This window comes from Hyphomonas sp. KY3, from assembly GCF_017309975.1.
Lineage (GTDB): Bacteria > Pseudomonadota > Alphaproteobacteria > Caulobacterales > Hyphomonadaceae > Hyphomonas.
In genome coordinates this window covers 2,325,321-2,786,693 of the sequence record NZ_CP022271.1, presented here as the reverse complement: position 1 = coordinate 2,786,693, position 461,373 = coordinate 2,325,321, and the positions used below count along the sequence as shown (strand labels likewise).

At 58.5% G+C, this 461,373-nt stretch carries 396 protein-coding genes, 11 tRNA genes, 3 rRNA genes and 2 pseudogenes (2 of these 412 running past the window's edge); 248 read left to right on the top strand and 164 right to left on the bottom strand.

The genetic code is table 11. From position 1 onward, the window contains the following. Together opgC and CFA77_RS13375 are read left to right on the top strand one after the other, a co-directional pair. A protein-coding gene (gene opgC / locus CFA77_RS13380) for an OpgC domain-containing protein (RefSeq protein ID WP_206991114.1) crosses the window boundary here: on the top strand, positions 1-572 show its 3' portion. It extends 634 nt beyond the left edge of the window; the window shows 572 of its 1,206 coding nt (coding positions 635-1,206); its start codon lies off the left edge, out of view; its stop codon occupies positions 570-572. 64 nt (positions 573-636) lie between these two features. Beyond that, positions 637-1,839, top strand: coding sequence for a serine hydrolase domain-containing protein (locus CFA77_RS13375; protein ID WP_206991113.1), 1,203 nt, complete (start codon positions 637-639; stop codon positions 1,837-1,839). 12 nt (positions 1,840-1,851) lie between these two features. Here CFA77_RS13375 and CFA77_RS13370 read toward each other — a convergent pair whose 3' ends face one another. From CFA77_RS13370 to CFA77_RS13350, 5 genes are all read right to left on the bottom strand, one after another. After that, positions 1,852-3,099, bottom strand: coding sequence for a mechanosensitive ion channel family protein (locus CFA77_RS13370; RefSeq protein WP_206991112.1), 1,248 nt, complete (start codon positions 3,097-3,099; stop codon positions 1,852-1,854). 90 nt (positions 3,100-3,189) lie between these two features. Next, positions 3,190-3,744, bottom strand: coding sequence for a pseudouridine synthase (locus CFA77_RS13365; RefSeq protein WP_206991111.1), 555 nt, complete (start codon positions 3,742-3,744; stop codon positions 3,190-3,192). Next, a complete protein-coding gene (locus CFA77_RS13360; RefSeq protein ID WP_051607448.1) occupies positions 3,741-4,211 on the bottom strand; it encodes a GNAT family N-acetyltransferase in 471 nt (156 codons plus the stop codon). Before CFA77_RS13360 ends, CFA77_RS13365 begins: the two co-directional genes overlap by 4 nt. Continuing rightward, a complete protein-coding gene (kdsA, locus tag CFA77_RS13355; RefSeq protein ID WP_206991110.1) occupies positions 4,208-5,056 on the bottom strand; it encodes a 3-deoxy-8-phosphooctulonate synthase in 849 nt (282 codons plus the stop codon). Before kdsA ends, CFA77_RS13360 begins: the two co-directional genes overlap by 4 nt. A 445-nt stretch (positions 5,057-5,501) precedes the next feature. Beyond that, positions 5,502-6,104, bottom strand: a complete 603-nt coding sequence (locus CFA77_RS13350; protein WP_206991109.1) for an RcnB family protein — start codon at positions 6,102-6,104, stop codon at positions 5,502-5,504. Between the two features lie 137 nt (positions 6,105-6,241). On the opposite strand from CFA77_RS13350, the gene arfB reads away from it, so the two are divergent. Continuing rightward, a complete protein-coding gene (gene arfB / locus CFA77_RS13345) occupies positions 6,242-6,676 on the top strand; it encodes an alternative ribosome rescue aminoacyl-tRNA hydrolase ArfB (RefSeq protein ID WP_206991108.1) in 435 nt (144 codons plus the stop codon). Between the two features lie 6 nt (positions 6,677-6,682). On the opposite strand, the gene CFA77_RS13340 is transcribed toward arfB, so the two are convergent. From CFA77_RS13340 to CFA77_RS13305, 8 genes are all read right to left on the bottom strand, one after another. After that, positions 6,683-7,738: a methyltransferase domain-containing protein gene (locus CFA77_RS13340; RefSeq protein WP_206993253.1), complete on the bottom strand. Its 1,056-nt coding sequence runs from the start codon at positions 7,736-7,738 to the stop codon at positions 6,683-6,685. 87 nt (positions 7,739-7,825) lie between these two features. Beyond that, a complete protein-coding gene (gene der, locus CFA77_RS13335; protein ID WP_206991107.1) occupies positions 7,826-9,373 on the bottom strand; it encodes a ribosome biogenesis GTPase Der in 1,548 nt (515 codons plus the stop codon). 54 nt (positions 9,374-9,427) lie between these two features. Next, positions 9,428-10,777 carry a PQQ-like beta-propeller repeat protein gene (locus CFA77_RS13330; protein WP_206991106.1) on the bottom strand — a complete coding sequence of 450 codons (1,350 nt, stop codon included), beginning with the start codon at positions 10,775-10,777 and terminating at the stop codon, positions 9,428-9,430. After that, positions 10,774-11,508, bottom strand: coding sequence for a hypothetical protein (locus CFA77_RS13325; protein WP_206991105.1), 735 nt, complete (start codon positions 11,506-11,508; stop codon positions 10,774-10,776). The genes CFA77_RS13330 and CFA77_RS13325 overlap by 4 nt, the downstream gene beginning before the upstream one ends. A 69-nt stretch (positions 11,509-11,577) precedes the next feature. Beyond that, positions 11,578-12,414 (bottom strand): 3-methyl-2-oxobutanoate hydroxymethyltransferase, encoded by an 837-nt coding sequence (gene panB, locus CFA77_RS13320; protein ID WP_206993252.1) that lies wholly within the window; start codon positions 12,412-12,414, stop codon positions 11,578-11,580. 69 nt (positions 12,415-12,483) lie between these two features. Next, a complete protein-coding gene (locus CFA77_RS13315) occupies positions 12,484-12,885 on the bottom strand; it encodes a GFA family protein (protein ID WP_206991104.1) in 402 nt (133 codons plus the stop codon). 4 nt (positions 12,886-12,889) lie between these two features. Then, the gene (locus CFA77_RS13310; RefSeq protein ID WP_034810989.1) at positions 12,890-13,474 is read right to left on the bottom strand and encodes an NnrU family protein; all 585 of its coding nucleotides are present in this window, start codon (positions 13,472-13,474) and stop codon (positions 12,890-12,892) included. Between the two features lie 71 nt (positions 13,475-13,545). Further along, positions 13,546-13,794, bottom strand: coding sequence for a DUF3297 family protein (locus CFA77_RS13305; RefSeq protein WP_034810991.1), 249 nt, complete (start codon positions 13,792-13,794; stop codon positions 13,546-13,548). Positions 13,795-13,963: 169 nt separating this feature from the next. Between CFA77_RS13305 and CFA77_RS13300 the strand changes: the two genes are divergently transcribed. Further along, entirely contained in the window at positions 13,964-15,976 is a 2,013-nt protein-coding gene (locus tag CFA77_RS13300) for a bifunctional diguanylate cyclase/phosphodiesterase (protein ID WP_206991103.1), read from the top strand. Positions 15,977-16,078: 102 nt separating this feature from the next. Beyond that, positions 16,079-16,705: a sulfotransferase family protein gene (locus CFA77_RS13295; RefSeq protein ID WP_206991102.1), complete on the top strand. Its 627-nt coding sequence runs from the start codon at positions 16,079-16,081 to the stop codon at positions 16,703-16,705. Between the two features lie 75 nt (positions 16,706-16,780). On the opposite strand, the gene CFA77_RS13290 is transcribed toward CFA77_RS13295, so the two are convergent. From CFA77_RS13290 to CFA77_RS13270, 5 genes are all read right to left on the bottom strand, one after another. Then, the gene (locus CFA77_RS13290; protein ID WP_206991101.1) at positions 16,781-17,146 is read right to left on the bottom strand and encodes a hypothetical protein; all 366 of its coding nucleotides are present in this window, start codon (positions 17,144-17,146) and stop codon (positions 16,781-16,783) included. A gap of 128 nt (positions 17,147-17,274) precedes the next feature. Continuing rightward, a complete protein-coding gene (locus CFA77_RS13285) occupies positions 17,275-18,447 on the bottom strand; it encodes an acyl-CoA dehydrogenase family protein (protein ID WP_156947782.1) in 1,173 nt (390 codons plus the stop codon). A gap of 67 nt (positions 18,448-18,514) precedes the next feature. Then, the gene (locus CFA77_RS13280; RefSeq protein ID WP_206991100.1) at positions 18,515-20,092 is read right to left on the bottom strand and encodes an ABC-F family ATP-binding cassette domain-containing protein; all 1,578 of its coding nucleotides are present in this window, start codon (positions 20,090-20,092) and stop codon (positions 18,515-18,517) included. Positions 20,093-20,223: 131 nt separating this feature from the next. Beyond that, entirely contained in the window at positions 20,224-21,384 is a 1,161-nt protein-coding gene (gene thiO / locus CFA77_RS13275) for a glycine oxidase ThiO (protein ID WP_206991099.1), read from the bottom strand. Between the two features lie 38 nt (positions 21,385-21,422). Next, positions 21,423-21,671: a hypothetical protein gene (locus CFA77_RS13270; protein ID WP_156947783.1), complete on the bottom strand. Its 249-nt coding sequence runs from the start codon at positions 21,669-21,671 to the stop codon at positions 21,423-21,425. Between the two features lie 228 nt (positions 21,672-21,899). Here CFA77_RS13270 and CFA77_RS13265 point away from each other — a divergent pair, with 228 nt between their 5' ends. From CFA77_RS13265 to CFA77_RS13245, 5 genes are all read left to right on the top strand, one after another. Beyond that, positions 21,900-22,964 (top strand): extracellular solute-binding protein, encoded by a 1,065-nt coding sequence (locus CFA77_RS13265; protein WP_206991098.1) that lies wholly within the window; start codon positions 21,900-21,902, stop codon positions 22,962-22,964. A gap of 75 nt (positions 22,965-23,039) precedes the next feature. After that, on the top strand, positions 23,040-24,584 hold the full coding sequence (locus CFA77_RS13260) for an iron ABC transporter permease (protein WP_242517367.1): 1,545 nt from the start codon (positions 23,040-23,042) through the stop codon (positions 24,582-24,584). After that, the gene (locus CFA77_RS13255) at positions 24,581-25,591 is read left to right on the top strand and encodes an ABC transporter ATP-binding protein (RefSeq protein ID WP_206991097.1); all 1,011 of its coding nucleotides are present in this window, start codon (positions 24,581-24,583) and stop codon (positions 25,589-25,591) included. Before CFA77_RS13260 ends, CFA77_RS13255 begins: the two co-directional genes overlap by 4 nt. Positions 25,592-25,683: 92 nt before the next feature. Continuing rightward, on the top strand, positions 25,684-27,066 hold the full coding sequence (locus tag CFA77_RS13250; protein WP_034811014.1) for a M48 family metalloprotease: 1,383 nt from the start codon (positions 25,684-25,686) through the stop codon (positions 27,064-27,066). A gap of 98 nt (positions 27,067-27,164) precedes the next feature. Then, positions 27,165-27,911: a DsbA family protein gene (locus tag CFA77_RS13245; protein WP_051607453.1), complete on the top strand. Its 747-nt coding sequence runs from the start codon at positions 27,165-27,167 to the stop codon at positions 27,909-27,911. A 17-nt stretch (positions 27,912-27,928) separates the two neighbouring features. On the opposite strand, the gene apaG is transcribed toward CFA77_RS13245, so the two are convergent. Then, positions 27,929-28,348: a Co2+/Mg2+ efflux protein ApaG gene (gene apaG / locus CFA77_RS13240; RefSeq protein WP_233347478.1), complete on the bottom strand. Its 420-nt coding sequence runs from the start codon at positions 28,346-28,348 to the stop codon at positions 27,929-27,931. Positions 28,349-28,369: 21 nt separating this feature from the next. Beyond that, entirely contained in the window at positions 28,370-29,572 is a 1,203-nt protein-coding gene (metZ, locus tag CFA77_RS13235) for an O-succinylhomoserine sulfhydrylase (protein ID WP_034811016.1), read from the bottom strand. Between the two features lie 65 nt (positions 29,573-29,637). Here metZ and CFA77_RS13230 point away from each other — a divergent pair, with 65 nt between their 5' ends. Together CFA77_RS13230 and CFA77_RS13225 are read left to right on the top strand one after the other, a co-directional pair. Next, a complete protein-coding gene (locus CFA77_RS13230) occupies positions 29,638-30,654 on the top strand; it encodes a 2'-deoxycytidine 5'-triphosphate deaminase (protein WP_206991096.1) in 1,017 nt (338 codons plus the stop codon). An 11-nt stretch (positions 30,655-30,665) separates the two neighbouring features. Then, a complete protein-coding gene (locus tag CFA77_RS13225; protein ID WP_206991095.1) occupies positions 30,666-31,268 on the top strand; it encodes a glutathione S-transferase N-terminal domain-containing protein in 603 nt (200 codons plus the stop codon). A gap of 2 nt (positions 31,269-31,270) precedes the next feature. Here the strand turns inward: CFA77_RS13225 and CFA77_RS13220 are convergent, their stop codons facing one another. From CFA77_RS13220 to radA, 6 genes are read right to left on the bottom strand one after another with little or no spacing between them, the layout of a single operon-like run. Beyond that, positions 31,271-31,756 carry a GNAT family N-acetyltransferase gene (locus CFA77_RS13220; RefSeq protein WP_206991094.1) on the bottom strand — a complete coding sequence of 162 codons (486 nt, stop codon included), beginning with the start codon at positions 31,754-31,756 and terminating at the stop codon, positions 31,271-31,273. 32 nt (positions 31,757-31,788) lie between these two features. Beyond that, positions 31,789-32,136, bottom strand: coding sequence for a DUF3088 domain-containing protein (locus tag CFA77_RS13215; protein ID WP_206991093.1), 348 nt, complete (start codon positions 32,134-32,136; stop codon positions 31,789-31,791). 6 nt (positions 32,137-32,142) lie between these two features. After that, a complete protein-coding gene (locus CFA77_RS13210; RefSeq protein ID WP_206991092.1) occupies positions 32,143-32,877 on the bottom strand; it encodes an SDR family NAD(P)-dependent oxidoreductase in 735 nt (244 codons plus the stop codon). A 21-nt stretch (positions 32,878-32,898) separates the two neighbouring features. Beyond that, positions 32,899-34,350: an amidophosphoribosyltransferase gene (gene purF, locus CFA77_RS13205; RefSeq protein WP_206991091.1), complete on the bottom strand. Its 1,452-nt coding sequence runs from the start codon at positions 34,348-34,350 to the stop codon at positions 32,899-32,901. A 40-nt stretch (positions 34,351-34,390) separates the two neighbouring features. After that, positions 34,391-34,936: a CvpA family protein gene (locus CFA77_RS13200; RefSeq protein ID WP_034811029.1), complete on the bottom strand. Its 546-nt coding sequence runs from the start codon at positions 34,934-34,936 to the stop codon at positions 34,391-34,393. Continuing rightward, positions 34,929-36,311, bottom strand: a complete 1,383-nt coding sequence (gene radA / locus CFA77_RS13195; protein WP_034811031.1) for a DNA repair protein RadA — start codon at positions 36,309-36,311, stop codon at positions 34,929-34,931. Before radA ends, CFA77_RS13200 begins: the two co-directional genes overlap by 8 nt. A gap of 155 nt (positions 36,312-36,466) precedes the next feature. Between radA and CFA77_RS13190 the strand changes: the two genes are divergently transcribed. Then, entirely contained in the window at positions 36,467-38,080 is a 1,614-nt protein-coding gene (locus CFA77_RS13190; protein WP_206991090.1) for a sulfotransferase, read from the top strand. A gap of 10 nt (positions 38,081-38,090) precedes the next feature. Here the strand turns inward: CFA77_RS13190 and CFA77_RS13185 are convergent, their stop codons facing one another. The 5 genes from CFA77_RS13185 to CFA77_RS13165 form a co-directional block, all read right to left on the bottom strand. Then, a complete protein-coding gene (locus CFA77_RS13185) occupies positions 38,091-38,696 on the bottom strand; it encodes a hypothetical protein (RefSeq protein ID WP_206991089.1) in 606 nt (201 codons plus the stop codon). Positions 38,697-38,768: 72 nt separating this feature from the next. Then, positions 38,769-39,533, bottom strand: a complete 765-nt coding sequence (locus CFA77_RS13180) for an ABC transporter ATP-binding protein (RefSeq protein ID WP_206991088.1) — start codon at positions 39,531-39,533, stop codon at positions 38,769-38,771. Beyond that, positions 39,530-40,342 carry an ABC transporter permease gene (locus CFA77_RS13175; protein ID WP_242517366.1) on the bottom strand — a complete coding sequence of 271 codons (813 nt, stop codon included), beginning with the start codon at positions 40,340-40,342 and terminating at the stop codon, positions 39,530-39,532. The genes CFA77_RS13180 and CFA77_RS13175 overlap by 4 nt, the downstream gene beginning before the upstream one ends. Continuing rightward, positions 40,320-41,375 (bottom strand): alanine racemase, encoded by a 1,056-nt coding sequence (alr, locus tag CFA77_RS13170; RefSeq protein ID WP_206991086.1) that lies wholly within the window; start codon positions 41,373-41,375, stop codon positions 40,320-40,322. Before alr ends, CFA77_RS13175 begins: the two co-directional genes overlap by 23 nt. A gap of 49 nt (positions 41,376-41,424) precedes the next feature. Further along, positions 41,425-42,876: an MFS transporter gene (locus tag CFA77_RS13165; protein ID WP_034811041.1), complete on the bottom strand. Its 1,452-nt coding sequence runs from the start codon at positions 42,874-42,876 to the stop codon at positions 41,425-41,427. Positions 42,877-43,173: 297 nt separating this feature from the next. Here CFA77_RS13165 and CFA77_RS13160 point away from each other — a divergent pair, with 297 nt between their 5' ends. The 16 genes from CFA77_RS13160 (at position 43,174) to CFA77_RS13085 (ending at position 55,418) form a co-directional block, all read left to right on the top strand. Next, positions 43,174-43,635, top strand: coding sequence for a hypothetical protein (locus CFA77_RS13160; protein WP_242517365.1), 462 nt, complete (start codon positions 43,174-43,176; stop codon positions 43,633-43,635). Positions 43,636-43,709: 74 nt separating this feature from the next. Continuing rightward, complete coding sequence (locus CFA77_RS13155) at positions 43,710-44,909, top strand: DUF2336 domain-containing protein (RefSeq protein WP_242517364.1); 1,200 nt, start codon at positions 43,710-43,712, stop codon at positions 44,907-44,909. 95 nt (positions 44,910-45,004) lie between these two features. Further along, complete coding sequence (locus CFA77_RS13150) at positions 45,005-45,493, top strand: Na+/H+ antiporter subunit E (RefSeq protein ID WP_206991085.1); 489 nt, start codon at positions 45,005-45,007, stop codon at positions 45,491-45,493. Continuing rightward, positions 45,490-45,783 (top strand): monovalent cation/H+ antiporter complex subunit F, encoded by a 294-nt coding sequence (locus CFA77_RS13145; RefSeq protein WP_034811049.1) that lies wholly within the window; start codon positions 45,490-45,492, stop codon positions 45,781-45,783. Before CFA77_RS13150 ends, CFA77_RS13145 begins: the two co-directional genes overlap by 4 nt. Beyond that, positions 45,776-46,147, top strand: a complete 372-nt coding sequence (gene mnhG / locus CFA77_RS13140) for a monovalent cation/H(+) antiporter subunit G (RefSeq protein WP_206991084.1) — start codon at positions 45,776-45,778, stop codon at positions 46,145-46,147. Before CFA77_RS13145 ends, mnhG begins: the two co-directional genes overlap by 8 nt. 5 nt (positions 46,148-46,152) lie before the next feature. Next, complete coding sequence (locus tag CFA77_RS13135; protein ID WP_242517363.1) at positions 46,153-46,785, top strand: DUF4040 domain-containing protein; 633 nt, start codon at positions 46,153-46,155, stop codon at positions 46,783-46,785. Beyond that, complete coding sequence (locus CFA77_RS13130) at positions 46,782-47,234, top strand: Na(+)/H(+) antiporter subunit B (RefSeq protein ID WP_034811052.1); 453 nt, start codon at positions 46,782-46,784, stop codon at positions 47,232-47,234. Before CFA77_RS13135 ends, CFA77_RS13130 begins: the two co-directional genes overlap by 4 nt. Positions 47,235-47,238: 4 nt before the next feature. Next, positions 47,239-47,754, top strand: coding sequence for a cation:proton antiporter subunit C (locus CFA77_RS13125; protein WP_034811054.1), 516 nt, complete (start codon positions 47,239-47,241; stop codon positions 47,752-47,754). Continuing rightward, complete coding sequence (locus CFA77_RS13120) at positions 47,751-49,280, top strand: monovalent cation/H+ antiporter subunit D family protein (RefSeq protein WP_051607456.1); 1,530 nt, start codon at positions 47,751-47,753, stop codon at positions 49,278-49,280. Before CFA77_RS13125 ends, CFA77_RS13120 begins: the two co-directional genes overlap by 4 nt. Continuing rightward, positions 49,280-50,788 (top strand): monovalent cation/H+ antiporter subunit D family protein, encoded by a 1,509-nt coding sequence (locus CFA77_RS13115; protein WP_206991082.1) that lies wholly within the window; start codon positions 49,280-49,282, stop codon positions 50,786-50,788. Before CFA77_RS13120 ends, CFA77_RS13115 begins: the two co-directional genes overlap by 1 nt. Further along, positions 50,785-51,231, top strand: a complete 447-nt coding sequence (locus tag CFA77_RS13110) for a hypothetical protein (RefSeq protein ID WP_206991081.1) — start codon at positions 50,785-50,787, stop codon at positions 51,229-51,231. The genes CFA77_RS13115 and CFA77_RS13110 overlap by 4 nt, the downstream gene beginning before the upstream one ends. Continuing rightward, complete coding sequence (locus CFA77_RS13105; protein ID WP_206991080.1) at positions 51,231-52,994, top strand: Na(+)/H(+) antiporter subunit D; 1,764 nt, start codon at positions 51,231-51,233, stop codon at positions 52,992-52,994. Before CFA77_RS13110 ends, CFA77_RS13105 begins: the two co-directional genes overlap by 1 nt. 161 nt (positions 52,995-53,155) lie before the next feature. Beyond that, the gene (locus CFA77_RS13100) at positions 53,156-53,551 is read left to right on the top strand and encodes a MucR family transcriptional regulator (RefSeq protein ID WP_371822954.1); all 396 of its coding nucleotides are present in this window, start codon (positions 53,156-53,158) and stop codon (positions 53,549-53,551) included. Positions 53,552-53,693: 142 nt separating this feature from the next. After that, positions 53,694-54,197 carry a PAS domain-containing protein gene (locus CFA77_RS13095; RefSeq protein WP_206991078.1) on the top strand — a complete coding sequence of 168 codons (504 nt, stop codon included), beginning with the start codon at positions 53,694-53,696 and terminating at the stop codon, positions 54,195-54,197. Positions 54,198-54,410: 213 nt separating this feature from the next. Continuing rightward, positions 54,411-54,755 carry a helix-turn-helix domain-containing protein gene (locus CFA77_RS13090; protein ID WP_051607459.1) on the top strand — a complete coding sequence of 115 codons (345 nt, stop codon included), beginning with the start codon at positions 54,411-54,413 and terminating at the stop codon, positions 54,753-54,755. Between the two features lie 3 nt (positions 54,756-54,758). After that, complete coding sequence (locus CFA77_RS13085) at positions 54,759-55,418, top strand: hypothetical protein (RefSeq protein ID WP_206991077.1); 660 nt, start codon at positions 54,759-54,761, stop codon at positions 55,416-55,418. On the opposite strand, the gene CFA77_RS13080 is transcribed toward CFA77_RS13085, so the two are convergent. Further along, positions 55,382-55,816 (bottom strand): SufE family protein, encoded by a 435-nt coding sequence (locus CFA77_RS13080; RefSeq protein ID WP_206991076.1) that lies wholly within the window; start codon positions 55,814-55,816, stop codon positions 55,382-55,384. The two genes, CFA77_RS13085 and CFA77_RS13080, sit on opposite strands and share 37 nt — an antisense overlap. Before the next feature lie 89 nt (positions 55,817-55,905). Further along, positions 55,906-56,883: a hypothetical protein gene (locus CFA77_RS13075; RefSeq protein ID WP_034811067.1), complete on the bottom strand. Its 978-nt coding sequence runs from the start codon at positions 56,881-56,883 to the stop codon at positions 55,906-55,908. A 119-nt stretch (positions 56,884-57,002) separates the two neighbouring features. Between CFA77_RS13075 and CFA77_RS13070 the strand changes: the two genes are divergently transcribed. The 5 genes from CFA77_RS13070 (at position 57,003) to CFA77_RS13050 (ending at position 62,170) form a co-directional block, all read left to right on the top strand. After that, on the top strand, positions 57,003-58,646 hold the full coding sequence (locus tag CFA77_RS13070) for a HAMP domain-containing sensor histidine kinase (protein ID WP_206991075.1): 1,644 nt from the start codon (positions 57,003-57,005) through the stop codon (positions 58,644-58,646). Positions 58,647-58,736: 90 nt separating this feature from the next. Beyond that, positions 58,737-59,087: a DUF1491 family protein gene (locus CFA77_RS13065; RefSeq protein WP_242517362.1), complete on the top strand. Its 351-nt coding sequence runs from the start codon at positions 58,737-58,739 to the stop codon at positions 59,085-59,087. Between the two features lie 107 nt (positions 59,088-59,194). Then, positions 59,195-59,569: a hypothetical protein gene (locus CFA77_RS13060; RefSeq protein ID WP_034811071.1), complete on the top strand. Its 375-nt coding sequence runs from the start codon at positions 59,195-59,197 to the stop codon at positions 59,567-59,569. Between the two features lie 68 nt (positions 59,570-59,637). Next, positions 59,638-61,236 (top strand): peptide chain release factor 3, encoded by a 1,599-nt coding sequence (locus CFA77_RS13055; protein WP_206991074.1) that lies wholly within the window; start codon positions 59,638-59,640, stop codon positions 61,234-61,236. A gap of 103 nt (positions 61,237-61,339) precedes the next feature. Next, positions 61,340-62,170, top strand: coding sequence for an alpha/beta fold hydrolase (locus tag CFA77_RS13050; RefSeq protein WP_206991073.1), 831 nt, complete (start codon positions 61,340-61,342; stop codon positions 62,168-62,170). A gap of 15 nt (positions 62,171-62,185) precedes the next feature. On the opposite strand, the gene CFA77_RS13045 is transcribed toward CFA77_RS13050, so the two are convergent. Together CFA77_RS13045 and CFA77_RS13040 are read right to left on the bottom strand one after the other, a co-directional pair. Beyond that, a complete protein-coding gene (locus CFA77_RS13045) occupies positions 62,186-62,626 on the bottom strand; it encodes a PAN domain-containing protein (protein WP_206991072.1) in 441 nt (146 codons plus the stop codon). A 60-nt stretch (positions 62,627-62,686) separates the two neighbouring features. After that, positions 62,687-64,513, bottom strand: coding sequence for an ABC-F family ATP-binding cassette domain-containing protein (locus CFA77_RS13040; protein ID WP_366524095.1), 1,827 nt, complete (start codon positions 64,511-64,513; stop codon positions 62,687-62,689). A gap of 405 nt (positions 64,514-64,918) precedes the next feature. Between CFA77_RS13040 and CFA77_RS13035 the strand changes: the two genes are divergently transcribed. Next, a complete protein-coding gene (locus CFA77_RS13035; protein ID WP_206991070.1) occupies positions 64,919-65,881 on the top strand; it encodes a peptidoglycan-binding protein in 963 nt (320 codons plus the stop codon). Positions 65,882-65,932: 51 nt separating this feature from the next. On the opposite strand, the gene CFA77_RS13030 is transcribed toward CFA77_RS13035, so the two are convergent. Genes CFA77_RS13030 through CFA77_RS13020 form a run of 3 tightly spaced genes read right to left on the bottom strand, consistent with a single transcriptional unit; the run spans position 65,933 to position 69,728 of the window. Then, entirely contained in the window at positions 65,933-66,607 is a 675-nt protein-coding gene (locus tag CFA77_RS13030; RefSeq protein WP_206991069.1) for a pseudouridine synthase, read from the bottom strand. Continuing rightward, complete coding sequence (locus CFA77_RS13025; protein WP_206991068.1) at positions 66,604-67,644, bottom strand: class I SAM-dependent methyltransferase; 1,041 nt, start codon at positions 67,642-67,644, stop codon at positions 66,604-66,606. Before CFA77_RS13025 ends, CFA77_RS13030 begins: the two co-directional genes overlap by 4 nt. A 56-nt stretch (positions 67,645-67,700) precedes the next feature. Further along, positions 67,701-69,728, bottom strand: a complete 2,028-nt coding sequence (locus CFA77_RS13020) for a transglycosylase domain-containing protein (RefSeq protein WP_206991067.1) — start codon at positions 69,726-69,728, stop codon at positions 67,701-67,703. 209 nt (positions 69,729-69,937) lie between these two features. On the opposite strand from CFA77_RS13020, the gene CFA77_RS13015 reads away from it, so the two are divergent. Continuing rightward, the gene (locus CFA77_RS13015; protein ID WP_206991066.1) at positions 69,938-71,464 is read left to right on the top strand and encodes an NAD(P)/FAD-dependent oxidoreductase; all 1,527 of its coding nucleotides are present in this window, start codon (positions 69,938-69,940) and stop codon (positions 71,462-71,464) included. 66 nt (positions 71,465-71,530) lie between these two features. Continuing rightward, positions 71,531-72,013: a heme-binding protein gene (locus tag CFA77_RS13010; RefSeq protein WP_206991065.1), complete on the top strand. Its 483-nt coding sequence runs from the start codon at positions 71,531-71,533 to the stop codon at positions 72,011-72,013. On the opposite strand, the gene CFA77_RS13005 is transcribed toward CFA77_RS13010, so the two are convergent. Beyond that, positions 72,010-73,128, bottom strand: coding sequence for an acyl-CoA dehydrogenase family protein (locus tag CFA77_RS13005; protein ID WP_242517361.1), 1,119 nt, complete (start codon positions 73,126-73,128; stop codon positions 72,010-72,012). The two genes, CFA77_RS13010 and CFA77_RS13005, sit on opposite strands and share 4 nt — an antisense overlap. Before the next feature lie 156 nt (positions 73,129-73,284). On the opposite strand from CFA77_RS13005, the gene CFA77_RS13000 reads away from it, so the two are divergent. Both CFA77_RS13000 and CFA77_RS12995 read left to right on the top strand, forming a co-directional pair. Beyond that, positions 73,285-75,378, top strand: a complete 2,094-nt coding sequence (locus CFA77_RS13000) for an amidohydrolase family protein (RefSeq protein WP_206991063.1) — start codon at positions 73,285-73,287, stop codon at positions 75,376-75,378. A gap of 156 nt (positions 75,379-75,534) precedes the next feature. After that, positions 75,535-76,770 carry an MFS transporter gene (locus CFA77_RS12995; RefSeq protein WP_206991062.1) on the top strand — a complete coding sequence of 412 codons (1,236 nt, stop codon included), beginning with the start codon at positions 75,535-75,537 and terminating at the stop codon, positions 76,768-76,770. Here CFA77_RS12995 and CFA77_RS12990 read toward each other — a convergent pair. Further along, positions 76,767-77,153: a YraN family protein gene (locus CFA77_RS12990; protein WP_206991061.1), complete on the bottom strand. Its 387-nt coding sequence runs from the start codon at positions 77,151-77,153 to the stop codon at positions 76,767-76,769. The two genes, CFA77_RS12995 and CFA77_RS12990, sit on opposite strands and share 4 nt — an antisense overlap. Then, positions 77,146-77,958, bottom strand: coding sequence for a 16S rRNA (cytidine(1402)-2'-O)-methyltransferase (rsmI, locus tag CFA77_RS12985; RefSeq protein WP_242517360.1), 813 nt, complete (start codon positions 77,956-77,958; stop codon positions 77,146-77,148). Before rsmI ends, CFA77_RS12990 begins: the two co-directional genes overlap by 8 nt. Before the next feature lie 101 nt (positions 77,959-78,059). On the opposite strand from rsmI, the gene CFA77_RS12980 reads away from it, so the two are divergent. Continuing rightward, complete coding sequence (locus tag CFA77_RS12980; RefSeq protein ID WP_206991059.1) at positions 78,060-79,388, top strand: penicillin-binding protein activator; 1,329 nt, start codon at positions 78,060-78,062, stop codon at positions 79,386-79,388. Positions 79,389-79,495: 107 nt separating this feature from the next. Then, positions 79,496-80,653, top strand: a complete 1,158-nt coding sequence (dnaJ, locus tag CFA77_RS12975; RefSeq protein WP_206991058.1) for a molecular chaperone DnaJ — start codon at positions 79,496-79,498, stop codon at positions 80,651-80,653. Here the strand turns inward: dnaJ and CFA77_RS12970 are convergent. Then, positions 80,650-81,528 carry a S9 family peptidase gene (locus CFA77_RS12970; RefSeq protein ID WP_206991057.1) on the bottom strand — a complete coding sequence of 293 codons (879 nt, stop codon included), beginning with the start codon at positions 81,526-81,528 and terminating at the stop codon, positions 80,650-80,652. The two genes, dnaJ and CFA77_RS12970, sit on opposite strands and share 4 nt — an antisense overlap. Before the next feature lie 115 nt (positions 81,529-81,643). Here CFA77_RS12970 and CFA77_RS12965 point away from each other — a divergent pair, with 115 nt between their 5' ends. The 4 genes from CFA77_RS12965 to arsC all read left to right on the top strand — a co-directional run bounded on the left by CFA77_RS12965 (position 81,644) and on the right by arsC (position 85,536). After that, positions 81,644-82,639, top strand: a complete 996-nt coding sequence (locus CFA77_RS12965; RefSeq protein ID WP_206991056.1) for a DNA topoisomerase IB — start codon at positions 81,644-81,646, stop codon at positions 82,637-82,639. A 79-nt stretch (positions 82,640-82,718) separates the two neighbouring features. Continuing rightward, a complete protein-coding gene (locus tag CFA77_RS12960) occupies positions 82,719-83,798 on the top strand; it encodes a PLP-dependent cysteine synthase family protein (protein WP_206991055.1) in 1,080 nt (359 codons plus the stop codon). Positions 83,799-83,810: 12 nt separating this feature from the next. Further along, positions 83,811-84,977, top strand: coding sequence for a winged helix-turn-helix domain-containing protein (locus tag CFA77_RS12955; protein WP_242517359.1), 1,167 nt, complete (start codon positions 83,811-83,813; stop codon positions 84,975-84,977). A 151-nt stretch (positions 84,978-85,128) separates the two neighbouring features. Then, a complete protein-coding gene (gene arsC / locus CFA77_RS12950) occupies positions 85,129-85,536 on the top strand; it encodes an arsenate reductase (glutaredoxin) (RefSeq protein ID WP_349677858.1) in 408 nt (135 codons plus the stop codon). A 2-nt stretch (positions 85,537-85,538) separates the two neighbouring features. Here the strand turns inward: arsC and CFA77_RS12945 are convergent, their stop codons facing one another. Together CFA77_RS12945 and CFA77_RS12940 are read right to left on the bottom strand one after the other, a co-directional pair. After that, positions 85,539-85,931: an STAS/SEC14 domain-containing protein gene (locus CFA77_RS12945; RefSeq protein WP_034811103.1), complete on the bottom strand. Its 393-nt coding sequence runs from the start codon at positions 85,929-85,931 to the stop codon at positions 85,539-85,541. Between the two features lie 160 nt (positions 85,932-86,091). Further along, positions 86,092-87,336: an acetyl-CoA C-acetyltransferase gene (locus CFA77_RS12940; RefSeq protein ID WP_206991054.1), complete on the bottom strand. Its 1,245-nt coding sequence runs from the start codon at positions 87,334-87,336 to the stop codon at positions 86,092-86,094. 167 nt (positions 87,337-87,503) lie between these two features. On the opposite strand from CFA77_RS12940, the gene CFA77_RS12935 reads away from it, so the two are divergent. The 3 genes from CFA77_RS12935 to CFA77_RS12925 all read left to right on the top strand — a co-directional run bounded on the left by CFA77_RS12935 (position 87,504) and on the right by CFA77_RS12925 (position 90,506). Beyond that, the gene (locus CFA77_RS12935; RefSeq protein ID WP_206991053.1) at positions 87,504-88,640 is read left to right on the top strand and encodes a hypothetical protein; all 1,137 of its coding nucleotides are present in this window, start codon (positions 87,504-87,506) and stop codon (positions 88,638-88,640) included. After that, entirely contained in the window at positions 88,637-89,440 is an 804-nt protein-coding gene (locus CFA77_RS12930; RefSeq protein WP_206991052.1) for a hypothetical protein, read from the top strand. The genes CFA77_RS12935 and CFA77_RS12930 overlap by 4 nt, the downstream gene beginning before the upstream one ends. A 73-nt stretch (positions 89,441-89,513) precedes the next feature. Next, positions 89,514-90,506 carry an aspartyl protease family protein gene (locus CFA77_RS12925; protein ID WP_206991051.1) on the top strand — a complete coding sequence of 331 codons (993 nt, stop codon included), beginning with the start codon at positions 89,514-89,516 and terminating at the stop codon, positions 90,504-90,506. A 7-nt stretch (positions 90,507-90,513) separates the two neighbouring features. On the opposite strand, the gene CFA77_RS12920 is transcribed toward CFA77_RS12925, so the two are convergent. The 3 genes from CFA77_RS12920 to CFA77_RS12910 all read right to left on the bottom strand — a co-directional run bounded on the left by CFA77_RS12920 (position 90,514) and on the right by CFA77_RS12910 (position 95,217). Further along, positions 90,514-93,336 carry a phosphoenolpyruvate carboxylase gene (locus tag CFA77_RS12920; protein WP_206991050.1) on the bottom strand — a complete coding sequence of 941 codons (2,823 nt, stop codon included), beginning with the start codon at positions 93,334-93,336 and terminating at the stop codon, positions 90,514-90,516. Positions 93,337-93,422: 86 nt separating this feature from the next. Beyond that, on the bottom strand, positions 93,423-94,328 hold the full coding sequence (locus CFA77_RS12915) for a hypothetical protein (RefSeq protein ID WP_206991049.1): 906 nt from the start codon (positions 94,326-94,328) through the stop codon (positions 93,423-93,425). A 55-nt stretch (positions 94,329-94,383) separates the two neighbouring features. After that, positions 94,384-95,217, bottom strand: coding sequence for an RNA methyltransferase (locus CFA77_RS12910; protein WP_206991048.1), 834 nt, complete (start codon positions 95,215-95,217; stop codon positions 94,384-94,386). A gap of 107 nt (positions 95,218-95,324) precedes the next feature. On the opposite strand from CFA77_RS12910, the gene CFA77_RS12905 reads away from it, so the two are divergent. The 15 genes from CFA77_RS12905 (at position 95,325) to CFA77_RS12835 (ending at position 109,235) form a co-directional block, all read left to right on the top strand. Next, a tRNA-Tyr gene (locus CFA77_RS12905) sits at positions 95,325-95,409 on the top strand. 44 nt (positions 95,410-95,453) lie between these two features. Next, positions 95,454-95,527 (top strand) — tRNA-Gly (locus CFA77_RS12900). A 231-nt stretch (positions 95,528-95,758) separates the two neighbouring features. Continuing rightward, positions 95,759-95,845 (top strand) — tRNA-Leu (locus CFA77_RS12895). 196 nt (positions 95,846-96,041) lie between these two features. Next, positions 96,042-97,235 carry an integrase arm-type DNA-binding domain-containing protein gene (locus CFA77_RS12890; RefSeq protein WP_206991047.1) on the top strand — a complete coding sequence of 398 codons (1,194 nt, stop codon included), beginning with the start codon at positions 96,042-96,044 and terminating at the stop codon, positions 97,233-97,235. A gap of 14 nt (positions 97,236-97,249) precedes the next feature. After that, a complete protein-coding gene (locus CFA77_RS12885) occupies positions 97,250-97,468 on the top strand; it encodes a hypothetical protein (protein WP_206991046.1) in 219 nt (72 codons plus the stop codon). 413 nt (positions 97,469-97,881) lie between these two features. Further along, positions 97,882-98,628: a hypothetical protein gene (locus CFA77_RS12880; protein ID WP_206991045.1), complete on the top strand. Its 747-nt coding sequence runs from the start codon at positions 97,882-97,884 to the stop codon at positions 98,626-98,628. A 93-nt stretch (positions 98,629-98,721) separates the two neighbouring features. Then, positions 98,722-98,937: an AlpA family transcriptional regulator gene (locus CFA77_RS12875; RefSeq protein WP_206991044.1), complete on the top strand. Its 216-nt coding sequence runs from the start codon at positions 98,722-98,724 to the stop codon at positions 98,935-98,937. Then, complete coding sequence (locus CFA77_RS12870) at positions 98,921-99,328, top strand: hypothetical protein (protein WP_206991043.1); 408 nt, start codon at positions 98,921-98,923, stop codon at positions 99,326-99,328. Before CFA77_RS12875 ends, CFA77_RS12870 begins: the two co-directional genes overlap by 17 nt. A gap of 377 nt (positions 99,329-99,705) precedes the next feature. Then, entirely contained in the window at positions 99,706-100,293 is a 588-nt protein-coding gene (locus CFA77_RS12865) for a hypothetical protein (RefSeq protein WP_206991042.1), read from the top strand. Positions 100,294-100,399: 106 nt separating this feature from the next. Next, entirely contained in the window at positions 100,400-103,147 is a 2,748-nt protein-coding gene (locus CFA77_RS12860) for a DNA methyltransferase (RefSeq protein ID WP_206991041.1), read from the top strand. Then, entirely contained in the window at positions 103,144-103,797 is a 654-nt protein-coding gene (locus CFA77_RS12855; protein WP_206991040.1) for a hypothetical protein, read from the top strand. The genes CFA77_RS12860 and CFA77_RS12855 overlap by 4 nt, the downstream gene beginning before the upstream one ends. After that, positions 103,772-105,460 carry a DUF262 domain-containing protein gene (locus CFA77_RS12850; protein ID WP_206991039.1) on the top strand — a complete coding sequence of 563 codons (1,689 nt, stop codon included), beginning with the start codon at positions 103,772-103,774 and terminating at the stop codon, positions 105,458-105,460. Before CFA77_RS12855 ends, CFA77_RS12850 begins: the two co-directional genes overlap by 26 nt. After that, complete coding sequence (locus tag CFA77_RS12845) at positions 105,457-107,523, top strand: DEAD/DEAH box helicase (protein ID WP_206991038.1); 2,067 nt, start codon at positions 105,457-105,459, stop codon at positions 107,521-107,523. Before CFA77_RS12850 ends, CFA77_RS12845 begins: the two co-directional genes overlap by 4 nt. Next, the gene (locus tag CFA77_RS12840; protein WP_242517358.1) at positions 107,513-108,712 is read left to right on the top strand and encodes a GIY-YIG nuclease family protein; all 1,200 of its coding nucleotides are present in this window, start codon (positions 107,513-107,515) and stop codon (positions 108,710-108,712) included. The genes CFA77_RS12845 and CFA77_RS12840 overlap by 11 nt, the downstream gene beginning before the upstream one ends. A gap of 37 nt (positions 108,713-108,749) precedes the next feature. Further along, on the top strand, positions 108,750-109,235 hold the full coding sequence (locus CFA77_RS12835) for a hypothetical protein (protein ID WP_206991037.1): 486 nt from the start codon (positions 108,750-108,752) through the stop codon (positions 109,233-109,235). Positions 109,236-109,423: 188 nt separating this feature from the next. Here CFA77_RS12835 and CFA77_RS12830 read toward each other — a convergent pair whose 3' ends face one another. Beyond that, positions 109,424-110,437 (bottom strand): AraC family transcriptional regulator, encoded by a 1,014-nt coding sequence (locus CFA77_RS12830; protein ID WP_206991036.1) that lies wholly within the window; start codon positions 110,435-110,437, stop codon positions 109,424-109,426. A 249-nt stretch (positions 110,438-110,686) separates the two neighbouring features. Between CFA77_RS12830 and CFA77_RS12825 the strand changes: the two genes are divergently transcribed. The 3 genes from CFA77_RS12825 to CFA77_RS12815 all read left to right on the top strand — a co-directional run bounded on the left by CFA77_RS12825 (position 110,687) and on the right by CFA77_RS12815 (position 112,742). Then, a complete protein-coding gene (locus tag CFA77_RS12825; protein ID WP_206991035.1) occupies positions 110,687-111,508 on the top strand; it encodes a cysteine hydrolase in 822 nt (273 codons plus the stop codon). Positions 111,509-111,726: 218 nt separating this feature from the next. Further along, complete coding sequence (locus CFA77_RS12820; protein WP_206991034.1) at positions 111,727-112,212, top strand: YHS domain-containing (seleno)protein; 486 nt, start codon at positions 111,727-111,729, stop codon at positions 112,210-112,212. Positions 112,213-112,280: 68 nt separating this feature from the next. Beyond that, positions 112,281-112,742, top strand: coding sequence for a nuclear transport factor 2 family protein (locus tag CFA77_RS12815; protein WP_206991033.1), 462 nt, complete (start codon positions 112,281-112,283; stop codon positions 112,740-112,742). A 19-nt stretch (positions 112,743-112,761) separates the two neighbouring features. Here CFA77_RS12815 and CFA77_RS12810 read toward each other — a convergent pair whose 3' ends face one another. After that, positions 112,762-113,061 (bottom strand): hypothetical protein, encoded by a 300-nt coding sequence (locus tag CFA77_RS12810; protein ID WP_206991032.1) that lies wholly within the window; start codon positions 113,059-113,061, stop codon positions 112,762-112,764. Between the two features lie 53 nt (positions 113,062-113,114). Next, the gene (locus CFA77_RS12805) at positions 113,115-113,594 is read right to left on the bottom strand and encodes a MarR family winged helix-turn-helix transcriptional regulator (RefSeq protein WP_206991031.1); all 480 of its coding nucleotides are present in this window, start codon (positions 113,592-113,594) and stop codon (positions 113,115-113,117) included. A 122-nt stretch (positions 113,595-113,716) separates the two neighbouring features. On the opposite strand from CFA77_RS12805, the gene CFA77_RS12800 reads away from it, so the two are divergent. Beyond that, positions 113,717-114,445, top strand: a complete 729-nt coding sequence (locus tag CFA77_RS12800) for an SDR family NAD(P)-dependent oxidoreductase (RefSeq protein WP_206991030.1) — start codon at positions 113,717-113,719, stop codon at positions 114,443-114,445. 76 nt (positions 114,446-114,521) lie between these two features. Here CFA77_RS12800 and CFA77_RS12795 read toward each other — a convergent pair whose 3' ends face one another. The 5 genes from CFA77_RS12795 to CFA77_RS12775 all read right to left on the bottom strand — a co-directional run bounded on the left by CFA77_RS12795 (position 114,522) and on the right by CFA77_RS12775 (position 122,337). Continuing rightward, a complete protein-coding gene (locus tag CFA77_RS12795) occupies positions 114,522-116,153 on the bottom strand; it encodes a hypothetical protein (RefSeq protein ID WP_206991029.1) in 1,632 nt (543 codons plus the stop codon). 20 nt (positions 116,154-116,173) lie between these two features. Beyond that, complete coding sequence (locus CFA77_RS12790; RefSeq protein ID WP_206991028.1) at positions 116,174-117,694, bottom strand: hypothetical protein; 1,521 nt, start codon at positions 117,692-117,694, stop codon at positions 116,174-116,176. A gap of 191 nt (positions 117,695-117,885) precedes the next feature. Next, positions 117,886-118,917: a phytase gene (locus CFA77_RS12785; protein ID WP_206991027.1), complete on the bottom strand. Its 1,032-nt coding sequence runs from the start codon at positions 118,915-118,917 to the stop codon at positions 117,886-117,888. Positions 118,918-119,094: 177 nt separating this feature from the next. Beyond that, the gene (locus CFA77_RS12780) at positions 119,095-119,358 is read right to left on the bottom strand and encodes a hypothetical protein (protein ID WP_206991026.1); all 264 of its coding nucleotides are present in this window, start codon (positions 119,356-119,358) and stop codon (positions 119,095-119,097) included. Positions 119,359-119,541: 183 nt separating this feature from the next. Continuing rightward, positions 119,542-122,337 carry a TonB-dependent receptor gene (locus CFA77_RS12775; RefSeq protein WP_206991025.1) on the bottom strand — a complete coding sequence of 932 codons (2,796 nt, stop codon included), beginning with the start codon at positions 122,335-122,337 and terminating at the stop codon, positions 119,542-119,544. A gap of 898 nt (positions 122,338-123,235) precedes the next feature. Between CFA77_RS12775 and CFA77_RS12770 the strand changes: the two genes are divergently transcribed. Then, on the top strand, positions 123,236-124,363 hold the full coding sequence (locus CFA77_RS12770) for a DNA-packaging protein (RefSeq protein WP_206991024.1): 1,128 nt from the start codon (positions 123,236-123,238) through the stop codon (positions 124,361-124,363). Between the two features lie 60 nt (positions 124,364-124,423). Continuing rightward, positions 124,424-125,536 (top strand): FAD-dependent oxidoreductase, encoded by a 1,113-nt coding sequence (locus CFA77_RS12765; RefSeq protein WP_206991023.1) that lies wholly within the window; start codon positions 124,424-124,426, stop codon positions 125,534-125,536. Positions 125,537-125,678: 142 nt separating this feature from the next. Here the strand turns inward: CFA77_RS12765 and CFA77_RS12760 are convergent, their stop codons facing one another. The 3 genes from CFA77_RS12760 to CFA77_RS12750 are packed head-to-tail and all read right to left on the bottom strand — an operon-like array spanning position 125,679 to position 127,375. Next, a complete protein-coding gene (locus CFA77_RS12760; protein WP_206991022.1) occupies positions 125,679-126,044 on the bottom strand; it encodes an endonuclease domain-containing protein in 366 nt (121 codons plus the stop codon). A 6-nt stretch (positions 126,045-126,050) separates the two neighbouring features. Continuing rightward, the gene (locus CFA77_RS12755; protein ID WP_206991021.1) at positions 126,051-126,494 is read right to left on the bottom strand and encodes a hypothetical protein; all 444 of its coding nucleotides are present in this window, start codon (positions 126,492-126,494) and stop codon (positions 126,051-126,053) included. Continuing rightward, the gene (locus tag CFA77_RS12750) at positions 126,491-127,375 is read right to left on the bottom strand and encodes a ParA family protein (RefSeq protein WP_051607473.1); all 885 of its coding nucleotides are present in this window, start codon (positions 127,373-127,375) and stop codon (positions 126,491-126,493) included. The genes CFA77_RS12755 and CFA77_RS12750 overlap by 4 nt, the downstream gene beginning before the upstream one ends. Positions 127,376-127,592: 217 nt before the next feature. Between CFA77_RS12750 and CFA77_RS12745 the strand changes: the two genes are divergently transcribed. From CFA77_RS12745 to CFA77_RS12720, 6 genes are all read left to right on the top strand, one after another. Beyond that, on the top strand, positions 127,593-128,726 hold the full coding sequence (locus CFA77_RS12745; protein WP_242517357.1) for a phage portal protein: 1,134 nt from the start codon (positions 127,593-127,595) through the stop codon (positions 128,724-128,726). Continuing rightward, complete coding sequence (locus tag CFA77_RS12740; RefSeq protein ID WP_206991020.1) at positions 128,723-128,953, top strand: hypothetical protein; 231 nt, start codon at positions 128,723-128,725, stop codon at positions 128,951-128,953. Before CFA77_RS12745 ends, CFA77_RS12740 begins: the two co-directional genes overlap by 4 nt. Positions 128,954-129,092: 139 nt before the next feature. After that, positions 129,093-129,491, top strand: coding sequence for an HK97 family phage prohead protease (locus CFA77_RS17140; protein ID WP_256434993.1), 399 nt, complete (start codon positions 129,093-129,095; stop codon positions 129,489-129,491). Positions 129,492-129,603: 112 nt separating this feature from the next. Continuing rightward, entirely contained in the window at positions 129,604-133,356 is a 3,753-nt protein-coding gene (locus CFA77_RS12730) for a glycoside hydrolase/phage tail family protein (RefSeq protein WP_206991018.1), read from the top strand. Positions 133,357-133,431: 75 nt separating this feature from the next. Next, positions 133,432-133,902 (top strand): DUF1203 domain-containing protein, encoded by a 471-nt coding sequence (locus CFA77_RS12725; protein ID WP_206991017.1) that lies wholly within the window; start codon positions 133,432-133,434, stop codon positions 133,900-133,902. 36 nt (positions 133,903-133,938) lie between these two features. Continuing rightward, positions 133,939-134,859, top strand: a complete 921-nt coding sequence (locus CFA77_RS12720; protein WP_242517355.1) for a DnaJ C-terminal domain-containing protein — start codon at positions 133,939-133,941, stop codon at positions 134,857-134,859. On the opposite strand, the gene CFA77_RS12715 is transcribed toward CFA77_RS12720, so the two are convergent. Beyond that, positions 134,856-137,300, bottom strand: coding sequence for an EAL domain-containing protein (locus CFA77_RS12715; RefSeq protein WP_206991016.1), 2,445 nt, complete (start codon positions 137,298-137,300; stop codon positions 134,856-134,858). The two genes, CFA77_RS12720 and CFA77_RS12715, sit on opposite strands and share 4 nt — an antisense overlap. A gap of 232 nt (positions 137,301-137,532) precedes the next feature. Here CFA77_RS12715 and CFA77_RS12710 point away from each other — a divergent pair, with 232 nt between their 5' ends. The 10 genes from CFA77_RS12710 (at position 137,533) to CFA77_RS12665 (ending at position 146,396) form a co-directional block, all read left to right on the top strand. Next, the gene (locus CFA77_RS12710; protein WP_206991015.1) at positions 137,533-138,693 is read left to right on the top strand and encodes a hypothetical protein; all 1,161 of its coding nucleotides are present in this window, start codon (positions 137,533-137,535) and stop codon (positions 138,691-138,693) included. A gap of 145 nt (positions 138,694-138,838) precedes the next feature. Beyond that, the gene (locus tag CFA77_RS12705) at positions 138,839-139,603 is read left to right on the top strand and encodes a LuxR family transcriptional regulator (protein ID WP_206991014.1); all 765 of its coding nucleotides are present in this window, start codon (positions 138,839-138,841) and stop codon (positions 139,601-139,603) included. Between the two features lie 72 nt (positions 139,604-139,675). Then, positions 139,676-140,437, top strand: coding sequence for a LuxR family transcriptional regulator (locus CFA77_RS12700; RefSeq protein ID WP_206991013.1), 762 nt, complete (start codon positions 139,676-139,678; stop codon positions 140,435-140,437). 93 nt (positions 140,438-140,530) lie between these two features. Next, entirely contained in the window at positions 140,531-140,842 is a 312-nt protein-coding gene (locus CFA77_RS12695) for a PepSY domain-containing protein (protein WP_206991012.1), read from the top strand. 35 nt (positions 140,843-140,877) lie between these two features. Next, positions 140,878-141,561, top strand: a complete 684-nt coding sequence (locus tag CFA77_RS12690) for a response regulator transcription factor (protein WP_206991011.1) — start codon at positions 140,878-140,880, stop codon at positions 141,559-141,561. Positions 141,562-141,588: 27 nt separating this feature from the next. Beyond that, complete coding sequence (locus CFA77_RS12685) at positions 141,589-143,022, top strand: ATP-binding protein (protein WP_206991010.1); 1,434 nt, start codon at positions 141,589-141,591, stop codon at positions 143,020-143,022. Further along, positions 143,019-143,621, top strand: a complete 603-nt coding sequence (locus CFA77_RS12680; protein ID WP_206991009.1) for a tetratricopeptide repeat protein — start codon at positions 143,019-143,021, stop codon at positions 143,619-143,621. Before CFA77_RS12685 ends, CFA77_RS12680 begins: the two co-directional genes overlap by 4 nt. Before the next feature lie 56 nt (positions 143,622-143,677). Continuing rightward, positions 143,678-144,103 (top strand): cytochrome c maturation protein CcmE, encoded by a 426-nt coding sequence (locus CFA77_RS12675; RefSeq protein ID WP_206991008.1) that lies wholly within the window; start codon positions 143,678-143,680, stop codon positions 144,101-144,103. Continuing rightward, positions 144,100-145,983, top strand: a complete 1,884-nt coding sequence (locus CFA77_RS12670) for a heme lyase CcmF/NrfE family subunit (RefSeq protein WP_206991007.1) — start codon at positions 144,100-144,102, stop codon at positions 145,981-145,983. The genes CFA77_RS12675 and CFA77_RS12670 overlap by 4 nt, the downstream gene beginning before the upstream one ends. Continuing rightward, positions 145,980-146,396, top strand: coding sequence for a cytochrome c-type biogenesis protein (locus CFA77_RS12665; protein WP_206991006.1), 417 nt, complete (start codon positions 145,980-145,982; stop codon positions 146,394-146,396). Before CFA77_RS12670 ends, CFA77_RS12665 begins: the two co-directional genes overlap by 4 nt. Here CFA77_RS12665 and CFA77_RS12660 read toward each other — a convergent pair. After that, a complete protein-coding gene (locus CFA77_RS12660; protein ID WP_206991005.1) occupies positions 146,393-146,950 on the bottom strand; it encodes an A24 family peptidase in 558 nt (185 codons plus the stop codon). The two genes, CFA77_RS12665 and CFA77_RS12660, sit on opposite strands and share 4 nt — an antisense overlap. Before the next feature lie 646 nt (positions 146,951-147,596). Between CFA77_RS12660 and CFA77_RS12655 the strand changes: the two genes are divergently transcribed. From CFA77_RS12655 to CFA77_RS12610, 10 genes are all read left to right on the top strand, one after another. Beyond that, positions 147,597-149,129, top strand: coding sequence for a Do family serine endopeptidase (locus CFA77_RS12655; protein WP_206991004.1), 1,533 nt, complete (start codon positions 147,597-147,599; stop codon positions 149,127-149,129). A gap of 36 nt (positions 149,130-149,165) precedes the next feature. Further along, positions 149,166-149,837 carry a response regulator transcription factor gene (locus CFA77_RS12650; RefSeq protein ID WP_034811982.1) on the top strand — a complete coding sequence of 224 codons (672 nt, stop codon included), beginning with the start codon at positions 149,166-149,168 and terminating at the stop codon, positions 149,835-149,837. Between the two features lie 33 nt (positions 149,838-149,870). Beyond that, positions 149,871-151,271 carry a HAMP domain-containing sensor histidine kinase gene (locus tag CFA77_RS12645; RefSeq protein ID WP_206991003.1) on the top strand — a complete coding sequence of 467 codons (1,401 nt, stop codon included), beginning with the start codon at positions 149,871-149,873 and terminating at the stop codon, positions 151,269-151,271. A 7-nt stretch (positions 151,272-151,278) separates the two neighbouring features. After that, positions 151,279-153,942, top strand: a complete 2,664-nt coding sequence (locus tag CFA77_RS12640) for a bifunctional [glutamine synthetase] adenylyltransferase/[glutamine synthetase]-adenylyl-L-tyrosine phosphorylase (protein WP_206991002.1) — start codon at positions 151,279-151,281, stop codon at positions 153,940-153,942. A gap of 67 nt (positions 153,943-154,009) precedes the next feature. After that, the gene (locus tag CFA77_RS12635) at positions 154,010-154,525 is read left to right on the top strand and encodes an EF-hand domain-containing protein (RefSeq protein ID WP_034811216.1); all 516 of its coding nucleotides are present in this window, start codon (positions 154,010-154,012) and stop codon (positions 154,523-154,525) included. A gap of 99 nt (positions 154,526-154,624) precedes the next feature. After that, the gene (locus CFA77_RS12630; RefSeq protein ID WP_206991001.1) at positions 154,625-155,167 is read left to right on the top strand and encodes an RNA polymerase sigma factor; all 543 of its coding nucleotides are present in this window, start codon (positions 154,625-154,627) and stop codon (positions 155,165-155,167) included. Then, positions 155,164-155,607, top strand: a complete 444-nt coding sequence (locus CFA77_RS12625) for a hypothetical protein (RefSeq protein WP_206991000.1) — start codon at positions 155,164-155,166, stop codon at positions 155,605-155,607. The genes CFA77_RS12630 and CFA77_RS12625 overlap by 4 nt, the downstream gene beginning before the upstream one ends. A gap of 41 nt (positions 155,608-155,648) precedes the next feature. Beyond that, positions 155,649-156,089 carry a periplasmic heavy metal sensor gene (locus tag CFA77_RS12620; RefSeq protein WP_206990999.1) on the top strand — a complete coding sequence of 147 codons (441 nt, stop codon included), beginning with the start codon at positions 155,649-155,651 and terminating at the stop codon, positions 156,087-156,089. Between the two features lie 53 nt (positions 156,090-156,142). Then, entirely contained in the window at positions 156,143-157,591 is a 1,449-nt protein-coding gene (locus CFA77_RS12615) for an amidase (protein WP_206990998.1), read from the top strand. Between the two features lie 9 nt (positions 157,592-157,600). Beyond that, positions 157,601-157,996, top strand: coding sequence for a GFA family protein (locus CFA77_RS12610; protein WP_206990997.1), 396 nt, complete (start codon positions 157,601-157,603; stop codon positions 157,994-157,996). On the opposite strand, the gene CFA77_RS12605 is transcribed toward CFA77_RS12610, so the two are convergent. The 4 genes from CFA77_RS12605 to CFA77_RS12590 form a co-directional block, all read right to left on the bottom strand. Next, the gene (locus CFA77_RS12605) at positions 157,993-158,313 is read right to left on the bottom strand and encodes a YbjQ family protein (protein WP_206990996.1); all 321 of its coding nucleotides are present in this window, start codon (positions 158,311-158,313) and stop codon (positions 157,993-157,995) included. The genes CFA77_RS12610 and CFA77_RS12605 overlap by 4 nt on opposite strands. A gap of 319 nt (positions 158,314-158,632) precedes the next feature. Continuing rightward, positions 158,633-160,792 (bottom strand): methylmalonyl-CoA mutase, encoded by a 2,160-nt coding sequence (gene scpA, locus CFA77_RS12600; protein ID WP_206990995.1) that lies wholly within the window; start codon positions 160,790-160,792, stop codon positions 158,633-158,635. Continuing rightward, entirely contained in the window at positions 160,789-161,220 is a 432-nt protein-coding gene (locus CFA77_RS12595; RefSeq protein ID WP_206990994.1) for a hypothetical protein, read from the bottom strand. Before CFA77_RS12595 ends, scpA begins: the two co-directional genes overlap by 4 nt. A 2-nt stretch (positions 161,221-161,222) precedes the next feature. Further along, on the bottom strand, positions 161,223-163,139 hold the full coding sequence (locus CFA77_RS12590) for a methylmalonyl-CoA mutase family protein (RefSeq protein ID WP_206990993.1): 1,917 nt from the start codon (positions 163,137-163,139) through the stop codon (positions 161,223-161,225). Positions 163,140-163,265: 126 nt separating this feature from the next. Here CFA77_RS12590 and CFA77_RS12585 point away from each other — a divergent pair, with 126 nt between their 5' ends. Next, positions 163,266-163,487: a hypothetical protein gene (locus CFA77_RS12585; protein WP_034811238.1), complete on the top strand. Its 222-nt coding sequence runs from the start codon at positions 163,266-163,268 to the stop codon at positions 163,485-163,487. Positions 163,488-163,583: 96 nt separating this feature from the next. Here CFA77_RS12585 and CFA77_RS12580 read toward each other — a convergent pair whose 3' ends face one another. Beyond that, on the bottom strand, positions 163,584-164,753 hold the full coding sequence (locus CFA77_RS12580) for a glycoside hydrolase family 43 protein (protein WP_242517354.1): 1,170 nt from the start codon (positions 164,751-164,753) through the stop codon (positions 163,584-163,586). 174 nt (positions 164,754-164,927) lie between these two features. Here CFA77_RS12580 and CFA77_RS12575 point away from each other — a divergent pair, with 174 nt between their 5' ends. From CFA77_RS12575 to glpK, 4 genes are all read left to right on the top strand, one after another. Further along, complete coding sequence (locus CFA77_RS12575) at positions 164,928-165,923, top strand: nitronate monooxygenase family protein (protein WP_034811240.1); 996 nt, start codon at positions 164,928-164,930, stop codon at positions 165,921-165,923. 121 nt (positions 165,924-166,044) lie between these two features. Then, positions 166,045-166,464 (top strand): D-Ala-D-Ala carboxypeptidase family metallohydrolase, encoded by a 420-nt coding sequence (locus CFA77_RS12570; protein ID WP_206990992.1) that lies wholly within the window; start codon positions 166,045-166,047, stop codon positions 166,462-166,464. Further along, positions 166,452-166,919, top strand: coding sequence for a hypothetical protein (locus tag CFA77_RS12565; protein ID WP_206990991.1), 468 nt, complete (start codon positions 166,452-166,454; stop codon positions 166,917-166,919). The genes CFA77_RS12570 and CFA77_RS12565 overlap by 13 nt, the downstream gene beginning before the upstream one ends. Positions 166,920-166,971: 52 nt before the next feature. After that, positions 166,972-168,453: a glycerol kinase GlpK gene (glpK, locus tag CFA77_RS12560; RefSeq protein ID WP_206990990.1), complete on the top strand. Its 1,482-nt coding sequence runs from the start codon at positions 166,972-166,974 to the stop codon at positions 168,451-168,453. Between the two features lie 73 nt (positions 168,454-168,526). Here glpK and CFA77_RS12555 read toward each other — a convergent pair whose 3' ends face one another. After that, a complete protein-coding gene (locus CFA77_RS12555; protein ID WP_206990989.1) occupies positions 168,527-170,545 on the bottom strand; it encodes a S9 family peptidase in 2,019 nt (672 codons plus the stop codon). A 300-nt stretch (positions 170,546-170,845) separates the two neighbouring features. On the opposite strand from CFA77_RS12555, the gene CFA77_RS12550 reads away from it, so the two are divergent. Beyond that, complete coding sequence (locus tag CFA77_RS12550) at positions 170,846-173,836, top strand: TonB-dependent receptor domain-containing protein (protein ID WP_206990988.1); 2,991 nt, start codon at positions 170,846-170,848, stop codon at positions 173,834-173,836. A 139-nt stretch (positions 173,837-173,975) separates the two neighbouring features. Here the strand turns inward: CFA77_RS12550 and CFA77_RS12545 are convergent. Beyond that, positions 173,976-174,050: transfer RNA gene (locus CFA77_RS12545), tRNA-Thr, on the bottom strand. Between the two features lie 77 nt (positions 174,051-174,127). On the opposite strand from CFA77_RS12545, the gene CFA77_RS17215 reads away from it, so the two are divergent. From CFA77_RS17215 to CFA77_RS12510, 8 genes are all read left to right on the top strand, one after another. Further along, a complete protein-coding gene (locus CFA77_RS17215) occupies positions 174,128-174,262 on the top strand; it encodes a hypothetical protein (protein ID WP_256434930.1) in 135 nt (44 codons plus the stop codon). Further along, positions 174,259-175,464, top strand: coding sequence for a cytochrome P450 (locus tag CFA77_RS12540; RefSeq protein ID WP_206990987.1), 1,206 nt, complete (start codon positions 174,259-174,261; stop codon positions 175,462-175,464). The genes CFA77_RS17215 and CFA77_RS12540 overlap by 4 nt, the downstream gene beginning before the upstream one ends. Positions 175,465-175,529: 65 nt before the next feature. Next, entirely contained in the window at positions 175,530-176,810 is a 1,281-nt protein-coding gene (gene murA, locus CFA77_RS12535) for a UDP-N-acetylglucosamine 1-carboxyvinyltransferase (RefSeq protein ID WP_206990986.1), read from the top strand. 20 nt (positions 176,811-176,830) lie between these two features. Beyond that, complete coding sequence (locus CFA77_RS12530; protein WP_206990985.1) at positions 176,831-177,280, top strand: DUF2948 family protein; 450 nt, start codon at positions 176,831-176,833, stop codon at positions 177,278-177,280. A gap of 2 nt (positions 177,281-177,282) precedes the next feature. Then, complete coding sequence (hisD, locus tag CFA77_RS12525) at positions 177,283-178,587, top strand: histidinol dehydrogenase (RefSeq protein ID WP_206990984.1); 1,305 nt, start codon at positions 177,283-177,285, stop codon at positions 178,585-178,587. Next, positions 178,584-179,069 carry a UPF0262 family protein gene (locus CFA77_RS12520; RefSeq protein ID WP_206990983.1) on the top strand — a complete coding sequence of 162 codons (486 nt, stop codon included), beginning with the start codon at positions 178,584-178,586 and terminating at the stop codon, positions 179,067-179,069. Before hisD ends, CFA77_RS12520 begins: the two co-directional genes overlap by 4 nt. Before the next feature lie 92 nt (positions 179,070-179,161). Beyond that, positions 179,162-180,655, top strand: coding sequence for a DUF1593 domain-containing protein (locus tag CFA77_RS12515; protein ID WP_242517353.1), 1,494 nt, complete (start codon positions 179,162-179,164; stop codon positions 180,653-180,655). 102 nt (positions 180,656-180,757) lie between these two features. Further along, on the top strand, positions 180,758-182,461 hold the full coding sequence (locus CFA77_RS12510) for a class I adenylate-forming enzyme family protein (protein WP_206990982.1): 1,704 nt from the start codon (positions 180,758-180,760) through the stop codon (positions 182,459-182,461). Positions 182,462-182,553: 92 nt separating this feature from the next. Here the strand turns inward: CFA77_RS12510 and CFA77_RS12505 are convergent. The 4 genes from CFA77_RS12505 to CFA77_RS12490 all read right to left on the bottom strand — a co-directional run bounded on the left by CFA77_RS12505 (position 182,554) and on the right by CFA77_RS12490 (position 183,994). Further along, a tRNA-Arg gene (locus tag CFA77_RS12505) sits at positions 182,554-182,630 on the bottom strand. A gap of 21 nt (positions 182,631-182,651) precedes the next feature. Beyond that, positions 182,652-182,960 (bottom strand): ETC complex I subunit, encoded by a 309-nt coding sequence (locus CFA77_RS12500; protein ID WP_034811260.1) that lies wholly within the window; start codon positions 182,958-182,960, stop codon positions 182,652-182,654. 27 nt (positions 182,961-182,987) lie between these two features. Next, positions 182,988-183,064: transfer RNA gene (locus CFA77_RS12495), tRNA-Pro, on the bottom strand. A 54-nt stretch (positions 183,065-183,118) separates the two neighbouring features. Beyond that, the gene (locus CFA77_RS12490) at positions 183,119-183,994 is read right to left on the bottom strand and encodes an acyl-CoA thioesterase II (RefSeq protein ID WP_034811262.1); all 876 of its coding nucleotides are present in this window, start codon (positions 183,992-183,994) and stop codon (positions 183,119-183,121) included. Positions 183,995-184,130: 136 nt separating this feature from the next. Here CFA77_RS12490 and CFA77_RS12485 point away from each other — a divergent pair, with 136 nt between their 5' ends. Next, the gene (locus CFA77_RS12485; RefSeq protein ID WP_206990981.1) at positions 184,131-185,954 is read left to right on the top strand and encodes a long-chain-acyl-CoA synthetase; all 1,824 of its coding nucleotides are present in this window, start codon (positions 184,131-184,133) and stop codon (positions 185,952-185,954) included. A 3-nt stretch (positions 185,955-185,957) separates the two neighbouring features. Here CFA77_RS12485 and CFA77_RS12480 read toward each other — a convergent pair whose 3' ends face one another. Genes CFA77_RS12480 through proB (CFA77_RS12470) form a run of 3 tightly spaced genes read right to left on the bottom strand, consistent with a single transcriptional unit; the run spans position 185,958 to position 189,017 of the window. Next, positions 185,958-187,427: a RimK family protein gene (locus tag CFA77_RS12480; RefSeq protein ID WP_206990980.1), complete on the bottom strand. Its 1,470-nt coding sequence runs from the start codon at positions 187,425-187,427 to the stop codon at positions 185,958-185,960. After that, the gene (locus tag CFA77_RS12475) at positions 187,424-187,888 is read right to left on the bottom strand and encodes an N-acetyltransferase (RefSeq protein WP_034811266.1); all 465 of its coding nucleotides are present in this window, start codon (positions 187,886-187,888) and stop codon (positions 187,424-187,426) included. Before CFA77_RS12475 ends, CFA77_RS12480 begins: the two co-directional genes overlap by 4 nt. 10 nt (positions 187,889-187,898) lie before the next feature. Further along, positions 187,899-189,017 carry a glutamate 5-kinase gene (gene proB / locus CFA77_RS12470; RefSeq protein ID WP_206990979.1) on the bottom strand — a complete coding sequence of 373 codons (1,119 nt, stop codon included), beginning with the start codon at positions 189,015-189,017 and terminating at the stop codon, positions 187,899-187,901. 68 nt (positions 189,018-189,085) lie between these two features. Between proB (CFA77_RS12470) and CFA77_RS12465 the strand changes: the two genes are divergently transcribed. Next, on the top strand, positions 189,086-189,355 hold the full coding sequence (locus CFA77_RS12465) for a hypothetical protein (RefSeq protein ID WP_206990978.1): 270 nt from the start codon (positions 189,086-189,088) through the stop codon (positions 189,353-189,355). On the opposite strand, the gene obgE is transcribed toward CFA77_RS12465, so the two are convergent. The 4 genes from obgE to CFA77_RS12445 all read right to left on the bottom strand — a co-directional run bounded on the left by obgE (position 189,352) and on the right by CFA77_RS12445 (position 192,017). Continuing rightward, positions 189,352-190,389 (bottom strand): GTPase ObgE, encoded by a 1,038-nt coding sequence (obgE, locus tag CFA77_RS12460; protein WP_206990977.1) that lies wholly within the window; start codon positions 190,387-190,389, stop codon positions 189,352-189,354. The genes CFA77_RS12465 and obgE overlap by 4 nt on opposite strands. Positions 190,390-190,408: 19 nt before the next feature. Further along, entirely contained in the window at positions 190,409-190,924 is a 516-nt protein-coding gene (locus tag CFA77_RS12455) for a GNAT family N-acetyltransferase (protein WP_206990976.1), read from the bottom strand. Between the two features lie 134 nt (positions 190,925-191,058). Beyond that, the gene (rpmA, locus tag CFA77_RS12450) at positions 191,059-191,328 is read right to left on the bottom strand and encodes a 50S ribosomal protein L27 (RefSeq protein WP_034811276.1); all 270 of its coding nucleotides are present in this window, start codon (positions 191,326-191,328) and stop codon (positions 191,059-191,061) included. A gap of 38 nt (positions 191,329-191,366) precedes the next feature. Continuing rightward, entirely contained in the window at positions 191,367-192,017 is a 651-nt protein-coding gene (locus tag CFA77_RS12445; protein ID WP_034811278.1) for a 50S ribosomal protein L21, read from the bottom strand. 184 nt (positions 192,018-192,201) lie between these two features. Here CFA77_RS12445 and CFA77_RS12440 point away from each other — a divergent pair. Continuing rightward, a tRNA-Ser gene (locus tag CFA77_RS12440) sits at positions 192,202-192,291 on the top strand. A gap of 400 nt (positions 192,292-192,691) precedes the next feature. Further along, the gene (locus tag CFA77_RS12435) at positions 192,692-193,396 is read left to right on the top strand and encodes an IS6 family transposase (protein ID WP_206990975.1); all 705 of its coding nucleotides are present in this window, start codon (positions 192,692-192,694) and stop codon (positions 193,394-193,396) included. An 82-nt stretch (positions 193,397-193,478) separates the two neighbouring features. Here CFA77_RS12435 and CFA77_RS12430 read toward each other — a convergent pair whose 3' ends face one another. From CFA77_RS12430 to CFA77_RS12375, 12 genes are all read right to left on the bottom strand, one after another. Then, on the bottom strand, positions 193,479-195,164 hold the full coding sequence (locus tag CFA77_RS12430; RefSeq protein WP_206990974.1) for an FAD-dependent oxidoreductase: 1,686 nt from the start codon (positions 195,162-195,164) through the stop codon (positions 193,479-193,481). Between the two features lie 733 nt (positions 195,165-195,897). Beyond that, positions 195,898-196,872: a hypothetical protein gene (locus CFA77_RS12425; protein ID WP_206990973.1), complete on the bottom strand. Its 975-nt coding sequence runs from the start codon at positions 196,870-196,872 to the stop codon at positions 195,898-195,900. A gap of 1,468 nt (positions 196,873-198,340) precedes the next feature. Then, positions 198,341-198,829, bottom strand: a complete 489-nt coding sequence (locus tag CFA77_RS12420) for a hypothetical protein (RefSeq protein WP_206990972.1) — start codon at positions 198,827-198,829, stop codon at positions 198,341-198,343. Beyond that, entirely contained in the window at positions 198,829-199,377 is a 549-nt protein-coding gene (locus CFA77_RS12415) for a hypothetical protein (RefSeq protein WP_206990971.1), read from the bottom strand. Before CFA77_RS12415 ends, CFA77_RS12420 begins: the two co-directional genes overlap by 1 nt. Beyond that, positions 199,374-200,306 carry a hypothetical protein gene (locus tag CFA77_RS12410; RefSeq protein WP_206990970.1) on the bottom strand — a complete coding sequence of 311 codons (933 nt, stop codon included), beginning with the start codon at positions 200,304-200,306 and terminating at the stop codon, positions 199,374-199,376. Before CFA77_RS12410 ends, CFA77_RS12415 begins: the two co-directional genes overlap by 4 nt. Then, positions 200,303-200,626 carry a prepilin-type N-terminal cleavage/methylation domain-containing protein gene (locus CFA77_RS12405; RefSeq protein WP_206990969.1) on the bottom strand — a complete coding sequence of 108 codons (324 nt, stop codon included), beginning with the start codon at positions 200,624-200,626 and terminating at the stop codon, positions 200,303-200,305. Before CFA77_RS12405 ends, CFA77_RS12410 begins: the two co-directional genes overlap by 4 nt. Beyond that, on the bottom strand, positions 200,616-200,987 hold the full coding sequence (locus tag CFA77_RS12400; protein ID WP_206990968.1) for a hypothetical protein: 372 nt from the start codon (positions 200,985-200,987) through the stop codon (positions 200,616-200,618). Before CFA77_RS12400 ends, CFA77_RS12405 begins: the two co-directional genes overlap by 11 nt. Next, positions 200,984-202,171, bottom strand: coding sequence for a type II secretion system F family protein (locus tag CFA77_RS12395; protein WP_206990967.1), 1,188 nt, complete (start codon positions 202,169-202,171; stop codon positions 200,984-200,986). The genes CFA77_RS12400 and CFA77_RS12395 overlap by 4 nt, the downstream gene beginning before the upstream one ends. Continuing rightward, positions 202,168-203,790 (bottom strand): GspE/PulE family protein, encoded by a 1,623-nt coding sequence (locus CFA77_RS12390; protein WP_206990966.1) that lies wholly within the window; start codon positions 203,788-203,790, stop codon positions 202,168-202,170. The genes CFA77_RS12395 and CFA77_RS12390 overlap by 4 nt, the downstream gene beginning before the upstream one ends. Positions 203,791-203,796: 6 nt before the next feature. After that, positions 203,797-204,264 (bottom strand): type II secretion system major pseudopilin GspG, encoded by a 468-nt coding sequence (gene gspG / locus CFA77_RS12385; protein ID WP_206990965.1) that lies wholly within the window; start codon positions 204,262-204,264, stop codon positions 203,797-203,799. After that, on the bottom strand, positions 204,251-204,940 hold the full coding sequence (locus CFA77_RS12380; RefSeq protein WP_206990964.1) for a hypothetical protein: 690 nt from the start codon (positions 204,938-204,940) through the stop codon (positions 204,251-204,253). The genes gspG (CFA77_RS12385) and CFA77_RS12380 overlap by 14 nt, the downstream gene beginning before the upstream one ends. Beyond that, the gene (locus CFA77_RS12375; protein ID WP_206990963.1) at positions 204,937-207,021 is read right to left on the bottom strand and encodes a secretin N-terminal domain-containing protein; all 2,085 of its coding nucleotides are present in this window, start codon (positions 207,019-207,021) and stop codon (positions 204,937-204,939) included. The genes CFA77_RS12380 and CFA77_RS12375 overlap by 4 nt, the downstream gene beginning before the upstream one ends. A gap of 284 nt (positions 207,022-207,305) precedes the next feature. Here CFA77_RS12375 and CFA77_RS12370 point away from each other — a divergent pair, with 284 nt between their 5' ends. The 13 genes and pseudogenes from CFA77_RS12370 (at position 207,306) to CFA77_RS12310 (ending at position 229,960) form a co-directional block, all read left to right on the top strand. After that, positions 207,306-211,145 (top strand): Ig-like domain-containing protein, encoded by a 3,840-nt coding sequence (locus tag CFA77_RS12370; protein WP_206990962.1) that lies wholly within the window; start codon positions 207,306-207,308, stop codon positions 211,143-211,145. Beyond that, on the top strand, positions 211,145-212,251 hold the full coding sequence (locus CFA77_RS12365) for a hypothetical protein (protein ID WP_206990961.1): 1,107 nt from the start codon (positions 211,145-211,147) through the stop codon (positions 212,249-212,251). The genes CFA77_RS12370 and CFA77_RS12365 overlap by 1 nt, the downstream gene beginning before the upstream one ends. Continuing rightward, on the top strand, positions 212,226-213,347 hold the full coding sequence (locus CFA77_RS12360) for a hypothetical protein (protein ID WP_206990960.1): 1,122 nt from the start codon (positions 212,226-212,228) through the stop codon (positions 213,345-213,347). Before CFA77_RS12365 ends, CFA77_RS12360 begins: the two co-directional genes overlap by 26 nt. 16 nt (positions 213,348-213,363) lie before the next feature. Beyond that, on the top strand, positions 213,364-215,943 hold the full coding sequence (locus CFA77_RS12355; RefSeq protein WP_206990959.1) for an RHS repeat domain-containing protein: 2,580 nt from the start codon (positions 213,364-213,366) through the stop codon (positions 215,941-215,943). Then, a complete protein-coding gene (locus CFA77_RS12350; RefSeq protein WP_206990958.1) occupies positions 215,940-216,569 on the top strand; it encodes a hypothetical protein in 630 nt (209 codons plus the stop codon). The genes CFA77_RS12355 and CFA77_RS12350 overlap by 4 nt, the downstream gene beginning before the upstream one ends. Positions 216,570-216,929: 360 nt before the next feature. Continuing rightward, positions 216,930-217,295, top strand: a pseudogene (locus CFA77_RS17310) (DDE-type integrase/transposase/recombinase); the annotation flags it as partial. A 154-nt stretch (positions 217,296-217,449) separates the two neighbouring features. Then, the gene (locus CFA77_RS12340; protein WP_206990957.1) at positions 217,450-219,723 is read left to right on the top strand and encodes an EAL domain-containing protein; all 2,274 of its coding nucleotides are present in this window, start codon (positions 217,450-217,452) and stop codon (positions 219,721-219,723) included. A gap of 515 nt (positions 219,724-220,238) precedes the next feature. Continuing rightward, positions 220,239-221,675: an efflux transporter outer membrane subunit gene (locus tag CFA77_RS12335; RefSeq protein ID WP_206990956.1), complete on the top strand. Its 1,437-nt coding sequence runs from the start codon at positions 220,239-220,241 to the stop codon at positions 221,673-221,675. A 2-nt stretch (positions 221,676-221,677) separates the two neighbouring features. Further along, complete coding sequence (locus CFA77_RS12330; RefSeq protein ID WP_206990955.1) at positions 221,678-222,781, top strand: efflux RND transporter periplasmic adaptor subunit; 1,104 nt, start codon at positions 221,678-221,680, stop codon at positions 222,779-222,781. A 2-nt stretch (positions 222,782-222,783) separates the two neighbouring features. Then, positions 222,784-225,912 (top strand): efflux RND transporter permease subunit, encoded by a 3,129-nt coding sequence (locus tag CFA77_RS12325; RefSeq protein WP_206990954.1) that lies wholly within the window; start codon positions 222,784-222,786, stop codon positions 225,910-225,912. Between the two features lie 173 nt (positions 225,913-226,085). Continuing rightward, on the top strand, positions 226,086-227,480 hold the full coding sequence (locus CFA77_RS12320; protein WP_242517351.1) for a peptidase M20: 1,395 nt from the start codon (positions 226,086-226,088) through the stop codon (positions 227,478-227,480). 3 nt (positions 227,481-227,483) lie between these two features. Continuing rightward, a complete protein-coding gene (locus tag CFA77_RS12315) occupies positions 227,484-228,830 on the top strand; it encodes a CynX/NimT family MFS transporter (protein ID WP_206990953.1) in 1,347 nt (448 codons plus the stop codon). A 62-nt stretch (positions 228,831-228,892) separates the two neighbouring features. Then, positions 228,893-229,960 carry a bile acid:sodium symporter family protein gene (locus CFA77_RS12310; RefSeq protein WP_206990952.1) on the top strand — a complete coding sequence of 356 codons (1,068 nt, stop codon included), beginning with the start codon at positions 228,893-228,895 and terminating at the stop codon, positions 229,958-229,960. On the opposite strand, the gene CFA77_RS12305 is transcribed toward CFA77_RS12310, so the two are convergent. Continuing rightward, the gene (locus CFA77_RS12305) at positions 229,957-230,712 is read right to left on the bottom strand and encodes a class III extradiol ring-cleavage dioxygenase (RefSeq protein ID WP_242517350.1); all 756 of its coding nucleotides are present in this window, start codon (positions 230,710-230,712) and stop codon (positions 229,957-229,959) included. The two genes, CFA77_RS12310 and CFA77_RS12305, sit on opposite strands and share 4 nt — an antisense overlap. Positions 230,713-230,993: 281 nt before the next feature. On the opposite strand from CFA77_RS12305, the gene CFA77_RS12300 reads away from it, so the two are divergent. The 15 genes from CFA77_RS12300 (at position 230,994) to CFA77_RS12230 (ending at position 248,921) form a co-directional block, all read left to right on the top strand. Further along, complete coding sequence (locus tag CFA77_RS12300) at positions 230,994-232,085, top strand: acetamidase/formamidase family protein (protein WP_206990950.1); 1,092 nt, start codon at positions 230,994-230,996, stop codon at positions 232,083-232,085. A 274-nt stretch (positions 232,086-232,359) separates the two neighbouring features. Next, complete coding sequence (locus CFA77_RS12295) at positions 232,360-234,618, top strand: acetamidase/formamidase family protein (protein ID WP_242517349.1); 2,259 nt, start codon at positions 232,360-232,362, stop codon at positions 234,616-234,618. A 129-nt stretch (positions 234,619-234,747) separates the two neighbouring features. Then, positions 234,748-235,953, top strand: a complete 1,206-nt coding sequence (locus CFA77_RS12290) for an aromatic ring-hydroxylating dioxygenase subunit alpha (protein WP_206990948.1) — start codon at positions 234,748-234,750, stop codon at positions 235,951-235,953. 101 nt (positions 235,954-236,054) lie between these two features. Next, a complete protein-coding gene (locus CFA77_RS12285; protein ID WP_206990947.1) occupies positions 236,055-237,005 on the top strand; it encodes a helix-turn-helix domain-containing protein in 951 nt (316 codons plus the stop codon). A 60-nt stretch (positions 237,006-237,065) separates the two neighbouring features. After that, positions 237,066-237,557, top strand: coding sequence for a VOC family protein (locus CFA77_RS12280; RefSeq protein ID WP_206990946.1), 492 nt, complete (start codon positions 237,066-237,068; stop codon positions 237,555-237,557). Continuing rightward, positions 237,554-238,849 (top strand): MFS transporter, encoded by a 1,296-nt coding sequence (locus tag CFA77_RS12275; RefSeq protein ID WP_242517348.1) that lies wholly within the window; start codon positions 237,554-237,556, stop codon positions 238,847-238,849. Before CFA77_RS12280 ends, CFA77_RS12275 begins: the two co-directional genes overlap by 4 nt. Next, positions 238,846-239,778, top strand: a complete 933-nt coding sequence (locus tag CFA77_RS12270) for a ribokinase (protein ID WP_206990945.1) — start codon at positions 238,846-238,848, stop codon at positions 239,776-239,778. Before CFA77_RS12275 ends, CFA77_RS12270 begins: the two co-directional genes overlap by 4 nt. Beyond that, positions 239,775-240,608 carry an oxidoreductase gene (locus CFA77_RS12265; RefSeq protein ID WP_206990944.1) on the top strand — a complete coding sequence of 278 codons (834 nt, stop codon included), beginning with the start codon at positions 239,775-239,777 and terminating at the stop codon, positions 240,606-240,608. The genes CFA77_RS12270 and CFA77_RS12265 overlap by 4 nt, the downstream gene beginning before the upstream one ends. Positions 240,609-240,729: 121 nt before the next feature. Next, positions 240,730-241,809: a TauD/TfdA family dioxygenase gene (locus CFA77_RS12260; protein ID WP_206990943.1), complete on the top strand. Its 1,080-nt coding sequence runs from the start codon at positions 240,730-240,732 to the stop codon at positions 241,807-241,809. A 56-nt stretch (positions 241,810-241,865) separates the two neighbouring features. Beyond that, the gene (locus CFA77_RS12255; RefSeq protein ID WP_206990942.1) at positions 241,866-242,186 is read left to right on the top strand and encodes a 2Fe-2S iron-sulfur cluster-binding protein; all 321 of its coding nucleotides are present in this window, start codon (positions 241,866-241,868) and stop codon (positions 242,184-242,186) included. A gap of 106 nt (positions 242,187-242,292) precedes the next feature. After that, on the top strand, positions 242,293-243,411 hold the full coding sequence (locus CFA77_RS12250) for an LLM class flavin-dependent oxidoreductase (protein ID WP_206990941.1): 1,119 nt from the start codon (positions 242,293-242,295) through the stop codon (positions 243,409-243,411). Continuing rightward, complete coding sequence (locus CFA77_RS12245; RefSeq protein WP_206990940.1) at positions 243,412-244,089, top strand: cysteine hydrolase family protein; 678 nt, start codon at positions 243,412-243,414, stop codon at positions 244,087-244,089. A 166-nt stretch (positions 244,090-244,255) separates the two neighbouring features. Beyond that, complete coding sequence (locus tag CFA77_RS12240) at positions 244,256-245,491, top strand: CynX/NimT family MFS transporter (protein ID WP_256434929.1); 1,236 nt, start codon at positions 244,256-244,258, stop codon at positions 245,489-245,491. 263 nt (positions 245,492-245,754) lie between these two features. Beyond that, on the top strand, positions 245,755-248,001 hold the full coding sequence (locus CFA77_RS12235; RefSeq protein ID WP_242517346.1) for a TonB-dependent receptor: 2,247 nt from the start codon (positions 245,755-245,757) through the stop codon (positions 247,999-248,001). Between the two features lie 38 nt (positions 248,002-248,039). Continuing rightward, positions 248,040-248,921 (top strand): TauD/TfdA family dioxygenase, encoded by an 882-nt coding sequence (locus CFA77_RS12230; protein WP_206990937.1) that lies wholly within the window; start codon positions 248,040-248,042, stop codon positions 248,919-248,921. Positions 248,922-249,089: 168 nt separating this feature from the next. Here the strand turns inward: CFA77_RS12230 and CFA77_RS12225 are convergent, their stop codons facing one another. The 7 genes from CFA77_RS12225 to CFA77_RS12195 all read right to left on the bottom strand — a co-directional run bounded on the left by CFA77_RS12225 (position 249,090) and on the right by CFA77_RS12195 (position 257,907). Further along, entirely contained in the window at positions 249,090-250,235 is a 1,146-nt protein-coding gene (locus CFA77_RS12225) for a histidinol-phosphate transaminase (RefSeq protein WP_206990936.1), read from the bottom strand. Between the two features lie 59 nt (positions 250,236-250,294). Next, complete coding sequence (locus CFA77_RS12220; protein ID WP_242517345.1) at positions 250,295-251,107, bottom strand: sulfite exporter TauE/SafE family protein; 813 nt, start codon at positions 251,105-251,107, stop codon at positions 250,295-250,297. Between the two features lie 136 nt (positions 251,108-251,243). Then, the gene (locus tag CFA77_RS12215) at positions 251,244-253,865 is read right to left on the bottom strand and encodes a TonB-dependent siderophore receptor (protein WP_206990934.1); all 2,622 of its coding nucleotides are present in this window, start codon (positions 253,863-253,865) and stop codon (positions 251,244-251,246) included. A gap of 356 nt (positions 253,866-254,221) precedes the next feature. Next, on the bottom strand, positions 254,222-254,821 hold the full coding sequence (locus CFA77_RS12210) for an ANTAR domain-containing response regulator (RefSeq protein WP_206990933.1): 600 nt from the start codon (positions 254,819-254,821) through the stop codon (positions 254,222-254,224). 320 nt (positions 254,822-255,141) lie between these two features. Beyond that, positions 255,142-256,020 carry a phosphonate ABC transporter, permease protein PhnE gene (phnE, locus tag CFA77_RS12205; protein ID WP_242517343.1) on the bottom strand — a complete coding sequence of 293 codons (879 nt, stop codon included), beginning with the start codon at positions 256,018-256,020 and terminating at the stop codon, positions 255,142-255,144. 136 nt (positions 256,021-256,156) lie between these two features. After that, positions 256,157-256,945 carry a phosphonate ABC transporter ATP-binding protein gene (locus CFA77_RS12200; RefSeq protein ID WP_206990931.1) on the bottom strand — a complete coding sequence of 263 codons (789 nt, stop codon included), beginning with the start codon at positions 256,943-256,945 and terminating at the stop codon, positions 256,157-256,159. Positions 256,946-256,974: 29 nt separating this feature from the next. Next, entirely contained in the window at positions 256,975-257,907 is a 933-nt protein-coding gene (locus CFA77_RS12195) for a phosphate/phosphite/phosphonate ABC transporter substrate-binding protein (protein ID WP_206990930.1), read from the bottom strand. Between the two features lie 167 nt (positions 257,908-258,074). On the opposite strand from CFA77_RS12195, the gene CFA77_RS12190 reads away from it, so the two are divergent. Next, positions 258,075-258,977, top strand: a complete 903-nt coding sequence (locus CFA77_RS12190) for a MurR/RpiR family transcriptional regulator (protein ID WP_206990929.1) — start codon at positions 258,075-258,077, stop codon at positions 258,975-258,977. On the opposite strand, the gene CFA77_RS12185 is transcribed toward CFA77_RS12190, so the two are convergent. After that, on the bottom strand, positions 258,963-259,733 hold the full coding sequence (locus CFA77_RS12185) for an HAD-IIA family hydrolase (RefSeq protein WP_206990928.1): 771 nt from the start codon (positions 259,731-259,733) through the stop codon (positions 258,963-258,965). The two genes, CFA77_RS12190 and CFA77_RS12185, sit on opposite strands and share 15 nt — an antisense overlap. Positions 259,734-259,944: 211 nt before the next feature. Here CFA77_RS12185 and CFA77_RS12180 point away from each other — a divergent pair, with 211 nt between their 5' ends. The 6 genes from CFA77_RS12180 to CFA77_RS12155 all read left to right on the top strand — a co-directional run bounded on the left by CFA77_RS12180 (position 259,945) and on the right by CFA77_RS12155 (position 269,928). Further along, positions 259,945-262,614 carry a TonB-dependent siderophore receptor gene (locus CFA77_RS12180; protein ID WP_206990927.1) on the top strand — a complete coding sequence of 890 codons (2,670 nt, stop codon included), beginning with the start codon at positions 259,945-259,947 and terminating at the stop codon, positions 262,612-262,614. An 81-nt stretch (positions 262,615-262,695) separates the two neighbouring features. Continuing rightward, positions 262,696-264,273 carry an alkaline phosphatase gene (locus CFA77_RS12175; RefSeq protein WP_371822950.1) on the top strand — a complete coding sequence of 526 codons (1,578 nt, stop codon included), beginning with the start codon at positions 262,696-262,698 and terminating at the stop codon, positions 264,271-264,273. Positions 264,274-264,331: 58 nt separating this feature from the next. Beyond that, complete coding sequence (locus tag CFA77_RS12170; protein ID WP_206990925.1) at positions 264,332-265,459, top strand: Sb-PDE family phosphodiesterase; 1,128 nt, start codon at positions 264,332-264,334, stop codon at positions 265,457-265,459. 191 nt (positions 265,460-265,650) lie between these two features. Then, positions 265,651-267,828 carry a TonB-dependent siderophore receptor gene (locus CFA77_RS12165; protein WP_206990924.1) on the top strand — a complete coding sequence of 726 codons (2,178 nt, stop codon included), beginning with the start codon at positions 265,651-265,653 and terminating at the stop codon, positions 267,826-267,828. A 12-nt stretch (positions 267,829-267,840) separates the two neighbouring features. Then, positions 267,841-268,422, top strand: coding sequence for a hypothetical protein (locus CFA77_RS12160; RefSeq protein ID WP_206990923.1), 582 nt, complete (start codon positions 267,841-267,843; stop codon positions 268,420-268,422). Positions 268,423-268,440: 18 nt separating this feature from the next. Next, the gene (locus CFA77_RS12155; RefSeq protein ID WP_206990922.1) at positions 268,441-269,928 is read left to right on the top strand and encodes a PepSY-associated TM helix domain-containing protein; all 1,488 of its coding nucleotides are present in this window, start codon (positions 268,441-268,443) and stop codon (positions 269,926-269,928) included. A gap of 18 nt (positions 269,929-269,946) precedes the next feature. Here CFA77_RS12155 and CFA77_RS12150 read toward each other — a convergent pair whose 3' ends face one another. The 4 genes from CFA77_RS12150 to CFA77_RS12135 all read right to left on the bottom strand — a co-directional run bounded on the left by CFA77_RS12150 (position 269,947) and on the right by CFA77_RS12135 (position 276,404). Continuing rightward, on the bottom strand, positions 269,947-273,201 hold the full coding sequence (locus CFA77_RS12150) for an error-prone DNA polymerase (RefSeq protein ID WP_206990921.1): 3,255 nt from the start codon (positions 273,199-273,201) through the stop codon (positions 269,947-269,949). Continuing rightward, positions 273,198-274,922: a DNA polymerase Y family protein gene (locus CFA77_RS12145; protein WP_242517341.1), complete on the bottom strand. Its 1,725-nt coding sequence runs from the start codon at positions 274,920-274,922 to the stop codon at positions 273,198-273,200. Before CFA77_RS12145 ends, CFA77_RS12150 begins: the two co-directional genes overlap by 4 nt. Further along, positions 274,810-275,550, bottom strand: a complete 741-nt coding sequence (locus tag CFA77_RS12140; protein WP_206990920.1) for an ImuA family protein — start codon at positions 275,548-275,550, stop codon at positions 274,810-274,812. Before CFA77_RS12140 ends, CFA77_RS12145 begins: the two co-directional genes overlap by 113 nt. A 191-nt stretch (positions 275,551-275,741) precedes the next feature. Continuing rightward, the gene (locus CFA77_RS12135; protein ID WP_242517340.1) at positions 275,742-276,404 is read right to left on the bottom strand and encodes a PepSY-associated TM helix domain-containing protein; all 663 of its coding nucleotides are present in this window, start codon (positions 276,402-276,404) and stop codon (positions 275,742-275,744) included. 165 nt (positions 276,405-276,569) lie between these two features. On the opposite strand from CFA77_RS12135, the gene CFA77_RS12130 reads away from it, so the two are divergent. From CFA77_RS12130 to CFA77_RS12120, 3 genes are read left to right on the top strand one after another with little or no spacing between them, the layout of a single operon-like run. Continuing rightward, complete coding sequence (locus tag CFA77_RS12130; RefSeq protein ID WP_206990919.1) at positions 276,570-277,952, top strand: anthranilate synthase component I family protein; 1,383 nt, start codon at positions 276,570-276,572, stop codon at positions 277,950-277,952. After that, entirely contained in the window at positions 277,949-278,533 is a 585-nt protein-coding gene (locus CFA77_RS12125) for an aminodeoxychorismate/anthranilate synthase component II (protein WP_206990918.1), read from the top strand. Before CFA77_RS12130 ends, CFA77_RS12125 begins: the two co-directional genes overlap by 4 nt. Continuing rightward, complete coding sequence (locus tag CFA77_RS12120) at positions 278,530-279,342, top strand: aminotransferase class IV (protein WP_206990917.1); 813 nt, start codon at positions 278,530-278,532, stop codon at positions 279,340-279,342. The genes CFA77_RS12125 and CFA77_RS12120 overlap by 4 nt, the downstream gene beginning before the upstream one ends. A gap of 18 nt (positions 279,343-279,360) precedes the next feature. Here CFA77_RS12120 and ald read toward each other — a convergent pair whose 3' ends face one another. From ald to CFA77_RS12100, 4 genes are all read right to left on the bottom strand, one after another. Next, a complete protein-coding gene (gene ald, locus CFA77_RS12115; protein WP_206993236.1) occupies positions 279,361-280,476 on the bottom strand; it encodes an alanine dehydrogenase in 1,116 nt (371 codons plus the stop codon). 148 nt (positions 280,477-280,624) lie between these two features. Beyond that, on the bottom strand, positions 280,625-282,043 hold the full coding sequence (locus tag CFA77_RS12110) for an efflux transporter outer membrane subunit (RefSeq protein ID WP_206990916.1): 1,419 nt from the start codon (positions 282,041-282,043) through the stop codon (positions 280,625-280,627). Beyond that, positions 282,040-285,177, bottom strand: a complete 3,138-nt coding sequence (locus tag CFA77_RS12105; RefSeq protein ID WP_206990915.1) for an efflux RND transporter permease subunit — start codon at positions 285,175-285,177, stop codon at positions 282,040-282,042. Before CFA77_RS12105 ends, CFA77_RS12110 begins: the two co-directional genes overlap by 4 nt. A 19-nt stretch (positions 285,178-285,196) precedes the next feature. After that, the gene (locus tag CFA77_RS12100; RefSeq protein WP_206990914.1) at positions 285,197-286,378 is read right to left on the bottom strand and encodes an efflux RND transporter periplasmic adaptor subunit; all 1,182 of its coding nucleotides are present in this window, start codon (positions 286,376-286,378) and stop codon (positions 285,197-285,199) included. 128 nt (positions 286,379-286,506) lie between these two features. Here CFA77_RS12100 and CFA77_RS12095 point away from each other — a divergent pair, with 128 nt between their 5' ends. Further along, on the top strand, positions 286,507-287,106 hold the full coding sequence (locus CFA77_RS12095; RefSeq protein WP_206990913.1) for a TetR/AcrR family transcriptional regulator: 600 nt from the start codon (positions 286,507-286,509) through the stop codon (positions 287,104-287,106). A gap of 25 nt (positions 287,107-287,131) precedes the next feature. On the opposite strand, the gene CFA77_RS12090 is transcribed toward CFA77_RS12095, so the two are convergent. After that, the gene (locus tag CFA77_RS12090; protein ID WP_206990912.1) at positions 287,132-287,824 is read right to left on the bottom strand and encodes a hypothetical protein; all 693 of its coding nucleotides are present in this window, start codon (positions 287,822-287,824) and stop codon (positions 287,132-287,134) included. Positions 287,825-287,830: 6 nt separating this feature from the next. Then, entirely contained in the window at positions 287,831-288,370 is a 540-nt protein-coding gene (locus CFA77_RS12085) for an EF-hand domain-containing protein (protein WP_206990911.1), read from the bottom strand. A gap of 545 nt (positions 288,371-288,915) precedes the next feature. Here CFA77_RS12085 and CFA77_RS12080 point away from each other — a divergent pair. Then, positions 288,916-289,650 carry a response regulator gene (locus CFA77_RS12080; protein WP_206990910.1) on the top strand — a complete coding sequence of 245 codons (735 nt, stop codon included), beginning with the start codon at positions 288,916-288,918 and terminating at the stop codon, positions 289,648-289,650. Continuing rightward, positions 289,650-291,062, top strand: coding sequence for a cell wall metabolism sensor histidine kinase WalK (locus CFA77_RS12075; RefSeq protein WP_206990909.1), 1,413 nt, complete (start codon positions 289,650-289,652; stop codon positions 291,060-291,062). Before CFA77_RS12080 ends, CFA77_RS12075 begins: the two co-directional genes overlap by 1 nt. A 7-nt stretch (positions 291,063-291,069) precedes the next feature. Here the strand turns inward: CFA77_RS12075 and bamA are convergent, their stop codons facing one another. Both bamA and CFA77_RS12065 read right to left on the bottom strand, forming a co-directional pair. Then, complete coding sequence (bamA, locus tag CFA77_RS12070; protein ID WP_206990908.1) at positions 291,070-293,667, bottom strand: outer membrane protein assembly factor BamA; 2,598 nt, start codon at positions 293,665-293,667, stop codon at positions 291,070-291,072. Positions 293,668-293,706: 39 nt separating this feature from the next. Next, entirely contained in the window at positions 293,707-297,213 is a 3,507-nt protein-coding gene (locus CFA77_RS12065; protein WP_206990907.1) for an autotransporter outer membrane beta-barrel domain-containing protein, read from the bottom strand. A 353-nt stretch (positions 297,214-297,566) separates the two neighbouring features. Between CFA77_RS12065 and CFA77_RS12060 the strand changes: the two genes are divergently transcribed. From CFA77_RS12060 to CFA77_RS12050, 3 genes are read left to right on the top strand one after another with little or no spacing between them, the layout of a single operon-like run. After that, positions 297,567-298,868, top strand: a complete 1,302-nt coding sequence (locus tag CFA77_RS12060) for an efflux RND transporter periplasmic adaptor subunit (protein ID WP_206990906.1) — start codon at positions 297,567-297,569, stop codon at positions 298,866-298,868. Positions 298,869-298,879: 11 nt separating this feature from the next. Then, a complete protein-coding gene (locus tag CFA77_RS12055; RefSeq protein WP_206990905.1) occupies positions 298,880-300,817 on the top strand; it encodes a MacB family efflux pump subunit in 1,938 nt (645 codons plus the stop codon). A 2-nt stretch (positions 300,818-300,819) separates the two neighbouring features. After that, positions 300,820-302,166, top strand: coding sequence for an efflux transporter outer membrane subunit (locus tag CFA77_RS12050; RefSeq protein ID WP_206990904.1), 1,347 nt, complete (start codon positions 300,820-300,822; stop codon positions 302,164-302,166). 5 nt (positions 302,167-302,171) lie between these two features. Here CFA77_RS12050 and CFA77_RS12045 read toward each other — a convergent pair whose 3' ends face one another. Beyond that, positions 302,172-302,957: an enoyl-CoA hydratase/isomerase family protein gene (locus tag CFA77_RS12045; RefSeq protein ID WP_206990903.1), complete on the bottom strand. Its 786-nt coding sequence runs from the start codon at positions 302,955-302,957 to the stop codon at positions 302,172-302,174. A gap of 131 nt (positions 302,958-303,088) precedes the next feature. Here CFA77_RS12045 and CFA77_RS12040 point away from each other — a divergent pair, with 131 nt between their 5' ends. Continuing rightward, the gene (locus CFA77_RS12040) at positions 303,089-303,565 is read left to right on the top strand and encodes a MarR family winged helix-turn-helix transcriptional regulator (RefSeq protein ID WP_034811382.1); all 477 of its coding nucleotides are present in this window, start codon (positions 303,089-303,091) and stop codon (positions 303,563-303,565) included. Here CFA77_RS12040 and proB (CFA77_RS12035) read toward each other — a convergent pair whose 3' ends face one another. Next, positions 303,566-304,729 carry a glutamate 5-kinase gene (gene proB, locus CFA77_RS12035; RefSeq protein WP_206990902.1) on the bottom strand — a complete coding sequence of 388 codons (1,164 nt, stop codon included), beginning with the start codon at positions 304,727-304,729 and terminating at the stop codon, positions 303,566-303,568. It lies immediately after the preceding gene. 245 nt (positions 304,730-304,974) lie between these two features. On the opposite strand from proB (CFA77_RS12035), the gene proC reads away from it, so the two are divergent. The 4 genes from proC (at position 304,975) to CFA77_RS12015 (ending at position 310,973) form a co-directional block, all read left to right on the top strand. Beyond that, complete coding sequence (proC, locus tag CFA77_RS12030) at positions 304,975-305,754, top strand: pyrroline-5-carboxylate reductase (protein WP_206990901.1); 780 nt, start codon at positions 304,975-304,977, stop codon at positions 305,752-305,754. Between the two features lie 40 nt (positions 305,755-305,794). Then, positions 305,795-307,048, top strand: coding sequence for a glutamate-5-semialdehyde dehydrogenase (locus CFA77_RS12025; protein ID WP_371822992.1), 1,254 nt, complete (start codon positions 305,795-305,797; stop codon positions 307,046-307,048). Positions 307,049-307,115: 67 nt separating this feature from the next. Continuing rightward, complete coding sequence (putP, locus tag CFA77_RS12020; protein WP_034811400.1) at positions 307,116-308,678, top strand: sodium/proline symporter PutP; 1,563 nt, start codon at positions 307,116-307,118, stop codon at positions 308,676-308,678. 141 nt (positions 308,679-308,819) lie between these two features. Continuing rightward, positions 308,820-310,973 (top strand): alpha-glucuronidase family glycosyl hydrolase, encoded by a 2,154-nt coding sequence (locus CFA77_RS12015; RefSeq protein ID WP_371822991.1) that lies wholly within the window; start codon positions 308,820-308,822, stop codon positions 310,971-310,973. Between the two features lies 1 nt (position 310,974). Here the strand turns inward: CFA77_RS12015 and CFA77_RS12010 are convergent, their stop codons facing one another. After that, positions 310,975-311,868, bottom strand: coding sequence for a LysR family transcriptional regulator (locus CFA77_RS12010; RefSeq protein WP_206990898.1), 894 nt, complete (start codon positions 311,866-311,868; stop codon positions 310,975-310,977). Between the two features lie 101 nt (positions 311,869-311,969). On the opposite strand from CFA77_RS12010, the gene CFA77_RS12005 reads away from it, so the two are divergent. The 6 genes from CFA77_RS12005 to mdoH all read left to right on the top strand — a co-directional run bounded on the left by CFA77_RS12005 (position 311,970) and on the right by mdoH (position 319,505). Beyond that, positions 311,970-313,466, top strand: a complete 1,497-nt coding sequence (locus CFA77_RS12005) for a CoA-acylating methylmalonate-semialdehyde dehydrogenase (RefSeq protein WP_206990897.1) — start codon at positions 311,970-311,972, stop codon at positions 313,464-313,466. Between the two features lie 4 nt (positions 313,467-313,470). Beyond that, entirely contained in the window at positions 313,471-313,722 is a 252-nt protein-coding gene (locus tag CFA77_RS12000) for a hypothetical protein (protein ID WP_206990896.1), read from the top strand. Continuing rightward, positions 313,722-314,498, top strand: a complete 777-nt coding sequence (locus tag CFA77_RS11995) for an enoyl-CoA hydratase-related protein (protein ID WP_206993235.1) — start codon at positions 313,722-313,724, stop codon at positions 314,496-314,498. Before CFA77_RS12000 ends, CFA77_RS11995 begins: the two co-directional genes overlap by 1 nt. 59 nt (positions 314,499-314,557) lie before the next feature. Beyond that, positions 314,558-315,451: a 3-hydroxyisobutyrate dehydrogenase gene (gene mmsB, locus CFA77_RS11990; RefSeq protein WP_206990895.1), complete on the top strand. Its 894-nt coding sequence runs from the start codon at positions 314,558-314,560 to the stop codon at positions 315,449-315,451. 203 nt (positions 315,452-315,654) lie between these two features. Further along, complete coding sequence (locus CFA77_RS11985; protein ID WP_206990894.1) at positions 315,655-317,316, top strand: glucan biosynthesis protein; 1,662 nt, start codon at positions 315,655-315,657, stop codon at positions 317,314-317,316. Then, positions 317,313-319,505 (top strand): glucans biosynthesis glucosyltransferase MdoH, encoded by a 2,193-nt coding sequence (gene mdoH / locus CFA77_RS11980; RefSeq protein ID WP_206990893.1) that lies wholly within the window; start codon positions 317,313-317,315, stop codon positions 319,503-319,505. Before CFA77_RS11985 ends, mdoH begins: the two co-directional genes overlap by 4 nt. Before the next feature lie 19 nt (positions 319,506-319,524). Here the strand turns inward: mdoH and CFA77_RS11975 are convergent, their stop codons facing one another. The 5 genes from CFA77_RS11975 to CFA77_RS11955 form a co-directional block, all read right to left on the bottom strand. Then, positions 319,525-320,388: an alpha/beta fold hydrolase gene (locus CFA77_RS11975; protein WP_206990892.1), complete on the bottom strand. Its 864-nt coding sequence runs from the start codon at positions 320,386-320,388 to the stop codon at positions 319,525-319,527. An 8-nt stretch (positions 320,389-320,396) separates the two neighbouring features. Then, positions 320,397-321,692 carry an MFS transporter gene (locus CFA77_RS11970; RefSeq protein ID WP_206990891.1) on the bottom strand — a complete coding sequence of 432 codons (1,296 nt, stop codon included), beginning with the start codon at positions 321,690-321,692 and terminating at the stop codon, positions 320,397-320,399. A gap of 104 nt (positions 321,693-321,796) precedes the next feature. Next, positions 321,797-324,079 (bottom strand): TonB-dependent receptor, encoded by a 2,283-nt coding sequence (locus CFA77_RS11965; protein ID WP_206990890.1) that lies wholly within the window; start codon positions 324,077-324,079, stop codon positions 321,797-321,799. A gap of 122 nt (positions 324,080-324,201) precedes the next feature. After that, complete coding sequence (locus CFA77_RS11960) at positions 324,202-325,260, bottom strand: helix-turn-helix transcriptional regulator (protein WP_206990889.1); 1,059 nt, start codon at positions 325,258-325,260, stop codon at positions 324,202-324,204. Between the two features lie 83 nt (positions 325,261-325,343). Next, the gene (locus CFA77_RS11955) at positions 325,344-325,664 is read right to left on the bottom strand and encodes a helix-turn-helix transcriptional regulator (protein ID WP_242517337.1); all 321 of its coding nucleotides are present in this window, start codon (positions 325,662-325,664) and stop codon (positions 325,344-325,346) included. Positions 325,665-325,900: 236 nt separating this feature from the next. Between CFA77_RS11955 and infA the strand changes: the two genes are divergently transcribed. Both infA and CFA77_RS11945 read left to right on the top strand, forming a co-directional pair. Then, entirely contained in the window at positions 325,901-326,119 is a 219-nt protein-coding gene (gene infA, locus CFA77_RS11950; RefSeq protein ID WP_011646371.1) for a translation initiation factor IF-1, read from the top strand. A gap of 5 nt (positions 326,120-326,124) precedes the next feature. After that, a complete protein-coding gene (locus CFA77_RS11945) occupies positions 326,125-326,709 on the top strand; it encodes a nucleoside triphosphate pyrophosphatase (protein ID WP_206990888.1) in 585 nt (194 codons plus the stop codon). Here CFA77_RS11945 and CFA77_RS11940 read toward each other — a convergent pair. The 3 genes from CFA77_RS11940 to CFA77_RS11930 are packed head-to-tail and all read right to left on the bottom strand — an operon-like array spanning position 326,706 to position 327,999. Further along, the gene (locus CFA77_RS11940; protein ID WP_206990887.1) at positions 326,706-327,056 is read right to left on the bottom strand and encodes a hypothetical protein; all 351 of its coding nucleotides are present in this window, start codon (positions 327,054-327,056) and stop codon (positions 326,706-326,708) included. The genes CFA77_RS11945 and CFA77_RS11940 overlap by 4 nt on opposite strands. 9 nt (positions 327,057-327,065) lie before the next feature. Further along, positions 327,066-327,593: an RNA polymerase sigma factor gene (locus CFA77_RS11935; RefSeq protein WP_206990886.1), complete on the bottom strand. Its 528-nt coding sequence runs from the start codon at positions 327,591-327,593 to the stop codon at positions 327,066-327,068. Between the two features lie 31 nt (positions 327,594-327,624). After that, on the bottom strand, positions 327,625-327,999 hold the full coding sequence (locus CFA77_RS11930) for a DUF6249 domain-containing protein (protein ID WP_206990885.1): 375 nt from the start codon (positions 327,997-327,999) through the stop codon (positions 327,625-327,627). Between the two features lie 154 nt (positions 328,000-328,153). On the opposite strand from CFA77_RS11930, the gene CFA77_RS11925 reads away from it, so the two are divergent. The 7 genes from CFA77_RS11925 (at position 328,154) to CFA77_RS11895 (ending at position 334,385) form a co-directional block, all read left to right on the top strand. Further along, positions 328,154-328,867 carry a beta-lactamase hydrolase domain-containing protein gene (locus CFA77_RS11925; RefSeq protein ID WP_206990884.1) on the top strand — a complete coding sequence of 238 codons (714 nt, stop codon included), beginning with the start codon at positions 328,154-328,156 and terminating at the stop codon, positions 328,865-328,867. Positions 328,868-328,928: 61 nt separating this feature from the next. Further along, entirely contained in the window at positions 328,929-329,240 is a 312-nt protein-coding gene (locus CFA77_RS11920) for a hypothetical protein (protein ID WP_034811431.1), read from the top strand. A gap of 120 nt (positions 329,241-329,360) precedes the next feature. Beyond that, positions 329,361-329,636 (top strand): hypothetical protein, encoded by a 276-nt coding sequence (locus CFA77_RS11915; RefSeq protein WP_034811433.1) that lies wholly within the window; start codon positions 329,361-329,363, stop codon positions 329,634-329,636. 83 nt (positions 329,637-329,719) lie between these two features. Further along, complete coding sequence (locus tag CFA77_RS11910; protein ID WP_034811435.1) at positions 329,720-330,106, top strand: MAPEG family protein; 387 nt, start codon at positions 329,720-329,722, stop codon at positions 330,104-330,106. A gap of 44 nt (positions 330,107-330,150) precedes the next feature. Then, positions 330,151-331,497 carry a TldD/PmbA family protein gene (locus tag CFA77_RS11905; protein WP_206990883.1) on the top strand — a complete coding sequence of 449 codons (1,347 nt, stop codon included), beginning with the start codon at positions 330,151-330,153 and terminating at the stop codon, positions 331,495-331,497. Next, the gene (locus tag CFA77_RS11900; RefSeq protein ID WP_242517336.1) at positions 331,484-332,608 is read left to right on the top strand and encodes an inositol monophosphatase family protein; all 1,125 of its coding nucleotides are present in this window, start codon (positions 331,484-331,486) and stop codon (positions 332,606-332,608) included. Before CFA77_RS11905 ends, CFA77_RS11900 begins: the two co-directional genes overlap by 14 nt. Before the next feature lie 4 nt (positions 332,609-332,612). Next, positions 332,613-334,385: an ABC transporter ATP-binding protein gene (locus tag CFA77_RS11895; RefSeq protein WP_242517335.1), complete on the top strand. Its 1,773-nt coding sequence runs from the start codon at positions 332,613-332,615 to the stop codon at positions 334,383-334,385. Here the strand turns inward: CFA77_RS11895 and CFA77_RS11890 are convergent. Then, positions 334,382-335,818 carry an FAD-binding oxidoreductase gene (locus tag CFA77_RS11890; protein WP_206990881.1) on the bottom strand — a complete coding sequence of 479 codons (1,437 nt, stop codon included), beginning with the start codon at positions 335,816-335,818 and terminating at the stop codon, positions 334,382-334,384. The genes CFA77_RS11895 and CFA77_RS11890 overlap by 4 nt on opposite strands. A gap of 159 nt (positions 335,819-335,977) precedes the next feature. Here CFA77_RS11890 and CFA77_RS11885 point away from each other — a divergent pair, with 159 nt between their 5' ends. Beyond that, positions 335,978-336,967, top strand: coding sequence for an AraC family transcriptional regulator (locus CFA77_RS11885; RefSeq protein ID WP_206990880.1), 990 nt, complete (start codon positions 335,978-335,980; stop codon positions 336,965-336,967). Between the two features lie 57 nt (positions 336,968-337,024). On the opposite strand, the gene CFA77_RS11880 is transcribed toward CFA77_RS11885, so the two are convergent. The 10 genes from CFA77_RS11880 to CFA77_RS11835 all read right to left on the bottom strand — a co-directional run bounded on the left by CFA77_RS11880 (position 337,025) and on the right by CFA77_RS11835 (position 345,902). After that, positions 337,025-337,438: a hypothetical protein gene (locus CFA77_RS11880; protein WP_206990879.1), complete on the bottom strand. Its 414-nt coding sequence runs from the start codon at positions 337,436-337,438 to the stop codon at positions 337,025-337,027. 124 nt (positions 337,439-337,562) lie between these two features. Then, entirely contained in the window at positions 337,563-338,150 is a 588-nt protein-coding gene (locus CFA77_RS11875) for an ATPase (protein ID WP_206990878.1), read from the bottom strand. Positions 338,151-338,163: 13 nt separating this feature from the next. After that, positions 338,164-338,703, bottom strand: a complete 540-nt coding sequence (locus CFA77_RS11870) for a hypothetical protein (RefSeq protein WP_206990877.1) — start codon at positions 338,701-338,703, stop codon at positions 338,164-338,166. Between the two features lie 86 nt (positions 338,704-338,789). Then, positions 338,790-339,029: a F0F1 ATP synthase subunit C gene (locus CFA77_RS11865; RefSeq protein ID WP_206990876.1), complete on the bottom strand. Its 240-nt coding sequence runs from the start codon at positions 339,027-339,029 to the stop codon at positions 338,790-338,792. A 116-nt stretch (positions 339,030-339,145) separates the two neighbouring features. Continuing rightward, a complete protein-coding gene (locus CFA77_RS11860; protein WP_206990875.1) occupies positions 339,146-339,928 on the bottom strand; it encodes a F0F1 ATP synthase subunit A in 783 nt (260 codons plus the stop codon). Continuing rightward, positions 339,925-340,281 carry an AtpZ/AtpI family protein gene (locus CFA77_RS11855; RefSeq protein ID WP_051607505.1) on the bottom strand — a complete coding sequence of 119 codons (357 nt, stop codon included), beginning with the start codon at positions 340,279-340,281 and terminating at the stop codon, positions 339,925-339,927. Before CFA77_RS11855 ends, CFA77_RS11860 begins: the two co-directional genes overlap by 4 nt. A 149-nt stretch (positions 340,282-340,430) precedes the next feature. Continuing rightward, on the bottom strand, positions 340,431-343,892 hold the full coding sequence (gene smc / locus CFA77_RS11850; protein WP_206990874.1) for a chromosome segregation protein SMC: 3,462 nt from the start codon (positions 343,890-343,892) through the stop codon (positions 340,431-340,433). An 18-nt stretch (positions 343,893-343,910) separates the two neighbouring features. Continuing rightward, a complete protein-coding gene (locus CFA77_RS11845; RefSeq protein WP_206990873.1) occupies positions 343,911-344,588 on the bottom strand; it encodes a thioredoxin domain-containing protein in 678 nt (225 codons plus the stop codon). Positions 344,589-344,656: 68 nt separating this feature from the next. Beyond that, complete coding sequence (locus tag CFA77_RS11840; protein WP_206990872.1) at positions 344,657-345,292, bottom strand: thioredoxin domain-containing protein; 636 nt, start codon at positions 345,290-345,292, stop codon at positions 344,657-344,659. Between the two features lie 28 nt (positions 345,293-345,320). Then, positions 345,321-345,902, bottom strand: coding sequence for a DUF721 domain-containing protein (locus tag CFA77_RS11835; RefSeq protein WP_051607507.1), 582 nt, complete (start codon positions 345,900-345,902; stop codon positions 345,321-345,323). A 38-nt stretch (positions 345,903-345,940) separates the two neighbouring features. Here CFA77_RS11835 and mutY point away from each other — a divergent pair, with 38 nt between their 5' ends. Further along, positions 345,941-346,990, top strand: coding sequence for an A/G-specific adenine glycosylase (gene mutY / locus CFA77_RS11830; protein ID WP_206990871.1), 1,050 nt, complete (start codon positions 345,941-345,943; stop codon positions 346,988-346,990). A gap of 79 nt (positions 346,991-347,069) precedes the next feature. Further along, a complete protein-coding gene (locus CFA77_RS11825) occupies positions 347,070-349,013 on the top strand; it encodes a sialate O-acetylesterase (protein ID WP_206990870.1) in 1,944 nt (647 codons plus the stop codon). Positions 349,014-349,020: 7 nt separating this feature from the next. On the opposite strand, the gene CFA77_RS11820 is transcribed toward CFA77_RS11825, so the two are convergent. Continuing rightward, entirely contained in the window at positions 349,021-349,938 is a 918-nt protein-coding gene (locus CFA77_RS11820; protein WP_206990869.1) for a fatty acid desaturase family protein, read from the bottom strand. Positions 349,939-349,986: 48 nt separating this feature from the next. Between CFA77_RS11820 and CFA77_RS11815 the strand changes: the two genes are divergently transcribed. Further along, positions 349,987-350,826, top strand: coding sequence for a hypothetical protein (locus CFA77_RS11815; RefSeq protein ID WP_206990868.1), 840 nt, complete (start codon positions 349,987-349,989; stop codon positions 350,824-350,826). Positions 350,827-350,862: 36 nt separating this feature from the next. On the opposite strand, the gene CFA77_RS11810 is transcribed toward CFA77_RS11815, so the two are convergent. Next, on the bottom strand, positions 350,863-351,945 hold the full coding sequence (locus CFA77_RS11810) for a site-specific DNA-methyltransferase (protein ID WP_206990867.1): 1,083 nt from the start codon (positions 351,943-351,945) through the stop codon (positions 350,863-350,865). A 311-nt stretch (positions 351,946-352,256) separates the two neighbouring features. Here CFA77_RS11810 and adhP point away from each other — a divergent pair, with 311 nt between their 5' ends. Beyond that, positions 352,257-353,285, top strand: coding sequence for an alcohol dehydrogenase AdhP (gene adhP / locus CFA77_RS11805; protein WP_206990866.1), 1,029 nt, complete (start codon positions 352,257-352,259; stop codon positions 353,283-353,285). Here adhP and CFA77_RS11800 read toward each other — a convergent pair. The 4 genes from CFA77_RS11800 to CFA77_RS11785 all read right to left on the bottom strand — a co-directional run bounded on the left by CFA77_RS11800 (position 353,282) and on the right by CFA77_RS11785 (position 356,261). Beyond that, positions 353,282-354,373 carry a PA0069 family radical SAM protein gene (locus CFA77_RS11800; RefSeq protein WP_242517334.1) on the bottom strand — a complete coding sequence of 364 codons (1,092 nt, stop codon included), beginning with the start codon at positions 354,371-354,373 and terminating at the stop codon, positions 353,282-353,284. The genes adhP and CFA77_RS11800 overlap by 4 nt on opposite strands. A gap of 114 nt (positions 354,374-354,487) precedes the next feature. Further along, positions 354,488-354,898: a BLUF domain-containing protein gene (locus CFA77_RS11795; RefSeq protein ID WP_206990864.1), complete on the bottom strand. Its 411-nt coding sequence runs from the start codon at positions 354,896-354,898 to the stop codon at positions 354,488-354,490. Between the two features lie 74 nt (positions 354,899-354,972). Then, positions 354,973-355,578 carry a DUF2064 domain-containing protein gene (locus CFA77_RS11790; RefSeq protein WP_206990863.1) on the bottom strand — a complete coding sequence of 202 codons (606 nt, stop codon included), beginning with the start codon at positions 355,576-355,578 and terminating at the stop codon, positions 354,973-354,975. Then, positions 355,578-356,261, bottom strand: a complete 684-nt coding sequence (locus tag CFA77_RS11785; protein WP_206990862.1) for a TIGR04283 family arsenosugar biosynthesis glycosyltransferase — start codon at positions 356,259-356,261, stop codon at positions 355,578-355,580. Before CFA77_RS11785 ends, CFA77_RS11790 begins: the two co-directional genes overlap by 1 nt. 85 nt (positions 356,262-356,346) lie before the next feature. Between CFA77_RS11785 and CFA77_RS11780 the strand changes: the two genes are divergently transcribed. After that, complete coding sequence (locus CFA77_RS11780; protein ID WP_206990861.1) at positions 356,347-356,823, top strand: hemerythrin domain-containing protein; 477 nt, start codon at positions 356,347-356,349, stop codon at positions 356,821-356,823. A gap of 20 nt (positions 356,824-356,843) precedes the next feature. Here CFA77_RS11780 and CFA77_RS11775 read toward each other — a convergent pair whose 3' ends face one another. Further along, complete coding sequence (locus CFA77_RS11775) at positions 356,844-357,632, bottom strand: uracil-DNA glycosylase family protein (RefSeq protein ID WP_242517333.1); 789 nt, start codon at positions 357,630-357,632, stop codon at positions 356,844-356,846. Positions 357,633-357,726: 94 nt separating this feature from the next. On the opposite strand from CFA77_RS11775, the gene CFA77_RS11770 reads away from it, so the two are divergent. The 6 genes from CFA77_RS11770 (at position 357,727) to CFA77_RS11745 (ending at position 366,555) form a co-directional block, all read left to right on the top strand. Further along, the gene (locus tag CFA77_RS11770) at positions 357,727-359,409 is read left to right on the top strand and encodes an electron transfer flavoprotein-ubiquinone oxidoreductase (protein WP_034811469.1); all 1,683 of its coding nucleotides are present in this window, start codon (positions 357,727-357,729) and stop codon (positions 359,407-359,409) included. A gap of 137 nt (positions 359,410-359,546) precedes the next feature. After that, the gene (locus CFA77_RS11765; protein WP_206990860.1) at positions 359,547-361,469 is read left to right on the top strand and encodes a M48 family metallopeptidase; all 1,923 of its coding nucleotides are present in this window, start codon (positions 359,547-359,549) and stop codon (positions 361,467-361,469) included. 125 nt (positions 361,470-361,594) lie between these two features. Beyond that, on the top strand, positions 361,595-364,249 hold the full coding sequence (locus CFA77_RS11760; RefSeq protein WP_242517332.1) for a penicillin-binding protein 1A: 2,655 nt from the start codon (positions 361,595-361,597) through the stop codon (positions 364,247-364,249). Positions 364,250-364,335: 86 nt separating this feature from the next. Next, positions 364,336-365,449 (top strand): peptide chain release factor 2 gene (gene prfB / locus CFA77_RS11755; RefSeq protein ID WP_206990858.1). Its coding sequence is split into 2 segments (ribosomal slippage): positions 364,336-364,404 and positions 364,406-365,449, totalling 1,113 coding nucleotides; the frame shifts between segments, so codons are not numbered across the junction. 43 nt (positions 365,450-365,492) lie between these two features. Next, entirely contained in the window at positions 365,493-366,002 is a 510-nt protein-coding gene (locus CFA77_RS11750; protein WP_206990857.1) for an MgtC/SapB family protein, read from the top strand. Beyond that, positions 365,989-366,555 carry a hypothetical protein gene (locus CFA77_RS11745; protein ID WP_206990856.1) on the top strand — a complete coding sequence of 189 codons (567 nt, stop codon included), beginning with the start codon at positions 365,989-365,991 and terminating at the stop codon, positions 366,553-366,555. Before CFA77_RS11750 ends, CFA77_RS11745 begins: the two co-directional genes overlap by 14 nt. Positions 366,556-366,617: 62 nt before the next feature. Here CFA77_RS11745 and CFA77_RS11740 read toward each other — a convergent pair whose 3' ends face one another. Next, the gene (locus tag CFA77_RS11740) at positions 366,618-367,427 is read right to left on the bottom strand and encodes a PhoH family protein (RefSeq protein WP_206990855.1); all 810 of its coding nucleotides are present in this window, start codon (positions 367,425-367,427) and stop codon (positions 366,618-366,620) included. 263 nt (positions 367,428-367,690) lie between these two features. Here CFA77_RS11740 and CFA77_RS11735 point away from each other — a divergent pair. Then, a pseudogene (locus tag CFA77_RS11735) lies at positions 367,691-368,047 on the top strand (gamma carbonic anhydrase family protein); the annotation flags it as partial. Positions 368,048-368,217: 170 nt separating this feature from the next. On the opposite strand, the gene CFA77_RS11730 reads toward CFA77_RS11735, so the two are convergent. Further along, positions 368,218-368,829: a PilZ domain-containing protein gene (locus tag CFA77_RS11730; protein WP_206990853.1), complete on the bottom strand. Its 612-nt coding sequence runs from the start codon at positions 368,827-368,829 to the stop codon at positions 368,218-368,220. Between the two features lie 148 nt (positions 368,830-368,977). On the opposite strand from CFA77_RS11730, the gene CFA77_RS11725 reads away from it, so the two are divergent. After that, a complete protein-coding gene (locus CFA77_RS11725; RefSeq protein ID WP_206990852.1) occupies positions 368,978-370,615 on the top strand; it encodes a choline dehydrogenase in 1,638 nt (545 codons plus the stop codon). Positions 370,616-370,627: 12 nt separating this feature from the next. Here the strand turns inward: CFA77_RS11725 and CFA77_RS11720 are convergent, their stop codons facing one another. After that, the gene (locus CFA77_RS11720) at positions 370,628-371,182 is read right to left on the bottom strand and encodes a PAS domain-containing protein (RefSeq protein WP_206990851.1); all 555 of its coding nucleotides are present in this window, start codon (positions 371,180-371,182) and stop codon (positions 370,628-370,630) included. 482 nt (positions 371,183-371,664) lie between these two features. On the opposite strand from CFA77_RS11720, the gene CFA77_RS11715 reads away from it, so the two are divergent. After that, on the top strand, positions 371,665-374,175 hold the full coding sequence (locus CFA77_RS11715; protein ID WP_206990850.1) for a TonB-dependent receptor: 2,511 nt from the start codon (positions 371,665-371,667) through the stop codon (positions 374,173-374,175). 71 nt (positions 374,176-374,246) lie between these two features. On the opposite strand, the gene CFA77_RS11710 is transcribed toward CFA77_RS11715, so the two are convergent. Beyond that, on the bottom strand, positions 374,247-374,627 hold the full coding sequence (locus tag CFA77_RS11710; RefSeq protein WP_206990849.1) for a DUF4345 domain-containing protein: 381 nt from the start codon (positions 374,625-374,627) through the stop codon (positions 374,247-374,249). A gap of 178 nt (positions 374,628-374,805) precedes the next feature. Here CFA77_RS11710 and CFA77_RS11705 point away from each other — a divergent pair, with 178 nt between their 5' ends. The 8 genes from CFA77_RS11705 to CFA77_RS11670 all read left to right on the top strand — a co-directional run bounded on the left by CFA77_RS11705 (position 374,806) and on the right by CFA77_RS11670 (position 382,614). Beyond that, a complete protein-coding gene (locus CFA77_RS11705) occupies positions 374,806-375,516 on the top strand; it encodes a rhomboid family intramembrane serine protease (protein ID WP_206990848.1) in 711 nt (236 codons plus the stop codon). A gap of 81 nt (positions 375,517-375,597) precedes the next feature. Then, positions 375,598-376,032, top strand: a complete 435-nt coding sequence (locus CFA77_RS11700) for a CBS domain-containing protein (RefSeq protein ID WP_206990847.1) — start codon at positions 375,598-375,600, stop codon at positions 376,030-376,032. Positions 376,033-377,240: 1,208 nt separating this feature from the next. Beyond that, positions 377,241-378,695, top strand: a 16S ribosomal RNA gene (locus CFA77_RS11695). A gap of 227 nt (positions 378,696-378,922) precedes the next feature. Continuing rightward, a tRNA-Ile gene (locus CFA77_RS11690) sits at positions 378,923-378,999 on the top strand. Between the two features lie 56 nt (positions 379,000-379,055). Continuing rightward, positions 379,056-379,131 (top strand) — tRNA-Ala (locus CFA77_RS11685). 266 nt (positions 379,132-379,397) lie between these two features. Next, positions 379,398-382,169: ribosomal RNA gene (locus CFA77_RS11680) — 23S ribosomal RNA — on the top strand. A 91-nt stretch (positions 382,170-382,260) separates the two neighbouring features. Continuing rightward, positions 382,261-382,375: ribosomal RNA gene (gene rrf, locus CFA77_RS11675) — 5S ribosomal RNA — on the top strand. Together the 16S, 23S and 5S rRNA genes with 3 tRNA genes alongside form the textbook arrangement of a ribosomal RNA operon. Before the next feature lie 162 nt (positions 382,376-382,537). Continuing rightward, positions 382,538-382,614 (top strand) — tRNA-Met (locus CFA77_RS11670). Positions 382,615-382,671: 57 nt separating this feature from the next. Here CFA77_RS11670 and CFA77_RS11665 read toward each other — a convergent pair. From CFA77_RS11665 to CFA77_RS11655, 3 genes are all read right to left on the bottom strand, one after another. Beyond that, the gene (locus CFA77_RS11665) at positions 382,672-383,106 is read right to left on the bottom strand and encodes a hotdog fold thioesterase (RefSeq protein ID WP_206990846.1); all 435 of its coding nucleotides are present in this window, start codon (positions 383,104-383,106) and stop codon (positions 382,672-382,674) included. 100 nt (positions 383,107-383,206) lie between these two features. Next, positions 383,207-384,073 carry an SDR family oxidoreductase gene (locus CFA77_RS11660; RefSeq protein ID WP_206990845.1) on the bottom strand — a complete coding sequence of 289 codons (867 nt, stop codon included), beginning with the start codon at positions 384,071-384,073 and terminating at the stop codon, positions 383,207-383,209. A gap of 45 nt (positions 384,074-384,118) precedes the next feature. After that, the gene (locus CFA77_RS11655; protein ID WP_206990844.1) at positions 384,119-385,594 is read right to left on the bottom strand and encodes an NAD(P)/FAD-dependent oxidoreductase; all 1,476 of its coding nucleotides are present in this window, start codon (positions 385,592-385,594) and stop codon (positions 384,119-384,121) included. An 86-nt stretch (positions 385,595-385,680) separates the two neighbouring features. Here CFA77_RS11655 and CFA77_RS11650 point away from each other — a divergent pair, with 86 nt between their 5' ends. Then, positions 385,681-386,877 carry a CdaR family transcriptional regulator gene (locus tag CFA77_RS11650; protein ID WP_206990843.1) on the top strand — a complete coding sequence of 399 codons (1,197 nt, stop codon included), beginning with the start codon at positions 385,681-385,683 and terminating at the stop codon, positions 386,875-386,877. 55 nt (positions 386,878-386,932) lie between these two features. On the opposite strand, the gene CFA77_RS11645 is transcribed toward CFA77_RS11650, so the two are convergent. From CFA77_RS11645 to CFA77_RS11620, 6 genes are all read right to left on the bottom strand, one after another. Further along, positions 386,933-389,041 carry a beta-glucosidase gene (locus CFA77_RS11645; RefSeq protein ID WP_206990842.1) on the bottom strand — a complete coding sequence of 703 codons (2,109 nt, stop codon included), beginning with the start codon at positions 389,039-389,041 and terminating at the stop codon, positions 386,933-386,935. Positions 389,042-389,184: 143 nt separating this feature from the next. Further along, positions 389,185-391,845 (bottom strand): TonB-dependent receptor domain-containing protein, encoded by a 2,661-nt coding sequence (locus tag CFA77_RS11640; protein ID WP_206990841.1) that lies wholly within the window; start codon positions 391,843-391,845, stop codon positions 389,185-389,187. A gap of 248 nt (positions 391,846-392,093) precedes the next feature. Further along, positions 392,094-393,905 carry a carboxylesterase/lipase family protein gene (locus CFA77_RS11635; RefSeq protein WP_206990840.1) on the bottom strand — a complete coding sequence of 604 codons (1,812 nt, stop codon included), beginning with the start codon at positions 393,903-393,905 and terminating at the stop codon, positions 392,094-392,096. A 115-nt stretch (positions 393,906-394,020) separates the two neighbouring features. Next, positions 394,021-394,677, bottom strand: a complete 657-nt coding sequence (locus CFA77_RS11630; RefSeq protein ID WP_206990839.1) for a TetR/AcrR family transcriptional regulator — start codon at positions 394,675-394,677, stop codon at positions 394,021-394,023. A gap of 46 nt (positions 394,678-394,723) precedes the next feature. Then, positions 394,724-396,829 carry a glycoside hydrolase family 3 C-terminal domain-containing protein gene (locus CFA77_RS11625; RefSeq protein ID WP_206990838.1) on the bottom strand — a complete coding sequence of 702 codons (2,106 nt, stop codon included), beginning with the start codon at positions 396,827-396,829 and terminating at the stop codon, positions 394,724-394,726. An 18-nt stretch (positions 396,830-396,847) separates the two neighbouring features. Then, entirely contained in the window at positions 396,848-398,236 is a 1,389-nt protein-coding gene (locus tag CFA77_RS11620; RefSeq protein ID WP_206990837.1) for an MFS transporter, read from the bottom strand. 173 nt (positions 398,237-398,409) lie between these two features. Here CFA77_RS11620 and CFA77_RS11615 point away from each other — a divergent pair, with 173 nt between their 5' ends. From CFA77_RS11615 to CFA77_RS11605, 3 genes are all read left to right on the top strand, one after another. Beyond that, on the top strand, positions 398,410-400,266 hold the full coding sequence (locus CFA77_RS11615; protein WP_206990836.1) for a long-chain-acyl-CoA synthetase: 1,857 nt from the start codon (positions 398,410-398,412) through the stop codon (positions 400,264-400,266). 74 nt (positions 400,267-400,340) lie between these two features. Next, entirely contained in the window at positions 400,341-403,430 is a 3,090-nt protein-coding gene (locus tag CFA77_RS11610; protein ID WP_206990835.1) for a glycosyl hydrolase, read from the top strand. Between the two features lie 31 nt (positions 403,431-403,461). After that, positions 403,462-405,492 carry a hypothetical protein gene (locus CFA77_RS11605; protein ID WP_206990834.1) on the top strand — a complete coding sequence of 677 codons (2,031 nt, stop codon included), beginning with the start codon at positions 403,462-403,464 and terminating at the stop codon, positions 405,490-405,492. 21 nt (positions 405,493-405,513) lie between these two features. Here CFA77_RS11605 and CFA77_RS11600 read toward each other — a convergent pair whose 3' ends face one another. Together CFA77_RS11600 and CFA77_RS11595 are read right to left on the bottom strand one after the other, a co-directional pair. Further along, entirely contained in the window at positions 405,514-407,901 is a 2,388-nt protein-coding gene (locus CFA77_RS11600; protein WP_206990833.1) for a transketolase, read from the bottom strand. A gap of 161 nt (positions 407,902-408,062) precedes the next feature. Further along, the gene (locus CFA77_RS11595) at positions 408,063-408,362 is read right to left on the bottom strand and encodes a hypothetical protein (protein ID WP_034811487.1); all 300 of its coding nucleotides are present in this window, start codon (positions 408,360-408,362) and stop codon (positions 408,063-408,065) included. A 164-nt stretch (positions 408,363-408,526) separates the two neighbouring features. On the opposite strand from CFA77_RS11595, the gene CFA77_RS11590 reads away from it, so the two are divergent. From CFA77_RS11590 to CFA77_RS11505, 18 genes are all read left to right on the top strand, one after another. Continuing rightward, the gene (locus CFA77_RS11590; RefSeq protein WP_051607513.1) at positions 408,527-408,877 is read left to right on the top strand and encodes a helix-turn-helix transcriptional regulator; all 351 of its coding nucleotides are present in this window, start codon (positions 408,527-408,529) and stop codon (positions 408,875-408,877) included. A 6-nt stretch (positions 408,878-408,883) separates the two neighbouring features. Then, positions 408,884-409,744 carry a PD40 domain-containing protein gene (locus CFA77_RS11585; RefSeq protein WP_206990832.1) on the top strand — a complete coding sequence of 287 codons (861 nt, stop codon included), beginning with the start codon at positions 408,884-408,886 and terminating at the stop codon, positions 409,742-409,744. 316 nt (positions 409,745-410,060) lie between these two features. Then, positions 410,061-412,952 carry a hypothetical protein gene (locus CFA77_RS11580; RefSeq protein ID WP_206990831.1) on the top strand — a complete coding sequence of 964 codons (2,892 nt, stop codon included), beginning with the start codon at positions 410,061-410,063 and terminating at the stop codon, positions 412,950-412,952. A 114-nt stretch (positions 412,953-413,066) separates the two neighbouring features. Further along, complete coding sequence (locus tag CFA77_RS11575; RefSeq protein WP_206990830.1) at positions 413,067-415,676, top strand: TonB-dependent receptor domain-containing protein; 2,610 nt, start codon at positions 413,067-413,069, stop codon at positions 415,674-415,676. A 162-nt stretch (positions 415,677-415,838) separates the two neighbouring features. After that, positions 415,839-416,639: a type II secretion system protein N gene (locus CFA77_RS11570; protein WP_206990829.1), complete on the top strand. Its 801-nt coding sequence runs from the start codon at positions 415,839-415,841 to the stop codon at positions 416,637-416,639. A 2-nt stretch (positions 416,640-416,641) separates the two neighbouring features. Further along, positions 416,642-418,594 (top strand): type II secretion system secretin GspD, encoded by a 1,953-nt coding sequence (gene gspD / locus CFA77_RS11565; protein WP_206990828.1) that lies wholly within the window; start codon positions 416,642-416,644, stop codon positions 418,592-418,594. After that, on the top strand, positions 418,591-420,081 hold the full coding sequence (locus tag CFA77_RS11560) for a GspE/PulE family protein (RefSeq protein ID WP_206990827.1): 1,491 nt from the start codon (positions 418,591-418,593) through the stop codon (positions 420,079-420,081). The genes gspD and CFA77_RS11560 overlap by 4 nt, the downstream gene beginning before the upstream one ends. Further along, positions 420,081-421,289 carry a type II secretion system F family protein gene (locus CFA77_RS11555; protein ID WP_206990826.1) on the top strand — a complete coding sequence of 403 codons (1,209 nt, stop codon included), beginning with the start codon at positions 420,081-420,083 and terminating at the stop codon, positions 421,287-421,289. Before CFA77_RS11560 ends, CFA77_RS11555 begins: the two co-directional genes overlap by 1 nt. 9 nt (positions 421,290-421,298) lie before the next feature. After that, the gene (gene gspG / locus CFA77_RS11550; RefSeq protein ID WP_206990825.1) at positions 421,299-421,757 is read left to right on the top strand and encodes a type II secretion system major pseudopilin GspG; all 459 of its coding nucleotides are present in this window, start codon (positions 421,299-421,301) and stop codon (positions 421,755-421,757) included. Continuing rightward, positions 421,757-422,230 (top strand): type II secretion system protein J, encoded by a 474-nt coding sequence (locus tag CFA77_RS11545; protein ID WP_206990824.1) that lies wholly within the window; start codon positions 421,757-421,759, stop codon positions 422,228-422,230. The genes gspG (CFA77_RS11550) and CFA77_RS11545 overlap by 1 nt, the downstream gene beginning before the upstream one ends. Before the next feature lies 1 nt (position 422,231). Then, positions 422,232-422,609 (top strand): type II secretion system minor pseudopilin GspI, encoded by a 378-nt coding sequence (gene gspI, locus CFA77_RS11540; RefSeq protein ID WP_206990823.1) that lies wholly within the window; start codon positions 422,232-422,234, stop codon positions 422,607-422,609. Then, positions 422,606-423,202 (top strand): type II secretion system minor pseudopilin GspJ, encoded by a 597-nt coding sequence (gene gspJ / locus CFA77_RS11535; protein WP_206990822.1) that lies wholly within the window; start codon positions 422,606-422,608, stop codon positions 423,200-423,202. The genes gspI and gspJ overlap by 4 nt, the downstream gene beginning before the upstream one ends. Next, positions 423,199-424,185, top strand: coding sequence for a type II secretion system minor pseudopilin GspK (gene gspK, locus CFA77_RS11530; RefSeq protein WP_206990821.1), 987 nt, complete (start codon positions 423,199-423,201; stop codon positions 424,183-424,185). The genes gspJ and gspK overlap by 4 nt, the downstream gene beginning before the upstream one ends. After that, the gene (gene gspL / locus CFA77_RS11525) at positions 424,185-425,291 is read left to right on the top strand and encodes a type II secretion system protein GspL (RefSeq protein ID WP_206990820.1); all 1,107 of its coding nucleotides are present in this window, start codon (positions 424,185-424,187) and stop codon (positions 425,289-425,291) included. Before gspK ends, gspL begins: the two co-directional genes overlap by 1 nt. Next, positions 425,288-425,764: a type II secretion system protein GspM gene (gene gspM / locus CFA77_RS11520; RefSeq protein WP_206990819.1), complete on the top strand. Its 477-nt coding sequence runs from the start codon at positions 425,288-425,290 to the stop codon at positions 425,762-425,764. Before gspL ends, gspM begins: the two co-directional genes overlap by 4 nt. Next, entirely contained in the window at positions 425,761-426,507 is a 747-nt protein-coding gene (gene gspN, locus CFA77_RS11515; RefSeq protein ID WP_206990818.1) for a type II secretion system protein N, read from the top strand. The genes gspM and gspN overlap by 4 nt, the downstream gene beginning before the upstream one ends. Further along, positions 426,504-426,974: a hypothetical protein gene (locus CFA77_RS11510; protein ID WP_206990817.1), complete on the top strand. Its 471-nt coding sequence runs from the start codon at positions 426,504-426,506 to the stop codon at positions 426,972-426,974. Before gspN ends, CFA77_RS11510 begins: the two co-directional genes overlap by 4 nt. Positions 426,975-427,101: 127 nt before the next feature. Beyond that, positions 427,102-427,896, top strand: coding sequence for a CAP domain-containing protein (locus CFA77_RS11505; protein WP_206990816.1), 795 nt, complete (start codon positions 427,102-427,104; stop codon positions 427,894-427,896). A 60-nt stretch (positions 427,897-427,956) separates the two neighbouring features. Here CFA77_RS11505 and CFA77_RS11500 read toward each other — a convergent pair. Together CFA77_RS11500 and CFA77_RS11495 are read right to left on the bottom strand one after the other, a co-directional pair. After that, a tRNA-Gly gene (locus CFA77_RS11500) sits at positions 427,957-428,030 on the bottom strand. Between the two features lie 69 nt (positions 428,031-428,099). After that, positions 428,100-429,635: an alpha-N-arabinofuranosidase gene (locus tag CFA77_RS11495; RefSeq protein ID WP_206990815.1), complete on the bottom strand. Its 1,536-nt coding sequence runs from the start codon at positions 429,633-429,635 to the stop codon at positions 428,100-428,102. A 136-nt stretch (positions 429,636-429,771) separates the two neighbouring features. Between CFA77_RS11495 and crcB the strand changes: the two genes are divergently transcribed. The 3 genes from crcB to CFA77_RS11480 are packed head-to-tail and all read left to right on the top strand — an operon-like array spanning position 429,772 to position 431,881. Then, entirely contained in the window at positions 429,772-430,155 is a 384-nt protein-coding gene (gene crcB, locus CFA77_RS11490; RefSeq protein WP_206990814.1) for a fluoride efflux transporter CrcB, read from the top strand. Then, positions 430,152-431,198 (top strand): RluA family pseudouridine synthase, encoded by a 1,047-nt coding sequence (locus CFA77_RS11485; RefSeq protein WP_206990813.1) that lies wholly within the window; start codon positions 430,152-430,154, stop codon positions 431,196-431,198. The genes crcB and CFA77_RS11485 overlap by 4 nt, the downstream gene beginning before the upstream one ends. Next, positions 431,198-431,881, top strand: coding sequence for an HAD-IA family hydrolase (locus CFA77_RS11480; protein WP_206990812.1), 684 nt, complete (start codon positions 431,198-431,200; stop codon positions 431,879-431,881). The genes CFA77_RS11485 and CFA77_RS11480 overlap by 1 nt, the downstream gene beginning before the upstream one ends. A gap of 44 nt (positions 431,882-431,925) precedes the next feature. On the opposite strand, the gene CFA77_RS11475 is transcribed toward CFA77_RS11480, so the two are convergent. Further along, a complete protein-coding gene (locus tag CFA77_RS11475; RefSeq protein WP_206990811.1) occupies positions 431,926-432,804 on the bottom strand; it encodes a hypothetical protein in 879 nt (292 codons plus the stop codon). A gap of 169 nt (positions 432,805-432,973) precedes the next feature. Between CFA77_RS11475 and CFA77_RS11470 the strand changes: the two genes are divergently transcribed. From CFA77_RS11470 to CFA77_RS11450, 5 genes are all read left to right on the top strand, one after another. Next, positions 432,974-433,210, top strand: coding sequence for an HAD family hydrolase (locus CFA77_RS11470; RefSeq protein WP_206990810.1), 237 nt, complete (start codon positions 432,974-432,976; stop codon positions 433,208-433,210). 101 nt (positions 433,211-433,311) lie between these two features. Then, positions 433,312-433,749 carry a hypothetical protein gene (locus CFA77_RS11465; protein ID WP_206990809.1) on the top strand — a complete coding sequence of 146 codons (438 nt, stop codon included), beginning with the start codon at positions 433,312-433,314 and terminating at the stop codon, positions 433,747-433,749. A gap of 74 nt (positions 433,750-433,823) precedes the next feature. Continuing rightward, complete coding sequence (locus CFA77_RS11460) at positions 433,824-434,552, top strand: ATP12 family chaperone protein (protein WP_206990808.1); 729 nt, start codon at positions 433,824-433,826, stop codon at positions 434,550-434,552. A 112-nt stretch (positions 434,553-434,664) separates the two neighbouring features. Beyond that, a complete protein-coding gene (locus tag CFA77_RS11455) occupies positions 434,665-435,180 on the top strand; it encodes a hypothetical protein (protein ID WP_206990807.1) in 516 nt (171 codons plus the stop codon). Between the two features lie 171 nt (positions 435,181-435,351). Then, positions 435,352-436,884, top strand: a complete 1,533-nt coding sequence (locus tag CFA77_RS11450) for an acyl-CoA carboxylase subunit beta (protein ID WP_034811521.1) — start codon at positions 435,352-435,354, stop codon at positions 436,882-436,884. A gap of 48 nt (positions 436,885-436,932) precedes the next feature. Here the strand turns inward: CFA77_RS11450 and CFA77_RS11445 are convergent, their stop codons facing one another. Next, the gene (locus tag CFA77_RS11445; protein ID WP_206990806.1) at positions 436,933-438,183 is read right to left on the bottom strand and encodes a hypothetical protein; all 1,251 of its coding nucleotides are present in this window, start codon (positions 438,181-438,183) and stop codon (positions 436,933-436,935) included. Between the two features lie 306 nt (positions 438,184-438,489). Between CFA77_RS11445 and CFA77_RS11440 the strand changes: the two genes are divergently transcribed. Continuing rightward, complete coding sequence (locus tag CFA77_RS11440; RefSeq protein WP_206990805.1) at positions 438,490-438,900, top strand: VOC family protein; 411 nt, start codon at positions 438,490-438,492, stop codon at positions 438,898-438,900. A 72-nt stretch (positions 438,901-438,972) separates the two neighbouring features. On the opposite strand, the gene CFA77_RS17205 is transcribed toward CFA77_RS11440, so the two are convergent. After that, entirely contained in the window at positions 438,973-439,101 is a 129-nt protein-coding gene (locus CFA77_RS17205) for a hypothetical protein (RefSeq protein WP_255341991.1), read from the bottom strand. Between the two features lie 486 nt (positions 439,102-439,587). Here CFA77_RS17205 and CFA77_RS11435 point away from each other — a divergent pair, with 486 nt between their 5' ends. The 3 genes from CFA77_RS11435 (at position 439,588) to CFA77_RS11425 (ending at position 442,464) form a co-directional block, all read left to right on the top strand. Continuing rightward, complete coding sequence (locus tag CFA77_RS11435; RefSeq protein ID WP_206990804.1) at positions 439,588-439,983, top strand: hypothetical protein; 396 nt, start codon at positions 439,588-439,590, stop codon at positions 439,981-439,983. 179 nt (positions 439,984-440,162) lie between these two features. Then, positions 440,163-441,257 carry a histidine kinase dimerization/phosphoacceptor domain -containing protein gene (locus tag CFA77_RS11430; protein WP_206990803.1) on the top strand — a complete coding sequence of 365 codons (1,095 nt, stop codon included), beginning with the start codon at positions 440,163-440,165 and terminating at the stop codon, positions 441,255-441,257. Positions 441,258-441,687: 430 nt separating this feature from the next. Continuing rightward, positions 441,688-442,464: a PhyR family response regulator anti-anti-sigma factor gene (locus CFA77_RS11425; RefSeq protein ID WP_206990802.1), complete on the top strand. Its 777-nt coding sequence runs from the start codon at positions 441,688-441,690 to the stop codon at positions 442,462-442,464. 33 nt (positions 442,465-442,497) lie between these two features. On the opposite strand, the gene CFA77_RS11420 is transcribed toward CFA77_RS11425, so the two are convergent. After that, positions 442,498-444,651, bottom strand: a complete 2,154-nt coding sequence (locus CFA77_RS11420; RefSeq protein WP_206990801.1) for a TonB-dependent receptor — start codon at positions 444,649-444,651, stop codon at positions 442,498-442,500. A gap of 57 nt (positions 444,652-444,708) precedes the next feature. After that, positions 444,709-445,011, bottom strand: a complete 303-nt coding sequence (locus CFA77_RS11415; RefSeq protein ID WP_206990800.1) for a hypothetical protein — start codon at positions 445,009-445,011, stop codon at positions 444,709-444,711. A gap of 160 nt (positions 445,012-445,171) precedes the next feature. Between CFA77_RS11415 and CFA77_RS11410 the strand changes: the two genes are divergently transcribed. The 3 genes from CFA77_RS11410 to CFA77_RS11400 all read left to right on the top strand — a co-directional run bounded on the left by CFA77_RS11410 (position 445,172) and on the right by CFA77_RS11400 (position 449,568). After that, entirely contained in the window at positions 445,172-446,758 is a 1,587-nt protein-coding gene (locus CFA77_RS11410; protein WP_206990799.1) for a hypothetical protein, read from the top strand. Positions 446,759-446,773: 15 nt separating this feature from the next. Then, positions 446,774-447,550, top strand: coding sequence for a hypothetical protein (locus tag CFA77_RS11405; RefSeq protein ID WP_156947803.1), 777 nt, complete (start codon positions 446,774-446,776; stop codon positions 447,548-447,550). Positions 447,551-447,645: 95 nt separating this feature from the next. Next, positions 447,646-449,568, top strand: a complete 1,923-nt coding sequence (locus CFA77_RS11400; RefSeq protein ID WP_206990798.1) for a glycoside hydrolase family 9 protein — start codon at positions 447,646-447,648, stop codon at positions 449,566-449,568. Positions 449,569-449,571: 3 nt separating this feature from the next. On the opposite strand, the gene xth is transcribed toward CFA77_RS11400, so the two are convergent. Continuing rightward, positions 449,572-450,348: an exodeoxyribonuclease III gene (gene xth / locus CFA77_RS11395; protein ID WP_206990797.1), complete on the bottom strand. Its 777-nt coding sequence runs from the start codon at positions 450,346-450,348 to the stop codon at positions 449,572-449,574. Positions 450,349-450,428: 80 nt separating this feature from the next. Here xth and tatA point away from each other — a divergent pair, with 80 nt between their 5' ends. The 9 genes from tatA (at position 450,429) to secF (ending at position 457,939) form a co-directional block, all read left to right on the top strand. Continuing rightward, a complete protein-coding gene (tatA, locus tag CFA77_RS11390; RefSeq protein WP_034811537.1) occupies positions 450,429-450,644 on the top strand; it encodes a twin-arginine translocase TatA/TatE family subunit in 216 nt (71 codons plus the stop codon). 24 nt (positions 450,645-450,668) lie between these two features. Continuing rightward, positions 450,669-451,067 (top strand): Sec-independent protein translocase protein TatB, encoded by a 399-nt coding sequence (tatB, locus tag CFA77_RS11385; protein WP_206990796.1) that lies wholly within the window; start codon positions 450,669-450,671, stop codon positions 451,065-451,067. Next, positions 451,064-451,885, top strand: coding sequence for a twin-arginine translocase subunit TatC (tatC, locus tag CFA77_RS11380; protein ID WP_206990795.1), 822 nt, complete (start codon positions 451,064-451,066; stop codon positions 451,883-451,885). Before tatB ends, tatC begins: the two co-directional genes overlap by 4 nt. A 157-nt stretch (positions 451,886-452,042) precedes the next feature. Further along, entirely contained in the window at positions 452,043-453,416 is a 1,374-nt protein-coding gene (gene serS / locus CFA77_RS11375) for a serine--tRNA ligase (RefSeq protein ID WP_206990794.1), read from the top strand. Further along, positions 453,413-454,174: a 5'/3'-nucleotidase SurE gene (gene surE, locus CFA77_RS11370; RefSeq protein ID WP_206990793.1), complete on the top strand. Its 762-nt coding sequence runs from the start codon at positions 453,413-453,415 to the stop codon at positions 454,172-454,174. The genes serS and surE overlap by 4 nt, the downstream gene beginning before the upstream one ends. After that, positions 454,162-454,815, top strand: a complete 654-nt coding sequence (locus tag CFA77_RS11365; RefSeq protein ID WP_206990792.1) for a protein-L-isoaspartate(D-aspartate) O-methyltransferase — start codon at positions 454,162-454,164, stop codon at positions 454,813-454,815. The genes surE and CFA77_RS11365 overlap by 13 nt, the downstream gene beginning before the upstream one ends. A 94-nt stretch (positions 454,816-454,909) precedes the next feature. Next, positions 454,910-455,281 carry a preprotein translocase subunit YajC gene (gene yajC / locus CFA77_RS11360; protein ID WP_051607524.1) on the top strand — a complete coding sequence of 124 codons (372 nt, stop codon included), beginning with the start codon at positions 454,910-454,912 and terminating at the stop codon, positions 455,279-455,281. Positions 455,282-455,329: 48 nt separating this feature from the next. Then, positions 455,330-456,937, top strand: a complete 1,608-nt coding sequence (gene secD, locus CFA77_RS11355; RefSeq protein WP_206990791.1) for a protein translocase subunit SecD — start codon at positions 455,330-455,332, stop codon at positions 456,935-456,937. Between the two features lie 18 nt (positions 456,938-456,955). Continuing rightward, positions 456,956-457,939, top strand: a complete 984-nt coding sequence (gene secF / locus CFA77_RS11350; RefSeq protein ID WP_206990790.1) for a protein translocase subunit SecF — start codon at positions 456,956-456,958, stop codon at positions 457,937-457,939. A gap of 17 nt (positions 457,940-457,956) precedes the next feature. Here the strand turns inward: secF and CFA77_RS11345 are convergent, their stop codons facing one another. Next, positions 457,957-458,520, bottom strand: a complete 564-nt coding sequence (locus CFA77_RS11345; RefSeq protein ID WP_206990789.1) for a TIGR00730 family Rossman fold protein — start codon at positions 458,518-458,520, stop codon at positions 457,957-457,959. Between the two features lie 145 nt (positions 458,521-458,665). Here CFA77_RS11345 and CFA77_RS11340 point away from each other — a divergent pair, with 145 nt between their 5' ends. Beyond that, positions 458,666-460,513, top strand: coding sequence for an ABC transporter ATP-binding protein/permease (locus tag CFA77_RS11340; protein WP_206990788.1), 1,848 nt, complete (start codon positions 458,666-458,668; stop codon positions 460,511-460,513). A 15-nt stretch (positions 460,514-460,528) separates the two neighbouring features. Next, a protein-coding gene (locus tag CFA77_RS11335) for a phosphatidylserine decarboxylase (RefSeq protein ID WP_206990787.1) crosses the window boundary here: on the top strand, positions 460,529-461,373 show its 5' portion. Its footprint extends 19 nt past the window's final position; 845 of the gene's 864 nt are visible here — the first part of the coding sequence; the start codon lies at positions 460,529-460,531; its stop codon lies off the right edge, out of view.

Here is a 461,373-nt window from a genome sequence, read left to right as displayed (position 1 = left end):
GGCCTTTCCTGTCTCTGACGGGTATCTTCAATCCCTTGTCCTACGCGGTCATTTTCTATGGCGGATTCTATCTCGGCTACCGGTACAAGACGGAAGGCTGGGACCATTTCAAATCCAGCATTCTGCCCACGAGCTATCCGGTCTTCTACGCGGCGCTTGCCATCACAGTGGCCTTTGCAGCTGCGGAAGCCGGGCGAGGCATGCTTGGGTCGCCTGAATGGCTGGTTGAGCCAAAGCGCCGGAATGTGTCTGGCATCGGCCTGATCAGTCTCGCTGCGATCTCGTATATCTTCTACTTCCTGCTGAACCGGGAAGACTTGGCAAAGCCCCTTATGTGGGCGCGGGCTGTGGTGGATTCTGTGTTGAGATTCCCGCCTCTGGTAATGGTTGGCCGGAATTCCCTGTTCGTGTATAGCGGCCATGTCGTGGCGGTCTTTACGGCCAGCTACTTCATTCTCTCCAACGGGTTTGAAGACAATCGGATTGTGGTGATGGTTGTCCAGATCTGCGCTCTGGCAGCTTTGCTTGGCGCGGCGCGCCTGAAGAAACGCTACCTCCCGGCCCTGCCATAGGGCTTGCCTTCCCGTGGGGAGGGCGCATCACACTGGCATCAATAATATCCTCGGGAGGGAACACATGTCAGGATCCATTGGCGGGGCGTGCGAGTCAAAATTCGCCGCCGTGAAGGAAGAATTCGAACGCAACTTTGCAGAGCGTGGAGAGGTTGGCGCCTCGGTCTGCCTGTCAGTGAATGGCGAAACGCAGGTGGACCTCTGGGGCGGCATGGCAAACCCGGAAACTGGTGATGCCTGGCGTGAGGATACGATCTCCATCGTCTTTTCCTGTTCCAAGGCCGCCACCGCGCTGTGCGCCCATATCCTGATCGACCGGGGTGAGCTGAATCCCGAGGCGCTGGTCGCCGACTACTGGCCGAAGTTTGCCAAGAACGGCAAAGAGAAGACCACGGTTCGCATGATGCTGAACCATGAAAGCGCGCTGCCGACCCTGCGCGACCCGGTCCGGCCAGACGGGTTCGAAGACTGGGACTACATGATCCAGCGACTGGAAGATGAGGAAGCCTTCTGGGAACCGGGCACACGCAATGGCTACCACATGATCAATTTCGGCTGGACGGTGGGCGAACTGGTCCGCCGCGTGTCCGGCAAGTCGCTCGGCACCTTCTTCCGCGAGGAAGTGGCCGACAAGACCGGCGCGCGCTTCTGGCTGGGCCTGCCCGAGACCGAAGACGTTCACATCGCGCCGATCATTCCGTATGCGCCGAAGCCGGACGATGTTCCAACCGAGTTTGCCATCAAGCTGGTGACCGAGCCGGAATCCATCCAGCACAAGAGCTTCATGAACAATGGCGGCTGGGATTTCAATAACCGCAAGTCGCAAGCCGCTGAAATCGGCGGCGGGGGCGGCCTCTCGAACGCGCGCGGGCAGGTGGCGATGTATACGCCATTGGCAACCGATGACGGCACGCTCGTCTCGTCTGATCGCTTGAAGGCCATGAGCATGGTGACAACGGCGACGCAACGCGATGCGACGCTTCTGGTCCCGACCCGGTTCGGCCCGGGCTTCATGAAGTCCATGGATAATCGCGCGCTGAACCTCGGCCCCGGCACCAGCGTCATCATGGGCGAGCAGGCCTTCGGCCATGTCGGCGCAGGCGGCTCCATCGGTTTCGCCGATCCCGAAGCGGGCCTCGCCTTCAGCTACACGATGAACCAGATGGGCAGCGGCATTCTCGTGAATGACCGCGCGCAAAGCCTGATCGATGCGGCCTATCGCGCGCTCGGCTATCGCACCAATGCACCTGGCGTATGGGTGAAGTAAGCCGCGACCTGATCAGCCATCGTCGCTGGCTTCGCCAATCCCGCCGACCTGGAGCATGCCTTCCTTGGCGGCTTGCGCCCGTGCGACGCCTTCGCTGCGCGCGGGCGGAGCCATGATTTCCGGCGGGTCGGTTTCCTGAAGGTAGACGGTGCGGCTCGGAAAGGCGAAGCCCGTGCCCGCCTTTTCGATAATGTCCATCACGGCGACGGCGAACTCTTCCTTGATCTCCAGCCACTCGCCCCAATTCTTCGTGTGGGTGAAAGTGTAGATCAGGAAGTCGATGGAGCTGGCATTGAAGCTGTCCACGCGGACGAACAGTGCGGCTTCCGGCGGCTTGGCGAACCGGTCATCATTCCAGAGCCAGGCCTCGATTTCGTCGCGGATAAATTTCAGCTGGTCCACGGTCGTGCGGTATTCCACGCCGACCACCCATTTGATGCGCCGGTGCGTCATGCGCGAGAAATTGGTCACGGCCGCATCTGACAGTGCGCTGTTGGGAACATAGACCGGGCTCTTGTCGAACCGGCGGATCAATGTCGAACGGAAATTGATCTTCTCGACCGTTCCTTCGACCACACCGTCTGCCTTGACCCACTCGCCGGGAATGAAACGCTTCTCTGAAATGATCAGCAAGCCGGAGATAAGGTTCTTGAACAAGTCCTGCGCGCCGAGGCCGACGGCGATGCCAAGCACGCCAAGGCCGGCCAGCAGGGGCGCGATCTGGATTCCCCATTGCTCCGCCACGGCGCCGAGACCCAGTACGATCAAGATGATCTGCAACGCCTTGACCATCCAGTCGACGGCGGCGGGCGACAGGGCGTCTCTCAGACCCGCGAACAGATATTCGAAGGCATGCACCGCGCGAGACAGCGTCCAGAATACGGCAAGCGTGATGATCGAGCGCAGAATGCGAGTCGCGTAGATTTCCGCCTCGCCGGAAATATTGGTCACCTGCAGCGCGATATAGATACCGATGATGACCGGGACGATCTTGAGCGGCGTCGCGATGGATTGAACGAGCGCGTCATCAAAGCCCGACTTGGTGCCGGACGCCAGGCGCATGATGGTCTTCACGATCAGCCGTGCGAACAGGCCGCGGATCATCAGCGCGATCATGATGATCACAACAGCGATGGTGATCTCGCCATAGGTCAGACCATAAGCGCCATCATTCCAGATGTTTCCGATGAAGGTTGCGGACTCGCGCGCCCAGTCGGGGGCATTCTGCTCAAACCAGCTCGAAGATTGTGTCAGGGCCATGCGGCGCTCCATCTGTTTCATCCGGTCGCGACCGGGCCTGTGGAGTGCCGTTTGCTAATCTGTGTTATGCGGCCTGTGAAGGGTTGGGGGTCAGCCCTTGATGTCGCGCCACTCGCCGGGGGCAAGGCCATTCAGGGTCCAGTCGCCGATTTGCGCGCGCACAAGGCGCAAGGTTGGATGCCCGACTGCGGCGGTCATGCGCCGGACCTGTCGGTTGCGGCCTTCGATAATGGTCAGTTCGATCCAGCAATCTGGTACCGATTTTCGAAACCGGATTGGCGGGTCGCGCGGCCAGAGATCTCCTGGCTCGTCCATCCGTCTCACCTTTGCAGGAGCGGTGCGACCATCATTCAGGTCTACGCCGGAGCGGAGGGCCTGCAATGCCTTGTCATCCGGAATACCCTCGATCTGGGCCCAGTAGACCTTGGCCATCTTGGCTTTCGGATCGGAAATGCGGGCCTGCAGCTTGCCGTCATCGGTCAGGAGCAACAGGCCCTCACTATCCCGGTCGAGCCGACCAGCGGGATAGACACGTGGGACGTCCATATAGTCTGACAGCGTCTCACGCGAGCTCGCCAGCGTACTCTTGTCGGTGAATTGGGAGAGCACATTGAACGGTTTGTTGAAGGCGATAAGGCGGGTCATGCGTCAGGGCCTTCGGGCAACAGGCCGAGCGCGGATGCGGCGGCGGGTGTTCGGATCCAGATCCAGTCACCAATCCCTTCGCTGGTGCCGCCAGGCTCGTCCGTCTCGATCCAGCCCATTGCACGGTAAAACGTGCGGGCAGTGGTGTTGGACGTATTGCATTTCAGCGAGAGCGCACTGCCATAGCGCATCATTGTTGCAACCATCAGCGACCGACCAATGCCGTGGCGGTGATAGGCCGGGTCGATGAAGAAATGATGCAGGAAGTGGTCGGGGTCCCAGACGCTCGAAAAGCCGACCGGCCGGTCATCCTTTTCTGCAACCAAAATGCTCTCGCCAGCCGTTTGGCGGTCAAACTCGGCGGCATCAACGCGTTCGATGCCAGCCAGCGGGAATACGTCACGGCTCGCCCGATAGAGGATGGTAGCAAGAGCCTCCCGGTCTGATGCTACAGCCTCCCTGATCACGCGTTCACGACCTCATGCAGGGATTTCAACGTGCTGAGCAGGCCTTCGGCTGACGAGATCGGCAGGCAGCTCGGTCCATCGCACAGGGCCTTGTCCGGGTCGGTATGGAATTCGAGGAAGACGCCATCAGCGCCGGCGGCAATGGCCGACTTGGCGATGATGGCCACGCCGTCGCGTCGCCCGCCGGTGGACGCGCCGCCCGTGCGCGGGTCGGCGCCTGGAAGCTGGACAGCATGGGTCGCGTCGATGGTCACCGGGCAGCCGAGCTTCTGCATCTCGGGAATGCCGAGCATGTCGACGACTAGATTGTTGTAGCCAAAGCTGGAGCCGCGCTCGCACAGGATCACGCCGACATCTGCGGCTTCACCGATCTTGGAGACGATGTTCTTTGTATCCCACGGTGCGATGAACTGGGCTTTCTTGACCTGGATGATCCCGCCCGCTGCGGCAGTGGCCTTGGCGGTGGCGACAACCAGATCAGTCTGGCGGCACAGGAAAGCCGGGATCTGGACGATGTCAGCGACCTCTGCGACGGCTTCGGCCTGACCGGCTTCATGCAGATCGGTGCAGATCGGCACGCCGAGCTTGGCCTTCACGCTGGCCAGCATTTTCAGGCCATTCTCAAGCCCGGGGCCGCGAAACGACTTGATCGAGGAACGGTTCGCCTTGTCGAAGCTGGCCTTGAAGACATAGGGCAGGCCCAATTGTTCGCAAACGCGCTTCAGCTCGGTGCCAACTTCAAGGGAAAGGCCCTCGTCTTCGAGGACGTTGAGGCCCGCGATGACAGAAAGCGGTTTGCCGGTGCCGATGGTCCAGCCGGAAGTCTTGTGGGTCAGCACGTTCATCTGGGTCTCTCCGCTCAGGTGTTTTTCCAGCAAATAGCGTTGTTTCAGGCAAAAGGTAAGTCGGAGCGTTCATGCCGTTTCCATAAACAAAGAAGCCGCCCTCTGGGGCGGCTTCCGTGAGTCCTCGGGACCCAACAAGTCTGGCAGCGTTTCAGCGTGCCTTCAAATATCTCTATGCGCCGACAGGAGGCTGCTCCGGCCGGGCACCACAGGATATAAACTTGTTGTTCCCTCTGGTTTTCTCACTCGACATGAATCACCTCCTTTCAAGCGTGCAACAGGCACGAACTTTGTCCAGAACCGTTCCGGACGAATCAAAGTTAAGCATGATTTGCGCCATTACAAAGTTAACTTCGCGGCTTTTTTGAATGACTGTTTCATGACGCACAAAAAACGCCCGGACCTTGGGCCCGGGCGCATTCAATTTTCATACGCTGATCATGTGTCAATCATAGGCCAGCGCGCCGACAACCAGTCCGATGATGGCCCCCGTCGCGACGGAGGCGAGAATCGCGTCTCCGCTATGATGGTCCCGCGCCCAGTAGTGTCCGGGTGGCGGCGCGTAGAGGCCGTAGGTGTGATAGTCGCGGATATAGACCGTATGCTGGTGCGGGCGATACCAGCCACCGACATGGTAGCGCGGTTGGTAGCCACGACGATAATAGGGTCCATAAGCCCGGCTGTAGCGCACATAATTGTGACGGGGCGGTGCATAATGGCGATGCGAACGCGCGGGCGCGCGATAGACATGGCGCGGCGCGGGGCGGTAGTCGCGGCGCGGGGCATGGTGGCCGCGATTGTAATGGCCTCTATGATTGTGGCCATTATTATAGCCTCGATTGCCACGATTATGGTCACCGCGGTGCCCATTGTCGCGTCGACCATTGTCCCGGTGTCCCCGGTCTCCACCGCGATGGCCGCCATCATGATAACCGCCGCCGCGATTGTGATCGCCGCGTCCCCGTTCTGCATAGGCAGCGGGAGCGGCAAGAAGTCCGATCGTGGCCGTCGTGGCCACCAATGTAGTGAGTGTCTTGAACAGCTTCATATCGGGCAAAGCCTCCGAAGATTGGCCCCTTGGAAACCGTTTCCGGGGCAGCCATTTCCCGCATCCTGCGGGCTTATGACAGTCAGGCTAGGCCTGCGGGGCTGAACTCTGGCTGAACACCGTGTTAAGGAAACTCCATGGCTGAATTCGGCGACATCCGTATCAATGACGAACTGACACTGCCTGCATGGGAAGTGTCGGAGGCATTCGTGCGCGCGTCCGGGCCAGGCGGGCAGAACGTCAACAAGGTGTCGACTGCGGTACAGCTGACCTGGCACGTCGAAGCGTCATCTCTGCCACCTGATGTGAAGGCGCGCTTCGCCAAACTGTATGCCAACCGGATAACCAAGGATGGCCGACTGATGCTGGAGGCTTCGGAGCATCGGAGCCAGGCGCTCAACCGGGAATCTGCGCGCAAGCGGCTTGCCGAGATGATCCTTCGTGCCAGCCGTCGCCCGAAACGGCGCATCAAGACCAAGCCGACCTATGGCAGCGTCAAACGCCGCATCGCCACAAAGAAACGCCGAGGCGAGATCAAATCCCTCCGCGGCAATGTCGACCCGACAGAGTAGGGCGCGCTAGCAGCAGCCGCCCACCGGCGCGGGGCCGCTGGCGTCTGGCGTCTCTGCAAATACGTCCGGCGCGGCGCAGCCGGGGAAGACGCCGAAATGGGTCTTGCCGTCGCCGACCACCTGGAAGAATGGCGCAAAGCGTGTCTCCATCAGCATGGCGAGCGTGTTGCCGCAGACCGGGAAGACGCGACCGGCTTCAATCTCGTGCTCAGCATCCAGAATGAAGACGCGCTCCATGCCTTCGACGCCGCCCTTGTAGATGACAGCCTGGCCGTAATCCTCGCAGGCCGTCTCCAGACCGTCGAGCTTCATCAGGCGTGCTGTGACCGAGGCAAAGCGGATCGGCTCGACCTTTGCCTTCAATTTCGGATCTATGATGGCAAGGCGGCGATGGTTGACGACGCGCGGATCGGCAAAGCCAGCCGCCATCGCGATGGCTTCATAATCGTTCCAGTAGAGCGCCCCCGACAGGCATTCGCCATACAGGACCGGATCATCAATCAACTCCTGCGGGATCCGCCGGTCGGCATAGACGTCCGAGAAATAGAGCTCGCCGCCGGGTTTCAGCAGGCGGTGGGTCTGCCGGAAGACTTCCGGCTTGTCCGTGCAGAGATTGATGACGCAATTGGAGATGATGAGGTCAAAGGAATTGGGCTCAAGATCAAGCTCGCCCAGCTTTTCCAGTTCGCCTTTCACAAAGCGCGTATTGGGCGAGTCGTAGCCAAATTGCTCGGCGTGCCAGGCCTCATGTGCGCGGGCGACGTCCAGCTGCTCATCCGTCATGTCGACCCCGGTGACGTGGCCGGTCGGGCCAACCAGCTTGGCCAGGGCGAACACGTCGCGTCCGGCCCCGCTGCCAAGGTCCAGCACTTTCAAACCTTCCAGCGCGGCCGGGATGGCGAGGCCACACCCATAATACTTCGCGGCCACATCATCATGGACGGCGGCGAGGGCGGCCGAGACATGCGCCGCTGGACGAGACTCCGTCGTGCAGGCATCGGTCTTCAGGTCCGACGAGCTTGTCAGCGTCTCGCCGTAATAGGTTTTCACCACATCCTGCATCTGGTACATTTGAGTCTCCGCATTGATCGGGGCGACCCTAGGCAGGTACGCCAGTCGTTTCCAGTCACGGATATGTGTGCGAGCGCGCTAGCCCTTCTTGATCGGCTTGCCGCGATACGGGCTCTTGCCTTGGGGCTTGCGCGCGCCGTCGGCCTTGTCAGCATAGGGGTTCTTGCCCTGCCGGACGAACAGGCGGATCGGCACGCCATGCATGTCAAAGGCATCGCGCAGATTGTTGATCAGATAGCGCTTGTAGGTTTCCGGCATCTGGTCACCGCGCGAGGCGATGAGCACGAAGGTCGGCGGACGCGCCTTCATCTGGGCCATGTAGCGTGGCTTGATGCGCTTGCCCTGAACGCTTGGCGGCGGATGGCGCTCAACCGTGTGGCGCAGCCAGCGGTTCAGATCGCCCGTCTTCACGCGTGCGGTCCAATCCTGATAGACCTTGACCACGGCTGGCATCAGCCTGTCCGTATGCCGACCAGTCAGGCCGGACAGGAACACGACGGGTGCACCGCCAGCATTCGGCATCAGCCGGTTGGCAAGATCCCGGATATGTTTGGCGGCTTCATCCGGCTTTTTCACCGTGTCCCATTTGGAAATGACCAGCACGACGCCGCGGCCTTCGCGCAGGGCGAGGTCGGCAATCAGCAGGTCCTGTTTTTCCATCGCCTCGTGTGCGTCCATGACGAGGGCAATGATATCGGCATATTTCAGCGAGCGGATGGTCTCGCCAGTCGACATGCGTTCAAGGCGCTCCTGCACCTTGTTCTTGCGGCGCAGGCCAGCGGTATCGACCAGGCGGATGCGGCGGCCTTCCCATTCCCAGTCAATAGAGATGGAGTCGCGCGTGATGCCGGCTTCGGGACCGGTCAGCAGGCGGTCCGATTGTAGCAGCTGGTTGATCAGCGTGGACTTGCCGGCATTCGGGCGGCCGACAATGGCCAGTTTGATCGGCTTGTCGTCTTTTTGCGGCTCGGGTTCAACGTCGACATCCGCCGCTTCAATGGCGGCGACGAGATCATCATCGGACACAGAGAAATCGTCGATATCGATATGGGCGAGCTTCTCGATAATGTCCTCGGCGGCGCGGGGATCATAATCCAGCTCGGCCTCCTGCAGGGCGAGCTCGAACGCTTCCTCGCCCAGTGCCTGACGAATGGCTTCGTAAAGTTCGGCCATGCCCTCGCCATGCTCGGCAGACAAGCCAATCGGTTCACCCAGGCCCAGCGACCAGGCATCCATCACGCCGACCGTGCCCTGTTTGCCTTCAGCCTTGTTGGCCGCCAGAACGATCGGGATATTGGCCTTGCGCAGCAGGGCGGCAAAGTTCTCGTCTTCCGGGGTGACGCCAACGCGGGCATCAATCAGGAAGAGGGCCAGTTCAGCCTCGGCAATCGCGGCCTCGGTCTGTTGGCGCATGCGGGATTCGAGACTGTCGTCATAGGAGGTCTCATAGCCCGCTGTGTCGATCAGGACCAATGGCAGGGAGGCAAGACGCCCTTCCGCCTGCTTCCGGTCACGCGTCACACCCGGCTGGTCATCGACCAGCGCGATCTTCTTGCCGACGAGGCGGTTGAACAGGGTCGACTTGCCCACATTGGGGCGTCCGACGATGGCGAGTTTCAAAGGCATGGCGGGGCCCGCTCCTATGCGTTCAGGCGAGGCGCGCCAGCCCGGCGCAGCCTGCTACTGAATCGCAACCAGTTTTGCTTCATCGGTCAGCAGGAAGACTTTTCCCTGCACGGCGATGGGTTCGATGTAAGTCGTGTCCTTGATATCCAGAGACGCGGTCTGTTCGCCCGTCTGCGGATCAAAGGCGAGCAGCTCGCCATAGGACGAAACGATCAGGATGCGTCCCGACGCAAGAAGCGGACCGGAATAGCTGATCCGTTTCTTCTTTTTCTTCTCGTTCTTGTACTGCGGCAGCTCGGTGACCCAATAGGCGTCGCCTGAGCCAGCATCCAGCGCCGCCAGAGTGGCATTGGTGCCGATGACAAACAGGAATTTCCCGCTGAGCGCTGGGGCTTGGGTCGAGCCGATGGGGCGCGCCCAGACGCGATTGCCGCTGCGCCCGTCAATCGCGACCGTGATGCCGGACTGGCTCGACGCGAAGACGAGGCCACCGGCCAGAACCGGGCGTGAGCCGATATCGTTGATCTCGGAAATCGGTGTGAAGCGGCCGGCCTGCGAAATGGCATCCGTCCAGAGGCGACGGCCATTATTGGCAAGATAGGCGATGATCTCACCAGAGGAGTAAGGCGCGATCACGAAGTCTTCGATGGCGGCCGGGCTTGGGCTGCCGAGGACGCGGGCGGATTCCGCAATTGCCTGATCGCTCCAATCGGTCTCGCCGGTCTCAAGGTCCAGCGCGAACACTTCATTATTGTTGGAGGCGACAAAGATCGTGCCGTCCTTGACGGTGGGGGCACCCGTCATGGGCACGCCAAGCTCGCGCTTCCACAATTCGGTCCCGTCTTCGGCGCTGACGCGTGTGACATAGCCAAAGCCACTTGCGACGATCAGCGTACCATCTGTCACGGCAAGGCCGCCGCCGAGCGCGGTCTTGTCGCGCTTGGTCAGGCCTTTGAGTTCCTTTTTCCAGAGCGTGCGGCCGCTGGAGATTTCCGTCGAATAGATCGTCTGGTCCGCATCCAGCGTGTAAATGGCAGTCTCGCTGGCGACCGGTGGCGTGGTCACGGCAGACTTGTTGCTGGAGCCTTTGCCGACCGAATTGCGCCAGGCGATTTTCAGGTCAGGCGCTGCGTTGACGTGGCCTGGTGCCTTGGCGGGGGTTCCGCCTGCTTCCGGCCAGGATGCCATATCCGTGGGAGGCAACAGTTCGATGGATTCCGTGGCCAGCTCAGGCTTGGCCTCAACCGCTTCCTCCGCGAGCACCATCGTGACACGGCCAGCCTTGTCGAGCTGTTCCTTGTCGTCATTGCCGGAATTGCCGAAGAACGGAATGCTGCTGCAGGCCGTCAGGGCGATGAACGCCGTTGCGGTTGCGGTCAGCTTGAGTGGGCGTGAAAGCCTCATTGGCCGGTCTCCTCGATATCGGCAGTTTCAGCGGGCGCTTCGCCCTCAACTGGTGTCTCAGTGTCGCTTGCGGCCGCTTCTTCAGCTGGCGCGGGCGGGATCGCAGCAAGGGCGATCTCGGCGCGGCGCTTCACGCCTTCGGGCGCAGCCGCATCAAAGCGGAGACGGTTGAACTCGGTCCGGGCGCGGGCAATGTCGCCGCTCTCGAAAGCTTTCGCCGCGATCAGTTCACGGGCAAGCGCGCCGAGCGGGCCTTCATCCTCGACCAGGCTGCCGAGCGTCGCTTCAAGGTCTGCCATGGACTGGGTGTCGACCGAGAAATACGCGGTCTTCAGGATGGACAGGCGCTCATACGGGCTGCCTTCCACGGCAGCCACGGCCGATAGGGTGCGCGTGGCGCCATTGGCGTCGCCGCCGCCCTCATATTGGGTCTGCGCCAGATATTGCGCTGCCAAAGGTGCGATCTTGCCACTGCCTTCGGCCAATTCACGGAACGCGGCTTCGGCCTCGACGTAATTGTCTTCTTCCAGCAGGGTCAGGGCGTTCTCGAAGGCGAGCGCGCGTTCTGCCCGGGCCTGTTCAGCCTGTGGGCGCAACACGAATTCATTCAGGGCCACCGCCCCGATGAGCAGCGCTGCCGCGCCATAGATAAAGGGCCTGTAGCGTGTCCACAGGCCTTCCATCTTGTCCTGGCGCAGGCTTTCATCGACTTCGTCAAAAATGTCGCTCAACGTGGCGCTCCGATCGGGTAATCTGACTTCGGGGGGAACCTAGACGCGCCTGCGCCCAGCTGCAACGTGTCAGGGCTGTTTCGCCTCAGGTTTTCGCAGGGAATAGGTCTCGGCTTCGCCGGGGAATTCGCGGGACCGGACGTCGACAGCAAACTGGCCGAGGGCGGTGTCGATCTCGCTGCGGAGGTCGGCGTAACGGCGCACGAATTTCGGCGCCCAGTCGAACAGGCCCAACATGTCCTGTGTGACCAGTACCTGACCATCGCAGCTGGCGGACGCGCCGATGCCGATTGTGGGGCAGCTGACGGCCTTGGTAATCTCGTCGGCGAGATCGCGCGCAACGCCTTCGATGACGATGGCAAATGCGCCCGCTTCGTCTGCAGCGCGCGCCTCGTTCAGCACGATGTCGCGTTCGGATTCGGTGCGGCCCTTGGCGCGGAAGCCACCATCGACATTCACCGCCTGCGGGCGCAGGCCGACATGGCCCATGACCGGAATGCCACGCTCCACAAGATGGGCGATCTGGGTAGCGGCATAGGCGCCGCTCTCGATCTTGACCGCCTGACAGCCGGTTTCCTTCATGATGCGGGCGGCATTCAAAAAGGCCTGATCTTCGCTCGTCTCGTAGCTGCCAAAGGGCATATCGACGACGACGAAGGCCTGCTGGCTGCCGCGCATCACGGCCTGACCGTGCAGGATCATCATCTCCATCGTCACGCCAACGGTCGAGGGCAGGCCATGGACCACCATGCCGACGCTGTCGCCAACGAGGATCAGGTCGGCATGCGGGTCCATGATCTCGGCCATTGGCGCGTCATAGGCCGTCAGGCAGACGAGCGGTTCACCCCCTTTGGCGGCGGCGATATCCTTGACGGTTTTGCGGGAAATTCGGGTTTGTTTCGACATGGCCAGCGACTTAGCCTGCCTCAGACCGGCGGGCAAGCGCATGTGAACGGTCGCTCCGGCGCTGCCGGATCAGCTGCGGCCTTTGGGGAAGTGCTGCAGGGCGGTGGGTATGTCCACCCACTCATGCCGGGTTTCTTCCCAGACCGAGCGGATCGGCCCGGGAAAGCGCGGATCTGCGATCGCCCCTACGGCGATACCTGCTGCTTCCGGGTGCTTTTCCGTGACCCAGTAGACGGTAGACCCGCAAGTGGGACAAAAATAGGTCGTGAAGGTACCCCCGCTGTCAGCTTCGCGTGTCCAGGGGGTAGCCTTGCCTGTAATGGTCAAAGCAGTGAGCAGGTAATATGCCCCCACTCCGAAGGGGGAGCCGGTGCGACGCTGGCACGCGATACAGTGACAGGCGACGACGGCCGGCGTGATATCGTCAGGCAGCGTGACTTTCAGGGCGCCGCAAGCGCATTGCGCATCCATGTGACTACACTCCCGGCACGACAGGCACGCCGATCAGCCATTGATGCAGGTGGAAGACGAACGCGACATACACGCCGGTTCCGATCACCAGCGCGCCAATGTCTCCCATATTGGACACCGCCACATCAGCCGGCGGGCCATTGTCGCCGCGCTTCTTCACTGCGATCCGGTCGATCACGGCATAGGCGAGGAAGCTGCCGAACAGGATGATCGAGTTCCACTCGCCATTGGCCAGAAGGTGACCAAGCGCCCAGAGCTTCACCGCCACCAGCATGGGGTGCTTCAGGGCTTTCTTGATCCGGCCTGTCGGCAGGTTGGCAGCGACGAGAAAGATCAAGGCTGGCAGCATCAGCGCCATGTTGACGTGTGAGCCCCAACTGGGCGCGAAATAGAGCGATCCCATCCAGCGCGCTGCGTCATAGCCATAGATGATCAGGACCAATCCGATCAACGAAATCAGGCTGTAGAGCCCCATATAGGGGCCGTAGCCAATACGTTGTTTCAGATCCTCTCCCGGTTTTCGGCTTCGAAACGCGGAAAACAGATGGACCCCAAAGAACACAACCAGCCCGGCAATCAGATACGGCATGACGATTTCCTCCCGAGCGGGAGTCTATGCGGAGTCCGGGATGTGGGAAAGTGGAAAGCCTGAAGGCGGCCTCAGCCCTCGGGCTGATCCTTGAGCCAGACTTCGACATTGCCTTTTAGCTTCAACGTGAGAGGCTTGCCCTTGCGATCAAGCGCCTTGCCAGCCGCAACGCGGATCCAGCCTTCAGATACACAATATTCCTCGACATTGGTTTTCTCGGTTCCGTTGAAGCGGACGCCGATCTCGCGTTGCAGCAAATCTGCATCGTGAAACTTGCTGTCTGGATCGAGGGCGAGGCGGTCTGGGAGCGTGTCGGTCATGTGATGCTGTTTGCCAGCGAATGCGGGAATTGCAAGAGCCCAGACCCAACTTGATGGCCCGAAATGGGAATGAAGACATGGTTAATGGAAAGTAGTGGAATCATTTCCCCACTAAACCGGGCTTTATGGAACTGTCGCTATTGGTTACCGCAGAACAGAACAGGCTGATATGCGAAGTATATCCGACATCAAGCATTACCGTACAATGCTCCAGAACGCGCGAACGCTCGAAGAAGCGGTCGTCATGGAGCAAATGCGCGCGACCTCGAGAAATTTGTCAGCGCTCTACGCGATGTTGTGTGTCGCGTCGCTGTCGCTCGGGATGAGCTTCCTGAACCATGCGCCGTTATACCTGACACTCGGCCTGCCATGCCTGTTCATCGTAGGGAGTATCCTGCGGATCAATCACTGGCGCGATTCACAGGCTGAATTCACAGATCCCCTGCGCGCCCAGCGTGATTTCGTGGTGATAGAAATTGGCTCGCTGATCATCTTTGCGGTCATCGGAGGCTGGATTGCTCTATTGTGGCCCTACGCGATCGGTCGGCAGGAAGCGCAATTGGCTCTGTTTACCGGCCTGATCGGCCCGGTTGGCATGATGTGCTCAATGCCGCGCCCGCGTATTGTGGCAGCTGGCTTGTCGGGGACGTTGCTGATATTCTGCTTCGTCTTCGTGCGCCATGATCCGTTTTACTATGGCTATATGGCCGTGCCGATGGCGGTGTCGTATGCGGCATTCCTGAAAGTGTCCCTGACTTACAAGCAGCGCATCGCGGAATCGGTGATGCTGCACAATGAGCTGGTCTCTGAGAATGAGCGGGCTTCGGGCCTGGCGGAATCCAATCGCTTCCTGGCCTTGTCAGATACCCTGACCGGCCTGCCGAACCGCCGCCGCTTCTTCGAGCAGATAAACCTTTTCTTCGAGCGCAGCCCGAGTGGGGAATTGCCGATTGTGGGACTGGTCGACCTGGACGGCTTCAAGCCCTTGAATGACGTGTTCGGACATTCGGCAGGGGATGCCATGCTGGTGGAAACAGCAAACCGTATGAAGGCAGCGGCGGCCCGCTATGGTGGTTCGGTCGCGCGCCTTGGCGGAGATGAGTTCGCGTACGTCCTGCCGTGGAACACATCGCGCGATGAAGCCATGAAGTTCTCGCTGGAACTGGTCGCTTCGATCAGTCACCCGGTTGTCCTGCCGAGTGGAGATATCAGCCGCGTATCGGCCTCGGTCGGCATGTCTTCGCGCAGCTTTGATGTCGCCTCGGCAAAAGACCTGCTTGAGCAGGCAGATTTTGCCCTGTTCCGCGCCAAGGAAGCGACGTCCGGCCCCGTGGTCGAGTTTTCGTCTCATCATGCCGCCAGCAAACGCCGCGAAGTGCTTGTGCACCAAGCTTTCAAGAATGCGGATCTCGACAAGGAAATTCATCTGGTTTTCCAGCCGATCATCGACACGCGCGATGGGGCCATTCGGCGTTGCGAGGCACTGGCGCGCTGGGACAGTCCGGAAATTGGTATGGTGCCGCCGGGCGAGTTCGTGCCGATTGCCGAGAAAGCCGGCATGACCCAGGAAATGACTCTGGCAGTCTTCCGCAAGGTGATTGCCCAGCTGAAGGTTTGGCCGGAAACGGCGCGGATTGCGGTGAACCTGTCTGCGCAGGATGTGAACAGCCGGCAGTGTACGGACCTGCTTGCCTCGATGCTGATCCGCCAGCCGCCGAGCCTGCGCCAGCGCATTTCGATTGAGGTGACCGAATCCTCTTTGCTGACGGATTTCACCGAGGTTCACAACAACCTGCTGAAATTCCGGGAACTGGGTGTGAAGATCGCGCTGGATGATTTCGGCACAGGCTTCTCGTCCCTGCGGTACTTGCAGGAATTGGAATTCGACATTGTGAAGATCGATCGAAGCTTCATATCGTCAATCGACCACAATCAGAAAAGCTTTGGCCTTGTCCGGACGATCAGCCGCCTCTGCCGGTCGCTGTCGATTGCCTGTGTGGCGGAAGGCGTGGAGACCCGCGAGGAACTGGACCATGTGCGCTCGGCCGGGTGCCATCTGGTCCAAGGCTATATCTTCACCAAGCCCCTGATGGCCGAGAAGATGCTGCCTTACCTGACCGGCGAGCTGAAGTTCGACGGCATGGGATCCATGCTGTCGGTCCCAACCCAGGTGGTCGCCTGATCGACTTCGCCCCGCAAGGCAAATTTCTTGTTACCGCCCGCCTCATGGTCATGCTATGGAAACAGCAGGGACGCCTGAAAGGCTGTGAAGGGAACAAATTCAATGACACTATCCGTAATCAGCGCCGGTTTCGGGCGCACAGGCACGATGTCGCTCAAACTGGCGCTCGAGCAACTTGGCTTCGGGCCGTGCCATCACATGATCGAGGTCATCGAGAATGGCGAGGCACAGGTTCCGCTCTGGAATTCTGCGCTGGCGGGCACACCAGACTTCGGCGCCATTTATGACGGGTACAATTCCGCCGTGGACTGGCCAACCGCAGCCTTCTGGCAGGAGACGGCCGAGGCCTATCCGGACGCGAAGATCATCCTTTCGACGCGTTCCGCCGAGAGCTGGTACAGCAGCATATCCGAGACCATTCTGGCCACCGTCTGGGCGCCGGACACCTGGCCGCCGCAAGCGACCGAATGGTTCAAGATGGTGACAAAAGTGCTGGAGCGCAGCTTTGGCGGCGCGAAAGACAAGGACAGCCTGATCGCCGCCTTCAACGCGCACGAAGCCGAAGTGAAGGCGACCATTCCCGCCGAGCGCCTTCTGGTCCATTCGGCAAAGGATGGCTGGGAACCGCTCTGCGCCTTCTTCGGCGTGCCGGTGCCCGCCGAGCCTTATCCGCGTACCAACAGTAAGGAAGAATTCTTCCAGCACATGACCAAGGCCGACAACATGTAGGCTGGCCGCGCCAGCAGGTGCGACGCCTGTGAGGGCGCTTCGGGGGAGTTTGAATTTTCGTGAAAGGTGGCGCGGTCAGGGGTCCGGACCGGGCAGGGCGTAGCTTTGGCTGAACGGCATCTGGCAACTTGGTTCGCCCGCATCAAGTCGCACACGGTTCCGGTGTTCGCCCGGATGAGCGGACTTCAGTTCGCCAATTGCCAGGCGGAAAGCTTTTGACCATGTGAAGGCCAGCGGGTCCGGTTCGCGCTCATGCGGCACGTCGCCGATCCATTGAAGATACACGGTGCCGCGATGGTCGATGACCGTCATGAACGGAACGCCCCGGCCCTTCAGCGCCCGCACATACAGGCGCAGGGCGACCGTCTGCAGCCAGATCCAGAACCGATAGGGTTCCAGATGCGGCTTGAGCGGGCCGACAGGGGCAAACAGCGTGTCCATGCAGCCAATCCTGCCACGGCGCCAGGTCCGGTTGGATAGGGCGTAGAAAAAACCCCTGACCTGCGCGGCAGGTCAGGGGTTTTGACGTTAAAGGGCCGGGGACAGGCCGGGTGGTCTCCCCGGATCAATTAGTAACTCTTCGGCAGGCCGAGGACGCGTTCGGCGATGAAGTTGAGGATCATTTCGCGGCTGACCGGGGCGATGCGAGCGAGCATGGCTTCGCGCATCATGCGCTCGACATGGTACTCTTTCGCGTAGCCCATGCCGCCATGCGTCAGCACGGCGGTCTCGCAGGCGCGGAAGCCGGCTTCGGTGCCAAGGTATTTCGCGGAATTGGCCTCGGCGCCGCAATCCTGCCCGGCATCGTAGAGTCCTGCCGCCTTGTAGGCGAGCAGTTCGGCGGCGGAGAGTTCGGCCCAGGATTTTGCCAGCGGATGCTGGATGCCCTGATTCTGGCCAATCGGGCGGCCAAAGACGACGCGCTCTTTCGCATAGGTCGCGGCCCGCTCCAGCGCGGAAAAGCCGAGGCCGATGGATTCCACCGCGAACAGGACACGCTCGGGGTTCAGGCCCTGAAGCAGGTATTTGAAGCCTTCGCCTTCTTCGCCGATCAGGTGGTCTTTCGGCACTTCGAGCCCATCAATATAGAGCATGTTGCACTCGACCGCCTTGCGGCCCATTTTCGGGATCGGCTGGCGCTCGATCTTGTTCGGGTCGAGGTCTGTGTAGAACAGGGAGAGGCCGAGATACGGCTTGGCGCACTGGTCCTTGGGCGTGGTGCGCGCGATGATCAGGATCTTGTCGGCGCGCTGGGCGCCAGTCGTCCAGATCTTGCGTCCATTGATCGTGTAGCCGGTGTTCGTGCGCTCGGCCTTGGTTTCGAGGCTGGACGTGTCGAGGCCGGAATTCGGTTCGGTCACGGCAAAGCACATCTTCTCCTCGCCAGAGATGATCTTGGGCAGGTTTTCGCGCTTCTGTTCCGGATTGCCGAAGCGCTCCAGGGGCTTCGGCCCGAAAATGTTGAGATGGATGGCCGAGGCGCCGGAATAGCCCGCGCCGGTGCGCGTGACGGTCTGCATCATCAGCGCGGCTTCGGTCAGGCCGAGGCCCGCGCCGCCATATTCCTCCGGGAAGGCAATGCCGAGCCAGCCGCCCGCGGCCATGGCATCACAGAATTCCTCCGGCCAGTCGCCGGTCTCGTCCGTCTTCGCCCAGTAATCATCCCCAAAGGGTTCGAGCGTTTTTTCGACGGCGGCCTTGATGGCGGCCTGATCTTCACTCATCGGCGCGATCTGATGCATGTGACGTAATCCTCCTGAGGGCCAGACTTAAGGCGGCCATGCAGGCCCGTCCAGCGATTGCCCTGCGTCAGGGGAGCGCAATTGTGCGCGTGATGCCAATGGCTGTGAGGAAGGCTGGGTCGTGGCTGATGACGAGGAGGGCGCCGGAATAGGCGTTGAGGGCGGCTTCTAGGGTTTCGATCGTGGCCATGTCGAGATGATTGGTCGGCTCGTCCAGCAGGAGGAGTTCGGGGGGCTCGGGCGCGGCAAAGATGGCGGCGAGGCCCGCGCGCAGGCGTTCGCCGCCGCTGAGCATCGCCACGGACTGGTGGGCGGCCTCATTTCGGAAGGCGAAGCGGGCGAGGGCGGCATGGGTTTCATTCTTTGTCAGGTGCGGCTGGACGGCCCGGATGGCCTCGAGAATCGAGCCGCCCGAGGGCAGCAGGCTGACATGCTGGTCGAGCCGGGCGATGCGGGGCGTCAGCGTCTCGACCGTGCCGGAGGCGGGGGCGATTTCGCCAAGGATCATGCGCATCAGCGTCGACTTGCCGGCGCCATTCGGGCCGGCAATGGCGATCCGCTCCGGCCCTCTGATGTCAAAGCTGAGCGGCCCGAACAGGCGGCGGTTGCCGAAGGCGGCGACGGCCTCGGTCACGCGCAGGATGTCCTTTGACCGGGGCAGGTGGACGTGCGGCAGGTCCATTGTGATCGGGGCCGTGATCTCCACCTTTGCGCGGGCGGCTTCCAGTGCGGCAGCGCTTTCGTTGGTCTGGCGGCTGGCAAGGTCGCCGCCCCGTGCGGCGGTGGCCTCGGCGCGTTCCTGCCGCTTGTCGAGCAGCATCTTGGGGGCATCACCCTTTGCGCGGGCGGTGCGGCCCGCCTTGTCGCGCCGGTCCTGTTTTTCCTTTGCGCGCTGGGCGTCTGCCTGTGTGCGACGCAGGGCGGTCTGGGATCTGGCGAGATCAGCTTCGGCCTGTGCGCGCGCCGCGTCGCGGGCCTCGCGAAACTCGCTCCACCCGCCGCCGAACACGGTCACGCCTATGGGGGACAATTCCACGATCCGGTCCATGTGTTCCAGCAATTTTCGGTCATGGCTGGCAATGAGCGCCCCGCCGCGCCACTGGGCGAGTAGATTGGCTATGGCGTGCCGCCCGTCCGTATCGAGATTGTTTGTCGGCTCGTCCAGCAGCAGGATGTCTGGCTGTTCCAATAGAAGGCGGGCGATCATGACGCGCGTGCGCTCGCCGCCGCTGAGCCGGGACAGGCGGGTGTCCAATGGCATGTCGCGGAGACCGGTCGATGCCAGAACGGATTCGAGCCGGGACTCCAGTGTCCAGTCGGCCAAATCGGCATCTTCCAGTGAGCCTTCACCAGCGGCCAGGCGCGCAAGTCGGGCAAGGCCGTCTGCCGCACCGAGCGCTTCGGAGATGGTCTGGGCTTCGTCCGCGATCTGGGCGAGGCGGCCCAGGCGGCCGTGCACGGACAAGCTGCCGCGTGCAGGCTCCACATCGCCGGCTATGGCGCGCAACAGGGTGGACTTGCCGCAGCCATTGCGGCCGACAAGGCCAATGCGTTCGCGGCCGAGCGACAGGGTCAGGCCGTCAAAGAGCGGCGTGCCGTCAGGCGTGGTGAGGGAGAGGGAAACGAGCGTGAGAAAGGAAGACATGGACAGGCCGTGCGATCATGGAAAGGGTCAGCGAAGCATTGGGCTTTGCGTAATCCATGTCTTTGCCTCCAGTGGTTTCTCTGCGGATCGAAGTGCCTACATACGCATTCCGGCGCTGAGTTCAAGGAAAATCAGACTTGCGCCGGAAGCGCGCGAGATGGCGCGAAGGCAGCGGCAAGGTCGCTGGAGTCGCCACCCAGTATCAGGTCAGCCACGATCCTTGCCGTGATGGGCGTCAAAAGGATGCCATTGCGATAATGGCCTGCGGCGACGAACATGTTGGGCTGGCGCGTGCGACCGAGAAAGGGCGCGAAGTCTGGTGTACCGGGACGTATGCCGGACCATGCGGAGGTGATGCGGGCATCCGCCAGCGAGGGCACGATGCGGGAAGCGTCTTGGAGGAGGTTGGCGACATCATCCGTGTTCGGCATACCTGTCGTACGGCCGGGCTCCATCGTGGCGCCGATGACAAGCTGGTCGCCGCGTGGCACCATGTAGATCGGACCGGCGCGCAGTGTGGTGGCGGGGTGGTCTGCCCGACGCTCAACCGACAGCATCTGGCCGCCATAAGTGTCGATCTCATCCAGCGACGAGTCCCAGTTTGCCAGGCTGAATTGCTTGCCATGTTCGGTCACTTTCAACTCGCCGCTCTGCCAGCCGGCTGTGATCAGAATGAAATCATGGCCTTCCACATCCAGCGCGTCGTCGTGTGACTGTAACGGTGCGGGCGTGCGTTCCAGCATGATGCGAGGGTGGCGTTCACACAGGGCGAGCAGCGCCGAGACGACGGCGCGATTGTTCACGTGGCCATCCGTGGTGAGCTGCAGGACGCCGCGCAGGTCAGGCGACAGCGCCGGTTCGATCCGGCGTGCGGCATCCATGTCCAGCCGCTGGCCGGGCAGGCCGCGCTTGGTCAGCGTGTCGAGGATTCCGTCGAGATGGGCTGCCATTGCTTCACTCGCGGCGACCGCCAGGGATGGTCCGGCCGCATATCCGACAGTTTCTCCGCTTTCGGTTTCAAGGTGCGCTGCAAATTCCGGCCAGAGCCGCGCGCTTTCAAGACAGAGATCAAAAAGTTGGGGGTGAACGCCCGGCTCTGAGGCGGCCTCGAAGGCGGGGGCAATCATGCCAGCAGCAGCCCAGCTGGCGCCGCGACCGGGTGTGTTGGGATCGTAGAGCGTGATGGCCGCGCCACGCCGGGCGAGTTCGAGCGCGCAGCTGAGGCCGATAATGCCCGCGCCAGCGATGGCAATGCGGGGGGAAGATGTTTCGGGGCGGGCGGCGCAGGTCATCTGCGCTATCTATGCCATTCTACTAGCGAATTGAACGCTCAGGCGGCGGAGACCTGCATTTTCTGGCTTTCCCAATAGGATTGGAAAGCTTCGGCCCATTTCTGGCTCTGGAACACGATTTCCTTGCACATCTCGCCGGTCGGACGGAATGCGGTGCGTACCATCATTTCGGGGCCTTCATCGGCGTCGCGCTCAAGCTGTTCGATGACGAACGCGTCGAGCGTGGCTGACAGAAGCGCGTCCTCTTCCGGTGACCCTAAATCGAGATCCACTACGATATCTTTCATTGTCATCCCCAAGCACCTGATTGTTACGTCCGGTTTTCCGGACTCATTTTGTATCTTCAGATCAATATCGCATTTTGTGCGATGCAGCATAAGATTCTTGCTCATGACCGTCCCAATCCGGGGGTCTGTGCAAATTTCGGGCAAAAAGGTCGCGCATGTCGTTCGTTGCGATCCATTCTCAAATGTGATTGAACAGATCATCAATGCCCCTCAAAGAGAGTTTGTTCCATGAAATGGTATGCATCCCTGGCCACCGCCTGCGTTTTTCTTGCCGCTTGCGGGGCACCCTCTGGAGATTCCGGGGAGTCCGAAGCTGCTGCAGAATCTGTGGCTGAGCCCACCGGCCTGCTAAATGTGTATTCGGCCCGGCACTATGATTCCGACAAGGAGCTTTACAAACGCTTCGAGGATGAGACCGGTATCCGCATTCGGTTTCGCGAATCCGGCGCGGCCGAACTGCTTGAGGCGATGAAGGCCGAAGGCGACAATAGTCCGGCGGATGTCATTATCTCGTCCGATGCTGGCACACTTTACCGATTCAAGGATGCGGGCCTGATGCAGCCCGTCGAGTCCGAATTGCTAGCGACGCGCATTCCCGAGCATTTCCGCGATCCGGACAATCATTGGTACGGTCTGGCCAAACGGCTGCGCGTGATCGTGTATGATCCTGCCCGTGTCGAGCCGGAGCAGGTGGATGAATATGCCGACCTCGCCAGCGCCAATCTCGAGGGCGATGTCTGCATGCGGTCCAGCACGAACATCTACAATCTCTCCCTGATGGGGGAATTGATTGATCGACTTGGCAAGGATACGGCCGAGGCTTGGGCGCGCAGCGTGGTGGCGAACTTCGCACGTCCGCCCCAGGGCGGCGACACCGGGCAGATTGAGGCAATTGCCGCTGGCCAATGCTCGGTCGCGCTGGTGAACCATTATTACTGGGTGCGCATGACGCAAGGCTCCGACGCCCAGCGCAAATCGGTTGAAAAGACCATGCTGTCCTTCCCGCAGCAGGATAGCTGGGGCGCGCATGTGAATGTCACCGGCGCGGGTGTTGCGGCCCATGCGCCGCACAAGGAGGCTGCCATCCAGTTCATTGAATGGCTGGCCGGTGAGGAGGGCCAGTTCCTGCTGACCACCGAGACCAAGGAAATCCCGCTGGTCGCTGGCGCCGAGATGCCGGAAGGGCTCGACCGGCTGCCGCCTGATTTCAAGGAAAGCGTGTTCCCGCTCAACAAGCTTGGAGAGAATCAGGCCGAGGCACAGGCCATCTACGACCGGGCTGGATGGAACTGATCTCGTTTGAGCGCTCTGGCCGCCATACGCCGCTTCCGATTCAGGAGCATTGACGGGCCCGCCTTATTGGCGGGCTTGATCATTGCTGTACCTGTCGTCGTGACCCTGTTTGCGGGCCTGATGAATGGTGGCGGTGAAGCGTGGACCCATATCCGCGACACGCTGTTGACCGGCTACACGACCGGCACGCTCGGCACGCTGCTGTTAACCGCGCTCATGACGCTCGCCGTTGCGGTTCCGGCGGCTTGGCTGGTGACGATGTACCAGTTTCCGGGACGGGGCCTGTTCGAATGGTTGCTGATCCTGCCTCTGGCGGCGCCCGGCTATGTGCTTGCCTATGCCTATGCCGATCTGATGGGCCTGATGGGGCCGTTCCAGACAGCGATCCGGGATGTTACCGGCTGGACCGCGCGGGACTATTGGTTTCCGGACATGCGCAGCCTGCCGGGGCTCGCCTTCGTGCTGACCTGCGCGCTTTATCCTTATGTCTATCTGACGGCCCGAGCGGCCTTCGTCTCGCAATCTGTCTGCGCTCTGGAGGCGGCGCGCAGTCTGGGTGCCAGCAGTGCCCGGCGGTTCTGGCAGGTCGCCCTGCCGGCCGCCCGACCGGCCATCGCAGCCGGCCTTGCCCTGACCCTGATGGAAGCGGCGGCCGATTATGGCGCAGCGGAGTTTCTCGGTGTGCCCACTCTGACCTTCGGCATTGTGCGCGCCTGGCAGAGCTTTGGCGAACCCGCGGCAGCGGCGCGGCTCGCTCTGGTTCTGGTCGTGATCGTGATCGCGCTGATTCTGACCGAGCGTCATACGCGGGGACGTGCGGGCAGCCAGCAAAGCTCGACGCGGTGGCGCAGCGTGTCACGGGCGCGCCTGCCACGCTGGGCCGGCCTGGGCGCAATGGCGGCCTGTGCGCTCCTGTTCCTTGCTACTTTCGTTTTGCCAATGTCGCGCCTGGTCTGGCTTGTCATGGAATCGCAAGATCAGATCGCGCCAATCGGGCGGGCGTTGGTGAACACGCTGATCCTTGCCGGGTCAGGTGCGGCGCTGGCGTTCGTGCTGGCGATGGTCATCGCGCTGACGGCCCGGCAGAGCGGACTGATCGCCGGCTTCGCGCGTCTGATGGCCTCGACCGGCTACGCCATTCCGGGTGCCGTTCTCGCGCTCGGCGCGCTGTTGGTGATGGGATATCTTGGCATCACGCTGACCGGGGCGGGGGCAATCGTGGCCTTGGCATGGGTCTATGCCAGCCGGTTCACCACGTCGGGCGCAGAGCCGATGGTGGCAGCGCTCGGTCGCGCCCCGGCCTCCATGGGCTATGCCGCCGAGAGCCTTGGGGCTTCGCCGCTGCGCCGCGCGGTTTCCGTTGACCTGCCGGTCGCGCTATCAGGCGCCATGGCTGGTGCACTGATCCTGTTCGTTGAATCCCTGAAAGAGCTGCCGGCTACCTTGATGCTGCGACCTTTCAATTGGGACACACTGTCTGTTCGGGCGAATGCCTATGCCACGGATGAGCGTCTGGCGGCGGCGGCCTTGCCGTCCCTGCTCATCACGCTGGCAGGCTTGCTGCCCGTGATCCTGCTATCGTGGCGGCTCAGCCATTCGCGTCCGGGGGACACGGAATGAGCGTGCATTTGACCGCGACGAACGTAACCCGCCGCTATGGGCCAACCGCTGTGGTGGAGGGCGTAAGCCTCACTCTGGAACCCGGCAACATCACAGCATTGCTCGGTGGGTCCGGCGCAGGAAAATCGACTTTGTTGCGCTTGTTCGCCGGACTTGAACCGCTCGATGGTGGTGAGATCCGGCTGGGAGATGAATTGCTCTCTGCGCCGGGCAAGACGGTCCCGGCCGAGAAACGCCGCATCGGGCTGATCTTTCAGGATTTCGCCTTGTTCCCGCATTTGACCGCCGCGCAGAATGTGGCCTTCGGGCTCAAATCGCGCGGCAAGGAAGCGGCCCGCCTGCTGGCGGCCGAATGGCTGGAGCGGCTTGGTCTGACAGATCGGGCCGGCGCATACCCGCACGAACTCTCGGGCGGCGAACAACAGCGCGTGGCCATCGCGCGCGCACTTGCGCCGGAGCCTGCCGCGATCCTGATGGATGAGCCATTTTCCGGTCTCGACCCTGCATTGCGTGGCAGTGTGCGGGATACGGCGCTTGCCGCGATCCGGGAGGCTGGCATTCCGGCACTGCTGGTGACGCATGACCCGACCGAGGCGCTCGAAAGCGCCGATTGCATTGCCATTCTTCAGGGCGGGCACTTGTTGCAGCAGGGTGAAGCGGCTGAAATCTACCAGAGACCGCAAAGCGCGGCGATTGCCGCCGCTCTCGGTCCAGTCAGCCGCATACGGGCCGCAGACCTGCCGACCGGACTCGTCGGGCAGGATGTACCAGTCGGAGCGGAACTGATCGTACGCCCGGAAGGCGTGTTGCAGGATGAGAGTTCGGCGGTAAGGGCGAGCGTAACAGCCAGCCAGCTGACCGGACCTCTTTGTCGTTTGTTGCTGGAGTGCCAGGGACAATCTCTTACCGCGCTCGTGCCGCGCATGACGGCACCCAAAGCAGGAACGGAGATTGGTATTCGGCTCGATCCAACCCTGACATTCATCTTCCAGTCAGCCGATTCCTGACAAATCCGTTATAGTGCGAGGAAGCCCTCGCCAATCGGTAAGGCATCCCATAAAATCAGGGATGTAGATGCAATCAACAGGAGGCGCTTTGCATGGCGCGAAATTTCCTGAAACTGGCCGCGACCGCAGCGCTCGCCGCAATGATGGCGGCAAGCGCCACGGCCCAAAGCCTGATCCGCGATGCGGAGATCGAGGAGACGCTGCGCGAATGGACCAATCCCATTCTCGAAGTGGCTGGGCTGAAGCCGAACGATGTCGGCCTGTACCTGATCAATGATCCTTCATTGAACGCGTTCGTGGCGAACGGTCAGAACATACACCTTCATACCGGCCTTATTATCGCTGCGGATTCCTCGCTGCAGATCAAGGGCGTGATCGGGCATGAGACCTGTCACATCGCCTGTGGCCACTCGGTCAGCCGTTCGCGCGCGGCCGGGGTCGCCATGCGCCCGGCGCTGCTCTCTATCGGTCTTGGTATTCTGGCCATGGCCGCCGGTGAAGGGGGGGCAGGTGCAGCCCTGATCGGTTCATCACAACAATTTGCTGCGCTGAACTTCTTCACGCACACGCGTTCGGAAGAGGCCACGGCCGATGCCGCGGCAGTCGAATACCTCACGCAGCTTGGTCAGTCGCCCCGCGGGATCGTCGAATTCTTCGAGAATTTCCGCTATCAGGAAGTCCTGTCCAGCGCGCGCCGATATCCCTATTTTCGGGCCCACCCGCTCGCATCGGACCGGATCCGCACCGTGCGCCAGCTGGCCGAAGATTCCGGCATGATGGACACGCCGCAAACCGATCGGGAATTGCATCAATACCAGATGATGCGTGCCAAGCTCATCGGCTTCCTCGACACACCGAACAAGGTGGCACGCGAATACCCGGCCAGTGACCAGAGCCAGCCAGCGCGATATGCGCGTTCCATCGCCGCCATGCAGGTCTCCGATATTGATCGCGCGCTGATCGAGGTGAACTCACTGCTTGAAGACGATCCGGAAAATCCATTTTTCTGGGAGCTTAAAGGCCAGATCCTGTTTGAGAGCGGCCGCGCGGCCGAATCTGTTGCGCCGCACGAGAAATCGCTCGAACTGAAGCCGGGCCAGCCCCTGCTGCTGATCAACCTTGCCCGGTCACTGAATGCGCGTGACGAAGCAGGCGATGTCGAAGCCGCCGAAAAGGCTTTGCATGATGCGTTGATTGCCGAGCCGAACAATGCATTCGCCTGGGCTCAGCTGGCCATCACATATGAAAAGCAGGGGCGCCGCGCCGATGCCCAGCTGGCCACGGCCGAGTCTGCCTATGCTGTGGGCGACATCGTACGAGCCAACCGGTTTGCCCATTTTGCTGTCCAGAGCCTGGAGCCTGGCACGCCGGATTATCGCCGCGCTGACGACATCCTGTTGGTGACCGATGCCAACAATCCGGACAATCGCGACATGTATCGCCGCAATCGGCGTTTCTCGCTCACGGTCGAATAGTCCTGATCAACTTTGTGTTAGGCCGGATAGACGTGCGGAATTCAGGCCGTATATCTGGCCTGAACCGACTTTGACCTGAATATGACAGGAAACCACGCATGACTTTCAGACTGACCACGATGACGGCCGCCATGGCTGCGCTCGCCCTGACGCCCGCCTGCGCCGAGAGCAAGGCGGCGCCGGTCGCTGATCGCGAAGCCATGGAACAAGTTGTGCGGGAGTACATTCTCGAGAACCCGGAAATCATCGAGGAAGCGCTGATCAAGCTGTCCGCGAAGCAGCAGGCTGCAGCCTCTCAAGAGGCGCAGAAAGCCATCGCGAGCAATTTCGACGCGATCTACAATAATGAGAATGACTATTTCATCGGCCCGGCCGATGCAGAGATCACCGTGGTCGAATTCTTCGACTATCGCTGCGGCTGGTGCAAACGGTCGGTCGAATGGATTCAGGCATTGCCGGAAGACTATGACGGTAATGTCCGGGTCGTCTTCAAGGAACTGCCAATCTTTGGCGGCATCAGTGAGACCGCTTCGCTTGCGGCGCTCGCCGCCGGCAAGCAAGGCAAGTATCGCGAATTCCATCTGGCTTTGATGGCCATCAAGAACAATGACGACCTGACTGAAGCCAAGCTCGACGAAGTGGCCAGGGATGTGGGCATGAACGTCCAGAAAATGCGCGCCGATATGGGCTCGATCGACATTCAGCGCAAACTGTCTGAGTCCAAGCAACTTGCCCGCGCCGTAGGTGTCGAGGCCACGCCGAGCTTCCTGATTGGCAATGAGTTCATCGAAGGCGCAAATCGCGACCGGCTGAATGAGGCGATCAAGGCCGAGATCAAAGGCTGATCAGAACCAGACGGATCTCAGCAGGGCAGTGACGTCTCGTACGGGCTGTCCAGTGAGAACATCGGAATGGTCGCGATCAATACGCGGCCATCATCCCCTTTGAGATCATAGGTGCCACCCATGATTCCGGACGGGGCCGCCAGTGGCGCGCCAGACGTGTAGCTGAAGCGTTCGCCCGGCCCAAGGGTTGGGGTCTGGCCGATCACGCCTTCACCTTCGACTTCCTGACGACGGCCTTCGGCATCCACGATGCGCCAGTGACGGCGCACGATGGTCCAAGTCTGCTCGCTCTCATTCTCAACGTCGACCGTGTAGGACCACATGAACCGGGCGCGCGCCGGTTCGGATTCGTCATGCATGAACTTCGGACGCACACGAATGCGCACACCATCGGTGATCTGTTCGTATTGCGGAGGAGGAACCCGTCTGCCCATCATGTGAAATTCAATCCAATTCGTTCACACACTGTTAAGGGCGCGCGTCAAATCCATTACAAGATCGTCAGAATCTTCCAGACCGACCGACATCCGTATCCAGCTGCGGTCGAGTCCCATCGAGGCCTGCTCCTCATCGCTGAGCGCGCGGTGTGTGGTGGAGGAGGGATGACAGGCGAGCGACTTGGTGTCGCCGAGATTGTTGCAGATATCGACAAGCTCCAATGAATTCAGAAGCTTGAAGGCTTCTTCCTGTCCACCTTTCACCGAAAAGGCGATCATGGTGCCGCCTGCGCTCATCTGGCGCTTGTGGATGTCGTAGTGTGGATGGTCCTCGCGATGCGGGTAGCGCACGGCGGCTATCGCCGGATGATCCGCAATAATGTCTGCCAGGCGGGCAGCATTTTTTGTTTGCTGGTCGACGCGCAATTTAAGTGTTTCGAGTCCCTTCAGCACAACCCAGGCGTTGAACGGCGACGCAGCCGGGCCCAGATGGCGCAGCCACGGATCGTAGATTTCCTCCATCCGCGCCGAATCGCACAGGATTGCCCCGCCCATGACGCGGCCCTGGCCGTCCATATGCTTGGTGGTGGAATAGACGACGACATCAGCGCCAAGCTCCAGAGGCTTCTGAAGGATTGGCGTCGCGAAGACATTATCGACCACCAGAATCGCGCCAGCGGCCTTGCAGAGCTTGGCGACCGCCTCGATGTCGACGCCGTCCAGCAACGGGTTGGCCGGGCTCTCGATCAGGACGAGCTGGCAGCCCTTGGCGATCTCCCGCTCCCAGGCCTCAAGGTCAGCGCCATCCACGAAAACCGTCTCGATGCCAAATTTGGGCATCTGATTGGCGATGATCCAGCGGCAGGACCCGAACAGGGCCGTCGCGGCCACGACGCGGTCCCCCGCTTTCAGCGGTGCCAGGATCGCGGTTGAGATGGCGCCCATGCCGGAGGCAGCAACGCGGCAGGCCTCGGCATTTTCGATCAGGGCGAGTCGCTGTTGCAACATCTCACATGTCGGGCTGCCATAGCGGGAATAGACAAAGCCATCCTCTTCACCCGCCATACGGCGCATGGCCTGTTCAGCGCTGTCATAGGAAAAGCCGGATGTCAGGTAGATCGCTTCGGAAATCTCGCCATGTTCGGAACGCATAAGGCCGCCGCGCACCGCTTTGGTCGCGGGCTTCCAGCCCTTTTTTCCGTCGTCGCCCGGTGCATCTGCCATGACACGATAGTCCCTTGTGTTTCCTGTAACGGGTCTTATGCCTGAGAGGGTAAGGGGTGCAAGTGATGGCCGTCGATTCTGGTGTATTGTCTGATCATGAGATTGAAGCGCTTCTCGGCGCTGATGCGATCCGGACGGACCTGCCGCTGGATGAGGGGCAGGTGCAGCCGGCAAGCCTTGATCTCCGCCTGGCCGAAGATGCTTATCGGCTGAGGGCGAGCTTCCTGCCGGGCAAGGATCGTACAGTCGCCGAGATGTTGCAGGAGCCGGGCATCCACATGCACCGGATCGATTTGACCAAGGAAGGCGCGGTGCTGGAAACGGGATGCGTCTATCTTGTGCCGTTGATGGAATCCCTGCGCCTGCCTGCCGGCATTGCGGCGCGGGCCAATCCGAAAAGCTCGACCGGCCGGATTGACGTGTTTACGCGGCTCGTCACCAATCGCTCCCGCGCCTTTGATGAAGTGCCGACGGGCTATTCCGGCCCACTCTACCTGGAAGTCAGCCCGCGCACTTTCCCGATTATGGTGCGCCCTGGTGACCGGCTCGCGCAGATACGGTTCAAGCGCAAGAAGCCTGAGACGCTGAAGGAAAAAGTGGTCTCGATCGATCTCGAGTCCACGGGCGACCAGCCAGTTGGCTATCGTGCCAAGCATCATTCGGGCATTGTCGACCTGCGCGGCATTGGCGCGCATGAAGCGAGCCAGTTCTGGGAGCCGATCTGGCCGCGCGATGGTCGAATTGTTCTGAACCCGGAGGAGTTCTATATTCTGGTCAGCCGTGAAACGGTGAAAGTGGGCGCGATGGAGGCCGCCGAAATGGCGCCCATTGCGCCGGAGTTGGGCGAATTCCGCGCGCACTATGCGGGCTTCTTCGATCCGGGCTTCGGCACGAATAGTGGCGGTAGCCGCGCTGTGCTGGAAGTGCGGTCGCGGGACGTGCCCTTTATCCTCGAACACGGCCAGCCCGTCGCCAAGCTGGTCTATGAAAGCATGGCCTCCAAGCCCAAGGGTCTCTATGGCGGCAAGGGCTCCAACTATCAGGGGCAGGGCCTGAAACTGTCGAAGCATTTCAAGACCTGAAGGTGCATGTGATGAAGCTCTACTATTCCGCGACGTCTCCTTATGCCCGCAAGGTGCGGGTGCTGATCATTGAGCATGGGTTGCAGGAGGCGGTGGAATTGGTGCGCGCTGATCCCATGGCGGAGAATGCTGCGTCGAAAATTGGGAATCCCCTGAGCAAGGTCCCCGCGCTTGAGCTGGATGACGGCGCTCACCTGTTCGATAGTCCGGTGATCTGCGAGTATCTCGATCATCAGGCGGCGGGAGAGCCCTTGCTGGCGCGCGAAGGCGCCGCTCGCTGGGCGGTGCTGACGGCCCAGGCGCTTGGTGATGGCATTCTGGATGCTGCGCTCAGTCTCGTCATGGAATCGCGACGTCCTGAAACCGAGCGCTCCGCCTACTGGCAAGATCGGTGGACGGCAGCAATTCATCGCGGCGTGGATCAGATCGCCGAAGATGTTGCGTCAGACCGGGAAGCATTCGACCTTGGGCGGATCGCCTATGCCTGCGCGCTTGGCTATCTCGACTTTCGCTTGCCCGACCTCGACTGGCGTGGCCCGCATCCGAACCTGCTGGCCTGGTTTGAAGATATGTCGGCGCGCGAGAGCTTTGCTCTCACCACGCCGCCGGAATAGAGTCATTCGTCCAGATTGAGTCGCATCTCGGTTATGTAGGGATTGAAACCTGCCTTCTCGTACGCACGGATGGCGGGATCATTGCCGCTATAGACGGTCAGCCGTATCTCGGTGAGGTCGCGCATGCGGGCCCAGTCGAGCAAATAGTCCGTCAGGATACGGTTCAGTCCCTTGCCGCGATGATCAGGGTGCACGAACATGAATCCCAGAAAGGCGTGATTGTCAGAGGCAATGTAGGGTTTTGACGCCCGCTTTTCTGCATAGCCCGTCGCAATGATGGCACCGTCCAGCTCAATCACGGCGACTTCTGCATCCTCGGACCGGACGCGTTCGCCAAGATCATAATAGCTGATCGGATCCGGCTTCAGCGTATGGTCGTAGGGCCGCTCGGCGGCGATGATTCCCTGTTCGCATTCTTTCAAGGCGGGCAAGTCGTCCAGTGTGGCGGATCGGGGGCGCAGAGAGGCGGGAGATAGATGCGTGGACATGGCCATCCTTCTGCCGGACTTGGTTTGCTGCTTCAAGGATGCGGCGTGGGAATACCGTGGCGAAGGGTCAGCGCGTTCAGAATTGCATCCTTGTCGTCGATGAAATGCACGCCAGCATGCTGCTTGACGCCTTGGCATCCTTCGCCTGCATCCGACAGGATCAGCACGGGGAGGGACTGGTTCTCAGGCCCGAGACGACTGACCAGGTCCGCGCGTGGGCGCGGCCAGGCGATGCGGTGAATATCGATCTGTTCGGCCAAGCATGGGAAGGCGGCAATCAGACCTTCCATCAACATGCAATGCCAGCAATAGAAAATCTCGTCCGGATAGGCCGGGTCTTCAAAGGGGGGCTGAAGGAGGAAGAGGTCATCCTTCGCCATTCTGCCTTATCCCTTCGATCCGGCCAGTTCGCGATAGGTGACCAATTGGCCGGTGCGTGTCTCGCTCGGGCTGACCAGCTTGACCAGTTCGGCGGCAACCTCTTCCGGGGTCGGAAGAGTCATCGGATCTTCGCCGGGCATGGCTTCGGCGCGCATGCCGGTGCGTGTGCCACCCGGATCGAAAATATTGGCGCGCAGTTTCATGTTCTCATTCTCGTCGGCCCAACCGATGACGAGTGCTTCCATCCCTGCCTTGGCGGCCTGGTAAGGACCCCAGAATGCACGCGGCTTTCGGGCAACGCTGGACGTCACAAAGACGGCGCGGGGCGTATCGGACTGATGCATCCAGGGCGAAAGGGTGCGGATCAGGTGGAAGTTGGAGGTGAGGTTCACCGCAATCGTCTCTTCAAAGCTGCGGGGACCACACGTCTCGACCGGGCCAAGCGTGCCAAGAATGCCGGCATTGGCAACGAGACCATCCAGACGACCAAAGCGTTCGCCGATCACCTTGCCGAGCGTCTCGATGCCCTTGGTGTCTTTCAAATCCATCGGCACAAGAACAGCTTCGCTGCCAAACGCGCGGATCTCGTCGTCAAGCTTCTGCAGCGCGGCCTTGGAGCGGGCAACCGCAATGACGATGTTGCCTTGACGGGCAAGCTCCAGCGCGGCGGCGCGGCCAATGCCACGCGAGGCGCCGGTAACAAGGACGAGCCTCGGGGAAGCGGAAGGGGTATCTGTCATGGCGCGGCTCAGGAAAGGCGATCAAGCGTCGTCCAGCAGGGAGAGTTGACGCTCTTTGTCGGATTCTGCATGTTCATTATCGACCAGCGGCGTTGGATAGTCACCCGTGAAGCAATGGTCGGAGAATTGTGGTTGCATCGGATTGCGCTGCGGCTCTCCAATGGCGGTATAGAGGCCCGGTACCGACAGGAAACCGAGCGAGTCGACGTTCAGTTCACTGATCATTTCCTCGTGCGTATGGATCGCCGCGAACAGTTCGGACTTGGCCGCCATGTCGATGCCGTAGAAGTCCGGGTTCAGGATGGGTGGGCTGGCCGAACGGAAATGAATTTCCTTGGCGCCGGCATCACGCACCATCTGGACGATCTTTTTCGACGTGTTGCCGCGCACGATGGAATCGTCGACGAGAATGACACGTTTGCCTTCCAGGACGGCGCGATTGGGGCTGTGCTTCTTGGAGACCGCGCTCTGACGTCCTGTCTGGGTCGGCTGGATAAAGGTTCGGCCGACATAGTGGTTCCGGATGATACCCATCTGGAACGGGATGCCGGACGCTTCGGAAAATCCGAGTGCAGCGGGCACGCCCGAATCCGGCACCGGCACGATGACATCCGCATCGGCGGGTGTTTCGGCGGCCAACTGGTGTCCCATGCGGCGGCGTACTTCATAAATCGAGCGGCCCTGAACGATGCTGTCCGGACGGGCGAAATAGACGTATTCGAATACACAGGGACTGGTCGGGCGCTGCGGAGCGAAGCGATAGGATTCGACACCCTTGTCGCTGATGATGACGATTTCGCCATTCTCGACTTCACGCACGAACTCGGCGCCGATAATGTCCAGCGCGCAAGTTTCAGAGGCCAGCACATATGCGTCGCCCAATTTTCCAAGGATCAATGGGCGCAGTCCAACCGGATCGCGCGCGCCGACCAGCTTCTTGCCGGTCAGGCCGACCAGCGCGTAGCCGCCTTCGATTCTCTGAAGTGCGTCCACCAGGCGCGCGAGGAAATCCTTGCCCGTGCTGCGCGCGACGAGGTGAAGGATGACTTCCGTATCCATGGTAGACTGGAAGATGGCGCCGTCCTTGACGAGGTCATGGCGCAGCTTGCGGGAATTGGTGAGGTTACCATTGTGCGCCACGGCGAACCCGCCCCCGGCGAGGTCGGCGAAGATTGGCTGCACGTTCCGCAATATGGTGCGGCCCTGTGTAGAGTATCGGTTATGGCCGATGGCAGCATGACCCGGCAGGCGCGTTCGGAGGTCTCCCCCGAAATGCTCTCCTACCATGCCCAAATGACGTTCCGAGGGGAATCGCTTGCCGTCAAAGGTAATCATTCCGCAGGCTTCCTGCCCGCGATGCTGGAGCGCATGCAAGCCAAGCGCTGTCAGCAGGCTGGCTTCATGATTTCCAAAGACACCGAAGACGCCACATTCCTCGCGGGGCTTGTCGTCATCATGATCGAAAAGGACCATTTGAGACGCACCTCCTGAGTGACGGTATTGCGACAAGGGCCTATTGCCCTGTTTTGCCCTCTGAGGGAAGGGCGGCTTGCACATCTTTTCCGACTTTCGACGCATTGTCGTTCACATAGTTCGCCATCTCGGCGAGTGGTGGGTACGTCATCGAATTCCGGATGAAGTCCGGGATGCGGCTCTCATCAAGCGCCAGATTGAGGAGCACGGCAAAGAAAACGAGGGCGATGGCACCGCGCGCAATGCCAAAGAACAGACCGGCGAAATGGTCGAACATGCCAATGCCGTCGGCGCCCTGGATGTTCTTGGACAGGCGCTGGCCAAACCATGCGACCAGAACATAAACAATGATGAATGCGACAACGACCAGGGCAAGATCGCCCAGCAACGGGTCCACGCCTTCCGGCACCAGCGTGCGCACGCCGTCTGCAAAGAAGCGGCGGGCATAGAAGGCGGCGGCCAGGGCGGCGATGAATGATCCGAGTGTCGCGATCTCGCGCAGGAACCCTCTGGCAAATGCCATGATCGCGGAGATCACAATGACTGCAACCGCGATAGCGTCGAAAGCTGTAATGGACTCAAGCATTTTGGGCGTCCGGAGCGAGAAGGTGGGCGAGATCGATAAGCCGTTTAATTGGGGTGATCGTCAAGCCATCCACTGAAGTCGGACTGCCTTCGGGCACATAAGCATGGGTGAAGCCAAGCCGGACGGCTTCCTTGAGACGTTGCTCCATGCGGGCCACCGGGCGCACTGCGCCCGACAGGGCCACTTCGCCGAAGAACACGGTCCGCTCGGGCACAGGCGTATCGGCAAGGGAGGTCAACAGCGCCGCCGCCGCGCCAAGGTCTCCGGCTGGTTCGCCAATGCGATAGCCGCCTGCGACCGAGAGATAGACATCCATGCCCGACAGGCTGATCCCGCAGCGCGCTTCCAGCACGGCGAGCAGCATGGCAAGACGCCCGCCATCCCAGCCGACGACGCTGCGCCGGGGCGTGCCATAGGCGCTTTTGGCCACCAATGCCTGCACTTCGGCGAGCACAGGACGTGAGCCTTCCATCGCCGCATAGACCGCTGCCCCGCCTTCGCCATCGCCATCGGCTGACAGGAACAGGGCAGACGGTTCCTTGGCCGGGGCGAGGCCGTATTGGTGCATTTCGAAGATGCCGATCTCGTCAGTCGGGCCGAAGCGATTCTTCACGGCGCGCAGGATGCGAAACTGGTGTCCGCGCTCACCCTCGAAATAGAAGACGGCATCGACCATGTGCTCGACCACGCGCGGACCGGCAATATTGCCCTCCTTGGTGACGTGCCCGACGAGCACCAGCGCGGCGCCGGATTTCTTGGCCCAGCGAGTCAGTTCCTGCGAGCAGGCCCGGACCTGGCTGACCGAGCCGGGCGCGGCCTCAAGACTGTCAGACCACATGGTCTGGATGGAATCGATCACCACGAAATCAGGTTTGGCCGCTTTCAGCGCCGAAAGGATCTTTCGAAGGTCGGTTTCGGTGGCGAGGTCGACCGGGCTTTCGGCAACCTTCAGTCGCTTGGCGCGCTCCTGGATTTGCGCGGCAGCTTCCTCGCCAGACACATAGACCGTTTTCACGCCATTGCGGGCGAGCCGCGCGGCAACCTGCAACAGCAGGGTCGATTTGCCGATACCGGGGTCGCCGCCGATCAAGGTGGCGGATGATGGCACGATGCCGCCGCCGAAGACGCGATCCAGTTCTTCCACACCCATGACGATGCGTGCCGGCGTTTCGGTCTCGGCGTTCAGAGCGACGAATTCTGTCTTGCTGGAGCGCTTCGTGCCGGCCTTGGGCGCAGCGAGTCCGCCCGGCGTGCCGCCGACCGTCTCCTCGACCAGCGTATTCCATTCGCCACAGCCTGCGCATTTGCCACTCCACTTGGAATGAACTTCGCCACAGGATTGGCACACAAAGGCAGTCGTTGCGGTCTTGGCCATGGTCAGAGAGATATGAGGGTTTGCGGGCAGGGGAAAGGGTTCGCTTTCGGTCCGGGCTGCAAAAGTGAGGACGCGGGATGCCGGTTGCATTGCTGCAGACGGTCAGGTTCGCAGTCTCTTGTGTTCGCACGCCGGGGGCGGCAAACATCGGCCGCATGTCGACTGATAATCAAAATCCCGGAAACGACGGCCGCAGTTCAGGCCGACCGTTCGCGCCGCTGCAGCCTGCGCGGCAATTGCTGGGAGAGAAGCGTTACCGGGAGGCCCATGCTTATTGCCGGAACGCGCTGGAGCAGGACCCGGACTGCGCCGATGCTTTTTTTGTGCTTGGTATCATCAATTATGAACACAACCAGTTCGAGCGCGCCCTGAAACTGTTCGAACGCGCGCTTGAGAAAGGCCATCCCGAGCCGGGAGCGCACGTTCAGGCCGCGCGATGCTACGCCAAGCTGACTTTGCCGAAGCAGGCGCTCATACATATTGAAGCCGCCATAAAACTACAGCCATCGGACGGTTTCACGCTGGCATCTATCGGCGCCACGTTGAGCGCCCTGGATCGGCATGAGGAAGCGGTCGCCTTTCACAGGCAGGCCGCGACCGCCTCTTCGAATGATCCGATCGTCTTCTTCAATCTTGGTTCGTCCCTGCAATTCATTGGTGATTTTGAGGGGGCAAGGAAAGCGTACCGAACCTGCCTCCAATTTGCGCCTCAGTACATTCCGGCGCGCGCCTATCTCGCGCTGATCACGAAACACAGCCCAGAGCAGAACGCAGTCGCGGAGCTTGAGGCCGCTTGGCAGCAGCGGCACCCGCGAGACATTGAAGGCGGGCTTCAACTCGCCCATGCCATTGCAAAAGTGCATGAGGACCTGGCCGACCCGGCAGCAGCCATGGACTGGCTGGACAAGGGCAAGGCCCTGGTGCGTCAGAATATTCCCAGTCAGCGAATGCAGAATCAGGCCAGTTTCGAAGCCGCCGAAGCGCTGTGCCATACGCTCGGCGTGAACAGTGAGGTTCAAACTGGCGGCCCGATTTTCATTGTCGGCCTGCCGCGTACCGGCACCACACTTGTCGACCGTATCATTTCCAGCCACTCCGGCATCGTGTCTGCGGGAGAACGCCCGGAGTTCGGAGCTTTCCTGAAGCGCGCAGTCGGCAATGACAGCGCGGACATGCTGGACGCTGGTACGATCAAGGGGGCGGCCGGAACCGACCTGTTGGCGGTCGGACAAAACTATATCGAAAGTGTGCAGGGAATATTGAACGGCGCGCAGCGCTTCACCGACAAGATGCCGATCAATGCCTTACTTGTTCCGGCCATACTTGCCGCCTTGCCGAATGCGCGCGTGATCTGTTTGCGGCGACAGCCTGCCGATAGTGTGTTGAGCATCTATCGCCAGCTGTTTGCCCTGTCGGCATTGCACTATCGTTGCGCGCATAGTCTTGAAGACCTGGCGGATTATGTGGCGCGCTTTCATGGTCTTGTTGAGACTTACACGGGCGCGCTCCCGTCCTCGCGGTTCACTCTGGTTGACTATGAGACCCTGGTGGAGGAACCGGAGGCGGAAACCCGGCGGCTTCTGGAATTTTGCGGTCTCGACTTCGAGCAGGCATGTCTGGACTTTCAGGAGAATAGCGCGCCCGTGGCCACCGCCAGCGTCGCCCAGGTGCGCCAGCCCATGTATCGATCATCTGTGGATCGTTGGAAACGCTATCAGCCCCAGCTTGAGCCAGCCCTTGAGATACTTCGGAAGGCTGGACGACTCTAGGCGTCGCGTCTCAGAGCTGTGCCGGGGGAGACGCATCAGGGGTGTCCGTTTCGGGAGGAGACGTCTCGGTCGCCGCGCTGTCGCCACAGGTGAAAGCGACAAGCCCTTCCGGCATTCTCCCGTCTGTCAGACGCACGGCACGGGCCGGTCCCCGGGCGTTGCCTGCAGTGAAGGCAAAGCGTCCGTCCAACACGTCGACATTGCGCTGGTAGAATGGGATGTAGCCCGAGAAGAGACGTTTGGAGAGGCTGGGCGCAAATTCGAACCGCCCGGTAGACGCACGGCGGGAGCCTTCAAACCGACCCGTCAAAGTGACCGAGTTGATCTCTTTCGTGCCGACCAGACGGACCGGGAAGCGCGCGGTGGCAGGGATCGGTTTGAAGGCTTCCTGGATCTTCTCGCCATCGCCCACCACCGGAGCCGACAGGGGATCATCTGACAGGAAAACCCGCCAAGCCAGGTGCAAACCCTCATAACGTCTGAAGTCGGCCTCTTCGGTGCAGGTGTCGATGTGCCATTCCCCGTCGAGGCGAAATTTCTCGTATTGCAGCCAGCCCGTAAAGGCGAGCGATAGCGCCGTGAAGGCCACCGAAATATATTTGATGAAATCCATCATGGCGCGTCTCCCCGTGTTCCCGGCGGAGACTGCGCCTGAAGATCAGTCTGGGGTCAAGTGGCAGAAAAGAATCTAAATCGCCGGCTGGATCGGGCCTTCGGCGCGTCCGTGGACGAACTGGTCGACATATTCGCTGCCGCTATTGTCGATGATGTCAGCCGGGCCGTGCCATATGATCTTGCCCTCATAGAGCATGGCGATGTTATCCGCGATCTTGCGCGCCGAGGCCATGTCATGCGTGATCGAGACGGCGGCTGCGCCGAGGCCGCGCACCTGTTCGAGGATGAGGTCGTTGATCGCATCGGCGGTGATCGGGTCGAGGCCGGTGGTGGGCTCATCGAAGAAGATCAGGTCCGGCTTGGAGATGATCGAGCGGGCGAGCGAGACGCGCTTCTGCATGCCGCCGGAAATCTCAGCCGGGTAGAGGTCGGCAACGTCTGAGCCAAGACGAACCTTTTTCAGCGTCTCGATGGCGAGTTCGCGCGCGTCCTTGCGCCGCAACTTGTCGACCTGCAGCAGGCGGAAGCCGACATTCTCCCAGACTGTCAGCGAGTCGAACAGCGCGCCAGATTGGAACAGCATGCCGATGCGGGCGCGCATCTTCTCGCGCGTCCTGCCGGTTGCGTTGGTCACGTCCTGCCCATCAAACCAGATCGTGCCGTCGGTCGGCGTCATCAGGCCGAGCGCATTTTTCAGCATCACCGACTTGCCCGAGCCCGAGCCGCCCAGCACGACGAGGCTCTCGCCCTTCTGCACTTCCAGGTCGACGCCCTCGAGCACTTCCTTGGAGCCGAAGGACTTCTTGACGTTTTCAAGTTTCAGGATGGGCGTGCTCACAGGCCAATCTCCACGAACAAGGTGGACAGGAGGTAGTTGGCGGCGAGGACCAAAACGGCCGCGCCAACCATGGAGAGCGTTGCCGCCCGGCCGACGCCGGTCGCGCCGGCTTCGGAGCGATCACCCTGGTAACAGCCCATGATGGCAATTACCGCGCCGAACACGACCGCCTTGATGACGCCGACAAGCACGTCTTCAGTCGTCATGAAATCCAGCGTGTTGCGCAGATAGGTCGTGGAGTCGAAATCAAGGCCATAGACGCTGACCAGCCAGCCCCCCATCACGCCAATCGTGTCAGCCACCAATACCAGAAGGGGCAATGACACGATCGCGGCAAGGAAGCGCGGCGCGTATAGATAACGATAGGGCGACGCAGAAAGCGTCTCCAGCGCGTCGATCTGTTCGGTCACCCGCATGGCACCGATTTCGGCGGAGATGCCAGCGGAAACCCGTCCGGCCAGCATGAGGCCGGTGATCGTGACGCCCAGCTCCCGCGTGATACCAAGCACAACAATGTTTGGCACGAATTGCTCCGCGCCGTATCGGCTTCCGCCCTCATAGATGTTGAGCGCCAGTGCCGCCCCGATGAAGACCGCTGACAGCCCCACTACAGGCAGGGAGTAGAAGCCAATATTGATGATCTGCCGCCAAATCTGGCCGACATACCAGCGCGGCGTGAACGCGGCGAATTTCACGCGAGCGGAAAATACCGTCAGGCGGCCAATCTCCGCGAAGAAGCCAAGCACGGCAGCGCCGATCCATTGAAGGGGATTGGGAACCCCGCGCTTACGGGTAGACACGTTCGACACGATTGCTGAGTCCTGTAAGTAATTCATACCCAAGCGTGCCAGCGCGGGCCGCTTGATCTTCAAGTTTGGCATGCGCGCCGAGGAATTCAACGCGCGCCCCGGATTTAGCGATGCCCTGTGCTTTTGAGACATCAATTGTGATGAGGTCCATGGAAATGCGACCGAGCACGGGGCAAGGCGTGCCATCAAGATAGGTAATCAGCGTGTCGCTACCGGATCGCGGAATGCCGTCGGCATAGCCCAGCGCAACCGTGGCCAGCGCCGTGTTGCCATCCAGCGTATGGGTTGCCCCATAGCCCACGGTTTCGCCCGCCTTGGCATGAAAGACACTGAGAATGCGCGCGTCGAGTGTCACGACAGGCTCCAGACCTACCGTGTCGGGCGGGGTCGAGCCGCCATAGAGCGCGATGCCCGGACGGGTCAGGTCAAAAGCGTAGTTCGGCCCCAGATAACACCCGGCGGAATTGGCCAGACTGGCAGGCGTGTCGGGGAAGGCGGATACGATCTCTGTGAACCGGTCAAGTTGGACCCGATTGAGAGCATGGTCCGGCGTGTCGCCGCAGGCCAGATGGCTCATCACCAGGACAGGTTGCAGCTTGTGTAGCTCGTCGCGCCGATGCGTCAGCACACTGGAGGCAAGGCCGAGCCGGTTCATGCCGGTATCAAAATGCAGCGCGCAGGCCCCGCGCGGCGTGCGGGCCCAGAGTTCGACCTGTTCCTCGCTGGACAAGACCGGCGTCAGGTCCGCCTCGCGATAGGTTCGAAGATGGCTGCCGGTCGGTCCGTTCAAGACAAAGATGCGCGGACCAAAGCCCAGCGCTTTGCGCAGGACCGTGCCTTCTTCGAGATGGGCGACAAAGAATGTGCTGCAGCCTGCCTTGGCCAGCGTCTGGGACACTTTTGCCGCGCCAAGCCCATAGCCATCTGCCTTGACCACGGCGGCCGTGGTGGCGGTCGGATTCAACCGGTCAATGGCCTGCCAATTGGCGGCAATGTTCGACAGGTGAATAGTGGCGCGCGGGCGGGAAGTCATGAAGGTTTCGATAGAAGCGTTTGGCCCCCGTGTCATCTACACAAAGCCGTCAGCTTCGCTCCTGATGCTCCAGCCAGGCGGAGCCCTTCATGTTCCAGACGGGCGTGAAAAAGACCATCCAGATGATCAGCGCGATCATGCCGCCTGCCGGGACGATAGCGATCTTCTGGGGGCCGAACAGGTCGACCAGTGCGCCCATGATGGCGGCACCGAACGGCGCACCGGCCATGAAGCCGAGCTGATAGATAGACAGGACGCGGGCGAGCTTTTCCTTTGGCGCGGCGTCTTGCACGATCGAGCGGCTCATCGCGATGGAGATGCCGGCGGCGAGTCCCCAGATGAAGACGATGCCGAGGAAGACATAGTGCGGCACCTGCCACATCATGGCGAGGATGCTGACTGAGGCGAGGAATTGCGCGATCAGCAACAGGCGGCCCTGACGCTTGATGCGCTTGAAGATCGATAGCACGACGGACGAAACAAACGCGCCCATCCAGAAAGTGACGAACATGTCCCGGATGCCATCCGAGCCGAAGCCGTAGACGTCGCGGTTCACGATCGGCAGCACGACCAGGAAGGCACCGATCACGAAGATCCCGACGCCGAACATCAGCGCAGTCATCGCCCACAGCTTTCCGTCTGAGCGCACGGCATGGAAGCCCTCGGCGATATCGCCCAGAGCGGATTTGATACCCTTGCCGCTGGTCGCGATCTGGCGGCCCCGGCCCAGCCAGAGGGCGAAGCCTGCGCCAAGCGCCAGGATGATGCCCTGAATGGCGAGCAGCTGTTCTGCCGGAATCGGGCCGATGCCAAACCCGCCGAGCCAGTCGGGCATCAGTGTACGCTTGTCAGCATAGCCGCCCACGATGAGTCCGCCGATCTGGGCCAGGAATTGCGCCATTGTCGCCAGGGTAACGCCGAGTTGGAGCGTGACACCGGAGCCAACACGCATGCGCCGCTCCACGACCTCATTCACGATGGAATCGCGCGCGGGCATCATGAAGGCGCCGACGGTGCCGATGGTCAGGCCGTAGATGATCATTGCGGGATAGGAGAGTTCGCCACGCGCAACAGCCAATGCGAGGAACAAGGCAGGTGTAGCGGCCAGCAGGTGCAGAATAATGAGCAGACGTTTGCCATCTGCGCGCTCGGCCACCACGCCGCCGATCAGCAGGAAGATGACTGAGGGCGCTGAAAGCGCCATATTGGCGAGGCCAAGGGCCAGGCCATCCATGTGGAGGTGTTCCTTGCCCGTGATCAGATAGGGGAACAGGACCATCTGGAGGCCAAAGGCCATGAACCAGCTGAGTTGGACCATCAGATAGGCGGGCAGTTCGATTTTCACGCCACGGCGTAGCTGGCGGGCGCGCCAATGGTTCGCCGTTGCCAGCAGGGAGGCACCAGCCCCAATCGCTTCGCTGACGCCGCTGACGGGGGACGTGATGTCCTCGGCCGCGTCTTCGGCCATCTCGTCGATGAAGTCGTCCATCTTGTCTGGCATGCGCGCTCCGGAGCAATTGGCGGGACTGTATGAAGACGGCCCCGAGAAGGAAAGCCCCCGGCCTTGCGACACATGAAGACTGATGTCCATCATCGATGCGCAAGAAACGGGTGGGACGCCATACGCACATGTGCTGATCCTTGCTGGTACCAAGGAGAGCAGGACATGATTTCATAAACAGCGCGCGGCAAGGCCTGATCGAGTTGGTGTCACGGGATCTTCGCGCATAGTTCAGTTGCCACGACGCCGAGGTATGGTTAGCTTCCATCTACTGGCCCCCGGTAAAAGGTATGTAGAATGCGTCTGTTCCGGCATATTGTGAGTTGGGCCCTGGCCCTGTTCCTGATCGCGATGTTCGTTCAGGCGACCATTCACCCGCTGCCCAATCCGCCAGAAGGTATGGTGAAGTTCTTCGACCCGCCGGGCGAGAACATCGTATTCCAGACCATTGCGGCGAAATCAGGCATCAGCCTTTATGAACCGGCCGGCCGTGTTGTCGTAGGCCTGCTGGAACTGGTGTCGGCGCTGTTCCTGATCTTGCCGATGACGCGCCGGTTCGGGGCGTTCATGTCTGCGGGCGTGCTCGGCGGGGCAGTTGCGATGCATCTGTCGCCTTGGTTGGGCCGGGAAGTGCCAGTGTCACTGGATCCGCAGAACACAGCCACCGATGGCGGCATGTTGTTCATGCTCGCGATCGTCATGTTGGTATCCAGCCTGTTGCTGATGGTTGTGCACCCCGGTTCTCAAGAGCGGAACTAGCGCTCAGCACCATCTCCACAGACCGTTAACCGTTTGCTGCAACAGTTTTCGTCATTGCGAAAACGGCCACACGTATGGAAGATCCCTTGGAACCGCTGCAGATGCCACCGATCGGTCGCGCGCGGAACGCATTGTTCCGGCGATTGCTGGACCTTGTTGCCATGCCAGCGTCCCGATTGGCCCATCAGGACCGCCATATGGTGGGCGATATCCTGTTGGAAGTGTTGTTTCACGCCGAAGAAACCGATCGGGAAATGTGCGCCCGTCGCCTGTCGAACCACCGCGAAGCTCCAAAGCGTGTCTTGCGCTATCTCGGCCAGTGCTCATTCCGCGTTGCGCAGCATGTGCTTGAGGAAAATGAGGGCTTCGATGCCTGCGACTTGCGGGAAATCTGCATGTCCGGGACCCAGGAACACCGAAAAGTCATTGCCGAGCGCAAGCTTGTGCCCGATTCGGTCTGTGAATATCTGGCGGAGTTCGCCGAAATTCCCGTCGTGAAGGTGATGCTGGCCAATAATGGCGCGATCATGCCCGAACAGGCGATCGACAAGCTGGTTGCCCGGTCGCGCGGGGACGAATCACTCTGCGCGCTTCTGGTTGAGCGACTGGAAACCAAACCGTCTCAAGCCATGGCCATGTTCTGGTGGAGCGACAGCACGACCCGCAGGAAAATTCTTCAACGCCATGCCGCCGATCGCCTGGAAGTAATCGACACTTGCCGCGACGTGTTTGAACTTGCCGCAGAAGAGAATTGGGCCGATCCGGTTACGCGCAAGGCAATTCAGCTGATCGAACGGCGCCAGCGCAATCGCGCGGCGATCGACAAGAGTCCCTATGACAGTCTCGAGGACGCGATCAACGCATCCGCGCTGGAGGGACTGGATTCCGAACTCGCGCAGGAAATCGGTTACCTCGCGGGCCTCAAGCCAGTGACGGCGGCAAAGATTCTGACGGACAAGGGTGGAGAGGGGATCGCGGTGCTGTGCAAGGGCACCGGGGTCAAGCGCGACTTTCTCCCCGTCCTGTGGGCGGGCTTGAAACGTGACCTGGAAACCGGAACGGGAGAGATCGATCCCGATTTTGCCCGCGTGGCCGAGATCTATGAAATCATGACCGTCGCCAAGGCGCAGACCACGCTGCGCTACTGGAACTGGTCGCTGTCTTCGGCTTTCTCTCCGAACGCTCTATCGTCCGCCATCGACGATGTGCCGGCCAATGAGGAAGCCAGCTTTTCCTCGCCGCAACGTACCGCGCGACTCGTTTTTGGCAGGTAGCGACACAAAACCATCCGAAAAGCACTTTCCAAGACGCGCGCAGGCCTTTAGGTCAGGGCGTTCATTGTATTGGGTCATCTATGAAAGGGGCGCGTGTGGCGTACTTTCTGGGGTTGCTGGTTGCACTGGTCGGCTTCTGGCTGGGCATGTCCGGCCATTACACACCTTTATTGCTGTCGCTGGGCGCTGTGTCAGTGGCTGTCTGCCTGATCCTGGCATACCGACTCGACATCATTGATCGTGAAGGCTCGCCGTATGTGCGCATTGTCGGGTTTGCGCTCTACTTCCCTTGGCTGATGAAAGAAATCGCGAAAGCGAACTGGACCGTGGTCAAGGCCTGTCTGAAAGCCGAAATGGACATAGCTCCGGCCCTGGTGAAGGTTAAGACCGCCTGTGAATCTGATCTCGCAAAAGTCACCTTCGCAAATTCGATCACGCTGACCCCGGGCACCGTCACCGTTGAGATTGAAGGTGACAAGATGCTGGTGCATGCCCTCTACGAACAGGAAGCCCAGCCCGAAGCGTTCGCCGAGATGGACCGCCGGTCTCGCCGCGCTGCCGATGGCAAGGGAGGCCCCGCATGACCGCTGCTGCCCTCATCGCCGTTCTGTTCGGCATGCTCCTCTTGTTGATTCGCGCCATTGCCGGTCCTACGCTGTATGATCGCGTGCTGGCCGTGAACTCATTCGGCACCAAGACCGTGCTGGCGCTCGGCCTGCTTGGCTTCGTGATGGGGCGCCCACAATTCCTCGACATCGCCATTCTCTACGCACTGATCAATTTCGTTTCGACGATCGCGATCCTGAAATTCTTCCGCTACCGGTCATTCCAGGTTCCACTGGTGCGTCGCGGACAGGGAGGTGGCAATGGCTGATTTCCTCGCAACGCTCGCAGCAGGGTGGGAAGTCATCCGGTTTCCGCTTGGCGCCGCGCTATGCCTGGCAGGCGGGCTGCTTTGCCTGATCGGCACCGTGGGCGTGCTGCGTTTTCCGGATTTCTACACCCGCCTTCATGCGGCCAGTATCACCGACACGTCTGGCGCGACGCTACTTTTGCTCGGCATGGCCATGATGGCGCCCGACTGGATGGTCGTCAGCAAACTGGGTGCGATCTTCATCTTCATCTATCTGACCAGCCCGGCATCGTCGCATGCTGCCGCAAATGCGGCGCATACAGCCGGCCTTCAGCCCCTGATCGGGCCGGTCGATACACATGACAAGGAAGGGCAGGATTCCTGATGGCCATGAGTGAACCAGATATCGGCTTGGCGCTGGTCAACATCGTCCTGCTCGGCCTCCTGTTTGTCGTGGCGATCGCCATTGCGCGCTTGCGCAGCCTGTTCGCCATCGTGATGCTGTCGGGCATCTATTCGCTGGTCTCGGCGGCTTGGTATGTCGCCGTGGATGCGGTGGATGTCGGCTTCACTGAGGCAGCCGTCGGCGCGGGCATGTCCACCGCGGTCCTGCTGGGTGCCATGCTGCTCACATCACGCACCGCGAAGCCGGAGAAATCCCTGCGCCAGCTCGGGCCTTTGCTCGTCTGCGTCGCCACCGGCATCATGCTGATCTATGCGACGGTCGATTTGCCAGCCGTGGGCGATCCGAACTCACCCGCCAATACCGGCGTCGGCCTCACCTATCTGCGGGTGGCATGGTATGACACCGGCATCGAGAATGTCGTGACCCCGGTCCTCGGCAGCTATCGCGGGTTTGATACGCTGGGCGAGACGACGGTTGTGTTTGTGGCTGGTATTGCTGTTGCGCTCCTGCTCGGCTTCGGCGAGCGCTCGCTGGCCGAGACAATCCGCAATGAAGACAAGACCCTGCCCAAGGCCAGCAAGAAGCCTGAGGCAGAAGATGAGGAGACGGACTCATGAAGAGCGACCATCACGTCATCTTGCGGGTGATCACCAAAACGTTGATTCCGGTCATCGTTCTGTTCGGTCTGTACGTTCAGTTCCACGGTGATTTCGGACCCGGCGGCGGCTTTCAGGCCGGCGTGATCCTGGCCGTGGCGATCATTCTCTACGCGCTTGTCTTTGGGGTGCCGTCGGCCATGCGGGCCGTGCCGCCCGCCTTCACCCGCTCAGTCGCGGCCGTTGGTGTGCTGCTTTATGCTGGCGTTGGTTTTTGGGCGCTGCTTCAGGGTGGGCAATATCTTGAATATCAAGCGCTTTTCGGCGAGGAGCCGGGTGGCCATCATGGCCAGCATGTCGGGATTATCCTGATTGAACTGGGCGTTCTGTTTGGTGTGTCCGGTGCGATGCTGACCATCTTTTACGCTTTCGCTGGCCGCGTGGCCGAAATCCGCGACGAGGACTGGTAGGCCGATGCTGCTATTCATTCTAGAGCGCGCAAACTATTGGGCGGTCATCGGGCTGATGATGATCGGCCTGTACATCACGTTTGCGTCCGGAAATCTGATCAAGCGGCTGGTGGGCCTGTCCCTGTTCCAGACATCTATCTGCCTGTTTTACGTGACCCTTGGCATTGTGGCCGGTGGCACCGCCCCGATCCTGATGGATCCTGACACATCTGGGGGTCATGGCGGCGGTCATGGCGAAGAAGTTCCTCACGCAGCGGTCGATGCCGTACTCACGGCGTCTGCTGGTGGCGACCGCGTGGCCGATCTGGTGCATACCTATTCCAACCCCTTGCCGCACGTCCTGATGCTGACCGCGATTGTGGTGGGCGTCGCGACCCTGTCGGTCGGGCTCGCCCTGATCGTCCGCATTCGCGAAGCCTATGGCACAATCGAGGCAGATGAAGTGCGCGAGATCGACATGCAGACCGCCATCGCTCAGGAAGCCGAACAGGAAGCAGCTGAAAAAGAGGCACTGGCATGATCGACCTGCTTCTGGATACGGCGCCCCGCTGGGCGTTGCTTCACGCACCCGCACTGTTGATCATGGTGCCGTTGTTCCTGGCGCCTCTGCTTGCAATCCTGCCAAGTGGTCGGCTGTCCTGGCTGATCAGTATTGCGGCCACAGTGTTTTCGCTGTTCTGCGCTCTGATCCTGGTGGGACAGGTGCAGGCTTCTCCGGTTGGCGTCGTCGGCTATGACGTTGGCAACTGGCCCATGCCCATCGGTATCACGCTTCGGGTTGATGCGCTCAATTCCATGATCCTGTTGCTGGTGGCTGCCATTGGTGTGCTGTCCACGATCTTTTCATGGCCGACGGTCAAGGCAGAGATCCCTGAGCGCAAGCACCCGCTGTTCTACTCCGCCTTTCTCGTCTGCTTTGCGGGCCTCAGCGGCGTTGCGATCACGGGAGATGCGTTCAACCTCTTCGTCTTCCTCGAAATTTCGTCGATTTCCACCTATGTGCTGGTCGCGCTGGGGGCGGGCCGGGATCGCCGCGCTCTTCCGGCCGCGTTCAACTACCTCATCATGGGTACGCTCGGCGCCAGCTTCTACATTATTGGTGTGGGCTTCCTCTATTCCGCCACGGGTACGCTGAACATCGCTCAAATTGCCGAAATGCTGCCTTCGCTGGCGGGCAATCGCAGTGTTGAGGCGGGCTTTGCGTTCATCATTGTCGGGCTCGGCCTGAAAGCAGCGGTCTGGCCGCTGCATCAATGGCTGCCAAACGCCTATGCCTACTCACCAAGCTTCGTGACCATGTTCCTGTCGGCTACGGCGACGAAGGTTGCGCTCTATGCGCTGATCCGGTTCCTGTTCACCGTGTTCCGTCCGGAATTCGCATTCGAGCAGGCGACTTTCACCTACTTGCTGATGCCGCTGGGCCTCGCTGCGATGATAACCTGCAGCTTCCAGGCGGTCTTCCAGACCGATGTGCGCCGGACGCTGGCTTACTCCTCTGTTGCGCAAGTCGGCTACATGATCCTCGGCGTGTCCATCGGCACAGTTGCAGGCGTCAGTGCGGGCCTGTTCCACCTGCTGAACCATGCGATGATCAAGGGTGCACTCTTCATGGCAGTCGCTGGCGTAGTCCTGACATTCCAGGGCACGACCATTCGCGATTTCGCCGGCTTGGGACGCACAGCGCCCTGGACAATGACCGGCTTCGCGATCGCGGGGCTGTCATTGATCGGTGTGCCGCTGACCGCAGGCTTCCAGTCAAAGCTCCAGCTCGGCTACGCCCTGTTCGACCAAGGTATGTGGTGGGGCGTCGTTTTTGTCGTGTTCTCCAGTTTCCTGGCGGTGATCTATATGGGCCGCATTCTGGAGGCGATCTTCTTCCGGCCGCCGATCAATCCGCGCAAATCGCGCAAGGAAGCGCCGATCCTGTTGCTTGTGCCGCTTTGGATACTGGCCCTTGCAAACATCTATTTCGGTATCACGACCGAACTGCCGCTCGGACTGGCGCGTGACGCCGCTGCGGCCGCGTTCGGACTGGAGGCCTTCTGATGAACTCTGAGCTGTTGATCTGGGCCGCCCTGTGCCTGCCATTGCTGATTGCGATCGGCATTGCCGTGACGGGAGCGTTCTCGAACGTCCGTGAAGGCGTTACACTGGTCGGCGCGACCGCGGTGTTCGGTGTGGTCATCGCGCTTGCCATGAAGGTGGCAGGCGGCGAGGTGCCTGAACTCTATGTGGGGCAGGCTGCGCCGGGCCTCGATTTCGCGTTCAAGCTGGAGCCGCTGGGTGCTTTGTTCGCACTGGTCGCCAGCGGCCTGTGGATCGTCAACTCGTTCTATTCCATCGGCTATATGCGTGGAAACCGCGAACGCAATCAGACGCGCTTCTACATCTGTTTCGCCATCGCCATATTCGGCGCGATGGGCGTCGCCATGTCGGCGAACCTGTTCACGCTGTTTGTGTTTTATGAAGTGCTGACCCTGTCGACCTATCCACTGGTGGCGCACAAAGGCGATGCGGCGGCCAAGCGCGGCGGGCGCATCTATTTGCTGACCCTGTTAGGCACATCCATCGGCCTGTTCCTGATGGCGGTCATGTGGACCTGGGCCCTGGCTGGCCAGAACCTGGATTTTGTTCAGGGTGGCCTGCTTGCCGGACGCAATCTCGATCCGGCCGTGGCCAGCGCCTTGCTCATCCTGTTTGCTTTCGGCATCGGCAAGGCGGCATTGATGCCGTTCCATTTCTGGCTGCCCAATGCGATGGTCGCACCAACGCCGGTTTCCGCCCTGTTGCACGCCGTCGCGGTTGTGAAGGCGGGCGTCTTCACCGTGATGAAAGTGTCGATCTACATTTTCGGTGAGGATTTGCTGAACGCGACGCCGGGCCGCGAATTCGTGCTCTGGGTAGCGTGCTTCACCATCATCGTTGCGTCGCTCGTCGCGATGACGAAAGACAATCTCAAGGCACGACTGGCCTATTCGACGATTGCACAGCTGTCCTACATCACGCTGGGGGCAATGCTGGCCACGCAGGCCGGATTCATGGGCGGAGCGTTGCAGATCGCCGCGCATGCAGTTGGCAAGATGACATTGTTCATGTGCGCTGGTGCCATCTATGTCGCCACCGGGCTGACGAACATATCCGACATGAGGGGCCTTGGCCGGAAGATGCCGATTGTCTTCATCGCTTTCTTCATTGCGACCCTGTCGATTATCGGCATCCCGCCGATGGCGGGGGCGTGGGCGAAATATGAGCTGATGCAGGGCGCGATCGACCGGGGCACAGGCTTTGTACCCTATGTCCTGATCATTTCGTCGCTATTGAACATTGCGTATCTGCTGCCGATCCCGATCCTGGCGCTGATGCCAACGCCGGGCACGCCGGAGCCGAAACCGTTCAAGCGACCGGATGGCGCACCATTCTTCACTGTGGCAGCACCGGTCGTGACGGCGGGCCTTTGTGTGGTCTTGTTCTTCCTTGTCGGGCCGTTGGCGGACTTCCTGTCGCCTGCGTTTGAAGCCCCGTCATCCCCTGCCTTCGCTGGAGGTCAGCCATGAGCGACGAAACGCCGAATGATACCCGCGATACCAGCGGACGCTTCGTGAAGCGCGCCGCAGAGAAGGCGCACCGTCTGCACACGCCGTCAGAAGACGGGGTGCATCCTGTGGCCAAGATCCTGTTCGGATGGACCGAGGCAAAAGTCGCTGGAACGGCGATCTTCTGGGGCATCGGCCTGCTCTCGGCCTTCCTGATTGTCATCGATCTGGCCGTTGATCGACACGAATATGTCCACATGGCCGAAGCGACCGGATTCTATGCGCTGTGGGGCTTTGCCGCTTTTGCTTTCGTTGTGCTGATGGGCTGGCCGCTGGGCCGGCTGCTGCGTCGCAGTGAAACCTATTATGGTGATCCGGGCGGTCCGCCGTCGGATATCGACCCGGATATACCGGCCGTGCCTGACGCTGCCCCGACCTATCCTGATGAAGGAGACGAGCACTGATGACTGGTTTGCTCTCCATGCTGAATCCCGGCTGGCTCCTGATTGCTGTCGGCCTTGGCGCCCTTTTCTTGCCTGTTCGCCGCGTGCGTCAGGGACTGACCATTGCCGCGCCCATCATTGCCATCCTGTTGATTTCGGTCGCGGATCGGAACGTGAATCTGCTGACCGGCCACGCGCTGGGTATCGAGATGATTCTCTATCGGGTCGACAATCTCAGCTACATTTTCGGCCTCGCATTCCTGCTCGCGGCGCTGTTGAACGCGATCTATGCGTGGCACACAGACGACCGTCTGCAGGACGGTATGTCGATTGCCTATGCAGGGGCCGCCGTCGCGGCGACCTTCTCGGGCGACATGATGACCCTGTTCGTGTTCTGGGAACTGACGGCCATTACATCGGTCTTCCTGATTCTGAGGGCAGGGACGCGCGCTGCTTATTTCGCCTCCATGCGGTATCTGGGCGTCCAGATTCTGTCCGGCGTCCTGCTGCTGGCTGGCATTGGCTATGTGTACCAGTCGCGCGGCGACCTTTCGATCTCGGCCTTCACCAGCCTGAATGAACCGGGCGCACTGCTCGTCTTCATTGCGCTGGGCATCAAGGCAGCCTTTCCCTTCCTGCACAACTGGCTGCAGGATTCCTATCCGAAGGCCACGGTGGTCGGCGCGGTTGTCCTGTCGGCCTTTACGACAAAGTTGGCCGTCTACGCTTTCGCGCGGATGTTCCCTGGCCATGATGCGTTGATCTGGATCGGCGCCGTGATGACCGTGTTCCCGGTCTTCTTCGCCGTTATCGAAAACGACCTGCGCAAGGTGTTAGCCTATTCGCTGAACAACCAGGTCGGCTTCATGATCTGTGCCATCGGCCTCGGCACCGCAGGGGTCGGCAATGCGCTCGCGCTCAACGGCGCATCGGCGCATGCCTTCTGCCACATCATCTACAAGGGCCTGCTATTCATGAGCATGGGCGCGGTGCTCTATCGCACCGGCACGACCAAGGCGTCTGAACTGGGCGGGCTCTACAAGTCCATGCCGTGGACGACGATCTTCTGTATCATTGGTGCAATGTCGATCTCGGCTTTCCCGCTCTTCTCGGGCTTTGCGGCCAAGTCGCTGACCATGAGCGCGGTGGGCAAGGAAGGCTACACAATCGTGTGGCTGATGCTTTTGTTCGCGTCGGCCGGTGTGCTGGAGCATTCGGGCATCAAGATTCCATATTTCGCCTTCTTCGGCCATGACAGCGGCAAGCGCGTGAAAGAAGCGCCCTTCAATATGCTGCTCGCCATGGGGCTCGCCTCCTTCATCTGTATTGCTGTGGGTGTGCCAGCGATTGTTCCGGGCTTCGGCTATGAGTGGCTCTACAATCTGCTGCCGTATCGCGAAGAGGCGATGGCATATCATCCGTTCACGCTGGATCATATATTGACCCAGATGCAATTGCTCGTGCTGGCCATCTTTGCCTTCGTGATGCTGAAGCGCCTTGGCTGGTACCCACCGGAAAAGCCGGGCGTCGTGCTCGACAGCGACTGGCTCTACCGCAAGGCAGGCTATGGCATGGCGACATGGACCGGTACGGTTTGGCAAAAGGTGGGGCCGGCCATGTCCGCCATCTTCTTCAAGCTGACCGGCCGGGCCTATGAGCGGATCGAGGATACATTCAGTCCAAGGGGCGAATTGGCCCGTGGAGGTCTTGCCAGCGGCATGGCGATCTGGACCGCAATCCTGCTTGGTTTTGTCCTGCTTCTGTCCTTCATAACGACCGGATAATCAGCTTTACAGCGAAATATAACATACCGGTGGTATGCGAGCTAAATCCGGATCGTGTAGTAATTACTGCGATTTATACGTGAGTCATTATCAATCTTAAGCTAATCCCGATTGGTTAATCGCAATGACGGGGATGCGAGATGGCTGATAGTGAGCATGCAATGACCGACAGGATTGAGTTCCTGGAGATGACAACGAGAATTGTTGCGGCCTATGTGAGCAACAATACGTTGCAAGCCGAAGAGCTGCCGCAACTCATCCGGCTGGTCCACTCATCGCTGGAAGGTGTGCGGAGGACCGACGAAATTTCGGAGCCACTCAAGCCTGCTGTATCTATCCGGAAATCCATTGGCGAGGAGTATCTCATCTGTCTGGAAGACGGATTGAAGTTCAAATCCCTGAAACGCCATCTGCGCACCAAATACGATATGACGCCCGAAGAATACCGCGAGAAGTGGGGGCTTCCGGGCGATTATCCAATGGTCGCGCCGGGTTATTCGAAGCAACGCTCAATGCTCGCCAAGCAAATGGGGCTCGGTAAGTCCGAGCGCGACTAGTATTCAAAACCGAATACTTTTGTTTCGGCATCGAAATGAAAGCATTTGGTAGGAATGGTTAAGAAAAAATCACCAGGACTCTTGATCCGCGACTCAACTCGCGCGATAGGTGATTCTATCGAATCACCTGGGGGTGACTGAAATGACCAAACAGAATGTCTTCAAAGGCGTAACCGATTCGCAGCAGAAGCTGATCGAATACTGGTGTGGCTTGCGCGATTCGCACGGTCTCGTGCGGCGCGAATCAATGGATCCGGGCCAGTTCCGCGCCATGCTCGCCAGTATCTCCATTGTGGAGTTCGATCGCTTCGGCACCGGGCGGTTTCGAATCGCTGGTTCCCGTCTGCGTGAGATTTTCGGTATGGAGGCCCGTGGCCGCCAGATCGAGGATGTCCTGGGCGACCATGGTGAAGCCTATTGCCTCGGCCTCGCTGCAGCGCTGGAGCGCGGCGCGCCTGTTGGCGGGATGATAGAACAGGAAGATGGTCGCATGCATGCTTGGACACGTTTGCCACTGGCCGGACCTGACGGTCAGCTGACTCAAGTGCTTTGCCATGATGAACTGGTGCGCGCCCGCCCAAAAAAGGGCCGTCCGGACCCGGCCGGCAAGGGCATCACCGGCAACCATGATCGTGCCGCCGCCTAGGCAGGCGAAGCGAACCAGGTTCAATAAAACGCAGAAACGGCGCGGCCCACAAGGCTGCGCCGTTTGCGTTCAGGGGGCCTATCCCTCGAAATCCTGTCGGTGCCCGCGCCGCAATCCCCAGACATTGCGGGCATTCAACTTGTCGTAATAGGAAAGTTATCCTACACCTCAAGAAAGCGGGTAGTCTGATGCCTGTCATCACAGGAGAAAGACATGCAGGATTTCGATCCCCAGAAAGACGAGGACAGAGCATATCTCGCCGCTGCACTGACAGCGTACGCGTTGGGCCTGAAGACTGAAGCGATCCTCAGCCGCCAACGCCGTTCCCCCGCAGAAGCGCGTGGCCGCCAGATTGCCATGTATCTGTTGCGCACGGCGCTGGGCATGAGCCTCAGCCGCGTGGCCCGCGCCTTCAACCGTGATCGCACCACGGTCGCCTATGGCTGCAACCTCATCGAGGATTGCCGCGATGATCCGGATTTCGATGTCTGGATCGAGCAATTGGCCGTCGGCCTGTCGAGCGTGGTCGTGCTCGATGGCGCTGCGATGGCGGTCTAGGCAATGACTATGCGGAGGATCCTGACCGAGTATCGGTTGCGGACGGTGCTGACGCATGGTGGCATGGTTGCGCCGGTGCGGCAGACATATCTGGCCTATCGCGGCCCGGACACACGGCGACAGGTCGCCGGTTGGGTGTCGCCGCACATTATCGCGCGGCTGAAGGCCGACGCGTGCCTTCGGGCGCAGGTCGCGTTTCCGGACAGGTTGGCCGCCGGACCCACACTGATGGTTGAGTGGGATTCGCGTGCAACCTCCCGGCCGTCAGACTGGCTGAATGTGCGCGCGGATTGTCGACATGGATTGATGGTTGAGTTGGTTGCCGACACGCATGCGCCGGAAGTGATCCGACAAAGTGCGGCGGCGGGGCGCTACCGGGATGAGTTCATTCGCGCCAGCCAACCGGCTTCCGCTCGCGCACGCCCGGTCTTTGACAAATCCACACACCAGCGCGCGTCGGATCGTTTGGCCGAGCTGGAAACGGAGATGGGTGTGCTGGCCATGCGACAGCTGGAGGATTTGCTGATCGACCGGGCAACTGTCACAGCGCTGACGGCGCGGTGGCGCATGAAAGCCGAAGATGTGAAACAGGTTGCGCAGGAGGCGCTTGCCCGATTGGCCGTGGCCTACGAGCTTTCGCGAGTGGTCGACAGCCCGGCCTGAGCATCATGGCGAATGCGTTCCAGCATGGAGGCGAGGCCGTTCGAGCGTTGAGCCGTGAGCGCGCCGCTGACGCCGATCTCGTCCAGCAGCGCCTTGGCGTCAAATCCGTTGATTTCTTCCAGCTGCGCGCCGGAATAGAGCCGGACCAGCAAGGCGATCAGACCGGATACGATCATCGCGTCGGATTCTGCCCGCACCTTCATGCGACCGTCCTCAAGATCGGTCACCATCCAGACCTGTGACGCACAGCCACGCACCCGCGTCTCTTCGGTGCGCTCTTCCGGCTCTAGCGCGGGGTTCGCCTTTCCCAGATCGATGATGTGCGCATAGCGCGCTTCCCAATCGTCGAGCCAGGAAAACTCTTCACGGATTTCATCAGCAGTTTCAGCAATGGTCATGACCGCCAGATGGGGCATCTTCTCTAAAAAAGAAACCCCCGGTACCGATTGTGGTGCCGGGGGCGAGAGAGAGACTTGTTTGCTGGGGCTTATTGGTAGACGCCGCCAATGCATTGTCCGACGTCGGCGAGCGCGTGCTCCCCAATGCAGAACGGAACTTCATATTGCTGGTTCGCTGCAGCAACACATTGCTGCAGGTTCAGGTTTGCCATGTTCAGGCAACCGCGGGTTTCGCGCTCAGCCATGGCGGAGTTTACCTGGCTGGACGAGGCGGCCGTCTGGCCGAGGATGCGGTAGGCGGCAAGCGTGGCGATCTGGTCGGCCACAGGCTCCTTGCCGTACTGCACACGCTTTTTCTTGGACAGGCCAAGGCCGCTGGTGACGGCGGCCGGGAAGCGAATTGCGTCAGCTGCACCGGAGACATTGTCCCACAGCGATGGCGCGCCGGAACGTCCGGCACCTGCCAGGATGCTGTCTATGTCAGAGGCCGAGAAGGCGGAGATCAGCTGGCCGCGGGCGGGCGTGCCGACCGTCTGGATGCTGTTCAGTCGTGTCGCTTTTGCGCCGGAGTTTCCGATCTTGGCTTTCGCCCAGCCGGAGCCTTGCAGGCTGTAGGCTTGTTCTTTCACATAGGCCGCCGTAGCGCTGAGGCGCTGGCTGTCGGCTTCTGTTGCGGCGAGCGATGAGCTGACCGCATTGTCGCCGCCACTGAGCTGGCGTGCATAGCGCACATCATTCTTCAGGCCGGTCAGCAGCGCGTCGTTGCCGTAGAAACTTGCAATGTCGCGAACAGCGGCCCGGTATTCAGGGTCCTGTGAGGCGATCAAGGCGGAATAGGAGATCCACCCCTTCGACAATTGGTCGGGATTGTGCCCGCCCAGAGAGTTCAGGGCGTGGTCGATGTCTTTGGCGGAGGCGAAAGGTTTCTCTTTCACATCCGTGACATCGGACTGGTATGTCCCATATACGGCGGCCGATTCCGAAATCGGATCCCCTGACTGCGCTGATGCCCCCATGGCCAAGCCAAGGGCAACCACTGCAGTACCGATCATTCTGATGGATTTCATGTGCTACTTCTCCCTCACGCGTCACGCGACAGTGTTGCATGAACTTCCCCCCATGGGGAACCTCACCTTGCCTGCTGCACACATTACAAATACAGCAAAGTATGCGTGACACAGGCAGAATGCCTAAGGAATCTCACCGGGGTGTTAACGACTTGCCCGAACTGATGCGAAAGAGATTACAGTTCATCCATCTTGTCTGGCTCGTCCTGACAGTGGCACTGGGGATCTCAGCGTTAATAGGCGGGCTTGCCGATAACGCGCTCCTGGCCGGACTCGGCCTCGCTGCGCTTCCGGGCGTGGTGGGGGCAGCGCTGTTGCATTCCAAAATACGCGCTGAGGATCTCATCGGGCCATTTCTGGTGATCGGTTGGACACTGTTGGCCATGCTCGGTATCGCCTCGACCGGTGCGGCCTTGTCGCCTTTGACCATATTGTTTGCCATCGCACCGCTGACGGCGATGAATCTGGGTAAGCCCGGCATGGCGGCCGAAGCTGCCATTTTCGGGGCGTTCGCCTTCCTTGCCACCGCCGTCATGGTGCGGCTCGGCCTGTTGCCGCCCGCCAATCCGGAAAGCGCGTATCAGGTGCCGGCCATGTTGCTGGCTTTTGCAGGTCTGGTCATGATCGGATTGCTGGCCTGGACGTTCCTGAAGGCTCGCGAGGAAGAAGCTGCAATGCCAGCAGAGACGACGACGGAGATGGTGACAATCCGACAGGATGTGGGCCTGCCGGAAGAGTCCGGCCTGTTGCTGCTGGATGTGTCTGAGTTTGGTCGTATCCGAACGCTCAGCGGCGACTTGTTGGGCCTGGACAATGTGAGGGCAGGCGGCTTGCTCGCGAACCTGCTGCAGGACGAAAAGGAAGTCAGCCTGTTGAAGCCCGCCAATGGCCGTACGCATGGCGAAGTCACCCTGAGCAATGGGCGCGAGGTGGCATTCGTCGCGGAAGCCCATGAGGCCGGTGCGGTGCTGGTGCTGCGGGACCTGACTGAGGCGCGGGCGATGACGCTGGATACACGTGCCAGACTGGAAGAGGCTGAAGCGCGCCTGAAAGGTCGGACGGCCTTTTTCGCGTCCCTTGGCCATGAACTGAAAACCCCGCTCAATGCCATTCTTGGCTATGCCGACATGATGCGGGCCGGCATTCGCGGGCCGATGCCTGAGCCCTACAAGGACTATCCGGAAATCATTCATGAGAGCGGACAGGACCTGCTCTTGCTGGTCGATGATATTCTGGACCTCGCGAAGGCCGAGGCCGACCGTCAGCGGCTGGAGCCGGAGCCGGTAGACCTGACGGCGTCTGCGCAATCCATCCTGAGACAGCTCGACAACCAGGCTGAACGCGCTGGCGTCAAACTGAAACTGAAGGCAACCAGCGAAGTCTGGGCGGAAGCTGATGCGCGCGCCGTGCGCCAGATCTGGCAGAACCTCGTTTCCAATGCGATCAAGTATTCCTCTTCCGGCGGCACGGTCACGCTGGATGCGCGCGACGAAGGAAATGCGACCGTGCTGAGCGTCACCGACAAGGGCGCAGGTATGTCATCGGAAGATGTCCGCCGTGTGCTTGAGCCATTCTCTCAAGGCAGCAATTCCAAAGGTCGTCAGGGCACGGGGCTGGGTCTTGCCGTGGTGAATTCCTTCGCCCAGTTGCATGGCGGTCAGGTCGTGATCGACTCCGCGCCCGGCAAGGGCACCAAGGTCGAAGTGAACCTGCCACGCGCCAACCCGGCCGACATCCAGCCTATGGAAGACGCCGCACAGTAAGCTAACCGCTTTCCGGATTGGCCTGAACGCGTCTATGAAGCTTCCCATCCGCAACAACCGGGCAGGCGGCCCGCAACAGGATTTCGGACCATGATGATGGAAAGATTGCCCACGAAGCTCTGGGTCGAAGCACTGGTCCGGCGGGCGCAGGTTGCGGGGGCAGCAGCATTTGTACTGCAAAAGGGCGACGCCGAACGTGGTGATGTTCTGATCAAGGTCGCGCGTCTGGATGGCACTGCGGCTGTCTATGTGCCCAGCATGAATATGGAGGGCGAACGCATCTTTATTGACCTGCGTGTGCAGGGGATCGGGCCTGAGGAAGCGACTGTGGACGCCCAGGTGCGCAAGGCGCGGGATCGCGACCCCGATCTTTGGGCTATCGAGATCGAGGACCGGGACGGCAGGCACTTCCTGACCGAGCATGTGGACAGTCCCGAATAGGCGCCAACCAAGGCCGCAGATTCACAGAACTCTTTAACCGGCAGTAGGTCTTTATTAACCGTGAGAGGGCAGCTTCGGCCTGAATTCTAGTTGGGGCGCGCCAAGTCATGCTGTTTCTGATAAATGATCAGATCACCGAGATCGAAATACCCGAGATGCACCTTGCCAAACGGTGGCAGTCGCTTGGCTGCGGAGACCCTTACGGCATGCGGGCACGCGAAGCGCTGAATTTCGCCAGCCGGGTCGTTGGCGAGCATCTGAAAGAGCACATTCCCCTGGAAGACTCCCTCCTGCAGGATCTTGGGTCCCTGATCATCGCCAAGACCGGTGCCAATGCTGTGCTTTTCCCGATTTTCGGGGACGTTGTCGGCGAACCTCGCCTGACCATTTTGCCAGAAACCATCCTGGAATCCCTGCGGGACCGGCACCATCGCGAGGGAAAAGCCCCGGATGTGCGAGAGATCTGGCCGAACGCAGCCTGATACTGGTGCTTCATTCGGCGGTTCAAATGGGCTAGGGCCTCTGCCCAGCACGAAAGAGCCCAGATCACATGTCCCATGAACAGGAAGCCGCCCGCCGGCGCACCTTTGCCATCATCTCCCACCCGGACGCCGGTAAGACGACGCTGACGGAGAATCTGCTGCTTGCTGGCGGTGCCATCCGCGCAGCCGGTGAAGTTGCTGCGCGTGGGCAGGCTCGCCGCACGACGTCGGACTGGATGAAGATCGAGCGGGATCGCGGCATCTCGGTCTCTGCCTCGGTCATGACGTTCGAGTTCGACGGTCTGGTATTCAATCTGCTCGATACGCCAGGCCACGAAGACTTCTCCGAAGATACTTACCGCACGCTCACCGCGGCTGACTGTGCCGTGATGGTGCTGGATGCCGCAAAGGGCATCGAGCCACAGACGCTGAAACTGTTCGAAGTGTGCCGCCTGCGCGACATTCCCATCGTGACCTTCATCAACAAGATGGACCGCGAAGCACAGGATCCGATCGCCTTGCTGGACGAAATCCAGGACAAGCTGCAGCTGGATACCGCACCCCTCTATTGGCCCGCGGCCAGTGGCCAGCGTTTCTCAGGCATGATGGACCTCCAGAAGCAGGAATTCTGCGTCTTTGAACGCAAGCCCGGAGAAGCACCCCGCATTGGCGCAGCCGAGCGCATCCAGGGCGACGACGCCACCCTGAAGGGTGCGCTGGATGAAAGCGTTTTTGACGAGCTTAGCGAAGGCGCGGAAATGGCGACGACCCTGTTGCCGGAATTCGACATTGAAGCCTTTCTCGGCGGACATATGACGCCGGTCGTGTTCGGTTCGGCGCTGCGCCATTTTGGCGTTCTGGAATTGCTGCGTACACTGCATTCCTATGCGCCCGCGCCGCGCGATCAGAAGGCCGAGAAAAAAGGTGAGCCCGTGATGATCCATGCGGGCGACAAGCCAGTCTCCGGCTTCGTCTTCAAGATCCAGGCAAACATGGATCCGAACCATCGTGACCGGGTGGCTTTCTTGCGGCTGTGCTCCGGCGAGTTCAAGCGCGGCATGCGCTTGAAGACGACAGCCGGCAAACAGCTGAACATCCACAATCCAATGATGTTCCTGGCCCAAGACCGCGAGATTGCGGAGACGGCTTATGCGGGCGATGTCATTGGCGTGCCGAACCATGGCCAGTTGCGTGTTGGTGATAGCCTCTCTGAGAGCGGAGATATCCAGTTTGGAGGCATTCCGAACTTTGCCCCCGAACTGCTGCGCCGCGCCCGGGTGAAAGATCCGATGAAAGCCAAGCATTTGCGCAAGGCACTCGAAAGCCTTGCCGAAGAAGGGGTAACCCAACTCTTCAAGCCGGCGATCGGCTCCGACATGATTGTCGGCGCGGTTGGTCAGCTTCAGTTTGAAGTGATGACGGAGCGGGTAGCCGCGGAATACAATCTCGAAGTCGTCTTCGAGCCTGCACCCTACAATGTCGCGCGCTGGATGAGTTCAGATGACGACAAGAAGCTGGAAGACTTCCTGGACAGGAACAAGTCCGCCAGCGGAACAGATTTGGATGGCGCCCCGGTCTATCTGGCGAAGAATGCCTGGGATGTGGGCTATGCTCAGGAAAAGAACCCGGACATTCGCTTCACGGCTACCAAGGAACGTCTAGTCTAGTTCTGCTGGCGCACGCCGAAAGATATTCTGAAATCTCGTTTCGGTAGTGCATCGAATGTCACGATCCTGGTGTATCTTTCCGTCATTACGGAAGGAGATCAGCATGCCGTATATCAAGACGCGAGATGAGACTGAGATCTTCTACAGGGATTGGGGCCCGGTCGAGGCGCCACCCATCATGTTCCATCATGGCTGGCCTTTGACGGCTGACGACTGGGACAATCAGATGCTGTTCTTTCTCTCCGAGGGCTATCGGGTGATCGCAGCGGACCGCCGCGGTCATGGTCGGTCGCAGGAAACCTGGACTGGCAACGACATGGATACCTATGCCGCGGACACGGACGACCTCGTTACAGCGCTAAACCTGACAAATGTGGTTCATGTCGGACATTCGACAGGCGGCGGGGTGGTGGCGCGTTATGTGTCCCAACATGGCGGGGACCGGGCTGCCAAAGCCGTGCTGATTGGCGCGGTCCCACCCTTGATGCTGAAAACGGCGGACAATCCGGATGGCATACCCATGGACGTCTTCGATGATTTCCGGAGGCAATTGTCAGACAAGCGCGCCAGCTTTTTTCTCGATGTCCCAAGCGGTCCGTTTTTCGGATTCAACCGGGATCATGTCGAGACGGTGGAGGCAATAGTCCACAATTGGTGGCGTCAGGGCATGATGGGTAGCGCAAAGGCGCACTATGACTGTATCGCCGCCTTCTCCGAGACGGACTTCACTGAAGACCTGAAGGCTCTCAAGGTGCCCACACTGATCATGCATGGGGACGATGACCAGATTGTTCCGCTCGACCTGACCGCCCGCAAGGCCGCAGACCTTGTTGAGGGTTCAGTGCTGAAGATCTATGAGGGCTTGCCGCACGGAATGTGCACAACGCATTCTGAGCTCATCAATCCAGACCTGCTAGATTTCATTCGCGCCTAGAGGAGAGCCATACGTTCAGGATGGGTCTGGTGCCGTCAGCGGCTCCGGCTTGTCGCTTGGCGGGGAGGCGAAGTCCGATCCACCCTGTAATTCTTCCTGAACTTCAAGCACAGGCTGATGGCGATCTTCGTGCCGGGAAGACAGGCCGGAGGTCGCGAGCGGATTGCGCTCTACCTTACCTACGCCGCGTTTAAGCTCACAGCGCGAAGCGCCTTCATCGAGTGCAGCTATGTAGCTCCAGGCTAGACAGGCAGACCGCGTATTGCAGAGCTGTTGGCAGTCATCGACATTTGCGGTGTTTGTAAATTCATAGGTCGCGCCAAAGCGGTAGATGCCAGGCTGCTGGCCCGGAGTGGCTTGTATCGCTTCAGCCGATGCCGGCTCAGCCTCCAGGCTGTCGGCCATGACAGGCAGGCTGAAGCAGGCGGCGAGCAAAAGGGCTGGAAAAAGGCGCATTTCGAAAGACTCCCTCAATCGTCGGCGAATCCTAGGCAGCCTGTCTTAAGGAAAGGTTGTTCAGGCGCCGGACAGGCTTTCGCGTTTTTCCTCGATTTCCAGCCATTCCATTTCGATCATGTCGAGTTCATCCCGCGCAGCGCCTATCCGGGCCGATGCCTTCGCAAACGCATCCGGGTCGCGCGTATACAGCTCCGGGTCGCCCATCTTGGCTTCGAGGGTCTTGATCTCCGCCTGCAGTTTCGGGATCAGCGCGTTGATCTCTTTCTGGCGATGCTCGTCCTTGTAGGAGAGCTTCTTCTGCGGCTTCGGACGCGCGGTTTCAGTTTTGGCCTTCTCGGATTTCTGGGTGGTCTCGTCCTGCTGGCGGAAATGCTTCAGCTGATCCTGCGCATCGGTCCAGCCGCCGGCAGTGACGACCCACTTACCGTCGCCCACAGGGCAGAGGCAACTCGTCACCGTGGCATCCAGAAAGGCCCTGTCGTGGCTGACCAGGATCAGCGTGCCGTCATAGGAGAGCAGCATGTCCTCCAGCAATTCCAGCGTTTGCATGTCGAGATCATTGGTCGGTTCGTCCATCACCATCAGATTGGATGATTTGGCGAGGCCAATGGCGAGCGCGAGCCGATTGCGCTCACCGCCTGAGAGAGCGCCGACGGGCTGACGCAACTGTTCCGGTTTGAACAGGAAGTCCTTGGCATAGGCGGCGACATGGCGCTGGTTGCCCTGCACCATGATGGAGTCACCGCCCGCCGGTGCGAGCGCTTCCCAGACAGTGTCTTTCGGGTTCAGCGTGTCGCGCGTCTGGTCCTGATAGGTAACTTCCAGCGTCTTGGACTGGCGTACACTGCCCGCATCCGGTTCGATTTCACCCAACAGCAGGCGTACCAGTGTTGTCTTGCCTGCGCCGTTCGGGCCGATGATGCCGATCCGGTCGCCCCGCAGGATGCGCAGGGAAAGGTCTTCGGCAATCACGAGCGGGCCGTTTGGCGTGTCGAAGGTCTTCGACAGACCCTTGGCCTCGATCACCTTCTTGCTCATTGAGTCACCGCTGGAGACTGACAGGTCGGCCGTATTCTTGCGGTCCTGTAGCGCGCCACGCATTTCGGCATGCTGCACGCGCATCTGTTTCAGCCGGGCGAGGCGGCCCTGGTTGCGCTTGCGGCGTCCGGTCACGCCGCGCGCCAGCCAATGATGCTCATCTTTCAGCTGTGTCGTCATGCGGCGAAGCTGGCGTTCCTCTTCCTGCTCGACCTGTTCGGCCCATTCATCGAACTTGGAATAGCCTTCCGGGCTTTTCAGTACCTTGCCCTGACGCAGCCAGAGTGTGTTGGTCGAGACATTCTCCAGGAAGCGTCGGTCGTGGCTGACCAACAAGACGACGCCATTGAAACCTTTGAGGCGACGCTCCAGTGTTTCGATCATGGGCACATCGAGATGGTTGGTCGGTTCGTCCAGCAACAGGACATCAGGCTCGCGCGCGAATGCTTTAGCAAGGGCCGCGCGGCGCTGTTGTCCTCCCGACAGGGTGGTTGGGTCTGCCGCGCCATCGACGCCGAATTCCATCAGCTCCGCTTCGGCCATGTAGCTGGCCTCTAGGCCTTCCGATACATAGTCCAGAACCGTCTCGTATCCGGCCAGACTCGGTTCCTGGGAAACGATGGCATAGGTGATGCCAGGCTGACGCCAGACGTCTCCGCTGTCGGATTCGACACTTTCGGAGATGATTTTCATCAATGTCGACTTGCCGGCGCCATTTCGCCCGACCAACGCGACTCGTTCACCCTTGGATAGGGAGAAGCTAACCCCCGTAAACAGGGGCTTGCCGCCAAAGGTGAGGCGAAGGTCGTTCAGGGTGATCAATGGGGGCTGTGCCATAGGCGCGATGTAGCGTGTGCTACAGGTTCGCGCTAGGGGGCGCATGCGGTGTCTGGGTGCACGGGCCCGCAGGATTTTGGACCAGAACCGACGCCCGAAAACTTCACTGGTGAAGTTTGACCAAAGGCCCCGTTCATTCCGGAATGCGCGTTCTGCGCATGCAAAATTCTACCTTCCGTATGCGATGCGGAATAAGAAATGCAGTCGATTGCAGTAAATCCGGTCGGCGTTCAGGTGGCGTTCATTGCGAAACTTTCATCTGTGTCCGCGTTGCCTCAGCACCGGCGTCTTAATCGTCAGGCTGACGGGTGACAAAGTGTTGGGGGGACACATGACAAAACAATCGTTCCCCCGGCTTTATCTTGGTGCGCGTTAATTCGAGAACGAATTATGCGTGTGAATAGGGGACAAATCATGTCAAAGAAAACTCTCATCGCCTCCGTTGCTGTTGCCACGCTTGTAGGCGCCGCATCTGCGGCTGAATCCAGCGATTATCCGCCGGCATCCGATCCGGGTACATGCTATGCGCGGGTTTTGATTCCTGAGCAGATCAATGTTCAGACGGAACAAGTTGTTGACCGCCCGGAAAGCACCGAAATCAAGCTGGTTCCTGCAACTTATGAGACCGTGACCGAGCAGGTTCTGGTCAAGGAAGAAACAAAGAACATCCGCGTTATCCCGGCGACATACGAGACTGTCACCGAGCAGGTGCTTGTGGCACCTGAGCGCATCGAAACGACCGTCGTTCCGGCAGAATATGAGACCTATACAGAGCAGGTTCTCATCCGCGAAGCCTACACGACCTGGAAGCCTGGCAATGGCTTGTACGGTCGTGCGACGGACGCATCGGCGTCATCCAATGGAGTTTCCACGGGAGAATTGCTGTGCCGTGTCGAAGTGCCAGCCGAGTACGAAACCGTGACGCGCACACGTCTCCTTTCGCCAGAGCGCACGGAAACCCGCACCATTCCGGCCACCTACGAAACCGTGACCAAGGAAGTCGTGGTTGAAGAAGCACAAGTGGTCGAAGAGATCGTGCCGGCTGTCTACAATACTGTGACTGTCGAGAAACTGGTCACGCCAGCCAGCGAGGAAACCCTCGTTGTTCCAGCCACATACAAGACGATCGACAAGCGCGTCGTCAGCGGCGGTGGCGCTCTGGAGTGGCGTGAAGTCCTCTGTGATACCAACGCGACCTCGTCCAAGATCCGCAGCGTTCAGCAGGCGCTCTCCGATGCGGGCTATTCGAACCCGGTCGATGGCGAATTCGGCCCGGCCACGCTTACCGCAATGGAATCCTACCAGCGGTCCAACAATTTGCCGGTTGGCTACCTGACCATCTCTACGGTCGAGTCGCTGGGTCTGACCAAGAACTAGGCCCCTGACCCCGGCGACTTGCCCCGCGCGTCTTCGGACGTGCGGGGTTTTTCATGCACCAAGCCGTGCAAGGTCGTCTTCATCCAGCACGCGCCACTCGCCTTCCGGAAGACCGCCAAGCTCCAGCGCGCCAAAGCTGGCGCGGTGTAGGGCCTCTACGTGATTGCCTGCGGCAGCAAACATGCGGCGGACCTGATGGTATCGGCCTTCCGTAATGGTCAGGCGCGCCGAGCGCTCGCCGGTGACTTCGAGACGCGCTGGCAATAGAGGTTTCTCTTCACCTCGCAACATTAGCGTGCCGCTGGCAAACAGCTCTGCCTCATGACCCTCCAGCGGGCGCGCCAGAGATGCCTCATAGGTTTTCTCGGTTGCTGATTTTGGTGAGATCAGTTTGTGAAGCAGTTTACCATCATCCGTGAACAGCAAAAGTCCTGTCGTATCTGCATCCAGTCGCCCGATCGTTGAGAGGGGCGGGCTGCGTTGGAGGAAGCGTGATGGCAGCAATTCATAGACCAGTCGGCCCTGGTCGGCCCGCGAGCAGGTAAAGCCCGCTGGCTTGTTCATGATCAACACCATGCCGGGCGCCGGGTCGAGCGGTTCGTCGTCGAAGCGAAGATCATCGCCTGCGCCGGTTAGGCGGCCTGCGCGGATCGCGGCCTCCACTTCCTTGCGGCTGCCATAGCCCAGGTTCGCCAAATACTTTGCAAGCTGACGATCAGGTTTCATCGCTTCCGCTTTGGTTTTTCCGCACGAAGAATCTTGTAGCCGCCTGAGTCTTCCAGCATTTCGAACGTCTTGAAGCATTCGCCAAGAACTTCTTCATATGGCAGGTGACGATTGGCAACCAGCCAGAGTTGCCCGCTGCCACGGAGCGCCTTTGCGGCAGAACGTATGAAATCCTGACCCAGCGATGCGGCATCGGCGCGACCAACATGGAAAGGTGGGTTCATCACGACGAAATCGTACAGCGTGCTGCCACCTTCTTTTGTCGCATCTGCCCATTTCATGTCCCAGTTTTCAAAGCCGGATAGAGTTTGCGCAATACAGGGCAGGGCGCGATGTTCAGCTTCCAGCAGGGTCATGTGTTCGACATGGCGGCAATGCTGGAGGATCTCGCGGGACAAGAATCCCTGGCCTGCGCCAAAATCTGCGCCGCGCCCGCGAATGTTTTCCGGTAAGCTGTCTGCAAGCAGTTCAGACCCTGCATCGATCCGGTTCCAGGAGAACAGGCCAGGGCGGCTCCACACACCAGCTTCCATTTCCTGTGGTGCATCGCGCGCGATCCACTCTTCCATCAGGTTGGTATTTATCTGTGAGCTGTTCTTGACGGTCCAGAAGGCGCGGCACTTGTTCTTTGAAAGCGCCTCTGTCTCGCCGGCGATCTCGCGCAGCAGTTTCTCGATCGTCTTGGAGCCGAGCGTGTTGGGCAGGCAGGCGAGGATCACGCCGCCCTCCGGCGCGTCGCGCAGGGCGCGGGCGAATAGGGCGCGCGTTTCATCCTTCTGGCGAGGTGGCAGGAGCAGGGTCAGCTGTGTGGCCGGGAAGGTCTCGGTCTCGGGCGGCAGGACATCAAACCCGGCAGCCTTCAGTGCCTCATGATCCGGCTTGAAACTGTTCTGGCAGACAAGGCGCTCTTTCGGGAGGCGTGCAAGATGCGGCGACAGCTCTGCGCGCAGGAACAGGATCGGCCCCTCATCGGGCAAGGTTACGGCCCCGTCATCAAGGGCCAGCATCAGGGTTTCATAGACAGCAGTATCAAACATGCGCGGTCTTTAATGGGTTTGTCCGGCGCGGGAAAGTCCCGGCCATCATACCGCATCTATTGGCGGATGATCCGCACGCCGTTGCTGGTTCCGCTGCGCGAGCTTGACGCTGTACCAAACGCCTGCGCCATGCCGCGATAGAAGGTCACGCGTTCTTCGGCGGCTTCGCTCATTTCAATGCCCGCTTCTGCGCCAAGCAGGGGCTCTGGCGGCATACCCGCATGGGCGATTTCCATGATGTCCGACCAGAGATCGGCTGGCAGGCCGCCCCCGGAAACCTTTGCCATGGGACTGTCATCATCATTGCCGACCCAAACGCCCCCGACATATGCGTTGGTGAATCCGATGAACCAGGCATCGCGCCAGTCCTGGCTGGTGCCGGTCTTGCCGGCGACCATCCAGTTGCCAAACCGCGCACGGCGGCCGGTTCCGAACCTGGCATTGACGACGCGGGCGAGCATGCCGTTCATTTCCTTGGCAAGCTCATGATCATAGACCCGGTCCCGATTATAATCGGGACGCGTGTAGAGCACATCGCCGCGCGAATTTTCGATCTTCTCGATCAGCCACGGATCCATGCGCAGCCCGCCCGACTGGAACGTGCCAAATGCGCGGGTGATTTCCCACAATGAAACTTCCTGGCTGCCCAGCGCAATGGAGGGGAACGGCTGCAGCGGCGTCGTGATGCCAAAGCGACGTGCAATATTGATGACGCTTTCTTCGCTGGCTTCCTGCGTCAGTTCAGCGGCAATCGTATTGGTTGAGCGCGCCATGGCCTCGCTCAATGTCATGGGCCCCAGGAAGCCGCCGCCATAGTTTTCGGGTTGCCATTTGCCAATGGCGAGCGGGGCATCCTCGAATACGTCATAGGGTGAATAACCATTCTCCAGCGCCGCGGCATAGACAAAGGGCTTGAAACTGGAGCCCGGCTGACGCTTGGCCTGCGTCACACGGTTGAATTCTGACTCGGTGAAGTCGCGCCCTCCGACCAGCGCCACAACGCGACCATCGCGGTCGATGACGAGGGCAGAGGCCTGGCTCGCTTTTGCGTCCTTGCCATCTTTCTCCATGCGCGCGTCCAGCTTTGCGCGTATCTTGTCCTGCATCTCGATATCGAGCGACAGGGTCACCACCATATCACCCGGCGGCCGCGGCAGCATAAGCTTCACCCGGTCGGCAACCGTGTCCATCACATAGCCAAGTTGGGGATCATAGGCGGGCGCGTCGATGATGGTGATGTCTGTCTCAATGGCGTCGGTCACTTCATCGGCCGTGATGAAGCCAAGATCGGCCATTTGTTCCAGAACATAGAGCTGGCGTGACTTGGCGCCTTCCAGGTTCTCCCGCAAATTCAGTTTTGACGGCGCCTTGGGCAGCGCAGCCAGAATGGCAGCTTCCGGTATGGACAAGTCTTCCGGCGGCTTGCCGAAATAATAGCGTGAGGCCGCGTCGATCCCATAAAGGCCGGCGCCGAAATAGACCCGGTTCAGATAGAGCGTGAGAATTTCGTCCTTGCCGAGCTTCTTTTCGAGTTCGCGCGCCAGTTTCATTTCCTGCGCCTTGCGGGACATGGTCTGACGGCTGTCCAGAACAAGGTTCTTGATGAGCTGTTGGGTGATCGTGGACGCACCGGACACGGTCTCCCCGGCGCGCATGTTCGACCAGGCTGCACGTGCGATGGCGGCGTCGTCTGCCCCATCATGCTCGTAGAAGCGCTTGTCTTCGGCGGCGATGAAGGCTTGCGGCACGTGCGGGGGCAGGCGGTTAATATCAGTCGCGCGGCCATAGCGCGGCCCACGCACGTCCAGTGTGTTGCCATCGCGGTCAACGAATTCGATCGCGGCTTCACGCTTGGCGTCCCACAGCTCAGCGACCGGCGGCAGGCTCGGCATGTCAAAATAAAGCGAACGCCATTTCCAGAAGGCCCACCCAGCGCCAATCAGCATCACGACAAGGATGAACAGCATCAGGTAACGGCCAGCACGTGTGCCGAGAAAGCCAAAGCGTGACCGCGGCACCTTAATCGCCTGCGATCCGCCCGTCTTGGCCGCCTTTTTGGGCGTTTTGCGTGGTGTCTTCGCCATGTTTTCCAGATACCTGAATTCGGGTTTCCAGCAAGCTAAATGCCGAAGGAATTGGGCGAGGTGAAGGCACCGCCTGCAGCACGCGCCCTGCCGCGAGGTCACGCCTTACAATAGGGGCTATTCCTGAGTGATATGAGATCAACAAGCTGGTTCAATGAAGTCAGCAAGATCAGGGCTAGACAAAAAGGCCCGGCACTCCGGAGGAAATCATGCCCACATCGCCCGCCACGCCCGCAGAACATTTTGACGTGCTGATCATTGGCGCAGGGATTTCGGGCGTCGGCGCAGCATGGCACATGCAACACCAGAGCCCGGACAAGAGTTTCTGCGTGCTTGAAGCCCAGGGCGGCTTCGGTGGTACATGGCGCACGCATACCTATCCCGGTATCCGCTCAGACAGTGACCTCTATACGTTCGGCTACCGTTTCAAGCCGTGGACCGGTGCGCCCATCGCGGCGGCGCAAGAGATCATGACGTATATGGGCGAAGTGATCGAGGAGAACGGTCTGGATCGCCACATCCGGTATAATCACCGGATCATCGGTGCCGACTGGTCATCCCGTGACAAGCTCTGGACGGTAACCGCCAAGCGCGAAGATACGGGCGACACGCAGACTTTCACCGCAAACTTTCTCTGGATGTGCCAAGGCTACTACAATCATCAGAAGGGCTACACGCCCGAATGGGACGGCATGGAGGACTTCCGGGGGCAGATCATCCACCCCCAGACCTGGCCAGAAGATGTCGATCTCAAAGGCAAGAAAGTTATCTGCATCGGTTCCGGCGCCACGGCAGCGACAATCGTGCCTGCCATCGCCGAGGATTGCGAACATGTCACGCTATTGCAGCGCTCGCCGACCTATTTCACGCCCGGCCGCAATGTGAATGAGCTGGCGGATGCCCTGCGCGAGCAAAATGTTGATCCGGCATGGATCCACCAGATCATCCGCCGCCGGGTCCTGTTTGATCAGACGAAGTTCATGAACCTGGCAGAGGAACAGCCGGATCTTGTGCGAGCCGAGTTGCTCAAGGGTGTGCGCGAATTCCTTGGGCCTCACTACCCGATCGATCCGCACTTCACGCCACACTATCGCCCGTGGCAACAGCGCATCGCCTTTGTGCCCGATGGGGACCTGTTCCAGGGCATCGCAAGTGGCAAGGCCAGCGTCGTCACCGATCATATCGATCACTTCACTGAAAAGGGCATCCTGCTGAAATCGGGCGAAGAGCTTGAGGCTGACATCATCATCACGGCGACGGGCTTCAACCTGTCGGTCTTGGGAGACATCCCGTTTTCCAAAGATGGAGCGCCCATCGACTTCAGCCAGACGGTTACCTATCGCGGAATGATGTTCACCGGCGTGCCCAACATGGCATGGGTGTTTGGCTATTTCCGCGCCAGCTGGACGTTGCGTGTAGATATTATGGGGGATTTTATCAGCCGCATGCTGAAGCATATGGATGATATCGGTGCAAAGGAAGTGCGTGTTGAATTGCGCGAGGAAGACAAGAGGATGGATATCCTGCCCTGGATGGATACGGACAATTTCAATCCTGGCTACATGATGCGATCACTTCACTTGATGCCCAAACGTGGCGCGCATGACATCTGGCAACACTCGCAGGATTACTGGCGCGAGAAAGACGAGATGCCGCTCATAGATCTGGACGGCGAGGAGTTTGTCTATGATGGGATTGCGGCGCGCGCCAAATCGAAAGATAATGCGCTCGTTTGAATTCCATCTGGCCAAGCCGGTCGTCCCCGTCTAGCGTTGCCTTCCACACAAAGGGAGGGACGCATCATGCGCCGAACACTGATTACGGCCACACTGTTTGCCGCCGCCGGACTGGTCGCGCAGGCTCAGGACGCCAAGCCCACAATGGGGCTCGAAACCGCTGGCACGATTGTTACGGCGTGTATCGATCATGCCGAAGCCAATGCGCAGGCGGTGGCGATCGCGGTCTATGACCAACACGGCAATTTGCGGGCCTTTGCGCGCATGGATGATGCATCCGCAGGCGTGTCCGACATTGCCATGTGGAAAGGTAAGTCAGCTGGCAAATACGGCTATGCCACGGCCATGACCGCAGAGTGGGGCATTGGCCCGGGAGACGTGGCCAATTGGCGTGGCGGACTGCCGATCCACCTGGAAGGCGGCGAGTTGATCGGTGGCGTCGGCGTTTCCGGTGCGCCGTCCGTGTTCGATGAAGAATGTGGCAATGTCGGCATAGCTGCGGCCGGCCTCCCAATGGCAGACATCATGGAAGTGGACGCCGAGGACTAGGGACAGCCAATGGCATGGGCCAGAATGTTTCGGTGCACTTCGCTCGTGCCGGAATAGATCGTCGCGGCGCGCGTGGAGAGATATTTCGCCTGCGCGAACTGGCTGTTCGGTGACAGGTCGAGCCCGACTTTGGTGATGGCCTGATGCAATTCCGTCGCGAGCAGTTTCAGGACCGACGATGTCGCCGCGGCGCTGATGGGTATCTCGCCGTCGGCGGCGCGCGCCTCAAGGGCTTCGAAGGCATCAACTCTCATGGCCAGTTCCAGCAACTGCTGTGATGACGCGTTTCCAGCCACCCCACGCGCTGCTGCTCGCAATGCCCGTCTCAGCAGGCCGGTCGTTGTGTTGTTGGAGCGGGCAATCGCCATCAAGGCTTTTGCTGCCGGCCAGCCCTCATCGATCTCGCCCACCCGATCAGCGACTGGAGTGCGGACATCGTCGAAGAAAACTTCATTTGTCTCTTGTTCGCCGCTAATGAACTCGATCGGACGTATACGGATTCCGGGTCGATGCATTTCTACCAGCAGGAAGACAAGTCCGTCACGGCCCGTGCTGCCCGGCCTGGATCGTGCCAGCAGGAACATGTGGGTGGCGTATTGGGCAAAGCTCGTCCAGACCTTGGTGCCGTTCAACACAAATTCGTCACCGTCACGGGTCGCACGCAGGGCAAGCGCGCTCAAGTCTGACCCGGCCTGGGGCTCAGAAAAGCCTTGGCACCATTCGTGCTCGCCATTCAGGATGGCGGACAGGTAGTGCGCTTTCTGTTCGTCTGAGCCTTCGGCAATGATCAGCGGACCAATCGTGCGTACACCGGAATTCATAACAATGGGCGCATCGCGGGCCGCTGAGGCATTTTCGAAATAGAGCCGTTGTTCGGCGCTCCAGCCTGCGCCGCCATATTCAACAGGCCATGAGGGAGCAAACCAGCCCCGCGCGTTTAGCCGCTTGCGCCAAGCCTCGCAGGCCCAGCGCGGCGATTTCAGCCCGGTGGTTTCCCGACCGGCGGCACGCAGTTCCTCGGTCAGTTCAGCGTCGAGAAATGCATCCACCTCGGCGCGGAAGGCGGCGTCGGCTTGACCTTCCACAAGGTCGGGAGCTGGAAAATTTCCGTCCATGTCGCTCTCCTGTGTTTCGAGCGGATGGCCAGTGTCTGGGGCAGCGGCGCAGGCCGCAATCAGGGGAAATACGGGGTGCGGCACGTGCGCCGCCATTGAATGAACCTTGTAGGGCCCGGTGTTCCCCGGCTAGGACTGGACAAAAGGGAGCGCGACATGGGTATCAGGACAACACTATTGGCATCATCAATTCTCGGCCTGCTGGCGGTCGGCTGTGCGAAGCCGGTGGCTGAGACGGCGCCCGTCGTCGCGGCCACGCCAGAAGTTGTGTCCACCGCCGCGCCGTTACCAGCCTTGACCGGGACAGAAGCGTTCAAAGTGTTCGTTTCGGGAACCGAGATCGGCCACCTGAATGTCGACCATTCCGGCGGTGTGACCAAGGTGGACTTTGAGTACCGTAACAATGGTCGCGGCCCGACCCTTCTCGAGACGGTAACGCTGGACTCGTCCGGCCTGCCGATGGACTGGGATATCACCGGCGCGACGACGTTTGGGAACAAGGTAGAGGAGTCCTTCTCACAGGATGGCCTTGAGGCGAGGTGGACAGATGCGACCGGCAGCGATTCCCGCACGCTTGATTCGGCGACGCTCTACGTGTCCCAGAATGCCAGCCCTTACGCCCTGTGGCTTTATGCCCGGGTCCTGATGGCGGATGCCGATCAATCCGTTGGGGTTTTGCCTGGCGGTACACTTCAGCTCGAAAAGATGGAGGACCTGACCGTCGCCGGGCCGGAAGGAGATGTGGCGATCAGCGCCTATGCGCTATCCGGGATCGAGTTGAACCCGACTTACATTCTGATGGATTCGAGTGATGGGTTTGTGGGCGTTATTTCGCCGCGCTTTGCCATCTTGCGGGACGGTCTGGAAGCGCATGATGAAATGCTGCGCGCCCGGTCGGTCGAGTATTCCGCCAAGCGGTTTGAGAATATCCAGGCTGAAACGGCGCACAATTACGACGCGCCCGTCCGCATCGCGGATGTCCGCGTGTTCGACCCGGAGACACTGGCCGTGACGGATTCGGTCTCGGTCATATTCGAAGGCAATCGGATCCGGTCGATCGACGCCCCGGATACGCGCTTAGAAGGCGAAGTGCTAATTGATGGCGATGGCGGCACGCTGGTGGCGGGCCTTTATGAAATGCACGGGCATCTCGGTCAGAATAGCGCGCTGCTCAACATCGCTGCGGGGGTGACGTCCGTCCGGGACATGGGCAACAACAACGACGTGCTCAGTGAGCTGAATGAAAATATTCAGTCCGGGCGTCTCGCCGGTCCGCGTATCATCCGCAGCGGGTTCATCGAAGGAAAGAGCCCGTTCAGCTCCAACAATGGCACACTCGTATCGAGTGAGGAGGAGGCGCTCGAAGCCGTTCGCGAGTATGGCGGTGGAGAATTCCATCAGATCAAGATCTACAATTCCATGAAAGGCGAATGGGTGCCGGCCATGGTCGCAGAAGCGCGCCGCCTCGGCTTGAAAGTGGCCGGGCATGTGCCGGCCTTCTCCAATGCCGACCAGATGATTGCTGCAGGCTATGACGAGATGACCCATATCAATCAGGTCATGCTGGGCTGGGTGCTGGACGAGGGTGAAGACACGCGCACCTTGCTGCGCCTGACCGCGTTGAAGCGTCTCCCATCCCTGGAGATCAGTGATCCAAAGGTACAGGCAACGATCAATGCCATGGCGGAGCATGAAACCGCGATTGATCCGACCCTCGCCATCCATGAAGCTCTGCTCAGGTCTCGCAATGGCCAGCTCCGGGCGGGTGTGGTCGACTATATCGATCACATGCCGGTTGGCGTGCAGCGTTCGGCCAAGACAGCATGGGCCGATATTTCCTCTCCCGAGGATGACGCGGCCTACTGGCAGGCCTTCGACAAGATCATCGAAACGGTCACCGCGATGCATGAGGCGGGCATCCTGCTCGTTCCGGGAACGGATATGGGCGGATCCTTCGTCTATCACCGCGAACTTGAGCTTTATCAGCAGGTCGGCATGACAGCGCCTGAGATCCTCGCCTGGGCCAGCCATGGTATGGCCGAATATGTGGGACAGTCGGACGAGCTTGGGTCTATCGCGCCCGGCAAGCTGGCCGATTTCTTTCTTGTTCCAGGTGACCCAACAGCGGACCTGAAAGCGATCAAGACCATCTCCATGGTTGTGAAGGATGGCACGGTCTATTTCCCGAGCGAAATATATCCTTCATTCGGAATCGAGCCCTTCGCAGCGGCGCCGACTTTGACCGAGTAGGCGGGGGATTCCGCCTTGCGCAGATGCGCGGCTCAGGCTTGGTTGACAGTAGCAGTGGAGGTTTCTACAGGCGCGATCGGAACACACTTTTCTGCATCGGGTTAGCCTGAAGACGGCTCGCCCTCCCTGAAATCCCAGCACGCCCTGGAGGCTGGAATGTTCAAGTCTATCTCCGCCATCGCTGCCCTGCTGTTTGCTGCTGCCATCCTCTATGCCGGCAATGGCTTGCAGAGCACACTCCTGTCTGTGCGCGGCGACCTGGAAGGCTTCCCGACCGCAATCATCGGTCTTCTGGCCTCAGCCTATTATGCCGGCTTCATCCTCGGTTGCCGCTTCGTGCCTGGCATGATCAAAGGCGTAGGGCATATCCGGGCCTTTGTGGCACTCGCCTCGATCGCGTCGTCCAGTGCGCTGGCGCATATCCTGTTCGTCGATGCCACGCCATGGGCCGTTTTGCGCTTCATTACAGGCTTCAGCTTTGCGGGGCTGACCATGGTGCTGGAAAGCTGGATCAATGAGCGCGCGACGAACGAGAACCGCGGCAAGGTGCTGTCAGTCTATCGCATTGTCGATCTTGGCGCCGTGACCATCGGCAACGGCCTGCTCGCGATTGCCCCGCCTTCGGGCTTCCAGCTGTTCGTTCTGGTTTCCATCCTGATCTCCATCGCGCTCGTCCCGGTGGCGCTGACGCGCTCGGATTCGCCTGCACCGCTGGAGACGGCGAAGCTCGACATTGTTCAGCTTTATCGCGTCTCGCCCGTCGGCGCCGTCGGTGCAGCTGCCGCCGGACTCGCCAATGCCGCTTTCTGGGGCATGGCACCGGTCTATGTGCAGGAAATTGGGTATGGCTCGGCCATGATCGCAGCCTTCATGAGTGCCGCGATCATCGGAGCAGGCTTGTTCCAGTTCCCCATGGGCTCGCTCTCTGACAAGGTAGACCGGCGTTTCGTGATCGTGGGCAGCTCGCTGCTCGGCGCAGGGGCTTCGGCATTGTTGGCAAGCTTTGCTGGCCTGTCCCAAAACGCCTTGCTTGGCTTCAGCTTCCTGTTTGGCGCTTTCATCATACCCGTCTTCGGCATTTGCGCTGCGCATGCCAATGACCATTCCGCGCTCGGCAAGGCCGTCGCCACGAGTGGCGGCCTGCTCCTGCTCTATGGGGTTGGATCGGTGATCGGCGCTCTGGTCGGCGCTCTCGTGATGAGCGCATTTCATCCGGCCGCACTGTTCTGGTATATCTCGGGTGTCTATCTCGTTTTGGCCGTGTTCAGTCTTCTGCGCATAGGCATCAACCGCCCAAGCATCGTCGGCAAGAAAACTCGCTTCATTCCGATGGCAAAAAGCCCGCTAACGCGCGTCTATCGTAAGCGTGCGAAGCCCCAGCCCAAAGCCTAGGCCAGCCCCGGCCGCCACGCATCGCGCAGATGAACGGGCAGGCGACTCGGCGCGATGGCAATGATGTCGTATCGCCAGCCATGGTCTGAATAGCGGGGATGCTTGGCCATCCAATGGTCGGCCGCGCGGGAAATTCGATTCCAGGCATGAAGTGTCACGGCGCCGAGCGCTGCGTTTGCTCGCCGACGTGCCTTTACTTCGACAAAAGCAACTATGCCGGATTTCTCCGCAATCAGATCAATCTCGCCAACCGGCGTGCGCACGCGTTGCGCGAGGATGCGATAGCCCTTGAGGCGGAGGTACAAGGCGGCAAGTGTCTCGCCCGCGCGGCCACGTTTTTCGGCAGCCGTGCGCTTGGCGCTGGGGGCGCGCCCTTCAGCCATCGGCTTTCAGCTGCAGCGCCCGCTGGTAAACGTCGCGCTTCGGCAGACCCAGCGCTTCGGCCACGGCATTGGCTGCGGCCTTGGTCGGCTGGCCATCCAGTGCGTCGCGCAGGGCCGCATCGAGGCGTTGGGGCGTGACTTCATGTTCGCCCGGCGGGCCGACCAGCAATACAATTTCGCCACGTGGCGGGCCGGACTCGGCATAATGCGTGGCCAAATCAGCAAGCGTGCCTCGGCGGGTTTCCTCGAACATCTTGGTCAATTCCCGCGTCACCGCCGCGTCACGGTCCCCCAGCACAGAGGCAAGGTCTGCAAGCGCATCGGCAAGGCGCGGCCCACTCTCATAGAAGATCAGCGTTCCCGGCACGGCTTTCAGCGCTTCGGCGGCTGATTTGCGCGCACCGGATTTTGGCGGCAGGAAGCCTGCGAAAAGGAATTTGTCACTTGGCAGGCCGCTGGCGACCAATCCCGCCAGCATGGCCGAGGCGCCCGGAATGGGGATGACCTTTACGCCAGCCTCCAGCGCCTCGTGCGCCAGTTTCCAGCCCGGATCGGAAACAAGCGGCGTGCCAGCGTCGGAAATCAGCGCGATCTTCGCGCCGCCTTGAAGTGCCCGTATCAGGCCCGGTCTCCGTTCCGCCCCATTGTGGTCATGATAGGGGCTGAGGCGAGCCTTAAGGCCATAGGCAGACATCAGCTTTCCAGCGACGCGTGTGTCCTCTGCCAGCACTTCATCGGCAGCGGTCAGCACGTCCAGCGCGCGCAGGGTGATGTCGCGTAGATTACCGATCGGGGTGGAAACCACATACAGGCCCGGATCCAGAGATACAGCCGGTTGCCCCTTGGGGAGACCGCGCCTAGAGTCGCCAGCGGCGGGAATCGCCCCGGAGTCAGAAGGATCAGGAGATGACATTGCTTCAACCATTGCTCAGGAAGCTTCCCGCGCCAAGTCTTCTGTTGGCATCGCTGCTTCTGGCCACCGCCTGTGCCACAGCGCCTGCTCGCCAGCCAGTGCCCATTGGCACCGGACAGCCCCGCGAGGAGCCTGTTACGGGCGTGCCGCGCGACTTGGGCGACATACCGGGCGAAGAAATCGAAATTGGCGACATGGAAGATTTGGGCGACGCAACGCGCGGCCGAGGCGACCGTGGCTTGACCCCACCCTTCATGCAGGGACGTGAGATCAAGCGGGCCGCCGTGCTGCTGCCCTTTTCTCATCCGAACGCCAATGTCCGCGCCGAGGCGGAAAGCATGTTGGCAGGGATCGAACTTGCCCTGTTTGAATATGCCGACAAGGATTTCCTGATTATCCCGAAGGATACCGCCGGCAAGACCTCCGTGGCCGAGGCCCGCACGGACGAAGCCTTTGAAGACAAGGTAGATGTAATCCTTGGCCCGCTCTTTGGCGCAAACGTGAAAACCGTGCGGGAAATGGCGCGCGAGGAAGATATTCCCGTCATTGCCTTCTCCAATGACCGGTCTGCGGCTGGAGGCGGAGCCTATCTCGCTTCCATCTCGCCGGACGAGGAAGTCCGCCGCGTCATGGAATATGTGGCCGCGCGCGGCGTGGACACGTTTGTTTTCCTTGGCCCACGTTCGGATTACGGGCGTCAGGTTGAGGCCGCGATGCGGTTTGAAGCCTCCCGGCTTGGCGCCGTCATGGCCGCCTCAGCCTTCTATGGCGAGGATAGTGGAGCAGGCGCCGAAGCGCGCCAGATCGCCAGCGTTCTCAAATCCGAACTGGCCGGCCGTCCCGGCCGCGTGGCTGTGATGATCCCTGAACGAGGCGTCAAATTGCTCTCGGTAGCACCGTTGCTGCCTTACAACGGCGTCGATATGCGCCAAGTGAAGCTGATCGGCACCTCTTATTGGGACGATTCCAGCATCTGGCGCGAACCGACCCTGCGCGGCGGCTATTATGCTGCCACAGACCCCGGCAACAAGAGCGCCTTCACCGAAGCCTATCGTCGGATCTATGGCCGCGCGCCAACCGATCTGGCTGCACTGGCCTATGATGCAGCCGCATTGACCGTTCGCCTCGCCGCAGATGACAGTCTGACCTATGGCGGCGTGACCGATCCGGACGGCTTTTTCGGAGTAAATGGCCTGTTCCGCTTCCGCATTGACGGCACGTCCGAGCGCGGCTTGGCGGTCATGCAGATCCAGCCCGGTGGCCCTGAACTCGTCGAAGGGGGCGTTCAGTCCTTCCCCACTGGCCAGACCGGCCCAAGCTGAGCCTGATCATTACGTGGCGCGACCTGTGACATTCCCTTGCACCGGCCGGTCACGTCCCCCACATGTGCGGCTGATCGGAGACAATTCTGGAAGACGATAGCCATTCCATGAGCAAGCGCGACTATTACGAGATTTTGGGCGTATCCAAGGATGCGGACGAGAAGCAACTCAAGTCCGCCTACCGCAAGCTGGCGATGAAGTATCATCCGGACCAGAATGCCGGGAATCCTGAAGCCGAAGAGAAATTCAAGGAAGTGGGCGAAGCCTATGCGGTCCTGAGCGATGCTCAGAAGCGTGGTGCCTATGACCGGTTTGGCCATGCCGCCTTTGAAAATGGCGGTGGGGGCGGGGGCAACCCGTTCGGCCAGGGCGGCAATCCGGACGATATCTTCTCTGACCTGTTCAGCCAGGTTTTCGGCGCAGGTGGCTTTGGCGGTGGACGTCGCCGTGGCGGGCCACAGCGCGGTGCAGATTTGCGCTATGATCTGGAAATCACTCTGGCTGAAGCGTGGGCCGGCAAGGAAGAAACCATTCACGTGCCCCAGGCCGTGCCATGTACAGGCTGTGACGGCTCCGGCGCAGCGCCCGGCACCAAGCCGGAAACCTGCGAGACCTGTGACGGCCATGGCCGCGTGCGCGCCCAGCAAGGCTTCTTCACGATGGAGCGCACCTGTGTGCGGTGTTCCGGCAAGGGAAAGATCATCAAGAAGCCCTGTAAGGAATGTGGCGGCGCAGGGCAGGTTCGCGAGGAGCGCAAGCTCCAGGTGAAAATCCCGGCTGGCGTCGAAAGCGGTATGCGCATCCGCCTGTCCGGCGAAGGTGAGCCTGGCGATCAGGGCGGGCCGAGCGGCGACCTCTACATCTTCGTCGATGTCGTCGAGCATGACATCTTCGAACGCGACGGCCCGAACCTCTATTGCCGCGCGCCCGTGCCGATGGCGACGGCTGCACTTGGCGGCGAAATCGAAATCCCGACCATTGATGGCGGCCGTGCCCGCGTCGTGGTGCCGGAAGGCGCCCAGACCGGCCGCAAACTGCGTCTGCGTGGCAAGGGCATGCCCTCGGTGCGCCAGTCAGGCCATACCGGCGACCTGTTCGTGGAAATGTTCGTGGAAACCCCGCGCAACATGACCGCCCGCCAGAAAGAACTGCTGCGCGAATTCTGCGACTGCACCGGCGCCGATTGCCACCCGGAAAGCGAAGGCTTCCTCGGCCGTATCAAACGCTTCTGGAGCGGCGACGCCGACGAGCACCGCCCGAATTAGCGGCAGCCTTCCGCCCAGTTCAGCACCGTGTCGATCAGCGCATCTCGTGACCACGAGAACGAATGATCGCCCGACAGGATTGCACTGGTTGCATCGACACCCGGCTCTGCTTCGTAGGCCGCGATCAGCGGCTTGATGATGGCGTCCAACGGCACGGCTTCATCCTTGTCTGCTCCAACAATCAGCACCGACCGGCCGGCATAATTTGGCGCATAAGTGAGAGCATCAAAAGCCTCGCGATTGTCGATCAGTTCGCTGACCATGCTCGTGCCATCTGTTCCCGCCAGCATCTGCAGGGAATCGCCATAGGCGATAAAGCCCGCTTTCCTGTCCGGATCTGCCGCGAGAACATTCGCCACGACACCGAAATTCGCAGGAGCCAGCCCAGCGGTGCAGGCAATGGTTTCATCCTTCGCGCCCGCGGCGAGGGCTGCGAAGCCGCCCATGGAGTGCCCGATCAGGATCAGCTTGTCCGGATGGGTGCGATAGGTCTCCGCATTGGCTCGCAGGAAGGCCGTCGCGGCGGCCACATCTTCGATCACATGCGTGAATGAGAATGTTCCCTCGCTGCCCCATGCGCCGCGATAGTGAAAGAACAAGACGTTGAAGCCGTCCGCGCGCAGGTCCTGCGCCAAGTCGAGATTTTTCTCGTTGCCGGGAAACCCATGCAGCAACAGAACGGTGGGATGGGGGCCGGAGCCTTCAGCGACATAAATCAACCCGTTGAGCCGCCTCCCATGGCTCTGAAAATTCAGCTCGTTCAGTGCTGGCGGAAACTCGGTATCGTATGTCGGCGAAGTTTCAGTTGCCTCTTTCAGATTGGTGCAGCCAGGCATGAGCGCGAGCGCTGCGGCGATCAGAAACAAATTTCTCATAGTGTTCTCCCCTCCAACTACCCTATCTGAAACCTGCCTCAGCCCAAACATGCTGGCGCGGGAACCGTCTCGACAGATGGATCGTTGATCCGGGTATTCACCTGAGAGACACGCCATGCCCTTCAGTTCAGACCCGGAGACACTCTCCCGCGAAGGCGTGACGGCAGAGGCCATTGGCCTTGTCCGGTCAGACCCATCCAAGCCCGGCTGGACGCGGCGGCGGTGCGGCACAGGGTTTACCTACAAGGACGACAGGGGCCAGACCCTGAAGGGTACGCGGGCCGAACGATGCCGCGCGCTGGTCCTGCCGCCGGCCTGGGACGAGATATGGATCTGTCCCCATCCACGCGGTCACATCCAGGCCACCGGACGCGACGAAGCGGGGCGACTGCAGTATCGCTATCACCCCACATGGTCGGCCGCGCGCAACTCGGCCAAGTTTGACGACCTGATCGCCTTTGGACATGCCTTGCCTGAACTGCGCCGCCGCGTGCGTCATGATCTCACTTATTCGGATTGTCCGCGCGCGTTGCGCCTCGCCGCCATTGTCCGCCTGCTGGACCGGGGCGCGCTGCGCATCGGCCGGTCGGGCCGCAAGACTTATGGTGCGGTCAGCCTGCGCAAGTCGCATGTCCAGATCGATGGCCACAAGATCATTTGCGCCTACAAGGGCAAGGGCGGCACGCCTCGCCGCGTCATTGTGAAAGATAAATTGTTGGCGAAGACCCTGGATGGTCTGATGGCCGAGCGCGGCGCATTCCTCTTCCGATCGCGCAAGGTCCGGCCCGCGGCGCAAGATGTAAACGCATACATCCAGGAAACACTGGGCCTGTCCTTTACCGCCAAGGATTTCAGGACATGGAAGGGCAGCGTTGCCGCGGTCGATGCCCTGACCAAGGCAGAGGACATCACCATCAAGGCGATCACCCAGGCCGCGGCCAACGTACTCGGCAATACACCTGCAATCGCCAAATCGTCCTATATCCATCCCGTTCTGCTTGATCTGGCCCGCGATAAATGCCGCCCGGATCAGGTTTGCGACGAGGCAGAGTCTCTTGCCGGGGAAGACCTGTTGCTCGCCGTGTTGGAGGCCGTGCAGCCCTTGGCCTGACAAAGGCTGCGCGCTGCAATTGCCCTGATGGGACAAGCCTCTATGGTGACGGCGAAGGCGGCTGGAGCAGGGGGCAGATTTGGATATCTCACATCTGGATTGGGACAGGCGGCGCTGGGTACGCGAGGCGGTGCAGCGCATCAATGCGGATTTCAATCGCTCGGCTGACACTCATTTGATCAAGGTGGATCTGCCCGGATTTCCGGAACAGACGCTCTATCTGAAGGATGAGTCCACGCATCCGACCGGCAGTCTGAAACACAGGCTTGCGCGCTCGCTCTACCTGTTCGCCCTCTGCAATGGTTGGATCGGGCCAGACACGGTTATCGTGGAAAGCTCGTCCGGCTCTACCGCCGTCTCGGAGGCCTATTTTGCGCGCTTGCTGGGCCGGCGTTTCATCGCGGTGGTTCAAGAAGGCGTCTCGCGCAGCAAGATCGACCAGATCGCCTTCTATGGCGGCGAGACCCGCGCCGTGCCGCCTGCGGACATCTATGCCGAGGCGCAGCGCATCACGACTGAACTTGGCGGCCACTATATGGACCAGTTCACGTATGCCGAGCGGGTTACTGACTGGCGCGGCAACAACAACATTGCCGAAAGCCTGTTCTCGCAATTGTCGATGGAGGCCCATGCCCTGCCGGACTGGGTGGTGATGAGCGCTGGTACGGGCGGCACATCGGCCACGATCGGCCGGTTTATCCGCTATCGCTGTGACATCGCCGCGAAGACGTCGCTCTGCGTCGCGGACCCGGAAAACTCGGTCTTTTATGATCACTATGAAACGGGCGACCCAGATATCCGTATCGGGACGAAGTCTCGTATTGAAGGTATTGGTCGCCCGCGCGTGGAAGCTTCATTCCAGCCAGACGTGATAGACCGGATGATGCGCGTGCCGGATGCGGCGTCCATCGCCACGATCCACTGGCTGCAGGATATTCTTGGCCGGCGCTGTGGCGGCTCGACCGGCACCAATGTTTGGGCAGCACTAACCTTGTTGCGCGAAATGCGCGCCGCCGGACAAGCGGGCAGCGTCGCGACCCTCATTTGCGATGGGGGCGAGCGCTATCTTGACACCTATTATGATGATGCCTGGATCGCCTCTCAGGGGTTGGACCTCATGCCATACCTCGTCAGCCTGCAAGAATTCACGCGAGACTGATCGCTCCATCGCATGAGCAACATGACGCCGCTTCGCATTTCCAACCGAGACGCTCGCCGGCTTTGGTTATGGACCAATGGGCTCGCCGAAACGCCGACCGGAAAGCTCGATGTGATGGGCATGCTCCACGCCCTTGGCTTCGTGCAGATTGATACAATTCGCAATGTGACCCGTGCCCATCACCACATTCTGTGGAGCCGAAACCAGAACTATCGCGAAGAGATGCTTTGGCCGCTTTTGGGTAGAGATCGTCAGATCTTTGAACATTTCACCCATGATGCCTCGCTCATTCCCATGGCGTATCTGCCATACTGGCAGCGGCAATTTCGTCGCCTCGGTGCCAAAGTGGCCCGGCATGAATGGTTCCAGTCCGGCCTTGCGCAAGAACAGATTGCCCAGATCCGCGCCCGGATCGAAGCTGAAGGCGCTTTGTCGACGCACGCCTTCGACACCAAGGCCACCAGTCGCGAAATGTGGGCCCGGCCACCGCACAAGAGAGCACTCGACCAGATGTGGTATGCGGGAGACCTCGCCACCTGTTACCGACAGAATTTCGTCAAATACTACAATCTTCCAGATCGTGTTTTTCCTGCCCATCTTCGCGATGGGCCGCCGGATCACGAGCAGATAGACTGGCTCTGCCAGAACGCGATCGATCGGCTCAGCTTTGGCACAACCGGCGAAATCCAGCGCTTCTGGGAAGCGATGAGTTCGGCAGAGGCAAAGTCATGGGTGATGAGCGCCAAGCATCTGGTTCCGGTCGAGATCGAGTGCTCGAACCGGCGAACGGTTCTAGCCTATGCAACTCCCGACATCGAAACCCGCTTGGCGACGGCTCCGGCGCCGACAAGCCGCCTGCGTATCCTCAATCCATTTGATCCGGCGGTGCGAGATCGAAACCGCCTCGAACGGCTCTTTGGATTTGATTATCGCAATGAAATGTTTGTTCCCGCCGCCAAGCGGCGCTGGGGGTACTATGTCTACCCGCTTCTCGAAGGGGACCGTTTCACGGGGCGTATCGAAATCAAGGCAGATCGTGCGAAGGGGTGGATGAGCGTGACCGGCTTTTGGCCCGAGCCGAACGTCAAATGGACCCCGGCTCGCCACGATAAACTGAACGCCGAGCTTACCCGATTTGCCCGCCTCGCCGGGATCGGGGACGTCAGATGGGCCATCTGAAGAAACCTGAATCCCACATCCCGCCAAGTGGTCACATCCGGCCGAACGGTAAACGGCCTGTGATCGTGATCTGCTCTCTTTGAAATGTTGTCACACTTTGTCAGCATAGTCTAAAGAAGCAGCGACCAACCGCCCGAATAGCGAGTTCATCATGAGCATTACGATCTATCACAATGCAGACTGCGGCACGTCTCGCAACGTGCTTGAAATTATCCGCCAAAGCGGCGTTGAGCCGGATGTCGTCCAATACCTTCAGCGCGGTTGGACGCGGGAATTGCTGGCGGGTTTGCTGGCCGCAGCGGGCCTGACACCGCGTGAAGCTTTGCGCACGTCCAAGAGCCCGGCCGAGGAGCTTGGTCTGACGGATCCGACGGTGGATGATTCCATACTTTTCGAAGCCATGCTGAAACATCCCATTCTCGTGAACCGACCAATTGTTGTTACCAAAAAAGGGACGGCGCTGTGCCGTCCCTCTGAGAAAGTATTCGATCTGTTGGACAACCCGCCTGCCAGCTTCACAAAGGAAGACGGCGAGACGATCCAGTCCGGTCAGGTTTGAACCTAGGCCATTTCGGTTTCGGCCTTTGCCTGTTCCAGCCAGACACGTGCGTCGGCTTCATCGGCCAGCTCATAGACTTTCAACTCGGTGTCGGGCAGGGCCACCGCCTGCATCTTCGCCGACTGGCGTACCCATGCCTGGTCGGTGAGAACAGCGACCTTGCCAAAGCGTTTCTGCAGGGCAAAGAACTCAGCCTTGCGTGACCAGTCGCTGGCGACATTGTGGAGCGTGCCCAGATCCATATGCTGCAATCGCACCAGCAGGCTGCCGGGATCCTCCGCGTCAGTCTGCTCCATGATTTCATCAACAGCTTCCGGCATGGTGTCGGGGTTCAGTTCGCCCTGCGCGTCGATGGTGGTGAGGTGATTGGTTTCAGCTTGGATTGTATAAGGCATGAGTCTCCTGATGGGGTTGCTTCTTCATAAGCAACGCCTTGAGGAGGGGAGCGTTCCCGACCAATTACATATCGGTGGAAGCGCGAAAAAAAGCCCGGCCCAGGCAAGCCTGGACCGGGAGAGGATTGAACAGATTGTGAGTAAGTTTCTGGGAGGAAGTTTAAATCCGTTCAATGATGATTGCCGGAGCCATGCCACCAGCCGCGCACATGGTGACCAGGCCATAGCGACCGCCAGAACGTTCGAGCTCGTCCAGCGCGGTGCCGATCAGGATGGAGCCAGTGGCACCAATCGGGTGGCCGAGCGCCATAGCGCCGCCATTGATGTTCACTTTTTCCCGGTCCAGCTTGAGATCGCGGATGAACTTTTCGGCCACGACCGAGAAGGCTTCGTTGATTTCGTAAACGTCGATATCGTCTGTGGTCAGGCCGGCTTTTTCCAGCACTTTCTTGGCTGCCGGAACCGGCGCGTTCAGCATCAGGGTTGGATCGTCGCCCATGTTTGCCGTGGCTACGATGCGGGCACGTGGCTTCAGGCCGTTCTTGTCGGCATATTCTTTCGAAGTGACGAGGATTGCGGCTGCGCCGTCCACAACACCGGAAGAGTTACCGGCATGATGGACATGGTTCATCTTGCCTTCGAGTTGTGGGTATTTCTTGGTGACCATCGCGCCATAGGTGTTTCCCTGGTCATCGACCGGGATTTCCATGAACATGTTGAAGACGGTTTTCAGGCCGGAGAGGCTTTCCATCGTCGTGCTGGGGCGCGGGAACTCGTCCTTGTCGAGCGCCAGTGTGCCGTCGCGATTGTAGACAGGGATCAGGGACTTGTCGAAACGGCCTTCATCCATGGCGCGTTTGGCGCGCTGCTGGGAGGTCACGGCCAGCTGGTCAACGGCTTCGCGGTCTATGCCTTCCAACGTGGCGATCGCATCTGCGCAGACGCCTTGCTGTGACTGCGGGTGCATCTCGCGCAAGTGAAGGTTGCCGGCGTCCATCATTGGTGGATTTTTTGGATCTGCCGTCGATGCGGTGTAGCTCATCATCTCACAGCCGCCCGCGATAACGCAGTCTTCCATACCGGACATGATCTGCGCAGCAGCGAGGGAAACGGTGGTAATGCCAGAGCCGCAGAAGCGGTCCAGCGTAACGCCGGAGGCTTTCACGTCGAAGCCGGCATCGAGGGCCGCCATACGACCCATATCGGCGCCTTGCGCGCCGCGCTGGCTGGATGTGCCCCAGATGACATCATCTACGGTGGCCGTATCAAGATTGTTGCGGTCGCGGATCGCGCTCAGCACGGTTGCGCCCAGATGCTGCGGATGCAGGTGCGCGAGCGACCCTTTTCCAACCTTGCCAATGCCTCGCGGCGTGCGCACGGCGTCAATAATATAGGCCTCAGCCATCTGGTCTCTCCCTTGGGTTTATTATTTTCCCAAGTTTACGCGCACGTAAGCGTAAATCCAGCCGTGACGTCGGGTTATGCAGGTCAACTGTTTTTGGGGCTGTTCGGAACGGTCCAGTTTGTATTTCATTAACTATCGGGTAATCGGGAACAAACGGGGAGATCTGCATGGCCGACGACGCGAACGACCTGTCACAGGATGACATCGCCTATTTCGCGAACCGCCCGTCACCCGAATACGACGAAGTGGTATTGCAGGCCGACTATGCCGCGCGCGCCGCAATCAGCTTCTATCGGTTTCGCCAGCTTGGCGGCGGTCGCAATGGCACGACGCCCGAAACCAAAATGAAATTCGGCAAATCGACAGGGCGGGGCATTCATTATGTCTCCGACCATCCGCAGGTCCGCATTTTGAACTTGTCGGTTATCGCATTGCTCATCCTGTTTGAAAGCGCGGCCAATGCGTACTTCTTTGCGCAGCAGAGCGAGTTCGGCATCTCCGGCGGCATCTTCCAGGCTGCGGCGGTCTCGCTCGCCAATGTCGCCACCAGCTATTTCATCATCGGTTTCTGGGGCCTGCGCCATGCCTCGATCGGACTGGATCCAAACAAGTCCTTGCTAGGCTTTGACAGTCGGAATGTGACCAAGGCATTTGGCATCGTTGCCGTGATCATGGGGATCATCATTGTCCTGTTGGTGAATTTGTCGGCAGCGCACTATCGCAATCTGCTCGATCTCAAGGCGACGCTGGGAGATACGCCTGGCGCTCTCGAGGCATTCAATGAGCATACGTCCACAATTCCCCGATTCTTGATCGATTCAGATATTTGCCAATCCATCCTGCAATCGCCCATGGGCGAGTCCATTGGCAGCGCCGCGACGAATGCCATGTGTCGGCCGTTTGCTTTGCATTCCCTGGATGCGATGGTCCTGTTTGCCCTTGGCCTTGCCATATCGGCCATCGCTGCCTTTGAGGGGCGCAAGGCGGATGCATCCTTCCCCGGTTTCAGCGACGCTGCCCGTGGCATCGAGCGCTCTCGCAGAGACCTTCAGGATGCGCTGGACGACTACTATGACAGCTATGAAGACGCGCTCGAGGATGCCGAGAAGGATTTTGGCAAGCTGAGCCCGAAGCAGAAGGTGGGGCTCCGTAGAGCGATGGATGCGCGGGTGTCGCCCTTCCGCCGCCTGCTTGAGACAGACCCTGACATCATGCGTGATGAATTCGACGTGCCGGAAGAGGTTGTCGAGCATATTTCCGGCAAGAAACCAAAAATCATGCCGCGCGCGGAGAATGACGCATGAGCCGCAGGCGCAGACAACGCCAGCGCCGGATGGCCTATATCAATTTCGCGATAATCGCCCTGCTGATCGCCGGCGGCGTGGCGGCGTTCCAGTTCCTCAAGCCCGTCCCCTATGACGAACAAACGCTCTGTCTGCTGAGCGACGAGTTGCCGCCGCACACCGCCATTATTCTCGACAAGACGGATGAGTATGACGAAAGCCAGGCCGATCTAATTGCCGACCTGATCCGCCGCTCACGCGACCGGCTCGAAGTGGGCGAGCGCCTGTCCATGTTCGAACTTGACGCCGAAGGCCAGTTCGATCCGCGCGGCGAATTCTCCCTGTGCAATCCGGGCCGGGGCGGGCAGGTGAACCCGCTCTTCCGTAATCCCCGGATGATCGAGGAGCGCTACGCGACCCTTTTCGAAACACCGATGGATGCGGTGATCGATGATCTCGTCGTACCAAAGGAAGCCCCCTCCAGCCCGATCCTCGAAGCAATGGCACGGCTCGGCCAGACGGAGAACTTCTCACCCGACGCGCCCGCCCGCCGGATCGTCATCGTGTCCGATATGCTCCAGAATTCCGATCTGTTCTCAGCCTATGGCGGCGGAGGCACGCTTCCCGCCAACATGCCGCGCGCGCGTGATGTGGCTGAGGCGGTCGAGCGCCGCTATGGGCGGTCCCTATCCGGCGTAGACCTGGAGATTCGCTTGATTCCGCGCGGACGCTATACCGACATGCAACGCGGCGCGTTGAAGGAATACTGGAACGAGGTCTTTTCCGAATTGGGCCTGCAGGCCGACTGGCGAGACCTGTAGCGCCCACGGCCATTCTTCCCTGCATTTTGTCCGCACGCCCGCTTGTGGCATAATGCGGGAAAAGGATGCATCCATGGGAGGATTGCCAACAACCCGGACCGACGAGCCTCGTCTCGTTCAGCACGCTGTTTTGCTCAGCCTGTTGCTCGGCCTCTTGTTGTTTCTTGCACCGCCAGCCTGGTCGAATACCAATGATCAGCAAATCATCCCGTTCGAGATGGATTCCCAAGACCGGTTGATGGCCGAAATCTCATTTGAAAACGGGTCAACCGCTACGGCGCTTATCGATACGGCCGCCACTTTGCCGATGATTGGCGGGGCCACAGCGCGCTCGGCCGATGTCGGGGTGATCGAGGGACAGGAGCAATTTGTCGAGATACTTGGCCTTGGCGGCAAGGAAACGTTCCCCTTGATCGATTTGCCAAGTCTAAGGACAGGCTCGATTGCCCTGAGCCAGGTGCCTGCCGCCCTTGATAGCAAGATCGCCGTCAGCGGCGTGCGCAATGTACTGCCCATCAGTGCGCTGACGGGCAACGTCGTGGATTTCGATTTCGACCAGGGACATGTGACGGCCTATGATCGGCGCCCGGCCGGGCGAATGCGAGAAGTCCTCTGCAAACGGCCCCTCGTTGTTCGCAACGGACTCTATTTCGTGCAGGTTACGATCAATGGCCGGCGGGGGCTCGCCCTCATAGATACAGGTTCGACCATTACTTACATGAATTCGAAATTTGCGAGCCATGCCGGTACCAAAGTCAATGAGGATGAAACCAAGCGCCTGCTTGGGATAACCGGCGACGACTACAATATGCACGTTGCCCACGTTTCCCGTTTTGAACTGGATGACGTCGACATGACGGGGTTCAACATGATCGTATCAGACCCCGCCCTGTTCGAACATCTGGGCATGGCTGACGAACCGGTCATGATCCTTGGTATGGACTTTCTGTCACAATTCCGTGTACAGATAGATCGCGAGAATAATCTGCTCTATTTGCGAATTCGTCATAGCACAGCCAAGAAATGCCTGGTCTGCATGGAAGTGCAGTCCTATCGCAGGCGGTAATGTACCCCTAGCCGAACGCACCATAGGCATGCGTCACCGACAGGCTGATCCCGTGCAGAATCCGGTCGATGTCATCCAGCGGCGCAATGATATCCTTGTGAATGCGATCATACCCGTAGCCAGCTTGGCTCTTGGTATCATTTCCGGCCTCGGTCAGGGCTTTCAGCGGCGTATCCTGATCGCGGGAGTGCGGGAAGATCTCACGCAGCAATTCCACCGCTTCCTTGATCCGCAATTCCGCAACCATTTCGACCAGGTCGCGGCTGCTCGCATCATGACGCTCCGACAGGCGGGGCAGGCCGCCGACAATGGAGAAGGCTTTCATGATCAGCGCTTGGCGCACGGCATGCAGAACGTGCAGGTCCAATCTGCCCTCATGGCGTTCTTCCAGTGAAGGAGAGGTCTTGAGTTGGGCCAGAAGACGGTCAAACTTTCCAAGGTCCACGGACAAATAGTTCGCGATCTGGTTCATCGAAACGGACGTCTCATTATTGCGCAGCGCGTAATAAACCCCGCGATAGGCATTCGCCTTGTCAGGGTCGGCCAGTTTCGAGTGTGCCACCCAGACGCCCGGATCATAAACGCGGGCATAGGCGCGAAGCGCGGGCAGGCTGGTCAAAAGCCGCGCGCGGGTCGCCAGCAGGATCAGGCCCTTCATGCGTGGGCTGTCATCAATCAGGTCAACCAGCCGCTCCATTTCGCGCTGCAGGGATGAGCCGATGCCAGCGGCCACATTCACTGGCATGCTGAGCTGTTGCAGCGTCGCATTGTGAGAGATAGCCCGCAGGGAGCGCGGGCCGACTGGTCCAGCAGCGCGGCGTTTCGGTCGCGAGCCCGCCTTTACCGTCAAGCCGCTGGAAAAGGCGCCCAGCAATCGACCATAGTCTGCATTGTCGAACAGGCGTTCCTGCCAGGCTCGCAGCGACCGGTAGAAATCCCAGACAAGGTCCGTGCGCGTATAGAATGGATCCTTGGTGCGGTCGGCCGGGTCAGACAGCGTGTGGCTGCACCAGGCGGCCATCGTCGTTTCGGCCAGCGCCGGGTTGGCGAAGTGAAGGAAGCCATCACCGCCCTGAAAACTGACCTCATGACGGAGCTGCAGGCCCCGTGCGCGGGCACCGCCACGGGTCCATGGTGTCAGCAGATGATCAAAGCGCTGCTCGAACGTACCCGGCCATGCGCCGCGGCCCATGCTTTCGCCATGCGTGTTGAAAATCAGGAGGTCGACATTTACGCCCTTGGCGGCCAGCGCCCGGGCGATCAGGTTGTGGATGCGCTCGATGGCCATGTCGGCGGCGACTTGTCCGATGAACCGTCCGGCATCGGAGAAACCCAACTGGATCGAAAGATAGCCGCGCTGTTGCACATAGGCGAGGAATTCCGGCTCTTCCAGCAAGCGCTCGATGAAGCGGCCGCCGGTCTCCAGCGCTTCCGGCGTTTCGAATAGCGGAGAGATATCGAGCTTGTCATCGACACCATATTGCCGCGCAAGGTACAGCGCGCCCATCACGGTGGCCGGATTCTCACTCTCGGCGATCAGGAAGCGGATGACCGAGCCGGAATCGATATGTTTCAGGATCTGTGCGCACATCATGAACTGACGTCGCGCCGTGGATTGTTCCAGGAACAGGTCGGCAAAGTTCACCTGAACCGGTTTGGACTTGCGGGCCTTTTGCGCCAGTTCAGCCAGGGCAAGACGACCAAGTTCCCGGTCTTCAGTCTGCAGGCCCAGATCGCGGTTGATCACCGTGCGCACCTGGGCTGCGTTCACCCGCAAGTGAATGCGCGCTGTGCCCAACTGCAGCGCTTCGACCTGCGCCCTGACCGCCATCAGGTCTGCAGCAAGGCTGTCTTCGGCTTCGGGAATGACGCTGTCCAGCACGTCGAGTATTTCAGACGCGTCCAGCACGTTTCGCTTGGAATGCTCGGTCAGCGCATTTGCCGCCGGCACCAGATTGTCCGGATCGGTCAGATCCGCCGCGAACAAGGCCGCATGGCGTGCGGTGTCTTCCGACGCGGTCTTCAGGCGCTGAGTCAGCTTGGCGATGGGGCCGATCTTCTGGCTGCCGCTGATGGATTCCAGCTGCGTTGCATAGCGATCGAGCTGGACCGCCTTTTCCGTCAGACGGAAGGTCAGCGATTGGGACCAGTGGATATCGGCGCGGCCATCAAGGTCATACCCGACCCAGCAGGCGAGCGTCGGAACGAAGATTTTCAGCGACCGCCATTCATCCGGGAAGGCCTTGCGTGAAAACGAAATCAGCACGGTTGCATAGGCCAGCTGCGCATTCGCCGCGTGAGCAATCGCGCCCTGCACTTCGTCATGCTCGCCCTGAAGGCTGATCTGCTGGTTCCATGCACGGGAATCGGCGCGAATCTGGCGCATCAGCATGTTGCGGCTGGTCTTTGTTGCGCTCACCACATGGTCGGCCAGCGCCGTGCGCAGATCTTTCGACAGGGCAAAGGTCGGGTGGCCAGTGAACACGATGCCGCCGGTCGCTTGTTCGACGCGCGCCTTGAATACGTCAAATCCTTGGGCGGCCAGTGTCTCCAATTCTTCGGTGAGGCTCGCCCAGGCATTCTTCGCCTTGCCGCCCGCATGCTGGGTGCGAAAGCGGTCCGCGCGCTCTTCAATCAGGTCCAGATGCACCTCGTCGGCCAGCTTCGACAGATCGGCCAGCTTGGCCTTTCCGGTTTCGAGGTCTCGGAACAGGGTCTGCGCCAGCGCGAAGACCGAATTGGTCAGAGGATCGATTTCAATCCGGGCGGCCTGTGTCCGCAGGAAGGATTGGGCGGTTTCGAGAGTCGTGGGGGATGTTGTCGTTGTCATGCCGCCAAAAAGACGGAAATTGACGTAAAGTCAAAGCCCTGCTGACGGCGACTGGAAATAAATCTGCGGATCGCCTCGCCGGACGCCTATCTGCGGCCGAAAAAGCGGATGACGCCGATCAGTCCCGCAATTGCCGAGCCAAGCCCGCCGAGCAACACAAACAGGGGATTGGCCTGGTCCGCGAAGGCGATGGCGCGATTGATTCCGGAGACCTGTACGGTCACCGTGTCCCGGAAAGTGCGCAGCGGCACGACGGCGTCCTCGTCAATGGCATATATCTCGAAGACGAGGTCATGGCTGCCGGCCGTTAACGGCAGCACCGACCAGCGCCAGACATTTTCGGTCAGTGGGGACAATGCCTGAACTTCCGGCGACATGGACACGATCTCGAAATTCGCGCCGCTGAGACGCGCTTCAACACGATCCGACACCAGCGCTTCGCCTTCGATCACATTGCCGCGGCCGGGCAGTGCGTCGACCGCGGTGTCATCGCCAGTGGAGTCGATGGCCAGCGTCACATCAAAAGCGCGCTTGTATTCGGCAGAACTGGGTGTTTCGTGCGCCACCGGTACGCTTTTCAGCGTTTCGACAAAGGATTCATTGGCCTGAGGCATCACATTCGCCGACCGGCTGGTCATGGGGGGCGCATCAAAGCCCGGCGAGGAGCCGACAGATTCCGGGAACACATCGCCACCCGGCAGATCCGCACCCAGACTGCGCGTGGGTCCTGCGGCAGGGGCGTCTCCCGGCGCTTCCATCATCATCTCTTCGCTTCGGAGGGGCTCCAGCTCAGCCAGTTCCTCTTCCAGCGCGGGCGGCATGGCCGTCTCTGCATAAGCCTCTTCGAAGGCCTCCTCGGTCGCCATCTCCTGAGGTGTGGCCGCTTCGACCATCTCGTCGCGTGGTGCATAGGTGTCCATCAGGACAGACCCGGCATAGCCCGCAGCCACGAGGCCACAGAGCAGAAGGATAATGGACAGCAGTCTCAGCATGGCGGTTCGCGCTCCGTCAGTTTTCCCCACAGCGTGGTTAATCCCTAGCAGAGCTTTATGACAGGGGGAAACGTTTACGGCTGCTTTCATAAAAGGCGACCGCGGCTGCGTTGGAGACGTTCAGGCTCTCCATTGCCGGGGCAATCGGGATGCGTGCGAGTTCGGCGCAGGCCTTGGCCACAGCGGGTCGAATGCCCGGGCCCTCGGCGCCAAGGACAATGGCGAGTTTCTGTGCCCCTTCGACCGCATCCGCGATCAGGCGTTTGCCTTCGCCAGCAAGGCCCACCGTATGGTATCCGGCCTCTCCCAGCTGCTCCAGTGCGCGGGCAATGTTCACAACGCGCGCCTCGCGAACGGTTTCGATCGCCCCCACAGCGGCCTTTGCCGCGACACCGGTCACATTCGGTGCATTGCGCGTTTGCAAGACCAGCCCGCCAAAGCCAAAGGCGGCCGCCGAGCGATAGACTGCGCCCAGATTGTGAGGGTCGGATACCTGATCCAGCACGGCAATATGGCTGATCCCGGCATCGATCAGGTCTTCAAGGGCGCCCGCTTCCAGCGGATCAACCTTCACGGCGATGCCCTGATGGACCGCGCCGTCGGGCAGGCGGGCATCAATGTCGCGCGCCGTCACCAGAACTGGCGCAATGGGCCCGGTGGCAGGCAGGCGCTGGGCGGCGTTTTCGGTGGCCAGCAATTCGTGACATTTGCGCGCGGGATTGGCCAGGGCAGCGACCACCGCATGCGTACCCCAGATCCAGAGCGGACCGCCATCTGCGCCGCTGCCATCGCGCCCGGCGCCGGCGCGACGCGGCGGTCGGGCAGGGCCGCGGCGTGGATTATCTGCGCCAGCGTGTGCTTTTCGCGGTTTAGAATGGTTGCGCGCCATTTCGGGTTTCCTTATAAGGCCGCTTCCGGTGTGGATCGGCGGTGCTTCGGCGCCTATGTGAAGCGCTGCTGCGACGGCGTCAAACGGCGTGTGGTCGCGGGTCCCGTGGAGGGGTGGCCGAGTGGTTAAAGGCAGCAGACTGTAAATCTGCCCGCATAGCGTACACAGGTTCGAATCCTGTCCCCTCCACCACCCGCACCAGATGGTGTAAGGTGTCTTCGCGAGGCCCTGACTGGGCGGGTATAGCATAATGGTAATGCACCAGCCTTCCAAGCTGTGTATGTCGGTTCGATTCCGTCTACCCGCTCCAGACAATGTTCCCATAGTTTACAGCGCACTAGCGCATTTTCAGGCAAGCGATTTAGCGCGTCAGGCCACGCTGCCCGGGTGCTGGCAAAAGGGCTGCGCCAAGCGCCGCTTTTCCTGGGTTTTCCTATCCCGTTGACCGGGCGCGCCAAGGCGCAGTTGCGCGTTCAAATACGACAGTTTTACCGTTGACGGCTCGCGGATCAGCCTATACATCGGCGCCTTCCTACCCCGTGCCCAGATGGCGGAATTGGTAGACGCGCTACGTTCAGGTCGTAGTTCTCGCAAGGGAGTGGAGGTTCGAGTCCTCTTCTGGGCACCAAGCCGCTCTTCGGAGCGGTTTTTTCTTGTCCGAAAATCATTGAAAAATAAGCATTTATTGGGAATCCGGCGCCATTTGATGTCCGGAGCGGTGCGGGTATGTCCGTTTGCATCCGGGGTATTTGCGGGTATCCTTGCGGGTAGTCGGGGCGAAATACCCCCGGATAAGGATCAGGATACCCGCACAAAGTACCCCCATGAAGCTGACTGATACCCGCATTCGAAACCTCAAAAAGGCGGAAAAGCCTTACAAGGTTGCAGATGGTGGCGGCCTGTATCTCCAGGTGACCGCCACAGGATCCAAGCTTTGGCGCATGCGCTACCGGTTCGACGGCAAGCAAAAGCTGCTTTCCTTCGGCGCTTATCCCGACCTCACCTTGCAAAAAGCCCGTCAACGCAGACAGGCGGCGAGGGCCTTATTGGCAGACGGCGTTGATCCGGCTGAACACGCCAAGGAAGCGAAGGCGCAACAAGCCGCGCTGACCGAACACACCTTCGCGCGCATTGGGGACGAGCTCGTCGAAAAACTGCGTAAAGAGGGCAAGGCGGACGTAACGCTGAAAAAGAAACGCTGGCTGCTGGACATGGCCAATGCGGACTTTGGCGAACAGCCAATCACCAGCATTACTGCACCCCAGGTTTTGAAAACCCTACGCAAGGTGGAAGCGAAGGGAAACTATGAATCGGCCAGGCGACTGCGCTCGACGATTGGATCTGTGTTCCGGTATGCCATTGCCACGGCGCGCGCCGAGAATGATCCGACCTATGCGTTACGCGGTGCCCTCATTGAGCCAACAGTCACCCATATGGCGGCCGCGACCGAACGGGAAGACTTCGCAGAAGTTGTCCGCGCCATTTGGGCTTATCACTCCGGTTCTCCCGTGACCCGCGCAGCCTTGAAACTGCTAACTTTGCTCTACACGCGACCAAGTGAATTGAGGCTCGCGCATTGGGATGAGTTCGACTTTGAAAAGGCGATCTGGACCGTTCCAGCCGCGCGCACAAAGCTGCGTCGGGAACATACCAAGCCGCTATCGAAAATGGCGATCGACATTCTGGAAGAACTGCAGGCTCTTACGGGGCGCGATAATCGCGTGTTTCCTTCGCTCATCGCGCGCGACAAACCGATCAGCGAGAACACGTTGAATCAGGCTTTGCGTCGGATGGGGTTCACAAAGGAAGAGCACACGTCACATGGTTTTCGTGCCAGCGCGTCCAGCCTGCTGAACGAAAGCGGCCTGTGGGACAGGGATGCTATTGAGGCCGAATTGGATCACGCCGGGGCTGATCAGATCCGCCGCGCCTATCACCGCGCGCGCTATTGGGAAGAGCGCGTGAAAATGGCGGATTGGTGGGCCGAAGAGATAGACGGATTTATCAAGAATGATTGAACCGGAGAAGGAAGATGACAACGTATAGCTACACAATCACGCTCAATGACTCTGAGTACCTCTGCTTGGGTGACGCATTGGAGTTTTATCGGGCGCATTGCGAGAAGATGGTTGCAGAGAAAGCGGGCGCGCCCTTCTGGGCGCATGCGCGAAGTTGCCAATCTATTTCAACAAAACTTCGCGGCGCGATCACTCATCAGATGAGCGGCAATACCTTTTCGGATGATGCGTAATGTATCATCCGCAGCTGTCCTTCGTGCTCGCGCCTGCCTCTCAATGAGTGCTGGGCCACTCTGGCATGGGTTTCGGTCTGGGTTTGAGCTCGTAGTCTTTCAATTGTTGCATGATTAAGTCCGTCAGCTTCTCTGTGGCAGCGTCGCCTTCGATGGCCGTTTTTGCAGACGCATAGCTCCGCCTTACCGTTCTGGGGGCGGTCCGCAATGCCACAAAAATGTTTACGCGAAGATCACTCATAAAGCTTTTGTAGGACAATGTTCCTACAGTGTAACGCCAAACAATTCGCTATTCACAGGAAAATGGGAAAGTCCGAAGTGATCCAACTGTGAACAGGGGGTTGTGATCGTGTCCGAATGATTGCAGCTTTTACGTGGGCTTGGGGTCGCACTGGATTGGACGGGTGGGTTCCATGGCCTCTTCTAAAGACGATCAACCGGATAAACAAAGCGGCGAGCTTGAGCGCGACAGCGCATACCGACGACATGAAGTGCCAACGCCCGCCAATGATGCGGGCGTTTCTGATTGTGGGCCACCATACATCCCTGCAAACTTGGAACGATGGGCAAAGCTACCTTGTTGGTCAACGGTCGAAGCTGCCTGCGTCACCCGAGGGTATGAGCCTGGACCCTTGCAGCAGACGACTCGCGAAGAAGTTGAGCGCAGGCCCGAAGTCCTTGATCAGATTGAATACCGCATTGAACTGTTCACGCGGGCTGTTCAAGTTGGCGAGTTCGGCGAATTGATCACGCCTTTGGAAGCGCTAAACTTTCTCGAATGCCGAGACGAGAAATATCCAGGCAAACTAAGAGAAGTTGCCGAGCGTATTCGACCTCTGGGGCAGTCAGTGCCTTTGAGATCTGGCGACATGCGTCAGATGTGGGCAACCCTTGGAGATGTTGCTTCCCAAGCCAATAAAACGGAACAGGAGTCGAGCAATTCTGGCCAGACCAAGATCATCAACTCTTTGCAACGCATGCTACTGGCAATAGTCGTATCGAAAATGGATTTCAATCCAGACAGGCCGCAAAACCCGACGGCAAAACTGATAGGGAAAGCGATGTACGATCTGGGGATGAAGCCGCTTCACGAAGATTCGATCCGGCGTCACCTGAATGACGCCGCTGCAGAGCACTGGGACGGCTGGCCACAGGGTTAAAAACCGTATTCGGGTCTCGAAATCGGTATTCGGAAACGCTGTATTCTTGGACGTGATAAATCTGGATCACCTTACAAAATACGGGGTGATACAATGTTTGACGAATACGAGTTTCCGCAAACGGGTTTGGTCCGCATAAAGCAGATCATCGCGCCTTACGGGCCGATACCTGTTTCCAAAAGCACTTGGTGGCAGGGGGTGAAAGACGGCCGCTTTCCGAAACCCCGCAAGCTGGGTGCGGGCATTACCGTTTGGAAGGCTGAAGAGATCCGCGCGCTCTTCGAGAGTGAATATGATGATGCCGCATAATGTGGTTCGCCTGCACGGCGGCGGTAGTTCGCCTCGATTACTGAACGCCAACGCCCCTCATGCGCGCATTTATGCAGATTGGCGCCATCTCGATGCTTTCAAATGTTTGACGCCGCTGCAGCGCGTCTTGCTGGAAGACATGTTGATGGACTTTTCCAGAGTCACGGGCAATCAAGTTCGCCTTACCTGCAAGGGAGTCATGCAGCGCTATCGTGTCGGGCACAAAACGGCGAAGAAGGCGATTGCCGGCCTTGAAGAGTTTGGCTGGATCACACGAATTGGTCTGTCGTCTGGCCCAACTGGTCAGGCAGGCGGCGTCTACGAGATTGAGTGCATAACCGCGCAAGGAAAACCGATCGGTGGCCGATACCAGACCTGGACGAAAGATTGACCCGTTGAGCGAATTAGGGGTGTCCGATAATCGAATTAGGGGTATCAGGTGATTGAAATAGGGGTGTCATATGAGCCAGTTTCGGTGGATGAGCGAAGTGCAGGTCAGTTGGATAAAATTCCTCTGAAACAAAGACTTGCAGGCATTCAGAAGCGTGAAGTGAAATCGGCTGGCACCCACCTACAGAACTGTAGAACAGCTACTGCTTCGAGAAGGACAGAAGGCATTGTCTGGAGTGAACGGCCAGAGCGGCGGGGCCATTCAAACAGCGCAAGCCGCTCTGGCCGTTCGTCGCGCCCCATTGATAAAAATTCCGGTGCAACGCCGTCCGACAACATCCACTTTCCACATGATTGCGAAAAAGGGAGATAGGCGAAATGGGCGGGTTTGGATCAGGTGCCCGGAATCGCTGGGCGTCAAAGACAGATGAGTTTCACAAGCTGGATCTCGCCACGTTCAAGCGGGAATGGTTTGAGAGCTGGCGACGGGGCTCCATGCGATGGTCACGCGGCGGAGTGCAGACGAGTAGCATCAGCTACAGCCTGACGCCGGATTCCATGCGCTTGATTTACAGTGTTCCCACCCAGGGCGAACGTGTCTCAATCGATGAGTGGTTCAACTTGGATTTCACTGAACAGCCCTTTGGCGGTCGCCGCCGGTGGATACGCTGCCGATCCTGTAATCGCCGGTGCCGCGTGCTCTATGGCGGGGCCCATTTCCGCTGCAGGCAGTGCTATCAGGCCACCTATCCCAGCCAGTATGAAGACATTCGCGTCAAAGGTCTGTCTCGCGCTGAACGCATCCGCGATCGACTGGGCGCCGAGCCGGGCTTCATGAGTGTTTTTCCGGAGAAGCCCAAAGGCATGCACTGGAAAACCTATCGCCGCCTGGAGCGCCAGGACTGGGAGGCAAGTGAGGCGATCGAGCGAGCGATGTACGCTCGGATCAAGGCTTTTGCCGGTTGACCCATGAAGGCGCTTAACGTCTCTTTCAGACAGATTGATTCCAATCCGCAGGGATATACCGCTCCCCCAAGGGTAGAGGCGGTAAAGCCAAAGCAAGAGTGCATGTATGAACGCCGTTGAAATCGAAGAAGCCATTTCGGATCTGGCCGCCGCGCCATTCGATCGGGAAGAGTTCGCGTTCCAGTTCCTGCAGGCTTTCGGGAACAAGCCCCCAGCGATCAAACGCCTGCGCAACAATTCCAACAGCGATATCCCCGGCGCGGTTCTGCAGAAGAACAACATTCACATGGCGGTCTGTGACGCGGGTCAGACCGCTGAAACACTGACTGCCTTGCGCGAGCATCCAAAGACCGCGCGTAGCAAGTGCAAGTTCATTCTGGCGACCGATGGCGAAACGCTTGAAGCCGAAGACATGAACAGCGGCGAGCATGTCGCCTGCGCGTATTCTGATTTTGCCGACCATTTCGGTTTCTTCCTGCCACTGGCGGGCATTTCTACCGTTGCGCAGATCAAGAACAACCCGATCGACATTCGGGCGACCCGCCACCTGAACAAGCTGTACGTCTCGCTTCTGTCAGAAAACCCGGACTGGGCGACGGCCGAACGCCGGCAGGATCTGAACCAGTTCATGGCGCGCCTGATCTTCTGCTTCTTTGCAGAGGATACAGGTATCTTCTTCGGCGAGGATCTGTTCACCCGCACCATCATGCAGATGAGTGAGCCGGATTCATCCAACACGCATGACGTGATCAGCGAACTTTTCCGGGCGATGGATTTGCCATTGGATCAACGCGAGGCGGCGGGCGTGAAAAGCTGGGCGGATGCGTTTCCCTATGTGAATGGCGGCCTGTTCGCAGGCACGCGGGACGTGCCGAAATTCTCGAAGATGGCCCGCGCGACCTTGCTGGCGGCCGGCGGCCTGAAATGGACGCAGATCAATCCCGATATTTTCGGTTCGATGATTCAGGCCGTGGCTGACGAGGGGGAGCGCGGCGCGCTGGGCATGCACTACACGTCTGTGCCGAACATCATGAAGGTTCTGGGGCCGCTGTTCCTGGATGACCTCAAGCAACAGCTGGAAGAGGCGGGGGACAATTCCCGCAAGCTGCTCAACCTGCGCAAACGATTGTCACGCATCCGTGTGTTTGACCCCGCCTGCGGATCCGGCAACTTCCTGGTCATCGCCTATATCCGGTTGAGGGAGATTGAGGAGGAAATCCTCCGCCGTCGAGACAACAAGGCAGATGACCCGAAATCCGTCATCAAGCTGACCCAGTTCTACGGCATCGAGATCAATTCCTTCCCGGCGGAGATTGCGCGCCTGGCCCTGCTGATCGCGGAGTTCCAGTGCAATGTGCGCTTCATCGGCCAGCAGGAGGCCGTGCTGGACATACTCCCGCTTCATCAGACTGGAAACATTCATTGCGGCAATGCGCTGCGCACGGATTGGCTTGAGGTCTGCCCGCCGTCTTCGACGGTATCGAACGAGTCCGGTCTTGATGATGAACGAGGCGGGGCGGCCGAACGGGCGGCGGCTTCGGATATATGGGAGACCTACATCTGTGGGAACCCGCCCTATCTTGGCTCCACATGGCAGAGCAAGGAACAGAAGGAAGACCTCGAGGCTATCTTTGACGGGCAGGTCAAAAGCTGGAAGTCGCTCGACTATGTGGCGGGCTGGTTCATGAAGGCTGCCGATTTCGGTCAGCACACCGATTGCACCGCCGCCTTTGTGTCCACCAATTCGATCTGTCAGGGGCAGCAGGTGCCGATCCTCTGGCCCGCGATCTTTGCCACCGGCCAGCATATCAGCTTTGCCCATACCTCGTTCAAATGGGCCAACCTTGCCAGCCATAATGCGGGCGTCACGGTGGCGATCATTGCCATCTCCAACACAACGAGCCAGACACGCAAGCTTTACAGCCTGAATGCTGAGGGTGAGGCCGTGATGAAAGAGGTAGAGAACATCAATGCGTATCTGGTGGCCGCGCCGAATATAATTGTACACCCTATCGCGAAACCACGCGATGAACGCGGATTGATGGAATGGGGAAACAAGCCAACTGATGGTGGAAACTTCTTTTTCACTTCGGATGAGAAGACTGGACTATTGGAGCAACACCCCGACGCATCGAAATTCCTCCGGCGATTTCTAGGAGCGCAAGAGTTTATCCAAGGGAAAGAGCGTTTTTGCCTTTGGATCACTGACTCCGAGCGCAAAGAAGCGGAGACGTTTCCCGAAATCAAACGTCGTATCAACGGCGTTGCGGAGATGCGCGCTTCCAGCAAAGCTGCTGAGACACGCCCCGCGGCGCAATTTCCTCATCGTTTTCGACAGATTCAATCGATGGCAAAGAGGCACTCAATCGTCGTGGCACGAGTCAGCTCGGAGCACCGAGACTATCATCCGGTTGGACTCGTAGACGACACCTCCATCATCGGAGACCGAAACTTCGCCCTCTACGACGCCCCGCTTTGGAACATGGCGCTGATTGCGTCGCGCCTGCATTGGGTCTGGATCGGCACGGTCTGCGTGCGAATGAGGACCGATTTCAGCTATTCCAACACCCTCGGCTGGAACACCTTCCCCGTCCCCAAACTGACCGCGAAGAACAAGGAAGACCTGACCCGCTGCGCCGAGGATATCCTGCTGGCCCGCGAGGCGCATTTCCCCGCCACCATCGCCGACCTCTACAAACCCGATGCCATGCCCAAAAACCTCCGCGCCGCCCACGAGCGCAACGACACCGTGCTCGAAGAAATCTACATCGGCCGCCGATTCCGAAACGACACGGAACGCCTGGAGAAGCTGTTCGATATGTACACCAAGATGACAAAGAAGGGGGCCGCGTGAGTGATCAGGGTGCCATTTTAGCCGGCATATTCGGCATTGGGGGCGTCGTCATTGGCAGTGTTCTGACTATTGCAAAGGACAGTCTTTCAGATCATTTCAAGAAGAAGCAAAGCGCGAATTATGCAGCCATTCATATTGTCTGCGTGCTCGACGAATTTTTTGATAGCTGTGTCGATGTCGTTGGAGATGATGGAACAGAAGGCGGCCAATCGGCCGGGGGAACCGAATATGGCGAGTCATACTTGTTGCCACAGGTCAAACCCCCTTCACCCCCGCGATATCCACACGATATTGACTGGAAAAGTGTAAAGGCGGGTTTGATGTACAGAATATTAGCTCTGCCGAATGAGGTAGAGGAAATAAGGCAATATCTTGCGGACTATAGGAAGCACGATTGGCCTCCAAGCCGAGATTACTTTGACGAACGGCAAAAGGCATATGCGCGCCTTGCTCTGAACGTCCTAAAAATTGCTTCGGAGATACGGAAAACCTACGGCATCCCGGCCAGGCCTGTTCATGATTGGCAGGAGGACTGGAGTGCAGAAACTTGGCTCGGACAGCGATTGTCCGAAATTGAAGACAGAGGCAAGGGCGCGCGCAGTCGCGTAGAAAAGGGAGCAGCAGATGGAAGCGCGCAACAAGAAAATTGAAGACTGGTTTTCCATGATCAAGCAGGGGCAAATCGTACTGCCCCGGTTCCAGCGCCACGAAGCCTGGCGGCCTGCCCAGGTCGTCGGCCTGCTGGAGAACATCCTGCGCGATCCACCCCTGCCCATCGGCGCGCTGCTGACGCTGGAAGTCGGCGACAAGGAACTTTTTCACTCCCGCCCAATCGTTGGGGCCCCGGCGCCTGAAGGCCGCCCGTCCATGCACTTGCTGGATGGCCAGCAGCGACTGACCGCGCTGTGGCGCAGCCTGACGGGCGACTATCCAAACCTTGATATCTTCGTCGCCATTGCGCGCGCCGAAGATCCAGAGACCGAGAATGCTGACGCGCCGGCGATCGAAGCCGTCAAGCGCTGGGACCGGAACGGTGTACGCCAGCCGGTCTGGCCCGACAGCCCCGTCGAAGCGTTGAAGCGTGGCCTGGTACCGGTCACGGTTTTTCGTCCGGGGTCGGAAGGAGAGACGGAATTGGATGCCTGGGAAGAAGCTGTTGAGGATAGTAAACTGCTCACCCGACGGATCACGCGCCGCATCGAGGCCTTGCGACAGCGCGTTGCAAAGTACGACATTCCATTCCTGTCGCTGGATGTGAAGACAGGGCGGGAAACGGCACTCGATGTTTTCATCAAGATGAACACGTCGGCCTCGCCCCTTAAAGATTTCGACATCGTGGTCGCGCAACTCGAAAGCGCCACGGGCGAGTCCCTGCACGACATGGTGGCCGAACTGATCGAAACCGTTCCGGCTGCCAGGGAGTATGGCAGGATCGAGGATATTATCCTGTCGGTCGCCGCCCTGCTGATGGAGCGCCCGCCGCTCAAGAAGACTTATCTCGATACGGCGTTCGGCGAGGACTTCTCCAGCGTTTGGGAGCGGCTGAAGTTCGGTTTCAGACATGGCATAGACTTCCTCCGGTCCGAAGCCATATTGAACGAGAAGTGTCTGCCAAGCGATGTCGCCGTCTACCTCACCTGCGCCCTGTGGGCCGACGTGCCGGAACACGGTGTCGATGCTGGAGGCAATGCGCGCGCCCTAATCCGGAAGGCGCTTTGGCGAGCCAGCTACACGGCGCGGTACGGTAAGACTTCCGCCACGCGGTCCTTCGCGGATTACAAGGTGTTGAGACGGATGATCGCGGGTGAGGACGCCGGGCCGTGCGAACTTTTCGACGAACAGTTTTATCCTCTTCCCGTCGAGGAGGAGCTCGTACTGGCTGGCTGGCCGGGCCGAAAGGATCGTCTCCCACGTGCGATCCTGGCCACCGGTTTGCGCCGGGGCGGGTACGACTTTGCCGACGGCGCGCAGATTACGGCGACCAATTTTTCCAATCGCGAGTACCATCATCTGTATCCGGTCGGTATCCTGGGTGGTGATCGCACCGACGAACGGGTCAATCGGGCGCTGAACTGCGCGCTGATCACCTGGGCCACCAATCGACGCGTTGGCGCCAATACACCCCAAGACTACATTCGTGCGCGTGCGGAGGCCGCGTCGCTTGGCGAGGACGTCGTCCGGCAGCGACTCGAAAGCCACGCCGTGCCCTATGATGCGCTGGTTGCCGGCGACTATGATGCCTTCCTTAGGCGTCGGGCCGAACTGATCGCCATAGATATGCACAAACTTTGTAATGGGGAGGTTCCGGCATGACTTCCGATCGTGATGCTCCGTCCGTCTCCGTCACCTATGCCCAGACAGGCGCGTCAACCAAGTCCAATGAGCTGGGCATGCGGGTCATGCAGGAGCGGGCCTATGCCAAGCGCGGCTATCAATACCTGTTGATCAAGTCGCCTCCCGCTTCCGGAAAATCCCGGGCGCTGATGTTCATCGCGCTCGACAAGCTGCAAAACCAGGGTCTGAAACAGGCCATCATCGCGGTGCCGGAAAAAAGCATCGGTGGCAGTTTTTCCGATGAACCATTGAGCAAGTTCGGCTTCTGGGCGGATTGGAACGTCGAATCCCGCTGGAACCTCTGCAACGCTCCCGGGCCGGATGATGAGCCGCACGGATCCAAGGTAAAGGCCGTGGGCAAGTTTCTCGCCAGCGACGACAAGGTTCTGGTCTGCACGCATGCGACGTTCCGCTTCGCGGTGGAAGAACTGGGCATCGAAGCGTTCGACGATCGCCTGGTTGCCATTGACGAGTTCCACCATGTCAGCGCGGCGGACGACAATGTCTTGGGACGCCAGCTGGGCGCTTTCATTGATCGCGACCGGGTGCATGTTGTGGCCATGACAGGCAGCTATTTTCGGGGCGATGCCGTGCCTGTCCTGTTGCCGGAGGAAGAGGCGAAGTTCGAAACGGTCACCTACACTTATTTCGAGCAGCTGAACGGGTACGAACACCTGAAGGCGCTCGATATTGGCTATTACTTCTATACAAAGCGCTATCTCGATTCGATCATGAATGTGCTTGATCCGGACAAGAAGACCATTCTGCACATACCGAACGTCAATGCGCGCGAAAGCACGGGCGACAAGTATCGTGAGGTGAATGAAATCCTGCATGCCCTGGGGGAGTGGGAGGGCCGTGAAGCGGAGACCGGTTTCCACCTCGTTCGGCGGCCGGATGGCCGTCTGCTGAAGATCGCGGATCTGGTAGAAGACGATTGCAAGGAGCGCACCAAGGTCGTATCGTCGCTGAAGAACCCGGCCGAAAAGCACAATCGAGACCTGGTCGACATCATCATTGCTCTGGGCATGGCGAAAGAGGGGTTCGACTGGATATGGTGCGAACATGCTTTGACGGTGGGGTATCGTTCCAGCCTGACGGAAGTCATTCAAATCATTGGCCGGGCCACGCGCGATGCGCCGGGCAAGTCCGTCTCGCGATTCACGAATCTGATCGCTGAACCCGATGCCAGCGATGAAGCTGTTGCTGAAGCCGTGAACGATACGCTGAAAGCCATTGCGGCGAGCCTGCTGATGGAGCAAGTGCTTGCGCCCCGCTTCAATTTCACCCCGAAAAACAGCGGTCCGATCAAGGATTTCGACTATGGAGAGGGCGGCTATGACGAGACGAAGCCAAATATCGGCTTCAACGAGGAAACCGGCCAGTTCCATATTGAGCTCAAGGGTCTCGTAGAGCCCAAGAGCGAAGAGGCAGCCCGTATCTGCAAGGAGGACCTCAACGAGGTTATCACTGCCTTTGTTCAGGATACGCCCGCTGTGGAAAAGGGACTGTTTGACGATGCGCTTGTGCCGCAGGAATTGACCTTGCAGCGCATGGGCAAGATCGTGAAGGACAAGTTTCCTGATCTTGATGATGAAGATCAGGAGGCGGTGCGCCAACATGCCATCGCGGCGTTGAACTTGACTCAGAAAGCTCGCTCTATGGCAGAGGGGCGCGATACGGGGCCGGAAGAAAAGGCAAACACCGCGCTAGTTGACGGTATCCGGAACTACGCAATGAGCGTGCGGGAACTGGAAATCGACCTGATCGACAGCATCAATCCATTCGAGGCGGCCTACAAGATTCTGGCCAAGTCCATGGATGAGAAGCGCTTGCGCGCCGTAGCCGAACGGATCGCTGCGCGCCGTGTGAAACTGAGCCATGAAGAGGCAAGGGAACTTGCCCTGCGAGCGCTCCAGTTCCAGAAAGAGCGTGGCACGGCACCTTCCCTGACGTCTCAGGATGCCTGGGAGCGGCGTATGGCCGAAGGGGTTGAGGCATTGCGGCGATATCGGGAACAGGAGTTGAGCCGTGACGCATGAGCTGAGCGACGATGATATTCTCAAGACACTCGGCGCGGCGCCGGAGCCGAAGAAAAAGGCCGCGCGTACACCGCGGGAAGAGCGGGTCATTGCGGGGTTCGAGGATATCCAGAAGTTCCATTCGGAACATGGCCGCCTGCCACAGCATGGAAGCGACCGCGACATCTTCGAACGGATATATGCAACACGACTTGATGCGCTTAGGCGGCAGGCGGAGTGTCAGGCGATATTGAAGGAACTCGATACGCACGGGTGGTTGGAGGATTCCAAAGGCATGGAGAACGAGGGGGAAATCGATGATGACACCTTGCTCTCGGCGTTGGACGCTCAGGCTGCCACTGATCAAGACGACATTTCAACGTTGAAGCATGTTCGCACCCGCGCGGAAATCAATGCTGCTGACGAAGTTGCGCGCCGGTCTCCTTGCAGGGACTTCGAGAAATTTGAGCCCCTTTTCGATCAGGTTCGACAAGATCTGGAGTCGGGTGCACGGGAAACTCGCGTGTTCGAATTGAAATCAGAGATCGATACAGGTCGCTTCTTCATCGTGGGGGGGCAAATCGCATATGTCGCCGAGAAGGATATGGAGTATACGAATAATCAGGGCAGACGAGACGCGCGCCTTCGCGTAGTCTTCGACAACGGCACTGAAAGCAATATGCTCATGCGGTCCTTGCAGCGTTCTTTGCATAGCGAGAATGAAGGAGGTGCTCGGACCGGTCGTCGGATCACGGAACCGGTAGCGGGACCTCTGTTCGCGAATGTCGCTGATGTATCCGACACGGAATCTGGCACTATCTATGTGCTTCGGTCATTGTCCGAGCATCCTGACATTCAGAAAAACCAAAAACTGCTTCATAAAATCGGCGTCACGGGAAACGATGTTCAGGCGCGCATCGCCAATGCGAAGCTGGATGCAACCTTCCTGTTGGCGGAAGTTGAAGTTGTCGCGACCTACAAGCTGTACAACATTAACCGGAACAAGCTGGAGAATCTGCTTCACCGGTTTTTCTCGCCTGCCAGACTGGATATCGAAATTGCCGATCGTTTCGGAAACCCGGTGAAGCCCCGAGAGTGGTTTCTCGTTCCATTGGCGGCGATTGAAGATGCAGTTAAGCTTCTGCAGTCAGGTGAAATCGCTAAATGCAGCTATAATCCAGAAACAGCACGTATCGAACTGGCCCCATAATGACGATGATGCTGATCCAACATGAAGTGCGAAGCATATGAAGAATGCCTATCTTAGACCCGACCGTTTATCTGATGTGATTGCCGGCATAACGACGCTCGGAACCTACAAGTTCTATAAGTTGGATTTTAAAAGCTGGTCAGACAGAATATGCGGGGATGAAGATCGAGAAAAGCATTGGGAAGCGATATTGAGGGAACATCCCGAATTTTTCCGGGTGGATCGCGGGGGTAAGAATGCCTCGTTGATATGGCGACGCCAGTTCCCGAAGACCTATCATGTCGACCAAAGGATTGATCTGCCTCTTCCGAATGGGGAGCGGCACCATGAAGATGGAGAGCGTCTAAGCCGTAGGCCGCTTGAGCCAGCTGAAATTACGGCGCTGATCAATGTTGCTACCAATCTCCATGATCGTGCACTGGAGCAGCACAAGGCCCGGCGATGGTGGATTCCTCTATTCACGGGTATCTTGGCTTTGATAGGCGCTGTAATCGGTGGATGGTTGTCGAGTGGGGCATCCTAGTGTGGGGTGAAATTCTGAGCCTACCACACTGCCCATAAGGGCCAATTACGCGGGTATATTTGCGGGTATTATCCAATTGATGAGAAAAATAGTTATTATAAATCATGGAACTAGTCGCATAATTTGATGCCTCTTCTGGCACCAGGTATTTCGGTTGGCCGTCCTGTGGGGCGGCCTTTTTTGTGGGGTCAGGGGGCGGCGGTCAGGTCGCGATAGGTCCCGGGGGTCTTGCCCGCCCAGCGCTTGAAGGCGCGGGTGAAGGCGCTCTGTTCGGAAAACCCTGTCAGGAAAGCCACTTCCGCAATGGAATAGCGCGTGTCGGCGAGAAAGCGCTCGGCCGTCTCGCGCCGCGCCTGGTCCACCAGGGCCTGGAAGGTCAGCCCCTGGTCCGACAGCCGGCGCTGCAGCGTCCGGGCGCTCATGCCGAGATCCGAGGCAACTTGCGCCAGCGACGGAATGCCATCGGTCAGCACATCGGCAATCTGCAGCACGACCTGCCGGTCCAGCTGGCGATCCCCGGACTCGGCCGGCAGCATTCCCTCGGCCTGGGCGCTCAGGAATTTCCAGATGCTCTCGTCGCCGACCAGGTTCGGCTTGTCGAGCCGCTCGGCCGGGATGATCAGTGCGTCAATGTCCGCCCCGAAAGTGATCGGACAGCGAAAGTGTGCCTCCAGTAGCTCCCGCGAGCCGGCCGGTTCCGGGTGGCAGAACTGTACCGCGCCCGGTTTCGAATTCGGGCCGGTCGCCTCCCGGCACAGCGTGACATAGGTGGCCAGCGCGCCCTCGCTCGACAGGTCCAGGCCGAGGCGCGGCGTGTCCGGCCGCCGGTGCGTCCACCAGAATGTGTCGCCCTTGTCATACAGTTTGAACGTCGAGGCCGTATTGTAGGCGCGCGCATGGCGGTCCATCCGCAGGAAGGACTGGCGCAGCGTCGGTGCCGATTTCCAGGCCAGGCCCACAGCGCCGAAATCGGAGCAGGTGGCCGACATGCTGACGCCGAGCAGGAAGCGGATATCCGGTGTCTCGGTCTCGGCGATGGTTTCCAGCAAGCTGTAATAATTGGCGGCGTGGATCATGGCGGGCGGCGGGCCGGCCGATGGCGACGGGTCGAGTCCGGCCACACGGCACAACATGTCCCGATCCATCCGGTCGCTGAGCCGCTCAATGATCCTCAATACGAAGACGGTTGAAACTGTTGCCATCTCCCGCGCGCTCCCCGCTTTGGCCTTCCCGCCAAGGGCGCGATCCCCATCGCACCTCACGCTTTCACATTGCGCCAAAGGGATTGTCGCGTCCAGTCAACAGGATGTCGCGACCGGTCAATACGCTCATCGTCGCCCCTCATACGATGAGTACAGATCAGCTCAGGGTGACGCTCCAGACCGGGAGTATCTCCCCGCCGGGCTGGCAAACTGGACCACCAGACCCAACAGCCGCGAGGAAAAAGACCCATGTTGAATTCACCCAGTACGCCACAAGCGCTTCTCAAGTTCATCGCGACGGCCACGGCTGTCATTGCCCTGATCGGCGTTGCAGCCGAAGCCGAGAGCCAAGGCGCCCGCCCGGCGTCGGCCAAGATGCCGCCGGTCAATGATGGCTTGCCCATGCCAGGATTTGTGGTGACCACGGATGGTACGGCCATCGTTGTCACCGATCCGCAAAATGATTTCCTGTCTCCTGACGGCGTCACTTGGGGCGTGGTCGGGCAAAGCATCACGGAGAACGGCACCGTCGAAAATATCGGCGATCTGTTCGCGGTTGCCGAGCAAACCGGCATGCCCGTATTCGTCTCTCCGCATTACTATTATGAGCACGATCATGAGTGGCTCTTCGAGGGCACGCTCGAGACCTTGATGCACTCCATCGGCATGTTCGACCGTCCATCCGCCTTGAACCTCGAAGGATTCGAAGGGTCTGGTGCTGACTGGCTGGACCAGTACAAGCCCTATATCGAGAATGGTGAGACGGTGGTGACCAGCCCGCACAAAGTCTATGGCCCGGATAGCAATGACCTTGCGCTCCAGCTGCGTAAAGCCGGCATCAACAAGGTCATTCTTGCAGGAATGTCATCAAATCTGTGTACGGAGTCCCACATGCGCAGCCTGATCGAATCAGGTTTCGAGGTCATGGTTGTGACTGATGCAACGGCCGGAGCCATCACAGAGCACTACAACGGCTATGACGCATCCCTCACCAATTTTCGAATGATTGCCAGTGCCGTTGATAACACCGCCAACACGGTGAAGGCGATCAGATCCGCCTACAAGAAATAAGCTTCGGAGCCATCTTTCCTGCGCCCTCTCCCCGGATGGCTCCCTTGGCGCCCAGTTGAACTCACCCACCCACACCCATCAGCTGGGCGCCCTCTTGTTTCGTCGGCGGATATTTGCGGGCCTCCCGCCGCCCGAAAATGCGTACTCCTGCGCGCAGCCCCTGAACCATCGGCCTGTTCCGCCAGATGACTGGCATTCACCCCTCAAGGATATCTGACATGACCAAGAAACTTTATCTCACTGGCATGGCCATCGCGATTGCGATGTCGGCCTCAATGCCCGCTTTCGCAGAAGACGAATACAATGTGTCGAACGGCGTAACGACAGCGGGCGTTCCCCTGGGCCTGCACGGCGTCGACGCAGTCGCCCTGACCACCTATAACGCAGTCGCCGAAGGCGACGCCGCGCATACGGTTGTTGAAGATGGCGTCGCCTACTATTTTGCATCTGCGGAATCGGCTCGCAAATTCAAGACTGATCCGGCGCGCTTTGCCCCGCAATATGGTGGCTTCTGCGCTTATGCTGTCGCCCTTGGCAAGAAGTTCGACGGTGATCCTCACTATGCAGACATTGTCGATGGCAAGCTCTACCTGTTCGTGAACGCAGACGTCTTTGAAAAATACAAGAAAGACAAGGTGAAGATTCTCAAACGCGCTGAAAAGACCTGGCCGTCGATCCAGCACAAGGCTGTTGGTGATCTCTGATCCTTTCATTGGCGGCCGGGCGGTGCGTCCGGCCGCATTCTTTCCTTCAGATATTTCAGGAGCCCCATATGCGCCCCCCTTTACCTCCTTTCACAGTGCAAACGGCTATCGAGAAAGTCCGCCTCGCCGAAGATGCGTGGAACGGGCAGGATCCCGAGAAAGTGTCGCTGGCCTATACCGAGGATAGTATCTGGCGAAACCGCGACCTCTTCATCAATGGTCGCGCCGAAATCGTCAGTTTCCTGACTGCCAAGTGGCGGCGAGAGATCCAGTATCGATTGATCAAGGAGTTGTTCGCCTTTTCTGACAACCGGATTGCTGTGCGATATGCGTACGAATTTCACGATCGCACCGGTCAATGGTACCGGGCATATGGCAACGAGAATTGGGAGTTCAGCGAGTCTGGCTTGATGCAACGACGGCATGCCAGCATCAACAACCTTCCCATCTCGGCAGGTGAAAGAAAGTTCCGCTGGCTGATGGGCCGTCGTCCTGACGATTATCCCGGCCTCAGCGAGTTGGGGCTGTAGGGTAGGCACCGAAGCCGCCCTAATCCCCGACGATCACCTGTGTCAGGCGGTCTGTGTACTTGCCAGCGGGGGCGTGAGTGGTGTCGGGGCGGATCAGGATGCCCAGCCGGTGTTGCGAGCTGGCGGCACTCTTGACCAGTGCGGTCTCTGCGCCCGGCGCAGGTGCCACCAGCTTGCCATCGATGCGCAAGTCATAGGCGATTCCCGTGGGCGTGAACTCGTGACGCAGCTCTCCGCCATTCTGTGACAGAAGATAGATGGAGTAGAGCGTGTTGGCGTCCACAGCGAAATCGACCGATTTTTCCAGTCCCTTCCTCATGGGACCAAAATCGAGCGGCCAGTGCACGTCTAGTGCATTGTCTGAACTCTGCCTCAATCGTTTGTATTGTGAGTATCTATGTTTCCAAGCATGTTCAGCGCGCTGATGAGAGCGTCCCATTGCGCTGCCCCAAGCTTTGCCTTGAGCGCCGTTTGGGCATCATTCCATCGGGTGACGATGTCGGTCAGCAAGGCACGTCCCTGATCGGTCAGGCGGACATGGCGCGCGCGCAGGCCCTCTGGCGTGAAGGTTTCGACCTGGCCTGTACGTTCAAGCGCCGCGATGTTTCTGACCATGGTTGTGCGCTCGGTGCGCATGCGCGCTGCGAAATCGGCGACGGAGGTATCTTGCAGATAGTAGAGCTGCATCAAAAGAGAGGCCTGTCCGGGAGCGATGCCGGCTCCGTCCAGATAGGCACCGTAATGACGGGCAAGCGCGCGATTTGCGGCGCGGGCCGCCTCGGCCATGCACACGTGAGGGCTGTGGCGGAGGTCTTCCAGCAGCGGGATCTTGTCTGTCTTGTCCGTCAGCATGACGCGTGTCCTGCACTGATTTTCTAGGTCGTCGATGATTGGGGGATTTACCGCGACGCCATTAAGTGTGCATATACACATAACTTGAATGAGAAGACCAGAGGTCAAGAAGGAGGCGTGACATGGCGCATTTGGACAAAAGCGTCGCGATTGTGGGGGCGGGCGACTATATTGGCTCGGCCATTGCGAAAAAATTCGCGTCTGAGGGGTATTTGGTCGTGGCAGGCCGGCGCAATGGCGACAAGCTTGAGCCTCTGGTCGCCGAGATAGAGGCGGCCGGTGGCAGGATCTCGGCCCGATCTCTGGATGCGCGCGAACCAGAAGATGTCACCGCTTTCCTTGCCGAAGCGGACGCGTTGGCACCGCTCGCCCTTACCATTTTCAATGTGGGGGCCAATGTGAATTTTCCCATACTTGAGACGACGGATCGCGTGTTCCGCAAGGTCTGGGAGATGGCCTGCTTCGCCGGCTTCGTGACGGGGCGCGAATCTGCGCGGCTGATGCTTGAGCATGGGGAGGGCAAGATCTTCTTTACCGGTGCAACCGCAGGGCGACGCGGGGGGAATGGCTACGCCGCCTTTGCCGCGGCCAAGTTCGGATTGCGCGCCGTTGCCGAATCCATGGCGCGCGAACTTTGGCCCCGGCATATCCACGTGGCCCATCTCATCATTGACGCTGGCGTCGATACCGAATGGGTGCGCGAACGGATCAGGCAGGCAGGTGGGCCGGACAACCCGCCGGGCCTGATGCCACCCGAAGCCATCGCGGATGCCTATTGGCAATTGTTCCAGCAACCGGAAACAGCCTGGACCTTCGAACAGGAAATCCGTCCCTATGGGGAGACATGGTAGTATGTGTCAAACGGCGGATGCGAGTTGATTGGTTGCCGCCGACCCATGCGGATCGAACATCCGAGACGAATACGCGCTACTGGGCCTGCGTTCTCGCGAGCCCCGCCTTCTCGTCTCCCCTTTCCAGTTCAGCCTCGAATTTGGTGATGTATTCGTGCAGCCACGGCAAAAACCCGTCGCCGTCTGCTTTTCCCGCTCTGCTATTCGCCTCTGCGTCCAGGAAAAATCCGTGTGCCGACAGAACGTCTTTTTCTACCTGTACAACAAAGAATGGAGATGGTCGCAATTTCCTGTCTACTACTTTCTTGGGTCTGATGACTTCCGGTACATCAACGCATTCTGTGTCAAATTCGAATGGCTCCGAGTTATCCGTCTCTTTGGCCTGAGTAGAAACAAGCACATGATTCTCTCGCTTTCTCTTTGCAGGCGGAACATTCTTTGTGCTGGTGTTTGGTTTTGGGCAATAGATGAGTTTCACCCTGCCGTGACAGAAGGATCCTGTAAGCGTTACCTTCTTTGTTTCTCCGATACATGGGCTGTCTAATTTGACGAGTTTATGCGTAACAAACTGTGGGGAATGACCTATAGTGCGACGTCTTTGTGCGCTTTGATAGGGATCGTTAAGGCGGCCAAAGGATTCGGCAATTGCGAAGGCGGACCTAGTTGCCCAGTCGCCTTCCGACTGGATAACAAGCATTTGGGGCAAATGAGACTCAACAAATCTCCGGTCAGAATATCGAAACTCGTCGATCGATTTGTATGACGCCGCCTCGAGCGCAGGGCTGATCATCAGCACAAGATCGGGTCCTCTTGGAATAGCCGCATACGGTGCTGTCTTATCGATCGGGTAGGCACGTTGGACATTGTAGGTAAACCTTGGGGCCATCGCACCATAGAGAACCCGTGCGCCCATACTGTGGCTCATGTATATGAGCTTGGTATCGGATCGTTTGGTCCCGGTCTTTGTGCTTGGATCATTGCACATCTCTGAGCTAGCCGGACACTCCTGTCCGATAATGTTCTCCATTGCTCCAAACAGCCGAGCCACTTGCGCGCTCCGGGCCAACTTGTCAGCACCGGAACGCCGGCTCCAATAATCCAGATATGGGATACCTGAGCGCCCCTTCCAGCTAACGAAAACACCTATGACCACCGCTGAATCTTTATCTGTGCGCTCGCGTTCCATTCTTTGCCGCTCGCGCAAAAACTCGCGGAATTTGTGGAGGTCCTTGCCGCCCGTTTCTTGTTGGGTGGGAAACTTCCCGTAGTTGTAAGCCTTGTTATTCTCTTTCCCGGAATCGTTTCGCCATCCATGTATGTAGACGAAGACAACGCGTTTCTTGTCATTGGTGTTGATCAGCGCATGTAGCACCCGGCTATAGTCACACCGGGAGACGAGATCGCCGCCTTCACTGTAGCGTACAATTATCGGGTCGATGTGTGAAAGATGCTCTTCTTTTGGATGTGGTGTCCATTTTTTGTTGCGGTCCTCCAGGCCGAACTTATCCTCGGCACCAGGATTGGCATCATCTTCGTCGGCGAGGGGACCGGACTGAATCAAGCTCTTTTGATCTGGGTACTTGCTGTAGAGATATTTGTCATAATCTTCGCAGGATGACATGGTTGCGGTGGGAGCGCGGTAGGCCGTGAGGCAGGCCGACAGGCATGACAAGAGTACCACAATGGTCAGAAATTGTATCAGTCGCATAGTGAAATCCCTTCGGAGGATTACTGCTTCGAACGTATAGCCGCGTTGAATACTTCCAGGGCTCGCGTAGCGGCTGGCTGGATCTGCTTTACATCAGTGTTCGGAGGGTTCGGGCCCGGTTGATTTCGCAAGGCCAACTGGGCCATCGCGACGGCGGGGTCGGGTGACAGCTGATCGTCAAACAAAAAGGTGTCGGTGATCTGAAGCTCATCAAAACTTTGCTGGCTGAGTGTGGGCGTTGCGAGTATGCGCAAGAAGGTTGCTGCAAGGTGACGGCGCGCCGCCACCTCTTGCTTTTTCGCCTCTAGGGCCTTCTGTAACTCGGCAGAAAATGCCTGGCTGTTTGCCTCTAGGCGGGCTTTCTTTTGATCGGCAGTTTCCCCTGCGGGCGCCGCCTTTAGTAGGGCTTTCGCCGCCGAGAACCATGCGGAATCCAGAGGCTTGGAGAGCTCGCATGAGACTTGGCTGGAAAGTCCTTTTGGTGATGCGCAATAGCCCGTCGCAAGCTTCTCGACGGCATCGACTTTGGATGCTTCATCGACATCGCCCGGCTTGAGAGTCGTGATGAGAAGAATCTCCGCCTGTGAGACTTCGTCCTCAATGGCCGATGACGCAATTGCACCCGGTTCGTCGCTGGGAAGGCCGAAATGGCTCTCTTCAAGTCCCGTGAGTGCAGCAACGATTTGACGGCCATCGGCACCCGTATCATTCAGCCGCGCGGCAATGTTTCGTGCCCCCCGGATTGCCGTCTCACGATCTATGATGGCCTCCTTGGTATCGGCCAACCCCTCCATCAAGCTGCATGAGGAGTGGAACTGAACAATATCAGCCATCGCGATTCCAAACGGATAATCGGCATACGTTGATACCAGTTTTTTCCTTAGCGCATTGCGCTTTTCGGTGCGATTTTTGTCTATCGCCAGACGGATCACTTCTACGGCCTGATTGGCGAAATAGTTTCGGTCCAGCGAGGCGCTGCCCATGATCGAGAGTGCACTCAGAGCGGAGTAGAGATTTGATGGGTCCGTTGCATCTGTGAGGCTGGCCGCAGTCGATGCTATGCCAGCAAACATTTCCGTTCCAAATCGCGTATTGGTTTGGACACCGACGAGGGTGAAAAGGTAATTGCGGCAAGCATGTTCTGAGGCGAAAATCAGCTGGTTGGCTGTCGCATTCCGTATCGCAAGCTTTCGGTCGTCTGGCAGATGTTCCAGCGCCATAATAAGGCTTGAAAATACTTGATTTCCGTCTGTGTTCCATGTCTGAAATTCGAGCGTGCTGGGGGTGTTGGTGTCCTCGACCTTAGCGCGCTTCTGTTCTTCCGTGTCGCCTGGAAGGAGGCCGCCTTCAACTTTGAAGCACTCGTCAGGAATTTCGAAGGGCGTTCCAAGACGATCCTTCTTGGGGACGCAGATCTCGTTGAATAGAACTCGGTTTATATCTATCTCAATGCGCGTGGACTGATCGTCACTAAACTCATATATCGCGCCTGGATATGTACGCAGCGGCCCCTTCGATATGCATGCGGTCATGAAGAGCATGATTATGATTGCGATAGCTGTGCTGATGTTTTTCATTATCGGCCCCCCAGCCGAGTTCGAAGTAGACCCACTACCTATGGTTATTTACCATAAACCTATGGTTATGTCGAATCGTTCTGGACCCGAAATAAAAAGCCCGCCCTCCAAAGAAGAAGGGCGGGCGTTTGTTGGCTTGGCACTGAGACGTGTGTCTAGTCGAGGCCGAGGGCGGATTCGATCAGGGACCAGTCGACCAGCTTGAAGTTCTGGTCGACGCCTGAGGCCGGATTGCCATCATCCTGAACGACGAGAATGCCTTTCGGGAAGCCCGGCAGCGCCGCAGAGCTGACATCCAGACCATCCGTATGCGTTACAGCGTCGATGGAGCCGTCGGCATTGGCCGTTACGGTGAAGACGCCGCGCGGCGCATGAGGGGCTTTCAGGTCATAGACGACAAACCGGTCTGCGGCCTGGGACGACGCAACAAGGTAACCCGCGCCATCTGCACCGGCCCAGATGTCCATGCCTTCAACATCGGCGACCAGGCCATTCTGTGCGGCGATCGTGTCGACGCTGACCGGGGCGGCAGACCAGTCATTCAGGTCGAGTTTCCAGATGCCGTGCTCTTCTTCACCGAGAAAGACCTGACCATTGGCTTCGTCAAATACACAGCCTTCCAGTTGAAGCTGGCCGAACTGGCCAACCTGGATTTCAGCGACCAGCTCCGGGCCTTCACTCATCTTGTCGGTCTGGACAGACCAGACCTGGGCCATGCCGTCCTTATAAGTGGGCATTGCGTAATAGGTGGTGCCGACCTGACCAGCACAGATGCCATAGGGTTCGTCTTTCTGTGTTGGCGTGTCGCCAACATGGCTGACCGTGGCGGTGACCGGGTCGATGGCAAACCAGCTGATGGAATTGGTTTCGTCATTCGAGGCGACAGCGACATCGCCGCGGAGGTCGACATTGTTGACGCGGCCGACATCAAGGAATTGAAGCTCTTCGCCTGCGAGATTGTAGACGTGGAGGCCTTCATCCTTGTTGGTGCCGAGCACCAGGCTGTCAGCCGGGTTTGCGACATTCACCCAGACAGCCGGATCGTCCGCCTTGTCGCCTGTGCCTGTCATGGGCGCCGTTTCGATAGATGCCGGGATGGGCGCAGTGTCGATGGCGTAAATCTGCTGGGCAGGCTCTGTGGCGCAGGCAGACAGAAGCAGGGCGGCGAGGGGAATATAGCGTTTCATGAACACTCCTCAGGGGCTGGGACAAACAGGGTTCGGGTCGGTATTCCCTGCGTCCGGCGCAAGATCAAGACGCGCGGGCGAGTTTTCACAAATGTGCCATGATGCGCGTCTGTCGGACATGAAAAAAGCAGGCCAATTGGCCTGCTTTTCCCGGATAGTGATCTTGTCGAACTTGGCTCAGGTGCCTTGACCTGGCGCCGGGGTCCGCAATGCACCGCGCTGGGCTTCACCAGCCATTTTCTCACCTTGAGCCTCATGACGGGCCCACTGTTCTGCAGTCATGCAGATCTTGCCAGGATAGACTTTGCCCGGGATCGCTACGCGCTCACAGATCATGTTCTCGTCATTGGACGCATCGGCGACCGAGTAGCCCTCTTTCTTTTTGAGGGCGCAGCCGGATACCGCGATCAGGGCGGCCAGAGCCAGAATTGGTGCTTTCATGAAAAATTCTCCCGCTAATTGTATCCTTCTAGCAGGAAAAACACCGGGTGCACCCCCTAACGCAAGGAAAATGTACCCAAACGATTGCAGATGCACAGGGTTTTGGCTGAGTGCCATGCGTTCAAGCAAAACCGGGCGAGGATCGCTCCCCGCCCGGCTTTCGGTAAGTCTCGTCAACCCAGCCTAGTAGGTCAGGCGGGCACCGATGACATAGCGGGCACCATATTCGTCATACTGAGACAAACGGCTTTCTGCGCCGTGATAATAGTATTCCGGCTCGTCGGTGAGGTTCTTGCCTTCGACATAGATCTGGAGGTTGTCGTTGACGTCGTATTTGGCTGACGCTTCGACGCTGAGGTGATCGCTGGTGTAGCGGTCCAGATCGGCGCCGAACAGCTCGTCGAGATAGTCATCGCGGAAATTGGCCGAGATGCGCAGATCCCACGGGCCCTTGTCGTAGCCGATGGAGGCGTTCCAGATGAGATCGTTCTGCTTGAGCAGCGGCACGTCGCGGGTCTGGGCCACATCCTCTTCGTCCGGGACGGACGCTTCAGATTCAACGATGGTGACATTGGCGGAGGCGAGGAAGCCTTCCCAGAAGCCGCCCAGGAAGTCGAGCTGCTGGACATAGTTGAGTTCGAGGCCCTGCACCGTGGCGGTCTCGCCATTGATGTAGGTGGCGACTTCTTCGATGTCCGCACCGGCATCGCCAAGGAAGCCCAGATCGATGGAGCCTGGCAGCTGGTCAATGTCATAGGTGGCGCCGAAGATCGGGTTGCGGATGTCCTTGTAGAACAAGCCAGCCGACAGGACCGACAGCTTGGTCGGGTAGTATTCGATCGACAGGTCGAAATTGTTGGCCTCGTACGGGTCGAGATTGGGGTTACCCATTTCGACTTCGTCGCGGTCATCATTCAAGGCAGCTGTCGGGCGCATCTCACCGAAGGCCGGGCGGACCAGCGAAGCGTAATAGGCTGCGCGGCCGACGACATTTTCGGAGAAGGCATATTTCAGGTTCAGGCTCGGCAGGACGTGGACATATTCATCGTCGAACTGGCGTGTGCCGACCTGGTCTGGATCGCCACCCTCATAGAAGACATTGCCCGTGGTTGATACGTCGGTGGCTTCGATACGCGCCCCGGCAACGACGGTCAGGTCGTTGATCTGGAAGGTGCCCATGCCGTAGCCGGCGATGATCATCTCGTCGATTGTGTAGTCACCGGCGAGGCTGTCGAAATTCGTACCGTCTTCGTCCAGCTCATCGGCGGTGAAGGTTCCGCGCAGGGCCCGGGTCAGGCCGGCGCTCGGCCATTCGAACATCGGGTTGTTCATGCGCCAGCCGGAAATCTGGCTGTTGGCATTGATGTAATCGGTCAGGGCGACATCGTCGCGTTCCCAGATGAAGAGGTTCTCGTCACGGACCTTTTCGCGGTCGCGGACCTTCACACCCATTTTCCAGGTCACGGGCGTATTGCCGAGGACGGTGTCATTGGTCAGGTCGAGCTTGTAGGCCCATTCAGTGTCTTCGTTGACCGTGAACTCCTGCTCGTAGGCGTCCATTTCATAACTGGCCGGGTCATACAGGAAATCGATGCCCGTGCCGGAGAGCTTCGGTTTCTGCGGGTCGGAGTTGTCCCACACGACGATGCCATCGCCTTCCATGTCGTCGGAGCGGAAGGCTACGTCGTGATTGTTGGAATCGTCTTCTTCGGCATAGGCATAGGAGACTTCGTAATCGACGGTCCAGTTGCCGGCGAAAGTCTTGCCGCCCAGCGCATAGGTCTGGATCTTGCGGGTCTCTTCGCGCTGGCGGACTTCGACGTCTGCTTCGGCGAAGTTGAAGTTGTAGAGGTTGCCGTCAACGCTGACACCTTCTTCGGCGAGGTCGCGGAACTCGAATTTGTTGCGGACTTCGTCGTCCGTGTATTCGTTGACCAATGTGCGCAGGTAGAGCTCAGTGTTCTCGGTCATGCGGTAGTCGACATTGAAGACGAGGCCGACGCGCTCGCGCGTCAGGTCGTACCAGCGCATTTCATAATCATCGTTCGGAATGAAAGCGTTCAGGTCGTCGTCGAAGCCCCAGCCGCCGGTTTCGTTGTTATGGGCCTGAATGCCGAGGCTCTGATAGTTGATGGAGGCCGCAACGCCGAGCTTGTCGCCAAACACGTTGGAATAGGTCAGCGTGGCTTTCGGGGAGACGTCTTCGGTCAGCTCATTGTAGGAGCCTTCGATCTTGGCGCGGATGAACTGGCCGTCGCGGTCAAAGGCGGAGATGGTCTTGAGGTTGATGACGCCGCCGATTGTGTCGGCATCGACATCCGGGGTCAGGGATTTCTGGACTTCGATACCGTCCAGAAGGTCAGATGGCACACCATCCAGCAAGACGCCGCGGCGATCTTCCGGAGACGGCGTGCGCACGCCGTTGATGGTGGCTGAGATCAGGTCAGAGTTGATGCCGCGGATCGAGACATAGCGGCCTTCGCCCTGGTCATTCTCGATGGACAGGCCAGCCACGCGGGCGAGCGAGTCCGCCACGGTCGTGTCGGGGAAGTTGCCGAGGCCATCGGAGTCGATGACGCTGATGATGGCATCGGAGGCGCGCTGCTGGTTGATCGCACCGGCCTGGGCCGCGGCCGAGCCGACAACGAGAATGTTGTCGAGATAGCGCACATCGCCGCCAAGCTGGATGCTGAAATCGGTGTCGCCAGAGATCGACACTGTGTCGGTGACCATGTCCGCGCCGACATAGGAGACGCTGACCGTGTAGTCGCCGGCCGGGACACTGGTGAAGCGATACTTGCCGAACCGGTCGGACGAGGCGGTACGGCCCAGTTCCTCGATCGTGACAATCGCGCCCTGCAGCGCAGCTTCGCCGGACGCATCGGTCACGGTCCCTTTCAGGATGTCGGCGGCAGCAGCCTGCGCCATCACAGCAGTGGCAGCTCCGATCAGGAGGAGCTTGCGGGAAGTAAAGGTCATGGGAGGTCGTCCTTGCTCTGGGAATCCGTATTAAGAAGTCTACGCTTCGAAAACTGCGGCCCCGTCCCACGCCAGAGTTACGGCTGGATGACAGATGCGTAATGTTTTTATGACGCCCCCGGAATTCTTAGGAAAATGGGGCAAGTGCCTGCCATGCGGGGAAAAATTCGTGCCTTTCCCGCAACACTTATTGGCGTCGCTCTGAGGTTGAGCAGGCGAATCATCCCGAAAGCTTGAGGGTTTTCGGAGCCTGAATTCGACGGGATCCGCACCCATGCGACATTGCCCCTCTCACCGCAGGAGGCCCGAATGATCCGACAGCCCCATCGTCAACGCCTGATCCGGCAGGTCCGGCTCCAGCGCCTGTTGGGGCGGAGCATGGCGGAGATCGCGGCGCAGGTTGGCCGGGGCGCCAGCACAGTCTGGCGTGTGATCCGGGACAATGGGCTCGACGCTCCGGAGAGACCGCTGGAGCGTCAGCGCCTGTCGCTGAGCGAAGCGCACGACATGGCAGTGGACCGCATGATTGCGGCGGATGTGACACCGGAGGAGTTGCGCGCGCTGAGTGGCCTGATCATGCGGCTGGCGGCGGAAATCCGGCGGATGGAAATGGCGGTGGCGACTTGGGAAGGGGATGAGGATGTGCGGATTGCCGGACGTGCCAACGAAGACGAAACGGGCGAAGACGCCGAAGACGAACTCTCTCCAGCCGCTGAGCAATGCCGGCTGGACGCCCTTGCTGCCGGATTTCAAACAAAGGGCGCGTCAGGCGGCGCAGAGCAACGACTGGAGCACGCTGGCGGATTGGGAGTGCAGCCTGGTCAGCCAGAATCCGTGGATTCTGCACGCCCGCGATATACAGGTGCCGCCGCCGGGCGGATGGCGGAGCTTCGTGTTCATGGGCGGACGCGGCGCTGGGAAGACGCGGGCGGGGGCCGAATGGCTCCGCTGGTCGATGATTCACGGGCGGTGTCACCGGGCGGCGCTGGTGGGACCCGCCCTGCACGATGTGCGCGAAGTGATGATCGATGGGCCGAGCGGGCTGAAATGGATCGAGCCGCTGAAGTGCCGCCGCCCACACTACTCGCCCAGCCGGCGGATCCTGAGCTTTGACAATGGGGCGGAGGCGCATGTGTTCTCTGCCGAAGATCCGGACAGTTTGCGCGGGCCGCAATTTGATGTGGCCTGGTGTGACGAGATCGCCGCATGGATGCGGGGGCAGGCCGTGTGGGACACGTTGCAGATGGGGCTGAGGCTGGGCGCGGACCCGCGCGTGATGGCGACGACCACGCCGCGACCGACGGATTTCTTCAAGGGTCTGCTCACCGGGCCGGGGACATTGGTGCGTCAGGCCAGCATGGCCGAGAATGCGGAGAATCTGTCAGATGGGTTCGTGGCGGCCATGCAGGCGGCCTATGGCAACAGCGCGCTGGCCCGGCAGGAGATTCATGGCGAATTGCTGGAAGATGCCGAAGGCGCGCTGTTCCGCAGGCAGATGATTGATGCGGCACGGGTGAGCGCGCCGCCCATGCTGGAAGATGTGATCGTGACGGTGGACCCGCCCGCAACGAGCGGGCCAGCGGCGGATGCCTGCGGGATTATTGCGGCGGGCGTGCGCGACGGGGTCGCCTATGTGCTGGCCGATGCGTCGGCGCCGGGCCTGAAGCCGCTCGACTGGGCGAGGCGAGCGGTTGCGGTGTGCCGCGAGGTTGGCGCGCGGGAAATCATCGCCGAGTCCAATCAGGGCGGCGAAATGGTGCGGCAGGTGCTGGAAAGCGCCGGGGCGGATGTGCCGGTGCGGCTGGTGCATGCGCGGCTGGGCAAGCGCGCACGGGCCGCGCCTGTGGCGACGCTGTATGAGCAGGGGCGGGTGGCGCATGTCGGCCTGTTGCCGACGCTGGAAGACCAGATGTGCCAGTTCGGCGCGGAAGGGTTTCGCGGATCGCCTGACCGGGTGGATGCGCTGGTCTGGGCCATCTGGGCACTTTTGCAGCAGGGCAATGGGCCGTGGGTACGGGTCTTGTGATCTGCCTTGATCTTGCCAGACCCGTGATCGAAGGTGCGGGTCGGAAGCGAGGGATTTCAGATGAGCCAGATGACACGCCGGGCCTTCACGGCGACCGGACTGACCGCAGCAGTGGCCGGATGCGCGACTGTTCCGCAGGCGCCGGGCGTGGTGATGAAGCCCGTGCCGCCGGTCCTTGTGTCTGCCGACCGGGTCGTGCGCGTGGATGTGGGGCTGAGGCCCTACCGGGCGTCTGGCTTCCGGGTGGAGCGGGAAATGCTGGGCGAGACGGCGGTGGTCCACAATTACGGGCATGGCGGCGGCGGGATCACCCTGTCCTGGGGCTCGGCGCAGCTGGCCGTGGAGGAAGGGTTTGATCCGGATGTGGCGGAATATGCCGTGCTGGGCGCGGGGGCGCTGGGCCTGTCGACGGCGATGTTGTTGCTGGAACGCGGGGCGAAGGTGACGCTCTATGCCAAGGCGCTGAGCCCGAACACGACCTCCAACATCGCAGGCGGGCAGTGGTGGCCGGCGTCGGTGTATGACAGTGCGGCCATCGGCCCCGGATACATGGACCGGCATGTCGCGGCGGCGCGTCATTCTTTCCGGCGGTTCCAGTTACTGACAGGGCCGGAGTACGGCATCAGTTGGGAAGTGAACTATGTCTTGTCAGACCGGCCCGTGACAAACCAACCCGCGCGGGCGGGCCACCCGATGGAAGAATTCGCGATCAATGTTGTCGATTACGCGCCGGGGGAATTGCCGTTCACGACCGCCCATGCGCGCAGTTTCGATACGATGATGGTGGACACGCCGCATTATCTCCGCAAGCTGGAAGACGGTATAAGGGAACGGGGTGGACGGATCATCGTGCGCGCGTTTCAGGACGCTGCAGAGGTGGCGGCATTGGACGAGACGGTGGTGTTCAATTGCACCGGGCTGGGCGCGGGCAAACTGTTTGGCGATACCGAAATCCATCCGGTGCGCGGCCAGCTCGTGATCCTCAAGCCGCAGGCCGAGATCGACTATAATATCATCACGGGCGGCAGCGCCTACATGTTCGGCCGCCGCGACGGGATCGTACTGGGCGGAACCTTCCAGCACCATAACTGGTCGCTGGAACCGAGCGATGCCGACACTGCCGCGATCCTCGCGGCCAATCGGAGATTGTTTGCGGGTGGGGTGGAGGCCTGACTGTGATCCGCGCAATATGTGATGTGATGGGAGTCGGCGAGAACCCCCTCTAACTCCCCCTTTTCAAGGGGGAGAACAGACCGGGTGTGCCGTTGGCGTTCCTCCCCCTGCAAGGGGGAGGACAGGTGGGGGTCTGAGCGGACTAGCCTTCGCGCTGCCGGATCAATTCGATCTCGGACCTGATCCGTTGAGCCACCGCCTCAAGCGACTCATCGATATGAGAGACCGGAATGCGCATAATGGAGATCCCTCGCTCGCCAAGAAAGGCGTCTCGCCGGGCATCGCGGTTCGGATCATGCCAGTCGCCATCGATTTCGACGGCGAATTTCAGGGACGGGCAGTAATAGTCGAGAAAGTAAGGCCCGACCGGGTGTTGGCGTCGAAACGATACCCCCATCTGCTTGCGACTCAGCACAAGCCACACCTTGTATTCCGTCTTCGAAGCAGACTGGCGAAGGGCACGGGCGCGGCGGGTTTGCTCAGGCGTGCGCGAGAACTTGTCCGCCATGATGCGTCAGCCCCCGGTGCGGAAGGCTTTCCGGCCGAAATAGGCGTTCTTGGGGGCGGGGGGCGTGTCGTCTGCGCTCGTGTCTTCGGCGGCCTTGGCGGGTTCAGTCGGTGGCGGATTGGTGCCGTTCATCAGGCCGCGAATCCAGGCGCAGGCGGCGCCAGCCGTCGAGACTTCAAGGTCCGGGACAGATCGATCCATGCGGCGCGCCAACTGGCGGGCCTGGTGGGCGGTCAGCGATTTCAGCGTGGTTTCGAACAGGTCGACCCCGACGGTCTCGCGCAAATGCTTCATGTCGTCCGTGGTCTGACCGGCGGAGATCATCAGCTTTTTCGCCAGCAGCATTGTGGCCGCCGCAAAATCCTTCTCGCCCAGCTTGGCAAAGCGATCGCGTTGGTTGAGCAGGGATTCCAGCGCTACGGCGCTGCGGGGAGTGGCGGTGTCGCTCATTGAATTTTCTCTCGTACTTCCTTGAGCAGGCTCTCGATGATTCCGAGCGCGTCACCGGGCCATTTGGCCTGCAGCGTCGGCTCCGGGCCAAGCTCGATCGGGTTGGTGGCAAAGCCCTGTTTCATCGGGATGACCGTGTCGAACATGTCGAACTCGGTTTCCTTGGCGCTGGCGGCCTCACGCATGGCATTCAGCACGACTTGCTGGTGCGGCGTGCCATCATAGCGGGTGGCGAGCACGCAGGGCAGGTTCTCGATATCGCGGTTGCGGAGGTTTCGCATGATATCGCCCGTGAACAGGTCGAGGCCGAGTGTGGACATGAAGTCCGGAATGGTTGGTACAATGATCAGGTGGCTGGCGGCGAGGACGGTTTCGGTCATCACCGAAATGCCGGGAGGGCAGTCGCAGATGATGACGTCGTAGTCCGCCTTCAGCTTCTCGAAATCATCGCGCATGCGGCGGCCAACCTGGCCCTGCAGCGCTTCCATGGAATAGCCCTTGGCGGTCAGCTCATAGATCAGCTCGCGCTCGGTCTTGCGCAGACGCGGCGAGGACGGGATCAGGTCCAGTTCGAGCGGCTTGCCATTATAGCTGACATCAGAAGCGTCGGTGACGATGAATTCCGACAGGCGCTTGTGCTCGCCAGCGAAGAAATTCTCCAGCAGCCAGTCGGAAATCGTGACGTAATCATTGATGGCCTGAAAGAGGTGCTCGTCGCCTTCATGGCCGTAGACCAGCAGGGACGCATTGGCCTGTGTATCCAGGTCCACCACCAGTGTGCGAAAGCCATTGGCCGCAAAAGCTTCTGCCAGACTGACACAAGTAGTGGTTTTGCCAACGCCGCCCTTGGAGTTGGCGACGGAAATGACACGTGCCGACATTCTGTAAGCTCCTTTGCCCCTGATCGAATGGCGAAAGAGCAGATTTGCGCCCGTCTGGCTATGGCTGCGGGCCAAGAAAATACAGGGATAGTGACCGGTTAATCCTCAACTATTTCGCCATAGCGGACTGATTTTTCGCGACTTTTCCAAGCTGAATCCGATGGGGGTGGCGAGGATTTAATTTCTGCTCATCAACGCAAATGGAGCAGCGCCCCTCATGAACCCGATCTGGCCCTTCAACCGTCGCCCGCGCGAGGCGAAATCCGTGCCCCCTCTGGTAGCGCTATCCGAGGTGGGTGAGGCCCGTTGGGGCAGCCGGGACGGCGCGGCCCTGACGCGGGACGGATATCTGGCCAATGCCATTGCCTATCGGGCGGTCCGCATGGTGGCGGAGGCGGCGGCTGCGGTGCCGCTGGTCACGGCGCATGAGGGCGCGAGCCGCCTGTTGCGACGGCCCCAGCCGGACGGCATTGCGACCGAATTGTTCGAGACGGCCTATTCCCAGCTCCAGCTGACCGGGAATGCGTTCCTGGAAGGGGTGCGACTGGAGGCGGCGGACGGGGCGGGAGTGTCGGCGCTTTATGCGCTGGCCCCGTCCGCCATGCGGCCGGTTGCGGATGCGCGCGGATGGGTCGAGGCTTGGGCCGTGCGTGAGCGTCATGGCGAGCGACTGATCCGGCGCGATGCCGAGACCGGCTGGAGCCCCGTGCTGCACCTGAAACTGTTCAACCCGGTCAGCGACACGATGGGCCTTCCGCCGCTTGGCGCTGCAAGGCGGGCGCTGGACTTGCACAATGCGAGCGCCGACTGGGCCAAGGCCCTGATCGACAATTCGGCCAAGCCGTCGGGCGCGCTGGTCTATGGCGGGCATGGGCGGATGCCGCCGGACCAGTTCGACGCGCTGAAGGCTGAGTTGGAAGGCATGTATTCCGGCGCGGCGAATGCGGGACGGCCGCTATTGCTGGAAGGCGGGCTGGACTGGCGGCGCATGTCGCTGTCGCCGGCAGAGATGGATTTCCTTCAGGCGCGGCATGGCGCGGCGCGGGAGATCGCGCTGGCGCTGGGCGTGCCGCCCATGCTGATCGGCATTCCGGGAGATAATACGTATTCGAACTACAAGGAGGCGAACCTCGCCTTCTGGCGGATGACCGTCTTGCCGCTGGTGCAGAAGATGGCGGCGGCGCTGTCGGCCTGGCTGGATGTGCCGTTCGGCGCGGAAGTCGAGGTACGCGCGGACATTGACCGCGTGCCCGCCCTGTCGGCCGAGCGCGACGCACTTTGGGCGCGGCTCGAGGGCGCGAGCTTTGCGACCGGCGAAGAGAAGCGAAAGCTTGCGGGGCTGCAGCCATGAAGCTCGACCGGAAAGTGACGGTAGGATTCCTCGTCGCCGTGCTGGTGCAGACCGGCGGGGCGCTGGTCTGGGCGGGCGCGGCAGCGGAGCGGATCTCGACGCTGGAAGACACGGTGCGCGATCGCCGCAGCGTGGTCGAGCGGCTGGCGCGTGTCGAGGAGGGCGTGGACCGGATGGAAAGCCAGCTGGACCGGATCGAGCGGCGATTGGAGGGCGCGGATGAGTAGGGGTGTGTTTCCTGGGGGGAGTCCGGTGGACCCCCACCTGTCCTCCCCCTTGCAGGGGGAGGAACGCCAACGGCATGTCCGGTCTGTTCTCCCCCCTGGAAGGGGGGAGTTAGAGGGGGGTCTTCGAACGCGGAGGCCAATCCTCATCGAAGGCTATGCCTCGCTGTTCGGTGTACCGGATGCGAGCGGAGACGTGGTGCGGGCGGGCGCCTTTGCCCGCAGCCTGCAGCGGGGCACGCAACTGCCCATGCTGTTGCAGCACAGGCCCGGCGCCATGGCCGGACGCTGGGTGCGGATGATCGAGGATGGGCGCGGGCTCTATGTGCGTGGTCTCGTCGAGGGCGTGGCGGCGCGGTCCCTGGTGGCGCAGGGGCTCAGCGGTCTCTCCATCGGGTTTCGCCCGCGCCTCTGGAATGCACGGCGCCCGGATGGGCGGGAACTGGTCGAGGTTGACCTTGTCGAAGTTTCCCTCGTGACCAGTCCGATGCAGGCACGGGCGCGGTTTTCCCTGCTGGGGGCGGAGGCAAAAGCGGCGTGACAGGGAAACCCGCGCGCGTGCTTCGACTTCGCTCAGCATGAGCGCTTTGAAAGTACGGAACTCATCCTGAGCGACGTCGAAGGATGATGGATTTGAGAGGAATGGAGACAATATGACCAAGGAAACCAAGATGGCGGGCGGCGGCGATGCCGAACTGATGGCCGCCTTTGCCGCCTATACCGAGGCGAATGATGCCCGGCTTGCCGAGATCGAAGCCAGGGGCACAAGCGATCCGCTGACGGATGAGCGGCTGTCGCGCATTGACCGGCGGCTCGAAGCGCTGAGCCTGAAAATGGCCCGGCCGGAGGCAGGCGAGGGGAAGACGGCCGACGAGGATGCGCGCAGCGCGGCCTGGGGGCGATATTTGCGCAGCGGCGATGATAGTGGGCTGTCACGGCTCAACGTGAAGGCGCAGGAAGGGCCACGCGTCAAATCCCTGCCGGTGATGGAAGCGCGCGAGGGGGCGGGCCTGCCCTCGGTCTATGGCCGGATGCGGGTCGGCGGTCAGGTGATCTGGGCGGCCCGCTTCAAGGAGACGAAGACGACGCGGCGGGCGAGTAGCAAGGGTGGGCCGAAGGTCACCGAGTATGATTATTCGGTCAGCTTTGCCGTGGCGCTGGGCGAGGGGCCGATCCTCGGCGTGCGGCGGGCCTGGGCGAATGGCGAGGCGTTTGACCTGTCGGGCGTGGTGCACCGGGTTTATCCGGGCGATGAGACGCAAGAGCCAGACCCGCTGATCGAGATGATCGAGGGCGAGGCACCGGCCTATCGCGGGACGGCCTATATCGTGTTTGAGGATCTGCCACTGGAGGCGTTTGGCAACCGGCTGCCGCAGCTCTCCGTCGAGGTCGAGCGCGTGCCGCCGGGCGGGTCTGAGCCGGGATTAGGCGATGTGGTGACGGGCGTGAACATCATCCCGGCCTCGGGCGAATTCGTCTATGCGACCGAGATTGTGCGGGAACAGAGGTTTCCGGGGCATGAGCGCGCATTGAATGCGTGGTCCGGCGAAGCGCGGGCAGATTTCCTTGTGTCGCTGGACCAGTTGGAAAGTGATCTGCCGAACGTGTCACGCGCGGCGCTGACGGTCGGTTGGTTCGGGACCAGTATCGAGGCGGGGGCGTGCGAAATCCATCCGGGCGTGGAAACGCGCGAGCGGGTAACGGTGCCCTATGCGTGGCAGGTGGCGGGTGTCGCGCGGGGCGATGCCTTTGTCATTTCCCGCGATGAGGACGGCCATCCGAATTATGGGGGCACGCCTGCGGATCGGTGCGTCATCGGCGCTATTCAGGAGATGAAAGCGCGGGGGCTGTCTGTCACGCTGTCACCCTTCCTGTTCATGGATAGCGAGGGCTTTCCCTGGCGCGGGCGGATCGGCGTGTCGACAGATGGCACCGCGGCGGCGCGCAGTGAGATTGATAGTTTCGTAAGTGGCGCGAACGGGTTCCGGCGCTTCATCCTGCATCATGCTGGGCTGGCCGCCGAGGCGGGCGGGGTCGAGGCGTTCCTGATCGGCAGCGAGATGGTGGGCCTCAGCCGCGTGCGGGATGCGACGGGCGCGTTTCCGTTCGTTGAGGCGCTGGTGGCGCTGGCGGCGGAGGTGAAGGCGATCCTTCCGGGGGCGGAGGTCTCTTACGGCGCGGACTGGACCGAGTATGGCGCCTATGTGCCGGGGGACGGATCGGGCGATGTCCTGTTTCCGATGGATGCGCTCTGGACGAGTGCGGATGTCGATTTCGTCGGCGTCGACTGGTATCCGCCGCTGGGGGATTGGCGTGATGGCGACGATCATCTCGATGCGCTGGCAGGATATGCCGCGGAGGATGATCCGGCCTATCTGACGTCCCAGATCGCGGGTGGGGAGGCGTATGACTGGTATTATGCGGATCAGGCTGCGCGCGATGCGCAAGTGCGTACACCGATCAATGATACAGCGCATGGCGAGCATTTCGTGTTCCGACAGAAGGATATCGCCGGCTGGGCGGGCGCGTATCATCACGAGCGTCCGGGCGGGGTGCGCGCGGCGACGCCGACCGGATGGGTGCCGGGGATGAAACCCGTTCGCCTGATGGAAATCGGTTTTGCGGCGGTCGACAAGGGCGGCAATGCGCCGAACCTGTTCTACGATCCCAAGAGCAGCGAGAGCGCGCTGCCACCCTATTCGAGCGGGGCGCGGGACGAAGTGTTCCAGCGGAGGGCATTGGCGGCGGTGTTGCCGCACTGGGAGACGAGCCCGCTGGTTGAAGCGGCTTATCTCTGGGCGTGGGACGGGCGGCCCTTTCCGGCCTGGCCGCTGAAGGAGGAGGTCTGGAGCGATGGCGGCAATTGGGCGCGCGGGCACTGGCTGAATGGGCGGTCGGGCCTTGCGCCGTTGGCCGATGTGGTGGCGGATATCTGCGCCCGGGGCGGCGTGGCGGCGGTCGATGTGTCCGGGCTCGATGGTATTGTCGAAGGCTATGGGCTGGACGGGGTGCATTCGGTGCGGGCGGCGCTGGAGCCGCTCAGGGCAGCGTATGGCTTCGAGTGCGTGGAGCGCGGCGGGGCGCTGGTGTTTCGCATGGCGGGCGAGGGCGGCGTGCTGGATGTGGCGTCCGGCGCGCTGGTCGAAGGCGGACTGAAGAAGACCCGCGCCCTGCTCGACAAGGCACCGGCGCGGCTCAGGTTGACCCATGTTGATCTTGAGGCGGACTATCAGCCGGGCATGGCGGAGGCGCGAATTGACGGCGGTGATGCAAGGCTGGTGCAGGACGTGGCCCTGCCGCTGGCGCTTGGGGCGAGCCGGGCGGAGGCGGTGGCCGGGGCGCTGCTGGCATCGGCGGCGAGTGGAGAGACGGCGATGTGTGCGCTTTCACTGTCGGCGCTTGCATTGGAGCCGGGGGATGGGCTGCGCGTGGAGGACGGGCCGGTCTGGCGTGTCACGGATGTTGTCGACCGGGGCGGTGTGCGGGCGCTGACCTGCCGGGAGGAGGTTGCCGCGATGCCGCGCGTGCGGGCGGGCGAGGCGGGCAGCGCGCCGCCGGCTGCGCCTGTATTCGGCGGGGTGGACCTTGTCGTCATGGATGCGCCGAGCCTGCCGGAGTTTGGCGAAGGCGTTGGGCCACTCGTGGCGGCGTGGGCCGATCCGTGGCCGGGTGAGGTGGTCGTGTCTGCCGGTCTGGCCGACGACGCGCTGAGCGAGGCGGTGCGACTGGAACGGCCGGCGGTAATCGGGCGGCTGACGGAAGCGTGCGGCGCGGGGCCGGTGGGGCGGTGGGACCGCGCAAATGCGCTGGATGTGTATTGTCCGGGCGGAGAGTTTGCGAGCCTGCCGGAAGATCGTGTCCTGTCGGGCAGCAACGCCGCGCTGCTGGAGACGGCTGCCGGCTGGGAATGTGTGCAGTTTGAACAGGCTGACCTGATCGCGCCCGACACATGGCGTCTGACCGGGCTGTTGCGGGGGCAGCGAGGGAGTGTGCCCGGCGACGCAGCGATTGGGGCGCGGTTGGTGATGCTGGATGCGGCGGTGGCGCGGGCACGCCTTGGCGGGGAGGCCTATGGGGCGGAGCTGGTCTGGCAGGCCAGGGCGGATGATATCCCACAGACGGCCATGTTCGAGGACTGTGCGGGCCTGCCCTGGCCTGTGGCGCATCTGCGTGTGCGGGCGGACCAACTCAGCTGGACCAAGCGCGGATCGGATGTGCCAGAAAGCTGGGCCATGCCGGAGGCGGAGAATGCCGGACGGTTTGCCGTCGGGTTCGATATGGGGGCGGGATTTGGCGATCCAGTGGTGGTGAACGTACCGTTTGTGGAATGGCCTGTCGGCGCTGCCTCAGCGCGGGTGGCGGAGATTGGGGCGGACGGGCGAACTGGGTTGTGGGCGGTGATTTAAGACCTGCAGCACGTATCGGGTGGCGGCGTTTGGCGCGCTTCGGCAGATTGGCAGGCATAAATTCAGGAGCCCACCATGACATTCCAGATTACCGGTCTCGCCGCCGAGACGTTTGCGCATTTGCCGAGCCTGACCGAGGCCGAACTTGCGGTGCATAACATTCAGAAAATCGTTGCGGATGTGAGTCCCGGCTTTCCCTGCCGGGTGAGTTTGCAGGACGCTGCGATTGGGGAGACGCTCTATCTCCTCAACCATACCTATCATGATGAGGCGACGCCCTACCGGGGCTCGCATGCCATCTTCGTGCGCGAAGGTGCGGCGGAATATGTGCCAGCCAAAGGCGAAGTGCCGGAGGTTCTGGCGCGGCGTCTGATTTCGATTCGAGGTTTCAATGCAGCGCATGACATGGTGGCCGCCGATGTGGTCAAGGGGGCTGGACTTGGCGCGGCAATCCCGTCCATGCTGGCGTCTGAGGGGGTTGCCTATCTGCATTTGCACAATGCCAAACCGGGATGCTTTGCGGCGCGGGTTGATCCGGTAAGGTAATATCCGGGTTTCATTACGGTTCCGGACATCCTAACTGTGATCGGATATCAGATTCGTGACTGGAAGGATTTCCCGCCCTTGGCCCTCGATCCCTATAAAGTGCTCGGCGTTGACCGCTCGGCCAGCGAGGCCGAAATCAAGAAGGCGCATCGCCAGAAAGCAAAGGATTTGCATCCGGACCAGAATCCGGACGATCCCAAAAAGCTGGAAGCTTTCAAGCAGGTCTCGCAGGCATGGGACATTCTTGGCGACAAGGAAAAGAGAGCCAAGTTCGACCGCGGCGAGATTGACGGCGACGGACATCCGACCGGCTTTGGCGGCGGCTATCCGGGCGGCGGGCCCGGCGGCGGGGGACAGCGCTGGGAAACGCGCGGCGGTGGCAACCCGTTTGGCGGCGCGCAGGGCGACCCATTCGAGGATATCCTGTCCGGCATGTTCGGGGGTGGCCGGTCGCGGCGCAGCGGGCCGGTCAAGGGTCGTGACGTACGCTATCGCGTGACGATCGACTTTGCGGATTCCGTCACGGGCGCGCGACGGCGCATGACCATGGCCGACAATACAGCGCTGGATGTGAATATTCCGGCAGGCATTGAATCTGGGCAGACGCTACGTCTGAAAAGTCAGGGGCAGGCATCGCCCAATGGCGGACCGCCCGGAGACGCCTTGCTGGAGGTTGAAGTGAAGCCCAGCAGCGTCTGGGAACGCGATGGCAAGGATCTGCGCATGTCAGTACCGATCGATCTCAAGATCGCGGTGCTCGGCGGCAGTGTCGAGGTGAAGACACCGTCCGGCCCGGTGACTTTGAAAGTTCCTGCGGGCTCCAATACCGGCTCTCAATTGCGTTTGCGCGGCAAGGGTGTGCAGACATCCACGCCGGGCAATCTCTATGCCCGACTTGAAATCGTGCTGGATGATCCGAAAGATGACGGGCTGAAAGCCTGGGCTGAAGGGCGCTAGGCGACCTCGATCTCGAAAATAGGATTGTCGGCCAGCACGCGGGCAACCATGTCCTCGAACGGGGCGGGAGCGGCAATCAGGTAGCCCTGCAATTCCTCGCATGCCAGCTGGGCCAGCGCTTCGGCCTGGTCTTCGGTTTCAACACCTTCGGCCACGACCGGAATGTCCAGCGAATGGGCGAGGTGGATGATCGCCTCGACAATGGCGCGGGATTTTACGTTGGCATTCATGGACGTCACGAAGGAGCGGTCGATCTTGATCCGGTCGAACGGGAAATCCTGAATATAGCTCATGGACGAATAGCCGGTCCCGAAATCATCCAGAGAAATCTTGATGCCGAGCGCTTTCAGATCAAGCAGGATGCTGGTGGCGAGCTGGGTGTTGTGGATGATTGCGGTTTCCGTGATCTCCAACTCAAAGCGCTCTGGATCAAGTCCGGTCTGATCGAGTGCGGTGCGAACATGGTCGACCAAGTCCGGATCGAGCAACTGGCGGGCAGACAGATTTACGGCCACCGTCTCCTTGCCCGACCATTGGCTGGCTGCAGAACATGCAGCGAAGATGGTCCAACGTCCGATATCATTGATCAGCATGCTCTGCTCTGCCAGGGGAATGAACTCATCCGGGCCGATCAGGCCGACATTTGGCCGATTCCAGCGGATCAGCGCTTCCCGGCCGACAATGGCACGCGAGGATGCGCTGACTTTCGGCTGGAAGTGCAGCACGAATTCGTCATTCTCTATCGCCTTGTGGAGCGCGCGTTCGAGATTGCGCTTTTCGATCTGGCGTTTGTGCAGAATGGCATCATAGAACCGTACACAACCGCGTCCGTCAGCCTTGGCGGAGTAAAGCGCGCGGTCGGCAAAGGTGAGGATGCGGGCAGGGCTGGTCGCGCGTTGTGGGACGATTGCGATGCCGATACTGCCGCCGCAGTTCAGCGTTCGCTTGCCCATGGCCAGTGGTTCGGAAATGGCGGCCAGTATGTTGTTCGCAACCCGGGTAACCTCTTCGGGAGTGGATCGGCCGCGCACCAGAACAGCAAATTCATCCCCCCCGAGACGGGCCACCATGTCCTTGTCAGACAGCTGGTTGGAAATACGGCGGCCCACCGCCTTGAGGAGCGTGTCTCCAGCGCCGTGGCCGTACTGATCGTTGACTTCCTTGAATTCGTCCAGATCAATGATCATGACGGCCAGGTTCTTGCGATGCTCAGCGTCTTTGCTGACAGACGATTCAAGCGCCATATTGAAGGCAACCCGGTTGGCCAGGCCTGTCAGAGTGTCACGGTAAGCGAGTGCGCGCACACGGGCTTCGGCGCGGATGCGCTGGGTCATGTCATGAACCGCAAAGAAGACGAAATCTTCGTTTGTGTCCTCAGTGCGCCGACTGGAGATCGTGGCGATCATCTCACGGCCATCTGCGAACCGGATGCGGCGTTCGCCATAATCCCGGTTTTCCTTCAGGGAGAAGGTCTCGTCTTCAATCTGGAAAAGGTCCTGAACAGAGCGACCCGACAGCTTTGGCAATCGATCCACATCCGCCAGATGGCCCAGATCCTTCAGGTCTTTGAGGTCGCTCAAGCGGTCGCTGAACATGATCCGTGCGGCCATATTGGTCTGGAGGACGAGACCATCAGCTGACACCATGAAGAGACCTTCGCTGCTTGAATCAGCCAGCACGGACAATTTGCGTTGTTCCTTGTGGCGAAGTCGCTGGAAATTACTATCGAGGCCGGCCGCAAGGGCGGAGAGGACCACCACGACCAGCATGGCGACGGCGATGATTGCGCTGAGGCCGGTGGTGTGAAGGGCAACTATCGGCGTACTCAGGCCCCTGATCGGGATCAGGGTTGTGCCGGACGCGCTGACAAAGTGAATGGAGATGACCGCCAGTACGCTGGTGACTGTGGCGATCGCCGTGCTCCAGCGGACATTCGAGTTCGCGCCGAGCAAATAGGTGCCGACATAGCCCAGGAAGCCGAGCACCATTGCGGCTGTGATGGTGATTGTATCGTACTCGATTACGGCAGAGGCGCTCAGCGCCGACATGCCATAGAAATGCATTCCGGCCACGGCAGCGGTCGCGATGCCTGCGCATGCCAGACGAAGCGTGCCATCCGCGTTCAGTCGCAGCAACAATGCTGTGGTGACGAAGCCAGCGACAGAGATAAGGGCGGACACGATTGTGCGACCCGCGTCGAAGACGATTTCGAATCCGGGTTTGTAACCGAGCAGCGCGATGAAGTGGGTGGCCCAGACCCCGAGGCCTACAACTGTGCCGGCGGCAATCGCCCACAGGATCTTGTTGCGGGTCACCAATGCAGCCTGGCTGCGATAGTAGATGATCAGGGAACAACAATTGCTGAATGCCAGGACGAACAAGGAGGCAAGCACGTGCTTCCAGTCATGCTCCGTCGTTATGCAGTTCAACACTTCGTACATCTGAAAGTAAAAATCCTTTTACGGGATTTTCATGCAGATGATTACGTTACCAAAAAACAAACCCTACTGTGTCAATCCGGGGCCACTCTGCCGGTTTTGGAAGGATGAGAAAAATTTTCGGTAACTTGTCGAAAACGTGCCTTCTGTATGTTTGATTACAGAATCAAGTGACGGGGTGTCGTTCTTGCGGTGGCCGGAAATGTGTAAGTAAATAAATCGGGGAGAAATATTAATGATCGACCGCCGGACAAATTCGAGGCGCCGTCAAAATGTGAAACTGGTGCTCGCCAGCCTGGCTGTTCTGTCTGCGTGCGCACATCCGAACCGGCCGGTTTCCCCCATTGAATCCGACACGCTTGCCTATTCTTCGGCCATTTCGGATGCCCGGCAGGAACAATTGCTGATGAATATTGTTCGCCTGCGATACAATGATCCTGTCACCTTTGTTGATGCTGAGCGGATTACCACAACCGAAAACACCCAGATCAACGGCATGCTGGCGTCAGCGCTGGCGCTGGGCGGGCAGAATCTGGATGAAGTCCTGAATGGAAATGTCGGCACCAATATGAGTAGTCAGCCCTCGATCGCCTATTCGGCGTTGAGGGGGTCGGACTATGCCCAACAGATCCTGCAGCCATTGCCGCCGGCGACCATCTTCCTGATGAGCCAGTCGGGCTGGAGCGTCGAACGGTTGATGTTGTGTTGCGTCTCCCGAATTGGTGATCTCGAGAATGCGCGGGCAGCCGCCGGGCCAACCCCGCCGGTCATGCCGGACAATACGCGCTTTCGCGAACTGGCCGCGCTGATGCGTTCGCTGCAGGAACGCGGACAATTGATGGTGCAGGTCGTCGATCCGGACACATCCGAGACCGATGGAGATGGCAAGCCGCGTGTGATCCTCAAATGGGATCGTACCTCGGAACTCGGCCAACAACTCGCCGACTTCTTTCGGCGCTATTGGGTGTCGGATGTCAGTGTGATTCCGGGTGACCGCTACATCACGGAGATATCAACGCGGGGCAATGCCCTCGGCGATTATGCGGCGCGCGGGCGATCTCTGCTCGGCGTGTTGTCGGCGTTGTCGCAATCGGTTCACGTGCCCGAGGCGCACCGCGACATTGCCCGTGCCTCGCAACCTGTCCTGGAATATTCGGACGACCCCTGTCGGGCACCGGGAGGCTGGCATGATGTGAATGGGGGCCTGTTCGCCGTGCAATCGGCGGCGGCGCGCCCGACCACTGCGACGATAGCGGTCGAGTATCGTGACTATTGGTTCTATGTCGATGACCGCTGCCATGATGCCAAGGAAACCCTGAACCTGCTGGATCACCTCTATGCCCTGCAGGCGGGTATCAGTTCCGATGCGACGACGTTGCTGCTGCTCGGCGGCTAGGTCTGTCGCAGCTGTTACAGAGCGGAGGCTCCCGTCTCGCGAGAGAGGCAGCGGGCCCATCAATATTCAACCCTAAAGCGGGCGAATATGATTGCCGCAGAGCGGGTTTGGTCTATCTTCCCATTCGAAAAATGGGATTGGACCAATGCTGGGCCATCTGCGCCATATAGTTCGATCACGTACGGTCGAAGATATATTTGACAGATCCGTTGCCGCTTTGCGCGAGATTGGACTGACCCGCGTCTATTTTCAGGGTCCCATTGGAAGTGACCGGTCGCTGACCCGAAACACGGCGAGCTTCGGCTTTCCTGAGACGTGGCAGAAATCATACGAACTGAACTGGCAGGTTCACGACCCGATCCCGGACGCCGCTTCCAGAATTGGCGGGCCGCTATACTGGCACCGCCTGCCATCATCGGTGTCGCTCTCAGAGAATGAACTCGCCTATATGGAGTTCCTCAGAGAGATGCAGATGGGTCAGGGAATTTGCATGCTCCAATATGGCAATGTGTCGAGAGTGGGTCTGATCGCGGCCAGCACGGATCCTGACGGACCGGAAGTCGAGAGCATTGACCGCGAGTTCTTTCAGTTTGTGGGCATGTCGTCCTTCATGCGATTTTGCCAGTTGGTAACCATGGACCCGGACATACCGGTCCAGCTGTCCGGTCGCGAACAGGACGTCCTCTACTGGATGGCGCAGGGCCGCAGCAATAGTGCCATCGCCGATGTGCTTGGCATCCGTCAGGACACGGTCAATACATATGTGAAGCGTATCTTCGCCAAGCTGGAAGTGTTCGACCGAACCTCGGCCGTGATGAAGGGGGTCCGTCAGGGAATGGTCATCGTGTCGGACCCGATTTCTGAGCTTGTCGCCGACCAGATGAGAGCGAAACGTCGAAGAGATGGATAGTATTTCTACTATTCTGCTTGAAAATATCGCGCGAGCCCTCACAATCCTCCTCGAGTCCGGGGAGGCAGTGGCGTGCTCAACAAATTGAAGGGCCTGATAGAGGCGCGATCGTTGCAGGACCTGCGCGAAGCGGCCGTCTCGGCCTTTGGCGAGATGGGTGTGCCGCGGCTTTTGTGTCTGTCCCCGGTTGGCCATGATCGCTCGGTAGGTCGCGGGCTGACCAATGCAGGCTTTCCGGAAGAGTGGGAAACCGCCTATCGCGATGCCCGTCATATGGACGACCCGCTGCCAGACATTTCGGTGCGGATCGGAACGGCCTTTCGCTGGCATGACTTGCCAAGCGATGTCGTGCTGAATGAGCGGGAAACCCGATACCTTTCAGACTTGTCCAAATGGGGCATGGCGAAGGGCATATGCGTCGCCACTTACGGGTCGGCGGCGCGGGTTGGCTTCATCGCCGCCAGTTCGGAATCCGGAGAAGATGATCTGGACGGAGTCGATTTGTCGCTTTTCCAGATTGGCGCCGAGACCGCCTATCTGCGTTATTGCCAGCTGATGTCGGCTGACCTGCAATATGAGATGAACCTGTCCAGCCGCGAACTCGACGTGTTGCACTGGATGGCGCAAGGCCGCAGCAATGCGGGCATCGCGGACATGCTGGACCTCAGCCAGGAGACTGTTGGCACTTACGTGAAACGAATCTTTGCCAAGCTGGACGTGTTCGACCGAACCTCCGCCGTGATGAAGGGCGTAATGCGCGGGCTCGTGATCGCGTCAGACCCGAACGTCGAGGCAGCCGCGCAACAGCGTCGTGCGCGTCCGAAACGTGCTTGATTGCCCATCCTGTTGGCACCAATCGCAGCCTGAACGAATCCGACGGCATATGTTCACTTGGTATTCAGAGCCTGATGCCTATACAGCCATGGTATGAAATGGATTTCTGCCCTTCTTCTGGCCATGGGCCTTGTGGTGACGCCTCCGGCGATCGCTCAGGACTGGCGTAACCAATGGTCGCCCGGCCAGGCGCGCGATTCGGTGCGGCAGGGCAAAACCGTTCCCCTCAGCCAGATTTTCCAGAGCCTGAAGCGGCAATATGGCGGCTATCAACTCGGTGCAGACCTGTTCGATAATGGCGGCAAGCCGCAATACAAGATCGACTGGATGACGGGGGATGGCCGCAAGATGCGCTTTACGGTGGACGCCCGTACGGGTGCAGTCCTTGACCGGCAGGGTGCTTGACCCGACATTGCTTATTAGATCGGAGGGACGTGTAGATGCGTATCCTGGTAGTTGAAGATGATTCAGACTTGCGCCGCCAGCTGGCCGATGTGCTCTCACAGTCAGGCTATGCTGTGGACCTCGCCGCAGATGGCGAGGATGGCCACTTTCTGGGCGACACCGAACCCTATGATGCGGTGATCCTGGACCTCGGCCTGCCGAAGATGGACGGCGTCAGCGTCCTGAAGAAATGGCGTGCGGACGGAAAATCCTTCCCGGTCCTGATTCTGACCGCCCGCGATTCGTGGAGCGAGAAGGTGGCTGGCTTTGATGCCGGCGCTGACGATTACCTCACCAAGCCGTTCATTACCGAAGAGTTGCTGGCGCGCTTGCGCGCCCTGTTGCGCCGCGCCGCCGGTCACTCTGCCGCGACGCTGGAGGCTGGCAAGCTGGTGGTCGATACGCGCGCCGCCCGTGCCAGTGTGAATGGCGAACCTGTGAAACTGACCGCGCACGAATATCGCGTTCTGTCTTACCTGATGCATCATATGGGCCGCGTCGTGCCGCGCACGGAACTGGTCGAACACATCTACGATCAGGATTTTGATCGCGACTCGAACACGATCGAGGTCTTCATCGGTCGCCTGCGCCGCAAGATCGGGCAGGACCGTATCCAGACCGAGCGGGGCCTTGGCTACCGCCTTGTCGTGCCGGATGCCGAAACCCGCGTCGTCGGATAAGGCCCGCACCGCGCCGGAGCCCGGACCATGAGCGACAGCGCCCCTTCAAACCCGACCCTGCTGGACCGCTGGACGCGCCTGTCATTGGCGCGGCGGATCATGCTGGCAGCGGCGGTGTGGGGCTTGGTCGTGCTGGTCGGCGGCGCGCTCGCCTTGTCAGCGGTCTATCGCGCGCAGACGCTCAGCTTGCTGGAAGAGGATCTGGAACAGAATCTTGTTGGCCTGACCCGCGAGATGACTCGGGAAGGGGCGTTTCTCGAAGATGGCCAGGTCACGGATTCCCAGCGCGAATTCTTTCTCGGGGATGTGCGTTTTCGCACGCAATATTCCGGGCGCTACTGGGCCATTGTGGGGGTCAGCTCCGAAGGCGACATCGCGGGAGACATTCGCTCGCGCAGCCTCTGGGACGAGCCCGTTCCCCTCAGCGACGGTCAACTGGATCGGACGCTGGCCAATCCCGGCATGACGCAGTTCGGGGACTTTGACCTTGTTGGTCCGGCCGGACAGCATGTGCGCGTGGCGTCTCGCGCGATCCTGATCGCCAATCGTGACACGCCGCTTGTTCTGGTGGCGGCGGCTGACCGCGCGGCCAATGATGCGGCGGCGACGCGCTTCCGGAATTTGTTGCTGGGCACGATGATTGCCCTGTTCGGCGGTGTGTTCGCGGCGATGGTCGCGGGCATATCGTTCTCGCTGCGTCCGTTGCGGCGCATCGGGGATGACGTTGCCGAGGTGCGTGAAGGCACGCGGCAGAAACTGTCTGAGGATTATCCGGCCGAAGTGCGCCCGCTCGCCGATGAATTGAACAAGCTGCTTGAGCATAACCGGCAGGTGGTCGAGCGCGCGCGGACGCATGTCGGTAACCTTGCCCATGCCCTGAAGACGCCGCTGGCCGTGCTGCGCAACGAGGCGACCGGTGATACTTTGCTGGATGATGTGGTGCGTCGCCAGTCGGAAAACATGCAGACCAATGTCGAGCATTACCTGAAGCGCGCGCAAATGGTGGCGCGGGCGCAGACATTGGGCGCACGGACCGAGTTGCGCCCTGTGATCGATGGCATCGCACGCATGTTGAACCGGCTATATGATGCAAGGGGCGTCAACGTGTCCGTTGACGGCGGGGTCGGGGCCGTGTTCCGGGGAGAGAAACAGGATCTGGAAGAAATGGTCGGCAATCTGATGGAAAACGCCTGCAAATGGGCCCGGAGCGAAGTGATGGTGCGGGTTCGCGATGGGGCAGAGGCGCTGACCATAGAGGTAGAGGATGACGGCAAGGGGCTGACGCAAGAAGAACGTGCGGGCGCCCTGAAGCGCGGCGTGCGCCTCGATGAGACCACCCCCGGCACCGGACTGGGCCTGTCCATCGTCAAGGAACTGGCCGAACTGCATCGCGGCAGTCTCGATCTGGGGGATTCCGGCATGGGTGGCCTGAAGGCCGTGTTGAAGTTTCCAAAATCATGACACGTCGGAACGGTATCATCCTCGCACTTTGTCTGGCGGTGGCGATTGGTGGATATCTGCTGGTAGGGAAACCCGGTATGGGCGATTTGCCGATGAAAGACCGGCAGGCTGGCCTGATGGAGAAAATCCGCACCGATCCGGGCGCGCTGACTCAGGCTGAAACCCTGTCGCGTCTTGAGGCGACCGTGGTGGAACGCCCTGAAGACCCGCAGCCACACTATTTCATTGGTGAAATCCTGCGCGCGCAGGGACGCACGTCGGATGCAGCAAGGGCCTACCAGTCTGCCTTGCGGCGGGACAATGAATTCATGCCGGCCTTGCTGGCGCTTGGCGATGCGCTGGTCGAGCTGAACAATGGCGCGGTCTCGCCAGAGGCCACGCGCCTGTTCGCCAAGGCCTATGAACTGGATGAAACCCAGGTGCGCGCGGGTATGTGGGCGGCCATGGGTGCGTCGCAGGCAGGCGATCAGGAAAAGGCCGAACAGGCCATGCGCTATATCTATTCGCGCCTGCCGGAAGATGATCCGCGCCGCGAACGGTTCGCCCCGATGATCGAAGCGCTCAGCCAGCCGGAAACCGCGGTTCCTGAAGCGGAATAGTCCGGCTGCATCTGCCGCACTCCCTTTTCGGTGCAAGTCCCCTTATAAGTCTCGCCATGCGCGCACGGACACGACGACTCTATACTTTTGGCATTGCGGCGCTGCTGCTCCTGGCGGCGGCGGTGCTGGCTTTCTTTGCGCTGCGCGAGAATGCCAACCTGTTTTACACGCCGGAAATCCTGGCCGAGCAAGGCCAGCCGGAAGACGGCAAGGTTGTGAAGGTCGGCGGCTGGGTCGAGCCGGGATCACTGGCCTATTCCGAAGATGGCGCGACCATGATTTTCACCGTCATCGACAACAGCCCCCATACGATCCGTGTCAGCTATACCGGCATCGCGCCAGACCTGTTCCGCGAAGGACAGGGTGTGGTGGCAACCGGCCAGTTCGGGCCGGAGGGCGCGTTCACGGCGCGACAGATCCTCGCCAAGCATGATGAAAACTACCAGCCGCGGGAACTGAAGCCGCTGGACGTGGCCGGATGATCGAACTCGGCCATTTTGCGGCCTTCCTGGCGCTGGCAGCGGCGCTGGCGCAGGGCATGTTCGGCCTGACGGGCCAAAGGCGGATGGCGGGGCTGGCCGCTTATGCCGGTTTCGCGGTGATGATCCTGTCTTTCGTGACGCTGATCGTGGCCTTTGCCCGGTCTGATTTCTCGGTCGCGCTGGTGGCGAACAATTCGCACACGCTGAAGCCGATGATCTACAAGATCGCAGGCGCCTGGGGGAACCATGAAGGCTCGATGGCGCTCTGGTGTCTTGTCACGCTTGGCTTTGGCGCAGCAGGTGCGCTGTGGATGCGCACCGGGCGCGACCTGTTCGAGGCGCGCGCGCTCGGCATTCAGGGCCTGCTGGCGGTCGGCGCGCTGGCCTATTTGTTGTTTGCATCGTCGCCCTTCCTGCGGCTGGATCCAGCGCCATTTCAGGGCGCAGGGCTGAACCCGCTCTTGCAGGATCCGGCGCTCAGCATTCATCCGCCCATGCTGTATCTTGGCTATGTCGGATATTCCTTTGTGTTTGCGCTGGCGGCGGCTGGCTTGATGGAAGCGCGGGTCGATTCGGTCTGGGCGAAGGAGGCACGGCGCTGGTCGCTGGCTGCTTTCATTCCGCTTACGCTCGGCATCGCGCTCGGCTCCTACTGGGCCTATTACGAGCTTGGTTGGGGCGGCTGGTGGTTCTGGGACCCGGTGGAAAATGCTTCGCTGATGCCGTGGCTGATCGGGGCTGCGCTGTTGCATTCGGTTGTCGTGACAGAGAAGCGCGAAGGCTTCGGGGCCTGGTCGGCGCTGCTGGCGGTGCTGGCCTTCCTGTTCTCGATCATGGGCGCATTCCTCGTGCGCTCGGGCATCCTCACGTCTGTGCACGCCTTTGCCGTGGACCCGGAGCGGGGCATGCTCTTGCTGTTCGGCCTGCTGACCTATGGCGGCTTTGCGCTGGTGCTGTTTGCCATGCGGGCACCGAAACTGCCGGGCGGGAAGCCGTGGATGTTGCTCAGCCGGGAAGGCGCGCTGATGGCGAACAATATCGTTCTGATCGTTGCGGCGCTGACCGTGTTGCTCGGAACGCTTTTTCCGCTGATGGCAGAGGCAGCCGGCCGGACGATTTCTGTTGGCGAGCCCTATTTCAATCTGACGTTCACGCCGATGCTGGCACTGTTGCTGCTCATATTGCCCGTGGTTCAGGCTTGGGCCTGGGGCAAGGCGGATTTGAAGAACTGGTCCAAATGGGCGATCGCTGGCGGCACGCTGGCGCTGGTCTTCCTCGCCTTGGGAGTTGGCCTTTGGGACATTTCCATCGGCGCAGCACTTGGCCTTGCACTGGGTGCGTGGCTGGTGATTGGCGCACTGTGGGAATTGAAGCGCCGGGCGATCACGCCGGGGCGGATCTTCCGCCTGCCGCCGCGCGTCTGGGGCATGACGCTGGCCCATATGGGCCTCGGCCTGTTTGTGATCGGCGCGGTGGTCGAGACCACGGGACGGTATGAGACGACGGTGGCGCTCGCAGAAGGCGGATCTGGCACAGTGGCCGGCTGGACGCTGACCCTTGATCAGGTGCGCGCAATCGAAGGCCCGAACTGGTATGCCGACCGGGCGCAACTTACCGCGACGCGCGGCAGCGCCAAGGCGATCATGACGCCCATGAAACGCTATTATCCGGCGGCACAAATGCCGACCACGGAAACTGCGATCCACAAGACGGGCACCGGCGATCTCTATGCGGCGCTGGGCGAGCAGCGCATGGTGGATGGCGCGCCGCGCTGGGTGTTTCGGGTCTACTATAATCCGATGATTGACCTGTTATATTTCGGCGTGATCCTGATGGCGCTGGGCGGTGCCTTCAGCCTGTGGCCAAGGCGCAAAGCATGAAACAGTTCGTTGTGATCCTGATCAGTCTGGTGCTTGCCGGGTTCGCTGTGGCCGAAGATGTTGCGCTGGATAACTCGCAACAGGAGGCCCGCGCGCAATCCCTGATGCGCGAGCTGCGCTGTGTCGCCTGCGAGAATGAACCGATTTCCCAGTCCGCCGCGCCAATTGCCGAAGACATGCGCGCGCGGGTACGCGTGATGATCGAGGATGGCGCGAGTGACGAAGAGGTGCGCGGCTGGTTCGAGGACCGGTATGGCGAGTTTGTCCTGTTCCGTCCGAAGGCGGACGGTGTAGCGGGCTGGCTACTATGGGGCGGGCCATTCTTGCTATTGCTGTTTGGCGCGTTCATCGGCATCGCGATTGCGCGCTCGCGCAGGGCGCAGGTGGATCCCGTCGAGCCGGAAGACGCCTAGTAGAGTCCGGTTGGCAGGAAGAAACGTCCGCCAAGCCAGACAACCCATCCGCCCAGCGCGATGAACGGCCCGAATGGAATGGGCGTATCGGCATCGACCTTGCGGATTCCGAGCGCCGACAGTCCGATCACGCCCCCCAGTGCGGAGGCCGACGCGACGAGCATAATGGGGGCAAGGCCCGCCCAACCAGTCCATACGCCAAGCGCGCCGAGCAGTTTGGCGTCGCCCCGTCCGAGTCCGTCTTTGCCACGCAAGTGGCGATAGCCGAGTTCCACCATCACCAGAATGCCATAGCCGACCAGTCCGCCGATCAGGTGCGCCCGCCAGGCTTCAGGCCGGGTCAGCCAGACCATCAGGATGCCGAGCAGGACTGTTGAGGCCGTCAGGGCATCGGGAAGGGTCAATGTGCGAATATCAATGACACTGAGCCCAAGCAGGAGGGCGCCGAGGCAGAGGGTCAATGCCAAAGTGCCAGGCGGCGCGAGGGAAATGCCGCTGGCCAGTAGAGCGCACCCGGCCAATCCGGTCAGAATTATTGTCAGCTTATTATGCAACTGCTCGTCCTTTTGCCCCACCAGAGGGCATCTGGTTGAAGACCATTCGCTTGGCCAGAAATCAATGCTTGTCGAAGCCTGTCTGTGAGACTGTGGGAAAGGATGCCGACGCCGCTCCATAACATTCGTCAGCTGGGTGGGGACGCGCTTGACGATTGCAATGGCCCGGAGATGACGTCCTGGCAGGGACACATTGCCTCCGGAGGCGAATGCCGCAGAACCTTGAAAAGGGCCTGTGCGACGCCGGCAAGGGGTCGGGGCAGCTCGCGTGAAGAGTGACGGGCAACCCAACACTCAGCCTGGCACGATGTGCCGGTTGAGAGGATGTCCTGATCTTCGCTCGAAGCCCCATAGCCTTGTTCCGCAAATAGAATGAGCGCAAAATACTTGGCTTACAAGGGACTTTTGACTGGACTTGCGTAAACTTCATTAAAAAACAGCTTTCTGTAGAGTTACCTTCAGATTCACACTGTTGGGGCAAGTCGACCGGAGGTTGTCGCGTCAAGCCAGGAGAAATCAGGGGCAATTTTCTTACCGGCGCGTGAAAATCGCCTTACTGTCTTTTAATGACCACAATGCTTGTGGCAGGCTTATGCTGGCCCACATGCCCAATACAGGCAAATTTTTCAGTGACTTGGAGACAGGAATGAAGACAATCGGCATATCGAGACAGGCCATGGTAGCTGCGCTGGTGGGCGTGGCGATGGTAGGCTCTTTCTCCCTCGCCCCACAGATCTTCAGCCCGGAGGCGGGTGCCCAGCCGATCCAGATTGAAGCGCCACGGGGCGCGCCGCTCAGTTTTGCCGATTTGATCGAACAAGTTGAGCCTGCCGTGGTCAGCGTCAACGTCACCACCGAGCGCGAAGTCGGCCGTATGGCTGACATGCAGGAATTCTTCGAACAATTTCGCGGCATGCCTGGCCTGGATGAGTTCATGGAACAGCGCCGTCAGGAAGAGGAAGAAGAACCGGAAACGCGCGAGGGTCGCTCGCTTGGGTCGGGCTTCTTCATCTCCAAGGATGGCTACATCGTTACGAACAATCACGTGGTTGAGGGCGCTACGGCCATTCAGGTCGTCCTGAAGGACGGGACAGAGCTCGACGCCGAACTGGTCGGCACTGATGCGCAAACGGATCTGGCTGTACTGCGTGTTACAGAGCCGGGCGAGTATCGCTTCGTCAGCTTTGGCGACTCCCACACTATGCGCAAGGGCGACTGGGTGGTCGCGCTTGGCAATCCGTTCGGACTTGGCGGCACTGCCACTGCGGGCATCTTGTCAGCCGATGGCCGCGAGATAGGCCCGGACAGCCCCTATACAGATTTCCTCCAGATCGATGCCTCCATCAACCGGGGCAATTCCGGTGGCCCCACCTTTGACCTCAATGGCAATGTGATCGGTGTGAACACGGCGATCTTTTCGCCGACGGGCGGTTCTGTCGGGATCGGCTTTGCGATTCCGGCAGAGCTCGCCAGTGAAGTGACCAAGTCCCTGATCAAGGACGGCAAGGTCTCACGCGGCTGGCTGGGTGTTGCCATCCAGGACCTGACAGATGATATGGCCGAGGCCCAAGGCATCAAGGATGCCAAAGGTGCAATCATTGCCGATGTCACCAATGGCAGCCCGGCAGAAAAAGGCGGCCTCGCACGTGGCGACATCATCCTGTCCGTCAATGGCGACAAGGTCACCGATGCCACATCGACGACGCGGCTGGTCGGCAAACTGATCGCCAATACGCAGAACAAGTTCGAGATTATTCGCGGCGGCAAGAAGCAGACCCTAAATGTCACCGTCGGCGAGCGTCCGAGCAATCCGAATGCAATCGTCGAACCGGCGCTTTCTTCGTCAGCCACGACGGCGCCGGATACCGGCAAGGAAGTGAAGGAAGTTGGCGCGACGTTCGAGAAGATGGACGACGAATTGCGCACCCGTCTTGGCTTGCGTGAAGGCGAAAATGGCCTGCTCGTGTCGGGCATCACCAAGGACGGCGTCATGGAAGAGGCCGGCATTCAGGAAGGCATGGTCATCCTGGAAGTGAACAACAAGCCGGCCACATCCGTCGAAGCTTTCCGCAAGGCAATTACCGACGCCAAGAACGCCAAGCGCACGAAAATTCTGATCGCAGTCCGTATTGGCCAGATCACGAATTATCGCACCATTGACCTGTCGGACGCCGAATAGGAGATTCCGATGCTTGATACGGTTCAGGAAGACACCATGCATGTTCTCGTAATTGAAGATGACATCGAAATGGCCAGCTTCATCGAGAAGGTTCTGGTCGAGGCGGGCCACCGCGTCGACATGGCAACCGATGGTGATAGCGGCCTGGCCATGGCGCGGGCCTCTGAATTCGACGCGCTTGTCGTAGACCGGATGCTGCCGGAAAAAGATGGCCTGACCTTGGTCAAGGAATACCGGGAAGCGGGCGGCAAGACGCCGACCCTCTTCCTGTCAGCTCTGGGCGATGTCCAGAATCGGGTGCAGGGGCTGAAGGTTGGCGCGGATGACTATCTCGCCAAGCCATTTGCTCCGGCCGAACTTGCTGCACGGGTCGAGGCACTCGGCCGTCGCCTGCCGGTGGAGCAACAGGTGACGGTCCTGAAAGCCGGTGATCTTGAAATGAATCTGCTGACCCGCAAAGTGACGCGGGCCGGGCAGAAGATTGACCTCCAGCCGCGCGAGTTCCGTCTGCTGGAATATCTTATGCGCCATGCCGGACAGGTCGTGACGCGTACCATGTTGCTGGAGAAGGTGTGGGATTATAATTTCGACCCCCAGACCAATGTGATCGACGTCCACATCTCGCGCCTGCGCGCGAAGATCGACAAGGAATTCGAAGAGCCACTTCTGCATACGGTGCGCGGGGCTGGCTATCGCCTGCAGGGCTAGACGCCCGGGCAGGCGACTGGCACCTAGCACCACATGAGACTCGCACTGCCGACCTTCCTGAAGACGACGACGTTCAAACTGGCGCTGATCTACAGCGCCATGTTTGCGGCGTTTTCGGCTGCGTTGCTGGTCTATCTCTATTATTCGACGGTCTACTATATCCGCACGGAGAGCGAGCGGCGGATGGATCTCGAATTCGAGCAGCTTGGAAACGCCTATTTCACAGGCGGAATGGAGCGTCTCAGCCAGTCCGTTCTGGAGCGGATGACGCGCACCGGCTCTACCTATTTCTACTATCTTGAAGACTCTTCGGGCCGAAAGATTGCGGGCCATTTCGGGCGGATGCCGACGGCGCCGCCAGCAGCAGACGTGCAGACCGTTTATTTCGAGTTCCGCCAGCAGGAGCCGGACGGAACCGAGATCCTGCGGCAGGCAGCAGGTCGTATCGTGCGCCTGCGCGACAATGGTGGTGCTTTGCTGGTGGCATTTGACACCGAACAGCAGACGGCGATTGTGGGGCGCATACAGCGCGCAATCTTCATTGCCGCTCCCATCGGGTTGGTCTTCTCATTGCTGGGGGGAATCCTGATTTCGCGCGGAGCCGCGCGACGGGCAGATGAACTCGCGCGGACGGCCGAGGCCGTGATGGGCGGGGAATTGGGCAGGCGCGCACCCGTGCGCGGATCTGGCGACGAATTCGACCGGCTGGCGTCCCGGCTGAATGCCATGCTCGACCAGATCGAGAAGCTGGTGGATTCTACGCGCCATACCGGGAACGCAATTGCGCATGACCTGCGCTCGCCGCTCTCGCGCCTTCGCAATCGACTGGAGATCGCCCTGTCCGAACCGATGTCACGCGAAAGCGCCGAGGCTACTCTGGAAGTGACGGTCGAGGAGGTGGACCGGGTGCTCGGCACGTTCAACGCAATCCTCCGCCTTGCGCGGTTGGAAGCGGGCGCGGAAGGCGAGCGTGTACGGATGGACGTGTCGGAACTCGGCGAAGAACTGGCCGAACTCTTCGACCCGGCCTGCGAGGAAGCGGGACTTTCCTTCAAGAGCCAGATTTCTCGCAACCTTACCATTCTTGCGGATCGTGACCTTGTGGGTCAGGCCTTGTCAAACTTGCTCGACAATGCCGTGAAGTACACGCCCGAAGGCGGTGCCATCACATTCTCCATTACGCGCGGCCCGAATGGCACCGTCGATATGACTGTTGTGGATTCCGGGCCCGGTGTCCCGGAGGACTCGCGCGAACTCGTCGTACAGCGCTTCCAGCGTATGGATTCGGCGCGCACTCAGCCTGGATCCGGCCTTGGTCTCGCGCTCGTCGATTCCGTGGCAGACATGCATGGCGGCAGTTTGATCCTGAGTGATGCGGGCGGCGATCCGGACATGCCGGGTCTGAAGGCCACGCTGCGCCTGCCGAGAGTGTGATGCCCGTATGCTGACGATCCTGCCAATCGCAGATACCGCCGAAGCCGCGCTGGAGCGGGCTCTGCCAGCGGCGCCCTATTTGCGGCGCCTGCATGAGACGGGCGTGCGCGGGCATTGGCGCGATGCCTTGCAGGCCGTCAGGGATATTCCAGCCGATTTGCCCGAAGCCGATGTCATGGCAACCATGCGCAAGGCCAAGGCGCAACTGCATCTATCGCTCGCAGCAGAAGACCTGGCCGGCGTGTTGCCGGTGATGGGTGTGACGCGCGCGCTCAGCGAGTTTGCCGAAGAGTGCCTTGAAGCAGTATTGCGTGCGTCTCTCGCCAAACGGGAGCTTGGCGGCGCGGGCATCTTCGCGGTCGCCCTTGGCAAGATGGGCGCGTATGAGCTGAACTATTCCAGCGATATCGATATCTGCGTGTTCTATGAGCCGGGTGTGTTCATGGACGGTGACTTTTCCGCCGGGGAGACCGCACAGCGTATCGCACGGGACCTCGTCCGCATGATGCAGGAAGCGACGGGTGACGGTTATGTGTTCCGAACCGACCTTCGATTGCGGCCCGATCCGTCGTCGACGCCCCTGGCGGTCTCAACGAAGATGGCGGACCTTTACTATGAGAGTGTGGGTCAGAACTGGGAGCGGATGGTCTGGATCAAGGCGCGTCCGACCGCCGGAGACCATGCGAGTGCGGACCGTTTCCTGAAAATCCTGCAGCCTTTTGTCTGGCGCCGTAATCTCGACTATTGGGCGATTGGCGACATCCAGGCCATCAAGCGGATGATCAACAGCAAAGTAGGGCGCGCCGATTTCGAGACCGTCTCGCCGGATGTGAAGCTGGGGCCGGGCGGTATTCGCGAGATCGAATTCTTTGCCCAGACGCAACAATTGATCCTTGGTGGGCGACAGTCGGAACTGCGCGATAATTCCACGCTCGGCGCGCTCGCCGCGCTAACGGGTGCAGGTGTGGTCGAACGCAACACGGCCGAGGAATTGGAGACGGCCTATCTCGCCTTGCGCAATCTGGAGCACAGGGTCCAGATGCGCCGCGACGAGCAGACCCATACCGTCCCGGCGGGCGAAGATGACCGCAAGGACGTGGCCATGCTTTGTGGCTATGCCGATCTTGCCTCATTCGACCGGGACTTGCAGGCCACACGCCGCTGCGTTCAGGCGCACTATGACGGTTTGTTTGCTCATGAAGACCGGGCACTGGACGCCAGTCCGCTTGGCAATCTTGTCTTCACGGGTGTTGATGATGATCCGGGGACGATTGAAACGCTTGCTTCGCTGGGCTTCAGCAACCCAAGCGCGGCCATTGAGTCGATCCGGTCCTGGCATCGGGGGCGCGTGCCAGCAACGCGCACGGCCCGGGGCCGGGAACTGCTGACAGCCTTGCTGCCAAGCATGCTGGAAGCGATGGGCAAGACGGGTGAGCCTGATGAGGCGTTTCGCTGGTTCTCGCGTTTCTTCGAAGGGATGTCCTCTGGCGTGCAGACGCTGTCCATGCTGTTGGCGGAGCAGACCCTGCTGGATGACCTTGTATCCACGCTCGCGCTCGCGCCACGCCTCGCGCAGATTCTGTCACGCCGCCCCGACCTGTTGGAAGCCTTGGTCAGTCGTCAGGAACCGCCACGTCCGGTGATTGACGACACGGTCAGTTTCGATGGCGCGCTGGATGCGTGGCGACGCTACCACCGGGAACAGAATTTCCTGATCGGGCACCGCTTGTTGCATGGCCTGATCAATGCGCGCGATGCCGGGGCGCACTGGTCAGACCTTGCCGATGAGACCATTCAGGAAATGGCCAGCGCCGCTGAGTGTGAAACCGAGGACCGCTATGGTCCGCGGCCGGGCAGTTGGGCCATCTTTGCCATGGGTAAGCTGGGCGGGCGGGAACTGACGGCCGGGTCCGATCTCGACATTATCGTGATCTACGACGCAGACCCGATGGTGGCGCAGACCTGGTACACGCGATTTACGCAGCGCCTGATAACGGCCTTGACGGCTCCCACAGCTGAGGGGGATCTTTACGAAGTCGACATGCGATTGCGGCCTTCCGGCGGCGCCGGACCCGTTGCGGTCAGCGTGCCGGCTTTCGAGCGCTACCAAAATCATGATGCCTGGACCTGGGAGCATATGGCGCTGACCCGCCTGCGACCGGTCACGGGCGACGAGGCGCTCTGCTATCGCATCATGAAGATCGCCTGCGAAGCTATCGTCGCGCGCGCGGGCAAGACGGATGGTACGATCTCACAGGACGTGGCGGACATGCGCCAGAGGCTCTATCGCGAGAAGCCGGGGACAGGCCTTTGGGACCTGAAGACGGCCGAAGGCGGACTGGTGGATGCCGAGTTTGTCGTTCAGCGCGACATGCTGTTGCGTGGCGAACCGGATGCGATCCGTTCCAATACGCGCGAGGCGATTTCCTGCTCGTCGCTTCCGGAGGCGGAAAGGACGTTACTTGAAGAGGGAGTCACCTTTCTTCAGTCGCTCCAGCAGGTTCACAGATTGGCGCTCGGCAGCGAAATGGCGGGCGGGCACATACCGGAAGGCTTGAAGGACAGGCTCTGTCGATCGGTGGATATGGAGACATTCGACGCGCTTGAGGCAGAAATTTCCTCAGTGAAATCAAAGATTCACATGCTGGCGGTGAAAAAACTTCAGCTTTGAGCGACGGAAACTCCGGGCCAACCCGTTCAATACGCGATGGGTGAGTAAAACAAACGGAGTTTTCTCAATGAAACGTACTACGATTGCAACCGCTTCGATCGCCGCCATTGCGGCCCTGGCCCTGCCAATGATCGCCATTGCCCAACCGGGCGACGGTCATCGCGGCAAGGGACATCACGGCCAACGCGGCAATATGGAAGCCATGATTGCTGAAATCGATACCAATGGCGATGGAGACCTCTCCAAGGCAGAAATCGATGCGCACCGCGCTGCGAGATTTGCAGAGGTTGACGCCAATGGCGATGGCGCCGTGACGCAAGCCGAACTGGATGCGCATCACGAAGCCAAGCGCGCTGAACGTATGGCGGAACGCAAGGCCAAGATGTTCGCGAAGCTGGACACTGACGGTAACGGCACGATCAGCGCCGAGGAGTTTGCCAGCAAGGAACGTCCCGGCTTTGACAAGGTCGATGCCGATGGCGATGGCATTGTGACGAAGGAAGAAATGGACGCCATGAAGTCGAAGATGAAAGATCGTCGCGGCGGTAAGCACAAGCGCGGCGACGGCCCGCAGCCTGAATAAGGACGACCTCCCGATGGGCCGGAAGCCAGAGATGTATCAACGTGATTTACCGCGATATGACGATGTTCTTCCGGCCCGTTTTCGGTTAAGTCCTCTGCCTTGGCTTTCAGTTCAGACCTCGACCGGATCACACGAGCAGCAGCGGGCGACCCCGCTGCTGTCTCCAGCCTTGTCGACCGCTACAGCAGCGGCGTCCTTGCCTTGGCAACGCGCATGCTCGGCGACCCTTCAGAGGCTGAAGACGTGACACAGGAAACCTTCCTCCGCGCCTGGAAGGCGCTGCCGGGATGGGAACCGCGTGCGAAATTCTCAACCTGGCTGCACCGGGTTGCCCTGAATCTCTGTTACGATCGGCTGCGCAAGCGCCGTGAAGTGACCATGGAACACCTGCCGGAGCGCACTGATCCGGCCATGACCCCGGCAGAATTGCTGGATCAGTCCCAGCGGGTCCGTGCGGTGGAAGATGCAATCTCCCACTTGCCGGAACGCCAGGCCGCAGCATTGACGCTATGCGCCCTGCAGGGACATTCTCAAGCCGAAGCCGCAGACATCATGGATGTCAGCGTGGAGGCACTGGAAAGTTTGCTGGCACGTGCACGACGCACGCTTCGCGACAGCCTGTTGGAGAGGGCCGCATCATGAGCGGACAATTGATTTCAGACGACCGGATCCTGGCCCTGATCGAGACCTATGGGGCCGATCCCCACATGTTTCCCGAGGAAGAGCGGGCGGCTGCCCGTGCGCGCATGAAGGCGCATCCAGAACATTTTTCTGTTGCAATTGCCGCTGCCCGCGAGATTGATGCCCTTTTGGGTGAGGTCCCGGATGTTGTGACCTCTGAGAGTTTGCGCGACGCCTTGATCGCGTCTGCGCCAAAGGCGGCCCCTGCACGCAAATCCGGCTGGAAGTTGCCGGTCTGGATTCCCGCAGGCGCGTTGGCATCGCTGACGGTCGGTGTGTTCGCCGGTATGAGCGTAGCCCAACCGATCACGACGCAGGACGAGCAGGCCGAAGCGGCAGTTTATGCTGCGCTTGGATTTGATACGTACACACTGGTACTGGAAGATGAGGCGACGCAATGAATGAGACCCCGGCCCGAGCGCCGCGCCGAATTTCTTTCTGGATGACGATTTCCCTGTTGTTCAACCTGCTCCTGTTGGGGCTGGTTGTTGGCATGCTGGTGCGCCATATACCTGATCGTGGCCATCGTGAAGAGCGGCCCCGGTTGGCCCAAGACATAGATACTGAAACACGCCGGGCTATGTTTGGCCTGATGCGGGAATCCTATCGCGAATCCCGAACAGAACGCGATGCGCGCAATGCGGTGCGTGCGCAATTGGCAGACGCGCTGAAGGCGGATCCTTTCGATGCGGAGGCCGTCCGCGCGGCATTTGCCGATCTGCGCGCGGCGGAGGGGTCGGTTCATGCGGCCACGCATAAGGCGATGATTGCCCGGCTCGAAGCGCTTCCCCCAGAGCAGCGCCGTGCCATGGCCGACATGCTGGCCCGTGGGCCGGAACGGGACCGGCGCAATCGCCGGAATTCGCGCCCGCCCAAAGACTAGGGGTTTTCTTCTGACCGCGGGCGCTCCAGACTGCCTTGAAACAGGAGGGCAGGATGAAGGAATATGCGGCGTTTGATGCGATGGGGTTGGCCGAACTGGTCCGCGCCGGTGAAGTCTCTTCAAAAGAATTGCTGGACGAGGCAGTGTCGCGGGCCCATGCCGCGCAGTCTGAACTGAATTGCTTTTCCAGCCTTTATCCCGACCTTGCCGAAGCCCAGCTGGCAGACTTGCCCACTGACGGGCCGTTTGCCGGCGTGCCTTTCATCACCAAGGATCTCGCCGTGATGATCGATGGCGCGCCTCTGACCAATGGGTCAGTCAGCTGGAAGGGGCATGTCTCGTCGCAGGATTCGGTGCTGACGGAACGCTATCGCAAGGCGGGGCTCGTCATGTTCGGCCAGACGACCAGTCCCGAATTCGGCCTGACTACAACCACCGAGTCCACGCTCTATGGCCAGACGCGCAATCCGTGGGATGTGACGCGCACATCGGGTGGCTCGTCGGGCGGGGCATCGGCGGCTGTCGCTGCAGGCGTCGTGCCATTGGCGCAGGCGAGTGATGGTGGGGGCTCAATCCGCATTCCAGCCGCCTGCACCGGTCTGTTTGGCATGAAGCCGTCGCGCGGGCGCACGCCGATGGGGCCTCTTCAGACTGAAGGCTGGAACGGTATGTCTACGGTTCACGCCGTCAGCCGCACGGTGCGTGACAATGCGGCCTTGCTGGACGCCTCACATGGCCGCGAGACTGGCAGCCGCTATGTGGCACCAACTCCGGAGGGCTCCTTCCTGGAGGCCGTGTCGCGAGACCCTGTGCCGCTGAAGATCGCACTTTGGCGTACCGCGCCGAATGGCACCGAATTGAGCCCCGAAGCAGCCGAGGGTCTGACGGCAACGGGGCATCTGCTGGAAAGCCTCGGCCACACTGTGGTTGAAGCCGCGCCTGTACTGAACGGGGAGGAGTTGGGCAAGGCGGCGCTGTTCACCATCTCCGCCAATGTCGCCGCCGCGATTGATGCGCGCTCGGTGATGCTCGGCTGCGACGTGCGCGAGGACGAGCTGGAGCCGATTACGTTTGCGATGGCCAATCTGGGTCGGACCGTACCGATGATGGAGCTGGCGCGTGCGAACAATTTGTTCAATGCGGCGGCAATCACTTTTGAACGCTTCCTGGATGATCAGAAGCTCGACCTGATCCTGACGCCAACCCTGTTCCGCCCGCCAGAGAAATTGGGTGTGCTCGCACTGACGGCCTCCCCCGAGCAAATGAATGCAGCCGTGTCGACTTTTGCGCCGCTCTGTCCATTGTTCAACCAGATCGGCGCACCGGCCATGTCGGTGCCGCTGCACTGGACGGACCCGACCGAAACTGCGCCGCAGGGGCTGCCGCTTGGCATGATGTTTGGCGGGCGCTGTGGCAGCGAAGAATTACTGTACTCCCTCGCCGGACAGTTGGAGCGCGCCGACCCTTGGGTCGACCGTTTCCCACCTGTATGGGTTGGGTAGAGCGGCCAGATGAGCGAGTTCACGACACATCAGGGCGGATGCCATTGCGGCGCAGTGCGGTTTGAGGTGGACCTGCCGGCAGCCTTTGAGGTCGAGGACTGCAATTGCTCGATCTGCGCGATGAGCGGCAATATTCACGTGATCGTGCCGGCCAGCCGCTTTCGCCTTCTTCAGGGGGCGGAGAACCTTGCCGAATACACTTTCAACACAGGCGGTGCGAAGCATCGCTTCTGCAGGACATGCGGCATCAAGAGCTTCTATGTGCCCCGCTCAAACCAGGATGGGTTTGCCGTGACATGGCGGTGTATCGATAACTGGCAGGCGCTGGACGTGACGGTGAATGCGTTCGATGGTCAGAATTGGGAGGCCAATGCCGCAGCATTGGCCCACAAGTCGAAGGACTAGCCAGCCGTAACGGCGGTGCCGGAGACGGCGACCATCATCATGGAGCCATTCTGGCCGATGACCGTGTAGTCAAATTTCGCGCCGACAATCGCATTCGCGCCGAGCTTGCGGGCTTCTTCGATCATCTCGTCCATGGCGCCATCGCGGGTTTCCCGCAGCGTACTCTCATAGGCATTGGACCGGCCGCCAACGAGATTGGTGAAGCTGGCAAGGATGTCCTTGCCAAGATGCGCGCCAATCACGACCTCGCCGCAGACAATGCCGCGATATTCTGTGATCTCATGGCCCTGCAGGGTCGGAGTGGTGGAAACGATCATGTCTTGCTCCATTATTATTGTTTATCAATAATAACTGGGGTGGGCCGAGTGGTTTTCAAGAGGTTTTTCCTTTCAGAAAAAGCGCCTTGATTGGTTTTGCGCACAATTCGATGACAGAGGGGCGGGGCGCAACTGCAAATTTGTGCGCAAAAAGGCCGCCCCAAAGAAGCACGATCGACAACCCTGCTAGGCGGCTGTCCAAAGGATGCAGAAATGCGTGCAGACCGGCACTCGCCGCAGCCACCAAGATCAGGACACAGCTAACGGAAGCGACATCCGCAAGGATTTCCTCCGCGGCTGTTGGCTTCCGGTCCAATTCCTATTCCGCCGCCGTCTTCGATCCATCGTCTCCGTCCAGCACTTCCAGCATCTTGATGGCGCTGTCGGCGATGACGGTGCCCGGTGGGAAGATGGCCGAAGCACCGGCGGCGTAGAGCGCATCGAAATCCTGTGGCGGAATCACGCCGCCGACAATGATCTGCGTGTGCGCCGCGCCTTCATTGCCGAGCGCACGTTTCAGTTCCGGCACAAGCGTGAGGTGGCCCGCCGCGAGCGAGGAGGCGGCGACAATGTCGACCCCGGCCTTGCGGGCATCGGCGGCGGCCTCTTCCGGTGTCTGGAACAGCGGGCCGATCTCGACATCCCAGCCGAGGTCCATCAGAGCGGAGGCGACAACCTTCTGTCCACGGTCATGCCCATCCTGGCCCATCTTGGCGATGTAGACCTTCGGCTTGCGGCCATGCTTCTTTTCGAACGCCGAGGCGAGGGTTGCAGCGGCCTCGGCCTTGTCGTCGCCCTTCACGCCGCCGCCATAGACGCCCTTGATGGAGCGGATGACGGCCTGGTGGCGGCCCTGGCTGCGCTCAACGGCTTCGGAAATCTCGCCCACAGTCGCCTTGGCGCGGGCGGCATCCACGGCCAGCGCGAGCAAATTGCCTTCGGTGCCAGCGGCGGCCTTGGCAATCGCGTCGAGCTTGGCAGTGACCTCTGCCTCGTCGCGTTCGGATTTCAGGCGAGCCAGTTTGTCCAGCTGCATGCGGCGTACGGCGGCATTGTCCACCTTCAGCACAGGCACGTCTTCTTCCTCGTCCAGAAGGAATTTGTTCACCCCGACCACGGTCTGCGTGCCGCTGTCGATGCGGGCCTGCGTATTGGCGGCGGCCTCTTCAATGCGCAGCTTGGGCAGGCCTTCCTCGATGGCCTTGGCCATGCCGCCCATCTTTTCGACTTCGGCGATGTGGGCGAGGGCCTTTTCGGCAAGGTCGTGCGTCAGGCGTTCGACATAGTAGGAGCCGCCCCACATGTCGATTGTCTGGCAGGCGCCGCCTTCCTGTTGCAGGAAAAGCTGCGTGTTGCGGCTGATCCGGGCGGAGAAGTCGGTTGGCAGGGCGAGGGCCTCATCGAAGCTGTTCGTGTGCAGCGACTGGGTCTGGCCGCCTGTGGCTGCAATGGCCTCAAGGCAGGTGCGGATGACATTGTTGTAGACGTCCTGCGCGGTCAGGGACCAGCCGGAGGTCTGCGAATGTGTCCGCAGACTGAGAGATTTTGGGTTCTTCGGGTTGAACTCTTCCTTGACGAGCTTCGCCCAGAGCAGTCGGGCGGCCCGCATCTTGGCGACTTCCATGAAAGTGTTCATGCCGATGGCCCAGAAGAAGGACAGGCGCGGCGCAAACGCGTCGACGTCCAGCCCGGCGGCGACCCCGGCGCGGATATATTCAATACCGTCGGCGAGCGTGTAGGCCAGCTCGAGGTCTGCCGAGGCGCCCGCTTCCTGCATGTGATAGCCGGAGATTGAGATCGAATTGAATTTCGGCATGTTCTGCGAGGTATAGGCGAAGATGTCCGAAATGATCCGCATCGACGGCTTGGGCGGATAGATGTAGGTGTTCCGTACCATGAACTCTTTCAGAATGTCATTCTGAATGGTTCCGGCGAGCTTTTCCGGGCCGACGCCCTGTTCCTCGGCGGCGACGATGTAGAGCGCGAGGATAGGCAGGACCGCGCCATTCATCGTCATGGAGACAGACATCTTGTCCAGCGGAATGCCGGAGAAGAGGGTGCGCATGTCATAGATTGAGTCGATGGCGACGCCCGCCATGCCGACATCCCCGGACACGCGGACATGATCAGAATCATAACCCCGGTGTGTGGCCAGGTCGAAGGCGACGGAGAGGCCTTTCTGACCGGCGGCGAGGTTGCGGCGATAGAAGGCGTTGGAGTCTTCTGCGGTCGAGAAGCCTGCATACTGACGAACCGTCCAGGGCTGGTTCGTGTACATGGTCGGGTAGGGGCCGCGTCCGAATGGGGCAAGGCCCGGATAATCATCCAGGAAGTCGAGCCCCTTGCGGTCGTCGGCGGTATAGGCGGTCTTTACTTCGACGCCTTCCGGGGTCTCCCAGGCTTCGCCAAGCTTTGGCGCAGCGGCTTTCGCATGAGGCGTGCCAAGGTCGAGTTTTGTGAAGTCAGGAAATTGGGTCATCTTTCGTGATCCCTTCTGTTCAAGATATTCTTGATAAGCTTGATTTCCAGTTCTGCATTTTTCGCCGAAACTGGCAGTTTTCTGAATTTGATTGTATGCCAGGCGGCCAGGACGAAGAGTGGTGCAAACACGGAACCCAGGATGATGTTTTCCGTGACAGGCGCCAGTTCGATGCCGAACGCGTCATAGTGTGTGATCACGACGGCGGGGGTAGCGAGCACGAGGAACGCAATTGCCCAACGCCGGTCTATCCGGTCGCGCGATTGTATTGCCACGCCGGATGTCTCCAAAAACTCGACGCGCCGACGGAGTTCCGAGTCCGACGGCAGCCGTCCTGATTCTCCCCGCAGACGATCCTCAACCTCAGCCATCCGCTTTCGCTCGGATGCGCTGAGATCGGGAAAGTCCATGTACGTGAGTATGCTCACTACTAAAGCCCCAGTTCTGTGTGGGCAAGTTTCAGCGTGTGCAGCACATCGCAGCCCATGAAGATGTTGGAATCGATGCTGTCGCCTTCGAACTTGCCAGCCAGCCAGACATGCAGCGCGCCTGCGGCTTTCAGCGCCTTGGCGGTCTCGACGGCTTCGTCCTCATAGCGCGCATCGGCGCCGCAGATGCAGGCAATCTTGCTGCCGGAGGCCTTGAGCGCGGCGGCCGCTTCAGACGGGGATTGCGGCGGCACAGGCGGCTGCGTCGCCTCAAGGCCACCAGCGGCGAAGAGGTTGCGCGCGAAATCCGCGCGCGCATTGTGCTCGGCAATCGGGCCGAGCGTGGCAAGGAAGATGGTCGGCCGCTTGGGCGCAGCGCTCGCTGCATCGCGCAAGGCTTCATACTCTTCGGCAAGACGGATGCGCGGCAGAGCGTCTGCGGTGGCGTCGGCCTCGTCGGCGGGCAGGTCCACTTTCACGAAATGGGCGAAGCCTTCAGCGGAAACGCCATCCTTTGGCGTGACCGTTGGCATGTCGGCTATGGGCGCGGTGATCTCGTCGAGCAGCGGGAACTCGCTGACGCCCGTGATCGGCACCTTGCGTTTCGCAATGTCCTTGGCGCGTGCCTCGCGCACATCTGCGATACGTTTCTGAAACGCGCCGGAAACCAGCGTCTCGGCATAGCCGCCTTCGGCTTCTATGGTCTGGAACTCTTTCCACGCCGCTTCGGCGAGGTCGTCTGCAAAGCTTTCTGTGAACCAGGCGCCGCCGGTCGGGTCGGCCACGCGGCCAAGCTGGCTTTCTTCCATGGCGATGATCTGGGTGTTGCGCGCGATGCGCCGGCCCAGCTCTTCCGGAATGCCGAGCGCCTCGTTGAAGGGGCGGATCGTCATGATGTCTGCGCCGCCGACGGCTCCTGCAAAGGCTGCCGCCGTATTGCGCAGCATGTTGGTCCACGCATCATAGCGCGTCAGCATGCGACCCGATGAAACGGCCTGAAGACGCATCGGAACGGCTTGCTGATCCATCGCATCCAGAATGCGTGCCCAGAGACGCCTTGCCGCGCGCAGTTTTGCGACGCCGAGCCCGTAATTGCCATCAAGGGCCAGCGCGAAACTCATGCGCGGAATGAGCGCGGAAATGTCCGTGCGGTTGTCGAGCCGGCGCAGCGTGTCCACGGCGCTGGCGATCAGCGCGGCGAGTTCCTGCGCGTCTGAGCCGCCGGCCTCATGCACCATGCGCGCATCGATGCGGATCAGGCTCGCTTCGGGATAGGCTTCACCAAGACCGGTGGCCGCCGCCGACAGGCGCGCAAAGGCCGGGTTGAGCCCGCCCTTGAGCACGCCGGTGCGCGCAAGGCAGCCGAGCGGATCCATGTTGAAATCGAATTTCAGGCATGCAGGAGAGTCCTGCTCCTGTCCCCATAGGCCGAGTAACGTTGCCGCCGTGACACCCGAGCCACCACCATGATCCAGCGCGATGGTGGCGATGTCGGCGCGCAGGCCTTTCAGTGCGGTGCGCAGATCGTCCAAGGTCGTGATCTGGATGCCGTGTGCGCCCGTGCAGTCGAGTTTGAGTTCGACGGACATGACGCCGCGCTCAAGATCGCGCAGCAGTTCTTCATGGGTTGCCGCGGGCGAGGGATGGGCAAAGGCTTGTCGGATATCCCAGGGCATGAACCGGTCCGGTGCGGCCGTAGCCCCGCGTAGATAGGGTGCCTTGCCCGGCGTGCCGCGCGGGTCGGTCGCGGAATCAAAGTCGCTTTCCCGGTAAAGCGGGTGAATTGCCAGGCCATCCACGGTCTTGCGTGTGATGGACTCAATACCGCGGCCCTTAAGGACCTTGTCGACACTTGCGAGCCATTCGGCTTCGGTTGCGTCGGGAAACCCGCTGCTCAGGGGAAGGAGATCGTCTGCCATGACGGGGATTTAGTCTGAACTGGGGGGGCTTGTGAACTGGTGACTGAAGGTCAGGGACGTTTGGTCGCTTGACTCGGATGACACAAAGCGTGAGAATGAGAACAATTCGCAAATGAGGAGTGAGTCATGTCCGCCGAACTCTTGAGGTTTCCAGCCACTGCCCAGACAGAAATGCCTGAGGGGATGCGCCACGAAGCGTTGAGAGACTGGATGGAAACGCACACACGTATTCTCGGCTTCTGGATGGATCGTCTCATCGAGGACGGCGATTCAGAAGACATCGTATCCATGCTTCATCGCCAGCAAAGCTGGCTGGCCATGATGCAGGGCCGGCTGGTCCGGGGTTGAGGGATCCCTGGCCAGCCGGAAATTCTTTCCACGCCAACAAAAAAAGCCGGTGCAGGGCAATCCGCACCGGCTTTTCATTGAGGAGGTTGGACGCGGTTACTCGCCCGGCATTGGGTCGACAGGGTCAAACGTGCCGTCCTCATTAAGGGTCAGCTCTGCGATCTTCACATTGCGGAGATGGCTTTTCCCTGACAGCTGAACGTCATGATAGGCAAGATAGTATTTGCCATTGTGCTCGAAGATCGAGTGATGGTTGGTCCAGCCTTCCACGGGTTGGTTGATCACGCCCTGATAGGTGAACGGGCCGTACGGGTTGTCGCCCGTCGCGTATACGATCAGGTGAGTATCGCCCGTTGAATAGGACAAGTAGTAGGTGTCGCCGATCTTGTTCATCCAGGCGGCTTCGAAGAATCGGCGGTCATGATCCTTGGCTTTGATCGGATCGCCATGTTCGTCGAGGATCATCACGTCCTTCGGCGTTTCGGCGAAGGAAACCATGTCCTCGCCCATTTTGGCGATCTTCGGCATTAGCGCGACATCGTCAGGCTGGCCGGCTTCATCGTCACTGGTCAGAGGGTCATCATTGACGAGGTCCGTGTTGAGGTTCGGGTCGGCATTGTACTCGCCGGTCGCCCAGCGTTGCAGCTGCCCGCCCCAGATGCCGCCGAAATACATGTAGTATTCGCCGTCCGTGTCCTCATAGACGGTCGGATCCATGGAGTAGGAGCCTTCGATTGGCTCGGGCTCTGCGGTGAATGGCCCGGTAGGACTGTCGGAGACAGCTGCGCCAATATGGAAGACGCCATCGGCATCCTTGGCCGGGAAATAGAGATAGTATTTGCCATCCTTGTGGGCTGCGTCCGGGGCCCACATCTGCTGGGCGGCCCAGGCTACATCGTCGACATCCAGCGCGACGTCATGAATGGTCACCTCGCCGCCGACTTCGTCCATGGACAGGACGATATAGTCGCGCATGGCATACTGACTGCCAAGATCGTCTTCGGGGATGCCCGCATCATAATCATGGCTCGGATACACGTAGATGCGGCCATCATCCCAGACATGGACACTGGGGTCTGCGGTGAAGATCTCGCTGACCAGCGGCTCGTTCAAATACTTGGACTCAATTGGCTCGGCTTCAACGGTTTCGACCGGCGGCGCAGCGACTTCTGTCTCGGCGCTCGTCGTGGGCGCATCGCCAGAGCAGGCGGCCAGAGCCGCGGCAACCATGATAGCGCTACCATTCAAAAGGCTGTTTTTTCGCATTCCGTTTTCTCCCTCGGATGTTTTATTTTGAAACTGTCTTGGATGCTGGCCAGTCTGGCCCGAACCACAGCTTTGGGCAAGAGGTGTCCGCAACGTCACGCCTTGCCCAACATAGATCAAACGCTAGTTTCCGTTTACGTAAACTGCGTCCCTTTCCGTTTGAGGTAATTTCTCATGGCACTACCCCCCATTCTCCAGAATTTGCGCATCCCGGTTATCGGATCGCCGCTTTTCATCATCTCCAATCCGGAGCTTGTGATCGCCCAGTGCAAGGCCGGCGTCGTCGGCAGCTTCCCGGCGCTGAACGCGCGACCGGGCCCAGTGCTGGACGAGTGGCTGGACCGGATCACCACGGAACTGGCTGAATGGGACGAGAAGAACCCGGACCGCAAGGCCGCACCCTTCGCCGTCAACCAGATCGTCCACAAGACGAACAACCGTCTCGATCATGATGTGGAGATGTGCGTGAAGCACAAGGTGCCGATCGTGATCACCTCGCTCGGCGCGCGTCAGGAAGTGAATGACGCGATCCACTCTTATGGCGGCATTGTGCTGCACGACATCATCAATGTCGTCTTCGCGCACAAGGCGCTGGAAAAGGGCGCAGATGGCCTGATCGCGGTGTGCACCGGTGCGGGCGGCCATGCCGGCACGCTTTCGCCCTTCGCGCTGATTCAGGAAATCCGCCAGTTCTTTGATGGCCCGCTGGCCCTTTCCGGCTCCATCGCCAATGGCGGCGCGGTCGCGGCGGCACAGGCGCTGGGCGCTGACCTCGGCTATATCGGCTCGGCCTTCATCTCCTGTGACGAGGCCAATGCGGTCGACGGTTACAAGGACATGATTGTCGACTCCAAGGCGGGAGATATTGTCTATTCCAACCTGTTCACCGGCGTTCACGGAAATTATCTCGCGCCATCCATCGCCAAGGCCGGGCTTGATCCGAATGATCTGCCGGAAAGCGACCCGAGCGCGATGAATTTCGGCTCCGGCGGCAATCAGGAAGCCAAGGCGTGGAAAGACATCTGGGGCTGTGGTCAGGGCATTGGCGCAATTGACAAGCGCATGTCCACTCAGGAGTTCGTGGACAAGCTGGTGCGGGAATATGACGAGGCCCGCGCGGCGCTCGCCAAGCGCCAGGCCTTTGGAGTAGCGCCTGTCGCGGCGGAGTAAGCTCGGCGTCTCCCCGACTGAAAATTTCAAAATGCCCCTGAAGTCCCAGTGATTTCAGGGGCATTTTCTCTTGCGCGGCGATCTGAATCCGGCAGGGCCGTGGGCATGTCAGCCTTGGGACATGTTGATACGCTCTGTCTCCCTGTTCGATACGACTGGCTGGCGCTGGCCGCATTTTTCGCCGCGAGAACTTGCCTGCAGATGCAGAGGCCAGTTCTGTGATGGTGCGTACTGGCACGATCCGGAATTCCTCGATGCGCTGGAAAAACTGCGGGGGGCGGTGGGCGGTCCGCTCGTCATCAATTCGGGCCACCGCTGTCGCGGTTGGAATGCCAAAATGGGTGGCGCTGAGCATTCCATGCACAAACAGATCGCGGTTGATATCGCGCTGGATGGCCATGACCGTTTTGCACTGCTGGCGGCAGCCGAATCGCTTGGGTTCACTGGAATCGGACTTGGCCGAAGCTTCCTGCATCTGGATCGGCGGGCCCGTCCGGCACGTTGGTACTACAAGGGGAGCCGTGCGCTATGGCAGACATAGTTGGACTGGCGGCGAGTGCGGCCGGGGGCGGCGTCTTCGGCCTGCTCGGCACGGTGATCGGTCGGGCGGCGGGCTATTTCGAGCAGCGCCAGTCACAAGCGCATGAGCGGGCGCGCTGGCAGCATGAGGCAGAGCTGATCAGGTTGCACAGGCAGGCCCGGCGCGAGGAGCACGCGGCGGCGGAGCAGCTGGCCGAGACCAGCGGCAGCTGGGCGGGGCTTGCCGCCTCCCTTCAGGCCGAGGCCGCGATTGGCGACAGCTATGCCTGGGTGAATGCGGTGCGCGCCCTGACCCGGCCCGTGCTGACCTTGTTGCTGTGGCTCATCACCTGGTTGGTCTTTGTGGCCTCGCCGGAGGCCGAACAGGTCAAGATTGTGGAAACTTCCACCTTTGCCGCAACGGCAGCCACCCTCTGGTGGTTCGGCGATCGCGGAGCGCAGCGCACGGCGCGTTGACGTTCCGCATCGCGCCGGTCCATCCTGCCGGAAACACTGAAGGGCAGGCGACATGGGCGACTATATTCTCGTCATTGATGAGGGCACCACTTCCACACGAGCGATTGTATTTGACCGCGATCTGAATGAGGTCGCGCTCGCACAACAGGAAGTGCCGCTGTCCTATCCGAATGATGGTTGGGTCGAGCAGGACGGCGAGGAGATCTGGGACAAGACGGTGGATGTCTGCCGCAAGGCGATCGCCGAGGCAGGCGGTGTGGACCGCATTGCCGGGATTGGTATCACCAACCAGCGTGAGACGACGCTGGTCTGGGATCGCGCAACGGGCAAACCCATCGCGCCAGCAATCATCTGGCAGGACCGTCGCACGGCCGAGACGTGCGAGGCTTTGCGCAAGGCGGGTCATGAGGCCGCCGTTCAGGACGAGACCGGTCTGCTGATCGATCCCTATTTTTCCGGTACCAAGATTGGATGGGTGCTCGACAATGTGGAGGGTGCCCGAGCCCGCGCCGAAGCAGGCGAACTGGCTTTCGGAACCGTAGAGAGCTTCCTGATCTGGAAACTGACCGGAGGCAATTCGCACGTCACCGATGTCACCAACGCGTCGCGAACATTGCTTTATCGGCTTGGGCTCGGAGATACTGGAGGCTGGAGCGAAAAGATGTGCGCCACGCTGGGTGTGCCGATGAGCATGTTGCCGCAGATTCGACAGAATGCTGATGATTTCGGCACCAGCGAGGAAAGCCTCTTCGGCAAGGCGCTGCCGATCCTGTCCGCAGCGGGCGATCAGCAATCGGCGCTTGTGGGGCAAGCTTGCCTGGAGCCCGGTACTGCCAAGATCACCTATGGCACCGGGGCGTTTCTCGTGGCTAACTGCGGTACTATTCGTCCGCAGTCGGCAAATCGCTTGTTGGGCACGGTCGGCTATGAAGTGGCGGGCAGGGGTGCGATGGCCCTGGAGGGCTCAATCTTCAATGCCGGAACCATAGTGCAATGGCTGCGTGACGATTTACGCCTGATCGAGGATGCGGCCGAAAGTGCGGACGTGGCGGCGGCGCTCAGTGGCAATGGCGGGGTCTATATCGTCCCGGCCTTTACCGGGCTTGGCGCTCCGCATTGGGCGGCCGATGCGCGCGGCACGATCAGCGGCATTACCCGCGCCACCAAGGCCGAACATCTGGTGCGGGCGGGGCTGGAATCTGTCGCCTATCAGACGCGTGACTTGCTCGATGCTTTTGAAGCCGATGGCGTTGCGATCAAGGAACTGCGTGTCGATGGGGGCATGGTGGCGAATGACTGGTTGATGCAGTTCACGGCCGACATTTGCGAGCGTCCGATCCTGCGGCCTGACTATCGCGAGATGACGGCGCTTGGGGCCGCAGCTCTGGCGGCTATGCAGCTTGGATGGTTGGCTGCCGACGCGTGGGCCAGCCGCACTGTGCCCGGCACCCGGTTCGAACCGAAAATGGAAAAGACTGCTTCGGCCCGTTTGCGACGCGGCTGGGCGACGGCGCTTCGCAAGACGCTGGCCTGAGCGTCTATCAAGCGAAAACAAAAAAAGGGCGGACACGAGGTCCGCCCTTTTCTCATTTGTCGTTTGCGATCACTTACATGCCGCAGGTATTGGTCAGGAAGGTCTCGATTTCTTCCAGAACCTGTTCCTTGTGCTCAGGCAACCATTTGGCGCTCTGGTGACCCATCTGCTTCATGACAAGAAACTTGCTGTCAGGCTGCTTGTCCTTGATGGCATTGTAGAAGTCGCGGCTGTGGAAGATCGGCACGCGGACATCGTAGTCACCATGATAGATCAGGATCGGGATGTTGATCTTGTCCGTGTTCTTCATCGGGTCCATGCCCTTGACGGTGTCACCCTGAACAATGCGCTGGATGCGATTGTCGCCCCATTCATTGCCGAGCTTTGCAAGGTTCGAAACGCCCGCCCCAGCAATGGCACACTGGTAAGGGCTGTTCGGACGAACGGAAGCCGCAAATGCTGCAAACCCGCCATAGGAATAGCCATGAATGGCGATCTTGTCGGCATCGACATAGCCATTCTCGACCAGCCAGGCTGCGCCATCATCCTTGTCGTCCTGCATCTTCTGGCCCCATTCGCCGTCGCCAGCGCGCCAGAGTGCACGGCCCCAGCCATCACTTCCTCGATATTGCGGCTGCATGATGATGTATCCGCGGCTCGCGAAATATTGCGTCCAGCCTGACGAATCAAACCCGGCGCTATCACGGGCCCAGGGACCACCGTGCGGCACGATGATTGCGCCTTTGGCCTTCTGGCCTTCTTCAAAGCCGGCTGGCAGGGTTATGATCGCAGGGATCTGCAGGCCGTCGCGTGCAGAATAGTAGACGAACTTCGACTTGCCGAGATCCTCTACGTCGATCCACGGACGCTGGGATCCGATGACGGCGACCTTGGACTTGTCGACCAGCAGGAAGTAAGCGGGCGGCATGTCGGCGGCGCTGACCGCAAAGAGGACGCGATTGCGATCTGCCGTATAGTCGCTGATAGCCACATTCTTGCCCGGGAAGGCCGCATCCAGACCATCCTGAATGCTCTTCATCTCAGGATCGAGCCAATAGGTTTCCTGAACAGGGCCGCTGTAGGTAAATCCAAGAATGGCACCGAAGTCCTGCGCGCGATCAGAGAAGATCATGCCCGAGGCGTTGAACTCGGGATGTGCGAATACGGGATCGTCACTGAACGAGTCTGTGGACGCATCATACAGATAGATCGCGACCTTGTCGTCGAACTTGTCGGTCGCGACAAAGTAGTTTTCGGTATCGTTCTGCTTGCCGAGCACTTCCATATTGAAGCGATTGGCAATTTCGGTCGTCAGTGGCTCTTCTATCCGGAAATTGCCGTCATTATCCAGCAAGCTGATATATTGGCGCCAGGCACCATCTTCATATTCGAGTTCCGTCCGTGCAACAGGCTCACCGGTTCGGGTGCTGACTTCAATTTGCTGCGTATCGCTTGCCTTGAAGAGGAATTTCTCGCGGCCATTCGAAAGATCATGTTCGAAATAGCTTGTTCCGTTCTTCGTGGAGGTACGGCGAAGGACGATCTTGGTTGGATCGAGCGGAAGCAGTGAGGCAATGCCGGTATCGCCTTCCAGTTCGAAACAGCGGAGCAACATCTTGTTTGCGCCAATTTCAGCGCGGCCATCCGGGAGGTCATCAATCTTCTTGATGCGCTCGTTCCCCATATAGACCTTTTGAAGGTATTTCTTGGTCGAGCCGGTTGTCTTGCCTTCGCCACAGCCTTCAAGGGCGCCGATATAGGGCTGGACCGTGAACCAGAGGGACTTCTTGTTCTTCAGCGCGCTTGCCCCGTAGAATTTGGTCTTTCCGCTGGAAGGCGTGATGTTCGAAGGGACGAGCGGCTTGGTGGTATCAATCTCGCCAGACAGGTCCCAATAGGCTGCTGCGCGCGCATCGCCATCCTTCGAGGGATCAGCAATCACGCCGACCAGCATGTCACCCTCAAGTGACATGGAGACGCTGGAAACCGACGGGAATTTCGCGAAGTCTTCTGCGGTCACCGGTTCAGCCTGTGCGGCCAATGATCCCGCAAGCGCACTGATCATACCAGCCGCCAAAATGCGATAGCGCATCAATGTATTCCTCCGAATTGGTTATGTTTACTATTTAAGTCGGGGCGGGGAGCGTCAAGCACGGTCATGCACTTATGCGACAAGAACCCGTCCGCAACTTATGGGAGCATGGCAAGATTGTGTCCCAAACAACACAGTTTGGTGGCAGAAAGTGCCTCGTGGGTGAAATTTGTGTCATGAAATCTTGTCACTTCCAAAACCGACGTTCAACGTAGCGGCAAGGCCTGCTGTAAATGCGGGTGCTGGGTGGAAAACACCGGGCTAATAGGTGAGCAAAAACATATTTCAGGGGAAATACTGATGAACAAACGACTGTTCCGTCGGTCGGTTTTCGGCAGTGTCGCTGTAGGCGCACTTGTCATTTCCGGCGCGGCTCAAGCCCAGGACGCAGATGCAGAATCTGAAGACGTTCTGGAAATCATTGACGAGGCTCCTCAGGATGAGTCCCGCCAAGAGAAGATCGTGGTTACCGGCTCCCTGCTGGCTCGCGATTCGTTCTCCTCGTCTTCGCCGATTCAGGTGATCACAGCCGAAGTCGCAACGCTCGAAGGCCTGGTCGATACGGCCGCGCTTCTGCAGGGCTCTTCGCTCGCATCGGGCTCGACCCAGCTGAACAACACATTCCAGAATTTCGTCACCAATGGTGGTGTCGGTACGCAAACGCTCGACCTTCGCGGTTGTGGTGACACGCGTACGCTGGTTCTGGTCGACGGTAAGCGCCCAGGTGCTTCAGGTACGCGCGGCGCAGTTTCCGCACTCGACCTGAACGTCGTTCCACAGTCCATCATCTCCCGCGTTGAGATCCTCAAAGATGGTGCTTCGACCATCTATGGTTCGGACGCTGTTTGCGGCGTGGTCAACATCATCACACGTGATTCCGTGGATGACCTGGAACTGAACTTCAATGTCACTCAGCCCTTCGAAGAAGGTGGCGAGCAGTATTCCGCCAGCGCGGCATGGGGTTTTGAACTTGGCGACAATGCGGCATTCACCCTGTCGGCTGAGTATCGTCTCTCCGAAGAGCTCGACGCCAGCCAGCGCGATTACCTGTCCTGCCCACGCGATCTCGTGCGTGACCCGCAGACGGGTGGCCTGATTGACCGTCTGAACTATTCGGCTACGGCGACAGACCCGCGCAACACCTGTAGCAATCTGTACCACAATACGGCCATCGACCTGTTCTCAGGTGAGCGTCTCGTGCCTTCCCCGGACGGTGTGACGGGCGCGACGGCTTTCGGTGGTTCGATCCCGGGTTACCGCCCACGCGTCGGTACGGGCTATCTGGCCAGCGGCCAGCCATACTATGAAGACATTCTCGATGCGGCCTTCCTGGACAACTCGGACTTCATCCCGCGCAACGAGAACATTTCTCTCTTCGGCTCTGCCGACGTGACCTTTGCCGGTGTCGAATGGGATACGGAACTTCTCTTCAGCCGTCGTACGACGGACATCGAAGGTTGGCGCCAGTTCTTCCCGATCGTTGGCTCTTCACAAACGCCGTTTGGTGTTCTGCCGCAGTATGGCTACATCGCTGATCCGACCTATTCGAATGACATGAATTCGCTGGTCCAGATCGTGGCACCATTCCCGACGACCGATAAGGTTGAAGTCGACTACTTCTACGGCAGCACGTCGTTCTCCGGCGGCTTTGCTCCGGGCGTTCTCGACGCATGGTCCTGGAAAATCGATGGCACCTATTCGCGCGGCGAAGGTACCTACGAAGGCAACGAGATCCTGATCTCCCAGTCGGGTGACTGGAACTATGATGGCGTCGACTACAACGATGATGGCGTCCCAGACCTGGTTGGTCCTCCAACCATCAACCTGCTGGACCCTGATATCCTCAGCGGTGCTGCTGTAAACGACCTGGTTGCGGCCATTGGTGGCTACCAGACTGGTGAAACGGTCTATGAGCAGACCACTTTGACCGCGGTCGTTGCGGGTGAGCTGTTCGAACTGCCAGCTGGTCCAATCGGTCTCGGCATCGGCGCTGAATATCGCGAATTCAGCATTGATGACACGCCAGGTGAACTGACCCAAAGCGGCGACATCTGGGGTTCTTCGACTGCAGGCCCGACCCGTGGCGAGAACACTGTCACCGAACTGTTCGCTGAAGTCGAAGTGCCGATCTTCAAAGGTCAGCCTTTTGCTGAAGATGTTACGTTCAACGGTTCTGTGCGTGGCTTCGAATACGACATCGGTGGTTCCGACTCGATCTACAAGGTCGGTCTGAACTGGCAGGTCAACCCGATCCTCCGGGCACGTTCGAGCTTTGGTACATCTTACCGTGCACCAGCGCTGTTCGAACTGTTCCTTCAGGACCAGACCGGCTTCGTATCTCAGACCTCGGTCGACCCATGTATCAACTGGGGCGATACCACTAACCAGAACATCCGTACCAACTGTGCAGCCGCAGGTATTCCTGACGACTTCACAGGCGGTCTCGGCGGTTCTGCTCTGATCACGACCTCTGGTGGTGGCGATGAGCTTGAATCCGAATCCGGTGAAACCTTCACCGCGGGTATCATCCTGACGCCGACTTTCGCCAACCTGAACATCGCGATCGACTACTACGAAGTTGAAATTCAGGACCAGATCACAAGCCTGAGCGGTGCTCAGATCGTCGGCGGTTGTTATGCAACAACGACCTTCCCGAACGATTTCTGTGACCTGTTCGAGCGTGATTCTGCGACGTCGCTGACGCCGTTCCAGCTCGACAACATTCAGGCCCTTACCCTGAACGTTGACTCCCAGCAGCAGCGCGGCATCGACCTTGAAGTTCGCTACGAAGAAGACTTCAACTTCGGTACGCTGACTGTCGAAACCTCGATGAACTGGGCTCTGGAGCGTTACATCAACGTCTTCGGTTCGGACTTCGTCTCGGGTGTGGAAGACAACGACTTCAACGGCACAATCGGTTATCCGAGTGTCGTAGGTGATGCGAACATCCGTTTGGACCGCGGCGACTGGACCTATTCCTGGTTCACGAACTTTGTTGGCCGTCAGGACAACAACCGCAACTTCAACGACGACCTGAACGAGCCAGCGGCCTATTTTGGTCTCGAGGGACAGTACAAGGTCTTCACCGAAGCTCAGTTCGAACATGGTGCTTCTGTCCGCTGGACAGGCGACACATGGACGATCACTGGCGGTATCCGCAACATCTTCGACGAAGCGCCACCGCAAGTGTCTGACATCATTCAGACCAGCGCAGGCAACACGCCGCTCAGCGCAACGGCTTACGACTATCGCGGTCGTCGTGCCTTCGTGAGCGTGTCCAAGACCTTCTAGGGTCGACGACAAGTCCGATATTGCGAAAGGGCGGACCATATGGTCCGCCCTTTTTGCATTTGAGGCTGAATGCGATGGACAAACAGCCCGCGCGCGCCGGAAGACGCGCGCTCAGTGTCGCTGATTGTCGGGAAATTCCTGGTGCCGCGAGGGAGAATTGAACTCCCGGCCTCATCATTACCAATGATGCGCTCTACCACTGAGCTACCGCGGCATTGCAGGAATGGAAAGCGGGCTTTAGCTTATGCAGACTGACATGAAAAGGCCGTTTTGCTGCGAAAAGCACCTCATATGAAAGACAAGGTAACAGGACAGGATAATGCCGCACGCCGGGCCGAGGCTCTGCGGGCGAATTTGCGACGCCGCAAGGCGGCTACGCGCAAGGCAAAGGCGCCCCCGGCTGAGTCGGATCCAGAGAAGAAATGAGCCTGCCGCTCAACTCTCAGGCTTATCTGCGTGGGCCGCACGGCTTTCTCGCTGCGGCCAGGGAAGAGAGCCTGTTCGTTCGGCAGAAACTGCCCTTTCTGGGCAAGTGCACGCTGGTGCTGGGCCATGCTGAATGTCTGGAATTCCTCAAGGATTCGGATCGTTTTGCGGTGGACGCGCGAAACGCCGGGTTTGATTCACCGTTCGGCCTCAGATTTCTGCCCAAATCCCTGAAGACGCTGTCCAACAATCTGCTGTCGCTGGATGACCCTGACCATCTGCGCTTGCGCCGTCTGGTCGACCAGCCCTTCCGGCGCGTCTCGATCGACGCATTGAAGCCGCGTATTCGCGAAACCTGTGATCGGCTGGTGGCGGAGATGGTTGAAGCAGGCGAAGCGGATCTGGTTGAGGGGCTGTGCCGACAGCTGCCATTATTGGTGATCTATGACCTGCTGGGGTTCTCGGGCGAGATTCGAAACAAGCTTGATTCCGTCCTGCATGGCCTGACCGCGACAGCGAACATATTCAATGTGCTGCGCGGCCTGATGAAGCTTGGCGCGGTTCAGAGAATGCTGGCGGAGGAATTCGAGCGCGTCCGGCATGAACCCGGGCCAGGCCTCGTCACCGAACTCGTCCATGCTGAAGCCGATGGCGACCGCATGAGCAATGACGAGTTGGTTGCCATGGTGTTTGTCCTCTTCATCGCCGGACATGAGACGACGAAGCACCTGATCTCGTCAGCTGTCTACACGCTGCTGACCGAGCCGGACGCAGCGGATCAGTATCGGAGCATGGATGACGATGCGCGCGGCATCGCCGTGGATGAGCTCATGCGCTACTGCGCGCCGGTGCAGATGACCAAGCCGCGGCATGCACGCGAGGATCTGGAATTCCACGGCTTGTCAATGAAGCGCGGCGAACGCCTTGTTGCCTTGCTTGCGGCGGCCAATATTGATCAGCGTGTGTTTGAGGGCCCTCGAAACCTGGACCTGACCCGCAGGCCCAATCGCCATCTTGGATGGGGTGGCGGGCCGCATATCTGCCTCGGCCTCCACTTGGCACGCGCCGAAGCGCAGGCGGCGCTCGATTGTCTTCTGGACGGCTGGCCGGGCCTCGCCCTGGGCGTTGAGCCGGAACAGCTGAAGTGGATTCCGCGCTCCGGCTTGCGGGGGCTTAAGCAACTGCCGGTAATATTTGGATAAAGTCTGTGCAGCCTTGCCACATTCAGGCCCTTCCAAAGCCGCGAAGCGCTGTATAAGGGCAATCCATGGATAAATTGCACATCAAGGGCGGCGCTCATCTGAATGGCCGCATTCCGGTTTCTGGCGCGAAGAACTCCGCTCTGAAGCTGATGGTCGCATGTTTGCTGACTGACGAGCCCATCACGCTTACCAATATGCCGAATCTGGCTGATACGCGCTTCCTTGCGCAATTGCTGGAAACGCTGGGCGTTGAAGTCTATTGGCCGAAGGGCGATTCGACCTGTCATCTGAACGGTGCTGAGCTGAAAAGCACGATCGCGCCATATGATCAGGTCCGCAAGATGCGGGCGAGTTTCAACGTGTTGGGGCCTCTGATTGCGCGTTCTGGCCATGCAACAGTCTCGCTGCCGGGTGGCTGTGCCATTGGTGCCCGACCGGTCGATCTGCACCTGCAGGCTCTGGAAGCGATGGGTGCGGATCTGCGTGTGGAGCAGGGTTATGTGAAGGCCGCCGCCATTCATGGCCTGAAGGGCGCGCACATCAATTTTGCCATGCCGAGCGTGGGTGCGACCGAGCATGCCATGCTGACTGCGACGCTTGCGCAGGGCGAGACCGTTCTGGAGAACGCCGCCCGCGAGCCGGAGATCGAAGATCTTGCGGTTTGCCTGAACTCCATGGGCGCGAAGATCACGGGCGCTGGCACGTCCAAAATTTGCATCGAAGGCGTCGAGAAACTGAGCGGCACGACGCATTCCGTCATGCCGGACAGGATTGAGGCGGGAACATATGCCATGGCGGCTGCAGCGGCCGGCGGCGATGTCACGCTTGAGGGCGCACCGGTGGCGGCCCTTGGCGCAATGATTGGCAAGCTGAGAGAGGCTGGCGTCACGGTCGAGGCCGACGAGGCCGCGGCCACTCTGCGCATCGTGCGGAATGGCTCTCAGCTCAAATCCGTCAGCGTATCGACCCAGCCGCATCCAGGCTTCCCGACTGACCTTCAGGCTCAGTTCATGGCCCTGATGAGCCTCGCGGACGGTACAAGCATCATTCGCGAAACGATTTTCGAAAACCGTTTCATGCACGCACCGGAACTCTCGCGTCTTGGCGCAGACATCACAGTGCGTGGGCAGGAGGCGGTCGTGAAAGGTGTGCCTCAGCTGACCGCAGCGCCAGTCATGGCGACAGATTTGCGCGCATCGGTCTCTCTTGTGATTGCAGGGCTTGCCGCAGAGGGGGAGACTGTGGTGAACCGTATCTACCACCTCGATCGTGGATTTGAGCGGCTGGAAGCGAAACTTAACGCCTGTGGCGCTAGCATTGAACGCCGATCCGAGGACGAAGACTAGGAATTGCTCAAGGGGCACTGATGGCTGATCACAAACCACTTCGTCTTCTCGCCGAAACGGCCGAGGATCTGGAAGTCATTTCCGCCGCCATTCAGGACAGTGTCGTGAAAGCGGGGAACCTGAAATATGAGTCCCGCCACAACCGGTTTGCGCTGGAGATAAACCGCTTTCGCTGGGAAGCGGGCGCGAAACGCGGCGACGGCCAGCGTGTGCGGTCGCTGCTGGCCTTCGATGGCGTGCTGGGCGCGAAGACCCGCGCTGTCACCAAGACCGACCCGGAAATGATCCTGTCGCTGTTGCAGGTGACCTTCACCCCGGCAGATGAGCCGCCGGGTGGAAAGATCACGCTGATCTTCGCAGGCGACGGAGAAATCGTCCTTGAGGTTGAAGTTCTGGATGCAACCTTGCTGGACAGTGACTATGTGTGGCCGACGCGCCGCCTTCCGAGCCACGAGCGGCGCCGGAGATAGACATGGTCCGCAGGTTTTTTGCCTCAAACGACGCCTTCAATGGTGAATTCGCCCAGTTCCTGGAGCAGGAACGCGGCACGGGTGAAGACGTTGCGAATACCGTAACGGGCATCCTGAAGGATGTGCAGGCACGCGGCGGCGAGGCCGTGGCCGAATACACGGCTAGGTTTGACGGTCTGCAACTGGACCCATCGACGCTGACATCCGACAATGTGAACCTGCACAGCCTGGCCGCGCAATGCCCGGCTGATTTGCGCGAAGCCATCAATTTTGCGCATGATCGGATCGCCACATATCATGCGGCGCAGCGGCCCGCAGACCACAGTTTTACCGACTCTGCGGGTGTCGAGCTCGGCTGGCGCTGGACGGCGCTGGAAAGCGTCGGCGTCTATGTGCCGGGCGGCCGCGCGAGTTACCCCTCTTCGGTTCTGATGAATGTCGTGCCGGCCAAGATCGCCGGCGTTGAGCGCATCGTCATGGTTGCGCCCGCGCCCCAGGGCGAGCTGTCACCCGCGGTTGCATACGCCGCGCTGAAAGCTGGTGTTGAGGAATTTTACCCAATTGGTGGGGCGCAGGCCGTTGGCGCGCTGGCTTTTGGCACGTCAAACATGGCCCCGGTCGACAAGATTGTTGGCCCTGGCAATGCTTTCGTCGCAGAGGCCAAGCGCCAGGTATTCGGCCGCGTCGGCATCGACACGATTGCCGGCCCGTCAGAGATTCTGGTCATCGCAGACCATACGGCAAATCCGGACTGGATTGCCGCTGACCTGCTGTCTCAGGCCGAGCATGATCCCAGCAGCCAGTCGATCCTCATTGTTGTGGACCAGGCTGTGGGGGATTCTGTGGAAGGGGCTGTGGAAAACCAGTTGAAAACCCTGCCCACGGGCGAGCGAGCACGCGAAAGCTGGATGAACAATGGCGCAATCGTCGTCGCACCTGATTTGCCTGCTGCAGCCTCCATCGCGAACCGCATCGCGGCTGAGCATCTGGAGCTGGCCGTGGAGGACCCGGATGCCCTGTTGCCACTGATCCGCCATGCCGGTGCGGTCTTTTTGGGCCACTATACGCCGGAGGCGCTGGGCGATTACGTCACCGGGTCGAACCACGTCTTGCCGACCAGCCGCGCCGCGCGTTTCTCGTCCGGCCTTGGCCTGTATGATTTTCTGAAACGGATGAGTGTTCAGCGTGTGGGGCCTGAGGGGTTTGCCGCGATTGCGCCCGCCGCCTTGCGTCTCGCCGAGGCAGAGCGCTTGCCAGCCCATGCGCGCTCCATCTCTATCCGCTCCAATCAGGGCACGGACGGGTGAGCAATGACCGGCTCATCGGCGTCGATATCGACGATGAGACCCTGGGCGCATCGGGCCCGGACGCCGAGCATGAGCGCCGCGTTGCCATTTTTGATCTGTTGGAAAGTAATTCCTTCAAGGTGATCGGTCAGGATGAGGGACCCTATCAGCTGAACCTGTCCAAAGCCGAGCGTCGGCTCGTCTTTGCCATTCGTACCGAGGCGGGCGAGGAGGTGCACACTTTCATCCTGTCGCTCGGGCCGTTCCGGGGCGTGATCCGCGACTATTTCATGATCTGCGACAGCTATTATGATGCAATCCGCACCCAGTCCCCGCACCAGATCGAAGCGATCGACATGGCCCGGCGGGGCATCCACAATGAAGGCTCCGAACTTCTCGCCGAACGCCTTGAAGGCAAGATCGAAGTCGACTTCTCCACGTCGCGGCGGCTATTCACGCTGATCTGCGCCCTCCATGCCGGCCAAACGCGCGCAGCGGGCTAGGGAAATAATTCAAAGTCACCGAAGCGTATCCACTTGCTACACACGATCGCTCACGCAATGATACCGCTATCATAAAAAAGCGGAGGAAAGTCATGGCGAAACGGATTCTGATTGGGCTCGCGGGGCTCGTGCCAGCAATTGCGCCAAGTGCGTGCAGTGCCATGGGGCAAGTTATGCCGGCCGACGAAATGGTGGTTGAACAGGTGCCAGTGGCGCTGGACAAGCACCGCGTCGTGATCCTGACGGATATGGAAGCCGATCCGGACGACACCCAATCGCTGATCCGTCTCCTGCTCTATTCCAATGAGATCGACATCGAGGCGCTGGTGGCGACCACGTCGATCTGGAAGAAAAAGGATATTCGGCCCGATTCCATCCGCACGACACTTGGAAAGTATGGCGAGGTCTACGATACGCTCAGCCAGCATGCGCCGGGTTATCCGGCGGAATCCGAGCTGCAGGACCTCGTGATGAGCGGTCAGCCGGGCTATGGCATGGCCAGCGTGGGGACCGGGCAATCGACAGAAGGGTCCGACGCCATCATTCGCCTGCTTGAGGCCGAGGATGACAGGCCACTGTGGATCTCCGTCTGGGGCGGGGCGAACACGCTGGCCCAGGCGCTGCATGATATCCGTGAAAAGAAGAGCGAGACAGACGCTGCGCACCTGATCTCGAAACTCCGTGTCTATACAATTTCGGATCAGGACGATAGCGGCATCTGGATGCGCCGCGAGTTTCCGAGCCTGTTTTACATTGTCAGCCCGGGCGAGTATGGCCGCTCCACCTGGACCGCTATAACGCGTGGCTTTCCCGGCTTCGAGGATCATATCTCGAACCAGTGGATCGCCGAAAACATCCAGCAAGATCATGGCCCGCTTGGCGCGCGCTATCCGGACGTGGTCTGGGGTATGGAAGGCGATACACCTGCCTATCTCTCCCTGATCCCGAACGGGCTCAACGTGCCGGACCGTCCGGACTGGGGCGGCTGGGGTGGTCGGTACGAACTCTATACGCCGAGTGCGGATGAGATCGGTGTCGGTCCCGGAAAGCTTGGTTCGGGCGGTGTGCCGCTGGACCCGGAACCGCGCCCGATCTGGACGAATGCGACCGACACCTACACGCCTTGGGTGGCGCAGAAGGATGGTCGGGCGATTGGCCCTGCAGAGGAAACCTATCACGACAATCATGTCACGTTGCTGCGGTGGAGAAGCGACCTCCAGCGTGACTTTGCTGCGCGCATGGACTGGACCATTTCATCCTATGAAGATGCGAACCATCCGCCGGCCGTGAAACTGGCTCATGCGCGCCAGCTCACCGCGAAGTCCGGAGAGCATATCGGATTGGATGCGTCTGGTACGTATGATCCGGATGGCGACAGCCTCAGCTATCACTGGTTCAATTATGCCGAAGCGGGGACTTTGGAGGCGCCCATAGACATGGGGCACGCCGTCAATGATTTCGATATCTGGTTCCAGTTGCCGGAGGTGGACCAGACGGAAACTGCGCACTTCATCGTGAAAGTCACCGATAAGGGAACGCCATCGCTGACACGCTATGAACGGGTGATTGTCACAATCGAGCCCTAAGCTGAGGAAAGTTCAGGTAAAACGGGCAAGGCTTGCCCCAGCGTCCGGTCTTTGTGACGTAGCGACACCGTGTATGATCGGACAAAACGATCCGGAGGAAACATGCACTACACCGAACTCCTGAAAGCACGGGAAGAACTGACAGGCCCCGGCGGCGAATTCGAGATCGTCGAGGCCGAAGTTCTGGGCAACCGGCTCCGCGTCTACAAGAACGCCCCGCCCAGTGTGCGGGAAGTCTGGCTGTCGACGCTCCAATTCCCCGAACGCGACTATCTGGTCTACCAGGATGAGCGTTGGACTTATGCGGATGCACATCGCGATGTGGCGTCGGCCGCCGCCTGGATGTTTGACCAGGGCGTAAAGCCCGGCGACCGTGTGGCGATCGCCATGCGCAACTATCCTGAATGGATGCTGCTATATTGGGCCTGTGTCTCGGTTGGAATTGCCGTGGTTGGCATGAATGCCTGGTGGACACCTGAGGAAATGGAATACGCGCTAAAGGACTCCGAGCCCAAGATCCTGTTTGCGGACTCAGAGCGGCTGGAGCGGGTGCTCGCCATTTCCGGCGCGGCCGACAAGATGAAGATCGTCGGTGTACGCGCGCCGGATGCGCCATCGCCTGTCATCCAATGGTCAGACGTGTTGGCCCATGGCGGCGCATTGCCGGATGTCAGTGTCGACCCCGACGCGGATGCGTGCATCTTCTATACATCCGGCACGACCGGTTTCCCGAAAGGCGCACAGCTGACCCATCGGGGCTGTGTGTCCAACTTGCTGAACATGGCATTTGCGGGGGCTTCCACCCAGCTCGCGACCGCGCGCGCCACGGGGGAAATGCCACCTGAAGAAGCGCCGGTTCCGGTTGGCCTGATCACGACGCCGCTCTTCCATGTCACGGCGAACAATTGCGCCGCGTATCTCATTACCGCTGCGGGCGGCAAGATCGTGCTGATGTATCGCTGGGACGCGGGCGAGGCGCTGAAACTGGTTGAGACCGAGAAGGTCACGGCGATGAGCGGTGTCCCCATCATGGCCCGCGAACTGATCAACCATCCGGACTTCGAAAAGACAGACACGTCCAGCCTGGCAACGCTGGGCGGCGGTGGTGCGCAATTGCCGCCGGACCTTGTTCAGAAGATCGACTCCACGGTGGCAACCGCTCGGCCGAATACCGGTTACGGCATGACCGAAACCTGCGGCATCATCACATCTGTTGCGGCCGACTTCTTCATCGACAAGCCCGACAGCGCTGGCCCGGCCATGCCCAATTTCGAGGCCAAGTGCGTCAATGATCTTGGTGAGACCGTCGCGCAGGGCGAAGTTGGCGAGCTGTGGGTGCGCGGCTCTTCGGTCATCAAAGGCTATATCAACCGGCCTGAGGCGACGGCAGAATCGATCACCGATGGGTGGTTGCACACCGGCGACATTGCCCGGATCGACGAGCATGGTTTCATCTTTATTGTGGACCGCAAGAAAGACATGGTGCTGCGCGGCGGCGAGAACGTCTATTGCGCCGAGGTCGAGGCGGCGATCTATCGTCACCCGTCCGTGGCAGAGTGCAGCGTCTTCGGCGTACCGGATGACCGGTTGGGCGAAGAGGTCGGCGTGGCCGTCGTGCTGAAACCGGGCGAAGACCTGGCTGCCGTTACCCTTCGTGAGCATTGCGCGGGCATCATGGCGAAGCACAAGGTGCCGCGTTATGTCTGGTTCCTCACTGCACTGCCGCGCAATGCCAGCGGCAAGTTCATCAAGCGCGACCTGAAAGAACAGCTGACCAAGGAACTGGATAGCGCAGCGGCGAACTAGCGCCTGACAGTAGCGATTATTTTGAGCAAGCCCTCCAGCCTCTGGGGGGCTTGCCTCGTTTTGGGGAACGCCATTCTGCCGCGCGCCAGGCATGGCGACCCCGGCAGGATTCGAACCTGCGACCGTCCGATTAGAAGTCGGGTGCTCTATCCAGCTGAGCTACGGGGCCGGATCGTGGCCGGCGGGCATCCTAGTGTGTCCAGGGCTGCTTGCGATTGGCGTCGAAGTTAGCGCTATAGGACTTTACAAGCCGTTTCCGCTCTTCAGATGGCGTAACCGTAAATGTCAGGCCCTTGCTCTTGGCATACTCGATCGCCTGTTCCTGCGTCTCGAAGGAAAGGCGGATCTGTCCGGACGTGTCGTCAATGCTGGTCCAGCCCATGAGGGGGTCTGCCGAGCGCTTGGCGTCATTGTTCACGAATTCGAGAATCCAGGCTTTGGTCTTGCCTCTGCCGGAGGTCATCGCGCTTTTGGCGGGCTTGTAGATACGCGCTTGCATGATGAACCTCACCGCTAAGAAAGTGAATGGTCGGAGCGAGAGGATTCGAACCTCCGACCCTCTGGTCCCAAACCAGATGCGCTACCAGGCTGCGCTACGCTCCGGACTCCCGTAATAATGGGGTCGCGCCACGGCGCAAGCCCCTTTCGGCTGTGAATTCAGTCTTTTGTGCGCAAGCGTCGCACCAGACCCTCTTGCGCAACGCTTGCCACGAGGTCTCCGGCCATATTGAAGATCATTCCGCGATTGAATCCACGTCCTTTGCCGGCAAATGGGCTGTCCATGGAGTAGAGGTGCCACTCATCGAATTTAATGGGTCCATGCAGCCACATCGCGTGATCCAGGCTGGCCGACATCAATTCCTTGTGGTTCAGCCAGGTAATGCCGTGCGGGCGATAGCTGGAGCTGAGCAGGGCCATGTCGGAGGCATAGGCCAGCAGGCAATGGTGCAGCGCCGGCGGCACGTCGATGGGGCGGCTGACCCGGAACCAGATATTGTGGTGATCGTCTGCGATTTCAGGATGGATCAGGTCCAGCGGGGCCACGTCGCGGATTTCGATGTCGCGTTCGCGGGCAAAATCCTCGCGTAGGGCCTCGGGCAGGCGGTCGGCGATTTCCAGGCGGCGTTCGCGAAGATCCTTCAGGCCGTCGGGGCCGTCCACTTCCGGCATCTTGTGCTGATGTTCCCAGCTCTCCTCGTCGGTCTGGAAGCTCGCCGCCATGTTGAAAATCTGTTTTCCGTGCTGGATCGCCACCACGCGCCGCGTCGTGAAGCTGCCGCCATCACGGGAATGGTCAACCTGATAGATGATCGGCACTTTCGGGTCGCCGGGACGGATGAAATAGGCATGGAGCGAGTGGCATGTCCGGTCTTCCGGCACGGTGCGGTAGGCCGCCACCAGCGACTGAGCGATGACCTGACCGCCGAAAACCCGCTGGCTGGCGCGCTCATCCGGGCTCTGGCCGCGGAACAGGTCCAGTTCCAGGCGCTCGATATCGAGCAGGGACAGAAGGTCTCCAACAGGGTCGGTCATGCGTGGTCTCCAAATCGTGTGATCAGCAGCTAGCAGAGGCATTCGTGGATGCAAACTGTGCAAGTGCGCGATTCCTGTCCAATCCACCTTTCTCTGGTCACAACATGTTCACCATATTCCGGTATTGGCAGGTATCATGGTTAATCCCGCCGCTCTTCCTGCCGCCGTCCCGTTTCGCGATTCCTTCTCGCAAATGAAGCGTGATCTCGATTTTTTACGCATGGCGATCCGGATGCACAAGCTGATCGGCGACGTTACGCCGGACTCCCGGCAACTCGTTGCGGACGATTTCGAGGAGAGTGTCGACAAGCATGCCGGGAACATCGCGTTTCGGTTTGAAGGCAAGCTCACCACATATGCCGAATTCGATGCCACCGCGAACCGGATTGCCCATTGGGCGCTGGCGCACGGACTGAAAGCCGGCGACCGGGTTGCGCTCTGCATGGAGAATTGCCCGGACTATGTCGCGATCTGGGTCGGCCTCGCCAAGGTTGGCGTCGTCACCGCCCTGGTGAACACGCATCTGGAAGGGGAGTCCCTGAAACATTGCCTCGCCATTTCCGACGCCACTCATGTGATTACAGGCCCGCATCAGGACCGTGCGGTCTGTTCCGTCACGGCTGGAATGGAAAATGCCCCGAAGGTCTGGACCCTGGGCGGCGCCCATGGCGAAGACATCGCGGCCATGATGCCCAATCTCTCGTCGGAACGGCCGTCGCGCGAATTGCGCGCGCAGTTGCGCGGCAAGGACATGTGCCTTCTGATCTACACGTCCGGCACGACGGGCATGCCCAAGGCAACCCGGATCACGAATTCCCGCCTTCAGATCATGCTGCGCACCTTTATCGCGCCTTGCTATACCGGCCCGCGGGACCGGGTTTACATCACGCTGCCCCTGTATCACGGGACGGGCGGCATTTGCGGCGTCGGCCAGGCCATGATGAGCGGCGCCAGCATCGTGCTGCGCCGGAAATTCTCGGCCAGCGCCTTCTGGGATGATGTGGTTGATGAAGGCGTCACCTCGATCGTCTATATTGGCGAACTGTGTCGCTACCTCCTCAATCGCCCGCCGCACCCCAAGGAGCGGGCGCACCGGCTGCAAACAGGGTTCGGAAACGGCCTGCGCCCGGAAATCTGGACGGAATTTCGCGAGCGGTTCAACATTCGGCATCTCGTGGAATTCTATGCCGCGACGGATGGCAATGTGAATTTGATGAGCATTGACGGCACCGTGGGCGCGGTCGGGCGCATTCCGAAATGGCTCAAGGCGCGGTTTGACCATGTCGAGTTCGTGAAGTTTGATCTCGAAACGGAAGACGTCGTTCGCGGCGACGATGGATTCGTGATCCGCGCGGAGACGAATGAGCCTGGCGAAATGCTGGGGCGTATTGCGGATACCGAATTCGAGTTCGCGGGATATCATGACCCGAAGGCGACGGAGAAGAAAATTCTCCGGGACGTGTTTGAACCCGGAGACAAATGGTTCCGGACGGGGGATCTGATGCGCAAGGACGAAAATGGCTATGTCTACTTCGTTGACCGGGTTGGCGACACGTTCCGCTGGAAGGGAGAGAATGTCTCCACCAGCGAAGTGAGCGATGCGATGATCCGCGCTGACGGGATTGCCACGGCGAACGTCTATGGGGTCGAAATTCCGGGGACAGAAGGTAAGGCTGGCATGGCGGCGGTTACGTTGAGTGGCGACGTCGATTTCGAAAGCCTGCACTATGAGCTGTCTTCAAGCCTGCCCGCCTATGCCATCCCGATTTTTATTCGTATCCAGCGCGAGCCTGATACGACCGGCACAATGAAGTATCGCAAAGTGGAACTGATGAAAGAGGGCTACAATCCGGACATGGTCGATGACCCGATCTGGATGTACCATCCCGACCGGCGCCAATATGTGCCGTTCACGCAGGACCGGTATGACTCGCTGATCTCCGGCGCGTTCCGCTTCTAGGTCTCAGGCGACCCGGCCCATGCGCTCTTCGAGCCGCGTGGAAAACCAGGAAATGATCCGCCGCCACAGCTCGTCCTTCAGGATGGCGCCTTCCACATCATGGTCAATCGACGGGTTGTCATTGATCTCGATGATCACGACGCCCTGGTCGGTTTCCTTCAGGTCCACGCCATAGAGGCCATCGCCGATCAGGCGCGCACCGCGTACGGCGGCGTCAACCACGTCTGGTGGTGCATCCTCGACCGGGAAAGTGGTGAAGCCTCCCTCGCTCGTCTTGCCATCCGGACCATGTTTCACAATCTGCCAGTGGCCGCGTGCCATACGGTATTGGCAGGCATAGAGCGGTTCGCCATTGAGGACCCCGATACGCCAATCGAACTTCGTCGGAATGAATTCCTGAGCAATGATCAGGGCCGTGTCCTTGAACATCTGCTTTGCGCCTGCGCGGAGTTCCTCGAGAGAGCGTGCCTTGACCATATTGGTACCAAAGGAACCGTCTGGCGTCTTCAGCACGACTGGATTGCCCAAGGTCTCGAACACGGCGGCAAGGTCAGACTTCTCATCGAGAATGAGCGTGTGTGGAATAGGCAAGCCAGCCTTTTCCAAGATCTCCTTCAGGAAGACCTTGTTGGTGCACCGGATCATGGATTGCGTGTCGTCAATGACGGGCATGCCTTCCTGTTCGGCGCGGCGGGCGAACTTGTAGGTGTAGTTATCAATCTGGGTCGTGGCGCGGATGAACAGGGCGTCAAACTCGGCAAGACTGGTCAGGTCCGATGGTTCGATTGTCTCAACCTCAACGCCCATCTTGGCAGCGACATCCGCGAGGCGCTTGATGGAGGAGGGCTTCGACGGCGCGGTCTTTTCATGCGGATCGACCAGCACGGCCAGCGCCCATTTGGCGGGGGCTTTGGACTTCGGCTCGCTGATGCGCCCGCTTGTGTAAGCCTGCATTGCCTCAAGGAAGAAGTCCCGGCGCTCGCCTTTCAGCTTGTGAGGCGGCACCATCCGGACACGGCCAATGCCGTGCGGAGATTTCGGGTCCAGTTCGACTTCAAGCGCCGGCACGCGGAACCAGTCGGAGACTTCGCGGGCAAGACGCTCATAACCTGGCGTTTCCGGCTTGGAAAAGGCAACGAAGAGACGCTCGATCTCCGGCGCGCCCTTGGCGCGGGCTTCGCGCAGGCGTTCGCCCAGATCGGGCAGGGCGTGCCTGTAGAGTCCCTTGGCCGATAGTTCCACCATGGTCTGGACGCTGGGGCTGACCCGGTGCCCGCGCGCTTCGGCCAGCAGCGAGGCGTAATAGCCTTCTGACTGGTAGCCATAGGACCGGCAGAGATTCAGGATGTAGGGCCGTCGCCCGGAAAAAAGCGCCGGCTTGGTGATATAGTCTGATACCTTCAGCACCTTGTGAGGCGTCTCAGCCTGAGAGATGTCGTTGGCGGATTCTACGAGTACGACCCAATCGGTCATTGATCCTCTCTCGAGACGCCGCCCAGCGGCTTCTCTAATCTAAGTGCGGCTTCTCCATCGGGATAATAGCCTGCGGCGCGCGCCATTACGCGATAACCATGGCGTTCGTAAAGACGCTTTGCGCGGCTATTTGTTTCGCGCACTTCGAGCCTGAGTGTATCGCAGCTTCGCTGCTTTGAAATGTCTTCGCATTTTTCAAGGAAAAGGTCGGAAAGCCCGGTGCCGCGCGCAGCTTCTGCGACGGACAGGGAATAGAGTCGCGCGGCTTTGCTGTTGCGGCGGAACAGGAGGACAGCTGCACCGGTCAGGCCATCCTTTCCGTCGGATACGAGGATTGCCGAATTCCCGCTCAGCAAGCGCCGCCACGTGCGTCGCGAAAACCGGTCTTCCTCCGGAAAGGCAAGCTCCAGGTCTGTCAGCGCTGCGATGTCGTCCAGGGTGGCGGCGCGAATGTCGTGCATCGGGGCGGGGCTAGCGGAGCAGAACCATGTCGTCACGATGGACGATGGCCGGGCGGCCGCGATAGCCGAGGATCGCCTCGACCTCTTCGCTATGACGGCCGATAACGCGGGCGATCTCGCCCGAACTGTAGGCGGTGACGCCCTTGCCGACCATCTGGCCGGAGGGCGCGTTCAAGGCGACGGCGGCCCCGCGCTCGAAAGTGCCCGTGACGGCGGTGATCCCCACGGCCAGCAGGCTCGCCCCACCGCGCAGGGCCTTGGCCGCGCCTTCGTCCAGTTCGATTGAGCCTTCGGGTGTCAGGTGTCCTGCCAGCCACGCTGCGCGGGCATTGGCGGGCGTGGTGGCGGCGGAAATCAGAGTCGCCCGCGCGTCGTCTTCGATGGCAAGCAACGGATGGTCCCGATTGCCGAGCGTGATCAGCGTGGAGCAGCCGGCCGCATGCGCAATTCGCGCGGCGGCGAGCTTGGTTGCCATGCCGCCAGAGCCGACACCGGCATCAGCGTTCGCGCCGGTCGCCATCGCGTCATGTTCGGCGGTCAGCTGGTCGAGCCGGGGAATATGCGTTGCCTCCGGGTGGGTGCGCGGATCCGCCGTGTAGAGGCCGTCAATATCCGACAGGAGCACCAGCACATCCGCGCCCATCATCTGGGCGACGCGCGCGGCCAGCCGGTCATTGTCGCCATAGCGAATCTCGTCAGTCGCCACCGTGTCATTCTCATTGATGACCGGCACCACGCCTGATTCCAGCAAGGTCTCGAGGGTTGCGCGCGCGTTCAGCCAGCGCCGGCGATTTTCGGTGTCGCCAAGCGTCAGCAGTGCCTGGCCGATGGTGACATCATGCGGCTCGAAGGCTTGGCCGATGGCAGACATCAAGCGCAGCTGGCCGATCGCGGCGGCGGCCTGTTTCTGGTCGAGACGGTTTGAAACAGAATTGCCAACACTTTTGCGACCCAATGCAACCGCGCCGGACGAAACGAGAATGATTTGAAACCCTCTGGAACGCAGTGAAACAATATCGAATGCCAGTTTCTCCAGCCAGGCATGGCGCGGTTGGCCGTGCTCTGCGACAAGGGCAGAGCCGGTCTTCACCACGATACGCTTGGCAGAAGCAAAAGGCGTTTCAGTCATCTGGCGGAGCGATACACTGCTGCGGCAAATGCCGGAAGCGAAAATGAAGCCGTTGACAAGCCGGGCGATTGACCGTCACGACAGTTGAAAAGACGAGGTTTTCTGCAATGCCCCAATTCGACATGATCCTGCTGACCCCTGCCCAGGCCGAAGGCGCCGATGTGGTGGAACACACTGCTGGCTCGCCCGCCCGCGAAGGTGGCGGCGATGAGACTTATCGCTGCGGATCGTGCAAGACGAAGCTGCTGGTCAACGTGGCGCACCACGATGCGCACGGCGTGATCGTGAAGTGCGGCAAGTGCGGACGATTCAATACCGAGCCGCATCACCACCACTAAAGCGGCGTCCAGTCGGCGTCTTCGCCGGCATTCTCTTCCTCAGCTATGAGTCCGAGGTGGCGAGAGATCTCCGAAAGGGCTTTTTTCACGCCCACACGGGTCACCCCTGAGATCAGCAGCGGTTCGCCATCATAGACGGCCTTCAGTTTTGCAAGCTGCTCCTCGACCTGTTCAGGTAGCAGCGCGTCGATCTTGTTCAACGCGACCACTTCCGGCCTCTGGGCCAGCTCAGGGCTGTAGGCCTCCAACTCGTGGCGAATGGTCGTGTAGGCGCCCGCCACATCATCCTGGGTGCAATCGATCAGGTGCAGCAGCACTTTGCAGCGCTCGACATGGCCAAGGAAGCGATGGCCGAGGCCAGCCCCGTCTGCGGCACCTTCGATCAATCCGGGAATGTCCGCCAGCACGAACCGGCTGCCAGGCCCCAGATCGACCACGCCAAGTCCGGGGTTCAGCGTCGTGAAGGGATAGTCGGCAATTTTGGGCGTCGCGGCGGTTACAACGCTCAGGAAGGTAGATTTGCCGGCATTCGGCAGACCCAGCAGGCCTGCATCCGCGATCAGTTTCAGGCGTAGCCAGATCCAGCGTTCCTCGCCGTCCTCGCCGGGATTGGCGCGGCGTGGTGCCTGATTGGTTGAAGACTTGAACCGTGTATTGCCCCAGCCGCCATTGCCGCCAACGGCGAGCAGGACGCGCTGGCCGACCTCTGTGAGGTCCGCAATCAGGGTTTCCTGATCATCTTCGAATATCTGGGTGCCCACAGGCAGTTTCAGCACGACGTCATCGCCGCCCGCGCCGGTGCGCTCCTTGCCCATGCCGTGGCCGCCACGCTTGGCTTTGTAATGTTGCTGGTAGCGGTAATCGATCAGCGTATTCAGCCCCTCAACAGCTTCCGCCCAGACATCGCCGCCGCGTCCGCCATCGCCGCCGTTCGGACCGCCATACTCGACGTATTTCTCACGGCGAAATGAGACGCAGCCCGCGCCGCCACCGCCGGACTTGATGAACACTTTGGCCTGATCGAGAAATTTCATGTCTGTACTCTTACGTGTTTCAGTCGATCCGCGCCATATTGACGTGGCCGACCATCTCTCCGCGACCAAGGCAGAAGACCTTGATCCGATCTGCCTTCATGAAGGCCAGTTTTTCCAGAACGCGGCCCGAGGCCGGATTATCATCCAGATAGCCTGACACAAAGCCGCGTTCGCCGCGCTGCTTCAGCCAGTCCACAAGCGCCTCGGTGGCCTCTGTCATGAGACCATTGCCCCAGCGGTCCGGCGAGAGCCAGTATCCGATCTCGAAGGGCAACCAGGTGCTGTCGCGATGCGCGCTGGTCACGCCTACCAATTCCCCGTTCTCGACAATCGCATAGGGGTGCTTGGTATTCTCTTCACGCCCTGCAGTGTGACCGGCAATCCAGGCAAGCGTCTGAGCCACCGTCTGGTTCGCGGGAATGCGCGCCACCATGCGGTAAACTCTCGGATCATTGACCAGATCGGCGATCCGTGCCGCGTCGCTGGCCTCCACCGGGCGCAGGACCAGCCGGTCGGTCGTGATTTGCGTACTCATGCCGTAACTCCCTCCATGAGGACCAAGCGGGCAGGGGAGGACATAATAAAGGGGAGGCAGTGGCCTGCCTCCCCTTGGAAACTGATCGTCTGAAGCGATCCGGCCACGTATCCCGCGGCCGCGCTGTCAGCCGCTTATTCTGCTGCTTCCGCGACCGGTACAATATTCACGTAGAGACGGCCGCCCGTCTTGCGCGTGAACTCAACCTTGCCTTCGGAAAGCGCAAACAGGGTGTGGTCGCGGCCAATGCCGACGCCCTTGCCTGGGTATTTCTGCGTACCGCGCTGGCGCACGATGATATTGCCCGGAATGACGTGCTCGCCGCCAAATTTCTTGACGCCAAGATATTTCGGGTTTGAGTCGCGGCCGTTACGGGACGAACCACCTGATTTCTTATGAGCCATGCTTTGCTCCGATCCTCTATAAAGGGCTTATAGCGCCCTTATGCGTCCTTGGCGAATTCTTCGGCCTGCTTGATCCACTCATCGCGAGTGATGCGGCCTGGGAAGCTCATTTCTTCTTCCAGCTCAGTGATCTGCTCTTCTTTCAAGGCAGCGACCTGCCAGAAGAAGTAGATGCCAGCTTCGTGGAGCTTTTTCTCGAGAACCGGGCCGACGCCTGAAATCTTTTTCAGATTGTCCGGCTTGCCTTCGAGATTGGCGATACGACCGCGGGAATCGACTTCCGGCTTGGCTGCGGGTGCAGCAGCTTCTGCGGCAGGGGTCTCGGCCTTTGGAGCGGCGGCCTTCTTTGGCGCGGCTTTCTTGGCTGGCTTCTTGCCGTCGGTGCTGATGCCAGTGATCTTGACGACCGTCAGGTGCTGGCGGTGGCCTTGCGTACGGCGATAGGTCTGGCGCTGGCGCTTCTTGCGAATGATGACTTTGTCACCGCGCGTTTGCTCCTCGACTTCACCGAACACGCTTGCACCGTCAACCAGGGGAGCGCCAACAGTTACGTCGTCGCCATTGCCCAGCATGAGCACGGTTTCAAAGGTTACGTCCTTACCGGCTTCAGTATCCAGCTTTTCGACGGTGATCGTATCACCTTCCGCGACTTTATACTGCTTGCCGCCTGTTTTGATGACCGCGAACATGGGTCTCGTCCTTCCGGAATGGTAAGCGAAATGAATTGCGCGCGAAGCCGTTGCCGGTTCCGCGCTCGAAGCGGCGGGTAAACACCAATCGGGGCGCGCTGTCAAATGTCATCTTCAGGCGATTTCAGGTGCTTGCATGTGGCGCGCATATTATATAGTGCAGGCAACCGTCCACAGGCTCCGCGGAGAGGTGCTAGAGTGGTTGAATAGGCTAGTCTCGAAAACTAGTGAACTCGCAAGGGTTCCGAGGGTTCGAATCCCTCTCTCTCCGCCAGCCAGTCTTCAGAGATTGGCTGAATTCGTGCAGCAACGAAATAGTGGCCGTTTCTCCGGGACTTGCGCCCGACTTGGCGACACGAACGAGCATATATCCATACATTGTAGTCTCCGATCGGACGAATCCAGGCACCCGTCTCCGTTCACCTATTCGGGGGTTACGTTCAGGTCGATTTTGTCCGAATAACAGGGAATTTCTCCAACGAGCCTGGCTCCCGCAATCGCGATATCTGCCATGCCTCAACCTGACCGAATAGCCGTCATGTGAGCGTGCGGACACTCCCGGCCAGAGCGCAGACATCAAGGGTCGATTTGCAGCGAAGCCGACTGATCCTGCCAGGGGCATTGTCAGGGGAAACGGCCTTGAGGCGTATGGCAGGGGCGTCTAGCCTTGGAAAATGACCAAGAACCCGTTCCGCTACTTCAAGACGTCGCCCGAGATTATCCAGCTTGCGGTCATGATGTATGTCCGATTTCCGCTGTCATTGAGGAATGTCGAAGACCTACTCCACGAGCGCGGGATCGACATCTGCCACGAAACGGTCCGACACTGGGTGGACCGTTTCGGCACTTACTTCGCGCACAAGATCCGCAGACGTCGTTCGGAAAGATTGAGACAATCGCCGCAATGGCAGTGGCACCTGGACGAAGTCTTTGTGAAGATCCGTGGAAAGACCCGCTATCTTTGGCGCGCAGTCGACCATGAGGGCGAAGTTCTGGAGTCCTTCGTAACGAAGACGCGCGATAAGGTTTCAGCGTTGAAATTCATGAGAAAAGCCATGAAGCGGTACGGCAATCCACATGTCGTGGTGACTGACAGGTGCCACTCATATCGCGCGGCCATGAAAGAGATCGGAAATGCAGGGCGCCAGGAGTGTGGCCGGCATCTCAACAACCGTGCCGAGAATTCGCACCTTCTTTTCCGACGACGAGAACGGTCCATGTCCCGTTTCCGGCGCATGCGAAGTCTTCAGAAGTTTGTTTCAATCTATTCGTCTGTGCACAATCACTTCAACCATCAACGGAATATCGAGAGCAGGGCCAGGTTCAAATCGCTACGCGACGCCGCTCTTCTCGAATGGCGCGAGCTTCTTGCTGTCTGAGACCTGCTCGTTCGCAAAAAAGGGAGACTGACTCGTATTAGTCTGACAGCACCAGACAGTTCATTCGACCTGGCTATCCCGATTAGGTCTCCCAGCCACTTCGGCATTCATCCAGCAACTCGCCGAGATTAGACGGAATCTCTGATCTGATCTGAAGATTGGCAATTCGATCAAATGCCGCTTCACCAGCCGCATAGATGTCGGGAAAATGGGATTTGAAATGTCGCGCTTGCCCAACACCATATCGCAAGACAACACTATCGTAGACAGCTGATTTCTTTTTCCACTTCACTTGGAAACCTGGATCTGAGACCGGAGATTCCGCTATCTGATTAATTTCCACCACACTGCCCTGGCGGAAACTTACGAGCCCATTGGATAGCATAAGGTGAACGAGAACCCGGTTCAGAATCGATGTGCCTAATTTAAACTTCCCAATCCGGGATGAATTAAAAGTCACGTCAAAACTTGTAGCGACTCGCTTTTTCACCGCTTCCGAGATCCGAACATGACTTAGTAATTGCTCATACTCGGTGGAGAAAAGGAAACTGTCGGAGTCCATGGTAACGCGGTGGCTCTCTGCTTCAGACTCAATCTGAAGCAGACGGTTTCTAATCTCCGGATCGGATAGTTCAGGCACCAGTTTCAAAATTTTCTGATGTTCGAACTTCTTGAATGTAGCGCGAAGAATATCGACAAGTGCGCCGTCACCGCAACCAGAAACGAGTATTCTGCCAGGGTTTGCAGCACTGAACCTTCCGACACTATGAATTGGATGATTGTCCCAATAGCTGCGAATATCGACGGGATATGTCTGAGGTATCTCGACGCCAAATCCAATCGCCACAATGACGACGTCAAATCCACTCTCAGGCTGATGATCTTCTGCTGCAATTGTGTATTTTCGGCTCCCACGTTCCAATTCTATTTCATCGACCGTGCAATTGGTTCTCGGTGGTGCGCCACCATAGGCTTCAATGATCTTCTCCAATTGGACGTCCAACTGAGCCACGACCTTAAACGAATACCCCGCAGACCAGTTCATGAAGGGAAGATCCGATACAGGATTTTCCGAACCAGGCATCGGCCAATCGTAAAGATGCGGATGAAGATATCGAGTCGTGTTGTGGCGTTGTAAATGCATCAGATCGGAAGCGCGCTCGAACAGATGGACATCCGCACCACCGCGCAAGAGTGTCGCGTAGGCGGTTACCCCCGCGACTCCACCTCCGATTACGGCGATTCGAGGCGCCTTGCTGCCCGACCAAAACTTTAGAATGCCGGTTGTAAGCAATATCGCCCGCTGCTGTTGAGTTAAGAGTGTTTTCTTTCGCTCAAAACAGCCAAGGACATAGAGATTATTGAATTCGGGTCGTACCACAGATGCCGAAAGAATGGTTGTCAGCGTCTCGTCAAGTCTTGCCCAGTCCGATGGGGAGCCCCCCCGGTCGCGCCTCGCCGTGGCATTCATCAAAATAATCTTGGTGAGGCTCGTGGAGATACGTTCATAAATTGTCTTTCGTCTCGTCGATGCTTTCTTTGCTCTCCCCCTGATCTTCAAGTACGATTCTACGTCATAAGTGAGCCCAGAAAACACCGTCAAATACAGTTCTGTTCGGGCTTCGGGCGTGACCGCAAGGTCGACCTCCCTAAGTTGCGATCTCGCAATCTGAGATCGCTTCACGGCCGGTCCGGTCCTGTCAATTTCATCGAGTACACGCTTCAGGTGTTCGGCGCTGCTGAGCAGCGCCCCACTCTTTGGTATCATCTCACAACCCTTTTCTGCTCCCTATCTAAGGGTTGATCTACTAAGCCTTAGATCCTCGCCATCCGGGTCGACTCCATAGGGATAGATCGGTTTGAAATCCTTGGGAGGATTGTTCGCATCCACAGCATTGTACAAATTGGAAAAGATCGGGTGCACGCAAAGAACGTCGCGCGTACTGTAAATCAGACGATTAGGCTCACTATACTCGAATACACCAACATGGAACCGATCAGTGCTGCGAGTTAAACGCCCTATAGCGCCTAGTTCGGACAACAGCCGAAACATATCTCGATAACCTTCGAGGAATTCCTTTGCCCTACTTTTGGCAAAAATGCTCTGCAGATCTCCGTATGAGATTGTGTTTGAACCTATTCTTGGAATGACTTCCTGCAGCACCTCTTCAGCTTGCGGCCAAACGAGTTGGTAACTGTCCAGAATCCCACTGCAGATACTGCCCTCTGCCTTGGCTACTTCTTGAACAACCGTATCTGTTGTGATTTCAGGGAAGTGTCTCGCCCGACCATTTTCAACTGCTTGCGCTATCGAGGTCGATATAACACTATTCAGTATTCGTATTATTTGCCGCGGGAGCAACTGAGTGTGTCGCAGAAGATATGTGAGGGTACCCTCATTCCTTTGATCTGCCCGATTTTTTACCATATCCGGCAAAATGGCCTTCCAAAACCCAATTGCACCACTCCTTTCTCCCACATCGAAGGCGTCCGAAAATCGTCTAAAATCGTCTATAATCGTCCGGGTACCACAGTTCAAGAAACTTCATGCATCGTTTCGCCGCAATGCGCAGCAATTCCGACGCGCTCCACTGAAGAATCATAACACGATTGAAATCCTTGATCGTGTTCGAAGAAAGGTCGGTTAGGTAGAAATAAATTTCTGACGGTATGCAGCACCGGAAGCTCATGTAGCTTTCTGCGGAATTGAATGAACCGATGGCCTTCAGAAGCCCAGAAATTGCCAGATGATGATTTGGATCATCCAGCGACAGGCTTTCAACGGAGTCGAACAGGATCAAACTCTGACGTGAGTTCCGACGCAACCACGCCGTGGCGGCGAAGCAGGCTTCCTTCAATCCGACGGGACCAGGATCAATTTCTGAAAGGCTCTCGAAGAAACCCAGGCCAATCTTCTTGGAGTCCGACTTGTCGTATAGCTGCCGCAATACCTGGATGACTTTCAGAATGACTCTGAATGGCTCGCCGGTGTCTGCGTCGACAATATCATACTGACGAACATAGAGCCGCATCAGTTCAAGTTCCGGGGTATCATCGGAGTAGCCAGATGCGATTGCCGTGACAATGGAAATTTGGAACAAGCCTTTCCAAAAATCGGCTACCTGCTCAACCATAGGACCAGGATAGGAGGCTTGAATTGCGTCGGAAACCTGCTTCACGACGAGATTAATTGACACGGCGGCGTCGCGGTCCTGGAAGAATATAATAGGCGAGTATTGCCCCCCCTTTGGGGTATTATAGATCATGTGGCTAAGCAGCGCGTCCGTCTTGCCGGCCCCCTTGCGGCCCACAATCATCGTCGGGTTGAGTTGGAGCTGACCATAGGGAAAGTTGTGCGTGTCAAAATACGCCTTGAAGATCCGGCCTAACTGAGCCTGAGTTGGATCCGTCGAAGAAATCGGCCCAAGCGGCAGATCTTTGGTAAAAACCGATTTCAGAACTTCTGACCGCGCCATTCCCCCCCCCAATTAATCGCCCCCCCAGAGAGCATCCACACATTAGCAGATATTCTCTTCTAGATTGAAGCTCAAACATTTTCAAGGCATGAGTGGCCCCGTCGTGATGTGCGAAGCTATATTTAACGGAACGGCTCACCACAGTTCACCCTTACTCAGTATACTGCGAGCTATCACGCAGATGTCCACATACACATGGTCCCAAACTTCGGCCACCGCGCTTCAAGCAGTTCGATGCCATCCGATGCGTCGATCCCATACGATGCAGGTTCGAAGTTTTGGACTAAGTGTCCGGATCATCTCCAATTTAGCGACGAGCATCGCAATAGAAATACCATGTCCAGCCTTTAATGGTGCACGACCCAATTTCGAGAAGAGATCGGAAGTTCTCGAACCATTGAGGCGATCCTCCTCGCTTCGTTGCCAGTGCGTCTGACCTGATACCCGATTTTTGGACCACTTTCACCCGGTCAGGTCACGTGGTGGCACCGCAATACTGCGAGACCGCACTTTTTCACTGGGTTACCAGACGAAAGCACCACAAGCCATCTTGCCTGCGACCACCGCTCAACCTTACTGTGTGGATGTAGCGGCACGAACGCCGCTACGTGGAAACCGCCGAACTAACATTACCGGTGGACCACCTCTGTGGGGCAGAGCACACTCATCGTATCGAAGCGACTAACAGCTTCTGGCGATTTTCGGCCTTTTTAGAACGGCTCGACCAATGACCGCTTCCGGGATGAAGTGGTCGTTGACTATTTACGCCTGACATCATGATCTACCTTCCAACGCACAAGTTCGCCGCCATTCAATCGGGTTCGCGGTACGGGTATTTCTCGACGGTTTGAGCGGAAGATATTGGTCGCACCCGAGCGGAGGAGGTTGGTGATCCCTGAGACTTCTTCCATTCGCATGGACTGCGCTCTCAGGAGTCCGTAGAGCGCGTTTCACCCTTCAGTACTGGTTGGCTTTCTGAAGTTGTCAAACGCGCTCTGGTGACTCTCTCTCAGAGCTTTCTGAAGCTACTCGTCGTAGTAGTTGTGTATGTCACGTGCCAAGTAGACCAGTTGCCACTCCCAAATGGTAATCACCCGGTCTGCAACCGACACGATCTGGTGGTCATCCGGGCATTCCTGAGCGAGCCAGGCGGAAAGCACATGGGCAACGTCGTGACTGAAGAAGTTGGCGATTGTTGAAAGATGTCGGAGCGGGGCCTTGGCAGAACCGCGCATCCATTGAACGACGGTTGTGTCTCGCGAATAGTCGAGCTTCTCATCGCTTAAGACCTGCTGGTCACCGAAAAACGGAGACTGTCTCGATATTGTCTGACAGCACCCGTATGGCTTACCCGCGATAGTGTTCAACGGTTTGTTAGCGGGCTTCTGCTATGCCAGTCCGTGTCTTGCTCATCTTTCGTTGACCGCGTGTGCTTTGAGGGATGGCATGACGGGTGCACCATGCTAAATCAGTATAGGTCTAGACGTTTCTCGCCTGAGTCCCCTCTGAAAATGAGCTGTGTTCCTGTGATCGCCTCAAGCAAGCCCCAGGGCGTCATGTCTCCTATGGCATGGGTTTCTATGTCCGCGCCGTCGCGCCAGCGGATCATGGCACGCTGGGCATCGCCTTTTCCGAGTAGTCCCATCATTTGAGGGGTGTATTCGGGTGGTTTTGGGCGGGCGGCCACCGGTCTGTGACGGCTGAATGCGGCATGCCCCTCCAGGAAGGGCGAAGATTCCAGCAGGGCCATTCGAGCCTGGGCGCGTGACTTGTTGAGATCATAGGCGCGCATCGCATCCAACTCGAGGGGGGCGGCCTCGTGGGTTGCAGGCAAACCCGGCAGGGCAAGATCGGCAAGGCGTACCGGCTGGTGTAACTGGACGAATAGGGCGGCGACCAGAAAGAGTATCGCGAGCAGAAAGCCGATTGCCGGGCCGGCAGGCAAGGCGCGCTTCATCACAAATCTCCTGTCCATGCCGAAAGCGTCAGGCTCAGCCGCATGCGCTGATCGGGGCGTTGTGAAAAGCCGAGCGGGCGCAAATCCAGTTCATCCACGAGGATTGGTGCCTCGAGCATTCCGATCGCATCGACAAGTTCCAGCATGGCCTGGATGTCGCCCTCGGCCTGGAGACTGAATCGCAGGCCAGTGAGATCTGCGATACGTTCGTCCGGAGCGATCTGTTTGAGATCGACCAGCCGGGCCTGTTTCTGGCGGACCAGATCAATCAGCCCGGCTTGAATATTCCCGTTCAGATCAGTCGCGGATTCCTCGGACGCGGCTTTGCTGACATAGGTACGAAGGACATCATGCGGATTTGCCGGCAGCGGGCGCGACAAGTCTTCGACATGGGACCGGGTCAGGGTTTCGCTGCGCGCCAGGGCCTGCCAGCTTGTCTTAATCGCCAGGATACGCGGCGCGAGCAGTAACCAGGCCAGGCCGGCCAGTGCCAGCAGGATGAGGGCCCCTTCAAGACGGGCGCGCAGGGAGACGGCGGGAATCTTCATTCCCGCCCGCCCGCGATTTCAATCACAAAAGCCTGTTTGCCATCCTGCGTATCTGACACCGCCTCGTCGAACCGGACCCTGTGCTCCGGAAAAGCCGAAGACAGGGCTTTGAGCGCATCTGGTGCACTGTTGGCCTCGCCGGTGATCCGGGCCACGCGCCCGTTCAATTCCACGCGTTTCCACCAGGCCGTTTCCGGCATGGCCGCAGAAAGATTCGACAAAAAGGTCAGTCGTCCGCCCGGAGCAAGCTGCGCCGGAGACAGGGCTGCGAGCTCGCCAAGCGCCCCGGTTTCCCTTTCCTGTTCCCGGCGGGAGAGGAGTTCGGCCCGGAGCCCGGCTTCCCGCGCGCGGCTTTCTGCCAGCCGATCGGTGAGGTGATGTTCGGCGCTGGCCAGGAACAAAGCTGCGCCCGCAATGATCGCCGACAGGGACAGCGCGGTCAGATATCGGTCCCGCCGTTTGAAGCTGACACTCGCTGGCGCCGCAAAACTCCAGTCCGGGTGTGCCTCGCTTGCCAGGAAGAGATGATGGATGCCGAGACGGCCCGCCTGCGCCTCCAGGCCGTCGAGCCGGTCTTGCCGGATATGAAGCAGGCAGACCCCGTTGTCAGAGCCGGCATCCCGCACGGCGAGCGTTCTACAGCTGGCCGGATCCAGAGGGCTCAGCCGCGCCAATTCGTTGGCGGTGATTTTGCGCAATTCCGCGTCTGAACGTGTGCGCCCATTGAAACTCTGAGCAAAGGCAATCGATCCCGGAAGGGTCACGCAGATATCCGGTCCGGGAGTCTGAGTGAGGGTTTCGAACTCATGTTGGGGGATGTGCCGGACGGGGTGCGGGCGCCGCGTCAACAGGTTCAGTCGGTGCCCTATGCCGGCAAGAAGTCTGTCGACAAGGCCCTGTGTGGGCCAGAGGGGAAGGGCGAGGTTCATCGGCACCTCCTACCTACAAGGTCGAACACACATTCAGCGGTCTGATCGATTTTCGGGTCCGCGAGGGCCAGGCGCGCACCGCTATCGGTGCGCAAGGCTGGCAGTGTGGCTTGTGCGGCATCATCCGGGGACAAATTCTCTGCAGCGTCAATCTGCGCAGCCAGCCGGGACAGACTGTCCAGCCGGTCGATCCGGTCTCGCGCATCGCTCCAGCTGGAAGATACATGCCGGATCAGATCGCCGACAAAGAGCGTCACCAGTGAGAGAATTAGAAGGGCGGCGAGCAGTTCCGCAACGGTAAATCCCTGGTCACGAGGCATGGCGGCTCCGTATCTCGATCGTGTCGAGTTCAAAATGCTGTATGTGGTGGCGGCCCGTCCAGTCGATCCGAATTTCGACATCTGTGATCAGGATCAGGTCACCGGAGGCTGGCGGGCGCTCGCGCCGGTCGATTGACCAGTTGAACCGCACGCCGGACAGAGCCGTCGTGCCGCGGCTGGAGGCCGCCGTGCTGGTGACCAGAATGGATTTTGCAAGCAGGGCTGCGGACAGTCGCTGTTCGGCTGATCGGACCGCATTGAGAGTGTCCAGGGTGATGCCCAGAAGGCTCGACGCAAACAGGGTCGCGATCAGGGTCGCGATCAGCGCGTCTGCCATGACAAATCCCTGCGTCCGTCTCATTGGATCGTGTCTCCGAGCGATGCCAGACTGCCAAGTATGCTGAGCATGAGCAGAGCGACAGCGCAGCCCATGCCGATCACCAGGACTGGTCCGATTAGGGCGGCAAACCGGTCGATCCGGCGCATGGCGCGGCGGTGGCAGATCTGCCCGGCCTGTTGCAAGGCGGCCGGCAGTCCACTTGATATTTCTCCGAGATGAGCCAGCCGCCGTACTTCGATCGGCAAGGCGGATTCCGCCAGGAAGGCGGATCCGGCAGGCTCTCCATCCCGGATGCGCCGGGCAATGTCGGTATAGGCGCGGGACAGGCGCGGCCCGGACAGGCCTGCCGAAAATCGCAGTGCACTTTCCAGCGGTCGTCCGGAGTCCAGAAGCGCTGAAAGGATATCGCAGGATTGTCCGGCATCGAGGTCGCGCGCAATCTCTCCGAGCCAGGGCAGGGAGAGGAGCCGGTCCCATACATGCCGGCGCACAATTGGCTGGCGCCATGCAAGCCAGCCTGCCGCGACAAGGGCCGCCAGCAGGAGCGCGCCCCATTGGCTGCGTGCCTGCAGCCAGCTGCCCAATTGTGCAAGCCAGGAGACAAGACCGGTCTGACCGGATTGTTCGAGGATTGGCGCCAGGGCCGGCGCGACGAGAAGCATGATGGTGGCCAAGGCTACAAGGCCGAGGACGAGAATAAAGGCCGGATAGGCAAGTGCCGCGCGGATCCGGCTGACCGCGTCATGACGGGCCGACAGGAAATGGCCACCGCTCTTCAAAAGTCGGTCGAGCCCCGCTCCCTGTTCTCCCGCAGATGCAAATTCCGCCAGCAGCCCCGCTGCGCCGTCGGCGCTGAGAAGGGCGCGCGAGAGCGATGCGCCATTGTCGATCTGCGCGCTGATCGATCGCGCCAGCCTTGCCGATGTGCCGGTCCCCTCCGACTGAATGCCGAGGGCGCGTTTGAGCGGCGCGCCCGCCGAGAGGAGGCTGGACAGTTCCTGAGCAAACTCGGCGGCCTCCTGCAGGGATAGAGGTTTGCGGCGTTCGAGTCTGAACCATGACCGCCGGGTGCTCTCCGACAGATCGATCAGTAAGTCCCCGGCCGATGTGACGAGCCGGCGGGCTTCCGGCTCGCTGTCGGCTTCGATCCGGCCGCTCCGTTTTCGGCCATCCTGGGCAATGGACACATATTGGAAAATGGTCATGAGCCGACAAGCCCCGCAATTTCGGCAGTGCTGGTCCGGCCGTCTGAAACCAGGGCCAGCGCCTGGAGGATCAAGCTGCCGGCCTTGTCCGGCGCGCCGCTGCCATAGGCAAATTCGGCCAGCGCGGTCCGCCCGGCATAGCCTTCATTGCGGCACTCTCCGCAACCGGACGGCCTGTAGATCCAGGCTGGAACCGGCAGGCCATGATCTTCGAACACCGCCTTTTCCTGATCGGTGGGCGGGGAATCCTGCCGGCAATGCGGGCAGAGAAGCCGAACGAGCCGCTGGGCCATGGAGCCAACCAGGCAGGCATCCAGCTTGAAGGGTTCGACGCCCATATCTGTCAGGCGCGTTCGAATGCGCGCCGCATCGATGGCGTGCAGGGTGGCAAAGACCAGATGACCGGACAGCGCAGCCTGAACGGCTACCATGGCAGTTTCCGGATCCCGGATTTCACCCACCAGTATGACGTCCGGATCATGGCGCAGAAAGGCACGCAGGGCGCCGGCAAAACTGCGGCCGGCCTTTTCGGATATCTGGACCTGGCTGACATGGTCGAAATGGTATTCGACCGGGTCCTCGACCGAGAGGATTTTCAGGCCGCACCCCTTGAGGCGTTCGAGGCAGGAATAAAGGGTTGTTGTTTTGCCGCTGCCGGTCGGGCCGGCCACAACAAACATGCCATGACGCCGCTCACAAATGTCCTCAAGCCCATAGGCGACCGGTCCTTCAAAGCCGAGTCCTTCCAGAGTGAGTAATCCATCCGGCCGGTCGAGCAGCCGGATGACTGCGCTTTCCCCATCAATGGTCGGTATGATGGAAACGCGGATATCGAGCCGCCGTCCGCGCACGGCGATGGTGGCGCGCCCGTCCTGCGACCGATTGCGCTCGCCGAGATCGAGATCGGCAATCACCTTGATCCGGGCGATCACCGAGGCCGCGCTCGCCTTCGGTTCGCGCGACAGCGGTTGCAGGATGCCATCGATCCGGTACTGGACTTCAAGCGCGGAGCGCCGCGTATCGAAATGCACATCGGACGCGCCGCGGTCTGCCGCTTCACTGAGCCAGGCGGCCACCTGCCGTACAATGGGGGCATCGCGATCCTGGTCGGCTAGTTCAATGGCTAGCGCGTCATGGTCTTCCTGTCCGAACCCGTCCAGCCGGACCGTATCCGGATAGAAACGCGCATAGGTCCTGGCCCAGTCACCTGCTTCCATGATGACGATCTCCGGCACGAAGCCGAGGGCAAATTCAATTCCGGCTAGAAGCCGGGCGTCCAGGGGATTGACGGCGGCGAGGGGGCCGAACGGGCCGAGCAGAAGACCCTGGACATCCCTGAGGAAGCCGGGATTGATATCGTCTGGCAGCGTATCCGGAACCGGCACAAAATCCCGCAAGACCGGATGGCCGGTCACATGAGAACAGGCGCGGGCGAGATCGCCATCCTTCAGCACGCCGATCTGGTTCAGGGTCAGGAGCAGGGAGCGGCCGGTATCGGCGATCAGCGGCTCGGCCTGTTCCAGACCGGATGGATCGAGCAGTCCGGAGGTGGTTAGCCATTCCAACGCCGCAGATTCCGGCGCCGGACCCTTGAGAACATCTGGCCAGAGGGTATCCATCACGCTTCACCCAGGCCGGAGACCGGAAAAATCTGGAAACACGATATCGGCATCATGTTTCTCGCCGCCTTCCTTGCCGTCCGCGCCATAGGAAACCAGTTGGAAGGCATTGCTGGAGGCATCTGGGAGATAGATGAAGTCGCGGCCCCAAGGGTCGACAAGGCTCGCTCCTGACCGGACATAGGGACCATCCCAATTGCCGGAATTGGCCGGCGGCTGGACAAGCATGACCAGGCCTTCCTGCTGCGAGGGATAATAGCCCATATCGATTTTGTAGAGGTCAAGAGATGCGGCGAGGGTTTCGGTCTGGAGCTTTGCCGCACGGACTTTGGACGTATCGAGCCGTCCCATGATTTGCGGGGTTATCGCAGCTGCAAGCAGACCGAGGATCACCATGACGACCAGTAATTCGGTCAGGGTGAAGCCTGCCGTGCGGGAGGACAATCGGGCCTTTCGAAGATCAGAGGGTTTCATGGCATGTATCCTTCTGCGGGCTGTGACGGCGCCAGTCCATGATCCAGAATGGTGTGTCCCGGCGACCCGTCAGCAAGATGGTTGCATCGAGCCTGCCACCTGGCTCGCCATTGCGGGGTTCAATTAGTATACGCACAAGGCCGCCATCGGTCGCCATCTGGGGGCGTCCCCGCCGGGGCGGAGGTGCCGGATCATGGAAGACCGTCAAATGGCGGTCTAGGCAGGCAAGGGCAGAGGCCGGCAAGTCGCCGGTAACGAGTTCATCCAGGCTTCCCAGCACCGGGGTCGGTAATCGCAGCCGCAATGATTTGATGTGATCGGCCACTGCCTCAGCCTGTCCGGCATCCGTCAGAGCCATTTCCAGCGCGTCAGAGATCTGGTCCGGATCGTCGCGATTGATGTCGACCAGACCTTTCAGGGAGCGTGTGTGTATTCTCCAGTCGTCATCGCTGACCTGACGGCCCGACGGGGAGAGGGGAGTCTCTGTATTGAGCATGTCTGCGAGCGCGAGATTCAGCCGACCCTCTGCCAGCAAATCGAGGCTGAGCTTGTCAGCCTGCCGGCCTGCTTCCCGCGCAGCGGTGAGGGACAGGTTGAGCCAGGCCATGGCAATGATGGCGAGGCCGGCCAGAAGGCCAGTGACAAACAGGGTGGCATATCCCTCCTGCCGGATCATGATCCCATTCCGTCTCGCGCACGCTGCAGGGCGAGGCGTAATTGGGCGGGAATGTCAGTTGCAGTTTCCTCCGGCATGATCACAGTCGGTTCGATTAGGACCACGAGTTCGGTGCGCCGCTCCGAGTGCGAGGTCGAGCGGAACGCGGAGCCGAGGATTGGCGTGTCCTTGAGAATTGGCACGCCGGTCTGGGTGTAGGACCGGGTAGAACTCATCAATCCGCCAAGCACGGCCGTGGCACCATCCGGCACGGCAAGCACGCTTTGTATGCTGCGCTGGGAGATGGTGGGGGAATCAATGTCGGACGTCGTGGTTTCCGACACGCCGCTGACCTCTTGGCTGACATCAACTTCCACCATGCCGCCGGCTCGGATGCGCGGGGTCACGGTCAGGATGACGCCCGTGTCGCGATAGGTAGTCGAGTTCACCAGCGGTGCGCCGGGATCGGTGACACTGACAGCAGACTGGGTGATGATCGGAACCTGGTCGCCGACCTGCAATTTGGCTGTCTCATTATTGAGCACCAGCATTTTCGGCGACGATACGACTTCGACATCATTGGTTGAGGCCAGTGCATTCACCACAGCGCCGATATCGGTATTGATGTAGGAAATGGACAGGCCTGGAAACAGGGATGAGAGATCTCCGGTCTTTGTGTCCGAAAGGGTGGCAGACAGCCGGTCCTGGACCAGATCCCATTGTATGCCGAGGGATGATCCATCGGTCAGCGAGACCTCGACAATGGTGGCCTCGATCAGGACCTGCCGTTTGGGCTTGTCGAGCATGCTGAGCAATTCTCCAAGCGACTGGAGTTCATCGGGCGCGCCGCGCGCGACAATGGCATTGCGCCCCGGATCCACGCGGATGGAGAGATTCTGGTAGAGGGAGTCCGAGGCCCGGCGATTATAAAGGCCTGGATCTGCCTGCAGGTCCTGGCGCATCGGGGTCTCCGGCGAATAGCCGGCCGAATTGGGTGTGCCAAGGGTCTGGTCAAAGAAGTTTCCGGGCCCCCGCGCACCGGAGGTATCTGTCAGCTCGATCAAATCCTCGGCATTCACATAACGCGCCTCATAGACGAGAATGTCCCTCATGACTTGCGGCCGGGCATCCTGGTCAAGCCGGGAGATCCATTCCCGGACCTGATCCAGGGTCTCCCGCCGCCTCGCGATCACCATAAGCTTTTGCAGCCGGTCAAGTGGCACGACCGACACGCCGCCCATTCTGGACAGGATCGGATCGAGATCTGCGGCGAGTTCCGATGGTGTCGTATTGGCCACGGGTATCAATCCGGTCGAGACCGCAGACAGCCAGTTTACATCCAGGGATTTGATCAGGTCACTGGCAGAGGCAACCGCTTCCGGGGACCCGCCCAGGACAACAAGGCCCCGGTTTTCGTCGCTATAGCGAATGACATCCGTGCTCATCATGGAGCGGGCAAGGGAGGTCACATCGGCCACATTGCCGTACCGGACCTGGATCACGGCGAGCGAGGCGCCGGCGGGCAGGGCTTCTCCGGCCTGCAGGAATACGGCCGTATCCGACGAGGCCTTGACCTGTCCCGCCCTTGCCACCACGAACCCGGACCCGCTGTCGACGATTTCCAGCCCCTGCAGAGAGAGGGCAGCGTCCAGACTCCGCACCGCTTCTTCGGCGGTCTTTATGTCTTCAAGCCGGATACTGATATTTCCGGACACGCCGGGCTGAACCGAATAGGACAGGCCGAAGGCTTCTCCGAGAATCTCGTTGAGCACCGCCTCGAGCGGCGTGTTGCGAAACAGGAAACTTTCTCCCTCACCCGCCACACCTGACGGAGCCTGAGCGGAGGGTTCAAGCGAGTTGAAATAGCGGCTGTTTCCGTAAATCATTTCTGCCGAGGGAGTAGACGACCCCGGAGCGTCTGCCATGCCGGGCTCGGTGAGGTCAGCTCCTTCTGGTTGATGTGCCTGAGATGCCGGAGCACTGCGGATGGAATTCGGGTTCGGATTGGGATCAATCTTGGAGGGGAAGGCAGAAAGCGACTGACAGGCTGGCAGGCACAAGGCGGCTGACGACACGGTAAAGAAAAAGAATTTCTGTCTCATCCGGCAAAACCCCCGAGAATTGAATGAGGATTCCAGCCAAAATGGATGGCCCCACAGGGCAGATTTTTCCGATTCTGTTGCAGTGGAAACGCTTAGCGGGATATTTTCTGGGGATAGACGCCTCTCTGTGAGGCGCTCAGTCCAGGCTTAAGAACTTATCCACAACTAATTCATATTTTTTTGCCTTGCCGCATTGACCCTGTCCGGGGATCAATCCTTGTTTCAATCAAGGGGAGTTTTGCGATTGTTCGCATGACGACAAATTGTACTTGGGGAGGCGAAGCTTGCTGCGTCGAACAATCTACTTTTGGGTGTCGTTCCTGGCGGCGGCGCTGGCAGTGCAAACTGCGCATTCGCAGTTCGATGAAATTGGCGAGCCTTGGGGTTGGTATCCAACTGCGCCCGATTCACTCACGCTCACGCAAGGTCAGTCTGTATCGATTGATTATTCTGGGTACGGCTTTGATCCTGACTCCCAGACAACCGTATTTGATCTTGTCGAAAACAGCTTCGGCTGGCCGTCGGATTCGGTTGTAGCGCCGGCCGGCCTTGGTCTCAGCGGTGGCGGCGTTCTATCCGGCACACCCACGAGCGCGCCGGGAACCTATACGCTACACATTCTGGGCTATGATCCAACAGAAGACCGGACAATCGGGGGCGGTGTGCTGGCGGTGACCATTACGCTGAACGGATCCGTAAACCAGTCTCCCTCAGCGACCAATGACAGTGCGAGTGCGGCCTATGAGACGGCGGCCGTGATCTCGGTCCTGTCGAATGACAGTGATCCGGAGGGCGGGGCCTTGAGCGTCGAGATCCGGTCCAATCCGTCGAATGGCACGGCCATCGCCAATGCAAACGGGACGGTTACCTATACGCCGGCCAGCGGGTTCAGCGGCAGTGACAGTTTCACCTACCGGGTCAGCGATCCGCAGGGGCTGAATTCGGCCAATGCCACTGTGTCGGTGAATGTAGGGGCACCTCCAAATTCGGTCCCGGTAGCCGCGACAGATGGTGCCACAATCGTTGTTGGTGGCTGGGCCAATCTCAACGTTCTCGCCAATGACACAGATTCCGATGGCGATAGTCTCCAGATCACACGTATCAATTCGACGAATGTAACCGTCGGCGATACGGTCACTCTTCCCTATACGGGCGGCACCGTCACGCTGAACGCGTCAGGCGATCTTCTCTATAATGCCTCGAATGTGCCTGAGACGACCTGGCGGATGGAGGAAGTCGCACCGGGTGAGTTCGAGCCAGTCGAGGTGCCCGGGCCGACATCTGACAATTTCACCTACCAGGTCTCGGACGGACAAGGGGGTGTCGCGACAGGCCAGGTGCTGATCTCCCTGACCAATACCCCGCCGCCGGAACCTCAGGCACCCTTGGCAGTAAATGACAATGCAACCATGGCCTATGAGACGGCGGCTGTGATCTCTGTCCTGTCGAATGACAATGATCCGGAAGGCGGGGCGCTGAACGTCGAGATCCGGTCCAACCCGTCCAATGGCTCGGTCATCGCCAATCCGAACGGGACGGTCACCTACACGCCGGCCAACGGGTTCAGCGGCATGGACAATTTTACCTACCGGGTCAGTGACCCCGACGGCATGGTCTCAAATGATGCGACCGTCTCGGTCACGGTCGGTGGCCCGCCCAATGCAGTGCCGGTCGCAGCAATTGATACCGGAACGGTCGAAGTCGGCGCCAGCATAACGCTGGATGTCCTGGCCAATGACAGTGACGGAGACAATGATCCCCTCGAGATCGTGAAGATCAATTCGACATCGGTCAGTTCCGGCAGCAGCGTGACTCTTTCCTCGACGGGTGGTGTGGTGACGCTGACCCCGTCCGGCATGCTTGTTTATGATGCGTCCTATGTGCCAAGCACGACATGGGAATTCCAGGAAACCTATCCCGGATCGGGAGAGTTGGAGCCGGTCGAGGTTGCGGGCCCGACATCGGACAGTTTTTCCTATGAGATATCCGACGGCAAGGGTGGAGCCGACACGGCGCTTGTCAGCCTGGTGCTGAGCCAGTCGCCATTGCCTGAGCCACAGGCCCCTTCGGCATCCAATGATAGTGCGAGCACGGCGTATGAAACATCTGTTACAATCGCTGTTCTGTCGAATGACAGCGACCCAGAGGGCAGCGCTCTAAGTGTTGAGGTTCGGTCTGCACCGTCGAACGGAACTGCGATCGCCAATGCGAACGGGACGATAACGTACACACCGAATGCCGGGTTCAGCGGGAGCGATAGTTTCACCTATCGCGTCACCGATCCGCAGGGGCTGACATCTTCCGATACGACCGTGTTTGTGACCGTTGAGGCTGGCTCATCAGGTGGTGGATCTGGCAGTGTGACCGTCATTGAACAGTTCTTCGATGATGATTATTTGAGTGGAACATCGGCTTATATAGCCGGAGGCTCCAGCATGCGGCTCTCTGTGTCTGGAGAACCATTTTATAGTGGATCTACCTCCCTGCGAATTACCGCAGGAAACTACAGCAAAGTTGGTCCGGGAAATGGAACCGCCATCTCTGCCAGCAATCCGGTGGTACGTCTGGCCGTCTATAAGGCGTCTGGAAGTTCAGGAAGTCTGGTGGTGCGTCATACGTCGGGTTGGTCAACCATCACGTTGAATGCCAGCAACAATACCTATTGGCGTATTGATGGGGCAGACGGGCAGAGCGGGGTCAGCGATCTCACGGCAGACCAATGGCATGTATTGGAGGTGGACCTCGTGGGGCTTGGAGTCACGGACTTCAAGGCAATCCAGGTCAAAGGCGGCGGCAGTGATGGCAATGTCTACTATTTCGATGACATCGCAAATATGAGCGGGTTTGGGAGCGGTACGGGCACCCCTTCCAACACGCCCCCGGAGGCGAATGATGGGGCCCTCTCACTAGGCGATGCCAATTCTGCCACGCTCGATATCTCGTCCCTCGTTTCGGACGCCGACGGTGACCTCCTATCGCTCTCGATCCAGGCCCAGCCCGGCGGCGGTACGGTCAGCCTGTCGGGCTTTGTCATCACCTATACGCGCTCAGCCGGTTTCACCGGCAGTGACACATTCCAGTATTCTATATCGGACGGGCGGGATTCGAGTGTGGCGACCATCACGGTTGCCGGCAATCCCGATACGGATCCGCCTCTCGATGCAGATTATCTCGTCCAGTATGAGTATGATGCGCTCGGCCGCCTCATTCTCGCAAATTACAGCGATAGTGACGCAGACTATGTGGCATGGTGTTATGATGAGGCCGGCAATCGCAACCGCGTGTCTGCGGGAGGCGGCGTCTGGGACCGTGACTGCTCGGCATCGGCCAATCAGTCTCCTGCAGCGTCCAATGATAGTGCGACCACGGCATATGAGACGGCGGCCGTAATCTCCGTCCTGACGAATGACAGCGATCCGGAAGGCGGGGCACTGAGCGTGGAGATCCGGTCCAATCCGTCCAATGGGACAGCGGTCGCCAATGCAAACGGGACGGTTACCTATACGCCGGCGAACGGGTTTAGTGGCAGCGACAGTTTCACCTACCGGGTCAGTGACCCCGACGGCATGTTTTCCAACGATGCGACCGTCTCGGTCACGGTGGAAGCTGATACGTCTGGCGGCGGCGGCACGGCCAGCCTGGTCGAACAATTTTTCGATGATGACTATCTGGCTGGCACATCCGCGCATGTGGGAGGTGGCTCCAGCATGGGGCTCTCCGCATCTGGCGAGCCGTTTTATAGCGGGTCTGCGTCCCTGAAAATTACGGCCGGAAGCTACAGCTCGGTGGGTGCTGCGAACGGAACAGCTATTTCGAGCAACAACCCGGTAATTCGCCTGGCGGTCTATAAAGTGTCCGGCAGTTCTGGAAACCTTGTGGTGCGCCACACATCGGGCTGGTCAACCATCACACTCAATTCCACCAACAATACATATTGGCGAATTGATGGCGCGGATGGGCAGACCGGCGTGAGCAGTCTGACTGCTGATCAATGGAGTGTTGTGGAGATTGACGTTCAGGCGCTGGGAGTCACCGACTTCAAAGCGATCGAAATACGAGGCGGGGGAAGCGGTGGAAACGTCTATTACTTCGATGATATTGCAAACATGAGTGGGTTTGACTGATGCGGATACTCGAGAGAATCAAGGTCACAGCGCAAAAAGCACACCTTGCCGGCCTAGTTTTAATTGCAATCATGCCTGGTGTGGCCAAAGCGCAGGAAGATGCGGTGCAACTGGGCAGTGTCGCGCCAAGCTTTGAGATGTCGAGCGTTGACGAAAACGGAGTTGATGTTTTGTCAGGCTCAATTCGACACACAATAGCTGCTGTCTCCATAGGGAATTCAAGTTCGGGCATGACCTATTCGGTTGTGATCCCGTCGTTGGCGCATGCTGGTGGAGGGGGGGGGGTCGGGTCCGGCCTTGAGCCCATATTTCACTTTAATAACTACTCTGGTGGAGTAGGGGGTATCGGCGGAATCGGAGGTTCAGACCAACCAGACTGTAATGCATATTTTGAACTTGCCGGTGCACGAACCTACTTTTGCGGAAGTTTGACAGACGGATACACGCCGAAAGGGCTCGGCGGTGACACGTTCACATATTCCAACGGATTGTTCACGTTCAAGAACTCGGCTGGGGTGGAGTACATTTCCAAAACAGGGTTAGCCAGCCGTGTTTCCGAGACAGATCAATTCGGCCTCCAAGAGATACACTATCCAAGCGGAGAGTCCGTTACCATACACCGTTCCGTTGGATTGGTAACGTATGAGTCCAGTCGCGGTTACTCAATTCGCGAGCAAACAGTAGACGGATGGGAGACGAGCACAGTTACCGCCTTCAACAGGGCAGTTGATTATTGTGAAGCGGATGCAACGAGTTGCAGTTTTAGCCAAGCGTGGCCGACCGCAGTCATATACAGAGGACCAACACAAACGTCATCTGTTGCATACGTTCAGGATATGGCAGGACAAGTGGCCAAGTACTATGCCCGGGACATGACTAATAATTATTCAGGATACCACTACTACAAGGTGAAGCCAGTCGGTGCTGAAGAGACAGCGACGATCACCTATGAGTTCTGCGCTCCTTGGTATGTGTCTTGTCCGATGGTGTCTTGCCCCCTCAATCAACCGCAGTGCGTATCTGGCAAGATGGCAGAGGGGAAAGTCCGTAAAGCTACGAAGGCGGGAAAGGAATGGTTGTATGACTATTACTACAGCACTTACTAGTTTGTGGGCGGTGCCTGCGTTTATCAGTAGAGTCTCGATTTTGAGCCTGCTGTTCTATATTGCTTGGCCCACGCCCGGCTTTAGCCAGTCTTATGTCGTTGTCGTCGTTAGTGATGCTGTGTGGGGAAAGACGTGTGATGGGATACTAGAGTATCCTAGTTCTAGCGGGTTTAGCATGATTTGTGGGGCGGTTGCATCAGAAACCGGCTACTATGACATTCAGACGCAACTCGGTTTGTATGACGCTGAAATTGATGAGGGCATAGGTGGGCTGCAGCGCCTTCCTGGTGCGTGGGAATATGATTCTAGTGTGGTGGACGGACGTGGTTACAGTGTGATAGGCAGCGAATACGTCAGGGTTTACACACATCCAGACTATCCATCTGACATACAGTTCGAATACCCATCGTTTATCGCAGGATTTACTGACAAGACTGGGGACAAGTTTCATTTTTTCCCAGTCCCCGGTCCATACAATTACAGGTCCCAGATTGTAAAACAGATAGACCATGTTGGTGGTGGATATTCTGAAGTTTCATATGATGATCGCGGAAATGTCACGCTTCTTGAGCGCTTCAAAGACGCCGGTTCGGACAGCATTCCTCAGTCTGCAAACTATGATGCCGTGTGTGCCAATCAGCTCACATGCAACCAGCCTAATTGGGTTATCGACCCTGAGGGCAACCAGACAGACTATGAGTATAATCCCGTGCATGGAAGTGTTACCAAGATCACGGCTCCTGCAGATGACCACGGTGTCCGCCCCCAAATTCGCTATTACTATGAGCAGAGGTCGCCTTGGCTGAAATCCTCAAATGGCGGCTATGTTGCGTCTGGCACTCCGATATGGGTCCTGACGCAGGAGGAATACTGCCGTACTTCGGCCGCTTCTGGAAACGGATGTTCCGCAGGTTCCGCGGATGAAGTTGTGACGACCTATGATTATGGCCCGGATTCAGGTCCAAACAATCTTTGGTTGCGCGGGAAGACGGTCACGTCAGAGGGCGTCTCATTACGCACTTGCTATACATATGACGTGTTCGGAAACCAGCTTACCGAGACCACACCAAACGCCAATTTGACGTCGTGTCCTTAAGCGGGGGAATATACCAATGCTGAGTCTCATGAGAACCTTCCTGTCGATTGGTGGGCTATTTTTGCTGGCGGGGATTGTGCAAGCTCAGACTCCTGACGGCACATCGCCTTATACTAGCCATATGCGCTATGATGATGCGAAACGCCTCGTCGGTACGATTGCGCCGGATCCTGATGGTGTCGGTCCGTTGGGGTTTCCGGCAACGCGTACAGTTCATAATTCGCTGGGGCAGGTTGCCTGGGTTGAGAACGGTGAGCTCAGTGCTTGGCAAGCGCCTGATATAGCGCCTGCAAACTGGAGCGGGTTCACAATATTTACAAAGTTAAACTATGAGTATGACACTTGGGGGCGGCAGACCAAAGAAGTTGCCTATGGTGGAACATCCATAAAGGCTGTCACACAATCGAATTATGATGCATTCGGACGTGTTGTCTGTACTGCGCAGAGAATGAACCCAAACAGTTTCCAGTCCTTGCCCGGCGATGCGTGTTCTCTGGGAACGGAGGGTGGTTTCGGTCCGGATCGAATTACCCGCACCAATTATGACGAGTTCGACCGTATAACATCAGTCGAGCGTGCTGTTGGTACGACGCTCCAGCAGACGTATCAGTCTTACACCTATAAAGAGTTCCACAAGCCAGCCTCCGTCACAGATGCAAACGGTAATCGAACTGAGTACAAGTATGATGACTTTCATCGGTTAGAGAAAACCGTATTTCCATCCAAGACCAATACTGGCTCAGTCAATTCAAATGACTATGAAATGTACGGGTATGATGACAATGGAAACAGAACGTCACTGCGTAAGCGCGACGGGCAGACAATCAACTATCAGTATGATGATCTTAATCGCGTAACATGGAAGGACATTCCTGGCAGTTCGCAGGATGATGTCTATTACGACTACAATCTCCAGGGATTACAGAAGTATGCCCGGTTCGCATCGTCCGCGGGTGCAGGGATTTCAAATGAGTATGACGGTTTTGGACGTCTCAAGGACACGAGCAACGCCTTCCTGAACAAGACGATAAAATACGATTACGACAATGATGGCAATCGCACTTATGTTGAGCATCCTGACGGTGTGTTCTTCGCCTATGGCTATGATGGTCTCAATCGCCTGGATTCTATCTCGGCTAACGGGTCTGTTCTTCAGGTTGAGGCGACGTACAATGCGCGTGGCCTGATGTCCGAAGTTCAGCGCGGCGGTTCTGCCGCAATCACAGGCCTGAGCTATGACAGTCTCTCCAGACTCAAGTCCTATACGCATGATTTCAGCTTGTCGTCTGATGATGTGACAACTGGCTTTGCGTTCAATCCTGTCAGTCAAGTTATTGAGAAAGGGCTGAGCAATGTCGACTATGTCCATACCGGTCCTTGGGCGATTTCTGGCGCGTATGAAGTAAATGGCCTCAATCAGTATGAGAGTGTTGCGGGGAGTAGCTATACGCATGATGCAAATGGCAATCTGACATCGGATGGCGAGACCACTTATCTATATGATGTTGAGAACCGTCTGATATCGGTGAGCGGGCCGGGCAACAGCGCAACGCTGACCTATGATCCCTTGGGGCGTTTGCAGAGCACTACGGTCAATGGCGTGGTTACCAGCTTCCTTTATGACGGTGACGCACTCATCGCGGAATATGATGCGGCCGGCACACTGTTGCGGCGCTATGTGCATGGGTCGCGGGTGGACAGTCCTCTGATCTGGTATGACGGGAGCGCATCAAATGATGCGCACTATTTCCATGCGGATCATCAGGGGTCGATCATTGCGGTATCGGATGCGGCGGGGGATCAGGTTTGGTCAAGCACTTACAGTCCGTTCGGCGTTCCCACCGACACGGCGTTTGGCAGGTTTGCCTATACCGGCCAGATCGAGCTGACGGGGCTGGACCTCTACTACTACCAAGCCCGCATCTATGACCCCGCCCTCGGCCGGTTCTTGCAGACAGACCCGATCGGCTATGAGGACCAGATGAACCTCTATGCCTATGTTGCCAATGATCCGATGAATTATACAGATCCGACCGGGATGGAGAAAGCGAAAAATGAGAAAGACGCTGTGAGGCGAGCCACCCGCAGACTCCGAGAAGATGGTCATAGGATTATAAGTACTCAGGGCGCTGGCCAAACTGTTTACGCTCGCCGGGATGGGGATTGGTACATAAGGGGACGACAGTACGATATTATCTCTGAAAAGGGTGGAACAATTTTTGACACAGAGGTGAAGTTTCGAGCATCGGCCGGTAGCCAAAAATCAATCGTGCGAAAAGTTCTCAGGAGGGCTGACCCTTCTCGAAAAGCAAGAATTCCAGGAAAAGTTGCGAATGCAGTCGGTATTCTGCGCCAATTATACTTTGATATCACATTAGACGGAGACATCACTATGACTGGTGCCCAGTTCGGTTCAGGACAGACACTATCCGAAATGGACGGAGACGTTGAAATCAGATGGGAATTATGGAGCGCCGAGAGCCATGACAAGGTCCTTAATACGTCTCGAATAAAAAGAATTGCCGATCCTGAGGCTCGACAACAAGAATTCGAGCGGCTTCAGGAGGCACTTAAAGACTATACTTCGGTTCAATGATGACATCCAAGAGCGGTAACGTAGGATTTGGCTTGAACAAAGGTCGGCGTACTCGGATTTTGCGAGGCAGGATAGCAGATTTACGAATAGGGCTTGGCCGTAAATTCGATGGTGTTCAAGATTACGCGCTGTCTCTTCATTCGAAACCGTTCGGAGAATTTTTAGTATCGAGTTCAGACGAACTTAGCGGTATTTCTGGCATCAAAAGGATGAAGTTTGACCTCTCTAAAGGTCATAGCGTAGCATTTGCTGCAATCACCATTTCATGTGCCGGTTCGACATCTTTCCGTGATGTGACTGCTCCCAACAGACAGACTAATAAGATCGGAGAATGCTTACAAATTTCTGGTATTGATATAGTTTCAGTAGCTGATCTAAAACTGTTCGTCGACGGCCTTCAAATGCATTTAGACTCGGCCGAAAGCCTTTTCCAGCTAGTCAAAAAAGGCGGTGTCATAAGTAAAAATTTCGTACTTTTTGATGCGGTTCGCACGACGGTTTTTCTGGGTATCGCTGGGGGAATCCCTCCAACCGAGATAATGGTCCAAACGCTTGAACATTGCCCCGAATTGAACGCTGATGAGCTGCTCGCATTTATCGAGAAGCACAATGCTAATAGCGCTTGAAGGTTAAGCAAGATCAAGCGAACTTCCCCCGTCGGGCGAACCCGCGGCTATCGGCCTGTAAATACGATTACTTTTGTGGCACCAATTTGGCGCCGTCTGTACGTACAGTGTCAGGCGCTCCCAGACCTCTTTTCGGAACGGTCCTTGCAAGGCCGGGTGCATGGCCGAGGAGGACCTCTTTCCGGGTGGCCGAGAGGTTCGCCCCAGACGCCCGCAGGACGGCAAGACCAGCAGCTTCCGTCCCGGTCCCTGACGCTGCGTTTAGGCGGGTCTATAGGGCGCGCGAGCAGATCACCCGGCAGCTTCCTTAATCGCGTCAACAAGGCGGTTGCGAAGGCGCATGCGAGCGGCATCGGCCCGAATCGGGATAAGGCTGCTGTGTTGAAATTTCTAAGGAAAGCAATGAAGCGGTACGGCAATCCGCATGTTGTCGTGACGGACAATTGTCCTTCTTACCGGGCCGCGATGAAAGTTGTTGGGAACGAAGGTCGCCAAGAAGCAGCGCGTCATCTCAATATCCGCGCCGAAAACTCACACTTGCCATTCCGAAGGCGAGAGCGGGCGATGTCTCGCTTCCGGCGCATGCGAAGTCTTCAGAAGTTCGTTTCAATTCACTCCTCAGTGTACAATCACTTCAATCATCAAAAGAATATCGAGAGCAGGGCCAGGTTCAAATCGCTACGTGACGTCGCTCTTTTCGAATGGCGCGCGCTGATCGTTGCCTGAGACCCGTTGGTCCGCGAATAAAGGAGACTGGTTCGAGTTAGTCTGACAGCACCCTTTAACAATTGTTGAATACGGAGTGGTCATTTCAACGGCTGCGCTTTCACAGATCTAAACTACGCGCTGATAACTGTAGATTCCACTACAGGTGTCAGACATGCAAGACTATGGACCACCAGCTGCCCCACGACGTGCACGCACGTTTGTGATTGCCGCGTTGTTTTTCGGCTTCGCGGGCCTGGTGAATCTGTTCTCCCCATTGGATCTGGTGTTCAACGGAATATCCAACGGGCTCAGGTCTCCGGCGGTCGACGACCGGTTTATCATCCTCGAAGTGAATGATGGATTCGAACACGTCGCGGCAGGCGATACCTGGTCGGATATGTTCACTAGCGAGCTTGTGTCATTTTTGAATACGCTCGATGTGGAGTCGGCAGTTATTGTCGAGCCCGTTTTCACGTCGACATCTCAATTTCCCTTGCTGACAAGGGCGCTGGAACAGCCCACGAATACCGTGTCGGTGTCCGCCGCTCCAAATCTCAAACTGGAGTCTCCATCAGAGGGATTACGAGACCACCTGACGTCCTCAAACTATTTCAAACGATACTGGGGCGGCGTCGAATTTGGGTCTTTTGGTGCCGAGTACGGCGATGTTTTCCTGCAGTCTCCGGAGAGTAAGCTCTCTGACAAAACCGACAATATCGGCCCTTCATTCGAAATTGACTATGCTTTTGACGTTGAGGCGTTTCAGCGGCTTGATTTGAGCACTGTGCTGGCGCCAGATTTCGACGCGGCGCTTGTCCGCGGGAAACGGCTTGTCGTGGCGCAAGCCAGTCAAGGCGACAACCATCCCTATTTGATGCCCTCGCAGGGAAACGGCTCTCTGGCAGAAGTCATCCTGATGGCGGCGATGACTCTGGGCGAAGAACGTCCCCTTAACGCTGGATTTCTTCCTGCCTGGCTGTTTTCTGTAGGCGTAGTGGGCTTGATGCTCAGTCGACGTTTTGGCTCCATGGCGCTGCGTTGGGCACCAGTCGCGCTGGCATGCATGATCGTGTTCCCCATTGTCATGGACATGTTTTCCATTCGCACGAGTAGCGGCCATGCGATCGGAATGATTTCGTTCGGGACATTGATCGCGTGGATGCGTTTGAAAAAACGGGAAACTGCGAACAAGGCGTTCACGCACAATCTTTCCCATCTTCCCAGTGCGCAATGCTTGAGCGCTCATGTCGGCCAAGACCAGCGTGTCATGGTGGCAGCTGTGGTGACAAACTATGCGGCTATTTCGACTGGCCTCACTCCCGAACAAGAAGGGATCACCGCGAATACGATAGCGAATGCTTTACCGAGTTCTGGAGCCGTATATCAAGGCGACCTCGGTCAATTCTATTGGCTGCAAACCGATTTTGACGAAGCAGCAATGGAAGACCTGTTCGAAGCCACGGCAAACCAACTCAACAAGGGGGTCATTGTTGGCGAGAGAACTCTGATAGTTCAGGTTGCCTTTGGTGTTGAACGCATCGCCTCTGCCTCTTTGGCGTCGCGGCTGAAAACGGCGGAATCCGCTGCCCAGGCTGCCGCGCGACAGAGAAAAACGTACAAGCTGCATGATCAGGATGCGCAAGACGCGCTGCTGTGGCAGAGCCGGGTCCTTTTTGAAATGGATGAGGCGCTTCGTAACCGCGAGATCTATATAGCGCTTCAACCCCAGTTGAATATCCGTTCCGGAAGGATTTCAAGCGCCGAGGTATTGGTACGCTGGACACACCCGGAAATGGGCGTCATCTCGCCGGCCGAATTCGTCCAGATGGCTGAACGGGGAAAGCGCATCGACCAACTTACACAATATGTCATTCAGTCATCATTTCAGTTTCTGCGTGACGCTCAAAAAATTGATCCCGGATTCAACATCGCAGTGAATATCTCGCCCAGCCTGATCGGTAGCGCGGAATTTGAGTTCATGCTGCACGCTGCCTTACGTGTGTATGGGGTCAAGGCTAGCAGCATCATGCTTGAGATCACTGAAAACGAGCAGTTACTAAACAATTCCGGAGCCCAGGATGCTATGGGGCGGCTCAGGGACGCCGGTTTCGGGATATCCATTGATGATTACGGAGCTGGCCTGTCCACGCTGACCTATCTGTTGAAGGTGCCCGCCAACGAGGTCAAACTTGATCGAACGCTTATTAGCACGCTTCGGTACAATGAGCGTAGCCAGCTCTTGATCCAGTCTACCATCAGCGTTGCCCAATCACTGGGAATGCATGTTGTGGCCGAGGGTGTGGAAGACCCGGATACGTTGGCAATTCTTCGCACATTGGAATGCAATCTGGCGCAAGGATACTTTATAGGACAGCCCGTCGGTGCGGAAGAAATCCTGTCTATTCTAGAAAGCTCAAGTAGTGTGCAAGCTGTAGCGCAAGCTTAACATTTCCATAAAATTACTTTGAAATTTGCAAAATTCAGTTAACCTTTGACGTCTGGGGCAGATGGACTGCTCCTTAACATGTCAAAGGTTACATCATGCAGAAGCAAACAAAACCAACACAGCGCGACATCTGGGACTGGATTTTCGGAAAGCGCCCATAGGGGTAGAAGTGCTTTTAAGATAAGCACTTACCAGCGCAGCTGGTGCAAACATCGCCACCAAACGGCAGCCCTGTGTAAGGTCAGTCGTTCGGTGGTTTTTTTATGTTCGGACTCTGCGCGAGCGTCATGCCAAATAACCACCAGCGAGTGGATGAGAGATTCGATGCTGGAAACTATGGTTCGACAGCTGGGCAAGCAAATGGTCGAACATTCGAAGGAGCCTTCAGCGCTAATCGAGGCAGGCGCTGACTTGCCTGAGCATACTTGACGAATACTGCCCGGTATTCGGAGCTAACGAAGATGTGAGGACTTTGGCGCCCGAATGTAACTGGATACTAAGGTCAGTTAGGGTACATGAGCGCTATGAGATACGTCGCCTGCCACGCGTCCATAGGTGCCACTGCCATAATGCTGGCGGGGTGCGTCAGTGCGCCCGCTGGTCCGACAATGCCGGATGTGCCGGTTCATGGAACATATCTGTCAGAAGCTGCTGATTTGAGCCTTGAGTTGGAGTGGTGGAAACAGTTTGGAGATCCGGTTCTCGATAGCCTCATCGCCCAGTCCTTATCCGCAAACAAGTCTCTCGACCAAGCTGCTGCAAATGTAAGAGTTGCTGAAGCGATTGCATCTGGAGCTCGGCTTGATCGCAGCTACTCCGCTTCTACGTCATTTGATGGAGATGTTGGGCGGTCCGCTCAGCCAGGCCAAGACGTGAGGGCCTCGATTCAAGGGGCGCTTGGAGCGAGTTGGGAGTACGATGCATTCGGTCGCATTGAAGCCCAAATCGCCGCCGCAGAATTTGATGTCGAAGCGGCTCGGCAGGCTCGCCGAGATGTTGCGGTGATCGTCGCCAGTGAGACGGCTCTGAATTATGTGCAATTGCGCGGTGCGCAAAGACGACTTGCGGTTGCGCGCAAGAATGCCGACACCCAGTCTGAAGGATTGGACCTGTTACAGACACTTTTAGACAATGGCCGGGCAACCCGACTGGATATGGAGCGAGCAGAGGCTCAGTATCGTACGACGCTCGCGTCGCTTCCTCGCTACGAGGCGGCCATAGAATCAGCCAAGAGCGCGCTCGCCGCGTTGACTGGACAGCCGGCAAATTCTCGATCGGGTCTGGTGATGGAATTGGTGACCAGCGCGGATGATATTCCAGAGCACCGCGGCGCGATCATGGCAGGGTCGGTTGAAGATCTGGTCCGCCGACGTCCGGATATTCGCAGCGCAGAAGTGGTGATCGCGCGCCAACTGGCATTGGGCGACGCTGCACGTGCGGACTTGTTTCCGACGATAACCGTCAATGCGAACGTTCTGGCTTTGTTTGATGATGCCAATGATATCGGCGATTTGACGAGCTTCGGATTTGGCGTTGGCCCTTCGATAAGTTGGGCGTGGCCTGATCTCAGGCGGGTGCGGGCAAACATAGATGCGACCGACGCACGAACAGACGCGGCGATTGCGCAATATGAACAGACCGTATTGAATGCTTTGAGCGAAGTCGAATCCGCTCTCTCGGAATACACGAATGAGTTGAAGCGCCGCGACGATCTAAAGAGAGCGGCGGCATCAGCGCAGCGGGCGATAGAACTTGCGCGTCTACGGTTCGAAGAAGGTCTCGACGATTATCTGGATGTGCTGGAAGCGCAGCGAACATTGTTGACGGCGGAAGATCAGTTGGCTGAAAGCCGACTTCAGTCATCTAGCCGGGCGATTGCCGCGTATCGAGCATTGGGAGGTATAGAAATGCCGAATCAATATGGGACAGAACCCGCAATCGCGTTGGAATAGATATGTTTACCAGAAACCTGCTTTTCATTTTAGCTGCCGTGTTTGTATCGTCGCTATCAGCTCAGGCGCAGCGGGGTGGTCCCGCGAGTGTTTTCGTTGAGCCGGTACAGGAACGCAGTTTTGCGATGAGGATTGAGGCGTTGGGCACGCTAGAACCCAACGAGCAAGTCGATCTGACCCTGAATGCGGCTGACCGAGTGCGGGCGATTTATTTTGACGATGGTGATCGCGTGAAGCAGGGCAAGACCTTGCTCTCGCTTGCGCAGCGCGAACAGGCAGCACTTGTAGAAGCTGCTGAAGCAACGCTCGATGAAGCGCGGCGCCAGCAGGAACGGCTCGCGCGCCTGGCAGATCAGCAGGCTGTATCCCAGTCAGAACTCGATCAGGCAAATCGTAATCTTGATAGCGCTGCGGCACAGTTGCGTGCGGTGCAATCTCGCCAACAGGATCGCGTTCTCGTTGCTCCATTTGATGGCGTGCTAGGCTTCCGGATGGTCAGTGTTGGATCATATGTTCAGCCAGGGGATATCGTTGCGCGGCTGATAGATGACAGCGAAATGAATCTGGACTTTTCCGTGCCGTCGACATTCTTGAGAACCTTGGCCAAAGGTACGGAAATTGAAGCAAGAACAGCGGATCTTCCCGGGGAAACTTTCAATGGAGTGATTGCGTCAATTGACAACGCAATTGATCCTGTGACGCGTTCCGTTCGTGTGCGTGCCACTTTGCCCAACCCGGAGCGTCTGCTGATCTCTGGCATGTTTGTGCAGGTAACCTTGGTGGCGGATCCACGGCAAGCTCTGGCTGTACCTGAAGAAGCAATACAGCCGGTAGGGCCGCGCACATTTGTATTCGTCGTTGAAAACGAAGGTGGACAACTCATCGCGCGGCGTAAGGAAGTCGAACTCGGGCTACGCCAGGCGGGGTATGTGGAAGTGATGTCAGGTCTAACGGCTGGCGAAGACGTGATTACCGAAGGTATCATCCGTGTTCGCGAGGGTGCCGCCGTGGAAATTCAGGACCAGTCAATGCTCCTTCCCAAGGCCATCAGCGGCAAGAATCGTAGCGGGGGTGCAGCCGGGTCTCCTGCTTCTACAGGTCGCTGACGATGTTGCTGTCGGATACCTCGATCAAGCGGCCCGTATTCGCGTCGGTGCTTGCGCTTATACTCGTGATTTTTGGCATGGTAGCGTTCGATCGGTTGCCCCTGAGAGAATACCCTGACATCGATGCGCCAATCGTCTCCATCGATACGAACTATCCAGGGGCGTCTGCCAGTGTTGTAGAAACACGGATCACCCAAATTATCGAAGACCGCATCGCTGGTGTTGAGGGCATTCGCTACATCGATTCCAATTCGAGCGATGGCCGCTCGCGTATAAGCGTGGAGTTTGGCATAGACCAGGACATTGATGTGGCCGCGAACGATATCCGCGACCGGATTTCTGGTGTGCTGGACAATCTTCCTGAGGATACCGACCCGCCAGAGGTCGAAAAAGCCGACTCCAATGATGATGTCATTATCTGGCTGAACCTTGCCAGCGAGGCAATGACTACGCCGGAATTGTCAGATTATGCTCAGCGCTATCTTGTCGACCGGTTCTCCGCCCTGGATGGGGTGGCACGCGTACGAGTTGGTGGCTCCAGAGACTATGCCCTTCGCGTCTGGATAGATCGTAGAGCCTTGGCGGCACGCAATCTGACCGTGGCCGAGATTGAGCAAGCATTGCGCAGTGAGAATATCGAAGCACCAGCCGGCAGTCTGGAATCGGAAAAGCGAACTTTCACGGTCCGAATTGATCGCACTTTCAAGACGCCGGAAGAGTTCTCCGCGCTCGTGATCGCCGAAGGCGAGGACGGATATCTGGTGCGACTGGGAGACGTGGCGCGGGTTGAGCGTGGGACGGTCGAGGACCGCAACATGTTCAGAGGCAACGGCGTTCCGATGGTGGGGCTGGGCATCATCAAGCAGTCGACTGCGAATACAGTCGAGGTTGCGGCTGGAGCGCGGGAACTTGCTGACCGACTGAACGAGACGCTTCCAGAAGGCATGGTGATCGCGCGTAGTTTCGACAGTTCAGTCTTCATCGACGCCTCGATTCGAGAAGTTTACACCACGCTTGCCATCGCAGTGGCGCTGGTGACACTGGTGATATTCATGTTTCTCGGCAGCGTCCGGGCAACCATTATCCCGGCAATCACTGTTCCGGTCTCGATCATCGCCACTTTCATTGTGCTCTACGCACTGGGCCTGTCAGTCAACTTGCTGACACTGCTGGCGCTTGTTCTTGCAATCGGACTGGTCGTGGATGACGCCATTGTTGTGTTGGAGAACATCGTTCGCCGCATGGAAGAAGAAGGCGAGACGCCGCTGGTTGCCGCGTTCCGCGGTACCCGGCAGGTTGGTTTTGCGGTGGTGGCCACTACGCTTGTCCTGATCGCGGTCTTCGTGCCTATCACCTTTATGCAGGGTGATGTTGGGCGACTATTCACCGAGTTCGCCCTGACGATGGCTGCGGCCGTCGCATTCTCCAGCATCCTGGCCCTGACACTAGCGCCCATGCTGGCCTCAAAACTCCTGAAACGTGAAAAGAGTGCGGGATGGCTTGCGGTTATCCCGAACGCGATAGACGGCGCATTCGGCCGCCTTCGAACAGGATATGGCTGGGTATTGGACCGACTGATCATGAGGCCGATAGCAGTTGGTGTCGTTCTGGTCGGCTTGTTTGCGGGCGCATACAGCCTGTCGCAAACGATTGAGCAGGAATATGTTCCCGTTGAAGATCGCGGGGCATTTTTCGTCAGTATACGGGGTCCTGAAGGCGCGTCCTTTGAGTATATGGAACGCTATATGGACGAAATTGAACGGCGATTGATCCCTTATGCAGAGAGCGGCGAGGTGAGCCGCCTGTTGCTGCGGGCGCCCGGATTTGGCAGTTCGTCATTCAATCAGGGTTTTGTGGTTGTGGTGTTGGATGACTGGTCCAGGCGGCGTCCGGCGGACGAAATCATAGCGGAAGTGAACGGCAAGTTATCCAACCTGCCGGGCATTAGAGCTTTCGCAATCATGCGGCAGGGACTTGGTGGTGGCACTGGCAAGCCTGTCCAATTCGTGTTGGGTGGACCATCCTACGAAGTGCTGACGGAGTGGCGAGACTTGTTGGTCACCGCGTTAGAAGATGACAATCCAGGACTGGTCGATATTGACTGGGATTACAAGGAAACCCAACCGCAATACAGGGTTCAGGTCGACTATGATCGCGCGGCTGATCTTGGTGTGACGGTGACCGATATTGGCGTCACGCTTCAAACCATGCTGGGCTCGCGACGCGTTACGACCTATATCGATGATGGCGAAGAATATGATGTCATCCTGGAAGGCCTGAGGTCTGAGCAAAATACGCCCAACGATGTTCAGAATATCTATGTGCGATCCACACGGTCAGGTGAATTGATCCCCCTCTCCAATCTGGTCACAATTCGTCCGATTGCGGATAGCCCGACTTTGAACCGGTATAATCGCGTGCGCGCAATCACGATCGAAGCGGGGTTGGCGGAGGGTGCGTCGCTGGGCACTGTGCTCGACGCCATGCAGGCCAAGGCTCGTGAAGTGTTGCCGCAAGAGGCCACATTGGACTTCAAAGGGCAGTCGCTCGACTTCAAGACGTCTGGCCAGTCCCTCATATTCGTATTCATCACGGGTCTGGTGATCGTGTTCCTTGTGCTTGCAGCGCAATTTGAGAGCTACCGCCACCCGGTCATCATCATGCTGTGCGTGCCTGCGACATTGGCTGGAGGGATGCTTGGTATCTGGCTGACCGGAAATTCGCTGAACATCTACACGCAGATTGGCTTGATTATGTTGATTGGCCTTGCAGCGAAGAACGGCATTCTGATCGTGGAGTTCGCGAACCAGTTGCGCGACGAAGGCCGCCCCTTTTACGAGGCCATCAAGGAAGCGTCGCTCGCTCGCTTCAGGCCAATCGTGATGACGAGTTTGACCACAGCTGCCGGTGCTCTCCCACTTATCCTGTCCAGCGGTGCAGGCGCCGAAACCCGATCGGCGATTGGTATCCTGATCCTGTTTGGAGTGATCGCCGCTGCGCTGGTGACCGTGTTGTTCGTGCCGACAGCCTATGCTCTGATCGCTCGAGGGTCCGGGTCTCCAGGCGATGTTGCGCGCAAGTTGGAGTCGGAGAGCCAGGGGATGGACAAGGCCGTCATTCCCGCAGAATAGCTTTTGCTCGTTGTTACTCTGAGTTCAAGCGTAATAGCCAGTGCTCGCTTTTCTTGCGTGTCTGCTGCAACAATCCGTGCGGCGGTAATCAAGACTTGTGAGGCGCAAGAATGCTCCCTTCAATGCTCAGCTAGTGACAATTCGAAAGCAGATCATGAACAGTTGGGCCGGCCTTGAGTGAAACATTCGACAATCTTCCGCCCGTAAACTACGTGGTCAGCGAAGAAGAGTGCGCCGCACTATCCGCAGCTATTGATATCGAAGAGCTAACCCAGACCGCACTTGCCCTTGGGAACATTGATAGCCCATCCATGAGCGAGGCATCAGCTGCAGAGTTTGTGTTCAATTGGTTGCAAACAGAAGGTTTTGCACCGCGAAAAGTTGGCGCAACGCCTGAACGGCCGAATGTTATCGCGACTTATGGCGGCAAGGGTGACGGAAAGAGCCTCCTCTACACAGCCCACCTTGATACTGAAAGTCCGACCTGGAATGCGGATCTGGACGCCCACAAGTTCCGTCCTGAAACGCTGGCGAACCCGGAATGGAACCAGTGCTGGCTACAGGATGGGGCATTCCACGGCTACCCAATCTCGAATGATCGCGGGCCGATGGTGTGCTTCCTTATGGCCGCAAAGGCGCTGAAATCCTGCGGTATTGATCTGTCGGGACGGCTGTACCTTACCGCATCTCCCGGCGAGATCGGTCCTGAGCCGATCGAGGAGGCTCGCGGCGTACAGTATATGGGCAAGGAAATCGGCACGCACTACGCGTTCTATCATGGCGGTGTGTCACCCGATTATGCGATCGCGGCCGAGGGGTGTGACTTCGGGTTGACGTGGGTTGCATGCGGTTATGCCGTATTCCGCATCCAGCTATTTGGCGAAGGCGTGTTCACACCACTTCTCGAAAGCCCAGAAAAGGCCGCTGATCACCCCAACCCGATCTATCGTCTCGGTGACACCATCCAGTCGATTTTGGACTGGGGGCGCACTTATGAGCAGGAGAACATCTACACGTCGTCTGGCGGTGTGGCCAAACCCAAGACGCAAATCTCCTCTGTCCGTGGTGGCGTTCCATATGCGTTCGGGGCCGGAACGGAAATTTGCTCACTCTATCTTGAAGTCGGTTTGCCGCCGCATGTAGAAATCGGGCAGGTCCATAGAAGCCTTGAGAGTCATTTGAGACGCCAAGGCATAGGTGAGTTCGGCCTGGAGCCAGTCGTGGTCCGGCACGGATTTGCTGCCGATGAAGAACGCGTGTCCCCGCTCGTTTCGGCTGTTGATGCTGCGACCCGGCATACACTGGGCGAGCCTCTGAAGCTCGCGCATCCTGTTTATTCGAGCATGTGGCGCGACCACAACGTCTTCAACATGAACCGCATTCCCGCCGTCACAACCGGCTTTCCACGCTGGCGTCCGACGCCAGAGGACATGGTCAAAAGCACTTTGATCTATGCGCTGACCGCGCTGTCGATTTGTGGGCGTGCGCCCACATCCGAAAATAAAAAGCCGCTGAGCGGTTCCGATGTCTATGGCGACAACCCATTTTCGTCCGCTGGAGTATCCTGACCCATGAATGCAAGAATTCCTTTCAAGGCAGGCAGCCAATTGCTGGCAATGAGTTCGCTTGAGCTTTTGCTGGCCGCGGCGACATATTCTTCACTCGGCGTGGTCCTCCCATTTATGGTGATGGATCTGGAATGGAGCTGGGCGCAGGCTGGGTTTGGATTTACGGTGCTCGGTGCAGTTACCGGCGTCGCGTCATCTGTGCCGCCATTTCTCATCCGCCGGGTGGGGGTGCGGAACACAATCCTGATTGGTGGTGTTCTGGCCTGCATCGGTTTGTACCTTCTGCATGGAGTGGAGAGCCTGCCTCAGTACTATATTGCGGCAGCAATCTGCGGTTTGGCCTACCCCATGATGGCGTCCATCCCGACAACCTTCCTTGTGAGCCGACTGTTCCAGCGGCAATCGACCGCGCTCGGCGTGGCGGCGACGATCAGCGGAATAGGGACGGTGGTCGGGCCATTGATGGTACTTGGCGTATTGGCTCTTGAAGGTCAGACGTGGCGGAATTATTGGGAATATCAGGCAATCGCACTACTGGCTGCGGCTGTTTTGTGCGCGATCATCGTTGGTTTGGAGCGCAGATTCACTCGGCCCGCACGTGAGGAACTCGTCGCAGCAGAGGCTGAAGCGGCGGCACCGACCGTCATGCCTGACCAAGTCGAACTGCCTCCGACACGGAGCAGTCGCCATATTTACCGGACGACTGTGGACTGGACGACTAAAGCTGCGATGCGGACGACGCAGTTCAAGATTCTTGCCGCCGCATATTGCCTGAACATGATGTGCCTGGTGACGGTAACCAGCCTCTCGGTGGGCCATTTGGTTGAGCGCGGTGTTTCCGAGACTGTTGCCGCAGGCATGTTGAGCATCGAGGCGTTGATCGCGGTTTTGATCCGGGCATTTTCCGGTGTTCTGGGGGATATCTTCGATCCCAAGCATCTTGTGAGCTTTGCGTTATTTGCGACGATGATTGGTTGCGCTGTGCTCGCGCTCACAACAGATCATGTCATGCTGCTGTTTTACGCGGTAGGCACGGGTATTGGTTTCGGTACGACGCAGCTCGCGTGCACGGTGCTGCTGCTCAACTATTTTGGTCGCAAGTACAATCTCGAACTGTTCTCCGCCATGTGTGTCACCGGTGCGATCTCGGCGCTCGGACCTCTGATCGGAGGCGTAATCCGCGACGTTTCGGGAAGCTTCTCCCTCATCTTCATATTGCTGTCAGTTCTGTCAGCCGGCGTCTTCATGGTCGTGCTTTTCATGAAGCCGCCTTATCTTGAGGATCTGTCCTCTACTGAAGGCGACCCAGTTGGCGACGCTGACATCAAGTACGGGCAGATGGCTGAGTAATCTCAATAAGCTGACCAGCTTCGATCAAGCCTCGATTTCAATTTCCTCCGATGGAGTCTGCCATGCCGTCAGATCGCGTACCCAATTTGGCCAGTCAAAAGTCAGTTTCGCCGAAAACAACCTGGACTAAGTGGCTGAGGCCAGATCCGTACGCACTTGTGCTGCTGTCCGTGGTAGTTACGGCGAGCATTTTGCCATGTCGTGGAGATGCGGCGGTCGGCTTCGAGTGGTTGACCAAAGTAGCCATATTCCTGTTGTTCTTCATGCACGGTGCAAAGCTGTCTCGCGCAGCCATCCTCGGGGGTATTGGTGCCTGGAGACTCCACACACTCGTTCTGATGAGCACCTTTCTTCTGTTTCCGGCGCTCGGTCTGCTAGTGAGCACACTGCCTAATTCTCTGGTGAGCCCTACAGTGAAGATGGGTTTCCTGTTCCTCACCATATTGCCCTCCACGGTCCAGTCCTCGATCGCATTCACCTCCATGGCCAGAGGAAATGTAGCAGCAGCAGTTTGCACGGCATCACTGTCGAACATGCTTGGCGTGTTCATCACGCCGCTTCTGGCGGGCCTCCTGATGCGGTCTGAGCTTCAGTCGGGTGGGGGAGATCTGTTGGGGGTGATGCAGTCCATCATATTGACCCTGCTGGCCCCCTTCCTTGTCGGCCATCTCAGCAGGCCCCTCATCGGCGCATGGATTGACCGGAACAAGGGCGTTCTTTCAAAGCTCGATCGTGGCGCGATCCTGCTCGTTGTCTACACTGCATTCAGCGCGGCCGTCGTAGATGGAATTTGGTTGCGCGTATCGGGATTTGATATTGTTACGATCCTCTTCCTGAGCGCACTGGTGCTCTCAGTGGTGTTGTTCCTGACGCGCAAGGCGGCGCAAGTGGCCAGGCTGAACAAGTCGGACGAGATCACCTTGGTCATGTGCGGATCGAAGAAGAGTCTCGCAAGCGGCGTACCGATGGCTGCGGCATTGTTTGCCCCAGCCCAAGTTGGCGTCATCATACTGCCCTTGATGATATTCCATCAGATGCAGTTGATCGTATGCGCCATGATCGCGCGGCGCTATGGCGAGCGGACTGAAATACCCGAAGAGACAGAGGTGCTCGGCGAGGCGAGCGCCTAGCCGAACTGAAAAGCCGATACGGTCGAGTTCATGACATTGTCTGAAAAGACTTTCCGGCCTGTCTCGTCATGGCCCGCGCCAGCTGCGACCATGAGTGGAAGCAAGTGCTCTTCCCGAGGATGCGAGTTCCGGCCCTGAGGTGCGTCCAGCCATCGGCTGAGCTTGACCCAGCGTTCTTCAAGATCACCTGTTTCGAGGACATCTGTCAGCCATGCGTCGAATTCAGCAGACGGTGCGGTGGCCATGGGTGTCCGGAAGGCGCGCATATTATGATAGCTCATGCCGCTGCCGATGATGAGGACGCCTTCTTCTCTCAATTGGCTGATTGCCTTGCCGACCTTCAGATGTTTTTCCGGAGAGAGGTCGCGGGTGAGTGACAGGGTCAATATCGGAATGTCGGCATCAGGGAATGCAACCAATAGCGGCACGAATACGCCATGATCATAGCCCCGGGAACTTTTCAAGGGCGCATCAAGGCCTTGCTCCACCATCAATTCCTGAACGCGATTTGCGAGATCCGGTGCGCCCGGAGCAGGATAGTTGAGCTCATAAGTGTGAGCCGGAAACCCGGAATAGTCGTAAATCATGTCTGGCGAGGCGGCCGTGGAGACGGTGAACTCCTGTTCCTCCCAATGGGCTGATACAACCAAAAGGGCTTTTGGTTTCTCGGGCAGGCTGGATGGTATGCTTTTCAGCCATTCGGCTGTCTTGTCCCACGTATCGACCGGTCCGCCCATCAGTGTCCAGTCCATGAAAAAGCATGGGCCACCTCCATGTGGAATGAACAGGGTGGGCATTTTCGTGGAGGAAGCAGTCATTTTCTATTCCCGATGCTGATCGATACATGGTGTCTTTAGTGCATGTGGCTGCCGGGTGTCTTGCTTTCTCGCGTCCGCAAACTTGTCCGCGCCGGGGCCAATCATGTGTGAGCTCGAAACCAGTGCCGCAACTAGTTGGGCGCATATGAACAAGACCAAATAGCGGGCTTGAACTCTGATCCAACCGGTAGGCGATTTGGTTCAAGGAGTAAGTTATGGCGTTGGTGGAAGAGACACGAACAAGCAAGATCAAGGTTCAGCCGGAAAATCTGCACCATTTGAAAGCGACACCGGAAACCGTGCACTGGGGATACTTCCACCCCAACATCAAGCCAGCGCTCCGCGTTAAAAGTGGCGATCTCATTCAGGCTGAAGCGATCACGCACCATGCCGGGGATGCTCCGGAACTGATGATGGATGAGACTGTCAAGGCAATCTGGGAGGGTGTTCAACCCGAAGATCGTGCGCCGGGTGTCCATATCATGACCGGTCCGATCTATGTAGAAGGTGCCGAACCAGGTGACATGCTGGAAGTGCGCTACTTCCGTATGGTTCCCCGCTGCAATTACGGATCCAACCTCGCTGCGAACTGGGGCCACCTCTATCAGGAGTTCGATGAGAAGGAGCGCGTGACCATCTATGAGCTTGATCCGAATGCGAACACGGCTCACGCGCTCTATGCCTATGATTTCGAAGGAAAATATCTGATCCCCGGGACCGTTACACATTGTCCTGAGTGTGACCGCGAACCTGCTTTGGTTGGCGTCCGCGTGCCGGCAAGGCCGCATTTGGGAACTGCGGGAGTCGCGCCCGCCATTGACGAGCGTATCAGCACAATTCCACCGGGCCTGCATGGGGGAAACATCGACAACTGGCGCATCGGAGCCGGCGCCACGATGTATTATCCTGTGCAGGTGAAGGGCGGGCTGTTTTCGATCGGTGATCCCCATGTCAGCCAGGGCGATGGTGAGATCAGCGGCACGGCAATTGAAGCTTCCCTCGACGTGCTGTTCCAGATCGTACTCCGAAAGGACTTCAAGTTTCCTTCGCCGCTTCTTGAAACCCCGGATCACTGGATTGTCCATGGGTTTGACGAAGACCTGAACCAGGCAATGAAGAATGCCTCATTGGACATGCTTCATCTGCTCACTGAGCATCAGGAGCTTAGTCGAAATGATGCCTATTCTCTGATGAGTGTCGCGACCGATTTTGGGGTCACCCAAGTCGTGGACGGCACGCAAGGAATTCACGTCAAGATTGACCGTGGCATCTTCCCTGAAAAAGGTGTTGTCAAAGATATCGACTAGATTGGACGTCATTGATTTATGACGATTTTATCCAGTTGAACGCAGTATTCAGGCGAGGCTTGATCAGGACTGCTCGACTTTTAGGCAGTCGCAGTCGTCAACCGGATCGGCATGGGCGGGATGCGTTGACCGACGGTACGGCAAACTGAGGATCAAAGATGTTGATGGCTGGGTGCCATAATCCGATCGGAGCCAATCTGTGCAGTTTACAACCAACGCATATCCAAAAGAGCAGAGAAAGGATGCCTGGCACTTCGCGCTACAGCGATTTTCGATGGAGTTGCTTGCGCATGAGGGTGAGCTCTACGGTGAACTGGTAAGCTTTCGTAGTGCCCAGGATTTTACATTTGTCCGGATCACCTCCACCCAGCACCGGATAAGACTCGATCTATCGCAAGGCCCATCCCAGTTCTGGCTCATAATGCTGCTGGAGGGCGATCTCGTCGCCAAGACTGATACCACAACGATTGAAGTCTCCGAGGGCGATGTTGTGTATGGGGTCGGTGATCTGGACGTGTCGCTCGATTTCAAGCGTGACAACCGGTTTTTGATGGTACAGATCCCGGTCTCTCATCCGGCGCTGAGGATAAGGTCCAAGCCTCAAGCAGATATTTCGAATTTGGTATCCGAAGCTGGAGTTGGCCGCATGCTGTCAGGCCTGTTGCGCTCTGTTGCGGACACGATCACGGATGTTGATGACGACCAGATGCGTCCGACTGAGGTTGCGCTGCCAGAGTTCATTTCTACGGCCTTGATGAGCGAGGCCTCGACCAAGGAACTTGGCGGGGCTGCTGGTGTTCGGGCAGCTTTGCTGGAGCGTATATTCCAAACCATCGAGATGAGATTGAGCGATCCTGAGTTGAACCTTCATCAGATTGCCAAAGAGCACAATATCTCCCCACGTTATCTACAAAAGCTGTTTGAATCCGTTGGAGACAGTTTCGGGCATTTCGTAAAATTGCGGCGATTGGAGAGATGCCGACTCGACCTCAGAAGCCCTTTGCACGCGCAGAGATCGATTTCGGATATCCTGTTCCAATGGGGCTTCAATGACAGTGCCTCATTCAGTCGGGCATTCCGCGAACAGTACGGTATGAGTCCGCGGGAGTATCGCCGGATGCCGCCGGGCGACGAATCAGAATCCGAAGTGCTGCAGCGCGGGCGGCCCCCTACGGCGAAGGATCAGGTGATTGAGCCCGAAGAGCCGGAACAAACAGATGACTTTCGCGATGCCGATGATGAGTCTGGTGAGATAGGGACTGTTGCGCCTGTGCCCGTAAAGCGCGGCGCGCGACACCATTATCTGCCCGTTACACCGGATACGATCCATTGGGGCCATTTCAGCAGCTCACTCAAGCCGGTCCTCACGGTGGAATCCGGTGACTATGTGACGGTCGAGACACTCACGCATCACGCCAATGATGATCATGATCGCATGGTGAAGGGTGATCAGGCGGTTGAGGACATCTATCGCTGGACTGCGGAGGGCAAAACCGTCAATCGCCGGGGCGCTGGCGCACTCGACTCCTCTTCGTCGACAGGCCGCGGTGCTGGTGAGGGGTTTGGCGTCCATATCTGTACCGGTCCAATCGAGATTGCCGGCGCAGAACCCAACGACATTGTTGAAATCCGTATCCTGGAACTGAAGCCGAGAACGAGTGCCAATCCGAAATATTCCGGGCAGTCTTTCGGGAGCAACGCGGCGGCGTATTGGGGATTTCAGTACAATGACCTGCTGACCGAGCCAAAACAGCGAGAAGTGATCACAATTTATGAAGTCGAAAGTGAGATGGGCCGTTCGTGCGCTCGCGCGGTCTATAATTATCGCTGGACCCCTCAGACTGATCCCTTCGGGGTAGTGCACGAATTGTATGACTACCCAGGCCTGCCGGTGGACACCAGCACGATCGAAAAGAACTATGATGTATTACGGAACATCGAAATACCGGTACGTCCTCATTTCGGGGTAATCGGGTTGGCACCGCCGCAGACGAAGCTCGTGGATTCGATCCCGCCAGGAAATTTTGGCGGAAATCTCGACAATTGGCGAATTGCTCCGGGATCCAGCCTGTTCCTGCCCGTTGGAGTGCCTGGTGCGCTTCTTTCGCTTGGCGACCCGCATGCATCGCAAGGTGACTCAGAACTTTGCGGTACGGCAATTGAGTGTTCGATGACTGCCTTGATACAGCCGATCCTGCATCGCGCGAGCGAGAAGATGGGGCATATCCGCGATCTTGATTATCCGCTGTTGGAAACTTCCGATGCATGGGTGATCTTCGGGTTCAGCCATCCGAATTATCTGAAGGAACTCGGTTCTTCGGCGCAGAGCGATATCTATAAAAAGTCCTCGATCGACCTCGCGATGAGGGACGCCTTCCGCAAGGCGCGGCGGTTTCTGATGACGGCTCGCGACCTCGACGAGGACGAAGCGATCTCGCTGCTCTCTGTTGGTGTCGATTTCGGTATCACACAAGTCGTCAACGGAAACTGGGGCGTTCACGCGATCATCCGGAAAGAGTTGTTCACTGCGTGATTTGAGCGCGATGTTCTCCCGATGTTTCCCTTAAAAAGGCTGCCGGGAAACATGTTGTGCGCGCAGAGACAAGAATGTGCACGCTGTGAATGACAGATTGAAGCTGACAGAAGCAGGAAGGACCGGACAATGCCGATCACCATCACCGAGCAATTCATCCAGTCCCTGGCGACATCCAAACAGGACGTGCTGGAAGCCGAAACATTGCCACCTGAATGCTACACCGACGCCAATTTTTACGAATTCGAGAAGGAGGCGCTCTTCACGCACGATTGGCTGTGTGTTGGTCGGGAAGAGTGGGTTTCGGAGCCCGGTGACTATTTCACGACTTCGACCGTGAATGAGCCGATCGTTGTTGCGCGGAATCGCAAGGGTGAGTTGAGGGCCATGTCATCGGTATGCCAGCACCGCGCCATGCTCGTGGCCGAGGGGAGCGGGAATGCGCGCGGGTTCGTGTGTCCTTATCACCATTGGAGCTATTCGCTTGACGGTGACCTTGTGGGCGCCCCTGCAATGAACAAGACGTGCGAGTTTGATCGCAAGGCGAATGGGCTCCCGAACTTCAAGGTTGAGGTCTGGGAAGGTTTCATCTTTATCAATTTTGATCAGGATGCAGCGCCGCTAGCCCCTCGATTGGTCCACGTGCAGGAGGCAATCAAGGGATATGACCTTGCCAGTGCTGAAGGTCCGCGCCCGGATCCGGCACCACGCCTGATGTGGAATTGGAAAGTCATGTTCGAGAATAACAATGACGGTTATCACGCCAGCCGGTTGCATCATGGACCCCTGCATGACTTTGTACCTTCCGAGCGTGCAAGCTTTCCGGACGCACCGGAGGGAGCGGCAGGTTATCTGAGGTTCAATGGTACGCTCCATCCGGATGCGAGCTTCAATCCGACTCAGAAGGCTGTCTTGCCCGTATTCCCTGGCCTCTCTGACGAGGCGCGCCAGCGGATGACGTTTGCGAACATCCCACCGAGCCTGTCGCTCGTGATGACAAGCGACATGGTGATCTATCTGATCATTCGTCCTGACAGCCCGGAAACGCATTACATGGACACGGGCGTGCTTGTTGCGCCTGGGGCCATGGAAGACGAAGCCTATGAGCACAAGATGGAGATGATCATGAATTCGACATCCCATATTATTGCTCAGGATTGGCATGTTGACGAAATGGTCCAGCTCGGACTGCGGTCGCGCTTTGCCAAACGGGGGCGCTACTCTTGGCAGGAAGGAGCGCAAGCGCAATTCAATGAATGGCTCGTTGACCGGTATGTTTCGGAATGGAACCGCCGCGCTGAGCCGACGGATGATGCCAGCATTGCGGCAGAGTAGAGTAGGCCGATCACGTGAGGCCGCCCGAGCATCCAACCACCTGGAGATTTAATACGCGGTCGGTTCCGCCAGCTGACAGAAATGCAGCTTGGGCGAATGCAATGCGTAGATTGCGGTTGCCATTTGTGTCTGATCCCGCTGGCCAGCCCGTTGACGGACAGATGATTATTCAGACCTCCACCATGGGTCTGCAGTTCGCCTGGATTGAGTCTGGTCGTCAGGTGATTGATGGTCGGGAACTTGAGCAGGGCGAGGGCCTCTGGCTGCTCGTCCTTTTGAAGGGGGATGCAAGGTTCAGCGCAGGCAAGTTCTCGGTGAATGTTGACAACAAGATGATCGTCTTTGGCGCGACACGTCATGATTCCCGCCTGGAAGTGAGTGAAAACAACGCGATACTATTCGTCCGAATTCCCGCCGTGGCGCTGGGCGGACGATTGATTGCACCGACCCATTATCAAGCTGGCACGCTCGACGGCAACTCCGGAGTTGGACGTATGCTGATCAGCATACTTCACATACTGGCCGATGAGATTGGAGATATCTCCACGCAAGATCTTCGACCGGTCGAGCTTTCCCTGATCGAGATGTTGTCCAGCAAACTACTCGGTGTTGCCGGAAAACGTTCGTTGGGTGGTGCGGAAGGTGCACGCGCTGCCCATTTGCACAGAATCCAACAGACGCTGGAAACGTTAATATGGGACCCCGATCTGACAATCGCAAAGGCGGCAGACGAAGTCGGCGTTTCACCACGGTATCTGCAGCGTCTGTTTGCCGCTGATAATCGGAGTTTTAGCGGCTACCTCAAGAAGAGGCGACTGGAGCGCTGTCATGCCGACCTGATCAGCCCGCTGCATGCGCAGGAATCCATTTCGGAAGTTGCATACCGCTGGGGGTTCAGCAGTTCGGCACATTTCAGCCGGAGCTTCCGCGACCATTTCGGGCTGTCGCCACGAGAACATCGCCGTTCCGGTCTGGCGAACCAGATCGAGGATGAAATGAAGGTCAACAAATTGTGGGGGCAGTATCAAGAGCTGTCGAAAGACCGCCTTTAAGTTTGGCTTCAGCAGATGGCGTCCCGGAAGGGCGCGTGAAAGTAAGTATAGGGATTATATATGACTTCTCCGAACACTCTGATTTTCGTCGACCTCATGTCTGACGATCCGGTCAAGGCCGGAAAATTCTATGCAACTGTCATGGGCTGGGAAGACGATGTTCGAATGGATGGCCAGTTCTGCCGCATGGTGCCAGGCGGGAACTTCAAAAACCCCGACGGATCTGACAGTGAGATCGGGAACCTGCATATCGGAATTGGGGATGTCGCAAACTTGCGCCCGAATCCTGACCCCGCTGGCGTGGATTCGCGCACCTTGTCTCCGTTTGCGAGGTCATCCCGCCTGTGGGTGTTAGTGAGCGAAGACGACTCTGTCGACAGGATCATGACCGCCGCAGTTGAGCATGGAGCGGAAGTTCTGTGGCGGAACCATTACTGGAAAGAGTTTAATGGTTTCAATGACGCATTCCGTGATCCTTGGGGGAACGAAATCATCCTGTGGAGGAAAGGTGGCGTCGATCCCGTTATTCCGGAAGGCTATACGAGCGAGTGACCGAAGTGATGGGAGCGGATGTGGCCGGGAAACCGGAAGGTGCTAGCCGGGCAGGAGTGGTTGTAGCTGCAACTGTCGGCAACATTGTCAGCACCACTCCCGCCATCAGTGCCGTCTTCAGCCTGTTCCTGATCCCTATTTCAACAGAATTCGGATGGCCACGGGCAGTGGTGTCGGGCGTGCTGCTTCTAACTGCGGTGATGTCCGCTATCATCTACCCCTTGGCTGGTCGGCTGTCGGATCGTTGGGGATCTCGCCGAGTTATTCTTGTTGGAAACGCGCTTTTCGCTCCGGCGATTGCGGGTTTGGCTCTGGCCGATGGTTCAGTGGTCCAATTCTACTTGTTGTTTGCCATCGTAGGAGCGGCTGGAGCAATCCCATCCACACCAGCCTATTCCAAAGTCATATCCGAATGGTTCGATGAGAAGCGGGGGCTGATGCTCGGCGTAGCCGCGGGATTCGGCAACGGCATCGGATCAACTTTCATGCCCATCGCGGCTGGTCTGATGCTGGTCCAGTTCGGGTGGCGCGGCGCATACATTGGCATCGGTTTGATCGTATTCTGCCTGGGCTTTCCAACGCTTCTCGCCTTGCTGAGGGATGCGCCTGGGAGGGTCGAGGAAATCAAGCTCCGCGAGCGACAGCTTGATGTGCCGGACATCCCTGCGGCTCCTCTGCCCGGCGTCAATCTCGCAGAGGCAACTTCAACTCGGACATTCTGGATTTTGATGGCGGCAGTCGCGCTCGGAGCGGGCTGTATGACTGCCATCTTTACCCATGTGGTTCCGATGCTCATGGATCGAGGTATCGTTATCCAGCAGGCCACTCTTGCAATCAGCATCTTCGCGCTGGTCACAGCGGGATGGCAGGTGGTGACGGGATATCTGCTCGATAAATTCTACACGCCAATTGTCGCGGTACCCATGTTCGCGGCCGCTATACTGGGCCTTCTTTGCTTTCAGTTCAGCCAGTCCATGGTTGTGATATATTTTGGGGCGGCCTTGATGGGAGTTGGTCTTGGCGCAGAGTTCGGATGTCTGTCCTATTTTGTGTCTCGATACTTTGGTCTCAAAGCCTTCGGTATGATCATCGGCGTGTACTACTCCGTGGTCATTATATTTCAGGGTGGCGCACCAGTCCTTATGGATGTGGGATTCGACGTGACGGGCAGTTACGAGGCGTCGGTGTGGGTGCTGTCTGTTCTGTTGGCCATCGGGGCCGCGCTTATCCTTTTACTGCCTGCGTTTGAGATACAGCGACCCTCCGCATCACTGGAGGCATCTGCGTCATGAGCAAACTCGACATTCTTGGAAGCGTGAATTTGGACATAGTTTTGCGAGTGCATGACCTTCCGCGACCAGGTGAAACTGTGCACGCGACACAATCTGAGCGGTATCTTGGCGGCAAGGGCGCCAACCAAGCGGTGAGCGCCGCCCGAACGGGCGCCGATTTGAGGTTTCGCGCCTGTGTGGGCAACGACGAGGATGGCGAATGGCTTACTGCGCAATTGGCCGCACACGCGGTGACGCCTGCAGACGTAGAAGTCATTGCCGGTGAAGCGAGTGGACGCGCCTATGTATGCGTTGATCAGGCCGGCGAAAATCTCATCATCGTACATGCTGGCGCAAATGATCGTTTAAGCCTAATGGCTGAGCCAGTTGAGCCAAGCCGAGTTGCGCTTGCCCAACTGGAAACGCCTATCGCTTCGACCGTAGACTTTTTCCGGACACACCGGGACCGGGGAACAATTACAGTACTAAACGCCGCCCCAGCCGTGGCTGAAGCCCGGGATTCCCTTTTCCCGCTAACAGACATCCTTATCCTGAATGAATCCGAGTTGGCCTTCTACGCCGGAAGAGAGGTCCTGCCAGAAGATGTCGAGGATATTACAATGCTTGCGAGAGAGCTTATTGCTCACGAAAACCAGGTCATTGTTCTCACCTGTGGTGCTGCCGGTGCTTTGGCTATCACCCAGGATGGGCTCGACTTCACACCGGCTCGCCTCACGAAGGTTCGCGACACAACGGGGTCGGGCGATTGCTTTTGTGGCGCGCTCTGTGCGCGATTGGCAACGGGGGCTGAACTTGACCAAGCGATCTACTTCGCCTCGGTTGCAGCGTCCTTGTCTGTGGAAAAGAACGGCGCAGCTGCATCAATGCCAAGTCTGGAAGACGTTGAGCTTGCGATTTTTGAAATGACCGCAGCGGAGGTATCAGGATGAAAACCTGGCTAATAACAGGCGTGGGAAAAGGTTTGGGAAAAGACCTGGCTGAGACAGTCCTGCAACGCGGAGATCGGGTTGTCGGCACAGTGCGGTCCGAACGCGATGCGCAAACCTTCGCGGAGACTGATCCGCAACTTGCCGTGCCGATTTTTCTGGACGTCACACACTTTGACGACATCCGTGAAACGATCAACGAGGTCGAGAAGCGTTTTGGCCAAATCGACGTGCTCGTGAACAATGCGGGCTATGGGCTCACCGGTGCGATCGAGGAGACGCCGCTGGACAAGATCAAGGCCCTGTTCGAGGTCAACGTGCTCGGCGCGGTTGCCATGATCCAGGCGGTGCTGCCGGGCATGCGCCAACATCGAAGCGGCCATATCATTAACATCACGTCGGTGAGTGGTCTGGCACCCTGGGCGGGCACTGGAATATATGGAGCCAGCAAATATGCGATGGAGTGTATTGGGCAGACACTCGCTGATGAGGTCCAGCCCTTGGGTATCCATGTGACCAATGTGGCGCCGGGTGGCATGCGCACCGATTTTTCAGGTGGATCGCTGGATTCGGCCCCGCCGAGTATATCGGACTATGATGGCACGGCGCATTTGGCTCATGAAGTTCTGACGGAAGGCAAAGGAAAGGAACCGAGTTCCCCCACGAAGATTGCGCATGCGATATGCGAGATGACAGAAATGGATGTTCCACCCACGCTGCTCGTCTTGGGGAGTGATGCCTATAAGTACGCTATAGGTCACTTGGCGAATTTGAGTGACGGCATCGAAGCGTTCAAAAATGTCAGCTTGGCCGTCTCTGCAGACGGCATGTGAGAATTCCGATGCCTTCACTACTGTCGGAAAGAATTTGTGTGACACCGGGCAAGACCGCTTCACTCTTTCATTCTAGCATCTCCAGGATGCAAAACCCCGTAAACCGAGTTTGGAGATCATCATGAGCACGATGGAAACATGTGAGCCTGTCACCAGCGCCGCTGCGTGGAGGGGTGACCAGATCAAGGCGGGCGAAGATTGGATCTACCATTTGTCTCCGGTTCAGATCGCAGAGCTTGAGGATCTGGGTGCAAAGTTCGTCGAAGACGACCCAGACTTGCGGTTCGTTCAAGCCTCTGAATATCCGCTGAAAGCATGTGCCGACGCGATCGCGGAATGGGGAAGTGATGTAGATACAGGTCGCGGGTTTGTGCTCGTTCGTGGATTGAGAACACATCTCTACTCGGACGCACTTTCATCTGCGATCTATTACATTCTCGGCCTGCATATGGGTGATCCGATCCGACAAAACGAGATGGGCGACCTGCTGGATCACATTTATGCAACCTCCGACAAGACGATGGATGACCCAACCGCGCTGTCGTCCAAGGTTCGTGACAAGCTGGTCTTCCACTCCGACAGCTCGGATGTCGTGGCCCTGATGTGCTTGAGGCCTGCAAAAGCCGGGGGGGCATCCTGCCTCGTTTCGGGCGCCGAAATTTATAATGAGATCTTGCGACGCCGGCCGGACCTGGCGCCGCTTCTGCTTGAGCCATTCCACTGGGACTGGCGCCGGCAAGACCACAATGCGCCAGCGAACACTTATACCTCGCCGATCATCAGCATCGAAGAAGGCGTGTTCAGCATGTATGCGGGCTCGTTGTACATTCTGACGGCTCAGGATTATCCCGGCGTCCCGCAGTTGAGCGACGCGCAGAAAGAGGTGCTGGAGCTGTTTGACGAGATCACATATGAACCTGGCATGGCCATCGAGATGGATTTCCGCCCCGGTGATATTCAGTGGCTCTCCAACTATGGCGCTTTGCATTCTCGAACCGAATTTTTCGATTTCCCGGAACCACAACGCAAGCGTCACCTTTTGCGGCTCTGGCTGAGCCGGGATGCAGGACGACCTGTCGTCGACGGATTTGGAAAGAATGGAGTTGTCCAGGTTCGCGAAAAGCCGCGCGAGGGTGCAGACGATGACAATGCGGGGAAATTCAAGATTGCGGACGCCGCTGTTCCACGAATGATATCCTGAGGTATCCGAGCAATCGGAACGCCGCGCGTAGCCGTTAAAAACAGAGGATGACCTGAATGCCGCAACTACGCATCGTCAAAAGATCCGGAGAAGAAGCGATCATCGACGCAACCGCTGGACATAGTGTGATGGAAGCCATCACCAATTCGGGCGTAGAGGACATTGCTGCGATTTGCGGAGGAGCATGCGCGTGCGCGACCTGTCACGTGTATGTGGCGGAAGAATTTAGCGAGCTTGCCGGAGCCGCCTCGGAATCCGAGCGCGAATTGCTGGACTTTTCAGATAATGCACGCCCGCAATCGCGGCTATCTTGCCAGATCATCATCACCGAGGCCTTGGCAGGTTTGCGAGTGGAAGTGGCGCCGGAAGAAGATTGAGCAAATGCGCTTTGAAGAAAGCCGATCAATAGTTGAGGCGCGAATAGTCAAGAATGCTGGGTAAATGTCGGGTGATATTCCAGTCAGGAAATGAGGGAAGTGAAGCATGTCTCAGCAACTGGTGCCAACAAAATTCGATCTGCCGTCCGACGTTGGGGGCAAGGATCTTGGCATCTTTATGCCAATTGCGAATGGCGGATGGATTTTGTCGAAGAACAAGCCAGAGCTTGATGGGTCGTATGCCTACAATCGCCAGGTGGCGGTTCTTGCCGAGAAGCATGGATATGATTTCATCATGTCTATGGCAAAGTATCGCGGCTATGGTGGTGAAACCGAGCACTGGAATTCAACGCTTGATGCGACCGTGACAATGGCTGCACTCGCGGAGGTGACTGAGCGGGTAAAGGTCTGGACGACGGTTCATACCATTCTTCAGAATCCGGGCACCGTGGCCAAGATGATTGCAACGTTGGACCAGGTCACCAAAGGCCGAGCCGGCCTGAATGTTGTGACCGGTGCCTACAAGGGCGAGTTCTCGCAAATGGGTATGTGGCCGGAAGGTGTCGATCACGACGCCCGGTACGATCTCGCCAAGGAATGGATTCAGGCGATCAAGGCCCTTTGGACCCAGCCATCGGTGACGATGCAGGGGGATTATTTTCAATTGGAGGACTGTGTGTCCAACCCCAAACCATCGACCAAGCCTTTCTTGGTTTGTGCCGGTTCGTCGGAAGTGGGCATGCGCTTCAGCGCCAATGAAATGGACGCCATTTTTCTCTCCGGCGATGTACCTGAAAAGCTGGCGCAGTCGAGTAACAAGGTAAAGGGCATAGCGGCTGATATGGGGCGTTACATCCGCACATATGCCATGCAGACTATCGTGCTGGGCGAGACCGACGCGGAAGCCGAGGCGACCGCCCTGCATTACCGGGAAGGCTTGGATGAAGAAGCCTTACGCGGAATGATGCGTGCTTACGGCTTTCTCGACGCAGAGATTGGCGAGGAGAATGCTTTCGTGAAAAAGGCACGCTCATCCTTTATGGCACCTCATGTGGCTGGCTCACCAGACACTGTTATCCAGAAAATCGGTGAGTTGCTGGAAGTTTCGGGAATTGATGGGCTCATGCTGATCTTCCCGGACTATATTTCTGCCATGCCTCTGTTTGCTGAACACGTTATGCCGAAATTGCGGGCGAAGTTTCCTGCGCTTGCCGGGGCCGCGTAGATGACGTCGTCGCTTTCTGTTGATGCGCTTCCGCATGTCGATCCAACCCTCTTGAAGGGGATCATTGCGCCAGCGCGAACAGCTCTTTTGCTGATTGATGTGCAGGTTGACTTCGTATCGCCGGATGGCGTGATCGGAATGGCGGGCGTTGATATGTCCGGTATCAACTCTGCCATCGACAAGATGGAAACATTGCGTGCTGTAGCCAAGGTGCAAGGAGCAGCTGTAGCTTTCGTCCGAGTGGTTACGCGGGAGGAAACAGATTCCACCGCCCTCAAGAATCTATATGCCCGGCGCGGACGTCCTGGCCAGCATGCAATCTGCCGTGCAGACGAGCCAGGTTCCGACTATTATCGACTGTTCCCGGAGGACGGAGACATCGAGATTGAGAAAGTCTTGTTTGATGGCTTCCATGGAACGGATCTGGAGGAGCAATTGCGCGCACGTGAAATCGACACAGTATTGGTCGCGGGCGTGACGACTGATTGCTGCGTAGACCAGACCGCGCGATCGGCGTTCCATCGAAATTTCAACGTGATAGTGGTGTCTGATGCATGCGCGGCTTATGAAGATGCGCTGCACACCGGGGGGTTGTTGGCGCTCGAAAAGAACTGCGCTTTGCTGGCAGATACTAAGTCGGTTCTTTCTGCTTGGAGCGGTATTTCGGACGAGGCCTGACAAAGCAGCTGCTGAGACAACTTTGCATTCTGCTCGAAGATTAAAAAATCAGTTCGCATGCCGTCAATAATGCGCCGCCAACATGTGCGATTGTATGGTCGTGGTGGACGTCCGGCATCAGGCCGTATCTGATCGACGTCTCGCACCTTTTTGAAGGGAAGCGGGCATGTATCGAAAATGGATAATTTTTGCGGTTGTCGTTGCCGGTTTTTTTGTCTTGAATGCGAGTACATTTGCTTCTCTTGGGGTCGTTTTGTTCGTCATGGCGGATGACCTCGGTTGGTCTTACACGTCCGCTGGTTTGAGTTTCACGATTCTGGGGTTGGCCGTGGGTTTGACCAGCTTCCTGCCAGCCATCCTGTTGCAGCGGATCGGCGCGCGCCTGACTTTCTGTTTCGGTTTTTTCTGCGTCGCCTTGGGTTTTGGGCTGGCCAGCGCCAGCCAGGGGCTTGGCATGTTCTTCGCGGCAATGTGCCTTGCGGGTGCCGGATTTTCTCTGGCCGGGAACGTCACGGCCGTCTGGCTGATCGGTGAATGGTTTCCGGAGCATACTGGCCGCATGATTGGTCTCTATCTCATGCTGGGAGGAATTGGAGACATTATGGGTCCCAGCCTCAGCCACTACATGATGGAATGGACCAATTGGCGTTTCAATTGGATGCTGCTGGCTGTCATCTGCGGCGTTCTCATCCTTGTTGGTGGAGCATTCATCACAGAGCGCCGAGACGTATCCGGGGGCGAGGCGAGGACTGACAACTCGCGCGGGCCCAACGATGCAAAGGAAGTCGACGGGGCTATTCCATCCTGGAGAGTGGCTATCGGACGGCCTCTGTTTCTGATCATAGCGGCCGCCATCACGTTCAATCTCGCCTGCGTTACGACGGTGCATTCCATTGCTGTGAGCCACTTGAAGCTTCTTGGCCTGTCTCCAGCTGTCGGGGCCTTGGGGCTCAGCTTCATGGCGTTCGTATCGCTGGCGTTCAAAGGACTGGCAGGTCCGCTCTGTGAGCGGTTCTCGTCCCGCCACATGTTGGCATTGAGTATGGCGCTGCAGGCTGTCGGGGTCGTCATGTTTGCTGTCGCGACCAACCCGGCCCTTGTTCTGGTGTCATCACTAATGTTTGGCGCTGGCTGGGGTATCACTGTTGTCGCAACCATGGTTCTGCTTGTGGACTGCTTTGGGCGGGTAATTGGTGCACAATTGCTAGGCGCGGCTCACCAGATTTCGTCTATTGCTGCCTTTGGCCCGTTGGCAGCTGGAATGGCAGCTGACAAAATCGGCTCGTTCGCGCCCGTCTTCTTTGCGTTCGCGGTGGCCCTTGGTGTGCTGGCTTTGATTATACAGGTTCTTCGCGACCCTGGAATGTTGAAGCCTTCTCAGGCGTTCACTCGACCGGTTTAGAATGCGGCAAGAATAACCATTGTTCGATCATTTTGCACGGCCTGTCCAGCGAGGTGGTGGGCTGTGTTTGTGGGTGTAGAGAATAGGTGTTAAGTGCCAATTTTAAAGAGTTTTCAATTATTTTGGCGCTGGAAATCAAGTCAGACCCAAAACCCGGACATAGCGTAGGGTATCGCAAATTCTGTGATTTCTGCAGCTTGAGGGATAATGTCATGGGTCGGAACAAAAAAATCATTTTGAAGTATAGCGTCGCATGTGCGGCAATGAGTTTGGCCCTTATTCAGGGTGGAAGCGCGTTTGCGGACGATGCTGCTGGTGATGACGATTCGGTTCGTAATATGAACCAAATTACCGTTTACGGAGAAAAGCGCGAAACTACTCTCCAGGATGCGCCAATCGCATTGAGCGCGATCACGAGTGATATTCTTGACCAGGCTGGCATTACGGACCCCAGCCAATTGAATGGCTATGTGCCTGGCTTGATGATCACCAAGAGTGGTGGGTCCGAGCGCATCGTGACAATCCGGGGAGTGGGTCAGCAGACGCCAGAAAACTTTGCAACTATTCCGGGCGTCTCCTTTCACGTAGATGGTGCGTTCCTGCCGAATTCAATCGCGTTGAATATGGGCTTTTTCGACGTTGACCGCATTGAGGTTCTGAGAGGTCCGCAAGGCACTGTGTTCGGGCAAAGCTCGACGGGCGGATCAATCAACATTATCACCAAGCAGCCAACCCTTGATGAGTACAAGGGCACCTTCAAGGCAACGCTCGGCGACTACAATTACGTTCAAGGGTTTGCGTCTTACAACGTCCCCATAGGTGAAACGGCAGCTATTCGTGGCTCCATTCAGCAAACGTCCCATGATGGCTATGCGACTGCCACCAGTGTAGATGGCGGATATGAGCTCGATGATGCCGACAATGAGCACTATCGCATCGCGGGGCTTTGGGAGCCGACAGACAAGCTGTCCACGACGCTTTCCTATACGCTCTACAATGACAAGCATAATGGTGGTGCCTTGAAGAATCTCGAGGATCCAAACCCCGACATTCGAGAGCTAACACAGGACTTCCCCGCCAAGTTCAAACTGCGTTCAGAGTTGGCGACGTTGAACGTTGCTTATGAACTGCCGTTCGCGACACTCAAGTCGGTGACAAGCTATCAAGATCTGACGCACGACCAGTCATTCGATGCTGATCGGTTGGATATTGCGACATATGGTGGATATGACCATGTTGCGACTTGGGCGACAGATGCCGAGACCTTCATGGAAGAGTTGACGATCAGCTCACTGCCGGAGGCCCCAATTGACTGGATCGCGGGTGTTTTTTACTCCAACACAGATTCCGCTCAATACGTGGTCGAGTATCGTGAGTTGGGGGTCACCTCCATTCCGCCTCTACCTGTACTTCCGAAGGATACGCCTCAATCGGCAATCCCGGGTAATCTGGCTTATGAAAACATCTCCTCGGTGAACCGGGAATCCATCGCCCCATTCTTTCAGGCGACGGTGCCAATCATGACAAATCTGAACGCCACCATCGGCGCTCGCTACAATGATGATAAATATGAGGGCGAAGGCGCTTCCTATTACTCAACTCCCACTCAGAGCTCTTTCGATACCCAGACTTGGACTGGGAAAGTCGGGCTGGACTATGATCTTTCTGAAGACTCCATGCTGTATGCGAGCTGGTCGCGAGGGTACAAACCGGGCGGCCTGAACGGCGGCTCTTCTGGTGCATTGACCGTGTCCACGACCTATGATGAGGAAGTCGTCGAGGCGATTGAGTTCGGTTCGAAGAATACTTTCCTGGATGGGCGCGCGACACTGAACGCTTCCATCTTCTTCAACCAGTATGAAAACATGCAGTTCATTGAAGAGGATCCGATCCCTTATTCGGGTGGCATCGGGAATATTCCTGAAGCGGAGACTTATGGTCTGGAACTCGAAGGTAGCTATCTGGCATTTGATGACCAGCTGATGCTTGGCGGTAATATGGCTTTGCTGGACGGCGAAGTTACAGCGGACTACGAAGCGTTGGATCGTCGTTTGGCGGATATCGCTGCTGCGTCGGCCGAGGCGACCGGTACGATTTATCCTTGGACCTTCGATTGGTTCCTGGCGCGCCAATCCGCTGCGGTGCAAGTCAATGGCAACACGCCACCAAATCTGGCTGACTTGACGTATAATCTGTATGCCGCTTGGTTCCAGCCGATTGGCGATCATGGAGAGCTCACGTCTCGGATCGAGAATGTGTATGTGGGTGAATACGAAGCTCGTATCTTTAATACGGACGGAGCCGATGATGTATCTTCCTACAGCCTCTGGAATGCCTATTTCCAATACAAGCCGAATGAGGGTCCGTGGTACGTTTCTGCTTCTGTGACAAACATCGCGGATGAAGAAGGGGTGTCTGGCCGGTTTGTGGATCCATACTCCAGCGGAACGGTTAGCAATGAGTATGTGCCACCGCGCCAGCTGCTCGTTACGTTTGGCTTCGAATTCTGATCCAGACACTGTGCTAATCGAAACGAAAGGTAACTGACGTGTCAGACTTTGACGGTGACAAGGACTATAGTAGTTTTACGGCCAAACGGGTGACACCCTATCTTGGCGCAGAACTTGAGGGCATAGACCTGACGAAGCCCTTGTCACCGATTCAGGCTGATGAACTACGCGATGCGCTGGCCCGGTTTCAGGTGATATTTTTCCGGGACCAGCCCATCAGCCATGATGCCCATAAGGATCTGGGGCGGCTGTTTGGACCGTTGGCTATCCATTCGGCCGTTGCAGGGATTGACGGGCACCCGGAGATCGTCGCCATTCATGCGGATGCGGATTCCAAATATGTTGCCGGCGAAGGGTGGCATTCTGACCTGAGCGCTGATGAGGCGCCGCCTCTGGGAAGCATTCTCTACTTGCATACGATCCCGGAAACGGGCGGAGACACAATGTTCTCCAGCATGTACAAGGCCTATGATGCGCTGTCTGATCGGATGAAGGCTTATCTCGATGGGCTTGAAGCGGTACATGATGCCAATCCGGTTTATCATGCTCTGTTCAAGGACTATGATAAGGGGTACCCGGTTGCGACGCATCCGGTTATCCGCACCCACCCTGTCACCGGAAAGAAGTGTATTTTCGTCAATTCGTCTTACACGACCCGGATTGAGGGAATTCCTTCAGAGGAAAGTGACGCGCTTCTCAAGTTTCTGTTTGACCATGTCAAGAACCCGAACTTTCAGGTTCGGTTTCAGTGGCAACCACACTCGATCGCTTTCTGGGACAATCGTGCCGTTCAGCATCTGGCGGTGTGGGACTATTTTCCAGAGGTTCGGTCCGGCTACAGGGTGACAATAGCCGGCGACAAGCCATTCAGCGGAGCACTTCAAAGTCAAAAACTGGAGACAGTTGCTTCAACTGTTTGACCTCTGACTCATCGCGGTAGTGCGAATGAGATTTGAAGACCGGTCAAAACCACCGTGAAACTGCTCAATGCGACTCAGTCCACACCATGCAGCCCAGACCCAGCAGGGGCCAACAGGTTCCTATGCTGGGTCTGTCTGATGTGGATTGACGTGAGCGAGTCGCACCAACTACGCGCCGACCACTGCTGGAAGAGCCTTGCAGAACCGCTCTACATCTTCGATCTTTCCCATCGAAACTCGCGTCCATTCATTATAGTCCATGTATTGTCCGCGAACGGATATGAGCTTTGCCGCCATGGCCTTCTGAACATCATTCGCTTCTTTACCAGACTTGAAGTAAACGAAATTGGTCTGGGACGGTAGCCGCTCAAGACCGAGCGTGTCGACTGTCATGTTCACCATCTCACGAGCTTCAACAATTTTCTGTTTGGAATAGGCTATGAACGCCTCATCCTGGTAGGCACCTATAGCGGCAGCATAAGAAGTGCAGGGAGACCATGACATGACGACACCTCTGATTTTTTCCGCCGTTTCAACGGATGAAATTGAATATCCCATGCGCAATCCAGCCATGCCAAAAATCTTCGAGAAGGTGCGTGTCACAATGACATCGTGGCCTTCATCGATCAGCCCGATACAGGTATTGCCTTCAGGATCATCGGCGAGCTCCATATAGGCTTCATCGACCAGAACGGTGGTTTTTGCAGCCATGCGCTTCACGGCCGATTTCAGCGTTGCCGCGTCTGATACCATGCCCGTAGGATTGTTTGGATTACACAGCTGTACGATGCCTGTGTCTGATGTCACTTTTGTCTCGATCGCCGCGAGGTCTACGCTCATATCAGCTGCAAGTGGTACCCGATCGATACTGCCAACGCCCTGGTTGACTGCATACAGAGCGGTCGTGTCCCAGAAAAGGCGGGGGGCGACAATTGGGCCCGTCTTACCGTAGATCATCGCGATAGCGCTGAGCACCTCGCCCGACCCGGTTGTCAGAACGACTTGTTCAGGCGCAACACCATGCTTGTCCGCGATGAGCTGTGCAAGCATCTGAATGGCCTCAGGTGATGTGTAGTACGCGCCCTTGTTGGCAGCGTACTCTACCATTTTCAATGCAGCTTTGGAGGGTCCGTATGGATTCTCGTTGCGGGAGAGCAGGGCCACGCCTTCCTTAGGCCCCAGCAGATATGGGTCCGGCGTTGCAGTTACGGGAAAGGCGCCTTGTGTTTCGGCTGCTGTGGTTGCGCAACCGGCAAGGCTCGCCGTGGCGAGGCCACCTGCCATCAAGAACCGTCTTGATACGTCAAATGCCATTTTCATTTCCTTCCTGATTCATTTTTTACTCAACGCGTTTGATCTTTTGTCACCTGAAATCAGGTGAACGAATTCCATAGAACGATCGCGGAGGTTGCGACCAAGTATACTCCGAACACCCGCTTCAAGGCAGGCCCGTTCAGTGCGTGGGCAGCCCGCGCACCGAGCGGCGCGGTAATGAACGACATCGCCGTGATGGCAACGACAGCGAGAACGTTCACATATCCAAAAGACCCAATGGGCAGCTGGCTGGCGCCCAACCCCAGAAGCGCAAATCCGATTGCGCCGGGCACTGCGATGATTACGCCAAACCCGGAAGCTGTCCCGACAGCCTGGTGTATGGGGCGGCCACACATGGTCATGGTAAGGATGGCAATCGTTCCGCCCCCTATGCCCAACAGAGCCGAAAATCCCCCGAGAAAGGAAGCAAGACCGGCCAAAGCGACCCCTTTGGGCATTTCGTTAGACAGTTTTACATCTTTCAGAACGGGCATGATGAAGTGCAAGCCCATCAGGAAAACACCAATCGAGAAAACCCACTTCAGGGATCTGCCATCCATGAACTGGGCCAGTATGATGCCCCCTACGACGCCCACGAGTAGCCAGGGCGCCCAGTCCCTTATTATCTGAAGGTCGACGGCACCCCGTTTGTTGTGGGCGTGAACGGATCGGGATGAGGTCACGATGATGGTTGCCAGAGAAGTGCCAATGGCCACATGTGTCAGCACTTCACCATCTACGCCGAAAAAACTGAATACCAGAAGCAAAGCAGGTACCACGACGAATCCGCCGCCAATCCCAAACAATCCTGCGACAAAGCCGGCGATCAAGCCAGCGACCATCAAAACGCTGATTAGCTGTGTCAATTGCATTGGATCGTATTCAAGTCCCAGCATTAAAGGTCCAATTCTGAAAAGAATGAGTTCTGATGAAGAAGAAGGTGTGGGGGGCGTCCGGGAACGCCCCCCAATTCCAAATCAACTTGCACGGTGGCTCGGTTGGTGAACATCAGAACGTCGCTGATGCCTTGACGTAGTAGTAGCCGCCTTGCCAGTCGACGACGGAGTCAGATCGATAGATCCGTCCACAGCAGGTTTCGCCAATCGCCGCATCGCCCGCATCTGGATAGTTGTCGAATGCGTTTCTGACACCAGCGGAGAGGGTGAGAGCATCGTCGATTTCATAGGATGCTTCGAAATCAAACAGGATTTCTCCGTCCCATTCCTGGATATCGGCGAGGGTGGATGAGGCCGCATTTTCATATCCACCATAATAGTTGGCGCGACCAAGGAGGCTGATCGGACCAGCCTGATGGAGTACGGTGAACACGCCCCGCCAGTTGGGTGTGCCATTCAGGAAGTCGAATTGGCTTTCGTCATTGAAGAGTGCGTCCACATCGCTGTCGAATTCAGTCTTGTTATAGTTGACCGATCCAGTGAAGCTTGTGTTTTGGCCATTCGCCCATGGCATGGTGTATGTTGCCACGATGTCGACGCCAGATGTGGTCGTGTCGAAAGCATTGGTGAAATAGAACACACCGCCAATCGACTCAGCACCGGTGACACCGGCAGCGACGAGCGCGAGATAGTTGTCATACGCTGTCCCTGAAGCCGGATCGCTTGAAACGTCCTGAGTGGAGATTGCATTGACTCGATCCGCCAGATCGATCTGGTAGAAGTCGACTGTCAAACTCATGTTCTCGAAGTTCGAGGTCATGCCGAGTGTGTAGTTTGTGGATGTCTCAGGTTCGAGAGGTGTCGCTCCCAGTGCCTGCGCCACTGGTCCACTGGCCGGGAAGAGACCAGTCGCTACCGGGAAGCCATTTGGCAGTCGGGTAGAGACGTTTGTGGTACCCTGCTGTCCCGGCGTCGGCGCGCGGAAACCGGTGCCGATCGAACTGCGAAGCGCCAGAATATCATTGATCTCGTAACGACCGGCAATTTTCCAGACGGTTTCAGCATCAAAGTCTGAGTAGCTTTCGTAACGCAGAGCGCCTTGCAAGAAGAGTTTCTCGGTGACATCCGCACTCAGATCCGCATAGATCGAATGGGAGTCCCGCGTATAGTCTTCTGAAAAGGCCGGTGAATAGCCAGGAAAGCCATTCGATCCTACACCGACGACCTGGTAGACTGGGTCATCCGGATCCGAGCAGTCGAGCGTGGAGCCTGCGGCCATGACCGCCACACCGGCCGCAGTCGGAGCCATGGAATCGCAGAAGCCAAACGGGTCTGCGCCAGCAAACGGACCATCTTCATAAGACGCCTTGTCACCCTCGACCAGTTCATAGGACTCGTCCAGATAACTAAGGCCCATTGCGAACAGGAGCGGGCTCGCAAGCCCGACTTCGAATTCCTTCGAGAAGTCAGCCTGAATTTGTGCCTCTTCGTTGATCAGGTCTCCAGGACGGAACACGGTTGGCGTGTCGGGGCCCATGGACGGGTTGATCGTATTTGCCAGCGTATACTCGATTTCGTTATGTCCGTAACGCGCGCTCAGATCGTAGTCGAACCCTGCAAACAGGCCTCGCAAGCCACCCACAAATGAATAGTCGGTGACATCACCGAAGAAGCGCGGGGTGAAACCACCCGGGAAAATCTCCAGCGGCGAATAAATCGATCCATCTTCGAGTCGCAAGTCTTCAATCGTGCCGTTGCCGGGATAGCGATAGAAGAAGCTGCCATCGGATTTACTGCTGGAATAGTTGCCGAAGGAGTAAAGTTCGGCATTGTCGTTGATCGTGTACGCGGAGTTGTAGAATAGGCGAAAGGCTTCGCTGGTGGGCTGGCCCCAGGGTTGAACGACGCCGAAGTCACCCAGCGATGCAGACGGGACACCTTCGATGAACTCGGGCGTCAGGCTGGCTGCGTAACCAGCTGTGGGGTCGAAGTCCGGATTGCTCGGGTCGAGACAGAACCAGGACTCACAATATTGTTCGCTTCGACTGGTCGCGTCCGCCTTGCTGACTTCGCCGGAAACGCTCAGGAAGCCCTTTCCGCCCAGATCGAAGCCGTAATTGCCCGATACCGTGTATTGGAAGCCGTCACCTTCATAATACTGGCCGATGTCGACGCTGACCGAACCGCCTTCAGAATTATCCTTGAGCAGGAAGTTAATGACGCCAGCAATAGCATCCGACCCGTATTGCGCCGCGGCACCATCCCGGAGGACTTCGATGCTTTTGAGGGCAGAAGCCGGAATGGTGGCCACGTCCGGGCCTTGAGTTCCGGATCCGCCAATTGTCACGAGTGCGGCGCGGTGGCGCCGTTTCGAGTTTACCAGTACAAGCGTCTTGTCGGTCGGCAGGCCTCGCATCTCAGCAGGGCGAACAAATGAGCTACCATCAGAAATTGGCTGGCGAGAAAGAGAATAGGATGGAATGAGTGTTTTCAGAACATCATTCGTGTCCGTGAATGGAACCGCATTGAGTTCATCTTCACCAAGAACATCAATTGGAACTGGCGAATCTTGGATGGAGCGAGGTTTCCCGCGAGACCCCGTTACCGTGACCGCTTCCTGAACCGAGACGTCATCTGTCTCTCCCTCTTGGGCTTGCGCGGCTGTGATCATGGAAAGACTGACTGTGGCGAAGGCACACGACAGTAGTTGTGTTCGTAGTTTGGATGCTCTCATAGTGTATTGACCCCTCTATTCGCCGCACGACGAATACAATTTGACCGCCTAAGGACGGACTGGAAATCGAATGCCAGGGCACAGCAAAGGCACTGGTGATCGAGTCGGTTTCGAGAGGCCCGCCTTTGGGCCAGGACAGCTATCTGCTGCAGAAGACACCCCCTTGTGCCTTCAGAACTGAAGCCCGTCTTTGGGCTTGGAAAAATCTTTTCAGGTCAAAAAAAAGCTGGGTAGCGGAACGTATTCTGTGATGATGAATGAATACAATTTGCCAGATTTTCACGCACCCTCGCTCAGCTTAGGTGAAACTTCGAGCAGTGAGGTCGGTTCAAGCCAGCCAGGCTGACATCGTCACATCAAGGCAACAAGTCCGATAGTGAGATCACAGCATCGCAGACGCTTTTCAGAGATTTTCCTTGGCGCATGGCCGTGGATCGGAGTGACTGATAGGCTTCCTGCTCACTCATGCCGCGGGTTTGCATCAGAAGGCCTTTTGCGCGTTCCACAGTCTTTCGCGCAGCGAGGTTGTCTTTGGATTTCTGCAATTCACCCTGTAGCGTCGAAACGAGTTTGTGGCGTTCCACGGCGATTGTGATCAAGGGACCTATTCGCGAAGCATTAAGTCCATCTACCACGAACGACGTCACCCCACCCCGAATGGCCTGCGGTGCAAGGTTTTCTTCGTCACGCTTCACGAACCAGAGGATAGGAAGCTGAGTTGATGCAGCCAGGCGCTCGCTGATCGATATCTGCTCGGTGCCTGCTGACTCTGACGAAAGAATTAGCAGGTCGGCTCTGATTCCTTCAAGCTCGGTGGCTATGCTTACGAAAGAGAATTCATCAAGCAATCTTATCGTGAAGCTTTCTGGTAAACCCTCCAGTATATTTGCGACGTCGTCCTGTGCGTTGGCGACAACAAGCACAGACAGTGCTGATAAATCGGCTCGGTCCGGCATGTTCAATACAGTCTCCCTCCTAATCTCACATGATAGAAAGGGACTGTTTTTCCAAATCTCTTAGTTTGAATAGCAATCAAAGCTGCATTTTCCGCGGCTTTGAGCAAGAAAAGGACAAGTCTGCCTGTTGTTTGATGTCCTCAGGAAGTCGTTTTGATACAGTGTATCTAAGAAGCATGACCGCACAGGCCCGCGGTATGATGCGGAAAGTGTCAACTGACTTGCCCTCAAACTCCAGCGCGTGGTCAGCCAAATCGCAGAGAATGCTGCGCTGTCCCGCGCTTGCGCCGAAGAGTTCGGTTCCCTTTTGAGAAGCTGGCTCAGACAAGCCTTTTTCGGAAGCGGGCGGAGATGAGGTCGAGCGCCATTACGGTCAAAAAGATTACCAGCAACATGGTGCCGACGCGATCATACTGGAACATGTCGAACCGGCCTTTCAATTCCTGTCCGATGCCCCCTGCGCCTACAAGGCCGATCACCGTGGCCATGCGTATGTTTCGATCGAGAATGTAGAGGGAGAGACCAGTATAGCTCGGCAGAACTTGGGGGAGGACGGCGATCCTGAGGATGGCGAAATCGCTGGCCCCGGTGGCCTTGAGCGCCTGTTGAGGGCTTTTGTTCGCCGCTTCAATATCTTCGGCGTAGAATTTTCCCAGAAAGCCTATGCTGTGAAATGACAGGGCCAATATACCTGCAATCGGACCGAACCCAAAAGCAAGCACGAGGAACAGTGCGCTGATCAGTTCGGGAATTGAGCGAAGCAGGGACACGAGTGATCGTGCCACGCCGTAGATGAGGGGATGGGGCGAGTAATTACTGGCGCATAGCCACGCCAGCGGTAGGCTTACCAGTATGGCAATCAGGCTGGCCCAGATTGCAATTTCGATTGTTTCAACCATCTTGCCGAGCACGAAGAGAAGATATCCAATTGGCTCGACGAGAAACTGCCGCTCGGACACTTTCGTGGTCATTTGCAATGTATCCGGATCAAGCTCGGTTGTTTGGACTTCCACCGTCTCTATGTGCGCCAGGAAGGGCAATCTGGATTCATCCAGTCCGTCCATCAGGTCAATGGGGCGACGGTCGGAGATGGCTATAGGGAACATGTCGCGGGTCACACTCCCCATTCCCCGGCCGATTTGCGAACTTTCGCGCAGACCGACCGCCTCAAGCGCAAAGTCTCCAATCTGGCTGGCCATGCGATCCAATTGCATACGCTCTGCGGAGATGCTCGAGGCAATGATTATGAGGAGCAATACAAGTAGTGATTTCCACCCGAAAGGCTGTTTTAGATGCCAAATGTGAGGTAGCGAGTCGTGCTCAGCATCCATCATCTCACGCGACCTCCCTTCGCAGGGTGGGTGAAGTATCGTCGATTTCAAAGATAGCCTGAACTGCGTCGCTAGTAAGAGCAGCTGGTGGTCCATCGAAAACGATAGTGCCATTGTTGAGACCGATGATCCGGTCCGCATATTCGCGAGCAAGATCGATTTGATGCAGCGAGCAGAGAACAGCTGCATCACGTTCCTGGGCCGCGCTCTTCAGTAGGTCCATTACATCCGCAGACGATCTGGGATCAAGGCTGGCGACGGGTTCATCGGCGAGAATGAGACTCGGATCGCACATCAATGCGCGCGCGATGCCCACGCGTTGTTTCTGGCCGCCAGACAGTTGGCCAGTACGCCGATTGGCATGATCTTCCGACAAGCCGACACGCGAAAGCAGGGCGCACGCTTTTTCTTGAATCAAGTGGGGATACAATTGAAGCGCGACGCGCCACCAGGAAAGCGCCGCAATGCTGCCTGACATCACATTTTGCGCTGTCGTCAGTCTGTCGGTCAGGCCAAAATCCTGATGCACCATTCCGACGTGACGTCGTTGCTTTTTCGAAAGGCGCACCCCGTGAAGCCGAATGTCTCCGGAGTCTACAGGCGCCAGCCCAACAATACACCTCAGCAAGGTAGACTTTCCTGACCCCGATGACCCAAGCAGAACGCAAAAGCAACCGGGTCTGAGGTCCAGCGAAAAATCAGTGAGGACTCTCGGACCGTCCTTGTACGACTTGAACACGTTGGAGAGTTTCAGCGCCGGGAGTGTGGACGCAGAAGTGGGTTGGTCTGTCATATTGGAAATTGTGCCGTGGTGAAAAGATATCAGCCGCGTTGAGCTGCGTCAGCCTTGCGCAGGATCGCGGCCATATAGTCGTCATCCAGAAAAGATGTCGCGGAGGTCACGCTATCAAACAGGGTTTCGTCAACTTCGGTATTGTAGCGATCCACAAGCTTGCCGCCATATCCCCGAATGGCGGCCGGACCAATGCCTTCAGCCTCATGTACATTTGCCATGGCGCGCTTGAGCTTTGCTTTGATGTCTGCTGGCAATGCGGTGTTCATCGCTATGGGTGGATTCGGGATTGGTTTCGATTTGGTGAGCACCCGGAATGCGCGTGGATCCAGGCTACCTTGGTTCACCGCACGTTCGAACGACACGAAAGACGCGCCTGCAGCATCTACCAACCCGTTCTTCAATGCCAACAGGCTGTTGGTGTGGCTTCCCGTGATCCGCAAGGCTGATAGATCCTTTAGCGGATCGAGCCCGTCGTCTCTCAACATGACAAGCGGATACGCAAAACTGCTGGCGGAGTGACTTGATCCCAGTGCGAGCGACCCGCCGGAAAGATCGAATACAGAATTTACGTCGGAATCTGCCGCGACAAACAGACCAGCATAATAAGTGGATGAACCATTGCGTTCTTCGACAGCCAACAATTGCGCGCATCCGCGGTCTCGCGCCTCTATATAGGAGGCCGGACCATACCAGACGACGTCTGTCAGGCCAGCGCACATGGCTTCTATCACGGCGGCATAGCTTTGCCCGGTACTGACGGTAAAATGCAAGTCACTGGATCGCGTAATGGCATCAAACAATGGCTGAAAATCGGCTTTCGTACCGTCTTCCGTACCACCATCTGCGGGGATAAGCATGACGCGAAGAGGCTTTTGCGGGCTGCCGGCTTCCTGAGCGTGCGTTGTAAACGCGAGCATGGCGGTTAGCAGGAGAAGCGTTATGGTCGACAGAATGCGCATATCCGAGTTCCCAAATTCACCTCGCTGCGTATGAGCTTGATGCGCCGCAGCATCGATAGTGAGAGACGTAGCATCTGCTTGTGACATTGGTGTTACGCAATTCATATATCCTTGATAATAATTGAGTAGAATTCAATTATAAGAGTGTGAAATCCAGAGGGGCGTGTATGTCTGAGAGCAAATCGAAGCGGAAAGTGGCGCCGAAGCGACGGTCTGATGTGGCGATAGTCGACAATGTCATGACGCGCATTCGAGTGCGGCATCCCTCGCTTGGGCCGAGTACGCGTTCGATTGCCGACTTCGTTCTCGCCAATCCCCGACAAGTGGTTGGGATGTCGGTTACCGAGCTGGCTGAAGCGACCGGTGCCAGTGATGGAAGTGTTATCAATTTCTGCCGCCAATTGGATCTTTCCGGTTTTCAGCAACTGAAGCTCAGCCTCGCCCAGGAAGTGGTGCAACCGGTTCAGTTCATTCATGAAGATCTGCAACCGACAGATGACACGCCGACTGTGTGTCGGAAGACCTTCCATGCTGGGGTTCAGGCGCTGAAGGACACGCTCTCGATTTTGGACGCCGACGCCGTATCCGCAGCGGTGGATATTATTCGGGCAGCCAAGCGAATTGAAATTTACGGAATAGGTTCGTCCGCGCCCATTGCGGAAGATGCGCAGTATCGCATGCTGCGAATAGGTCTTGATGCGCGGGTGGTGGTGGACAGTCATGTCCAGGCCATCAGCGCGTCGCAAACGGGCCCTGATGTGGCGGTGCTGACCATTTCGCACTCTGGTGCAACGCATGAGACACTGGCCGCAACCAGATTGGCCAAGGATGCGGGCGCGAAGACGATCATCGTGACCAATTTTTCGAGTTCGCCGCTGCAGGCCTACGCGGATGTGAAACTTTTCACCATGGCTCGGGAAACCAAGTTCCGGACCGAGGCCATGACCAGCCGGATCGCCCAGCTATGCGTACTGGATGCGCTGATTGCAGCACTCGCGCTGGCCAATTATGACCGGGCAACCGAAACGCTTCGCAAGACCTTCGATGTGCTGTCGCTAAAGCGCTTCTAGCAGTATCTCAAACACATCCGGTGATTTGGCGGAGGTCAGGACCGCCTTGATTCCCAACGCGTTTGCGCCAGCGAGATCCGTTGCAGGGTTGTCACCCAGCATGACAACCTGATCCGGTGACAGGTCAAGCGCCTGGCATCCCATCTGGAACAGATGTGGGGAGGGTTTTCCCACGACGTCTATTTTTGTTTCATCCAGTTTCACGCATGCTCTGATGGCCGCAAGCAGGGCGCCCGTTTCGGGCTTTATTCCCCCGTCTTTCCCGGGGTGGGTTTGGTCGGGATTGGCGACGATGAGGTGGCCCCCATTGCTCAAGGAGTTTACCGCGCGTTCCAGGCGGCGATAGGTGAAGCGTACATCGCGGAGCAGTACGACCACGTCTGCGGCTTCCTGAGCCAGGTCTATCCCCATTTTCTTGGCGGTTCCGCGCATGTGCGGATCACCAAGCACCATAACCTTTGCGCCAGCAAAACCTGTTGCGCGTTTGAGCGCCTCCATCCCCGCCAGGATGACTTGGTTGCGTTCCAATTGAATTTCGTTACAGGCCAGTATGTGCAAGAAGTCGTCCGGCGTGCATGTGGAGTTGTTCGAGACAATCGCGGTGCGTGTTTGATTGGCGCGCAGGAAGTCTGCGGCCTCGGGCACCAACGTATTGCCGAGTGCGCAGCAGCCATCCCAGTCTACGAGAAACCCTTTGGCCGACCGGCCCATGTTGGCTATTTCTTCAGATCGCGGCGTAGCGAACGCGTAGGGCATATTCCACTCCGATGAAGGACAATTTGTTATTGAGAAATGCTCAATTACAAATCTTCTTTGAAGTAAATATCATTCACGCAATGTTTTTCGAATCTTCATCTAAGTGTCGCGTTCCGCCTCTAGAGCAGCCTCGTGGCAAGCGGCGGCAATCGCGCTCGGCCACAGCCCGCTGATGGTTGGCGGGTGTTGGGGTTAGATGGAGAGACCAGCGATGAGACTTGATAAGAACAGAAGTTTGAAATTCGGTTTGAGCGTCCTGATGGCGAGTGCGGCGATCCCGGCTGCTTTGGCACAGCAGGGAGACAGCAAGGAAGATTCCCGCCGCCTTGAGACTATTCGCGTCGAAGGCCAGACTGTCGATGCGTCCGCATCCGACATCGCTGTGGACTTCGCTGAATACGGCACACAAGTTCAGTTGATCAGTTCGGAAGAAATTGAAACGGGCGGGTTCACGAATTTTGGCGAATTGGCCTCAGGCCTGATCCGCGGTGCGAACATTGGCTATTCGCCGGACGAAGGCGAGTTCACCATTCGCATTGATGGCGGCACTGATCGCGATACCTTGTTGCTGGTCGATGGCGTCCCATTCTTTGATCGCTCGTCTCCATTGGAAGATCTGTGGCCCGCGACAGCCATTGATCCGCGCATGATCGACGGTGTTGAAGTCTATCGTGGTGGCAACAGCCTCTATTTCGGATCCAATGGCGGCCTGGGCGTTGTCAGTGTGAAAACAAAACGCCCTGACGGTACTCAGAAAGGCGAATTCGGTGTCTATGCCGGTTCATTCAAAACCCGCGAGTATTATGGCAACATGTCGTTCCCTCTGGACAAGGCCGGCAAACACTCCGTGCTGGTCTATGGCCGCTCTTATGAGACGGATGCGCACGAACTCTTCGACGAGGCGGCCTATGGTGACAATGTGCTTGCGCTCGGCGGACGTCACGAATTCCCATACAGCTTCAATAGTCTGGGCATCAAATATTTGTGGGATATTGCACCTGAGACAGAGCTTCTGCTCGGTGCTTCGTACACGACGATCGATTTCAGAGATTCCTTCCCGCAAAGCACTATATTTCAGCCGAACTTCACAGAGTTCCCGATTTACACCGGCGAATTCAAGCATCGCTTCAATGACAAGCTCAAGCTGAATATCGAGGCGCACTATCAGGACCCTCAGCTCAAGAATAACGAGATTGATGCCCGTATCTGTCAGATCCCCCGCCTCTCGGATTTGCCGGAGGATATTCAAGCCATTGCTGCGGGTCAGGGGATTTCAAGCTTTTCTACAGCAACTGAGTTCGAAAGCTTCGCGGCGGGTATTTCCGGTCTCGCTGCGGGTTGTGTCACCAATCCTGTCGGGAGCGCGGGCAGCGCTTCTGATGATCGTCTGAATGGCGGTAGCAATTTCTACATCAATCAGGATCCAGACAGCCCGTACTTCGGCCAGCCTTACGGCACGCACCAGAATCCGTTCCCAATCGGCGCACCCATTGGATATGTCGTGCAATCTACCGCCAGCTTCGGCGATGGTGGTCTGACGAAAGGTTTCGGGACGACTGATCAGAGGGAGTCTGGTTATGTCGATTACGGTCTGAATGCACGGGCCACTTATACGGTCAATGAGTATATCGAACTCGTCGCAGGTCTCCAGAATACTACCTATAAAGACAATTCTGACGACTCATTCGGCGTCAAGGATGTCAAGCTCACGAGTACGGGTGTCTATGGCGACCTAAGGCTCTCCCTGCCAGTGCTGGATGGTTTCAGTGGGTCATTTGCCGCTCGTCAGGACTTCAACGACAATTTCGATGATCAGTCGATCTGGAAAGTCGGGCTGCGTCAGAACCTGGGATACGGTATCTATGCGCGGGGGTCTGGCGGCACGTCGTACAGTCTGCCGAAGATCGACGAAATCGGCGCATTCGGATCGGGCGCGAACATCAACCCTGGTCTGGAACCACAGGAAGTCAGCGCGTTCAACGTCGGGGCCGGTATCGATGGTGACATTTTTGGCGGAACCTACAATGTCGAGATTGGGTACTTTGAAACAGAAATCGAAAATCTTTTCTCCAGCCGGGCTATTGGTGCGGTCTGTTATGAATATGCCAATGATGTTGCAAACCCATTGTTCAACAATCTGAACAATGACACCGCAGCGATTGAGCAGAACCGTCGGAACATCATTCCGCCGAGCGAATTCTGCGCCACGGCTGCAGCGGGCCTGAATGATCCTGGCGAAACAGTTGCGGTGAACGCGCTGCGTCAGCAGGATATTGAAGGTTTTACGATTGACGTCGCTTTCGACTTTGATCAGTGGCAGGCAGACTTCAGCTATACTGATATGGAGTCGCTGGAGCCGAACCCAGTCTTTGGAACGATGGCGCGCCTGGATGGCTCCACTACCGACCTTGGCTTTGTCGTGCCGGGGAAGGCTGGAAGCGCGGAGTATCGCCAATCTTCAGAACGTCCGGAGTGGACGCTGTCCGGCCTCATCACCTACACGCCAACAGACCGCTGGACATTTGCACTGAACCCGCGCTTGCAAGGGCCGGAATGGGCATATGCGGGCACCAGCCTGGCGCGCATGGTGGATGAGAACGGAAACCGAGTAGTCGAAGATCTGAACTTCGGTGACTATTTCGTCCTCAATGGATCCGTTCAGTATTTCCTTGGCGAGGAGAAGCAGCACCGTTTCCTCATTCGCGGCGTGAACTTGCTGGATGAAGAATATTACGAGCGAGCTTCCGGTGGCTCGGGCTATAGCCGGGACCGTGCCGTGGTGCGCGGAGAAGTGGGCCCGAACGACAGTGCATACTACCGCCAGTATGGGTGGAACGGCAAACCGCGTTCGTTCTGGATCCAGTACGAGTACTCGTTCTAGTCATCCAATGGTCTGACCCTGTGTGAACAGGGGCAGGCTCGCCCCGATTGGATGATTAAAGGCTGCCGGCGTCTGTCCCACATGTCGGCAGCCACCCCTCTTCGCGTGTGGATGGAAGGACTCTCAATGTTTTCTCGTCGATTGTTTCTGGCGTCTTGTGGTGCTGCTCTTTGGGTGCCTAAACTGGCAAACGCTCAAAACGGCAAGCAGCACTTCACGTTGGGGGTCGCATCAGGATCGTCCCGGCCCAGCAGTGTGATTTTGTGGACGCGACTGGCCCCCAATCCGCTGCAAGGCGGCGGTATGCCGTCGGGCGTGGCGCAAGTGCGATATCGTGTGTGCACTGATGAGGAAATGCGAAAGACGTTGATGGATGGCATCGCCACCACAGCCGAAGACAAGGCACATTCGGTGCATGTGCGTATCGAAGGCTTGCGGCCGGGTCGGGAGTATTTCTATCAATTTTATTATGGCGACGAAGAAAGTCCTGTCGGGCGGACACGAACATCAAGCCCCGATGACGACTCTGCCAGGATCGCGCTGGTATATTGCCAACACTACGAGTCCGGTCACTACGCGGCCTATCGTGATCTTGCGGAATGGGTGCCCGACTGCGTCGTTCATACCGGAGATTATATCTATGAGGGCGGCATCAGTCCGCTTGGCGCGCGGATGCGCGATGTGGGGGGCGGGGAGCGGCGTTTGTTTGAGACCGTGCGCCAGCACAATAGCAACGAAATTACCACCTTATGGGACTATCGAAATCGTTATGCGCTCTACCGTTCCGATCCACACCTTCAGGCGGCACACGCTATTGCGCCCTGGATCGTCGCGATGGATGATCACGAGGTCGATAATAACTGGGCCTCAAACACGCCTCAGGACCCGGAAAAGCAGACGCAGCTCGAATTCCAGGTTCGTAAATATGCAGCTTTCAAGGCCTATTATGAGCATATGCCGATCGAAGAGCCGCCCACTCTGCGAGATATGAGGCCTGCGCTCAAGCTCTACAACAAGTATGTGTTCGGCCCTGCTCAGATACATTTGCTGGATACGCGTCAGTTCCGGTCTGACCAGCCATGTGGCGATGGCCGCAAGCCGCTTTGTTCAGATGCGACAGATCCGGCTCGCACCATGTTGGGTGCAGAACAGGAAGCTTGGCTGAGCCGTGAGCTCAAGCAGTCCAGCTCCGCTTTCAATGTCATTGCAACGCAAACCTGGTTCACTCCTTATCGCTACAATGCGCCGCCTGACGGTCCGGTCACCAATCTGGACAGCTGGGACGGCTATCCGGCTGCGCGCAACCGGCTCTCGTCCGTCGTGGCAAATGACGTGTCGAACCCCGTTTTCCTGACAGGGGATTGGCACACCGCCATGGCATCGACTCTGTATGAAAAGCCCTTCGATCCAACATCGAAGCGCATCGGGCACGAACTCGTGGGTGGTCCCATTTCCTCCGGGTGCCCCTGGGCGCGGGATATGGAGGTCATGCGGAGCGCGAACCCTCACGTTTCCCACTTGAATGGACAGCAGCGGGGCTATCTGCGAGCCACGTTTACCTCCGACAATTGTCATGGAGAGTTCCGCGTCGTCGAGGATGCTGGCCGAGCCAATTCACCTGTTTTCACCGATACTGAAATTCGAACCAAAGACATCTGATGTTTCCCGAACCCGGCACCACTCAAGCCAAGTGCCTATCCTAAAGAGGACCAAGCCCATGTTTTCAAAGATCAGCCTGATTGCTACGTGTACAGCGCTTTATGTCTCCACCGCTGTTGCGCATGAGCGTGCGGTAGAGTTTCCTGACACGGAAGATGGCAGCGTCGTTCTGGCTGCCGACCTGCACACTCATTCGGTATTTTCAGACGGCGAAGTCTGGCCGTCCATTCGGGTCAAGGAGGCCCATCTGGACGGACTGGAAGTTCTGGCGGTAACTGAGCATTTGGAGCATCAGCCACACAAGGCCGACATGCCGCATCCGGACCGGAACAGGTCTTATGAGATTGCTGAAGGCGTACGGGCAGATTCGGAGTTCGATCTGATGGTTATCAATGGCGCGGAGGTCACTCGCGATATGCCCTATGGGCACATCAACGCCATCTTCCTGAGTGATGCGAACGCGCTTCTGACTGAAGAACCAAAGCAGGCCATGAAGGCGGCGAAGGCCCAAGGGGCGTTTGTGTTCTTGAACCATCCGAATTGGTTGCCGCATGTGTCGGATGGGATTGCGCGTCTCAGTGACTATCACAAGGATCTGATCGCGGAGGGCCTGCTTCAGGGCATCGAGGTCGTGAATGGAACTTTGGATGGGCACTCCGAACATGCGCTCCAGATTGCCCTAGACAATAATCTGACCGTAATGGGCACGTCTGACATCCATGGCCTTGTGGATTGGACCCATAATGCCGGAGCTGGCGGGCATCGCCCGATGACGCTCGTATTGGCTTCGGATCGTAGCGAAGCGGCCTTCAAACGGGCTTTGTTTGATGGCCGTACAGTGGCCTGGTCTTATGACGACCTGCTCGGCCGGGAAGAGCATGTGAAGGCAGTGGTTGATGCCTGTCTCACTCTTGAGGCTGAACCGGCCGTGCGTGACTACACAGTGATCTCCGCGAAAATCGTCAATACTTGCCCGGTAAATTTCACCCTGCTTAATCAGGGAGAGGAAACGTTCCAGAACACCGGCGATGTGCTGAACGTAAAACGGGATGGCGAGACGGCGGTTGCTGTGCGCACCAAAACCGGCAAAGGTCAGATGGTTCTGACCGTTGATGTACTGAACGCCCAGATTGGCTTTCGCAAAGCCTTGACGACACGTCTTGTGACAGCGATTCCCGCTCAATAGCTCTCGGATCGTTCCGGAAATTCCTATCTCCTGTCAGAGCGCACATCCCCATGGGATGTGCGCTTTCCTCGTCGTGACGGCAAAGTTCATTTCAAACCCCAAGATGCAATTGACTTGCAATAACATTTCCCCTAGTCGGCAGTTAATACTGAGACACATTCTCATAAATGCAAATCCAAGGGGTAAATTTGATGCGAGTATCGCGGGTCAGCGCTGTCAGTACTGTTGCGCTTCTTATAGGTGTGGCATCTGCCGCTCCGGTCTGGGCGCAGACTTCGGACACGGACCGGGCCGAAGAGAGCCGTCAGGAAACGGTGATCGTGACCGGTACGACCGGATCTTTTGGTGCGACCAAGAACGAAACACCGATCGTCGAGACGGCACGCTCGCTCTCCGTCGAAACATCCGACATGTTCATAGACAAGGGCGCCTTGCGGCTGGTCGATACGCTGACCTATGTGGCGGGTGTGACTGCCGAGCCCTATGGCTTCTCAACCCGCGGTGATTTCCCATTCTCCCGTGGTCTAAGCATACCGCGTTATCGTGACTCCATTCAGGAACTCTTCGGTAGCTACAACTCCACTCGTGCCGACGTATACACGATTGAGCAAGTTGAAGTGCTCAAAGGTCCAGCTTCGGTACTCTATGGTCAGGGGTCACCGGGCGGTATCGTCAACTATGTGTCGAAAACGCCGTTGGAAGACTTTGGCGGCGAGATCGCGGCACAAGTGGGAAACAATGATCACTACCAGATTGCAGGTGACGTAACCGGGCCAGTCGCAGGTTCAGATGGCAAGCTGCTGTATCGTCTGGTTGGCCTCTATCGCGACACAGGTACGCAGATTGATCAGGTTGACGAGACGACGACGGTTTTCATGCCATCACTCAGCTGGTTGCCGACGACAGATACCAAGTTTACAGTGATCGGACTTCTTCAGGATACCGATAGCGATGCAGCCGCCCAGTTCATTCCGGTCGAAGGTACGCTCAATCCGCTCAGTTCTTCAGGCGGCTACCTGAACAACAATGTCTATGCCGGTGAACCTGGTTTCAACCGTTATAATACGGACTCACAGCAAATTACCTTGTTGGGTGAACATCGCATCAATGATGTGTTCAAGCTGGAGGGCACGGCGCTTTGGCGGTCCGGCGAGGCCGACTATCAACAAGCTTGGCCGGTCTTCTACGGTCCGCGCTATCTGAACCAGATTCTCGATGCCACACCTGCCTTGCAGGCTGCGGCAGACCTGCAGGGACTGACGTTCACCGACACGACCGTGCCCCGTACATTCTATCAAGGTGACAATACGTTCGACCAGATGGCAGGCGACTTGCGCCTCCGCGCAGAATTTTCCACCGGCAAGTTCGATCACCATGTCCTCGCCGGGATGCAGTATCAAGACGTCGAAACCGACAGTGACTCTGCATACTATTTCGGCGGCGGGGTTCTGGCCGGCGACTTCCGTTATGTTCTCGATCTGGCGAACCCGGTTTATGGAAACTATCCAGACCAGGCGACATTTGACGCGATCTACAGTGACACACCCGCTTCGAACGTCGAAGACTTCGGCATCTATCTTTCCGACCAGATATCCTACGAAAACTGGCGTTTCACGCTGGGCCTGCGCAGCGATAGTGTCGAGAATGACAGCGGTACGACCGTCCAGGATGACGACGCGATATCGACCAGCGTTGGCGTACTCTATCGATTCGACAACGGTTTTGCGCCATATGCCAGCTATTCGGAATCCTTCGAGACCGTTGTCGGAACTGATACGCTCACCAACAATCCGCTGAAACCTCAGGAGGCCCGTCAGTATGAAGTGGGTATCAAGTATGAACCTGAAGCCTTACCGGGATTGATCACGTTCAACTATTTCGACATCGAAATCTCCAATTTGTCCAACCCGAACTCCCTGCCGGGTGCCGCCTCGCAACAGGAAGGCGTTGGCAAGCTGAAAGGCTTCGAATTCGAGAGCCACGTTCAGATTGATGAAGTCTATCTGCAGGCATCCATTTCCACGCTCGATGCGGAAGACCCGAACGGATTCCAGTTGGCGGCTGCACCGGAAACGCAGGCGTCTCTGTGGACTACATGGCGTCCAGACGGTCGTTGGTCCGGTTTCAAATCAGGCGCAGGTATCCGTTATGTGGGCGAGACCGTTTCCGAGAACGGAACCGTCCGCTACGTGACGCCAGACTATACGCTAGGCGACCTGATGGTCGGTTACGAGTGGGACACATGGGATTTTCAGGTCAATGCACGCAATCTGACCGACGAAGACTATCTCACGGGTTGCTTGACGCGGGGGGATTGTTTTCCTGGCCAGCGCCGAACGGTCGTAGCCAGCCTGCGCTACAAATTCTAAGGCGGGCGCTATATGAGCCATGCTGACTATATCCTGGCGATCCTTGCCTCGGTCGGAGGCATATTCGGTCTTGCGCTGCTCTTCGCAGTGTGGCGCAAGCCGGGGCGCCCGGTCCTTCTGGTGCTCGGATGGGCGCTGGTGGCCGCAAGTCTTGTCGTATGGTTTATTGTCAATTTTGATCGCGGTGTCGCACAGGTCGCCTCGCTCCTGATGCTGATCGTGGCCGGGGCGATCACTCTGCCGGGGCTGCGCGGAACCAACGGCCTGCAAGCGCCTGTCCGAAATCGCGAGGTACCTGATCGCGCACGCCGGTCACCCTTGCAGATGACAGCCGACATCGGTTCCGGAATATGGACGTTTCTGCTGGCCGGACCGGCTGCAGGTGCGATCTCTCTATATGCTGGAGGGGCGCTCCTGCGCCTTACCAAACCGGAAATAGGCAATCCGACGAATGCCGTGGTGGTGGCCTTCCTCGTCAGCTTATCCCTATGGGCCGTATTGAGCACGTTGGTGCTCATGGAAAAACGCAAATTACGTCGCAGCGTCTATGTGGTGGTCGCCTTGGCGGCCGTGCTCTGCGCCGCTCTCATTTAGCTTGTCGAGACTCTTCCTATGGCAAAATCCCTCTGGCCAAAATCTTCAAGTGAACGTGTTGATTCCGCCCTGTCGGCGCACTCTGTCATGGGGCTGGTAATCAGCGCTTTGCTGTTTGTCATCTGTGTGAGTGGCACGATTGCGGTGTTTGAGGACGAGTTGGAATGGTGGGAGCAAGCGGGCACTCCGACGGTGCACGAAGTTTCTCCATCCGTGATGCAAGCGACTGCCGAGGAAGTGCTCAAGCGCGATCCCGAAACGACACATCTCTACATGTATCCTCCGCGGGAAAACTGGCCCCGGTTTGTGGCTGGTGGGGACAATGGCATATTCGTGTTGAATGAGTCCGGTGAATTCGTGCGCCAACTGGAGGCGCCTTGGAACGATTTCCTTATTGAACTCCATTACTATCTCACCATGCCGCACAGTCTCGGCATTATCATTGTTGCCATATTCGGTGTCATGCTCGTGTCTATGGCAGTCTCGGGACTGCTCGCGCATCCGCGCATCTTCCGGGATGCTTTCCGATTTCGGCGCACCGGCCAGGCGCGGCTGGCTCAGGCCGACCTTCATAATCGTCTCAGCGTCTGGACGACGCCTTTCCTCATTGCTGTGGCGGGAACTGGTGCGATGATCGGACTGTTCGGTGTCGTGGCATTCGTTTTTGCACAGACCAATTTTGGTGGCGACACGAAGAAGCTTAGTGAGGCGATCTTCGGCGGTGAAATCCTCGAAGCTGACGCCACGCCTGCACCCATTACCGGCGTGGATACGGCGCTCATCAATCTCGATCGCGATATACCTGAGGCAAACCCTTTCATTGTGATCATTCATGAGCCTGGAACCAAAAGTCAGCACATCGAGATCTATGGCGACGAGACCAATCGCCTGATTTATGGGGAAACCTATACCTATTCGACGGATGGCAAGTTGCTTGCGACCGGGCACAATTCCGACGGGCCGGTTGGTCAACAGATCGCCATGTCGATGTATCGGCTTCATTTCGGTGATTTCGGCGGCGCGCTGATGAAGTCGATCTATTTCCTGTTGGGCATCATGCTCTGTATTGTCGTTGCCACCGGCTTGAACATCTATTTCCTCAAGCGCCGCGAGAAGGGGCGTGCGGCACCGCGTCTGGAAGCGATGTGGAGTGGTTGGATCTGGGGCAGTATGGCCATGTTCCCGATTACGCTGACGGTTAGTCTTCTGGGTGTCAGTGGCGGTTGGCTGATCGCGATGTTCTGGCTTGGATCAATCGTGTTTTCAGGTGTCGCAACTGTATGGATGAGTGCAGCGTCGGCGGGCCTGATGTTCCGCGCAATCTTTGGCGCGGCCTTGCTCTCTGCATCTCTGGTTCATCTGCTGCGCGGCGACATGGATTGGACCAATGCCTACATGGTGACCATCTCCGTGGCTCTGCTTGCCACAGGGGGAGCTTTTGTTGCGAGGGCGCTTTGGTCCAAGCGGTTCAGTGCAGAGCCAGCGACGACTGTTCAGGCTGGCTGAGGCAAACTATGCCTGACTTCAATGAAAGTCCCTGCTTCGCGGGATCACTCGGACATTGCGGGGGTGTTGACCGCTTGTCCGTTGTGCCGGGCCCTTGCGTTCGGGAATTGGGCGTGTGACCTCGTCGGCGCGGTCGAGAACCCTTTTCAACGGATCATCTCCAATATCCTCTGACAGGTGAACAAGGTCTCCCGTCCGGTCTATCAACTGGTTCGCCACGATGTGGGTAACATTGTCGGCGGTTTGAACGCGGCCCTTCACCATCAAGACACGCGCACCCATCACGACTGGCCGAAAGCGTTCGAACACGTTCGGCCAGACAACCAGATTGGCGATGCCGGTTTCGTCCTCAATGGTGATGAAACAGACCCCGCTGGCCGAACCCGGGCGTTGACGCACCAGTACGACACCTGCTGTTTGTACCCGTGCACCATTTGGCAAATGGCACGCCTCCTGCGTTGAGACGACGCCCATCCTGTTATAGCCCGCTCTCAGAAAGGAGACCGGATGGTCCTTCAATGAGAGGCGGGTCGTTTGGTAATCCTGCAGGACTTGTTCTGAGCGCGGCATGAGGGGGAGTATTGGCACCTGTTCGGCTCCCTGTTCTGCCGCATCAGCTGCAGCGAACAGGGGCAGCGTGTTGCCGCTGGTTTCGCCACGTACGCTCCATAGGGCCTCGCGCCGGCTAAGCTGCATTGAGCCGAATGCATCTGCTGCGGCGAGTAGTTCAAGCGACCGGCGGCTGACTCTTGCTCGTCGGCGAATATCTTCTGGGTGGTCGTAGGCATTGCCCCGGGCAATCATCATCGCTTCCATCTCGTCTTCGCGCAGACCGTCCACCTGTCTGAAACCGAGACGAACAGCACAATATGTCCCGTCCGTTGGTTCCAGCGTATTGTTCCAATCCGAAAGATTCACATCCACGGGACGGATTTCCACGCCATGCTCGCGGGCATCCCGCACAATCTGCGCGGGCGCATAGAAGCCCATGGGCTGGCTGTTCAGCAGCGCTGCGCAGAAAACATCCGGATGATGCCGCTTTAGCCAGCTCGAGACGTAAACAAGGTGGGCAAAGGAAGCGGCATGGCTTTCTGGAAATCCATACTCGCCGAAGCCCTTCACCTGGTCGAAGCATCGTGCCGCGAAGGTCGCATCATAGCCGCGCGCGATCATACGCTCGACCATCATGTCCTGATAGTTGCCAATCGTCCCCATTTTGCGGAAAGTGGCCATCGCCCGGCGCAGACCATTGGCTTCATCGGCTGAGAACTTTGCAGCATCCATGGCAATCTGCATCGCCTGCTCCTGAAACAAGGGCACGCCCAGCGTGCGACTGAGGATGCGTTCGAGTTCATCTGGCGGTCCATGCTCAGGTGCCGGTGAAGGATAAGTTATGGTTTCAAGGCCTTTCCGGCGACGCAGATAGGGATGCACCATATCACCCTGAATGGGGCCGGGCCGGACGATCGCGACCTCGATTACAAGGTCATAGAAAGTACGTGGCCGCAGGCGCGGCAGCATGTTCATCTGTGCCCGGCTTTCCACCTGAAATACACCGAGGCTGTCACCTTCGCAGAGCATCTCATACGTGGCCTCATCATCCTGTGGGATGGTGGCGAGTGTATACTCCAACCCCTTGTGCAGCTGAAGCAGGTCAAATGCCTTCCGGATACAGGTCAGCATGCCGAGGGCCAGAATATCCACCTTCATGATACCGAGGGCATTAATATCGTCCTTGTCCCATTCAATGAAAGTGCGCTCGTCCATGGCGGCATTGCCGATGGGGACTGTCTCGACCAAGGGTCCGCGCGTCAGAACAAAGCCGCCGACATGCTGTGACAGGTGCCGCGGGAAACCAATCAGCTGCTGGGTGAGCAGAATGGCCCGGCGGATCATTGGATTGGCCGGGTCGAGCCCGGCCTGGCGGATCTGATCTGGATTGATGGCGCTGCCCCAACTACCCCAGACCGTTCCGGCGAGGGCGGCGGATATATCTTCGGTCAGGCCGAGCGCCTTGCAGACCTCCCGCACGGCCGAGCGCGGTCGATAGGAAATCACCGTGGCGGTCAGGGCCGCCTTGTGTCGGCCATAGCGATTGTAGACATACTGAATGACTTCCTCGCGGCGCTCATGTTCAAAATCGACATCGATATCCGGTGGCTCTTTGCGTTCCTTTGACAGGAATCGTTCGAACAGGAGGCTGGTCAGGGCCGGGTCTACATTGGTGATTCCTATACAATAGCAAACTGCCGAATTCGCTGCGGAGCCACGCCCCTGGCATAGGATGTCCTGCTCGCGTGCCCAAGCCACGATATCGTTCACGGTCAGGAAATAGCGCGCATAATCCAGCTCCTCGATCAGGGCGAGCTCCTTGTTGAGGGCGGCGCTGACTTTGCCTGGAATGCCATCCGGATAGCGCCATTGCGCGCCTTTCCAGGTGAGGTCATGAAGGTGTTCCTGCGGTGTCTTTCCCACCGGGACAGGTTCGTCGGGATACTCGTAGGAAAGCTCATCTAGGCTGAAGTTGCAGCGCTCTGCGATCTCGACGGTTCGATGCAAGGCTGGCTCGAACCCTTTGAAAAGTCGAGCCATTTCGTCTGGTGATTTCAAATGACGTTCAGCATTGGCCTCCAGTCGGTAGCCTGCTTGCTCTATCGTGCAGTGCGTGCGGATGCAGGTGAGCACGTCCTGCAGCGGGCGGCGTTCCGGGGTATGGTAGAGCACGTCATTTGTCGCTACGATCGGCACACCCTGCCGGGCGCAAAAATCGGCGAGGCGGGCAATCCGTTCCCGATTACGGCCATGATAGGCATAGCTGGCCGCCACATAGACGTTGCCTGGCGCGCGTGCCGCGAACCGTTCCAGGACTTCGGCAAAGGTCGTGTCTAACTTGTCCGGCGGCTGGAAAATGAAGGTCTGTTCTTCGGCATGGGCAAGAATGTTTTCCAGCGTAATCAGGCAGTCGCCTTTTTCCGCTTGCAATTTACCGGCCGATAAAAGGTGCGAAAGGTGCCCATAAGCTGTCCGGTTCTTTGGATAGCAAATCACTTCCGGACCGTCCGTCGGCACGAGGCGCGCACCGACGAGGAGACGCAGGCCGGCTTCTTTTGCCGCGATATGGGCGCGCACGACACCGGCAAGCGTATTATGGTCTGCAACACCGATGGCGATATGCCCCAATTGTTTGGCGGTCAGGACGAGTTCTTCTGCATGTGAGGCACCGTGCAAAAAAGAAAAATTCGTCGTAACGGAGAGTTCGGCATAGTCGGTCATGCGAAGAGGCCGTGTACATACCATTCGGGCGCGCCGCCACGCCCATCGCCATAAAGTCCTTCGCGGAACAGCCAATAACGCCGCCCCGCCGCGTCCTCTACACGGTAATAGTCCCGCGCGCGCGGGAGGAGCTTTACCGGTCCGGATGGGGCATCCAGCATGGCCTCGAGATCTGCGCGCACATGCGCGATCTGGGCAGCATCGGCACGCGGGTCCATTTTGGGGGTGAGCCATTGGCGGGCCTGGCCTCTCAGCGCTGGTGGGGGCTGTGGCACGGCAATATGGGTCCACCATTCCGGAGCGATCCGTTCAGGTCCGTCGGCCCGCGTCACTGTACGCGGCACGCGACGCCAGATGAAGCGCAGCGGCGGGCCGTCCGGCACTTCGGCCATGACTGTGATGCGTTCCGGTGAGGACAGGAGGCGAATGGGGCGCGGTCCGGCAGCCGTGCTGTGGGTGGCGAGGACCGGGACATCGCCGATGAACTGCACTTGCCGTTCGGCGCGTTCCGGCACATGACTCTCTCGTGGTTGGACAAAGCTTACGGTGTGTTCGCCCAGCCGGGCCATGATCCGGTCGGCCAGCGCGGACAGGGCGGCAGTGTTCATGTCCGCTGAGGCGAGGTCGCCCGACAGCGCCATAGGGCTGGTCTCCATCCTGTCCGTGCGATGGGCTTCGAGCAAAAGCAGGTCGATACCAAAGCCGGGGTCAATCGAATCGATCCGTTCACGAAACAGGCGGAGAATGTGTTTCGGCTCACGCGCAGGGCGGGCGGTCTTCACTTCCAGTTCAGCGCGTGTACCGTCAGACTTGAAAGCCATGAGCAGAAAGTGCCGCGCGCCGAGACCAGCCGCACCGAGGGCCTCACACAGATCCTGCGCCAGTTGTTCGAGGCCAATTCCGATGGCTTCGCTGGTGGCAATCGGTTCCGGACAGTTCAACCGGGCGGATCGGATCGGCAGGGGACGCAGGGGCGCCAGTGGTTCATGGCGCAGGCCCAAGGCCTGGTCGAGCCTTAGGAGTACCGCATCGGCGGCGGATCTTGACTGGAAGCGCCGCCCCAGAGCTTTACGATCGATGCCGTAAAGCTGGCCGATCCGCGTGAGGCCGAAGCGGCGCAGCAGGGTTTCGGCGTCAGGCGACAGGCGCAGGGCTGCGACGGGAAGTTCGGCAAGGCCAGCCTGTTCTTCGCCTTCTTTCAGGCAGGTGCCCGGCGCGGCACGGGACAGAGCGGAGGCTGCGCCCGGCGTGCCGGCAAGGCCCAGCCTGTGCGGGATGGCATTGCGCTCCAGCAGATCGGATAGTGTCTCCATCATGGCCAGTTCGCCGCCATAGAGGTGTTCGCACCCCGTGGTCTCCAGGATGAGGCCGTCAGTGCCATCGATCGCGATCAGCGGCGTAAACCGGATCATCCAGTCGCCAAGTGCGGACAGGGCACGGATGTTGGCGACCGGGTCCATGTCCTCGGTAACAAGGTTGGGCACGCGGGCCCGTGCATCGGTGAAGACCAACCCCTCTGTTATGCCAAGCTGACGGGCAGGGTCATTGGCAGCGGCGATGCGCAGACCCTTGGTGCTGTTTTCAAGCAGGGCAAAGGGCAGGTGGGGATCAGGCGGTTTGCCGGAGGCCGGGCGGGCCGATCCGGTCCTGAGGCCGCGGCGAGCGCGCCGGAGCCGGGTCAGCGGCCAGTCCGGAAACCACACGCAAAGATAGCGTTTCATCGTCAAGCTCCAGATCAAAGGATTGTCCTGCCATGTGCGGGGCCTGGCGGGACCGTTCGAGCACAGCCTTCCAGCGGAGCGCTCCGGGGGCATGCGTGTCATAACGGTTGGGGGATGAGGGACGGGGGGAAAGACGCCACCGGGCATTGGCAGCGGTGGCGCCGTCCCGCGTATAGGGCATCAACAGGATGACCGGCGTGCCATGCCGCCCGGATACAAGTGCGAGACGGCGCGAGGCGGTGAAACTGGCATCCTCCAATTCTGCAATCACCAGTGAGGCCACACCGGAGCGGATGGCTTCTTCGGTGGCCCAGAGAGCTTCTGCAGGCTTGCGCGGGGTAATGTTCAGGCTTGGGGGCAGGTCCGGAGCGACTTCTCGGCAGCCAGCCTGAAGGAGGCCGCCATGGGCCTGTTTCAGGCTGGACTGGCGGATCCAGATAACAGGGCCCTTGCGACGTGTGCGTGCCGCGAGCGCAAAGCCGGTCATCGCCGGAAAGTCCCCGTGTGAGGCCTCGCAGATCTCATGGACACCTACCTCTCCCAGACCGAGTGGAAAAGACAGGCTCGGCTGCTGCTGAGGCGGGAAGCTATGAAACGCGTCCTTCAGGGAAGATGGGATTGATGCCATTTGTTCATTATTTGTTCTTATCGCATTGAGTCAACTGACTCCGTCGAGCAGAAAGGATTTCAACAGGTACAGTGGCGGTTTCTGACGGACTTGTCCTGTAATGGATTATTCAGGACGAGGTTGGCCAAGCCGTAGCAGAAAGATCTGTGGAGCAGTGCTGACGCTGGCGACAAATGCCCGCGTGTCGGCCGTCAGGTATGTGTGAAAACAAGAAGCAGCAGGATCGGCAAAGCAAAGCCCGCAATCGTAAGTGGCCATGTGCTGGGGCGGCGCGTGGAATGCATCTGCAGCAACCAGAGCCCAGACGCACAGAACAAGACAACTGCAATGGCGAACAGGTCGAGAAACAATGTCCAGGCGAAGCCAGTATTTCGGCCCTTGTGCAGGTCGTTGAGATAGGCGACCGCGCCGCGACTGGTTTTTTCGAACATGACTTCGCCGGTCTCACGGTCAATGCTGATCCAGGCATCTCCACCGGGCCGGGGCAGGGTGATATACGCGTCAAAATCGGTCCATTCGACCGGGCGGCCTGTTGTATCAAAGCTCGTCTCAGATTTGAGATAGGTCGCGACCTCGGCGGGCAGGCCGGACTCGGCGCCAGTCTTCGCATGTTCATCCAGTAGCGTGACCAGCTCGCCTGGCAGGATGCTCTCGCCTTCGATGGTTCTTGGCTTTGAGGTAAGATCGCTGGCATGATTGAGCGTAATGCCAGTCGCCGCGAACAGCATCATGCCGACAAGACAGAGCGCGCCAGACATCCAGTGAACGGTTCGCACCTGACGCTTGATGAACATTTTCAAGGATGCGCGTTTTGCGGGGGCGGTCTGGAAGAGGCTCATTCCGTCAGGGCTCATTATCTGTATTGCGCCGTCTGAAGTTCGGCGCGGTCTGGTGGAGTTTCGCCTCCTAACATGCGCGAATATGCGTCTGCAAGTCATTCTCAATGAGTGTGTGCAATTGACTTGCTGCGGGCCTGTTGGTCTAGCCAAGGCGTATACGTTTCCTGACCAGGCATCTGAATGCGCTACGCTCTTCTAGACTCATGTGATCCCGTCCGGGCCGCCACACTTTTCTATGGCGATGCGGCAACCCTCTGGCTCGATAGCGCGGATACCGATCACCCTTCATCACGCTGGTCATATCTCTGCATTGCACCAATCGCGACTTTGCAGGTTCGTGCGGAGGAGCTGTCACGCGGTGAGGATGGCTTCGCAGACAGGGCGGACGAAGTAAGGGCCTGGATACGCAGCACCGAACGGCAGCGCATTGCGGAAGGTCCCCCGTTCCAAGGCGGCGCGGCGGGCTATGTTTCCTATGACGCTGCGCCACTCTTCCTTGGGCGATTCCAGTCGCGACACATGCCGCGCTCTGATTTGATTGAATTCAACTTGTACGACACGTTGCTGGCATTCGATCTTGAGGGTCAGAAGACTTGGGTCATGTCGGCCGGGCTGAGGGCGGCGAACGCAGAAGAGGATGACGCGCTGGCAGATGCGAAGATTGCGGAGGTGCTGACCCGTCTGGGCGACACGCGGCGTGCCCCGGATGTCGACGTGCCATTGGGCTGGTCACGCCCGGATCAGGCTATTGATTATATTGCGGCCGTAAAGCGTACACAGGATTATATTCTGGATGGCGACATTTATCAGGCCAACATTGCGCAGAATTGGGTGGCATCGCATTGCGACGTGTCATCGGCTTTTTCCAACTACCTGCAGATGCGCGAGCGGACGCCTGCGCCCTTCGCGGCGTTCGGCCATTTTCAAGGGCGTGTTCTGGCAAGCGCATCGCCAGAGCGCTTGATCTCCGCTTCGGCCACGGGGCGAGTCGTGGCGGAGCCGATCAAGGGAACCGTCAGACGCGAGGCTGACCTGATCGAGGACGATCTGGCGCAGGCAGGCCTGTTGGCCTCTGAGAAGGACCGCGCCGAGAACATCATGATAACTGACCTTCTACGGAATGATTTGTCCATCGTGTGCGAACCTGAATCGGTTGAAGTGACATCGCTTTGCCGCTTGGAGACATTCTCCAATCTTCATCACCTCGTCTCGACCATTGAGGGCGACTTGTCGGACGACAAGGATGGCATTGACCTGTTCAAGGCAGTGTTTCCCGGTGGATCCATCACAGGCGCGCCGAAATTGCGCGCGATGGAAATCATTGACGAACTGGAGCAACGTCCTCGTGGCGCGTATTGCGGAGCTATTGGGTATGTCGGTTTTGATGGTGCATTGGATTTCAACATCCTGATCCGCACAATTGATCATTTGCCGACAGAGAGCACGCTGTTGGCCGGCGGGGGTATCACTTTGATGTCGGACCCGGTTGGCGAGCTGGCAGAGTCAGAGCTGAAGGCAGAGCGGATCGCGCCGTCCCTGTTCCGGGTGGGGAAGAAGGCATGATCCTCGTGCTCAACAATCGCGACAGTTTCGTTCATAATCTCGCGCGCTATCTGACATGCGAAGGCGCGGATGTGACGGTCGTTGATAGTGACCGGATTACTCTCCATGAAATCACCGATCTTGCGCCTCAAGCGCTCGTCCTGTCGCCGGGACCATGTACACCGAATGAGGCAGGGATCTGCTTGGAAGCAGTTCAGTACTTCGCTGGGAAGCTGCCAGTTCTCGGAGTGTGTCTTGGGCACCAGGCGATCGCGCAGGTTTATGGGGGCAAGATTGTCAGGTCCAATTTTCCCCGCCATGGACGCACCACGACGTTGTCAGTGCAGGGCGGAGCCTTGTTTGCTGGCTTGCCCCGCGCTTTTGATGTCGGTCTGTACAATTCTCTCGTGGCAACATTTGATGATTTGCCGGACCAATTTCAAATTGATGCGGTATCTGCGGAGGGAGACATTATGGCGCTGTCACACACATACTTTCCGCTATTCAGTGTCCAGTTTCACCCAGAGTCTGTGCTTACCGAGCATGGCGCTGAGCTGATCAGGAATTTTGTACAGCTCGCGAAGAACTGGAAACCGGAATGATCTTGTCTCAGCCGTCTGCCTTGTCTGACCAGTCCGAACTGTTTGACCTGCGGGACCGCGGCTTGTTGTTGGCAGATGGCGTGTTCGACACGTCGCTCGTCAGCGATGGACGCGTCATTCTGCGCGATGCACACTTGGACCGCTTGATCGAAGGTGCTGCTGCACTGGGCATTGATCTTGAGCGCAAGGCCGTTGCTCGTGTCATGGATACGGCAATTGAAGACTCTGCGTCGGGTGCATTGCGTATCACGGTCACACGCGGCGCTGGGGTTCGCGGGCTCGCGGATGATATGGCGGCTTCGCCGACCCTCATCGCGCGTGTTTCAGAATATAGTGTGAGTCTGACGCCAGAAGCTGTGCGAGTGCACAAAAGCACGATCCTGCGCAATCCAACTTCCATCACGGCTCGCTACAAGACCTTGTCCTACACAGACAATATCGTTGCATTGCGCGCGGCAGTTCAAGCTGGTTTTGATGAAGCGTTCTTTTTCTCGCCCGCTGGGCATCTTGCCTGTGCCAGTGTGGCGAATGTGTTCGTGCAGATGGATGGAGCTATCTTCACGCCGCCCGTTGGGGATGGCGCTCTGCCCGGTGTGATGCGGAACTGGATTTTGGGTAGGGGGCGTGTTGGCGATTTCGCCGTTTCGGAGCGGTCGATCTCGCTTGATGATCTTCGATCCGCGGACAGGGTTTTCCTGACCAACAGCCTGCGCCTGTTCCAACCGGTATCAGCGTTTGAGACCAGGATGTTCAATGCTGAACTGCCTGCGGGCTGCGCCGAATTGCGAGCAGAACTACTCACCAATTGACCCCACTTTTCCGGAACGCTAGGCGAGCGCTTCCGCCAATGGCGTTAGCTCTAGTTCCAGACTTTCCGCGACAGCTTCGCACGTAACTTTGCCATCCCAGACGTTGAGGCCTGCTGCCAGGTGCGGGTCCGACTTGAGTGCGGCCTTCCAACCCTTGTCAGCGATTCGCAAAGCATGGGGCAAAGTCGCATTGTTGAGCGCGTAGGTGGATGTGCGTGCTACGGCGCCGGGCATGTTCGCCACGCAATAGTGGACGATGTCATCGACCACATAAGTTGGAGCATCATGCGTGGTGGGATGGGAGGTTTCGAAACAACCACCCTGGTCGATCGCGACATCCACCATCACTGCGCCGGGCTGCATGATAGACAACATTTCGCGCGTGATGAGTTTCGGCGCTGCAGAACCGGGGACGAGCACCGCGCCGATTACGAGATCGGCCTGGGCAATTTCCTGTTCCAGCGTTGCCCGGGTCGAGTAAACTGTGTTCGCGCCAGCCTCGAAATGCGTGGCGAGGCGTTCGAGCACATCCGGATTGCGGTCGAGGATGGTAACGTCCGCATGCATGCCGACGGCCATCTGTGCCGCATTGAAGCCGACCACGCCGCCACCAATGATCACGACCCGGCTGGCGTGTACGCCCGGCACGCCGCCAATCAGCACGCCGCGGCCGCCCTTTGCTTTTTCCAGGGCCGAGGCCCCGGCCTGAACGGCGAGACGTCCGGCAACCTGGCTCATCGGTTTGAGCAGGGGCAGGCCGCCGGTGCGGTCGGTCACGGTTTCATAGGCGATACACGTCGCGCCGGATTTCATCAGATCCTGCGTCTGTTCCGGATCTGGAGCCAGATGGAGATAGGTGAACAGGATCTGGCCGGGTCGCAATTGTGTGCGTTCGGGTGCCAGCGGCTCCTTCACTTTGATGATCATCTCGCAAGTGGCGAACACATCTGCGGCTGTCTCCGCGATCTCCGCGCCGACGGCGCGATACGCATCGTCTGTTGCGCCAATGCCCATGCCTGCTTGCGTTTCCACCAGTACCTTGTGCCCGCGCGCGGTGAATTCGCTGACGCTCTCCGGCGTAAGGCCGACCCGAAACTCATTGTTCTTGATCTCTTTTGGAACGCCGATCTGCATGCTCATGACTCCCGGAGGGTAAGGTTACCTGAATTTCGCGGATATCGTATATTGTATGCCTTCATGTCCAGAGGTTTTGTATGTTTTGTTTCAACATACAAAATATTTGTCGAATTATCTTTCTCGTGCCCGTGGGGCGTGAGCGAGTTTAATCCCCGGAAGCCTCATCCAGAGAAGCATCCCAGACCGCCAGCGCGCGGTAAAGGGCAAGACTATTCAGGCCGCGATCCAAGTTGGCGAGAATGAGTTGTTGCTGAGCATTGTAGTTTTCACGCTGGGCATCCAGCACCGTCAGATAATCATCAAGGCCTGATTTGAAGCGCTCTTGCGACAGATAGAAGGTGACGCCTGTGTCGTCAGCAAGCTGTTCCAGAGCATCCAGTCTGCTGGAGATTGTCTCGGATACGGCGAGGGCGTTTGCAACTTCGCGGAAGGCCTGCTGAATGGTGCCTTCATAGGCTGCGAGAGCCGCGTCGGCATTCGCGCGGGCTGCGTCCAGATTTCCGCGTCTCGTGCCGAAGTCAAAGATGGGCACCGAAACACTTGGCGTAAAAGTCCAGCCCGTCGCATAGTCGCCTTCGAACAGGTCCGCCAAGTCGCCGCCGACCACGTCCGCACCGCCGTTCAGGGAGACCGATGGGAAATAGGCAGCGCGTGCAGCGCCTATATTGGCATTGGCCGCCAATAGATTGCGTTCTGCCTGAATGACATCCGGGCGGCGCAACAGAACTGAGGAAGTCTGGCCAACCGGCAGGTCAAGCACAACGGGAGATGGGGTCAGCTCGACGTGCGCTTCAATGGACGGTGGCAAGTCTGTTCCCACCAGATAACGCAGGGTATTCAGGTCTCGGCGGACAGTTGCCCGGAACTCTGCCGCTTGTGCCTGGGCTGACGCAACAGACGCCGAGGCCCGACGCAAGTCGATCTCGCTGGCAGTGCCCGCATCGAACAGAGCCTGTGTGAGGTCGAGGCTTTCATTCTGACTGCTCGCCGTCTGTTCGGCCAGTCTCAGCAATTCCTGGTCTGCCGCGAGTTTGAGCCACGCTTCCGCGACAGATGCCACCAGGGAAATCTTGGTGGCGCGTTCGCCTTCGACACTCGCCAGATAGGTCTGCAGGGCGGCGTCGTTCGTGTTCCGGATACGCCCAAAGAAGTCTAGTTCCCAAGCAGAGACTCCTATTTGCGCGGAAGTGCTGTCACCGAAGGAAGACGAATATGTTGCGTCATCCCGAAAGGTGCCGCCCTTCTGCGCGCTACCGGACCCGGTGAAGGTCGGCCAGAAACCTGACCGAGACGTGACGAGGTTCGCACGTGCCACTTCGACAGTGGCGGCGACAGTTCGCAGGTCGCGGTTCTGGTCCAGCGACAGATCGATCAGTGCACGCAACTCATCCGACTGAACGATGTCTTGCCATGCAAGTGTGGAGACCCCAGTCACCGAAGGCTCCGAAATGGGAAGCTCTGTCGGCACGGGCGCTATCGGGCGCTCATAGTCTGGTGCCAGATTGACACAGCCGGTCAGGACAAGCGCACTGAGCGGGGCGGCGAGGTATTTTTGACGGCTCATGCTTGATCTCCGGACGTGGCAGGGCGTTGACCGCGCAGGCGCGTCGTAACCTGGCGAACTAGAACATAGAAGAGAGGGGCGAACAGCAGGCTGAAGGTCATGGCGGCTATAACGCCACCCACCATGATCCAGCCCATTGCATTTCGGCTTTCTGAGCCTGCGCCGGTACTGAGGGCGAGTGGCAAGACACCAAAGCCAAAAGCAAACGACGTCATCAAGACGGGGCGAATGCGCTGCCGTACGGCTTCGATGGTCGCCGTGACAACGTCCTTGCCTTGATCTTCGAGGGTCCGCGCGAACTCGACGACCAGGATCGCGTTCTTGGAGGCGAGACCAACAGTCATCAAGAGGCCGACCTGGAAGAAGACGTCATTAGCGAGACCAAAGAGGTTTGCCGCAGATACAGCGCCCGTAACGCCAAGCGGGGCGACCAGCAGGACCGAGACTGGAATTGTCCAGCTTTCATAAAGAGCAGCTAGGCAGAGGAATACAAAGAGAAGGGACAGAATGTATAGCATCGTTGCCTGGTTGCCAGCTTGGCGCTCCTGACGGCTGAGCCCGCTCCATTCAAGAGAGATGTTGCCAGGCAACTGGCTGACCATGTCTTCCATGATCTGCATGGCTACACCGGAACTTTCGCCCTCTGCCGGAGATCCCTGAATATTGATTGCGGGTACGCCGCCAAATCTCTGGAGCTGGGGAGAACCATATGACCATTCGCCGGACACGATCTCGTCAAGCGGAGTCATCTCGCCGGACGAGGTGCGCACGTGCCACTTGGAAATGTCTTCCGGTTGCATACGGTCTTCCGCATCCCCTTGAACATAGACACGCTTGATACGGCCCCGGTCGATGAAGTCATTCACATAGCTTCCCCCGAAGGCAACGGACAGGACACTTGTGGCATCGGCAACAGACACGCCGAGAGCTTGAGCTTTCTGGTAGTCGAGATTCATCTTGAACTGTGGACCATCTTCGCTGCCATTCGGGCGGACGCCCATCAGGCGCGGATCCTGAGAGGCCATGCCGAGAAGTTGGTTCCGGGCATCCACAAATTCAGCGTGGGTAAGTCCGCCTGTGTTCTGAATGTAGAGATCAAAGCCGTTCGAATTGCCCATCTCCCGAATAGGCGGGGGAACGATCGGGAAAATCCGGGCTTCGTCGATTTGGGACAGACCGCCAAAAGCACGGCCTGCGATAGACTGGACAGAGTTTTCAGGACCCGGCCGTTCAGACCAATCATTCATAGCCGCGAAGGCCATGCCATTGTTCTGGCCCTGACCGACAACGCTGAAGCCAGCGACGGTGAACAGGCCCATGATATTGTCTTCTTCATTTGCAGCATAATACTTCCGCACATCATCCATCACGGCAGCAGTCCGCTCCAGGGTTGCGCTTTCAGGCAACTGGACAATGGTCATCAATGTGCCCTGGTCTTCGTCGGGCAGGAATGCCGTGGGCAGGCGTACAAACAATAGGCCGGTGACCGCCATGATTACCGCGAAGTTGGCAAGCATGATCCATCTGCGGCGAATGATCCTTGTGACCGCGCCTTCATATGCATTGGTGAGTTTGTCAAAGCCGGAATTGAATGCGCGCGCCGGGGTCATGTGCCATGACTTTCCGTTCCCGGAGGATGGCTTTAATAGTGTGGCGCACAAGGCCGGTGATAAGACCACCGCAATTAGCACGGACAGCGCCATGGCAGATACGATCGTAACCGAAAACTGGCGATAGATAATGCCGGCAGAACCCGGGAAAAAGGCCATAGGCACGAAGACAGCGGATAGGACCACGGCAATACCCACCAGGGCTCCGGTGATCTGCTGCATGGATTTAACGGTGGCATCATAGGGGGAGAGGCCGTCTTCATGCATAACCCGTTCAACATTCTCCACCACTACGATGGCATCGTCCACGAGGAGACCGATGGCCAGCACCATGGCGAACATGGTAAGTGTGTTGATGGACATGCCGAACAGGAGGAGCACGGCGAACGTGCCGAGCAAGACAACTGGAACCGCAATGATCGGGATCAACGACGCACGGAAGCTTTGCAGGAAGATCAGGATAACGACAAATACGAGGACAATCGCTTCATACAGCGTTTTCTGAACTTCATGGATCGAGGTTTCGATGAAGGGTGTCGAGTCAACGGGGAACTGGTACTCCAGATCGGCTGGAAAGGATGGCGACATGTTCCTGACGGCTTCCTTGACTCGCTCGGCTGTTTCGAGCGCGTTTGCGCCCGTCGCCAAAGAGATCGCCACACCCGTTGCCGGCTTGCCATTGAAGCGAGCGATGGTTGAATAATCCTGGGCGCCGAGTTCGACCCGTGCGACATCTTCCAGTCGGACGGATCCACCCGCAGGCGTTGTGCGGATCAGCAGCTTCTCGAATTGCTCTGGAGTCGACAACAGGGATTGAAGCGTCACGGTGACGTTGATCTCCTGGCCTGGCACTGAAGGAGTTCCGCCTAGTGCGCCAGTGGCGACCTGTGCGTTCTGGGCCTGGATAGCTTGCGTGACGTCAGACGGAGTAAGTTGGTATTGCGCCAGCTTTTCAGGCTCTAGCCAGATACGCATTGCGTACTGCGATCCGAACACCTGAACGCTACCGACACCGTCGATGCGGCTGATTGTGTCATAGACGGTGGAGCGAACAAAGTCGCCGATGTCGATCTGGTTGAGTGTGCTGTTTGGAGAATAAAATGCTGTTACCAGCAGGAAGCTGCCGCTTGCCTTGCTCACGGTCACGCCCTGACGCTGCACTTCTTCCGGCAGAAGCGGTGTCGCGAGCGAGATTTTGTTTTGGGTTTGAACCTGGGCAATATCGGCATCTGTGCCGGGCTCAAAGGATAACGTAATCGACATTGAACCGTTGGAATTCGAGGACGACGATATATAGTCGAGTCCATCAAGGCCGGTGAGTTGCTGTTCGATGACTTGCGTCACCGCATTCTCGACTGCTTCGGCGGATGCCCCCGGATAGTTCGCTGAAATGCTGACCGTTGTGGGCGCGATATCCGGATACTGAGCGATTGGAAGCGCGCGCAGCGCCATGCCGCCTGCAAGCATGATGATGATTGCAATCACCCAGGCAAACACCGGGCGGTCGATAAAGAATTTAGCCATGTCGAGTGTCCAGGGTTCGCTAGTTCAGTTCGCTGCGCGAGTCGCGGGCGGCGGATATTTGTGCTGCGCTGGAAATCGGATCAACTGTCACACCTGCACGCAGGTTTTGAAGATTTGAAACGGCGACTCTTTCGCCTTCCTCCAAGCCGTCCAGCACAATCCATGAATTGTCGTTGTATTGCTCGACTTGGATGGCGCGCTGCTCAATTGTGTTGTCATCTTTGACGACCATGACGGAGGCTTCGCCCGTTGGGGTCCGCGAGACGACCGATTGCGGCAGCGTAATGACATTTTCGTACATGCCGGCAACGAAGTTTGCGCGGACGAACATGCCCGGCAGGATAATACCATCAGGGTTTGGTACGAGCGCACGTACCGCTACTGTACCGGCACTTTCGTCGACATTGATTTCGCTGAATTCGAGTTCACCTTGCAGGGGATACGTCGTATCGTCGCTGAGGATGATGTTCACTGGCACCGTGTCGATTCCCTTGGAGGCAACCCGCCCGGACGCAATCTGGCGGCGCATGTTGAGGACGCGATTGCTGGAAACGGTAAGGTCCACATAGATCGGATCGATTTGAAGCACGTTGGCGAGTGTTTCAGTCTGGTTTTGAGTGACGAGCGCGCCTTGTGTGACCGATGATCGACCAATGCGTCCGGCGATGGGGGAAGAAATCCTGGTGCGGGCAAGATCGATGCGTGCGCGGTCCAGAGCAGCCTTTTGAAGCGCAATATCCGCTTCTGCTTCCTGGGCCGTAGCCGCGGCCTGATCATATTCCTGCTGGCTGACAGCGTTGATCTTTGCGAGGTCGGCGAACCGCTTGGCGGTTTCCTTTGCGACATTTGCAGAAGCCTGGGCACGCGCCAATGCGGCCTCGGCACTTCGCACATCTGCGGCATACTCGTCTGCATCAATCTGATAGAGCGCTTGTCCACGCGAGACGAGGTCGCCTTCCTTGAACAGCCGCTCCTTGATGATGCCGGTGACCTGCGGGCGGATCTCCGCTTCGGCGTGGGCCCGCGCGCGTCCAGTCAACTCAACGGCGTTGGGGACCGATACGAGTTCGGTCGTGAGAGTCTTTACAACTGGAGCTGGCTGTTGCGGAACCTCTACTGTACTGCCTTCGTTACCACAGGCCGTCAGCAGGAAGGCGACGGACAAGGTCGCTGCCGAAATACTTTTTCTTAGAACTTCCATGAGGATTCCTTGACGAGCCGAATGGCTTCAATATAACAATTCTAGAGTGAACGCTCTATCTAGTGTTGCGGTGCAGCATGTCAAGGAGAGGGCATAGTGGAATTTAGGTGTTTTTCTGCATGACAGTTATGAGCAAATCGAAGACGGCCGCGAAACGTGAGAGTCGCGTTGCTGAAATTCTGGACTGCGCTGAGATTCACTTCGTTGAGAAGGGATTCCATGGCGCGGGCATTTCCGGGATCGCCAAAGAATGTGGCATCAGTGTTGGCCATCTGTATCATTACTTTGCGTCCAAGGATTTGTTGATAGAGGCTGTGGTGGAGCGCGAATTGTTGCGCCAAAAAGACAGAATGGAAGACTTCCGTAATCTGAGCGGCACTGAAATCCGAGATCAAATCGCTCCACTCGTCATCGACATTATTATCAAGCATCAGGACCCGTTCCGAACGGTTTTGAATTTCGAGATTCTTGCCGAGGCGCAGAGAAATCCGTCGGTTGCCGAGATCTTGCAGAACTATGATCGTGAAATACGGGAAGAGTTTTGTGGCGTCCTGGAGAATGCCGGAATTACAACGCCTGTTTTGCGGACGGAGATGTTGTTTACCTTGTTTGGCGGCATTCCGGCCCGCACGCTGAGGCATCCCGAGCATGAACGTCCGCAATTCATCGAAATGATGAAGCCGATCATCACGAAGATTCTTGCAAGTGATGACCTTCCTGTGGAGTAGAGCGAAACCACAACGATATCGCGGTTCATTCTTCCGCATTGATGAATATGTCCAAGCTGGCTCTGAGAGTGGAGTTGCTGGAGGCACTCGTACTCGCCAGCTGAACGGCGCGCTTGTCACCGGTTGGGTTCAGCACCGGGAGCTGGAATCTTAGCGCCGCATACTTGTCCAAGCTATCGGCATAGGCCGGGTTCCGAGTATAGACGGATCGGGAAACCATGTCGGGAAACAGGATGCTGGACCGTATCAGTGGCGCCACTCCCAACCCCAGAGTATCCAGGCTGCGATAGACCTCGAAATGGATATGTGGCGGGCGTCCCCGATAAGTGCCTGGGTACACGGTCCGAAAGTTTACGCGTCCTCGTTGGTCTGTGATCCCTATACCACGTAGATAGTTTGTATCCGGGCGATTGAAGACAGAGTACTCGCCAGCTGCGTCGGCGTGCCAGACATACACCGCATAACGGGAAAGCGGCTGTTGATCTGTGGATAGAGATTGCAAGCGCAAGTGCAAGTCGAGAGGCGCGCCATCGGCCGCTCCTGACAAGCCATTGAAACCCCTTGTTATGTCGGTTCGGATGAGACCTGCGCTGGCCCACAGACTTGCCAGGCTGGGGCCAGGCTGGAACACTTGCTCTTTCGGATACGCTTCGGGCTTGTTGGCCGCTGGCGGGAAAACTGGTGCTCGGACAAGCGCGGAGGATTTCAGGATAGACACCGGAATCTATTGCCGTCGTCCGGGAGGAGGTCCGCGGCGCTGGCTATCTTGCGGCATGGTGAGTTCGTTGGAATCGACTGCGCGCGGCGCTGTCAGAAATTCTGCGCGTGATAGAAGCCCATCTCGGTTTTTATCGATCCGACCGAATATATCGATAAGTCGTATTCGGAATTCCGAGGCCGTGATGGTTCCATCCAGATTGCTGTCGAAGGCAATAGGGCTGGGGAGTGCATTCAGGTCGCCAAGGGTCTCAGCTGCCCAATTTGACATCTGTACCGCAGATTGATGTACCCGATCAGGCCCCGCCAAGGCGCGCCATTCGAGATCAATACCATTATCAACTTCTTCGCGTGATACGAAGTGATCGTGATTACTGTCCATGCTGACGAAAAGCAGTGCCACTGGTGGGGCAGACAGGCCTTGCGACCGAGTCGGGCGTGCGCGGTCTCCGCCATCGCGACCGCTGGCACCTGGCCCCTTGCGCGGGGAGGATGTGCATGCGGCCACCAGGGACAGTCCAGCAATCATCAGGACTGTGACTTTCATTGCTCCTGACAGTCGTTTGCAACGGGAAGAGAAGGGGGTGAGGGAGGTGCCACAGGGTGAGACGTAGGGGGGGTGTGACACCTCCCTCTCATCGCATCGGTCTTGGCACCCAAAGGGAGGCTCGGTGTTCAAGGAGCGGACGGGGACTGTCCTGGTGGATGCGATGATTTCGGTGATTGAGATCGAGACTTTCTCTTCAGAGCGACCGGAATAGGGGGTGGAACTAGGCATATTGAGTGCTCTTGATGCAGTCTCTGGGGACGAAGTGCCGGGAAGTTTCCCTGCGTCGATGAGAACAAGATGCCTCAGCCATGTTGAGAGGATATGCCGGTTAGGACGAAAGTGATGGCAATATATGGCAGTCTGCAACATGACATTACCGACTTGAAAGGTATGGGTTTTCGGTGGCGACACCAGCAATTCGGGATGATCCGGAGCGGTGGGGTTCGAAGCGCAGTTTAACTGCAATCACGACACACCTTGGCAACAAGTTTATCTTATTTGTAATCATCAGACCGACGATACATATTCAGGAGACTGCGGAGATGCCTGATCCAGAGACCACGACGCCCGAACACATTCTAGTCATCGATGATGACCGCGATATTCGGGAAGATTTGAAATCCTATCTCACGGAAAACGGCTATCGCGTGTCGACGGCTGAAAATGCCCCCGCTGCGCGCCGGGCGATTCATTCTGAAGAACCAGACCTCATCCTGTTGGACGTCATGATGCCGGGCGAGGACGGGATTAGTCTTTGTCGTTCGATCGTTCGGCTCACCGCAATTCCGATCGTTTTCATCAGCGCGAGAACTGATGAGATCGACCGGATTGTCGGCTTGGAAGTCGGCGCAGATGATTATGTGTGCAAGCCATTCAACCCGCGGGAACTGCTTGCGCGTGTGCGGTCGGTCCTGCGGCGCGCGAATGGTCGCGAAAGAGAAATGACGCCTGAGAAAACGCGCTATTTTGAGTTTGACCGTTGGACGCTGGATACGGCGAAACGCACAATGACCCGCGATGATGGCGTGATCGTCTCCTTAAGCACCGGCGAATTCCAATTATTGATGATCTTTATAGCCCGACCACAGATCGTGCTGTCGCGTGAACGGATCGTGGAACTGTCTCATGCCGAAGGCGCAGATGTGTTCGACCGCAGTGTCGACAGTCAGGTGAGTCGATTTCGGAAAAAGGTCGAACGTGACCCCAAGAATCCGGATATCGTCCAGACCGTCTGGGGCGGGGGGTATGTCTTTGCAGCTGATGTGAAGAAACTGTGATGCTGGCAAGGCTTGATACGCTTCTTACACGGATTGTAATCCTGGTGACAGCGGCTCTGCTGTCTACATTTCTACTGGCGTATTTCATTGTGGAATTCAGCATTTCATCGCAACGCCTCCAGCCACGTACGGCGCTGCATGTTGCGACGGTCGCCTTGGAGGAATTGCAGGCGAAGGATTGGCCCGATTCACTCTCCGACAAAGAGCTGGAGCGTCTTCAAATAACCGATTACTCGCTGTCAGAATATCCCTATATTGAGCCTTTCTCCTGGGGGCTAGCCGAACGTGTTCTTGAAAATCTTGGGCTAGCGCAGGATACGCCGATTGGTATTTCCCTGAGTGGGTGGGGTGATCGGGACAGGCTCGCAGGTCCTCCCGGTCGACCGGACAGGTTCATGGATGAAGAACCGGGCCGTCCCGGGCCAATGAGTCTGAGGCCTCCGCCGTCAGAGCGTGGGAGATCTGCCAGCCAGCAGCGCGCAAGAGTGTCTCTCGAGATCGCGAATGGCAATTGGATAAATATAAGAACCGAGAACATCAGTGTGAAAGAGCCGCGTCCACCTCTCCTGGCGGCCGTCATGCTCATCGTGCTGATGGTTGGCATCGGCATATGGGCCGCCCTGAATGCGATCAATCCATTGAGGCAAATGGCGAAGGCCGCGAATACGCTGGCGTCCGACTACAAGCATGAGCCGCTGGTCGAGCAAGGTCCGTATGACGTGCGCGAATCGCTGCGTGCTTTCAATCGCATGGGCCGCCGCCTCGAGACCACAGTGGCTGGCCAACGCCAGCTGCTCGCAGCAATTGGTCATGATTTGCGGACACCCATTACCTCATTGAAACTGAAGGTTGAGATGCTATCAGATGCGAGTGAGCGCGAGCGGATGAGTCGTGCTCTGGCAGAGTTGGAGCGTATCACAGAAGCCGCACTTGCTGCGGCGACGGCTGGCCAGTCAGATGAGCCTTTCCAGCCGCTGGACATGTATTCGTTGGTCGACAGCCTTATCGAAGACTTGCGGGATCTGGGCCTCTCTGTCTCGTTCAATGAAATCGATGTACGCCCGATTGTCATGGGTCGATCAGATGAACTGACACGCGCCTTGCGCAACTTGATTGAAAATGCGGTGCGTTATGGAGACATGGCGCACGTTTGTCTCAGTGAACAAGCCGGCAAGGCTATTGTGACGATCCAGGACACAGGTCCGGGAATCCCGGAAGATGCTCTGGAGCGTGTGTTCGAACCCCTTGTTCGATTGGAACAGTCACGCAACCGCGAGACCGGCGGGCATGGGCTCGGACTTCATATCGCGAAGAATCTGATTGAAGCCCATAGTGGGCACATCGATTTGTCGAACCCACCAACCGGGGGGCTGCTCGTAACGGTGACCTTGCCTCTGAAGGCCGCTGGCTGACACGCTATCAGAACCGGGTGGAAGTGCTGAAACGGAAGGACTCCGTGCGGTCGTACTCTTCGCTCTTGAGGATATGGCTGAAGTCGAAGCGGATTGGGCCGAAAGGGGATGTCCAATAGACGCTGAGGCCTGTAGATGCGCGCAAGGACAAGTCGTCTTCAATCAACTGGACGGCATCACGGCCAAAAGCATCCGTGAACTCGACCGGGTCGCTCTTGTCTATGTCGCTCAACAAGCCAACCGCGCCGGCTTCCAGGAACAGCCCCGTCTTGATGCCGTATTCTTCCGGCAGATAGTTTGGCATCGAGATGTCGAGGCTGGATTGGTAGAACGCGTTGCCGCCCAGGGCGTTGAGACGCTTCACTGTTTCTGTGCCGTCATCATTTTGGATGATTTGCACAATGCGCGGCCCGAGACCTGCCGTATCAAACCCGCGGAAGCTGTTGCCGCCCTTGAAAAAGCGATTATTGATACGTACGCCTTGGGGAGTGGTTTGTCCGTATTCGGATTCCGCGTCGCTCGTGCCATAGGGTTCGATGTATCCACCGGAAAGACGCAAACTGGCCGTCACGCCCTTCGTGATGCCTTGATAGATATTCATCGATGCGTTGGTGCGAATGAAGTTCACGTCCCCGCCCAGGCCAGCAACGTCTTGACCAAACAGCAGGTCGAACCCGCCAGTGGGGTCAATAGGGTCATTCTTCATGTCCAGGAGGAGATTGTACCCGACGATCGAGGAGATTTCTGATCGTTCACTTGAGCACAGCGAGTATCTGTTGAGATAGCGCGCATCGCATACATCCACGATCAGCGAGCCATCAGGCAATGGCACGTCATCAGCGGTGAGAAAGGCGACACCCACGACATCATCGCTTGTGTCTCCCGGGGTGTCATTGTCATCTACAGTGTATTCGGTTGTCAGGCGTTCGCCGCTGTCCGAGGCAATCACGATGCTCTGATCGACGACGTCGATTTTGTCGTTTTGCAACGTATATTTCAAGCCAAGTTGCAGCCGGTCTGACAAGGGGAAACCTAGCTGCCCGCTGACACCTACAGATTCAGTCGTATAGCCGCCAAGATCGGTGTCAGAATAATCGAGGCGGGTAGCAAACGCACTCACACCTGCGGACATGTCACGGTCTAGGAAACGTGGCTCCGTATACTGCAAGTCCACAATTTGCTGCAGGCTGGATGTGGACAGGCGAGCAGACGCGGATTGCCCGCGCCCGAGCACATTGCGCTGTGCCACGCTGACATCTACGAGGAAAGATTCTGAGGATGAGAAGCCAGCTGAGAAACTCATCTCGCCAGTGGGCTGCTCAGTGACTTTTACATTCACGTCAATTTGGTCAGGGTCCGCGGTGGGAACCTCAGTAACTTCGACGTCTTTGAAGTAGCCAAGGGCCCGTGCGCGGTTGCGCGAGCGATCCAGCAAGATGCGGTTGAAGGCATCACCTTCAGTCACGCGCAATTCCCGCCGGATCACGCGATCGAGCGTTTGGGTATTACCGACAATATTGATGCGGTTGATGTAAACACGCGGACCTTCATTGACATGAAAGGTCACGTTGATCGTATGCGTTTCGAGATCGGCGGAGATTTCAGGGCGCACATCAAGAAAGGCATAACCTCCGATCCCGGCGACATAGGTCAGGCCATCAATTGAGTTTTCAATTGTGTCGCCTCGGAACAGGTCACCGGATCGCGCTACCAGTGACGCTTTCAAGGCGTCCGTGTTGAGCTTTTCCAGCTCGGTTTCGACATTGATCTCGCCGAAGCGATAAATCTCGCCCTCGTCGATTGTATAGGTAATGTAGAAATCCTTCTGATCAGGCGTTAGTTCTGCCACGGCTGACTCTACGCGGAAGTCGTAATACCCCTTGTTCTGGTAAAACTGACGAAGCAATTCGCGGTCATATTCCAAGCGACCTGGGTCATAATTGTCGTTTGATGAGAAGAACTGCCACCACCGTGATTGACGGGTGACAATCTCCGACCGAAGACGGTCGTCTGAATACGTTTCATTTCCCAGGAAGTTGATCGCTCGTACACCAGACACAGGTCCCTCTGTAATCGAGAAGACCACATCCACACGGTTCTGATCGAGCGGCACATATTCGGGCGTGACTTTCGCCGCGAACCGGCCGGATTGGCGGTAGAGTTCCATCACGCGCTGTACGTCTGCTTGCACGCGAGCGGCGGTGAATACGCCGCGCGGCGATATCTGGATTTCTTCGCGGATCTTTTCTTCCCCGAGCGATTTGCTGCCTTCAATCATGACCCGATTTACAATTGGGTTTTCGACCAATGTAATGATGAGCTGGTTCCCGACCCGGTCAAAATTTGCATCAGCAAAGAGGCCGGTTGCGAAGAGGGATTTGAGGGAAAGGTCGATACGGTTCGCGTCAAAAGGTGAGCCAGGTTCGACTAGAAGGTAGGACATCACGGTTCGGTCTTCGATCCGCTGGTTGCCATTGATAATGATGGCTTCGATGTTTCCTGTGCTGTCTTCTGCGCCCACCTGCGCAAGCGCCGTCGGTTGCAGCGAAGCGGCGAGCGCAGAGAGGATCAGGGAGAGCGCGAGCGTTTTGTTTTTGTGGCTCATGAAGTCGGCATCCAGAAGAGAGAAATGGTGTCTGAGAGATCAGAAGCGGAGTTTGACGGCGGCGTTGGCCGTCAGGGCGGTTGAGTCGGTTGAAAACTCACCATCCACGCCAAACCGAATTTTCAGGAGTTCGGACCCCGCCAGTAGCGAGAGTCCCACCGTGGCGGCATCTTCAAACACCTCGGTGGCGCTGAGTGTAAAACGGTCCTCATAGCCGACAAATCCAGCGTCGACTTCGTAAGGTGTCGAAGACAACGTGGAGCGATAGCCAATATCCAATCCAGCCCGAACCATGGGACGGTAGCGATTGGAATTGTTGTAACTGGTATAGGCCGGACCCGTGCGAGACGAGTCTGCGCCTTCCCGCCAGACATAGGCAAAGCCAATTCCGGCATCAGCGGTGACACGGTCTGTGCTGGCGTCGCTGACCCATAGGTTCAATCCGTTTGATGCCGTTTCTGAATATCCGTCCTGATCAAGTTTGAAGTAGTCCAGACCAATTGATGGCGTCATCCTGAACGCCCCGGACCCGAATTCGGTTGATGCCAAGAGTGAAGCCGCGGTGGTCATCCCGTCCCATGTGCCGCTGACCTCTGAAACATACTCGTCGAACTCGATTTCTCTATAGCTGGAATGGTCGACCTTCGCGATCTGGCCAACGGCCTGAAGGTTTACGCGCCCGATCTGCTCCGTCGCATACACCCCGACACCCAGACTTTTCATGGTCACAGGATTTTCGCCGCCAGTTTTTTCCTCAAACTTGCCGTCGCTCATCGTACCCATGATGCCGATTGCATCTATGCCTAGCAGCGAGCGATCATACCCCAGAGCGATGCCAAGACCGCGGCCGTCATATCCCGGCCCATCGTCAGACCCATCATAGCTGACATGGGAATAGGTTTCCTGCACCCATGCTCCATTTCCGGATTCACTGGAGCTACGGGTGAACTCCAGATGGCTTCTCAACGCGCCAAAAGCGGCGTTCGACTGGGATTCCAGATAGCGCGTTGCGGCTTCAGTGCGCTGAGGCAGCAGCAAATTGTAGGCCTCTAGAAAGTCATGTTCGGTCGAAAGCTGCGTGATGGCAGATCCGACATCATCGTCACTCGTGGCAACATTGAGTATAGCGGAGAGGGCGCTGGACTGGTTCGTGTCGAGACTGAGTTCCTCGGCAGTCTTGAGGCGAAAGTCGAGATTGAGTTTGTCTGTATCAGACGTCTCTGTCTCCAGTGATACGTTGTATATCCACGGTATATTTTCGGTCGATAACTCAGCGGTTTCCTCGTTGTATATCAGTGTACCCGCTTCGATCAGTGTGACGGCAAAATCACCGTCGATGAATGACGTAAGTGTTGGGCGTACCAGAGTATCGCTGCCCAGTGCTGCGGTTCCCGAAACCGACAGAAAGGCTGTGGTCCGCAGGTTCTGAGGATCAATTTCGAATTCAAGTGTTGAACCATCCGTGACGGAGAGGGAGGCAAGCTGCAAGGACGTGTCTTCAAGCAGAACAATTTCAGAATCTGAAATTGTCGCGGCCAGTCTGTAAGCATCGCTCGTCAGATCGCCCGTGAGCAACGTTGAAGACAGGAAGTCGATCGTTCCACTCGCAGAGCCGAAGTCGAAATCTCCCTCGATCTCACTCTCCTCGATATACAGGCTGAGTGTATCGCCCTCGAAATAGGTGTCTCCCAGAAATTCGGCATCCGATAGGTCGAAAGTTGCGGCGCCGGCACCAAAGTAGATGTCGCCTGCCAGACCCCCGTCCAGAATTTGCAGTATGTCATCGCCGGTTCCGAACCGGACGTCGCCATAGATTGTAGGTTCGGTCACATCGTCTTCATCGATTTCGTCATCGCCGTTCACATCTTCAGTGGGAGTTTCCTGATACTGGATAATGGTTGCGCCAGCCGTTTGTGCGGACAGGTCAATGGCGATGGACGATCCTGTTTCCGAATCTTCCCGTCCGTCTGAAATGAGTAGGCCTGATATCGCGCCGGTATTGGTTATGTATCTTAGCGTATCACTTTCATCGGTGATCGCCGTTGCTGCGCCACCATAGCCATTTGATGAAGCGGTGATGGATCCACTATTCAGGATCGCTTCCAGCGTACTTCCATTGGAAATGAACAACGCTTTGGCGGTGTCGTCCGTTAATGTATAGGTCGTTGCGGCGATGGATCCGGAGTTTTCGAGAGTGCCGATTGCTGTGCCGTTGCCGAGCAGAAGGCCTACGGCGGAAGCCTCGTAGGCGGTTCCTTGAATTGTGCCGGAATTCAGGATGCCGCCATCAATTGTAACCGTTCCGGTTCCGTCTTCTGATCCGGATATGGAGAGCGCCGTCGCATCGAATCCGATATTCACGCCACTGGCATAAATCGTCCCACGATTGATGAGGCCCTGATCAAAAGAAAACGTGGCGAGTACTTCATCTACGTCATCGTCATCATCATCATCGGTGGTATCGCGAACGGTTTCTACGACGCTCGAGAAGACTACGTTTTCGCCAGCGTTGGCTTCGATGGCGAGCGCCGGGGCTGAACCATAACTGTAGATTCTTCCAGCAGTTCGATTCTCATCGAAATCGTCGATCGTATCCTTTGTTTCGTCATCCTCATCCTCTTCGGATGTGAAGTCGTCGACCGCGCCATTGATCAACAAGCCTTGTCCGAGACTGCCCGTGATGCGGACGCCGTTCGCATTGTCGTAAAGGTCGTCGGCATCGCGGCGATCCTCCACCGCTTCAGTATCGTCATCGATATAGACAGGCGCGATATAGTTGGAAGAACTGGTGCTGGTGAAGCCGGTCGAGCTGATTGAACTCTCAATCGTCACATTGCCGGAGACATCCCCATCAATCGTGACAGCTGACGCATTCTCACCCTGAACCGTAATGGCGCCGCTGATCAATACATCACTGGCGACGTCATCTTCGAGGCTCAGACCCAGGGCGTTGTCGCCGATAACCGAAATTGTGCCCTGTTGCGTGTAATCGCCATCGAGCGCGGATCCGATGCGTACGCCCGCTGAATCATTGCCTTCTATGTATAGCGTGGAGCCATGATCGAGCAGGATACTACCTGTGATCGTGCCACCATTCTCGACGTCGATGCCCACGCGGTTCGTCCCGATGGCGAGTGGCCCGTCCACATCGTCATCATCGTCTTCGTCTTCCCGGTCATAGTCTTCCGACAATTCGATGGAACCCGTGTGGGTGATGCCTGTCGTCGTACCCGTTCGGACAGCAATAGCGGTGACGTAGTCGGTGTCTTCTGCGAGAATTTCGCCATCATTGGTGATGGTATTGTCGGAGTCGACCGTAATCGCGGTGGTACCTGGCAGGTCGCTGAGATCAATTTCCCCATCTTCAGTGATTGTAATGTCGTCGGGCTGTCCGTCATTCGCGGTGGAGGTCTCGACGGGGGCGACGGTGGATTCCTCGATTTCGACGGCCCATGCAGGGAGGGCCGTAGCCATACCCAGAACAATAATCAGTCCACGTGCAACCACCTCAGGAGCGGATGCCTGTGGACCGGAAGCGTGCATCATTAAATGATTGTTATTTAATGAAAAAATGTTCATGTTGGCGCGCTCCAGATCGTCCTGTCCCAATGCGTTACGGGAGCGTCTTGTCTGAACTTTGCCGAAATGTGCGGCTTGTCAGCGAGAGTGTGTCAGCCTGACATAATTGGCGGGACATTGCTGTCGTCTTCCGCTTTCAGGATTCATGCGCAAGCAAATGATCTGCAACATTCTGGTGACAAAGCTGTGGTGAAGGAGCGGGCTTGAGCCGGGTTTGCTGGAAAGTGCAATAAAATGCCGGTCTTCGCGACGGAATTTGAAACTTGGGTCGTTTAACCCGGGAACATGTTCACAGCCAGAATTGCTGGAAAGAGACAAGAATGAGAGTTTTTGGGAAACGATCCCGCTGGATCATCGCGATTATTGTCGTATTGGCAGCAGGCGGTGCCGTATGGTTTGCGAAGTCAAACTTGGCGAACTCCACAACGCCGACTTATGAAACATCAGCCGCACGCACGGGTGATATTGAAGTTACGATCTCGGCAGCAGGTACTCTTGCGCCAAAGGAGATGGTTGAGGTTGGCGCACAGGTCTCGGGTCAATTGGAAGAGTTGTTCGTTGATGTCGGCGACGAGGTCGAGAAGGGCCAACTCCTTGCGCAGATCGATGCCACGATTGCACAGAACACGGTCGAAGCCCAACAAGCTCAGTTAAACTCGCTATATGCCTCGAAACGTCAACAGGCGGCTTCTCTGAAACTTGCAAGGGCCGAGTCTGAACGCGCCAATATGCTGTTTGAGGCCGATGCCATTGCGCGCGCTGACTATGAGGCCACGGTATCGGAATTGGAGATCGCGGAAGGGAAGCTCGACGCTATCAATGCGCAGATCGCGCAGCAGACCTCCAGCCTCCGTGCCGATGAAGCCAATCTGGAATTTACAAAGATTTACGCTCCGATGGCTGGTACAGTCGTCTCGCTCAGTGCATCCGAGGGCCAGACCCTCAATGCGAACCAGACCGCACCCGTCATCATGACCATTGCGGATCTCGGTATAATGACCGTGGAGGCCGATGTCTCCGAAGCAGATGTGTTGCGCGTATCAAAGGGGCAGCAAGCCTGGTTCACCACGCTGGGCGATTCTGATCACAAGTGGCAAACCGAAGTTCGTCAGGTCCTTCCCACGCCTGAAGTTGTCAATGACGTCGTGCTCTACAAGGCGCTGCTCGATATTGAGAACCCCGATGGAATTTTGCGAAGTGATATGACCGCTCAGGTCTTCTTCATTCTGGGGCAGGCCGAAGATGCCGTCCTGATCCCGGTAACGGCCTTGCAGTCACGTCCCGAGCGCCCAGAGAGCGCACAAGCCAGGCGTCCTGCGCAACCTGAACGCGGAGCCGCCCAGGGTGATCGTGTTGGCGACGGCAGAGGCCAGGCTATCCGTGAGGCACGCGCGCAATATCCCGACGCAGAAATGGGTATGGTTCTGAAAATGGATGCGAATGGCGAAGCTGTCCCTCAGCCTGTTTTGGTTGGTCTTCAGACGCGTACAAGTGCCGAAATATTGTTCGGCTTGTCTGAGGGTGATGAGGTCGTGACCGGGCAAGTGAGCATTCGTTCGAAACAGGCGACCGAGCGTGCCGGAAATGACCGGCCACGCCGTATGGGTCCACCCCCGGTTTAGGACGCCAGATCATGTCAGAACCCTTGCTGCATTTGCAGGACATAAAGCGCGTCTACGGACGGGGTGACGCAGAGGTCCGCGCCCTTGATGGCGTCGACCTGACCATTCGCGAAGGCGAGTTCGTTGCAATTGTCGGACAGTCGGGTTCCGGTAAGTCGACTTTGATGAACTTGCTTGGTTGTCTCGACCACCCGACTTCCGGAACCTACCGCATTCATGGGCAGGATGTGTCCGAGATGGACGCCGATGCACTGGCCTCCTTGCGCAGGCGGACATTCGGCTTTGTGTTTCAGCGCTATAATCTCCTCGCCAATGTCAGCGCATCGGAGAACGTGGAGATACCTGCGGTCTATGCCGGGGTTCGCCAATCGGAACGGAAGGCCCGCGCACAGGAATTGCTCGGTAGGCTTGGCCTTGGCGGGCGCGAGAAAAGTCGCCCCGGTCAATTGTCCGGGGGACAGCAGCAACGTGTGGCTGTTGCCCGAGCTCTGATGAATGATGCCGAAGTCATCCTTGCGGATGAGCCGACGGGAGCGCTCGATTCCGGCACGAGTGAAGAACTTCTGGAATTGCTGGAAGAGCTGCATCGCTCCGGCCGCACAGTCATCCTGATTACCCATGACCAGGAAGTCGCTGAACGCGCAGACCGCACGATTGAAATTCGCGACGGCAAAATCATTTCCGATTCCGGTTCAGTAGAACGGTCTCTGGAGTCGTTTGACCAACGCGCCGTGAAATCCTCCCCCTCCTTCTTTCTTCAGCTTACGGAATCCATCAAGACGGCCTTCCGGTCATTGCGCGCGAACCTGTTTCGCACCGCACTGACCTTGCTGGGCGTGGTGATCGGCGTTGCGGCGGTGGTCGCAATGCTGGCGGTCGGGCAAGGTAGCCAGCGCGAGGTTATGGCCCGGTTCGAGGACATGGGTGCGAACCTGCTCTTCGTTCAGCCGGGGGGTGACCGGGGCGCGCGAATGCGCGGTGACGCCATTGCAACCCTTTCACTCGAAGATGCTGAGAGATTGGGCGAATTGGACAATGTCCTGGCTGCGGTGCCATCGCGGTCCGGATCTGCAACATTGCGGCGAGGAAGCAATGACCATCGTGGCTCCGTGGAGGGTGTTTCGGAAGACTGGTTGCTCGCCAATACCCGCAATATTGAATACGGCTCTTTCTTCACGGCAGAAGATGTCGACCGACGCGTAGGTGTGGTTGTGCTGGGCACAACGACCGCGGGGGAATTGTTCGACAATATCTCGGAAGCCGTCGGCGAGTATGTCTTTCTTGCGGGCGCACCATTTGAGGTCGCCGGCGTGCTTAAAGAAGAAGGCGCCAGCTCGTTCGGCCGTGACCAGGATGATATCGCGCTTATTCCCATCACAACCGGGATGATGCGCGTGTTCGGCAGTTCCTACCTGTCGAGTATAACCATCGCTGTGGAAGACACGGACGTAATCTCGACGACGGAGACTGAAGCAAACGAGCTGCTGCTTCAACGACACGGAACACAGGATTTTCGGATACGGAATACGGCATCGATCCTGGAGTCCGTTCAGGACACACAGAATTCGTTCTCGATCCTGCTAGGCGCGGTTGCCTCTATCTCATTGCTCGTCGGCGGTATCGGTGTGATGAACATCATGCTTGTCAGCGTATCAGAACGCACGCGCGAGATCGGTGTGCGCATGGCGACGGGGGCGCGTCGGTCTGATATTCTTGTCCAATTCATTGTGGAGGCCGTCGTGGTCTGCGCGCTGGGCGGTTTGATCGGTATTCTTACGGGCTTCGCGATCTGTGCAATCCTCGCCAATCTCGGCACCAGCATCGCCGTAACGCCCATGCCCGCGATCCTCGCCTTTTCAACAGCTTTCCTGACCGGGTTCGTGTTCGGCTTCCTGCCGGCGCGCAATGCCTCGCGGCTTGATCCGGTCCGGGCCCTTGCGGCGGAGTAATCATGACCAGAATTCCTCTTCTTCCTCTCAGTCTGCTTGTCGTCCTTGCAGGATGTACCGCAACGCAATCGTCCGATACGCCTTTGTCCTCGGTTGAGCTTCCGGCGTCCTATGAAACCTCAATGCAAGCGGAAACAGAATTGCCGGCCACAGGGCTCTGGTGGTCAACCTTCGGCGATGAATCCTTGAACGCATTGGTCAGCACCGCACTCACGCGGAACAAGTCGCTTGAAGCTGGACTTGCCAATGTTACCTCCGCACGCGCTGCGTTGCGTGTTGCCGATTCCAGCGCCTTGCCATCTGTTTCAGCAGGGGCGTCAGTTTCCACCGACAGTGATTCCGACTTCAGTGATTTTTCTCGCAGTGCCCGCCTGTCGGCTAGCTATCAGCTGGATCTGTTTGGCAGTGTTGCAGCGTCACGTGATGCGGCAGGGGCCAATCTCGAATCGGCTGAGTTCGCGCAAAGAGCGCTTGAGCTGAGTGTTACATCTGATCTGGCAGCGAACTATTTTGACCTTCAGGTCGCGCGTAAGCAGTTTGAAGTCGCGCAAGACAATCTGGAAATTGCCGAGCGTATCTTTGAAATCGTGCGGGTAAGGTACGATGCGGGCGAGATTTCCGGATTTGATTTTGCCAGCCAGGAAGCTGCATTGGCCAATTCGCGTGCGCAACTCCCGCAGATCGAGCAGCAGATACTCTCTCTGCGGACGGCGATTGCGATCCTTATCGGGCAGGTGCCGCAAAATTTCGAAGTGCCGGACGTAGACCTTTACGAGACTGGCTTGCCAGTACCGGAAGCAGGCCTACCATCTCAGCTTCTGGGGCGGCGCCCGGACTTGTTGCAGGCCGAGGCTGATTTGCGGGCGGCGCAGGCCAATGTTCAGATTGCGAGAGCAGCCATGCTGCCAAGTGTCGATCTTGGCGCGGGTGTGACGACACTCCTGACCTCTATGTCTGACCCGACCGCCAGTCTTTCGGCGTCCCTTGCGCAGACTGTGTTTTCTGGGGGAGCGCTGGAGGCTCAGCTCGACAGTGCCAAAGCGCGAAGGGAGGCGTTGCTGTCGAATTATGAGCAGGCCATTCTCAGCGCGTTACGCGATGTTGATGTTGCGCTGTCTGCCATCAATACCAGCGCCCAACGTGAAGAACAGCTCCAGATTGCACTCGTTGCCAGTCGCCGCGCACTGGATTCCGCTGAACTGCGATATCGTGTCGGCACGGACGATTTGACGAGTCTCTTGTCTGCACAACAGAACTATTATTCTGCAACGCAAAGTGCCCTCGAGGCGCGTCGGGACCGGTTGGCTGCGGCCATTGATCTCTACGTCGCAGTGGGAGGCGGGTTCTAACCCCGTCAGCGCCAGCTGAATTTGGCCGGGCGCTTTGCGAGGAAGGCCCTGTAACCTTCCTGGAAGTCCTCATTCTCGAAGCTTTCCAGGAACAGGGCTTTCGCTTCAGGACTATCGTCTCGCCAGCCCATCTTGATCGCATCGAAGGTGCGCTTCATCGCGCTATGTGACCAGAGTGAATTGGCTGAAACCAGACGCGCCGTTTCTCGCGCCAATTCCAAGGCTGATTCGGACTCTGCCATATGTGTAACCAAACCGATACGATAGGCCTCGTCGCAATCAAATAAACGACCTGTCAGCAAGATGTCCTTGGCGGCAGGAATACCAACGGTTTCTATCAAGCGCCGTGTATCGTTCACCGGATACACAAGCCCCAGCTTCGCCGGAGGCACACCGAACCTGGCTTCGGGGCTTGCGATGCGAATGTCTGCCGTCAGAGCAAGTGCGACGCCGCCACCCACGCAAGCGCCGGTGATCGCAGCGATGATCGGCTTCGGGCATTGGGCGAGACATGTAACCGCATCGGAAATCAGGTTTGCCGAATGCTCTGCGCTTTCGGGCGTGGCATAGATCGTCTCGAACTCCGAAATATCTGCGCCCGCTGCGAATGCGCCTGCCGTTCCGCCATGAATGATGACGCATTTCACTTCGGGATCGGCCTCCAGCTGCTTCACCCTACCGGGAATTGCTGCCCACATATCACTCGACAGAGCGTTGCGGCGTTCGGGCTTGTTCAGGATCAGTTCGCCAATCCCATTACTGACCTCGATGCGGATGCGTTGGGAAGTCATGCTCTAATCCTTCAGATAAGTCTTGTTGCACAATTTCTGTATGCGAGCGTTGGCTGTTCGGCCACCCCGAGCCGGCCTTCTGAACAGTTGTGGGAATTGACGCAGCACCGAGTGTCTCTTTAGGTGCGGGCATGGCCCACCGCAAAGACCTCCTGACCGCAATTCGACAGATTACGCGTGCGATCGACCTGAATTCCAAGCAATTGGCGAAAACGACCGGCCTCACGGCGCCACAGCTCATTGTATTGCAGACCTTGTCCGGTGCCGGATCGGTCAAGCCATCGGAGATCGCCCGCGAAGTGCATTTATCCCAAGCGACGATCACTTCCATCGTGGATCGATTGGAGGCGGCGGGCCTCGTCGAGCGGCAGAAGAACGAAACCGACCGCCGCGCCGTAGATGTCTCGATTACGGAGACTGGTCGTAGAAGCCTCGAAGATGCGCCGGAAGCGCTTCAGGAAGGGTTCCTGAAGCGTTTTGACTCTCTGGAGTTGTGGGAACAGAGTCTGCTCATCTCATCGGTGCAGCGGCTGGCTGCCATGATGAATGCGGGAAGCCTTGATGCGGCGCCGATCCTGGAGGTTGGAGATTTGCAGAAAGAGGGCTGATCAACTCTCGGAGACTTCCACCATTGTTTCCTCTTCCGGTTTGTCCCAGAGGAGGTGGCGATCTTCCAGGACAATCAGATTTTCGCGACTGATGACCGTGCCACCAGTTTGGTAGCCGAGCAGTTCTTTCGGTGAAATTTCCGGATGACGCGCGAGCACCATGGTTTCTTCTGACGAGAAGTTGGTCATGCCGCGCGCGATCTCCGCGCCGCTTTCGTCATAAACGTGAATCACGTCACCCTTGAGGTACTGACCCTGAATTGACTTGATGTCTTCATGCAGGACATGTTCTGGGCTATCGGCCAGCGTGTTTGCCAACTCGTCACGGATCACGATACTGCCGGCAATCTGAAGGCGATCAGTCAGCCACGTCGCCCAAGCTGAAGCTGGCTTGGTGTGCGCGATGCATTTGGTGTGCGGTCGTTCATTATAGAGAACTGAAGACACGGGCGCGTCATGTTCCCCATTCGCGATGAGGGTCGTGCATCCGGCATTCTGCGCCATGTTTGCGGCCTGCATCTTGGTGAGCATGCCGCCGCTACCGAGACTGCTGGTGCCTTCCGTAACCGCGATATACTCGCTGACATCATGGACTTCTTCGACCAGTTTGGCGCCTGGCTCTTCAGGGTTCTTGTCGTAGAGGCCGTCAATGCAGGTGAGGATCACCAGATGGTCCGCCTGGATCATCTGGGCGACTTTTGCGGCGAGGCGGTCATTGTCGCCCACACGGATTTCTTCGGTCGTGATCGAGTCATTTTCGTTCACGATTGGCAGAATATCGCCCTGCAACAGGCGGTGGACAGTGTTCTTGGTGTTCAAGAAGCGCTTGCGCTCTTCCATGTCCTGAAGGGTGACGAGCACCTGTGCGATATCGAATCCAAACTCATGGGCAACTTGTTTGTAGGCGTTCAGCAGCAGGGGCATGCCACACGCAGCAGCGGCCTGTTTGTCGCGCAGCCCGGCGGTTTCCGGCTTCTCGTTCAACATGTTCAAACCGAGCGCCACGGCACCTGACGAACACAGGACAACTTCGTAGCCGTCATTCCGTAATTTGGTGATGTCTTCCAATAGCCGTTGCATGAATGCCCAGCGCGGTGTGAGAAGGTCTGGATTGGCAAGTAGGCTCGATCCGATTTTCACGACGATGCGTTTCTTGGAAGGCAAATTAGGCTCCGGTGGTTGCTTAGGGGCGGACATAAGAAGGTTTGGGTTACGATGCAAATAATTAGCTTACAAAATACCTTCAGACTTTCTTCAAGGTCTCAATACCTAGTCTGAAAAGTCACGAATCAGGGAAATTCGTCTATTTTGCGGCATCCGCCGAAAGCTTGAGTTTCTGTAATAGATGGTTTGAATTCTAAACAAATATCATTATCTCGCGGGTCAGGTGAGCAAAGGACTAGTATAGCATGAAGGTACTTCTCGTTGGATGCGGAAAGATGGGCGGCGCGCTTCTGACGCAGTGGATGCGCGCGGTGGAGCATGAGTTCACCATTGTCGATCCTTTCTTGGACCAACCTGTGGAAGGTGCCCGTCTATTCAAGGATATCAACGCCCTTGGAGACGAGAAGTTTGATCTGTTGATCGTCGCGATCAAGCCGCAAATGGTTGATGAGATACTGCCGGCCTATAAGGACGTGCTCAATCCGGATGGGGCCGTTGCGTCGATCGCTGCGGGGTGTTCGGTGCAGCGCCTGCAGACTGCGCTGCCGGGCTATCCGGTTATACGGATCATGCCGAACCTTCCATCTGCCATCGGGGCGGGCGTTGCGGGCCTTTACGCCAGCAGCGCGGCAAGTGCCGACCAAAGGGATACTGTCGAAACCCTCATGCAGGCTGCCGGGACGGCTGTCTGGGTAGATGATGAAGACCAGATTGACCGGGTAACCGCCGTCGCTGGCAGCGGTCCGGGGTATGTCTTCGAGATCGCCCGCGCCTATATCGAGGCGGCCAAGGAACTAGGCTTCAGTGACGAACAGGCCAGCGATCTTGTGCTCGGCACGCTGGATGGCTCCATCCGCATGATCCTTGAAACCGGCGACAATCCGGAAAATCTCCGCAATTCCGTCACCAGCAAGAATGGCACGACCGAAGCGGGCCTGAAGGCCCTGAATGGAGACGGAAAGTTGTCAGATCTCCTGAAAGCCACCACCGAGTCGGCCTACAAGCGCGCAATCGAGCTGCGCTAGGCACCTGAACAAGAACCATGAAGGACGAAACGTGACCACATTGGATTCCCGTTTGAACGCATATATTTCCGGTCTGGGCCAGAATGCCCGCGACGCTGCAAAGGCATTGCTGACGGCGACGACCGAGCAGAAAAATGACGCTCTCCGCGCATCCGCCAAGGCATTGCGTGAGGCAAAAGCGGACCTTCTTGCCGCCAATAAGGAAGATATCGACAGCGTCGGCGACAGCCGACCGGACTCCTTCATCGACCGGCTGCGACTCACCGACGAACGGGTCGAGGCGATGGCAAGCGCCCTGGAACAGATTGCGGAGTTGCCGGACCCGGTCGGGCGGTTGCTCTCGACCACTGAGCGCCCGAATGGCTTGACCATTGAGCGCGTGGCCGTGCCAATTGGCGTGATCGGGATGATCTACGAATCTCGTCCAAACGTCGGCGCCGATGCCAGTGCGCTGTGCCTGAAATCCGGCAATGCCGTGATCCTGCGCGGCGGCTCGGAAAGCAAGAATTCAACGCGCGAGATTGTAGCCTGCATGCAGGCTGGGCTCGAAGCTGCTGGCCTGCCGAAAGGCGCCGTTCAGACGGTTGAGACCACCGACCGGAATGCCGTAACCGCGCTGCTGCATGCTGTCGACTATGTAGATCTCGTCATTCCGCGCGGCGGCCGCGGTCTGGTGGAGCTGGTGCGTGACGAAGCCAAGGTGCCGACACTGCTCCATCTTGATGGCAACTGCCACAGCTACATCCATGCCGATGCGGATATCGAGAAGTCCCTCGACGTTGTTCGCAATGCCAAGCTGCGCCGCACCGGCGTCTGCGGTGCGACAGAGAGCATTGTGGTGGATCGGGCGATCGCCGAAATCGTCATTCCGCGCTTGGTCAAAATCATGGAAGGCTGCGAATTGCGCGGGGATACTGAGGCACGTCGTATTGCGCCCGATCTTGTCGAAGCGACCGACGAAGATTGGTCGACCGAATATCTCGACCCGATTGCATCGGTGAAGATCGTCGGTGGACTTCAGGAAGCGATCAACTTTGTGAGCGAGCACTCCTCCGGTCACACGGATGCCATCCTGACCGAAAATGCCGATGCAGCCCGCCGTTTCATGACCTCCATCGACAGCGCCGTCGTAATGCACAATGCTTCAACCCAATTCTCCGATGGCGGGGAGTTTGGCATGGGTGCCGAGATTGGCATTGCGACGGGCAAGATGCACGCGCGTGGGCCGGTGGGGTTGGAGCAACTGACCAGTTTCAAATATCTGGTACATGGCAACGGCCAGACCCGGCCTTGATCTAAATGATACGCGCGGCCACGGGGGGCGCGCTTTTCCGTAATTTTACGAGGACAGCGAGAAATATATGACAATCAGCGTTCCCGAATTGATATCGCTTGGGACGTATTTCGTCCTGATGATGGCCATCGGACTTTATGCCTACAAAACGTCTACCAGCGACGTGTCCGAATACATGCTTGGCGGCCGCAATCTGCACCCAGCTGTCGGTGCCTTGTCTGCCGGGGCCTCTGATATGAGTGGCTGGATGTTGATGGGGTTGCCCGGTGCGATCTATGTGAGCGGCTTTTCTGCAGCCTGGATTGCCGTTGGTTTGGTAATCGGGGCGTATCTCAACTATCGATTTGTCGCGCCACGCTTGCGTATCTATACAGAAATGGCGGATGACTCGATTACCATTCCCGACTTCTTCGAGAAGCGCTTTCACGATTCCTCGCACGCCTTGCGCACCATCTCTGCGCTGGTGATCATTGTTTTCTTCACCGTCTATACTTCTTCCGGCATCGTCGCGGGCGGCAAGCTCTTTGAATCCGCCTTTGGCCTGAACTACCAGCTCGGCTTGTTTGTCACCGCTGGCGTCGTGCTTGCCTATACGGTCGTTGGGGGCTTTCTGGCGGTCAGCCTGACGGACTTCGTGCAAGGCTGCATCATGTTCATCGCGCTCATCCTCGTGCCCGTTATCGCATACTTCGTGATTGGTGGGTGGAGCGGCATGGAAAGTGCGATCACAAGCGCGCCTTCGTATGTGGATGCTGACAGTGGAGCTGTTGGTCCGGCGCGTAGTCAGTTTTTCGACATGTGGCCCGAGAGTATGACCGTAGTGGGCCTCGTCTCCCTCCTCGCTTGGGGGCTTGGCTATTTCGGTCAGCCGCACATCATTGTGCGCTTCATGGCCATCCGGTCACTCAAGGACATCAAGACCGCTCGCATTATCGGCATGAGTTGGATGCTCGTTACGGTCATCGGAGCCGTCTTTGTCGGCGCCGTGGGCGTCGCTTATGTCCAGCAACATGACCTCGGCGCGCAGCTGACCGACTCTGAAGCCATCTTCATCCTGCTTTCGCAAATCATCTTCCATCCGCTCGTCGCCGGCTTCCTGCTCGCGGCGATCCTCGCGGCGATCATGAGCACGATCTCTTCGCAGCTGCTCGTGTCTTCCAGCTCGATCACCGAAGATGTCTACAAGACCTTCTTCCGGCGCGAGGCTTCGCAGTCGGAGCTGGTGATGATCGGCCGGATTGCGACGGTTGTGGTCAGCCTCGTGGCCATCGCGCTCGCCTTCGATCCCAACAGCAACATTCTTGATCTTGTATCAAATGCGTGGGCCGGGTTCGGTTCGGCCTTTGGCCCGATCATTTTGCTTAGCCTGTTCTGGCGCCATCTGACGCGTGATGGGGCGCTGGCTGGTATGATTGTTGGCGCGGTTACGGTTCTGGTCTGGCTCTACGTACCGCTCCTGCCAGCTGAGGGCGGTGCGGTGCCGCTCGAAACTCTTGTCTATGCCATGATCCCCGGCTTCCTGCTGTCAGGCCTCGCGGCCTATCTTGTCAGTGTGATTGGCCGCTCGGTGAAGCCGAAAGTGGCCGCCGGGTTTGATGACATGAGCGAGGTGATGAACGACGCTCCCTGATCTGGTGCCGCTCCTCTGACAAAGAGGGGCGGTGACACATCCTGCCTGTCGCGTTAGGTAATGATAACGCAAACATTCGGGGGCGGAGGTCGCACGGCTGTCGCTTCTCGATACATAAATGGGTCAAGGGTTGTGAAGAATCTGCTGAAGCGCGTCGCTAGTCTGTTCATTTCGATTTCAATTGGTTTCGGCGTGTTGCCGGCTGTTGCAGAGGATGGCTACGAACTCTGGCTTCGGTACGAACAGCTTGAGGCCAGACCCGCCGACGCGCCGCGCCATGTGATGGCCGCCTGCGCTGAGCCGTCGGAGACGCTTCAGGCTGCGCTTGCCGAAATCGACCGGGCCACGGAGTCCCTGCTGGGGACTGCCCTCAAATCCACGGACAAGCTGCGCAGCCGGACGCTTGTGCTCGCCAGTGCGGACTGCGCCGACGTGATCGATGAGGCGGACCTGCCAACCACTGAAACCGTTGGCGCCGAGGGCTTCGCCCTGCGGGCAACGAAACTGAACGGTAAGCGCGTAACACTGATCGCCGCGCAATCCGACCTTGGCGTCCTCTATGGCACGTTCGACTATCTCCAGCGCATGTCGCGCGGCGAGGCGCTCACGGATCTCGACGTCATTTCACGTCCCAAGACCAAGCTGCGCCTGCTCAATCATTGGGACAATCTGGATCGCCATGTCGAGCGCGGCTATGCGGGTCAGTCGATCTGGGACTGGCACCGGCTGCCAGACTATCTCGATCCGAAATATACTGACTATGCCCGCGCCAATGCGTCCATCGGCATTAATGGAGTTTCGCTGACCAATGTGAACGCCGACGCGACCGTGCTGACCGCGCTATACCTAAAGAAAGTCGCAGCTCTCGCAGACATTTTCCGGCCCTATGGGATCAGGGTCTATCTCACCGCGCGCTTCTCTGCGCCGATGGAACTGGGCGGCCTCGACACAGCCGATCCGCGCGACGCCCAGGTGCAGGTCTGGTGGCAGACCAAGGTGGACGAGATATATACCCATGTGCCGGATTTCGGCGGCTTCCTCGTGAAAGCGAACTCCGAAGGCCAGCCCGGCCCACAGGATTATGAGCGCAGCCATGCCGAAGGCGCGAACATGCTGGCCACCGCGCTTGCCCCGCATGAAGGCATCGTGATGTGGCGCGCCTTCGTCTATTCGGCCGAAGAACCCGAAGACCGCGTGAAGCAGGCCTATACCGAATTCGTGCCTCTGGATGGTCAGTTTGCAGACAATGTTCTGGTACAGGTCAAGAACGGCCCGCTGGACTTTCAGCCGCGCGAGCCCTTCCATCCGCTGTTCGGCGCGATGCCGGAAACGCCGTTGATGATGGAACTCCAGATCACCAAGGAATATCTCGGCTTCTCGACCCATCTCGCCTATTTGGGCACGCTCTGGGAAGAGGTGTTGTCGGCCGATACGCACGCCGAGGGTGAGGGCACAAGCGTTGCCTCCGTGATCGATGGCGTCGCGCAAGAGTACGAGCTTACCGGCATGGCCGGTGTTGCCAATATCGGCAGTGATCGGAACTGGTCAGGCTCAGTCTTCGATCAGGCGAACTGGTACGCTTTCGGGCGGCTTGCCTGGGATCCTGACGCCTCCTCTGAGGCCATCGCGCGCGATTGGGTGGAACAGACTCTCAGCCGCGCGCCAGAAGTCGCCGACGAAATTACCGGCATGATGATGGGCTCACGCGAGGCGGTCGTGAACTATATGACGCCGCTTGGTCTCACCCATCTCATGGGAACCGGACACCATTATGGCCCCGCGCCTTGGGTCGATGATCTCGGACGGGCAGACTGGACCCCATATTATTATCACAAGGCCACAAAGGATGCGGTCGGCTTTGACCGGACCGATACAGGCTCTGGCGCAGTCGATCAGTATGCCGGGCCGGTGGCGCAGGAATGGGCGAGTCTCGACACGGTGCCGGATGAATTGCTGCTCTGGTTCCATCGCGTGCCGTGGGACTACCAGCTCTCGAACGGCCAGACGCTCTGGCAGGAACTCGTGAACCGCTATGACCGAGGCGTCAGCGCGGTGGAGGCGATGCAGGCGCAATGGGCGAGCCTGGAGAACGAGATCGATGCCGAGCGTTTCGCGCAGGTCTCGGCTTTCCTCGGAATCCAGCATCAGGAAGCTATCTGGTGGCGTGACGCCTCCATCGCCTACTGGCAGAGCGTGAACGGCTTGCCTCTGCCTGAGGGTGCAGAGCCGCCCGCGCATGATCTCGACCATTACAAGAGCCTGTCTTTCCCGAATGCGCCGGGGCAGGGTGAATAGGTTAGCTGGTGCCGGTGAGCCGCTCGGTTGAGGCGGCGAACAGATCATCCAGAAAGCGGCTGACGGCGCGCACACGGGTTGTTCCGTGTACATCCTCATGGACGGCAAGCCAGAAGGCGCGGTCGATACGGACTTCCTCTGGCAACACATGGACGAGGTTCGGGTCGCCCGCCGCGATGAAGTGGGGCAGCACGGCAATTCCTGCGCCTTCGCGGGCCATTTGCCATTGCGCCACGATGGACGGGCTGCAGAAGCGCGGCGTCAGGCCGGGGGCGATGTCTTCGTGATAACGCAGCTGGGTTGAGTAAATGAGGTCGTCGACATAGCCGATGAGATCATGCTCGCTGAGGTCGCTGACCTGTTCGACCGGGCGCGTGCGGGCGAGGTAATCCGGGTGGGCGTACATCTGCAGCACATAATCAGACATCTTGCGCACCTTCACGCGGCCTGTCTTTGGCCGTGTCAGCATGATCGACATGTCGGCTTCTCGCTTTGGCACGCTGACGAAACCCGAGACCGCAATGATGTCGAGCCCTATATGCGGGTTCTGCGCGGCGAAGTCCGTCATGGCGGGCGCAATCAGGAGACTGCCGAGTCCTTCGGTCACGCCGAGCCGGACGCGTCCTGCGGCGAGCGGGCCGTCATTGTCTGACAGCGCGGCGATCTCGGACGCCGTATGCTCCAGCCCCTCTACCTTGTCGGCCACGGTCTGGCCAACCGGCGTCAGGACATGGCCCTTGGGTGTCCGTTCGAACAGTTCGAGCCCCAACTCGGTCTCAAGCCGCCTCAGGCGCCGACTGATCGTTGTCGGGTCAAGCCCCGTGCGCGTAGCCACATCGGCGAGACGCGGATGGCGGCTCACATCGAGTAGGAGGCGGAGATCGTCCCAGTTCATTACTTGTTGCCTGCGATTTTGCAGCTCGTAGCTGCGATATTGTCCATTTACCGGAATTTATACGCGCGCTACGGTCCCGTCAAAATCAAAGGGAGTTTCTCATGCGCGAAGTGGACCACTTCATTGGCGGAAAGTCTGTCACCGGCACGTCCGGGCGGTTCGGCGACATCTACAATCCCAACACCGGTGAGGTTCAGGCCCGCGTCGCGCTGGCGACCCGTGATGAAGTTTCACAGGCCATCATGAATGCGTCAGAGGCGTTCCCGGCCTGGTCCATGATGAACCCCCAGCGCCGCGCGCGAGTGATGTTCGAATTCAAGCGCCTGCTGGAAGCCAATATCAATGAGCTGGCTGAGCTGTTGTCGGCCGAGCATGGCAAAGTGGTCGCGGATTCGCGCGGTGATGTTCAGCGCGGCATCGACGTGGTCGAGTTCGCTTGCGGTATCCCTCATTTGCAGAAGGGCGAGTACACTGAAGGCGCAGGCCCCGGCATTGATGTCTATTCCATGCGTCAGCCTCTGGGCGTCGTGGCCGGTATCACGCCGTTCAATTTCCCCGCCATGATCCCGTGCTGGATGGCGGCTGTGGCCATTGCTTGCGGTAACACTTTCATCCTCAAGCCGTCGGAGAAAGACCCGTCGGTGCCGATGCGCCTGGGCGAATTGCTGCTCGAGGCCGGCGCACCGGAAGGCGTGCTGAACGTGGTCAATGGCGACAAGGTGGCTGTTGATGCCATCCTGACGCATCCGGACGTCAAGGCCGTCAGCTTCGTCGGGTCCTCCGACATCGCACAATATGTCTATTCCACTGGCACAGCACACGGCAAACGCGTGCAGGCCATGGGCGGGGCAAAGAACCACGGCATCATCATGCCCGACTGCAACATGGAGCAGGCGGTAAAGGACATCGTCGGCGCGGCCTATGGCTCGGCGGGCGAACGCTGCATGGCGCTGCCGGTGGCCGTCACCGTCGGCAAGAAGACTGGCGACGAGTTCGTGGAGCGCATGGTGGACGCCGCGCGCAACCTGAAAGTCGGCATCTCGACCGATGCGGATGCGCATTATGGCCCGGTGGTCTCGGCCGCTCACAAGGCCAAGGTCGAAAGCTACATCCAGATGGGTGTCGATGAGGGCGCAGACCTTGTGCTCGACGGTCGCGGCCTGAAGTTGCAGGGCAATGAGAACGGATATTTTATTGGCCCGAACCTGTTCGACAATGTGAAGCCTACGATGCAATCCTACAAGGAAGAGATTTTTGGTCCGGTGTTGCAGGTTGTGCGCGCTGAGACGCTGGAAGAGGCTGCCGCGCTGCCGAGCAATCACCAATACGGAAACGGTGTCGCGATCTTTACCTCGAATGGCCGCGCCGCGCGCGAGTTTGCCGCGCAGGTCAATGTCGGCATGGTGGGCGTGAACGTGCCGATCCCGGTGCCGGTGAGCTATCACACTTTCGGGGGCTGGAAGCGGTCGGCCTTTGGCGATACCAATCAGCATGGCCCGGAGGGCGTGCGCTTCTGGACAAAGATCAAGACGGTCACCCAGCGCTGGCCCGAAGGCGACATTGGCGACCAGGCGTTTATCATTCCGACGATGGGATAGAGATTTGAAGAAAGTCGCCTCGCTAGTTTTCCGATTAGGTATCATCGCTGCAGTCGCTGGCTTTGCCGTGTTTGTGCTGGGATGGATGGAACGCGATAGTTGCGCGGATGGTGGTGGCATATGGCTGAAGGCATCCAAGGAATGTGTTTGTACCTATTCCCAGCGCGGTGTGTATGCCGATACGCCGACACCGGAACAGATGGCGCACCGAATGGAATGCGAGCTGAAACCCACTGCTTCTGATTGGATTGAATGATGAGCACTTACGACACGATCACTTTTGAACACTCGAACCGCATCGCGCTGGTCACGATCAACCGGCCGGACAGCCTGAATGCGCTGAACCAACAGGTCATGGCAGAAGTTGCCGACGTCTTTGCGCGCATTGACCGCGACAAGGACATTGCCGTCAGCGTGCTGACCGGCGAGGGCCGCGCCTTTGCTGCCGGTGCCGACATCAAGGAAATGCAGCCGCAAAGCTTCTCCGACATGTATGTCGAGGATTTCTTCGGCCTCTGGGATCGTTTCGCAGCATGCCGCAAGCCGGTGATTGCGGCGGTGAATGGTTTCGCGCTCGGCGGCGGTTGTGAGCTGGCCATGATGTGCGACATGATCATCGCGTCCGAAAAGGCGAAGTTCGGCCAGCCGGAAATCAAGCTGGGCGTCACGCCCGGCATGGGCGGCTCCATTCGCCTGACCAAGGCCGTCGGCAAAGCCAAAGCCATGGACATGGTGCTCACCGGCCGCATGATCGACGCCGCTGAGGCTGACCGGATCGGCCTCGTCTCTCGCGTAGTCGAGCATGACGCGTTGATGGATACGGCCATGGGCGCGGCGAAGGAAATCGCCGGCTATTCCATCCCGTCCATCATGGCGGCCAAGGAAATGGTTGGCCGCGCGCTGGAAGTCTCCACCGCTGAAGGCGTGAAGTTCGAGCGCCGCCTGTTCCAGGGCCTGTTTGGAACCGCAGACCAGAAGGAAGGCATGGCCGCTTTCACAGAGAAGCGCGCGCCGGACTTCAAGGACAAATAAGCCTGCACCGGAGTGCATAAACATCGCGCCGCAAGAGCGCGGGGACAAGGGAGTATCGCATGACAAAGATCGCATTTATCGGGCTCGGAAACATGGGCTCGGGCATGTGTGTCAATCTCTGCAAGGCGGGCCATGAGGTCCGTGCCTTCGACCTCAATGCCGAGGCGGTGAAGGCCGCTGAAGGCCATGGGGCAGTTGCTGCGGCCACAATTGCGGATGGGGTGAAGGACTCCGAAATTGTGGTCACCATGCTGCCAGCCGGCAAGCATGTCCTGTCGGTCTATTTCGGCGATGACGGCGTGGCGGCCCATGCAGCCAAGGGCGCGCTCTTTCTTGATTGCTCGACCATTGCGGTGGAGGATGCCCGCGAAGCGGCGTCCAAGGCCGACGCGGCAGGCTTCCTGATGGCGGATGCGCCTGTCTCCGGCGGGACGGCTGCGGCAGATGCCGGCACGCTGACTTTCATGGTGGGCGGCCCCGATGAAGCCTATGCCAAGGCCAAGCCGATCCTCGACGTAATGGGCAAGAATATCTTCCATGCCGGCGGCAGCGGGAACGGCCAGGCGGCCAAGATCGCCAACAATATGCTGCTCGGCATCTCAATGATAGGCACATGTGAAGCGTTCAATCTCGCGGAAAAGCTGGGTCTCGACGCGCAGACCTTCTTTGATATCTCCTCCACAGCCTCCGGCCAGTGCTGGAGCATGACGAGCTATTGCCCGGCGCCGGGGCCGGTGCCCACCGCGCCATCAAACCGGGACTATCAGCCCGGTTTTGCGGTCGCGATGATGTTAAAAGATCTTCATCTGGCGGCGTCTGCAGCAAGGGCCGCCGGGGCAGAGGTGACGCTGGGTGAAATGGCGGAAAAAATCTATCAGGATCTGGACACTAGAGGGCATGGCGGGCTCGATTTTTCAGGTGTCATGAAGGATCTCCAGCAACGACTAGACTAGACTCAATTGGCTAAGTTGGGCCGCCCATGATCCGACCAATCCCGGATCGGGCGGCCCATTTTGCAACCATTCGCAGGCTCGCTCATTCATTCGTCTCGGAATGTATTGCGCTGCAGCATTCATGATGGGGATCATGGGGGCGCGAGCTGGCGAATAGGTGAGACTTGAGCAGGCAATTTTTGTTTCGGCCGAAATGTATTCGTGTGTTCACACTCGCGATGCTTCTCGTTGCGTGTTCTCCCGCCGATGATACATCGGCTCCGGTGGCAATAGATGAGGCGCCGATCCTCCCGTCAGAATCAGAGCCATCCGAGCAGGAGCCGCCAGCCAAGAGCCAGCCAGCACCTTCATCTATTTACAACTTGGAACGCGTCCAGCCCGAGCCGGCATCCGTGCCGGTGCGGCCTCAGCCCGAAGATATGGCGGAAGCCAGTACCGTTGCTGCATTTGGCTTGCCTGAGATACGTCAGAAGGCCCGGCGGCTGGCCGCAGAGCCATATGAGCCATCTCGACCCCTTCCGGATGATGCGAAGCGTTTGAACTATGATCAGTACCGACGCATCCTTCCGGTTGCTGGCGACATGGGGTGGTCCGACCCTGCGACAGGATCGCGTGTCTTGTTCGATCCTCGTGGTTACCTGTTTGATCAAGAGGTCCGCATTAACATTATCGACGGGGATACAGTCACGCCCCATAATTACTCTGCCGACGCATTTGATTTCAAGGATTTGCCCCTTTCCGAGGAGACGCGGGAAACACTCGGCTTTGCAGGTTTGCGATTGCTGGCGCCCATCAACAAGGCCGGGAAGTTCGATGAAGTGCTCAGCTTCAAGGGCGCTAGTTTCTTCCGGGCATTGGGAGCGGGCAGCGTGTACGGCGCATCGGCGCGGGGGCTGGGTATTGGAACCGCATCTGCGGATGGGGAGGAATTTCCTGCGTTTCGCGAGTTCTGGGTTGTCCGTCCAGACCCTGCGTCTCAGGGCGTCAGCATTTATGCGCTCATGGACAGCCCGAGCGTAACGGGCGCGTTTGCCTTTGAGGTTTCGGCGGGTCCGCGCACCCAAGTCGAAGTGGAGGCGACTTTTTTCCCCCGAAAGGAAATCGATGGTGTCGGCCTGTCACCACTGACCTCCATGTATTATTTTTCGCCACATGACGTGATCAAGCAGGGCGATGATTTTCGCCCAGCCGTGCACGACTCCGAGGGGTTGGCGATCCAGATGTCGAACGGCGAATGGGTTTGGCGTCCTCTCCAGAACCCCGCCGATCTGGAAGTATCGGTGCTGGCAGGAACACAGCCGATGGGCTTTGGCCTGCTGCAGCGGCATCGGAAATTTGATGACTATTCGGATGTTGAGGCCGCATATCATCAGCGTCCGGACGTCTGGGTGGAGCCGCATGGAGACTGGGGCGAAGGTCAGTTGATGCTCGTCGAGATTCCTACGGTGAACGAGTACAATGACAATATCGCCGTATTCTGGCGCCCGGCATCCGGTTGGCGACCCGGTGGCACACATACGATTTCCTATACGATGAACTGGGGACACAGGCCGGGTGCCCTGGCCGAAGTCATGTCCGTGTCGGACACGCGTGCTGGCCGTAAGCCAGGCGGCAAGGCGCGCATGTTCGTGCTCGACTACGAGGATGTCCCGGAAGGGTTCTTCGAGAATGCCGAACTGGAGATCAGCACATCAGCAGGAAAGATCCTCAATCCGGTGATGCGGCGCCACCCTTCCAGTGACAATTACCGGATGAGTTTCGAGCTCGATCCCGAAGGCGCGGACATGGCGGAACTGCGTGCGGTTGTGATGCGGGGCAGTCGCCCGCTGACGGAGACGTGGCTTTATCGGTGGAGCACAAAATGACGGACCTTCGCCCGCGCCCGACGGAATTTCCGCTTACCATGCCCAACCAGCCCTTGCAGTCCCGGATTGCCAGGGTGCGGGCTGGCACCACGTCTCATGTCTGGCGGAAGCTGTTCGTGCTGGGGGCTTCAGTTCTTCTGACCCTTTGGACCACGCGGGAGATGTACGAGGTTCTGGCAGTGTCGGGAATGACATTGCTGGAATGGGTTCTGCTGTTTGTGTTCGCAATCAATATCAGCTGGATTTGCTTTGCCTTCGTGAACGCAACCATTGGCTTTGCCTGTGCCGTGACGCCGAGGCATGCGGCGCGCTCGGCTGACCCCGTCTGTATCCGAAACGTGCGCACCGTCCTTACGTTCCCAATCTACAATGAGGCGGTTGAAGATGTCTTCGCAACTGTGTCCGCTACGGCGCGGATGCTCGAAGATGCGCCGGGTATCTATGAGTGTTTCATCCTGAGCGACACGACTGATCCCGAAATAGCGCTTGCGGAAGAGGTGGCGTATACAGAATTGTTAAAAACGGTCAGGGGCAATGTTCCTGTTCGCTATCGTCGGCGTACCATCAATCACCATCGCAAATCCGGTAACATTCGCGATTTCGTTATGCGGTGGGGTGGGCGCTACGACCATATGATCGTTTTCGACGCTGACAGCTATATGGAGCGTGACACGATTGTGCATCTTGTGGAGGAGATGGAGCGGGCGCCTCATACTGCGCTGATCCAGACCATCCCTCAGCTTGTCGGTGGGCGCACCCTGCTGTCACGTTGTCAGCAATTTGCATCTGCGCTCTACGGTCCGATCCTTGGGGGTGGGATGGCCTGGTGGGCGCAGAATGAAGGCAATTTCTGGGGGCACAACGCCATCATCAGAATCTCAGCTCTGGCCGAGGCTGCTGGACTGCCGGAGATGCCCGGCAAAGCGCCGTTTGGCGGCTCGATCCTGAGCCATGACTTCGTCGAGGCCGCCTTCTTGCGCCGCGCTGGTTGGAATGTGGAAATTCGCCCCGAAATCGGCGGATCCTATGAGCAGGGGCCGCCCACTATTATTGAACTGGTCAAGCGCGACCGACGCTGGTGCCAAGGCAATATGCAGCACATGGCAGTTCTCTTGAAAACAGGCGGGCTCAGCTGGACCAATCGCTTCCACCTCATCACTGGCATCTTTTCCTACCTTGCCTCACCGCTCTGGCTGGTCTTCATCACACTTGGTATGCTGTTGTCGCTCCAGAACAGCTTCATGCAACCCGCGTATTTTGGGGATGAGGCATCGCTCTTCCCAACTTGGCCGGTGATTGACTCTGAGCGTGCCCTGACCCTCTTCTTCGTCACAATGGGACTGTTGTTTGCTCCCAAGATGTATGGGCTGGTCTACGGACTGGTGTCGCGCGAGTGGCGTCAGTCCGTGGGCGTCGGCAAGACGATTCTCGGCGCTCTGACGGAGACAGCATTGTCGGTCCTGATCGCCCCGATCCTCATGGCGACGCAAACGGGCGCAGTTATCAATGTCTTCCGGGGCAAGGATAGCGGATGGTCGCCGCAGGAACGCGCGCAGGGCGGGTACAGCTTCCTTGCGACGCTGCGCCATAATATTCCAGCCACGCTGCTGGGTGCGGCGCTGATGATGGCGGCTACCGCAATCTCACCCGTCTACGCGGCTTGGCTGGCTCCGGCAACGGTCGGCATGGTCCTTGCGGCTCCATTATCTTATTGGACCGCGAAAGAGTCGGCAGGGCAGCGGGCACGTCAGGCAGGTCTGCTGGTCAGTCCTGTTGAGGTCCGTTTACCGGATAGCGTCGGCCAGTCCTGGGCGGAAGTGCAGGCTTTTTCAACGCTACCAAAGACCGATATGATTTCCCTGTTGCGTGATCGCGTCAGCCAGCGGAAGCGGCGAACGCTGATTGATCCATATTGGCCCCTGCAGCGACATGAGGTTCACGAACCATTGGCGCTCGCTCGTGCGCGTGTAACGCGCGTGCTGACGCTTGAAGAATACATCAAGGCCATATCCAAAGCTGAATTGATGGCTATCCTGAATTCCTCACAGGATCTTGAAAGCATCAGTTTCAGGTTCGCCGTTGCCGGGCGGGTCGCAGGGGATGTCTCTGCTTATGAAAGACTGATGTCCAGCGAGCGAGCAGGCGGGCGTACGACAACCTCCAGCGGAGGACAGCGAAGTGGCACCTGACTTCTCTATTTTGGAAGTGTCATTTAAGCGCTGTTGAGATGAACTTCCTGATCGCATGTAGCGATTCCAGCTCATTGAGGAACGGCGTATGGCCGCGCCTCGGCACAGTCAGCAATCGGCTGCCCTTATGCCGTTTCAGCATGCGGTTCGCGGTTTTTTCTGTGAGGATATCCGAGGTTTCACCGCGAACAATCAGTAGCGGGATGGCCTTGAGCGTCGAGTAGATACGCCACATCGCGAAGTTGACGCGCCAGCTCGGCTTCGTACTGCCCATGCCCCGCACAATTACCGGATCATAGTCGAATATAATCTTTCCATCATCGCGTACCGTGCAAGTTCGCTTGGCAAATTCGAGCCAGTCGTCTGCGTTATAGTCCGGGTAGACGCTCGCCTGTGTTCGGCCAATTGCTGTAGCGGCATCGTCCAGATTGTCGAATGTTTCATCCCCGCCAGCATAGCCGGCGATGCGTTTGAGGCCCGCGGGATTTACTTCGGGCCCGACATCATTGATCACGATGCTCTTGATTTTATCCGGGAAAGCCTTGGCCATCAGCATTGCCATCAGCCCTCCCATCGATGTGCCGACCAGGATCAGATTGTCCAGTTTCAGGTGGTCAATCAGTGTGGCCATGTCTTGCACATAAACGGGCGGCGCATAGGTCTCGCCACTCGGATCGCGATCCGACCGGCCGCGGCCGCGCACATCGACCGAGATGTACCGAGCGGGTAATTCTAAACCGCGTATCATTGGCTCGAAATCCTTATGGTTTCGGGTCAGGCCATGCATGCACAACACTGTGATGTCGCTGTCATGTGGGCCGTATTCGGCGGCGTAAAGTTTCAGTCCGTCATGCGCGGTGTAGAAGATATCCCGTTTTTCCATGGCGGGGCTCAGACCAGCTTGGCCGCGCGGGCAGCGTCGCGGGCATAATAGCGTCCCGACAGGACCAGGAAGAGGATGCTCGCAGCGTTCAGCAGGAGGATGATTTCCAGCGCCGATTTCAGCGGGGTCGTCGAACCTGCATCAGAGAACTGAACACTTAGCCAGCCAGCAAAGGTCGGGCCGCCGCCAATGCCAATCAGGGTCAGACAGAGCAGCATGAAGGCAGATGCGAAGGAGCGCATGCGCAAACCCACCAATTCTTGAGAGGCTGTATAGGCAACGCTGGCATAGATCAGGCCGACAAAGCTCGGCACCACGTTCCACGCATAGGCAAGACCGATGCTGTCTGCCTGAAGGAACAGCCACGCGAATGGCAGGGCAAGCGCGCCACAGGCTGCAATTGTCCACGGGCGCCAGGCCAGGTTCTTCGAAGACATGCGGTCACAGATCTTGCCGACGACGACTGCGCCGACCCCGCCGACGCCACCAATCAACAGGCCGAGTGGAATGGAGACATCCCCAGGGCCGACATGGAAGGTGCGCTGGAGGTGGCTGGACGTGAAGACAAGGAAGGCGTTTGCCGAGACACAGATGAGGCAACAGCCCAACAACAACAACAAGAATGACGTTTGGCCTGAAATGAATTTCAGGGTTTCGCCAATCGATGGCGCTTCGCCATCATCGACGCGTTGTTCAATGGCACCGCGTTTCGGCTCTTTCAGTGTGAAGCGAACCAGCAGGGCCAGGATGAGGCCGGGTATACCCGCGATAAAGAATGCCGCGCGCCAGCCGAACGCTTCATACACCAAACCGCCCAGTGCGAAACCGCCAAGGATGCCGAAGCCAATCCCCGTCGTGTAGATACCGAGCGCGGTGGCGCGTTCGTGAGGCGCGTAGAGATCAGAAATGATGGATGTGGCCGGCGGAGTACCGCCTGCTTCGCCCACACCAACACCCATGCGGGCGACCAGCAAGTGCCAGAAATTCTGAGCAAGGCCGGAGACCGCGGTCATGCCCGACCAGACGGCCAGTGAGAGAGAAATGATCGTGCGGCGATTGCCCCGGTCGGCCCACATTGCCATCGGAATGCCGAGCGTTGCGTAGAAAGCCGCGAACGCGAGGCCTGTCAGCAAGCCGAGTTGAGCGTCGTCCAGTTTCAGGTCAGCCTTGATCGGCTCCAGCAGGATCACGAGGACCTGCCGGTCGATATGGTTGAATGTGTAGACCAGCGTAAGCAATGCCAGCACATAGGCGCGAGATGCATTACGGGACGTCGGAGAGGGTGGGGCCGCGAGATCGGTCATGGCTGTCCTTCAGGCTACGCCGAAGCGGTTACCGGTATCTGCAAGGTTTGGAAGGGACGGACCGGCGACCCACGGAGGTAAAGGTCGCCGGTCCGCTCAGTTGACTAGAAGTCGACCGAGATTGAGGCGGTAAGCGTGCGCGGCGGGCCGTAGAAGGCCGAATACGCACTGTCGAAGCCAAGCTGGCTCGGCGTCACGAAGTTGTAGGCTGCGACGCGGTATTCCTCGTCCGTGAGGTTCCGGCCGTGGATACCGAAGCGCAGGCGCTCGGACGGCGATGTCCAGACGAAGCTGAGGTCCAGCAACGTATAGGAGTCCGGATCCAGCGCCGGACCCCCATTCGGGAACAGCACGTTCGTGCCCGGAGCGAAGCCTGGGTTCTCCACGTTGAAGAGATAATAGGCGTCGCGATAGGAAGCCGATCCTGTGATCGAGATCGCACCGAATTCAGGCCCGAAGTCGCGCATGTAATTCAGCGAGAGCTGGCCCTGCAGTTCCGGTGTATTCTGCGTCACGAACTGGTCGGCGATATTGGTGCCAGCGGACAGGATTTCCTGAATTTCGGCGTCGATATAGCCGAGGTTCCCCATCAGGGTGAACTCGTCATTGATGAACCAGCTGCCCTCAAGCTCGAGGCCGGTATATTCCGAGGAGCCCGCATTGAAGACCGACGACACAAACGTGTCGTTGACGCCGTCATTGTCGGAATCCGCGCCGCTCTGAACCGTGATCTGCTGGTCGGTATATTCAGCAAAGAAGACGGCTGTGTTCAGCAAAAGGCGATCATCGAAGAAGCTGCCTTTGATGCCGAGTTCATAGCTGTCGACCTTCTCCGGTCCGAAGCCTTCCTGTGAAAGTCCCAGCGTATCGAGGTCAGCACGTGCCCGCGGGTCAAAGCCGCCTGCCTTGAAGCCCTGAGCGTAGGTTGCGTAGATGTTCAGGTCGTCCGTTGGCTTGTAGGAAACCGAAATGCGCGGAGTGAACTCCTCGTCTTCCCGGTTCAGGCCTTCATAGCCGGTCTGGGTGACGAAGAAGATCGAGCTGGTATTGGTCGGGTCGAACGAGCCGGAGCCCATGCCGAGCCACAGCTCACGCGTCACGTCTGCAGTGGTTTCATCCTTCGTGAAGCGACCACCGAGGGACACGCTCCACTGGTCAGTCAGGTCATAGGTGAAATCGCCGTAGACGGAGAAGTTTTCCTTGTCCTGCTTGCCAGCCTGATAGACCGTCAGGCCCAGCGCGCTGAGCAACAGGTCGAATGCGCCGTCGGCACTGCCATCAAGATAGTAGATGCCAGCAACGCCAGACAGGCGGTCGCCATTGTACAGCATCTGGAATTCCTGGCTGAACTGGTCGTCATTATAGTAAGCTGGGACATCGAAATCCTGACCGGGCAGGGCGTCGAAGTCGATCGGCGTAACTGTTGCGCCTTCACGATAGGCCGTGATCGATTTTAGCGTGATCTCGTTATTGACGTCCCACTCGCCGGTGAGGGAGTAGCCTTCGGTTTCGACAGAGTTGTCATCACCGATACCGGCGCGGGTGTCATAAACATTATCCGTGACCGGCAGGGTGCCGTCGCCACTCGGGATCAGGCGATGGCCATGCTTGGCGTTGGAGTCGTCTTCAGATTTATCATAGGCAAAGCGGAAGAACAGCGAGTCGGTCGGTGCCCATTCGGCGCTTACGCGATAGGCGAGGACGTCCTTGTCGTAATGGTCTGCGCCGGTGAAGAGGTTCTCCCCGTAACCGTCGCGTTGGTAGTTGGCGATTGCGCCGCCGACCTTGAATGTGTCGCTGAGCGGTACCGAACCGGATACGATCGTGTCGAGCTGGCTGTAGGAGCCGACATTGACCTTGGCTTTCAGGTCCGGCTCGTCGTCCATCTTGGCGGTGACGTATTTAATCGCGCCGCCAATCGTGTTGCGGCCATAGAGCGTGCCTTGCGGTCCGCGCAGGACTTCGATCCGTTCGATGTCGAAAATGTCCAGGATCGCGCCTTGTGGGCGTGCAATATAGACATCATCAACGTAGAGACCGACGCCGGGCTCGAAGCCCCAGAGCGGGTCCTGCTGGCCGACGCCGCGAATGAACGCGATCAGGGTGGAGTTGGAGCCGCGTGCCACTTCGATCGTTGCGTTCGGGGTCGAACGTTGGATGGACGTGATATCGACCGTGCCGGTAGCTTCCAGCTGGTCAGCGCTGAACGCAGAAACGGACAGCGGTACATCGATCAGGTCTTCTTCGCGGCGTTGGGCGGTAACCGTCACCCGGCCTAGCGTGCGGGCCTCTTCCGGGGCCTCATCATCCGCATCCTGCGCATGCGCAGCGTACTGGCCCGCGGTCAGCGCCAGCGCCGACACGAGACCGAATCTCAGCGTATTCATTTTGTGATTTCCCAATTTTTCCTCCCGAGGATTCTTTGTATTTGACGGGATTTATCCAGAACATGCGCGCTTGGGCGATGACCTGAGGGCTCAACACAAGTGAACATTTTCGCTCAGGCGCGTCAGGCTTGAGCAGTTTCCATACTGGACCTGGCATAGACGGCAGGCGAAACACCGCGCATCTTCTTGAACGCCCGATTGAAGGCGCGCACATCGGAATAGCCAAGAAATTCCGCAACTTGGGTGACGCTTGTGCCTTGTGCCAGCATCAGGCCGGCCCGTTCGGCGCGGCTTTCCTGGAGGATGTCCCGGAAACTTGTGTGCTCTTCGCTCAGGCGGCGGCGCAAGGTTGCAACGCTCACGTCCAGATGCCGGGCGACAGCTTGCTGGGTTTCGTGTCCATCCGAGATCAGGTCGGCTGTGCGCACCGAATAGCTTCGCGAGTCGGAAGAGGGCGCGATGGCTTCAAGATGGCGGATGACGCGCGCGAAAATCCCGTCAGCGGTCAGATCGACTTCCGGGGTGGCGGGAATGGTCTCGCAGGCTATGTCGATATCATAGATCAGTTCATAGGCTGCATGACCGTAGCCGATGGGCACCTGCCAGAATTGCAGCTGGCCATTGCCGTCATCATTCCGGTTCCTGAGCAGGCTCACCCGTTTGAGCGCCCGGCCTGCGGCGCCGCCGGTCAGGCTGTCGAGCAGGGCATGAGTCTTGATCAGCAAGGCGTCGCCGACGAAATGCGTCAACGCACGATCATCGCGAAAGCGATAGGGGAAAGTCGAATCATCCACCACCAGCGCCAGCATCGAGTCGGTCTGGCGGACATAGTTGTAGCGCCCGCCATGCATCATGTTGAAATGCGAAGCGAGGCTCCGGATTGCGTCTTGCAGGGTCGAGGCCGCCTGGATCTGCGTCACGACAAATGTGCCGGTCTGGTAGAGCAGCTTTCGTTCAGAAAGTTGCGCAGTCAGGTCGTCGAAGGACCGGGCGATCTCGCGTTGGATGCGATAATAGTCTACCAAATCAATCTGCTTGCCGGGTTGGCTTGTGCGTTTGCCCGGATCGATGCCCAGTCGATCCAGCAGGCCGTCAACGTCCACACCCGACGTTCCGGCCCATGACAGGATCGGTTCAATCTGGTGGAGTTCGAAACTCGCCCGGGTCAGTGACTGCGACATGCGGGTCTTATAGCAGGAATCTGTATCGAAAACGTATCCTGATTCAAAAGGATGTTTTCAAATATGGCGTTGCTGCAACAGGCCTAGCGGTAATAGGCGCACAGCGTGTCGACCAGCGCCCGGCCGATCCCGCCCGCACAACGATAATAGATCGTCTGCGCATCCCTGCGGCTTTCAACCAGACCGGCCGCACGCAGCTTTGCCAGGTGCTGGGATACAGCGGAATGCGATTGGCCGGTCATGTCGGCCAGCTGATGAACAGGGTGCTCGCCTTCATTCAGCGCGCACATGATCTTCAACCGCGTATCACTCGACATGGCCTTCAGCACGTCTGAGGCCTCGTGAATGCGCTCCGACATGAGGTCAAAGGCATCCTTCGTCTGGGGTTTGTGCTGGGCTTTCATCAGGATGTGCTCGTAGTGATTGTTGCGGGCGGCGTATCAGCCAATATGCGAATATAAGCATTAAGATGGTGCGAAACAGGGTCGCGTCTGCAAGAGACGGGCGGGAATACGCTGAAAATGCCCGCATGACGGGGCATTTTGCTGAACTTCAAATCTTGCCGGAATCCGTGCAAACCTTTATGCGCCCCCTATATGCGTTTCGGCGGCGCAATGGACCGCCCTTTATTGGAGACTGCATGTCGAAGGAAGAACTGATTGAATTCGAAGGCACAGTCGTGGAACTGCTGCCGAACGCGACGTTCCGCGTTAAACTCGAGAACGACCACGAAATCATTGCCCATACGGCTGGCAAGATGCGCAAGAACCGCATCCGCGTGCTGACCGGGGACAAGGTCATGGTTGAGATGACCCCTTACGACCTGACCAAGGGTCGTATCACCTACCGCTTCAAATAAGAGATATGGCGTCCTCAGGGCATGTTCCCCTGATCCTCGCCAGTGCGAGTCCCCGGCGGCGAGACCTGCTCGCCCAGATAGGGATTGTGCCGGACGCGATCTGCCCCACTGACATCGACGAATCCCGTCGCAAGGACGAATCTCCGCGTGCGCTGGCCGAAAGGCTGGCGCGGGAGAAGGCCATGGCCTGTCCGGAGGCTGGGTTTGTGCTGGCCGCGGATACCGTGGTTTCGCTGGGCCAGAGAAACCTCGAAAAAGCTGCCGATGCGGCAGAGGCCGAGGCCTTCCTGCGGCTTCTTTCAGGCCGGGCACACCAATGTCTTACCGGTATCGCCGTGAAAGCCCCCGATGGCCGCGTGAGCAGCCGTACCGTGCTTGCTCGGGTGAAGGTGAAGCGCCTGACAGATCAGGAAATCGCTGCCTATATTGCCAGCGGCGAATGGCAGGGCAAGGCGGGCGGCTATGGCATTCAAGGCATGGCCGGCGCCTTCATCACCCATATCAGCGGCAGCTACACCGCGATTGTCGGCCTGCCGCTCTACGAGACGAAATCCCTGCTGGAAGGCATGGGCTGGCGCGTGAAGGCCTAGGCTTTCTCCCAGGCCGTTATGGCCAGAAGGCTCAGCGCGACCACGCCGCCTACCAAGAGCCATATCGGATCGGCCGTCGCGAGCAGGCTGGCATCCTGCTGGGCATCGGTAACAGTCTGGGTGACCAGCGTATCCAGCCCGCTCCAACCTGTCAGCAAGCCCGGTAACTGCACGGCCGCCACGCCAGCACCCACCATACCGACAGCGCCCAGCACCAGTTTGCGAAAGAGGGATTTTCGGCGAATGCCGCCCATCACGTCATTCACGAACGGGGCCGGATCCAGCGCGCGGTCTTCCGCCGTGAAGAGATCGGTCAGGTCTGAATAGGTTTCCTGGTCACGCATCATCGTACTCCATCACGCCACATGGCTGCTTTCAAGGTGTTTGCGGAGCGCGGCCACGCCGCGCGTTACATGGGATTTTATCGTGCCAAGCGGCCAGCCGGTGGCCTCGGCCGCTTCGCGATGGGACAGGCCTGAGGCGACGCACAGCACCACGCAGACCCGCTGGGCTTCAGACAAGGTGTCCAGCGCCCGGTTGAGGTCCATCTGGTCACCGACCTGATCGGACTGGGTGCGCTCGAACGGAATGATCTCTGCCGTTTCGTCAAACTCTATCTCGATCTTCTGCTTTCGGCGGGCTTGCAGATATTCGCGCCAGCAGATCGTGCAGATCCAGGCCGAGAAGGTTCCGCCGGCATAGGAACCAATCTTCTGCCAAGCCTTCAGGAACGTCGCTTGCGCGATGTCATCCCCGTCGCTGGCCGAGCCGGTCAGGCGCCTCGCCATGCCGCGTATGCGGGCCTGATGGCGGCGCACGAGTTCGGCAAAGTCTGCCTCATGACCTCGTGCGGCGCTTGCGGCCAGGTCCGGATCGCTGCGCATGTCGCGCCCTCCCTTGGCAACCAGCCTCAGCTCAACCCTGTTGCCCACGACGACTCGCCGCCCAGAGACCAAGATAGGCCAGACCGATGAAGACAGGGAAGGATGCGACGCCGATCATGGGTTTGACGGCTTCACCTTCTTCCATGCCAACCATCACACCGAGAAAGCCGAAGGCCACTCCGACGGCAAGGAACAAGACGCCCCGGCGCAAATCGGCGCGGACCGGATCGGTGATCAGGGCGAGTTTTTCCATCGTCTCGCCGGTCAGGTCCTGGCCCTTGTCGACCGCATGCCGCACAGTTTCATGCAGGGTCAGGCGTTTCTTGAAATTGTAGTGACTAACCAACCAGACAATCCCGGCAATGGCACCAAAAAAGACTACGGGGACAACAATATCTTCGCTCATTTCAAAAGCTCCTTCAGGCTTGTTCCGGGGCGTCGTGTTCGGCGCCTTTGTAGGGTAGATGCCGGCAGAGGCGCGTTTGGATGCAGCGCACCTGACTTTTTCTTTGTGTCGCCTGTGCTTGCCGATGGCGGGCCCGACCGCTAATCGCGGGGCAATGGTAAAGCTGAGATCGAAAAAGAATCGCAAGCCGCATATAGCGCCGGACCTGTCGTCGACGCAGGGTCGTGCCCGCGCGCGCCGGGAACTGGTCTGGGGAGACCACGGGTTTCTGCGGGCAGCGTTCTCGAACCTGCACCAGATTTCGCCGGAGATGTGGCGCGCCAACCAGCCCTCGCCCAAGAAGGTGGTTGAATATGCCGAGACGCTCGGCATTCGCACCATCCTGAACCTGCGCGGGGAAAGCACCAAGGGCTATTACCTTCTGGAGAAGGAGGCCTGCGAAAAAGCGGGAATCACGCTTGTCGATTTCCAGGTCTTCTCCCGCGACACACCGACGAAAGAGGCATTGTTCGCAGCGAAAGACTTGTTCGAATCGATCGAATACCCGGCTCTCATGCATTGCAAGTCGGGCGCAGATCGGGCGGGGCTGATGTCCGTGCTCTACAAGCTGTTGCGGGAAAAGGTTCCGTTCGAGCAAGCGGTGGAGCAGCTGTCGCTGAAATACCTTCACGTCAAACATGGCAAGACCGGCATGCTGGACGCGTTTTTCCAAGCCTATGCCGATTACAATGCCGGGCGCGCGCCTGAAGACTGGAAACCTTTTCTCGACTGGGTTTCAGACGACTATGACCGGATGGAAGTGAAGGAAAGTTTCCTGCGCGAGTTCGGAAAAGGCATCCAGGTCGACAAGATCCTGCAACGGGAATAGTTGCTTTCCTGTTAGTTAATTTCGTGCTTGGCTGAGCCGAACAGATACCGGAGCTGCCAGAATGCGCGTCCTGATCCTGACCGGCCTTTGCTTGGCCATGCTTGCCGCCTGCAGCCAGAAATCCGACCGTGAAATGTTGACCGAGGCCTGCATCGCCGATGGTGAAGGTCCGGAGACCTGCGCGTGTATCACCGGCGCCATGGAAGAAAAGCTGAGTCCGGACCTGTTTCGGCGCACAGCCGCTGCGATCGGCCGCGAGAAGCGCGATGTCGAGGATTTCGTGGAATCCCTGACCATGGCTGACCAGCTCGAATTTGCATCTTCGCTGACCGCAATGATTTCGTGCGAACTGGCGGTGGCAGACGATGAATAATCAGGGCCTGTCGCAAAATCGACGTCGCCCGGTCATGGGAAGTTCGCTTCTCGCGTGTAATTGGGCGACGGGTGGCACCAATCTGCATAGAATTAGTTTGGAATATAGGAAGGGGATCTCATGAAGTTCTTTATTATCAATAGCTTCCGCACGATGGTCTATGTCGCATATATTGCGATCATCGTTGGGGGCATCGCGCTTGGCCTTTACAATCGGGGTGAATTTACGGGCGAGTTGCTTGGTCTGACCGATACGATTGCTCAAGTAGCCGACTTTGCGGTGTTCACAGTGGGCGGATGGATCGCGGCCAGCCTCGTCTGCGGCCTGATCGTGACATTGCTGGATATTCGCGATGACATAAACGACCGCTTGCCTGATGCGCGTCGCGACGACTGAGCGACTCAATCAGAATCACGATTGAATAAGAACAGGCCATCGATTCGCGTCGGTGGCCTTTTTCAAATGGGGAGGAAACCACAATGACATCACTTGAAGTGGCCGGCGTATATGTCGCCGTGAACATGCTGCTCTTGATCTATCTGGCGTTCCGGGTCGTGTCCGTGCGGCAGTCGGCCAAAGTCTCGGTCGGGACCGGTGGCAATGAGATGCTGGAATTGCGTACGCGAGTGCACGGCAATGCCACGGAATACATCCCGTCCATGCTGGTCGGCCTTGTCATTTTGGCACTGATGGGACTGCCGGCCTGGGCCATCCATGTTGCAGGTGGCGTCTTCACGCTCGGGCGATTGATGCATGTCATCGGGCTTGGCGGGACAATCATGGCCATGCGGGCCGGAGGCATCCTGCTCAGCTGGATTGCAATGGTGCTGACGGCGCTGGCGATCCTGTACCACGCCTTCGCCTGATTTGCGCAGTTGCGCGAGGCGAGCGCAGCGTCCATCTAGCCAGAATGGCTGATTTCAAGATACCGCCGGCCGAATTGCTTGCCGGACTACTGGACCATTGCCGAAAGGAAGGTGCAGACGCTGCCGACGCCCGGATTGGCGAGAGCGAAGGCGTAAGCGTTTCCGTCCGCGACGGCGCGCTGGAGAGCATTGAACGTGAAGAGGGGCGCTCGGTCGCCCTTCGCTGCCTGTATGGCAAGCGACAGGCGCACGTATCCGGCGCGGATTTGTCGCCGGAAGGGCTGAAGGCGCTCGCGGAACGCTGCGTGGCGATGGCGCGCGCTGTGCCCGAAGACAAATATTGCGGCCTGCCGGATGCGGACAAGCTGGCGACAGGCGATCTCGACATGGATCTGACCGGCGAACCGGAAATCTCCGCCGACATCCTGGAATCCGAAGCGCTGACAGCCGAAGCTGCCGCCTTGGGCATTGAAGGCATCAAGACGGTCGCCGGGTGTGGCGCATCCTGGAACCGTTCCTCGCGCTGGGTTGCGGCCAGCAATGGTTTTTCCGCCTTCAAGACAGGCACGTCGACCAGCCTTGGCCTTGCTGCGGTGGCAGAGCGCGATGGCCATATGGAGCGGGACTATGACAGCTGGTCAGTCCGCTTCAAGAAAGACCGCCCGACAGCTGCCGAGATCGGAATCACGGCAGGTGAGCGCACGATCTCGCGCCTTGGCTCACGCAAGCTGAACACGCAGAAGGCCGCTGTCCTGTATGATCGGCGGGTCTCTGCGGGTCTCATAGGGGCATTCCTGGGGGCGATTTCCGGCCCGTCAGTTGCGCGCGGTGTCAGCTTCCTGAAAGACCGGATGGGCGAGCAGGTCTTCGCGGATGGTATCCACATCATCGACGATCCATTCCGCCCGATGGGCATGGGTTCGCGCAGCCATGATGGTGAAGGCCTGCCGGTGCAGAAAACTCACCTGATCGATAATGGCCGACTGACCAGTTGGCTGCTGAATTCCTCTTCGGCGCGCCAGCTGGGCATGGAGCCGAACGGCTTTTCCGCGCTCGGCTTTGGCGATCCTCCCGGCGTGACCACGTCGAACCTCTACCTGAAGGCCGGAGACAAGACTCCCGGCGAACTGGTCAAGGGGGCGGGCAAGGGCCTTTTGGTAACCGACATGTTCGGGCCGTCCATCAATCCGAACAATGGCGACTATTCGGTCGGCGTGTCGGGCTTCTGGTTCGAGGCTGGCGAGATTGCCTATCCAGTGTCCGAAGTCACCATCGCGGGCGACTTGCCCTCCATGTTTGCACGCCTCATCCCGGCCTCGGACCTCGAGTTCCGGGGAACACGGGACGCGCCGAGCATTCTCATCGAGGATATGAGTCTTGCGGGTAGCTGACCGCACCCTGTTTGAAGACATGAAAATCCTGCGTGAGCTCGCGCAGGAAGCCGGGAAATTGGCGCAGTCCTTCATGCTTGGCGGCCAAACGGCAGAGACCTGGCACAAGAGGGGCGGTAGTCCGGTGACCGAAGCCGATATGGCCGTGAACCAGCTCTGCTCGGATCGACTGACACGCTTCCGTCCGGAATATGGTTGGCTGTCCGAAGAGACGCTCGACGATCCCCATGCGCGCCAAAAGGATCGCTGCTGGGTCGTGGACCCGATTGACGGCACCCGCGCCTATATTCGCGGTGATCCGCATTGGTGCATCGGGCTTGCCATTGTGGAAGAGGGCATCTCGGTGGGCGGGGTGCTGTATGCGCCGGAACTGGACGAATTCTACGAGGCGCATCGCGGGCAGGGGGCGTTTCTGAACGGCGCCGCCATCCGGGTCAGTGAGTGCGCCGCCGAGGCAGGTTGCCGCCTGATTGCGGCGGAGACAATGCTGGAGCACCCAGGCTGGCCGGAGCCTTGGCCGCCCGTTACCGTCGCCCGGCCGAAGCCCAACTCCACCCTGTTGCGGATGGCCTTCGTGGCGGCAGGAAAATGGGATGCAACGCTCGTTCTGGGTCAGAAGGCGGACTGGGATCTGGCTGCGGGCACGATCCTCATCGAGGAAGCGGGTGGTGTTGCCACGACACATCGCGGCGAAAAACTCATATTCAACCGGGCAGTACCTGCACAAAGGAGCGTTATTGCTTCTGGAAACGCCCTGCATCCTCTGTTAGTGCGCAGGTCAGAATTTGTGGATATACCTGACCCACAGGAAAGGGCGCCGAAAATGGTGCCTCCAGCGACTACGGAGCCAGCCAAAATGGGCGATACTACCCGCGAGACCAAACAACTTCTCCACATCGTATTCGGCGGCGAGCTGAAGGATGTGACCGAAGTGGAATTCGAAGACCTGTCCAAGGTCGACTTTGTCGGGGCTTTCCCGAACTACAAGGAAGCCTACGACGCCTGGAAGAATGCTGCCCAGCGTACGGTCGACAATGCCGAAACGCGCTATTTCATCCTGCACGCTCACAAGCTGCTGGACCCGGAAACGGGAGACCACCATCACGTCTGAGGTGGTGACAGCTAAGGCCCCCAAGCAGAAGGGGAGCCTGAGGCGCCTGTTTGCAGCCTATTTCCGCCAGCATATCGGTTGGTTCGCCGCCGGCACGCTCATGGCCCTGCTGACCTCGCTCAGCGCCATGGGCTATTCGCTGGTGCTGAAGATGCTTGGCGATCGGCTGCAGGCGAGTTTCGGGGATGAGGTGCAGGTGCCCGTGTCCGGCCCTGACTGGATCTGGTGGATCGGCGGCGCAATCGTGGCCCTGTCCTGTGCGCGGGCGCTCTCGCTCTACCTGATGACCCTGTTCAACAATACCGGCGTCCAGCGCGGGTTGGTGACGGTGCAATCGAGCCAGTTCGATTCCCTGACCGATGGTGATTATGCGCGTGTGGCGGCGGATGCGTCCGGCGACTTTGTCTCGCGCTTCATCAATGATGTGAACGCGATCCGCGATGCGGCGCTGCGCTTTGCCAACAATTTCACCAAAAGCACAATCACCGTGATCGGCATGTTCGGTGTGATGCTGGTCATCGACTGGCAGCTGACCCTGCTGTTGCTGGTCGCCTATCCGATTGCGTTCGGGCCGGTCATCGGCCTCGGCAACCGCATTCGCAAACGCTCCAAACAGGCCCAGAAGCAGGTCGGGCAGGTGACATCGCTCCTGTCGGAAGGCTTCCAATCGGCGCGGGTGGTGAAGGCTTACGGGCTTGAGCCGTACCAGAAATCCCGTGCGCGGCAGGGTTTTGTCGAGCGTTCCAAACTGTTCCTGAAAGTGCTGACGGACCGGGCGGCGGTTGACCCGATTCTTGAAGTCGCGGGTGGCGCTGCATTGGCCGGGATTCTCGGCTTTGCGGCCTGGCGTATGTCGCAGGGGGCAATGACCCTTGGCGACCTGCTCGGCTTCATTGCCGCGCTGGGCATCGTCTCGCCAGAATTGCGAGCACTCGGCACACTGAATGCTGTGGCGCAGGAAGGCGGCGCAGCAGCTGATCGCGTGTTCGAGATTGTCGACGCGACGACTCATATTGCGGATGCGCCAGATGCTGAGCGCTTGAACCGGGTCAACGGACATGTGGTGTTTGATGGGGTCAGCTTTGCCTATCCGGATGGCACGCGGGCATTGAACGGATTGTCCTTTGTTGCGGCGCCGGGCGAAACGGTGGCGATTGTCGGACCGTCGGGCGCGGGCAAGTCGACTGTCTTCAACTTGCTCATGCGCCTCTATGATGCCGAGTCCGGCGCGGTAAGCGTGGATGGCAAGAATGTGCGCGGCGTTGTGGGCGATACGCTCCGGGCCAATATCGGGCTGGTGGCGCAGGATTCGGCGCTGTTCGACGATACGGTCCAGAACAATATTGCGCTCGGGCGTCTTGGCGCGACCAATGCAGAGATCGAGGCGGCGGCCAAGGCGGCCAATGCGCATGACTTCATTACTGCCATGCCGGACGGCTACCAGTCGCCGGCGGGTGAGATGGGCCGCAACCTTTCCGGCGGCCAACGCCAGCGCGTGGCCCTGGCGCGGGCGATCCTGCGCGGTGCGCCGATCCTGTTGCTGGACGAGGCGACATCGGCCCTCGACGCCGAGAGCGAAGCAAAAGTGCAGGCGGCCCTTGCGGAATTCTCCAAGGGCCGCACCACGCTGATTATTGCGCATCGCCTTTCTACAGTTCGCGCGGCCGACCGCATCATTGTGATGGAAGACGGCCGCGCGGTGGAGGAAGGCACGCATGACGCGCTGATGGCCTCCAGTGGCGCCTATAAGCGCCTGGTCGAGCTCCAGCTGAGCTAGCCGGCCACCCCGGCTGGTATCTTGCGCGTCAGATTGATGTTCGTGCGAAACAGATTGTCGGGGTCGGTTGCTTCCTTGATGCGTACAAGCCGGTCAAGATTTTCCCCAAAGGCGTCTTCCAGATTATTGGCTTCGTCCCCCTCGGGAATGAAGTTTACATAGCGCGTACCCATGGCGTGGGGCTCCAATGCCTGGAACAGTTTTCGGGCCCATTGAACACATTTTCCGTCATCGGCCGGGTCTTGCCAGCGCGTATGGACGTTGACCACAAAATGGGACTGACGGTTTGGCCAAGCCGTGGCATCCGCCGGAATGCGCGTCGCAGCGCCACCGACATGCCCGAAGAAAATCTCGCATTCATCCGAAGGCAGATTGTTGACCGCTTCATGTATAATGTCGATGGCGGCGTCACTGAAGGCGGCGACATCATGGCTTTTCCAGTAATTGCGTGCGCCTTCGGTGAGCAGCGGATCGAAACTGGTTTGCCAGTCGGCGAACGGCATCGGGCCAAAATGAGTTGCAATCGGATTTCCGATGGAGCGCACGCCCAATGTGGCGGCCTCTGCAGCGTTCAGATCACCGATAAAGCAGAAAGGAACCACCATGACCTCGCGGCCATGCCATTCCTCAGGTATGAAGGGCAGGGGCGGGGCCTTGCGCGAAACGGCCCAGCAGGTCAGTTCGTCCGGCGCGTCTGCAACGAGCGCCTGAAGTGCGCGGGTCACATCTGGAAAATCTGCAATCGGATGGACCAGCATGCCTGCAAACACTTCCGGGCCAACGGGGTGCAGGTCGAATGTGAATTCGGTGACGACACCGAAATTCCCACCACCACCCTGAAGGGCCCAGAATATATCGGAATTTTCAGTCTTGCTTGCAGTGATGATCGAGCCGGAAGCGGTCACGAGTCGTACGGATTTCAGGCAGTCCACCGTCAGTCCATACTTCCGCGTCACCCAGCCAAATCCGCCCCCCAGCGCCAGCCCGGCTATTCCTGTTGTTGAATTGATGCCAGTTGGCACGACCAGTCCGAATTCCTGTGTGGCCCGGTCGACATCGCCGAGAGACGCGCCGGGCTGAACCCGCGCCGTCCGGGCCTCCGGATCGACAGTGACCGATTTCATGTCCTGCATGTCGAGCACGAGCCCGTCATCGCAAAGGGCCATGCCAGCGATGTTGTGTCCGCCAGAGCGCAGCGACATGAGCAAGCCATTGGTGGAAGCGAAGCTTACCGCAGCGGCGATGCCAGCTTCGTCCCTGGCGACCAGGATGGCGGCCGGCCGTTTGTCGATCATGCCGTTCCAGATGGCGCGGCGCGCGTCATAGTCATCGGCCTCCGGCGTGATGATCCGGCATCCGGTCGACTGTTGAAGTTCGTTTGCGGAATAGCTTTGCGTGCTCCCGCCCAGTGTATTGATTACAACATTGGTCATTGCGTTTCTCCGTCCCCCATAAGCACGACAATCGCGCTGTTCGTGGGAGGATATTTGCATTGTTGCCCTAAATACGTAATTCTCCTGCATCCGGAAAAAATGCTCATTCATCCAGAGTGTGGCTCGGATCGAGACCGTTTCGGTCTCAGGGGGACGCGTATGGATGTATTATCGCAGGTTTTGAGTGCCGTTCGATTTGAAGCGGCCTTTTATTTCAAGGTCAATGCGTCGGCGCCCTGGGTAACGACCAACCCGTCAATGGACGAGATCGGCTCCATCGTGATGCCGCATGTCCAGCATGTGATTCCGTTTCACGTGATGATTGATGGCGATGCGTGGGCGTGGTCAGCCGCAGGCGATACCGAACCGCAGACCCTGCGGTCTGGCGAGATCATGATCTTGCCTCAGGGGGCAGAGCATTTCATCGCATCCGATCAGAAGCCGAACATGATCCCGAAAGTTGACGTGGAGCCGTATCGGGATGCGGCCAAGCGCGTGACGCCCTATAATCACGTCCAGATTGGCGGAGACGGCACGCCCGCAACGTTTGTTTGCGGATATTTCGGCTGTGATGCCCGGCCATTCAATCCGCTGCTGAGCGCCTTGCCAGGGATGATGATCGTGCGGCCCACCGACAGTACATGGGCGTTGATGCAGAATTTGATCGTCTCGGCGCTGGACGAGGATGAGCGCCCGGAAGCCGGCAGCCAGACGGTTCTGGCCAAGTTGAGCGAGCTGATGTTCGTTCAGACGCTGCGCCACTATATCGAGACCTTGAGTGAAGATTCGGTTGGCTGGATTTCGGGCCTGCGGGATGAGCGGGTGGGCGCGGTACTGCGCCTGATCCATACACGTCCCGCTGAGCCGTGGACGCTGGACAAGCTGGCCAAGGAAGCGGGCATGTCGCGTTCGGCTCTGGCTGACCGGTTCGCGGCATATACGGGCGAGCCGCCATCCCGTTACCTGACGCGCTGGCGGATGCAACTGGCTTCCAGCCTGCTGTCAAACAGCAGCGTATCGATCGCAGAAGCGGCAGAAACTGTGGGCTACAGCTCCGAGGCAGCTTTCAAACGGGCATTCAAGAAGCATGTCGGAGAGACGCCGGGTCGGGCACGCCGCGCCAGTCCGCCCGCAATTGGACAAGCCTGAGCGACGCCTGTGAGGGCGCTGGGTGGGCTGATGAGTTTTCCGGGGGAAGGGTTGCGGTCAGGTGTCCGGAGCGGGCACAGCGGCCGCATAGGCGCTGACCGAGGCGCTGACAGGTGAGTTGACTGATGCGCTGACGGGGGCGCAGGTCGAGGGGCTCGTGGTAGGTGAGCTGAGTCTCCCACGCTCACCCGGATGGGCGGACGGCAGATCGCCAAGCGCGATGCGGAAGGCTTTTGACGGTGTGAAGGCCAGCGGGTCGTCGGGAGCTTGCGGGAATTCGTGCGGAGGATGCCCGATCCATTTCAGGTATACGGTTCCCTGCCGATCAATGACCGTCATGAACGGGATGCCCCTGCCTTTCACGGCGCGCACATAGAGACGCCACGCGACCATCTGCAGCCAGATCCAGAACCTATGGGGTTCCAGACAGGAAGGCAGGGGCGAAGCCAGTGGAGCGAGCAGGGTGTCCATGCCCCAGAGTTTGCCGTCGAGCAGAGGGCGGTTGGATAGCAGATACAAAAAACCCCTGAACTGCGCGGCAGGTCAGGGGTCTTGAAAAATATGAGCTGGGGAGAGGCTGAAAGGTGTCCCCGCTCTAGCCGAGGGCTTTTTCGATTTCGCGGGCAGCGGATTCGAATTGGTCGACGGCCGTGTCTTCGGCCAGAAGGCGTTTCGCAGCGGCCGTGGCGGCGTCTGCAGCGGCGCGGCGGACTTCCTCGGTCGCTTCGGCTTCGGCGCGAGTGATGCGGGCTTCGGCCAGCGCTTCGCGGCGGGCGAGGCGGTCTGCAATATCCTTGCGAGCCTCTTTCATGATCCGCTTGGCGTCGTCCTTGGCCTGGGCGATCATCGCTTCGGCTTCCTTGTCTGCATCCTGCTGGCGACGCTCAGCGAGGGCGAGGGCTTCAGCCGCCTGCTCGCGCAGGCTCTGGGCTTCTTCCAGCTCGTTGCGGATGTCGTCTGCGCGCTTGTCGAGGCCGCCGAGGATCGTCTTCAGGGCGCCCATGCGCCATGCGATCAACAGGAAGGCCGCGAAAGCCAGGAATGCGGTGTGCGTGACCGGATCGGTCAGCGAATACATGAAGCCGCCGATGAAGCCGCCACCGCCATGCGCATCAGATGCGGCAAAGGCGGGTGATGCGACCAGCGCAGCGAAGGTGAGGGCAGGGGCAAGACGAAGGGTCATCTGCATGTCTCTCTTAATTCAGAGCCGTCGAAACGGCTTTCTTGAGGTCAGCCGCAGAGGCCTTGAGGCCGAAACGGGCCGTCATGGCGTCAGTTGCGTCTACAGCGATTTGTTCGACATTCTGCATGGCCGTTGCGCGCAGGGCGGAGATCCGCTCTTCGGCAGCGTCCAGCTTCTTTTCGATCTCGGCGTCGACGCGAGCCGTTTCAGCCGTCATTTCGGCATCAATCTTGGCCGCTGCCTTGTTCGCTGTTTCGCGGGCTTTCGCCTTGGCCTGGGCAATGCGCAGTTCGAGCGCCTGCTGGGCTTCGGTGGCCTGCTCGTTCAGCTTGGCTGCCTGATCAAGATCAGAGGCGATGCGGTCAGACCGTTTTTCGATCGTGTCCGACATCTTTGGCAGGATGAAGCGCGAGAGGGAGAAGTAGAGGGTCGCGAAAAGGATCGCGAGCCAGAACAACTGGCCCGGCATGTGCCACGCCTCGAAAGGCGGGAACGGAGGCGGCGCGTCATCCGGTAGGTGATGGGCAGTTTCCGCAAGCAGGGCGAGCAGCATTTCAGTACCTCAAGTGCAGCATCAGGCTGGATCGGGCCGGAGACGTTCAGATCCTCCGGCCCGTTCTTGGCGTGTTCGAATTGGTCTTAGACCACGACGAACAGGATCAGGACGGCCACGAGGAACGACAGGATGCCGAGCGCCTCTGCGAGAGCCATACCGATGAAGAGGTTACCAGTCTGCTGTGGAGCAGCGGACGGGTTGCGCATGGCAGCGTCGAGGAATGAGCTGAAGATGTTGCCCACACCGATCGCGGCACCGATCATGCCGAGAGTTGCGAGGCCAGCGCCTACATATTTGAGGCCGAGTGCGATATCGCCTTCCATGGTCGTCTCCTGTTTGGAATGCAAGGGTTTCAATAATTTGCGGCCCGTGAAGCGTGTTCGTTAGGCTGCGTCAAGTTTTTTAGTGCGTGCCCAAGGGCCGCACTGGCGAAGAGTCCTTAGTGTGACGGGTGCAGTGCGTCGTTCAGGTAAACGCAGGTCAGGATTGCGAAAACATAGGCCTGAAGACCTGCCACAAGAAGTTCGAGAGCGTTGAGCGCGATACCCATACCGAAGGCCAGGATGCCGACCACACCCATGAACACCGCGCCGGACAGGGCCGCGCCGATGAGCTGGGCTGCAAAGGTTGCAAACAGTTTCAGCATGATGTGGCCAGCCAGCATGTTGGCGAACAGACGCAGCGCCAGCGTGACCGGACGGGCCAGGAAGGAAATGACCTCGATAGGCACGAGGATGAAATAGATCGGCCAAGGGGCGCCCGATGGGGCAAACAGCTTGAAGAAGCTGAGGCCGTTCTTCCAGATGCCGAAGCCGATGACGATGCCGATCACGAGCAGGGCCAGGGCGCCGGTCACGACCAGATGGCTGGTTGTGGTGAAGGCGTAAGGCACCATGCCGATCATGTTGGCAAAGAACACGAAGAAGAAGAGCGTGAAGACGAACGGGAAGAAGCGCAGGCCTTCTTCACCAGCGGTCGAGCGGACCATGTCGGCGACGAAGCCATAGCCGATCTCGGCCATGGATTGCGTCCGGCCCGGAACAAGCGCTTTCTTGGAAGCGGCGTAGCCGAAGAAGGCGATGCAGAGCACCACGCCCAGCAGCATGAAGCCGGAGGCGTTGGTGAAGGAAATGTCGATATTGCCGAGGCGCAGGTCCAGCCACTTCGTGACCTGGAACTGGTGGATCGGATCAATCGCGGTGTTTTGCAGAGCGAAGTTCATTCGTTCCCGGTCCCGTCTGTTGGAGCCTCAGGCTCCGATAAATTCCCTAGCGCCCGGGCATTCAGCTCCCGATAGGCGCGCATCATCGCTCGTATACCTGCTGCGAAGCCGAGTGTCCCGACAATCAGCAGGCCCCAGGGCTTTGTTCCTGCGAATGCGTCGATCCAGAAACCAATGAGGCCTCCGACAAAGATGCAGGCGACAAATTCCGCGCCGTATCGCAGGGCGTAGGCCCCGGCCGAAAGACTTCCATCATCTGCATCCAACTTGCGTTTTGCCGCATCCTTTGCCGCTCTGGCCGCCTGAGCCTGGGCGATACGTTCACCGAGGTCGTTCGGGCCTTCACTGGACATGGTTTGCTAAGCTTCGCGCAAGCGAATCCCTTCTGATGGGGTGCCCCCCGGATTTCGGCGCAAACTATGTATTGGGGGCAGGCAAGTCAACCACGATTGCAGAAAGCTAGAGGTCTGATTCTATTGGATTTCTATGGTGTGGGTGTGCGCTACTCCGCCGCAACGAGCTCTTCGGCTGCCTGCAGGTCCACAGAAACCAGCTTGGAAACGCCTTTTTCCCGCATCGTGACGCCGAAAAGACGGTCCATCCGGCTCATCGTGACCGGATTGTGGGTAATCACCACGAAGCGCGTATCGGTGCGCTGGCGCATTTCGTTCAGCATGTTGCAGAAACGGTCGACATTGGCGTCATCGAGCGGCGCGTCCACCTCGTCCAGCACACAGATCGGCGCGGGGCGGGACAGGAAGACCGCAAAGATCAGCGCGGCCGCCGTCAGGGCCTGTTCGCCGCCGGACATGAGGTTCAGCGTGCCGAGCTTCTTGCCGGGTGGCTGGGCCATGATTTCGAGCCCGGCTTGCAGCGGGTCATCGGCATCGACGAGGCGCAGTTCAGCCTGGCCGCCGCGGAACAGGGCCGTGAACAGCGCCTTGAAGTGTTCATTGACCTGCTCGAACGCTTTCAGAAGGCGTTCGCGGCCTTCGGCGTTCAGGGCATCGACGCCCTGGCGCAGCTTGGCGATTGCAGCGACGAGGTCTTCCTTCTCGGTCACCTGCGAACCGAGCCGTTCTTCGAGTTCTTCGGCTTCTTCCTCGGCATTCATGTTCACGCCGCCCAGCTGGTCGCGCGTGCGGCGGAGCTCATCGGCGCGGCGTTCGGCATCGCGGGGCGTGAACTCGCCCATCGTCTCTTCTTCGAGGCCTGCTTCGGCAATCGCCAACAGGCCTTCCGGCGTACGCTGGAAATTGTTGCGGGCGATCTCGACCGATTCTTCGAGCCGGCCTTCGGCGTTTTCGAGCTTCACCTTCCAACCGGCAAGGTTCTCGCGCGCTTCTGAGGCGGCATTGGCGGCTGCGCGGGCGGCCTGTTCGGCCTCGCGGATGGCGGCTTCTTTTTCGGCGAGCTGGTCTGCGACGCGCTTGCGTTCGGTCTCCAGCGCTTCGACTTCGTTGCTGCGGTTCTCGATCTCGGCGGCCAGCTGTTCGGGGCGTGCCTTGGCGGCCAGGGCATCGGAAGCGGCAGACTGGCGGCGCTCGATCAGGCGCGCCACGCGCTCCTCGGTCGCGGTAATGCGGCCGGACCATGTCTTGATGTCGCGTTCGAGGCCATCGCGACGCGCAGCAGCCTGTTCGCGGCCGCGTGTAATGTCTGTCAGGCGGCCGCGCGCTTCGATCTCAGCGGTGCGGGCCTCGGCCACCATTGTGCGGGCTTCGGCGAGCCGGGTCTCGAGCGCGGTTTCATCTTCCGCCGGGCCTTCCGGCGCAATCATGGCCAGCGTCTCATTGACGATGGCGAGGTCGGCCTCGGCGCGGGTAAGGGCTTCTCCGCTTGTGTCACGCTTCATGGCTGCGCGTTCGGAGGCTTGTGCTTCCTGTGAGACGCGATTGCGTGCCTCGCTGAGCGCGCGCTGGGCCGGGGCAATGGCCTGGCGCAAATCGCGGAGTTTCACCTCAGCCGTCTGACGGGCGTCACGGGCAGCTACAAGGTCTGCCTCACGCGCCTCATAGGTGGCGGTCAGAGCGGGCAGTTCAGCTTCGGCGGCTTCAAGCCGGGCCTGTTGTTCAAGACGTGCAGCTGCGCTGACCGGTGCATCTGGTGTGCGGATATAACCATCCCAGCGCCAGAGATGCCCCTCGACGGAAACCAGTCGTTGGCCGGGCTGGAGCTGGGCCATCAGGCGCTCGCCATCGGCCACGTCCACAACGCCGCATTGGGCAAGCCGCGCTGCGAGTTCGCCGGGAGCCTCGGTCACATCTGTCAGCGGGCGGGTACCCTGCGGCAGGGATTGCGAAGCCAGCGACGCGCCGCCCCAATACATTGCGGCAGAGCGATCGGTTGGCGCTTCGATATCATCGCCCAGAGCGGCGGCAATGGCTTTTTCGTACCCATCCTGCGTACGAATGCGCTCGACAACTGGCGGGGCTCTCGGGCCTTCGGCCTTGCGAAGCAGCTTGTGCAGGCCAGCAATTTCGGCCTCGAGCGCGCGCACGTCTTGCTGGGCCGCATCCCGGGGGGCTTGTGCGGACGTTTCCGCCTCACGGGTCGAATTGAGTGTGGCCTCGGCGGTTTCGACGGCGCGTTCGGCGTCTTGCAGGGCGGCTTCGGCATCCTGTTCGGCCGCTTTGGCATCGCGCAGGCGGCCGACCAGCGACACGGCATCTTCGATCCGGGCCATTTCGCCTTTCAGGCGGTCGATTTCAGAACTGAGCTGAGACTGGCGACGCCGTTGGGCGGAGGCATTCTCCTCCGAAGCGCGGCGCTGGGCGCGCACTTCCGACAGGCGTTCCTGCGCTTCGTCGGCTGCTTTCTCCGCGCCCGCGAGACGTGTGCGGGCATCTTCGAGCGCCTTTCGCGTCTCGGCCTCGATTTCCTCGTTCTGGGCTTCGTTCAGGACCGGCAGCGAAGACAGCTCAAACTTCGCATGGGCGAGGGCGTCTTCGGCTTCGAGTTTCTGGTCCTGCTCGCGCTCGATGTCTTCCATCAGGCGGGTCGCTTCGGCATCGAGGCGTTCATGGGTCTCGGCGGCGACCTTGCGCTCGGTTTCCAGCCTTGCCAGCGTGATGCGGGCCTGTCCGAGCTTGGCGGCGGCAACGCTTTCAGCTTCGCGCAGGGGATTGAGTCCTTCACCGGCCTCAATGCGCTCGCGTTCCCGCATCGCGTCTTCGCGTGTCTTTTCCTCAACCGTGCGACGGGCCTCGTCCAATTGCGTGCGGGCCGTGTCGCAGGCGAGTTTGGCCTCATGCCAGCGCAGGTGCGCGATCAGGGCGTCGAGGGCGTGGATCTCTTCAGACAGGCGCTTGTATTTGCGGGCCTTGGCGGCCTGGCGCTTGAGGCTGGCGAGCTGGCGCTCGACTTCAGCGGAGACTTCCGACAGGCGCTCCAGATTGGTCTCGGCGCCGTTCAGCTTCAGCTCGGCTTCGTGACGGCGGGAATTGAGGCCTGCAATGCCGGCGGCTTCCTCAAGGATACGGCGGCGGTTCTGCGGCTTGGAGCCGATCAGTTCCGAAATCTGACCCTGGCGTACGAGAGCCGGGGAGTTCGCGCCGGTCGAAGCATCCGCGAACAGGAGCTGGATGTCCTTGCCGCGTACAGTCCGGCCATTCAGCTTGTAGGTGGAGCCTGCGCCGCGCTTCAGGCGGCGGATGACTTCCAGTGTGTCGGAGGCGTTGAATTCCGGTGGCGCGGTGCGTTTGGAATTGTCCAGCACGAGCGTGACTTCAGCGGTCTCGCGGGCGGGGCGGCCATCCGCACCGGAGAAGATGAGGTCATCCATCTCCCCGCCGCGCATGGCACGGGCAGAACTTGCGCCCATGGCCCAGCGAAGGGCTTCCAGAAGATTGGACTTGCCACAGCCATTCGGCCCGACGATCCCGGTCAGGCCGGGTTCGATTGGCACGTCCTGAGGGTCCACAAAGGATTTGAAGCCAGCAATACGGAGTTCGGTTATCTTCATACTGGCTCCCCCATATCCCTACTCGTCTGTGGAGACGCCGGCAGCTTCAAGCGCAGCGTCCAGCGCGGCTGTGACCTTGTCAGCGGAGTTCATGTTGGCGAACTGGTGCACTTCACCATTGATAATGAAGGTTGGTGTGCCGGTGACGCCGAACTTTTCGGATGTCTGGTAGATGTCCGCCATCTGCTGGCGCAAGTCGCGATTGTTCATGCAGGCATCGAAGTCGGCTTCGGTTTCAATACCGTGACGCTGGCCAATGGTCTGGAGCATGGCCTTCAGGACGCCGTTTTGCGCAGATTCAATGATGCCGGACTGGTATTCGAACAGCTCGTCCAGCACGTCGAAATACTTGTCTTCGCCAGCGCACATGGCGACGAGGTAAGCAGGCACATCCGGTGCGTGCAGTGGGTATTCGCGGAAGACGAGTTTCACCTTGCCGGAGTCGATATAGTCCGACTGGACAACTGGCTGGATGTCGTCATGCCAGTATTTGCAGGCCGGGCAGGTGGGTGAGGCATACTCAATCAGGGTGACAGGTGCGTCGGCCGCCCCTTTGACATGGCCAAGCTCGCTGCCAGCGGTCACGGCGTTGCCACCTGCAGGCGATGTGTCGGCACCGGTGTCGCCACAGGCGACCAGGGCCAGCGCTGAAATCGCTGCAAGCGCAGTGCGTCGTGAGAAGAAATTCATGGTCATAACCTTCGCGTTAAGGATTGAGTCGGTTTGGTTGCCAATTGATTAACTGCAACCACCTGTTCTGTTAACTAATTTGCCTCTGAACCGGTCGAATCGGAGAGCGCGGCAAGCTGTGTGTCGAGGTAAGCGGCGAACGCATCGGCCGACTTGAAGTCGTCATCGACATATTTTTCCTCGCCATTGATAACCAGCGTTGGCGTGCCGCGCAGCTCATATGCCTCGGCGCTTTCCTGCACTTCGGCCATGTCGAGCCGAACATTCATGTCGGTGTAGCAGGCATTGAACGTGTCGACGTCCCGAATGCCATAGGGCGTGCCGATCTCGATGAAAGTGTCGAGCACTGTACCAGCTTGCGCAGACTTGATGACATCAGGCTGGCGCGCAAACATTGTGTCGGTTGCCTCGAAGAATTTGTCCCGGCCGGCGCAGCGCGCCATGGTGACGAGGGCCGTATCGACATCATTGCGCAGGACTTCACGGAAGATGAAACGGACCTTGCCGGTCTCGATATAATCGGCCTCGATGCGTGGCAGGATCTTGTCGTGGAAGTATTTGCATCCACCGCATGTGAGAGACCCGTATTCGATGATCGTCAGTGGCGCGTCTTTCGAGCCCTTGGAGTGGCCAACAGACAGGTCTTCGGCAAGGGCAGGCATGGCCAGGAAGGCGGCAGCCGTGACGGCAGTCAGAATGGATTTCAGCATGTCGGGGCTCCTTGCGGGCAGGGCGGGGTCAGAATGGCAGGCCGCCATCCTTGCCAGGCTTGGCAGGGGGCGGCGTATCTTCTGCGGTTAACATGGCCTCGCCGAGCGCAACAATTGCGGCGCGCAGCTTGTCGTTCTGGATTCCGGAGGTCGATTCCTCAAGTTCCTTGCGCTCTTTCAGTGAGAGCGGCCGCGTTTTGCGACGCAGTGTCTTGGGCGGTTCTGTGCCGAGCGATCCCTGCTTGATCTTGATGGCGGTAATGTCGCCGCCTGCGGACACTGACACGCGCTGTCGCAGCGTTTCGGACTGGTGCTGCACCATCGGGGCGGCTTGCGGCACGACGAGCAGGGTCAGCACGCGACCATCCTTGCCACCGCTGAGCCGCTCCGGGCGGCAGTATTTATAGAGTTGTTCGCCTGCGATCTCGCGCCAGCGCTGGCGGAGTACCTGAATGGGGGGCAGTTTCTTGGCGCCGGATTTACGGCCGACCCGTTCCGCGGCAAGCCCGACCTGGCGCATGTTGGAATAAGTGCGTGTCGCGCGCTGGTAGCGCAGGCGGACGCGCGCGCGAGCTTCCTCTATGGGATCAAGGGTTGATCTCGTGACCATTCGTACGAGATTGCACGGCTTTCGGGCGAGGAAAAGGCATGGCACCGGCAAAGCACAGAGATTTGAACAGCCTGCCGGGCAAATTGCTGCCGTGGTTCGAGCGTCATGCACGCGACTTGCCCTGGCGCACGCTGCCGGCAGACCGGGCTGTGGGCGAGCGGCCTGACCCGTACCGTGTCTGGCTCTGCGAGATCATGATGCAGCAGACGACCATCCCGCATGGCACCCCATACTTTCATACCTTCCTTACGCGCTGGCCAACCATTGAGGCGCTGGCGGCGGCAAAGGATGAAGAGGTGATGACTGCGTGGGCGGGCCTCGGCTATTATGCGCGAGCGCGGAATTTGCTGAAATGTGCGCGTGAAGTCGCTGCACGCGGAGGCTTTCCGGAAACAGAGGCCGAACTGCGCAAACTGCCCGGTATCGGGCCATATACGGCTGGCGCGATCGCGGCGATTGCCTTTGACCAGAAAGCGGCGGCGGTGGATGGCAATGTCGATCGCGTGTTCGCGCGCCTGCTGGCATTGAAAGGCGAATGGGCCGCTGAGAAGAAGGTGATTGCCGAAACAGTGCGGGCGCTGGTGCCGGAGGACCGGCCGGGAGAATTTGCTGAAGCGCTGATGGATCTGGGCGCAACCGTGTGCACGCCGACCAAGCCGAACTGCCTGATCTGTCCACTGTCGTCCCTGTGCGCAGCGCGGGCCGAAGGGGCGCCTGAACGCTATCCGATCAAGCCCGCAAAAGTGCCAAAGCCCGTACGGTTTGGAATTGCTTATGTGTTAGTCGTGAAGGGGGAAGCGCTGCTGGTGCGCCGCCCGGACCAGGGCCTGCTTGGCGGGATGCTGGCGCTGCCGACGGGCGATTGGGTGGAGGGCGATTTTCCGCAAACGCCTTCGCCTGCCGAAGCGGCCTGGGAGGAGGTCGGCGAGGTACGCCATGTCTTCACGCATTTCGCGTTTCGCTTTCGGGTGATGCGCGCCGAGGCATCGCGCAAGCCGAAAGTTGCCGATGGCCGGTGGGTTAAACTCGATGAGGTCGAAGGCCTGCCAAGCGTGTTTGCCAAGGCGTTCCGGCTGGCAGTTGCGTAAATTTAGTTACCGCTAACACTGGACAATATCATCGCCTTCGGGAAAGTTCCTGCCAAAATACAAGAGGGCGGAACAGGACATGTTTACCAGCAAGACGATGATGGCATGCGGGGCATTGGCCCTGATTGGACTGGGCGCACATGCAGAGGCGCCGAAGCTCGCCAGCGTGTTCGGTGACCATATGGTGATCCAGCGCGATGCACCGGTGCGCCTGTTCGGAACGGCGGATCCCGGCGCGGAATTCATCGTTTCGCTGGACGCGGCGTCCACGCCTGTTCGTGCCGGCCGGGACGGCCGATGGTGGGTCGAGTTTCCCGAGCTTTCAGCAGGCGGATCACATGAAATTTCCGTCACCGTCGAAGGTGATACAGTGCAGGCGTTAGAGGATGTGCTGTCGGGCGATGTGTTCTTGTGTTCCGGCCAGTCGAACATGGAATACCCACTGTCACGTGTGACCTATGCTGAACGGGAAGTCGCCGCTGCGGACCACTCCAATATTCGCCTGCTGCAAGTCGAAAAGGATCTCTCGCTTGCTCCGAATGCGGACTTGCCGGGCGACAGCGCTTGGGCCGTCACGACGCCGGAGACCGCAGCGGGGTTCTCGGCAGTCTGTTACTATGCCGGGCGGGCATTGTCAGAAGCCTATGATGTTCCTGTCGGTCTGATCAATTCGAGCTGGGGCGGCTCACGCATCGAGCCATGGATTGATGGCGAGATCATCGGCGCAATGCCGGAACATGCCGAACAAGTGGCTTTGCTGGAAACCTACAAGACTGACCGGGGCGCGGCAGCGAAGATCTATTCGGAAAGCTGGCAGCAGAGCTGGCGGGACGACCCCGCGACCGAAGGAACTGCGCCGTGGGAAGATGCGGACGCAGACGAGTGGAAGCCCGTGCCCGGCACGCTGCGCGACTGGCGCAAATGGGGAGACCCGGAACTCACCGATCATCTCGGCATGGTCTGGCACAAGGTCAGTTTTGATCTGACTCCTCAGCAGTCAGAGCAGGCTGCGACGATCCATATTGGCGCGGTCGATGATACCGACATGACCTGGCTGAACGGCACGGCAATTGGCACGACATTCCATTGGGGAGGATTGCGCACTTACGAGGTTTCAGCCGATCTCCTCAAGCCGGGCAAGAACACTATTTTGGTCAACGCCCATAATGATTATGGCGATGGTGGTATGAGCGGACCGGCTTCTGAATTGCGCGTGGAATTGGAGGACGGCTCAAGCCTGTCGCTGGCCGACGGGTGGGCCTATCGCAAAGTGGATTCGGCCGTAAGCGCTCCGAAGCCTGCGCCCTGGTTCACGATCAAGGGCTACACGATGTTGCACAATGCGATGATTGCGCCGTTGTCTGGCATCCGCCTGAAAGGGGCAATCTGGTATCAGGGCGAATCCAATGCGGGCGATGGCGTCGCCTATGAAAGTCTGCTTGATCTGCTGGTGCAGGATTGGCGCGCGAAGTTTGGAGCTGACTTGCCCGTAGCTGTTGTGCAGCTGCCGCGATATGGCGCGCTACCCACAGAAGCTGGCAAGCCGGGCTGGGGCGTGATCCGTGAATCCATGCGCCGCGTCGCTGCCAGGGATGATCGTGTGGCGCTCGCCGTGACGATTGATATGGGCGATCCGGTGGACATTCATCCGCCAAACAAGCTCGCGGTGGCCGAACGGGTCGTGCGGGTGATGAAGTCTCTCGTTTATGGTGAGGTGGATGCAGGCGCGTCTGGCGCCGTGGCGAGTCGGACGGTGCGAGACGGCAGCACAATTCGTATTGCGTTTGAGGGTGTGGAAGACGGCTTGGTGACGGTCAGTGCAGGGAATGTGATTGGCATGGAGCTGTGTGATGCGGATGCGTGCAGATATGCTTCAGCTAAGCTTGATGGCGATACTGTGGTCGTGCAGGCAGAAGATGAGGCGGTGTCCGAGGTCCGGTATTGTCAGGGCGATTCCCCCCTCTGCAATCTCTTCGACGGGACCGGGATGCCGGCCGGTCCGTTCTGGATCGCGGTTGAGTAGCGCCAGCCTATTCAGCAGGCACCATCTCTGGGGCGTCATTGCGGACAGCGCGGCGGATGACATCGTCATAGCCATGCGAGATGCAATCAAATGTCTCGTAATAGCCGCGCGATGACAGCAGCTTGTGGAGCCGTTTCAGCCTGTAAGGCGGGATTGATGCAAACATGTGATGCTCGAGATGATAGTTCACATCATTCGGCGCGATCAGCACGCGCTGCCAGAATGGGGCGACCGTGGTGCCGGTATTGAGGCGCGGATCGAGGCTGGTCCGGTCTTTCGCGGTGCCATGCTCGCCGATCTGGCGCAGGCGCACTATGGCTGGATAGATGAAGAGTTCTGCCGCCCACCACATGAGATAGGCCCACGGTGCGCCAATAGCGGTGAGGGTGCCGGCCAGTACGATATGGAACGTGAGCCACGGCCAGTTGCGCGATAGTTTGAAGCTGCGGATCTTGCGCAGCGTATCGCGCAGGCCCGTCTGGCCGGTCAGGTCGCGCACGAATTTTCGACGCAGGCTGTCCTTCGGGACAGGGTAGTTCTTTACAAAGATGATGTCCGGATCCTCTGGCGTGCCCGCATATTTGTGGTGCTTCAGATGGTAGGCGCGATAGGCGGGCAGGGAGATATTCATCGGCGCGCCCGCGATCCAGTGGCCCACGAAATCATCGACCCTCTGACTCTTGAAAAAGGCGTGGTGGGCGCAATCGTGATTGATGATGCCCAGGCCGAGCTGGCGACCGCCCAGAATGAGGATACCTGCGAGGATTGTCAGCGGATTTGGCCAGATGATGGCGACCGCAAAGGCCGCAATGATCAACCCCCAATTCCAGACAAGCGTCGCCAACGCGCGAAGATCAGACTTCTTGCGCAACTCGCGAAGCTCATCCTTTGTCAGCGCTTCGGATAGCTTCATCGTGTTCGACATGGCAGGTCTCCATCCTGTGCTTTAAGGTTTGTTACATATAATTTCATTATGAGTCAATTCGTGTATTATTTTGAACCTCTCAAGTCTGAAGACGTGTCAGCGCGCGCGCTTATCCTGTCCTTGATGAGCAGTACGACGGATGCGCCCCAGCCGATTGGTCGGCTTATCAATGCGGCGGCACTGTTCGGGATCGAGGCGGCGACCCTGCGTGTGGCTGTGACGCGCCTGATGAAGGATGATCTGCTGGAGAGCCGAGAACGCGGTGTCTATGTTCCAGGCCCCAGAGCGCAGGCACTCAAGCGTCGGGTGCAGCAGTGGCAGAATGTGGCTGACCGGGTGGTCGACTGGAATGGCGACTGGCTGGTGGCGTTGACCAAGCATCTTGGCCGGAGCGACCGCAAGCAGCTTCGGGCACGTGAGCGGGCGTTGGCCCTGTTCGGATACCAGCAGACGGAGGAAGGTTTCTGGGTTCGTCCTGCCAACCTGGCGAGTGAACTGGACACGCATCGGACCAGTCTGATCGATATCGGCGCGGATGACGGTATTATCCTGACCCGAACCTCTCAGGTCGCGATGGCGGGGGCGTTTGACTGGACGCGCCTGTGGTCACCGGAAGAGTTGTCGCAATCCTATGCGCGCGCGATCCAGGCCATGGAGACCAGTCTGGCTGGCTTGATGACGCGCAGCGTGGATGAGGCAGCGCGCGAGACCCTCCTGATCGGGCAGCCGGTGATCCGGGCGATCAATTTCGACCCATTGCTGCCACCGGCGCTCGGAGACCAAGAAGGGTTCCTGCGGATGGCGGACAAGATGCTGGAATACAACCAGATCGGACAGATCTGTTGGCAACGCTATTATGATGCCATAGAAAAAGCGGCGCAGGACTGATCCAGCGCCGCCTTCGTCCAAGGGGTCGGACAGGCGCTAGTTGAGGCCCATTTCCTCGCGGTAGCGTCGGCGCAGCATGTCGATTGGAGCGAGGTTCCGCTTGGGATCCTCATAGTGCCAATAAGTCCAGCCATTACAGGCCGGCGCCTGTTGGACATGTGCCCCGAGGCGGTGGATCGATCCGGTGGACGTGCCGGTGGTCAGCGACCCGTCGACGCGAATGCGTGCCTGATAGCGGCGCTGTGGGCTGAACAGGCGGTCGCCAGGTTTCAGCCAGCCATTTTCCAGTAGTGCGCCGAATGGCACGCGCGGCAGGGATTTCTTGCTGCGCTCCGTTTCGAGCACAGCGCCTTCAATGGGCTCGATAGCCTTCAGGCGGGCCCGCGACAGGCGCGCATAGGTCTCGTCGCGCTCGATGCCGACATAGTTGCGACCGAGGCGTTTGGCAGCGGCGGCGGTGGTCCCGGTGCCGGAGAATGGGTCGAGGACCGTGTCGCCCGGATTGGTCGTTGCCAGCAGGACGCGCTGCAAAAGGCTTTCCGGCTTCTGCGTCGGGTGGGCTTTCTTGCCGTCGTCATCCTTGAGGCGCTCGCCGCCTGTGCAAAGCGGGATCATCCAGTCGGAGCGCATCTGCTTGTCGTCATTGAAGACTTTCAGCGCGTCGTAATTGAATGTGCATTTAGACTGTTCGGACTTTCCGGCCCAGATCAGGGTTTCGTGGGCATTCTGAAAGCGGGTGCCCTTGAAGTTCGGCATGGGGTTCGATTTCAGCCAGATCACGTCATTCTGGATCCAGAAGCCCTGATCCTGCAGGATCGCGCCGACGCGGAAGATGTTGTGGTACGAGCCAATCACCCAGATTGCGCCATCATCCTTCAGGACGCGGCGGCACTCTTCCAGCCACTGGTGGCAGAACAGGTCATAGGCATCGAAGCTGTCGAATTTGTCCCAATCGTCGTGAACACCATCGACCACGGACTGGTCGGGACGGGTCAGACCACCACCAAGCTGGAGGTTGTAGGGAGGGTCGGCAAAGACGAGATCAACCGACCTGTCCGGCAGGCGTGACAGGATGTCGATGCAATCGCCCTGCATGATCACGTTCTTCTGTAATTCCATTGGTTCAGCCCCGCTTGCGCTATGTGTCTTATCGAAGCGCGAATCAGTGCCGGACGCCGGTTTCTGAATCCCTAATTATTGCGCATCCGAATCAGCCCGAAATGTTTCGATATCGAAACTAACCGCAGATTTTCCCTGTGGATAGTGCTGTGGATAAAATCGGGGAAAGCCTGTGAATTGGCAGTGTGTAAGGTGCGGCATGCAAGGCCACAATTCGGAAAAGACCCGTTACCCAACCAAATTCAGGGTTTGTCCTTATCCCGCTTTCTGAGGCTTTGCCTACACTTCCGGAAAATGGAGGCGAGACGACAATGACCGCAAAAAGCATGAAAGCCGCCGTGGTGCGTGAATTTGGCAAACCGCTGGTGATTGAGGAGGTGAAAACTCCGGAGCCGGGGCCGGGCGAAATTCAGGTGAAGATCGAAGCGTGCGGCGTCTGCCATACCGATTTGCACGCCGCGCATGGTGACTGGCCGGTAAGGCCCAATCCGCCCTTCATACCGGGTCATGAGGGCGTTGGTTTCGTCTCGGGCGTGGGAGCGGGTGTCACGCATGTGAAGGAAGGCGACCGGGTGGGCGTGCCGTGGCTCTATTCAGCGTGCGGGCATTGTGATCATTGCATGGGCGGCTGGGAGACTCTCTGCGAGAGCCAGCGCAATACCGGCTATTCCGTGAATGGCGGGTTTGCCGAATACGCCATAGCGGACCCGAACTATGTGGGGCATTTGCCGGATAATATTCCATTCGTGGAAATCGCACCGATCCTGTGCGCAGGCGTTACGGTCTACAAGGGGCTCAAGGTGACCGACACCAAGCCCGGCGACTGGGTGGTGATTTCAGGCGTGGGCGGTCTTGGCCACATGGCGGTTCAATACGCAAAAGCCATGGGGCGCCGTGTGGCGGCGGTGGATATCGATGATTCCAAGCTTGCTCTCGCGAAACAGCTGGGCGCGGAAGTGACTGTGAATGCCGCCAAAACGGATCCGGCAGCCTTCCTGCGCAAGGAGATTGGCGGAGCACATGGCGCTCTCGTCACGGCCGTGTCAGTGAAGGCCTTTGAGCAAGCGCTCGGCATGGTCAGGCGGGGTGGGACGGTTTCGCTGAACGGATTGCCGCCCGGCGACTTTCCTCTGTCGATTTTCAACATGGTGCTGAATGGGATCACGGTGCGCGGGTCCATTGTCGGGACGCGGCTGGATCTCCAGGAATCGCTGGATTTCGCCAAGCTTGGCGCCGTGAAAGCCCATACGGCAACGGCACGTCTGGAAGAGATCAACAGTGTATTCGACAAGATGCTCGCGGGTGACATCGACGGACGGATTGTGCTCGATTTCTCCTAGATATCGAGGCGCATCTGGCCGCCGCAATCCTCAATGATGCGAAAGAGGTCAGTGCGCAGGGCGCCCCGTGGCTGGTTCATGCCGAGCTTGGCAGCGCAGCGGCCGAAGCGCCGTGAGATGATGTCGGCCACCGGGCCGCCGCCGCGCATCCGTTCATGCCAGTTAGCGTCATAATCCTTGCCGCCGCGCATGTCCCTGATGTGGTTGATCACCCGGGCGGCCCGATCCGGTACATGCTGGACCAGCCATTCATGGAACAGATCCTTGATCTCGTAGGGCAGGCGCAACAGCACATAGCCCGCACGGGTCGCGCCATGATCGGCGGCGGCTTCCAGCAGGTTTTCGATCTCATGATCATTGAGGCCGGGAATGATTGGCGCAGTCATTACGGTTACTTCAATACCTGCGTCGCTGAGGGCGCGGATCGTGTCCAGTCGACGCTGCGGCGTGGCGGCGCGCGGCTCCATCTTGCGTGAGAGTGTGCGATCCAGCGTGGTCAGAGAGATGCCAACTCGTGCAAGCCCCGCTTCGGCCATCGGCGCGATCAGGTCGATGTCGCGCTGGATCAGAGCTGACTTGGTTAAAAGGCTGAGCGGGTGGCGGTGCGCGGACAGAACCTCCAGCAGGCTACGGGTCAGGCGCTTTTCCCGCTCTACGGGCTGGTAGGCATCGGTATTCATACCCATCGCGATGACCCGGGGGATATAGCGCGGCCGCGACAATTCCCGTTTCAGCAGCTCGACGGCATTGTCCTTGAAGAACAGCTTGCTCTCGAAATCGAGCCCTGCCGAAAGCCCGCCCCAGGCATGGGTTGGTCGGGCAAAGCAATAGATGCAGCCATGCTCGCAGCCGCGATACGGGTTTACCGTTCTGTCGAACGAGATGTCAGGCGATTTGTTGAAGGTGATGATGGTGCGGGCCGAATCCTTCATCAGAAGGGTCTCCATCCGGCTGTCATCATCCTCAATCGTGCCCCAGCCATCATCAAAGGCCTGGCGTGTTTCGAGCTCGAAACGGCCGGTCTGGTTTGAGATCGCTCCGCGCCCACGCTGCTGGAAGCGTTCTTCAACCTGGCGTGTGTCGATCAAATTTATTCTGCCGGTGGGGGAGAGTTTCTGTCCAGTTCTCATGACCAGAACAGGCCACAGATGGCAGAACAAATCAAGAACATAAGTTTCCGTGAATGCCGAAAACCTGTGGAATCAAATGCCCTTGAGCGAGCAGAAATTTTCCAGAATTTGACGGACACGGGCTGGCATCTGGCGGGCCAGGACATCCTGCGTTTCACCGATCTTCTCATATTCATGTCGGCCAGCCAGCGCCGAGGTCTTTCGTCCGGCCATACTCCAGCCGGCAAACATGCGCAGCTCTGCGGATTCGGCCAGAACCGTGGTGACCGAAATATGGCGAGGGTCTTGGACAATACGGTTGAAGACCTCTTCGACGTTCAGTCGTGTCCCTTCCAGCACCTGGAGAAAGTTCAAACCATTATAGATCAGGACCCCCGTTATGTTCCGAGGTGCATTATTGCGGATCGACGCGTCAACAATCGCATCGACATCGGCGGACGTGAGGGCGTCAGACGCAGTGCTGATATAGATCAGTCGATACATGGGCGTCCTGCTCTCTGGGGCCAAGAATTCTGTTGGACAATGCTTTTCCGTTGGGGACGATAACCTGGGTCAAGTTAACGAAGTTTGTTTGCATTCCACCTTCGCCAATCCGGCTCTTCATCCAGATCCTGCAATGTTTCCAACAGTGTCAGGCGAAATGAGGAGGGAAGGTTTGCTTGCACATCAGCGCGTGCATGAGGGCCGGACCAGCGTACATTGTCGAAAAGTGATGGAAGACCGGGGCGTTTGTTCACACCGAAAAGCCAGAAGCCGCCATCATCTGCTGGGCCAAATACGGCATCGTTGCGTTGTAACGCACGAACGGCCTGGCGTAGCAGAGTGGCAGAAATGTCCGGAGCATCGGTGCCAATGAAGAGGACCGGCCCATTCGGCGAGTCGGCGAGGCCTTTGCCAAGTCGCTCGGTCAGCGTGCCTGACCCCTGACTGAAGCGGGGCAGGTGTGGCGGCCAAGTTCCGCCCAGTGTTTCGCCCAGTGCACAATCCGGTGCGAGATAGAGGGCCACGTCCAGGCCGCTGGAGCGGACGGCTCGCATGGTGCGGGCGAGCGTGAAGTGTGCAATGCGGCGCGCTTCGGTACGGCCCAAACCGGCGGCGAGTCGCGTCTTGGCCAGCCCCATGCGGGGCGGCTTGGCGAAGATGAGGACGCGGGTGCGCCGCATCAACGATACGCCTTGGCGAGGATTTCGGGTTTCGCCCCCAACAAGAAGCGGGTGAGCAGGAAGGCATTGCTCCAGGCGCGTTTGCGCCAGCCATCGCGCTCATACTTTTCAGCCGAGGTGCGCGCGTCGGCGCTCAGGAGGACAAGCCGTTTCTTGCCGAGGGCCCTTGCGATCATCACGTCTTCCATCAAGGGCACGTCGGCAAAGCCGCCGACCGCATCGTACAGCTTGCGGGAGATCAGCAGACCTTGATCGCCATAGGGCAGGCCGAACATGCGCGCGCGCCGATTGGCGCGAGCTTCCAGCCAGCGGGCGGCGCGATCGTCCGAGCGATATCTCAGTGTGAAAGCCGCGGCCGATTCAGCGCGGCGCTCCATATGGTGGGCGGCGCGTTCAGCCCAGTCGGGCGAGAGATACGTGTCGGCATGCAGAAAGAGCAGCCAGTCGCCGCGTGCAGTGTCGGCGCCGGCGGCGAGTTGCGCGCCGCGACCGCTGGCGCCGGCGATCCACGTCGCGCCGGTGTCCCCGGCAATGCGCGGCGTAGCATCGTCCGAGCCGCCATCTGAGACAATCACCTCACGGATCAGCCCCAGCTCAAGCCCCGGCATCAAGGCCTGTAGACACTCCGGCAGGTCGCTGGCGGCGTTCAGTGTGGGAATGATGATCGAGAGCGGTGCGGGCATTTTTTCTCCCTATCAGGCAATCGCATGGCGCGGAACCGGGCAGGGATTAACGCGTTTGAGAGAAACCAGACAAAGGATCCCTCACATGCCCTCGATTTACGAAACCCTGAAGAAAGACCATGACTCCCATCGCGACCTGTTGGCCCAGCTGGCCGAGACAGAAGGCGACTCGTCCAAGCGCCGCAAGCTCTGGAAGGAGTTCTATTACGATGTGGGCGGGCATGCCGCCGCCGAGGAAGAGACATTTTATGCGCCCCTGATGAAGGGCGAGGCGGGCCAGCCGAAGGGCCGTCACTCGGTTGCCGAGCACAAGGAACTGGACGACATCATTCAGGAACTGGATGAAATGGACATGAGTTCCCCTGGCTGGCTGACGCGTTTCAAGACGCTGCGCCATGATTACGAGCATCATATCGATGAGGAAGAGACCGAAATCTTCCCCGTCGCAAAGGACGTGATTGGCCCTGATAAAGATGGCTCGATCGGCGAAGCCTTCCTTGAGCGCAAGCAACGCGAAATGAAGCTGGTTGATCAGAAGGCCGAGGAGGCTCTGGAGGAATAGTTCCTCCGGGTGGCTGACCTCTAGCCTCCAAGTTCTCCCAGACGCTGCTCGACCAGCAACAAGTCCCGCCATGCGCGGGACTTGTCCTGTGGGCGGCGCAAAAGATAGGCCGGGTGCAGGATCGGGATCAGCGGGGCGGTGAATCCACCGGCGGTCTTGAAAACATGTTCCGTGCCACGCAGGCGCATGATGCCATCTGCGCTATCGAGCAAGGACTTGGCTGGCACGCCGCCCGCGGCAACAATCACTTTCGGAGCGACCAGTTCCACCATCCGATCCACAAACGGACGACATACGGCGAGCTCCTCGGCTTCCGGATTCCGGTTGGCCGGGGGGCGCCAGTAATTCACATTGGTAATGAAGGCATTTTCCGTGCGGTCACGGTGAATGGCCGCCAGCATCTTGTCGAGCAGCTGTCCGGCCTTGCCCACAAAGGGCAGGCCCTTGCGGTCCTCTTCGGCGCCCGGCCCTTCGCCGATCACCATCAGGCTGGCACCCGGCGTGCCATCATAGACGACTGTATTTTCTGATGCGCTTTTCAGCGGGCTGCCTTCAAAGGCTACGATGGCGGCTTTTAGCGCCTCGACCGAATCACAGGCCGCTGCGGCAATTTTGGCCTCTTCAACCCAGTCCGTTTTCTTCCGGCGTGGGCGGCGCACAGGGGCATCCTGGGCAACTGCAGCAGGCGGCGCGGCACTGTCGGCAACCTTCAGATAGGCCTTTACCGCAGCGTCATCGACTTCCACGCCCATGTCGCCCCACCACTCGGTGAGGGCCTTAATTGCATCAATTGACGCAGGGGTGGGCATCTGGACGCTCTGGACCTTCCTGATAGACGCTGTAATTGCTTAATCAAATGGGCTTATGAGCGGGCACCCTATCACCCGCAAGGAGGAGAAACCAATGGCTGATGACGCTGTACAGCGCGAGTCGATGGAATATGACCTGGTCATCGTTGGCGGTGGCCCTGCGGGTCTGTCCGCGGCGATCCGGGCAAAACAACTCGCACAGGAAGCTGGCGAAGACATTGAAGTCGTCGTGATCGAGAAGGGCGGCGAGATTGGCGCTCACATTCTGTCCGGCGTGGTCATGGACCCGGTCGGCCTCGACAAGCTGATCCCCGGCTGGCGTGAGCGCGACGACCGTCCGCTGAAGACCGAAGTCACCGGCGACAAGTTCAAATTCCTCGGCCCGAAGGGCGAGGCAGACATTTCCTGGCTGCCTATGCCGGGCTTCATGAAGAACCATGGCAACTATACTGGCTCGCTCGCCAATGTGGCGCGCTGGCTGGGCCAGGAAGCCGAGAATATGGGCGTGGAAATCTTCCCCGGCTTTGCCGCCTCAGATCTCGTGCTGGGTGAAAATGGCGAAGTCAAAGGCATCGTCGCCGGTGTCATGGGTATCGCCGCCGATGGTACGCACAAGCCGGACTATGAGCCGGGCATGGAGTTGCTCGGCAAATATGTCTTGTTCGCCGAAGGCGCCCGTGGCTCGCTGACGAAGCAGCTGATCGCCAAGTACAATCTGGATGAAGGCCGCGACCCGCAGAAATTTGGCCTCGGCCTGAAAGAGCTGTGGTCCATACCCGAAGAGCAATTCAATGAGGGCTACGTCCAGCACACGATGGGCTGGCCGCTCGATAATTCGACCGGCGGCGGCAGCTTCCTATACCATTTCCGAGACAATGGCGAGCCGTTCGTATCGGTCGGCTTCGTGGTTCATCTGAACTATGAGAACCCGTACATTTCGCCCTATCAGGAATTCCAGCGCTTCAAGCACCACCCCTCCGTGCTGCCGCACCTGGAAGGCGGCAAGCGTGTCGCCTACGGCGCGCGGGCCATCACCGAGGGCGGCTTTCAGTCGGTGCCGAAACTCTCATTCCCCGGCGGCGCGCTGATCGGGTGTGGTGCAGGCTTCGTCAACGTGCCGCGCATCAAGGGCAGCCACAATGCGATCCTGACGGGCATGATGGGTGCGGAAGCTGCCTATGAAGCCATCAAGGCTGGCCGTCAGGGCGACGTGCTGACCTCATACGAGGACGCCTACAAGGCTTCTTCGGTCTACAAGGAGCTGAAGCAGGTGCGGAACGTGAAGCCGCTCTGGTCCAAGCTGGGAACGGCGATCGGTATTCCGATGGGCGGCCTCGAAATGTGGATTTCCAGTCTGTTCGGCGGCTTCTCCTTCTTTGGTACGCTGAAGCATGGCAAGACGGATGCAGCCGCGCTGAAGCCAGCCAAGAAGTTCAAGCCGATCGACTATCCAAAGCCGGATGGCAAGATCAGCTTCGACAAGCTGACCAATGTGTCCTTCACCAATACCTATCACGGCGAAGACCAGCCCGTTCACCTTGTCGTGAAGGACATGGCGCTTCAGAAGGCTTCCGAGCATGATGTCTATGCTGGCCCATCGGCGCGTTACTGCCCGGCAGGCGTCTATGAGTGGATTGAGGAGGGCGGCGAACTGAAGTTCCAGATCAACTCCCAAAACTGTATTCACTGCAAGACTTGCGACATCAAGGATCCAAATCTGAACATCAATTGGACCGTGCCCGAAGGTGGTGGCGGCCCGGCCTATCCGAACATGTAATCAGGGCTTCAAGCCTTATGGTTTCCGGAAAGCGCGATGGGGTTAACCCTGTCGCGCTTTCTCCATTTCGCGCCTTGCTCTTGCCGCATCGGACTGCTTCACTCGGCGTCAAAGCGAACCCGAAGTGAGCCATTCATATGCGCCCAAGACTAACTCTTACTGCCTCTATCCTGACCCTTTCGCTCGCCCTTGGGGCCTGCGCCACAGAGCCCGCGCCTGCCTTGCAGGAGGTCGAGGCCGAAGTGCCGATCGCTCAAAGCGCTGTGCCACTCTCCCCGGCGGCCCGCGCCACGGCCGTGATAGGGGCAAACGGCAAGCCGGTCGGTATTTCCGCGTATCCGGCGCCGCTGGATGCGGTGAAGGCCGGTGACATGGCCGCCTTCCTTCAGATGACCTCCGGCCTGTCGCAGGAAGACCGCGATGTCAGTCCACTATTTGATGCCTTCCTGGCGCTGGACCGGGCGGCTGACGGCGACACGGTTGCGGCGCGCAACATATTGAAGACCTCCAACAGCCAGAGCGATGAAGAGGGCGAGACCGGCTTTTACGCCTTTCTTGATGCGTGGTTGCTCGCCATGGACGGGCGTCCGGATGAGGCGATCGAGCGCCATCGCGGTGCTGCGGGGGCCATGCCCGGTCTGACGGGAGACCTGTCCCTTGCCGCCATGCTGGAAGCATCGGGACGGCCAGAGCAGGCGCTCGCGGTCTATGAGTTCATGACACCTGCCGAGATCGAGGCGCCGGAACATCAGTTTGATCCGAAGGGCCTGCTCTATAGCCACGTCCGCACGGTAATTTCTCGCCATGCACTGTTGTTGCAGCGGCTTGGTCGGATCGAGGAGTCCAAGGCGGTTTACCAAAAGCTGGCTGATGCAGAGCCTGAAGAGGCGATCAGCTACGCAGCCGCCATTGAAAGCCTTGAGACCGGAAAAAATCTCGACAATGAACCCCTGGATGTGCCGGCTGCATTTGCGCAGTCGCTGGCGGATGTTTCGCGCGCTCTGCAGGAGCAGCGCATTATTCGCACGATCATGATGGGTGGCAGGATTGAGGGATTTGATGACCAGCGCTCGGCCTTTGATCAGGTCGCATTGCTGATAAATCCGAAAGATGAAGGGCTGCGTGCCGCCGTCATCGACCAGCTTTACGAAAGCGCGCTGTATGATGGCGTGGCGCATGTTGCGCTGAGCGCACCGCAAGAGACGGCCTCACTGCAGATCGCGGCCGGACAGGCGCTGATCATGTCGGGTGATGAGGCAGGAGCACGGGCTGCGGTGGCGCGCGCGCTGGAAATCACGGATGAAGATGACCGCCTGCGGACGCTGTATGGTGCGCTGCAGTTGCGCACCTTGCTGAATGATCAGAATGGTTCGTCCGAATTGGTGGACGAGGTGATTTCGTTGGCCTCGAACCAGGCGGAGCGCGCTTCTGCTCATGGTCTCGCTGCTGAGATCAAGGGCCAGTTTGGCGACCTGGAAGCCGCTGCCGTACACGCGGCGAAGGCCCGTGAACTGGATGATACGCATGATCGGCGCATGGCGCTGGCTAACTCTCTGGGCAAGATTGGCGAGGTCAATCAGGCGCTGGCCATTCTGCGCACCGAGCTGCTGGGCCGACCAAACGATCCCTACACGTTGAATTCGCTCGGGTATTTTCTGATCGAGTATACCGAAAAGCATGAAGAAGGCTTCAAGGTGCTTTACCGGGCACGTTCGCTGGCCGAGCGCGATCCCTACATTACGGACTCGCTTGGCTGGGCCTATTTCAAGATGGGGCACCTGAAGGATGCCCAGCGGCTGATCGAACAGTCTCGCGCGGAGCTGAAACCCCACAAGCACTGGGAAATCGAAACGCACCTTGGCGACATCTACTGGCATCAAGGCAAGAAGGAAGAGGCGCGCGAAGCCTGGCAAAACGCGATCGACAATCGTCCGCCGGCCAGGGAGCGAGCGGAGCTGGAAGCCAAGTTGGCGGATGGCCTCTCGTCTCCGAGACCCGAGCGCCGGCCATTGCCTAGCGTCTCCATCGGGGACGGGGAGATTGACCGGCAGGATATCTGACTGAATTGTCAGGCAGCTGAGACCTTTTACCGGCCCCCGACGCGCCTTACTATTGCCGGATATCAATGCGATTCCGCGATGCGAACGCTGACGGGAAAACTATGTCGAATCATATGAATCCTCACATGCAGGAACCTGAACCAAAGCGCCGGTTTCTGCCCGGCCCCCCTTGGGTTTGGGTTTGGGCCCGCCGCCTGGTCATTCTGGGCTTCGTGCTTGCAGCGCTCGGTTTCGTGGCGTTGTGGCTGTATTTCGCAGCCCTTGGCCGCCAAGTGCCGTCCATCGCCAAGCTGAAGCAATATGAGCCGCCGATTACGTCGCGAGTCCATGCGGGTGATGGCACGCTGATCGCCGAATTTGCAGACCAGCACCGGGTGTTTGTTCCGTATGAATCCATCCCGAACCACGTCGTGTACGCATTCGTGTCGGCCGAGGACAAGAGCTTCTTCACGCATGGCGGGCTCGATTATAAAGGTATTGTGCGCGGTGGGCTGAACTCTGCAAAGAACAAGATCACCCGGTCCGGTGGGCTTGAAGGTGGTTCAACGATCACCCAGCAGGTCGCCAAGAACATGCTGCTGACACGCGACCAGAACCTGACCCGGAAGGCCAAGGAAGCGATCATCGCACAGCGCATGGAGAAGGAATTCTCCAAGGAAGAGATTCTGGAACTCTATCTCAATGAAATCTATCTCGGATATCGCTCATACGGTGTCGGCTCGGCGGCGCTGAACTATTTTGACAAGTCACTGCCGGAACTCGACCTCTCGGAAGCTGCGATCCTCGCATCGCTGGCCAAGGCACCTTCGTCGGTGAACCCCTATAGTCGTCCCAAGCGCCTGCTTCAGCGCCGGAACTATGTTTTGCGCCGTATGGTCGAGGATGGCTACATCACGCGCGAAGAGGCCGACGAAGCTGTTGCAAAGCCACTGACAACGACGCGTCGCCTGAAAGGGCCGGAATATGCGGCAGCGACCTATTTCGTACAGGAGCTGCGCAGGGACCTGATCAAGTCATATGGTGAAGACACGCTCCAGCAAGGCGGGCTTTCCATTCGTTCAACCATCGACACCAAGCTGCAGCTGGCCGCGCAAGATGCGTTGCAGAACGGTTTGATTGCTTATGACCGTCGTCATGGTTGGCGCGGCCCTGTCACGACATTGGACCCGAAGGCTGAAGACATTCTCGAACAGCTGGACGATGTGAAACTGCCCGGTGGCTATGGCACTTGGGAAGCTGCGCTGGTTACCAAGCTTGGCTCCAGAGGCGCTGAATTGCTGCTGACAGATGGCGCGACCATCCCGTTGCCCACCGAGGAAGTCGAATGGGCTGCGACTTACAAGCCGGCCGAAGGCAAGGGCGGCCTGAATGTGGGCGACGTCGTGATCGCCGAATTGAAGCGTAAAGTTCTGAATGCCGAAGAGACAGCTGCGCCGGCAGAATTGGAACTCGACCCGGATGGCGACGAGATCGACCAGCCAGAACCCGAGCCGATGATGATCCCGGTTGGCAATGCAATTTTGCGGCAGGTGCCGGAAGCGGATGGTGCGCTGGTCGCGCTGGACCCGCATACCGGACGCATCCTGGCAATGCAGGGAGGGTATTCTTTCTTCAAGTCGAGCTATAATCGGGTCACGCAATCGAAGCGTCAGCCGGGCTCGAGCTTCAAGGCGTTTGTCTACGCGGCTGCCCTGGAAAAGGGTTATACGCCGGCCAGCCGGATGCTGGATGCCCCCTTCGTGGCGTTCGACGTGTCTACGGATGATTATTGGCGCCCATCAAACTATACCGAAGGGCGCACCTACGGCATGGTCACGTTGCGCATTGCGCTCGAGAAATCGCTAAACCTTGTCACGGCGCGCGTTGCGCAGGACATCGGCATGGATGCAGTGTCTGACCTTGCCGAACGCATGGGCGTCTATGAAGACCTGCCACCTTATCCAGCCATGTCGCTGGGCGCCGGGGATGCCTATCTGATCGACATGGCGCGTGGCTATGCGGGCTTTGTGAATGGTGGCCGGAAGATCAACCCAACCCTTCTGGACCGGGTGCAGGACCGTCATGGCCGCACCTTGTTCCAGCATGACGAGCGTCCGTGCGAAGATTGTCATGCTGAAGTTTGGAACGGCGGGGAACCGCCTCAACTTGAGGAAGTTGGCGAGCAGGTTCTGGACCCGATCGTGGCCTACCAGGTGACGCATATGCTGGAAGGCGTGGTCGAACGCGGGACAGGCCGCCGGGCCAGAAGGGTTGGCAAGCCGCTGGCTGGCAAGACCGGTACGACAGATGAGTATCGCGACGCGGTGTTCATGGGCTATTCTCCGGACCTCGTCGTCGGTGTTCGCGTCGGCTTCGATGACAACCGTTCGCTTGGTGAGGGGGAGGCTGGCGGTTCGGTTGCTGCGCCGATCTTCACCGAATTCATGGAAAAGGCGCTGGCAGATGATCCGGCCATTCCGTTCCGTATTCCGCCTGGCGTACGCCTCGTGAAAATCGATGCGCGCACGGGTGAACTGCCCGGACCGGACACGGCAGTCATCATTGATGAAGCCTTCCGCCCCGGCACCGAGCCCGGCATGAGCGCCTTCCGCGATACCAGCGACTGCCTGTCCATTTCGGGGAATTGTGGAGCAGGCACAGGCGCCGCATCGGGTGGATTCGATCCGGAGCGAGATGCCGGCATTGTTCAGGAGGATCAGGGACTGTTCCCGGGCGAGCCCGGACAGCCACGCCCAGTGCCGGAAGCGCCAGTGGATGACAATCTCGGCGACATTTACTGACAAATCGACTTTTGACGCAGAGAGGCGGGCGCGCTATGCCCCGCCTCTCGCATTTTCAATGACGTGTGCAAATAGAGGCTGATCCCATGTCCGCAGAAATCAAAACGCTTACAGACCAGATCCGCCAGTCCGCCGATTTGCTACGGAGGCGTCTTTGACTGGGATACAGCCACAAAACGTCTCGATGAGCTGACTGCACTCTCCGAGCGCCCGGATTTCTGGGACGACCCGCAGGCCGCCCAGGCCATGATGCGCGAGCGCCAGCGCCTTGCTGACGGCATTGAGACCGTCGAAGCGCTGCAGCGCGAAGCCAATGATGCCGAGGAATTGCTCGAACTCGCCGAGGGCGATGACGACATGATTGCCGATATTGAGGCCAATCTGAAAAAGGCCGCGGCGCGCGCCGAGAAGGCCGAACTCGCGGCGCTACTGTCCGGTGAAGCCGACGGCAATGATTGTTTCATCCAGATCAATGCGGGCGAAGGCGGCACAGAAAGCCAGGACTGGGCCAATATCCTGCGCCGCATGTATGTCCGCTGGGCCGAGGCGCACGATATGAAGGTCGAGGAACTCGACGAGCGCGAAGGCGAGGAAGCCGGGATCAAGTCTGCCACGCTCCAGTTCAAGGGCGAGAATGCCTATGGCTGGCTCAAATCAGAAACGGGCGTGCATCGCCTTGTGCGGATTTCGCCATTCGACTCCTCGGCGCGCCGCCATACGAGCTTCGCGTCGGTCGCCGTCACGCCCGTGATCGACGACAATATCGAGATCGAAATCAATCCGTCAGATGTGCGCACCGATACGTATCGCGCATCCGGCGCGGGTGGCCAGCACGTTAACCGGACCGATTCCGCCGTCCGCCTGACGCACGAGCCGACGGGCATCGTGGCGCAATGCCAGAACGACCGGTCGCAACACCGCAACCGGGACCAGGCCTGGCAGATGCTGCGTTCCAAGCTCTATGAGCTGGAATTGCAGACCCGCCGTTCAGTCGCCGATGCGCAGTATGCAGAGAAAAGCGCTATTGGTTTCGGCCACCAGATTCGCTCCTATGTGCTCCAGCCCTATCAGATGGTGAAGGATCTCCGGACAGAGGTCGAAACTTCCGACACGTCCGGCGTGCTGGATGGCGATATTGATCTCTTCCTATCGGCGGCGCTCGCCGCGTCGGTAGCCAAGGGCGAGGACGACGAAGCCTAGGCCTTCCAGCGCAACCAAACGGCATCTTGGACGTTCGTCCTGAATGGACGATCTGCTGAAGCTTTCCTTCGACAGCGATGTGCCCTTGGGCGTCATGTCTACGCGGCTGCTGGCAGCGTGTGTGGCGGGCCTGATCGTCGGGTTTGAACGCGAGGTTCGCGACCGGCCCGCCGGCTTGCGAACGCATATGCTGACGGCGCTTGCTTCGTCCGTATTCATGTTGATTGCCATCGAGATGATCCATTCCTTCGGCGGGGATGACGACATCACCCAGCTTGACCCGACGCGTGTCGTGCAAGCTGTGACGGCGGGGGTTGCCTTCCTGGCGGCTGGCACCATCATCCATGGCCGTGGGTCCGTGCGAGGACTGACGACCGGCGCCAGTATCTGGCTCGCAGGCGCGATTGGCCTGGCTTGCGGGGCGGGCTATCTCCGGCTCGCTTTCCTTGCTGTGCTGCTGTCGGTCCTGATCCTGCTGCCGATCCGAATGTTGGAAACACATTGGTTCGGAAAACCCCCGATCGGAAAAGGGGACGAGCATGGGGACAGCTAATCCGGCTCTATGGGAATACCGGATCTGGCCAGAGGCAGGCGTCGCGATTGAGCAGCGCCTGCGGGCCGCGCTGGATTTCGCCGCCGAGCCTCCCCGCACCGATATCTATTTCCGTGTGCCATCCCGCGCGCCAGCCCAAGCCAAATTGCGGGGCGGGGCGCAGTTCGGGATCAAGGAATTGCTGACTCGTGACGGCGGCCTCGAACATTGGCGGCCGGTCGTCTCCTCCCGTTTTCCATTGGATGATGAAGACCGGGCGACGCTGGCGCGTCTCTTTCCCACCATTCCCACAGCGCTGACCAGCCTGGCGGCGTTACGGGAGGAATTGCTCGCGGAAGGAGACGAAGTCGTGGTCGACAAGCGACGTCACATGGCTACCGATGCGGGTGGCCTGCGCGCGGAGATCGCGAAGGCATCTCTGGGCGGGCAGCAGTATTCGACACTGTGCCTGGAACATGAAAACCCCGCTGAACTCACCCGGCAAGTGGACCGGTTTGGCTTTGGCGATTGGTCGAATGTCAGCTATCCGGACTGGATCACGCGAAACGCCTGACGCTAAAAAAAAGCCCGCCCCGAAGAATCTCGAGGCGGGCGAGATACTCATTTGAAGTCAGACTAAAGAACGTCGAGCATTTCCGCGACAAGTGGATGGCGGACAACATCCTTGCCTTCGAGGCGAATGACTGAGGCTCCGCCGAGTTTTTCGAGCCGTTCGGCGGCATTCGCGAGGCCTGAGAATTCCGGCAGCAGGTCAGACTGGGCCGGATCACCCGTGATAACCATCGTCGAGTGCCAGCCCAGTCGGGTGAGCAACATCTTCAGCTGGGTGTAAGTGCAGTTCTGTGCCTCATCGATGACGATGAAGGCATTGTTCAGGGTTCGGCCCCGCATGAACCCGATCGGGGCAATCTCGATGACCCCTTCGGCCAGCATGTGTTTCAGCTGTCCGGGCGAGAGCCGGTCGGACAGTGCGTCGTAAAGAGGACGCAGGTACGGGGCGAGCTTGTCTTCCATTGCGCCAGGCAGGAAACCGATCTGCTCGCCAGCTTCGACCGCAGGGCGAGACAGAATGATCCGGGCGACCTTGCCCTTCTGCAGCGCCTCGACCGCTTTGCAGACGGCCAGATATGTCTTGCCCGTCCCGGCAGGGCCGAGTGCCGCGACAAGCGCCTTGTCATCCATGGCCTTCATCAGTTCGGCCTGGTTCTCGGTGCGGGGCTTGACTGTTTTCTGGTAACGTTGTGTGCGACCACCTTCAGCACGCTGATGTTCTTGTTTCGGGTCGGCATCGTCTGGATGCCAGCCTCGTCCGCCTTCTATGGCTTGCAGCTTCGGGCCTTTGCCGCGGGCACCCTCCTCGAACCAGATATTCGGGTTCATCTCTGAACCTTGCTTCATCCGTTTTGCTGCATTGCGTTTACCCATGGAAGTTCTCCTTGGTTGCGGGCAAGAAAAAAGCCACCGGCGGAATCGCGCGATGGCTTGGCGGAAACTGGGAGGAAGAAAGGGCCATCCGCCCCGTGGGCGGTGTGGCCAGTTCCCGGGAGCGTTCTCCGGGCGGCGGGGTGTGACAAGGTCTGGTGATGACCGTCTCCAACTCCGAATCTGTTGATGATTAAAGTGTACCAAGGTTATCAGAAGATTAAATGATAATTCCGCCCGCGAAATAATGAGGAGACGCAAGACCCATGGCTATTTACGAGATTGACGGAACCCGACCGACCCTACCGGAGAGTGGCAGTTACTGGGTAGCCGACAATGCGCAGGTCATGGGCAATGTCGTGATGAAGGAGAACGCCTCGGTTTGGTATGGTGCCGTGCTGCGCGGCGATAACGACCCGATCACGATTGGCGAGAATTCCAATATCCAGGATGGCAGCGTGCTCCACACCGATGTCGGATGCCCGCTAACGATTGGGCGAGACGTGACCGTCGGCCATATGGTGATGCTTCATGGGTGCACGATCGGCGAAGAAACGCTGATCGGTATTGGTTCGACCATTCTGAACAACGCCAAGATTGGCAAGAATTGCATCATTGGGGCGCACACATTGATTCCCGAAGGCAAGGTAATCCCCGACAATTCGCTCGTCATGGGCGCGCCGGGCAAGGTGGTGAAGGAGATCTCCGACCACCAGATACAGGTGATCCGAATGTCAGCAGTGCATTATGTGGAGAACTGGAAACGCCATCGCAACAGCGTAAAACGCATCGACTAGGCGTCGTCCTCGTCCGGGCGCAGGAAGTTCACGGCGAATTCGGTCTGGCTGGAGCGCACGACGCGGCCCCGCAAGTTGCCGGCTGTGACGACTTCACCAATTGGCGGAGGCTGGAACTGGCCATTGGTCTGGAAGCTGGCGCCCGTGAGGGAGATGTCGACGACCGTACAAGGGATCTGCATGCCATCCTTGCGGCCGATAAAGGCCGGGCCTCCGGTAGGAAAGCGGGCGGCCGCGCGCTGTTCGGGCGCTTCCATCAAATCCTTGTTGATCAGCCAGCTCAGGCGGTCTGCAAGTTTCTTGCGCTTGTGTGGCACGACGTTGAATTCAACCGCGAACCCATCCTTGGAAGTGCGCACGACTGTCCCGGCGACGCGACCCAGATCGTCGAAATAGCAAATCACATTGGAGCCCGGCACTGGGACCGTAGCAGCCCGCATAAAGGCACCGGAGCAGGACAGGTTTTCGGTTACAAGTTGATGATCTTCGCTGGTTTCATCGAGGAAGCAGCCTTCCAGCTCGAGATCGACTCGCTTGTATTGGCGACGATCCTCTTCGGTGTTGATCACCGGTTTGAACTGCGGCACTGACAAGTCTAGTGCTGGCATGTGGAATCTCCTGAGGCCGTTGGGGCAACCTGCCTGTACTTCTCCATCTAGACTTTACTTACGCCAGTTTCGTTCACAAACTGTTGCGGGAAACAGATGGAATTGCGGAATTCCTTCACCATAGGGTTTAATGGGAGGTGCTCCATTCATGGAGACGTATGATTATGTGATTGTTGGTGCAGGTAGTGCAGGCTGCGCTCTTGCCAACAGGTTGAGCGAAGACCCGACGATCAAGGTCTGTCTGGTTGAGGCTGGTAAGAAAGATAATGCTCTGATGGTAAGAATGCCCGCTGGGGTAGGAAATCTCATCAAAGCGGAGGGCGCTTACAATTGGGGATTCTGGACCGAACCCCAAAAGCACATGAATGGACGCAAACTCTGGTGGCCACGTGGCAAGGGCTGGGGAGGATCGTCCTCAATCAATGGCATGATCTATATTCGTGGACATGCTCGCGACTACGATCAGTGGGCCCAAATGGGGTTGCGCGGCTGGAGTTTCGCAGATGTGCTGCCCTATTTCCGGAAATCAGAGGGCTATGAAGGCGGCGATTCCGCTTATCATGGGGCGAGTGGGCCCCTCAAAGTTTCCGAGAGTCCGCTATCGTCGCCGATCTACCGGGCCTTTCTGCAAGCCGGAGAACAGGCCGGATATGCCAGCACGAAAGATTTCAATGGCGCAGAGCAAGAGGGCTTTGGCCGCTATCAAAGGACAATCCACAAGGGTGAGCGCTGGAGCGCGTCATATGGCTATTTGCGCCCCATAGTTGGTGTCCGGGACAATCTCACCGTGATCTCGACGGGGCTTGTCACTAGGATTCTCATGGAGAAGGGGCGGGCGACCGGCGTCGAAGTGGTTGAAGGCAAGGGCCGATTGGCTCAGGAAATCCATGCATCAAGCGAAGTCATTGTCTGTGCTGGCGCAGTTCAGTCGCCGCAATTACTGCAACTCTCAGGCATTGGCAATCCGGACCATCTGGGCCGCTTTGACATCAAGACGGAGGTCAAATCCCCGAATGTCGGCCAGAACCTGCAAGACCATCTGGACCTGACCGTCATCCATGAGATGACCCAGCCAATTTCTGCCTACTCCATGCAGAAGGGGCTCAAGAAGATCGGGGTTGGTTTGCAGTATCTCATGAACCAGACAGGCGCAGGCGCCGACAACCATCTTCAGGCGGGAGCATTCCTGAAGTCGCGTGAGGGCCTGGAAATGCCGGATCTTCAGCTTCACTTCGTCAATGCCATCATGATGGACCACGCCAAGCACCAGGCAAACAAGGACGGCTACACGGTCCACGCTTGCCAGCTGCGCCCGGAAAGCCGCGGTACGGTATGCCTGGCCTCATCTGATCCGTTCCAGCATCCGGCCATAGATCCGAACTATCTCGAAGCTGAGGAAGATCGCCGCGCAATGCGCGAAGCGGTGAAGATGCTGCGTGATCTATGCTCGCAGAATGCCTTGCGGCCGTTCACAGGCGCAGAGATGATGCCCGGCGAGAGCGTGAAGACGGATGAGGATATTGATGCCTTCATCCGGCGGACCGGCGAGACGATCTATCACCCGATTGGCACTGTCGCGATGGGTGCGGGCGACGACGCGCCTGTCGATGGAGAATTACGTGTACGGGGTGTCGAAGGCTTGCGCGTGGTCGATGCGTCCGTGATTCCAACACTGATCGGTGGCAACACCAACGCACCGACGATCATGATCGCCGAGAAGGCTGCCGACATGATTCTTGGTAAGGAGCCTCTCGCGGCGGAAGAGCCGGAGACTGTGGCTGCCTGACCCTCGAAGAGTTCAGTGCGCGTTGCTTGCGACCAGTTTCAGGGCTGGTTCCGAGCGACGCGTATCCGGGGGCACCAGCATAGCCAGCCGGTGGCGCCAGATTGGCCGGCCCTTGAGCATCGGCAGGCCGCCGAGCGTCTGGTAAAGGCCGAGGAAACGGGTCACATTTCCGTCTACGGAAGACTGAGCCAGCGGCATCAGCGTGATCTCTACTTCAACACGTTGGCCGGTAAGGGTTTCGCCGCTGCCGCGGATCACGCCCGGAGCGCTGTCCAGCCTTACAGCATCCAGCAAGCCCGAGACCATGGACCGGTCGGGACCTGTCCAAAGCGCGAGAAAGTCATGATTCGGCAACGTCCGGCCGAGCAGCTGTGATACGCCGTCACCTGCAGTGCGAAAGATCCATGCGCCATCCTGTGTGGACTGGATCATGAAGATATTCGTGATCAGGTCTGGATGGTCGTTCGCACGCGGTGTGCGGTCTTCTTCTGAGGCTGGATTAACGCTCATGCGCTTCCAGGCTTCAAGCATAATACGTGTGTTCGGGTGAATAGACCGGTCGTGCATGAGGGGCGTTCGCTCCGTAAAAGATATCAAAGCCCGCTGGGCCTGCTTCGGAGACCAGTTCCGCAATATCTGTTCCAGTTCCGCTTTCCCCCCGCGGGGGAAATTTCGGGTGCGCCGTGATCAGGTTTTCCCCATTGAGGAGGTTTTGCCGGCTCCAAGGCAGCAATTTTCAGGAAGCGTCATTTGGGGCACGGTGCGCGAGTCTCATCTCGGTACACAGATTGGACGAACTCGAATCACGCAGGCGCGCCCTCGGAGAACTCTCGCGCCGCGATCGGCTGTGAACTCGCTATCTGCTATCCAGAAAGCAGAGCATATGCGGTTTCTTAACCATTACTCATGGTCATGACTTGTCATGAATGGTCATCTGACTAGACAATTAAGTATGGCATCCGTTGCCGTTGAATTCCTCCCACCTACAAAAATCGAAACTTGTTCAAAGGGACCCACACGTGAAATCCAGAAAATTTAGTGTTCTTGAAATGGCTCATTTCAAGTCGGCGCTCTATGTCAGTGCTGGCATTGCTGCATTCGCAACCCTCTCCACGCCTGCCCACGCGCAGGACACCGACCAAGATGAAAGCCGCACGCTCCAGACGGTGACAATTACGGCTACCAAGCGCGAGCAGACACTCCAGGACGTGCCAGTCGCAGTGTCGGTCGTGGATGAGAGCGTCATCGAAAAGGCAGAGATTGTGGATCTGGGAGACCTGCAATCTGTCGTGCCATCGCTGCGCGTGAGCCAGCAGCAGTCTTCGTCCAACACGAACTTCATCATTCGGGGCTTCGGCAACGGCGCCAACAATGCCGGCATTGAGCCGTCGGTTGGTGTGTTTGTGGATGGTGTCTATCGTTCTCGGTCGACCTCGCAGATTTCTGACCTGCCAAACCTTCAGCGCGTCGAGGTCCTGCGCGGACCTCAATCGACTCTGTTCGGCAAGAACGCATCGGCGGGTGTGATCTCGATCGTGACCCAGAAGCCGCAATTTGAGTGGGGCGGCAATGTTGAGGGCACTGTCAGCAACTATAATGGTTACCGTGCTGGCGCATTTGTCACTGGCCCGATTTCTGACACGCTGGCCTTCAGCCTGGGCGGAAACTTCAATACGCGCGATGGCTATGTCGAAGACCTTGGCGACGGCCCGGATACCAATGAGCGCAATCGCTGGGGCCTGCGCGGCGATCTGCTTTGGGAGCCGAATGATGACATGTCGTTCCGCCTGATCGCGGACTATGACGAGATCGACGAAATCTGCTGTGCAGCCGCGAACGTCATCAATGGTCCAACCGGTGCGGCCATCCTGGCGCTGGGCGGAAACCTGGTTGCAGAGGATCCGTTCTCTTATGATGTGGCCTACAATTTCGGGTCCGAGAACCTTATCAAGAATGGCGGCCTGTCGCTGCAGGGGGATTTCGACCTCGGCGCCTTCACGCTGACCAGCATCACTTCCTACCGGACATCCGATCTCAGCACGAACCAGGACTCCGACTTCACGAGTGCCGACCTGCTCGGCCGAAAGTCCGATGATGTCGAAATCGAAACCTTCACTCAGGAAGTGCGTCTGACCTCCAATGGCAGTGGTCCGCTGAGCTGGATGGTGGGTGGCTTCTACTTCGATGAAACCGTCGATATCGAGAACCAACTGCTCTACGGTCAGGATATTCGGGGCTATATCGACATCCTGTCATCCGGCCTCCTGACATCACTGGAGCCGGTTGTCTTTGGTGTCGCGCCCGGCACGTTCTTCCAGCCCGGACAAGGATTCACTGAATTCTATGGTCAGGATGACACGTCCGCATCATTGTTCGGTACAATTGACTATGAAGTCACTGATCGACTGACGGCGACCTTTGGCCTGAACTATACCCAGGTGAACAAGGACGCCTTTGCGAATGCTGTCTCGACTGACACATTTGCGGCCGTGGACCTCAATACCGCCGCGCCGTTCATCACTCAGGCCACGGCTGGTGGCTTGTTGTTGCAGGCGGGCGTGAATCCGACCGATCCTGCGGCGGTCGGCGCATTCGCTGCGGCTTATCCGACGGAGTTTGCGACCATTCAGGCAACAGCAGCCGGCGCACCCGGCGCGTTGCAGCAGTTGCAGTTCCTGCCGCCATTCCTGAACTTCCCGAATGCTGTAGAAACCGGCTCGACGGATGATGAGGACACGTCCGTCACTTTCCGTCTGGCTTATGACCTGACCGATTCGATCAATGTCTATGGTTCCTACGCGACGGGCTTCAAGGCATCTTCCTGGAACCTGTCCCGTGACAGTCGGCCAACATCTGCGGATTACGCGCTGCTCGCCCAAGGTGGTTTGCTTGTGCCGAACCTGACCACAGGTACGCGCTTTGCCGGGCCGGAAGAATCGAAAGTCTACGAGTTGGGCGTCAAAGGCGCTTATTCTGACTTTGCGTTCAATGTGGCGATCTTCGACCAGACCATTGAGGGATTCCAGTCGAACATCTTCACGGGCACCGGCTTTGCGCTGGCGAATGCGGGCGAACAATCCACGCAAGGTCTTGAGCTTGACGCGCAATGGAATGCGACCGACAATTTGTTGCTCAGCTTTGCCGGTACGTTCCTTGATCCCGTCTATGACAGCTTCGAGGAGTCGGCGAGCGGCGACATTTCCGGCCAAAAGCCATACGGCATTCCGGATGTTTCGACCTCTACCTCGGCGACCTACACATTTGATGTGAAGACCTATGACGCCTTCGTGCGGGCAGACTGGCAATATGAAAGCCCGTCTGACTATTTCGACGAACCGGCCAATCAGGCCCTGATCGGCGACGAGAAAGAAGTCAGTACGTTCAACGCGTCGGCAGGTCTGACGACCGAGTCCGGGTTGAGCTTTACGCTCTGGGGACGGAATATCTTTGATGACGAGTACATCACCGTTGCCTTTCCGGCCGTTGCGCAGGCGGGGTCTATCTCTGGCTATCCGATCCAGCCAGCGACTTATGGCCTGACGGTTCGCAAATCTTTCTAGGGCTTTGGCCTCGAATCAACAGGAAGCCCCGTCGCTTGCGGCGGGGCTTTTTCCATGCGGCGCTGGTCAGTTCAATCCGGCCGGTAAGCGACCAATGAGACGACGGCAACAACGAGGCAGGCGACCTCGAAGCCTGCAAACATGAGGAAATCCGTCGTTGGGGCATCACCCGCAATCAGGCCGACAATGCGCGCGAAAACATATCCACCCATGTAAGTCGTGATAAACCACAGGGCAGGGCGGACCATGCGCGGGCGAAAAACGCCTGCAATTGCCAGTAGACCTGCGCCAAGGCTGACGCCGCCATAGATCCCGCGGGTTTCATACACCCCATTCGGGCCGCCTGTGATCACGCCCATTGATGAGCTCATGGCCACCGGGTCGAGCAAGGACCAGATTCCGAACACAAGGAACGCCAGGGCAATAATGCCGAGAAAGATACGTATGAACATGCCCGAGGAACTAGATCGGAAGTTGCAGGTGTAAAGGGGCGGTGGCGCGCTGGGCTAGCCGTCGGGCCTATGTGGGCTCTGTAGAGCATCAGGGCGACGATGATCATTCCGCGAATCGGGGTGACATCCTGTTTCAAAGGCCCATCTATCAGTGAGCGAGTGTTTCAGGAGACCGTCCATGCGCCAATCACGGCGAGCGCCCCCCATTATCAATGCGCCTCCCTTTGTAACCGCATTGGCGCTCGCCATTGTTGCAATGCACGGACTGAGACTCATCACAGGCTCCGCGCTGGACCCGCTTTTCGTGGATATAGGCGCAGTCTTCCCGGATCGCTTCTGGGGCTGGATAGGCGGTTCTCCCATTGCTGGAGGCTATGCTCCGTATGGAAATGCGCTGGATGCGCTGATTCCCCTTGCGGGAACGGCGCTGGTTCACGGCAGCTGGTCCCATGTCCTCATGAATACAGTAATGCTGATTGCGGTCGGCAAGCCGGTCTATGCTGTGATCGAGCGAATCGCGCGATCTCGCCTCAGCATCAATCTGGCCTTTCTCGGCCTGTTTGTGGCGAGCGTCGTGGGTGGCTCCGTTGCCCATCTCCTGGCTCACTATCCGGATGGGCCACCGGCCATTGGGGCCTCAGGTGGCGTCTCCGGCCTGATTGCCGGGGCTCTGATGATCCAGAATGGGCTTCCCGTCAGGCTTCTGGACCGAAAATTCCTGACGACGAGCGCGGTCTTTTTTGTCGGCAACCTGATTCTCGCCTTCCTGGGGCCTTCGCTGTTCGGCTCGGCAATCGCCTGGCAGGCCCATATTGGTGGATACATCGCCGGGGCCCTGTTGTTCCGGTACCTCGCACGCAATCTCGGACGGGCACAATTTCACGCCTGATCGCGTCATGATTGGAATTATGATAGGCTTTCTGAAAATCAGGCACTCAAAAAAGGGGCCGTATGCACAGGGAGGCAATGGATGACCATCGACCAAATTCTCAAAGACAAGGGTTTCGCCATCATTTCGGTGAAGGCCGGTGAAACATTGGCGGCCGCAGCCCGCACGCTGGATGGAAAGCGAATCGGCGCGGTGGTCGCGTTGGACGCTGATGGCACCATCATCGGCGTATTGTCTGAGCGGGATATTGTGCGCCATGTGGCGCGTCAGGGCGCCATGGCGCTGGAATTGAACGTTGGCGACGCGATGACACGCGACGTGATCAAGGTCGAATCGACCACCAAGATAGATGACGCGTTGCAGCTTATGACCGACAGGAGGATTCGTCATTTGCCCGTCATGACAGACGGACGCCTCGTCGGGGTGATCTCGATCGGGGATCTGGTGAAGTGGAAGATCGCTGAAACGGAAGCTGAAGCAGAAGCGATGAAATCGTACCTGTCCGCTCAGTATTAGGGGGCAGCCCCCGTATTCATTGGGCTTTTGGGATTGGCCGGCAGGAAGCCGCGACAAGCTTCCGTCTTTTTCCTGCAGTTTTGTGATGAATTCCTGCATTAGGGGGTTGCCGCATCCGGGGGGCGGGGGTACATCGCCACCTCCGCTGACGAGGCCTTCGGGTTTCAGACGCGGGGCCCGGTAACGGCGCACCTGATTGGTTCGGAAGTTTTCTAATCTTCCCCAGACAGAGCTCGATATCGGTTCCCTGAAAATCGCTCGGATCTGCGAGCCGGACATGTTCGGCCAACGGGATCTTTTGCGCTGTAAACATAGCAGGATGGATGGTTAAACATTCTACTGCACACAGCGCAGAAAAGGGTGTTGACGGGAAGAACGGCGGTCCATATAAGCCGCCACTCGCTGACGAGTTCTTCGGATCTCTGAGGCGGCCCGGCACCGGGTTCTCTGAATGGCTTGGAAGTTTCTATTCTTCCCCAGTCAGAGCGTTGATGTCGGTTCCTCGAAACGCTCGAATTTGCGGGCCGGATGATTTCGGCAGGCTGGTTCATTTGCGCCAAAATTGAAGCGGAAACGGTGCCTGGCACCTAACTGCAGAAGAGGCGGAAAAGAGTGTTGACGGGAAGAAGGGCGGTCCATATAAGCCGCCTCTTCCGCAGACGACGCCCTCGGGCATCTGAAGCGGGCCCGCTGAAAAGCTCACCTGATTGGTGAAAAAGTTCTTGAACTTTTCGTCGAACAGGGGCTATATATGCGGTTCCTCGAAACGCTCGAATTTGCGAGCCGGATCTTTTCGGCAAGTGGTTCTTTTGCGCTTAAATTGATGCGGGAACGGTGGTTAAACACTCAACTGCAGAAGGCGCGAAAAAGAGTGTTGACGGGCTAAGCGGCGGCCCATATAAGCCGCCTCTTCCGGACGGGCCCACGGGCTTCTGATGGAGACCTTCGGAGCTTCGGTTCCAGCTGTTTGACATCGTAAGAGATTAGGAAGAGAAACGCAGGCGGCGTGATGGCTTGCGGACACGGGCTTCGGCCACGGTCCAAACGATCGCGACGGATGCGTTTCTTAAGAGAAAATTCTTTTTCCATCGGTTGGGTTTCGGCCCGGCCTTTGTGACTAAGGGTTTCTCGTCAAAGAACGCAATACTTGATGCTTAACAGCTAAAGTAGCCGTCCATATTCCAATGGATGGTATCGTCAGATCAACTCAACTTGAGAGTTTGATTCTGGCTCAGAACGAACGCTGGCGGCAGGCTTAACACATGCAAGTCGAACGATATAGTGGCAGACGGGTGAGTAACGCGTGGGAACGTACCTTTCACTACGGAATAGCTCTTGGAAACGAGTGGTAATACCGTATACGCCCTTCGGGGGAAAGATTTATCGGTGAAAGATCGGCCCGCGTTAGATTAGCTAGTTGGTAGGGTAATGGCCTACCAAGGCGACGATCTATAGCTGGTCTGAGAGGATGATCAGCCACACTGGGACTGAGACACGGCCCAGACTCCTACGGGAGGCAGCAGTGGGGAATCTTGCACAATGGGCGAAAGCCTGATGCAGCCATGCCGCGTGAATGATGAAGGCCTTAGGGTTGTAAAATTCTTTCGCTAGGGATGATAATGACAGTACCTAGTAAAGAAGCCCCGGCTAACTTCGTGCCAGCAGCCGCGGTAATACGAAGGGGGCTAGCGTTGTTCGGAATTACTGGGCGTAAAGCGCACGTAGGCGGACTTTTAAGTCAGATGTGAAATCCCGGGGCTCAACCTCGGAACTGCATTTGAAACTGGAAGTCTAGAGACCAGGAGAGGTTAGCGGAATACCGAGTGTAGAGGTGAAATTCGTAGATATTCGGTGGAACACCAGTGGCGAAGGCGGCTAACTGGACTGGTACTGACGCTGAGGTGCGAAAGTGTGGGGAGCAAACAGGATTAGATACCCTGGTAGTCCACACCGTAAACGATGAGAGCTAGTTGTTGGCAGGCATGCCTGTCGGTGACGCAGCTAACGCATTAAGCTCTCCGCCTGGGGAGTACGGTCGCAAGATTAAAACTCAAAGAAATTGACGGGGGCCCGCACAAGCGGTGGAGCATGTGGTTTAATTCGAAGCAACGCGCAGAACCTTACCTACCCTTGACATACCGATCGCGGTTTCCAGAGATGGATTCCTTCAGTTAGGCTGGATCGGATACAGGTGCTGCATGGCTGTCGTCAGCTCGTGTCGTGAGATGTTGGGTTAAGTCCCGCAACGAGCGCAACCCTCATCCTTAGTTGCCATCACGTTTGGGTGGGCACTCTAAGGAAACTGCCGGTGGTAAGCCGGAGGAAGGTGGGGATGACGTCAAGTCCTCATGGCCCTTACGGGTAGGGCTACACACGTGCTACAATGGCAGTGACAATGGGTTAATCCCCAAAAACTGTCTCAGTTCGGATTGTCGTCTGCAACTCGACGGCATGAAGGTGGAATCGCTAGTAATCGTGGATCAGCATGCCACGGTGAATACGTTCCCGGGCCTTGTACACACCGCCCGTCACATCATGGGAATTGGTTCTACCCGAAGACGCTGTGCTAACTTCGGAGGCAGGCGGCCACGGTAGGATCAGTGACTGGGATGAAGTCGTAACAAGGTAGCCGTAGGGGAACCTGCGGCTGGATCACCTCCTTTCTAAGGATGCTTCTGGATTGCTTTGCTCACGCGAGGCTCTAGAGCTCTATAGACAGTCCACTTTGATGGACAAAAAACTATGCGGCTATCGCGCCGTCTCCGTTTCTCTTCCTTCGTTCGTTGTTCAGGCTTGCTTTCAGTTAGTCTGGATACTAAGCGAGCCCCGCGGGCGCTTTATCGCCTGTCTTCGACTTTGACCGCGATGGGCCTGGCCCTGACTTGGTCACGGGCCGGTAGCTCAGGTGGTTAGAGCGCACGCCTGATAAGCGTGAGGTCGGAAGTTCAACTCTTCCTCGGCCCACCATCGAAGCCTGCGGCAACGCAGGGCAGGGCACGCGACCTGGCGGGATGCCAGACTACGGGGCCATAGCTCAGTTGGGAGAGCGCCTGATTTGCATTCAGGAGGTCGTCGGTTCGATTCCGTCTGGCTCCACCATTTGCTTGGTGGGTGTACGAACGAAAGAAGTTTAGTCCGTTTCTGGGACCTCAGGGTTCCAGGATGTTTGTTATCGTAAGGGAAAGATTGATCCGGCTGGCCGCCACCCCTCGTGGGTCTGCGTCACCAGCCTCAGCCGAATAACCGGCCGCGCAGCAATGTGCGGTATTGGTAAAGGGTCAGTCTGCAAGAAACCAACATGTCTGATCGAGATCCAGTGTGTGGAGCGCAAATGCGTTTTCCACTGCACATGGATTTCAAATAACGATCAAGCGTCAAAAGGGCATCCGGGGGATGTCTTGGCGGTAAGAGGCGATGAAAGACGTGGCACTCTGCGATAAGCACCGGGGAGGCGAGAGCACCCTTTGATCCGGTGATTTCTGAATGGGGAAACCCATCTCCGAGATGTTGGATAATTCGAGCGCTTCGGCGCTCGACCTGTCTAACATTTCAATAGTGAGATATTTTAATCTGAATACATAGGGTTAAAAAGCGAACCCGGGGAATTGAAACATCTAAGTACCCGGAGGAAAGGACATCAATTGAGACTCCGTTAGTAGTGGCGAGCGAACGCGGACCAGGCCTGGTCTGAAATAAGGAGAAGTATCTGGGAAGGTACGCCGTAGTGGGTGATAGCCCCGTATCCGTAAAATGAAGACCTTTTAGAGTAGGGCGGGACACGTGAAATCCTGTCTGAACATGGGGGGACCACCCTCCAAGCCTAAGTACTCCTTACCGACCGATAGTGAACAAGTACCGTGAGGGAATGATGAAAAGAACCCCGATGAGGGGAGTGAAACAGATCCTGAAACCGGATGCCTACAAGCTGATGGAGCTCTTCGGAGTGACATCGTACCTTTTGTATAATGGGTCAGCGACTTAGTGTTGCGTGCAAGCTTAAGCCGATAGGTGTAGGCACAGCGAAAGCGAGTCTTAATAGGGCGAATGAGTACGTAGCATTAGACCCGAAGGCAAGTGATCTAGATATGGGCAGGCTGAAGGTGCAGTAACATGCACTGGAGGGCCGAACCGTTGAGCGTTGAAAAGCTCTCGGATGACCTGTGTCTAGGGGTGAAAGGCCAATCAAACTTGCTGATAGCTGGTTCTCCGCGAAATCTATTTAGGTAGAGCGTCACGATTAGACTCTGGGGGGTAGAGCACTGAATGGGCTAGGGGTCCTCACCGGATTACCAAACCTTCTCAAACTCCGAATACCCAGAAGTTATGCGTGGCAGACACACGGCGGGTGCTAACGTCCGTCGTGAAAAGGGAAACAACCCAGACCGCCAATTAAGGCCCCTAAGTAATAGCTAAGTGCGAAACGATGTGGAGGTGCTGAGACAATCAGGAGGTTGGCTTAGAAGCAGCCATCCTTTAAAGAAAGCGTAACAGCTCACTGATCAAGCGCCTCTGCGCGGAAAATGTATCGGGACTAAAGTTATTCGCCGAAATTGCGGACTCGAAAGAGTGGTAGCGGAGCGTTCCGTAAGCCTGTGAAGGTGAACCGTGAGGTTTGCTGGAGGTATCGGAAGTGAGAATGCTGACATGAGTAGCGACAAACAGGGTGAGAGACCCTGTCGCCGAAAGACCAAGGGTTCCTGCGTAAAGCTAATCTGCGCAGGGTTAGCCGGCCCCTAAGGCAAGGCCGAAAGGCGTAGTCGATGGGAACCACGTTAATATTCGTGGGCCAAGGGATGAGTGACGGATTTCGAAAGTTGTATTCCCTTATTGGATTGGGAATGCAGCCTGGAAGTTCCTGGAAATAGCCTCCCTATTAGACCGTACCCGAAACCGACACAGGTGGTCAGGTAGAGCATACCAAGGCGCTTGAGAGAACTATGTTGAAGGAACTCGGCAAATTACCTCCGTAACTTCGGGAGAAGGAGGCCTCAATCTGGGCAACCAGGTCTGAGGGGCACAAAACTGGGGGTTGCGACTGTTTATCAAAAACACAGGGCTCTGCGAAGCCGTAAGGCGACGTATAGGGTCTGACGCCTGCCCGGTGCCGGAAGGTTAAAAGGAGAAGTGCAAGCTTTGAATTGAAGCCCCGGTGAACGGCGGCCGTAACTATAACGGTCCTAAGGTAGCGAAATTCCTTGTCGGGTAAGTTCCGACCTGCACGAATGGCGTAACGACTTCCCCACTGTCTCCAACATAGACTCAGCGAAATTGAATTCCCCGTGAAGATGCGGGGTACCCGCGGTCAGACGGAAAGACCCCGTGAACCTTTACTACAGCTTCACAGTGGCATTAAAGAACTTATGTGTAGGATAGGTGGGAGGCTTTGAAGCAGTGTCGCCAGATGCTGTGGAGCCAACCTTGAAATACCACCCTTAATTTCTTTGATGTCTAACCGCGCCCCTGGATGGGGCCGGGACCCTGTGTGGCGGGTAGTTTGACTGGGGCGGTCGCCTCCTAAAGAGTAACGGAGGCGCGCGATGGTAGGCTCAGACCGGTCGGACATCGGTCGTTGAGTGCAATGGCATAAGCCTGCCTGACTGTGAGATCGACAGATCGAACAGAGACGAAAGTCGGTCATAGTGATCCGGTGGTCCCGAGTGGAAGGGCCATCGCTCAACGGATAAAAGGTACTCCGGGGATAACAGGCTGATGATGCCCAAGAGTCCATATCGACGGCATCGTTTGGCACCTCGATGTCGGCTCATCACATCCTGGGGCTGGAGCAGGTCCCAAGGGTTCGGCTGTTCGCCGATTAAAGTGGTACGTGAGCTGGGTTCAGAACGTCGCGAGACAGTTTGGTCCCTATCTGCCGTGGGTGTTGGATACTTGAGAGGATTTGTCCCTAGTACGAGAGGACCGGGATGAACACACCTCTGGTGGACCTGTTGTGGCGCCAGCCGCATTGCAGGGTAGCTATGTGTGGACTAGATAACCGCTGAAAGCATCTAAGCGGGAAACTAACCTCAAAACCAGGTATCCCTGAGAGCCGTGCAAGACCAGCACGTCGATAGGCCGGGTGTGGAAGCGCAGCGATGCGTGGAGCTAACCGGTACTAATTGCTCGATAGGCTTGATTGTTGAAATTCATGTGTAGTTGAAAGCGTATTTGCTTCTACACAGTCTCGATAAAGAACATGTTGGTATAATATCCCTGACTGGTTTCCGCCGACCCGGTGGTTATGGCAGGGGGTCCCCACCCGATCCCATCTCGAACTCGGTCGTTAAGCCCCCTTGCGCCAATGGTACTACGTCTTAAGGCGTGGGAGAGTAGGTCGCTGCCGGGTCCGCAGAGCCCAGTCAGACAAACTTGCAGACACATCTTTCCATTACGACGATTTTGGTCGCTTTTGCGGCCTGCCGCCGGGATTTTCCAGGCGGATTTGTCCGGCCCTCGCGGCCGGATTTGCATTTAAGGGGTTACCCTCCTAAATGTAACTACAAGCTGACGCGGGATGGAGCAGTCCGGTAGCTCGTCAGGCTCATAACCTGAAGGTCGTAGGTTCAAATCCTACTCCCGCACCCAAACTGGCCCTCGATGTCCTCACGGATATCGGGGGCTTTTTCTATTGGGCCCGGAGTTTCAAGCCTGTCTCGCTGGGATCACTGCGACAGTGAATCGAGAGATACAGACGAGCCGCTTATGCTCGTCCGTAATTCGGATCGACCAGATCTGAGTTGTGCGGCCAAGCGCTTCCGGTGTCGCAGTGGCATAGACATATCCATCCATTACAGGGCGGACATGGTTGGCATTGATCTCCAGGCCGACACCGACCTGATCGCCGGAGTTGAGCGTAAGATTGGCCGCGATAGACCCAACCGTTTCTGCGAGGGCGACAGACGCGCCGCCATGAAGACGGCCATGGGGTTGCACAGTCCGACCATCGACAGGCATTCGTGCGGTCAGGGAATTCTCCGTCGCTTCGATCACCTCGATCCCCAAGTGTTCTACAAGAGTCGCTGTTTTGAAAGTATTGAGAGCCTGCGGTTCAGGCAGCCCCTTTTTCCATATTGTCATTGATTGTGCTCCGAAATCGACTGTCTTCGAAACACTATCTAACGAAGCTTTCTTGGAACGTCGCCGATGACGCCACGGCAGAGTGGGAAGAGGTCTGCAATCAGGTGTTGCGAGTGAGCTTGCGCTGAATTCGCTTCGTCGCGCTGGATATGATCTTGGGGTACGACTCGGGCAGCAGGCGCGATAACCGGTCGAGTTGCTTGGCCTGCGGCGTCACGACGATACGGCACTTTCCTTTGGCGACGCCCCTCAGAATATCCATTGCCGCAGCATCCGCTGGATAGGTTAGAAATTTCTTTTCGTATACTTTCAGAACCTTCATGGTCTGCTCGCGTTCTTCGGCTGTCATCCTGGCGAGGTCTGCTTCTTTCGCCTTGGCGATGTTTGTTTTGACGCCGCCCGGATGAACGACAACCACTTGAAGATTGGACCCCGTAAATAGAGCATCTGTCCGGATTGCCTCCGTCAGTCCCCGCACAGCGAACTTGGTTGTGCAATAGATCGCCACATTCGGCTGGGCGACCAGGCCATTGAGGCTGGAGATATTCACGAGGACACCAGAGCCACTGCTCTCCAGATGAGGCATGAAGGCGCGCGAGGCATGAAGAACGCCCATCAAGTTAATGTCGATGACTCTTTGGATTGTCTCTAGAGACGTGTCTGCGATCGAACGTCCGCCGCCAGAGATTCCCGCATTGTTGTAGAGTTGATGGATCGCTCCGAACTTGGCGAGAATGGCTTCCGGGTACGCATAAATCGCCGCGCTGTCGGCAATGTCGAGTATTTGGCTATGAACATTAGCCCCTTCGGCTTCCAACATGATCCGAGTTTCTTCAACGCCTGTGGGGTCAATGTCGGAGATTGCTAGCTGAGCGCCAAAACGCGCTAGCTCCAACGACAGCTCCCGACCAATGCCGCTGCCGGCTCCTGTAACCACACATGTCTTGCCTGCGTAGGTATTGATCATTTGACGTATCCTGACGGTCTTGTGCTGGGGAATGTATCGCTGAGACTAGGAGAACTCGAGAGCAGGATCGATGACTTTGCCACGCTTGAACAAGGCAATATCGCTTGTGTAGTCAGATGACATTTCCCACGGGTAGGCCTCGCCTTGTTTTGGCATGGAGATTACCGCGCGCTGTACGTACCCTGCGCCGAAATCCATCAGGGGGCGCGTGACGATCTCGCCCTCCGGGCGCTTTGGAATGCAGATTTTTTTGCCCTGTCGATCCATCTCTGCCAGCAACTTGCAGAGATAGCCGCATACCAGCCCCACTTTCAGGGTCCAGGAGGAGTTGGTGTAGCCGATTGCAAAACTATAGTTCGGCACCCCATCCAGCATCAGGCCCTTGAATACCAGATGCTCTGACACGTCGACCGGCTTTCCATCTACCTCAAAGTCTATGCCGCCCATCATTTTCAGCTTTAGTCCGGTGGCAATGATGATCGCATCCGCATCGACGTGTTCGCCTGACTTCATCTGGATACCAGTTGGGGTGAACTTCTCGATATGCCCCGTTACAATGGACGCTCTCCCTGCAGATATGTCCCGGAAAAAATCAGCATCGGGAACAGCGCACAGTCTTTGATCCCACGGATTGTAGGGTGGCTTGAAATGCACATGCACGGGATAGTCCGCAGGCAGGTGCCTGCGATTTGCCTTTCGGATCAACCGTCGAGCCCGATCCGGGAATTTCTGGCAGTATAGATAGAACCAGCGTTGTAACCGTGTATTTTTCCACCGGGTCAGGCCATAGGCAAGTTTGGTCGGCAGCCACTTGTTTAGCCACAACGCCAATTTGTCCTGTTTCGGTCTTGGCATGATATAAGTCGGAGTGCGTTGCACCTGAACGACGTGCGCAGCTTCGTCTGTCATGGACGGCACCAGCGTGACGGCCGTGGCACCGCTGCCGATCACCGCTACGCGCTTTCCGGAATAGTCGAAGTCTTCCGGCCAGAACTGCGGGTGGATCTTTGGACCCTTGAATGTTTCTTCACTCTCGAAGACAGGTCGAAATCCTTCGTCATAATCATAGTAGCCCGTCGCACCGAACAGCCAACGGCATTTTCGAGTCTCACGCTCGCCGGTTTCGCTGTTTTCCATTGTGACTGTCCAAAGCGCGTCATCACTGTCCCACGACGCGCTCACGACCTTCCGATTGTAGGAGATCCGCTCCAGCACATCGTACTCTTCCGCCGCCTCTTCGAGATAGGACATGATTTCATCGGCCGACGCGATGGCGTTGGGGCTGGTCCACGGTTTGAAGTCATAGGAAAACGTATAGAGGTCAGAATCCGAGCGAATGCCGGGATATTTGAACAGATCCCAGGTTCCGCCGAAAGTTGCCCGCGCTTCCAAGATCTCCCAGCTCTTGCCTGGTAGCTCGCGCTGCAGATAGCAGGCGCAGCCAATTCCGGAGATTCCTGCGCCGATAATCAATACATCAAGCGGTTTTGCGGAAAAAGCAGGATTGATTTTGTTCGGCATGGTCGGTCTCCATCAGACTGCACGATCAACCTATTGCAGAAAAAAGAAAATGTGCGAAACGTACAGTTGTTGGTTATAATAGGTGCATGATGAACAGTTTTGATCAGCGGGTAGACGAGCTATTGCGACAAGGGGCTGAGCGCGTTCTGAAGGCGCCTCAGTCCTGGCGCGACGAGGTCGGCAAGGCCGTCGTGGCGGCCATCGACTCCGAGAATATGCCCTTTATAGAAAGCGTTATTCGCAGGGAAAACCTGATTGGCGTTATGCATTGGGCCAACTCCATCCTGTCTGATCCGAATGGGCCGATCACGCCGGTCATTTCCTCCGAACTATATGCCATCATCCGCGAGCAGGTCCGCAAAGGAGAGCTCGACATTTCTCTGAACGGGTACCGCGTGGCCCAAAACATTACCTGGCGGCGCTGGATGCGCATTGTGTTCGATCTGACATCTGACAAAGACGAGCTTCAGGCCGTTCTGGACCGGTCGGCCCGCAGCATCGGCAATTATACCGATGCGGCGATTGCCATCCTCTCCAGATACATTGACGCCGAGCGGGCTGAACTGGCGAAAGGGGCCCCAGCACTGCAGCGGGAAGTGCTGCAGCAAGTGCTCAGTGGAAAGCTTGCCGATCCATTCTCGGCCGGGCAACGGCTCGGTTACAAGTTTGATCGACCCCATACAGTTGTCCGCATCTGGACAAGTGAAATTCAGCGAGACAGTGATCTTGTAAATCGTGCGGCAGACCGGATTGTGCCTATATTGGGGTGCGCTCCGGGTTTGCGGATTGAAGAGGGGGAAAGCTCGCTATTCTTGTGTTTCGATCAGCCTATTGACTATTCGCGTCTTGAATCGGACTGTCCCGATGGCGTAATGGTCGCGGTGGGGCAAGCTGGACAAGGGTTTTCGGGTTTTCTGGAGAGCGCAAATTCCGCTCGAATGGTGCAGATGATCCTTGCGAATGCCCGAAACGGCCGGCGCGTGGCCGATCATGAACTCGTTAGACTTCAGACCATACTGGTATCGGATGACGGTGCATTTCAGCATTTTGTGTCAGACGTGCTCGGTGACTGTCTCAGGGCATCGCAAGACCTCAAACACAACTTGCTGATGTACCTCAAGCAAGGGTGCAACGCTGCTTACACGGCTGAACAGCTTGGCATTCACCGGAATACGCTGAATCGGCAATTGGACCGGGTCAATGATTTGCTGCCTCAGCCCTTGGGCGATGCCAACCGGCTCAACATTGCCGTCGCACTGGAAGGACTGCTGTGGCGTCCGTAGAGGAGCAGGGTGGCCAGGCTAGACGGATCCATACGCACCAATTCTCAGTGCATAGTCATATCGATACTTTGGCGTTCAGAAGGGCTGCCGGGTCACTGCTTCCGCCGACATGAATCGTATGTGCGCCCGGCTCGATGCGCCAGCTTCGCGTGTCGGAGTCGTAGTATTTCAATTGTTCCACTGGCACCTGGAACCGGATTGTCCTGCGCGTACCCGCATCCAACGTGACACGTTCAAAGCCGCGCAGCAATTTGTCCGGCCGGTAGACCAGGTCGCCGGGGAATCCGATATAGAGCTGAACAATTTCTGTCCCAGCAACGTTTCCGGTGTTAACGAGTGTGACTTCAGCTTCAATTCCCTCAGGCGTGCGCCGTGCTTTCAGGGCACGGTAGCCAAATTGGGTGTAGGATAAGCCATGTCCGAACCGGAACATGGGGGCAGTATTAGTGCTCTCCAGAAGCGTGTAGCCATGAAGTGGGCCATACTCGATCTCGTCTGCATCCGGATCGAAGAAGGGGTAGTCCTCTTCTGAATGCGCGACCGAGAAAGGAAGCTTTCCTGATGGATTGACGTCACCATACAAAAGGTTCGCCAATGCCGCACCGCCTTCCATGCCAGCGTAGAAGGTTTGTAGAACGGCTCCGGCCTTGTCGGCCCAATCGCAAATAATGGCAGATCCACAAACCAACACGACGATCGTATTCGGATTGTTCTCCGTAACCGTGTCGACAAGTGCCTGTTGAGGGTCGGGCAGGCGCAACTTCCGCCGGTCTCCACCGCGGTCTTTCCCGCTACCAAGCGGTCCGGAATTTTCGTCAGCCTTGTTCCCAGACGATTCGGTCTGGGTGCTAAGGTTTCCCGGAATGAATTCGCCTTCGTCATCTGCGGTGGTCCCGACAATTACAATGGCGACCTCGGCATTCCGTGCGGCGGCAGCGGCTTGCTCTAAATCTGTTTCATCGCCCGCCAATGCCAGGTCTTTCTCAAGATAGGCGGAGAGCCCCTGAAGAGGAGTGATTACATGCGGGGGCCTGACCGTAGAAGATCCGTGATCGCCTGTATTGGCGACGGTCGCGAGACTGCCAAAGACGGATATCTCACTTGCCTTTTGCAGAGGCAGAATGCCGTTATTGGTAAGAAGTACGGCTGACTTCTCGGCAGCCTCCCGCGCAAGCAAGATATGTTCTTCGTTCGCTACCATATCCATTGTATAGGTATCGAACGGGTCTTCGGCTGAGAGAATTTTGTAAGCAGTGGTCAGGATACGTCGACACGCCGTGTCAATCACGCTTGGTGCTATCGCACCTTTTTTGACAGACTTAATCAGGTTTTGGCCGAAGTAAATCGGCTCGGGGTTTTCGACGTCCAGTCCGGCAGCAGCTCCATAAGGTTTGTATACGCCGAAAATCCAGTCAGAGTGTACAAAGCCCTCAAACCCCCATTCCCCGCGCAGAATGCCGGTAAGCAATTCATGGTTCTGGCCGCAATATTCTCCATTCATCTTGTTATAGGCACTCATCACCGTCGAACAGCCAGAATCCACAACGCGTTTGAAGTGAGGCAGGTAGACTTCGCGCAGTGTCCGGTCGTCAATTTTCACGTTGACCTTGAAGCGGGAATTCTCGATCGAATTGACAGCAAAATGTTTGACCGTTGCGGCGACGTTGTGCGTCTGGATACCAGTGGACAAAGCTGCGCCCATTTCGCCCAGATGATAGGGGTCTTCCCCATAGGTTTCCTGCGCGCGACCCCAGCCTGGATGCCGCAACAGGTTGATGCAGACCGCGCCGGACAGGTTGCAATCCTGCGCGCGAACTTCCTTTCCCATGGCTTCGCCGATGCGTTGCTCCAAATCCCTGTCCCAGCTCGCACCGCGTGCCATGGTTGCGGGAAAACATGTAGAGTTTCCGCGGGCCACACCACGTGGACCGTCCGTGAAGTAGAACGTTGGCGCACCCAGCCGTTCGCAACCACCACCAGCTTGGTAAGGTTCTGCGCCCCACTGATTGTTGGTGCGCTGCATGGATTCCATAAATCCACGGCCCGACATCATCGCAACCTTTTCTTCCAGCGTGGCGCTCTGGATAACGCCTTCGACCATCTCGCTGATATCGGTTTCGTTCAGGCCTTTGCGTGGGGTGAAGTCGGGTGTGGTGTCGCTCAAGGGTATCTCCTTGGATGCTCTAGGAGGAAGTGGCCGGGGCAGGGTGTGTGGAGCTCGATGAAAAAAGGGGAGTTTGCATCCGGTCTGGATGCAAACTCCTTCAAGGTGTGGAGACTTGACTGCCTTTCTCCATTTGGGACTGGTTAGAACTTTGCTTTCAAGCCGAGATAAATAACGCGACCGAGGGTGGATCCGTTTGCAAAACCATCATTGTCTGCGAAGAAGGGGGGATCTTCGTCAATGAGATTGTCCACGTTTAGCGTCAGTTTGAGCTCATCCACATAGTCCGGAGTCGGCAAATCGTAGCCGGCATAATAGTTGACCGTTGTGAAGCCTTCGACGCTTGCCGTCGTGCTCGCATCGTATCCTGAGTTATGGTTTATACGAACGGTTGTGTCGAAGCGATCAGCATGCCAGCCGAACGTAGCGACTGCCTTTAGTCGGCTAACGCCGAACTCCAAGCCATCTGACGTTGACGCACCCTCGAAAGGTGTAACATCTCGGTTGAGTGCATAGGTTCCGCCGAGGCTGGAGTAGAAGGATCCCATTTCAGTTGGGTGCAAATAGCTGACTTCGAAATCCAGGCCATCTGTTTCGACCGAGCCGAGATTGATACGGCGGGCATCCAGCACGACGTATGGTGACGACGTTGCAAATACAGCGGCGATGCTCGGCAACCCTTCGACCCGCAGGTCGCCTGCACGAGCGAGCACCTGTTCCAGAGTTGGATTGATATCGTACAGATCTTCATAGGCGGGGATTAGGAAGAAGGAAGGCTCAAGAATTGGAGGGACAGCGATCTGATTCTTGAAGTCCACCTTGTAGTAGGTCAGGCTGGTCCGCCAACCTTGAAGCGCACCGCTCGAGGGCACCCAGTCAAATCCGATGGTCATTGTATCAGCTTCCTGAGGCTCTATGTCAGGATTTGACCCAGCGACCACGACTGTGGGGCGGAACAGGTCGGTCGGCAGCGAGTCCGGGGCGCGTACCGGGCTGACCGGAATGATTTGATAGCGCAGATCTGCCCCGCCGACAGAGTCGTTTAGCGAAGGCGCATTGAACGATGTGCCGATGGATCCGCGAATGGTCAGATCCTCAATTGGCTTGTAGTTGAAACCGACTTGCGGATTCGTCGTGTCGCCCGCATCGCTGTATGAGTCGTGACGGGCTGCCAGTGACACTTCAAGACTGCCAGCGCCGGATTCATTCGACAGGATTGGAACCAGGACCTCTCCGAAAAAGGATGTGACCTCGCGAGAGGGGGTTGCTTCGTAGCGGGATGGATCACTGCGTGATCCTTCCAGAATTGCGGCGTCCAGAGATTCCTCGGTGTATTCTGCGCCCACTGCCAGCTTGACTGTTCCGGCTGGTAATTCGAACGCATCGCCGTCCAGTACAGACCGGATCTGGAACAATTCCTGCTCGGAAACCCCGCCCGTTGTGTAATCGCGCAAAGCCGCAAGAACTGCTGGATTTGTCTGGCTGAGATCATAGGGGTTCAGCGCAGTTAGTGGGTTTGAGGACGCCAGAGCTGCGGCTTGAAGCGCCGGGTTGATCTTGGGTTCGAGGATTTCATTGTCGCTCTTGCCGTAATTCAGTGACGAGGTCAGATTCCAGGAATCATTGATCTTCCAGGTAAGTTTGGGCGTGATGCCCCAAGCACTCAGATTTGTCGTGAATTCTTCCGTATTGGCACCAAAAACATCGTCATAACTGAAGCTGACCTGGTGGGCAGGCTCTCCCACAATGGTCTGGAAGAACGGGTTGGCTGCGGTGATCAGGCCACTACCGCTGAGGCCTGTTCCCAGAAGCAGTCCACCTCCCTGGTTGGTGACTTCGCGGTCTGAGTAGTAGGCCGTAACGTCGAATACGAGAGACTCACCAAATGACTGGGTGAGGTTGGCGAAAGCACGTGTATTTTCCTGTTCGGGATACAGGGTCGTGAAGTCAGTCTCAGCGCAACGGTTCTCGCCCGGCAGGCGGTTTGGCAGGAAGAAATGGATGTCACCGAGCGAAATATGTCCGGGCGAGCAATTCAAAACACGGAAGTCATCGCCACCGCGAGATGTATGGTCCTGCTGAACATAGTCGCGATCGCGACCGTATACTTCATCATTATTCGTATGGTTGAGCGTGATGTACGCATCACCTGACTCCCACACCTTACCGAGAGAGAGAGAGGCGTCTGAGGATTTGTACTTGTCACCGAAACCGTGACGGTAGCTGGCTTCAATACCGTCAATCTCGTTACGTGTGATGAAGTTGATCACGCCGCCGACAGCGTCAGAACCATAGGTGGCCGAGCCACCATTCGCGACAACTTCCAGGCGGCCCAGAACACCCGGTGTAATCGTTGTGACATCTGGCGCAGATTGTAGCGCGCCTGAGCCGACCAGCCGGTGGCCATTGAGAAGCGTCAGTGTGGTATCTGACCCGGCGTTCCCAAGATTTCGGATGTTGGGTCGCGGGAATGGTACGCCGACATTGCCCAGTGAGGTTGGTAGCGTATTGAAGGCATTGGTCACTTGCGGCACCCGGGCCAGCAGGTCGATGGAAGATGCTGGTGCGATCTCGGCGATGGCTTCCTGATCTATGCTGAGCACGTTTGCACCAACAGGGCTGACGCCGCGAAGCAGGGTGCCGGTTGATACCGTAACAGTAACGGTATCAAGTTCGCGCTCATCAACGCTGGATACCGCTGACGGAGTTTCGGCGACCTCTTGAGAGACCGCGACCGGCGCCACAAAGCCGATGCCGGCCAGAGCTACAGTTGTAAGTAACAGCTTGCGCTGAGTTTTGTACATTTTTTCCTCCCTTTGCACTTTTGCGTGCGTGAGCCTGTAGCTCGACTTTTTTGTGCTGGTTACCGTCAATGCGTTAAGCAGCTGATTTCTCGTCAAAACGATGCTCGCATTCATAAAAACATGTCAAGTGAAATCTTTTTGGGGCAAGCCTTGTTCTCGAAAATTATGTCCGTGGTGCAACAAACTTTCGGAGCTTCGCCGTTCAGGTCGATGCTTCCCGTTGTTCCATCCTGTATAACAGTTTGCACCTAGCAGCGCTCTTGCTGATAGTTCTCCCAATTTTCCATATCGCCGCCGATAATATTGGTTATCTCAAGGGCCATATCGACCGTTTTGCATCTGACGCTCTGCTTCTTGAACCGGTCATCTGCGAGAAATTGCTCGAAAATGACTTCGGCCGGGGGAGTATTGGCACCCATCCGGACACCACCGTCCGCCTCGGTATCGAGTATCATTAGCCGGTCTACGTCGTCTCCCGATTGCCATGCCAGCCATTTCGGAAGTGTGCCGGAGCGTCCGCGTCCTGGCTGCCCTTCATAAGCAAAATTAGCCCAGTACTCCATCATCCTTGCCGACAATAGCTCGCGGCCGGCCTTGTTCTTCTTGCTGAAGGATATGCCCATCGGATCTGAAACCTTGTCTTCAAACCCCCCGATCACAAAGGGGATCTCGATCGAATGCGACGCGCCCACAAGAAAACTGATATCGGTAGTGAGAGCCTTGCCTTGCTCATCCCAGTCGAACCGGTAGGTGTAGACAGGCGATGAGCGGTGTTTCGTCCAGTGTTTCGCAATTTCCTCTACGCCATGATAGGCCCACAAGGCGTTGGGATAGTATCCGTAGGCCTCGTAGGTTTTCCGATTTTTCGGCCAGAAGGCAATATTGAGGAATTTCCCGACCATTTCCTTGTCGAAAAAGGCGAGCCCTTTGAATTCGTCTCGTGTCGTCCCGATCATCAGGGGAACATCCCGCATTTCCGCACCATTGATCAGTGCTGATCGAATACCCTCAGACGGCACGGCGATTCCATCGTCGGAAATATCGACAGGATTGATCAGGCCAGCTGCATCAATGGCGACGGGCAGTTCCTTGTAGGCTTCGAAGATTTGCGATGCAGGCATGGCGCGGAGATGGGCTGCTAGTTGTTCAGGGGACAGCGTCTCAACGGGTGGCAAGGCGTCGGTCTCGACAAGGTGCGCAATGAACTCCTTTGACGCGGCTCCGCGCCGGCGGGATTCCAGCTCGGGTCCGTCAACGGCATCTTTGTATGAAGTGCTTCTGAAGCCTCCACTCTGCACGATAGCTTTGTGAAACAGTCCTTCCGTCAGCGGAGAGGATATCAAAGCTGCGACGTTGAAGGCCCCGGCCGATTGGCCGAATACGGTGACATTGTCCGGGTTTCCTCCGAAGGCCTGAATATTGTCCTGAACCCATTGTAGTGCAGCAACCTGATCCAACGTGCCGAAATTCATGGACTGGTCGAGTTCGTTCTCGGCGGTTGCTGCAAGCGCGGGGTGCCCAAACCACCCCATCATCGCCAGGCGGTAATTGATTCCAACGACGATTACGTCTTGAGATTGTGCCAGGCGCCCCATTTCATATTGTCCGGCAAAGCCCCAGACATTGGCACCACCATGAATCCAGACCATGACCGGCTTCGGCTCACTGCCTGCGTCCGATGGAGCCCATACATTCAGGTACAAGCAATCTTCTTTTCCGGCCAGTTCGCCTTCCTCACGGTCAGGCTCAAAACCGCTGGTCAATTGCGAGCAGCGATGAAAAGGGAAGGTCGCTTCCAGTGGCGTCTCCCATGCCTGAACTGGTCGAGGCGCGCGCCAGCGCAAATCCCCCACAGGCGGAGCCGCGTAGGGAAGTCCGTACCAAGCGAATGCATTGTCGCGCCCGCGCGTTCCGATCACCGTGCCATCCGCAAGGGTCACCCGTGTTGCTTCATCGAGTTCGTAGGTCAGGGGCGCCACGTCTGAGTCGGAATTGTCGCCGCACGCCCCAAGCGTCAATCCTGCGATGAGGGCAAGTGATATTGTTCGAATGCGTTTCATGTTCTCCCCGGAAATTGTCCGTTTCTAATTTGCGGAGAAGATACACATAAAACATTTCAATGGAAATGTTTTTATCGAATAACGGTACGATAATTTTCGGTTCCAAGACCGAGTATTAGTGGTCGTTGCGAACGAGTACGGCCATGACTGCGTCGATATGCTGTTCAATGGCGGGCTTCTTTTGCAGGTCCAGCTTGTGCAGTAGCTTGATTTCCTTGGAGAGCACAAACGGCATCTGACACATTGAAACGATAATGTAGAACATTGAGACGGGCGGCAAATCGGGCAGCAGTCCGGATTTGATTTGCTTGCGAGTCTCTTTCATCAAGATCTTGTGGGAGGGTTTGATGAAGTTTTCGGCCATCCACTCGAGTCTTGGCCCGCCGCGTACAGACTCCGAAATCATGATACGGGCATGATCAGGATTGTTCGCTGAATACTGAATGTACCGGGAGAGAAATTCCCGCATGCTTCTGACGGGATCCTCGATCTCAAGAAGCTCGGCGCCATCTTCGCCGTAAACCTCCAAGCGCAGCTGCCGGAACATCGTTTCAATGGTCTTCTTCCAGAGCTCTTCTTTTGTGCCGAAGTGATAGCGGATTGCGCCATGTGTTGCGCCAGCTTCGTCTGCGATATCGCGCGTGTTCGCGCCATCATATCCGCGCTCGGCGAATGTTTTCATGGCGACCTCGATAATGCGGGCGCGCGTCTCAATGGCGCGGGCCTGCACGGGTTGCTGCGGTGATTTCGTGTCCGTTTTCGAATTTGTCATGCAAATTCCTTACACTGGCTTCGGAGGTGGGGCCATACGGCAATCTTCATGAGTAGGCTGCTTGATTCAATTCGAAGCGAACGGTGCGTGTGACGGCATCTTCGGAATTCGCGCCAATGTGCGCTGTATAGCCGACAGGTTCGACCTGCCAAGACTGGGCGGTTGCATCATAATAGGCCAGGTCCTGAGGGGAGACAGAGAAGGCGACCGTCCTCGTTTCGCCGGGGCGAAGAGTGACTTTCTCAAACCCGCGAAGCAATTTGACGGGGCGGTCGATCAGGCTTTCGCCAAAACCAATGTACAACTGCACGGTTTCGGTGCCCGGTCGGTCGCCTGTGTTCGTCACATCGATTTCGAATGTCGGGAGGCTGTCACCTTTCGTTTGCCGGATGTCGCTATATGTGAAGTCTGTGTAGCTCAGGCCATAACCGAACGGAAAGGCCGCACGATGCCCGGATTTTTCCAAGAGCGTATACCCGTGGTACAGTCCATATTTGATTTCGTCAGCTTCCGCGTCGAAGAAGGGTAAGTGGTCTGCGTCGGCCGGGATGGAGAATGGTAGACGCCCCTCCGGATTAATTTCGCCAAAGATGACTGACGCAAAGGCATTGCCGCCTTCCATACCAGGATACCAAGTCATCATGATTGCGGCAGGCTTGTCGCGCCAGGATTCCATGATCACGGCGCTGCCAGACATTACCCCCACCAGAAGGCGGTCATTCGTATCCGACAGTTTCGCAATCATGGCTTCGTCAGATGACAACAGGGTCAGTGAGTCGCGGTCGCCGCCCCGCGACGGCAATTGTTTATCCGGATCCAGACCTTCGAGTGCTTCGTTTCCTGGAATGAATTCGCCTTCATTCTCCCAAGTGTAGCCAACAATCGCGATCACCACGTCAGCGGACTCCGCGCATTTCGTCATGCGTTTCGGGTCCGATCCATCATCGAACACAATCGTCGTGTTTGGTCCGGCGGCGGACGTCAGGCCGTTGAGCAGTGTAACTGCGTAGGGCGGATTTACGCTGGACGAGCCGCGATCACCAAGATTCACTTCGTCGGCAAGCTTGCCGATGACGGCAATCGTCTGTGTGTCGTTGGGATTTAGTGGTAGAAGGTCGTCGTTCTTCAACAGTACGAAGCTTTTCTCAGCGACTGCACGCGACAATTGTATGTGTGCGTTGCAAGCAAGGTCTTCGTCAGAATAGGTTCTGGGATCGTCGGTGCGAGCAAACGTGAACTGAGTGCGCAAGATTCGCGTCACCGCCTCGTCTATGTGCGCCTCGTCGACTTCGCCTCGCCCAACCGCGCCTTCAAGATTGCTGCCATAGAAAATGCCTTCGGGCATCTCGACATCCAGTCCGGCTGTTAGGGCGTCTGCACCGTAACAGCCCTTGACCCAGTCAGAGTGCACAAACCCCTTGAAGCCCCATTGTCCTTTGAGGATTTTCCTCAGCAGCGGAACGCTGTGCGCACAATAGTCTCCATTGATTTTGTTATAGGCGCTCATGACCGAAGCGCAGCCCGACATCAGTACCCGTTTGAAATGTGGCAAATAGACTTCATGCAATGCGCGATCGGACACGCGAACATCCACCTTGAAGCGCGAGTTTTCGATGCTGTTGACGGCAAAGTGCTTGGCGGTGGCAATGATGTTGTGAGTCTGCAGACCCTCTGTCAGTGCCGCACCCATTTCGCCAAGATGCACCGGATCTTCGCCGTAGGTCTCCTGCGCGCGGCCCCAGGCCGGATGGCGAAGCAAGTTGATACAAACCGCCCCGGAAATGGATGCACCAAGCGCTCTGGCTTCGATTGCGATGGCTTCACCAACACGGCGTTCTATGTTCCGGTCCCAGGTTGCTCCGCGCGCCATGGTGACGGGGAAGCAGGTGGTGTTTCGCTTGTGCCGTGCGCCTCTCGGACCGTCGCAGAAGTGGAGCGACGGAATGCCATGACGTTCATTGCCGCTGCCCGCAGGATAGGCGCGCTGTCCGAACTGTCGATTCTCTTCACCAAAGAACTTCTCGAAGAAGCCGTGGCCAGACAACATCTTGATTTTTTCAGTCAGCGACAGGTCATTGACGATGGTTCTGACTTCCTGCTCCAGAGCGGGGTCCAGCGGGGCCGTGTTGAAGTCCTTGTGTGCGTTGGCCATGGGGCTTGAGATGTCCTTTTACTGGGTGTCTGTATTGCTTTGGCGGCGTTCGATGTCGCGAACGATTTCTCGGTGACGCGACTGGTCGAGCCTGTAGTTGAGGATCAGGATGAGGCAGGTGACCGCCGCCATGAACGGAATGACGGAGATCATTATCTTCAGGCCGAACAGCGCCTGTGGTGTCTGTTCCTGATTGGCAACATAGCCGAAGGTATCCAGCAGGATTCCGCTGAACAGTGTCGCAACACCAAGCGACAGTTTTTGCGCAAATGCGATAGCGCCAAAGACAAGGGATTCCGAACGGACGCCTGTCTTCCATTCCCCATACTCGACCGTATCAGGTAGTGTTGACCAGACGCTGACATAGCTAGCGGCCGATCCCGTCGCGCCGAACATCAGGATCAACGTTACGACGAGGGCCGTTTCGACAGGGTTGAAGAACAGAAGCGTCGTCGTGACGGCAGAAATGGAAGCGCCGCACGCCCACACGGCCCGCTTGCCTATCCGGCGGGAAAGAAACCCCCAGATCGGCACGCAAAGCATTACCATCAGAGTGATGCCGAACATGACGACCCCGAACAAGTGCTCGGCACTCAGATTGTATTTGAGATAGTACAGCATTGCCTTGCCGGCGACCGTTGACCCGATGCCGCCAATCACCGTTGTGGCGAACACGATCCAGAAGGCTGAGTTCTGGCGCATCATGCGAACCTGGTCGCGCAAGGCAGGAGACTTTTCGCCTCGACCGATGTCAGGCTCGCGTGTGAACGCGGCGCATCCCAGAACAGCCAAGGCACCCAGCCCGGCGTATACAATGGCGAGGCGTTCAAAACCAAGCTTGAGGTCGCCGTCGCCGAGCAACATGGCCCCGTCGCGTGTAAACGCCGCGACCATGATGCCTGCGGTTGTGGCGAACACCATCCTGTAGACTGCGAGCGTGCTTCGCTCGTTCGGATCCTTGGTCATGCGGGCCGACAAAGAACCGTAGGGCACACTGACAATCGTGTAGAAGGTTCGGAACACGATCTGAGTTGCAAAAGCGTAGAGTGCCAAAGCACCTAGTTCCAGGTTGCCGGTCCTGAACATGAACATGAAGGACAGGCCGAGAGGAATGGCGCCAATGAACAGGTAGGGGCGAAAGCGGCCAAGTTTGGTGCGGGTGCGGTCGGCGAGCAGGCCAACCAGTGGGTCGGTGACGGCATCCCACAGCATTGCGCCGAAGATCACGAGACCGGCCATGAAGTTCGGCAAACCCGCGACGTCAGTATAGAAGAACATGGCGAAAAGATTCGTCATGTTCCAGAATATGTTGATGCCGAAATCGCCAAGACCAAAGCCTGTTCGGCGTCCGAATCCTATTCGAGTGGCAGGCGAGACGGACAGGCCCTGAGAAGCGATAGAGTTCATATAGTGCCAACATCGGCAATGGTTGCCGACGTCCTCCCGTAAATAATTTGTCCAAGCCTGTTGCCGACCGGTTCAAATAGAAATAATTTCAATTGGAGAAAAATACAATTGCCATTTGTGATCTGTTGCGCAAGCTTAGCGACGCGATAAAAAGATTACAAGTGGAGAAAAAATTGGAGGAAGCTTTGGATCCGTCGCTTGCGAAGCAGGGCGCGAAGTCTGTGGAACGTTCTGATCGTCGCGACGGCGGCGCGTTTTCACGTTTGTGGAAGCAGATTGTCTATTCGGCAAAGCTTCGTCAGATCAATCAGGACACCAAAGCGTTCACACCTCAAGGCTTGGTTCTGATTCCTGACGTGCTCGAAGACACGATTGATCGTTTCGGGGGCAATACTGCGTTCATTTTCGAAGGCGCGCGCTCCACCTATGCAGACCTTGAGGCGCGGGCGAACAGGGTCGCGGCCTGGGGGCAGAATATCGGGCTGAAGCCTGGAGATACAGTCGCCCTGTTCATGGACAATAGGCCGGACTATGTGGCGGTTTGGTTCGGCCTCTCGAAGATTGGTGTGGTAACGGCGCTGATCAATTCACACCTGTCTGGCGCCGGTCTGACGCATTGCCTCAACGTGGCAGAAGCCAAGGCAATCATTACTTGTCAGGAGCTGAACTCCCGCGTGCAGGATATTCGCGCTGACCTGGCGGATAGTAATGTGCCTATCGAAATTCTCGATCCGGACAGCACATTCTCCAACTGGCTTGAAACCCTATCGGCAGATCGTCCCGACCGGTCCCAGAGGGATGCTTTGCGGGGCAAGGATGTGGCGCTTCTGATCTATACGTCCGGCACCACTGGCCTGCCCAAGGCAGCGAAGATGACTCATGCGCGCTGCCTGATCATGATGCGCAGCTTCGCGACCCCATGTCAGGTCGGGCCGGATGATGTGATCTACGAGACGCTTCCGCTTTATCATGGGACGACCGGCGTTTGCGGTGTGGGCATTGCGTTGACCACTGGGGCTGCAATCCTGTTGCGGCGAAAGTTCTCTGCCAGCGCTTTCTGGGATGAGGCGCGCGAGTTCGGCGCCACCATGTTCATCTATGTTGGAGAGCTTGGGCGTTTCCTGATGAACCAGCCGCCCAGCGAGGCTGAACAGGCGCACAAGATGACCCGCGGCCTTGGGAATGGTATGCGGCCTGACGTCTGGCGGCAGTTTGAAAACCGAACGGGCATCAAGCAATTGTTCGAGTTCTACGGATCGACAGAAGGCAATATTTCCCTGATCAATCTCGACGGAACGATCGGGTCGGTTGGGTGTGTGCCCCCAATTATTCGTAAGCACATGTTGATACGAATAATCAAAACAGATCCTGTCACAGGAGAGACTATTCGCACGTCTGGGGGCTTCTGCGTCGAAGCAGAAGTCGACGAACCTGGCGAGGCGATTGGCGCCATCAAACAGTCGGAAGCCCGCAACAGTTTCGAAGGTTACCGCGATAAATCCGCGACCGAGAAGAAGATCCTGCGCAACGTATTTGAGTCTGATGACGCCTGGTTCCGTTCCGGCGATCTTATGCGCCGGGACCGGATGGGGCGCTTCTATTTCGTGGACCGGGTTGGCGATACATTCCGCTGGAAGTCGGAAAACGTATCAACGACAGAGGTTACGGAAATAATGTCTCATGTCCCGGGTGTGACCATCGCCAATGTCTTCGGCGTGCCGGTTCCGGGGTTTGACGGAAAAGCAGGCATGGCGGCGGTATCAGTCGACGAGACGTTTTCAATAGCATCTGTATACGAAGAGATAGCGAAGCACTTGCCGACTTACGCGCGGCCAGTCTTTATGCGTGTCGTGGACGGCCATGACACGACGGGAACGCTTAAACTGTCCAAAGTGGACCTGGTAAAGCAAGGCATTGATGAACTCGCAGGTGCGGAAGGCGTTTTCATTCTGGACGAGCAGCAAAAGAGTTACAGGCCTTATACCATCTGCGACAGGGACGCTCTGGCGAAGGGTGCGCTGCGCCTTTGACGGCGCCGCACACCTGCTGAACAATCATTGCTGGCTGGAAAAACCGTCAGCTGAAAAGATACGAGGGAAGAAATATGGGCCGGATACTGAAGTGGCTGGGAATCGGCATCGGATCGCTGGTCGTGCTTGCGCTGCTCGCGGCGGCGATCGGCTGGTTCTGGCTGAATGGAAAGATCAAGTCCCATATGACGCTTCCGGACAATAATCCCGAGGTGAGCAGTCTGCTTGAGTATCGCGAGCAGGTCAGCGCACCGCAAGGCGCAATTGATCTCAACTATGATCTGGACCTTTCTCAATCTGGCGCGTTGACCAATCCGCCGGAGGAGCGCCGCCCATGGACGCGCTGGTGGTGGCCCGGCGGTGATGTCACCGCAGAGACAGCATGCGCGCAATTGGAGGCGTTCGATGCCAAAGGGTTTGGCGGCGTTGAAATACAGGCTTTCGCCGCTGGACTTGATATTGAGTCAGACGAGATTCAGGCGCGTATCCGCTCATTTGGATCTGACGCGTTCAATGCTGAGCTTTCCAAAATCATGGCTTGTGCATCAGACTTGAACTTCGACTTGTATCTCAATCATCTGAGCGGTTGGCCGGCCGGTGGCCCTCAGGTACCCGTCAACGAAGGCTTGCGGGAATTGCGCTTCTCCGAGAAGGCGGTGTCTGGCGGTCGAGAGGTCAGCTTTGATCTGCCAGCACCGAAGGCGGGTTTCGGGGATCATCTGATGGCCTTGGGCGAGATGGCCTTCAGCCATGCATCAGCCGGGGCAGATCTCAGCAATTTCGTTCCCGAGTTTCGCCAGCTTGTAAGCGTTGTCGCGGCAAGAAAAACAGGCGGAAAGCGAGATGGAAATCCTCTTGTGGCTACCGACACCGTGGAGTTGGACGGGACGACAACAACCGTCCTGACGGACCGAGTGGTCGATGGCCGCCTTTCCTGGGACGCACCAGAGGGTGAGTGGGTGGTCGTGGCGGCGTGGAGCCAGCCCTCCGGTTCTGCGCCGGTTCTGGTTGCCGGGGATTCTTCCGGCTTTGTTGTTGATCATCTGGATACAGAAATTTTGAGCGGTCATTATGCATATGCGTTTGGTGAGCGCACAGGGCTGAGTGAACACTATGGGGAGGGGTTCACTGGATTCTTCAATGACAGTATCGAATTCATGGCTGACCGCCTGGGCACGCCTGACATTCTGCAGGAATTCGAGACCCGTCGCGGATATGATCTCGAGCCCTACATTCCGACCGTGTTTGTCGATGTGCGCGACAATTTCTATGTACGGGACGTTGCCAGGGTCTACGCGGCGCCAAGTTTCAAACTGACCGAGGACGACGCGCGTATTCGCTTCGATTATCAGAAGACAATCTCTGACCTGCTCGTAGATCGTTTCGTCGGGGGGAGCGCGGATTGGGCAGAGGCGCGGGGCCTGCTGTCCAAGGGACAAAGCTATGGAATGGATCTGGATGCGATCCGGGCGCTTGGCCGTAATCACATTCCGGAGATGGAGCAATTGTATGGCGGTGGTTCGGAGTTTTCGCTGAAGCTCGCTGGCGCCGCAGGTCTGCTCTATGACCGGCCAATCATTGCGAGTGAATCCTTTGTCTGGTCTGAAATGGGCTATGCCGTTTCGCCAGCGCGCATCAAGGCAGCCGCAGACAAACTGTTCCTGTCAGGCGTAAACCAGATTCTGTATCATGGTGTGCCCTATGATTCCGAGCGGCCTGAATATGCCGAGGCATTCGGAGAAATGGGTTGGCACCCTTTCCATGGTGTTGGGGGAGAGTTCAATTATTCCGGAAACTATGGTCCTGAATCGTCAATCTGGAATACGCTGGAAGAGATCAACACATATCTGGTCCGGTCGCAGAATCTTCTGCAGGCGGGTAAACCGGATGCCGACGTCCTGATTTACTATCCATTCCTGGGCTTTCCGAGCGAACTGTCCATCAGTGAGCAGGCAAAGGACTTGTTCCTCTTCATGGGCGCGATGCCCGACGAAGTCGACCCCAATGGCAAAGAAGCGGGGGGCAGTATTCCCTTTATCAAGTTGCCTGAGATCGAGAAATTGGAAAGCACGCTCTGGCTGGAGCGCTTGATGCCGATTGTTAAAGAGCTTGATGAGCGTGGCATCACTTGGACTTGGGTAAATGATGATGCGCTTATGTATCGCGTCAACGCGCTCGACGCGGACCAGAAAGTCCTGTTGTTTGACGCGCCCTGGATAGAGTTGGAATCGGCCAGGTCGCTTTCGGCCATATCAAACCGCGTCGCGATCATGGAGGGAGCACCAACGCGTCAGCCGGGCTATCTCGACTATGAGGCGAGGGATGCAGAGATCGCTGACATTATGGGTGCGCTGGAAACCAACCGTAAACTGCAGGATGTCAGCGCGCTGCAAGCATGGGCGAAAGGGAATTTCGTCTTCACCCAAGCTAGCCCTGTGCGACGCGTCACTCGCACCCAGTCTGACGGGAGTCTTATCCACTTCCTCTCAAACCAGAGCGCGGCCGCGACGCGCGTGACGGTGGATGTAACGCTGGAAGAGGGTAGCAGCCTCTACGCATTCGACCCGAAAACAGGTCAGACATTCAAGTTCGATACGGCAGAGGAAGGGCAGGTTGAGCTTGCTTTGCCGGCGTTGGCGTCGCTTTTTCTGATTGAGACATCAGACGAATTGCCTGACCTTGTTGCCTATGAGGCCCTTCCAATTGGCCAGGGCACTGCATTGATGGATTGGTCGCTCAAATCAGGCGCTTTCGAATCTGATTTGGCGGCGCCACTCGTTGATGCGGCAAGTCTGGCAGGGTTCAGGGACGAAGGGTCAGGCCTGATCTATTCGACCATGACCTCAGTCTCTGAAATCGCAGGCCCGACATATTTGGTCATGGACCGGGTTGAGGGAAGCGCCTCGGTCTCGGTCAATGGAAATGAACTGGGGCGACTCGTTTTGCCACCGTATGAGATCGACATTTCATCCGCTCTGCAAGCCGGTGAAAATCAGATCGAGCTGACGGTAACGCCACCGCGTTTCCATGAATTGGTGGCGCGAGCAGAGTCCGGTGAAGAGCCAAAAATGGAATTCATGGCGGGGCTCGGAGACAAGAAACATCCGAAGATCGGATTGATTGGAGATGTCCGTCTCGTCACCCAGTCTACCGCCAATCCCTGACATACAGAGAGAACTCCGGGGAGGGAGTTACATGAAAATATTTCGTATCATGAAATACATGGTTGTCGCCGTGGCCGTGCTGATTGCCTTGAACTTTCTTTGGCAGAAAATCAGCCGGATGGAAGCGTTCGAGAAGGAAGCCGATGCGATCAGCTCCAATATTTCTGCTGCTGTAGAACCTGCTGTCATGCCCGCTCACGTATCCGCCCCCATTCGGGTTCGCGTGGCGTTTCCGGAGGGACTCAAACGGGGGTCGAATATCAGCACGCAATTGCCCAACGCAGCGCTGGCCTATGATCTTAGCTACTCGCTTACCAAAACTATTCAGAAGCCAGCTTCCATTGCAGACGTGATTGGCGTCGCAATTGGCTACATATTCACGGGCCGCGCTGACACACGCAAAGTCATGCTGTGGGATACCGTTGCCGTCACATCTCCCGATGCTCCAAAGGCCAAGTTCGATCTTCGCATTCGCAGACTGCAATTTGATGATGTTGGAGAAGCGTCAGCTGAGCGTCATGGGCAACGTGTGACTGCTGTCCTCAAGGGGGCAGACATCCCTCCAGGTGGTGAGGTCATCATGACTTACAGTACGACCACGCCCTGGGTCGCGAGTGGAGCGTTTCCCGTGCGCGTGGATGTGAACAAGGTTCGCATGGCTGAGGACCCGACTTTTGTAGTCGAGGCGGGATCGACCTCTTCGCGTCAGGTCGTTGTTCCGTCCTCGGTGCGTCCTGGCGAGACGTTCAAGGTTGAGATCATTTCGGGCGATAAGTACGACAATCTTTCGGCCAGCGAAGACAGCGTAAGCTTTTCGCTGAACGGTGAAGTCCTGGAAGAGATGCTCCTGTATACGGGGCGCACCGAACGTGAAGTCACGCTGGACGAACCGGGAATTTACCGTTTCGAAGTCAGCGGAACTCTGTCCAATCCTGTTCGGATCACGGAAAATCCAAACGGGCCGTGGTGGGGAGACTTGCATTCCCACAATGCCTGGAGTGCTGACGCGCTGAGCTCGCTCACGGATCCGGACCACTACACATATGCGCGGGATGTCTCAGCCCTCGACTATGCGGCGCTGACCAATCACATATTCGGGTTGGAAGCAGGGTATTGGCAGAAGACGCAAGACTGGTGCGAGTCATACAATGAGCCCGGCGAATTCGTCACGATCCTCGGTTTTGAAGGTGGCATAGGCTATCATCTGGATGGCTATTTCCCGACCTGCACCGGACCCGCCATCGAAAGCCAACGCTATGGTGCGGGCAGGGGGATGAACGAGAAAAAATTGTCCGCGCTTGAAGAGGATATCGACCGGGAGCAGATGATTGTTGCGACGCACCACACAGGTATATCTTGGGGAGGTGCAAACTTTGACGGCACACATCGGTTCCCACGCCAGATGCGCCATATCGAAGTTTTCAGCGCCCATGGCCAAAGCGAAATGTATGATCCATCTGACCCGCTCTCCTATGAGTATGCTGGCAGCACGCCTGGCTTCTCCCTGTCCAAACGCGGGGCACATTATGTGCGCGACGCCTGGGCTGCAGGAATGAAGTTGTTCACGCTGGCGGCATCGGATGACCACAATGGCCAGCCGGGCAAGCGAGCCAACGGATTGACAGCAATCATGTCGCCTGAACTCACGCGCGGTGCGTTGCTTCAATCAATGCGTGAGGGGACCATGTATGGCACCACCGGGGAACGCGTCCTGCTCGATTTCTCGGTAAATGGTCAGCCGATGGGTAGTGTTCTCCCGGAAGACAGTACCGAATTGGATTTCCGTCTTGAGGTACATGGAACCGCTGATATTTCCGAGATTGAGGTTTATCGATACGTGTTCGAAGAAGGCGCGGAGTGGGAAACAGTGTTCCATCGCAGTGGTGATCTGGGCTTGGACTTCGAGGAGGGATGGACTGAGCCAGCCGTCGGACACGCAGTCTACTATGCCCGAATTGAACAAGCGACGCCGATCCGCGTGACGATCCCGACGCTCCATGACAGGCCGGTGCGCGCGTGGAGTTCGCCAATCTGGGTCGGAGAGCCGGAGATCGAATGGTGATCGCTTGGCGGAGACGACTGATCAGACTTGATTTGCGAGGCGTATCTTACGCCCGGCTGAGAGGTGGTTGGCGGCGGCGACGATGGCGTCGGCGTCGATCATGAAGTGCCTGTAGAGATCATTAATCGTGCCGGTCTGGCCGAAATGTTCGACGCCAAGCGGCGCGGTCCGGTGGCCCATGACTGAACCAATCCAGGCAAGTGTTGCCGGGTGGCCGTCCGTAACGGTAATCAGCGTCGCATCGCGCGAGACTGAGTCCATCAAGCGTTCGATCTGGCTGACGGCGTTATCCTGCCCGCGCGCTCTGGCGCGGCGCGCAGCGGTCCATCCGGAGTTCAGGCGATCGGCAGAGGTAATGGCCAGCACGCCGATATCGCGCCGGTCATTGCCGATGCGTCCGGCTGCTTCGATGACTTCCGGCGCGACGCAGCCCTGATAGGCGATCACGACCTCACAATTCGGGCCCGGTTCCCGAAGCCAGTAACCGCCATCGACCACGCCGCGCCTGAAATCCGCATCATCGCGCGCTTTTAGGCCGAGCTGGTCAATGGAGCGTGTGGTCAGGCGCAGATAAACTGAGCCACCGGTTTCATCACGTAGCCAAGTGCGCTCATCCGGGTCACCCTCACCGCTGCGTTGGAGATAGTCGAAGGACCAATCCATGATGATCGAGAGTTCATCGAGGAAGGCTGGTTCAAAAGAAACAAGCCCGTCCTGACTCATACCGATCAGTTGCGCACCGATAGATTGGTGGGCGCCGCCTTCCGGGGCCAGCGTCACTCCAGAGGGCGTGCCGACAATGATGAACCGGGAGTCCTGATAACAGGCATAATTCATCGCATCGAGGCCGCGCGCCACAAACGGATCATAGACCGTGCCAATGGGAATGATGCGCTCGCCAAACAGGCTGTGTGACAAGCCGGCCGCGCCGAGCATCAGGAAGAGGTTCATCTCGGCGATGCCAAGCTCGATATGCTGGCCCTCGGGAGAGAATTGCCATTTTTGCGTTGAGGGAATGCGCTGTTCCCGGAACGTGTCGCCCTTGGCTTCGCGTGCGAACAGGCTGCGCCGATTGACCCATGGCCCGAGATTGGTTGACGCGGTCACATCCGGGGACGTGGTCAGGATACGGTCAGCCAGTTCGCTGTCGGTCTTGGCGATGGTATCGAGGATCTTTCCGAAGCCGGCCTGTGTGGATTGGTTGCGATCGTCAAGGAAGACCGGGCCGGAGCTTTTCACGATAGGGGCGTCGAACCGTCTGCGGCCTTTCGCGAAGAAGGCGGCGTCATTCATCAGCGCCGTCAGGCCATCAGGATTGTCGATCCCGGCGAGCACGTTCCATTCCTCGCCCTGCGGCACGCCCATGCGCTTCTGGAAATCCGCCATTTGGGACGGGTTCATCAGGCCGGCATGATTGTCCTTGTGCCCCGCCAGCGGCGTGCCCCAGCCCTTGATCGTATAGGCGAGGAAGACGGTGGGCTGGTCGTCTGTGACCCCGTCAAACGCTTCGGTCAGCGTCTGGACGCACTGACCGCCGAGATTGTTCATCAGGGCGGAAAGTTCGTCATCGCTGCGTTTTTCGAGCAAGGTCGTGACGTCGCCCTGATCGCCGATGTCATCCATCAGGCGTTTGCGCCATGCTGCACCGCCTTGATAGGTGAGAGCCGAATAGTCAGCATTTGGACAGGTCTGGATCCATTCCTTCAGGGCCTTGCCGCCCGGTTCCTCGAAGGCCGCGCGTTGCAAGACGCCATGGCGCAGAACGACTGTGCGCCATCCAAAGGCCTTGAAGATGGCATCGATTTTCTCCCACAGTCCCTCGTGCACGACACCGTCAAGGCTCTGTCGGTTATAGTCTATGATCCACCAGGTATTGCGCAAATCATGCTTCCAGCCTTCCTGAAGGCATTCATAGACATTGCCTTCGTCCAGCTCGGCATCCCCCACGAGGGCGATCATGCGGCCAAGCTGACGATCACTCGCCCACGGTTTGGCTTCGAGATAATCCTGCATCAGCGAAGCGAAGGCCGTGATCGCGACGCCAAGGCCAACAGAGCCTGTGGAGAAGTCGACATCGTCCACATCCTTGGTGCGGCTCGGATAGGATTGCGCGCCGCCATAGCCGCGAAAATTCTCGAGCTTTTCGCGCGTCTGGTTCCCCATCATGTATTGCATGGCATGGAAGACCGGCGAGGCATGCGGCTTCACCGCGACCCGGTCTTCCGGACGCAGTGTATGGAAATAGAGGGCCGCCATGATCGACACCATCGAGGCGCAAGAGGCCTGGTGGCCGCCGACTTTCACGTCGCCTTCCTCTTTTTCGCGGAGATGGTTGGCATTGTGCACGATCCAGGAGGACAGCCAAAGCAGGCGTTGCTCCATGGATTTCAGCGCCTCGAAGTCGGTCATTGCGAAAAGCCCTGTTCTGGCAGTCTGCGCCGGGCGGACTGCAATTTGAATACAGGTTCGTACCATCAGCCGAGCGGCAGATCATCCCTCCCGATGATAATGACAGGGCATGTCAGTGCGTCTGGCCGCCGAATGTTGAAACAAAACTGCTTCGATCGTGATCAGGCGAAGAGATCACCTGTTTCCACGTCGCGCGCTGGAGCCATATCGTCACCGCGATAGAAACAGGGGTGTTTGATGCGGCTGAAATTCCTGTGCCGCTCATAATGGACCCAGCCGCCATTGGGCATGCGCTGGCTGAGGATCGGCGCATCGCAGACGGGGCAGGCGGAATGGCAGGATTTTTCCGGCCCGCCGCTGTCGCTTCGCTCGATCGGCATCCAGGAGGACGCGACCTCCACCATCTGTCCGGAGGGCAGACGGCGCATATGTGCCCGGCGGCGAATCCATTTGATCGACATCTCAAGCTCCCTGCTTCGGCCGATCCCAGAAGGCGCGTGATTCGGTTAAGCGAAAGTGGGCAGACAGCCGTCCCCGCTGTCGCTGTCACAGAACTTTATCACTGCCGACATTAAACCGTACAGAAATCCGCATATCGCTGCGACAGCTGCAAAGGGGCAATGCTGTGACCAGTGATTTTGAATTGGTTTACTCCTTGGAAATCAAGGTATTGGATCTCGAGAAGAAGGTTTTGGAGCTCGAAGAATCAATCGCAGGCCTCACGCAGCAGCTGCATTCGGTTGAAAACGAAGCCACCCTCAATGTTCCTGACGAAATCACCGAGAAAATTCGGGAAGGCGAGAACCCGGTACGGGTTGTCCGCCAGTACCGCCTGATGACCCAAAAGGATCTGAGTGATGTGTGCGGCATTCGCCCGAACCATATTTCGGCCATAGAGCGCGGCATGTCCTATGGCCTCAAAACAGCCAAGCGATTGGCTGATGCGCTTGACGTTCCTGTAGATTTACTGACTTGAGATCCCATGAAACTGATGACCTCCCTCGCAGCTTCGGCTGCTGCTTTCGTTCTGGCTGGATGCTCCAATGGTGCCGACGACGCGCCACGGCCCGTTTTTCCGGACGCTGAGCCAGCCACACAATTCACCCGCGCCTACTCCATGACCGAAAGTCCGGACGGACAGGTTCGCGTCTTTGCCAAGGAGAATGGCGACGAGACCTGGCTGTACGAGGTGCGCCGCGACGGCAAGGCCTGGGGCGAACCTGTACGCCTTGAATTTCCGTCAAAAAGTATTCTGGTCGGTCCCAGCTTCAACCCCGTGGACGGCACGCTCCTGTTCGCGTCAGATGCCGAAATGCCTCAATGGCCTGGCCGGAAAGATTTGAACATCTGGCAAGTGGAACTGTTGGATGGCGAATGGGGGCAGCCTGAACCCCTGTCGGGCGACGTGAATACGGGCGCGAATGAAACTATGGCGGTTGTCTCGGCAGACGGTCTGATGGTGTACGCTTCGAACAAGAGCGGCAGCTATAATCTGGCCGACGCCCGCCGGGATGATGAGGGCAACTGGATCAAGCAGCGTGACCTGGAAGAGGTCAATGATTTCCGCACCAATGATCATCTGGCGCTTACGGCAGATGGACGGACGCTGTTCTTCTACTCGCATCGCGCCCCCAAGATCGGCATTGTCGACATCTGGATTTCCAGCCGACAAGAAGATGGCACTTGGGACGCGCCGAGAAATCCCGGAGAGCCTCTGAATTCTGCAGGTATAGACTATGGGCCCGGTCTTTCCGCGGATGGGAAAACGCTGTTTTTCTCGCGGGAAGGCGATCTGTTCCAGATTCCCGTATCGGTCGTCCTTGCCGGTAATCCTGACGCCTGATCCCTTAATGTTCCGGGCGATGCAGCGTTAACACGGCCGCGTCGGTCTCCTTCTCAGGAGTGCCGCGATCACAGTTGATTATCGAGCCTTTTTCGCGTGCCTGACGTTTCTGGCGGCGCGCTCACAGGCCGTGGACTGCGGGTTCATGAAGGTAAGTGCGGCCGTCATAAAAACTTTGCGGAACTGTGCGGAAACCGTCGCGGGTCACTGCGATAAGCCGCTTCGGATGCAGGTGGCCATGGAATCACTATTGGCCCGATCCAACGAATTATTGCTGAGACCGGCATCCTTCATTGGGGCCACAAAGGGGTAAAGAATGAAACTCGGGAAGACCTTGAAGCTCGCGACCATGGCGAGTGTTGCCGTGCTGACACTCGCTGCGTGTTCGGACACGACGATTTCCTCACCAGGAGCATCCGAAACGCCGGTGAGCCCACCGCCGCCACCGCCTCCGCCACCGCCGCCGGCCGCAGCGACTATCGATCTGGTCCCGACAGCCGGCTGTCCTACGGGCACGGCTGAAGCCACATTTGCTGCTGTGGCTGCCGATGGCTTCTCCGACGTCGACGTGTGTGTGCTCGGATCCGACGCCACAGGCGGCACGACGATCACGGCCGACCTTGAAATTCCAGCCAACACCACGATCGCCATTCAGGGCCCCGTCTTCATCGGTGAAGACAACAAGGATAACGCTGGAACGCCCGTCACGCTGACGATCAATGAGGGCGTTCGCTTCTTCGGCGCGTCCGCAGGCGGCACCGCGACAGCCACCGATGACTATATCGTTGTGACGCGCGGTTCGACGATTGCGGCAACGGGCACTGAGGCTGCTCCGATCCGCTTCACGGCGCGCGCAGCCATGAATGATGAAGAGACCGGCTCCAACCTGATCGAAGCTGGCACCAATGCTCAATGGGGCGGCCTGGTCATCAACGGTTTCGCACCGATCAATGCGTGCGGCGAAACCACTGCAACCGGCGGCACCGCTGACTGTGAGAAAAGCGGCGAGGGGTCATCCGGTCTGTTCGGCGGCGCAACCGCTGACGATGATTCCGGTAACCTGAACTATGTAATCGTCGAGTATGCAGGCGCCCGCCTGACCAATACGGACGAGTTGAACGGCATCGCCTTCCAGGGCGTTGGGTCCGGCACGGACGTTGACTATGTTCAGGTCCACAACAATCTCGATGACGGTATCGAATGGTTTGGCGGTACTGTGAACGCGAAGCACGTTGTCATCACCGGCGCTGGCGATGACTCGCTGGACTGGACCGATGGTTGGCAGGGCAAGCTGCAGTTCGCAGCTGTCCGCTCGACAGTTCCTAGCTCTGACGATCCGCGCGGCATCGAAGCTGACAACCGTGACGGCGAGAATGACAAGACGCCATTCTCCAGCCCGAGTGTTTCCAACTTCACGCTCGTCGGCACAGATGGCAATCAGCAGGGCATCCTGCTGCGCCGTGGTACACAGGGCAACATCGTGAACGGCATTGTGACCGGCTACGCAACCGGCATCGACGTCGATAACCCTCAGACCTTTACCGGCTTCTCGGATGGCGATCTGGTGATCGAATCCCTGCTCCTCGACACGGCTGAGAATTTCGCTACGGACTCCGACGGTGTTCCGACCTTCGCGGCTTCTGCGAACATTCGGACGGGCAACAACTCGCTGGTGGAGAATTTCTTCCCTGGCCAGCAGGAGCTGAACGTTCCTGTGTCCACGGTTCTGGCAGCTGACGCCTTCTTCGATACAACCACCTATATCGGTGCATTCGGACCAACCGAAACCAGTGCAAACAGCTGGGCTAACTTTGCCCTCGCTGGCACGCTGTTCGACGAAGAAGAAGCCGAGTGCCCAACCGGCACGACTGAAAATGGCGAACTGGACGGCAAGAAGCTGTGCCAGATTGATGGCTCCAGCTCCATCACGTCAGACCTGCGTCTCTCCAATGGAGACGAGCTGATCTATGAACTGGTCGGTCCGGTCTTCGTCGGGGTTGACCGTGGTCCCGATCCGGCTGCACCGCTCGCAGGCTCTGCTGCCGCATCGCTTACGATTGATGCGGGTGTGACGGTCGTCGGTGAAGGCAATGACGACTACCTCGTCATCGCTCGGGGGTCTCGCCTCCTGTCGAACGGCACCGAAGCTCAGCCGGTCGTCTTCACCGCCAAGACGGTTGTGGATGGCACAATCGCGGCCCTCGACCAGGACACCAAGGGTGTTTGGGGTGGGATCGTCATCAACGGTCGCGCTCCGATCAATGCCTGTAACGAGACCACTGCGACGGGCGGCACGGTTGATTGTGAAAAGTCAGGCGAAGGTTCCTCCGGCCTGTTCGGTGGTGCAACTGCCGACGATGACTCCGGTCAGATCTTCTACACCCGCGTTCAGTATGCTGGTACACGCCTGACCAATACGGACGAACTGAACGGCATTGCCTTCCAGGGTGTCGGTTCGGGCACCGAAGTTGATTATGTCCAAGTCTACAACAACCTCGACGACTGCTTCGAATGGTTCGGTGGTGCGGTAAACGCCAAACACCTGGTCGCAACGGGTTGCGGTGACGACAGCATCGATTGGACAGATGGTTGGACCGGTTCGCTGCAGTACGGCATCGTCTACGCCGGTGCGACAAGTGCAACGGGCGGCCTTTCGGGTGACCCACGCGGCATCGAGGGTGACAACCGTAATGGTGAGAACGACAAGACGCCGGTCTCCAGCCCGGATCTGTCCAACATCACGATCATTGCCAGTGGCGACGCTGCTGCAGACACGGGCGCCGTGCTGCGTCGCGGTACGCAGGGTACGCTTGTGAACGCCATCATCCTTGGCTGGCCAGATGCCGGTCTGGATGTCGATGATCCACAGACGCAGACCAACGTTACAAATGACGACCTGCTGATCCGCTCGCTCTTCCTCTCCGACAATGGTGAAGACATCGAGAGCGGTGACACGGACGACGTGACCTTCGTCACAGCTGACAATGTTGTGACCGGTCAGACGGTGACCATGTCCGGCTTTGCCTTCCGGTCGGGCCGTCCTGGTCTTGTCCCGGGCGCCAATGAGAACGCTGTTCCCGTCTATGACGTGACCGGCATCGGCAACCTCGAAGCCACAACATATATCGGCGCTGTCGAAGATGCTGATGACAAGTGGTTCCTCGGCTGGACGATCGATCAGGAAGGTAACCTGACATCGACCAACTAAGCCGGCCTTGAACAGATTGGATGGGGCGGCAGACTCTGCTGCCCCATTCCGTCGTTCAGACCAGAGACATTTCGGCGGGGCTGAGTCCCGTCAGCCCATTACAGGAAACCTCAAATGAAACGCCTCCTGTCTGCCCGTTCCTTGCTGTTGACCGGAGCCTGCCTTGCCTGGCTGTCACCGGCATTCGCTCAAGAAGACTCCTCGCCATCCGACTCCGCTCCTGCTGTCGAGCAGGAGGAGGAAGCCCGTCAGGAAACTGTCGTCGTGCGTGGCTTGTTCATTCCGGACGAAAAACGCTCCACTTCCGAAGTCGCCGCTCTCATTGATGAAGGCGATTTCTCGCTGCAGGGAGACGGCGATGCTGCCGCTGCCCTCGCGCGTGTTGCCGGTATCGCCACGGCTGAAGACGAGTTCATTTACGTCCGTGGTCTCAATGAGCGCTACTCGACCGCGCTTCTCAACGGATCACCGCTGCCAAGCCCTGCGCCATTGCGCCGGGTCGTGCCGCTGAACCTGTTTCCGACATCCGCTCTGAAGAGCGTTCTGGTCCAGAAGACCTATTCACCAAACCTTCCGGGCGAATTTGGGGGCGGTCTTGTCGATTTGCGCACCAAGACCGTGCCGGATGAAGCCTTCTTTACTGTCGGCGCAAAAGTTGCCCGCGATACGTCGACGACGCTTCGCAATGGCCTGATGTATGACGGGACAGATACCGACATTTTGGGCTTCGATGATGGTGCTCGCGACCTGCCTTCCCTGGCAGATGGTCTCACAACTGAGTTCGGCCGTCAGTTGACTGACAATTCATCCCTCCTGGTCATGCAGGAAGGGGAGGTTGCTCCGAACTTCAGCATCGATATGTCGGCAGGCAACAATTTCGACCTCACGTCTGATATCTCGATGGGCGTGATCGCCGCTGTCGGATATGGCAATTCCTGGCAGACGAAGCGGGGAACGCGGGGGTATGGCGACCTTGAGGGTGACGGTCTCCGGTCAGCTTTCCAGCTGGATCGTTTGAGCACACAGAATACGATTGATACGAACGCCTTGGCGACAATTGGTTTCGAGGCATTCTCCGACCATGAGATCAAGTTCACCGGGCTTGTGACCCGCTCCTCTGAAAAGGAAGCGCGGATTATTACCGGCGAGAACAATGAAGACGTCGACCAGCGCCTCGATGCTTTGGAATGGGTCGAGCAACAGCTCTGGTCCACGCAGGTCCAGGGCGAGCATTTCCTGCCTCAAGTCATGGATATGAAGGTGGAATGGCGCGCGTCATATTCCGAAGCGCTTCGGGATGCGCCCTACCAATTGTCGAACATCTACAACATCAATGATGCCGGCGTGCCGATCCTCTCTACCAGCCCTGCTGCGAACCGTATGCAGTTCAGTAAGGTTGAGGATGATACCACGGATTTCGGGATCGACGGCACATTGCCGATGACGCGGGACGGGGAGTGTACTTTCCTTTGTGAGGCTGACCTGAAATTTGGCTACAGCTATGTTGAGAATGATCGCGCAGCCACCTCGCTGCTCTACGATATCAACGGTGTCGGCGGCACGGACCGCACTCAGCGTCTCGATTACATCTATGACTATATCTTCCGGTCGGGTGTTGGCTCGATTACGGAAGTAGCTGGTGAGCAATTCCCGCAATTCTATGTTGCAACGCTGGAAATTGATGCCGCTTATGCCGGGATCGATGCTCAGATCACGCCCTATATCCGGGCTGCGCTGGGCGTGCGTTTTGAAGACGCGATCGAGGCCATTGATACGCAGAACATCAGTGGCGATCTCACCGGCAACACGGTGGAAGGGGTCATCGACCAGTCTGACTGGTTGCCGGCTCTGACCATCACCTGGAACCCGATCGAGGATTTGCAGGTTCGTGGGGGATATTCCGAAACGCTGACGCGTCCCCAGTTCCGCGAACTGGCCCCGGCTGTGTTCGTCAATACGGAAACCGACGCCACCTTCTTCGGTAACCCGTATCTCGTGAACGCGTCGATCAAGAACTATGACCTGCGCGGCGAATACTATTTCGCCCGTGACCAGTTCGTGACGCTCGGCCTGTTCTACAAGGATCTGGAAAACCCGATCGAGGAGATTCTGGCCGGTACAGAGACAATTCAGACGACGTTTATCAACGTACCCTCTGCCAAGCTGTACGGATTTGAAGTCGAATACGAACAGCTCCTGCCATTCGACCAGTGGACCGGCTTGGGCTTCTTTGATGATCGCGAAGTTCAGGTGAAAACCAACTACACCTGGTCAGATTCCGAGATCGGCGCAGATGGTGAAGTGGCCTTCAATATCGGCACGAATCTGAACCCGGTGCGCGGCACCACGACGGCTGCCGGGCGTCTCGAAGACGGGCGCCGGATGCAGGGCCAGTCCGAACACCTCTTCAACGTCCAGCTGGGCCTTCTCAATGAAGAGGCGCAGTCCGAATACAACCTGCTGTTCAATTATGTCAGCGAGCGTATCCGGTCGGGTGAGAACGGCAACCTGCCCGCAATTCTGGAGCAGCCGCCAATGACGGTGGACTTTGTCTGGAACAAGCGCTTCCAGTCTGGCAGCGGCCAGTATGAATTCTCCCTCAACATCGAAAACATCCTTCAGGAAGACTATGAAGCTTTTCAGGAGCGCGGGGGTGACCGCGTGGATGTCGATACGTACGAGCAGGGTACCATTTTCAGTATTGGCCTGAAACGTATGTTCTAGCTTCGGCTCTGATATTGCATATCATCAATTACAGGTCCGCGGCCATTGTCGTCGCGGACCTGTTAGCTTAGGGGAAACCCTCTTTCGAGGGGCTTGATATTGACGGAACGGCTTGAATCTCTTGCAGTTTTCGCTCGGCGTAGCGTCGGGCCTGCCTTACGCATGATTGAGGTCGCCTTGGTCGTGGGCATTGGCTTGGCGACGGCAAAGCTCATTTGGCTGGCGGTAGAACCGGGCGGGGCAGTCTCTCCGGACATCCCGGTTCGCTCCGTCGTGCAGCCCCCGCAAGGTATCGCAACCAACATATCCGTGGATACGTCCCGGCTCCTCCACGAAAATCCGTTCGGCGCGGCCTCCGCCCTCGTGGCGGATATCCCGGACGCGCCGGAAACAAGTCTGAACCTCAAGCTGCGGGGTGTCCGCGCATCGTCGGAAGAGGCCGGCGGCATCGCCCTCATCACCACACCAGACAACCGGACTGCAGCCTATTCGCCCGGCGAAGCCATCCTTGAGGGGGTCACCCTTCACCGGATTTATGGGGACCGCGTCACGCTCCGGAAGGGCGGCCAGACGGAGGCCCTGATGATGGAAGGCGGCGCCGGCCTGCTATCGGTCCTGACCACGTCGGGCCAGCCTGACCCCGAGAGCAACAATTCTGCCACGGGCTCCACCAGCGCTCGGATCGCCCGCGCCGACCTGATGTCCAGCATCACGATAGATCCGGTCCATCACGGTCAGGAATTTGTCGGCTACCGTATCGGCTCCCGGGGTGACGCTGACGTGATGACCCGCGCGGGTCTTCAGCCCGGCGATGTGGTCGTGGGCCTGGATGGCGCAGACATCAATGACGTTCCTCCGGCAGAGCTTGCCCGGAAATTCTCCGATCCTAATCCCGTTCGTCTGAAGATCGACCGGGACGGAAAGACAATTGACCATACCCTCGCGCCCGAGGAGGCCCGATAGACATGAATTTGAAAACCCTCTTGTCCGCAACGGCAGTTCTCGCAGCATCTCCGTCGGCCTTTGCCCTGGCCAATGAGACGCCGGCGGATACGGCGCGGCACATCCTGAATTTCGAGGATGTCGAGCTGTCCGCCCTTATCGCGGACGTGTCGACGGTGACGGGCTACACGTTTGTCGTGCATCCGGAAGCGCGCACCAAGCGGATCACGGTCTCCTCCACCACGCCGCTGACGCGCCAGCAAGTGTTCGATGTGTTCCTGTCCTCCTTGCGCGTGCACGGATTTACGGCGATCCCGGCCGGTAAGGCCACATATCGCATTGTCCCGGAACAAAGTGCTGTGGGTGAGGCGGGCATGGGGGCATACGGATCGAACGCCTTCACGACCGAAATCTTCAGCCTCCAGCATCTGAACGCCCTCGAAGCAGCGAAGATGCTCAAGCCGGTGATTGACGAGCAGGGACAGGTGATTGCCAATGCCCAGTCGAACACTTTGGTCGTTGTGGATTATGCGTCCAACATTCCCCGCTTGCGCAGCATGGTCGACAAGATTGATGCCGACCCTTCGGTGACGGAAACCATCCAGCTGGCCAACACCTCCGCCACGGAAGTCGCGAACATCCTGACCTCTCTGAACACCAGTGCCGGCGAGGACGCCTACAAATCCAATTTCAGGGCCATAGCGTCCGAGGCGGGCAATGCGCTGATCCTGCGCGGTGATCCGGCCGCCGTTGAGCGCGCCAAGCTCGTGACGGCGGATCTGGATGGCCGCGACCGGCTTCAGGACACGATCCGGGTCGTCCCGCTGAATAATGCGGATGCGGCCGATGTGGTGCCGATCCTGCAGCAGGTGGCCTTTGCCATCGACAAGCGCCGCGGACTCGCGGATGCGAGTGAGGCGACCACAATCGCCCACCATGATTCCACCAACTCGCTGGTCATCAGCGCGGCGCCGGAAACCCTGCTTAGCCTCGAGCGCGTCATTGGCGATCTTGACCGCCGCCGCGCCCAGGTTCTGGTGGAGGCCATCATTGTCGAAATGGCTGACGACACGGCGCGGCAACTCGGTCTTCAATTCCTGTTGTCAGGCACCGGCAGCAGTTCAGTCCCGTTCGCCACGACAAATTTCTCGGCATCGGCGCCAAACCTGCTCACGCTTGCGGGAGCGATCAGCAGTGACACGCCATTTTCAGGGGACGAGGACAGCGCAGTCAGCGACTCGCTGACAACGGCGGCGCTCAACTCGCTACTGGGATTGACCGGGATCACGGTTGGGGTCGGCGGGCAGGATGGTGATACATTGTTCGGCGCTGTACTGACGGCTGTGGAAGCGGACACAAATTCCCGCATTCTCTCTAAGCCATTCAACATGACTCTGGACAACGGAACATCGTCGCTGCTTGTCGGGCAGAATGTGCCAATCACAACCGGTCAGGTGCTGGGGGACGATAACACAAACGCTTTCACGACCGTGGATCGCAAGGATGTGGGGGTTGGGCTGACCGTTACGCCTCGAGTGTCGAATGATGGAACGATCCGTATGCAAATAACGCAAACCGTATCCAATGTGGCCGGCGCTATTACGGCAGGTGTGACAGATATCGTGCTCAATACGAGAGAGATCAATACCAGCGTGATCGCCGACGATGGTGAGATCATTGTCCTTGGCGGCCTTATTGAGCAGACCGAAGCCTTTTCCAATGAGAAGGTGCCGTTGCTTGGGGATATTCCTGTTGCAGGTCGCCTGTTCCGGACGGAAGGCAAGTCGCTTGGTCGGACGAATCTGATGGTCTTCATCCGCCCGACGATTGTTCGCGACCGTGCCGGAGCAAAAGCCGTTACATCACGCTCCTACAACTATATCCGCGCCGAAGAACTCTGGGACGGAGAGGGGAGCGACACGTCCTCTATCGACAATTTCATCACAGAAGTGCTGGGAAGCCCGCCGCCGCAATGACGCCGACCGATTTCGCCCCGACGCAATTCACGTACGCCTTTGCCAAGGAGAAGGGACTGGTCGTCCTGCCCGGACGGGAGCAGCTGACCGTGGCTGTCCGTCAGGGCGCAGATCCGCTGGCGCTGGTGGAGGCACGACGCGCGCTCGGCAGCGTGTTTGCTCTGGAATCTCTGGACAAGGACTCCTATGACCGGTTGCTGGCCGAGGCCTTTGCGTCTGGACCGATGGCGGATGATGACGTCGATGCCGCCGTGGAGAGCCGGGGCGGTCTGGAGAGCCTGATCGACGATATCCCGAAAGCTGCAGACTTGCTCGACGGGCAGGATGACGCGCCGGTGATCCGCCTGATCAACGGCCTGATCCACGAAGCCATCAAGCGCCGCGCGTCCGACATCCATATCGACCCGTTCGAAAACCATCTCTCGATCCGCTACAGGATCGATGGCGACCTCGTCGAAGTTCTGACTCCGCCGCGCAAACTGGCCGCGCCCATCTTGTCTCGGATCAAGGTCATGGCGCGGCTCGACATTGCCGAAAAGCGTCTCCCGCAGGACGGCCGGATTTCTCTGTCAGTAGGCGGACGGTCTATTGATGTGCGTGTGGCCACACTCCCCACCCGGTATGGGGAGCGGGTTGTGCTGCGTCTGCTCGACACAAAGAATGCGCTGGTCGGCCTGCCGGAGCTTGGTATGGATGCTGACACGCTGGAGCGTTTCTCCGATGCGCTCGCCCAGCCAAATGGCGTGATCCTTGTCACCGGGCCGGTCGGCTCCGGCAAGACGACGACGCTCTATGCGTCGCTCTCGCGCCTGAACAACGGTCGCGACAACATCATGACCCTGGAAGACCCTGTTGAGTATGGTCTGCCGGGCATCAGCCAGACCCAGATGGACCACAAGGTCGGCCTGACCTTTGCGGCGACGCTCCGCTCCATTCTTCGTCAGGATCCGAATGTCGTCATGGTCGGCGAGATCCGGGATTCCGAAACGGCGGAAGTCGCGTTTGAATTCGCCTCCACGGGCCGTCTCGCTCTGTCCACACTCCACACGAACAGCGCTGCCGGGGCAATCACCCGCCTGCGTGACATGGGCGTCGAGGCCTACCTGCTCGCGTCCACGCTGCGCGCGGTGATGGCACAGCGCCTCGTCCGCCGCCTCTGCCCGAATTGCAAGACGGAGCGTCCGGCCACTGCGGTCGAGCTCGATGCCCTCGGCTTTGGCGCAGGTGACACCGTCATGGTGGGCGAGCCGAATGGCTGCTTCTCGTGTGGCAATACCGGTTTTGATGGCCGGATCGGTATCTATGAGCTTCTGGTCGTGGACAGCAATATCCGCGACCTGCTCGGGTCCGAGGCCAGCGAGCACCGGATCGACGAAGCCGCGTTTTCCGGACATGACCGCCTGATCGACAATGCGCGGCGCTATGTCGTCTCGCAGGAAACCAGCCCCGCTGAGGTGCTCCGCGTCAGCCGCAAGGGAGGTGGGTGATGCCGGCATTTGAGTATGTCGCCGTCGATGATCATGGCAGGCGCCAGAAAGGGATTATTTCCGCCGAAAGCCCGCGTTCTGCGCGCCGCGAATTGCGCCTGCGGGATCTCATGGCGCTCGATGTCATTCCCGTCAGCGAGCAATCGGCCAAGGCAAGCCGCATCGGCGGCCGGATCGGCGAAAAGCAGCGTGTCCTTCTGGTGCGGCAATTGTCCGTACTCCTGCAATCGGGCCTTCCGGTCGAACAGGCGCTTGGCGCAGCCGCAGAGGATGCGGCAACCCCGCAGGCCCAGCGTGTCCTGCACGCCATCAAGACTGAAGTCACCGAAGGCGCGCGTCTCGCAGACGCGATGTCAGTCGCGCCAAAGGCGTTTCCACCGCTCGTGCGCTCGGTCGTCTCTGCCGGCGAACTGTCGGGACGGCTTGGCGACGTCATGGAGCGCCTCGCGACATATCTGGAGCGTAGTCACCAATTGCGCCAAAAGGTTCAGGCAGCGCTGATCTATCCGGCGGTTTTGGGCATCATGGCTGTCGGCATGATCATCGCCATGATGTTGTTTGTCGTGCCGCGCCTGGTCGAGCAATTCGACCTGTTCGACACCGATCTGCCACTGATCACCCGTATCGTGGTCAATCTGTCCGAAGCCCTGCAATCACATGGTATCCTGATCGCTCTGGCGCTCGCGACCCTGGTCTTCGCCGTGGTCCGCGCCTTCAGGGTTCCCGCGGTGCGCCGCGCAATTGATCGCTACAGCCTGAACCTGCCTATTGTGGGCCCGCTAAACCGGACCGTCTGCGCGGGCCGGTTCGCGCGTGTCTTCGCGACGCTCTCCGGCTCTGGCGCGACCATTCTTGAGGCTTTGAGCGGGGCCAAGGGTGCCTCGGGCAATCTCGTCTTCAGTGAGGCGGCAGAACAGATTGGCGAACGTGTGCGCGAAGGCGGCTCCTTTGCCGGCGCGCTGAAGGCCACCGGTGTCTTCCCGCCCATGATGGTGCACATGGTCTCCAGCGGAGAGGCCGGGCGCGACATTCCCGGCATGATGACCCGCGCGGCAGACTATCTGGACAATGAATTCGAAACGGGATCGTCCACGCTCCTGTCCCTGCTGGAGCCGCTGATCATTGTTGTGCTCGGCGGGCTGGTTGGCCTGATCGTTCTGTCGGTTATGTTGCCGATCCTGCAACTCAATACTCTCGCTATCGGATAGGAGGCAGTCATGCACTTAGTCACGCCCCGCACCCCTCAGGAAAAGCGCCGCAAGACGGCGGGCTTCTCGCTCGTGGAACTCATGGTGGTGGTTTTCATCATGGGCCTGCTCGCCACGCTGATCGTCGTGAATGTCGCCCCGGCGACCGACCAGTCCCGCATCGGCAAGGCGCATTCCGACATTGCGGCGCTCGAAAGCGCGCTCGATATGTATAATCTCGACATGTACGGATACCCTTCCGCAGATCAGGGCCTGGCGGCGCTGAGCACGGCGCCCACCGGTGCACAGGCCGCGCAGTACCGCCCCGGCGGCTATATCAAACGCATGCGGACTGATCCCTGGGGCAATGAATACGAGTACGCTTTCCCTGGCACACGGTCGGGCAGCGCCTATGACGTCTTCTCCACTGGTCCGGATGGACAAGCCGGAACGGACGACGATATCGGGAACTGGGATCCCGCAAGCTGATGACGCCAATCCTGTCCTCTCAATCCGGCATGTCTTTGGTTGAGGTTCTGGTTGCGCTCTTCATTCTGGCGCTGGCCAGCGCCGCAATCGTCATGACGCTGCCCCGCCAGCCGTCCCGTCTTGACCGGGAAGTGGCGCGGCTGGAGCTGGCCATTGACCGTCTGGCAGACGAGGCCATCGCCTCGGGCGAGGTGCGCGCCATCCGCCTGGGGGAAGATGAATATGCGGCCGAAGCCTGGCGTGACAGTCGCTGGGTCGCGCTGCCGCGATCGGCGCACACATTGCCATCCCCTCTGGCGATCTCTGTCTCAACATCGCGCCGGGGGCTTCAGGAGAGTGATCCGAAGGATTGGCCGCACATCGTGGCCGACGCGACCGGCATCGTGTCAGCGCAGCCGCTGACCCTGATCGAGGGCACGGACCGGCGTGTCCTGACCGTGTCTTCGTCCGGCATGGTCGAGGTGGAGCGCTGACATGACGTCTCCGCGTTCACAGCAAGGCTTCACGCTGGTCGAAGTGCTGGTTGCGCTCGGCGTGTTCAGTATTGCTGCCATGTCGCTGGCGCATCTCGGGAACGAAACCCTTGTTGGCGCGCGCCATGTGGACCAGCGTTTCCTTGCCACTGTCGAAGCGGACAATCTGATGGCCGAGGCGCTCGTTCGCCCCGGAGCCATTCCGCCGGGTGTGAACACCGGGGAAAGTACGCAGCGCGGGCGCAGGCTGACCTGGATGCGCACGATCAGCGCCACCGGACGGGAAGGCCTGTTTTCGGTGTCTGTCACGATAGGCGATGCTGAAACGGGCCAGCAACTCGTGAACCGCCAGACCCTGATGCGGGTGCCGACATCATGAGCAAGTCGGCCGGGTTCACCTTGATCGAAATGTTGGTGGCGCTCGCCGTGACCTCGCTGCTCATGGTGGCGGGATCGACCCTGTTGATCCAGACCTTGCGGTCCGGTCAGATGGTGGAGGCCCGCACAGAGATGGTTCGCGATCAGGATACGGCCCATAGCCTGCTGCGGGATGACCTCGCCAATGCGACCCTGCGCCTGACCCAACCGCCCAATGGGCTCGATGCTCCCAAGGCCTTCAGCGGCGGATTCTCCACACTGGAGCCCTTGCTGGCCTTCACCCGGGCTGGCTGGATCAATCCCGGTAAGGTCGAGCCACGGGGCGACCTGCAACGGGTGGAATACTTCCTGACCGACGGAAGCCTTGTTCGCCGCGCCTGGCTGCGCCCTGATCCGGTCTACAACACGCCCTATGCAGATCGCGTGATTGCCGAAGACCTCGACAGCGTCGGTCTGCGCTTTCTGACCGGCACCAGTTGGCAACTGGACTGGCCGGGCCAATCAGACACGCTACCGGATCTGGTCGAGCTGACTTTCGTGTTCGGAGAAGGCGATGAGTTGCGCCAGCTTTTCCTTGTTGGGGGCGCAGGATGAAACGCTCGCACCGTTCCGATCATGAGCGCGGCGCGACCCTGCTCAGCGTCTTGCTCATCATCGTCCTGATGTCGACAGCGGCGCTCGCGGCGACCGATGCGCTGGCGCGATCCGTCAGCGTTTCGCGAGTGTCAGCCAGCCGGGCCGACAGCTTCTGGGCAACACGCGGGGCCTTGTCTGTGGGTGAGGCATTTGTGAACGAGGCCCTGGCAAAGACAGACGGAGCCTTGACGCCAGACTCCCTGTTGTTCCGTGAGCCGATTGTATTTGCGTATTCGCGTGGGACAATTTCCGTCCGGTTTTACGAGGCCACGAATTGCCTGAATCTGAATGCGCTTTCGCTGGGGGACGGTGAAGCCTCCGCCGGGAGCGTGTCCCCCGACCAACTCCACCGCATGCTTGAGGGCGCAGGCCTGTTCAACAGCGAGGCGCAGCATCTGGTGGATTCGCTGTCCGACTGGATGGACGCGGATACCAGTCCCCGCGCCTCCGGCGCCGAAGATGGCGCGTATGGAGGCCGGGCAATCCCTCATCGGACGCCGGGACAGCGGCTCGTCTCTATCAGCGACCTGCGCGCGATCGACGGCTTCACTCCGGATGTAATGAACGAGATTTCGAACCTGGTCTGCGTCCGTTCAAGGTCGGATGATGCACCGCTAAACATCAATACGCTGACAGCGGCTCAGGCGCCACTGCTGGCAGCGCGCTTCTCCGACGAGTTGTCCACAAGCGAAGCCGAACAACTGATCCTGTCGCGCCCGGAAGGGGGGTGGCTGAATGTTGGAGAATTCCTCCTGTCGCGGGATGTGGCCAGTATCGCGCCGGAATTGCGCCGGGATAGCGCGCTGTCGATACGCTCCGATCAGATTGGGGCTGCCATTTCGATTGCCTCCGACACGGGCACCATTCGCATCGATGCGACCTATGGGCGTGGCACCGATGGCATTTATGTCCTACAGGGCTCAAACAGGAGATCTGGCTGATGCGCCCGAGACTTTACACGGAAATCCCGAGGGACGGCGAAAACTGGCGGTTCGTGCGGAGCGGTCCGTCCGGGCTGGAGCCCGTACCGGAGAGCGCTGGCATTCCATCTGGTGCGGATGTCGTCGTCTTCGTTCCCGGCACCGAAGTGACAGCGCACCGGGTGCGTGCGGCGGCCCGGCGGCCGGTAGAACTGACGCGCCTTGCGACGTTTGCGATCGAGGATGATCTCGCCGTGCCGGTTGAGTCCGTTCACGTCGCCGTGTCTGCGGATCAGGACGATGCGGGGTTCCGGATAGTCTATGCCGTGTCCCACACAGTCATGCAGCATTGGTTGGCCCAGCTTGAGGCGGCCGGCCTCGGATCGGCCCGGATTGTGCCGGATCTGTCCCTGTTGCCGCCAACCGAACAGGTCGATTTCGGTCGCTATCAAATGCTGACCGTCGAGGGACGTCCCGTTGCGTTCGACAATGACTGGCCGAGTGATGTCATGTCGGCGCTCCTCAAGGGCACGGAGGCAAACGCCGCTCCCCGTCGCGCAGAGTCCCTGACCGAACTGGCGCTCTGGGCCGAGGTGGCGCCGCGCCTGACCGATCTCCGGCAGGGCACATATGCCCGCGCCTCTGAAACCGGCATCTCCCTGAAACAGTTTCGCTTGCCCGCGGCGCTTGCGGCCACCCTGTTTGTGGCATGGGGCGTGCAGACGGCGCTGTCGGTGCATACGATGAAGAATTTGACGACGGCGCTGGATGCGGAATCCCGCGCGCAATATGCCGCCGCTTTCCCGGGCCAGCAAGTGCCGTCCAATCCTGCCGCCGCCTTGCGCTCGCGCACCGGGTCAGCGACCAGCGTCGCCGCGCCCAGCTTCCAGCAGACCAGTGCGGCGCTATACGGAGCGGTGGAGAGTGTCAGCGGAGCGAATTTGGTCAGCTTGCGCTATGACCGCGCCATCGGTGAGCTCCGCGCCACGCTGACATATCCGGCCTTTGGAGCTGACCTAGATCTGAAGACGGCGGTTGAGGCCACCGGCCTGCAGGTCAGTTTGGGGGATACGCGCCTTGAGGATGGACGGGTTGTGGGCGATCTGTCGATTGGAGGCCGGTCATGATGGGATACTGGAACAGCCGCACCGGACGAGAGCGGGGATTGATCGGCGTGGCACTCCTGCTCGTGATTGTCGCGCTCCTGCAATTCGCGATCGTGCGGCCCCTGATGGCTGCAAAGGCGGACTCGAAATTGGCTCTGGAAGCCGCCAGTCGGCAGCTCGACGTGGTCTCGGCGGAGCTCACCTCACAAACGACGCGCGTGGCCGGTGCCACTGCCGCCCGCGCCTCCAGTCAGAACTTACGTTCGGATCTGTTGCAGCTTGCCAATGCGAGAGGCCTGTCCGTGTCGCGGTTGCAGACCGCAGATGACGGCCGACTGATCCTGCAGTTTGAGCGGACGGTGCCGACTCTGGTCTATGCCTGGCTGGCCGATGCGGATATGCGCTATGGCGCCGTGCCTGAACGCGTGACCATGTTCGCCGAGGAGGCTGGCTATGTGCGGGCAAGTTTTGAGTTTGCGGGAGGCGGGTCATGATGCGGACAGGATTTCTCTTTGTCGCGCTCTTCGTCATCACGCTGATTGGCGGTCTGGTCGCTTTCGCGCCCCTGTCCTTTGCCTTGCGCCAGTCCGGTATCGCGGATCGTGGCGTCAGCTGGCAGCAGGCGCGTGGGTCGGTTTGGCATGGTCAGGTCACCGGCCTGTCATGGCGCGGCACGCCGCTCGGTGCGGTCAATCTCGATTCCGATGTTTTGCGTTTCGTGACAGGCGGCCCGTCGCATGACGTGTCGTGGAGCGGGCCGTTTGGCCAGGGGCGGGGCAGGATCAAGGCATCCGGATCGTCTGTTGTGGCGGAAGAAGTGTCCTTGAATATTCCGCTAACGGAACAGGTCGGCGCCGATCCTGTTATTGCGCAGCTCGGCAGTAGCCTCCGACTCTCGAACGGCTCTGTGAAATTGTCTGGCGACCGGTGCGAGGCGGCGGCGGGGAGTGTGACGAGCGATGTGGCCCGCCTTGCCGCAGCATCGTTTGGCCGGGACTGGCCCGTCCTCAGCGGTCCACTGACCTGCACGGACACCCGGTTGACTGCGCAATTGTCTGGGGATGCGGGGGACGGCACACGCATTGTCCTCAAGGCTGTTGCACAGGATGGGTTTGAATTGGAACTGACCAATTTTGATGATGAATTGCGCGCTGCCTTGCTGGCTGCGGGATTTACAGACCGGAATGGTGCGCTGGTCTACACGCGGTCCATGAACAGAATGGAGACAAGGCCATGAGGCAGGTAATTGCGATTGTCGCGGGGGCGCTGCTGCTGGCGGCATGTGCGAGCGGCGACAAGAAGCGGCCCGTTCCGCCGGCGCCGGAGGTTCCCGAGGCAGGCAATCTACCAGCGCAGGATCTTGCAGATGGCGAGTGCGCGCTGTTCCTGTGGACCCAGGGCGCGCCGCGACGCTTCATCTACTTCTCCAAGGCAGGTAGTCAGACGGCCGAAACCATGCTGTCGGAAACCCAGCAGACCATGGCTCTGGTCCGCCAGGGCGGGACCTTGTTCGGACAATTCATGACCGAAATGGATTACACGACCATCGAGGGCGAGACGATGTCCCTGCGAATCACGCCCGGCGAGATGGTGGAGGGCGGGCAAAAAATCTCAGCTGGCCGCATCAAGCTACTGAATGATGGAGGTTGGGAGACCGTGATTCCTGTGGCGGGTTTGCGGGCGTGCCAGCCGGATTCTGAGTGATTGCAGGGCCTTCCGGCAAGACACCTCCGAGTAGCATACAGATAAGATACGCAAACGTGTCATTACTTGACGCAAATCTGTCACACACTGTATTGTGACACTTATGTTACAGAAGCAATACAGATATATGTCAATCTCCGCTCTGGCGCTTGCGGCGCTGGGACTGACTGCGAATGCCCAACAGGCTTGTGACCTGTCGGATGGTCTCGGCCTGCAGCCTGCTGCATTCCAGACTGAAACCGAAGCCTGTTTTGAGGGCCTCAATGGCGTCACGCCGGATACGTTCATGCAAGGCCAGCTTGGTCAGTTCGCGGCCGCTGACCGCAGCGATGCGGGCAAGGCGAGCCTGAAAAACCTTGCAACGCTGAACGAAGCTGCACGTATCCATGCCTATGACATGGCGGTTCGGGGCTATGTGGCCCACGAGGACATGGAAGGACGCAGTCATCTCGACCGGGTCCGCCTGCTGGACCGCACCCACCTCATGGGGGCATTCGGCGCCAACATGGCCATTGTGGATGACTCGGCTACGCCTGAAGAAGCCTATCGTGCCCTGATGGCAGACCCCGCCAACAAGGCCAATCTCAAGCGCGGCGAGTTCGACCATACCGGTGTGGCGGCTGTGCGCGCCAATGGCCGGATCTATTTGGTCCAGCTGTTCTCCCGTGTTGAAGGGACGCTGCAGGCCCCGATGCCGACCCAGATGAACGGCAAGACTGACCTCAAGGCCGTCTTCGCGGAATCCCGCGCTGAGCCACTTGGCTGGTCGGTTGTCTCCACGTCCGGCAATGTGCTCGCCAAGGGCATCGGCGATAGCGTCCCGGCCAGCGAGTTGAAGGGCCAGTCAGGCTATCTGACCATCGACATGGCGCTCGGCAAGGACCGCTACACGCTCAAAGGCCCCGCGGTCTCACTGTTCTAAGCTGCGCACTCTCTCCAGATACGAAGAAAGCCGGTCCCTTCAGGGGCCGGCTTTCTTCATTGGAGCGGGTGAAGGGAATCGAACCCTCGTCGTCAGCTTGGGAAGCTGCTGCTCTACCATTGAGCTACACCCGCGACCGTCCATGTATCTGAGCCGGAAATGGCCGCCGCGCAAGAGGGCGCAGCGGCGATTTCAACCGGGCCCTAGTCGAGTGTCACCACCACGACGGAGCGCGCCGGAATGGAGAGGACGAGATCGTCCGCAGTGCCGTCCACGATATAGGGGGCCGGCTGCACCCGGTCCGGCGCGTCGAACGTGTTGTGGGAATCCATCTCCTCTCCCTGCAGGATGCGGCCGGTGGCCTTGCTGGCGCCGAAAGCGCTCGCATCGACCAGATGGTCGTCATGGGCAGACGCATTCACCAGGGCCAGCACGATGCGGCCGTCCTCCGTCCGCGCGGCGCTGGCGCTGATGGCCGGAACCGTAACATCCCCAAACACATAGTCCGGTGACTGAAGATTCATTTCAAGCGCTTCGGCGCCCATGAAGGGCTGGTACATGTCGAACACATGATAGGTGGGCGTCAGCACCATGTCCGGCCCGTCGGTCAGGATCATCGCCTGCAGGACATTCACCATCTGGGCAATGTTCGTCATCTTCACGACGTCGGCATGCGCATGGAACAGGTTGAGGTTCAGACCGGCGACGATGGCGTCACGAATGCTGCCCTGCTGGTAAAGCGCGGGCGGATCGGTCGCCTCATCCTGGTCCACCCACATGCCCCATTCGTCCACATAGAGACCAAAGGTCTCGGCGGGCAGGTCATGTTTCTCAAGGATGGCCTTCTGCTCCTCGATCACGTCCGCCATGCGCAGGGTACGCTTCATCGTCGAGGCCCATTCCGCCTCCGGGAAGCCGGTCGCGGCGCCCTTCTTGCCCCAGTTGCCGGTGGGCAGGGTGTAGACATGCAGCGAAATGCCTTCGGCCAGATCGGCGATATAGGGATGCTCCAGGATTGTGTCGGCATATTCCGGGTTTGCGTCATGCGCGCCGGAGATGATGCGCACCGGCTGGTCGCCGGCCGTCTTCGCAAAGCTCGCAAATTGCGCGTAGAGATCGGCATAAGCGCCCGCCGTGATGGCCCCGCCGCAGCCCCAGGTCTCGTTTCCGATGGACAGATAGTCGACTGTCCAGGGCGTATCGCGGCCGTTCGCGCGGCGCTCTTCGGCGCGGTCGCCCGTTTCGGCCGTGATATATTCCAGCCAGTCAGCGCCTTCCTTGGCCGTTCCCGTGCCGAGGTTCAGATTGAGATAGGTCTTGGCGCCCAGCCGTTCGGCGAAATTGAAGAATTCATGCGTGCCGAATTCATTGCTTTCCGGCGTGCCGCCCCAGACCATGTTGACCCGTGCCGGGCGGTCAGCCTGAGGGCCAATGCCATCGCGCCAATGATAGAGATCGGCGAAGCAGCCGCCTGGCCAGCGCACGACCGGCACGTCCAGCGCCTTCAGGGCGTCGAAGACATCATCGCGAATGCCATCGGTATTGGGGATGTCACTGTCGGGGCCTACCCAGATCCCGCCATAGGGCTGGGTGCCGACATGTTCGAGGAACTGGCCGTAGATTTCCGGCGCGATTGTGTGGGTCGGGGCGTCGAGATCCACATCAAGTGTGGCCTGGGCGGCGGCTGATCCCATGCAGAACAAAAGGCCGGCAAGGCTCGCGGCGATACGGTTTTTCATGATTGGCTCCCTACGATATTCTTTATTTTAGCGCTAACATTCGGCGGGTCCGGGGTCCTTAGTCAAGCTGCAATCGTTTCCGCGCCAGAGTCATGCGGCACTGGCTAAGCGGGCCGGTTGAAGCTAGAAGGCCGCCATGAACGGATTTCTCGCAGTTGCAGCAGGCGGCGCCATTGGCGCGTCGCTCCGGCATGGGGTCGGCCTGATGGCCGTGCGCCACCTGCCGGCTGGCTGGCCGCATGGCACATTTGCCGTCAATCTGCTGGGCAGCCTGCTGATGGGCCTCTTGGTCGGTTGGCTGGCGCTCAAGGCCGAAGGGCTGCACCAGACGACCCGGCTGTTCCTGGCGACGGGTGTGCTCGGCGGCTTCACCACCTTCTCGGCATTCTCGCTGGAAGTGGCGGAATTCCTGCGCAAGGGCGAAACCCTGAAGGCAGGCACCTATGCGGGGCTCTCATTGGTACTGGGCGTGATCGCGCTGTTCATAGGACTTTGGATTGCCCGGAAGGTATTCGCATGAGCGGCCAGATTGTCACTGAAACGGTTTCCGACAAGGAATCCGGCACCCGGCTTGATCGCTGGGTCAAGCGCCGCGTGCCGGTCACGCAGGGCCAGATCGAGAAGATGCTCCGCACGGGGCAGATCCGCGTCGATGGCTCGCGGGCCAAGGCCAATACGCGCCTTGAGACCGGCCAGCAGGTGCGCCTGCCGATCATGGATGCCGACGCAACCCGTCCGGCCCAGAAAAAGGCCGAGCGCGTCTCCGAGGAAGACCGCCAATTCATCCGCGACCTCATCCTGTATGAAGACGACGAGATGATTGCCATCAACAAGCCCGCTGGCATCGCCGTGCAGGGCGGATCGGGGCAGGGCCGCCATATTGATGGCATGCTGGCCGCGCTCGGCGATGGCGAGCATCGCCCGGTCCTCGTCCACCGGCTCGACAAGGATACGAGCGGCGTACTGCTGCTCGCCAAATACCCCAAGGCCGCCGCGCAGCTGTCGGAGAAGTTCCGCAGCCGCGACATGAGCAAGGTCTATTGGGCCATCACCGTCGGCGTGCCGAACCCGCCCTTTGGCCAGATCCGTTGCTGGATGGTGAAGGGGATCGAAGACGAGAACGAGGAAGACGGCTACCGCGTCATCCATCCGAAGGCCCGTGGCCGCCGCGACGCGGACCGCGAGCGCATGTTCCGCTCGGCGCAGGGCGTTGAGGGCGCGCGTCATTCGATCACGGATTATGCGGTGATCTCCACGGCTGGCCAGAAGGCCGCCTGGGTCGCGCTGAAGCCGGAGACCGGCCGCATGCACCAGCTGCGCTTCCACATGCTGGAAATGAACACATCCATCCTCGGCGACTTCAAATACCAGAGCCGCCGGGAAGTGCCGCAGGGCCTCGCGCCCGGCATGCACCTTCATGCGCGCGCGCTCATCATTCCGCGCCAGAACGGCAAGCCGATCAAGATCGTCGCGCCGCTGCCGCCCCACATGAAACAGACATTTGAATCCCTCGGCTTCCTCGAACAGGAGGCGGGCAAGGACCCGCTGGCACCGTTTATCTGATGTCGGGATTGAAGCTTGCCATATGGGACGTAGACGGAACACTCGTCGACAGTCGTGAGTCGATCCATGAAATCATGGTGGAGACCTTCCGGATGTCTGCCCTGACGCCGCCGGAATATGATGCGACGCGCCGGATTGTCGGGCTCAGCCTGCACGAGGCCTGCGGCCAACTCGCGCCGGAGGCCAATGCCGCCGAAATCGACCGGCTGGTCAATGATTACCGGGACTGCTGGGTTCGCGCCCGCGCCCGGCCGGACTTCACTCAGCCGCTCTATGACGGCGCACTGGAAACGCTGGAAATGCTCCGCTCCGAAGGCTGGCTGATCGCCATGGCGACCGGCAAGACCCATAAGGGCATCCGCAGCCTGTTCGATGCGCACGCCATCGAGTCTTTCTTCGATACGGTCTGGTGCGCCGATGACGGCCCCGGCAAGCCGCATCCGCACATGGTGGAACAGGCAATGGGCGCACTCGGCTGCGCGCCGCATGAAAGCCTGATGATCGGCGATGCCATCCACGACATTTCCATGGGCCGCGCGGCAGGCGTCTACACGCACGGCGTTAGCTGGGGCTTCGGCGCCGCCCACGAACTCGAAGAAGTCGGCGCCCACGAAATCCACCATGAGTTCGACACGCTCCGCAAAAGCCTGCTGGCGTTTGAGCCAGAAGTCTCACAAAACTAGGAACCTGTCCGGTGCATAACCGCGTTTAGCCGTGAGATCGTATATCAATCCTCTGATCCAGAATCTAATGAACGAAATGGTGGATAATTGACACTGTCTACGGTCCCCCAATCACCCGTGTGGAAACCAAATTCACACGCAGTTCGGATAGCCCATTCATACTCAGCGTCGATCCCAAAATGGCCCATGTTGCCTGCGTATGCACGACACGCATCTTCGTATCCGTATTCACAACCCTGCTTCCACAGCGGCAATGCGAGTTTATGCCCACCCTCATCTAGGGCTTCCTGCATGATGTAAACGCCGAGAAGGTGGCACCCGCTTCCGATCTTGTTGTCGCAAAGCTCCTGCGCAGCGTACTTTTCTTTCTCAATATCTGGTGAAGGTTGCATGGAGACGGATAAATCGAAGTAACCGCCACACCCGGTTACGAAGCCCAGCTCACAGGAGCGGTAAAAGCTATCCATAACCTTTTCTAGATCGGCTTTCTGAAGCCCTTCCGGATTCCAGTGAACCTCGACCGCCAGACTTGCGGCATGATTCAAGCAACCGTACCCTGATCCTAGTTCGCAGGATTTCTGGATCATCATTGCCCCCCGTTCTGGATCGAGGCGATCCTGTTTGAAGCTACCGATTTGCTGCATATCCTCTGACAGGAATCCGTCGCCTTGAAGGGCCCGGCCCAGCATCCAGCATCCGTCGGGATCGTCCACTTCACAAGCGGCTTTGAACAATTTGTATGTTGAATCAGCGTCGGACATATCAGCGGACGCACGCCAACTTTGAACCTTTTTCTCTATGCAAGCCGTGGCCTCTTCGGCGGTACCATTGCAGGCAGGTGCGGAAACAATTGTGTCAGAACGTTGCTGGCAGGCGACAAAGACCAGCGCAAAAACGGCCAGCAGCATTCGCCAGCTAAACATTTTGTGAATCCCCCGAGAACTGTTCCGATACCCTATTTGACTGCATGGCGGATGTCTATTTTCGGCGAATAGCTGCCAAGGAGGGCTTGTGTCCGGCTGTCCATCTTTGAACTTAGATTAGCCAGTACCTCTGCTTGCGCGACCTATACGTAGGTTCCAGCTTTCGCACATGGTGGAACAGGCTATGGGCGCGCTGGGCTGCGCGCCACATGAACGCCTCATGATCGGCGATGCCATCCACGACATTTCCATGGGCCGCGCGGCAGGCGTCTACACGCACGGCGTTAGCTGGGGCTTCGGCGCCGCCCACGAACTCGAAGAAGTCGGCGCCCACGAAATCCACCATGAGCTCGACACGCTCCGCAAAAGCCTGCTGGCGTTTGATCCGACGCCATCAACCCTGTAGGGAGTGTTGATCTCTTGAAGGTTGCGGTTTAGCGTTCTCGCATGGAACGAACGCGACCTCCTGAATTCGGGTTGAACGGTGCTGTGCTGAACAGTCCGTCCATGACAGATGACATGCGGACGCAATACAATCGTGCGGCGACCGGTAAGGTTACGTGGCAAAGTGCCTGGCTGCCTTGGGGGCTGGTGTTTGCGGTGTTCGTGGCCCTGTCAACGCGGCTGGATGGGGCGCGTTGGTTGGTGTTGCTTCCCGGATTGGCAATAGTCTCGCTCGTGGCTCTCAAGCTTCGTGGCGTATCACGGGAAGTCCAACGAAGATGGTCACAACGAGGTTGGATTGTCGGTCTTTGGGGCTTTTGCAACGCGAACTGGCTTTTGTATTACGAGGTGCCTGTCTGGTCGCTAGTGGTGCCTAATGGCTTGGTCCTTGCCTCGATTTTCCGAAACGTTGGTTCGCGCAGCCGGATGGAGCAGGGCATATGGATCGGTATCATGCTCGCATGCTTTCTTGTCTTACCATCGCTTGCTGAGCGTTTTTGAATCACAATCGGCCAATCGATCCTGCAGCACTTCCCCTCTTGGAAACCCGCCCTCATGGGCGTACATGCCCGGCCATGACTGACGAGACCGAGACCCAAGAGACCCCAAAGCCGAAACGCTTCTACGAGAGTGCCAAGCCGGAGCAGATCCCCGGCGGCTGGACCGTGGAACTGGATGGCCGCTCCATCAAGACGCCTGCGCGCGTCGCCCTGAAGCTGCCGACCGAAAAGCTGGCCAAGGCGGTTGCCGCTGAATGGAATGCGCAGGACGCAGAGATCGACCTGATGTCGATGCACCTCACGCGGCTTGCCAATGTTGCGATCGATCGTGTGCCGGAGACCCGTTACGAGATGGCGGATGAACTGGCCCGCTATTGCGAGACCGATCTGGTCTGCCACATCGCCGAGGAGCCTGAGGAACTGGCCGAGCTGGAAGAGGCCCATTGGGCCCCACTGCGCGCCTGGGCCGGGCAGGCGCTGGACGTGATCCTCGTGCCGGTCGAAGGCATCATTGCCTCGCCCCAGCCGGATGCTTCGCTGGAAGCGGCGCGGACCTATGCGCTCGGTCTTGATGACTTTGCCCTGACAGGCCTTCTGTTCGGATGCGGCCTTTACGGGTCTGCTGTGCTGGCCATGGCCGTGGTTGAAGGCGAACTGACGGCGACCGACGCGTTCGAGGTCGCCCGCATTGACGAGGCCTGGCAGGCTCAGCACTGGGGCGAGGATGATGAAGCCAAGGCCGCCACGGCGCTGCGCCGGATCGAGGCCAAGGCGCTGGAAACCTGGCTCGTCGGCCTCGGCTGATCGCCCTGCGCAACAGCGCGCACCCGCAGTTGAACGAAGATGAACCGCAGCGAAACCTGCGATGAACGCCGCGCTCAGGCCGTGTTCCTGTGGCGCGTGGTCTGCTCGGCACATGATGAAGAAAATCATGAATGTCCGAGTGGCTGCCGTTGCCCTTGCTGCGTCCGCCCTCATCGCCGCCCCCGCAATGGCCGACCCGGCCCGGGGCAGCATCGCCCAACTTGAGACCCGGCTTGGCGCGACAGGCCTGTCGATCCAAATCGGCCACAATGCCCCGACGGGCCGTCATGGCCGGTATCGCGCCAATCAATGGGGCCAGTCGCTCCGGCAGGAACGCCAGCTGCGTCGCAACGCCGTTCAGGCCTGCCGCGCCGCGATCAGTCGCACGGCATGGCGCGCCGGCTTCCACGATGTCGATTTCGATGATGACCGCCGAATCCAGCAGATCGGCCCGAACGGCTTCCGCATCCGCTTTGATGATGTGGAATTCGAGAACCGCCGCCGCGAGCGGGAACGCGACGTCACCTGTCTCGTTCGGCGGGGACAGGTCGCCCGGCTCGACGGTATTCCGCAAACGGGTCAGGCGCGCAATCGCGGCCAGAACGGCCACAGCCGCTACGGCTACTGACGCAACGGCACCCCTGGCGGCGGGCCGACCAGAATGATCGCCCTGCCGCGGCGCCCCGGACCAGACATCCGGGGCGTTTGCGTTTTCAAGGGCCTAACGCCGCACTTGCCTTTGTTGCGCTGCCGTATAATCACGGGGGAGCAAACAGAAACAGAAGGCCGGGAGAGCCCCATGAAGGACGTGATCGAAGCGCTGGAAGCCAAACGCGAAGAGGCCCGTCAGGGCGGTGGCGCTGCAAGAATCGAACGCCAGCACGCCAAAGGCAAGCTCAGCGCGCGGGAGCGTATCGAAGTGCTGCTGGATGAAGGCAGCTTCGAAGAATACGACATGTTCGTTGAGCATCAGTGCTCCGATTTCGGCATGGATGAGCAGAAGATCCCCGGCGACGGCGTTGTCACCGGCCAGGGCACCATCAATGGCCGCCTCGTCTATGTCTTCTCGAAAGACTTCACCGTCTTCGGCGGCTCCCTGTCGAAAACCCATGCCGCCAAGATTGTGAAGGTCCAGAAGGCCGCCGTGATGAATGGCGCGCCAGTGGTCGGCATCTTCGATGCGGGTGGCGCGCGCATCCAGGAAGGCGTCGACAGCCTTGCCGGCTATGCCGACATCTTCATGGAAAACGTCCTCTCGTCCGGCGTGATCCCCCAAATCTCCGTCATCATGGGCCCGTGCGCCGGCGGCGACGTCTATTCGCCTGCGTTGACCGACTTCATCTTCATGGTGAAGGACACGTCCTACATGTACGTCACCGGCCCGGACGTGGTGAAGACCGTGACGAACGAGGAAGTCACCCACGAATCCCTCGGCGGGGCATCCGTCCATGCGGCCAAGTCCGGCGTGGTCGATGGCGCGTTCGAGAACGACATCGAGGCGCTGGTCCAGATGCGCCGCCTGATCGACTTCCTGCCCGGATCAAACCGCGAAGACCCGCCGGTCCGCACGGTTTATGATTCCGCCGAGCGCGTGGAAGACAGCCTCGACACGCTGATCCCGCCCAACCCGAACTCGCCCTACGACATGCGCGAGCTGATCGAGAAAGTGGCCGATGAAGGCGACTTCTTCGAGATCAGCCCGAAATTCGGCGCCAACATCCTTTGCGGTTTCGGCCGCATTGAGGGCTCCACGGTCGGCTTTGTCGCCAACCAGCCAATGACGCTGGCTGGCGTTCTGGACATTGACGCCTCCCGCAAGGCGTCGCGCTTTGTCCGCTTCTGCGACTGTTTCAACATTCCGGTCGTCACCTTCGTGGACGTGCCGGGCTTCATGCCGGGCACCAAGCAGGAATATGGCGGCCTCATCAAGCATGGCGCCAAGCTGCTATTCGCCTATGCCGAGGCCACCGTGCCCAAGGTCACTGTCATCACCCGCAAGGCCTATGGCGGCGCCTATGACGTGATGAGCTCCAAGCATCTGCGCGGCGATGTGAACTATGCTTGGCCGACGGCCGAGATCGCCGTGATGGGCGCCAAGGGCGCGGTCGAGATCATCTTCCGCAAGGATCTTGGCGACGAGGAAAAGATCGCCGCGCACACCAAGATGTATGAGGACAATTTCGCAAACCCCTATGTTGCCGCGCGCAAGGGCTATATCGACGACATCATCATGCCGCACTCAACCCGCCGCCGCATCGCCAAATCCCTCCGGGCCCTGGCCAACAAGCAGCTGGAAAACCCCTGGAAAAAGCACGATAATATTCCGCTTTAGATCGGGCTGCTGTTCGGGGGATCAATGTGGAAGAGTCGAGAGTTCTTCTTATTCGATTTCGGGATATTCATCGGCGTGATTGTTCTGTACTTGGACATTGTCCGCTTGGAAGTATCCCGCCTCGGCGCCAATTCGCTGCGCGAGAGCGAGGTTTTCCTCTGTCCACAGAGAAGTATCCATATAAATGAAGTCTTCCGAACTTCCTTCAACACCAAGTGCGTCTAGGCCGAAGCCAATAATAACGGTAAATTCTGGATAAGCAGCTTTTGCCGCATGGCACCTAAGTTGCAGCTCCTGCAGCCGTTCTACTCGGTAGGCATTGTATTGATTTGTTGGTGCTCCTTGCCCGATCAGTAATACGTATAAAACGCCGTCTTGCTCCGAGGGAAGCAGAGACGCGACTCGCTCATTTCTGGCTCTAGCGGCCCGCTCAAGGATGTTCTCGGAGAGTATTCGTCGTCGAAATCGACTCTCGGAAGCCATCGTGCGTACGAGCAACTCATAGTCTTCCATTTCGACTTCGTTTCCATACTCAAGTGCCTCGTCTAGATATGCATCAATAGCGACTTCGAGTAACGTGTCCCAAATACGATGTTGAAGGTTCAGTGCCCGGCCCGCTAGAAAGGCGGCATTGGCTTCAACTCTTGCCCATAAACCTCTCTCGAGTTCAAATTCGTCATTACCTTCGACGAAAGTTCGATCGTTCCAAAGGTAGTAAGCCAGAAGGTCTGCTTCCGATCCCGCCGCTTTGAATTTTCCTCCAGCGTAGAGGTCTCGCTTCGCATCCAAGTAGTTTACAAAATCTCTGATAGTATCGAGTTCGCTTGTTAATAACCTCAGAGAGTTTTCGTCCAAAACATGCAGATGGCCATGAGCACGACTCACCGTGCCAATTTGCAGCGGTATTTCTGCATCAGTGGCCGTTAAATTTATGCCTAAATACGGTTGCCCCGTAGCCTCTTGGCAGCGTGCAGAGGCGCCTGTTGCTACGCAGATTAGATGCACGTTCATATTTTCGCGCGACGGCAAGGAGACTGGCACACGTTCGGTGGCCTTTGCGTCGAGGAAGACTTGATCTGGTCTTTCTGTTATCCAGCGCCGAGCCTGCGCAGCTTGCTGGGCAGACTTCGAGATTGCGCGTTTGTACCACCTATTCCAGTTCAAACACTCGTCTTCGGACCTCGGATATGTGCACGACTTGTCGGAAAAGAGGAGAACATTGTTTCGGAAAATGATCATCAAATCGATCAACTCCTTACCAGGCTCTTTAAACAGGTTCGGATAAGTCCAGAGCTTCAAATACGAACGATCGCATAATTCAGCGAGAACTCGTTCAGATTCTGTAAGCCCTTCTGATCTTTGAAATCTCATTTAATTGGTGATCGTCCATTCTTCGCAATTGAAACATGCCGTAGTTTAGAGCGCCCGGGGCATCAACCATGCACACTCTCTTGAGTGTACACTTTCTAGGTAAACACACTCCTATTGCTGCTTCTTATGATGTTGATGCCTGAGCGATGTGGTTAAGCTTGCCCTTGACCTCAACCAAACTTGAGCAATTACAAGACAGGCCGATCACGAACTCCGTGCATGAAAGGCCCGTCCATGATCCTCAACCAGATTACCATACCCTGCCTCGATTACTCCGCCAGCGTTGCTTTTTATGAGGCGCTGGGCATGGTGCAGATTGTGGAGGCTCCGCCGCGCTATGCCCGATTCGAGAGCCCAGATGGCAGCGGCGCGACCCTGTCGCTCCATACGGTCAGCCCGCCGGTCGGCGCGTCTGCGGGCTCCGGCACGGTGATCTATTTCGACCATCCCTCCGCCGATGCACTGGATGCGCATGTCGAAGCGTTGAAAGCGCAGGGGCTTGTCTTTGACAGTCCACCGACTGACGAATCCTGGGGCTGGCGCGAGGCACGGCTGCGCGACCCGGCGGGCAATGAAGTCTGCCTGATGTTCACCGGAAGGGCTCGCCGCTTCCCGGACTGGCGCGTGGATGGTCGCGCTAGCTGAGCCGTTTGAGCGCACGCGGCCAGGCGTGAGGATACGCCCGGCCGTCGCGCATTCAGATCTGCGGCGAAGGCGTCAGCGCTTCTTCTTCTCGACGCCCAGCATGGAGTCAGCTTTAAGCGTCGGGTTCGACGCATTGGTCTTGGGCTTTTCCGCTTTCGGTTTGCGGATTTCCTTGTTCGACTTCTTCTGACCTTTGGCCATGAGGGTCTCCTTTGGCTTGCGCCATTTGGTGCGGCGCAGGAAACCGGGCGCCGGCGATCCGGGCAGAAACAGTCATTGCAGAGGGACTTGCCGGACAGGTGCGCCCGGAATGGCGCAGCGGCATGGGAGTCAGATAGGCGCGCATTGCAGCGAATGTAAGGCGTGTCCACGCGGCGGGGTTTCGCGCCTCCGGCTGAGCCGCGTCGACCCGCCCGCGCTGATGCTTCGACTTCGCTCAGCATGAGCGCTATAGGGTGGGCGATGCCTGATGGACTCATCCTGAGCGAAGTCGAAGGATGACTGGTTGCGGTCAAGCCCGCATCCGGGTCCCGGATAAATCCTGCAGATTTTCCGGAATGACAAGATTGGTAGCTGAAGGAGCGCAATCCTGTCCCCCCCCCCTCAAATCAGCCCATCCTGCCGCAGGCATTGCCCCGAAAATAAACTTGTCCTCCCCCTCTGTGGACGGATGTAGAATAGGCGGTGATGGACTGCTCGCTGTTCTCCCCCATTCAGAACCTGCCCTGGTATCTCTACCCGGTCTGGCCATTGATCTTCTGGCGCATCCAGCGCCTGAAGGCATGGTTCCGGCGCGCGGGCGGGCCGGGCTCGCAAATGCTGTGGGGCGTGGACGCGCGGGGCAGGGTGACCATCCTGGCCCTGTCGGACGATTTGTCAGGTCGCAAACGCGCGCCATTGCCGGGGGCGGAGCCGTCGCGCGCCCTGCATGCTGCGCTGAGCGGGGAATTGCTGGATGCCAGCCCCGCCGTGTGCCGCGCGAAAGGGCCCGGACAATGGCGCGATGGATGCGTCCACTTATGGGCCGTTTATGGGCCAGTTATGGACACGTACGGCGCCATATTGCCTTTGCCGGACACCTGACCCGGCCTTTTCCTCCCGACATTTCCATCCTGACCTCCAAGCGCCTTCACGGGCGTCGCCTCTGTTGGCGCATGGCCCCCGATCCGCCCGGTGCGGCGGGGCGCACTTAAGGCTGTTTTTTTTGAAGTTTCGGCTATAGTAGGTGCCAGTCCCGCAACACGAACTGGAATATCTGCTGCATGAAAGCCGCCCCGCACCCTCAACAAGCGCTCCGGCTGGAAACCCTTCGCAAGTATGAAATCCTCGATACGCCGCGCGAGACGGACTTCGATGAGATCGTGGAACTGGCCTCGAAGATCTGCAATGTGCCGATCTCGGTGGTCAATCTGATCGATGAAGACCGCCAATGGTTCAAGGCCGAAGTCGGCATCGGCGCGCGCGAAACCCCGCTGGTCACCTCGATCTGCTCGCACGTCGTGCTCAGCTCCGATTTTGTCGAGATCAACGACACCCACAAGGATCCCCGCACGGCCGACAATGAACTCTGCATGCCAGCAGATGGCTTGCGCTTCTATGCCGGCGCGCTGCTCAAGGCGAAGAATGGCATGCCAATCGGAACGCTCTGCGTGCTGGACAACAAGCCCAATGCGCTGAATGATTTCCAGAAGGCTGCCCTTCACACGCTTGCCCGCCAGGTGATGCGCGAACTGGATCTGCGCCTCGCGCTGAGGGAGCAGAAAGTCCTGCGCAACGAGATCGATCACCGCGTCAAGAACTCCCTCCAATCCGTCGCCTCGCTTGTGCGGGTCTACAAGGGCCGCGCGGAACGGGGCGAGGATATGGCTGACGCCTTTGACGCCATCGGCCGCCGCATCGAAGCCACCGCTGCGCTCCACCAGATGCTGCATGACTCGCCGCTGGATGATGCCGTCATGATGGATGACTTCCTCAAGGAAATTGCCAGCCTGCTGCAGGATTCCGCGCCAGACAATGTCAGCATTTCCTGCGACGCATCGCCGGTTGCCATCTCGACCTCGGTGGCCAGTTCCATCGCTGTAATTGTCAGCGAGTTCGTGGCCAATTCGATCAAGCACGCCTTTGTCGACGGCCAGTCCGGCCATGTCGCCATTTCCGGCAAGTCCCTGGCGGACGGCACGCTCGAAATCACCTGCGAGGACAATGGCGACGCAAACCCGGAATCGACCGCCGCCAAGACATCCGCCAGCGGGCTCGGTAAGCGCATCATGAAAGCGTCAGCCAGCCAGATCGGCGCGACGTTAGAAAACGGTCCGGGCCCCAAAGGCTATCGGATGGTGTTGACCCTTCCAGGATGAGCCCGCTCGCACCTCTTGTTGGCTTACGCGTTGGCAATGAACCGGCTCTCTCAGGCGCTTGAATGACAGCTGGAACTGCTAAAACTTGACCCTGCGCGACGCAGATGCTGGTGAGTGGGGCTCATCCTGTAGTAAATGCAGCAGAACGCGAGGCGCGGACGCCGCTGAGTGAGGGCCTGCTGCCTCGGAACAACAAGCTTGTGGGAGCGCCCACAACTCAATCGCTGTGATCCGGGTTGTGTTGAAAATACTGCAGAATTAGCGAGTGGATAATAGAAAAAGCACGCGAGAGGGGCGCCGCCGGGAATCAGCGACATATATTGTTCTTAAGGCTCGGTTATGCATTTGTGCCGAACACGATGGTTAAGGCGGGTTGGCCATCCGTTGTGTCCAGTTTAGGACGCCATCGAACAAGGGGGACGAAAGCGCGATGCTCTCAGACTTGATATCATCTGAACTGCCTTATCTGCGGCGCTATGCGCGCGGACTGATGGGAGAACAGCAGAACGGCGACGAAGCTGTTGAGGATATGATCGAGTCGTTGATCTTCCGGATCTCGGTCGCTCCCGACCTCAAGTTCCAGAAGGCAGACCTGTTTGCCGAGCTCGACAAATCGATCAGCAAGAGCGTTTCTGAACTGTCCGACGAGACTGGTATTGCCAAGATCATGAATGCCATGACCACACTTCAGCGGCGCGCGCTGTTGTTGACGGTTGTGGAGGGCTTTTCCGTTCAGGAAGCCGCCCGAATTCTGGCCGTGACGATCACCGATATCGAAGACATGCTCAGGGAAGCGGAAACAAATATCGCCAATGAGGTCAGTACAACTGTCCTGATCATCGAAGACGAGTCGATGATTTCCTATCAATTGTCGCAGATCGTCAAAGAGGCTGGCCATGAAGTCGTCGGAATTGCAACGACGCAGACCGAGGCGGTCGAACTGGCAGCAGAACAGACGTTTGGACTGATCCTGTCAGATTTGCGCCTCGCCGACGGATCCGTTGGAATTGACGCTGTGAAGGAAATCTTCGCGAACATGAATTCCGAAGTGCCGGTCATCTACATCACCGCCTATCCGGAAATGTTGCTACAGGGGCAGGACAACGAGCCCTCTTATCTGATCCCGAAGCCATTCGAGCCACTGCATGTGCGCACGGTGGTGGATCAGGCGATTCTTTCCGCGTTTCTTGGGCAGGAAACGGCCTGACTTGCGCTTGGGCAAATCAGGCCTGATCCGGTTTTAGAATGAGACCCTGATCCCCATGCGAATGTTGCGGCCCGGTGCCGGAACCGCATCCTTCAGAACTGACGTCGAATACCGCACTTCCTCGTCTGTCAGGTTGCGGCCTTCCACGAACAGCTGTGTGCCATCCTTGCCAAAGCCAGCTTCAGCCAGATCAATTGTCGCGCGCAGGCCCGTCGTGACATAGCCATCGGTAGGCAGAATACCTGCACCTGGATCATCCTGGTCGGCTGCCGCCGTCAGGGTCCAGCCAGCAGACCAGAGACCCCAATCAGCGTCCAGGGCCGCATGGAATGTGAGCGGCGGCAGATAAGGCACGTTGTTGCCATCATCCAGTTCGCCTTCAACAATATCCAGGCTGGCCGAGGTCACCCAGCTGGCACCGAGCAGACCCTCCGGGAACCGAGCTTCAGCCTCAATCTCTGCACCCGTGAACTTCGCGCCCTGTTGCTGGAACAGGAAGACCGGAAGTTCATCCAGCTCATCAACTTCCAGTCCATCTTCTATCGCGACGCCCGGCGTCAGATAGATGAAGCCGTCGAAGTCCGCATGAAAAACGTTGCCGCTGATGCTGAAGAGATCATTTTCCCAGCGGAGCGAGGCTTCGATATTCGTGCCTTTCTCCTTGTCGAGTGAGGAGTCACCGATTTGATATTGGCTCGTCGCAAGGTGTGGACCATCAGCGAACAGTTCGCTTTCATTTGGTGCGCGCTCAGTATAGCTGACCTGACCGCCGATCCACCAGCCTGATGCCACATGCCTGTGGCCACCAGCGGATGCGCTGAACAGATCGAAGCTCCGTTCGCCCTGAACATCATTGTCGAGCTCGGTACTGTCGAAGCGAAGCCCCCCTTCCAGAACCGAATAATCGTCCAATTGCAAGGTCTCGAACACGAAGGCACCGAACGTCTTCGTTGAAGTGGGAGTCAGGAAGGCTTCGTCCCCATCTGCGCTGAAGTCCTTATCGAGGAATTGGACACCGGCTGCACCCTCGATCTCACCAAATTGATGACCGAGCTCCAAGCGTCCTTCCGTCCCCTCCGTCGTGAACTTCGTTCCGGGTTCGCCTGGGCCTTCGAATTCGACATGCTCATAGTCAGCATAGGACAAATTCCCCGAGATACGGGTCAGAGGGCCCGCATCCAGCTTCGCGCCACCCCGAATATCATAACGGGTCTGTTCCAGATCGATAAACGGGGATTCTGCCTCGTGGCTTTCCTCTTCCTCATGGTCCTCATCGTCGTGCTCTTCTTCCTCATGCTCTTCTTCCTCATGCTCATCATGTTCGTGGCCTGAAACGCCATAGCTCGACATTTGCTGACGCAGGGCGAAGCCGAGGAATGCGTCTTCGCCAACCCACGAGATGCCGGCTGAGTAGGTTTCAGACTGAAGGAAGGAGTTTTCCATCGTGTCGCGGACTTCTTCATGCTCCTCGTGCTCTTCGTGTTCCTCTTCGCTCTCTTCTTCATGCTCGGCTTCTTCAGCCGCGCGTGCAGCAGAAGATTCGGCAAAGCCCGGAATATCGTAGTCACCGAAGTCACGTGCAGAGGCTGATAGTGTCAGCACAAGCGGGCCCGTCGCAAAGCGTGCCTTTCCGCCCGCCTCTGTACCTTCATTCACACTATTGTTCGCGGCGAAGCCCTCAAATGACACCGGTTCATCCGGCAGGCTTTCGACGATCAGGCCGTCAATGACATTGACGACGCCGCCAATTGCCTGGCCGCCATAGGCCAAAGCCGCCGGACCGCGCAGGATTTCAATCTTCTCGGCGTCGATACCATCAGTTGCGACCTGATGGTCCGGCGAGGCGGCAGAGGCATCGAGCGCGCCGATTCCATTCGTCAGAACCAGGACGCGCTCAGCGCCAAGACCCCGCAAGACCGGGCGGCTCGCGCCTTGCCCGAAAAAGGTCGTGGACACACCGGCTTCTCCAGCCAGTGTGTCGCCGAGTGTGCCGGAGAGCTTCTCGATGATTTCTCCGCGATTGATCGCGGTGACGTTACCGACCATTTCGTCGGTGTCCCGTTGAGGGCCGACGCCGGTCACAATGACCGTATCAAGTGTCTCGGGGGCGTCCTGAGCGAAGGCAAGGGGGCTGACGCCCAGCATTAGCGATGCCGCAACGACGCGGCGGGAGATATGGGATTTCATGTTCCGGGAGTCCTTCAGACAATAGGGAATGCCACCCGCAGGCGGCAGAATTGGTCGCTATTGCTGAAGGGAAGGCGGACTTCGCGGCGGTGGGGCGCGGCCGGGCGGCCGGGTCCATGTTGGCTGCGAAAATTGCGGCTCGGTGACCTTGGTTTCGATTGCGTAAATATACGGACTGGTCGGCACATCTGGCAGTACGATTTGAATGCTCGCCACAGCGGTCAGGTCGCAAGTAACCCCATAGTGATCGTGCGGCTGGTCGGCATGCGCCGCGGCATGCCCCAGCGCCAGCGCCTGAACGAAAACGAACAGGGCTGCGAGGAATGCCAAACGGTGCGTATGGGTTTGCCGGACGCGCATGGTTATTCTGTTACATTTTCGTGAGCTGAGCCGCAAGCAACAACGCACGTAAAAACATTACGATCCGCACTTCCTGCTTCAGCTTTCACGCTTCAGTAACCAAGGCAGCCCATCTTCGCGAAAGTTAATGAAAAGCCTTGAGCTGTTAAGAGGATGTAGCATGTCGAAAAATGCTGTGCGCTGGGGCGCAGATGTTGGTTGCCAGAGCAAAGTCAAGCCGCTGGAAATCCGCAACGACCTTTCCGATCATGGGCTGAAGGGCAAGCGCGCCCAAGGGTATCTGGGGCTGAATCGCCAATTCACGAAGGTGACAGCGAAGAAGGACGGCCGCGACGGCCTCCCGGCGTCTGATGCGTCGACCCCTGATCAGTGGAGTGAATGCGAGCAGCAGATCGCTGAACGCGCAGAAGACGTGCGCCGCGGTCTCGGGACATGGCTGACCACGACGGCGGCGTCGGTGCGCAATTACATCAGCGACTATACGCCGATAGATATTTATCCGGACCAGCTGCGCGAGGCGATCAAGTCCGAAGAGAACGAATACCGTCACTACGAGCTGGACGATGTGCATGATGCGAAGGAGACGCATTCGGCAGCAATCATCGAGCTTCAGCAATTCAAACTGCGTCATGGAGACCGGATCGGGGATCGCACGCCGGACATCAAGAAGAACATCGAACAAGCTGTTGCGATCCTGATCTTCATCATGATCCTTGAGGGCGGTTTCAACGCACTTCTGTTCAAGGACGCGCAGTCCAATGGCCTGATGGGCGGCCTGATGATTGCCTTCGGCGTGTCTTCGGTAAATGTCGTGTTTGGCGTGATCGCAGGCTTCTTTGGCCTGCGTTATCTGAACCATCCGGCGCTTCCGGCGAAGATCATGGGCGGTACCATAGCGATGGTCTTCGTCCTGGCCGGCATCTTCCTCAATTTCTTTGTCGCGCATTTTCGCGACGCAGTCGAAACGGGACTGCTTGCGGCGACAGAGGCGGGGACGCTCGGAACCTTCTCAATGTTCTCGATTGCGCCCGGCGACGTCGTCATGTCGATGTTCCCGAACATCTTTGGCCTGGAAAGCTTTCTCGCCCTTGGCCTGCTCTTCATGGGGCTCGCTGTGTTCGGGCTGGCTGTGTATGAAGGCTATGACCGTATTTCCGATCGCTACCCTGGCTATGGCCGCGTCTGGCGCAAGGAGCGCCGCGCCTATGAGCGTCGCCAGGAAGTTCGTAATGGCGTGCGGGATGATCTGTCCGATTACTTCTCTAGCTGCCGTCTGTGGTTTGAAACTCAGCAATCCCGCCACGTCTCAGCCAAGCGTGAGATCGAAAAGGCCATGAACCTGCTCGAAACCCGCCGCGATTATGCGTCTGCGATTGCAGCCCGCGCCGCCGATCAGGAGCGCAGCCTGAAAGTCGCCTATCGTCAGGCCCATCGCCGTGCGCGCAACGCCAATCGTGACCGTCTGGGTGATCAGGCCCCGTGCCCGGAATATTTTAGTGAAATCGTCACACCACAATTGCCGCCGTTCGACTATTCCAAGGAGCGGGATCAGGCGAACAAGGCGATTGCAGCGATTGACAACAATATCAAAGCGCTGAACCAGACCCGCGAATGGCTTGAACAGCACATCCAGCAGGTCCAGAAAGGCCTGTCCTCAATCGAGAAGAAAGTTGCTGACGAAATCGGCAAAGTCCGCGAGGCCAAGGGATCTACGCATGTTCCCGTGGACCAGGCTCGCCGGGCCTAGAAGGAGACATAAGGGATGCCACGTCGCAGAAGTGACAAAGGCCCATGGTTCTGGCGTGGAATGATTGCGCTGATGCTGGGTGTCGTATTTGCCTTGTTCGCCGTTGTGGCGTTCAATCAGCCGCCATCCCTGATGGCTGATTCCAGCTGCCGTATGGACCGCAAGGACCCGGCCCATACGATCATCCTGATCGACCAGTCAGACCCGTTCAATCCGAATGATCTGGATTGGGTTTATGAGTTCGTGGACGCTGAAGCCCGCGCCCTGCCCAAATACGGACGTTTGACGGTCATGACGCCGAACGCGGCAAGCCCTTATGATCCAAAGCTTGTTTACTATGCGTGTTCGTCGGGGAGCGCTGCAGAGGCCAACCCGATCTTCCAGAACCCGAAAATGATCGAGCAAACCTGGCAGACCCAGTTCTATGCGCCGCTTCTGGAGAATGTTGAAGCAGCACTGACCGACACGCGCCAGCCGAGTTCTCCGCTCGTTGAAGCTGTGTACTCGATCGCCGACCGCGCCGATTTCCAGGCTGGTGAAACCAATCGCCGGATCGTGCTGGTCTCCGACCTGATGCAGCATTCGGAAGGGTTCAGCTTTTACCGCCTCGGTGCCGATTATGAGGCCTATCTGGACTCAGATCTGGCCAAGATGAGTCCGGCTCTGGAAAACGTCGATGTCGTTGCCCGTATCGTGCCACGTCAGATCTATGACCTGCCCATGGCCGACGTTAAGGCGTTCTGGCGTGCCTATTTCAGCGAGGCGGGCGCGGATTATGGCTCGGTGAACTGACTTCACCGACCCTATTCAGGTCTCGCGATCGAGGTTGTTTGGCCCTATTATTGCAAGCTGAAGCCCAAAGAAGGCGCAGTAAAGGGAAGAAACTTATGTTCAACCTCCGCAAAGCAAGTCTGGCCGCGATGGCATCGGCCGCGCTGTTGGCTGGGTGTTCGTCGGTTCCCGTGCCTGAGGAAGATGGCATGGCCAGCGGCGCCAGCGTGGTGACGCCGAAGCAGCAGGAATATCTGGCAGCGTTCAACGCGCCGCGCGGGCCGGTTCGTGCGACCCAGACCGGCATTCGCCCCGGATATAATTTTGTCGGCGTCGCCGAAACCGATCTCACCGAAACCCTTGAATGGCAGATCGTTGCGCCGAATGGGGTTGTGGTCGAGCAGGGGCGCACAATTCCCTACGGATTTGACAGCGGCTCCGGCGCCAACGTCCAACTGGTTGTGACCAGCGGACTACGCACGCCAGCGACCAACCTCGTGCTGGTTGTGGAGGGTGTTGGAAAGAGCCATCCATTTGACGTTTCGGAAGATATCTTCCGCGACCTCAAATACGATACGTTGAGATACTTCTACCACAACCGTGCCGGCGTTCCGATTGAATCCGAGCATGCTGGCGGCGAGCAGTGGGCGCGTCCGGCCGGACACGAAAAAGAAGTGCTGACCTGTTTCCATGGCAAGGACATGTACAAGATCAGCTGGCCCCGCTGTGACTATACGCTGGATGTCTCCGGCGGGTGGTATGATGCCGGTGACCAGAGCAAATATGTGGTGAATAGCGGCATCAGCGTCTGGACGTTGCTGAATGCCTATGAGCGCGGCACATCCGGATTTGAGGATGGCGCGACGAACATTCCGGAATCCGGTAACGGCCTGAATGACCTGTTGGATGAGGCGCGCTACAATCTCGACTACATGCTCGCCATGCAGGCGCCTGAGGGCGCAGAAGCCGCCATTGTCCAGGGCAACATGAAAGGCAAGTGGCAGACCAAGGCACCGAAGATGACGGATGTATCCGGTATGGTGCATCACAAATCTGGTAATACCGAGTGGCCATCGCTGCCGATGATGCCCCACAAAAATACTGGCCCCCGTGCCCTGTTCGCACCCTCCACGGCGGCGACCCTGCATGTGGCGGCCGTTGGCGCGCAGTGTGCCCGTGTGTTCCGCGGCGTCGATGATGCGTATGCCGACAAATGCCTCGCGGCAGCCAAGCGCGCCTATGCCGCGGCGCAGCGGATTCCAGATGCATATGCCTATGGAAATTTCCCCGGCACAGGGCCCTACGGCTCGACTGATATTCGAGGTGAGTTCTATTGGGCCGCCGCTGAAATGTACGTCGCTACAGGCGAAACCGCCTATGCCGATGACCTGAAGACCTATCAGGGCGAGCTGGACGCATGGCCAGTCAGCGGCCTTCAGGAGCCCAACTGGGGCGACACGATGGGCCTCGGTATTCTGTCGTTGGCGCGTGTTGCTCCGGACGAATCCCTGCGGGATGAAGCGGCTGAAGGTTTGCTGCAGACGGCAGATGCGTACCTCACTCAAATTCGGTTTGAAGGATACCAGATCCCCCTCAATCGCGGTGTCTGGCCGTGGGGATCGGTTGGAACTCTGGCCAATCGCGGTCTTATTCTTGGCACTGCCTACGACATGACCGGCAACGTTCAGTATCGCGATGGCGCGTTGGACCTGTTGGATTACATCCTTGGCCGAAACCCCCGCGATATCTCGTACATTTCCGGCCATGGTGAGAATGCCTTCAAGGCTCCGCATCACCGTCATTGGGCCGGCGCACAGTATCGGGGATTCCCGCTTCCGCCTCCGGGCGCTGTGTCGGGTGGACCGAACAACACCAATCCTGCTGGTCCGGTTTCCAGGGCCATTATTGACGAATGCCAGGCCCAGACCTGCTACGCCGACCACGTAGACGCGTATGAGCTGAACGAAGTGGCGATCAACTGGCAGGCGGCAACGTTCTGGCTGGCAGCCTGGGCCGACGACATTGACCGTGCGAAATAAGCGCTAGTCTTCGAAGACGCCGATGACCGGCACATGGTCTGAAGGTTTCTCGAGCTCGCGGGCCTTGCGATAGATCTCTACCGATTGGAGTCTGTCGCAAGCCTGGGGCGAGCAGAGCAGATGGTCGATCCGGATGCCGTGATCCTTTTTGAAAGCGCCGCCCTGATAATCCCAGAACGTGTACTGGTGTGCACGATTATCGGTCAGTTCAAAAGAATCCGCCAGACCCAGATATTTCAGTTTCCGGAGTTCTGCGCGCGTCTGGGGCAGGGCGAGTGCGTCGTCCTGCCAGACGGTTTCGTCCCAGCAATCGGCAGGTGTGGGGATGCAATTATAGTCGCCGCAGAGGACAAAGGCTTCGTCCAGCTTGAGCAGCTCACGCGCATGCTGTTCCAGCGCGTCCATCCATTCCATCTTGTAGTCATACTTCGGGCCGGGGGCAGGGTTTCCATTCGGCAGGTATAAACCGCCCACACGGATTGGGGTGTCGCTGAGGATCAGCGCCTCGATATAGCGCGCCTGTTCGTCTTCGATCGTTGGCAACCCTTTGGTCACGTCTTCAATCTCGTGCTTGGAGAGTAGGGCGACGCCATTATAGCTTTTCTGGCCGAGAACAGCGCAATTCCAGCCGCGTTCCTCCAGCTCCATATAGGGAAATGCGTCAGTCTCGCATTTGATTTCCTGAAGGCAGACGACATCGCAATTGATGGCGTCGAGCACTTCCAACACTGTGGGAAGCCGTGCCTTGATCGAGTTGACATTCCATGTGGCGATACGCATGGCTGTTCTTTAGCAGCTTCGTTCCATTGTTCCAGCGTGAGCTGCTGTATATATTCAGGGAATTCTTGAAGGAGAGAGGCATGTCGCCAAGCTGGATTCAATTGCTGATCGTCGTGGTCGTTGCCCTCCTTCTGTTCGGTGGACGTGGTCGCATCTCCTCCATCATGGGCGACATGGCCAAGGGTATCGGGGCCTTTCGCAAGGGCCTGAAGGATGAGGAAGAGACCAAATCCGTCGACAATGACGACATGGTCAACGTCACCCCGAAGAAAGACGAGACGAAGGCCTCGTCATAAGCTGCCGAGTGGAGGGCGCTTAGCATGCTGCCCGGAATCGGGTTTTCCGAACTCCTGTTGTTGGGCCTTGCGGCTCTGATCATTGTCGGCCCGAAAGATTTGCCAATGATGATGCGCCGGGTCGGCCAGTTCGTCGGCAAGGGCCGCGCCATGGCGCGTGAATTCCAGGCCGCGTTCGAGGATATTGCCCGCCAGAGCGAACTCGACGAACTCCGCAAGGAGATCGAGGACCTCAAGAAAGACAACACGATGCAGAAGGCGCAGGACGACCTCGCTGCCTTTGAAGCGGATGTGAACTCTGCCGTTATGGAAAAGAGTCCGCCGCCCAAACCTGCCGCGCCTGAAGCGGACGCAGCGCCAGAGCCGAAATCCGAACCAACGACACCGCCGGCAACGCCGAAAACCGGGGATGATGCTGCGTGACCCACGTGCCGCCGAAGGACGAACAGCCAGACTTCACCGATGATGAAGTCGAGGCGAGCCGGGCTCCGCTGCTGGAGCATCTGGTCGAGCTGCGCGCGCGCCTGATCAAGGCCTTGCTGGCGCTGTCGGTCGCCTCGATTGTCTGCTTCTTCTTCGCCGAGCCGATCTATGACTTCCTGCTGGCGCCATTTGCGCGCGTGGCCGAAGGCATTCGCGGGGCGCCGCTGGAGTTGATCTTTACTGGCCCGATGGAGTTCTTCTTTGCCAAGCTGAAACTCGCCGTATTCGCCGGCATTTTCCTGTCCTTCCCGTTTATCGCCTGGCAGGTCTACCAGTTCGTGGCGCCCGGCCTCTACAAGAATGAGCGCGGGGCCTTCTGGCCGTATCTGGTCTTTGCACCCTTGCTGTTCACGCTCGGCGCGGCGTTTGTCTATTTCCTGATGCTGCCCATGCTGGCGCGTTTCTCGATTTCCCAGGAGAATATCGAGAGCACGGTCGCGACGATCAAATTGTTGCCGCGCGTATCGGAGTATCTCTCGCTGGTGATGGCGCTGATGCTGGCTTTCGGCCTGTCGTTCCAGCTGCCGGTGATCCTCAGCCTGCTGGGGCGGATCGGGATCGTTTCCTCTGACGCGCTCGCCAAGGGTCGGAAATATGCCATTGTCGGCATTCTCTGCTTCGCGGCCTTCTTCACCCCGCCCGATGTAATCTCGCAGATCCTGCTGACCGTGCCGGTGCTCATGCTCTACGAAATCTCCATCTGGTGCGTGAAGCTGATCGAGAAGAAGCAGGCCGAAGAGGATGCTGCGAGGGAGTAAGAAATCGTCCTGTGATTTGCCCGAGCAGGCGCAAGCGCAAGTGCAGGGCGCGACCTCACGTCCCAATTTCCTAAAACGCCTAAGCATATCCCCCGGTTGCAGGCGGGCCCGGCGCGGATTAGAGCAATGGCCGACTGACCACACAGGACCATCAGACATGTTCGACATCCGCGCCATTCGCGAAAACCCCGAGGCTTTCCGCGCCGCCTGGAACCGGAAGAAGCCGGGCCTTGGCGATTCCGTGGATGATATTCACGCGCATGACGCGGCTCTGCGCACGGCTGTCACGGACAAGCAGGAAGCGGAAAAGCTGCGAAACGAGACCTCCAAGCTGATTGGCCGGGCCAAAGCCTCGGGCGATGAGGCGGAGTTCGAGCGCCTGCGCAAGGTCGTGGCCGACGCCAAGGACACGATTGAAGCGGCGGGCGAACAGGAAGAGGCGGCCCGCAAGCTGCTTGACGACCTGCTCTATGGCTTGCCGAACATCCCACTGGCCGAGGTGCCCGAAGGCCAGGACGAAGACAGCAATGTCGAGCAGGCCCGCTGGGGCGAGCCGAAAACCTATGATTTCGAGGTGAAGGACCATGCCGATCTCGGCGAAGCCCTCGGCATGATGGATTTCGAAACTGCGGCCAAGATGAGCGGCGCACGTTTTGTTTTGCTGAAAGGCAAGCTCGCGCGCTTCGAGCGTGCGCTTGCCGCTTTCATGCTGGACGTGCAAACCGAAGAGCATGGGTACACGGAATGCTCGCCGCCGCTGCTAGTCAAAGATCAGGCGCTCGTTGGCACAGGGCAGTTGCCAAAGTTCGACGAAGACTTGTTCAAAGTCACGGGTATCGATTCAAAAACCATGGCATACCTGATTGATCGGTATGGTGCGAAACACGCCGAAATTTTGGCTGAAGTAGAGAAACTCGAGTCGAAATTTTACCTCATCCCCACCGCTGAAGTTCCGCTGACAAACATTGTCCGCGACAGCATCATCGAGCCCGGCGAACTGCCGAAACGGTTCACCGCTCATACGCCTTGCTTCCGCTCTGAAGCGGGTAGCGCGGGACGCGACACGAAGGGCATGATCCGGTTGCACCAGTTCAACAAGGTCGAGATGGTCTCGGTCGTCGCGAATGAGGAAGAGGGGCTGGCCGAACTCGAGCGCATGACCGAATGCGCCGAGGCCATCCTGAAAAAGCTCGACCTGCCATTCCGCCGCATGCTGCTCTGCGCAGGCGATATGGGGGCAGGGGCACGCAAGACCTATGACCTCGAAGTCTGGTTGCCGAGCCAGGACACGTATCGCGAAATCAGCTCATGCTCCTATTGCGGCGACTATCAGGCCCGCCGCATGAGCGCACGCTATCGACCGGAAACTGGCGCCAAGCCCGAATTCGTCCACACGCTGAACGGCTCCGGCCTCGCGGTCGGCCGCACGCTCGTGGCGATCCTCGAAAACTATCAGAATGAAGACGGCTCCATCACCGTCCCGGAAGCCCTGCGCAACTACATGGGCGGCCTTGAGGTGATTTCGGCATGAGAATCCTGCTGACCAATGATGACGGCATCAACGCGCCGGGCCTTGCTGTGCTGGAAGACATTGCGCGGGAAATTTCTGACGATGTCTGGATCGCCGCGCCGGAAGAGGAACAGTCCGGCAAGGGCCGCGCCATTTCGCTGACCCATCCGGTCCGTACGCGCGAAGTGGGCGACAAGGCCTGGGCCGTGGCGGGCACGCCGTCCGACTGCGTCCTGCTGGCGACGCACAATCTGATGCCGGAAAAGCCGGACCTTGTGCTGTCCGGCGTCAATCGCGGCCAGAACATTGCCGAGGATACCAGCTTCTCCGGCACGATCGCGGCGGCGCTGTTCGGTATGCAGCTCGGCATTCCGTCCATCGCCCTCAGCCAGTCGCAGAGCTTCCGCGAGCGCGGCTCCCTGCCTTGGGACACCGCCCGGGCCTGGGGCAGCAAGGCGATCAAGCCGCTGATCGAGCATGGTTGGCCTGGCGATGCGGTGATGAATGTGAATTTCCCGGATGTTGAGCCCGATGAGGTGAAGGGCATCCAGATCACCCGTCAGGGCTTTCGCGACGAATCGATCATCCATACCGACCGCCGCGAAGACCTGCGCGGCAATGATTATTACTGGATCGGGTACAAGGGCAAACTCTCCAAACCGGATGCTGGCACCGATTTGCGGGCGATCTATGACGGCTATGTCTCCATCTCCCCGCTTCATGTGGACTTGACGCATGAAGTATTCCTCCGGACGCTGCGGGAGCTATGGAAGACCTGATCACCGATCCATTCCGTGCCGCCCGACTTGTCCTGCGCTTGCGTCAGGAGGGGGTCACGGATGATGGCGTGCTGAGAGCGATGGAAACGGTCGACCGGGGAGCCTTTGTCGATGATGCCGCCCTGAAAGACCTTGCCTTTGCTGACTGCGTGGTGCCCATCCCGTGCGGCCAGACAATCCCGCGCCCGGCGGCGACCGGGCAATTGCTTCAGGCGCTGGGCCTCGGCCGCGAGCGCAAGGCGCGTCTTCTGGTGATTGGCATGGGGTCTGGATATATCGCCGCATTGGCCGGTCAGCTTGCCGCGGATGTATTTGGCGTCGAGCGGTACAACAAGCTGACCGATCATGCGCGCCAACGGATTGTGAGCCTTGGCCTCGACAATCTTGCGGTGCGCCACGGCGATGGCCTGCTCGGCTGGGCTGAACGCGGGCCATATGACCGCGTCCTCATCACGGGGCTAGTGGATGCGATCCCCCAGCCTCTGTTCGACCAGCTCAAGCCTGGTGGACTGGTGATCACACCGATGCAACACGATGGGCGCCAGCAGATTGCGCGGATGGCGCGCGACGGCACGACTGAATGGTTCGGTCTGTCGCATGAGTTGGCGCCTATGGTGCCGGGAAGTTCCCAAGCGCTATAGTTGCAGTGGTTTCATCTGCAGGGCTTGTTTGCCAATGCAACTGCCCACAGCTATAGGAGCAACACATTTTCAGGGGTCTATGGGAGAGAACCAAATGCTGACCAGACTTGCCACGCTGACCGCAGGCGCCGCCATTGTAACACTGCCGGCCTTGGCGCAGGCCGCGCCAAGCGCGTCGGGTCCGAGCATCATGAGCCAGGTGCTGCTGTTCCTGCCGCTGATCCTGATCTTCTACTTCCTGCTGATCCGCCCGCAGCAACAGCGCGCGAAGAAGCACAAGGCCCTGATCGAGAACATCAAGAAGGGCGATACGATCGTCACGTCCGGCGGCATCGTCGGCAAGGTGACCAAGGCGGGCGACGAGGAAGTCACGGTCGAACTGGCCGAAGGCGTTCGCGTCCAGATCATCAAGCAGATGGTGATCGACGTTCGTGGCAAGAACCAGCCGGTCGCCGCCAACGATTAAGGGCCTGCGGGGCCCGCTTGCGGCCCTTCGCATGACAAGGAATTCCGCATGCTTCAGTTTCCACCTTGGAAGGTCGCGCTTGTTCTTCTGACACTGGCATGGGGTGTCGTCATGGCGCTGCCGAATGTCGTGAACATGGATGATGCGCCGGGTTTCATGCCCAAAAAGGGCGTTAATCTCGGCCTAGACCTTCAGGGCGGCGTTTACCTGATGATGGAAATCAATCCAGACGAGGTGATTGCCAACCGTCTGGAAGTGTTTGCCGGTGATGTGCGCAGCGCGTTTACCAACGTGACGCCGTCCGAGCGTATTGGCCATCTGCCAGACGTGAAGGGGCGCCAGCTGGAGATTACGCTGACGCGTCCTGACGCCGAAGGCAACTTCCCGATGGACGAGGCGCTCCGTCGTATGCGCAAGCTGAACGGCAATGTGGAAGGCGCGATTGGCGGCGCGAAGACGTACGAAATCGAACAGCTTGGCACAGACCGGATTCTCGTCACGGTTCCCGCCGCATCAGAAGAAGCGTTGATGAAAGACGCGCTGGGCAAGACGATGACCATCGTTCGTCGCCGCGTCGATCCCGACGGTGTTTCCGAAATCTCGATCACGCCGCAGGGCAATGACCGGATCATTCTTGAGGCGCCAGGCGAACCCGACCCGCAACGCTTGAAGGATTTGCTCAGCCGTGACGGCAAGATGACGTTCAATCTTGTTGATGACAGCCCATCCGCGATCACCTCGGCGCAGGCAGGCGTGGCGCGCGCGGGCTATCGCTTGCTGGAAGGGCCGACGACCGGGGCGCTGCTCGTGCGGAACATTCCGGAAGTGACCGGCGCAGATATTGCCAACGCAGCGCAAGGTTTTGACGAAGGTAACCGGCCACAGATTACGTTCCGTCTCAACAGCAATGGCGCCCGGAAATTCTACGACACGACCCGCAACAATTCCGGCAAGCTTTTTGCGATTGTTCTGGATGATGTGATCATGTCAGCGCCGCGCATCAATGAACCGATCCCTGGCGGCAATGTTCGCATCACGGGTGATTTCACGCAGGAAGAGGCCCAGGACCTTGCCGCGATCATCGAGGCTGGTGAAATGCCAGCCAAGGTCCAATTCCTGGATCAGCGCACGGTCAGCGCCACGCTGGGGCATGACTCCATTCGCGCCGGTACACGTGCATCCATGATCGGCCTCGCGCTTGTGGCGATCTTCATGATCATTGCTTATGGCCTGATGGGAGGTTTTGCCGTTGGCTCGCTTGCGGCGAACATCGTTCTGATTCTTGGGGCGCTCTCTGGGCTCGGCGCTACGCTGACCCTGCCGGGTATCGCAGGCATCATCCTGACCATCGGTATGGCGGTCGACGCCAACGTGCTCGTGTTTGAACGTATCCGCGAAGAACAACGCAATGGGCGCTCTCCCCTCACGGCCGTTCAGGCCGGGTATGAACGTGCCTTTTCGACCATTCTCGATGCGAACGTTACAACCCTGATCGCCGCCATCATTCTCTACCTGCTCGGTTCAGGACCGGTGAAAGGCTTCGCCGTGACGTTGGCCATCGGTATTGTCACATCGGTGTTCACCGCCTTTGTCGTGACCCGCTGGTTCACGGTCATGTGGTTGAAAACCTTCCGTCCCAAGAAGCTCGCGGTCTAGGCCCGGAGGAGATACGATATGCTACTCAAATACTGGCCCCAAAAGACCAATCTGAGCTTCATGAACCTTCGCCTGATTGGCGCAGTTGTCTCAGCGGTGCTGATTGCATCCTCCATCTTCTTCCTCGCGACGCGGGGTCTTAACTTCGGTGTCGACTTTGCCGGTGGAACAGTGATGGAGCTGGAGCAGACGGACACAATCACTGTGGAAGATGTACGCCAGGCGATGCCGCTCAACGCCGATGTGAACAGCGCGGTCGGCACCGATGCTCGCAGTATCGTGGTCGTGAAATACGGCGAAGCAGATGCGTCCATTCTCGGGGAAGAATTTCAGGCGCTGTCTGCCACCGACCAGGCCGAACGCGCAACGGGCGCGACCAACGAACTGGTGACAGAAACGCTGAAAGAGGCGCTGGGCATAACTGACGAGCAGATACTCCGCAACGACTCGGTGGGCCCCAAGGTTTCGCAGGAATTGTTTAGGGACGGGATCACGGCGCTGATTGCAGCCCTTGCGCTGATGCTGGTCTATATCTGGTTCCGGTTCGAGTGGCAGTTCTCGGTCGGCGCCGTGGCGGCGCTCGCACATGACGTGATCATCACGCTCGGCGTGTTTGCGTTCCTTCAGATGGAATTCAACCTGACCACTATTGCGGCCCTGCTGACAATCATTGGTTACTCGATGAACGACACGGTCGTTGTGTTTGACCGGGTGCGTGAAGAGAAGCGCAAGTATAAGAAGATGGCCGACAAGGAGGTTATCGACCTTGCGCTGAATGGCACGCTATCCCGGACCTTGCTCACCTCTGGCACGACCCTGTTGGCTTTGATGGCGATCTTCTTTCTGGGCGGTCCAGTCCTGCGCGGCATGAGCTTCGCGTTGATCTGGGGCGTATTTATCGGGACGTACTCGTCCATCTTCATCGCCTCGACCATCGTTCTGGCGTTGGGCATGGATCTCAACAAGAAACCGATTGAGGATGTTCCAGGCTTTCAGGGCTGAACGCGCCTGTCCCCGGCCTAATTGTCCAGGACGATAACCTTGTCCATCAGCGCGTCGATGGCTTGTTGTGGTGTATCGCTGTGAACCAGTGATGCACGGAAGCCTTCCGGTGTGAACTTGCCGTCGATGATGTGTTCCATCAGTTCGAAGAAGGGCGACCAGAATCCGTCTTCGTCGAGGAAGGCCATTGGCTTGGCATGCAGGCCGAGGCGTGCCCAGGACAAGATTTCGACGGCCTCTTCCAGCGTTCCGATGCCGCCTGGCAAAACGATGAAGGCATCAGACTCATCAAACATCATCTGTTTACGAGTGTGCATGTCGTTGACGATGCGATGCTCAACATCCTCGTAGATGCGTTCCTTGTTGAGCAGGAAGCGTGGCATGATGCCAAGCACATCGCCCGCGGACTCATGGGCTGATCGCGCGCACGCCCCCATCAGGCCAACGCCGCCGCCGCCATAGACGAGGCGGATATCGCGTTTGGCCAGTTCGCGGCCCAATTCTTCGGCCAGCTTGATATAGCCCGGCTGAACATCGTCGGACGCGCCGCAATAAACGCAGATGGATTTGATATTCGTCATGCGGGGTTCGCCTTTCAAACTTGCCTCAGCGAGGCGTGCCGTTGCCCTATATGGGGCCTCGTATTCCTCGACCAGTGACAATTTCAGGACGTTTCGCTGTTCGGCGCAACATGCAGGGTTTGCTGATCTGTCATTTTGTTCCCATATGCGGGCGATGACGAATCCTCACGCTGCCGCCGCTGACCATGACAAGATTGAGAGCGCTGATGGTGGGATCGGCGTCTCCATTCTGCGAATCCTGAAGCTGCTCGCGCGGCCGGAACTGTCTAAATGGCGGCCAATCATGGTGATCGCAATCTTGATCACACTCGCTGCTTCGGTGTTGGAAGTGATTTCGCCCTTGCTGCTGGGACACGCGATCAACCGCGCTGTTCCGGAAGGTGGCGAGGCGGCGGCCTTCGGCGCGGCCGCTTGTTGGCTCGCGATCGGGATTGGTGTCCGCTTTCTCGCTGCGGCCATGCCGCAGGTGCGCGACTGGCTGTTTTCTCCCGTCAGTCAGGACGCACAACGCGTCGCCAGCGTGGACGCTTTCGGGCATGCGCAGTCTCTTTCTCTGAACTTCCACCAGACTCGGCGGACCGGCGCACTCAATCGGGTCATCGAGCGCGGTGCCAGTGCCATCGACTATTTGATTCGCTTCCTCGCCTTCAATATAGGGCCGACCTTCGTGCGGCTGGTGCTCGCCTCCATCGCGCTCGGCGTCGCTTATGATTACCGCCTGTCCCTGATCGCGGTCTTCACGATCATCATCTATGTCATCGCCACGGTAATCATCACCGAATGGCGCGTGCGCCAGCGCCGCCGAATGAATGAAGCCGACACGCATTTCCGAGCGACCTCTGTCGACATTCTGACAAATTTCGAAACCGTGAAGGCTTTCGCTGCAGAACGCCGCGAAACCGGCCGGTTCAACGACGCGATGCGCAATTACAATCATCGGTATGTCGATGCTGTCCGGTCCATGTACGTCCTGAACGCAACGCAAGCGGTGGTAATGAATGCAGGCTTGTTGGCGGTGCTCGTCCTGTCGGCCTGGAATGTCATTCAGGGAACCATGTTGGTCGGCGACCTGACGGCCGTCATGCTGATGCTGCTGTCACTCTATGCGCCGCTGAATATTCTCGGTTGGGCCTGGCGCGAGATCAAGCAAGGCGCGGTGGACCTCGAAAAGCTCTACGGGCTGCTCGCCATGAAAACCGAAGTGGCGGATGCGCCAGATGCGATGCCATTGTCGAAGCCGACTGGGCATGTCGAATTCCGCAATGTGGGTTTCAATCATGAAGGCCGTGCAGTTGGCGTGCAGGATGTCAGTTTTGACTTGCTGCCCGGCCGCAAGGTTGCGTTTGTCGGCACATCTGGGGCGGGAAAGTCGACGCTGCTTAAGCTCCTGTTCCGCTTCTACGATGTCGATCAGGGCAGCGTGTTGGTCGATGGGCATGATGTGAGATCGCTGACACAGGAATCCCTGCGCAAGGCGCTTGGGCTCGTGCCTCAGGACGTTGTTCTGTTCAATGACACGATCCGGGCCAACATCGCTTACGCTCGTCCCGATGCCAGCGACGAGGAGCTGCGGGATGCTGCGCGCCGGGCGCAATTACTCGATTTCATCGAATCGCTGCCCGATGGCTGGAAAACACGCGTTGGCGAGCGAGGCTTGAAACTGTCTGGGGGTGAGAAGCAGCGCGTGGGAATTGCCCGCGTGATTCTGGCCGATCCGTCCATCCTCGTGCTGGACGAGGCCACGTCAGCGCTGGACAGTGCGACGGAAGAGGCCGTGCAAGACGCGCTTGAGGATGCCGCCGAGGGGCGTACGACATTGATGGTCGCCCACCGCCTGTCTACTGTGAAATCTGCTGACGAGATCATCGTTCTCGATGCCGGGCGAGTGATTGAGCGCGGCACACATGCAGACCTGCTGGCAAAAGGCGGCAAATATGCTGATATGTGGGAAAGACAGGCCAAGAGCGCGGAGATCGCGCTCGCTGCGGAATAGAAAAGGCTGGCGGGCATGACCGAAGACCTCGAACGGAAGACGACGCCCTGGATGACCGGCGGGCTCGATTGGGAGGGCGTTGCGGCTGCGTTGGCCTCCCTTCTGGTCGGCCTGTTGCTAAGTTGGGTCTGGGATCCACTCTTCTGGGTTGGGTTTGCCGGGATGATCGCTGCCTTGATGGCGGCGCGCTGGGCCAAGCGAACCGCGCCAGATCTTGCCAGCGGCATTGTGGCGCCGTGCGATGGGGTGGTGGTATCAGTGACCCCAGCCGATCCGCCGGGCGAATTGCGCATGGCCGGCGCGGAAACCACACGCATCCGGATATCTTCGTCGCCGGCCACAACGAACCGACTCTACGCGCCGATTGCTGGCAGTCTGGAAAGCCTCATTACGGAAGACGGCGAACAAACTGTCCCATTTGCCATGCGCCCAGATGCAGACGGATTGGCGATTTCATACCTGTTGTTTGAAAGCCGTGCACAGCAGGTAGGTGTGCGCATCGCGACAGGCGGTCTTGGCCCACGTCAGGAATTGGACGCTGAATCGGGCGATATCATGCGACTTGGCCGCGTGTTCGGAAAACGACGGCTGGGCGGCTGGTGCGATGTGTATGTTCCGGCCAAAGCCGGCCAGTTGATTTGGCCTGGCCAGACATTGATCGGGGGGGAAACCGTGCTGGGCCGTCTGGAATCCGATCGCGACGAAGGCTCTTTCGAAACGATGTCGGGAGAGGCAGGTGAATTGCCATTAGGCGTGACGGAGGATGAATCGGTCGAGGAGGACGATTATCCGGAGCCCGACGAGGCAGATACACCTGACGATCCCGCTGTTATGCTGGCGCGGTTGAAGGAAGCCACCAA

What these genes read in the sequence shown, in the direction of transcription:
- CFA77_RS13375 (WP_206991113.1), top strand. Translation starts at nt 637, where the DNA reads ATGTCAGGATCCATTGGCGGGGCGTGCGAGTCAAAATTCGCCGCCGTG.
- CFA77_RS13370 (WP_206991112.1), bottom strand. Translation starts at nt 3,099, where the DNA reads ATGGCCCTGACACAATCTTCGAGCTGGTTTGAGCAGAATGCCCCCGAC.
- CFA77_RS13365 (WP_206991111.1), bottom strand. Translation starts at nt 3,744, where the DNA reads ATGACCCGCCTTATCGCCTTCAACAAACCGTTCAATGTGCTCTCCCAA.
- kdsA (WP_206991110.1), bottom strand. Translation starts at nt 5,056, where the DNA reads ATGAACGTGCTGACCCACAAGACTTCCGGCTGGACCATCGGCACCGGC.
- CFA77_RS13350 (WP_206991109.1), bottom strand. Translation starts at nt 6,104, where the DNA reads ATGAAGCTGTTCAAGACACTCACTACATTGGTGGCCACGACGGCCACG.
- arfB (WP_206991108.1), top strand. Translation starts at nt 6,242, where the DNA reads ATGGCTGAATTCGGCGACATCCGTATCAATGACGAACTGACACTGCCT.
- CFA77_RS13340 (WP_206993253.1), bottom strand. Translation starts at nt 7,738, where the DNA reads ATGCAGGATGTGGTGAAAACCTATTACGGCGAGACGCTGACAAGCTCG.
- der (WP_206991107.1), bottom strand. Translation starts at nt 9,373, where the DNA reads ATGCCTTTGAAACTCGCCATCGTCGGACGCCCCAATGTGGGCAAGTCG.
- CFA77_RS13330 (WP_206991106.1), bottom strand. Translation starts at nt 10,777, where the DNA reads ATGAGGCTTTCACGCCCACTCAAGCTGACCGCAACCGCAACGGCGTTC.
- panB (WP_206993252.1), bottom strand. Translation starts at nt 12,414, where the DNA reads ATGTCGAAACAAACCCGAATTTCCCGCAAAACCGTCAAGGATATCGCC.
- CFA77_RS13315 (WP_206991104.1), bottom strand. Translation starts at nt 12,885, where the DNA reads ATGGATGCGCAATGCGCTTGCGGCGCCCTGAAAGTCACGCTGCCTGAC.
- CFA77_RS13310 (WP_034810989.1), bottom strand. Translation starts at nt 13,474, where the DNA reads ATGCCGTATCTGATTGCCGGGCTGGTTGTGTTCTTTGGGGTCCATCTG.
- CFA77_RS13305 (WP_034810991.1), bottom strand. Translation starts at nt 13,794, where the DNA reads ATGACCGACACGCTCCCAGACCGCCTCGCCCTCGATCCAGACAGCAAG.
- CFA77_RS13300 (WP_206991103.1), top strand. Translation starts at nt 13,964, where the DNA reads ATGCGAAGTATATCCGACATCAAGCATTACCGTACAATGCTCCAGAAC.
- CFA77_RS13295 (WP_206991102.1), top strand. Translation starts at nt 16,079, where the DNA reads ATGACACTATCCGTAATCAGCGCCGGTTTCGGGCGCACAGGCACGATG.
- CFA77_RS13290 (WP_206991101.1), bottom strand. Translation starts at nt 17,146, where the DNA reads ATGGACACGCTGTTTGCCCCTGTCGGCCCGCTCAAGCCGCATCTGGAA.
- CFA77_RS13285 (WP_156947782.1), bottom strand. Translation starts at nt 18,447, where the DNA reads ATGCATCAGATCGCGCCGATGAGTGAAGATCAGGCCGCCATCAAGGCC.
- CFA77_RS13280 (WP_206991100.1), bottom strand. Translation starts at nt 20,092, where the DNA reads ATGTCTTCCTTTCTCACGCTCGTTTCCCTCTCCCTCACCACGCCTGAC.
- thiO (WP_206991099.1), bottom strand. Translation starts at nt 21,384, where the DNA reads ATGACCTGCGCCGCCCGCCCCGAAACATCTTCCCCCCGCATTGCCATC.
- CFA77_RS13270 (WP_156947783.1), bottom strand. Translation starts at nt 21,671, where the DNA reads ATGAAAGATATCGTAGTGGATCTCGATTTAGGGTCACCGGAAGAGGAC.
- CFA77_RS13265 (WP_206991098.1), top strand. Translation starts at nt 21,900, where the DNA reads ATGAAATGGTATGCATCCCTGGCCACCGCCTGCGTTTTTCTTGCCGCT.
- CFA77_RS13255 (WP_206991097.1), top strand. Translation starts at nt 24,581, where the DNA reads ATGAGCGTGCATTTGACCGCGACGAACGTAACCCGCCGCTATGGGCCA.
- CFA77_RS13250 (WP_034811014.1), top strand. Translation starts at nt 25,684, where the DNA reads ATGGCGCGAAATTTCCTGAAACTGGCCGCGACCGCAGCGCTCGCCGCA.
- CFA77_RS13245 (WP_051607453.1), top strand. Translation starts at nt 27,165, where the DNA reads ATGACTTTCAGACTGACCACGATGACGGCCGCCATGGCTGCGCTCGCC.
- apaG (WP_233347478.1), bottom strand. Translation starts at nt 28,348, where the DNA reads ATGATGGGCAGACGGGTTCCTCCTCCGCAATACGAACAGATCACCGAT.
- metZ (WP_034811016.1), bottom strand. Translation starts at nt 29,572, where the DNA reads ATGGCAGATGCACCGGGCGACGACGGAAAAAAGGGCTGGAAGCCCGCG.
- CFA77_RS13230 (WP_206991096.1), top strand. Translation starts at nt 29,638, where the DNA reads ATGGCCGTCGATTCTGGTGTATTGTCTGATCATGAGATTGAAGCGCTT.
- CFA77_RS13225 (WP_206991095.1), top strand. Translation starts at nt 30,666, where the DNA reads ATGAAGCTCTACTATTCCGCGACGTCTCCTTATGCCCGCAAGGTGCGG.
- CFA77_RS13220 (WP_206991094.1), bottom strand. Translation starts at nt 31,756, where the DNA reads ATGTCCACGCATCTATCTCCCGCCTCTCTGCGCCCCCGATCCGCCACA.
- CFA77_RS13215 (WP_206991093.1), bottom strand. Translation starts at nt 32,136, where the DNA reads ATGGCGAAGGATGACCTCTTCCTCCTTCAGCCCCCCTTTGAAGACCCG.
- CFA77_RS13210 (WP_206991092.1), bottom strand. Translation starts at nt 32,877, where the DNA reads ATGACAGATACCCCTTCCGCTTCCCCGAGGCTCGTCCTTGTTACCGGC.
- purF (WP_206991091.1), bottom strand. Translation starts at nt 34,350, where the DNA reads ATGGTCCTTTTCGATCATGATGACGACAAGCCCCGCGAGGAATGTGGC.
- CFA77_RS13200 (WP_034811029.1), bottom strand. Translation starts at nt 34,936, where the DNA reads ATGCTTGAGTCCATTACAGCTTTCGACGCTATCGCGGTTGCAGTCATT.
- radA (WP_034811031.1), bottom strand. Translation starts at nt 36,311, where the DNA reads ATGGCCAAGACCGCAACGACTGCCTTTGTGTGCCAATCCTGTGGCGAA.
- CFA77_RS13190 (WP_206991090.1), top strand. Translation starts at nt 36,467, where the DNA reads ATGTCGACTGATAATCAAAATCCCGGAAACGACGGCCGCAGTTCAGGC.
- CFA77_RS13185 (WP_206991089.1), bottom strand. Translation starts at nt 38,696, where the DNA reads ATGATGGATTTCATCAAATATATTTCGGTGGCCTTCACGGCGCTATCG.
- alr (WP_206991086.1), bottom strand. Translation starts at nt 41,375, where the DNA reads ATGACTTCCCGCCCGCGCGCCACTATTCACCTGTCGAACATTGCCGCC.
- CFA77_RS13165 (WP_034811041.1), bottom strand. Translation starts at nt 42,876, where the DNA reads ATGCCAGACAAGATGGACGACTTCATCGACGAGATGGCCGAAGACGCG.
- CFA77_RS13160 (WP_242517365.1), top strand. Translation starts at nt 43,174, where the DNA reads ATGCGTCTGTTCCGGCATATTGTGAGTTGGGCCCTGGCCCTGTTCCTG.
- CFA77_RS13155 (WP_242517364.1), top strand. Translation starts at nt 43,710, where the DNA reads ATGGAAGATCCCTTGGAACCGCTGCAGATGCCACCGATCGGTCGCGCG.
- CFA77_RS13145 (WP_034811049.1), top strand. Translation starts at nt 45,490, where the DNA reads ATGACCGCTGCTGCCCTCATCGCCGTTCTGTTCGGCATGCTCCTCTTG.
- mnhG (WP_206991084.1), top strand. Translation starts at nt 45,776, where the DNA reads ATGGCTGATTTCCTCGCAACGCTCGCAGCAGGGTGGGAAGTCATCCGG.
- CFA77_RS13135 (WP_242517363.1), top strand. Translation starts at nt 46,153, where the DNA reads ATGAGTGAACCAGATATCGGCTTGGCGCTGGTCAACATCGTCCTGCTC.
- CFA77_RS13130 (WP_034811052.1), top strand. Translation starts at nt 46,782, where the DNA reads ATGAAGAGCGACCATCACGTCATCTTGCGGGTGATCACCAAAACGTTG.
- CFA77_RS13125 (WP_034811054.1), top strand. Translation starts at nt 47,239, where the DNA reads ATGCTGCTATTCATTCTAGAGCGCGCAAACTATTGGGCGGTCATCGGG.
- CFA77_RS13120 (WP_051607456.1), top strand. Translation starts at nt 47,751, where the DNA reads ATGATCGACCTGCTTCTGGATACGGCGCCCCGCTGGGCGTTGCTTCAC.
- CFA77_RS13115 (WP_206991082.1), top strand. Translation starts at nt 49,280, where the DNA reads ATGAACTCTGAGCTGTTGATCTGGGCCGCCCTGTGCCTGCCATTGCTG.
- CFA77_RS13110 (WP_206991081.1), top strand. Translation starts at nt 50,785, where the DNA reads ATGAGCGACGAAACGCCGAATGATACCCGCGATACCAGCGGACGCTTC.
- CFA77_RS13105 (WP_206991080.1), top strand. Translation starts at nt 51,231, where the DNA reads ATGACTGGTTTGCTCTCCATGCTGAATCCCGGCTGGCTCCTGATTGCT.
- CFA77_RS13100 (WP_371822954.1), top strand. Translation starts at nt 53,156, where the DNA reads ATGACCGACAGGATTGAGTTCCTGGAGATGACAACGAGAATTGTTGCG.
- CFA77_RS13095 (WP_206991078.1), top strand. Translation starts at nt 53,694, where the DNA reads ATGACCAAACAGAATGTCTTCAAAGGCGTAACCGATTCGCAGCAGAAG.
- CFA77_RS13090 (WP_051607459.1), top strand. Translation starts at nt 54,411, where the DNA reads ATGCAGGATTTCGATCCCCAGAAAGACGAGGACAGAGCATATCTCGCC.
- CFA77_RS13085 (WP_206991077.1), top strand. Translation starts at nt 54,759, where the DNA reads ATGACTATGCGGAGGATCCTGACCGAGTATCGGTTGCGGACGGTGCTG.
- CFA77_RS13080 (WP_206991076.1), bottom strand. Translation starts at nt 55,816, where the DNA reads ATGACCATTGCTGAAACTGCTGATGAAATCCGTGAAGAGTTTTCCTGG.
- CFA77_RS13075 (WP_034811067.1), bottom strand. Translation starts at nt 56,883, where the DNA reads ATGAAATCCATCAGAATGATCGGTACTGCAGTGGTTGCCCTTGGCTTG.
- CFA77_RS13070 (WP_206991075.1), top strand. Translation starts at nt 57,003, where the DNA reads ATGCCTAAGGAATCTCACCGGGGTGTTAACGACTTGCCCGAACTGATG.
- CFA77_RS13065 (WP_242517362.1), top strand. Translation starts at nt 58,737, where the DNA reads ATGATGATGGAAAGATTGCCCACGAAGCTCTGGGTCGAAGCACTGGTC.
- CFA77_RS13060 (WP_034811071.1), top strand. Translation starts at nt 59,195, where the DNA reads ATGCTGTTTCTGATAAATGATCAGATCACCGAGATCGAAATACCCGAG.
- CFA77_RS13055 (WP_206991074.1), top strand. Translation starts at nt 59,638, where the DNA reads ATGTCCCATGAACAGGAAGCCGCCCGCCGGCGCACCTTTGCCATCATC.
- CFA77_RS13050 (WP_206991073.1), top strand. Translation starts at nt 61,340, where the DNA reads ATGCCGTATATCAAGACGCGAGATGAGACTGAGATCTTCTACAGGGAT.
- CFA77_RS13045 (WP_206991072.1), bottom strand. Translation starts at nt 62,626, where the DNA reads ATGCGCCTTTTTCCAGCCCTTTTGCTCGCCGCCTGCTTCAGCCTGCCT.
- CFA77_RS13035 (WP_206991070.1), top strand. Translation starts at nt 64,919, where the DNA reads ATGTCAAAGAAAACTCTCATCGCCTCCGTTGCTGTTGCCACGCTTGTA.
- CFA77_RS13030 (WP_206991069.1), bottom strand. Translation starts at nt 66,607, where the DNA reads ATGAAACCTGATCGTCAGCTTGCAAAGTATTTGGCGAACCTGGGCTAT.
- CFA77_RS13025 (WP_206991068.1), bottom strand. Translation starts at nt 67,644, where the DNA reads ATGTTTGATACTGCTGTCTATGAAACCCTGATGCTGGCCCTTGATGAC.
- CFA77_RS13020 (WP_206991067.1), bottom strand. Translation starts at nt 69,728, where the DNA reads ATGGCGAAGACACCACGCAAAACGCCCAAAAAGGCGGCCAAGACGGGC.
- CFA77_RS13015 (WP_206991066.1), top strand. Translation starts at nt 69,938, where the DNA reads ATGCCCACATCGCCCGCCACGCCCGCAGAACATTTTGACGTGCTGATC.
- CFA77_RS13010 (WP_206991065.1), top strand. Translation starts at nt 71,531, where the DNA reads ATGCGCCGAACACTGATTACGGCCACACTGTTTGCCGCCGCCGGACTG.
- CFA77_RS13005 (WP_242517361.1), bottom strand. Translation starts at nt 73,128, where the DNA reads ATGGACGGAAATTTTCCAGCTCCCGACCTTGTGGAAGGTCAAGCCGAC.
- CFA77_RS13000 (WP_206991063.1), top strand. Translation starts at nt 73,285, where the DNA reads ATGGGTATCAGGACAACACTATTGGCATCATCAATTCTCGGCCTGCTG.
- CFA77_RS12995 (WP_206991062.1), top strand. Translation starts at nt 75,535, where the DNA reads ATGTTCAAGTCTATCTCCGCCATCGCTGCCCTGCTGTTTGCTGCTGCC.
- CFA77_RS12990 (WP_206991061.1), bottom strand. Translation starts at nt 77,153, where the DNA reads ATGGCTGAAGGGCGCGCCCCCAGCGCCAAGCGCACGGCTGCCGAAAAA.
- CFA77_RS12980 (WP_206991059.1), top strand. Translation starts at nt 78,060, where the DNA reads ATGACATTGCTTCAACCATTGCTCAGGAAGCTTCCCGCGCCAAGTCTT.
- dnaJ (WP_206991058.1), top strand. Translation starts at nt 79,496, where the DNA reads ATGAGCAAGCGCGACTATTACGAGATTTTGGGCGTATCCAAGGATGCG.
- CFA77_RS12970 (WP_206991057.1), bottom strand. Translation starts at nt 81,528, where the DNA reads ATGAGAAATTTGTTTCTGATCGCCGCAGCGCTCGCGCTCATGCCTGGC.
- CFA77_RS12965 (WP_206991056.1), top strand. Translation starts at nt 81,644, where the DNA reads ATGCCCTTCAGTTCAGACCCGGAGACACTCTCCCGCGAAGGCGTGACG.
- CFA77_RS12955 (WP_242517359.1), top strand. Translation starts at nt 83,811, where the DNA reads ATGAGCAACATGACGCCGCTTCGCATTTCCAACCGAGACGCTCGCCGG.
- arsC (WP_349677858.1), top strand. Translation starts at nt 85,129, where the DNA reads ATGAGCATTACGATCTATCACAATGCAGACTGCGGCACGTCTCGCAAC.
- CFA77_RS12945 (WP_034811103.1), bottom strand. Translation starts at nt 85,931, where the DNA reads ATGCCTTATACAATCCAAGCTGAAACCAATCACCTCACCACCATCGAC.
- CFA77_RS12940 (WP_206991054.1), bottom strand. Translation starts at nt 87,336, where the DNA reads ATGGCTGAGGCCTATATTATTGACGCCGTGCGCACGCCGCGAGGCATT.
- CFA77_RS12935 (WP_206991053.1), top strand. Translation starts at nt 87,504, where the DNA reads ATGGCCGACGACGCGAACGACCTGTCACAGGATGACATCGCCTATTTC.
- CFA77_RS12930 (WP_206991052.1), top strand. Translation starts at nt 88,637, where the DNA reads ATGAGCCGCAGGCGCAGACAACGCCAGCGCCGGATGGCCTATATCAAT.
- CFA77_RS12925 (WP_206991051.1), top strand. Translation starts at nt 89,514, where the DNA reads ATGGGAGGATTGCCAACAACCCGGACCGACGAGCCTCGTCTCGTTCAG.
- CFA77_RS12920 (WP_206991050.1), bottom strand. Translation starts at nt 93,336, where the DNA reads ATGACAACGACAACATCCCCCACGACTCTCGAAACCGCCCAATCCTTC.
- CFA77_RS12915 (WP_206991049.1), bottom strand. Translation starts at nt 94,328, where the DNA reads ATGCTGAGACTGCTGTCCATTATCCTTCTGCTCTGTGGCCTCGTGGCT.
- CFA77_RS12910 (WP_206991048.1), bottom strand. Translation starts at nt 95,217, where the DNA reads ATGGCGCGCAACCATTCTAAACCGCGAAAAGCACACGCTGGCGCAGAT.
- CFA77_RS12890 (WP_206991047.1), top strand. Translation starts at nt 96,042, where the DNA reads ATGAAGCTGACTGATACCCGCATTCGAAACCTCAAAAAGGCGGAAAAG.
- CFA77_RS12885 (WP_206991046.1), top strand. Translation starts at nt 97,250, where the DNA reads ATGACAACGTATAGCTACACAATCACGCTCAATGACTCTGAGTACCTC.
- CFA77_RS12880 (WP_206991045.1), top strand. Translation starts at nt 97,882, where the DNA reads ATGGCCTCTTCTAAAGACGATCAACCGGATAAACAAAGCGGCGAGCTT.
- CFA77_RS12875 (WP_206991044.1), top strand. Translation starts at nt 98,722, where the DNA reads ATGTTTGACGAATACGAGTTTCCGCAAACGGGTTTGGTCCGCATAAAG.
- CFA77_RS12870 (WP_206991043.1), top strand. Translation starts at nt 98,921, where the DNA reads ATGATGATGCCGCATAATGTGGTTCGCCTGCACGGCGGCGGTAGTTCG.
- CFA77_RS12865 (WP_206991042.1), top strand. Translation starts at nt 99,706, where the DNA reads ATGGGCGGGTTTGGATCAGGTGCCCGGAATCGCTGGGCGTCAAAGACA.
- CFA77_RS12860 (WP_206991041.1), top strand. Translation starts at nt 100,400, where the DNA reads ATGAACGCCGTTGAAATCGAAGAAGCCATTTCGGATCTGGCCGCCGCG.
- CFA77_RS12850 (WP_206991039.1), top strand. Translation starts at nt 103,772, where the DNA reads ATGGAAGCGCGCAACAAGAAAATTGAAGACTGGTTTTCCATGATCAAG.
- CFA77_RS12845 (WP_206991038.1), top strand. Translation starts at nt 105,457, where the DNA reads ATGACTTCCGATCGTGATGCTCCGTCCGTCTCCGTCACCTATGCCCAG.
- CFA77_RS12835 (WP_206991037.1), top strand. Translation starts at nt 108,750, where the DNA reads ATGAAGAATGCCTATCTTAGACCCGACCGTTTATCTGATGTGATTGCC.
- CFA77_RS12830 (WP_206991036.1), bottom strand. Translation starts at nt 110,437, where the DNA reads ATGGCAACAGTTTCAACCGTCTTCGTATTGAGGATCATTGAGCGGCTC.
- CFA77_RS12825 (WP_206991035.1), top strand. Translation starts at nt 110,687, where the DNA reads ATGTTGAATTCACCCAGTACGCCACAAGCGCTTCTCAAGTTCATCGCG.
- CFA77_RS12820 (WP_206991034.1), top strand. Translation starts at nt 111,727, where the DNA reads ATGACCAAGAAACTTTATCTCACTGGCATGGCCATCGCGATTGCGATG.
- CFA77_RS12815 (WP_206991033.1), top strand. Translation starts at nt 112,281, where the DNA reads ATGCGCCCCCCTTTACCTCCTTTCACAGTGCAAACGGCTATCGAGAAA.
- CFA77_RS12810 (WP_206991032.1), bottom strand. Translation starts at nt 113,061, where the DNA reads ATGAGGAAGGGACTGGAAAAATCGGTCGATTTCGCTGTGGACGCCAAC.
- CFA77_RS12805 (WP_206991031.1), bottom strand. Translation starts at nt 113,594, where the DNA reads ATGCTGACGGACAAGACAGACAAGATCCCGCTGCTGGAAGACCTCCGC.
- CFA77_RS12800 (WP_206991030.1), top strand. Translation starts at nt 113,717, where the DNA reads ATGGCGCATTTGGACAAAAGCGTCGCGATTGTGGGGGCGGGCGACTAT.
- CFA77_RS12795 (WP_206991029.1), bottom strand. Translation starts at nt 116,153, where the DNA reads ATGCGACTGATACAATTTCTGACCATTGTGGTACTCTTGTCATGCCTG.
- CFA77_RS12790 (WP_206991028.1), bottom strand. Translation starts at nt 117,694, where the DNA reads ATGCTCTTCATGACCGCATGCATATCGAAGGGGCCGCTGCGTACATAT.
- CFA77_RS12785 (WP_206991027.1), bottom strand. Translation starts at nt 118,917, where the DNA reads ATGAAACGCTATATTCCCCTCGCCGCCCTGCTTCTGTCTGCCTGCGCC.
- CFA77_RS12780 (WP_206991026.1), bottom strand. Translation starts at nt 119,358, where the DNA reads ATGAAAGCACCAATTCTGGCTCTGGCCGCCCTGATCGCGGTATCCGGC.
- CFA77_RS12775 (WP_206991025.1), bottom strand. Translation starts at nt 122,337, where the DNA reads ATGACCTTTACTTCCCGCAAGCTCCTCCTGATCGGAGCTGCCACTGCT.
- CFA77_RS12770 (WP_206991024.1), top strand. Translation starts at nt 123,236, where the DNA reads ATGGGCGGACGCGGCGCTGGGAAGACGCGGGCGGGGGCCGAATGGCTC.
- CFA77_RS12765 (WP_206991023.1), top strand. Translation starts at nt 124,424, where the DNA reads ATGAGCCAGATGACACGCCGGGCCTTCACGGCGACCGGACTGACCGCA.
- CFA77_RS12760 (WP_206991022.1), bottom strand. Translation starts at nt 126,044, where the DNA reads ATGGCGGACAAGTTCTCGCGCACGCCTGAGCAAACCCGCCGCGCCCGT.
- CFA77_RS12755 (WP_206991021.1), bottom strand. Translation starts at nt 126,494, where the DNA reads ATGAGCGACACCGCCACTCCCCGCAGCGCCGTAGCGCTGGAATCCCTG.
- CFA77_RS12750 (WP_051607473.1), bottom strand. Translation starts at nt 127,375, where the DNA reads ATGTCGGCACGTGTCATTTCCGTCGCCAACTCCAAGGGCGGCGTTGGC.
- CFA77_RS12745 (WP_242517357.1), top strand. Translation starts at nt 127,593, where the DNA reads ATGAACCCGATCTGGCCCTTCAACCGTCGCCCGCGCGAGGCGAAATCC.
- CFA77_RS12740 (WP_206991020.1), top strand. Translation starts at nt 128,723, where the DNA reads ATGAAGCTCGACCGGAAAGTGACGGTAGGATTCCTCGTCGCCGTGCTG.
- CFA77_RS12730 (WP_206991018.1), top strand. Translation starts at nt 129,604, where the DNA reads ATGACCAAGGAAACCAAGATGGCGGGCGGCGGCGATGCCGAACTGATG.
- CFA77_RS12725 (WP_206991017.1), top strand. Translation starts at nt 133,432, where the DNA reads ATGACATTCCAGATTACCGGTCTCGCCGCCGAGACGTTTGCGCATTTG.
- CFA77_RS12715 (WP_206991016.1), bottom strand. Translation starts at nt 137,300, where the DNA reads ATGTACGAAGTGTTGAACTGCATAACGACGGAGCATGACTGGAAGCAC.
- CFA77_RS12710 (WP_206991015.1), top strand. Translation starts at nt 137,533, where the DNA reads ATGATCGACCGCCGGACAAATTCGAGGCGCCGTCAAAATGTGAAACTG.
- CFA77_RS12705 (WP_206991014.1), top strand. Translation starts at nt 138,839, where the DNA reads ATGCTGGGCCATCTGCGCCATATAGTTCGATCACGTACGGTCGAAGAT.
- CFA77_RS12695 (WP_206991012.1), top strand. Translation starts at nt 140,531, where the DNA reads ATGAAATGGATTTCTGCCCTTCTTCTGGCCATGGGCCTTGTGGTGACG.
- CFA77_RS12690 (WP_206991011.1), top strand. Translation starts at nt 140,878, where the DNA reads ATGCGTATCCTGGTAGTTGAAGATGATTCAGACTTGCGCCGCCAGCTG.
- CFA77_RS12685 (WP_206991010.1), top strand. Translation starts at nt 141,589, where the DNA reads ATGAGCGACAGCGCCCCTTCAAACCCGACCCTGCTGGACCGCTGGACG.
- CFA77_RS12680 (WP_206991009.1), top strand. Translation starts at nt 143,019, where the DNA reads ATGACACGTCGGAACGGTATCATCCTCGCACTTTGTCTGGCGGTGGCG.
- CFA77_RS12675 (WP_206991008.1), top strand. Translation starts at nt 143,678, where the DNA reads ATGCGCGCACGGACACGACGACTCTATACTTTTGGCATTGCGGCGCTG.
- CFA77_RS12670 (WP_206991007.1), top strand. Translation starts at nt 144,100, where the DNA reads ATGATCGAACTCGGCCATTTTGCGGCCTTCCTGGCGCTGGCAGCGGCG.
- CFA77_RS12665 (WP_206991006.1), top strand. Translation starts at nt 145,980, where the DNA reads ATGAAACAGTTCGTTGTGATCCTGATCAGTCTGGTGCTTGCCGGGTTC.
- CFA77_RS12655 (WP_206991004.1), top strand. Translation starts at nt 147,597, where the DNA reads ATGAAGACAATCGGCATATCGAGACAGGCCATGGTAGCTGCGCTGGTG.
- CFA77_RS12650 (WP_034811982.1), top strand. Translation starts at nt 149,166, where the DNA reads ATGCATGTTCTCGTAATTGAAGATGACATCGAAATGGCCAGCTTCATC.
- CFA77_RS12645 (WP_206991003.1), top strand. Translation starts at nt 149,871, where the DNA reads ATGAGACTCGCACTGCCGACCTTCCTGAAGACGACGACGTTCAAACTG.
- CFA77_RS12640 (WP_206991002.1), top strand. Translation starts at nt 151,279, where the DNA reads ATGCTGACGATCCTGCCAATCGCAGATACCGCCGAAGCCGCGCTGGAG.
- CFA77_RS12635 (WP_034811216.1), top strand. Translation starts at nt 154,010, where the DNA reads ATGAAACGTACTACGATTGCAACCGCTTCGATCGCCGCCATTGCGGCC.
- CFA77_RS12625 (WP_206991000.1), top strand. Translation starts at nt 155,164, where the DNA reads ATGAGCGGACAATTGATTTCAGACGACCGGATCCTGGCCCTGATCGAG.
- CFA77_RS12620 (WP_206990999.1), top strand. Translation starts at nt 155,649, where the DNA reads ATGACGATTTCCCTGTTGTTCAACCTGCTCCTGTTGGGGCTGGTTGTT.
- CFA77_RS12615 (WP_206990998.1), top strand. Translation starts at nt 156,143, where the DNA reads ATGAAGGAATATGCGGCGTTTGATGCGATGGGGTTGGCCGAACTGGTC.
- CFA77_RS12610 (WP_206990997.1), top strand. Translation starts at nt 157,601, where the DNA reads ATGAGCGAGTTCACGACACATCAGGGCGGATGCCATTGCGGCGCAGTG.
- CFA77_RS12605 (WP_206990996.1), bottom strand. Translation starts at nt 158,313, where the DNA reads ATGATCGTTTCCACCACTCCGACCCTGCAGGGCCATGAGATCACAGAA.
- scpA (WP_206990995.1), bottom strand. Translation starts at nt 160,792, where the DNA reads ATGACCCAATTTCCTGACTTCACAAAACTCGACCTTGGCACGCCTCAT.
- CFA77_RS12590 (WP_206990993.1), bottom strand. Translation starts at nt 163,139, where the DNA reads ATGGCAGACGATCTCCTTCCCCTGAGCAGCGGGTTTCCCGACGCAACC.
- CFA77_RS12585 (WP_034811238.1), top strand. Translation starts at nt 163,266, where the DNA reads ATGTCCGCCGAACTCTTGAGGTTTCCAGCCACTGCCCAGACAGAAATG.
- CFA77_RS12580 (WP_242517354.1), bottom strand. Translation starts at nt 164,753, where the DNA reads ATGCGAAAAAACAGCCTTTTGAATGGTAGCGCTATCATGGTTGCCGCG.
- CFA77_RS12575 (WP_034811240.1), top strand. Translation starts at nt 164,928, where the DNA reads ATGGCACTACCCCCCATTCTCCAGAATTTGCGCATCCCGGTTATCGGA.
- CFA77_RS12570 (WP_206990992.1), top strand. Translation starts at nt 166,045, where the DNA reads ATGTTGATACGCTCTGTCTCCCTGTTCGATACGACTGGCTGGCGCTGG.
- CFA77_RS12565 (WP_206990991.1), top strand. Translation starts at nt 166,452, where the DNA reads ATGGCAGACATAGTTGGACTGGCGGCGAGTGCGGCCGGGGGCGGCGTC.
- glpK (WP_206990990.1), top strand. Translation starts at nt 166,972, where the DNA reads ATGGGCGACTATATTCTCGTCATTGATGAGGGCACCACTTCCACACGA.
- CFA77_RS12555 (WP_206990989.1), bottom strand. Translation starts at nt 170,545, where the DNA reads ATGCGCTATCGCATTTTGGCGGCTGGTATGATCAGTGCGCTTGCGGGA.
- CFA77_RS12550 (WP_206990988.1), top strand. Translation starts at nt 170,846, where the DNA reads ATGAACAAACGACTGTTCCGTCGGTCGGTTTTCGGCAGTGTCGCTGTA.
- CFA77_RS17215 (WP_256434930.1), top strand. Translation starts at nt 174,128, where the DNA reads ATGAAAGACAAGGTAACAGGACAGGATAATGCCGCACGCCGGGCCGAG.
- CFA77_RS12540 (WP_206990987.1), top strand. Translation starts at nt 174,259, where the DNA reads ATGAGCCTGCCGCTCAACTCTCAGGCTTATCTGCGTGGGCCGCACGGC.
- murA (WP_206990986.1), top strand. Translation starts at nt 175,530, where the DNA reads ATGGATAAATTGCACATCAAGGGCGGCGCTCATCTGAATGGCCGCATT.
- CFA77_RS12530 (WP_206990985.1), top strand. Translation starts at nt 176,831, where the DNA reads ATGGCTGATCACAAACCACTTCGTCTTCTCGCCGAAACGGCCGAGGAT.
- hisD (WP_206990984.1), top strand. Translation starts at nt 177,283, where the DNA reads ATGGTCCGCAGGTTTTTTGCCTCAAACGACGCCTTCAATGGTGAATTC.
- CFA77_RS12515 (WP_242517353.1), top strand. Translation starts at nt 179,162, where the DNA reads ATGGCGAAACGGATTCTGATTGGGCTCGCGGGGCTCGTGCCAGCAATT.
- CFA77_RS12510 (WP_206990982.1), top strand. Translation starts at nt 180,758, where the DNA reads ATGCACTACACCGAACTCCTGAAAGCACGGGAAGAACTGACAGGCCCC.
- CFA77_RS12500 (WP_034811260.1), bottom strand. Translation starts at nt 182,960, where the DNA reads ATGCAAGCGCGTATCTACAAGCCCGCCAAAAGCGCGATGACCTCCGGC.
- CFA77_RS12490 (WP_034811262.1), bottom strand. Translation starts at nt 183,994, where the DNA reads ATGACCGACCCTGTTGGAGACCTTCTGTCCCTGCTCGATATCGAGCGC.
- CFA77_RS12485 (WP_206990981.1), top strand. Translation starts at nt 184,131, where the DNA reads ATGGTTAATCCCGCCGCTCTTCCTGCCGCCGTCCCGTTTCGCGATTCC.
- CFA77_RS12480 (WP_206990980.1), bottom strand. Translation starts at nt 187,427, where the DNA reads ATGACCGATTGGGTCGTACTCGTAGAATCCGCCAACGACATCTCTCAG.
- CFA77_RS12475 (WP_034811266.1), bottom strand. Translation starts at nt 187,888, where the DNA reads ATGCACGACATTCGCGCCGCCACCCTGGACGACATCGCAGCGCTGACA.
- proB (WP_206990979.1), bottom strand. Translation starts at nt 189,017, where the DNA reads ATGACTGAAACGCCTTTTGCTTCTGCCAAGCGTATCGTGGTGAAGACC.
- obgE (WP_206990977.1), bottom strand. Translation starts at nt 190,389, where the DNA reads ATGAAATTTCTCGATCAGGCCAAAGTGTTCATCAAGTCCGGCGGTGGC.
- CFA77_RS12455 (WP_206990976.1), bottom strand. Translation starts at nt 190,924, where the DNA reads ATGAGTACGCAAATCACGACCGACCGGCTGGTCCTGCGCCCGGTGGAG.
- rpmA (WP_034811276.1), bottom strand. Translation starts at nt 191,328, where the DNA reads ATGGCTCATAAGAAATCAGGTGGTTCGTCCCGTAACGGCCGCGACTCA.
- CFA77_RS12445 (WP_034811278.1), bottom strand. Translation starts at nt 192,017, where the DNA reads ATGTTCGCGGTCATCAAAACAGGCGGCAAGCAGTATAAAGTCGCGGAA.
- CFA77_RS12435 (WP_206990975.1), top strand. Translation starts at nt 192,692, where the DNA reads ATGACCAAGAACCCGTTCCGCTACTTCAAGACGTCGCCCGAGATTATC.
- CFA77_RS12430 (WP_206990974.1), bottom strand. Translation starts at nt 195,164, where the DNA reads ATGATACCAAAGAGTGGGGCGCTGCTCAGCAGCGCCGAACACCTGAAG.
- CFA77_RS12425 (WP_206990973.1), bottom strand. Translation starts at nt 196,872, where the DNA reads ATGGCGCGGTCAGAAGTTCTGAAATCGGTTTTTACCAAAGATCTGCCG.
- CFA77_RS12420 (WP_206990972.1), bottom strand. Translation starts at nt 198,829, where the DNA reads ATGAAGCGCGCCTTGCCTGCCGGCCCGGCAATCGGCTTTCTGCTCGCG.
- CFA77_RS12415 (WP_206990971.1), bottom strand. Translation starts at nt 199,377, where the DNA reads ATGAAGATTCCCGCCGTCTCCCTGCGCGCCCGTCTTGAAGGGGCCCTC.
- CFA77_RS12410 (WP_206990970.1), bottom strand. Translation starts at nt 200,306, where the DNA reads ATGAACCTCGCCCTTCCCCTCTGGCCCACACAGGGCCTTGTCGACAGA.
- CFA77_RS12405 (WP_206990969.1), bottom strand. Translation starts at nt 200,626, where the DNA reads ATGCCTCGTGACCAGGGATTTACCGTTGCGGAACTGCTCGCCGCCCTT.
- CFA77_RS12400 (WP_206990968.1), bottom strand. Translation starts at nt 200,987, where the DNA reads ATGAGACGGACGCAGGGATTTGTCATGGCAGACGCGCTGATCGCGACC.
- CFA77_RS12395 (WP_206990967.1), bottom strand. Translation starts at nt 202,171, where the DNA reads ATGACCATTTTCCAATATGTGTCCATTGCCCAGGATGGCCGAAAACGG.
- CFA77_RS12390 (WP_206990966.1), bottom strand. Translation starts at nt 203,790, where the DNA reads ATGGATACCCTCTGGCCAGATGTTCTCAAGGGTCCGGCGCCGGAATCT.
- gspG (WP_206990965.1), bottom strand. Translation starts at nt 204,264, where the DNA reads ATGAAACCCTCTGATCTTCGAAAGGCCCGATTGTCCTCCCGCACGGCA.
- CFA77_RS12380 (WP_206990964.1), bottom strand. Translation starts at nt 204,940, where the DNA reads ATGATCCGGCAGGAGGGATATGCCACCCTGTTTGTCACTGGCCTTCTG.
- CFA77_RS12375 (WP_206990963.1), bottom strand. Translation starts at nt 207,021, where the DNA reads ATGAGACAGAAATTCTTTTTCTTTACCGTGTCGTCAGCCGCCTTGTGC.
- CFA77_RS12365 (WP_206990961.1), top strand. Translation starts at nt 211,145, where the DNA reads ATGCGGATACTCGAGAGAATCAAGGTCACAGCGCAAAAAGCACACCTT.
- CFA77_RS12360 (WP_206990960.1), top strand. Translation starts at nt 212,226, where the DNA reads ATGACTATTACTACAGCACTTACTAGTTTGTGGGCGGTGCCTGCGTTT.
- CFA77_RS12355 (WP_206990959.1), top strand. Translation starts at nt 213,364, where the DNA reads ATGCTGAGTCTCATGAGAACCTTCCTGTCGATTGGTGGGCTATTTTTG.
- CFA77_RS12350 (WP_206990958.1), top strand. Translation starts at nt 215,940, where the DNA reads ATGATGACATCCAAGAGCGGTAACGTAGGATTTGGCTTGAACAAAGGT.
- CFA77_RS12340 (WP_206990957.1), top strand. Translation starts at nt 217,450, where the DNA reads ATGCAAGACTATGGACCACCAGCTGCCCCACGACGTGCACGCACGTTT.
- CFA77_RS12335 (WP_206990956.1), top strand. Translation starts at nt 220,239, where the DNA reads ATGAGCGCTATGAGATACGTCGCCTGCCACGCGTCCATAGGTGCCACT.
- CFA77_RS12330 (WP_206990955.1), top strand. Translation starts at nt 221,678, where the DNA reads ATGTTTACCAGAAACCTGCTTTTCATTTTAGCTGCCGTGTTTGTATCG.
- CFA77_RS12325 (WP_206990954.1), top strand. Translation starts at nt 222,784, where the DNA reads ATGTTGCTGTCGGATACCTCGATCAAGCGGCCCGTATTCGCGTCGGTG.
- CFA77_RS12315 (WP_206990953.1), top strand. Translation starts at nt 227,484, where the DNA reads ATGAATGCAAGAATTCCTTTCAAGGCAGGCAGCCAATTGCTGGCAATG.
- CFA77_RS12310 (WP_206990952.1), top strand. Translation starts at nt 228,893, where the DNA reads ATGCCGTCAGATCGCGTACCCAATTTGGCCAGTCAAAAGTCAGTTTCG.
- CFA77_RS12305 (WP_242517350.1), bottom strand. Translation starts at nt 230,712, where the DNA reads ATGGACTGGACACTGATGGGCGGACCGGTCGATACGTGGGACAAGACA.
- CFA77_RS12300 (WP_206990950.1), top strand. Translation starts at nt 230,994, where the DNA reads ATGGCGTTGGTGGAAGAGACACGAACAAGCAAGATCAAGGTTCAGCCG.
- CFA77_RS12295 (WP_242517349.1), top strand. Translation starts at nt 232,360, where the DNA reads ATGGAGTTGCTTGCGCATGAGGGTGAGCTCTACGGTGAACTGGTAAGC.
- CFA77_RS12290 (WP_206990948.1), top strand. Translation starts at nt 234,748, where the DNA reads ATGCCGATCACCATCACCGAGCAATTCATCCAGTCCCTGGCGACATCC.
- CFA77_RS12285 (WP_206990947.1), top strand. Translation starts at nt 236,055, where the DNA reads ATGCGTAGATTGCGGTTGCCATTTGTGTCTGATCCCGCTGGCCAGCCC.
- CFA77_RS12280 (WP_206990946.1), top strand. Translation starts at nt 237,066, where the DNA reads ATGACTTCTCCGAACACTCTGATTTTCGTCGACCTCATGTCTGACGAT.
- CFA77_RS12270 (WP_206990945.1), top strand. Translation starts at nt 238,846, where the DNA reads ATGAGCAAACTCGACATTCTTGGAAGCGTGAATTTGGACATAGTTTTG.
- CFA77_RS12265 (WP_206990944.1), top strand. Translation starts at nt 239,775, where the DNA reads ATGAAAACCTGGCTAATAACAGGCGTGGGAAAAGGTTTGGGAAAAGAC.
- CFA77_RS12260 (WP_206990943.1), top strand. Translation starts at nt 240,730, where the DNA reads ATGAGCACGATGGAAACATGTGAGCCTGTCACCAGCGCCGCTGCGTGG.
- CFA77_RS12255 (WP_206990942.1), top strand. Translation starts at nt 241,866, where the DNA reads ATGCCGCAACTACGCATCGTCAAAAGATCCGGAGAAGAAGCGATCATC.
- CFA77_RS12250 (WP_206990941.1), top strand. Translation starts at nt 242,293, where the DNA reads ATGTCTCAGCAACTGGTGCCAACAAAATTCGATCTGCCGTCCGACGTT.
- CFA77_RS12245 (WP_206990940.1), top strand. Translation starts at nt 243,412, where the DNA reads ATGACGTCGTCGCTTTCTGTTGATGCGCTTCCGCATGTCGATCCAACC.
- CFA77_RS12240 (WP_256434929.1), top strand. Translation starts at nt 244,256, where the DNA reads ATGTATCGAAAATGGATAATTTTTGCGGTTGTCGTTGCCGGTTTTTTT.
- CFA77_RS12235 (WP_242517346.1), top strand. Translation starts at nt 245,755, where the DNA reads ATGAGTTTGGCCCTTATTCAGGGTGGAAGCGCGTTTGCGGACGATGCT.
- CFA77_RS12225 (WP_206990936.1), bottom strand. Translation starts at nt 250,235, where the DNA reads ATGGCATTTGACGTATCAAGACGGTTCTTGATGGCAGGTGGCCTCGCC.
- CFA77_RS12220 (WP_242517345.1), bottom strand. Translation starts at nt 251,107, where the DNA reads ATGCAATTGACACAGCTAATCAGCGTTTTGATGGTCGCTGGCTTGATC.
- CFA77_RS12215 (WP_206990934.1), bottom strand. Translation starts at nt 253,865, where the DNA reads ATGAGAGCATCCAAACTACGAACACAACTACTGTCGTGTGCCTTCGCC.
- CFA77_RS12210 (WP_206990933.1), bottom strand. Translation starts at nt 254,821, where the DNA reads ATGCCGGACCGAGCCGATTTATCAGCACTGTCTGTGCTTGTTGTCGCC.
- phnE (WP_242517343.1), bottom strand. Translation starts at nt 256,020, where the DNA reads ATGGCCAGCCAGATTGGAGACTTTGCGCTTGAGGCGGTCGGTCTGCGC.
- CFA77_RS12200 (WP_206990931.1), bottom strand. Translation starts at nt 256,945, where the DNA reads ATGACAGACCAACCCACTTCTGCGTCCACACTCCCGGCGCTGAAACTC.
- CFA77_RS12195 (WP_206990930.1), bottom strand. Translation starts at nt 257,907, where the DNA reads ATGCGCATTCTGTCGACCATAACGCTTCTCCTGCTAACCGCCATGCTC.
- CFA77_RS12190 (WP_206990929.1), top strand. Translation starts at nt 258,075, where the DNA reads ATGTCTGAGAGCAAATCGAAGCGGAAAGTGGCGCCGAAGCGACGGTCT.
- CFA77_RS12185 (WP_206990928.1), bottom strand. Translation starts at nt 259,733, where the DNA reads ATGCCCTACGCGTTCGCTACGCCGCGATCTGAAGAAATAGCCAACATG.
- CFA77_RS12180 (WP_206990927.1), top strand. Translation starts at nt 259,945, where the DNA reads ATGAGACTTGATAAGAACAGAAGTTTGAAATTCGGTTTGAGCGTCCTG.
- CFA77_RS12175 (WP_371822950.1), top strand. Translation starts at nt 262,696, where the DNA reads ATGTCGGCAGCCACCCCTCTTCGCGTGTGGATGGAAGGACTCTCAATG.
- CFA77_RS12170 (WP_206990925.1), top strand. Translation starts at nt 264,332, where the DNA reads ATGTTTTCAAAGATCAGCCTGATTGCTACGTGTACAGCGCTTTATGTC.
- CFA77_RS12165 (WP_206990924.1), top strand. Translation starts at nt 265,651, where the DNA reads ATGCGAGTATCGCGGGTCAGCGCTGTCAGTACTGTTGCGCTTCTTATA.
- CFA77_RS12160 (WP_206990923.1), top strand. Translation starts at nt 267,841, where the DNA reads ATGAGCCATGCTGACTATATCCTGGCGATCCTTGCCTCGGTCGGAGGC.
- CFA77_RS12155 (WP_206990922.1), top strand. Translation starts at nt 268,441, where the DNA reads ATGGCAAAATCCCTCTGGCCAAAATCTTCAAGTGAACGTGTTGATTCC.
- CFA77_RS12150 (WP_206990921.1), bottom strand. Translation starts at nt 273,201, where the DNA reads ATGACCGACTATGCCGAACTCTCCGTTACGACGAATTTTTCTTTTTTG.
- CFA77_RS12145 (WP_242517341.1), bottom strand. Translation starts at nt 274,922, where the DNA reads ATGAAACGCTATCTTTGCGTGTGGTTTCCGGACTGGCCGCTGACCCGG.
- CFA77_RS12140 (WP_206990920.1), bottom strand. Translation starts at nt 275,550, where the DNA reads ATGGCATCAATCCCATCTTCCCTGAAGGACGCGTTTCATAGCTTCCCG.
- CFA77_RS12135 (WP_242517340.1), bottom strand. Translation starts at nt 276,404, where the DNA reads ATGAGCCCTGACGGAATGAGCCTCTTCCAGACCGCCCCCGCAAAACGC.
- CFA77_RS12130 (WP_206990919.1), top strand. Translation starts at nt 276,570, where the DNA reads ATGCGCTACGCTCTTCTAGACTCATGTGATCCCGTCCGGGCCGCCACA.
- CFA77_RS12125 (WP_206990918.1), top strand. Translation starts at nt 277,949, where the DNA reads ATGATCCTCGTGCTCAACAATCGCGACAGTTTCGTTCATAATCTCGCG.
- CFA77_RS12120 (WP_206990917.1), top strand. Translation starts at nt 278,530, where the DNA reads ATGATCTTGTCTCAGCCGTCTGCCTTGTCTGACCAGTCCGAACTGTTT.
- ald (WP_206993236.1), bottom strand. Translation starts at nt 280,476, where the DNA reads ATGCAGATCGGCGTTCCAAAAGAGATCAAGAACAATGAGTTTCGGGTC.
- CFA77_RS12110 (WP_206990916.1), bottom strand. Translation starts at nt 282,043, where the DNA reads ATGAGCCGTCAAAAATACCTCGCCGCCCCGCTCAGTGCGCTTGTCCTG.
- CFA77_RS12105 (WP_206990915.1), bottom strand. Translation starts at nt 285,177, where the DNA reads ATGGCTAAATTCTTTATCGACCGCCCGGTGTTTGCCTGGGTGATTGCA.
- CFA77_RS12100 (WP_206990914.1), bottom strand. Translation starts at nt 286,378, where the DNA reads ATGGAAGTTCTAAGAAAAAGTATTTCGGCAGCGACCTTGTCCGTCGCC.
- CFA77_RS12095 (WP_206990913.1), top strand. Translation starts at nt 286,507, where the DNA reads ATGAGCAAATCGAAGACGGCCGCGAAACGTGAGAGTCGCGTTGCTGAA.
- CFA77_RS12085 (WP_206990911.1), bottom strand. Translation starts at nt 288,370, where the DNA reads ATGAAAGTCACAGTCCTGATGATTGCTGGACTGTCCCTGGTGGCCGCA.
- CFA77_RS12080 (WP_206990910.1), top strand. Translation starts at nt 288,916, where the DNA reads ATGCCTGATCCAGAGACCACGACGCCCGAACACATTCTAGTCATCGAT.
- CFA77_RS12075 (WP_206990909.1), top strand. Translation starts at nt 289,650, where the DNA reads ATGCTGGCAAGGCTTGATACGCTTCTTACACGGATTGTAATCCTGGTG.
- bamA (WP_206990908.1), bottom strand. Translation starts at nt 293,667, where the DNA reads ATGAGCCACAAAAACAAAACGCTCGCGCTCTCCCTGATCCTCTCTGCG.
- CFA77_RS12065 (WP_206990907.1), bottom strand. Translation starts at nt 297,213, where the DNA reads ATGATGCACGCTTCCGGTCCACAGGCATCCGCTCCTGAGGTGGTTGCA.
- CFA77_RS12060 (WP_206990906.1), top strand. Translation starts at nt 297,567, where the DNA reads ATGAGAGTTTTTGGGAAACGATCCCGCTGGATCATCGCGATTATTGTC.
- CFA77_RS12055 (WP_206990905.1), top strand. Translation starts at nt 298,880, where the DNA reads ATGTCAGAACCCTTGCTGCATTTGCAGGACATAAAGCGCGTCTACGGA.
- CFA77_RS12050 (WP_206990904.1), top strand. Translation starts at nt 300,820, where the DNA reads ATGACCAGAATTCCTCTTCTTCCTCTCAGTCTGCTTGTCGTCCTTGCA.
- CFA77_RS12045 (WP_206990903.1), bottom strand. Translation starts at nt 302,957, where the DNA reads ATGACTTCCCAACGCATCCGCATCGAGGTCAGTAATGGGATTGGCGAA.
- CFA77_RS12040 (WP_034811382.1), top strand. Translation starts at nt 303,089, where the DNA reads ATGGCCCACCGCAAAGACCTCCTGACCGCAATTCGACAGATTACGCGT.
- proC (WP_206990901.1), top strand. Translation starts at nt 304,975, where the DNA reads ATGAAGGTACTTCTCGTTGGATGCGGAAAGATGGGCGGCGCGCTTCTG.
- putP (WP_034811400.1), top strand. Translation starts at nt 307,116, where the DNA reads ATGACAATCAGCGTTCCCGAATTGATATCGCTTGGGACGTATTTCGTC.
- CFA77_RS12010 (WP_206990898.1), bottom strand. Translation starts at nt 311,868, where the DNA reads ATGAACTGGGACGATCTCCGCCTCCTACTCGATGTGAGCCGCCATCCG.
- CFA77_RS12005 (WP_206990897.1), top strand. Translation starts at nt 311,970, where the DNA reads ATGCGCGAAGTGGACCACTTCATTGGCGGAAAGTCTGTCACCGGCACG.
- CFA77_RS11995 (WP_206993235.1), top strand. Translation starts at nt 313,722, where the DNA reads ATGAGCACTTACGACACGATCACTTTTGAACACTCGAACCGCATCGCG.
- mmsB (WP_206990895.1), top strand. Translation starts at nt 314,558, where the DNA reads ATGACAAAGATCGCATTTATCGGGCTCGGAAACATGGGCTCGGGCATG.
- mdoH (WP_206990893.1), top strand. Translation starts at nt 317,313, where the DNA reads ATGACGGACCTTCGCCCGCGCCCGACGGAATTTCCGCTTACCATGCCC.
- CFA77_RS11975 (WP_206990892.1), bottom strand. Translation starts at nt 320,388, where the DNA reads ATGGAAAAACGGGATATCTTCTACACCGCGCATGACGGACTGAAACTT.
- CFA77_RS11970 (WP_206990891.1), bottom strand. Translation starts at nt 321,692, where the DNA reads ATGACCGATCTCGCGGCCCCACCCTCTCCGACGTCCCGTAATGCATCT.
- CFA77_RS11965 (WP_206990890.1), bottom strand. Translation starts at nt 324,079, where the DNA reads ATGAATACGCTGAGATTCGGTCTCGTGTCGGCGCTGGCGCTGACCGCG.
- CFA77_RS11960 (WP_206990889.1), bottom strand. Translation starts at nt 325,260, where the DNA reads ATGTCGCAGTCACTGACCCGGGCGAGTTTCGAACTCCACCAGATTGAA.
- CFA77_RS11955 (WP_242517337.1), bottom strand. Translation starts at nt 325,664, where the DNA reads ATGAAAGCCCAGCACAAACCCCAGACGAAGGATGCCTTTGACCTCATG.
- infA (WP_011646371.1), top strand. Translation starts at nt 325,901, where the DNA reads ATGTCGAAGGAAGAACTGATTGAATTCGAAGGCACAGTCGTGGAACTG.
- CFA77_RS11945 (WP_206990888.1), top strand. Translation starts at nt 326,125, where the DNA reads ATGGCGTCCTCAGGGCATGTTCCCCTGATCCTCGCCAGTGCGAGTCCC.
- CFA77_RS11940 (WP_206990887.1), bottom strand. Translation starts at nt 327,056, where the DNA reads ATGATGCGTGACCAGGAAACCTATTCAGACCTGACCGATCTCTTCACG.
- CFA77_RS11935 (WP_206990886.1), bottom strand. Translation starts at nt 327,593, where the DNA reads ATGCGCAGCGATCCGGACCTGGCCGCAAGCGCCGCACGAGGTCATGAG.
- CFA77_RS11930 (WP_206990885.1), bottom strand. Translation starts at nt 327,999, where the DNA reads ATGAGCGAAGATATTGTTGTCCCCGTAGTCTTTTTTGGTGCCATTGCC.
- CFA77_RS11925 (WP_206990884.1), top strand. Translation starts at nt 328,154, where the DNA reads ATGGTAAAGCTGAGATCGAAAAAGAATCGCAAGCCGCATATAGCGCCG.
- CFA77_RS11920 (WP_034811431.1), top strand. Translation starts at nt 328,929, where the DNA reads ATGCGCGTCCTGATCCTGACCGGCCTTTGCTTGGCCATGCTTGCCGCC.
- CFA77_RS11915 (WP_034811433.1), top strand. Translation starts at nt 329,361, where the DNA reads ATGAAGTTCTTTATTATCAATAGCTTCCGCACGATGGTCTATGTCGCA.
- CFA77_RS11910 (WP_034811435.1), top strand. Translation starts at nt 329,720, where the DNA reads ATGACATCACTTGAAGTGGCCGGCGTATATGTCGCCGTGAACATGCTG.
- CFA77_RS11905 (WP_206990883.1), top strand. Translation starts at nt 330,151, where the DNA reads ATGGCTGATTTCAAGATACCGCCGGCCGAATTGCTTGCCGGACTACTG.
- CFA77_RS11890 (WP_206990881.1), bottom strand. Translation starts at nt 335,818, where the DNA reads ATGACCAATGTTGTAATCAATACACTGGGCGGGAGCACGCAAAGCTAT.
- CFA77_RS11885 (WP_206990880.1), top strand. Translation starts at nt 335,978, where the DNA reads ATGGATGTATTATCGCAGGTTTTGAGTGCCGTTCGATTTGAAGCGGCC.
- CFA77_RS11880 (WP_206990879.1), bottom strand. Translation starts at nt 337,438, where the DNA reads ATGGACACCCTGCTCGCTCCACTGGCTTCGCCCCTGCCTTCCTGTCTG.
- CFA77_RS11875 (WP_206990878.1), bottom strand. Translation starts at nt 338,150, where the DNA reads ATGACCCTTCGTCTTGCCCCTGCCCTCACCTTCGCTGCGCTGGTCGCA.
- CFA77_RS11870 (WP_206990877.1), bottom strand. Translation starts at nt 338,703, where the DNA reads ATGCTGCTCGCCCTGCTTGCGGAAACTGCCCATCACCTACCGGATGAC.
- CFA77_RS11865 (WP_206990876.1), bottom strand. Translation starts at nt 339,029, where the DNA reads ATGGAAGGCGATATCGCACTCGGCCTCAAATATGTAGGCGCTGGCCTC.
- CFA77_RS11860 (WP_206990875.1), bottom strand. Translation starts at nt 339,928, where the DNA reads ATGAACTTCGCTCTGCAAAACACCGCGATTGATCCGATCCACCAGTTC.
- CFA77_RS11855 (WP_051607505.1), bottom strand. Translation starts at nt 340,281, where the DNA reads ATGTCCAGTGAAGGCCCGAACGACCTCGGTGAACGTATCGCCCAGGCT.
- smc (WP_206990874.1), bottom strand. Translation starts at nt 343,892, where the DNA reads ATGAAGATAACCGAACTCCGTATTGCTGGCTTCAAATCCTTTGTGGAC.
- CFA77_RS11845 (WP_206990873.1), bottom strand. Translation starts at nt 344,588, where the DNA reads ATGACCATGAATTTCTTCTCACGACGCACTGCGCTTGCAGCGATTTCA.
- CFA77_RS11840 (WP_206990872.1), bottom strand. Translation starts at nt 345,292, where the DNA reads ATGCTGAAATCCATTCTGACTGCCGTCACGGCTGCCGCCTTCCTGGCC.
- CFA77_RS11835 (WP_051607507.1), bottom strand. Translation starts at nt 345,902, where the DNA reads ATGGTCACGAGATCAACCCTTGATCCCATAGAGGAAGCTCGCGCGCGC.
- mutY (WP_206990871.1), top strand. Translation starts at nt 345,941, where the DNA reads ATGGCACCGGCAAAGCACAGAGATTTGAACAGCCTGCCGGGCAAATTG.
- CFA77_RS11825 (WP_206990870.1), top strand. Translation starts at nt 347,070, where the DNA reads ATGTTTACCAGCAAGACGATGATGGCATGCGGGGCATTGGCCCTGATT.
- CFA77_RS11820 (WP_206990869.1), bottom strand. Translation starts at nt 349,938, where the DNA reads ATGTCGAACACGATGAAGCTATCCGAAGCGCTGACAAAGGATGAGCTT.
- CFA77_RS11815 (WP_206990868.1), top strand. Translation starts at nt 349,987, where the DNA reads ATGAGTCAATTCGTGTATTATTTTGAACCTCTCAAGTCTGAAGACGTG.
- CFA77_RS11810 (WP_206990867.1), bottom strand. Translation starts at nt 351,945, where the DNA reads ATGGAATTACAGAAGAACGTGATCATGCAGGGCGATTGCATCGACATC.
- adhP (WP_206990866.1), top strand. Translation starts at nt 352,257, where the DNA reads ATGACCGCAAAAAGCATGAAAGCCGCCGTGGTGCGTGAATTTGGCAAA.
- CFA77_RS11795 (WP_206990864.1), bottom strand. Translation starts at nt 354,898, where the DNA reads ATGTATCGACTGATCTATATCAGCACTGCGTCTGACGCCCTCACGTCC.
- CFA77_RS11790 (WP_206990863.1), bottom strand. Translation starts at nt 355,578, where the DNA reads ATGCGGCGCACCCGCGTCCTCATCTTCGCCAAGCCGCCCCGCATGGGG.
- CFA77_RS11785 (WP_206990862.1), bottom strand. Translation starts at nt 356,261, where the DNA reads ATGCCCGCACCGCTCTCGATCATCATTCCCACACTGAACGCCGCCAGC.
- CFA77_RS11780 (WP_206990861.1), top strand. Translation starts at nt 356,347, where the DNA reads ATGCCCTCGATTTACGAAACCCTGAAGAAAGACCATGACTCCCATCGC.
- CFA77_RS11775 (WP_242517333.1), bottom strand. Translation starts at nt 357,632, where the DNA reads ATGCCCACCCCTGCGTCAATTGATGCAATTAAGGCCCTCACCGAGTGG.
- CFA77_RS11770 (WP_034811469.1), top strand. Translation starts at nt 357,727, where the DNA reads ATGGCTGATGACGCTGTACAGCGCGAGTCGATGGAATATGACCTGGTC.
- CFA77_RS11765 (WP_206990860.1), top strand. Translation starts at nt 359,547, where the DNA reads ATGCGCCCAAGACTAACTCTTACTGCCTCTATCCTGACCCTTTCGCTC.
- CFA77_RS11760 (WP_242517332.1), top strand. Translation starts at nt 361,595, where the DNA reads ATGCAGGAACCTGAACCAAAGCGCCGGTTTCTGCCCGGCCCCCCTTGG.
- CFA77_RS11750 (WP_206990857.1), top strand. Translation starts at nt 365,493, where the DNA reads ATGGACGATCTGCTGAAGCTTTCCTTCGACAGCGATGTGCCCTTGGGC.
- CFA77_RS11745 (WP_206990856.1), top strand. Translation starts at nt 365,989, where the DNA reads ATGGGGACAGCTAATCCGGCTCTATGGGAATACCGGATCTGGCCAGAG.
- CFA77_RS11740 (WP_206990855.1), bottom strand. Translation starts at nt 367,427, where the DNA reads ATGGGTAAACGCAATGCAGCAAAACGGATGAAGCAAGGTTCAGAGATG.
- CFA77_RS11730 (WP_206990853.1), bottom strand. Translation starts at nt 368,829, where the DNA reads ATGCCAGCACTAGACTTGTCAGTGCCGCAGTTCAAACCGGTGATCAAC.
- CFA77_RS11725 (WP_206990852.1), top strand. Translation starts at nt 368,978, where the DNA reads ATGGAGACGTATGATTATGTGATTGTTGGTGCAGGTAGTGCAGGCTGC.
- CFA77_RS11720 (WP_206990851.1), bottom strand. Translation starts at nt 371,182, where the DNA reads ATGCACGACCGGTCTATTCACCCGAACACACGTATTATGCTTGAAGCC.
- CFA77_RS11715 (WP_206990850.1), top strand. Translation starts at nt 371,665, where the DNA reads ATGGCTCATTTCAAGTCGGCGCTCTATGTCAGTGCTGGCATTGCTGCA.
- CFA77_RS11710 (WP_206990849.1), bottom strand. Translation starts at nt 374,627, where the DNA reads ATGTTCATACGTATCTTTCTCGGCATTATTGCCCTGGCGTTCCTTGTG.
- CFA77_RS11705 (WP_206990848.1), top strand. Translation starts at nt 374,806, where the DNA reads ATGCGCCAATCACGGCGAGCGCCCCCCATTATCAATGCGCCTCCCTTT.
- CFA77_RS11700 (WP_206990847.1), top strand. Translation starts at nt 375,598, where the DNA reads ATGACCATCGACCAAATTCTCAAAGACAAGGGTTTCGCCATCATTTCG.
- CFA77_RS11665 (WP_206990846.1), bottom strand. Translation starts at nt 383,106, where the DNA reads ATGACAATATGGAAAAAGGGGCTGCCTGAACCGCAGGCTCTCAATACT.
- CFA77_RS11660 (WP_206990845.1), bottom strand. Translation starts at nt 384,073, where the DNA reads ATGATCAATACCTACGCAGGCAAGACATGTGTGGTTACAGGAGCCGGC.
- CFA77_RS11655 (WP_206990844.1), bottom strand. Translation starts at nt 385,594, where the DNA reads ATGCCGAACAAAATCAATCCTGCTTTTTCCGCAAAACCGCTTGATGTA.
- CFA77_RS11650 (WP_206990843.1), top strand. Translation starts at nt 385,681, where the DNA reads ATGATGAACAGTTTTGATCAGCGGGTAGACGAGCTATTGCGACAAGGG.
- CFA77_RS11640 (WP_206990841.1), bottom strand. Translation starts at nt 391,845, where the DNA reads ATGTACAAAACTCAGCGCAAGCTGTTACTTACAACTGTAGCTCTGGCC.
- CFA77_RS11635 (WP_206990840.1), bottom strand. Translation starts at nt 393,905, where the DNA reads ATGAAACGCATTCGAACAATATCACTTGCCCTCATCGCAGGATTGACG.
- CFA77_RS11630 (WP_206990839.1), bottom strand. Translation starts at nt 394,677, where the DNA reads ATGACAAATTCGAAAACGGACACGAAATCACCGCAGCAACCCGTGCAG.
- CFA77_RS11625 (WP_206990838.1), bottom strand. Translation starts at nt 396,829, where the DNA reads ATGGCCAACGCACACAAGGACTTCAACACGGCCCCGCTGGACCCCGCT.
- CFA77_RS11620 (WP_206990837.1), bottom strand. Translation starts at nt 398,236, where the DNA reads ATGAACTCTATCGCTTCTCAGGGCCTGTCCGTCTCGCCTGCCACTCGA.
- CFA77_RS11610 (WP_206990835.1), top strand. Translation starts at nt 400,341, where the DNA reads ATGGGCCGGATACTGAAGTGGCTGGGAATCGGCATCGGATCGCTGGTC.
- CFA77_RS11605 (WP_206990834.1), top strand. Translation starts at nt 403,462, where the DNA reads ATGAAAATATTTCGTATCATGAAATACATGGTTGTCGCCGTGGCCGTG.
- CFA77_RS11600 (WP_206990833.1), bottom strand. Translation starts at nt 407,901, where the DNA reads ATGACCGACTTCGAGGCGCTGAAATCCATGGAGCAACGCCTGCTTTGG.
- CFA77_RS11595 (WP_034811487.1), bottom strand. Translation starts at nt 408,362, where the DNA reads ATGTCGATCAAATGGATTCGCCGCCGGGCACATATGCGCCGTCTGCCC.
- CFA77_RS11585 (WP_206990832.1), top strand. Translation starts at nt 408,884, where the DNA reads ATGAAACTGATGACCTCCCTCGCAGCTTCGGCTGCTGCTTTCGTTCTG.
- CFA77_RS11580 (WP_206990831.1), top strand. Translation starts at nt 410,061, where the DNA reads ATGAAACTCGGGAAGACCTTGAAGCTCGCGACCATGGCGAGTGTTGCC.
- CFA77_RS11575 (WP_206990830.1), top strand. Translation starts at nt 413,067, where the DNA reads ATGAAACGCCTCCTGTCTGCCCGTTCCTTGCTGTTGACCGGAGCCTGC.
- CFA77_RS11570 (WP_206990829.1), top strand. Translation starts at nt 415,839, where the DNA reads ATGATTGAGGTCGCCTTGGTCGTGGGCATTGGCTTGGCGACGGCAAAG.
- gspD (WP_206990828.1), top strand. Translation starts at nt 416,642, where the DNA reads ATGAATTTGAAAACCCTCTTGTCCGCAACGGCAGTTCTCGCAGCATCT.
- CFA77_RS11560 (WP_206990827.1), top strand. Translation starts at nt 418,591, where the DNA reads ATGACGCCGACCGATTTCGCCCCGACGCAATTCACGTACGCCTTTGCC.
- CFA77_RS11555 (WP_206990826.1), top strand. Translation starts at nt 420,081, where the DNA reads ATGCCGGCATTTGAGTATGTCGCCGTCGATGATCATGGCAGGCGCCAG.
- gspG (WP_206990825.1), top strand. Translation starts at nt 421,299, where the DNA reads ATGCACTTAGTCACGCCCCGCACCCCTCAGGAAAAGCGCCGCAAGACG.
- CFA77_RS11545 (WP_206990824.1), top strand. Translation starts at nt 421,757, where the DNA reads ATGACGCCAATCCTGTCCTCTCAATCCGGCATGTCTTTGGTTGAGGTT.
- gspI (WP_206990823.1), top strand. Translation starts at nt 422,232, where the DNA reads ATGACGTCTCCGCGTTCACAGCAAGGCTTCACGCTGGTCGAAGTGCTG.
- gspJ (WP_206990822.1), top strand. Translation starts at nt 422,606, where the DNA reads ATGAGCAAGTCGGCCGGGTTCACCTTGATCGAAATGTTGGTGGCGCTC.
- gspK (WP_206990821.1), top strand. Translation starts at nt 423,199, where the DNA reads ATGAAACGCTCGCACCGTTCCGATCATGAGCGCGGCGCGACCCTGCTC.
- gspL (WP_206990820.1), top strand. Translation starts at nt 424,185, where the DNA reads ATGCGCCCGAGACTTTACACGGAAATCCCGAGGGACGGCGAAAACTGG.
- gspM (WP_206990819.1), top strand. Translation starts at nt 425,288, where the DNA reads ATGATGGGATACTGGAACAGCCGCACCGGACGAGAGCGGGGATTGATC.
- gspN (WP_206990818.1), top strand. Translation starts at nt 425,761, where the DNA reads ATGATGCGGACAGGATTTCTCTTTGTCGCGCTCTTCGTCATCACGCTG.
- CFA77_RS11510 (WP_206990817.1), top strand. Translation starts at nt 426,504, where the DNA reads ATGAGGCAGGTAATTGCGATTGTCGCGGGGGCGCTGCTGCTGGCGGCA.
- CFA77_RS11505 (WP_206990816.1), top strand. Translation starts at nt 427,102, where the DNA reads ATGTCAATCTCCGCTCTGGCGCTTGCGGCGCTGGGACTGACTGCGAAT.
- CFA77_RS11495 (WP_206990815.1), bottom strand. Translation starts at nt 429,635, where the DNA reads ATGAAAAACCGTATCGCCGCGAGCCTTGCCGGCCTTTTGTTCTGCATG.
- crcB (WP_206990814.1), top strand. Translation starts at nt 429,772, where the DNA reads ATGAACGGATTTCTCGCAGTTGCAGCAGGCGGCGCCATTGGCGCGTCG.
- CFA77_RS11485 (WP_206990813.1), top strand. Translation starts at nt 430,152, where the DNA reads ATGAGCGGCCAGATTGTCACTGAAACGGTTTCCGACAAGGAATCCGGC.
- CFA77_RS11480 (WP_206990812.1), top strand. Translation starts at nt 431,198, where the DNA reads ATGTCGGGATTGAAGCTTGCCATATGGGACGTAGACGGAACACTCGTC.
- CFA77_RS11475 (WP_206990811.1), bottom strand. Translation starts at nt 432,804, where the DNA reads ATGTTTAGCTGGCGAATGCTGCTGGCCGTTTTTGCGCTGGTCTTTGTC.
- CFA77_RS11470 (WP_206990810.1), top strand. Translation starts at nt 432,974, where the DNA reads ATGGTGGAACAGGCTATGGGCGCGCTGGGCTGCGCGCCACATGAACGC.
- CFA77_RS11465 (WP_206990809.1), top strand. Translation starts at nt 433,312, where the DNA reads ATGACAGATGACATGCGGACGCAATACAATCGTGCGGCGACCGGTAAG.
- CFA77_RS11460 (WP_206990808.1), top strand. Translation starts at nt 433,824, where the DNA reads ATGACTGACGAGACCGAGACCCAAGAGACCCCAAAGCCGAAACGCTTC.
- CFA77_RS11455 (WP_206990807.1), top strand. Translation starts at nt 434,665, where the DNA reads ATGATGAAGAAAATCATGAATGTCCGAGTGGCTGCCGTTGCCCTTGCT.
- CFA77_RS11450 (WP_034811521.1), top strand. Translation starts at nt 435,352, where the DNA reads ATGAAGGACGTGATCGAAGCGCTGGAAGCCAAACGCGAAGAGGCCCGT.
- CFA77_RS11440 (WP_206990805.1), top strand. Translation starts at nt 438,490, where the DNA reads ATGATCCTCAACCAGATTACCATACCCTGCCTCGATTACTCCGCCAGC.
- CFA77_RS17205 (WP_255341991.1), bottom strand. Translation starts at nt 439,101, where the DNA reads ATGGCCAAAGGTCAGAAGAAGTCGAACAAGGAAATCCGCAAACCGAAA.
- CFA77_RS11435 (WP_206990804.1), top strand. Translation starts at nt 439,588, where the DNA reads ATGGACTGCTCGCTGTTCTCCCCCATTCAGAACCTGCCCTGGTATCTC.
- CFA77_RS11430 (WP_206990803.1), top strand. Translation starts at nt 440,163, where the DNA reads ATGAAAGCCGCCCCGCACCCTCAACAAGCGCTCCGGCTGGAAACCCTT.
- CFA77_RS11425 (WP_206990802.1), top strand. Translation starts at nt 441,688, where the DNA reads ATGCTCTCAGACTTGATATCATCTGAACTGCCTTATCTGCGGCGCTAT.
- CFA77_RS11420 (WP_206990801.1), bottom strand. Translation starts at nt 444,651, where the DNA reads ATGAAATCCCATATCTCCCGCCGCGTCGTTGCGGCATCGCTAATGCTG.
- CFA77_RS11415 (WP_206990800.1), bottom strand. Translation starts at nt 445,011, where the DNA reads ATGCGCGTCCGGCAAACCCATACGCACCGTTTGGCATTCCTCGCAGCC.
- CFA77_RS11410 (WP_206990799.1), top strand. Translation starts at nt 445,172, where the DNA reads ATGTCGAAAAATGCTGTGCGCTGGGGCGCAGATGTTGGTTGCCAGAGC.
- CFA77_RS11405 (WP_156947803.1), top strand. Translation starts at nt 446,774, where the DNA reads ATGCCACGTCGCAGAAGTGACAAAGGCCCATGGTTCTGGCGTGGAATG.
- CFA77_RS11400 (WP_206990798.1), top strand. Translation starts at nt 447,646, where the DNA reads ATGTTCAACCTCCGCAAAGCAAGTCTGGCCGCGATGGCATCGGCCGCG.
- xth (WP_206990797.1), bottom strand. Translation starts at nt 450,348, where the DNA reads ATGCGTATCGCCACATGGAATGTCAACTCGATCAAGGCACGGCTTCCC.
- tatA (WP_034811537.1), top strand. Translation starts at nt 450,429, where the DNA reads ATGTCGCCAAGCTGGATTCAATTGCTGATCGTCGTGGTCGTTGCCCTC.
- tatB (WP_206990796.1), top strand. Translation starts at nt 450,669, where the DNA reads ATGCTGCCCGGAATCGGGTTTTCCGAACTCCTGTTGTTGGGCCTTGCG.
- serS (WP_206990794.1), top strand. Translation starts at nt 452,043, where the DNA reads ATGTTCGACATCCGCGCCATTCGCGAAAACCCCGAGGCTTTCCGCGCC.
- surE (WP_206990793.1), top strand. Translation starts at nt 453,413, where the DNA reads ATGAGAATCCTGCTGACCAATGATGACGGCATCAACGCGCCGGGCCTT.
- CFA77_RS11365 (WP_206990792.1), top strand. Translation starts at nt 454,162, where the DNA reads ATGGAAGACCTGATCACCGATCCATTCCGTGCCGCCCGACTTGTCCTG.
- yajC (WP_051607524.1), top strand. Translation starts at nt 454,910, where the DNA reads ATGCTGACCAGACTTGCCACGCTGACCGCAGGCGCCGCCATTGTAACA.
- secD (WP_206990791.1), top strand. Translation starts at nt 455,330, where the DNA reads ATGCTTCAGTTTCCACCTTGGAAGGTCGCGCTTGTTCTTCTGACACTG.
- secF (WP_206990790.1), top strand. Translation starts at nt 456,956, where the DNA reads ATGCTACTCAAATACTGGCCCCAAAAGACCAATCTGAGCTTCATGAAC.
- CFA77_RS11345 (WP_206990789.1), bottom strand. Translation starts at nt 458,520, where the DNA reads ATGACGAATATCAAATCCATCTGCGTTTATTGCGGCGCGTCCGACGAT.
- CFA77_RS11340 (WP_206990788.1), top strand. Translation starts at nt 458,666, where the DNA reads ATGCGGGCGATGACGAATCCTCACGCTGCCGCCGCTGACCATGACAAG.